General features: G+C 37.6%; 458 protein-coding genes, 4 tRNA genes, 2 other RNA genes, 7 pseudogenes, 2 riboswitches and 1 other annotated feature (1 of these 474 running past the window's edge). Of the genes and pseudogenes, 349 read left to right on the forward strand and 122 right to left on the reverse strand.

Going from position 1 to position 461,373, the window contains the following annotated elements:
• The coding region (locus CD001_RS12720) for an IS1182 family transposase (RefSeq protein WP_096190599.1) at positions 1-1,526 on the reverse strand (1,526 nt) is incomplete at its 3' end.
• Between the two features lie 298 nt (positions 1,527-1,824).
• Here CD001_RS12720 and CD001_RS12725 point away from each other — a divergent pair.
• The 5 genes from CD001_RS12725 (at position 1,825) to CD001_RS12745 (ending at position 6,729) form a co-directional block, all read left to right on the forward strand.
• Entirely contained in the window at positions 1,825-2,685 is an 861-nt protein-coding gene (locus tag CD001_RS12725; protein ID WP_096188072.1) for a DMT family transporter, read from the forward strand.
• Positions 2,686-2,746: 61 nt separating this feature from the next.
• Complete coding sequence (locus tag CD001_RS12730; RefSeq protein WP_096188073.1) at positions 2,747-3,007, forward strand: class I SAM-dependent methyltransferase; 261 nt, start codon at positions 2,747-2,749, stop codon at positions 3,005-3,007.
• Positions 3,008-3,020: 13 nt separating this feature from the next.
• On the forward strand, positions 3,021-3,524 hold the full coding sequence (locus CD001_RS26020; RefSeq protein WP_142303587.1) for a class I SAM-dependent methyltransferase: 504 nt from the start codon (positions 3,021-3,023) through the stop codon (positions 3,522-3,524).
• A gap of 224 nt (positions 3,525-3,748) precedes the next feature.
• The gene (locus CD001_RS12740; RefSeq protein ID WP_096188075.1) at positions 3,749-4,645 is read left to right on the forward strand and encodes a manganese catalase family protein; all 897 of its coding nucleotides are present in this window, start codon (positions 3,749-3,751) and stop codon (positions 4,643-4,645) included.
• Positions 4,646-4,887: 242 nt separating this feature from the next.
• The gene (locus CD001_RS12745; protein WP_179298730.1) at positions 4,888-6,729 is read left to right on the forward strand and encodes a PAS domain S-box protein; all 1,842 of its coding nucleotides are present in this window, start codon (positions 4,888-4,890) and stop codon (positions 6,727-6,729) included.
• A 304-nt stretch (positions 6,730-7,033) separates the two neighbouring features.
• On the opposite strand, the gene CD001_RS12750 is transcribed toward CD001_RS12745, so the two are convergent.
• The 3 genes from CD001_RS12750 to CD001_RS12760 all read right to left on the reverse strand — a co-directional run bounded on the left by CD001_RS12750 (position 7,034) and on the right by CD001_RS12760 (position 9,146).
• Positions 7,034-7,918: a helix-turn-helix domain-containing protein gene (locus CD001_RS12750; RefSeq protein WP_096188077.1), complete on the reverse strand. Its 885-nt coding sequence runs from the start codon at positions 7,916-7,918 to the stop codon at positions 7,034-7,036.
• 263 nt (positions 7,919-8,181) lie between these two features.
• The gene (locus CD001_RS12755) at positions 8,182-8,427 is read right to left on the reverse strand and encodes a hypothetical protein (protein WP_096188078.1); all 246 of its coding nucleotides are present in this window, start codon (positions 8,425-8,427) and stop codon (positions 8,182-8,184) included.
• A 335-nt stretch (positions 8,428-8,762) separates the two neighbouring features.
• Positions 8,763-9,146 (reverse strand): response regulator, encoded by a 384-nt coding sequence (locus tag CD001_RS12760; protein ID WP_179298731.1) that lies wholly within the window; start codon positions 9,144-9,146, stop codon positions 8,763-8,765.
• Positions 9,147-9,747: 601 nt separating this feature from the next.
• Between CD001_RS12760 and CD001_RS12765 the strand changes: the two genes are divergently transcribed.
• The 9 genes and pseudogenes from CD001_RS12765 (at position 9,748) to CD001_RS12805 (ending at position 18,938) form a co-directional block, all read left to right on the forward strand.
• Positions 9,748-10,854 carry a BMP family lipoprotein gene (locus tag CD001_RS12765; protein WP_096188080.1) on the forward strand — a complete coding sequence of 369 codons (1,107 nt, stop codon included), beginning with the start codon at positions 9,748-9,750 and terminating at the stop codon, positions 10,852-10,854.
• Between the two features lie 86 nt (positions 10,855-10,940).
• Positions 10,941-12,467: an ABC transporter ATP-binding protein gene (locus CD001_RS12770; RefSeq protein WP_096188081.1), complete on the forward strand. Its 1,527-nt coding sequence runs from the start codon at positions 10,941-10,943 to the stop codon at positions 12,465-12,467.
• Positions 12,464-13,531: an ABC transporter permease gene (locus CD001_RS12775; RefSeq protein ID WP_096188082.1), complete on the forward strand. Its 1,068-nt coding sequence runs from the start codon at positions 12,464-12,466 to the stop codon at positions 13,529-13,531. The genes CD001_RS12770 and CD001_RS12775 overlap by 4 nt, the downstream gene beginning before the upstream one ends.
• On the forward strand, positions 13,532-14,494 hold the full coding sequence (locus tag CD001_RS12780) for an ABC transporter permease (protein WP_096188083.1): 963 nt from the start codon (positions 13,532-13,534) through the stop codon (positions 14,492-14,494).
• 750 nt (positions 14,495-15,244) lie between these two features.
• A complete protein-coding gene (gene ltrA / locus CD001_RS12785; RefSeq protein WP_096186455.1) occupies positions 15,245-16,516 on the forward strand; it encodes a group II intron reverse transcriptase/maturase in 1,272 nt (423 codons plus the stop codon).
• A 241-nt stretch (positions 16,517-16,757) separates the two neighbouring features.
• Positions 16,758-17,453, forward strand: coding sequence for a DUF2225 domain-containing protein (locus CD001_RS12790; RefSeq protein WP_179298732.1), 696 nt, complete (start codon positions 16,758-16,760; stop codon positions 17,451-17,453).
• 91 nt (positions 17,454-17,544) lie between these two features.
• Entirely contained in the window at positions 17,545-18,009 is a 465-nt protein-coding gene (locus CD001_RS12795; RefSeq protein ID WP_096188085.1) for a chemotaxis protein CheX, read from the forward strand.
• 208 nt (positions 18,010-18,217) lie between these two features.
• Positions 18,218-18,423, forward strand: a pseudogene (locus CD001_RS27330) (tyrosine-type recombinase/integrase); the annotation flags it as partial.
• An 80-nt stretch (positions 18,424-18,503) separates the two neighbouring features.
• A complete protein-coding gene (locus CD001_RS12805) occupies positions 18,504-18,938 on the forward strand; it encodes an SRPBCC family protein (protein WP_096188086.1) in 435 nt (144 codons plus the stop codon).
• 200 nt (positions 18,939-19,138) lie between these two features.
• On the opposite strand, the pseudogene CD001_RS12810 reads toward CD001_RS12805, so the two are convergent.
• Positions 19,139-19,612, reverse strand: a pseudogene (locus CD001_RS12810) (Tn3 family transposase); the annotation flags it as partial.
• A gap of 25 nt (positions 19,613-19,637) precedes the next feature.
• Entirely contained in the window at positions 19,638-19,769 is a 132-nt protein-coding gene (locus CD001_RS26915; protein ID WP_257009805.1) for a hypothetical protein, read from the reverse strand.
• 439 nt (positions 19,770-20,208) lie between these two features.
• On the opposite strand from CD001_RS26915, the gene CD001_RS12815 reads away from it, so the two are divergent.
• The 9 genes from CD001_RS12815 (at position 20,209) to glpK (CD001_RS12855) (ending at position 30,624) form a co-directional block, all read left to right on the forward strand.
• Entirely contained in the window at positions 20,209-21,744 is a 1,536-nt protein-coding gene (locus CD001_RS12815; protein ID WP_096188087.1) for a GNAT family N-acetyltransferase, read from the forward strand.
• Positions 21,745-21,957: 213 nt separating this feature from the next.
• Entirely contained in the window at positions 21,958-22,902 is a 945-nt protein-coding gene (locus CD001_RS12820) for a carbohydrate ABC transporter permease (RefSeq protein WP_096188088.1), read from the forward strand.
• Positions 22,899-23,708 (forward strand): carbohydrate ABC transporter permease, encoded by an 810-nt coding sequence (locus CD001_RS12825; RefSeq protein WP_096188089.1) that lies wholly within the window; start codon positions 22,899-22,901, stop codon positions 23,706-23,708. The genes CD001_RS12820 and CD001_RS12825 overlap by 4 nt, the downstream gene beginning before the upstream one ends.
• Positions 23,709-23,728: 20 nt before the next feature.
• Positions 23,729-25,081 carry an ABC transporter substrate-binding protein gene (locus CD001_RS12830; RefSeq protein ID WP_096188090.1) on the forward strand — a complete coding sequence of 451 codons (1,353 nt, stop codon included), beginning with the start codon at positions 23,729-23,731 and terminating at the stop codon, positions 25,079-25,081.
• A 218-nt stretch (positions 25,082-25,299) separates the two neighbouring features.
• Positions 25,300-26,802: a glycerol kinase GlpK gene (gene glpK / locus CD001_RS12835; protein ID WP_096188091.1), complete on the forward strand. Its 1,503-nt coding sequence runs from the start codon at positions 25,300-25,302 to the stop codon at positions 26,800-26,802.
• 251 nt (positions 26,803-27,053) lie between these two features.
• Positions 27,054-27,260 carry an aspartyl-phosphate phosphatase Spo0E family protein gene (locus CD001_RS12840; protein ID WP_179298733.1) on the forward strand — a complete coding sequence of 69 codons (207 nt, stop codon included), beginning with the start codon at positions 27,054-27,056 and terminating at the stop codon, positions 27,258-27,260.
• 268 nt (positions 27,261-27,528) lie between these two features.
• A complete protein-coding gene (locus CD001_RS12845; protein WP_407081143.1) occupies positions 27,529-28,071 on the forward strand; it encodes a glycerol-3-phosphate responsive antiterminator in 543 nt (180 codons plus the stop codon).
• 210 nt (positions 28,072-28,281) lie between these two features.
• The gene (locus CD001_RS12850) at positions 28,282-29,118 is read left to right on the forward strand and encodes an MIP/aquaporin family protein (RefSeq protein ID WP_096188094.1); all 837 of its coding nucleotides are present in this window, start codon (positions 28,282-28,284) and stop codon (positions 29,116-29,118) included.
• A gap of 12 nt (positions 29,119-29,130) precedes the next feature.
• Complete coding sequence (glpK, locus tag CD001_RS12855; protein WP_096188095.1) at positions 29,131-30,624, forward strand: glycerol kinase GlpK; 1,494 nt, start codon at positions 29,131-29,133, stop codon at positions 30,622-30,624.
• Positions 30,625-31,016: 392 nt separating this feature from the next.
• On the opposite strand, the gene CD001_RS12860 is transcribed toward glpK (CD001_RS12855), so the two are convergent.
• The 5 genes from CD001_RS12860 to CD001_RS12880 form a co-directional block, all read right to left on the reverse strand.
• Positions 31,017-31,934, reverse strand: coding sequence for a DMT family transporter (locus CD001_RS12860; protein WP_257009983.1), 918 nt, complete (start codon positions 31,932-31,934; stop codon positions 31,017-31,019).
• Between the two features lie 108 nt (positions 31,935-32,042).
• Complete coding sequence (locus tag CD001_RS12865) at positions 32,043-32,747, reverse strand: P-II family nitrogen regulator (protein WP_096188097.1); 705 nt, start codon at positions 32,745-32,747, stop codon at positions 32,043-32,045.
• Positions 32,737-33,474 (reverse strand): DUF1538 domain-containing protein, encoded by a 738-nt coding sequence (locus CD001_RS12870; protein WP_096188098.1) that lies wholly within the window; start codon positions 33,472-33,474, stop codon positions 32,737-32,739. Before CD001_RS12870 ends, CD001_RS12865 begins: the two co-directional genes overlap by 11 nt.
• Positions 33,471-34,163, reverse strand: a complete 693-nt coding sequence (locus CD001_RS12875; protein ID WP_096188099.1) for a DUF1538 domain-containing protein — start codon at positions 34,161-34,163, stop codon at positions 33,471-33,473. The genes CD001_RS12870 and CD001_RS12875 overlap by 4 nt, the downstream gene beginning before the upstream one ends.
• A 446-nt stretch (positions 34,164-34,609) precedes the next feature.
• Complete coding sequence (locus tag CD001_RS12880; protein ID WP_096188100.1) at positions 34,610-36,154, reverse strand: peptide chain release factor 3; 1,545 nt, start codon at positions 36,152-36,154, stop codon at positions 34,610-34,612.
• Positions 36,155-36,392: 238 nt separating this feature from the next.
• On the opposite strand from CD001_RS12880, the gene CD001_RS12885 reads away from it, so the two are divergent.
• From CD001_RS12885 to CD001_RS12900, 4 genes are all read left to right on the forward strand, one after another.
• A complete protein-coding gene (locus tag CD001_RS12885) occupies positions 36,393-36,656 on the forward strand; it encodes a hypothetical protein (RefSeq protein WP_096188101.1) in 264 nt (87 codons plus the stop codon).
• Between the two features lie 79 nt (positions 36,657-36,735).
• Positions 36,736-36,846, forward strand: coding sequence for a YjcZ family sporulation protein (locus CD001_RS12890; RefSeq protein ID WP_142303588.1), 111 nt, complete (start codon positions 36,736-36,738; stop codon positions 36,844-36,846).
• A 199-nt stretch (positions 36,847-37,045) separates the two neighbouring features.
• The gene (locus CD001_RS12895; protein WP_096188103.1) at positions 37,046-38,470 is read left to right on the forward strand and encodes a SpoVR family protein; all 1,425 of its coding nucleotides are present in this window, start codon (positions 37,046-37,048) and stop codon (positions 38,468-38,470) included.
• Between the two features lie 269 nt (positions 38,471-38,739).
• Entirely contained in the window at positions 38,740-39,114 is a 375-nt protein-coding gene (locus tag CD001_RS12900) for a VOC family protein (protein ID WP_096188104.1), read from the forward strand.
• A gap of 278 nt (positions 39,115-39,392) precedes the next feature.
• Here CD001_RS12900 and CD001_RS27335 read toward each other — a convergent pair.
• Positions 39,393-39,539 (reverse strand): annotated as a pseudogene (locus CD001_RS27335) (IS1380 family transposase); the annotation flags it as partial.
• Between the two features lie 15 nt (positions 39,540-39,554).
• Positions 39,555-39,806 (reverse strand): hypothetical protein, encoded by a 252-nt coding sequence (locus tag CD001_RS12910; RefSeq protein WP_096188105.1) that lies wholly within the window; start codon positions 39,804-39,806, stop codon positions 39,555-39,557.
• 431 nt (positions 39,807-40,237) lie between these two features.
• On the opposite strand from CD001_RS12910, the gene CD001_RS12915 reads away from it, so the two are divergent.
• Positions 40,238-41,107: a VOC family protein gene (locus CD001_RS12915; protein ID WP_096188106.1), complete on the forward strand. Its 870-nt coding sequence runs from the start codon at positions 40,238-40,240 to the stop codon at positions 41,105-41,107.
• A 116-nt stretch (positions 41,108-41,223) separates the two neighbouring features.
• The gene (locus CD001_RS12920) at positions 41,224-41,886 is read left to right on the forward strand and encodes a potassium channel family protein (protein WP_096188107.1); all 663 of its coding nucleotides are present in this window, start codon (positions 41,224-41,226) and stop codon (positions 41,884-41,886) included.
• Positions 41,887-42,285: 399 nt separating this feature from the next.
• On the opposite strand, the gene CD001_RS12925 is transcribed toward CD001_RS12920, so the two are convergent.
• Entirely contained in the window at positions 42,286-43,137 is an 852-nt protein-coding gene (locus CD001_RS12925; RefSeq protein ID WP_096188108.1) for a manganese catalase family protein, read from the reverse strand.
• A 407-nt stretch (positions 43,138-43,544) separates the two neighbouring features.
• On the opposite strand from CD001_RS12925, the gene CD001_RS12930 reads away from it, so the two are divergent.
• The 4 genes from CD001_RS12930 (at position 43,545) to CD001_RS12945 (ending at position 47,959) form a co-directional block, all read left to right on the forward strand.
• On the forward strand, positions 43,545-44,225 hold the full coding sequence (locus CD001_RS12930; RefSeq protein ID WP_096188109.1) for a VOC family protein: 681 nt from the start codon (positions 43,545-43,547) through the stop codon (positions 44,223-44,225).
• Positions 44,222-45,058: an arylamine N-acetyltransferase gene (locus CD001_RS12935; protein WP_096188110.1), complete on the forward strand. Its 837-nt coding sequence runs from the start codon at positions 44,222-44,224 to the stop codon at positions 45,056-45,058. The genes CD001_RS12930 and CD001_RS12935 overlap by 4 nt, the downstream gene beginning before the upstream one ends.
• A 187-nt stretch (positions 45,059-45,245) precedes the next feature.
• A complete protein-coding gene (locus CD001_RS12940) occupies positions 45,246-46,172 on the forward strand; it encodes a manganese-dependent inorganic pyrophosphatase (protein WP_096188111.1) in 927 nt (308 codons plus the stop codon).
• Between the two features lie 710 nt (positions 46,173-46,882).
• Positions 46,883-47,959 carry a M42 family metallopeptidase gene (locus tag CD001_RS12945; protein ID WP_179298734.1) on the forward strand — a complete coding sequence of 359 codons (1,077 nt, stop codon included), beginning with the start codon at positions 46,883-46,885 and terminating at the stop codon, positions 47,957-47,959.
• A gap of 45 nt (positions 47,960-48,004) precedes the next feature.
• Here CD001_RS12945 and pgeF read toward each other — a convergent pair whose 3' ends face one another.
• Positions 48,005-48,832, reverse strand: coding sequence for a peptidoglycan editing factor PgeF (pgeF, locus tag CD001_RS12950; RefSeq protein WP_096188113.1), 828 nt, complete (start codon positions 48,830-48,832; stop codon positions 48,005-48,007).
• 307 nt (positions 48,833-49,139) lie between these two features.
• Positions 49,140-49,295 (reverse strand): DUF1540 domain-containing protein, encoded by a 156-nt coding sequence (locus tag CD001_RS12955; RefSeq protein WP_096188114.1) that lies wholly within the window; start codon positions 49,293-49,295, stop codon positions 49,140-49,142.
• Positions 49,296-49,606: 311 nt separating this feature from the next.
• On the opposite strand from CD001_RS12955, the gene CD001_RS12960 reads away from it, so the two are divergent.
• The 4 genes from CD001_RS12960 (at position 49,607) to CD001_RS12975 (ending at position 54,001) form a co-directional block, all read left to right on the forward strand.
• On the forward strand, positions 49,607-50,722 hold the full coding sequence (locus CD001_RS12960; RefSeq protein WP_096188115.1) for an extracellular solute-binding protein: 1,116 nt from the start codon (positions 49,607-49,609) through the stop codon (positions 50,720-50,722).
• Positions 50,723-50,750: 28 nt separating this feature from the next.
• Positions 50,751-52,436: an ABC transporter permease gene (locus CD001_RS12965; RefSeq protein ID WP_096188116.1), complete on the forward strand. Its 1,686-nt coding sequence runs from the start codon at positions 50,751-50,753 to the stop codon at positions 52,434-52,436.
• A 257-nt stretch (positions 52,437-52,693) separates the two neighbouring features.
• Positions 52,694-53,344 (forward strand): glycoside hydrolase domain-containing protein, encoded by a 651-nt coding sequence (locus tag CD001_RS12970; protein ID WP_096188117.1) that lies wholly within the window; start codon positions 52,694-52,696, stop codon positions 53,342-53,344.
• A gap of 294 nt (positions 53,345-53,638) precedes the next feature.
• Complete coding sequence (locus CD001_RS12975) at positions 53,639-54,001, forward strand: pepsin/retropepsin-like aspartic protease family protein (RefSeq protein ID WP_096188118.1); 363 nt, start codon at positions 53,639-53,641, stop codon at positions 53,999-54,001.
• Positions 54,002-54,107: 106 nt separating this feature from the next.
• Here the strand turns inward: CD001_RS12975 and CD001_RS12980 are convergent, their stop codons facing one another.
• Positions 54,108-54,305 (reverse strand): hypothetical protein, encoded by a 198-nt coding sequence (locus CD001_RS12980; protein ID WP_096188119.1) that lies wholly within the window; start codon positions 54,303-54,305, stop codon positions 54,108-54,110.
• A gap of 190 nt (positions 54,306-54,495) precedes the next feature.
• Between CD001_RS12980 and CD001_RS12985 the strand changes: the two genes are divergently transcribed.
• Together CD001_RS12985 and CD001_RS12990 are read left to right on the forward strand one after the other, a co-directional pair.
• Positions 54,496-55,164: an HAD family hydrolase gene (locus CD001_RS12985; RefSeq protein WP_096188120.1), complete on the forward strand. Its 669-nt coding sequence runs from the start codon at positions 54,496-54,498 to the stop codon at positions 55,162-55,164.
• 368 nt (positions 55,165-55,532) lie between these two features.
• Positions 55,533-55,832: a hypothetical protein gene (locus tag CD001_RS12990; RefSeq protein ID WP_096188121.1), complete on the forward strand. Its 300-nt coding sequence runs from the start codon at positions 55,533-55,535 to the stop codon at positions 55,830-55,832.
• A gap of 85 nt (positions 55,833-55,917) precedes the next feature.
• Here CD001_RS12990 and CD001_RS12995 read toward each other — a convergent pair whose 3' ends face one another.
• The 4 genes from CD001_RS12995 to opp1C are packed head-to-tail and all read right to left on the reverse strand — an operon-like array spanning position 55,918 to position 59,806.
• On the reverse strand, positions 55,918-56,931 hold the full coding sequence (locus tag CD001_RS12995; RefSeq protein WP_096188122.1) for an ABC transporter ATP-binding protein: 1,014 nt from the start codon (positions 56,929-56,931) through the stop codon (positions 55,918-55,920).
• The gene (locus CD001_RS13000; RefSeq protein WP_096188123.1) at positions 56,897-57,934 is read right to left on the reverse strand and encodes an ABC transporter ATP-binding protein; all 1,038 of its coding nucleotides are present in this window, start codon (positions 57,932-57,934) and stop codon (positions 56,897-56,899) included. Before CD001_RS13000 ends, CD001_RS12995 begins: the two co-directional genes overlap by 35 nt.
• Positions 57,935-57,970: 36 nt before the next feature.
• The gene (nikB, locus tag CD001_RS13005) at positions 57,971-58,894 is read right to left on the reverse strand and encodes a nickel ABC transporter permease (RefSeq protein WP_096188124.1); all 924 of its coding nucleotides are present in this window, start codon (positions 58,892-58,894) and stop codon (positions 57,971-57,973) included.
• A 15-nt stretch (positions 58,895-58,909) separates the two neighbouring features.
• The gene (gene opp1C, locus CD001_RS13010; RefSeq protein WP_096188125.1) at positions 58,910-59,806 is read right to left on the reverse strand and encodes a nickel/cobalt ABC transporter permease; all 897 of its coding nucleotides are present in this window, start codon (positions 59,804-59,806) and stop codon (positions 58,910-58,912) included.
• Between the two features lie 433 nt (positions 59,807-60,239).
• Here opp1C and CD001_RS13015 point away from each other — a divergent pair, with 433 nt between their 5' ends.
• A complete protein-coding gene (locus tag CD001_RS13015) occupies positions 60,240-61,871 on the forward strand; it encodes a glutathione ABC transporter substrate-binding protein (RefSeq protein WP_096188126.1) in 1,632 nt (543 codons plus the stop codon).
• Between the two features lie 137 nt (positions 61,872-62,008).
• Here CD001_RS13015 and CD001_RS13020 read toward each other — a convergent pair whose 3' ends face one another.
• On the reverse strand, positions 62,009-63,700 hold the full coding sequence (locus CD001_RS13020) for a M3 family oligoendopeptidase (protein ID WP_096188127.1): 1,692 nt from the start codon (positions 63,698-63,700) through the stop codon (positions 62,009-62,011).
• Positions 63,701-63,905: 205 nt separating this feature from the next.
• Here CD001_RS13020 and panE point away from each other — a divergent pair, with 205 nt between their 5' ends.
• Positions 63,906-64,838 (forward strand): 2-dehydropantoate 2-reductase, encoded by a 933-nt coding sequence (panE, locus tag CD001_RS13025; RefSeq protein WP_096188128.1) that lies wholly within the window; start codon positions 63,906-63,908, stop codon positions 64,836-64,838.
• 137 nt (positions 64,839-64,975) lie between these two features.
• Here panE and CD001_RS13030 read toward each other — a convergent pair whose 3' ends face one another.
• Complete coding sequence (locus CD001_RS13030) at positions 64,976-65,941, reverse strand: peptidoglycan-binding protein (protein WP_096188129.1); 966 nt, start codon at positions 65,939-65,941, stop codon at positions 64,976-64,978.
• A 667-nt stretch (positions 65,942-66,608) separates the two neighbouring features.
• On the opposite strand from CD001_RS13030, the gene map reads away from it, so the two are divergent.
• The 6 genes from map (at position 66,609) to ltrA (CD001_RS13065) (ending at position 72,779) form a co-directional block, all read left to right on the forward strand.
• Positions 66,609-67,367, forward strand: a complete 759-nt coding sequence (gene map, locus CD001_RS13035; RefSeq protein WP_096188130.1) for a type I methionyl aminopeptidase — start codon at positions 66,609-66,611, stop codon at positions 67,365-67,367.
• A 135-nt stretch (positions 67,368-67,502) separates the two neighbouring features.
• Positions 67,503-68,225 carry a YetF domain-containing protein gene (locus CD001_RS13040; RefSeq protein ID WP_096188131.1) on the forward strand — a complete coding sequence of 241 codons (723 nt, stop codon included), beginning with the start codon at positions 67,503-67,505 and terminating at the stop codon, positions 68,223-68,225.
• An 88-nt stretch (positions 68,226-68,313) separates the two neighbouring features.
• Positions 68,314-68,805: a hypothetical protein gene (locus CD001_RS26435; RefSeq protein WP_257009806.1), complete on the forward strand. Its 492-nt coding sequence runs from the start codon at positions 68,314-68,316 to the stop codon at positions 68,803-68,805.
• A 195-nt stretch (positions 68,806-69,000) separates the two neighbouring features.
• Positions 69,001-69,876 (forward strand): STAS domain-containing protein, encoded by an 876-nt coding sequence (locus CD001_RS13055; RefSeq protein WP_096188134.1) that lies wholly within the window; start codon positions 69,001-69,003, stop codon positions 69,874-69,876.
• Between the two features lie 225 nt (positions 69,877-70,101).
• Positions 70,102-70,752 (forward strand): CAP domain-containing protein, encoded by a 651-nt coding sequence (locus tag CD001_RS13060; protein WP_096188135.1) that lies wholly within the window; start codon positions 70,102-70,104, stop codon positions 70,750-70,752.
• Positions 70,753-71,507: 755 nt separating this feature from the next.
• The gene (ltrA, locus tag CD001_RS13065) at positions 71,508-72,779 is read left to right on the forward strand and encodes a group II intron reverse transcriptase/maturase (protein WP_096186455.1); all 1,272 of its coding nucleotides are present in this window, start codon (positions 71,508-71,510) and stop codon (positions 72,777-72,779) included.
• Between the two features lie 724 nt (positions 72,780-73,503).
• On the opposite strand, the gene CD001_RS13070 is transcribed toward ltrA (CD001_RS13065), so the two are convergent.
• Entirely contained in the window at positions 73,504-74,343 is an 840-nt protein-coding gene (locus CD001_RS13070; RefSeq protein WP_096188136.1) for a TerC family protein, read from the reverse strand.
• A gap of 166 nt (positions 74,344-74,509) precedes the next feature.
• Between CD001_RS13070 and CD001_RS13075 the strand changes: the two genes are divergently transcribed.
• The 14 genes from CD001_RS13075 (at position 74,510) to CD001_RS13145 (ending at position 85,895) form a co-directional block, all read left to right on the forward strand.
• Positions 74,510-74,962 carry a GNAT family N-acetyltransferase gene (locus CD001_RS13075; protein ID WP_096188137.1) on the forward strand — a complete coding sequence of 151 codons (453 nt, stop codon included), beginning with the start codon at positions 74,510-74,512 and terminating at the stop codon, positions 74,960-74,962.
• Positions 74,963-75,015: 53 nt separating this feature from the next.
• Positions 75,016-75,876 carry a GNAT family N-acetyltransferase gene (locus CD001_RS13080; protein ID WP_096188138.1) on the forward strand — a complete coding sequence of 287 codons (861 nt, stop codon included), beginning with the start codon at positions 75,016-75,018 and terminating at the stop codon, positions 75,874-75,876.
• 22 nt (positions 75,877-75,898) lie between these two features.
• Positions 75,899-76,510, forward strand: a complete 612-nt coding sequence (locus CD001_RS13085) for a histidine phosphatase family protein (RefSeq protein WP_096188139.1) — start codon at positions 75,899-75,901, stop codon at positions 76,508-76,510.
• 195 nt (positions 76,511-76,705) lie between these two features.
• Positions 76,706-77,170 (forward strand): NUDIX domain-containing protein, encoded by a 465-nt coding sequence (locus CD001_RS13090; protein WP_096188140.1) that lies wholly within the window; start codon positions 76,706-76,708, stop codon positions 77,168-77,170.
• Entirely contained in the window at positions 77,170-77,853 is a 684-nt protein-coding gene (locus CD001_RS13095; protein WP_096188141.1) for an alpha/beta family hydrolase, read from the forward strand. The genes CD001_RS13090 and CD001_RS13095 overlap by 1 nt, the downstream gene beginning before the upstream one ends.
• Positions 77,854-77,870: 17 nt before the next feature.
• A complete protein-coding gene (locus tag CD001_RS13100; RefSeq protein WP_179298735.1) occupies positions 77,871-78,998 on the forward strand; it encodes a GNAT family N-acetyltransferase in 1,128 nt (375 codons plus the stop codon).
• Between the two features lie 184 nt (positions 78,999-79,182).
• Positions 79,183-79,890: an ABC transporter ATP-binding protein gene (locus CD001_RS13105; protein WP_096188143.1), complete on the forward strand. Its 708-nt coding sequence runs from the start codon at positions 79,183-79,185 to the stop codon at positions 79,888-79,890.
• A gap of 2 nt (positions 79,891-79,892) precedes the next feature.
• Positions 79,893-81,155, forward strand: coding sequence for an ABC transporter permease (locus CD001_RS13110; RefSeq protein ID WP_096188144.1), 1,263 nt, complete (start codon positions 79,893-79,895; stop codon positions 81,153-81,155).
• A gap of 12 nt (positions 81,156-81,167) precedes the next feature.
• Positions 81,168-81,590: a metallothiol transferase FosB gene (fosB, locus tag CD001_RS13115; protein ID WP_096188145.1), complete on the forward strand. Its 423-nt coding sequence runs from the start codon at positions 81,168-81,170 to the stop codon at positions 81,588-81,590.
• 27 nt (positions 81,591-81,617) lie between these two features.
• Positions 81,618-82,355, forward strand: coding sequence for a 3'-5' exonuclease family protein (locus CD001_RS13120; protein ID WP_096188146.1), 738 nt, complete (start codon positions 81,618-81,620; stop codon positions 82,353-82,355).
• A 148-nt stretch (positions 82,356-82,503) separates the two neighbouring features.
• Complete coding sequence (locus tag CD001_RS13125) at positions 82,504-82,890, forward strand: MerR family transcriptional regulator (protein WP_096188147.1); 387 nt, start codon at positions 82,504-82,506, stop codon at positions 82,888-82,890.
• On the forward strand, positions 82,887-84,554 hold the full coding sequence (locus tag CD001_RS13130) for an acyl-CoA dehydrogenase family protein (RefSeq protein WP_096188148.1): 1,668 nt from the start codon (positions 82,887-82,889) through the stop codon (positions 84,552-84,554). Before CD001_RS13125 ends, CD001_RS13130 begins: the two co-directional genes overlap by 4 nt.
• 135 nt (positions 84,555-84,689) lie before the next feature.
• Entirely contained in the window at positions 84,690-84,872 is a 183-nt protein-coding gene (locus CD001_RS13135; RefSeq protein WP_096188149.1) for a hypothetical protein, read from the forward strand.
• Between the two features lie 480 nt (positions 84,873-85,352).
• Entirely contained in the window at positions 85,353-85,895 is a 543-nt protein-coding gene (locus tag CD001_RS13145; RefSeq protein WP_096188151.1) for a GNAT family N-acetyltransferase, read from the forward strand.
• A 96-nt stretch (positions 85,896-85,991) separates the two neighbouring features.
• On the opposite strand, the gene CD001_RS13150 is transcribed toward CD001_RS13145, so the two are convergent.
• The 3 genes from CD001_RS13150 to CD001_RS13160 all read right to left on the reverse strand — a co-directional run bounded on the left by CD001_RS13150 (position 85,992) and on the right by CD001_RS13160 (position 88,392).
• Positions 85,992-86,243: a transcriptional regulator SplA domain-containing protein gene (locus CD001_RS13150; RefSeq protein ID WP_096188152.1), complete on the reverse strand. Its 252-nt coding sequence runs from the start codon at positions 86,241-86,243 to the stop codon at positions 85,992-85,994.
• Between the two features lie 133 nt (positions 86,244-86,376).
• On the reverse strand, positions 86,377-86,727 hold the full coding sequence (locus CD001_RS13155; protein WP_096188153.1) for a phasin family protein: 351 nt from the start codon (positions 86,725-86,727) through the stop codon (positions 86,377-86,379).
• A 12-nt stretch (positions 86,728-86,739) separates the two neighbouring features.
• Positions 86,740-88,392: an ABC1 kinase family protein gene (locus CD001_RS13160; protein ID WP_096188154.1), complete on the reverse strand. Its 1,653-nt coding sequence runs from the start codon at positions 88,390-88,392 to the stop codon at positions 86,740-86,742.
• Positions 88,393-88,594: 202 nt separating this feature from the next.
• On the opposite strand from CD001_RS13160, the gene CD001_RS13165 reads away from it, so the two are divergent.
• Both CD001_RS13165 and CD001_RS13170 read left to right on the forward strand, forming a co-directional pair.
• On the forward strand, positions 88,595-89,692 hold the full coding sequence (locus CD001_RS13165; RefSeq protein WP_096188155.1) for a carbohydrate kinase: 1,098 nt from the start codon (positions 88,595-88,597) through the stop codon (positions 89,690-89,692).
• Between the two features lie 19 nt (positions 89,693-89,711).
• A complete protein-coding gene (locus tag CD001_RS13170) occupies positions 89,712-90,638 on the forward strand; it encodes a pseudouridine-5'-phosphate glycosidase (protein ID WP_096188156.1) in 927 nt (308 codons plus the stop codon).
• Between the two features lie 77 nt (positions 90,639-90,715).
• Here the strand turns inward: CD001_RS13170 and treP are convergent, their stop codons facing one another.
• The 8 genes from treP to CD001_RS13210 all read right to left on the reverse strand — a co-directional run bounded on the left by treP (position 90,716) and on the right by CD001_RS13210 (position 98,291).
• On the reverse strand, positions 90,716-92,131 hold the full coding sequence (gene treP, locus CD001_RS13175; RefSeq protein ID WP_096188157.1) for a PTS system trehalose-specific EIIBC component: 1,416 nt from the start codon (positions 92,129-92,131) through the stop codon (positions 90,716-90,718).
• A 469-nt stretch (positions 92,132-92,600) separates the two neighbouring features.
• A complete protein-coding gene (locus CD001_RS13180; RefSeq protein ID WP_096188158.1) occupies positions 92,601-93,587 on the reverse strand; it encodes an ABC transporter permease in 987 nt (328 codons plus the stop codon).
• A 26-nt stretch (positions 93,588-93,613) separates the two neighbouring features.
• The gene (locus tag CD001_RS13185; protein ID WP_179298737.1) at positions 93,614-94,633 is read right to left on the reverse strand and encodes an ABC transporter permease subunit; all 1,020 of its coding nucleotides are present in this window, start codon (positions 94,631-94,633) and stop codon (positions 93,614-93,616) included.
• Positions 94,623-95,498, reverse strand: coding sequence for an ABC transporter ATP-binding protein (locus CD001_RS13190; protein WP_096188160.1), 876 nt, complete (start codon positions 95,496-95,498; stop codon positions 94,623-94,625). The genes CD001_RS13185 and CD001_RS13190 overlap by 11 nt, the downstream gene beginning before the upstream one ends.
• A complete protein-coding gene (locus tag CD001_RS13195) occupies positions 95,488-95,883 on the reverse strand; it encodes a GntR family transcriptional regulator (RefSeq protein ID WP_096188161.1) in 396 nt (131 codons plus the stop codon). The genes CD001_RS13190 and CD001_RS13195 overlap by 11 nt, the downstream gene beginning before the upstream one ends.
• Before the next feature lie 128 nt (positions 95,884-96,011).
• Entirely contained in the window at positions 96,012-96,758 is a 747-nt protein-coding gene (locus CD001_RS13200) for an ATP-binding cassette domain-containing protein (RefSeq protein WP_096188162.1), read from the reverse strand.
• A complete protein-coding gene (locus CD001_RS13205; protein ID WP_096188163.1) occupies positions 96,755-97,453 on the reverse strand; it encodes an ABC transporter permease in 699 nt (232 codons plus the stop codon). Before CD001_RS13205 ends, CD001_RS13200 begins: the two co-directional genes overlap by 4 nt.
• A gap of 4 nt (positions 97,454-97,457) precedes the next feature.
• On the reverse strand, positions 97,458-98,291 hold the full coding sequence (locus tag CD001_RS13210; RefSeq protein WP_096188164.1) for a substrate-binding domain-containing protein: 834 nt from the start codon (positions 98,289-98,291) through the stop codon (positions 97,458-97,460).
• Between the two features lie 179 nt (positions 98,292-98,470).
• On the opposite strand from CD001_RS13210, the gene CD001_RS13215 reads away from it, so the two are divergent.
• From CD001_RS13215 to CD001_RS13250, 8 genes are all read left to right on the forward strand, one after another.
• Complete coding sequence (locus CD001_RS13215; RefSeq protein WP_257009807.1) at positions 98,471-99,364, forward strand: NAD-dependent epimerase/dehydratase family protein; 894 nt, start codon at positions 98,471-98,473, stop codon at positions 99,362-99,364.
• Positions 99,365-99,834: 470 nt separating this feature from the next.
• Positions 99,835-100,464 (forward strand): TetR/AcrR family transcriptional regulator, encoded by a 630-nt coding sequence (locus CD001_RS13220; RefSeq protein ID WP_096188166.1) that lies wholly within the window; start codon positions 99,835-99,837, stop codon positions 100,462-100,464.
• Positions 100,451-101,317: an ABC transporter ATP-binding protein gene (locus CD001_RS13225; protein ID WP_096188167.1), complete on the forward strand. Its 867-nt coding sequence runs from the start codon at positions 100,451-100,453 to the stop codon at positions 101,315-101,317. The genes CD001_RS13220 and CD001_RS13225 overlap by 14 nt, the downstream gene beginning before the upstream one ends.
• On the forward strand, positions 101,307-102,026 hold the full coding sequence (locus CD001_RS13230) for a fluoroquinolone export ABC transporter permease subunit (protein ID WP_096188168.1): 720 nt from the start codon (positions 101,307-101,309) through the stop codon (positions 102,024-102,026). The genes CD001_RS13225 and CD001_RS13230 overlap by 11 nt, the downstream gene beginning before the upstream one ends.
• The gene (locus tag CD001_RS13235) at positions 102,023-102,769 is read left to right on the forward strand and encodes a hypothetical protein (protein ID WP_096188169.1); all 747 of its coding nucleotides are present in this window, start codon (positions 102,023-102,025) and stop codon (positions 102,767-102,769) included. The genes CD001_RS13230 and CD001_RS13235 overlap by 4 nt, the downstream gene beginning before the upstream one ends.
• A 113-nt stretch (positions 102,770-102,882) precedes the next feature.
• The gene (locus CD001_RS13240; protein WP_096188170.1) at positions 102,883-103,383 is read left to right on the forward strand and encodes a GNAT family N-acetyltransferase; all 501 of its coding nucleotides are present in this window, start codon (positions 102,883-102,885) and stop codon (positions 103,381-103,383) included.
• Positions 103,384-103,592: 209 nt separating this feature from the next.
• Complete coding sequence (locus tag CD001_RS13245) at positions 103,593-104,753, forward strand: chromate transporter (RefSeq protein ID WP_096190600.1); 1,161 nt, start codon at positions 103,593-103,595, stop codon at positions 104,751-104,753.
• A 428-nt stretch (positions 104,754-105,181) separates the two neighbouring features.
• On the forward strand, positions 105,182-106,021 hold the full coding sequence (locus tag CD001_RS13250; RefSeq protein WP_096188171.1) for a transposase: 840 nt from the start codon (positions 105,182-105,184) through the stop codon (positions 106,019-106,021).
• A 135-nt stretch (positions 106,022-106,156) separates the two neighbouring features.
• Here the strand turns inward: CD001_RS13250 and CD001_RS13255 are convergent, their stop codons facing one another.
• Together CD001_RS13255 and CD001_RS13260 are read right to left on the reverse strand one after the other, a co-directional pair.
• Positions 106,157-107,044, reverse strand: a complete 888-nt coding sequence (locus CD001_RS13255; protein ID WP_096188172.1) for a hypothetical protein — start codon at positions 107,042-107,044, stop codon at positions 106,157-106,159.
• The gene (locus CD001_RS13260) at positions 107,025-107,588 is read right to left on the reverse strand and encodes an RNA polymerase sigma factor (RefSeq protein ID WP_257009808.1); all 564 of its coding nucleotides are present in this window, start codon (positions 107,586-107,588) and stop codon (positions 107,025-107,027) included. The genes CD001_RS13255 and CD001_RS13260 overlap by 20 nt, the downstream gene beginning before the upstream one ends.
• A gap of 701 nt (positions 107,589-108,289) precedes the next feature.
• Between CD001_RS13260 and CD001_RS13265 the strand changes: the two genes are divergently transcribed.
• The 5 genes from CD001_RS13265 (at position 108,290) to CD001_RS13285 (ending at position 114,060) form a co-directional block, all read left to right on the forward strand.
• On the forward strand, positions 108,290-108,472 hold the full coding sequence (locus CD001_RS13265; protein ID WP_096188173.1) for a hypothetical protein: 183 nt from the start codon (positions 108,290-108,292) through the stop codon (positions 108,470-108,472).
• Positions 108,473-108,664: 192 nt separating this feature from the next.
• Positions 108,665-110,425 (forward strand): ABC transporter ATP-binding protein, encoded by a 1,761-nt coding sequence (locus CD001_RS13270; RefSeq protein WP_096188174.1) that lies wholly within the window; start codon positions 108,665-108,667, stop codon positions 110,423-110,425.
• Entirely contained in the window at positions 110,422-112,437 is a 2,016-nt protein-coding gene (locus CD001_RS13275; protein ID WP_096188175.1) for an ABC transporter ATP-binding protein, read from the forward strand. The genes CD001_RS13270 and CD001_RS13275 overlap by 4 nt, the downstream gene beginning before the upstream one ends.
• Before the next feature lie 288 nt (positions 112,438-112,725).
• Positions 112,726-113,214: a GNAT family N-acetyltransferase gene (locus CD001_RS13280; protein WP_096188176.1), complete on the forward strand. Its 489-nt coding sequence runs from the start codon at positions 112,726-112,728 to the stop codon at positions 113,212-113,214.
• Positions 113,215-113,331: 117 nt separating this feature from the next.
• Complete coding sequence (locus CD001_RS13285; protein ID WP_096188177.1) at positions 113,332-114,060, forward strand: urease accessory protein UreH domain-containing protein; 729 nt, start codon at positions 113,332-113,334, stop codon at positions 114,058-114,060.
• A gap of 550 nt (positions 114,061-114,610) precedes the next feature.
• Here CD001_RS13285 and CD001_RS13290 read toward each other — a convergent pair.
• Together CD001_RS13290 and CD001_RS13295 are read right to left on the reverse strand one after the other, a co-directional pair.
• On the reverse strand, positions 114,611-115,162 hold the full coding sequence (locus CD001_RS13290; protein ID WP_096188178.1) for a transcription repressor NadR: 552 nt from the start codon (positions 115,160-115,162) through the stop codon (positions 114,611-114,613).
• A complete protein-coding gene (locus CD001_RS13295; RefSeq protein ID WP_096188179.1) occupies positions 115,152-116,300 on the reverse strand; it encodes an IscS subfamily cysteine desulfurase in 1,149 nt (382 codons plus the stop codon). Before CD001_RS13295 ends, CD001_RS13290 begins: the two co-directional genes overlap by 11 nt.
• Before the next feature lie 87 nt (positions 116,301-116,387).
• Here CD001_RS13295 and nadB point away from each other — a divergent pair, with 87 nt between their 5' ends.
• From nadB to CD001_RS13360, 13 genes are all read left to right on the forward strand, one after another.
• Positions 116,388-117,983: an L-aspartate oxidase gene (nadB, locus tag CD001_RS13300; protein ID WP_096188180.1), complete on the forward strand. Its 1,596-nt coding sequence runs from the start codon at positions 116,388-116,390 to the stop codon at positions 117,981-117,983.
• Positions 117,961-118,800, forward strand: coding sequence for a carboxylating nicotinate-nucleotide diphosphorylase (nadC, locus tag CD001_RS13305; protein WP_096190602.1), 840 nt, complete (start codon positions 117,961-117,963; stop codon positions 118,798-118,800). The genes nadB and nadC overlap by 23 nt, the downstream gene beginning before the upstream one ends.
• 2 nt (positions 118,801-118,802) lie before the next feature.
• Positions 118,803-119,906, forward strand: coding sequence for a quinolinate synthase NadA (nadA, locus tag CD001_RS13310; protein WP_096188181.1), 1,104 nt, complete (start codon positions 118,803-118,805; stop codon positions 119,904-119,906).
• 287 nt (positions 119,907-120,193) lie between these two features.
• A complete protein-coding gene (locus CD001_RS13315) occupies positions 120,194-121,342 on the forward strand; it encodes an acyl-CoA dehydrogenase (protein WP_096188182.1) in 1,149 nt (382 codons plus the stop codon).
• An 11-nt stretch (positions 121,343-121,353) separates the two neighbouring features.
• Entirely contained in the window at positions 121,354-122,703 is a 1,350-nt protein-coding gene (locus CD001_RS13320) for an acetyl-CoA carboxylase biotin carboxylase subunit (protein ID WP_096188183.1), read from the forward strand.
• 26 nt (positions 122,704-122,729) lie between these two features.
• Positions 122,730-122,948 carry an acetyl-CoA carboxylase biotin carboxyl carrier protein subunit gene (locus CD001_RS13325; RefSeq protein ID WP_096188184.1) on the forward strand — a complete coding sequence of 73 codons (219 nt, stop codon included), beginning with the start codon at positions 122,730-122,732 and terminating at the stop codon, positions 122,946-122,948.
• A gap of 12 nt (positions 122,949-122,960) precedes the next feature.
• Positions 122,961-123,854, forward strand: a complete 894-nt coding sequence (locus CD001_RS13330; RefSeq protein WP_096188185.1) for a hydroxymethylglutaryl-CoA lyase — start codon at positions 122,961-122,963, stop codon at positions 123,852-123,854.
• A 52-nt stretch (positions 123,855-123,906) separates the two neighbouring features.
• Positions 123,907-124,683, forward strand: coding sequence for an enoyl-CoA hydratase (locus tag CD001_RS13335; protein ID WP_096188186.1), 777 nt, complete (start codon positions 123,907-123,909; stop codon positions 124,681-124,683).
• Between the two features lie 20 nt (positions 124,684-124,703).
• Positions 124,704-126,233 carry an acyl-CoA carboxylase subunit beta gene (locus CD001_RS13340; RefSeq protein ID WP_096190603.1) on the forward strand — a complete coding sequence of 510 codons (1,530 nt, stop codon included), beginning with the start codon at positions 124,704-124,706 and terminating at the stop codon, positions 126,231-126,233.
• A 97-nt stretch (positions 126,234-126,330) separates the two neighbouring features.
• Positions 126,331-127,023 carry a CoA transferase subunit A gene (locus CD001_RS13345; RefSeq protein WP_096188187.1) on the forward strand — a complete coding sequence of 231 codons (693 nt, stop codon included), beginning with the start codon at positions 126,331-126,333 and terminating at the stop codon, positions 127,021-127,023.
• Positions 127,024-127,040: 17 nt separating this feature from the next.
• Complete coding sequence (locus tag CD001_RS13350; RefSeq protein WP_096188188.1) at positions 127,041-127,697, forward strand: CoA transferase subunit B; 657 nt, start codon at positions 127,041-127,043, stop codon at positions 127,695-127,697.
• Positions 127,698-128,162: 465 nt separating this feature from the next.
• On the forward strand, positions 128,163-128,363 hold the full coding sequence (locus tag CD001_RS13355) for an alpha/beta-type small acid-soluble spore protein (protein ID WP_096188189.1): 201 nt from the start codon (positions 128,163-128,165) through the stop codon (positions 128,361-128,363).
• 450 nt (positions 128,364-128,813) lie between these two features.
• The gene (locus tag CD001_RS13360) at positions 128,814-129,101 is read left to right on the forward strand and encodes a hypothetical protein (protein ID WP_096188190.1); all 288 of its coding nucleotides are present in this window, start codon (positions 128,814-128,816) and stop codon (positions 129,099-129,101) included.
• A gap of 88 nt (positions 129,102-129,189) precedes the next feature.
• Here the strand turns inward: CD001_RS13360 and CD001_RS13365 are convergent, their stop codons facing one another.
• The 9 genes from CD001_RS13365 to CD001_RS13405 all read right to left on the reverse strand — a co-directional run bounded on the left by CD001_RS13365 (position 129,190) and on the right by CD001_RS13405 (position 137,374).
• Positions 129,190-130,281, reverse strand: a complete 1,092-nt coding sequence (locus tag CD001_RS13365; protein WP_096188191.1) for an ABC transporter ATP-binding protein — start codon at positions 130,279-130,281, stop codon at positions 129,190-129,192.
• Positions 130,282-130,437: 156 nt separating this feature from the next.
• Complete coding sequence (locus CD001_RS13370; protein WP_096188192.1) at positions 130,438-130,620, reverse strand: hypothetical protein; 183 nt, start codon at positions 130,618-130,620, stop codon at positions 130,438-130,440.
• 76 nt (positions 130,621-130,696) lie between these two features.
• The gene (locus CD001_RS13375) at positions 130,697-131,611 is read right to left on the reverse strand and encodes a PucR family transcriptional regulator (RefSeq protein ID WP_096188193.1); all 915 of its coding nucleotides are present in this window, start codon (positions 131,609-131,611) and stop codon (positions 130,697-130,699) included.
• 191 nt (positions 131,612-131,802) lie between these two features.
• A complete protein-coding gene (locus CD001_RS13380) occupies positions 131,803-131,997 on the reverse strand; it encodes a hypothetical protein (RefSeq protein ID WP_096188194.1) in 195 nt (64 codons plus the stop codon).
• Between the two features lie 106 nt (positions 131,998-132,103).
• On the reverse strand, positions 132,104-132,322 hold the full coding sequence (locus CD001_RS13385; protein WP_096188195.1) for a DUF5342 family protein: 219 nt from the start codon (positions 132,320-132,322) through the stop codon (positions 132,104-132,106).
• A gap of 89 nt (positions 132,323-132,411) precedes the next feature.
• Positions 132,412-133,428: a YheC/YheD family endospore coat-associated protein gene (locus CD001_RS13390; protein ID WP_179298738.1), complete on the reverse strand. Its 1,017-nt coding sequence runs from the start codon at positions 133,426-133,428 to the stop codon at positions 132,412-132,414.
• Positions 133,429-133,507: 79 nt separating this feature from the next.
• On the reverse strand, positions 133,508-134,911 hold the full coding sequence (locus tag CD001_RS13395; RefSeq protein WP_096188197.1) for a YheC/YheD family endospore coat-associated protein: 1,404 nt from the start codon (positions 134,909-134,911) through the stop codon (positions 133,508-133,510).
• A 34-nt stretch (positions 134,912-134,945) separates the two neighbouring features.
• Positions 134,946-135,986 carry a YheC/YheD family endospore coat-associated protein gene (locus CD001_RS13400; protein WP_179298739.1) on the reverse strand — a complete coding sequence of 347 codons (1,041 nt, stop codon included), beginning with the start codon at positions 135,984-135,986 and terminating at the stop codon, positions 134,946-134,948.
• Between the two features lie 20 nt (positions 135,987-136,006).
• Positions 136,007-137,374, reverse strand: coding sequence for a YheC/YheD family endospore coat-associated protein (locus CD001_RS13405; RefSeq protein ID WP_096188199.1), 1,368 nt, complete (start codon positions 137,372-137,374; stop codon positions 136,007-136,009).
• A 157-nt stretch (positions 137,375-137,531) separates the two neighbouring features.
• Between CD001_RS13405 and CD001_RS13410 the strand changes: the two genes are divergently transcribed.
• From CD001_RS13410 to CD001_RS13425, 4 genes are all read left to right on the forward strand, one after another.
• On the forward strand, positions 137,532-138,674 hold the full coding sequence (locus CD001_RS13410; RefSeq protein WP_179298740.1) for a DUF445 family protein: 1,143 nt from the start codon (positions 137,532-137,534) through the stop codon (positions 138,672-138,674).
• 126 nt (positions 138,675-138,800) lie between these two features.
• Positions 138,801-139,160, forward strand: a complete 360-nt coding sequence (locus tag CD001_RS13415) for a YlbF family regulator (RefSeq protein WP_096188201.1) — start codon at positions 138,801-138,803, stop codon at positions 139,158-139,160.
• 199 nt (positions 139,161-139,359) lie between these two features.
• Positions 139,360-140,211 carry a Cof-type HAD-IIB family hydrolase gene (locus CD001_RS13420; protein ID WP_096188202.1) on the forward strand — a complete coding sequence of 284 codons (852 nt, stop codon included), beginning with the start codon at positions 139,360-139,362 and terminating at the stop codon, positions 140,209-140,211.
• 165 nt (positions 140,212-140,376) lie between these two features.
• Positions 140,377-140,808 carry a PaaI family thioesterase gene (locus tag CD001_RS13425; protein WP_096188203.1) on the forward strand — a complete coding sequence of 144 codons (432 nt, stop codon included), beginning with the start codon at positions 140,377-140,379 and terminating at the stop codon, positions 140,806-140,808.
• 21 nt (positions 140,809-140,829) lie between these two features.
• Here the strand turns inward: CD001_RS13425 and CD001_RS13430 are convergent, their stop codons facing one another.
• The gene (locus tag CD001_RS13430) at positions 140,830-141,015 is read right to left on the reverse strand and encodes a YhzD family protein (protein ID WP_096188204.1); all 186 of its coding nucleotides are present in this window, start codon (positions 141,013-141,015) and stop codon (positions 140,830-140,832) included.
• 187 nt (positions 141,016-141,202) lie between these two features.
• Between CD001_RS13430 and CD001_RS13435 the strand changes: the two genes are divergently transcribed.
• The 7 genes from CD001_RS13435 (at position 141,203) to yhaM (ending at position 149,879) form a co-directional block, all read left to right on the forward strand.
• Positions 141,203-141,544 carry a hypothetical protein gene (locus tag CD001_RS13435; protein WP_179298741.1) on the forward strand — a complete coding sequence of 114 codons (342 nt, stop codon included), beginning with the start codon at positions 141,203-141,205 and terminating at the stop codon, positions 141,542-141,544.
• A 211-nt stretch (positions 141,545-141,755) separates the two neighbouring features.
• Entirely contained in the window at positions 141,756-142,988 is a 1,233-nt protein-coding gene (locus CD001_RS13440; RefSeq protein WP_096188206.1) for a metallophosphoesterase family protein, read from the forward strand.
• Positions 142,982-145,966: an ATP-binding protein gene (locus tag CD001_RS13445; protein WP_096188207.1), complete on the forward strand. Its 2,985-nt coding sequence runs from the start codon at positions 142,982-142,984 to the stop codon at positions 145,964-145,966. The genes CD001_RS13440 and CD001_RS13445 overlap by 7 nt, the downstream gene beginning before the upstream one ends.
• 87 nt (positions 145,967-146,053) lie before the next feature.
• Positions 146,054-146,635 (forward strand): GbsR/MarR family transcriptional regulator, encoded by a 582-nt coding sequence (locus CD001_RS13450; protein ID WP_096188208.1) that lies wholly within the window; start codon positions 146,054-146,056, stop codon positions 146,633-146,635.
• Positions 146,636-146,821: 186 nt separating this feature from the next.
• The gene (locus CD001_RS13455) at positions 146,822-147,493 is read left to right on the forward strand and encodes a response regulator transcription factor (RefSeq protein WP_096188209.1); all 672 of its coding nucleotides are present in this window, start codon (positions 146,822-146,824) and stop codon (positions 147,491-147,493) included.
• Positions 147,490-148,896: a sensor histidine kinase gene (locus CD001_RS13460; RefSeq protein ID WP_096188210.1), complete on the forward strand. Its 1,407-nt coding sequence runs from the start codon at positions 147,490-147,492 to the stop codon at positions 148,894-148,896. Before CD001_RS13455 ends, CD001_RS13460 begins: the two co-directional genes overlap by 4 nt.
• 23 nt (positions 148,897-148,919) lie before the next feature.
• Positions 148,920-149,879, forward strand: coding sequence for a 3'-5' exoribonuclease YhaM (gene yhaM / locus CD001_RS13465; protein WP_096188211.1), 960 nt, complete (start codon positions 148,920-148,922; stop codon positions 149,877-149,879).
• A 103-nt stretch (positions 149,880-149,982) separates the two neighbouring features.
• Here yhaM and CD001_RS13470 read toward each other — a convergent pair whose 3' ends face one another.
• Positions 149,983-150,306, reverse strand: coding sequence for a hypothetical protein (locus CD001_RS13470; RefSeq protein ID WP_096188212.1), 324 nt, complete (start codon positions 150,304-150,306; stop codon positions 149,983-149,985).
• 156 nt (positions 150,307-150,462) lie between these two features.
• On the opposite strand from CD001_RS13470, the gene CD001_RS13475 reads away from it, so the two are divergent.
• Positions 150,463-150,741 (forward strand): sporulation YhaL family protein, encoded by a 279-nt coding sequence (locus tag CD001_RS13475; RefSeq protein WP_096188213.1) that lies wholly within the window; start codon positions 150,463-150,465, stop codon positions 150,739-150,741.
• A 71-nt stretch (positions 150,742-150,812) separates the two neighbouring features.
• On the opposite strand, the gene CD001_RS13480 is transcribed toward CD001_RS13475, so the two are convergent.
• Complete coding sequence (locus CD001_RS13480) at positions 150,813-150,908, reverse strand: YjcZ family sporulation protein (protein ID WP_096188214.1); 96 nt, start codon at positions 150,906-150,908, stop codon at positions 150,813-150,815.
• A gap of 361 nt (positions 150,909-151,269) precedes the next feature.
• Positions 151,270-152,184, reverse strand: coding sequence for a peptidylprolyl isomerase (locus tag CD001_RS13485; protein WP_096188215.1), 915 nt, complete (start codon positions 152,182-152,184; stop codon positions 151,270-151,272).
• Positions 152,185-152,422: 238 nt separating this feature from the next.
• Here CD001_RS13485 and CD001_RS13490 point away from each other — a divergent pair, with 238 nt between their 5' ends.
• Positions 152,423-152,509 (forward strand): YjcZ family sporulation protein, encoded by an 87-nt coding sequence (locus CD001_RS13490; RefSeq protein ID WP_096188216.1) that lies wholly within the window; start codon positions 152,423-152,425, stop codon positions 152,507-152,509.
• 38 nt (positions 152,510-152,547) lie between these two features.
• Positions 152,548-152,634: a YjcZ family sporulation protein gene (locus tag CD001_RS13495; RefSeq protein WP_096188217.1), complete on the forward strand. Its 87-nt coding sequence runs from the start codon at positions 152,548-152,550 to the stop codon at positions 152,632-152,634.
• A gap of 69 nt (positions 152,635-152,703) precedes the next feature.
• Here CD001_RS13495 and CD001_RS13500 read toward each other — a convergent pair whose 3' ends face one another.
• Entirely contained in the window at positions 152,704-152,883 is a 180-nt protein-coding gene (locus CD001_RS13500; RefSeq protein ID WP_096188218.1) for a hypothetical protein, read from the reverse strand.
• 117 nt (positions 152,884-153,000) lie between these two features.
• Between CD001_RS13500 and CD001_RS13505 the strand changes: the two genes are divergently transcribed.
• The gene (locus tag CD001_RS13505; RefSeq protein ID WP_096188219.1) at positions 153,001-153,582 is read left to right on the forward strand and encodes a YpmS family protein; all 582 of its coding nucleotides are present in this window, start codon (positions 153,001-153,003) and stop codon (positions 153,580-153,582) included.
• Positions 153,583-153,753: 171 nt separating this feature from the next.
• On the opposite strand, the gene CD001_RS13510 is transcribed toward CD001_RS13505, so the two are convergent.
• The 4 genes from CD001_RS13510 to CD001_RS13525 form a co-directional block, all read right to left on the reverse strand.
• Positions 153,754-154,293 carry a DUF3267 domain-containing protein gene (locus CD001_RS13510; RefSeq protein ID WP_096188220.1) on the reverse strand — a complete coding sequence of 180 codons (540 nt, stop codon included), beginning with the start codon at positions 154,291-154,293 and terminating at the stop codon, positions 153,754-153,756.
• A 293-nt stretch (positions 154,294-154,586) separates the two neighbouring features.
• Entirely contained in the window at positions 154,587-155,174 is a 588-nt protein-coding gene (locus tag CD001_RS13515) for an HTH-type transcriptional regulator Hpr (protein ID WP_096188221.1), read from the reverse strand.
• Positions 155,175-155,700: 526 nt separating this feature from the next.
• Entirely contained in the window at positions 155,701-156,783 is a 1,083-nt protein-coding gene (gene serC, locus CD001_RS13520; protein WP_096188222.1) for a 3-phosphoserine/phosphohydroxythreonine transaminase, read from the reverse strand.
• 347 nt (positions 156,784-157,130) lie between these two features.
• The gene (locus CD001_RS13525) at positions 157,131-157,568 is read right to left on the reverse strand and encodes an HIT family protein (RefSeq protein WP_096188223.1); all 438 of its coding nucleotides are present in this window, start codon (positions 157,566-157,568) and stop codon (positions 157,131-157,133) included.
• A gap of 114 nt (positions 157,569-157,682) precedes the next feature.
• Between CD001_RS13525 and CD001_RS13530 the strand changes: the two genes are divergently transcribed.
• The 4 genes from CD001_RS13530 to CD001_RS13545 all read left to right on the forward strand — a co-directional run bounded on the left by CD001_RS13530 (position 157,683) and on the right by CD001_RS13545 (position 161,643).
• Complete coding sequence (locus CD001_RS13530) at positions 157,683-158,837, forward strand: MFS transporter (protein ID WP_179298742.1); 1,155 nt, start codon at positions 157,683-157,685, stop codon at positions 158,835-158,837.
• An 82-nt stretch (positions 158,838-158,919) separates the two neighbouring features.
• Positions 158,920-159,666 (forward strand): ABC transporter ATP-binding protein, encoded by a 747-nt coding sequence (locus CD001_RS13535; RefSeq protein ID WP_096188225.1) that lies wholly within the window; start codon positions 158,920-158,922, stop codon positions 159,664-159,666.
• Entirely contained in the window at positions 159,659-160,876 is a 1,218-nt protein-coding gene (locus CD001_RS13540; RefSeq protein ID WP_179298743.1) for an ABC transporter permease, read from the forward strand. Before CD001_RS13535 ends, CD001_RS13540 begins: the two co-directional genes overlap by 8 nt.
• A 20-nt stretch (positions 160,877-160,896) precedes the next feature.
• Complete coding sequence (locus tag CD001_RS13545) at positions 160,897-161,643, forward strand: EcsC family protein (RefSeq protein ID WP_096188227.1); 747 nt, start codon at positions 160,897-160,899, stop codon at positions 161,641-161,643.
• Between the two features lie 128 nt (positions 161,644-161,771).
• Here CD001_RS13545 and CD001_RS13550 read toward each other — a convergent pair whose 3' ends face one another.
• Together CD001_RS13550 and CD001_RS13560 are read right to left on the reverse strand one after the other, a co-directional pair.
• Positions 161,772-162,992 (reverse strand): amidohydrolase, encoded by a 1,221-nt coding sequence (locus CD001_RS13550; RefSeq protein ID WP_096188228.1) that lies wholly within the window; start codon positions 162,990-162,992, stop codon positions 161,772-161,774.
• Between the two features lie 346 nt (positions 162,993-163,338).
• On the reverse strand, positions 163,339-164,085 hold the full coding sequence (locus CD001_RS13560; RefSeq protein ID WP_096188230.1) for a cytochrome c biogenesis CcdA family protein: 747 nt from the start codon (positions 164,083-164,085) through the stop codon (positions 163,339-163,341).
• 260 nt (positions 164,086-164,345) lie between these two features.
• On the opposite strand from CD001_RS13560, the gene CD001_RS13565 reads away from it, so the two are divergent.
• From CD001_RS13565 to hemY, 4 genes are all read left to right on the forward strand, one after another.
• A complete protein-coding gene (locus CD001_RS13565; protein ID WP_096188231.1) occupies positions 164,346-166,514 on the forward strand; it encodes a transglycosylase domain-containing protein in 2,169 nt (722 codons plus the stop codon).
• A 474-nt stretch (positions 166,515-166,988) separates the two neighbouring features.
• Positions 166,989-168,041, forward strand: a complete 1,053-nt coding sequence (gene hemE / locus CD001_RS13570; protein WP_096188232.1) for a uroporphyrinogen decarboxylase — start codon at positions 166,989-166,991, stop codon at positions 168,039-168,041.
• 15 nt (positions 168,042-168,056) lie between these two features.
• Positions 168,057-169,001, forward strand: a complete 945-nt coding sequence (gene hemH / locus CD001_RS13575) for a ferrochelatase (RefSeq protein ID WP_096188233.1) — start codon at positions 168,057-168,059, stop codon at positions 168,999-169,001.
• Positions 168,994-170,409, forward strand: coding sequence for a protoporphyrinogen oxidase (gene hemY, locus CD001_RS13580; RefSeq protein WP_096188234.1), 1,416 nt, complete (start codon positions 168,994-168,996; stop codon positions 170,407-170,409). The genes hemH and hemY overlap by 8 nt, the downstream gene beginning before the upstream one ends.
• 469 nt (positions 170,410-170,878) lie before the next feature.
• On the opposite strand, the gene CD001_RS13585 is transcribed toward hemY, so the two are convergent.
• Complete coding sequence (locus CD001_RS13585; protein ID WP_257009809.1) at positions 170,879-171,838, reverse strand: agmatinase family protein; 960 nt, start codon at positions 171,836-171,838, stop codon at positions 170,879-170,881.
• A gap of 383 nt (positions 171,839-172,221) precedes the next feature.
• Here CD001_RS13585 and CD001_RS13590 point away from each other — a divergent pair, with 383 nt between their 5' ends.
• From CD001_RS13590 to yajC, 15 genes are all read left to right on the forward strand, one after another.
• The gene (locus CD001_RS13590; RefSeq protein ID WP_179298745.1) at positions 172,222-173,349 is read left to right on the forward strand and encodes an ATP-binding protein; all 1,128 of its coding nucleotides are present in this window, start codon (positions 172,222-172,224) and stop codon (positions 173,347-173,349) included.
• Between the two features lie 91 nt (positions 173,350-173,440).
• Positions 173,441-173,974 (forward strand): Spo0B C-terminal domain-containing protein, encoded by a 534-nt coding sequence (locus CD001_RS13595; protein ID WP_096188236.1) that lies wholly within the window; start codon positions 173,441-173,443, stop codon positions 173,972-173,974.
• Between the two features lie 33 nt (positions 173,975-174,007).
• Complete coding sequence (gene obgE / locus CD001_RS13600; RefSeq protein WP_096188237.1) at positions 174,008-175,291, forward strand: GTPase ObgE; 1,284 nt, start codon at positions 174,008-174,010, stop codon at positions 175,289-175,291.
• 428 nt (positions 175,292-175,719) lie between these two features.
• A complete protein-coding gene (locus CD001_RS13605) occupies positions 175,720-176,169 on the forward strand; it encodes an ACT domain-containing protein (protein ID WP_096188238.1) in 450 nt (149 codons plus the stop codon).
• 61 nt (positions 176,170-176,230) lie between these two features.
• Positions 176,231-177,112 (forward strand): prephenate dehydratase, encoded by an 882-nt coding sequence (gene pheA, locus CD001_RS13610; RefSeq protein ID WP_096188239.1) that lies wholly within the window; start codon positions 176,231-176,233, stop codon positions 177,110-177,112.
• Positions 177,113-177,697: 585 nt separating this feature from the next.
• Positions 177,698-178,756 carry a SafA/ExsA family spore coat assembly protein gene (gene safA, locus CD001_RS26695; RefSeq protein ID WP_218839252.1) on the forward strand — a complete coding sequence of 353 codons (1,059 nt, stop codon included), beginning with the start codon at positions 177,698-177,700 and terminating at the stop codon, positions 178,754-178,756.
• A gap of 352 nt (positions 178,757-179,108) precedes the next feature.
• Entirely contained in the window at positions 179,109-180,092 is a 984-nt protein-coding gene (locus CD001_RS13625) for a YhcN/YlaJ family sporulation lipoprotein (RefSeq protein WP_096188240.1), read from the forward strand.
• A gap of 276 nt (positions 180,093-180,368) precedes the next feature.
• Positions 180,369-181,088 carry a YebC/PmpR family DNA-binding transcriptional regulator gene (locus CD001_RS13630; RefSeq protein WP_096188241.1) on the forward strand — a complete coding sequence of 240 codons (720 nt, stop codon included), beginning with the start codon at positions 180,369-180,371 and terminating at the stop codon, positions 181,086-181,088.
• 98 nt (positions 181,089-181,186) lie between these two features.
• Positions 181,187-181,714, forward strand: coding sequence for an intercompartmental signaling factor BofC (locus tag CD001_RS13635; RefSeq protein WP_257009810.1), 528 nt, complete (start codon positions 181,187-181,189; stop codon positions 181,712-181,714).
• Positions 181,715-181,959: 245 nt separating this feature from the next.
• Positions 181,960-182,568 carry a Holliday junction branch migration protein RuvA gene (gene ruvA / locus CD001_RS13640; protein WP_096188242.1) on the forward strand — a complete coding sequence of 203 codons (609 nt, stop codon included), beginning with the start codon at positions 181,960-181,962 and terminating at the stop codon, positions 182,566-182,568.
• A 29-nt stretch (positions 182,569-182,597) separates the two neighbouring features.
• A complete protein-coding gene (ruvB, locus tag CD001_RS13645) occupies positions 182,598-183,596 on the forward strand; it encodes a Holliday junction branch migration DNA helicase RuvB (RefSeq protein ID WP_096188243.1) in 999 nt (332 codons plus the stop codon).
• Positions 183,596-183,814, forward strand: coding sequence for a DUF2905 domain-containing protein (locus CD001_RS13650; RefSeq protein WP_096190607.1), 219 nt, complete (start codon positions 183,596-183,598; stop codon positions 183,812-183,814). The genes ruvB and CD001_RS13650 overlap by 1 nt, the downstream gene beginning before the upstream one ends.
• 40 nt (positions 183,815-183,854) lie before the next feature.
• Positions 183,855-184,883: a tRNA preQ1(34) S-adenosylmethionine ribosyltransferase-isomerase QueA gene (gene queA, locus CD001_RS13655; protein WP_096188244.1), complete on the forward strand. Its 1,029-nt coding sequence runs from the start codon at positions 183,855-183,857 to the stop codon at positions 184,881-184,883.
• A 72-nt stretch (positions 184,884-184,955) separates the two neighbouring features.
• Positions 184,956-186,095, forward strand: coding sequence for a tRNA guanosine(34) transglycosylase Tgt (gene tgt / locus CD001_RS13660; RefSeq protein ID WP_096188245.1), 1,140 nt, complete (start codon positions 184,956-184,958; stop codon positions 186,093-186,095).
• Positions 186,096-186,260: 165 nt separating this feature from the next.
• Positions 186,261-186,527: a preprotein translocase subunit YajC gene (gene yajC / locus CD001_RS13665; protein ID WP_096188246.1), complete on the forward strand. Its 267-nt coding sequence runs from the start codon at positions 186,261-186,263 to the stop codon at positions 186,525-186,527.
• A 157-nt stretch (positions 186,528-186,684) separates the two neighbouring features.
• On the opposite strand, the gene CD001_RS13670 is transcribed toward yajC, so the two are convergent.
• Entirely contained in the window at positions 186,685-187,074 is a 390-nt protein-coding gene (locus CD001_RS13670) for a TIGR04086 family membrane protein (RefSeq protein WP_096188247.1), read from the reverse strand.
• 165 nt (positions 187,075-187,239) lie between these two features.
• Here CD001_RS13670 and CD001_RS13675 point away from each other — a divergent pair, with 165 nt between their 5' ends.
• Together CD001_RS13675 and CD001_RS13680 are read left to right on the forward strand one after the other, a co-directional pair.
• On the forward strand, positions 187,240-188,529 hold the full coding sequence (locus CD001_RS13675; RefSeq protein WP_096188248.1) for an ArsB/NhaD family transporter: 1,290 nt from the start codon (positions 187,240-187,242) through the stop codon (positions 188,527-188,529).
• 260 nt (positions 188,530-188,789) lie between these two features.
• Entirely contained in the window at positions 188,790-189,449 is a 660-nt protein-coding gene (locus tag CD001_RS13680; RefSeq protein ID WP_096188249.1) for a DUF421 domain-containing protein, read from the forward strand.
• 80 nt (positions 189,450-189,529) lie between these two features.
• Here CD001_RS13680 and spoVB read toward each other — a convergent pair whose 3' ends face one another.
• On the reverse strand, positions 189,530-191,083 hold the full coding sequence (spoVB, locus tag CD001_RS13685) for a stage V sporulation protein B (protein ID WP_096188250.1): 1,554 nt from the start codon (positions 191,081-191,083) through the stop codon (positions 189,530-189,532).
• A 142-nt stretch (positions 191,084-191,225) separates the two neighbouring features.
• Here spoVB and CD001_RS13690 point away from each other — a divergent pair, with 142 nt between their 5' ends.
• The 15 genes and pseudogenes from CD001_RS13690 to CD001_RS13750 form a co-directional block, all read left to right on the forward strand.
• Positions 191,226-192,032 (forward strand): DUF368 domain-containing protein, encoded by an 807-nt coding sequence (locus tag CD001_RS13690; RefSeq protein WP_096188251.1) that lies wholly within the window; start codon positions 191,226-191,228, stop codon positions 192,030-192,032.
• A 14-nt stretch (positions 192,033-192,046) separates the two neighbouring features.
• Positions 192,047-192,367, forward strand: a complete 321-nt coding sequence (locus CD001_RS13695; protein WP_096188252.1) for a post-transcriptional regulator — start codon at positions 192,047-192,049, stop codon at positions 192,365-192,367.
• A gap of 139 nt (positions 192,368-192,506) precedes the next feature.
• Positions 192,507-193,826 carry a protein translocase subunit SecD gene (gene secD, locus CD001_RS26920; protein WP_257009811.1) on the forward strand — a complete coding sequence of 440 codons (1,320 nt, stop codon included), beginning with the start codon at positions 192,507-192,509 and terminating at the stop codon, positions 193,824-193,826.
• Positions 193,816-194,742, forward strand: a complete 927-nt coding sequence (gene secF / locus CD001_RS26925; RefSeq protein ID WP_257009812.1) for a protein translocase subunit SecF — start codon at positions 193,816-193,818, stop codon at positions 194,740-194,742. The genes secD and secF overlap by 11 nt, the downstream gene beginning before the upstream one ends.
• Before the next feature lie 314 nt (positions 194,743-195,056).
• Positions 195,057-195,977, forward strand: a complete 921-nt coding sequence (locus tag CD001_RS13705) for a cation diffusion facilitator family transporter (protein ID WP_096188253.1) — start codon at positions 195,057-195,059, stop codon at positions 195,975-195,977.
• Entirely contained in the window at positions 195,974-196,303 is a 330-nt protein-coding gene (locus CD001_RS13710; RefSeq protein WP_096188254.1) for a LapA family protein, read from the forward strand. The genes CD001_RS13705 and CD001_RS13710 overlap by 4 nt, the downstream gene beginning before the upstream one ends.
• 67 nt (positions 196,304-196,370) lie before the next feature.
• A complete protein-coding gene (gene recJ, locus CD001_RS13715; RefSeq protein ID WP_096188255.1) occupies positions 196,371-198,719 on the forward strand; it encodes a single-stranded-DNA-specific exonuclease RecJ in 2,349 nt (782 codons plus the stop codon).
• Positions 198,720-198,826: 107 nt separating this feature from the next.
• Positions 198,827-199,339, forward strand: coding sequence for an adenine phosphoribosyltransferase (locus CD001_RS13720; RefSeq protein WP_096190608.1), 513 nt, complete (start codon positions 198,827-198,829; stop codon positions 199,337-199,339).
• Between the two features lie 412 nt (positions 199,340-199,751).
• Positions 199,752-201,932: a RelA/SpoT family protein gene (locus CD001_RS13725; RefSeq protein ID WP_096188256.1), complete on the forward strand. Its 2,181-nt coding sequence runs from the start codon at positions 199,752-199,754 to the stop codon at positions 201,930-201,932.
• A 15-nt stretch (positions 201,933-201,947) separates the two neighbouring features.
• The gene (gene dtd / locus CD001_RS13730) at positions 201,948-202,388 is read left to right on the forward strand and encodes a D-aminoacyl-tRNA deacylase (RefSeq protein WP_096188257.1); all 441 of its coding nucleotides are present in this window, start codon (positions 201,948-201,950) and stop codon (positions 202,386-202,388) included.
• Between the two features lie 136 nt (positions 202,389-202,524).
• The gene (locus tag CD001_RS26440) at positions 202,525-202,701 is read left to right on the forward strand and encodes a hypothetical protein (RefSeq protein ID WP_179298746.1); all 177 of its coding nucleotides are present in this window, start codon (positions 202,525-202,527) and stop codon (positions 202,699-202,701) included.
• 70 nt (positions 202,702-202,771) lie between these two features.
• Positions 202,772-203,010: a binding site (T-box leader), on the forward strand.
• A gap of 112 nt (positions 203,011-203,122) precedes the next feature.
• Positions 203,123-204,406: a histidine--tRNA ligase gene (gene hisS, locus CD001_RS13735; protein WP_096188258.1), complete on the forward strand. Its 1,284-nt coding sequence runs from the start codon at positions 203,123-203,125 to the stop codon at positions 204,404-204,406.
• 3 nt (positions 204,407-204,409) lie between these two features.
• On the forward strand, positions 204,410-206,191 hold the full coding sequence (gene aspS / locus CD001_RS13740; protein ID WP_096188259.1) for an aspartate--tRNA ligase: 1,782 nt from the start codon (positions 204,410-204,412) through the stop codon (positions 206,189-206,191).
• A 378-nt stretch (positions 206,192-206,569) separates the two neighbouring features.
• A non-coding RNA gene (gene ssrS / locus CD001_RS13745) (6S RNA) lies at positions 206,570-206,758 on the forward strand.
• A gap of 1,233 nt (positions 206,759-207,991) precedes the next feature.
• Positions 207,992-208,849: pseudogene (locus CD001_RS13750) on the forward strand (transposase); the annotation flags it as partial.
• 148 nt (positions 208,850-208,997) lie between these two features.
• Here CD001_RS13750 and CD001_RS13755 read toward each other — a convergent pair.
• Together CD001_RS13755 and CD001_RS13760 are read right to left on the reverse strand one after the other, a co-directional pair.
• Positions 208,998-209,660 carry an RsfA family transcriptional regulator gene (locus CD001_RS13755; RefSeq protein WP_096188260.1) on the reverse strand — a complete coding sequence of 221 codons (663 nt, stop codon included), beginning with the start codon at positions 209,658-209,660 and terminating at the stop codon, positions 208,998-209,000.
• A 197-nt stretch (positions 209,661-209,857) separates the two neighbouring features.
• Positions 209,858-211,189, reverse strand: coding sequence for an AAA family ATPase (locus CD001_RS13760; protein ID WP_096188261.1), 1,332 nt, complete (start codon positions 211,187-211,189; stop codon positions 209,858-209,860).
• 278 nt (positions 211,190-211,467) lie between these two features.
• Between CD001_RS13760 and CD001_RS13765 the strand changes: the two genes are divergently transcribed.
• The 22 genes from CD001_RS13765 to CD001_RS13870 all read left to right on the forward strand — a co-directional run bounded on the left by CD001_RS13765 (position 211,468) and on the right by CD001_RS13870 (position 233,290).
• Complete coding sequence (locus tag CD001_RS13765) at positions 211,468-212,121, forward strand: YczE/YyaS/YitT family protein (protein WP_096188262.1); 654 nt, start codon at positions 211,468-211,470, stop codon at positions 212,119-212,121.
• Positions 212,105-212,524 (forward strand): cysteine metabolism transcriptional regulator CymR, encoded by a 420-nt coding sequence (gene cymR / locus CD001_RS13770; RefSeq protein ID WP_096188263.1) that lies wholly within the window; start codon positions 212,105-212,107, stop codon positions 212,522-212,524. The genes CD001_RS13765 and cymR overlap by 17 nt, the downstream gene beginning before the upstream one ends.
• Before the next feature lie 501 nt (positions 212,525-213,025).
• Positions 213,026-214,165, forward strand: coding sequence for a cysteine desulfurase family protein (locus CD001_RS13775; RefSeq protein ID WP_096188264.1), 1,140 nt, complete (start codon positions 213,026-213,028; stop codon positions 214,163-214,165).
• A gap of 36 nt (positions 214,166-214,201) precedes the next feature.
• Positions 214,202-215,299 carry a tRNA 2-thiouridine(34) synthase MnmA gene (gene mnmA / locus CD001_RS13780; protein ID WP_096190609.1) on the forward strand — a complete coding sequence of 366 codons (1,098 nt, stop codon included), beginning with the start codon at positions 214,202-214,204 and terminating at the stop codon, positions 215,297-215,299.
• A 265-nt stretch (positions 215,300-215,564) separates the two neighbouring features.
• A complete protein-coding gene (locus tag CD001_RS13785; protein ID WP_096188265.1) occupies positions 215,565-216,233 on the forward strand; it encodes a tetratricopeptide repeat protein in 669 nt (222 codons plus the stop codon).
• 14 nt (positions 216,234-216,247) lie between these two features.
• On the forward strand, positions 216,248-218,557 hold the full coding sequence (gene recD2 / locus CD001_RS13790) for an SF1B family DNA helicase RecD2 (protein WP_096190610.1): 2,310 nt from the start codon (positions 216,248-216,250) through the stop codon (positions 218,555-218,557).
• A gap of 25 nt (positions 218,558-218,582) precedes the next feature.
• Complete coding sequence (locus CD001_RS13795) at positions 218,583-219,056, forward strand: PRC-barrel domain-containing protein (protein ID WP_096188266.1); 474 nt, start codon at positions 218,583-218,585, stop codon at positions 219,054-219,056.
• Positions 219,057-219,075: 19 nt separating this feature from the next.
• Positions 219,076-219,264 (forward strand): hypothetical protein, encoded by a 189-nt coding sequence (locus CD001_RS13800; RefSeq protein ID WP_096188267.1) that lies wholly within the window; start codon positions 219,076-219,078, stop codon positions 219,262-219,264.
• Between the two features lie 21 nt (positions 219,265-219,285).
• Positions 219,286-219,477, forward strand: coding sequence for a hypothetical protein (locus CD001_RS13805; RefSeq protein WP_096188268.1), 192 nt, complete (start codon positions 219,286-219,288; stop codon positions 219,475-219,477).
• Positions 219,478-219,603: 126 nt separating this feature from the next.
• Positions 219,604-220,680 (forward strand): AI-2E family transporter, encoded by a 1,077-nt coding sequence (locus tag CD001_RS13810; RefSeq protein WP_096188269.1) that lies wholly within the window; start codon positions 219,604-219,606, stop codon positions 220,678-220,680.
• A 338-nt stretch (positions 220,681-221,018) separates the two neighbouring features.
• Complete coding sequence (gene alaS / locus CD001_RS13815; RefSeq protein WP_096188270.1) at positions 221,019-223,655, forward strand: alanine--tRNA ligase; 2,637 nt, start codon at positions 221,019-221,021, stop codon at positions 223,653-223,655.
• 132 nt (positions 223,656-223,787) lie between these two features.
• Positions 223,788-224,054, forward strand: a complete 267-nt coding sequence (locus tag CD001_RS13820) for an IreB family regulatory phosphoprotein (protein ID WP_096188271.1) — start codon at positions 223,788-223,790, stop codon at positions 224,052-224,054.
• A 2-nt stretch (positions 224,055-224,056) separates the two neighbouring features.
• Positions 224,057-224,470 carry a Holliday junction resolvase RuvX gene (gene ruvX / locus CD001_RS13825; RefSeq protein ID WP_096188272.1) on the forward strand — a complete coding sequence of 138 codons (414 nt, stop codon included), beginning with the start codon at positions 224,057-224,059 and terminating at the stop codon, positions 224,468-224,470.
• A 21-nt stretch (positions 224,471-224,491) separates the two neighbouring features.
• Positions 224,492-224,794 (forward strand): DUF1292 domain-containing protein, encoded by a 303-nt coding sequence (locus CD001_RS13830; protein WP_096188273.1) that lies wholly within the window; start codon positions 224,492-224,494, stop codon positions 224,792-224,794.
• Between the two features lie 273 nt (positions 224,795-225,067).
• Positions 225,068-226,207 carry an endolytic transglycosylase MltG gene (mltG, locus tag CD001_RS13835; RefSeq protein ID WP_257009815.1) on the forward strand — a complete coding sequence of 380 codons (1,140 nt, stop codon included), beginning with the start codon at positions 225,068-225,070 and terminating at the stop codon, positions 226,205-226,207.
• Between the two features lie 158 nt (positions 226,208-226,365).
• Positions 226,366-227,046: an O-methyltransferase gene (locus tag CD001_RS13840; protein WP_096188275.1), complete on the forward strand. Its 681-nt coding sequence runs from the start codon at positions 226,366-226,368 to the stop codon at positions 227,044-227,046.
• On the forward strand, positions 227,043-227,972 hold the full coding sequence (locus CD001_RS13845; RefSeq protein ID WP_096188276.1) for a peptidase U32 family protein: 930 nt from the start codon (positions 227,043-227,045) through the stop codon (positions 227,970-227,972). Before CD001_RS13840 ends, CD001_RS13845 begins: the two co-directional genes overlap by 4 nt.
• A gap of 12 nt (positions 227,973-227,984) precedes the next feature.
• The gene (locus CD001_RS13850) at positions 227,985-229,262 is read left to right on the forward strand and encodes a peptidase U32 family protein (RefSeq protein WP_096188277.1); all 1,278 of its coding nucleotides are present in this window, start codon (positions 227,985-227,987) and stop codon (positions 229,260-229,262) included.
• Complete coding sequence (gene udk / locus CD001_RS13855; RefSeq protein WP_096188278.1) at positions 229,262-229,897, forward strand: uridine kinase; 636 nt, start codon at positions 229,262-229,264, stop codon at positions 229,895-229,897. The genes CD001_RS13850 and udk overlap by 1 nt, the downstream gene beginning before the upstream one ends.
• A 456-nt stretch (positions 229,898-230,353) precedes the next feature.
• Positions 230,354-230,824, forward strand: coding sequence for a transcription elongation factor GreA (gene greA, locus CD001_RS13860; RefSeq protein ID WP_096188279.1), 471 nt, complete (start codon positions 230,354-230,356; stop codon positions 230,822-230,824).
• A 401-nt stretch (positions 230,825-231,225) separates the two neighbouring features.
• On the forward strand, positions 231,226-231,918 hold the full coding sequence (locus CD001_RS13865) for a YrrS family protein (protein ID WP_096188280.1): 693 nt from the start codon (positions 231,226-231,228) through the stop codon (positions 231,916-231,918).
• Between the two features lie 406 nt (positions 231,919-232,324).
• Complete coding sequence (locus CD001_RS13870) at positions 232,325-233,290, forward strand: nucleoside hydrolase (RefSeq protein WP_179298747.1); 966 nt, start codon at positions 232,325-232,327, stop codon at positions 233,288-233,290.
• Here CD001_RS13870 and CD001_RS13875 read toward each other — a convergent pair.
• Positions 233,283-233,489: a DUF2536 family protein gene (locus CD001_RS13875; protein ID WP_096188282.1), complete on the reverse strand. Its 207-nt coding sequence runs from the start codon at positions 233,487-233,489 to the stop codon at positions 233,283-233,285. The two genes, CD001_RS13870 and CD001_RS13875, sit on opposite strands and share 8 nt — an antisense overlap.
• 981 nt (positions 233,490-234,470) lie before the next feature.
• On the opposite strand from CD001_RS13875, the gene mtnN reads away from it, so the two are divergent.
• The 3 genes from mtnN to CD001_RS13890 all read left to right on the forward strand — a co-directional run bounded on the left by mtnN (position 234,471) and on the right by CD001_RS13890 (position 237,243).
• Positions 234,471-235,172: a 5'-methylthioadenosine/S-adenosylhomocysteine nucleosidase gene (gene mtnN / locus CD001_RS13880; RefSeq protein ID WP_096188283.1), complete on the forward strand. Its 702-nt coding sequence runs from the start codon at positions 234,471-234,473 to the stop codon at positions 235,170-235,172.
• 149 nt (positions 235,173-235,321) lie between these two features.
• Positions 235,322-235,564, forward strand: a complete 243-nt coding sequence (locus CD001_RS13885) for a YrhC family protein (RefSeq protein WP_096188284.1) — start codon at positions 235,322-235,324, stop codon at positions 235,562-235,564.
• Between the two features lie 191 nt (positions 235,565-235,755).
• Positions 235,756-237,243, forward strand: coding sequence for an MDR family MFS transporter (locus tag CD001_RS13890; protein ID WP_096188285.1), 1,488 nt, complete (start codon positions 235,756-235,758; stop codon positions 237,241-237,243).
• Here CD001_RS13890 and CD001_RS13895 read toward each other — a convergent pair.
• Entirely contained in the window at positions 237,236-237,862 is a 627-nt protein-coding gene (locus CD001_RS13895) for an NUDIX hydrolase (RefSeq protein ID WP_257009816.1), read from the reverse strand. The two genes, CD001_RS13890 and CD001_RS13895, sit on opposite strands and share 8 nt — an antisense overlap.
• 204 nt (positions 237,863-238,066) lie before the next feature.
• On the opposite strand from CD001_RS13895, the gene CD001_RS13900 reads away from it, so the two are divergent.
• A complete protein-coding gene (locus tag CD001_RS13900; RefSeq protein WP_096188286.1) occupies positions 238,067-238,309 on the forward strand; it encodes an HPr family phosphocarrier protein in 243 nt (80 codons plus the stop codon).
• A gap of 61 nt (positions 238,310-238,370) precedes the next feature.
• Here the strand turns inward: CD001_RS13900 and CD001_RS13905 are convergent, their stop codons facing one another.
• Complete coding sequence (locus CD001_RS13905) at positions 238,371-240,371, reverse strand: S9 family peptidase (protein ID WP_096188287.1); 2,001 nt, start codon at positions 240,369-240,371, stop codon at positions 238,371-238,373.
• A 257-nt stretch (positions 240,372-240,628) separates the two neighbouring features.
• On the opposite strand from CD001_RS13905, the gene CD001_RS13910 reads away from it, so the two are divergent.
• The 7 genes from CD001_RS13910 (at position 240,629) to CD001_RS27455 (ending at position 248,178) form a co-directional block, all read left to right on the forward strand.
• On the forward strand, positions 240,629-241,636 hold the full coding sequence (locus tag CD001_RS13910; protein ID WP_096188288.1) for a LacI family DNA-binding transcriptional regulator: 1,008 nt from the start codon (positions 240,629-240,631) through the stop codon (positions 241,634-241,636).
• Positions 241,637-241,823: 187 nt separating this feature from the next.
• The gene (locus tag CD001_RS13915) at positions 241,824-243,032 is read left to right on the forward strand and encodes an ABC transporter substrate-binding protein (protein ID WP_096188289.1); all 1,209 of its coding nucleotides are present in this window, start codon (positions 241,824-241,826) and stop codon (positions 243,030-243,032) included.
• Positions 243,033-243,118: 86 nt separating this feature from the next.
• Complete coding sequence (locus tag CD001_RS13920; protein WP_096188290.1) at positions 243,119-243,982, forward strand: carbohydrate ABC transporter permease; 864 nt, start codon at positions 243,119-243,121, stop codon at positions 243,980-243,982.
• 2 nt (positions 243,983-243,984) lie between these two features.
• On the forward strand, positions 243,985-244,803 hold the full coding sequence (locus CD001_RS13925) for a carbohydrate ABC transporter permease (RefSeq protein ID WP_096190612.1): 819 nt from the start codon (positions 243,985-243,987) through the stop codon (positions 244,801-244,803).
• A 102-nt stretch (positions 244,804-244,905) separates the two neighbouring features.
• Positions 244,906-246,588, forward strand: a complete 1,683-nt coding sequence (locus CD001_RS13930) for a glycoside hydrolase family 13 protein (RefSeq protein ID WP_096188291.1) — start codon at positions 244,906-244,908, stop codon at positions 246,586-246,588.
• Between the two features lie 276 nt (positions 246,589-246,864).
• Entirely contained in the window at positions 246,865-247,809 is a 945-nt protein-coding gene (locus CD001_RS13935; RefSeq protein WP_096188292.1) for a metal ABC transporter substrate-binding protein, read from the forward strand.
• An 87-nt stretch (positions 247,810-247,896) separates the two neighbouring features.
• Positions 247,897-248,178, forward strand: a complete 282-nt coding sequence (locus CD001_RS27455; RefSeq protein ID WP_455423360.1) for a HesB-like (seleno)protein — start codon at positions 247,897-247,899, stop codon at positions 248,176-248,178.
• 185 nt (positions 248,179-248,363) lie between these two features.
• Here CD001_RS27455 and CD001_RS26450 read toward each other — a convergent pair whose 3' ends face one another.
• The 4 genes from CD001_RS26450 to CD001_RS13950 all read right to left on the reverse strand — a co-directional run bounded on the left by CD001_RS26450 (position 248,364) and on the right by CD001_RS13950 (position 251,378).
• Positions 248,364-248,537, reverse strand: coding sequence for a hypothetical protein (locus CD001_RS26450; RefSeq protein ID WP_179298749.1), 174 nt, complete (start codon positions 248,535-248,537; stop codon positions 248,364-248,366).
• A gap of 160 nt (positions 248,538-248,697) precedes the next feature.
• Positions 248,698-249,159, reverse strand: a complete 462-nt coding sequence (locus tag CD001_RS13940; RefSeq protein WP_096188293.1) for a hypothetical protein — start codon at positions 249,157-249,159, stop codon at positions 248,698-248,700.
• Positions 249,160-249,337: 178 nt separating this feature from the next.
• A complete protein-coding gene (locus CD001_RS13945) occupies positions 249,338-249,520 on the reverse strand; it encodes a hypothetical protein (protein ID WP_096188294.1) in 183 nt (60 codons plus the stop codon).
• Positions 249,521-250,316: 796 nt separating this feature from the next.
• Positions 250,317-251,378 carry an AbrB family transcriptional regulator gene (locus CD001_RS13950; protein ID WP_096188295.1) on the reverse strand — a complete coding sequence of 354 codons (1,062 nt, stop codon included), beginning with the start codon at positions 251,376-251,378 and terminating at the stop codon, positions 250,317-250,319.
• Between the two features lie 396 nt (positions 251,379-251,774).
• On the opposite strand from CD001_RS13950, the gene rlmN reads away from it, so the two are divergent.
• A complete protein-coding gene (gene rlmN, locus CD001_RS13955; RefSeq protein WP_096188296.1) occupies positions 251,775-252,863 on the forward strand; it encodes a 23S rRNA (adenine(2503)-C(2))-methyltransferase RlmN in 1,089 nt (362 codons plus the stop codon).
• Between the two features lie 352 nt (positions 252,864-253,215).
• Here rlmN and CD001_RS13960 read toward each other — a convergent pair whose 3' ends face one another.
• From CD001_RS13960 to CD001_RS13970, 3 genes are read right to left on the reverse strand one after another with little or no spacing between them, the layout of a single operon-like run.
• Entirely contained in the window at positions 253,216-254,808 is a 1,593-nt protein-coding gene (locus tag CD001_RS13960; protein ID WP_096188297.1) for an alkaline phosphatase family protein, read from the reverse strand.
• 49 nt (positions 254,809-254,857) lie between these two features.
• Positions 254,858-255,382 carry a DUF3189 family protein gene (locus CD001_RS13965; RefSeq protein WP_096188298.1) on the reverse strand — a complete coding sequence of 175 codons (525 nt, stop codon included), beginning with the start codon at positions 255,380-255,382 and terminating at the stop codon, positions 254,858-254,860.
• A 36-nt stretch (positions 255,383-255,418) separates the two neighbouring features.
• Entirely contained in the window at positions 255,419-255,901 is a 483-nt protein-coding gene (locus tag CD001_RS13970; RefSeq protein ID WP_096188299.1) for a YqeG family HAD IIIA-type phosphatase, read from the reverse strand.
• A 239-nt stretch (positions 255,902-256,140) separates the two neighbouring features.
• On the opposite strand from CD001_RS13970, the gene sigK reads away from it, so the two are divergent.
• A complete protein-coding gene (sigK, locus tag CD001_RS13975; protein ID WP_096188300.1) occupies positions 256,141-256,866 on the forward strand; it encodes an RNA polymerase sporulation sigma factor SigK in 726 nt (241 codons plus the stop codon).
• A 138-nt stretch (positions 256,867-257,004) separates the two neighbouring features.
• Positions 257,005-257,964 (forward strand): calcium/sodium antiporter, encoded by a 960-nt coding sequence (locus CD001_RS13980; protein WP_096188301.1) that lies wholly within the window; start codon positions 257,005-257,007, stop codon positions 257,962-257,964.
• A gap of 21 nt (positions 257,965-257,985) precedes the next feature.
• Here CD001_RS13980 and CD001_RS13985 read toward each other — a convergent pair whose 3' ends face one another.
• The 3 genes from CD001_RS13985 to CD001_RS13995 are packed head-to-tail and all read right to left on the reverse strand — an operon-like array spanning position 257,986 to position 261,727.
• Positions 257,986-259,098, reverse strand: a complete 1,113-nt coding sequence (locus CD001_RS13985; protein ID WP_096188302.1) for a Ger(x)C family spore germination protein — start codon at positions 259,096-259,098, stop codon at positions 257,986-257,988.
• Positions 259,095-260,207 carry a GerAB/ArcD/ProY family transporter gene (locus CD001_RS13990; RefSeq protein ID WP_096188303.1) on the reverse strand — a complete coding sequence of 371 codons (1,113 nt, stop codon included), beginning with the start codon at positions 260,205-260,207 and terminating at the stop codon, positions 259,095-259,097. Before CD001_RS13990 ends, CD001_RS13985 begins: the two co-directional genes overlap by 4 nt.
• 32 nt (positions 260,208-260,239) lie before the next feature.
• Positions 260,240-261,727 (reverse strand): spore germination protein, encoded by a 1,488-nt coding sequence (locus CD001_RS13995; protein WP_096188304.1) that lies wholly within the window; start codon positions 261,725-261,727, stop codon positions 260,240-260,242.
• Between the two features lie 161 nt (positions 261,728-261,888).
• Between CD001_RS13995 and CD001_RS14000 the strand changes: the two genes are divergently transcribed.
• Positions 261,889-262,875 (forward strand): lipoate--protein ligase, encoded by a 987-nt coding sequence (locus CD001_RS14000; RefSeq protein ID WP_096188305.1) that lies wholly within the window; start codon positions 261,889-261,891, stop codon positions 262,873-262,875.
• Between the two features lie 72 nt (positions 262,876-262,947).
• Here the strand turns inward: CD001_RS14000 and deoD are convergent, their stop codons facing one another.
• Positions 262,948-263,664: a purine-nucleoside phosphorylase gene (gene deoD / locus CD001_RS14005; protein WP_096188306.1), complete on the reverse strand. Its 717-nt coding sequence runs from the start codon at positions 263,662-263,664 to the stop codon at positions 262,948-262,950.
• A 595-nt stretch (positions 263,665-264,259) separates the two neighbouring features.
• Here deoD and CD001_RS14010 point away from each other — a divergent pair.
• From CD001_RS14010 to tnpA, 5 genes and pseudogenes are all read left to right on the forward strand, one after another.
• Positions 264,260-265,333 (forward strand): HD-GYP domain-containing protein, encoded by a 1,074-nt coding sequence (locus tag CD001_RS14010; protein ID WP_179298750.1) that lies wholly within the window; start codon positions 264,260-264,262, stop codon positions 265,331-265,333.
• A 179-nt stretch (positions 265,334-265,512) separates the two neighbouring features.
• Positions 265,513-265,664 (forward strand): annotated as a pseudogene (locus CD001_RS14015) (transposase); the annotation flags it as partial.
• 14 nt (positions 265,665-265,678) lie between these two features.
• Positions 265,679-265,870, forward strand: a complete 192-nt coding sequence (locus CD001_RS14020) for a hypothetical protein (protein WP_096188308.1) — start codon at positions 265,679-265,681, stop codon at positions 265,868-265,870.
• Between the two features lie 56 nt (positions 265,871-265,926).
• Positions 265,927-266,814 (forward strand): GNAT family N-acetyltransferase, encoded by an 888-nt coding sequence (locus CD001_RS14025; protein WP_096188309.1) that lies wholly within the window; start codon positions 265,927-265,929, stop codon positions 266,812-266,814.
• 300 nt (positions 266,815-267,114) lie between these two features.
• Positions 267,115-267,422 (forward strand): annotated as a pseudogene (tnpA, locus tag CD001_RS14030) (IS200/IS605 family transposase); the annotation flags it as partial.
• A gap of 110 nt (positions 267,423-267,532) precedes the next feature.
• On the opposite strand, the gene CD001_RS14035 reads toward tnpA, so the two are convergent.
• From CD001_RS14035 to pssA, 4 genes are all read right to left on the reverse strand, one after another.
• Positions 267,533-267,982: a TlpA family protein disulfide reductase gene (locus CD001_RS14035; protein ID WP_096188310.1), complete on the reverse strand. Its 450-nt coding sequence runs from the start codon at positions 267,980-267,982 to the stop codon at positions 267,533-267,535.
• Between the two features lie 90 nt (positions 267,983-268,072).
• A complete protein-coding gene (locus CD001_RS14040; RefSeq protein ID WP_096188311.1) occupies positions 268,073-268,618 on the reverse strand; it encodes a peroxiredoxin in 546 nt (181 codons plus the stop codon).
• Positions 268,619-268,819: 201 nt separating this feature from the next.
• A complete protein-coding gene (locus tag CD001_RS14045; RefSeq protein WP_096188312.1) occupies positions 268,820-271,069 on the reverse strand; it encodes a CBS domain-containing protein in 2,250 nt (749 codons plus the stop codon).
• Positions 271,070-271,372: 303 nt separating this feature from the next.
• Positions 271,373-271,915, reverse strand: a complete 543-nt coding sequence (gene pssA / locus CD001_RS14050) for a CDP-diacylglycerol--serine O-phosphatidyltransferase (RefSeq protein ID WP_096188313.1) — start codon at positions 271,913-271,915, stop codon at positions 271,373-271,375.
• A gap of 171 nt (positions 271,916-272,086) precedes the next feature.
• On the opposite strand from pssA, the gene CD001_RS14055 reads away from it, so the two are divergent.
• Positions 272,087-272,881, forward strand: a complete 795-nt coding sequence (locus CD001_RS14055; protein WP_096188314.1) for a phosphatidylserine decarboxylase — start codon at positions 272,087-272,089, stop codon at positions 272,879-272,881.
• Between the two features lie 340 nt (positions 272,882-273,221).
• On the opposite strand, the gene CD001_RS14060 is transcribed toward CD001_RS14055, so the two are convergent.
• The 8 genes from CD001_RS14060 to CD001_RS14095 all read right to left on the reverse strand — a co-directional run bounded on the left by CD001_RS14060 (position 273,222) and on the right by CD001_RS14095 (position 279,806).
• Complete coding sequence (locus CD001_RS14060; protein WP_179298751.1) at positions 273,222-273,671, reverse strand: SRPBCC family protein; 450 nt, start codon at positions 273,669-273,671, stop codon at positions 273,222-273,224.
• 359 nt (positions 273,672-274,030) lie between these two features.
• Positions 274,031-274,393, reverse strand: coding sequence for a monovalent cation/H(+) antiporter subunit G (mnhG, locus tag CD001_RS14065; protein WP_096188316.1), 363 nt, complete (start codon positions 274,391-274,393; stop codon positions 274,031-274,033).
• The gene (locus tag CD001_RS14070; RefSeq protein WP_096188317.1) at positions 274,374-274,655 is read right to left on the reverse strand and encodes a Na(+)/H(+) antiporter subunit F1; all 282 of its coding nucleotides are present in this window, start codon (positions 274,653-274,655) and stop codon (positions 274,374-274,376) included. The genes mnhG and CD001_RS14070 overlap by 20 nt, the downstream gene beginning before the upstream one ends.
• A complete protein-coding gene (locus CD001_RS14075) occupies positions 274,655-275,131 on the reverse strand; it encodes a Na+/H+ antiporter subunit E (RefSeq protein ID WP_096188318.1) in 477 nt (158 codons plus the stop codon). The genes CD001_RS14070 and CD001_RS14075 overlap by 1 nt, the downstream gene beginning before the upstream one ends.
• Positions 275,132-275,136: 5 nt before the next feature.
• Positions 275,137-276,621, reverse strand: a complete 1,485-nt coding sequence (locus CD001_RS14080) for a Na+/H+ antiporter subunit D (RefSeq protein ID WP_096188319.1) — start codon at positions 276,619-276,621, stop codon at positions 275,137-275,139.
• Entirely contained in the window at positions 276,614-276,952 is a 339-nt protein-coding gene (locus CD001_RS14085; protein WP_096188320.1) for a Na(+)/H(+) antiporter subunit C, read from the reverse strand. The genes CD001_RS14080 and CD001_RS14085 overlap by 8 nt, the downstream gene beginning before the upstream one ends.
• Positions 276,952-277,377 carry a Na(+)/H(+) antiporter subunit B gene (locus CD001_RS14090; RefSeq protein WP_096188321.1) on the reverse strand — a complete coding sequence of 142 codons (426 nt, stop codon included), beginning with the start codon at positions 277,375-277,377 and terminating at the stop codon, positions 276,952-276,954. The genes CD001_RS14085 and CD001_RS14090 overlap by 1 nt, the downstream gene beginning before the upstream one ends.
• On the reverse strand, positions 277,374-279,806 hold the full coding sequence (locus CD001_RS14095; protein ID WP_407081106.1) for a Na+/H+ antiporter subunit A: 2,433 nt from the start codon (positions 279,804-279,806) through the stop codon (positions 277,374-277,376). The genes CD001_RS14090 and CD001_RS14095 overlap by 4 nt, the downstream gene beginning before the upstream one ends.
• Before the next feature lie 426 nt (positions 279,807-280,232).
• On the opposite strand from CD001_RS14095, the gene CD001_RS14100 reads away from it, so the two are divergent.
• Positions 280,233-280,439 carry a hypothetical protein gene (locus tag CD001_RS14100; RefSeq protein WP_142303592.1) on the forward strand — a complete coding sequence of 69 codons (207 nt, stop codon included), beginning with the start codon at positions 280,233-280,235 and terminating at the stop codon, positions 280,437-280,439.
• 19 nt (positions 280,440-280,458) lie between these two features.
• Here the strand turns inward: CD001_RS14100 and CD001_RS14105 are convergent, their stop codons facing one another.
• Positions 280,459-280,602, reverse strand: coding sequence for a sporulation histidine kinase inhibitor Sda (locus tag CD001_RS14105; RefSeq protein WP_096190614.1), 144 nt, complete (start codon positions 280,600-280,602; stop codon positions 280,459-280,461).
• A 932-nt stretch (positions 280,603-281,534) separates the two neighbouring features.
• Here CD001_RS14105 and CD001_RS14110 point away from each other — a divergent pair.
• From CD001_RS14110 to CD001_RS14145, 8 genes are read left to right on the forward strand one after another with little or no spacing between them, the layout of a single operon-like run.
• Complete coding sequence (locus CD001_RS14110) at positions 281,535-282,065, forward strand: YqeG family HAD IIIA-type phosphatase (RefSeq protein ID WP_096188323.1); 531 nt, start codon at positions 281,535-281,537, stop codon at positions 282,063-282,065.
• Positions 282,038-283,156, forward strand: a complete 1,119-nt coding sequence (yqeH, locus tag CD001_RS14115) for a ribosome biogenesis GTPase YqeH (protein WP_096188324.1) — start codon at positions 282,038-282,040, stop codon at positions 283,154-283,156. The genes CD001_RS14110 and yqeH overlap by 28 nt, the downstream gene beginning before the upstream one ends.
• A gap of 43 nt (positions 283,157-283,199) precedes the next feature.
• Positions 283,200-284,039, forward strand: a complete 840-nt coding sequence (gene aroE, locus CD001_RS14120; RefSeq protein ID WP_096188325.1) for a shikimate dehydrogenase — start codon at positions 283,200-283,202, stop codon at positions 284,037-284,039.
• Between the two features lie 3 nt (positions 284,040-284,042).
• Positions 284,043-284,336 carry a ribosome assembly RNA-binding protein YhbY gene (yhbY, locus tag CD001_RS14125; protein WP_096188326.1) on the forward strand — a complete coding sequence of 98 codons (294 nt, stop codon included), beginning with the start codon at positions 284,043-284,045 and terminating at the stop codon, positions 284,334-284,336.
• Between the two features lie 12 nt (positions 284,337-284,348).
• Positions 284,349-284,924, forward strand: a complete 576-nt coding sequence (locus CD001_RS14130) for a nicotinate-nucleotide adenylyltransferase (RefSeq protein ID WP_096188327.1) — start codon at positions 284,349-284,351, stop codon at positions 284,922-284,924.
• Positions 284,917-285,495, forward strand: a complete 579-nt coding sequence (gene yqeK, locus CD001_RS14135; RefSeq protein WP_096188328.1) for a bis(5'-nucleosyl)-tetraphosphatase (symmetrical) YqeK — start codon at positions 284,917-284,919, stop codon at positions 285,493-285,495. Before CD001_RS14130 ends, yqeK begins: the two co-directional genes overlap by 8 nt.
• A 7-nt stretch (positions 285,496-285,502) precedes the next feature.
• Positions 285,503-285,859, forward strand: coding sequence for a ribosome silencing factor (gene rsfS / locus CD001_RS14140; protein ID WP_096188329.1), 357 nt, complete (start codon positions 285,503-285,505; stop codon positions 285,857-285,859).
• 31 nt (positions 285,860-285,890) lie between these two features.
• Positions 285,891-286,622, forward strand: coding sequence for a class I SAM-dependent DNA methyltransferase (locus tag CD001_RS14145; RefSeq protein ID WP_096188330.1), 732 nt, complete (start codon positions 285,891-285,893; stop codon positions 286,620-286,622).
• A gap of 57 nt (positions 286,623-286,679) precedes the next feature.
• On the opposite strand, the gene comER is transcribed toward CD001_RS14145, so the two are convergent.
• The gene (gene comER, locus CD001_RS14150) at positions 286,680-287,510 is read right to left on the reverse strand and encodes a late competence protein ComER (protein WP_257009817.1); all 831 of its coding nucleotides are present in this window, start codon (positions 287,508-287,510) and stop codon (positions 286,680-286,682) included.
• A gap of 92 nt (positions 287,511-287,602) precedes the next feature.
• Here comER and CD001_RS14155 point away from each other — a divergent pair, with 92 nt between their 5' ends.
• The 3 genes from CD001_RS14155 to CD001_RS14165 all read left to right on the forward strand — a co-directional run bounded on the left by CD001_RS14155 (position 287,603) and on the right by CD001_RS14165 (position 291,350).
• Positions 287,603-288,214, forward strand: a complete 612-nt coding sequence (locus tag CD001_RS14155; RefSeq protein WP_257009818.1) for a helix-hairpin-helix domain-containing protein — start codon at positions 287,603-287,605, stop codon at positions 288,212-288,214.
• Between the two features lie 95 nt (positions 288,215-288,309).
• Positions 288,310-288,876 (forward strand): ComE operon protein 2, encoded by a 567-nt coding sequence (locus CD001_RS14160; protein ID WP_096188331.1) that lies wholly within the window; start codon positions 288,310-288,312, stop codon positions 288,874-288,876.
• Positions 288,877-289,046: 170 nt separating this feature from the next.
• On the forward strand, positions 289,047-291,350 hold the full coding sequence (locus tag CD001_RS14165; protein WP_096188332.1) for a DNA internalization-related competence protein ComEC/Rec2: 2,304 nt from the start codon (positions 289,047-289,049) through the stop codon (positions 291,348-291,350).
• Between the two features lie 56 nt (positions 291,351-291,406).
• Here the strand turns inward: CD001_RS14165 and CD001_RS14170 are convergent, their stop codons facing one another.
• Positions 291,407-291,547 (reverse strand): YqzM family protein, encoded by a 141-nt coding sequence (locus CD001_RS14170; protein ID WP_096188333.1) that lies wholly within the window; start codon positions 291,545-291,547, stop codon positions 291,407-291,409.
• Positions 291,548-292,015: 468 nt separating this feature from the next.
• On the opposite strand from CD001_RS14170, the gene holA reads away from it, so the two are divergent.
• Positions 292,016-293,038, forward strand: a complete 1,023-nt coding sequence (gene holA / locus CD001_RS14175) for a DNA polymerase III subunit delta (protein WP_096188334.1) — start codon at positions 292,016-292,018, stop codon at positions 293,036-293,038.
• A 144-nt stretch (positions 293,039-293,182) separates the two neighbouring features.
• Here holA and rpsT read toward each other — a convergent pair whose 3' ends face one another.
• On the reverse strand, positions 293,183-293,449 hold the full coding sequence (gene rpsT / locus CD001_RS14180) for a 30S ribosomal protein S20 (RefSeq protein WP_096188335.1): 267 nt from the start codon (positions 293,447-293,449) through the stop codon (positions 293,183-293,185).
• 241 nt (positions 293,450-293,690) lie between these two features.
• Here rpsT and gpr point away from each other — a divergent pair, with 241 nt between their 5' ends.
• The 13 genes from gpr (at position 293,691) to deoC (ending at position 309,282) form a co-directional block, all read left to right on the forward strand.
• The gene (gene gpr / locus CD001_RS14185) at positions 293,691-294,875 is read left to right on the forward strand and encodes a GPR endopeptidase (protein ID WP_096188336.1); all 1,185 of its coding nucleotides are present in this window, start codon (positions 293,691-293,693) and stop codon (positions 294,873-294,875) included.
• Between the two features lie 60 nt (positions 294,876-294,935).
• Positions 294,936-296,102, forward strand: a complete 1,167-nt coding sequence (locus tag CD001_RS14190; RefSeq protein ID WP_096188337.1) for a stage II sporulation protein P — start codon at positions 294,936-294,938, stop codon at positions 296,100-296,102.
• 21 nt (positions 296,103-296,123) lie between these two features.
• Positions 296,124-296,543, forward strand: a complete 420-nt coding sequence (locus CD001_RS14195; protein WP_096188338.1) for a hypothetical protein — start codon at positions 296,124-296,126, stop codon at positions 296,541-296,543.
• A 188-nt stretch (positions 296,544-296,731) separates the two neighbouring features.
• A complete protein-coding gene (lepA, locus tag CD001_RS14200) occupies positions 296,732-298,558 on the forward strand; it encodes a translation elongation factor 4 (RefSeq protein ID WP_096188339.1) in 1,827 nt (608 codons plus the stop codon).
• 216 nt (positions 298,559-298,774) lie between these two features.
• Complete coding sequence (gene hemW / locus CD001_RS14205; protein ID WP_096188340.1) at positions 298,775-299,923, forward strand: radical SAM family heme chaperone HemW; 1,149 nt, start codon at positions 298,775-298,777, stop codon at positions 299,921-299,923.
• A 182-nt stretch (positions 299,924-300,105) separates the two neighbouring features.
• Complete coding sequence (gene hrcA / locus CD001_RS14210) at positions 300,106-301,137, forward strand: heat-inducible transcriptional repressor HrcA (protein ID WP_096188341.1); 1,032 nt, start codon at positions 300,106-300,108, stop codon at positions 301,135-301,137.
• A gap of 165 nt (positions 301,138-301,302) precedes the next feature.
• On the forward strand, positions 301,303-301,896 hold the full coding sequence (grpE, locus tag CD001_RS14215) for a nucleotide exchange factor GrpE (protein ID WP_096188342.1): 594 nt from the start codon (positions 301,303-301,305) through the stop codon (positions 301,894-301,896).
• Between the two features lie 36 nt (positions 301,897-301,932).
• Positions 301,933-303,780 carry a molecular chaperone DnaK gene (gene dnaK / locus CD001_RS14220; RefSeq protein WP_096188343.1) on the forward strand — a complete coding sequence of 616 codons (1,848 nt, stop codon included), beginning with the start codon at positions 301,933-301,935 and terminating at the stop codon, positions 303,778-303,780.
• A 275-nt stretch (positions 303,781-304,055) separates the two neighbouring features.
• On the forward strand, positions 304,056-305,177 hold the full coding sequence (dnaJ, locus tag CD001_RS14225; RefSeq protein WP_096188344.1) for a molecular chaperone DnaJ: 1,122 nt from the start codon (positions 304,056-304,058) through the stop codon (positions 305,175-305,177).
• A 27-nt stretch (positions 305,178-305,204) separates the two neighbouring features.
• Positions 305,205-306,146 carry a 50S ribosomal protein L11 methyltransferase gene (gene prmA / locus CD001_RS14230; protein ID WP_096188345.1) on the forward strand — a complete coding sequence of 314 codons (942 nt, stop codon included), beginning with the start codon at positions 305,205-305,207 and terminating at the stop codon, positions 306,144-306,146.
• Between the two features lie 11 nt (positions 306,147-306,157).
• Positions 306,158-306,907 (forward strand): 16S rRNA (uracil(1498)-N(3))-methyltransferase, encoded by a 750-nt coding sequence (locus CD001_RS14235; RefSeq protein ID WP_096188346.1) that lies wholly within the window; start codon positions 306,158-306,160, stop codon positions 306,905-306,907.
• Positions 306,908-306,912: 5 nt separating this feature from the next.
• The gene (gene mtaB / locus CD001_RS14240) at positions 306,913-308,256 is read left to right on the forward strand and encodes a tRNA (N(6)-L-threonylcarbamoyladenosine(37)-C(2))-methylthiotransferase MtaB (protein ID WP_096188347.1); all 1,344 of its coding nucleotides are present in this window, start codon (positions 306,913-306,915) and stop codon (positions 308,254-308,256) included.
• A gap of 354 nt (positions 308,257-308,610) precedes the next feature.
• Entirely contained in the window at positions 308,611-309,282 is a 672-nt protein-coding gene (gene deoC, locus CD001_RS14245) for a deoxyribose-phosphate aldolase (RefSeq protein ID WP_096188348.1), read from the forward strand.
• A 125-nt stretch (positions 309,283-309,407) separates the two neighbouring features.
• Here the strand turns inward: deoC and CD001_RS14250 are convergent, their stop codons facing one another.
• Positions 309,408-310,343, reverse strand: a complete 936-nt coding sequence (locus CD001_RS14250) for a Na/Pi symporter (RefSeq protein ID WP_096188349.1) — start codon at positions 310,341-310,343, stop codon at positions 309,408-309,410.
• Positions 310,344-310,528: 185 nt separating this feature from the next.
• On the opposite strand from CD001_RS14250, the gene rpsU reads away from it, so the two are divergent.
• The 27 genes from rpsU to CD001_RS14385 all read left to right on the forward strand — a co-directional run bounded on the left by rpsU (position 310,529) and on the right by CD001_RS14385 (position 336,628).
• The gene (rpsU, locus tag CD001_RS14255) at positions 310,529-310,702 is read left to right on the forward strand and encodes a 30S ribosomal protein S21 (protein ID WP_013488195.1); all 174 of its coding nucleotides are present in this window, start codon (positions 310,529-310,531) and stop codon (positions 310,700-310,702) included.
• A gap of 17 nt (positions 310,703-310,719) precedes the next feature.
• Positions 310,720-311,163, forward strand: coding sequence for a GatB/YqeY domain-containing protein (locus CD001_RS14260; RefSeq protein WP_096188350.1), 444 nt, complete (start codon positions 310,720-310,722; stop codon positions 311,161-311,163).
• A gap of 196 nt (positions 311,164-311,359) precedes the next feature.
• Positions 311,360-312,709: an NfeD family protein gene (locus CD001_RS14265; protein WP_096188351.1), complete on the forward strand. Its 1,350-nt coding sequence runs from the start codon at positions 311,360-311,362 to the stop codon at positions 312,707-312,709.
• Between the two features lie 22 nt (positions 312,710-312,731).
• Positions 312,732-313,736 carry a flotillin-like protein FloA gene (gene floA, locus CD001_RS14270; protein ID WP_096188352.1) on the forward strand — a complete coding sequence of 335 codons (1,005 nt, stop codon included), beginning with the start codon at positions 312,732-312,734 and terminating at the stop codon, positions 313,734-313,736.
• Positions 313,737-313,788: 52 nt separating this feature from the next.
• Entirely contained in the window at positions 313,789-314,325 is a 537-nt protein-coding gene (locus tag CD001_RS14275) for a hypothetical protein (RefSeq protein ID WP_096188353.1), read from the forward strand.
• A 281-nt stretch (positions 314,326-314,606) separates the two neighbouring features.
• A complete protein-coding gene (yqfC, locus tag CD001_RS14280) occupies positions 314,607-314,894 on the forward strand; it encodes a sporulation protein YqfC (protein WP_096188354.1) in 288 nt (95 codons plus the stop codon).
• A gap of 15 nt (positions 314,895-314,909) precedes the next feature.
• Positions 314,910-316,097: a sporulation protein YqfD gene (yqfD, locus tag CD001_RS14285; RefSeq protein WP_096188355.1), complete on the forward strand. Its 1,188-nt coding sequence runs from the start codon at positions 314,910-314,912 to the stop codon at positions 316,095-316,097.
• A 5-nt stretch (positions 316,098-316,102) separates the two neighbouring features.
• Entirely contained in the window at positions 316,103-317,065 is a 963-nt protein-coding gene (locus CD001_RS14290; protein ID WP_096188356.1) for a PhoH family protein, read from the forward strand.
• 56 nt (positions 317,066-317,121) lie between these two features.
• On the forward strand, positions 317,122-319,413 hold the full coding sequence (locus CD001_RS14295) for an HD family phosphohydrolase (RefSeq protein WP_096188357.1): 2,292 nt from the start codon (positions 317,122-317,124) through the stop codon (positions 319,411-319,413).
• Entirely contained in the window at positions 319,403-319,867 is a 465-nt protein-coding gene (gene ybeY, locus CD001_RS14300) for an rRNA maturation RNase YbeY (RefSeq protein ID WP_096188358.1), read from the forward strand. Before CD001_RS14295 ends, ybeY begins: the two co-directional genes overlap by 11 nt.
• Positions 319,851-320,240: a diacylglycerol kinase family protein gene (locus CD001_RS14305; RefSeq protein ID WP_096188359.1), complete on the forward strand. Its 390-nt coding sequence runs from the start codon at positions 319,851-319,853 to the stop codon at positions 320,238-320,240. Before ybeY ends, CD001_RS14305 begins: the two co-directional genes overlap by 17 nt.
• Positions 320,241-320,267: 27 nt before the next feature.
• Positions 320,268-320,666, forward strand: coding sequence for a cytidine deaminase (locus tag CD001_RS14310; RefSeq protein WP_096188360.1), 399 nt, complete (start codon positions 320,268-320,270; stop codon positions 320,664-320,666).
• A 7-nt stretch (positions 320,667-320,673) separates the two neighbouring features.
• Positions 320,674-321,570 (forward strand): GTPase Era, encoded by an 897-nt coding sequence (era, locus tag CD001_RS14315; protein WP_096188361.1) that lies wholly within the window; start codon positions 320,674-320,676, stop codon positions 321,568-321,570.
• A gap of 709 nt (positions 321,571-322,279) precedes the next feature.
• On the forward strand, positions 322,280-322,426 hold the full coding sequence (locus CD001_RS14320; protein WP_096188362.1) for a YqzL family protein: 147 nt from the start codon (positions 322,280-322,282) through the stop codon (positions 322,424-322,426).
• 33 nt (positions 322,427-322,459) lie between these two features.
• Positions 322,460-323,215 carry a DNA repair protein RecO gene (gene recO / locus CD001_RS14325; protein WP_096188363.1) on the forward strand — a complete coding sequence of 252 codons (756 nt, stop codon included), beginning with the start codon at positions 322,460-322,462 and terminating at the stop codon, positions 323,213-323,215.
• A gap of 511 nt (positions 323,216-323,726) precedes the next feature.
• A complete protein-coding gene (gene glyQ, locus CD001_RS14330) occupies positions 323,727-324,617 on the forward strand; it encodes a glycine--tRNA ligase subunit alpha (protein ID WP_096188364.1) in 891 nt (296 codons plus the stop codon).
• Positions 324,610-326,700, forward strand: a complete 2,091-nt coding sequence (gene glyS, locus CD001_RS14335; RefSeq protein WP_096188365.1) for a glycine--tRNA ligase subunit beta — start codon at positions 324,610-324,612, stop codon at positions 326,698-326,700. Before glyQ ends, glyS begins: the two co-directional genes overlap by 8 nt.
• 117 nt (positions 326,701-326,817) lie before the next feature.
• Positions 326,818-327,465 carry a helix-turn-helix transcriptional regulator gene (locus CD001_RS14340; RefSeq protein WP_096188366.1) on the forward strand — a complete coding sequence of 216 codons (648 nt, stop codon included), beginning with the start codon at positions 326,818-326,820 and terminating at the stop codon, positions 327,463-327,465.
• A gap of 34 nt (positions 327,466-327,499) precedes the next feature.
• Complete coding sequence (locus tag CD001_RS14345) at positions 327,500-328,330, forward strand: pyruvate, water dikinase regulatory protein (RefSeq protein ID WP_096188367.1); 831 nt, start codon at positions 327,500-327,502, stop codon at positions 328,328-328,330.
• Positions 328,331-328,747: 417 nt separating this feature from the next.
• A complete protein-coding gene (locus CD001_RS14350; RefSeq protein ID WP_257009819.1) occupies positions 328,748-329,218 on the forward strand; it encodes a YaiI/YqxD family protein in 471 nt (156 codons plus the stop codon).
• A 63-nt stretch (positions 329,219-329,281) separates the two neighbouring features.
• The gene (gene dnaG / locus CD001_RS14355; protein WP_096188368.1) at positions 329,282-331,105 is read left to right on the forward strand and encodes a DNA primase; all 1,824 of its coding nucleotides are present in this window, start codon (positions 329,282-329,284) and stop codon (positions 331,103-331,105) included.
• Between the two features lie 32 nt (positions 331,106-331,137).
• A complete protein-coding gene (gene rpoD, locus CD001_RS14360) occupies positions 331,138-332,253 on the forward strand; it encodes an RNA polymerase sigma factor RpoD (protein WP_096188369.1) in 1,116 nt (371 codons plus the stop codon).
• A 410-nt stretch (positions 332,254-332,663) separates the two neighbouring features.
• On the forward strand, positions 332,664-333,215 hold the full coding sequence (locus CD001_RS14365; protein WP_096188370.1) for a hypothetical protein: 552 nt from the start codon (positions 332,664-332,666) through the stop codon (positions 333,213-333,215).
• A gap of 73 nt (positions 333,216-333,288) precedes the next feature.
• Positions 333,289-334,017 carry a glycerophosphodiester phosphodiesterase gene (locus tag CD001_RS14370; protein ID WP_096188371.1) on the forward strand — a complete coding sequence of 243 codons (729 nt, stop codon included), beginning with the start codon at positions 333,289-333,291 and terminating at the stop codon, positions 334,015-334,017.
• Between the two features lie 232 nt (positions 334,018-334,249).
• Positions 334,250-334,612, forward strand: coding sequence for a c-type cytochrome (locus tag CD001_RS14375; RefSeq protein ID WP_096188372.1), 363 nt, complete (start codon positions 334,250-334,252; stop codon positions 334,610-334,612).
• Positions 334,613-334,802: 190 nt separating this feature from the next.
• Positions 334,803-335,513 (forward strand): tRNA (adenine(22)-N(1))-methyltransferase, encoded by a 711-nt coding sequence (locus tag CD001_RS14380; protein WP_096188373.1) that lies wholly within the window; start codon positions 334,803-334,805, stop codon positions 335,511-335,513.
• The gene (locus CD001_RS14385; RefSeq protein WP_096188374.1) at positions 335,510-336,628 is read left to right on the forward strand and encodes a Nif3-like dinuclear metal center hexameric protein; all 1,119 of its coding nucleotides are present in this window, start codon (positions 335,510-335,512) and stop codon (positions 336,626-336,628) included. Before CD001_RS14380 ends, CD001_RS14385 begins: the two co-directional genes overlap by 4 nt.
• Before the next feature lie 174 nt (positions 336,629-336,802).
• Here CD001_RS14385 and CD001_RS14390 read toward each other — a convergent pair whose 3' ends face one another.
• The 3 genes from CD001_RS14390 to vrrA form a co-directional block, all read right to left on the reverse strand.
• Positions 336,803-337,756: a 4-hydroxy-3-methylbut-2-enyl diphosphate reductase gene (locus CD001_RS14390; protein WP_096188375.1), complete on the reverse strand. Its 954-nt coding sequence runs from the start codon at positions 337,754-337,756 to the stop codon at positions 336,803-336,805.
• A gap of 207 nt (positions 337,757-337,963) precedes the next feature.
• Positions 337,964-338,458 (reverse strand): CarD family transcriptional regulator, encoded by a 495-nt coding sequence (locus CD001_RS14395; protein WP_096188376.1) that lies wholly within the window; start codon positions 338,456-338,458, stop codon positions 337,964-337,966.
• A 129-nt stretch (positions 338,459-338,587) separates the two neighbouring features.
• Positions 338,588-339,277, reverse strand: coding sequence for a VrrA/YqfQ family protein (gene vrrA / locus CD001_RS14400; protein WP_179298752.1), 690 nt, complete (start codon positions 339,275-339,277; stop codon positions 338,588-338,590).
• A 262-nt stretch (positions 339,278-339,539) separates the two neighbouring features.
• Here vrrA and CD001_RS14405 point away from each other — a divergent pair, with 262 nt between their 5' ends.
• On the forward strand, positions 339,540-340,823 hold the full coding sequence (locus CD001_RS14405) for a DEAD/DEAH box helicase (RefSeq protein ID WP_096188378.1): 1,284 nt from the start codon (positions 339,540-339,542) through the stop codon (positions 340,821-340,823).
• Positions 340,824-340,868: 45 nt separating this feature from the next.
• Positions 340,869-341,768, forward strand: a complete 900-nt coding sequence (locus tag CD001_RS14410) for a deoxyribonuclease IV (protein WP_096188379.1) — start codon at positions 340,869-340,871, stop codon at positions 341,766-341,768.
• Between the two features lie 462 nt (positions 341,769-342,230).
• On the opposite strand, the gene CD001_RS14415 is transcribed toward CD001_RS14410, so the two are convergent.
• The gene (locus CD001_RS14415) at positions 342,231-342,503 is read right to left on the reverse strand and encodes a DUF2624 family protein (RefSeq protein WP_096188380.1); all 273 of its coding nucleotides are present in this window, start codon (positions 342,501-342,503) and stop codon (positions 342,231-342,233) included.
• A gap of 312 nt (positions 342,504-342,815) precedes the next feature.
• Here CD001_RS14415 and CD001_RS14420 point away from each other — a divergent pair, with 312 nt between their 5' ends.
• The 3 genes from CD001_RS14420 to CD001_RS14430 all read left to right on the forward strand — a co-directional run bounded on the left by CD001_RS14420 (position 342,816) and on the right by CD001_RS14430 (position 345,474).
• Positions 342,816-343,568 (forward strand): metal ABC transporter ATP-binding protein, encoded by a 753-nt coding sequence (locus CD001_RS14420; protein ID WP_096190618.1) that lies wholly within the window; start codon positions 342,816-342,818, stop codon positions 343,566-343,568.
• A gap of 32 nt (positions 343,569-343,600) precedes the next feature.
• Positions 343,601-344,431 (forward strand): metal ABC transporter permease, encoded by an 831-nt coding sequence (locus CD001_RS14425; RefSeq protein WP_407081144.1) that lies wholly within the window; start codon positions 343,601-343,603, stop codon positions 344,429-344,431.
• Between the two features lie 326 nt (positions 344,432-344,757).
• A complete protein-coding gene (locus CD001_RS14430; RefSeq protein ID WP_096188381.1) occupies positions 344,758-345,474 on the forward strand; it encodes a lytic transglycosylase domain-containing protein in 717 nt (238 codons plus the stop codon).
• Between the two features lie 56 nt (positions 345,475-345,530).
• Here CD001_RS14430 and CD001_RS14435 read toward each other — a convergent pair whose 3' ends face one another.
• Together CD001_RS14435 and CD001_RS14440 are read right to left on the reverse strand one after the other, a co-directional pair.
• Positions 345,531-347,633, reverse strand: coding sequence for an RNA degradosome polyphosphate kinase (locus CD001_RS14435; RefSeq protein ID WP_096188382.1), 2,103 nt, complete (start codon positions 347,631-347,633; stop codon positions 345,531-345,533).
• Between the two features lie 60 nt (positions 347,634-347,693).
• Positions 347,694-349,229, reverse strand: a complete 1,536-nt coding sequence (locus CD001_RS14440; protein WP_096188383.1) for a Ppx/GppA phosphatase family protein — start codon at positions 349,227-349,229, stop codon at positions 347,694-347,696.
• A gap of 177 nt (positions 349,230-349,406) precedes the next feature.
• Here CD001_RS14440 and CD001_RS14445 point away from each other — a divergent pair, with 177 nt between their 5' ends.
• The 5 genes from CD001_RS14445 (at position 349,407) to CD001_RS14465 (ending at position 352,844) form a co-directional block, all read left to right on the forward strand.
• On the forward strand, positions 349,407-350,201 hold the full coding sequence (locus tag CD001_RS14445) for a metal ABC transporter ATP-binding protein (protein ID WP_096188384.1): 795 nt from the start codon (positions 349,407-349,409) through the stop codon (positions 350,199-350,201).
• A complete protein-coding gene (locus CD001_RS14450) occupies positions 350,198-351,034 on the forward strand; it encodes a metal ABC transporter permease (RefSeq protein WP_096188385.1) in 837 nt (278 codons plus the stop codon). Before CD001_RS14445 ends, CD001_RS14450 begins: the two co-directional genes overlap by 4 nt.
• A 13-nt stretch (positions 351,035-351,047) precedes the next feature.
• On the forward strand, positions 351,048-351,899 hold the full coding sequence (locus CD001_RS14455; RefSeq protein WP_096188386.1) for a metal ABC transporter permease: 852 nt from the start codon (positions 351,048-351,050) through the stop codon (positions 351,897-351,899).
• A gap of 21 nt (positions 351,900-351,920) precedes the next feature.
• The gene (locus CD001_RS14460; protein ID WP_096188387.1) at positions 351,921-352,355 is read left to right on the forward strand and encodes a Fur family transcriptional regulator; all 435 of its coding nucleotides are present in this window, start codon (positions 351,921-351,923) and stop codon (positions 352,353-352,355) included.
• Positions 352,356-352,577: 222 nt separating this feature from the next.
• Positions 352,578-352,844: a holin gene (locus CD001_RS14465; protein ID WP_096188388.1), complete on the forward strand. Its 267-nt coding sequence runs from the start codon at positions 352,578-352,580 to the stop codon at positions 352,842-352,844.
• Positions 352,845-352,940: 96 nt separating this feature from the next.
• On the opposite strand, the gene CD001_RS14470 is transcribed toward CD001_RS14465, so the two are convergent.
• Complete coding sequence (locus tag CD001_RS14470) at positions 352,941-353,504, reverse strand: hypothetical protein (protein ID WP_096188389.1); 564 nt, start codon at positions 353,502-353,504, stop codon at positions 352,941-352,943.
• Between the two features lie 97 nt (positions 353,505-353,601).
• Here CD001_RS14470 and CD001_RS14475 point away from each other — a divergent pair, with 97 nt between their 5' ends.
• Positions 353,602-354,030 carry a DUF4190 domain-containing protein gene (locus tag CD001_RS14475; RefSeq protein WP_179298753.1) on the forward strand — a complete coding sequence of 143 codons (429 nt, stop codon included), beginning with the start codon at positions 353,602-353,604 and terminating at the stop codon, positions 354,028-354,030.
• Positions 354,031-354,203: 173 nt separating this feature from the next.
• On the opposite strand, the gene ispG is transcribed toward CD001_RS14475, so the two are convergent.
• On the reverse strand, positions 354,204-355,316 hold the full coding sequence (gene ispG / locus CD001_RS14480) for a flavodoxin-dependent (E)-4-hydroxy-3-methylbut-2-enyl-diphosphate synthase (protein WP_096188390.1): 1,113 nt from the start codon (positions 355,314-355,316) through the stop codon (positions 354,204-354,206).
• A gap of 108 nt (positions 355,317-355,424) precedes the next feature.
• The gene (locus CD001_RS14485; protein ID WP_096188391.1) at positions 355,425-355,811 is read right to left on the reverse strand and encodes a hypothetical protein; all 387 of its coding nucleotides are present in this window, start codon (positions 355,809-355,811) and stop codon (positions 355,425-355,427) included.
• Between the two features lie 213 nt (positions 355,812-356,024).
• Between CD001_RS14485 and CD001_RS14490 the strand changes: the two genes are divergently transcribed.
• From CD001_RS14490 to sinI, 5 genes are all read left to right on the forward strand, one after another.
• Complete coding sequence (locus tag CD001_RS14490; RefSeq protein ID WP_096188392.1) at positions 356,025-357,239, forward strand: MFS transporter; 1,215 nt, start codon at positions 356,025-356,027, stop codon at positions 357,237-357,239.
• 199 nt (positions 357,240-357,438) lie between these two features.
• Positions 357,439-358,383: a DUF1002 domain-containing protein gene (locus CD001_RS14495; protein ID WP_096188393.1), complete on the forward strand. Its 945-nt coding sequence runs from the start codon at positions 357,439-357,441 to the stop codon at positions 358,381-358,383.
• A gap of 177 nt (positions 358,384-358,560) precedes the next feature.
• A complete protein-coding gene (locus CD001_RS14500; protein ID WP_096188394.1) occupies positions 358,561-359,187 on the forward strand; it encodes an NfeD family protein in 627 nt (208 codons plus the stop codon).
• 394 nt (positions 359,188-359,581) lie between these two features.
• Positions 359,582-359,687, forward strand: a riboswitch (cyclic di-GMP riboswitch).
• 36 nt (positions 359,688-359,723) lie between these two features.
• The gene (locus CD001_RS14505; protein WP_142303593.1) at positions 359,724-359,855 is read left to right on the forward strand and encodes an anti-repressor SinI family protein; all 132 of its coding nucleotides are present in this window, start codon (positions 359,724-359,726) and stop codon (positions 359,853-359,855) included.
• A 259-nt stretch (positions 359,856-360,114) separates the two neighbouring features.
• Positions 360,115-360,237: a DNA-binding anti-repressor SinI gene (gene sinI, locus CD001_RS14515; protein WP_096188397.1), complete on the forward strand. Its 123-nt coding sequence runs from the start codon at positions 360,115-360,117 to the stop codon at positions 360,235-360,237.
• Positions 360,238-360,261: 24 nt separating this feature from the next.
• On the opposite strand, the gene CD001_RS14520 is transcribed toward sinI, so the two are convergent.
• A complete protein-coding gene (locus CD001_RS14520; RefSeq protein WP_096186249.1) occupies positions 360,262-361,917 on the reverse strand; it encodes an IS1182 family transposase in 1,656 nt (551 codons plus the stop codon).
• A 235-nt stretch (positions 361,918-362,152) separates the two neighbouring features.
• Positions 362,153-362,395, reverse strand: a complete 243-nt coding sequence (locus tag CD001_RS14525) for a helix-turn-helix domain-containing protein (RefSeq protein WP_096188398.1) — start codon at positions 362,393-362,395, stop codon at positions 362,153-362,155.
• A gap of 360 nt (positions 362,396-362,755) precedes the next feature.
• Between CD001_RS14525 and CD001_RS14530 the strand changes: the two genes are divergently transcribed.
• From CD001_RS14530 to CD001_RS14550, 5 genes are all read left to right on the forward strand, one after another.
• Positions 362,756-363,457: a TasA family protein gene (locus CD001_RS14530; protein WP_096188399.1), complete on the forward strand. Its 702-nt coding sequence runs from the start codon at positions 362,756-362,758 to the stop codon at positions 363,455-363,457.
• 139 nt (positions 363,458-363,596) lie between these two features.
• Complete coding sequence (gene tapA / locus CD001_RS14535) at positions 363,597-364,442, forward strand: amyloid fiber anchoring/assembly protein TapA (protein ID WP_096188400.1); 846 nt, start codon at positions 363,597-363,599, stop codon at positions 364,440-364,442.
• Positions 364,443-364,444: 2 nt separating this feature from the next.
• Complete coding sequence (gene sipW, locus CD001_RS14540; protein ID WP_096188401.1) at positions 364,445-365,041, forward strand: signal peptidase I SipW; 597 nt, start codon at positions 364,445-364,447, stop codon at positions 365,039-365,041.
• Positions 365,042-365,081: 40 nt separating this feature from the next.
• On the forward strand, positions 365,082-365,741 hold the full coding sequence (locus CD001_RS14545; RefSeq protein WP_179298754.1) for a TasA family protein: 660 nt from the start codon (positions 365,082-365,084) through the stop codon (positions 365,739-365,741).
• Positions 365,738-366,361 (forward strand): class D sortase, encoded by a 624-nt coding sequence (locus tag CD001_RS14550; RefSeq protein ID WP_096188403.1) that lies wholly within the window; start codon positions 365,738-365,740, stop codon positions 366,359-366,361. The genes CD001_RS14545 and CD001_RS14550 overlap by 4 nt, the downstream gene beginning before the upstream one ends.
• 40 nt (positions 366,362-366,401) lie before the next feature.
• Here CD001_RS14550 and CD001_RS14555 read toward each other — a convergent pair whose 3' ends face one another.
• Both CD001_RS14555 and CD001_RS14560 read right to left on the reverse strand, forming a co-directional pair.
• Positions 366,402-366,740 (reverse strand): helix-turn-helix domain-containing protein, encoded by a 339-nt coding sequence (locus tag CD001_RS14555; RefSeq protein ID WP_096188404.1) that lies wholly within the window; start codon positions 366,738-366,740, stop codon positions 366,402-366,404.
• A 327-nt stretch (positions 366,741-367,067) separates the two neighbouring features.
• A complete protein-coding gene (locus CD001_RS14560) occupies positions 367,068-367,865 on the reverse strand; it encodes a DUF1189 domain-containing protein (RefSeq protein WP_096188405.1) in 798 nt (265 codons plus the stop codon).
• 317 nt (positions 367,866-368,182) lie between these two features.
• Here CD001_RS14560 and CD001_RS14565 point away from each other — a divergent pair, with 317 nt between their 5' ends.
• The 9 genes from CD001_RS14565 to CD001_RS14605 all read left to right on the forward strand — a co-directional run bounded on the left by CD001_RS14565 (position 368,183) and on the right by CD001_RS14605 (position 376,508).
• On the forward strand, positions 368,183-369,820 hold the full coding sequence (locus CD001_RS14565; protein ID WP_096188406.1) for a Na/Pi cotransporter family protein: 1,638 nt from the start codon (positions 368,183-368,185) through the stop codon (positions 369,818-369,820).
• A 160-nt stretch (positions 369,821-369,980) separates the two neighbouring features.
• Positions 369,981-370,057: transfer RNA gene (locus CD001_RS14570), tRNA-Met, on the forward strand.
• Between the two features lie 663 nt (positions 370,058-370,720).
• Positions 370,721-370,797: transfer RNA gene (locus tag CD001_RS14575), tRNA-Ile, on the forward strand.
• A 31-nt stretch (positions 370,798-370,828) separates the two neighbouring features.
• A tRNA-Ser gene (locus CD001_RS14580) sits at positions 370,829-370,921 on the forward strand.
• A gap of 88 nt (positions 370,922-371,009) precedes the next feature.
• Positions 371,010-371,339 carry an iron-sulfur cluster biosynthesis family protein gene (locus CD001_RS14585; protein WP_096188407.1) on the forward strand — a complete coding sequence of 110 codons (330 nt, stop codon included), beginning with the start codon at positions 371,010-371,012 and terminating at the stop codon, positions 371,337-371,339.
• A 209-nt stretch (positions 371,340-371,548) separates the two neighbouring features.
• Entirely contained in the window at positions 371,549-372,157 is a 609-nt protein-coding gene (locus CD001_RS14590) for a superoxide dismutase (RefSeq protein WP_096188408.1), read from the forward strand.
• A gap of 516 nt (positions 372,158-372,673) precedes the next feature.
• Entirely contained in the window at positions 372,674-373,930 is a 1,257-nt protein-coding gene (locus CD001_RS14595; protein WP_096188409.1) for an MFS transporter, read from the forward strand.
• A 143-nt stretch (positions 373,931-374,073) separates the two neighbouring features.
• A non-coding RNA gene (ssrS, locus tag CD001_RS14600) (6S RNA) lies at positions 374,074-374,259 on the forward strand.
• Between the two features lie 188 nt (positions 374,260-374,447).
• Positions 374,448-376,508, forward strand: coding sequence for a peptidoglycan D,D-transpeptidase FtsI family protein (locus tag CD001_RS14605; protein ID WP_096188410.1), 2,061 nt, complete (start codon positions 374,448-374,450; stop codon positions 376,506-376,508).
• 762 nt (positions 376,509-377,270) lie between these two features.
• Here CD001_RS14605 and CD001_RS14615 read toward each other — a convergent pair.
• Positions 377,271-377,801, reverse strand: a complete 531-nt coding sequence (locus CD001_RS14615) for a hypothetical protein (RefSeq protein ID WP_096188412.1) — start codon at positions 377,799-377,801, stop codon at positions 377,271-377,273.
• A 16-nt stretch (positions 377,802-377,817) separates the two neighbouring features.
• Positions 377,818-378,168, reverse strand: a complete 351-nt coding sequence (locus CD001_RS14620) for a type II secretion system protein (RefSeq protein WP_096188413.1) — start codon at positions 378,166-378,168, stop codon at positions 377,818-377,820.
• A 362-nt stretch (positions 378,169-378,530) separates the two neighbouring features.
• Between CD001_RS14620 and CD001_RS14625 the strand changes: the two genes are divergently transcribed.
• The 9 genes from CD001_RS14625 to CD001_RS14660 all read left to right on the forward strand — a co-directional run bounded on the left by CD001_RS14625 (position 378,531) and on the right by CD001_RS14660 (position 385,758).
• Positions 378,531-379,124 (forward strand): hypothetical protein, encoded by a 594-nt coding sequence (locus CD001_RS14625; protein WP_096188414.1) that lies wholly within the window; start codon positions 378,531-378,533, stop codon positions 379,122-379,124.
• A 99-nt stretch (positions 379,125-379,223) separates the two neighbouring features.
• On the forward strand, positions 379,224-379,373 hold the full coding sequence (rpmG, locus tag CD001_RS14630; RefSeq protein WP_093047744.1) for a 50S ribosomal protein L33: 150 nt from the start codon (positions 379,224-379,226) through the stop codon (positions 379,371-379,373).
• Positions 379,374-379,555: 182 nt separating this feature from the next.
• The gene (locus tag CD001_RS14635) at positions 379,556-380,122 is read left to right on the forward strand and encodes a 5-formyltetrahydrofolate cyclo-ligase (protein ID WP_096188415.1); all 567 of its coding nucleotides are present in this window, start codon (positions 379,556-379,558) and stop codon (positions 380,120-380,122) included.
• Entirely contained in the window at positions 380,110-380,904 is a 795-nt protein-coding gene (locus CD001_RS14640) for a DUF92 domain-containing protein (RefSeq protein WP_096188416.1), read from the forward strand. Before CD001_RS14635 ends, CD001_RS14640 begins: the two co-directional genes overlap by 13 nt.
• A gap of 16 nt (positions 380,905-380,920) precedes the next feature.
• On the forward strand, positions 380,921-381,940 hold the full coding sequence (locus CD001_RS14645) for a ThiF family adenylyltransferase (RefSeq protein WP_257009820.1): 1,020 nt from the start codon (positions 380,921-380,923) through the stop codon (positions 381,938-381,940).
• 109 nt (positions 381,941-382,049) lie between these two features.
• Entirely contained in the window at positions 382,050-383,006 is a 957-nt protein-coding gene (locus CD001_RS14650; RefSeq protein ID WP_096188417.1) for an L-lactate dehydrogenase, read from the forward strand.
• Positions 383,007-383,078: 72 nt separating this feature from the next.
• A complete protein-coding gene (locus tag CD001_RS26455) occupies positions 383,079-383,255 on the forward strand; it encodes a hypothetical protein (RefSeq protein WP_179298755.1) in 177 nt (58 codons plus the stop codon).
• 178 nt (positions 383,256-383,433) lie between these two features.
• Positions 383,434-384,162 carry an HAD family hydrolase gene (locus CD001_RS14655; protein WP_179298756.1) on the forward strand — a complete coding sequence of 243 codons (729 nt, stop codon included), beginning with the start codon at positions 383,434-383,436 and terminating at the stop codon, positions 384,160-384,162.
• A gap of 18 nt (positions 384,163-384,180) precedes the next feature.
• Entirely contained in the window at positions 384,181-385,758 is a 1,578-nt protein-coding gene (locus tag CD001_RS14660) for a rhomboid family intramembrane serine protease (protein WP_096188419.1), read from the forward strand.
• 39 nt (positions 385,759-385,797) lie between these two features.
• Here CD001_RS14660 and CD001_RS14665 read toward each other — a convergent pair whose 3' ends face one another.
• Positions 385,798-386,697, reverse strand: coding sequence for a hypothetical protein (locus CD001_RS14665; RefSeq protein WP_096188420.1), 900 nt, complete (start codon positions 386,695-386,697; stop codon positions 385,798-385,800).
• Positions 386,698-386,839: 142 nt separating this feature from the next.
• Here CD001_RS14665 and CD001_RS14670 point away from each other — a divergent pair, with 142 nt between their 5' ends.
• Complete coding sequence (locus CD001_RS14670; protein ID WP_096188421.1) at positions 386,840-388,300, forward strand: spore germination protein; 1,461 nt, start codon at positions 386,840-386,842, stop codon at positions 388,298-388,300.
• Positions 388,301-388,366: 66 nt separating this feature from the next.
• On the opposite strand, the gene CD001_RS14675 is transcribed toward CD001_RS14670, so the two are convergent.
• Positions 388,367-388,759, reverse strand: a complete 393-nt coding sequence (locus CD001_RS14675) for a YueI family protein (RefSeq protein WP_096188422.1) — start codon at positions 388,757-388,759, stop codon at positions 388,367-388,369.
• A gap of 288 nt (positions 388,760-389,047) precedes the next feature.
• Here CD001_RS14675 and CD001_RS14680 point away from each other — a divergent pair, with 288 nt between their 5' ends.
• From CD001_RS14680 to CD001_RS14715, 8 genes are all read left to right on the forward strand, one after another.
• Positions 389,048-389,566 carry a hypothetical protein gene (locus CD001_RS14680; protein ID WP_096188423.1) on the forward strand — a complete coding sequence of 173 codons (519 nt, stop codon included), beginning with the start codon at positions 389,048-389,050 and terminating at the stop codon, positions 389,564-389,566.
• Positions 389,567-389,613: 47 nt separating this feature from the next.
• Positions 389,614-389,805: a YqgQ family protein gene (locus CD001_RS14685; protein ID WP_096188424.1), complete on the forward strand. Its 192-nt coding sequence runs from the start codon at positions 389,614-389,616 to the stop codon at positions 389,803-389,805.
• 87 nt (positions 389,806-389,892) lie between these two features.
• Positions 389,893-390,855: an ROK family glucokinase gene (locus tag CD001_RS14690; RefSeq protein ID WP_096188425.1), complete on the forward strand. Its 963-nt coding sequence runs from the start codon at positions 389,893-389,895 to the stop codon at positions 390,853-390,855.
• Positions 390,856-391,220: 365 nt separating this feature from the next.
• Positions 391,221-392,345 (forward strand): YqgU-like beta propeller domain-containing protein, encoded by a 1,125-nt coding sequence (locus CD001_RS14695; RefSeq protein WP_096188426.1) that lies wholly within the window; start codon positions 391,221-391,223, stop codon positions 392,343-392,345.
• Positions 392,346-392,561: 216 nt separating this feature from the next.
• Entirely contained in the window at positions 392,562-393,266 is a 705-nt protein-coding gene (locus CD001_RS14700; protein ID WP_096188427.1) for an ABC transporter ATP-binding protein, read from the forward strand.
• A gap of 7 nt (positions 393,267-393,273) precedes the next feature.
• Entirely contained in the window at positions 393,274-394,044 is a 771-nt protein-coding gene (locus CD001_RS14705) for an ABC transporter permease (protein ID WP_096188428.1), read from the forward strand.
• Positions 394,045-394,113: 69 nt separating this feature from the next.
• Complete coding sequence (locus CD001_RS14710) at positions 394,114-394,701, forward strand: hypothetical protein (protein ID WP_096188429.1); 588 nt, start codon at positions 394,114-394,116, stop codon at positions 394,699-394,701.
• Between the two features lie 20 nt (positions 394,702-394,721).
• Positions 394,722-395,777 (forward strand): MTH1187 family thiamine-binding protein, encoded by a 1,056-nt coding sequence (locus CD001_RS14715; protein ID WP_096188430.1) that lies wholly within the window; start codon positions 394,722-394,724, stop codon positions 395,775-395,777.
• Between the two features lie 78 nt (positions 395,778-395,855).
• Here the strand turns inward: CD001_RS14715 and CD001_RS14720 are convergent, their stop codons facing one another.
• On the reverse strand, positions 395,856-396,041 hold the full coding sequence (locus tag CD001_RS14720; RefSeq protein WP_096188431.1) for a DUF2759 domain-containing protein: 186 nt from the start codon (positions 396,039-396,041) through the stop codon (positions 395,856-395,858).
• A 335-nt stretch (positions 396,042-396,376) separates the two neighbouring features.
• Between CD001_RS14720 and CD001_RS14725 the strand changes: the two genes are divergently transcribed.
• Together CD001_RS14725 and CD001_RS14730 are read left to right on the forward strand one after the other, a co-directional pair.
• On the forward strand, positions 396,377-397,021 hold the full coding sequence (locus tag CD001_RS14725) for an MBL fold metallo-hydrolase (protein WP_306454073.1): 645 nt from the start codon (positions 396,377-396,379) through the stop codon (positions 397,019-397,021).
• 189 nt (positions 397,022-397,210) lie between these two features.
• The gene (locus CD001_RS14730) at positions 397,211-398,353 is read left to right on the forward strand and encodes a class I SAM-dependent methyltransferase (RefSeq protein ID WP_096188432.1); all 1,143 of its coding nucleotides are present in this window, start codon (positions 397,211-397,213) and stop codon (positions 398,351-398,353) included.
• A gap of 149 nt (positions 398,354-398,502) precedes the next feature.
• On the opposite strand, the gene CD001_RS14735 is transcribed toward CD001_RS14730, so the two are convergent.
• Positions 398,503-398,748 (reverse strand): DUF2626 domain-containing protein, encoded by a 246-nt coding sequence (locus CD001_RS14735; protein WP_096188433.1) that lies wholly within the window; start codon positions 398,746-398,748, stop codon positions 398,503-398,505.
• A gap of 109 nt (positions 398,749-398,857) precedes the next feature.
• Positions 398,858-399,568 (reverse strand): helix-turn-helix transcriptional regulator, encoded by a 711-nt coding sequence (locus CD001_RS14740; RefSeq protein WP_096188434.1) that lies wholly within the window; start codon positions 399,566-399,568, stop codon positions 398,858-398,860.
• 827 nt (positions 399,569-400,395) lie between these two features.
• On the opposite strand from CD001_RS14740, the gene CD001_RS14745 reads away from it, so the two are divergent.
• The gene (locus tag CD001_RS14745) at positions 400,396-400,839 is read left to right on the forward strand and encodes a YtxH domain-containing protein (RefSeq protein WP_096188435.1); all 444 of its coding nucleotides are present in this window, start codon (positions 400,396-400,398) and stop codon (positions 400,837-400,839) included.
• A 170-nt stretch (positions 400,840-401,009) separates the two neighbouring features.
• On the opposite strand, the gene CD001_RS14750 is transcribed toward CD001_RS14745, so the two are convergent.
• A tRNA-Gln gene (locus tag CD001_RS14750) sits at positions 401,010-401,084 on the reverse strand.
• Positions 401,085-401,219: 135 nt separating this feature from the next.
• Between CD001_RS14750 and comGA the strand changes: the two genes are divergently transcribed.
• From comGA to CD001_RS14800, 11 genes and pseudogenes are all read left to right on the forward strand, one after another.
• Positions 401,220-402,284, forward strand: a complete 1,065-nt coding sequence (gene comGA / locus CD001_RS14755) for a competence type IV pilus ATPase ComGA (RefSeq protein WP_096188436.1) — start codon at positions 401,220-401,222, stop codon at positions 402,282-402,284.
• Positions 402,281-403,303 (forward strand): competence type IV pilus assembly protein ComGB, encoded by a 1,023-nt coding sequence (gene comGB / locus CD001_RS14760; protein ID WP_096188437.1) that lies wholly within the window; start codon positions 402,281-402,283, stop codon positions 403,301-403,303. The genes comGA and comGB overlap by 4 nt, the downstream gene beginning before the upstream one ends.
• Before the next feature lie 23 nt (positions 403,304-403,326).
• On the forward strand, positions 403,327-403,695 hold the full coding sequence (gene comGC, locus CD001_RS14765; protein WP_257009821.1) for a competence type IV pilus major pilin ComGC: 369 nt from the start codon (positions 403,327-403,329) through the stop codon (positions 403,693-403,695).
• A 15-nt stretch (positions 403,696-403,710) separates the two neighbouring features.
• The gene (comGD, locus tag CD001_RS14770; RefSeq protein ID WP_257009985.1) at positions 403,711-404,154 is read left to right on the forward strand and encodes a competence type IV pilus minor pilin ComGD; all 444 of its coding nucleotides are present in this window, start codon (positions 403,711-403,713) and stop codon (positions 404,152-404,154) included.
• Positions 404,141-404,464, forward strand: a complete 324-nt coding sequence (locus CD001_RS14775) for a type II secretion system protein (protein ID WP_179298758.1) — start codon at positions 404,141-404,143, stop codon at positions 404,462-404,464. The genes comGD and CD001_RS14775 overlap by 14 nt, the downstream gene beginning before the upstream one ends.
• On the forward strand, positions 404,457-404,942 hold the full coding sequence (gene comGF, locus CD001_RS14780; RefSeq protein ID WP_179298759.1) for a competence type IV pilus minor pilin ComGF: 486 nt from the start codon (positions 404,457-404,459) through the stop codon (positions 404,940-404,942). The genes CD001_RS14775 and comGF overlap by 8 nt, the downstream gene beginning before the upstream one ends.
• Positions 404,929-405,315 carry a competence type IV pilus minor pilin ComGG gene (comGG, locus tag CD001_RS14785; protein ID WP_179298760.1) on the forward strand — a complete coding sequence of 129 codons (387 nt, stop codon included), beginning with the start codon at positions 404,929-404,931 and terminating at the stop codon, positions 405,313-405,315. The genes comGF and comGG overlap by 14 nt, the downstream gene beginning before the upstream one ends.
• A complete protein-coding gene (locus tag CD001_RS14790; RefSeq protein ID WP_096188442.1) occupies positions 405,312-405,833 on the forward strand; it encodes a shikimate kinase in 522 nt (173 codons plus the stop codon). Before comGG ends, CD001_RS14790 begins: the two co-directional genes overlap by 4 nt.
• A 42-nt stretch (positions 405,834-405,875) precedes the next feature.
• Complete coding sequence (locus CD001_RS14795; protein WP_096188443.1) at positions 405,876-406,067, forward strand: YqzE family protein; 192 nt, start codon at positions 405,876-405,878, stop codon at positions 406,065-406,067.
• Between the two features lie 279 nt (positions 406,068-406,346).
• A complete protein-coding gene (locus CD001_RS26460; RefSeq protein ID WP_179298761.1) occupies positions 406,347-406,514 on the forward strand; it encodes a hypothetical protein in 168 nt (55 codons plus the stop codon).
• A 12-nt stretch (positions 406,515-406,526) separates the two neighbouring features.
• Positions 406,527-407,195 (forward strand): annotated as a pseudogene (locus CD001_RS14800) (transposase); the annotation flags it as partial.
• 47 nt (positions 407,196-407,242) lie between these two features.
• Here the strand turns inward: CD001_RS14800 and CD001_RS14805 are convergent.
• Entirely contained in the window at positions 407,243-408,037 is a 795-nt protein-coding gene (locus CD001_RS14805) for a YqhG family protein (RefSeq protein WP_096188445.1), read from the reverse strand.
• Between the two features lie 2 nt (positions 408,038-408,039).
• Entirely contained in the window at positions 408,040-409,689 is a 1,650-nt protein-coding gene (locus CD001_RS14810; RefSeq protein WP_096188446.1) for a DEAD/DEAH box helicase, read from the reverse strand.
• A 213-nt stretch (positions 409,690-409,902) separates the two neighbouring features.
• Positions 409,903-409,998, forward strand: a riboswitch (glycine riboswitch).
• A 369-nt stretch (positions 409,999-410,367) separates the two neighbouring features.
• On the opposite strand from CD001_RS14810, the gene gcvT reads away from it, so the two are divergent.
• Genes gcvT through gcvPB form a run of 3 tightly spaced genes read left to right on the forward strand, consistent with a single transcriptional unit; the run spans position 410,368 to position 414,286 of the window.
• Positions 410,368-411,462 (forward strand): glycine cleavage system aminomethyltransferase GcvT, encoded by a 1,095-nt coding sequence (gcvT, locus tag CD001_RS14815; protein ID WP_096188447.1) that lies wholly within the window; start codon positions 410,368-410,370, stop codon positions 411,460-411,462.
• Positions 411,463-411,482: 20 nt separating this feature from the next.
• On the forward strand, positions 411,483-412,826 hold the full coding sequence (gene gcvPA, locus CD001_RS14820) for an aminomethyl-transferring glycine dehydrogenase subunit GcvPA (protein WP_096188448.1): 1,344 nt from the start codon (positions 411,483-411,485) through the stop codon (positions 412,824-412,826).
• Positions 412,823-414,286: an aminomethyl-transferring glycine dehydrogenase subunit GcvPB gene (gcvPB, locus tag CD001_RS14825; RefSeq protein WP_096188449.1), complete on the forward strand. Its 1,464-nt coding sequence runs from the start codon at positions 412,823-412,825 to the stop codon at positions 414,284-414,286. Before gcvPA ends, gcvPB begins: the two co-directional genes overlap by 4 nt.
• 318 nt (positions 414,287-414,604) lie before the next feature.
• Here gcvPB and CD001_RS14830 read toward each other — a convergent pair whose 3' ends face one another.
• On the reverse strand, positions 414,605-414,976 hold the full coding sequence (locus CD001_RS14830; protein ID WP_096188450.1) for a rhodanese-like domain-containing protein: 372 nt from the start codon (positions 414,974-414,976) through the stop codon (positions 414,605-414,607).
• 189 nt (positions 414,977-415,165) lie between these two features.
• Between CD001_RS14830 and CD001_RS14835 the strand changes: the two genes are divergently transcribed.
• The 5 genes from CD001_RS14835 to CD001_RS14855 all read left to right on the forward strand — a co-directional run bounded on the left by CD001_RS14835 (position 415,166) and on the right by CD001_RS14855 (position 421,189).
• The gene (locus CD001_RS14835) at positions 415,166-415,996 is read left to right on the forward strand and encodes a lipoate--protein ligase family protein (protein WP_096188451.1); all 831 of its coding nucleotides are present in this window, start codon (positions 415,166-415,168) and stop codon (positions 415,994-415,996) included.
• Positions 415,997-416,527: 531 nt separating this feature from the next.
• Entirely contained in the window at positions 416,528-419,089 is a 2,562-nt protein-coding gene (locus CD001_RS14840; RefSeq protein WP_096190623.1) for a vitamin B12-dependent ribonucleotide reductase, read from the forward strand.
• Between the two features lie 115 nt (positions 419,090-419,204).
• Positions 419,205-419,561 (forward strand): hypothetical protein, encoded by a 357-nt coding sequence (locus CD001_RS14845; protein WP_096188452.1) that lies wholly within the window; start codon positions 419,205-419,207, stop codon positions 419,559-419,561.
• Between the two features lie 218 nt (positions 419,562-419,779).
• Positions 419,780-420,214, forward strand: coding sequence for a transcriptional regulator MntR (gene mntR, locus CD001_RS14850; RefSeq protein WP_096188453.1), 435 nt, complete (start codon positions 419,780-419,782; stop codon positions 420,212-420,214).
• Positions 420,215-420,298: 84 nt separating this feature from the next.
• Positions 420,299-421,189: a patatin-like phospholipase family protein gene (locus tag CD001_RS14855; protein WP_096188454.1), complete on the forward strand. Its 891-nt coding sequence runs from the start codon at positions 420,299-420,301 to the stop codon at positions 421,187-421,189.
• 47 nt (positions 421,190-421,236) lie between these two features.
• Here the strand turns inward: CD001_RS14855 and CD001_RS14860 are convergent, their stop codons facing one another.
• Together CD001_RS14860 and CD001_RS14865 are read right to left on the reverse strand one after the other, a co-directional pair.
• Positions 421,237-422,043, reverse strand: coding sequence for a hypothetical protein (locus CD001_RS14860; RefSeq protein ID WP_096188455.1), 807 nt, complete (start codon positions 422,041-422,043; stop codon positions 421,237-421,239).
• Between the two features lie 73 nt (positions 422,044-422,116).
• Positions 422,117-422,500, reverse strand: coding sequence for an SA1362 family protein (locus CD001_RS14865; protein WP_096188456.1), 384 nt, complete (start codon positions 422,498-422,500; stop codon positions 422,117-422,119).
• Between the two features lie 455 nt (positions 422,501-422,955).
• On the opposite strand from CD001_RS14865, the gene CD001_RS14870 reads away from it, so the two are divergent.
• From CD001_RS14870 to CD001_RS15040, 36 genes are all read left to right on the forward strand, one after another.
• The gene (locus tag CD001_RS14870) at positions 422,956-423,468 is read left to right on the forward strand and encodes a YqhR family membrane protein (RefSeq protein WP_407081107.1); all 513 of its coding nucleotides are present in this window, start codon (positions 422,956-422,958) and stop codon (positions 423,466-423,468) included.
• A 246-nt stretch (positions 423,469-423,714) separates the two neighbouring features.
• The gene (gene aroQ, locus CD001_RS14875; protein ID WP_096188458.1) at positions 423,715-424,158 is read left to right on the forward strand and encodes a type II 3-dehydroquinate dehydratase; all 444 of its coding nucleotides are present in this window, start codon (positions 423,715-423,717) and stop codon (positions 424,156-424,158) included.
• Complete coding sequence (locus tag CD001_RS14880) at positions 424,145-425,212, forward strand: M24 family metallopeptidase (RefSeq protein ID WP_096188459.1); 1,068 nt, start codon at positions 424,145-424,147, stop codon at positions 425,210-425,212. Before aroQ ends, CD001_RS14880 begins: the two co-directional genes overlap by 14 nt.
• Before the next feature lie 86 nt (positions 425,213-425,298).
• On the forward strand, positions 425,299-425,856 hold the full coding sequence (gene efp / locus CD001_RS14885) for an elongation factor P (RefSeq protein WP_096188460.1): 558 nt from the start codon (positions 425,299-425,301) through the stop codon (positions 425,854-425,856).
• 657 nt (positions 425,857-426,513) lie between these two features.
• Entirely contained in the window at positions 426,514-427,443 is a 930-nt protein-coding gene (spoIIIAA, locus tag CD001_RS14890) for a stage III sporulation protein AA (RefSeq protein ID WP_096188461.1), read from the forward strand.
• Entirely contained in the window at positions 427,440-427,952 is a 513-nt protein-coding gene (spoIIIAB, locus tag CD001_RS14895; protein ID WP_096188462.1) for a stage III sporulation protein SpoIIIAB, read from the forward strand. Before spoIIIAA ends, spoIIIAB begins: the two co-directional genes overlap by 4 nt.
• Before the next feature lie 21 nt (positions 427,953-427,973).
• A complete protein-coding gene (spoIIIAC, locus tag CD001_RS14900) occupies positions 427,974-428,180 on the forward strand; it encodes a stage III sporulation protein AC (protein ID WP_096190624.1) in 207 nt (68 codons plus the stop codon).
• A gap of 9 nt (positions 428,181-428,189) precedes the next feature.
• Positions 428,190-428,585 (forward strand): stage III sporulation protein AD, encoded by a 396-nt coding sequence (gene spoIIIAD, locus CD001_RS14905; RefSeq protein ID WP_096188463.1) that lies wholly within the window; start codon positions 428,190-428,192, stop codon positions 428,583-428,585.
• A gap of 13 nt (positions 428,586-428,598) precedes the next feature.
• Positions 428,599-429,780: a stage III sporulation protein AE gene (gene spoIIIAE / locus CD001_RS14910; RefSeq protein ID WP_096188464.1), complete on the forward strand. Its 1,182-nt coding sequence runs from the start codon at positions 428,599-428,601 to the stop codon at positions 429,778-429,780.
• A 23-nt stretch (positions 429,781-429,803) separates the two neighbouring features.
• The gene (gene spoIIIAF, locus CD001_RS14915) at positions 429,804-430,442 is read left to right on the forward strand and encodes a stage III sporulation protein AF (protein WP_096188465.1); all 639 of its coding nucleotides are present in this window, start codon (positions 429,804-429,806) and stop codon (positions 430,440-430,442) included.
• A gap of 1 nt (position 430,443) precedes the next feature.
• Positions 430,444-431,112: a stage III sporulation protein AG gene (gene spoIIIAG, locus CD001_RS14920; protein ID WP_096188466.1), complete on the forward strand. Its 669-nt coding sequence runs from the start codon at positions 430,444-430,446 to the stop codon at positions 431,110-431,112.
• Positions 431,113-431,754, forward strand: coding sequence for a SpoIIIAH-like family protein (locus tag CD001_RS14925; RefSeq protein WP_096188467.1), 642 nt, complete (start codon positions 431,113-431,115; stop codon positions 431,752-431,754).
• Between the two features lie 369 nt (positions 431,755-432,123).
• Positions 432,124-432,477 carry a hypothetical protein gene (locus tag CD001_RS14930; RefSeq protein WP_096188468.1) on the forward strand — a complete coding sequence of 118 codons (354 nt, stop codon included), beginning with the start codon at positions 432,124-432,126 and terminating at the stop codon, positions 432,475-432,477.
• A gap of 249 nt (positions 432,478-432,726) precedes the next feature.
• Positions 432,727-432,864, forward strand: a complete 138-nt coding sequence (locus CD001_RS26700; RefSeq protein WP_218839253.1) for a hypothetical protein — start codon at positions 432,727-432,729, stop codon at positions 432,862-432,864.
• Between the two features lie 435 nt (positions 432,865-433,299).
• Positions 433,300-433,830, forward strand: coding sequence for an acetyl-CoA carboxylase biotin carboxyl carrier protein (gene accB, locus CD001_RS14935; protein ID WP_096188469.1), 531 nt, complete (start codon positions 433,300-433,302; stop codon positions 433,828-433,830).
• An 11-nt stretch (positions 433,831-433,841) separates the two neighbouring features.
• The gene (gene accC / locus CD001_RS14940) at positions 433,842-435,203 is read left to right on the forward strand and encodes an acetyl-CoA carboxylase biotin carboxylase subunit (protein ID WP_096188470.1); all 1,362 of its coding nucleotides are present in this window, start codon (positions 433,842-433,844) and stop codon (positions 435,201-435,203) included.
• Between the two features lie 21 nt (positions 435,204-435,224).
• Positions 435,225-435,641 carry an Asp23/Gls24 family envelope stress response protein gene (locus CD001_RS14945; RefSeq protein ID WP_096188471.1) on the forward strand — a complete coding sequence of 139 codons (417 nt, stop codon included), beginning with the start codon at positions 435,225-435,227 and terminating at the stop codon, positions 435,639-435,641.
• Between the two features lie 298 nt (positions 435,642-435,939).
• The gene (nusB, locus tag CD001_RS14950; RefSeq protein WP_096188472.1) at positions 435,940-436,338 is read left to right on the forward strand and encodes a transcription antitermination factor NusB; all 399 of its coding nucleotides are present in this window, start codon (positions 435,940-435,942) and stop codon (positions 436,336-436,338) included.
• Between the two features lie 143 nt (positions 436,339-436,481).
• Positions 436,482-437,333 (forward strand): bifunctional methylenetetrahydrofolate dehydrogenase/methenyltetrahydrofolate cyclohydrolase FolD, encoded by an 852-nt coding sequence (gene folD, locus CD001_RS14955; protein WP_096188473.1) that lies wholly within the window; start codon positions 436,482-436,484, stop codon positions 437,331-437,333.
• Between the two features lie 11 nt (positions 437,334-437,344).
• The gene (gene xseA, locus CD001_RS14960; RefSeq protein ID WP_096188474.1) at positions 437,345-438,724 is read left to right on the forward strand and encodes an exodeoxyribonuclease VII large subunit; all 1,380 of its coding nucleotides are present in this window, start codon (positions 437,345-437,347) and stop codon (positions 438,722-438,724) included.
• Complete coding sequence (locus CD001_RS14965; RefSeq protein WP_096188475.1) at positions 438,714-438,965, forward strand: exodeoxyribonuclease VII small subunit; 252 nt, start codon at positions 438,714-438,716, stop codon at positions 438,963-438,965. Before xseA ends, CD001_RS14965 begins: the two co-directional genes overlap by 11 nt.
• On the forward strand, positions 438,962-439,849 hold the full coding sequence (locus CD001_RS14970; protein ID WP_257009822.1) for a polyprenyl synthetase family protein: 888 nt from the start codon (positions 438,962-438,964) through the stop codon (positions 439,847-439,849). The genes CD001_RS14965 and CD001_RS14970 overlap by 4 nt, the downstream gene beginning before the upstream one ends.
• A gap of 736 nt (positions 439,850-440,585) precedes the next feature.
• On the forward strand, positions 440,586-441,200 hold the full coding sequence (locus CD001_RS14975) for a CNNM metal transporter family protein (protein ID WP_096188476.1): 615 nt from the start codon (positions 440,586-440,588) through the stop codon (positions 441,198-441,200).
• 9 nt (positions 441,201-441,209) lie between these two features.
• A complete protein-coding gene (dxs, locus tag CD001_RS14980; protein ID WP_096188477.1) occupies positions 441,210-443,099 on the forward strand; it encodes a 1-deoxy-D-xylulose-5-phosphate synthase in 1,890 nt (629 codons plus the stop codon).
• 3 nt (positions 443,100-443,102) lie between these two features.
• Positions 443,103-443,912, forward strand: coding sequence for a TlyA family RNA methyltransferase (locus tag CD001_RS14985; protein WP_096188478.1), 810 nt, complete (start codon positions 443,103-443,105; stop codon positions 443,910-443,912).
• A gap of 199 nt (positions 443,913-444,111) precedes the next feature.
• Positions 444,112-444,561 carry a transcriptional regulator AhrC/ArgR gene (gene ahrC, locus CD001_RS14990; RefSeq protein WP_096188479.1) on the forward strand — a complete coding sequence of 150 codons (450 nt, stop codon included), beginning with the start codon at positions 444,112-444,114 and terminating at the stop codon, positions 444,559-444,561.
• 120 nt (positions 444,562-444,681) lie between these two features.
• Positions 444,682-446,412: a DNA repair protein RecN gene (gene recN, locus CD001_RS14995; protein ID WP_096188480.1), complete on the forward strand. Its 1,731-nt coding sequence runs from the start codon at positions 444,682-444,684 to the stop codon at positions 446,410-446,412.
• Between the two features lie 120 nt (positions 446,413-446,532).
• Entirely contained in the window at positions 446,533-447,819 is a 1,287-nt protein-coding gene (gene spoIVB, locus CD001_RS15000; RefSeq protein WP_407081108.1) for a SpoIVB peptidase, read from the forward strand.
• Between the two features lie 86 nt (positions 447,820-447,905).
• Positions 447,906-448,250, forward strand: a complete 345-nt coding sequence (locus tag CD001_RS15005) for a catalase-related domain-containing protein (RefSeq protein ID WP_096188482.1) — start codon at positions 447,906-447,908, stop codon at positions 448,248-448,250.
• A gap of 381 nt (positions 448,251-448,631) precedes the next feature.
• A complete protein-coding gene (gene spo0A / locus CD001_RS15010; protein ID WP_407081145.1) occupies positions 448,632-449,366 on the forward strand; it encodes a sporulation transcription factor Spo0A in 735 nt (244 codons plus the stop codon).
• 435 nt (positions 449,367-449,801) lie between these two features.
• Positions 449,802-451,034 (forward strand): DUF3137 domain-containing protein, encoded by a 1,233-nt coding sequence (locus tag CD001_RS15015; protein ID WP_096188483.1) that lies wholly within the window; start codon positions 449,802-449,804, stop codon positions 451,032-451,034.
• 26 nt (positions 451,035-451,060) lie between these two features.
• Complete coding sequence (locus CD001_RS15020; RefSeq protein WP_179298764.1) at positions 451,061-451,618, forward strand: LemA family protein; 558 nt, start codon at positions 451,061-451,063, stop codon at positions 451,616-451,618.
• Positions 451,619-452,237: 619 nt separating this feature from the next.
• Positions 452,238-453,497: a group II intron reverse transcriptase/maturase gene (ltrA, locus tag CD001_RS15025; protein ID WP_096186737.1), complete on the forward strand. Its 1,260-nt coding sequence runs from the start codon at positions 452,238-452,240 to the stop codon at positions 453,495-453,497.
• A gap of 878 nt (positions 453,498-454,375) precedes the next feature.
• Positions 454,376-455,440 (forward strand): putative cytokinetic ring protein SteA, encoded by a 1,065-nt coding sequence (gene steA / locus CD001_RS15030; protein WP_179298765.1) that lies wholly within the window; start codon positions 454,376-454,378, stop codon positions 455,438-455,440.
• Positions 455,430-456,089: a glycosyltransferase family 2 protein gene (locus tag CD001_RS15035; RefSeq protein WP_179298766.1), complete on the forward strand. Its 660-nt coding sequence runs from the start codon at positions 455,430-455,432 to the stop codon at positions 456,087-456,089. Before steA ends, CD001_RS15035 begins: the two co-directional genes overlap by 11 nt.
• Positions 456,074-456,871: a hypothetical protein gene (locus CD001_RS15040; protein ID WP_096188487.1), complete on the forward strand. Its 798-nt coding sequence runs from the start codon at positions 456,074-456,076 to the stop codon at positions 456,869-456,871. Before CD001_RS15035 ends, CD001_RS15040 begins: the two co-directional genes overlap by 16 nt.
• Before the next feature lie 29 nt (positions 456,872-456,900).
• Here the strand turns inward: CD001_RS15040 and CD001_RS15045 are convergent, their stop codons facing one another.
• Positions 456,901-457,140, reverse strand: coding sequence for a DUF2627 domain-containing protein (locus CD001_RS15045; RefSeq protein WP_407081109.1), 240 nt, complete (start codon positions 457,138-457,140; stop codon positions 456,901-456,903).
• A 205-nt stretch (positions 457,141-457,345) separates the two neighbouring features.
• Here CD001_RS15045 and CD001_RS15050 point away from each other — a divergent pair, with 205 nt between their 5' ends.
• The 3 genes from CD001_RS15050 to bcd all read left to right on the forward strand — a co-directional run.
• Positions 457,346-459,403 carry a sigma-54 interaction domain-containing protein gene (locus CD001_RS15050; protein ID WP_096188488.1) on the forward strand — a complete coding sequence of 686 codons (2,058 nt, stop codon included), beginning with the start codon at positions 457,346-457,348 and terminating at the stop codon, positions 459,401-459,403.
• A 171-nt stretch (positions 459,404-459,574) separates the two neighbouring features.
• A complete protein-coding gene (locus tag CD001_RS15055; protein WP_096188489.1) occupies positions 459,575-460,486 on the forward strand; it encodes a bifunctional enoyl-CoA hydratase/phosphate acetyltransferase in 912 nt (303 codons plus the stop codon).
• A 36-nt stretch (positions 460,487-460,522) separates the two neighbouring features.
• On the forward strand, positions 460,523-461,373 hold the 5' portion of the coding sequence (gene bcd, locus CD001_RS15060) for a branched-chain amino acid dehydrogenase (RefSeq protein WP_096188490.1). 250 nt of this gene lie beyond the right edge of the window; only the first 851 of its 1,101 coding nucleotides appear in the window; its start codon is at positions 460,523-460,525; the stop codon falls past the right edge of the window.

The raw sequence follows: 461,373 nt of genomic DNA on the forward strand, positions 1-461,373 counted from the left end.
GCAAATCCTATTTCGTTTTTAACCTGTTCTTTGCCCCTCACCGACATTCGGGTGAAATGCAAATTAGCCTTCAGAAATCCGAAGACAGGCTCTACATCAATCTTACGCTTTCCGTAGATTTCGCCTGTTTCCGCTTCCGAAAGCACTTCCCGAGTAAAGGCTTTTTGGCTCTCCCACTTTTCATTGTAATGAACCTTCCGATTATTTCCCTCTTTAGCTTTCGTACATTGGGGACGTAGGGGACATTCAAAACAATCTTCACATTCATAAACCTTAAACGTTCGCTCAAATCCTGCTTTATCTGTCCTTTTCGACCAATACTTAAAGTTCAATTTCTTATCATTCGGGCACGTAAAAGTGTCACTCTCTTGGTCAAAGTACCAGTTGGCTACGTTAAAAGCATTGTTTTTGTATGCTTTTTTCTTTTCTTTACGGTACATCCCATAGGTGATTAGGGGCGTCCGCTGGCGAATGTTTAAAACGTCATCGTAATTCTGTTCGCTTCCATATCCGGCATCGGCCACTATGTAAGAGGGCAACGAGAAGAACCATTTCTCAATTTTATTAAGAAAAGCAATAAACGTCAGCGTATCAGTAGGATTTGGAAAGATGTCATAAGCAAGCGTGTACTGTCCTTCAGTAGCAATTTGCAGATTATACCCTGCTTTCAGTTGACCATTTTTCATATAGTCATCTTTCATCCGCATAAACGTGGCATCATGATCTGTCTTCGAATAACTGTTTCGCTCTCCCAGGATCGCAAGGTCCTGCTTGTACTTTTGTTTACGTATAACAAAATCCTTAAATTGCTTGCGATACTGTTTTGGTGCTTTTCGTTCTGCTCGAAGCTGTTTGCGCTCCTTCGTGTCTTCCGCTTCTTCAATTCGTTTATCATAATCTTTAACGGTGTCGTCCAGTTTCTGAACGACCTCTTCGAGCTCTTCAGAAGATAATTCCTCAAGATTGTCCCGTTCGATGGCAGGAATGATATCCTGGTTCAGTAGCTCCTCATAAAGTTGATTGGACTTTTCTACTAAGCCGGCGCTGTATCTTTCAACGGATTTTCGCCAGACAAAAGTAAACTTATTTGCATTCTCCTTGACCTTCGTGCCATCAATGAAGATTGCCTCATCGTCAATCAGCTTTTCTTCTACCAGCTGACACCTGAATTGAACGAAGCAATGTCGCAATAATTCCTGAGATTCAGGATGGACCCGAAAGCGATTGATCGTACGGTAACTTGGTTCATACCCCTGAGCCAGCCACATCATGCGAACGCTGTCTTTTAAAAGCCCTTCGATTTTTCTTCCTGAGAAAGTAGATTGTGTGTAAGCGCAAAGGATCAGCTTCATCATCATTCTTGGGTGGTAGGCTGGACAGCCGGTTGAACGCAGGAAGGCACTGAATGCTTCATCAGGTATGGCTTCCACGAGATCGTTGACGGCAAAAGCAACGTCATTTTCCTGAAGTTTATAGGACAGGTCCATCGGCAGAACGACTTGATTCATGTTATAATCTTTAAACATAAGGATACCTCCGATTCTGTTATGTTGTGGTAATTTAACTTTATCAGAAGGTATCCTTTTTGTGTACATATTCGTTGATTGTTCAAAAATCACGAGACGCCTGCGGGAAAAGCAAGAGCTGAAGATCCGCCGGGGCGTTTTACCCCGGCTAGCTGAAGCCTTGCCCGCGGCAAGCGAGTGTACTTTTGAACAATCAACCATAATGCTGCATACAAGAAAAGGCTCTCACCGATGGTGAGGGCCCTTCTATTTAGCTGGGTTTTGTCCCCGACAATTTTAAATTTGGAAGGTGATTTCAATGTTCCGCAAACGTGAGCTTTTATATATTCATTTAGCGGTATTACTCTTCGGTTTCTCAGGTTTATTTGCAGAATGGGTCACTTTATCCGCATTATTGATCGTATTCGGTAGAGTTATATTTGCTTCATTCTTTTTATTAGTCGTATTAGTGACCAAAAATGAGAAGGTATTGTTGCAATCAAAGAGACAGGTTGGTCCATTTCTGTTGCTCGGAGCATTATTAGCTTTGCATTGGTGGAGTTTTTTTCATGCAATTCAGCTCTCCACTGTTGCGGTTGGCTTAATCACATTTGCAACATTTCCAATCTTCGCTAGTTTTCTTGAACCTATCGTATTTAAAGAACCATTTCAGCGGAAAAATATTATTTTTGCTATTTTGACGTTTATAGGTATTTTGATCATCGTTTCTGAGTTTCACATTGGAAGTGACGTGACTTACGGTGCATTGTGGGGGATTGTCTCAGCATGTACGTTTGCGTGTTTATCTATTGCAAATCGTAAATTTGTTGTTAACACGTCGAGTATTCAAATAGGTTTTTATCAAAACCTATTTGCTGCAATTTGTTTGTCACCTCTGTTATTCAATACATCTAACCTAATGAGCATTGAATATGTAGATATCCTCCTACTAATTTTACTCGGAATTGTTTTTACAGGGTGTGCTCACGTTCTCTACATTCAAGGTCTGTCGAAGATCAATGTTCGGACAGCAAGTATTATTGTAACGTTAGAGCCGGTTTACGGAATAGTAGCTGCGATGATGTTTCTTAAGCAATTCCCGGTTTTACGCGAATGGATAGGCATTACTTTGATCATTGCAGTCGTCATGTATGTTTCATGGAAAAAAGGGATGTCGTAAAAAATAAAGTTCGTAGTTGATGACTTTATATAGTGAAGATGAATAGAGAGGGTGGAATATTATGAAGAATGATCATTTATATAAGCAAACAGCAAAACTATATGACCTTGATCCTCGGGCAATCGTACAAGATGATCTCATATATTACGAAAAGATGGCTGAAAATTATCCAGGGGATATATTAGAACTCGCTTGTGGAACGGGAAGAGTGCTCCTACATTTAGCAAAGAATGGCTATAAAATTACCGGACTTGACATGTCAAAAGAAATGCTCGACATTTTAAAAGAAAAACTAATGAAACAAAAAAGACACTGTACGTGAAAAAGTCGATATTTTGAATAAGTCTATGACTGACTTTTCTTTAAAAGACTCTTACTCGTTAATCTTAATTCCTTTTAGGTCCTTTCAATTATTAGAACACCATCATGACAGGTTGAGGTGTCTTCAATCTGTTTATCGCGCTCTTGATCCAAACGGGCGTTTTATCCTTCACCTTTTCCGACCAAAAGGGACGCTGGATGAAACATGGGTGTATCCAGAAAGGGTCCAGTGGGATGTAATAGACGTTGACACAGGGGCTCGTGTCGTCAAAACTGACCGCGGAGTATCTATTGATACGGAAAAACAGAAGTTAACTGCTGAACAAAATTATAAAATAACAGAAAAGGATGGTACATACACCGAGATAGCTCAACAGCTTTCATTATCCTATTTTTATGAAGTGCAGATAAAAAAATTGTTATTATCAGTAGGGTTTACTATCGAGGAGATTAGAAATGGCTTTAATATGGAAGAACCTTATAAAGGGAATGAAATGGTAATCGCATGTCGTAAATAGAAAAAGTGTTACATAGGAATCATTCTTTTATGGCATATTTAGTAGAATCCCGATGTAAAAATAGTTAGGATAAGTAGTCGATAAAACCGTTAATTTCCCGGGGAATCGTATTATATGAAAAAAAAGTTTTAAGACAATCTACTCCACTCATAGTCATAATACGGAATGGCATGTTTCGCCTATGTGCTTAAGTATGATCACTTTCTGAGACGGAGGGGAGTTTATTGTTTAAAAGAATTGATCGGCTGCTCATTGACTTACCGAAACCGAAAGAACCGGATGCGAACGGGGCTGCTGCAGTTCAAGAGCTTCTAGGCGGGAAATATGGTGAAATGTCCACCTTAAACAACTACTTATTTCAGTCTTTTAACTTTAGAAATAAGAAAAAATTTAAACCTTTTTATGATCTTGTAGCCAGTATTACAGCTGAAGAATTTGGACATGTAGAATTAGTGTCGAATACGATCAATTTAATGATTGAAGGAACGACATTCCCTGGGGACCCTAATATTACGCCAATGCAAAATGCGAAGGATAAACGTAACAGTCAGCACTTTATTGCAACCGCACAAACAGCACTGCCTGCTGACTCTATGGGAAGACCTTGGAATGGAGATTACGTATTTAACAGTGGAAACCTCGTTTTAGATTTACTTCATAATTTCTTTCTTGAATGCGGGGCGCGGACCCATAAAATGCGGGTGTACGAAATGACGGATAATCCCGTAGCAAGAGAAATGATCGGCTATCTGTTAGTAAGAGGCGGTGTTCATGTTAATGCATACGGTAAAGCGTTAGAAATCATTACTGGAGCGAACATAACAAAGATGCTGCCAATTCCTGATCTTGATAATAAGAAGTTTGAAACAGCAAGAAAGTATGAAGCAGAAGGAATTCATAGAAAGTTATATACTTGGAGCGAAACAGATTATCAAGATATTTCGAAAATATGGAAAGGAGAACATCCTGAAGATGGAGGTCCGCTGGAAGTTATAAAAGGAACTCCACAAGGTTCTCCGGTTCCAGATTTAGAAGAAATCCCTGAGGAATTTGCTCCAGGTATCTCGCATGAAGATTTTCAAGAAATAGCTAAACGATTACAACGAATGGCAGGTATGTAGGCTGGTTCAATATATTATCGATTAGTAGAATAGAAAATCCACCGACTATTTTCCTGCACATCCATATAAAGTTCGACTAAAAACGACATCGCTATATGCAAATGGCGGTGTTTTTTCTCGTTTTTAAGAGAAAACGATCGATAAACATTGGCGAAAATTTTTAAAATATTTAGAAAAACGAATTTATATTTGGTAGAATAGATATAGGTTGGTGACAGATGGAAAAAATGAGGTGTATATTAGTGATAAATGATACACAAACAGATTGGCACAATGAAGTAACTTCATTCGTTGGTGATGATCCCGAAAATAAAGAGTTTGCTAAAAATCTTTATTTAATGATGAATCATTTATCAGATGGAGTCATGTCATTAGGAACTGATTGGGAAATCACTTATATGAATGACAAGGCTGCTAAAATACTGTCAAAAGACAAAGAGTCGCTCATTGGTAAATGTATTTGGGACGAGTTCCCAGAGACGGTCAGAACAGAGTTTTATGATGAATATCATCGTGCAAGAATGAACAATGTCACAGTAGAATTTGAAGGATATTATCCGCCACACGAAGCTTGGTACACTGTGAGAGCGATTCCGACAAAAGAAGGTATAACGACATTTTTCCGTGATATTACCCAACAGCATAATGCGATTAAAGTTGTTGAGCAAAGTTATAGAAGTCTGTTTGAAGGGCACTCAGAAGCAGTTTGTTCCTTGGATTTAGACGGGCGCTTTCTGTCTGTAAATCGAGCATTTGTTACTCTATTCGGTTTTGACGAGAAGTTATTATTAGGATCTAAATTTAAGGAATTTCTACCAAAGGAAAAGCGAGAACTCGCTGAAAAAGTTTTCGATTTAGCAAGACGGGGAAAGCCGAATGCACAGGAGTTTCATATGACAAAGCATTTCGGAAAACCTCTTACCGTATTAGTGAGCGCCATTCCTATTATTGTCGACTCACAAATAATCGGTACATATGGGATTATTAAAGATATCACGAAAGAGCGCCTTAATTTAGATGAAGTACACCGTTTATATCATATGAATCAACTAATTATGGAATCTGTTGAGGATGGTATTCTCGGATTAGATCACCAGTTAAATGTCATTATGTGGAACGAAGCGGCAGAGAAAATTACCGGCTACAAAAAAGAAGAACTAACTGAAGATACTTTATATGAAATATTAAATACCGTTTCATTAATTGATAAAAATCAATTGAAGCTAGGGCATGAAAATGATTCCTGTATTACGAAGGATACGGTTGTCAGAAAATCAGGGGTGACATTTTTTAAAAAGGATGGGACTCCATACTTGGCAGAGTATACGATGACTCCAATGATTTCAGATGAAGAAGTTGTCGGGACTGTCTTTACATTTAGAGATATTACCGAAAAGAAAAAATCTGAAGAATTGCTTCATCAGTCTGAAAAGCTGTCTGCTGTAGGTCAATTGGCTGCTGGAATTGCACATGAAATAAGAAACCCATTAACTTCCTTGAAAGGATTTTTGCAATTAATTGAGCTGAATGGCGTTGGAAAAAAAGAATACTTTGATATAATGAAATCTGAGTTCTCACGAATCGAACAAATTTTAAATGAATTACTCATATTATCCAAGCCGCAAACATTAAAAAAAGAACCAACTGTTCTACATGATTTATTGAATCATACGATCGCTTTATTAAATACTCAAGCAATTATAAAAAATATTGAAATTATTTTTCTAAGTCATACAAATACAGCACAAGTTCTGTGTGCTGACCATCAAATAAAGCAAGTATTTGTGAACCTCATTAAAAATGCAATCGAGGCAATGGATCAAAGCGGCTATATCCATGTTACCCTTTCTTCTAACTCTGAAAAGGTCATTGTAACGGTTGAAGATGAAGGTTGTGGGATTCAAGAAGAAAAGCTTGAAAGAATTGGTGAACCATTTTTTACTACAAAAGAAAAAGGCACAGGTCTAGGCTTAATGGTTACATTTCAAATTATTGAAGAGCACGGTGGAGAAATTGAAATTGACAGTAAACTAGGAAAAGGTACAAAATTTACTATCAAACTTCCTTTGTACATATCTAAGTAAGAGCAGCTGACATTCCGCTGCTCTTTTTTCTATTCATTACATTTTTATTATGTCCTTTATTTAGAAGTTTACATAAGTTCTGAATTCGTGATGAATTAATTTATACTTTGTATGAATCCTAAAAATCTTTCGATTTAACTTGGTGGAGCAAATACTCGAATCCGTAACTGGCGAACGCCTTCACTCCAAAGAACAACGGATGTCGTACTTGTGCCTAGAGGTGAAAGCGAGTAGATGGAAGGCATAACGACACCTGTTATCACGGACAGGTAAGTGAAAGTAATAAAGAAGATGAAACATTCTTTTACATGCTCTCACTTTTTAGTTTTTGCAGCTTTGTTTCTGCATATTCTTTATAAAAGTTGTTGTCCATATAATCAAAAATCATGACAGCTGTATGCAGGCAGTTAATCGCCTCTTCTTTAACACCTAAACGACAATGAACTTTTGCAATTTGATAATAAAATTCACCGAGTAAATAAATTGATTTTGTTTCTTTACACAATTGAATTCCTTCCTTGCATTGTTCTAAAGCATCAATAAGACGTTTTTCACTTATAAGGGTTACTGCAGAATTATAAAGAAGCCGCAACAAGGCTCTAGGTGAATTTGTTATTGTAAGCTTTTCATAGCTTATTTTTGCTTTATTGTAGTACGCATGAGCTTTTTCGAAATGATTGTTTTCTCCGTACAGATTTCCAATTGAAATAAGGATCTCAATTTGAGTTTCGCTGTAATGGATTGATGGCTGATGGATCGATAAAGCCTCATATAAAAGTGTTAACGCTGATTGCATGTCATGTTTTACATAGTACATAACTAAACCTTCGTGCCAAAGGATCACTTGCTTATAAAGTGGTTTATTAAACACTGGATTATGTTTTTCGTTTTCAATTACTTGACCGACTTCTTCATATTTTCCTTCTTCAACAAACTTTCTCATTAAATAAACGGTGTTATCAACGTATTGAAGTTTTGAATAATCTTGTTCATTAAAGAAAAAATTCATATCCACACCTAATCGTTGTGCAATAAGGTGTAATGTAGTTGCATGAGGGTCTGTTAGATTATGTTCGATACGGCTTATTTCAGCTTGAGTACAAATTCCATTTGCTAAATCAGTTTGCGAGAGTTTACTCGCAATTCTCAACATTCTTATCACATTACCAATTTGCCACAATTCCCCCATATGTTCAAAGCCTCCTGGTAAGGTTGCTCAAAAAGTTCGGATAATGTCTTTAAAGTAAAGTGAACTCCTGTATCAATTAGATTTAATATAAGACCAATAAAACGATCAATATTAGAGAGTGGGGATACAGTCGCTCGTACCACTTCTTCCTTTTTTGAACATACACTGGTAGTATATAATTTTATACTACCATATAAAAGAGGAAAGAATATTGGTAATTGCTTATATATTGTAAGAATAATTAGAATTTAATCCAATATCAGTCATTTATTATTTATACTGGTTTCATACTCTGGTTCATTTTCGACAGCAGGGTCAGTCTCAGTTTCGTAGTTGTCTGTTCTTTCATGTGCAATGTTTGTTTCAAATGTTTCAGTCAATTGCTGAATCATCATATCGTGTCTTTTCACTTTTTCCTCGTGTCTTTTACTTCCGTAATATAGCGATTTAGTACGGTGCCATTTATACATAAATTTATGCCAGTATAACGAAAGCTTTGTTTTATCCATATACATCGCCTCCAAACCGTTACAAATTACCAATAGTAGTATACGCATTCCACGGATGGATGATGAGAAAACAATGATTTAAACCTGAATCTGTGATGAAATAAATTGTACTTTGTAAGAACCTTAATAATCTTTCGATTTAACATAATTGGATACTTACTTGAATCCGTTACTGGTGAAAGCGAGCAGATGGATGGCATATCAACATCTATTATCACGGATTCAGGTTAAAGAAAGGCTTGTAAATAATGTCAAATAAAGACAAAAAAACTGTCCAATAAATGGACAGTACAAGTTACCGAAAAAAAACATGCTGTTTTCAACAGCCAGAAAACTTAAGATCGGTCTTTTTCATTTAAAATTTTTTTAATTAAATCTCTCATTACTAACTCACTAATAGGTTTTTGAATAAAGGAGTATGCTCCGAGTAACTTAGATTTTTTCAAATGAGCTTGACCGCTCGTTGACGATGCCATGATAACTTTAATTGAAGGGAAATGCTGGTGAATTTCTTTTAATGCTGCGATCCCATCCATTTTAGGCATAATAATATCGAGGAAGACAATATTAGGTGTCTTTTTGTGGCAAACTGTAACAGCTTCTTTTCCGTCAGCTGCTTCAAGAATATGTTGAATACCGATTGTTTTTAACGTTTTAATGATTTGCTTTCTTACTACAGGTGAATCGTCACAAACTAGAACAGTCAGTTCCTCCCCCAACAATATCCGCCCCTTTTTGAACATTCATCAATCTTTTGGATTTTTGCCATCTTTCTTTATCGGAAAAACTATAAATAAAAACGTGTATATGGCACATATAGAATGAAAAGGTTATACTAATAAAGCTTCAAGTTTGACTCTATTAAAATGAATTGTCTATATTCTATCATACATTTTTTATAGATTATATTGTAGAAATAAATGTTATTAGATTTTAATATTTCATTCAAATATTCATGAGTAGGTAGTCGATTGATAGGTATATAGAATGCTAATATAACGACAATGGAAGCGTCAACATGGAGAAATCGTTAAAAAAATTAATTTATTGTCAAAAAACTATTTATTCAATGTAGAAATAATGATATATTAAAATCGATTCGAGAAACGTTTTTAAGAGAAAAGTATGGCATTGTAAGTTGTCAGACATCGTACGTGTCATTCTGTTTTACTTGTAAACGTTTTTAGATGATAATTTGAGTGAATATGTGTCATAATAATGGCAAATGCCATCGTTTCCTGAAAATCGACCAAATTGTACAAAAAATGATATTGAAGGGAACGGACACAAATTTATGATTGATCAAGGGGGATCAGAAGAATGAAGAAACGTTTTATGATGCTAATGTCATCAGTACTAGCTGCAGGTACACTTTTAGTTGCTTGTGGGGAAGGTGAAGATGACGCAGATCAAACTCCGGTAGGTGGAGATGATGATGGTGAAGAAGTAACTGAAGAAGGTGACTTCTCTGCAAAAATGGTAACAGACGTTGGTGGAGTTGATGACCGCTCATTTAACGAATCGGCTTGGGACGGTTTACAAGAGTTTGAAGGCGATTATGATGTTGAAGTTGACTATATCCAGTCAGCAGACGCCTCAGATTATGCACCAAACTTAAATCGTTTAGCTCGTGAAAATACATCGATTTCATTTGCGATTGGCTTTTTAATGGAAGATGATATTCGTTCAGTGGCTCAGCAACATGAAGATTTAAACTTCGCAATTGTTGATACAGTTGTTACGGATGATAATGATGAAACAATTCCTAACATCGCAAACATTACGTTTGCAGAGCATGAAGGCTCATTCTTAGTCGGTGTCGTTGCTGCACTTCAAACTGAAACTGATCATGTTGGTTTCATCGGTGGAGTTGAGAGTCCATTAATCAAGAAATTTGAAAATGGCTTTAAAGCTGGTGTGAAAACTGTAAACCCTGATATTGAAATCAGTGTTCAGTATGCTCAAGACTTTAACGATGCTTCTCGAGGGCAGCAAATTGCTGACACGATGTATGGTAATGGTGCTGACATTATTTATCATGCTGCAGGTGGTACAGGTAATGGTGTCTTCACTGAAGCGATTGACCGTGCACGTGGAGGAGAAAACGTTTGGGTTATTGGTGTAGACCAAGATCAGCATGCTCAAGGTGAATATGATGATGGCAATGTTACGCTTACATCGATGGTTAAGCGTGTAGACCAAGCAGTATATCAAGTTGCAGAACAAACAATGAATGGTGATTACCCTGGTGGAGAAATCATTGAGTTTGGACTTGATGAGGAAGGTGTCGGAATCGCTGAAACAACAGATAACGTGACTGAGGAAAGCTTAGATGCAGTTGAAGATTATAAAGAGCAAATTATGAATGGGGATATCGAAGTACCTCAAACAGATGAGGATTACGAAGACTATCTTGAATCACTATAATTAGTATGTTCTTTTTAATATAAGATATTGACAAAGGCTAGTGCATCACTAGCCTTTGTTAATGATTTTCGTTAGGAGTGTTTACATTGGAATACGTAATCGAGATGAACAATATTAGAAAAGAGTTTCCCGGTATCGTTGCCAATGACAATATCACACTTCAGGTAAAACAAGGTGAAATTCATGCATTGTTAGGTGAAAATGGAGCAGGAAAGTCAACATTAATGAATGTCTTGTTCGGTTTATACCAGCCTGAAAAAGGTGAAATTAAAGTACGTGGTGAGAACGTAGAAATTACTGATCCGAATATTGCGAACAAACTTGGGATCGGCATGGTGCATCAACATTTTATGTTAGTTGATAAGTTTTCCGTCACAGAAAATATTATTTTAGGCAGTGAACCAACTAAAGGTGTGAATATTGATATACGCAAAGCTGAAAAAGAAGTATCAGAAATTTCAGACCGATATGGACTAAGGGTAGACCCAAAGGCTAAGATCGAAGAAATCTCTGTAGGAATGCAGCAGCGTGTTGAAATTTTAAAAACGTTATATCGTGGAGCAGATATTTTAATCTTCGATGAGCCAACAGCAGCGTTGACACCACAAGAAATAAAAGAGTTGATTCAAATAATGAAAAACCTGATTGATGAAGGGAAATCGATTATTTTAATTACTCATAAGCTAAAGGAAATTATGGCAGTTTGTGACAGGTGTACGGTTATCCGTCGTGGGAAAGGGATAGGTACAGTGGATGTTGCAAATATAAATGAAGACAAGCTCGCTTCGATGATGGTTGGGCGTGAAGTAAGTTTTGAAGTAGAAAAAGGAGAAGCAAAGCCAGCTGACACGGTCCTTTCCATTAAAGGTTTGGAAGTTGAAGACTCTCGCGGAGTAACGGTTGTAAATAAATTGAACTTGGAAGCTAGAGCTGGTGAAATTTTAGGTGTTGCGGGTGTAGACGGTAATGGTCAGACAGAATTAATTGAGGCAATAACTGGGCTGAGAAATCCTAAAGGTGGTACGATTTCGATCAGTGGACAAGATATAACTAATTATAAACCAAGAAAAGTAACGGAGTCCGGAGTCGGACATATTCCTCAAGATCGTCATAAGCATGGACTTGTATTAGATTTTACTATTGGGGAAAATATTCTTTTACAAACGTATTACCAAAAGCCATATTCGAATAATTCTGTTTTAAATTATACGAAAATGTACGAGAAAGCGCGATCATTAATTGAAGAATACGATGTACGTACTCCTAACGAAAAAACATTAGCACGTGCCCTTTCCGGCGGGAATCAGCAAAAGGCAATTATAGCTCGTGAAGTTGACCGGTCTCCTAATTTACTAATTGCTGCACAACCAACACGTGGACTAGATGTAGGCGCGATTGAATTTATACATAGTAAGTTAGTCGAAGAACGCGACAAAGGGAGAGCTGTGTTGCTCGTTTCTTTAGAATTAGACGAAGTGTTAAACGTAAGTGACAGAATTGCTGTTATTTACGAGGGGAAAATTGTTGACATTGTAAATGCATCAGAAACAGATGAACGTCAGTTAGGTCTGCTAATGGCTGGTGGTAAAAGGGAAGTTGGTGAGACGTCATGACAGAAAAGCAAACTAAAAATCGGAAGACTTTAATTAATCTGGCTATCCCTTTAATCGCCATTTTATTCGGTTTTTTAGCAGGTGCGATTATTATGTTAATAAGTGGGAATAACCCAATTGCCGGTTATTCGGCACTAATCCAAGGTGTAGTTGGTGATAGCTACTACTTTGGTGAGACATTACAGAGAATGGCACCGTTAATTTTCTCAGGTCTCGCGGTTGCATTTGCATTTAGAACAGGGCTTCTTAACATCGGTGTTGAAGGTCAATTAATTGTAGGATGGCTTGCATCGGTATATGTTGGGATTACTCTTGATGCACCAATGGTTATCCATTTACCGTTAGCGATATTAGCTGGAGCGGTCGCTGGTGGATTATGGGGCTTTGTTCCTGGTATTTTAAAGGCTAGATTCCAAGTGCACGAAGTAATTGTAACGATCATGATGAATTACATCGCCTTGCACATCTGTAATTCAATAATCCGTGGAAATTTACTTGAATCGGGCCAGCGTACGGCTTTTATAAATGACAGTGCTTCTCTTTCATCAGATTTTTTATCTGGATTAACGGCATTTTCAAGATTGCATTGGGGATTTTTCATCGCAGTTGCCGCATGTTTCCTAATGTGGTTCTTATTATGGAAAACGAGAAAAGGATTTGAACTGCGGTCAGTTGGATATAATAAGCATGCTTCTTCCTACGCAGGGATGAACGTGAATTTTAACATTGTTTTATCAATGGTGATTTCAGGGGCTTTTGCTGGTGTCGGTGGAGCAATGGTTGGGCTAGGAACTTATCAATATGCCTATATATTATCTTCATTTACGAATCTAGGATTTGATGGAATAGCGGTTGCGTTATTAGGGGCTAGTACATCGATTGGTATTTTCTTCTCAGCCTTTTTATTTGGTGGACTTAAAGAAGGTGCAAATAATATGCAAGTTGTTGGTGTTGCACCTGAGCTTGTAGAGATCATTATTGCATTAATTATTTTCTTTGTAGCATCAAGCTATTTAATTCGCTGGATTATGAGTCGTCTGCAAAGTAATAAGGAGGGGAAATAAATGGACATATTACAGATTTTATATACCATTGTTCCAGCAGCCTTAATCGCTGCAACACCTCTTCTTTTCACTGCTTTAGGCGGCCTGTTCAGTGAACGTTCCGGGGTCGTGAATATCGGGCTTGAAGGTTTAATGGTAATCGGAGCATTTAGCGGGATATTAGCGACACTAGCATTTGAGTCATTAGGAATGGGTTATGCATCACCATGGTTTGCGTTATTAGTGGCAATGATCGTCGGGGCTCTGTTTTCACTTTTCCATGCTGTTGCCTCGATCACATTAAGAGCAGACCAAATTGTAAGTGGTGTTGCGTTAAACTTCTTGGCTGTAGGTTTGTCTGTTTTTATCGTTCGTGAACTGTTCGAACGAGGTCAGACTGATTATATTAATGCACGTATTTTCCGTGTCAACGTCCCGCTATTAAGTGACATTCCTATTATTGGACCTATGTTTTTCAGCAGAGTATACGTTACGACTTATTTAGCTTTTATTTTAGCAATTGTTGTATGGTACGTCATTTTTAAAACCCCATTTGGTTTGAGACTTCGCTCTGTTGGTGAACATCCGATGGCAGCAGACACGATGGGGATTAAAGTTAATCGCATGCGCTATATTGCTGTCATGTTTAGTGGAGCTTTTGCTGGAATTGGTGGTGCTGTATTTGCGATTACAACAGCAGGTAACTTCGCAGGGAATACGATTGTAGGACAAGGATTTATGGCTCTAGCTGCTTTAATCTTTGGTAAGTGGCATCCATTTGGTGCAATGGGAGCAGCATTATTCTTTGGTTTTGCACAAGCTTTAAGTATATCTGCTCAGCAGATCCCATTTTTAGCAAATGTTCCTCAAGTATATATGTTAATCCTGCCGTATGTGTTAACAATATTAGCTCTTGCTGGTTTCGTTGGAAAAGCGGAGCCGCCAAAAGCACTTGGAAATCCTTACGAAAAGGGAAGTCGTTAATGAACTTCCATATGCCCTCTATAAGTATTACTTGTAGAGGGTTTTTCGCGAGTGGCAGCACATGTGCTAAAGGGTGAAAGTCCCGAATGCATCGACTAGCCGGCAAGCATTAGCTGACAGGTAGTGCGTTGACTGTGAAGTAGCGTGCGGAGGATCTGAAGGCAAACCTCTGAACAGAGCTGATATCCCATGTTGGCACGAGAGTTGGATGACTGTGCAAGACAACAGAAAGTCCGAATAGTTAGAAACTCAAAGTGTTATGAGGGCTGGGTTAGAGGGAAAGTACATGATGTGACCCATTGAGATCTCCCTGCTTCCTAAAGTAGGTACTGATGTCACAAGGCTAAGCCAAGGACACAGGATGAGCTTTAAAGGGAGAAGTCAGAGATCGCCATAGTAGTGAAGAAGCACATGCCAATGACCTACTGGCGACAGTAGCGAGGACAGCACATGAGTGAAACTGTACATAGATACAGTTGCGAACCTATACTCAAAAGGTAGGGATTCGTGCGAAGGGCGTGACCCATAGAAGAACAATGTGAGTAGGCTTACTTATGACTGCGGAAGTAGACAGAAGCTGGACAAGAGCCAAGGGGGCTGATGCCAGGGTGGAACAGAAGGGTACACCGTCTACCGCCAAATGAGATGCACAAGTTATTGCCGTGAGCTATCAACCTTGTAGAATCACATTTATATGGGGAAGCAGAAACAAAGGAAGAAGCGAAAGCAATGGCGTAAGGGGAATAACAGATGAAAAGACGTGTATGGTACAGTTTGTATGACAAAGTGTACAAGAAAGCGAATCTAGTAAGTGCCTTCTATCAAGTGAAGAAGAATAAAGGTGCACCAGGGGTTGATAAGGTAACAATTGAAGGCTATGAAGCAAAGCTGGAGGACAATCTAGAAGTGCTCCAACAGAAGCTAAAAGATAAACAATATCGACCCAAACCTGTTCGACGAAAGATGATCGACAAAGATAATGGCAAGAAACAACGTCCACTAGGGATACCAACGGTGGAAGATCGCATCGTACAAGCTTCTCTTCGAAATGTATTGGAACCGATCTTCGAAGAAGAATTCCTTCCGTGTAGCTATGGTTTTCGGCCCGGAATAAGTGCTCATATGGCTTTAGACAAAGTCACTGAACACTTGAATGCAGGATACCATTATGTCATCGATGCCGACTTACAATCCTACTTTGACACGATCCCACATGATAAACTGGAACATCAAATAAGGAAACGAGTGACAGATGGGTCTATAATCAAACTCATTCACCGTTTTCTCAGAGCAGGTGTCATGGTAGGAGATCGATACGAAGATACCCCTGAGGGAGCTCCGCAGGGTGGCGTGCTAAGTCCATTACTTTCGAACATCTACTTACATCAGCTTGATCAACTGATGACTGAGCGAGGTCACCGAATCGTCCGTTTTGCGGATGATTTTATCATTCTTTGTAAAAGTTCAAAAGGCGCAGAAAGAGTTATGCGAAGTGTCTCAAGATTTCTTGAGGAAGAGCTAAGTCTAACTGTGAATCAAGAAAAGACTAAAGTTGTCAACGCCAACAAAGAGCCATTTACATTCTTAGGCTATGAATTCATCGGAGATATTCGAAGAATAGACCCTAAGAAAGAGGCGACATTCAAGGAACGAGTGAAAGAAATGACTCGTCGAAACCAAACAGTTGATATTCAACTACTTATCCAAGACAAATTAAATCCATACATTCGAGGTTGGGCAAATTATTTTCGTTATGGAAATGTGAAGAACAAATTCAAAGTATGGGATAGCTGGATAAGAAGACGGTTACGAATGGTACAACTAAGAAGCTGGAGACATATAAAGAACCTCCACCGCCTTCTGAGAAGAAAGGGATGGAGGGAAGAAAACCTTAGAGGAATCCGTATGTTTGCTTGGCGAAGTTCCAAAAGTCCAATGGTTCATGCGGCACTAGACAATAAGTTCTTTTCAGAACTTGGACTCGTTAGTTTATCATCTGTTTATGATGAACGTTATCTCTAAAAGGGATATATGGGAAGAGCCACATGCGAAGATCCGCACGTGTGTGCTCTGTGAGAGGCGTGGTCAGTAATGGCGACGCCTACTCGGTTTGATTTTAATAATTATGATAAGGGTTGATCTCCTGTAGAAAATAACTAGGACTTTATGTTTATTTATACTTAAAAACTAAATATTTCTTCTCTTTTTAATTAAGGTCTTTTATACTATTTTTATACTTCGTTAATAAGGTGGAGGGATGAATGTGACTATTGATGTGCCACCTTTGTATGATAAAGAGGTCGCTTGCGACATATGCAACTGCACATTTTTATCTAAAAAAATCCGTTCTCGTTTTATCCGTGTTAAAGAAACATGGAATGATTTCTATTCGGTTTATAAAGATCCGACTTTAAACCCGCTTTTATATGATATTTATGTTTGTCATCAATGCGGCTATGCTTTTTCAGAACATTTTAACAAATTGACAAAAACAGCTCATATTGAGACGTTTAAGAATGAAGTCTCAACAAATTGGACGGAGCAAAACTTTTCTAATGAAAGAACGTACGAACAAGCAGTCCATACTTACAAGCTTGCAATACTAGCAGCGAAGAAAACCGTACAGCCACATATTATTCTTGCAGGACTATGTCTTCGTTTAAGCTGGATATATCGTACTCTAGAAAATCTGACAGAAGAACGTCGGTATATCCAACAAAGCTTGCTTCAATATGAACAGTCATTGATCCATGGTGATTACGTTAATACGAACATGACTGAATTGACGATTACTTACCTTATTGGTGAACTAGCCCGCCAAGCAGACCAGTCGGAAAAAGCGCTTCAATATTTCTCTTCAGTCATTGAACATAAAGATCGAATGAGAGAGCCTAAAATTATAGAAAAGGCACGAGATCAGTGGTATTTAGCACGTGAAAGCAAATCAACGATTAATTAGGTGCTGACAATGCTCACTGTAGGAATTTATCAACAATACATATTGAAAATTTGTAATTTTAGAAATTGAGTTACGATAAGGAGTAAAAACGATGAATGTGAATCATATTAATGCTGTCTGCAGAGCAACTAAATCGATTTTTTCTGATCATTTTAATACTGACATTCAATTGTTAAAACCTAGAGCTGAAAAGGATGTAATTCCTTCGAATGATGTTTCAGTTGTCCTTGGTGTAAATGGTCAGCTGTCAGGACAGATTATTTGCTCCATTACAACAGACACAGCTAAAAATATCGTTGGGATGATGATGGGCGGACTTACGATCGAACATTTAGATGAAATGGGATGGAGTGCAATACAAGAATTTGGGAACTGGGTTGCTGGTTCTGCTGCGACAGAATTGTCGAAAGAAGATTGTATAATTGATGTAACACCACCAGTTGTAAATGATGGTGCTTCGTCATACCGGTCAGCAGATCGTTTCGTAACAGTCCCTTTAGACTCTTCCCTCGGTTTAATTAATGTACATATATCTTTATACGATAAAGCAAGTTAAAGAAACACGATAACATGAGATCGAGATAAAGCAGACTTATTAAAGAAAAAAGATTCCGATTAACATGATTTGATAATCGGAATCTTTTTATTTGATCAAAATCATGTCCATGAAGTTTGTGGACGATGTACTTTCTTGTACTAAAAATCTACTAAGCAATCCGACAGGGGATGTAAAAGTAATAAATTTAAAACTAAATGAGGCTTAAAGAGAAGAAACATCAGTCACTGCCATACTTAATGCTGTAATCAGTTTCTTAGAGTATTTAAATCGTACAGAATTTTTTAAAGCCATAGACGTCTCTAAAGGGGTGAGGGGGAGAAATTTTAAGGGATTTCTTCATCATATAACCAAAGGTAAATCTTATAAAAAAATATCTTAAAGCTTAGAGTCAAATGGAATCGCCTTAATAGCAATATTTAAGAAATCATGCATCTTAAGATATGTTACATTTATTTTGAAGGGATTATAACATGAAAGAGGAGTTGAATCGCATGGCAAGTATTGAGCAATTGCAAAAAATAAACATACCAGCCCATCAGGTATACTTAGCATTAACAACGAAGGAAGGCTTGTCTGAAGTATGGACAAAGGATCTGAAAGTGGAAGCGGTCGTTGGAAAGGTGAATGAGTTTCGCTTTGGTACTAATGATACAGCCAAAATGAAAGTAATTGAACTTGTTCCAGACAAGCGGGTCAGCTGGGAATGCGTGGACGCTGATGCGGATCTGGAATGGATCGGGACTACGATCACATTTGAATTAACTGAATCTAACGGTACTACAAACGTTGATTTTAGCCATGCCCAGTGGAAGGAAATTACGCCTTGTTACAAGTTTTGCAATTACAACTGGGCGATGTTTTTGCTGAGCTTGAAGCAGTACTGTGAGCTTGAGAAAGGCACACCTTATCAAGAAAGAACTCTTTAGAGAAGAAGCGTACTTGAATTTTCGGAAAGAACGAGTATACAGTATCTGTTTAATGATTATTCAACAATCGAGCGCATTTCTAGAATTGCGCTCTTTTCACATCTATAACAACTAGCTATTTTCCTGTCAAGTGATTAGCTGGTTTTTGTTACGAATCAGAAATAATGAAAATTACGAGACTTCCAACTTATAGGTATTCGTTACTCCATATCAAGTTGAAAAGTTCCGTATGGATTGACATGATGATAAAATAGAGGTGTTAACCCCCTAAAATCTTCTGGAGTCATTTTTCTCAACCAATATTGGTTGTTGTCATAAAGCACTTCTTGTACCATTAAGGAATTCATATAGACTAAACAATTTTGCAGCAATTGAAGTGATAAGGCAGACACATCTTAATCTTCTATCGAATTGGAACGAATCTCACTGTTTTTTCCATAGAAAATATAAGTATTCACCGAATTCCATTACTCCACTGTATTTAATCCTTCATGGATCTCCCTACGAACCTCTTCATAGTGTAAATAATCACATAAAAAGATTGTTTTAATCGCTTTTCCTAATTCACATAAAGCCTGATAGGTTGGATGTTTCGAATCCCTTGTAAATCGCTTTAATATAGATTCGGCGGAAGCAGTACGCAAACGTAGAGCAGTTGCAAACTTAATAATTTGAATATCTTGTTTATTGGACGGAAATCTAGCCTCTTGTTAAAAGTACTTTAATAAATCCTAAACGACTTGCCCCTGTTTTATTACCAATCAGTTTTCTTTCAATTGGTAAAATTCCAAAGTGTTCCAGTAGCTCATCTTCCTTCCAATTTCGTTTCATAAATCCTCTTCCCCCCTAATCTAAAGTAAAGACTAATTCGAGTGTAATCTATTGATTAAAGGATGAAAACAATACTTTGCGGTCTAGATGAAGACATGTAGTTAAAGTAAAAGGATTGATTTTATGTTATTTTTACACTTTTCTATTGATAAGATACTTACCCCAATTAGCTAAAGCCTTGCCCGTGGCAAAGAAGACACTACGAATATAAACGACGTGCAGCGCGAGTAGATGTCGCACTTGTGTTCAGGGGTGCAAGCAAGTGTTTTTTAAACAATCCCCTCCACACAATATAGATACCTCCTTTTTTACGAATAGTTAATTCAAGGATCTCATTTATTTATTCATACCTTTGGATTATAATTTGACTGTTGAGTATCATAGCTACAATGAAAGCAATTACTTTAGATCACAAGCATTTTATGAAGAGGGTGGAAAAATGAGTCAGCTTGATATGTCGAGGTATGAAAAAAAGATAATTATTCGCAACATCCGTGAAGATGATATAGATAAGATTATTGCATTAGGGAAAACTTGTTTCCCTAAGATGGACCCTTGGAAGAAGGAACAGTTAAAAAGTCACCTTGATATTTTTCCCGAGGGGCAATTTTGTGTTGAGCTAGAAGGAGAAATAATCGGATCTTGCTCAAGTTTGATCATTAATTTTGATGAATATGATGACCAACATACATGGGATGAGATTACTGATGAAGGTTATATTACAAATCACGATTCAGAGGGCTATAATTTATATGGTATTGAAATAGCTGTCGATCCTGAATATCGAAGAATGAAAGTCGGGAGAAGACTGTACGAAGCCCGGAAAGATTTAGCTAGACAGCTAAATTTAAAAAGTATTATTATTGGCGGGAGAATTCCGAATTATAATAAACATGCTAGCGAGATGACACCAAGACAATACGTTGAAGAAGTGATGAGACATAGTATTTATGACCCCGTTTTAACATTCCAAGTAATGAACGGATTTACACTAAAACGTGTGAATAAAAATTATTTAGATGACGACATGGCTTCGATGAAATATGCGACGTTGATGGAGTGGAATAATGTTGATTATCAGCCAACAACGAAGCGTCAATTTAAGACGTCTTTTCCAGTAAGAATTTGTGCGATTCAATATATGATGAAAAGCATCGATTCGTTTGAAGAATTTGCAAAGCAATGTGAGTATTATGCAGATGTTGGTGCAAGCTACCATTCTGATTTTGTTGTATTCCCGGAAATATTTACGACGCAGCTCCTATCATTTATTGAAGAAAAAAGTCCAAGTAAAGCGATTCGCCGATTAACTGAGTTTACAGAAGATTATATTAGTCTTTTTACTGAACTTGCGATCAAATACAATGTAAACATAATTGGTGGATCTCATTTCGTTGAAGAAGAGGGGAAAATTTTTAATATTGCTTATTTATTCCGACGAGACGGAACGATTGAAAAGCAATACAAACTTCACATCACACCGAACGAGCGTAAGTTTTGGGGGATTCAAGGCGGTGATAAAGTTGAAGTGTTTGACACGGACTGTGGTAAAATTGCGATCCAAATCTGTTACGATATACAGTTCCCAGAATTATCGAGGATTGCGACAGAAAAAGGCGCAAACATTATTTTTGCACCATTTTGTACCGATGAGCGCCAAGGATACTTACGCGTTCGATACTGTGCACAAGCACGCGCAATTGAAAATCAAGTGTATACGATGATTGCAGGAACAGTTGGTAATTTAACTCAAGTAGAAAATATGGATATTCAATATGCACAATCGGGTATTTTTACACCATCAGACTTTGAGTTTCCGCGTGATGGGATAGTTGGCGAGTGTAATCCGAACATTGAAACAGTCGTTGTTGGTGACGTTGACCTTGAAATTCTCCGTCGCATTCGTAAAAATGGCAGTGTTACTCAATGGAAAGACAGGAGAAAAGATTTATTTGAAATTAAATATGATTGTTAAAAAAATTGTAAAGCTGAAGCATAAATCAATAAATTCATAAATATATACAAAATAACTTGAATAGTTAATGAGATTAACGTTAACGAATCACATATAATGGGTTAGAGATGAAGAGAAAACCCCTTTGGACTATATACCTTTATTGCAGAATAGGTATGTGCAAAGGGAGTTTTCTCTTTTTTTACTTATGAGAGTGTAAAGGAGGTTAAAACAATGGCTGAAACTAAATTATCTGGTGATTTGAAAGCGGATACAAGTATTTTGAAACGGAAATCGAGAAAGAGAAAAGAATGGGAGAACCTAGCTGCTGGTTTATTATATTTGTTACCAGCATTGCTTATTGTCAGTGTATTCCTCTTTTACCCTATGATTCGAACACTTTATTATAGTTTTTTTGTTACAAATGCAAGTGGAATGACGTTAACATTTATAGGCTTAGAGAATTATCTTTCCTTATGGGAGTCCACTGCATTTCGAACGAGTATGAAAGCAACATTTCTTTTTGCATTATACACCGTTCCTACGACAATTATCATTTCACTTTTTTTAGCGATTATAGCGAACGAAAAAGTGAAAGGAGTTCCTATTTTTAGAGTCGTCTTTGCTTCTACACTCGGGGTGTCAGTCGCAGCAGGTGCAACAATATGGTTGTTGTTATTTCATCCGAGTCTAGGTGTATTTAACAATATTCTTCATGCAATTGGTCTTAGTGGGGTAGAATGGCTTACTTCCCCAAACGTAGCCTTAATCTCTGTAGCGGTTACGACGATTTGGATGAACATAGGTTTTAATTTCATCGTATTATTAGGCGGTCTTCAAAACATTTCTGGTGAATTATACGAAAGTGCAAAAATTGATGGAGCTGGTTATTGGACTCAGTTGTTTAAAATTACGATTCCGCTATTATCTCCGACATTATTTTTCGTAAGTGTCGTCACGATCATCAATTCTTTTCAAACATTTGGACAAATCGATATTTTGACCGGTGGAGGCCCAGCAAATAGTACGAACTTGATTGTTTATTCAATCTTCCGTGAAGCGTTTTATAATGGGTATTTCGGTTATGCAAGTGCACAAGCGATTGTATTATTTATCTTAGTGCTTATATTTACATTTATTCAATTTAAAGTCGGTGAAAAGAAGGTGCATTATCAATGATGAAAAAAGTGATTGTCTATTCCTTGTTAATTCTCTCGGCATTGGTTATCACTTTTCCTGTCCTTTATGCGATTTCAGCAAGCTTTATGACAACAGCAGAAATTAACAGAGGGGCTATGATTCCTTCAACCTTGTCATTTGACAATTACATTCGTGCATTTAACAGTGTTCCATTATTTCATTTTTTATTAAATAGTTTTATTGTGTCATTTACAGTCATGGTCGGACAATTGTTACTTTGCAGTTTAGCTGCGTTTGCAATTGTATTTATTCCGTTTAAAGGAAGAAACTTTATTTTCTTTTTATTTATTTCAACAATGCTTATACCGTGGGAAGCAACGATTATTCCAAACTATGTCACAGTCATGAACCTTGGATGGGTTAACACGTATCCAGGGTTAACGATCCCATTTTTTGCAATTGCTTTTGGAATCTTTTTATTACGACAGCATTTCTTGACGATTCCTAGAGAGCTTTATGAATCTGCCCAAATCGATGGCTGTACGAGATTCAGATTTTATCGTTCGTTCGTTTTACCTTTATCAAAACCGATGTTAAGTGCATTAGGGATTTACGGTTTTTTAACAACATGGAATATGTATTTGTGGCCATTGTTAGTAACAAATAACAACGATGTCCGAACCGTACAAATTGGACTGAAGATGATGGTTTCAGCCGAAACGGGAACTTCATGGAACGTCGTGATGGCAGGCGTCGTTATGGTTTTATTACCTACTTTGGTCCTTCTAGTACTAGGGTTAAACCAATTAAAGCGTGGTTTAACTGCTGGTGCTGTTAAGGGATAAATGGATAAGGGGGAAGGTAGATGTTAAGAAGGGGCGTTCGTCACAGTCAATTTCTAGTCGTAATGATGACCTTGTTCGTGTTAGCTGCTTGTGGAAGCGGAGAAAGTGAGGTGAATTATACAGAAGATGGAAAAGTCCATGTGAGCTTCTGGCATGCAATGGGCGGTGGACCTGGTGAAGCGATTGAGGAGATGGTTGATGATTTTAATCAATCTCAAGAAGATGTATTCGTCGAACCCGTTTATCAAGGTAGTTATGAGGAGCTGCTCAATCAGCTGCGTGCTGTAGGAGGAACAGCTGAAGCACCATCAATCGTTCAAGTATACGAAGTAGGGACAAAATTCATGAGCGAAAGTGGTTTTATTGAACCAGTACAAACGTTTATTGATGAACACAATGTTGATACTTCAAGTTTTGAGGAAAATATTATGGGTTACTATGAAATTGATGGGCAGTTGTATTCAATGCCTTTTAATACATCAAATGCTATTATGTTCTACAATAAAGATATGTTTGAGGAGGCAGGGCTAGATCCTGAAAGTCCACCACAAACGTTTAACGAAGTAAAAGAAGCAGCAGAACAATTAACGATTACTTCTGGTGGAAATACGGAAGTACATGGTTTCAGCATCTTGATTTATGGCTGGTTTTTTGAACAGCTGCTTGCAAATCAAGGGGCACTTTATTTAAATAATGATAATGGGCGTACTGGAGATGGATCGGAAGCATTAATAAATGATGAACCAGGAGTAAACGTGTTTGAATGGCTGAATGAAATGAATGAAGCTGGCACAATAGGGAATTATGGACGGCAATGGGATGATATCCGTTCCGCTTTTGCAGCTGAGCGTGTTGCGATGTACTTGGATTCAACGGCAGCAACTAGCGGGAATGTCAATTCTGCAGATTTTGAAGTCGGTACGGCTTACTTGCCGGTTCCGGATGGAATGGACCCTCAAGGCGTCATCGTCGGTGGCGGTTCATTATGGATGACGAATAGTGTTCCTGAAGAAGAGCAAAATGCTGCATTTGAATTTATCAAATATACGACGAAGCCTGAAGTTCAAGCGAAGTGGGCAGGAGCAACTGGTTACTTTCCGATCACAACAGAAGCTTATGATGAGGCTGAACTTCAAGAAATATATGAAGAATTCCCTCAATTTTTAACGAGTATAGAACAACTTCAAAACACGAGTTTGACACCAGCGACACAAGGGGCATTAATGGGGGTATTTCCTGAAGCTCGAAACATTGTAGAAAATGCCATTGAATCCCTTTATCAAGGAGGCGATCCACAACAATTATTAGATCAGGCTACCGAAGAAATAGAAAATGCAATTGAACAATATAATCGCATGCAAGGAGAAGAATAGAAAAAAATGAAGAGCTAGATTCACATAATAAGAAGTACCAGGTGCCTCCCATACATTGATGAAAAAGCACCAGTTATTTATTGTCGATGGCGGAGGTACCTAGTACTTATGAGTCAGCCTTTCGGGAGTCTGTCTATTGCAACTAGAAAGTTGTTCGTTTACGTGATGCGCATTATTGTCTTAAAATAGGTGTAGGCAGGGAAGGAGGAAGAAAAAGCATGAATGAAAAGAAGTATATTTTAGCTTTAGACCAAGGAACGACGAGTTCTCGAGCAATACTATTTAATCATGATGGGGAAATTATCGACATTGCACAAAAGGAATTTACCCAGATCTTCCCTAAACCTGGTTGGGTAGAGCATAATGCGAATGAAATTTGGTCTTCCATCTTAGCGGTCCTGGCAGAGGTTTTAAACAAAGCAGAGGTAAAGGCGAGTGAAGTTGCAGCGATCGGAATAACAAATCAGCGAGAAACGGCAGTTGTTTGGGATAAAGAGACTGGAAACCCTGTTTATCATGCAATCGTCTGGCAGTCTCGACAAACGGATGAGATTTGTGAAGATTTAAAAAGTAAAGGGTATAATAATACATTCCGTGAAAAAACCGGTTTATTAATTGATGCCTATTTTTCAGGAACAAAAGTAAAATGGATCCTCGATGAAGTGGATGGAGCTCGAGAAAAAGCTAAACAAGGAAAACTGTTATTTGGCACAATTGATACGTGGTTAATATGGAAGCTGACTGGAGGCAGTACACACGTAACTGATTATACAAATGCTTCACGGACATTAATGTACAATATTCACGAATTAAAATGGGATGAGGAACTATTGCAAATTCTTACGATCCCCGAGTCAATGCTACCTGAGGTTAAGTCATCATCAGAAATATATGGGAATACGATTGATTATCATTTTTTTGGTGAGGAAGTACCGATTGCAGGTGTAGCAGGAGATCAGCAAGCAGCATTATTTGGCCAGGCATGCTTTGAAAAAGGTACTGCCAAAAACACATATGGTACAGGCTGTTTTATGCTCATGAATACAGGTGAAGTCGCGGTAAAATCAGAGCATGGACTTTTGACGACGATAGCATGGGGAATAGACGGTAAAGTGGAATATGCTTTAGAGGGAAGTATATTTGTAGCAGGTTCTGCCATTCAATGGTTAAGGGATGGCTTACGTTTAATAAATTCAGCTTCTGAAACGGAAGATTATGCGAATCGAGTTGCTTCTACAGAAGGAGTCTATGTCGTTCCGGCATTTGTTGGATTAGGTACACCTTATTGGGATAGTGACGTTCGAGGCGCAGTTTTCGGTCTTACGCGCGGTACTGAAAAGGAACATTTTATTCGGGCTACATTAGAATCTCTTGCATACCAAACGAAAGATGTTGTTCATGCGATGGAAGCAGACTCAGACATAGAATTAAAGAGGCTTCGAGTAGACGGAGGGGCAGTTGCGAATCATTTTTTAATGCAGTTTCAAAGTGATATGTTAGGAGTGCAAGTGGAACGTCCTGTTATACAAGAAACGACAGCACTGGGAGCAGCATATTTAGCTGGTCTTGCAGTTGGATTTTGGAAAAACAAAGAAAAAATTGCAATGCAATGGAAGGTTGACCGTATATTTAATCCGGAAATTCTTGCTGAGAAAAGGGATGAACTTTATAAAGGCTGGAAAATGGCCATTGACGCTACTGCAAAGTTTAAAAAGGTGTGAATGGTGAATAAACAAAGACAATGCAAATACGATAAACATATAGGGAAGTAAATATTTTTTTGTGAAGCGTGTAATCGTACATGCTTTTCTTTTGTTTTTCACAAAATAATAAAATAAAATGGGTGATTAACTAGGTATATCAAAAAAAGTTTTGAGGAAATCCATGCAAAACTATTGATTTTTGTCATATTTTACATATAATAGTAATAGACTTTCATTCAGATTTAACTAGGAAGAAACGAGTGAGACTAATGGGGATCCATGCAATATTGAAAAAACAAATGGAAACGAAAAGGTCAATGATGATTGAAGCTGCTAAGAGGAAAGGTTTTACTTCTGATGAAACGGTACAATATAGTCAGGAGCTAGATCAGTTAATGAATCTGTACCGCCGTCTAACGGAGAAAAGAAGTCAACCTCAAACATACCAAAACGAATTAATTAGTTATATGAATTAAAGATGAACGAAACAAGCCGTCTCTAACTATCGCATTTGGCGATGGTTATATGAGACGGCTTTTCTAATCCAGTTTATAGACAACTGTATAACGTCAGCATTGCGTCATTAAGCACGAAAGCATAACGCTCTTAGGAAAGCATCATTCGCATACTGAAGCCGTCTTTGAGGTATGTTAATTGGGTATTTAATGGTTGATATGACTTGTTCGGGAACGCGTTTAATTGATATATTAATTACTATGTGTATAAAAACATTGAAAGGGAATGATAAATATTTTTAATTCCACAGTTCTTCCTGCGATTCGTGACTTAAGAGATTTAGAAAAAGTAGTTAAAACCGATTATGAATATATTGTCCTACTGAATACACATATTGGTCAGTTAAAATCCGTTGTGAAAATGCTGCATGATCATAAAAAGAAAGTTTTACTTCATGCTGATTTAGTACAAGGCTTAAAAAATGACGAATATGCTGCTCAATTTTTGTGTAGGACAATACATCCAGCAGGCTTGATTTCTACAAGGAAAAACGTGTTATTAACAGCTAAGAAGGCTAATTTAATCACGATACAACGGTTGTTTCTATTAGATTCAATCGCATTGGAATCCAGCTATAATATGATTGAGACAATTAAACCGAACTGTATTGAAGTTTTGCCAGGGATTATCCCACATATTATTTCAGAAATTAATGAAAAGGCTAACATTCCAATTATTGCTGGAGGGTTAATTCGGACCCAAGAGGAAGTTCAAGCAGCTGTAAAAGCTGGAGCATCTGCGATTACAACTTCAAACCGAATACTTTGGTAAAGAAGTTATTTTTCATAGTCACCAAGATTTAAAATAAATTAATACATGTTGACAGCGTTTTCAATTTGTGTTTGAATTTACTTAAGTTCATATTATTATTTTTCTATGGAGAGTATGGAGACCAATGGAATCTAACCTAGTCTATAAGTCTAGGTGAAATTCTGTTGGTCTTTTTTTTTCAACATTATATTTATGAGGGGGAAGCGGGAAATGTCACCATTTTTAGGAGAGTTAATTGGTACGATGTTGCTTATTATTTTTGGTGCTGGTGTTGTAGCTGGAGTTGCATTAAAAGACTCAAAAGCGGAGAAAGGAGGCTGGATTGTCGTTACCTTTGCATGGGGACTCGGCGTTGCCATGGCTGTTTATGCTGTTGGAGAAATAAGCGGAGCACATATAAACCCTGCAGTTACAATTGGGATGGCTTTAGTAGGTGAACATGCATGGAGTGAAGTACCGAGTTACATAATTGCCCAAATACTTGGTGCAATTATTGGGGCAACTCTTGTTTGGTTTCATTATTATGCACACTTTAATAGGACAAATGACAAAGGGGCAAAGCTTGGTGTCTTTGCGACTGACCCTGCTATTAAACACACACCGTCTAACTTTTTTAGTGAAGCACTAGGGACTTTTGTATTAGTATTAGGCTTGCTAGCGATTGGAGCGAATGAGTTTACTCAAGGTTTAAACCCGTTAATTGTCGGATTACTAATTGTAGTCATTGGTTTATCACTCGGTGGTACGACAGGTTATGCGATAAACCCTGCTCGAGATTTAGGACCAAGAATTGCCCATGCATTATTACCGATTAAAGGGAAGGGATCATCCAATTGGTCATATTCTTGGATCCCAATTGCTGGTCCGATTATTGGAGGAGGCTTAGGTGCTCTTTTTTATGCAGCGGCATTTGAAGGGATCCTTTATCAATCACTTTGGTTTTTCTTAGCTGCATTTTTTATTGTTTTATTTATTTCGCGTTATATGGATAAACAGGATGTTGAAGTGCCACGTAGCGGCGTGACTCAAAATACAAAACAAGCATAGGAGGAGAAAAGGATGAAAAAATACATTTTATCACTAGACCAAGGGACGACAAGTTCAAGAGCGATACTATTTAATCATGATGGAGAAATTGTCGATGTTGCTCAGAAGGAAATTACACAACATTTTCCTGAGCCTGGATGGGTTGAGCATAACCCAAATGAGATTTGGTCATCTATTTTGGCGGTTATTGCAGAGGTGCTAAACAAAGCAGAAGTAAATGCAAACGAAATAGCTTCAATAGGAATTACAAACCAGCGTGAAACAACGGTCGTTTGGGATCAAGAATCTGGGAAACCAGTATATAACGCAATTGTTTGGCAGTCTAGACAAACAGACTCTATATGTGAGGAACTTCGTAACAATGGATTAAATGACATATTCCGTAATAAAACAGGATTACTGATCGACCCCTATTTTTCAGGTACGAAAGTAAAATGGATTTTAGACAAAGTAGAAGGAGCAAGAGAGAAAGCTGAATCTGGGAAACTTCTATTTGGTACGATCGATACTTGGTTAATTTGGAAATTGTCAGGCGGTAAAGTACATGTCACAGATTATACAAATGCTTCCCGTACGCTAATGTTTAATATTTACGATTTAACATGGGATGATGAATTGTTAGAGATATTAACTGTTCCAAAGGAAATGCTTCCGGAAGTACGTCCCTCTTCAGAGGTTTACAGTACAACAATCGATTATCACTTTTTTGGGGAAGAAGTCCCGATCGCTGGTGCTGCTGGAGACCAACAGGCAGCTTTGTTCGGTCAGGCATGTTATGAGAAAGGAATGGCTAAAAATACGTACGGTACTGGCTGCTTTATGCTTATGAATACAGGGGAAGATGCAGTCAAATCTGAGCATGGTTTATTAACGACTATCGCTTGGGGAATAGATGGAAAGATTGAATATGCTCTTGAGGGAAGTATCTTTATTGCAGGTTCCGCGATTCAATGGCTAAGAGACGGTTTACGTTTAATTAAAACAGCATCAGAAACAGAAAAGTATGCCGATAGCATTTCTTCAACAGAGGGAGTATACGTCGTTCCTGCTTTTGTTGGACTCGGTACCCCGTATTGGGATAGTGATGTCCGCGGTGCTGTATTTGGGTTAACAAGAGGAACACAAAAGGAACATTTTGTTCGAGCAACACTTGAATCTCTTGCTTATCAAACGAAAGATGTCGTTCAAGCGATGGAAGCTGATTCAAAGATTAAGTTAAAAAAGCTTCGTGTAGATGGGGGAGCGGTTGCTAATAATTTCTTAATGAAGTTTCAAAGTGATTTACTTAATGTTTCAGTTGAGCGTCCAGTTATACAGGAAACGACAGCACTTGGTGCAGCCTACCTATCTGGGCTTGCTGTAGGTTTTTGGGAAGATAAAAGTGTCATTGCTCAACAGTGGAAGATTGACAATACATTTACACCGAGCATGGAAGATAGTGAGCGGAAGGAGCTTTATAAAGGTTGGCAGACGGCAATAAAAGCAGCGTCAACATTTAAGAGATAATTTAAAGGACAAAATATTTTATTGATTACTCGTTAGTCTATCTTTGGATTGTAGGAAAGACTACAACGCTTTATATAAAAAGGATCTGTCATTTTGTAAAAGTTGTTGCAGTCTTTCTTAAAAGATAAGAATTTATAAAATTTCAATCTCTCGATTGTTGTCTAGACTTCAGGCACGAGCGTTAACTACACGAGTAGGCTACGAGTTGTCTCGACGGATCTAGCTTCAAAGTGATACTAGAAGAGGAAGAGACAGCAGTTTTCGGCTCGAGGTCGCTTCGCCCCGCCATTTGAAGTCTAAGTTCGGACTTCTTTATGTCGGGACTCCAGCGCTTTTCGCCGATAGACGGGCGCCTTGCGCTTTTCTTATACTATCTATCACTTCTTTTTATTTTATTTCGCTTTGCTTAACACATGTGCTCCTTTACGAACCGATTTAGGCACTCTCGTAGATAAATAGACGCCAACAAGAACGATCATTCCTCCGAAAAGCTGGTGCTGCGTAAATGATTCATTTAAAAATAAGATCGATAAGATGGTTGTGAACACAGGTACTAAATTAAAAAAGATAGATGCTTTCGCAGGGCCAACTTCACGGACACCGCGGTACCAAGCGAGTAAAGCTAAAGCGGACGGGAAGATTCCAATATAAATAATACCTACGATTACTTGCCAGCTTCTGAGGTTAGGAAAACCAACGGTGAACCATTCAATGATGGAGATCGGCAACAAAATGATACAGCCAATAATCATTGTCATCACAAGGCCAGCTATAATAGGAAACTTGTGACTGTGCTGCTTTATAATAATTGAATAAATCGCCCAGAAGATGATTCCAACCAACATGATTATGTCACCAATATTAAAAGATAACGACAACAAAGTCTCCAAAGAGCCTCTTGTTATAATCCACAGAATGCCACCAAAAGAAAGAACAATGCCAAAAGATTGCCCTTTTGTTAATGTTTCCTTTAATAATATAAACCCTAAAATCGCAGCGACAGCAGGCGTTAACGCATCAACGATTGCTGCATTTATCGAGCTCGTATAATTAACGGACAAATAAAGACATCCGTTAAAGAGGACGATACCTGTAATTGAGAGTCCGATAAGTGGTTTCCACTCTTTCTTCCATAATGGGTGGTTTAAAACGATTGTTTTATAGCAAAATGGAAGTAAAAATAACGTTGCAGATATAAAGCGGAATAAAGCTAATGTAAAAGGCGGAACCGTTCCTTCAAGTGCTTTACCTACGATAAAATTTCCTGAAAAAAATAATATTGCCGCTGTGATAATGAGGTATGGATGCATTTTCAACCTATCACCTCCAACGTAGTTGAGTATAACATGCAGAGAGTATATCTCAAGAAAAAATAGCGAAGAGTTTAATTCCCCGCTATTGAGTATCGGTCACATTTACTATTTTGTATCTTCATTCATTAGGTGGTGAATGCCAACGGTTTGTTCAACGGGTAGGACAAAAGCGATACCTCTACCTGGTTCATTTATATTAACATGTTCTTCAAGTGCTTCGAGAACATTATTTGTTAATGATTTTTTTATTAATGTTAAAACAATATCCTTCTCAGGTTCAATGTGTATAGAAAGAAGCTTTGCTTTTTCATGTATTCCACTACCGCGACCGTTTATAACTGTACCACCTTCAGATCCTCCTTTTTTGGATGCATTGATTACTTTTCCAGCGTCACCTTTATTGACAATTGTAATAATTAGGTCAAACCCACGATGTTTAAGGTCATCTGTCACCATATGTAAATCCTCCTTTGAGTCTTCCTCTTGCTTTCTGTGGGCAATTCCAAATGTTCTTTTAACATCTATAATAAATCCAATACCTTTCCCCGGCCGATTTAGTTCTGCTGCATCAATTACACGATCTAAAGTATCAGGTAATAGATCTTGATGAACGAGGTTTATAATTAATTCCTTTTCATAGATTGCATCTATGCCAAATATTTTTTCTCTTTCATGAATACCAATTCCTGACCCGATCATAATTGTGCCGCCACTAACACCGGCATTTTTTGCGGCCTTCATCACTTTTTTTGCTTTTCCCTTTTTTACGATCGTAACTAACAACTTTTGCTCTAATCGTTTAGGAATCATTTTCTACCCGCTCCTTATATGTGAATATTATTCCTAAAATTAGTACTGATAAAATGGGAGTAAGGGCAACGAGTGCAATCATTCCAAACCCATCCATTAAAGGATCACGACCTTCGATTACGGAGGCTAAACCTACAGCAATAGCCATAATAAAAGTGACAGTCATTGGCCCTGTAGCTACACCGCCTGCATCAAAGGCAATAGAGATAAATCTATCTTTTGAAATAAATAACAGAATAATTGCAATGGCATAGCCAGGTATAATAAAATACCATAATGGAATCCCTACTAATATTCTAATCATTGATAAAGAAATTGATACAGCTACACCAATAGACAACGTAATTAACATTACAGTACTAGAAATTGAACCAGCCGTTACCTTTTCAACTTCATGATTTAATATCCTTACTGCTGGTTCAGCAAATGTAGCCACAAATCCGAAGAGGAATCCTAGGAGAGGCAATAGTATAATTGTATTTTCCCTTTCTCCAAGAAGATTTCCAATTTCAGTTCCAGCCGGATAGAACCCAACTTCAACACCTTGTAAAAAAAGTGCGAGTCCAGCAAAAGTAAAAAGTAAACCAATTATGATATTTTTTATTTTTTCCTTGTTTAATTTAAGGAAGAAAAACTGAAAAATAACGAAAAAGATAAGTAAAGGAAGAATAGCCATTGTAACTTCTAGGAGAACATGATCAAAACCGTGAAATAGCTCCATAATCACCCGTAAATCACCCCTAGTATCATGACCGATAAAATTGGACCGATTGAAGCGAGTGCTACAAGTCCAAACCCATCATTTGTAGATGACTTTCCTCTTAAGACGGATGAAACACCTACCCCTAGTGCAAGGATAAAAGGAACAGTCATAGGTCCAGTTGTTACCCCACCAGCGTCAAAGGATATCGGAATGAAATTACTTGGAGTAAAAAGAGCAAGTATAAAAACGAATCCGTATCCAATACAAAGTATATACTTTAATGGTATACCTAACAATGTTCTTGCCATTGCCATAGCAACAAATATACCTACCCCTAGAGCAACAGCATAAACGAGGATAGTATTTGAGATTTCACCGCTAGACACTTCATCGACTTGAAAGGCAAGAACTCGAACATCCGGCTCAGCCAGAGTGACTACGACACCTAAAATAAAACCGACTCCAATAATGAGCAATGGCTTTTTAGTTTTTGGTAAAGTTGAGCCAATCAATTCACCAATTGGTAGTAATCCTATATGTACTCCAACTAAAAAAAGAAACAACCCTAAACCAACCATGATGACTCCAGCTAAAAATTGAATGAATGTATCAGTGGGCATACCAATAATTGTAAATTGTAATATGATAATAACCACTGACATTGGAAGAATGGCAAACGTAACTTCTTTTAATTGCTCTAATATATTTTTCATTTTCTGCACCCCTCTCAACAAAATTAGAATCATTCTTTACCCGTGAGACTTTTACATTAAACGTTTGCCTTTACAATTATTTTATCAAAAAATGGTAAGACAAGTTACAATAAACGTTTTTTAAGGTATAATAATAAAAAAGGAAAGCGGTGATAGATTGGCCATCTTCTACCTTTGTAAACAATGTAATGGCGTTGGGAAGGTTGACAGGAAGATTTGGTTTGTGACGATGAAGGTGTCGTGCCGCTTTTGTGAAGGAACCGGAAAAAAGAAATATAAAAAGGATCGAATTGGTTAGCTTACTCCTGCGTTGATGAACAGCAGGGGCTTTTTATTCTTTATTTTAGGCACTTAAATTTCGGAAAACAGAAATTGTAGGTGAAAAAACGACCTTTATGATGGAGGTCGTTTTTCAGAGTCTATTGGTCTGTAAAGGTAATTCAACGTTATTCTAACAGGTCCCATCCCGTGGATAATTCAATGTCTGGATTGCGGTCTTGGAACATACGAAGAGCAAAATCATTTTCAAATAAAAGGACGGATCTTCCGTGTTGATCTTTGACGAGCATTTTTCGACTATCGGTCATTTTATCTGTAACGTCGCCTTTCGTCACCCAGCGAGCTAACTCATGTGTCATATGTTGAAATTCAATGTCAGAGTTATATTCGTTTTTCATACGGTATTCAAATACTTGAAATTGAAGCTCTCCAACGGCACCGATAATATAATCCTCAAAATAAGGCGTTTTATACAACTGAATTGTACCTTCTTGAACGAGCTGAGACATCCCTTTATGAAATTGTTTATGCTTTAATGCATTTTTTGCAGTAACTTTAGCAAATTTTTCAGGAGGGAACTGAGGCATTTCTTCATAAACAATTCGTTCATTACCAGTCACTAATGTATCACCGACTTCAAAGTTGCCTGAATCGTATATACCGATAATATCACCTGGCATTGCTGTATCAACAGTTTCACGATCTGAGGCGAAAAATGAGTGTGATTGGCTCAGCTTCATCTTTTTGCCAGTTCGAGAAAGGGTGATTTCCATCCCTCTTTCAAATTTTCCAGAACATACTCGTAAAAATGCAATCCGGTCACGGTGATTCGGATTCATATTTGCTTGGATTTTAAAGATGAATCCGGTAAATGTATGACTTTCCGGATCGATATATTCACCAGATGCCTTACGCGGCTTAGGCTCTGCTGCTAGCTTAACAAATTGATCTAAAAACGATTGGACACCGAAGCTTGAAAGTGCACTCCCAAAAAAGACAGGGGTTAATGTACCATTTTGGACTTTATCCATTGTAAATTCATTCCCAGCTTCTTCAAGAAGCATAATATCTTCTTCTAGTTTTTCTTTTTCATAGCTTTCCAATACTTGTTGTTCATTGTATGGAACAATCTCACGTTCATGAGAATCATTGTATATTTCAATCTTTTCATCTGGAATACTGTATATCCCTTTTAACGTTTTCCCCATACCGATCGGCCAATTCATCGGGTACGTTTCCATTTCAAGAACGTCTTCGATTTCAGAAAGAAGGTCAAGTGGTTCTTTCCCTTCACGGTCTAGCTTATTAATAAAGGTCAAAATAGGAATTCCGCGCATACGACAAACTTTAAAGAGCTTTAACGTTTGAGCTTCAATCCCTTTTGTACTGTCGATAACCATTACAGCCGTATCCACTGCTGTGAGTGTCCGGTATGTGTCCTCACTAAAGTCTTGGTGACCAGGGGTATCTAATATATTAATTTGAACATCATCATAAATAAGCTGCATAACACTAGAAGTAACCGAGATTCCACGTTGCTTCTCTATTTCCATCCAGTCAGATGTCGCAAATTTTCCTGATTTTTTCCCTTTAACAGTTCCCGCACTCCGAATTCCGCCTCCTAGCAGTAACAGCTTTTCAGTTAATGTTGTTTTTCCGGCGTCAGGGTGGGAGATAATTGCAAACGTACGTCTTGGCGTTTCATTAGACATGTGCATAATCCTTTCTATTCAAGTTCATGGCTCCAATATTCAATTATAAACAAAATGAGTGCAATAATCACTGGAAAATAAAAATTTCCTTTTTGTAGGACTAAATTTCATAAATCGAGGTTTGTGGAATAAGGATTCTTTCGGAAAATAACGTTAAATATATTCGTGTTCCTTTTAAATTAAATGTATAGAGGGTATAAATACAAGAAACGTTATAAGTTTATTAGGAGTGATCATATTGTTTTCATCAAGTCGGTCATGGTATCTACTTGTAACATCGATTTTCTTAGTCGTATCAATCGTTACCGCATATTCAGTCATGACAAATGAAGATCGAAATTGGAGCTTCCCTACTCATGTTTTTGTAATTGGTTTATTTTTTTCTGTTGGAGCTTTTTTCGTTTGGAGAAAAGGGAAAGAAAGTTATCCATATGCGTACTTATTATTGTTATGTGCGATGTATGCCTTTGTGCTCGTGTTGTTTACAATGATTCGTATGTGAATTTAAGGCATTAGCCCACTCATTATTAGGGCATTTGCATATGATGAAAATGACCAAATGGAAAAGGGGGCTGACATACATGTCTCATAAAGCAGATCCTTGTCCGACTCCAGAATATGGAGACTCTTTCGTATTAATCTTAGTGCTCTTCATCTTGCTAGTCATTATTGGAGCAGCGTACTTGTACTAAAATTAGAAGCAGCCTGTATCATTAGGCTGCTTTTAATATTGGTTAACTTCGTGTAAGAAAGAGGACGCTCACCTTACAATAGACACTAATCCAATGAAATGAATTATAGAGGGAGAAGGAGAAATAATGATTTCTGTTTTCATCAATTTTTAATTCTATTCATACAATGATGTAACACAATGATAGAGGGGGTGAACCGATGGAGAAGGAGGACCAACAAGTCATTAAGGCGATCGATGAAATTACTGAAATTGCAGAAGGATTTGGGCTTGATTTTTATCCGATGCGCTATGAAATCTGCCCAGCTGATATCATTTATACGTTTGGTGCTTATGGGATGCCAACAAGATTCTCACATTGGAGTTTTGGGAAACAATTTCATAAAATGAAATTACAATATGACTTAGGCTTAAGTAAAATTTATGAGCTTGTCATAAATTCAAATCCTTGCTATGCATTTTTACTTGATACGAATTCTTTAATTCAAAACAAACTAATTATTGCCCACGTCTTGGCACATTGTGACTTCTTCAAAAACAATGTCCGTTTCTCAAATACGAGGCGAGACATGGTCGAGAGTATGACAGCAACTGCAGAAAGAATCGCACATTATGAACTGATTCATGGAAAAGAAGATGTAGAAAGATTTTTAGATGCTGTCTTAGCTGTTCAAGAACATATTGACCCTAGCCTTGTCAGACCTAAGCTAAGCTGGACGAAAGAAGATGTTTATTTTGATGAAGAAGAAGATCAAAAAGCAAATGCTGATTATGATGATTTGTGGTCACTTGATGATTCTGAAAACAAAGAGAAAAAAATGAAGCTGACGAAAAAGAAAAAGAAACTTCCACCGCAGCCGGAAAAAGACTTGCTATTGTTTATAGAAGAATATAGTCGAGAACTTGAAGACTGGCAGAGAGACATTCTAACAATGATGAGAGAAGAGATGCTTTATTTTTGGCCGCAGCTTGAAACGAAAATAATGAATGAAGGCTGGGCATCCTTTTGGCACCAACGGATTATTCGGGAAATGGATTTAACAACAGATGAATCTGTAGAGTTTGCAAAGTTAAATGCAGGCGTGATTCAGCCGTCAACAACGCAAATAAACCCATATTATTTAGGACTTAAAGTTTTTGAAGATATTGAAGAACGGTATAATAACCCGACTGACGAAATGAAAGAGAAGCAAGGAGTGAAACCTAATAGCGGTAGGGAAAAGATATTTGAAGTGCGTGAAATTGAATCTGATATATCGTTTATTCGTAACTACTTAACAAAAGATCTCGTTCTGAGAGAGGATATGTATTTATTTCAGAAAAAAGGCAGAGATTACAAAATTGTTGATAAAGAATGGGAACACGTAAGAGATCAGCTTATTAGCAGTCGTGTCAATGGAGGTTTTCCATATATCGTTGTAAAAGATGGAGATCATTTAAAAAATGGAGAGTTGTATTTGTCTCATGAATATGAGGATATCGAGCTTGATACACAGTATTTAGAGAAAACATTGCCTTATATTTATCAACTATGGGGACGCCCAGTGCATTTGGAAACCGTGCTCGCAGACCGGAAAATCGTTTTTACGTATGATGGCAGAAAGATTCATAAACGGTATGTATAATTTCGATAAACAAGTGTCTCAAAAGCCGTAAACGAGAAAAGCGAGCTGGAATTTTACTAAACATTTCCTAGCTCGTTTTTTCTATGCGATTTATATATCATTATGTGCTCGAAAGAGTTTTTCCCTGCATCGCTTTTATTACTGGAGCGATGTATAAGTTTATCGAATTGAAAATGATAATTTAAATGTTATTTTATTAATGTTAAATCTTTCATATGATCATAATAGAACGAAACTATTTTTTCATAATGTTTGAAGGAGGAAAAACGATGTCTTTTTTATTTAAGGGAATCGATCATGTCCTATTAGCTGCTCCCCGGGGCTCAGAAGCTGCAGCGAAGAAATTTTATTCAGAAGTGTTAGGTTTTACTGAAATAGAAAAACCTGATGTTTTAAAGAAAAAGGGAGGAGTTTGGTTTCAATTTAGCCATTATCAAGTACATATAGGGATTGAAGAGCCATTTACTTCCGCGAAGAAAGCCCACCCTGCTTTTGAAGTTGAAAATATTGAAGCGTTAAAGGATCACTTAAGTCAGCATAAGGTCGTATATGACGTAGATGAAAATTTGCCCGGCGCAAAGAGGATATATATTCATGATCCGTTCGGGAATAGAATTGAAATACTGGAATGGCAAAATCATTAATCTGAGATAAAATGGCAAATTAAAATTGACCTGAATCCGTGATAATCGTGTTGATATGCCATCCATCTACTCGCTTTCCGCGGGCGAACCGCGAGCCTCCTCAAAATCCACTTCGTTTCGTTCTGCGGGGTCTCGCCAGGCTCGCTTTTCCCGCAGGAGTCTCGTAGATTCCTGTCATATCAACGGTACTCTTATGTATTACTGTTTTTAAGTTTACTAAATAAACCTCACAAAAAAATGCTTTTTGTTAGCAGCAAAAATGGTATCATCACAAAAAGTTACGTTGAAAAAGCTGAATATATTCGCTTAAATGTTAGAAACCACGGACTATGATTACCAAATTTCAAATAGAGCCTGCGAGCGTGTGATACCATCTTCGATGCTAGAGTTATTAAATTATGGATCACAGTTTTCACTCGTCGTCGGAACACTTTTTATACCTAATGCACGATAGAAGAAGGGATCTTTTCGGAATGGTTCAATATGGTCAAAACCTTCTCACTCTGAGATAGAATCCAGATATAAGATGTGATGACATCACCATTTCTAATGGCTGGAGCAGATTTCATCTCAGGAACATTTAAGCTGGTTAAACGAGTGGAGAGTTCCGTTTTTGATAAAAGTAAACCAATTAGACCTAATCCAGAATGAGTGGATAAAGTTTCATCAGAAGCTTCTAAAATAAATTTCACCGTAACACCTTCCTGGTGTATAAGAATTTGAACAAAACAGTTCCTATTCTTATTAAAACAAGGTTTGAAGTAGAATCTTCTGTTCACTCGAAGAAGTGAATGGTGGCGACTCCAGCGGGAATAGCGCGAGCTGAAGACCCCGCAGACGCTGGTCTTTGCGTTGAGGAGGCTGAGGCCGTGCCCGCGGAAAGCGTCCGCCAGTAACGGATTCGAATAATAATCCAATATAGTTAAATTGAAAGATTTTTAGGATTCATACAAAGTGTAAATTATTTCATCACGGATTCAGGACTGAAAAATGATTTAAAAGAGGCATTGTGTTTACAGTGTCTTTTTCTAATTGGTAAAAGTAAGTGTTTTTAAATGATATTCCTATCGTATTTATATTAAAATGTGTATATGCACTTTAGTCAAAGAAGGGGGGATATGCTATGACTTTTCAAATACACGAAGACACGCAGTTAGGAGAAGTGAAACTTAAGGTTAGCAATATAGAAAAATCGAGTCAATTTTATAAAGAAATAATTGGATTTAGGATTTTAGAAAAAAAGCGAGATTCTGTGACATTGACAGCAGATGGAAACAAATCGTTGCTTGTATTGAAAGAAGTACCAAATGCAGTTGTGCTGCCACCTAGGTCAGCAACTGGACTTTATCATTTTGCGATTCTTTTACCAGAGCGAAAGGATCTCGGAAATGTATATGAACATCTATTGCAACATAACATTCGGTTAGGTTCGTCAGACCATTATGTAAGTGAAGCGATTTATTTATCGGACCCAGACGGTAATGGGATTGAATTGTATCATGACCGGCCGCGCGATCATTGGTTGAAAGATGAGCATGGGAATTACATTATGACTGTGGATCCGTTAAATGAAAACAGTTTACTCGAGGCAGGGGGCGGAGAGCAATGGGAAAGGTTGCCTGAAAATACGAAGATTGGACATATTCACCTCCATGTTAATGATTTACATCAGTCTCGCAAGTTTTATAAAGATGTGCTTGGCTTTGATACAACAGTAGAAAATGATAAACGAATGGGGATGCTTTTTCACGGAGCTGGAGGTTATCACCATCACATCGGATTAAATATTTGGGCTGGAGCGGATGCACCAAACCCACCTGAACGTGCTGTAGGCATTGCTCGTTATACAATTGTTCTTCCAAACGAAGATGCATTTGAGAACGTGCGTAAAAACATTAATACGTATCATTATCAGTACGAAATACAAGAAAGGTCTCTGTTCATAACAGATCCAGCACAAGTGAACATACAATTAACTGTAAAAGAAAAATAACTTCGAAACCTGATAAATATAATGAATGAAAAATTGACAGGCTTATTTGATAAATATAAAACAAGTAATAGTAGAAATTGCTGTGATACTCCCGCGGAAAGGAAAAGTGACGAACTATGGCAAAAGGAAAGCAATTTGTTGTAATTGGGTTAGGTAGATTTGGAGGTAGTGTATGCAGAGAACTGATCGGTCAAGGGAATGAAGTCCTTGTAATTGATTCAGATGAAGATAAAGTAAATGAATTTGCCAATATTGCGACGCATGCAGTTGTTGCAAATTCAACAGATGAAGCAACGCTGCGTTCATTGGGGATTAGAAACTTTGACTACGTCGTTGTCGCGATCGGGGACAATATTCAAGCAAGTATTTTAACGACCTTGCTATTAAAAGAAGCAGGCATTGAAAATGTATGGGTAAAAGCAAAAAACGATTATCATCATAAAGTGTTAGAGAAGATAGGTGCAGATCAGATCGTTCATCCAGAGAATGATATGGGGCGAAGAGTAGCCCAGCAAATGGCGGATGAAAAGGTCATTGATTTTATTGAACTTTCGGATGAGTACAGTATTGTAGAACTAATTGCTTCGGCAAAGCTTGAAGGCAATACGTTAATAGATTTAGATATTCGAGCAAAGTATGGAATAACGATTTTAGCGATCAAAAAAGGAACTGATATTAATATCTCCCCAGAACCTGATTATGCTATTCAAAAAGGTGATCTTCTTATCGTTATTGGGCATAATAAAGATATTAAAAGATTTGAAGATTTGGCGATCTAATCATGAAATTGAGAATGTGCACGTTTTATTCAGTCTATCGTTTCTTTGTTTTGTTACCGGCATAGCAGTTTGGGTACCAAATCTAGTCTTTCAGCACCCTACTATGCTTATTTTTTAACGTTCATTATACAACCAATTGGAATTTTATGTGGTTATTTAGCTGGAATCTGTTTTGGAGTTATAACGAATAACATAATGACGTTTAGTTACTTTATCTCTATGTTTCTTGGGCATGTTATAGCAGCTTTATTCAGTTTATAACCGTTAAAGAAGAAAAAAAGGAGGTGTCTCAAAAGTATTGAGGACACCACTTTTTCATTTTATAATCTTATAGAATCGAAATCGCTATCGCAGGACGTTTTTAACCAGGGCACAAGTGCTCTTTTTGTTAACTGTTTATTAACCTTTATCTGGCTCAAGATGTTCATCACGTATAAATGGTAAGGTATCGTGAATGTAAGGCGGAGCAGGGTGTAATCTCGGTGCCGGTCCAAAGGCAGGTGCTGGTGATACATATTGAAAATGACTTAAAGAGTCCATACTTGGACCACTCGCCCATCTACCTCGACTGCTTTCTTCCCCTTCAGATAAATTATAAAATTGATAAGCGACTTCTTGTTTTTCCAGTTCTCTAGGGAAAGTACTCGGTACTACGATGTTTTCCTGTGCCTCAATTTCAGCTATCGCAGCTTTCCACATGTTTTGATGCATCGTATCTCGAGCAATTAAGAAAGAAAGCATATCTTTTACAGCCGGGTCGTTTGTCGATTCATATAGTCTGACCGCTTGTAATCGCCCTTGTGACTCCGCGTTTAAATTCGCCCTGAAATCAGCTAATAAATTACCGCTCGCGATAATATAATCAGCAGTCCAGCGGTTTCCGACACTATCAGCTGGCATCGCACCTAAACCTGAAACGATTGCGTGCTGTGGATTCATTCCACCTAATACAGCACCGATAACTGGGTTTTGTGCAGCCGTCTCTTGATCACCTACAGGTGCTTTATCAAGCAGCCGCGCGATCATCGTTGCAAGCATTTCAACATGGGCTAGCTCCTCTGTTCCTACATCCATTAATAGATCTCTATATTTTGCGTCAGCTCGACTGTTCCACCCTTGAAATAAATATTGTAGGGCTACTGATATTTCCCCAAACTGTCCTCCTAGCACTTCTTGTAGCTGCTTCGCGAATAGTGCATCTGGTCGACTTGGCCGTGCTTCATATTGCAACTCTTTAATATGGAAAAACATTTTGATCCCTCCTAAATCACTCTATATGTAATCTATTCTGTAATTGGATTGTCCTAGAACATGTATAGAATGTAATTGGATATTGTTTACAGTTCGTTAAGCTCAATCGTATAAGAGGTTCATCTTATTCAAATTCCTTGGAGGCGAATGGTTGCTTGATTGTACGACTTTTGTTGTAGAAAAGTTACAGTCATAGAAGGATTCCTTTTTATCTTTTTATTAGTATGATTTGTGTAACGACCGACCGGAGTTACCACATGAGAGAGGACGTGTGGTCATACAAAGATCAACGTTTTCCTCTGTGAAACGAGTGATCCATAAAAAGCGTTGTGAGTTCCAAGTTTCTCAAGTTATAAAACATGAAGCAATGATCCTTGATTGAGAATCTATAATAAGGAGGAACAGTTATGCTTATTAAAGAAGTGAAAATATATAGCAACGACATGAACAAGATGAAGCATTTTTATCATCACACACTCGGATTTTCGATAATTGGTGAAAATGAAACGAGTATTGTGTTTCAGGTTGGAGACAGTAGATTAAGGATTGAAGCCAATCGATTTCATACATCACCAGTCTATCATTTTGCTTTTAATATATTTGCCAATCATTTTCAAGAAGCAAAAGCATGGGCAAAGCAAAGAGTGAAGTTAAATGTAGAGGAGGGGCAAGACGAAGTGTATTTTGAGAATTCAGATGCACACTCGTTTTATTTTTACGACCCTTCTGGAAATGTGGTTGAATTTATATCCCGCCATTCCTTGTCTGAAAAAAGTGATGAGCGTTTTTCTGTAAGGAAGATAATGAACATTAGTGAGATTAGTCTAACGACAAAGAATGTTCTTCATGTTGGAAAAAGCTTGATTGATGCTGGGATTGATGTAAGAGATGCTCCTGTTAAAGCAGGACAACTTAATTTTCTCGGTGAATCTGGTTCTTATATTCTATTAGGTCCTGAAAAAAGACGCTGGTACTTTTCAATTATAGAGGCAGAGGTTCATCCTTTGACAATTACGATTGATCCGAATATTCATATTCATGTTGATACTTCAGGAACAGTTCAAGTGGGAAAGGGAGAGAAGATATGAAGATAAAGTCAAAATGGGCAGAAGAATATGTAAAACAATTACAATTGACAGTTGAAAAGCCAACTTATTCTTATTTAGTAAGGCTGTGTCATGCACATTTAAATACATTCCCTTTTGAGAATATAAGTAAGTTGATTTTATATCGTGATATGAAGTCCCTTCCATCCAAGGAGAAATTTATTGAGAATTATAAAGATTATCATTTCGGGGGAACGTGTTATACGCTTAATGCTAACTTTATGGAATTATTAAAAGAACTAGGTTTTGATTGTTATCATGTCATGCTTGGTGAAGTTCATATAGGCATTATTGTCGTTTTTGATGGTGAGAAGTACTATGTTGATTGTGGGTCAGCTGCACCGGTTTTTACACCGATTCGTATTGCGGAAGAGAGAGAGAATTATGTGAAGTTCGCTGAAGATGAAGTCTATATTTTACCTGTTAATAAAAATGCGGATCATTATAAATACGTCCGGTACTACGAAGGGATTAAACGGGGGAATGTATGGGAGTTCCGTGCAGATGTTGAATACAAGTTCGAGGATTTTTCCGAGGTAATCGAGAAATCTATGGAACCAGGTTCAACATTTATGTCGATATTAAGGTGTCAATTATGGCAACTGAATAAAAAACGGAGTGTTTCTTTAATCAATAATCAATTTGAAATCAGGTATGACGATGGACAGACTGAAAAAGTAACTTTAAAGACGGTTAGTGAAATTGAAGGTGTATTATCTGAAGAATTCCAGTTAGGAAAATTACCAGTTCGAAAAGCGATAAACGTGCTACAAAATTTGCAAATTGATATATTTCACAAAAAGCAAGCCAATTAAAAGTTAACTCACAATGTCTGATACCCAAAAATTCCCATGTGCCTGGCACATGGGAATTTTTGGGATGTTTATGAAGGCAGGTGCCGTGGTAGTTGCTGTTCTTTACAGAAAAAATACTTGTTTTTCTATTCTTTCCTATTGTATTTTTATATCTGAAGTGGTAGAAATGATTTTGAGGAGTGATACAATGTCAAAAGTACTAATATTTGGACACAAAAATCCTGATACGGATACGATTTGTTCAGCAATTGCATACGCACATTTAAAAGAACAGCTAGGTATGGACTGTGAACCAGTCAGGCTAGGAGAAATCAATGGAGAAACAGAATTTGCTTTAAAGCACTTTAATGTGGAAAGTCCACGCTTTATTGAAAAGGCAGTGAACGACACGAATGAAGTCATTTTAGTTGACCATAATGAATTTCAACAAAGTGTCGATGATATTAATGATGTTCGTATTCTGGAGGTCATTGATCATCATAAAGTATCAAACTTTGAAACGAGCGACCCTCTTTACTTCCGAGCTGAACCAGTCGGGTGTACTGCAACGATTCTTTATAAATTATATAGAGAAAACGACGTAGAGATTCCTAATAATATAGCAGGATTAATGCTCTCAGCGATCATTTCAGATTCATTATTGTTTAAATCACCAACTTGTACAGAAGAAGACATAAATGTCGCTCATAAATTAGCTGACATCGCAGGTGTTAATGCGAATGAATATGGATTAGATATGTTAAAAGCTGGTGCTGATTTAAGTGATAAAACGGTTGAACAATTAATTTCATTAGATGCGAAAGAATTTCAAATGGGTGACAAAAAAGTAGAAGTGGCTCAAGTAAATACGGTGGATCCTAAAGAAGTTTTTGCAGCAAAGGAAGAAATAACGAAAGCGATTGAAAAAACAATCAATGAGAAAAATTTAGACTTATTCCTGTTCCTTGTCACTGATATTTTAGAAAATGATTCCCATGCTTTAGCAATAGGTGAACGTAGTTTAGCAGTCGAGAATGCGTTCCAAGTAACATTACAAGATCAGACTGCAATTCTAAAAGGAGTCGTTTCACGAAAAAAACAAGTTGTACCTCAACTAACATCAGCAATGAAATAAGTAGAAGCTGGGACAAACCCCCAGTAAATAAAAAATGGCTCTCACACGGTGATAGTCATTTTTTATTTACTGAGAATAATAATTGAGGTTGATTGTGCAAAAAAACACTCGCTTGCACTCCAGAGCACAAGTGCGACATCTACTCGTGCTACACTTCGTTTTCATTGTAGTGTCTTCTTTGTCCGTGGCCAAGCTTCAGATAATCGATGAAAAACACCCCGATGGATCTTCATCTTTTGATTTCCTGCTTCTCTCTCTTCTAGTATTGCTCTATAGCTGTCTGAGTCAACCTGTCAAAACGCCACGTCCTATGTGGCATGTCCGGCATTAGGACGTCCTGTCGTCCGTCGGAGCAACTCGCAAGATCAGATCTTCTGCTAAATCCCCCGCGTCCTGAGGGAACACCGAAGTCACCACATCCGTGTGGAGCTCGTGATGAAAATGCTAGTCGCATTAGTCACCTGATTTTTTGACAATCAACAAGGTTTCTAAATTATACATAATAAGGGTACTTTCTGATCAGGTTAAAGTAACCACACTAAAACAGAATCGGGGACATCCTTATGTTTAGAGATAATAACATGAATCAAATTATTTTGCCGAATTACTTATGGCGGTAAACTTAAGGAAGTACACCGCTCATAAAATTACATGCATGAACTTCTCCTATATTTGCTCATACTAAGGAAAAATGTGTAGGAGTGACATGGATGGATCAAAAGAAAATTGAATTAATGAAAGAATTAACAGACGTTGAAGGTGTACCAGGATTTGAGGATCGAATATATAACGTCATGAAAACACGAATCTCTTCCTTTTCTGAAAAAATTGAAACAGATAATTTAGGAAGTCTTGTCGGGAAAGTAGGGAATGGCCAAAAAAAAGTATTACTTGCAGGACACTTAGATGAAGTAGGATTTATTATTAGTCATATTACGAAAGACGGTTTCCTTAAATTTAGAGCATTAGGTGGCTGGTGGGGGCATGTCATGCTTTCTCAGCGTGTGAAAGTGCTAACGAAAAAAGGCGATTTGACTGGAGTCATTGGGTCTAAAGCTCCTCATGTACTAAAGCCGGAAGAACGAAAAAAAGTCTTAGAAATCGATAAAATGTTCATTGATATCGGAGCGGGAAATCGTGAAGAAGCTGAATCTTTCGGTGTACAAGTCGGTGACCCCGTTGCAGCAGTTTGTCCATTTGAAGTGCTTCCAAATGAAAAAATTTTATTAGCGAGAAATTGGGATAATAGAGCAGGCTGTTATGTTGCATTAAGAGTCATGGAAGAATTAAAAGGGAAGTCTCTTCCGAACACATTGTATTCTGGTGCAACCGTTCAAGAAGAGGTTGGCTTGCGTGGAGCGGAAACGTTAGCTCATACGATTAATCCAGACATAGCTTTTGCAACCGATGTAGGGGTTGCGACAGATACTCCAGGTATGGGTGGAGAAGAAGGGAAGCTGTCTTTAGGGGATGGACCGATTTTAGGTTTTCTAGATCGTTCAATGGTGCCGCATAGAAAGCTGCGTGATTTTGTGGTCGAAACAGCAAAAGCGAAGAATATTCCTTATCAATTAGAATTAATGTCAGGTGGGGCAACAGACGGGGGTAAATTTCATTTAGCCCATCAAGGTGTACCGACTATGGTCATCAGTGTTCCTTCTCGTTATATCCATAGCCATGTATCACTCGTCCATTTTGATGATTTAGAAAATGCAGTCAAGCTGTTAGTTCATGTCATTTCATCGTTAGATACCTCTACGGTTGATCATATTAAAGGATTAAGTTGAAAATAAAAAGATTTTCCTTGAAGCGAAAACACTTCAAGGAAAGTCTTACTGTTCCTTTAAGCCAATAAAGCTAAGCATTCGACCGGTTTTTCCTTTGTCTCTGCGGTGTGAAAAAAATAACGTGTCCTCGCAGCTCGTGCAATATGATGATACTTCAATATTTTCAGCAGGAATACCAGCTTTGATTAATAGCGCTCTATTTAATTTTTTTAAATCGAGTGCATATTGTCCTTCACTGATCTGTTCATATGGAACATTTTGTTCTGTTTGTAATGCTTCATTTACAAAACCTATGACGTAATCATCGACTACATAGCAGCAAGCTCCAATTGAAGGACCGATAGCTGTGATAATGTTGTCCGAGTCAACTCCCTCGTGTTCTTTCCACGTCCGGATCATTTCTCCTGCAATGTCTTTTACGCTCCCCTTCCAACCAGCATGTGCCACTCCGATGATTTTCTCGACTGGTTCGATGAAATAGATTGGTACGCAATCTGCGAAGCATAAGGTGAGTAAAACATTTTTCTCACGAGTATAAAGTCCGTCTGTTGCCGGCAAGGCTTCATCATAATTGAAAACACCTTTTCCAGTATCATCGATAGATACTTTTGCAATATGGTTGTCATGGGTTTGATCTGCACATGTCCAACGAGCTGTAGAAAAGCCTAGTTGATCTGCAAGTAATTCACGATTTTTAACAACGGATGATTGATCGTCATTCACGTGGAGACCTAAGTTAAAGGAAGTAAAGGGAGCATTACTAAAACCGCCTTGTTTCGTTGTGAAGCCAGCAATGACTTCATTATTGAGTGATGTCCATTTATTCATGAAAAGTGCATGTTTATGTTTTTCAGAAAAGGGTTCAGTAGTCATGTTACTCTCTCCATTCTTTCTTTGGATTGAATTCTATTCATATTTTATCATATTTGAAAACTTACAATCGTCACTTATAGTCACATGTAAGTTTAAAAAATTATTTTTCTATAGCTCTCTATTTATCATAATTACAACAAGTTAAAGTTGTGAATTTATCTTGGGTATGGAAAGTCATTGTCGGAAGGGGTAACCAGTATTTATACATGCAAGATGATTTGAATGCTCTGTTTAAAAATAGATCAGGTCTTTTCTAATCAAAAAAAGCCGTCCCTGAAAAGTAGGCTTGGACGACTTTGAAGCGACGTTACATTTTCGGATCAAATGTTTTACAGTCGGTTTCTTCTTGTTTTTTTGCTTTTTCACCAGTGTGACTAATAACATAAATACGATCAGCATCACATTTATTTCCATTAGCCCAAAACTTACAGTTTTTCACTTCACATAAAACATCTACAGCCATACATTCACCCCCTTATATAAAAAGGATGAGCAACCGGGAATATTTTATTCTTTATTCGAATAGTTCCAGTAATTATACATTCTGGTTTTATTTAATTGCTATTTTTATTATAGAATGTAGTATTCGCGCGATTTCGAGGAATTATAACTAATAACGACTCGTCACGACATCGGAAATATTATTTTATGAAAGTTTTTAAAAATCTTATTGACAATGATTCTCATTGAAACTATACTTGTAATTGTCAATGAGGTGATAATCATTCTCAATTGAAGCGTTTTAATTTTACATAATTGAGTGGGGGGAAAATGATGAAAAAATCATTAAAGTTTGGATTGTTTGCAATTATTTCTTTGTTATTATTAGTGGCTGCTGGATGCGGAGACAATGATGATTCTGCAGCAGATCAAGATGATTCAGTTGATGATGAGGAAGATCAAAGTGAAGAAGTAGTAGAACATGATGGACAACTTGTAGTATACTCAGCACGTAACGAAAATTTTGTTGAACCACTATTAGATAAATTTGAACAAGAAACAGGTATTGAAGTTGTAGCTCTTCACGGAGCAGAGCCTTTACAAATTCAAGAAGAAGCAGGAAACGTTCAAGCTGATATTTACATTTCTAATGACTTAGGTGCATTAGGTTATCTTCATGGAGAAGGATTACTGGAAGGATCTAATCCAGATGGAATTGATACGATTCCAGAGGACTTCCGTGCGGATGACAACGCATACTTTGCGATTTCTGCTCGTTCACGAGGGTTTATTTACAATAAAGAGATGATTACAGAAGAAGAAATGCCAAAAAGTATTGAAGATTTATTCGATGCTAAATGGGCTGATGTCGAAAATGGTTACGCGATTACACGTGGTGGTAATGGAGGTATGCTAGGAAATGTTTCTGCACTTCGATATGAGTGGGGAGACGAAAAAACGGCTGACTGGATTGCTTCAATTAGAGAAAATGCAGCAGGTATTTTTGAAGGACACGGTGATATTCGACGAGCAGTCGGTGCAGGAGAGCATGCTTTCGGGCTCGTAAATAACTATTATTTTCATCAGCAATTATTAGAAAATGACAATAATGTTGGCTTTATTTACCTTGATCAAGGTGAAGATGAAATGGGCGTAATTGCAAACGCAGCTGGTGTCGGTCTTGTAGCAAACGGACCGAACTCAGAAAATGCTCAAACGTTTCTAGAATGGGTTTTATTACCTGAAAACCAAGTTGAGTTTGTTGGAGAATCTTTAGAGCTTTTAATTAATTCGGAATATGGTGCTGAATACCCGCCAGAAGTGGAGCCGCATATTGTTGAATTTGCAGATTTAAACGTTCAAGATATGCCAATTAAAGAACTTGGAAATTATTTTGAAGGTACGAGAGAATTGATTGAATCGTCTGGATTAGATCTTGACTTAAGATAAATATAGCAGTGTTTCAGGAGAGGGCATAATGACGAACGAGAAAAACAATAAATCTCAATTAAATAATAAGCATGATGCCGAGGTTGGGGAGAAAAGCTCCCCAACCATTCTCCATTTCTTTAGAAGAAAATGGTTTAATATATGGAGGGGAAATCCTCCAGGGCTCATCTTATTGCTTTGTGGTGTGATGGTTGCACTCATTATGTCTGTGCCAATCATATATGTCGCATGGCGGTCGATGTTTGCAGGAACAGACAGATGGATGCGCCTTCTGGACGATAGAATCCCTGAGTTGCTATGGAATACACTTTCTTTAACAGCAGCGGTAACAGGATGCGCGATCATTATTGGTGTCTCTCTCGCTTGGATTGTTGTTCGGACTGATATTCCAGGGCGAAAATGGTGGCAATGGCTGCTCGCTTTGCCGCTTGTCATTCCTCCATATGTCGGAGCGATGACATATATTATTGTATTCGGTCCAAGTGGCTGGGCGCGTGACGTATGGCGAGAAATACCTTGGCTAGTAAGATTAATTGGAGATTACCCGATCAATATTTACTCTTTTTGGGGTGTTTTCTTCGTTTTAACAATGTTTACATACCCGTATGTATTCTTAATCGCTAGTGCGTCACTAAGAAAAATGAATCGAAATTACGAAGAAGTTGCACGTTCACAAGGCTTGAGCACATCACAAGTTTTTTGGAAGGTGAACTTGCCATTCTTGAGACCTGCTATTGGAGCGGGAGCGATTTTGATTTCTTTGTATGTTTTGTCTGACTTTGGAGCGATCGCGATGCTCCGTTATGTAACTTTTACAGCAGCAATTTATTATCAAAGAGCAGGTTTTGATACAGCTGCAGCTTCAGTATTAAGTTTAGTATTAATTGGCTTGACAGTTATTATTCTATGGATCGAGTCACGGACAAGGAAGAAAAATAAATACTACCAAACGTCAAATACGTTTAAAGAACCTGATATTCTTCCACTAGGCAGGTGGAAAGCATTAACGGTCGTATATGTGATAATTGTGTTCAGTCTGTCTGTGTTACTTCCAATTATCGTATTAATCTATTGGTCTATTATTGGGATTGGTATGGGAGCTTTAGATGAACGTTTTTTCGGATTTGCATGGAATAGTTTACAGGTGTCAGGTTTTGCTGCACTATTATGTATGGCATTAGCATTACCAATTATTTATCTTAAATCTAGGTACCCGTCAGTAATATCGAGTACGATTGATAAGTTAAGTTATGCTGGTTATGCTCTTCCTGGTGTTATTGTTGCACTTGGGATGGTGTTTATTTTTAATAATCACATTCCAGCGCTGTATAACACGTTCTATATGATTGCGATTGCTTTTGTCGTTCGATTCTTACCACAAGCAATGCAATCAGGTGAAGCATCGCTTAGTCTTGTTTCGCCAAGAATTGATGAGGCTGCCAGAAGCTTAGGATACCCTCCTTGGAAGGTAATGATTAAAGTCATTATACCGACGATTTTACCAGGCGTACTTGCTGGAGGTGCTCTTGTCTTCGTTAGTTCCATTAAGGAGCTTCCAGCGACGTTAATGTTACGCCCCCCAGGGTTTGATACGCTAGCTGTAAGAATTTACTTTGAAGCGTCTGAGTCACTTTATCATTTAGCTGCACCATCAGCTTTAATAGTTATTATCGTTTCATGTATACCACTCCGTTATTTATTAAAAAAATATTGAAGAAACATGTTCCATAACGTATCGCTCACAACAATCGATTATTTATGGAAGCTTCCGTTACATGATTAGGTTGATTGATAAGTGCCATCCACTTGTTAATCAACCCTTTTTAATTCTTTCAACACAAAATTGTCAGGGACCAGGTCTGTGACAATTTTGTGAACTAGAAGGATGTGCGTTATACATTGGATAACGGCTAGGGAGGTGCACATAGGCAAGCTGATATGCATATAGTTAGCGATTAGGAGGGGTGTGCAATGCCTAATATTATATGGGGAGTAGACTCTGCTGCAGCTGTAGACGAATCGTTGTATGATTGTGTAGTGGAAAGCTTTGGTTTCCCTGATTTTTGGGGGAGGTATTTAAATACAATCCCTGATATCAGTGAAGGGTTGACGGTTGAAGAGATTCGTTTTATAAATGATAACGGTATAAGAGTGATGCCAATTTATAATAATTTCCAAGAGTCTGTTGGGTATCGGGAAGGAACTGTTGCGGCAAGAAATGCGATTTTTAATGCAAGAAGGTTAGGGATTAGCCCTGGAGTATTCATCTTTGCGAATATCGAGCATTTTTTTGCTGTTGATGCAGACTGGATAATTGGGTGGGCAGATACCTTTTTGAATAGTGATTACCGCCCTGGGTACTATCACGACCCAATTGAAGGGGAGTTTCAGGCTGCTTATTGTGAGGCAGTTGAAAGAAGTGAAAATGTTAGGGTTCAGTCTGTATTATGGAGTGCAGAACCTGAACCTGGAGTGACTCCAAAGGATGAACATCCTCCCTTTAACCCAGCATTACCAGAATGTGAAGCAAACGTGTGGGCTTGGCAATATGGACGGGATGCAGCTGAATGTCCGATCGATACAGTATTAATTGAGCAAAGGCTTTATACAGAATTACATTAAATTGTCGGGGGTAATACCCCCGGCAATTTTGTGAAAAGTGGAAAGTGAAAATGTTATACTGATTATGCAGTATGATGAAGGAAAAATGAATGAGTTTGAGTAGTGTTGATAATAAGAGGAGTAGGACATCTAGCTGTTCACCGTTACTTACTTAATGATCATAATATTGGACAGGTAAATACATTGTCTTGCACTACGTGTGATGCTTTTTTGATAAAATAATTGTAAGGACACAAAAATAATGACTGTGATTATTTTGAAGCAAGCAAACGTATAAATACAGGGGTGATTGAAATGAAGAACTTAGTTGAAGAAGATGGCGTGTTCGTCACAGAAATGATGATTGTCAATGATAAGAGTGAAGTCGTTTTATCACATGTTTTAGTCGATACTAGCTCAAAGCATACCGTCATCTCCTCTGAATCGGCGATCAAAGCAGGATTAATTTTAGATCATGAACAAGAAGGTAAAAGTGAGAATAAAGAAGCGGGATTTATTAAGCTTGGTAATATAACGATTCATGACTTTCAAATTAAAGTGAAGGATGCAGATCAGTTGAATGGCTATGATGGTGTTTTAGGGGTTGACTTTTTAAAAAAGGTTGGAGCAGTCATTAATCTCGGAAGCTTGACGATCTATAAAGCAAACGTAAAATAATTTGGTTGAAACATCAATAGTAGAGCCACCTGTGTGAATCAAAGTGCTAATGAAATAGTAAAAAAAGAGCGAAGTCCGAATATACTTCGCTCTTAATCGTCGTTCGTCAATTGTTGTTTTTTCTACTTTCTTCAAACGGTTCGTACGCATTTGCTTCTAATTCCTTTTGCTTTTCCAGTGCTTTTTTTTCAGCTTTTTTCAGCTTTCTAACTGTGAAATATGTAGCAAGAAATACGACAATTAACACGATATATGCATAGGCAAAATTTGTTTCAGAAGGATCTGGCATTGTAAAGAAGTCCATCTAAGACCACTACCTTTCAAATACATAAAGACATTCATACGTATTATAACAATGAACCGAAAAAATTACTAATGGTAGTGTTTGAATGCCGATCTTTTTTAAAAGGACATTCTTAGTTTCTATGTCGATAATCGTTTTAGTAAGTGAATCAATGAGTATGTTACACTGAACAAAAAAGGAGAACTGTAAGATGATTAAAGCAGTTATTTTTGATTGTGACGGACTTATAGTAGATACTGAAACACCTTGGTACAAAGCATTTAAAGCCATTTATCAAGATTACGAGATTGATTTACCGCTTGAATTATATGCTCAATGTATTGGTAATACAACACAAGAGGAGTTTGATCCTCACATATATTTAGAAGCGCAATCACGTATGAAAATTGACAAAGGGGAAATGGAAAATAGAGCGAAACAATTACATTCAGAAATGATGACGGACGAAAAACTTCGTCCCGGTGTTAAGAACTATTTACAGGCAGCAAAGAATGCTGGTTTAAAAATTGGTCTTGCTTCAAGTTCTGACCGGGACTGGATCGATTATTATTTAAAAAAGTATAATCTTGTATCATTTTTTGACACGATACAAACAGGGGATACGGTTGAAGTTGTCAAGCCTCACCCTGAATTGTACGAAAATGCCATTAAAGCGTTAGACGTGGAACCTCATGAAGCAGTTGCATTTGAAGACTCCGTAAATGGACTTGTTGCAGCAAAAAGTGCAGGACTTAAATGCGTCATTGTACCGAACGAAGCCACTTCTGTATTAACCTTTGATAATTATGATTTGCGACTTTCTTCAATGGAAGAAAAGAATTTTGAAGGTGTGATGAAAACAATACTAGCAGCACGTTAATTGATGGCAATTCTTTACTGTCTTCTATAAATGTATTTAATTCGTTTCTGTCACTATTGAAACCTTTTACGGTTAAATACGTAACATAATTAAAATGTTTGATAAAGGGATGACAGTAATGGAAGAAAAAAAGTAAAGAAAGAGAGATCTTCTCCTTATCACACATTTGATATGATTCTTGAAGCACTAACATATTTGCCTCAAATATTGTCACGGGTGATGAAAGATTTTCTCTTTAATTTGAGTATTGCTTATGTCATGGGATAATGCCCAATAAAAAGCGAAGAATACATGTATACATAAATAAAGTGAGCATAATGACATGATATATCTTCATGTACGAACATGCGTGCAATTGGAGGGGTTATATGGATTGGATTGCCTCCCAGCCTTATGTGAAGGTCGTAAGGGAGATACAAGGCCTTGAACAAGTAAATATAGAAGAGAAGCGAACAATTTATTTATATGAAGATCGCATTGTAACGGGGTATCGCGAGTTTCCTTTCCATACTGTTTTTGATATGTCATTCAGGCACATAGCAGGAGATGACAGTATCTTTTACTTGCATACGAGCCGTGGTGTTTTTTCGTATACAATAAAGTCAGATCCAACTGATTTTATTAATCATTTTAAACAATTAGAAAAAAAGAAAAGGGATGAATTATAACGCATAAATGATTAGAAAACCAATGTGAGGAGCATTGGTTTTTTCATGAAAAAAACCTGAGAAGGATTTCTTCTCAGGTATAACATTAATAGTTAGGCTTCATTTCTCCAGATTCGATTTCCTCGATATAGTGACACGCTGCTTGATGATCAGGAACCATACCGGATTCAGTGGTGCGAAGCTCAGGAACTTCTTTCGCACATAAGTCCGTTGCAAAGGGACAGCGCGTATGAAAACGGCACCCTGCTGGAGGGTTAATTGGTGATGGAATATCACCTTGTAAAATAATTTGTTCCCTTTGTTCTTTCGGGTTTGGAACTGGGATTGCTGATAATAACGTTTTCGTATAAGGGTGCTTCGGATTATCAAATAAAGACTTTTTATCTGCAATTTCCACGATTTTACCTAAATACATAACGATAACTCGGTCAGAAATGTGTCTGACAACACCTAAGTCGTGAGAGATGAACAAATATGTTAAGTTCAATTCACGTTGTAATTTTTTTAATAAATTCAACACTTGTGCTTGAATGGATACGTCTAAAGCAGATACAGATTCGTCACATATAATAAGCTTAGGATCGACCGAAAGCGCTCGTGCAATGCCGATTCGCTGTCGCTGACCTCCACTAAATTCATGCGGGAAACGGTCAAGCTTATCAGGACCTAATCCAACAGTTTCAAGTAATTCAATCATTCGGTCATATCGCTTTTCTTTAGGAAGAACATTTTGAATTGCCATCGCTTCATTTAAGATTTGTCTTACTGTTTGACGAGGGTTAATCGATGCGTATGGATCCTGGAAAATAATTTGCAAATCTTTACGCATTTTTCTCATCTCACGACGGCTAATGCCTAGAAGGTCTTTCCCATCAAATGAAATCTCGCCGGATGTAGGCTCATCAAGGCGAAGGATAGCACGTCCCGTCGTTGACTTCCCACAACCAGATTCCCCTACGATACTTAACGTTTCACCAGCTTTAATACTAAAGCTAATATCATCAACAGCTTTTACGTCATTAATTTTTCGTCCGAATATTCCCCCTTTAATAGGGAAGTATTGTTTAAGATTCTTTACTTGTAAAAGATCCGTAGTCATCTTTCACACTCACCTCCTGACCATCCCACTTGTCTGAATAAATCCAGCAGCGGACTTGGGCTTCATTATTTAACTCTTTTAAACTAGGAAGCTCATTCGTACATAGCTCTGTTGCAAAAGGACACCGTGGTGCAAAACGACAGCCTTCTGGCATATTCTCTGGTGTTGGAACCATTCCTTTAATAATATTTAATTCGTCTTGATCGATATCATGACGTGGTAATGATTCAAGTAATCCAACCGTATATGGGTGTTGTGGTGATGCAAACAACGATTCAACATCCGCATACTCGACAATTTTACCGGCATACATAACAGCAACATAGTCACACGTTTCAGCGACAACACCTAAATCGTGGGTAATGAGAATTTGCGACATGCCTAATTCGTTTTGAAGCTTATTAATTAGTCGTAATATTTGAGCTTGTATCGTCACGTCTAAAGCTGTTGTCGGTTCATCAGAAATGAGTAATTGCGGATTGCAGGCTAACGCAATCGCAATCATTACTCGTTGTCTCATACCACCAGATAATTCATGGGGGTATTGTTTTAAACGAGCTTTCGGAGATGGGATTCCAACGAGCTCAAGCATACTTAATGCTTTTTTCAAAGCTTCTTTTTTAGAAAGCTTTTCATGAATCATATACGACTCAGCGATTTGATCCCCAACTGTAAATACAGGGTTTAAAGAAGTCATCGGTTCTTGGAAAATCATAGATATTTGGTTGCCACGAATACTTCGCATTTCCGCTTCCGTTTTATCTAAAAGATTCTCATCATTAAATAAAATTTCCCCTCCTTTGATCTTACCCGGATCTTGGATAAGTCGCATAATGGACAGGGAGGTAATACTTTTACCTGAACCTGATTCTCCAACAATTCCGAGTGTTTTTCCGCTTGGAACAGAGAAGGAAACGCCGTCTACAGCTTTAACTTCGCCTTTATCTGTAAAAAACGATGTTTGTAAATTTTTCACATCAATAATTGATTTTGTAGGTTCCATGATCTTAATCCCACCTTTCAATACAAAGGATAACTATTAATCTAGTTCAATACGTTTATTTAAGAATCGGTATGAAATATCAACAATTAAGTTAACGAGAACAAAAAGTAAAGCAAGAATTAACACAGTTCCTTGTACGATCGGGAAGTCACGGGCAGCGATTGCCTCGACAACGAAGCGCCCCATTCCATTAATTGCAAAAACAGCTTCGGTTAAGACGGCTCCTCCGAGTAACGTCCCAAATTGAAGGCCGACAACGGTCACGACTGGAATTAATGCATTACGCAAGGCGTGTTTGTAAATAATATAACGTTCTTTAACCCCTTTTGCACGTGCTGTGCGAATATAATCTTGGCTGATCACTTCGAGCATTGAAGATCGGGTCATTCGTGCAATAATCGCAGCCCCTGCTGTTCCGAGAGTAATGACCGGTAAAACGATTTGACTTGGTGAGCCCCAGCCAGAAACAGGGAACCAGCCAAGCGGATCTAAGGCGAAATATTGAATTAACATGAGTCCGAGCCAAAAGTTCGGCATGGATAGACCGAATAAAGCGACGATCATAATTGCAACATCCGTAAATGTATGACGCTTTGTCGCAGAAATAATTCCCGCAATTAACCCTAGGAAAATACTTAAAATCGTACTATAAAAAGCCAATTCGATGGTCACCCAGAAACGTGAACCGATCTCAGAAGTAACTGGCCTTCCACTTCGAATTGAGTTTCCTAAATCACCTTGTACAACACCACTAATGAAACTACCGTATTGAACCGGTAACGGGTCATTTAAACCTAACCTGTCTCGTAATTGTTCCACTTGTTCTTCACGTGCACTTTCCCCAGCTATAATTTGAGCAGGATCCCCTGGTATGAGGTGCATCATTAAAAATACTAGAATGGTAACACCAATAATGACAGGGATCGTTTGGATCAGTCTTCTAATAATATATACGAACAATGTTTCTCACCTCTCTTAAGCTTTCATTTTTGGATCTAACGCATCTCGTAAGCCATCACCGAATAGATTAAATGAAAGAACGACAATGACGATGGCAAGTCCTGGGAATAACGCAATGTGAGGGCTATCCCACATATAGTTGCGCCCGGCACTTAACATTGCTCCCCACTCTGGTGTCGGCGGCTGTGCCCCTAAACCTAGAAAGGATAAACCAGCAGCTGTTAATATTGCTGTAGCCATACGGATCGTTGCTTGGACGATGATTGGTGACATAATATTCGGTAAAATATGTCTGAAAATAATTCTGGCATCAGATGCGCCTAACGCTTTGACGGCATCGACGTATTCGAGTTTCTTGACTGCTAGAGTAGAACCCCGAACAATCCTTGCAAACATTGGAACTGAGAATATTCCGACGGCGATGATTACATTGTTTAAGCTTGCACCTAAAATACTTACAATTGCTAATGCAAGTAAAATACCAGGGAATGCAAGAAGTACATCAATAAATCTCATTAATACTGCGTCTATTTTTTTGCCGTAATAACCTGAAATGAGACCGATCACAACCCCGATAACGAGACCGATAATAACTGAACTAAAACCAATGTAAAGCGTTAAAGACATTCCGTGGATAATTCTTGTAAAAATATCTCGTCCTAGGTTATCTGTACCAAACCAATACTCTGCTGATGGACCATGAAGCTTGTCGCTCACATTCGTTACGTATGGGTCATGAGGTGTCAGGTACGGTCCGACAATGGAAACAATGATAAAGAAGAGAATGAGAAATCCTCCAACCATTGCTGCTTTGTTTGCCCTCAACTTCTTAAAAACAGTTTTTAAGTTTTCGAGATGAGGAGAAGGCGGCTTAATGTCATTTTTTGCCTCATTAATAGTTGTTTCTGCCATATTTAATCCTCGCTTTCTTTGTCATATTTCATTCACAAATGATTTGGTCGAAAAAAGGGAATTTACACATTATGAATAATGTTCAGACATTTTTGAGTATTTAAAGTAGAGTAAAGCCACTGATCGACCGAGAAAAATATTTATGTTTACAAGCTAGAATTATATCATGTATATCCTATTTTACAAGGAAATTTATGAAATGGAAATTATTTTAAGATAATTTCGTATTTTGTGATAAAAATATAAAGGAAGCGCTTACATAAATTCCCTTATTAGAAAATTCATTCATATTATCAGCTCGAAAATCTATTATAATTACTTTCAATTTTCGGAAATTTAATTTTTACAATTATTTTAATGTTGTTTTTTTTCGAGACTTATTGTAGTTTAATTAGTGTGAACTTTTTTTAAATACAAATAAGGGGGAAAATGTATGTTTAAAAGTAAAAGCTTAAAAGCTGTTGCTTTATCAACGGTTATGGCTTTAACGATTGCCGGCTGTGCTAGTGAACCGGACGACGGTGCATCAGATACAGATGCAGACCAAGATACTCCGGATACTGGTGAAGCAGATGGCGACACGGAGCTCGTTGAAGGAAATGATTTAATTATTGGTACATCTGCAGATATCGTTGGGATGGACCCTCACGGTACAAACGATGTTCCTTCGAGTAACGTGCAAACGAATATTTTCGAAACGCTTCTAAAGCATGACGAGGATATGGAGTTACAACCAGGGCTAGCAGTAGAATGGGAAGCAGTCGAAGATAATATTTGGGAATTTGAATTACGCGAAGGTGTTACGTTCCATGACGGTTCTGAATTTAATGCAGAAGTTGTAAAAGCGAACATTGAGCGTATTCTAGATCCAGATGTTGCTTCACAACGTGCATTCTTATTTGAAAGTGTTGAAGAGGTTGAAGTAGTAGACGATTACACAGTTCGTTTTATTACTGAATACCCATTTGCTCCACTACCGTCTCATTTAGCACACAGCGGTGGTGGTATGATTAGTCTTGAAGCAATTGAAGCTGATTACGAAGCGATGGAAGATGGCGAACAGCCAGGTCACTATATCGGTGAAAACCCAATTGGAACAGGTATTTTTGAATTTGATAGCTGGACTACTGGTGATGAAGTCGTGTTAGTTAAGAATGAAGATTACTGGGGTGACGCAGCAAAGGTTGACTCTGTCACATTTAGAGTTATTGGTGAAGACTTGACACGTGTTGGAGAATTAGAAACTGGCGGAGCACATATTATTTATCCAGTTAGTCCAAGTGATAAAGCACGTGTAGATGGACACGAAGCTGCGAGTGTTTATGAACAGGAAAGTTTAAGCCTTGCATATATTGGATTTAATATGCAAGAAGAACCATTTGATGATCCAAAAGTACGTCAAGCAGTCTCAATGGCAATTAACAAAGATGAAATCATTGAAGGTGTAATGGACGGTACTGCAACACCGGCGGTAGGCCCTATCGGTGAACAAGTATTTGGATTTAGTGATCAAGTTGATGCACTTCCATATGATCCTGAACGTGCACAAGAACTACTCGCTGAAGCAGGGTACGAAGATGGTTTCTCTACAACAATTTGGACAAATGAAAGTCGTGAGCGTGAGGACATTGCTGAGCTTTTACAAGCACAACTTGCTCCAATTGGTATTGACGTTGAAATTGAAGTCCTTGAGTGGGGGACTTACCTAGACAGCACAGCTGAAGGTGAACATGATATGTTTATTCTCGGTTGGGTTACTGTAACAGGAGATGCTGACTACGGCATGCATGCATTGTTCCATTCTGATAACTTTGGTGCTCCTGGTAACCGTACATTTATGGACAATGAAGAATTAGATGAACTTCTTGATGAAGCTCGCCGTGAATCTGATGAAGATATTCGAGCGGATCTATATGAGCAAGCAATGGAAATTCTCGTAGAAGAAGCACCAATGTTATATCTTTATCACAACACTTATTTAGTAGGTTTACGTGATGAAGTTCAAGGCTTCTGGAAGCATCCAAATGGTTTATACCAATTACAAGATGTAACAATTGAACAATAAGAACGAAAATGAGAGGCTGGGACAAAACCCAGTTAATAAGAAATGGCACTCACCGTCGGTGAGTGCCATTTCTCCTTTTTCAGGTATTTATTTTATATTGGGGTTATTAATATACGGTAGTGTAATGATTAGAAAAGTTAGTTCAGCACAGCTAATTTTTTCTCGATAAATTCCATGAGCTCTTTAATCATTTTCTCAGAAAAATCAAATTGAATTCCAGCAGCTTCATAAACTTCAGATAATGACTTTGAACTGCCTAGTGAGAGTGCCTTTTTATAGTTTTTCAATGCTTGAGTTGGATTGTCACAATACTGTTTGTACATTTGGACAGCACCGAGCTGTGCAATGACATAATCAATATAATAGAATGGGACTTCAAATATGTGAAGAACTTTGTGCCATTGGTGCTTCAGCCATTCTTCATGACCAGACCAATCGACGACATTGGAATCGATTGACTTAGTCAGTTCATAAAATTTCTCGTTTCTTTCTTCAGCTGTATGATCAGGGTTTTCATATAACCAATGTTGAAACTGATCGATAATGACACCGTGCGGCAGAAAGTCGATAATCCCTTCTAATTGATCTTTTTTCGCTCGTATCAAGTCAGCTTCATTTTCATAAAATCGATCCCATTGATCCATAGTCATCAATTCCATTGACATGCTAGCAAGTTCTGCAGATTCCATAGGAGTATCTCGATACAAACTTAAAGGCAGTGTCGTTTTCAAGTCATTATGAATACAATGTCCCATTTCGTGAAGCAATGTAATCATATCATCATGACTGTTTGCTGCATTCATAAAAATAAAAGATAGCTTAGACACTGGGAGGGAATCGCAAAAGCCTCCTGGTGATTTCCCTTTGCGGCTGTCTAAATCAAGCATCCTGCGCTCATCCATCGTACGAATTAACTCTGCAAAACGAGGGTCGAGGTTCTCGAAAATCGCTGCTGATTTTTCAACTAGCTCGCTCGTATGACTAAACGGTTTGAGAGGCTTTTGTCCAAGTGGTACTGCTCTTACGTCCCAAGGGCGGTACACATCGACACCAATTTCTTTTTGACGTTGACGTTGCTGCTTCTCTTTCAAAGGTTTCACATGTTTTCGGATCGCATCAGCTAAATTTTTACAATCATCAGGAGTGTAGTCAAAACGCTCATACTTTTTAAACATGTAATCTCGATAATTGGCAAGGCCAGCATTTTTTGCTTTCTTTTCTCGAAGTTCAATCAGTTCAGTCATAATATGTTGGAGTTCATCTTTTTTTGTTAAAAAAGCTTTTGCAATTTTTTCAACTGCTGCTTTTCTTACTTCACGATTCGAATCTTCTAGATATTCTTGGAGTTGGCTAATCGTTTTTTCCTCGCCATTCCAATCAACAGTCAGACCACCGGTATGTTCAAAATAATTGGTAGATAAGCGATCCTCTTCTATTTCTAATTCTACATTTTCTTCACGAAAAAGCTCCTTTGAGTTTTGTTTGCTTCTAATAAATTGATCATAATATGATTGATCAAGGTGATCTTTCGCTGGTGAAGAAAGGAACTTATCATCTAATAAAGCATCAAAGCGCTTTACGATAGGTAAAATATACTTTTGATCATACTCGAAGGCTTTTTTCGCTTCTTCAGAATCACTCTGACATTGAAAGTCGATATAATGTCCAGATAGACCTTCTGAAATTTCGTCAGATATGAGAGACTCTTCTTTTAACCACGCAGTTAATTCTTCTACTGTTTCTACTGGCATGGCTAATAATTCTTCGTACTTTTTTTCTATTTCTTGTGGTTGTTGAAAATTAAATTTTTCAACGTAGAATTTTGTCATTTTATTGACCCCTCGTTTCTATATGTGAAGCAAACTCTATTACTTTTAATTCGTTGTTTATCGTAAAAATCCTTTTAAAAATTTTAGGTTGTTTTATAAAGCCAAATTTTCACTCTCCGGGTCTAAATTATTTCATAGACAGAGGAAAATGAACCATCAATAACGAATTTTTTAAAGGAGCAAAATTCGAGAGGGGAATGTAAGGATGAGAATTCTCGTAGTAGGTGCAGGAGCAGTAGGAGGATATTTTGGCGGGCGCCTGATTGAAAAAGGCGAAGATGTAACTTTTTTAGTTAGAGAGAAAAAACAATTACAATTAAAGGAAAAAGGGTTAGTTATACATAGTGTGAAGGGTGATTTTCACTGTAGACCAAAAACGATTGTTGCAACAGATAACCCAACACCTTTTGACGTTGTTCTCATTAGTACGAAGGCTTATCAGCTAAAGGAAGCTCTCGCAGCAGTTGAACCGTTTGTTTCTGATTATACGGTCATTATTCCTTTGCTAAACGGTGTTGAGCATATGGAAGAGATGAGGGCATATTTTTCACCAGATCAAATCTTTGGTGGGTTATGTTTTATTGAGTCAACCTTAAATGAATCGGGTGAAATTGTACAAACGAGTCAGGTTGACGATCTTGTTTATGGAGAGTGGAACGGTGAAAAAACCGAAAGAGCGAGACAGATTGAAGACGTTTTTTCAGGGACGAAGTCAACATTTACATTAAGCGAAAACATTCAGCAAGATATGTGGCATAAGTATTTATTTATTACAACACTGTCAGGGATTACGTCTTTAATGAGAGCACCTATTGGTCCTATTCGAGATACGTTCGAAGGACGAACGTACATTCAGCAACTTTTCGAAGAAATAAGGTTAGCGATGAATGCTCATGGTGCACCGATTGCGGATGGTATTGTTGAAAAGCAAATGGAAATAATAAATAAGCAAGGTCCAGCGATGAAGTCGTCTATGCTGCGTGACATTGAAAAAGGTTCTTTTGTTGAAGCAGATCATTTACAAGGATACTTATTATTAATGGCAGAACGATACGGAATCGAAACACCGCTGTTAAGGTTGATTTATCAACATTTAAAGGTTTACGAAAAGCATCTTGAGGTGGTTGGGAAAAGTTAGATTCATACTGTACTCAACGTTGCTATCTGTGTTAATTGGGCAAATAATAGAATGAAATATCAAGATAAAAGACGAATTATAAGAAAAAGGTTTGCTCTAAAAAATTAGAGACAAACCTTTTTGCGTTTACTGTTATTCTATGGAGTTTCAATCACTCTTACTGTTACATTTTGACGACCGAAGTCATTTGCTTCATCTTTTGTTGCCATGTGAAGGTCAATTCGATTTCCTTGAATCGCTCCACCTGTGTCGCCAGCGATTGCACGGCCATAACCTTCAACTTCAACGACTGACCCTAATGGAATGACATCCGGATCTACTGCAACAACTTTTTTGTCAGGTTGATTTCGCAAGTCAATTCCAGTTGCTGTAATTCCAGAACAACCATCACAGTAAGCAGTGTAAGCTGTTGCTTCCATATTTATAACAGCTTCGGAGCTATCACTGTCAGAAGTATTATTGGAGCTATTGCTTGATGACTCACTATCACTTGAGCTTTCCGTTTCATTTTCATTTGATGATTGAGATTGTCCAGTTTCTTCAGATGACTCTTTGATTTCAGGGTTGTATCGGCTCGTTAATCCGTATAGTGCGCCGAATGTTTCCGGTCCAGCGACACCATCTTTATCTTCAATATCTTCATCTTGATGGAATTTGTTTAATGCTTCTTCTGTAAATGGACCGAATTCACCATCAATATTGAATTCATAATACCCTAATTCAGCTAAATCTTCTTGAAGCATTTCGACTAAAATCCCTTCATCTCCTTTTTCAAGTTCGACGAGGGCAGCGAGCGTTTGTACACCTGCAAGACCATCTACTAGTAAGTCGTATTTCTCTTGGAATTCACGAACAGCATCTTTTGTCGCTTCGTCGAATTCGTCTGATATTTCTTCGGCATCCATATCTAAGAAGTCTTTATCTTCTAATAGCTCTTTTAATTCGATAATGTGCTCGTGAGTTTTCCCTTTATATAGGAGTTTCTCACCAAGCTCCTTATCGTCTGATGCACTAGCTTGTCCAGATGTGAAAAGGAATGCTCCTAATGCAACAGCTGAAATTCCTAGTATTTTCATAGATTGCAATGTTGCTTTTGGTTTCATTAAAAAAACCTCCTTATGTGCTTTGCTTTTAGTGCAACGACCACATCGTACCAAGCACGAAATAGGAGTTCAACCAAAATTCTATGTTTTAATCGATTTGAAAACGGAATGTTACGATTTGAAATCGTTTTGTCATGAAAGCCATGTGTTCGAAATGGAAAAGGATCTAGTTTCTGGTAAAAATAGAGGATTATTCATATTGATTCATTTCTTCGTTACATTCAGCAGTTTATTCATGTATAGTTATCATATGGGATATGAAATGATTGTTCGGGAGAGGCTTAAGATAATATGATTATAAATAAAACCTATAAAGCAATTTTAAGCATTCTATGTTTTGGATTAATCTTAGTTGGTCCTGTAATGAGAATCATAGATGAGGCGGCTATTTATTACTATATGATAAGCATAATCGGAATTATTAGCCTATTTATCATTGAACGGAAGAGTAAGAAAAGATAACTTCCAGATATTGAGGTTGTTTCTTAAATAACTGCAAAAAAGTTGTTTTTCCATTATAAGGTCGTGTAGTATTATTTCAAGCTACAGTATGGCCTTTTATTGTTATGTAAATGAGTCCCATTTACCGGGACTTTTTCTCATGTGCGTATGTTTATATTTTGAATAGAATATAGTGGTTATATTTTTTAGGAAGGGAGCTTTTCGAGTGATTCAACGTAAATCTCAGCGTGAAATTGAATTAATGCACGAAGCAGGAAAATTAGTGGCAAAAATCCATAAGGAAATAGCGAAGTTCATTAAACCGGGTATATCTACACTTGAAATTGATGAATTTGCGGAAGATTTTATGAAGGAAAATGGTGCAATTCCAGCACAAAAAGGGTATCAAGGATATAAATTTGCAACATGTGCCTCGATCAATGATGAGATTTGTCATGGATTTCCACGTAAAGATAAATTAAAAGATGGCGATGTTGTAAAAATTGATTTTGTTGTTGATTTAAATGGTGCTTTAGCTGACTCGGCTTGGACACATCCGGTGGGCAAAGTATCTGATGAGGCCCAACAGTTAATGAAGGTGACAAAAGAGTCGCTCTATAAAGGAATCGAAGCTGCACAAGCAGGTAATCGAGTTGGAGATATTGGTGCTGCAATAGAGCAGTATGTTGAAAAATACGGTTATGGGATTGTACGAGATTTTACAGGTCATGGAATTGGTCCGAAGATTCATGAAGAACCGAATATCCCTCATTTTGGGAGACCGAATAGCGGTCAACGATTAAAAGAAGGTTTAGTTATTACAATTGAACCGATGATTAACACAGGTATTTGGCCTTCACAAATGGATGATAATGGATGGACAGCAAGAACGGTCGATGGAAGCTTATCTTGTCAGTATGAACATACTGTTGCGATTACGAAAGATGGACCGCTCATTCTTACAGAACAAGATGATATAAATTAAATAACCTTTTTATAAGTGCCTGGCTTGTTCCATCTTGTGTGGATCAGTCAGGCTTTTGTTATAACTTAGGTGGTTTTGTATGTTTTCAATATTTTGGAAAACACTAATTGTACCTTTTAAAATATGGGTGATTAAATGGATTCCGAATTGTTGCAAGTACTTATAAGAGCAATTACTGCCTATTTAATACTGCTTTTTGTCAATACAATGCTAGGGAAGCAAACTTTGTCACAAATGTCGAATCATGATTTTATTACAGCTGTTATGATGGGGGCTATTAGTGCGAATTTAGCTTTTGATACAGAAATAAATTATATATATACGCTAACAGCATTATTAGTTGTAGGTATGATTGGGTATTTGACTGCAACTCTTTCATTAAGGATACGAAATATAAGGAAATGGGTCTCAGGGTCTCCAACTGTGTTTGTAGAAGGTGGGAAGATACTAGAAGAAAATATGAGAAAACAAAAATATAATATGGATTCATTTAATCAAGCTTTGCGTGAGAAAAGTATCTTTGACATTGAACAAGTTGATTATGCTGTTTTAGAACCTGATGGACATTTATCTGTATTAGTTAAGGAACATTTACTACCTGTTACGAAAGGAGACTTATTTGGCAAAAGTAGTGAAAAGAATCGGTTTCCCGTTGAGTTAATTATTGATGGGGAAGTTATTGAGAATAACCTTAAAGAAAATAAATTAACGGAAGAATGGCTATTAAAACAAATACACGATCATAACCTATCAAGAAGTGAAGTGTTTTATGCTGTATTAGGTACGAAAGGCCAGTTATATATTGATGTGAAAAATGACCATATTATATCTCCAGTAGACAAAGAAGGTAATGAATAATTCGCTGATAGGAATCTAGGAGTAGGCAAGCACCTTGTATTTATCTATGCATAACGTATATGGAGACGTTTTGAAAGGAGAGTGCTCCGTGAATAATCAAAGACAAATGCCTCGGCTCCTAAACTTTTTATTTCCGCAATCTCAATCACAACAACAACCAGGAGGTGGGTTTTTAGGAGGTTTGTTTGGGCAGGGACAAGGCGGATTTCCAGGAGGTCAACAGCCACCAGGTCCACCGCCGGGATTCCATGGTGGACAACAGCCCCCTGGACCACCACCTGGTTTTCCTGGTGCTGGACCAGGAGGCCCGTCTGGACCTCCCCCAGGACCTCCGCCTAGTTCACCGCCACCAGAACAACAAATAGGAGGCGTAGGCGTATTAGCAGTAGACCCTGGTGCTTTACACGGCTGTTTATACAGATACACGTTTGTTCGTTTAGAAAGTGGCAGGAGGTTCTGGTTTTGGCCAATATTCATTGGAAGAACGTCTGTCGCAGGGTATAGGTGGCGCCCAAGACGACGAGAGTGGGTATATTCCGGATTTGATACTAGACAGATCTCATCTTTTTCATGCCGTTAAACGGGGAATCAAAATAAACAAGAATACTACTAATTGAATACCAAAAAACCCCAGGTGCCTGGCACCTGGGGTTTTTGGGGTTGAGTTTTCGTTCCTATCTTTTATGAATTGAGTTAAAAATCATGGTTTAATAATTGATTGAATGTGGTAAAAGAATGTGTGGCATTTATATATTTTGAAGTTAGGGGGAGAGCAATGGCGACAGAAAGTCAGCTTGCTAAAGTCGGACAAGCACTAATAAATGAATCGGATAGGTTATCCAAAGTCATTGAAGAGTACCATAATGATCAGAACCACTATGAATACACTGATACTGGTTTAACAGAAAATGAGAAGCTTCAATATCGTGTTGAATTACTTCAATTATACGGTCATGCACTTATTCAAAATAGTATTGATAAACAGTTAGATAAAGTATACCAGTGGGGTAAAAAATTTGGAGAGCGTTCAGTAAATTCAGGGGTTTCTGTAGATGCAGCGATGCTTACATTGCCTTATTATCGAAGGGTTATCTATGAATTTATTAAAGAAGAGTTTAACACAGATGAATTTATTTTTGAGGATTATTTCCTAATCTCTGACCTTATAAACCCATTATTGGATCAAGTGGTTTATGCATTTACTCAAGCTTATGCCGAATACAATGATAATACATTTAAAAAAGCACAAGATGAATTACTAGAATTATCTGTTCCAATCGTTCCTTTAACTAAGACAGTTGCAATATTACCACTAGTTGGAACGATCGATACGTACCGTTCAAAAGAATTATTAGAGAAATCATTATCAAAAGGCACAGAATTAGGATTATCATATTTAATTGTTGATTTATCAGGAGTTCATATCATTGATACTGCTGTTGCTCACAACATATTTCAACTTCACGATGCATTAAAGGTAGTTGGCATAACAGCGATAATTTCAGGTTTACGTCCAGAGTTAGCGCAGACGATCGTTAATTTAGGAATATCTTTCAATAATATGAAGGTTGCGCGTAACCTTGAACAAGCTTTAATGATGACAGGGTTAAGTATAGCTACTGAGCAAGAAATATATAAAATAAATGAATAAACCGAATGAAAGGCTGTATGGTAGAAGATATTCCCTTTTCTATCATACAGCCTTTCATATGGAATTCCCTTCCATGTGCCAGGCACCTGAAGTCGGTCTTATGGTCGTTATTTATGGAATTTTGTGGGAATGGTAGATTATCGATAATTTTGGTAATGTTTTCCCCACTGTTTTGTTTTCATAGTTTCTATGACATAATGTGTGGCATGGAGGTGTTTTACAAACATGAAGAAAAAACTACTTTATTCATTGATGGCCATAGCTGTCGCATTTCCACTTGTAACACAAGGAGCACTGGCACAGTCTACACATACAGTACAAAGTGGAGACACGATGTGGCAAATTTCACAGCAGTATGATGTTGACTTTTCAAGTTTGCTTGAAGCAAACACGGATGTAACGAATCCAAATGTGATTTACGTTGGACAGCAATTAGTCATTCCTTCTGCAAGTAACGGACAAGGTTCAAGTGATGTTGCTGAGTCCAATATCTCACAATTTGAGCAAGAAGTGATTGAATTAACGAATGAACAACGTTCGCAAAGAGGTCTTGCACCATTAGAAATTGATGAAGATACATCTGGTGTCGCACGCACAAAATCAGCTGATATGCGTGACCAAGGGTATTTCTCACACAACAGTCCAACTTACGGAAGTCCATTTGATATGTTAAGCCATTATGGTGTTTCTTATCGTGGAGCTGGTGAAAACATTGCTGCTGGTCAGCAAACACCTGAACAAGTTGTTAACTCTTGGATGAATTCAGATGGTCACCGTGCTAACATTTTAAACGAGAACTTTACCCATATCGGAGTAGGGCACGTTGAAGGTGGAAGTTACGGCCATTACTGGACACAACTATTTATTACAAAATAAAAATATAGTGATTTTATGAAACTAGTTCTCTATGAGAGAGCTAGTTTCTTTCGCGAGTGGCAGCACATGTGCTAAAGGGTGAAAGTCCCGAATGCATCGACTAGCCGGCAAGCATTAGCTGACAGGTAGTGCGTTGACTGTGAAGTAGCGTGCGGAGGATCTGAAGGCAAACCTCTGAACAGAGCTGATATCCCATGTTGGCACGAGAGTTGGATGACTGTGCAAGACAACAGAAAGTCCGAATAGTTAGAAACTCAAAGTGTTATGAGGGCTGGGTTAGAGGGAAAGTACATGATGTGACCCATTGAGATCTCCCTGCTTCCTAAAGTAGGTACTGATGTCACAAGGCTAAGCCAAGGACACAGGATGAGCTTTAAAGGGAGAAGTCAGAGATCGCCATAGTAGTGAAGAAGCACATGCCAATGACCTACTGGCGACAGTAGCGAGGACAGCACATGAGTGAAACTGTACATAGATACAGTTGCGAACCTATACTCAAAAGGTAGGGATTCGTGCGAAGGGCGTGACCCATAGAAGAACAATGTGAGTAGGCTTACTTATGACTGCGGAAGTAGACAGAAGCTGGACAAGAGCCAAGGGGGCTGATGCCAGGGTGGAACAGAAGGGTACACCGTCTACCGCCAAATGAGATGCACAAGTTATTGCCGTGAGCTATCAACCTTGTAGAATCACATTTATATGGGGAAGCAGAAACAAAGGAAAAAACGAAAGCAATGGCGTAAGGGGAATAACAGATGAAAAGACGTGTATGGTACAGTTTGTATGACAAAGTGTACAAGAAAGCGAATCTAGTAAGTGCCTTCTATCAAGTGAAGAAGAATAAAGGTGCACCAGGGGTTGATAAGGTAACAATTGAAGGCTATGAAGCAAAGCTGGAGGACAATCTAGAAGTGCTCCAACAGAAGCTAAAAGATAAACAATATCGACCCAAACCTGTTCGACGAAAGATGATCGACAAAGATAATGGCAAGAAACAACGTCCACTAGGGATACCAACGGTGGAAGATCGCATCGTACAAGCTTCTCTTCGAAATGTATTGGAACCGATCTTCGAAGAAGAATTCCTTCCGTGTAGCTATGGTTTTCGGCCCGGAATAAGTGCTCATATGGCTTTAGACAAAGTCACTGAACACTTGAATGCAGGATACCATTATGTCATCGATGCCGACTTACAATCCTACTTTGACACGATCCCACATGATAAACTGGAACATCAAATAAGGAAACGAGTGACAGATGGGTCTATAATCAAACTCATTCACCGTTTTCTCAGAGCAGGTGTCATGGTAGGAGATCGATACGAAGATACCCCTGAGGGAGCTCCGCAGGGTGGCGTGCTAAGTCCATTACTTTCGAACATCTACTTACATCAGCTTGATCAACTGATGACTGAGCGAGGTCACCGAATCGTCCGTTTTGCGGATGATTTTATCATTCTTTGTAAAAGTTCAAAAGGCGCAGAAAGAGTTATGCGAAGTGTCTCAAGATTTCTTGAGGAAGAGCTAAGTCTAACTGTGAATCAAGAAAAGACTAAAGTTGTCAACGCCAACAAAGAGCCATTTACATTCTTAGGCTATGAATTCATCGGAGATATTCGAAGAATAGACCCTAAGAAAGAGGCGACATTCAAGGAACGAGTGAAAGAAATGACTCGTCGAAACCAAACAGTTGATATTCAACTACTTATCCAAGACAAATTAAATCCATACATTCGAGGTTGGGCAAATTATTTTCGTTATGGAAATGTGAAGAACAAATTCAAAGTATGGGATAGCTGGATAAGAAGACGGTTACGAATGGTACAACTAAGAAGCTGGAGACATATAAAGAACCTCCACCGCCTTCTGAGAAGAAAGGGATGGAGGGAAGAAAACCTTAGAGGAATCCGTATGTTTGCTTGGCGAAGTTCCAAAAGTCCAATGGTTCATGCGGCACTAGACAATAAGTTCTTTTCAGAACTTGGACTCGTTAGTTTATCATCTGTTTATGATGAACGTTATCTCTAAAAGGGATATATGGGAAGAGCCACATGCGAAGATCCGCACGTGTGTGCTCTGTGAGAGGCGTGGTCAGTAATGGCGACGCCTACTCGGTTTTGAAATGATCAGTAACTTTATGATTTTTATAAAGCTCTCAATTGTTGTTAGCATCAACACGCCCTTTTGTACGAAGCCACTGAAAAAGTAATGATAACCTTTCCAAAATCCCTATGCTTTCACCCTAAGGCACAAATGCGACATCTACTCATGCTACACTTCGTTTGCATTTGTAGTGTCTTCTTTGCCGCAGGTAATACTTCAGCTTCATCATGCACTTGTCTCTTCCTTTGCGAGGATTGCTCTGTAGTCGCCTGCACAAACTAGCTAAAACGCCACGTCCTGTGGCATGTCTGGCATTAGGATGTCCTGTCTGTCGAAGCAACTTGCTAGAGTAGAACTTCGACTAAAACCCCCGCGTCCTGCGGGAACACCTAAGTCATATCCTTGTGGAAGCTTGTGAAGAAAATTTTAGCTGCTAGAGTCTACAGGTTTTTGACGGATATACTATCATAAAGATTTTTTCATCAGTTTCTTTCTCACGGGACTGTTTTTTCCTCTATTAACATCACAGATGAATGAACGATTTCATCAATCTAATTGATGAAGGCAGGCAACCGCTGTTCCCCTGTATATAGAAGAAAAAATAGGATGACTATCGTAAAGACTATGAATACTCATACGATAGCTTTCCCTATGTATTTTGAGGGTCGAAATGATCTTCAAGAATGTCGTCTTCATTTTCCAAAGATCGGTCTGTATCTTCGTTCTCAGGATTTAATGGTTTCCCTTTTGATAAAAACCAACCTAGAATTGCAATAGCAACAAGAACACTCCAGAAAGTCCATTTCCACAAGGTCGACTCCGGAAATGTGTGTGGAAGAACACCAACATCTGGATGGGATAACGTGTAAACAATTAATTTAATCCCAACCCATCCTACAATGAAAAAAGCAGCGGTTTCCAGTCCTGGTTTTCTATGAAGTAAACGTACGAAATAAGTAGCTGCAAATCGCATTATGACAACACCAATTAATCCTCCGATGAGCACGACTAGAAATTGACCACCATCTAAATCACCAATTGAAAAGAATCCTGTTGGTGTTAACGTTAAAGCAAGCGCAATAGCTGCCAAAATTGAATCGACCGCAAAGGCAATATCAGCCACCTCAACTTTCAACACAGTCATCCAAAAGCCTGATTTTGAAACTTCATTTACTGATTTGATGCGTTTCTTCTCTTTTTTTAATACGTGCTTTTTTAATAGATGATTGGCTGAGATAAATAAAAGGTATAATGCCCCGATCGCTTGTATTTGCCAAACGTTTACAAGAAAAGAGATTAAGAAAAGTGACCCGAACCGGAAAAGAAATGCACCAGCTAGTCCATAAAATAGCGCTCGTTTTCGCTGCTTTTCTGGTAAATGTTTCACCATAATCGCTAAAACGAGAGCATTGTCGGCTGCTAACACGCCTTCTAATGCAATCAATACGAGTAGAACCCAACTATATTCTAATAAAAGTGCCCCATCCATCAAATGACTCCTCCTTCATTTTTACTTTGTCCAAAAAATAAAGTTTAACTAGAGAAATTTAGACGTGAACGCTCATGATATGCCATGTATAATAGAATTATCGGAATAAATGAAATTTTCAGGGGAGATATCCCATAAGAACATATGAGTAAAGGGGTGGGGTAGCGTGTTTGAATGGAAGTGGATGTCTAATGAAGAAGCTTTGTCCATCGTCGAATGGAAGTATGAAGGTAATGATGCATATTACAACATTAGTGATGACGATGAACGTTTAGATGAATTTTTAAACCCATTCAATTGGAATCATTATGTCGTCATTTACGAAAGTGGGGAATTAATTGCTTATTGTACGTATTCCCCCCAAAATGATGTTGTTGAGATGAGCCTCGTTCTCAGACCTGACTTAATTGGCCAAGGAAGAGGAGAACCTTTGATGTCATACGTGATGAACCTTGCAAAAGAGAGGTATGAACCTAGAAAATTTATTTTTCATATTCCGCAATATAATAAACGTGCGTTAAGAGCAACTGAAAAGTTAGGCTATAAACGTACGATAACTTCAATTGTTCAAAAAAATAATAGTCAAGTTCCGTTAGTTCAAATGGAGTATGACCTATAGAGTTGCGTTTGAAGGATTAAAAATAATGAGCATGAACATGGGGGGAGAGTAGAGTGGAAATAAAAAAGGATCCATCACCTTCAAAAGTGTTACAACAAGTGGAAGCATGTTTATTAAAAAAAGAAGCAGAAAATAATTTACCACTTGGTCTTCTTAACAGGCTAACGAAAGATGAAAAGAGCAAAGTGAGATATGCTGAAGGAATGGAACCCTTTGCTGCTTATGGTAAAAATGAAGATGGGTCTACTGGTGTCGTTATGGTACAAACTCCACCGTATAATCTAATCATTTGCGGAGAGGAACGGCACGCAGAAAAAGCAGCTAATTGGCTTTTTAACGAAAAGAAAAAGATTCCTGGAGTTGTTGGCTGTAAGCCGATGGTTGATCATTTTGCAAAAGCATGGAAAGAGCTGACTGGCTGTCAACTCCAAACCTTTATGAGACAAAAAATTTATCGTTTAGATGAAGTAAAAGATGTAAATCGAAAAAATGGCCGGTTATGTTATGCGACAGAAGATGATATTGCTCTTGCCGCTTACTGGGCGGAAAAGTTTCATAGCGAAGCGCTAGAACCGATCGATAAAAAAACAGCAATGGACTTTGTGGAATCGAGAATCAAACAAAATCAAATTTTTTTCTGGCGAACAGAGCAAGGAACCCCGGTATCAATGGCTGCAAGGTCTAGAGAATCGAAACATGGTGTTGTCATTAATTTAGTGTATACGCCAAATGAATATAAAAAACAAGGATATGCAACAACTTGTGTTGCAGCATTGAGTGAGTGGCTTCTGCAAGAGGGATATAAATTTTGCAGTTTATATACGGATCTCGATAATCCGACATCAAATAATATATATATGAAGATCGGTTATGAACCTATAGCTGATTCAATTGAGTACAGGTTCAAAGAATAACAGATGACGTAGGAGTTTATAAATGCTGACAATTTATTTTACGAGACACGGTGAAACGGAATGGAACAAAGTTGGAAAAATGCAAGGGTGGGGGGACTCTCCGCTAACAAAGGAAGGTGAACGAGCGGCATATCAATTAAATGAACGATTAAAGGATACGCAGTTCGATAACGTATATACGAGTCCTAGCGGCAGAACGTTGCAAACGGCAAAGATCATCACAGGGTCTCATCATTCGTTCATTAAAGATGACCGGTTAAAAGAAATTAATCTAGGAACATGGGAAGGGAAAACGAAAGACGAAGTGATCCAGATGTATTCGGAACAATATGTTGAATCGTTTTGGAAACAGCCTCATCTATATGAGCAAGAAAAAGGCGAATCTTTCTTTGACGTTGAAAAACGAGTAAATGAATTTCTAACTGAGTTAAAACGATCGCATCATTCTGGAAATGTCCTTCTTGTCACACATACGGTTATTGTAAAAATGATTTTAAAGTATTTTCATGAAAGAAGTATGGTCGATCTTTGGACGGAGCCATATACACATCCGACTTGTTTAAATCAAGCCATTATTTATGAAGATGGTTCGAAAGAAGTTTTATTAGAAGGATGCTTAGCACACATGTCTTAATCAGACTTGAGTAATCGAGGATTTCTCGGACACGATTATGTAGATTTATCCTATTTTTATTAATAGAACATGATAAAAATAACGTTTTGATGGAAATAACACATCTCATGTCTGTTAAGAAGCAGAGCTTGTGGAAACCGAGCTTTCCTTGAAAAAGACAATGTGTTCAGCGAGGTTTCTGTGATAGGAGGTATTATGATAGGAATTCGTAATTCAGCAAAAGCAATCATCATTAACGATGGATGTGTTCTACTTACAAAAAACATTGATGATGAAGGGGCATTTTATTTGCTGCCAGGAGGCGGGCAAAACAAATATGAAACGTTACAAGTAGCCTTAAAACGAGAATGTATGGAGGAGACGGGATATGAAATTAATGTCGGACCATTGATCAGTGTTCGTGAATATATCGGGAAACATCATGAACATGTCGCACATGATAAAGAGGTTCATCAAGTTGAGCTCATGTTTCTTTGTGAGACAATAGGTCATCCAGTCGTGAAAAATGGGACAAATCCAGATGAAGGCCAAGTTTCTGTGCAATGGGTGCCGCTATCAGAATTGAACTCTTATCGTTTGTATCCGTCACAAATAAAACGGTATTTAGCTAGTCATACACAATTGGAACATATTCCATCCTATTTCGGAGATGTAAATTAATGATTGGTTACAGAAATCAAAAAATAAATTATCAGCATCTAAAAAATAATTCGAACACATTGTTTGTGTTTCTCCCTGGTGTAGGTTACAAAAATGATTACCCACTCATGTATTATATTGCAAAATATGCTCAGGCACAGTCATATGATATGTTACGTGTGGATTACAACTACAAAGAGAATGGATTTTTAAATGAAACTAGTGAAGTTCAGAATGAATGGATATGTGAAGATATGTCAGCAATTATTCATTACTTATCATCGTACGAATATAATCGAGCTGTTTGGGTGGCGAAATCACTTGGTACATTACTACTTGCTTTAAGTAAAGATTTTTTACAAAACGATTTGGCGATAAAGCACCAATCTTTTTTATGGTTAACACCACTTTTCTCAGAAGTGGAAGTGACGAATGCGATGTCATCGTTACAATTTCCTTCTTTATATGTTATCGGTACAGAAGATCCCTATTATAGTCAAGATGTCATTGAGCAATTGTTGAGTTTACATCACCTTAATGGAGTTGTCATTGATCATGCAGATCATTCATTAGAAGATTCTTCTCCAGTTAATTCTATTCAGAACTTACAGAAAGTTCTAAAAGAAACAGTCGATTTCTTAGATAAAGATGTAAAAGGGGGTCATGCTGTAAGCAGATCTCTTTTTTATAAAGCAATTTTATAGAGGTAAGGATGAGACAAATGACGCGTACATGTTATTTATTTGGTGCAAACCCTTCTTTAGAAGGTCCATCAAAGGAATTTGCAGAAAAAGCAGGTGGAAGAAATGCACACATTGCTTTACTTATTTTACGGAGGCCAGACTGGGAACAATATATGCCAATGTATACAGATCCCTGGAAGGAAGCTGGTGTTACGAACATTTCTGTCATTATGCCGCGTGAGGATGGGAAGTTAGGCGTTGATGAATCGCTGAAAGTTCTTCATGATGCTACGGGTATTTTTATTGGCGGCGGTGACACAGAGAAATATTATTCCTACTATTGTGATAGGCAAGTAAGAAACGCGATAAAAGAAAAATATGTGAAAGGAATACCAGTAGCAGGTTGTTCAGCGGGAGCGTTATTACTTCCGAATACATGTATTCTATCTCCAAATGATACTGCAACCGGAGAACGTAAAATATTAGAAGGGATCGGTTTATTAGAGGATATAGGTATTAGTGTTCATTTCACAGAATGGAATGATCGAAAGAATATCGAAGTTTCAATGAAAGAAGCGGGTCTTACGAAAGGTTATGGGATTGATGAACAAGCATGTATACGTTTCGATAATGAAAGGTATGTAAAAAGCTTCGGTGAATCTGTCCACCTTATTCAAATGGGAAGAAAGAAAATAGATCTTACTTTTAAAGAAGTCATAAATGAAGAAGAAAAAGCAACAATTTGTGAACGAATACTTCATCAATTACCTGAATGGTTCGGTATTGAAGAGGCGCTCAATAATTATATTTTAGAAGTAAAACATAGACGAATGATCGTTGTCTTTCATTGGGAGGAACCTGTCGGATTTTTAACGATTCAAGAGGAAACGAAGACAACGAATGAAATTCATCTCATTGCTGTCCACCCTGATTATCATAATCAAGGAATTGGCAAAATGCTCGTTGCCGAAATGGAGTACCTTTCCATAATAGAAGGAAAAAGTTTTCTCGCTGTAAAAACGTTGAGTGAAAAACATCCCGACCCACATTACAAAAATACGAGACTCTTTTATGAAACGGTTGGCTTTGTTGGAGTGCAGCAGTTGACGGAACTTTGGGGACCTGAAAATCCTTGTCTTGTCATGATTAAAAACATTACATCATGATCGGATGAGTTGGATTAAACGTATGAAAAGAAGTGAGAAAGCTCTTTGTTAGCACTTTTGTTAAATCAAGAGTGCTCTTCTTTATATGTATTATATTACTATTCAGCTATTTCTATCGAATTGAAACATTTTCCAGTTAAAAACGTAACTAAATTGTTCCCTATTAAACATAGAGGTGATGTATATGAATCATGTATTAGAAGTAGCAATTGATCGTGCAGGTTATCCGGGAGATAAAGGAGTAATCCAGCAAATTCATTTTTCAATTAAAGAAGGTGAGCTTGTAGGTTTAATTGGGGCCAATGGTTCAGGAAAAAGTACGACTATAAAAGCAATTCTAGATATGTTAGTCGATCTAGAAGGTCAAATTATCTTCAACAAAGATGACAGACGATATGCATATATACCAGAACAACCTTCTTTTTATGAAGAACTAACGTTATGGGAACATATAGAGTTTGCAGCAAGTGTATGTGAACTAGAGGAAGGGATATGGGAGCAACGGGCTGAAAAATTGTTAAAGGATTTTCGTATGAACGAAGTTATCCATCATATGCCGATGAGCTTTTCAAAAGGCATGCAGCAAAAACTAATGATTATTCTTGCGTTTTTAACACGGCCGTCTTTATATATAGTAGATGAGCCATTTGTAGGGCTCGACCCGAAAGCAACGAGACAATTTATTTCTACATTAGAAGCAGAGAAACAACGTGGTGCAGGAGTGTTAATGAGCACACACGTATTAGATACTGCCGAAAGAATTTGTGACAAGCTGCTACTTATAGAAAAAGGCAGAGTGATCGCATCAGGTACACTAGATGAGATAAGAGAAAAAGCAAATTTAGCAGGTGGCACACTTGTAGACTGTTTTGACCATTTAGTGGAGTGGTAAAGATGAAAGTCAATAACCAAATTGAATATAAAATATTACAAAAACGTGTCAGAGATCATTTAACCTCTTTATCGACCTTTTATAAAAGGTCGATTGATTGGATTGTTTGGATTTATCTTATCTTACCTGTAAGTGTGATTTCTATCTATTATTATATTCAGTGGTGGACAGATCCGGAGCTATTAAACATGCAAGGGGTTCACATCCTCTTATTTGGCATCTTATTTTTTGTCATGCTTTTCGGAAACATTCGATTTTTTATAGAAAGAGCTGATCAATTATTTTTTCGACAATTTGAAACAAGTTTTCAGCGGTTAAAGTTTTTCGGCCTCATATACTCTATTGTTATTCAAGGATTGTTACTTGCTCTGATCTTTATGATTTTTGCTCCGGTTATACTCGTTCAAATGAAGATGTCCCTAGCTTTGTTTGTATGGCTGTATTTGTTCATTTGGATTGGCAGTGTTATGTACCCAGCTGGCAAGCAGTTGATACAATATCATTTTGCAGGGTGGAGGCTTCACCTATTTGTTAGTATATTAAATGTATGCAGTCTGATCGTGTACAGTGTGCTATTATATGTACATACTACGTTGGAAGATGTCATTTTACTCATTCTAACGTTTATCTTATTTTTAATTCTTGCTGTACTATTAGTCTTTCCGTACGTCAATAAACGAGGGACGTTTCAAGAGGATTTAGCGAAGGAAATGATGCTAAAGTATCGTTTTACATCACTTGCGTTACAAAGTGCAGGATTAATCGGTGCACCGCAATTCCAACGATTAAAACCTCTTAAAGGCAATAAACGCCCATGGTTCTTCCGACATTCGGGTACAATATTTACGAAGCGAACACCCGAAAATGCACTGACTGAATTGTATATCAAGTATTTAATTAGGGATAAGAATAAATGGATATTGATGGTGCAAATGATGAATGCGTTTATTTTTGCGATTATTATCGTCCCAGCTCCTTTAAAATGGGTGATGTGGGGTGTAGCATTATTCCTGTTTCCACATTTAAACTATTCATTTCTCGCAAGCTTTGAGAAACGGACATTTATAAAGACGTTTGATTGGTCACAAGAGAAAATGCTTCTTTATTCAGTGAGATGTGTATGGGTAACAAATTTGCCATTTATGTTTTTAATAGGTGCGGTTGCTGGTGGGCTGCTGTTTTCTGACGTCTGGTGGATGTTTTTCGGTGGTGGAATGATGACAGTAGCGATCAGTTATGTGATACAACCATTTTTTAGAACGTAAGGAGAGATATTAATGGAACTACAAGGAATTAATCATCTTACTTATTCAGTATCTAATTTGGAGCAATCGATTACATTTTATGAACAGGTGCTGGGTGCAAAGAAATTGATGACGGGAAAACGAACCGCTTATTTTGATTTGTGTGGACATTGGCTTGCATTAAATGTACAACAAGATATTCGTCGTGAAGAAATTCTCGAGTCTTATACGCACATTGCTTTTACTGTGAAGGAAGAAGAGTTTCAACAGTGGTACGACCATTTGAAAAAACATGACGTTCACATATTAGAAGGGAGAGAACGCGCAAGGGAAGAGGGGGAATCGATCTATTTCCTTGATCCGGATGGACATAAATTTGAATTCCATACAGGATCATTAAAAGATCGGTTAACATTTTATGAAACAAACCGGTCAGATTTCACGTTCTATGAATAAAGAAGATTCATAGAAAGGTGGAGAAAGATGAGAGGGATTGTCATTGAGATTGACTGGCTTAATCTGAACAAGGGGCAGACGTCATTTTATGAAATGACAGAAATCGCTGTCAAGCAAATAGAAGTTGTTGACGGCCTTCTGATCGATGGAGGGACGTTTCACTCGTTTATTCGGCCTGTTTTTAGTCATTGGAAGAAGAAAAAGGCGATCGATCCTCATTTTTCTGAGTGGTGGCTAGCACCGACATTTCCTCACGTCATGAAACGTTTTGAAAACTGGCTAGGTAGTATTGGGAAAGTTCCTTGGATTTTTCCTGCTAATGAGGCTATTGAAGTTTGGGTAGAGAATGCAAAACGCCATGACTATATGATGAAGTGGCCTGCACAATGTATGACGATTAACAATGAATCTCACGCTCGCATTGTTCGAAATCGAACAAAGAAGCAGATTATTGCTCGATTAGACAAGCGTATAAAGGGGCTAAAAGATCATCTTTTATCGGACAAGTATGAAATAAAACAATTTCATTTAGAGCACACGATTCAAAGGAAAAGAGATCCATTAATTGTGAAAGTTTTGCACTTAATTGAAACGAATGATGTTACATTAGCGAACATTTCTGAGTGGGGAGAAATATCTGAACTTGAATTGAACATGCTGCTTAGTGGAAAAGAAGATATCAATTCTTTTCAAAAAGAAAAGCTGGAGCAAGCATTAACGTTGTGGGAGTCTATTGGGGAGTTTGAAAAGAAGTGGCTTCAATAAATAGTGAAAATAGCATGACCTTCTTGACATTAACGTTAACGTTAATGTTATTTTTATTTTATACGATCAGTGATTATAAAACTAGTGTAATGAAAAGCTATGTTTTCATTAGCTCGAATTTTCTGGAGAAATAGGACGGAGTGACATCATGAAATCAATTACAGAAGTGGCTAACGAATACAATGTAAGTACGAGAACGTTACGTTATTATGAAGAACTCGGGATTTTAAATCCAATACGTGGGAAACAGAGAGAACGACTTTTTCAAAAGAAAGACATTACGAGACTTAACCTCATTTTGCGAGGAAAAAAGTTTGGTTTTACTTTAGAAGAAATTAAAGAAATGATTACGTTGTTCGATGAAGACCGCTCAGGTGTGAGGCAGCTAGAAACGACGATCGCATATGGAAGGGAGAAAGTTAAAGAAGTGGAGCAGCGGATCGAGGAATTTCAACAGTTAAAGGAAGATATGGAGACTTATTTAGATCAGTTTGAACAACAATTAATTTTACTAAAAAGGGGAGTGGAAAAGTGAATTTTTATGAATCTGATCATCAGCTGAAGCGGGTCTTGAAAAGTAAACTAGACGAAGAGTTTTTTAATTGGGCTGATAAAGAACTTGTAGAGTTTGGGCATGAATGTGCGACGACAATTGATGAGAGGGCTATGCATACAGACCGGGAAGGACAGCCAAGGTTAATCAAATATGACAAATACGGTGATGATCAATCTTACGTATGGCTGAATGAAGGTTACAGGAAAACGAGGGATTATGCGTATGAAAATGGGGTAGTAGGCTATATTCATAAAGAAATTCCACAGTTAGGTCGAAAAGGAAATTATCTTTATTCTTTCGCTCAGGGGTACTTATTATCACAGTCTGAACCTGGGTTTTATTGCCCGGTTACGTTATCAATGGCGACTGCTTACTTATTAGATACTTATGCAGACGACAGATTGAAGGAGAAGTATTTACCGCACGTCCTTTCAACAGGAGAGGTAGAGTTATATGAGGGGGCAACGTTTCTTACAGAGCGTCAAGGCGGTTCAGACGTAGGAGCTAATGAAACGAAAGCGATCTTTAAAGGTGGAACGTACAAACTTTATGGTGAAAAATATTTCGCAAGTAATGCTGGTGCCTGCGGAGTAGCAACGGTTTTAGCAAGAACTGAAGAAGCACCTGAAGGAACGAAAGGGTTATCGTTGTTTCTCGTGCCATGGAAAAAGGAAGATGGTTCTTTAAATGGATTATCTCTGCGAAGACTTAAGGATAAGCTGGGGGTAAGAGCTGTTCCGTCGGCCGAAGTAATGTTTGATGGTGCTGAGGCGTACTTAATTGGTGAAAAAGAGCAGGGCTTTTATTATATGATGGAAGCCTTGAACTTATCGCGTATATGTAACGCCGTCGCATCTGTCGGGATTATGAGACGAGCTTATAATGAATCATGGCAGTATGTACACAAAAGAGATGCTTTTGGGAAAAAGCTTATTGACTATCCGATGATTCAAGATACACTCGTTAAAATGTTAGTGAAGCAAGAGGTTGAAACGAATAGTGTATTTGAGTTAGGGCATTTATTTGATAAGTGGGCTAAAGGTTTATCGTCAAATCTTGATGAAGGATTGCTTCGACTTCATATCGCATTATTAAAAGCTGAAACTGCTGAAAAAGCGATTCACTTTTCTCAAGAAGCGATTGAAATACATGGTGGGAATGGGTATATTGAAGATTTTGTTACGCCTAGACTTTTGAGAGATGCGCAAGTCTTAACGGTTTGGGAAGGGACCGCCAATATATTAGGGCTTGAAGTAATGAGGCTTTTTAACAAATACAATATCGATGAAGTCTTTGTGAATGATCTTATATACAAGTTAAATCAAATTTCTGAGGAAGCTTCAGAGGAAAAGAAAGAATTATTTGATATTATAGGTATACTTGAAAAAGAGTTGAGAACATTCAAATCACTAAATTCGCCGACACAAACAAGAGCAGTGAAACAGTTAGCTAAAAAAATGGTATGCTGTATGGAAGCCGTTGCAGCACTTCAGCAGTTTTCAGAAACGAAAAGTCCAAGAGAGAAAGCTATATTTCGCGTTTATATGCAAAGTGAATTGATCCCTCTGTTCCATTTACGTTCAACCGGTTGGACACTTGAAGAAGGTCAAATCATTTTAGGTAAATCTTTTGCACAATTATAATCACGAAAAATGAATAATAGAATATATAATACTTGGGTTGATAAATAACTCAAGTATTTTTTTGTCCAAAGTAATCATATATACAAGTAACATCAAAATTTTGTAAAGAGTTGAAGTTGGGAGAGGGCGAGGAACGTGAAACATGTGATTGTAGGATCATTTATTATCGTCGTTGTTGTCATGCTTTCTGTAGGGTTTTACTTAGTACCTATTGAAGAGGCAGAGACGTTAGAGGTAACACAAAATGAAGCGGATTATGATATAGGCAAGACGAGTAAAGAGGAAACTCATACTTATGATCGTTCATCGATAGCTTAAATAGTCAAAAATGAATCAGCCAAGTTGCGGCTGTTTTCTTTTTTAAAAAGAAAGTATAAAATTTTAATTTCTCGACTGCTGTCTAGACTTCAGGCACGAGCGTTTCCTACACGAGCTTCCACACGGATGTGGTGACTTCGGTGTTCCCGCAGGACGCGGGGATTTTAGCCGAAGGTCTTATCTTGCGAGTTGTCTCGACGGACAGGACGTCCTAATGCCGGGCATGCCACAGGACGTCCTAATGCCGGGCATGCCACAGGACGTGGAGTATTGCCCGGTTGACGGATCGAGCTTCAAAGTGATACTAGAAGAGGAAGAGGCATCACTTTTCGCCGATAGGCGGGCACCTTACGCTTTTCTTAGTTCTTCTTCTTTTCGGTCAAAAGCAAATCATTAAAATAATAACTCTTGTTTTTTTTAGATCATATAGTAATATGTTAAAATATACAAAATTTTCATTCAGAAAGAAGTGATGCACTTATGTTTTTTCATACGATTAATGAAGAGTTAAAATTAGAAATACTACAAGAAAAACATGCAGAGGAGTTATTCCAGTTAACAGATTCATCGCGTGAATATTTAGGGGAATGGCTGCCTTGGGTTGCTTTTACAACAACTCCGGAAGATACGAAAAGCTTTATTCGCACAACGTTAAAAAGTTTTGGTGAACAAAAAAGTTTAGCATGTGCGATCATTTATAAAGGGGAAGTTTCTGGGATTGTATCATACCACACGATCGATCGCATGAATGAAAAAACGAGTATTGGCTATTGGTTAGGTGAAAAGTTCCAAGGGAAAGGCATTATGACGAAAGCTGTAGAAGTACTCGTTCGGTATGCATTTGAGGAATTGCAATTAAATCGTGTTGAAATTAATGCAGGACTGGAAAATAAAAAAAGCCAAGAGGTCGCAAGAAGGTTAAATTTTAGAGAAGAAGGCATATTAAAGCAAGCCGAAAAAATAGGAGAACGCTTTATCGATCATGTTGCTTTTGCGCTTGTTAAAGAGGATTGGACCTCCTAGTAAAGGTGTATCACTAACTTCACAGTGCCAGGCACCTGGAAATGATATTCCAAGTGTCTGGCGTTTTATGTGATCCTCATTTTTATTGATACTGCTTTAATATAATGTTTCGTCTTCACTTAGGTCAAAGTATTGCCGATACATGTCTTCTGCTTCCTGATAGCTTGGAAACATTGCATATTCATCTGTTAAAGAATAATGCTCTTCAAATAAAAATAAAGATAACTCCCCATCACGTTCTGGATGACTAACAATTGATGCCTCTTGAATTTGAGCAGCCGTTTGTGAATATGGGTTTTGGAAAATAACATAAACGGTGTCACCGTTATTCAGTTCTTGAATATCCATCGCTCTTTCCTCCTAACTCAGTCAGCTTTCTGTAGTAATGTTTCGTTGTGTAAGCAAGTTTATACTGGTTCAACAGATGGATATTAATTGAAAAAGAGCTCCGCAAAATGCGGAGCGTAAAGTAAATAGAAAGTTATAAATCATTTTTGTTGTTCTTATTTTCATCCAGATGCTCTGAGTGTTGTACAACCTGTTTAAACTGCTCTTCTAATTTATTGACTCTTTCTAGCAATTTCAAATAGTCTTCTTTCGTAACGAACCCATAATCATCTAACATCGAGCGAACTCGTTCTTTTGAACGACGACTCAATTGTTCCTCTGTTTCTTCTCCTTTTTTAACTAAGGAATCATACAATTCGTCAGCTTCTTGAGGGGTAACGCGGCCTTTCGTAACGAGTTCTTGTAAATATTTCTCTACTTTTTCTTTACTTGTAACAGCGGCACCTAACCCTAACAAAAACCCTTTCTTTAATAAGTCGTTCATATTTATTCCTCCTTAAAAAGGTACGTCTTTTCGCCGGTATTTATTTACCCAGCGTTTATGTTTATATGACATTGTTAACGCGGTGGTGAATGAAGTGAGGGCAATCATTCCTGAAATGAGCATTAATAGCTTATTTAATAAGATCAATGAAATAAAAAAGAACGTAAGTGCAAGAAAGAACATCATATAGAACATCTTTATTGTGATGAGCGACCGTTGATGATCGAAACGTTGCCACTCACGGCGTTCCTCGAACCTTCGTTGTTGTTTTGGAGCTTCCAACCACTGATTGACGTTTCGTGGAACAGATAATAAAGGCTTTATACTATCTTTTAAAACTTGAATTTCGATGTTGTCTTCATGTTCTTCTGTCTTTTCTAACCAACTTTTGACGACAGGTTTACTTAATTCAATAAAATCAATGTTCGGATCAATAATCGTTAAGACACCAAGGCCAATGGAAGCAGCTCTACCTAAAAAAGCGAACTCAGCAGGCAATTGAATAGGCTGCTCTTGAACAAGCTCTTTTAAATCCGAAAAAATTCGTTCAACAAGCTGCTGATCAAGTTTTTCGACCCCATCTTGTAAATATGCTTCAGCTGAATATTTGATCACATTTTGCAATTTATGTTTATCAGCATGAGGTAGTAAAAACCTGAGTTTCTCTAGCTGTTTAACAACTAATTGATAATCTTCGAGGACAAATCCTTGGATCATTTTTCTTAACTTCGTACTATCTTCACGGTTTAATTCACCAACCATGCCAAAATCGATCGCGATTAATGTTCCATCCTCCGTTACTAACAAGTTTCCAGGGTGAGGATCAGCATGATACTTCCCGTGTTCAAGCAATTGGTCAACAAAAAAATGAAAAACACGATTTGCAAGCTCGGAACGGTCAATCTGATTTTTTCTTAGAAAGGAAATGTTCGTCACTTTTTCGGCGTCAATCCATTCCATGACGAGTACTCGTTTCGTAGAATACTCTTCATAAAACTGAGGGATGTAAAACTTTTCTCTATCATGAAAACGATTTTGGAAATATTGGCCATTTTTCAGTTCTTTATAATAGTTTAGTTCATTTCCGATCGTCGTAACCATCTCTTTATATAATGCCCTCGTATCTGCTTGTTTTCCGAAAGAAGTAAATTTTCGCGTGATCCATAAGACGATACGTAACGCCTTAAAATCTGTATGGATAATGTTATCAATTTGGTGACGCTGTATTTTGATAGCGACCTCCTGCCCATTGTGAAGCGTGCCTTTGTATACTTCCCCAATCGAAGCAGAAGCTATTGGCTTGTCACCTATATCATGTAAATAATCTTCGAGGTCTCGCCCCCATTCCCTCTTCAATATTTCTTTTGATATTTCTGGAGAGACGGGAGGAACTTGGTCAATTAAATCAGCTAGCTCACTTAAAAATGCTTCAGGTAATAGATCCGCACGTGTACTCAAAAATTGACCAACTTTTATCATTAATCCTTCTAGGAGGATGGCTTTTTCACGGTACTCAGCAGCTTGTTTTCTTAGAAGGTGTTCCCACCGCTTATAGGTAGCTGCATCCCAATGATTGTTCCGTTTATTAAAAATGTAAAGTTGGAAAATAAATTTTATAAACATATGAACAATAACAGTAATGCGATAAAAGGAATAGTTTTTCAAACAACCACCTCCGATACTGATGGATTTACAATATTATACGAAGTGACAGCCAACTTTCATTACCTATTCCCGAATCTTTCAAAATTTATGTTAGTAATTTAATGAATAGGACAAACATTTGACTAAAGGACAAACATTTGTTTATAATAGAATGAAGGTAAAACGGTTTGTTTTTCAAACAAATTAAAAGGAGACGATTCACTTGAATGAAAAAGAAAAGCAAATCATTGATTTAATAAAGGAAAATCCTTATATTACACAACAGGATATTGCCGAACAATTATCTTTATCCAGATCTGGTGTGGCTGGGTATATATCATCTTTAACGAAAAACGGATACATCGTCGGCAGAGCTTATGTTTTAAAGGAAGAACGCAAATTATTATGTATAGGTGGTGCGAACCTTGATCGAAAAGCTACTGCAAAGACGTCACTAAAACTAAACGATTCAAATCCAGTACATGTTCGTGATTCTTTAGGTGGAGTTGCAAGAAATATCGCTGAAAATTTGGCACGGCTTGAACTGCCAGTCTCGTTATTAACGGTAGTAGGAAATGACACAGAAGGAGAAAAGGTCGTAAAGGAATCAGGGAGAAGGGTTGACCTGACTCCGACAGTTCGCTTACCTGGTCAAAGGACGGGAACTTATACAGCTGTTTTAGACAATTGTGGGGAAATGTTAGTCGCATTAGCTGATATGGACATATATGATCAAATTGAGGAACTACATTTAAAAGAGAAGTTAGCGCAAATACGTTCGGCTGACTTCATCGTGATGGATTTAAATTTCCCGAAACACATCACTTCTTTCATTTTTAAAGAGTGTAAAAAGCACGCCATTCCTTTAGGGATCGTTCCCGTTTCTGCGAATAAAATCGATCGTATGCCTGACCATGTACATGGGTTATCATACTTTGTCTGTAATGAAGTTGAGATCATCGATTACGTCAAACGAGTGACGAATAAACAAACCCTATCCGTTCAAGAAGCGATGGAGATTGCAGTAAATGAATGTGGAATTAAGCATGTAATCGTCACAAATGGAGCAGACGATGTTAAGTATCAAATGTTTAATGGTGAGTCCGGCACAGCAACCCCTTATAAAGCAAATGTTAAGGATGTAACAGGAGCTGGAGATGCTTTTTCGGCAGGATTGTTTTACGGATTATTTCAAGAGAAAGTCATAAATGAAGCGTTACAGTTTGGTTTAGCAGCAGCGAAAATGACGTTAGAAACGGACAGTACTGTGAATGAACAGTTAACAGCAAAGAGTTTAGTAAATACATTTCAACAGAGTTGATTATAGGAGGATGTTAGTAATGTCATTAAAGGAATATTTAAGCTTTTCAGATGAAGTATTGGAAGCAAAGAAAACAGGAGCGCCAATTGTTGCGTTAGAATCAACGATCATTTCGCACGGAATGCCTTATCCGCAAAATGTCGAAACAGCAAAACGTGTTGAACAAATTATTCGTGAACAAGGTGCAGTCCCAGCAACAATGGCAATAATTGACGGGAAAATCAAAGTAGGGATCAGTAACCAGGAGCTCGAATATTTAGCGAAGGAGAAAAATGTCGTCAAAGTAAGCAGACGTGACTTACCAGCCGTTTTATCGAAATGCAAAACAGGGGCAACGACAGTCGCTGCAACAATGATTTGTGCAGAGTTAGCAGGCATTGAAGTGTTTGTAACTGGCGGTATTGGCGGAGTACACCGCGGGGCAGAATCGACGATGGATATTTCGGCGGATCTTCAAGAACTGGCGAAAACAAATGTTGCGGTTGTATGCGCTGGTGCGAAATCTATCTTAGATATAGGGTTAACATTAGAGTATTTAGAAACGTATGGAGTTCCGGTCATTGGATATGAAACCGAAGAGTTTCCAGCATTTTATTCCAGAAAGAGCGGTTTTCAAGTTGATGTGAAAACGAGTTCTCCAAATGAAACGGCAGAAGTGTTAAAGACGAAATGGGATTTAGGTCTTCGTGGTGGTGCTGTAGTAGGTAACCCTGTTCCTGAATCAGCAGAGCTTCCTGCAGAACTAATTAGCAGCATGATCGAAAACGCACTTAAGGAAGCAGAAGAACAAGGGATATCCGGTAAAGATACAACTCCTTTTTTATTAGCTCGTTTGAAAGATATGAGTGAAGGTAAAACGTTAACGACGAATATTGCTCTAGTCGAACATAACGCTTATGTTGGCGGGCAAATTGCCGTTTCATTAAATAACTTAAGAAAAAAATAGACTTATACCTATATCCAGTTTGATATTAAAAAGAGGGGTCACCAAAAGCTAGGCTTATGGGACACCCTCTTTTTTTCTTATTCAGGTTTTGCAACGAACTTTCCGTATAAGAAAGTAAGAATGAACGGAACAGCAATGGAAATGACCATCCCAATAATAAATGGCACCCAGCTGGCTGGAATAATCGATAAGAATGCTGGTAGACCGCCAACCCCAATCGAAGTCGCCAACACAGAATTAATGGCAATAAACATACCAGCAACTGACGCCCCGATAATCGCACAAATGAACGGGAAGCGATAGCGGATGTTGACCCCGAACATCGCAGGTTCTGTTACACCTAAGTAAGCAGAAACAGATGAAGTAAAAGATAATCCTTTTAAATTTTCATTACGAGTAATGAACATCATCGCTAAAGCCGCAGAACCTTGAGCGATATTTGATAAAGCTAAAATCGGCCATAAGAATGTTCCATTTCCACTACCAGTCAGTTGTAAATCAACTGCTAAAAATGCGTGGTGCATACCTGTTACAACAAGTGGTGCATACAATGCTCCATAGACTAATCCGCCAATTGCTGGGATAACGTCGAATAACCAAATAAAGAAGCTCGTAATACCATTACCCAATGCAAACGTAATCGGACCAATGATAATAAATGTTAAAAATCCAGTTACTAACAAGGCAACAGGAGCGACGACTAACAACTGAATACTATCTGGAACCCGTTTTCTTAATGATAGTTCGATTTTTGCTAATAAGTAGGATGCAAATAATACTGGAAGAACTTGACCTTGGTAGCCAATCGCTTCAACTTCTAGGCCAAATAGATTCCAGATTGGCACAGTTCCCTCAGCTTGTGCGTCACCGTAAGTCCATGCGTTTAATAAGTCAGGGTGGACGAGAATTAACCCGAGTACGACCCCGAGCAGTTCACTGCCGCCGAATCGCTTTACTGCGGACCAGCCAATTAGTGCTGGAAGAAATGTGAACGCAGCACTTGCGATTATGTTAATCATTTCAGCAATGTCAGCCCATTGCGGATACATTTCAATGAGAGAAAGCTCACTGTCAAAAATACCTTCATTCGTTAAAATGTTGTTAATCCCGAGTAATAAACCAGCGGTTACGATTGCAGGTAAAATCGGAATGAAAATATCTGCTAGCGTTTTTACAGCACGCTGGAGAGGGTTCATTTTCTCAGAACCTGCATCTTTTACATCTTGTTTTGAAGCTTCGCCAATGGCTGTCATTGCGATCATTTCGCGGTAGACTTGGTCAACCGTTCCTTGTCCGATAATGACTTGAAACTGTCCATTCGTTGAAAATGACCCTTTTACAATATCTATTGCCTCAAGTTTTTCTGTATCTACCTTCGATTCGTCATTTAGTACTAAACGAAGGCGAGTAACACAATGTGTTGCTTTGTCGATGTTTTCTTCACCGCCGAGTGCTTCAAGTATGTCTTTTACTTGACTTTCATACTTCGCCATCATAAACCCTCCTATTAAATTACGATCTAACCTTCATATGAATCGATGAGTTCCAATTATTAAGGGATGTTCAAAAACCCAAGGAAAAATAGCTTTCGTTTCTCTGCGTTGACTCGTTTCTCCGTTACTCACGTATGAACATCATACGCTACGCTACTCAAAACTTCGTCGCCTTGATCTACTCGCCTCTTTTTGTCCTCCTTTTAAACACACACTTTTAGAAAAACGCTTACAGAATAATGGTAAATACTAAACAATGCCCAATTTAATGAATATGAAAACAGTCATCTCGCTAGTTAAATCGCTTTCAACAATATTTTTGTATATACAACTTAATAAGACACAAACATATTGTAATTTGTATATACAAGTTTTGCAACCGTTTTACGTCAACTTTTTCTTTTACTAATTTTCCCTTGTCGAAGAAAAAAACACATGCGTCTATTAAAGAGCATGTGTAAAGACCGAGTTATTTATTTTTTACTGTAAGGTTCATTTTTAATAATTTCTTTGCTAGCGTATATGAAAAGAATGCAAAGAGGAGAAAACCTCCCCAATAAGCAGTAATTTGAATCGCATGTGCGTTCCAAGGGGCAATAGATGAAATAAGAATTCCTCCGAACATTGAAAAACAAATCGTCATTCCAATTAAAAATATCGGGTGCAGCTTTTTAAAGAGTAAAAACTCTCCATTATGTTCAATTTTATTTCGTTTGTATAACAATGCCCCAAATATTGTAAAGAGGCCAATTCCAATGATCGGAATGATCATGTCATACCCGGGAAGCATGTGAGAAAACGTATAAAAGTATAATGTTAAGTGTAAAACCCATTCAGAAGGATTTAGGACCATACGAAAGTGCAGGTCGACAGCTGCAAAAATTAACAAATAAAATCCGTAAGGGAACCCGGCAAAAATAAAGGTTAAAACAATTTGAGAGATCATTTCTCCTGTGAATGATCCGATAAATAAAGAAAAGCTAAAAAATAGAACAAATGATAAATAAGGTCCTATAAATAGTTCTGTAAATGTCGCATGTTCTAACATAAAGCTAAACTCAGACTGATTGATCATCATGTATGCGACGAAAAAGTTGATGAAGTGTAAAATGGTTAAGAGTCCGACCCCGTAAAGCCATTTAGAAAAAAATAACTCATTGCGAGAAAAAGGCAGTGAAAATGTAAAATCATTTCTTCTCGTATTTCTTTCTGCTCCGATAAGTAAGCTTGCGAAGAGAACGATGACGATCAGAATGACAAAATTCATGATACCAATGGAAAAGATTTCAATGAGATAAAACTGATCCTCTACTAAAGACCTTGACGTCCCGGTGCGCCAATTTTCAATGGATACGAAGGTTTGAAAGGGTAAATGGATCACGAATAGGACAAATATGACCGCTGCAATAAACTTTGTCTGTTTTAAGTTTTGAAACCATAATGCACGATGAAGCAACGTAAAAGCCCCCCTTTCAAAAATGATTATTTGTTTTTGACCATTAGATTCATTTTTAACAGCCTTTTTGATATCAAATAAGCAAAAAACATAAAAATGAAAAAGCCGATCCAGTAGCTGACAACTCTTAACGTCTCTGCATGCCAAGGAACTAGCGAAGAGATGATGATTCCTCCGAGCAGGGAGAAGCAGATCGTCATTCCAACTAGGAATACTGGGTGAAGCCTTTTGAATATAAGAAACTCCCCGTTATGTTCGACACGATTTCTCTCATATAATAGCACTCCGAAAATGATTGATATTGCAATGCCTATAAGGATGTACATCATTAATTGTATGTCATTGCTTTCTGGAGACGTGAAAAGAGTAAAATAAGAAAAAGCCGTTAAATATTCAAAGATATCAGGTACGTTCATGTAAGTGTTGAAATTGATCGATATTAACTGGAGAAGCAACCCCCAAAAAGCGATTGGAAAAATAGCAAAAATAAAGGTTAAAGCGACTTGCGAAAACATTTCACCAGCGATCGTCCCGATGAACATAGCAAATGTAAAGATGAGTAGCATTGCTAAGAGAGGACCGAAAAAGATTTCAATAAGTGTAACTTGATCTAATGCGTAGCCAAATTCTGACTGGCGGATGATCGCATAAGCAATCCAAAAATTTATTGTATGAAAAAGAGTAATAAACAAAGCCCCATATATGGTTTTAGCTAAAAATAAGTCTCTTCTTTTAAATGGGAGAGAGAACGTAAAGTCGTGACGGCGAGAATTTCTTTCAATGCCTATAAGTAATCCAGCGAGAAAAATGACGGCAAATGAAAGTAAAAAAGTCATTAAGCCAGACGAGAATACATTATAAAGTTCAAATGGAAGAATTTCGAAGCCGACATCACTGAATTGTTCGGCATGATCTTTTTGTTCATTCCAAAATTCGATCCTTGTGAAAGCTTGGAAAGGGAGCTTTATAATATAGAGTGCGAGAATGATGAATATAATCAGCTTTGTTTGCTTGTAGTTTTGATACCATAATGCTCTATGAAACAACGTCATCGCCTCCAAGCTTTGCGATAAAAATATCTTCTAATGACATAGGAAGTTCTTCAAATAAAAGTGGCTTATGCTTCTCTATGAGGTTGCTTGCAGTTTCGTCATTGTGGTCAAAGATAATTGTGTACACGCGACCTGTTTGATTAATTACTTTAACAGCTTTCTCGACTTCAACAGGAATATAGTCTTTAAAAACGACTTGTGCCTTTTTATACATTGACTTCATCGTATCAAGTTCATATTGTGAATCGACTTTACCGTCTTTGATCATAATAATTTCGTTTGCCATAAATTCTAATTCGTCAAGACGGTGTGAAGAAATAATGACAGCGATGTCTTGATTAGCGACTTCCTCAACTAATATTTTCAAAATACGTTTTTTGACGATGACATCGAGACCATCTGTGGGCTCATCGAGTAAAATATATTCCGCTCTCGTAGAGAAGGCAACAACTAACGAAAAGAGTGCTTTCATCCCTTTCGAATAATTACCGATCTTTTTAGCAACTGGAAGGGAGAAGCGATCCATCAATTCATGAAAGTAGTCCTCATCAAATTTTGGATAAATATTTTTATATAATGTAAGCATTTCTTTCGTACTGTAATTTTTCAATGCTTCTGATGAGTCAGGGACGAAAATGATATTTTCTTTAAGGCGGGGGTTTGAAAAAATACTTTCATTATGAACGAGAACGTCTCCTTTCGTAGGATCCAATATACCGACCATCGTTCGGAGCAAAGTCGTTTTACCAGCACCATTTCGCCCGACAATGCCGACAATACTTCCCGTTTTGATTTCAAAATCTATATCTGTTAAGATTTCGCTTTGATGAATACGTTTTGAAATATGGCTAACTTTCATTTTGTGTTCCTCCAATCTCCTCATAAACTTCATCTAACCATGTTTTTACTTCTTCTTTCGTAATTCCTGCATAATGACTGTCGATAATGACTTGTTTTAAAGATTGTTTCAAATTCTCCACCAGCCTTGGATCGAATGTTTGCGTAATTTCTTCAGAAATAAATGTGCCCCTGCCTCGAATTGTCACGATGACACCTTGTCTTTCTAGCTCCTGATAAGCTTTACTCACCGTGTTTGGATTAATAACAATTTGTGAAGACAGCTCTCTAACAGATGGTAGCTTTTCATTAGGCTGTAGTATTCCTTTCGCACACATTTCTTTTACTTGATGAATGATTTGTTCATAAAGTGGCACATTTTTCTTCGGATCAATGTTAAAATACATCGCTTCACCACCTTTTTTGTTGACGGTATCATTTCTGTTTGGTGTGTATTATATTGTGTAGTACACATGGAGTATAGACTTTTTAAAAACGAGAGTCAAGAAAACATCCTTTTCATCTTTCAAGGATGTTATTGTTGGATGAAGGATTTAATATGGTTCCAAGGTGTTAAAAATTTTGCTAACTTTATAGAAGGGGAAGTGAGGACACTTTTCGTTTCTCCCTGATCTTTTACCATGCCATCTTCGACGTAAATAAGCTTGTTCGTTAAGATTTCGATATCAATAAAATCATGGGAGATTAATATAACAGTCGTCTCTGTTTCAGATATCACCTTTTTCAGTTCATAAATTAAAGACATTTTCGTTTGAAAATCTAATGCAGAAAAAGGCTCGTCTAAAAATAACACGCTAGGCTGTAAGACGAATGCTCTCGCTAAGTTCATTCTTTGTGCCTCCCCACCAGATAATGTATGGGCATCTTCATTAGCTAGATGAGCGATTTCAAAGTGATGCAGCCATTTCATTACTTTCTCATGTCGAAGCTGCTTTGGAACGTGATGAATTGAAAGACCGATTTCAACATTTTTATATACTGACCCTTGAAAACGAGTGGAGTGTTGAAACACACAAGCCCATTGTCTTCGGACTGAACGAGGCGGGGTGGCAGAAAGGATCTCCCCATCAAATGTAATTAAACCATCATCTGGGGGGTCAATTAATGCACACGCCTTTAATAACGTAGATTTTCCTGCGCCGTTTGGTCCGATGATCCCTAAAATATCTCCTTTCTGCAAGGCAAGGTGCTGTAGTGAGACGACTGTTTTCAAACTGCGCTTACAAACGATATTTTCATATGTAAGGATAGTGGGTGTCATGTCACCATTCTCCTTTGCTGGATTTGTAAAAGAATAAAAGTAATCATAATAGCTAATGCCATTAAAATAAATGACAATGCCATTGCAATATGGAAATTTCCTCTCGACACTTCCATCACCATGGAAGTCGTTAATATCCTCGTTTCTCCTCGTAGATTGCCTCCTACCATCATAGCTGCACCAACTTCAGCAAGAACTCGTCCTAATCCTGCCATAATTGCCGCCATAATCCCAAAACGGGCCTCTTTCGTATAAATAATCAAGCTCTGTATTTTTGTTGGTGCTAATGATTTAATTTGAAAAATAAGTGTTTTGTCAATTTTATTAAAGGCAGAATACGTTAAGGAAATAATAATCGGTAAAGACACAAGAACTTGTGCGATCACAATCGCTTGTGTTGTAAACATCCAGCCAAGATGTCCGAGCGGGCCAGACCTCCAAAGAAGCATGGAAACCCAAAGCCCGGCGACGACAGGGGGGAGGCCCATTCCGGCATGGACAAGCAAAACAACAAATTTTTTGAGACGGAAATTGCAAAAGCAAAGGAACATACCAGATGGCACACCGATCACTGTACTAATGAAAGTAGAGATAAAGCATACTTGTATCGTAAGCCAAGTAATGTGAAACACTTCTTGATCAAAGGAAAGGAGCATTTCAACTGCTTTCAAAAATCCGGTCCAAAGAAGCTCCACTAGATCACCTCTCACTTTCCATATAAGGATAAAATAATGGCTCTCCCCACATATCGATACCATATTGTTCGATCAATGTTTTTGTTTTTTCAGAGGTGAAAAACGAGACGAACGCTTCGGCATCTGCTCTGTTAATTTGGCTTGATCGGTCAGGATTTACTTGCATGACATGATAAATGTTTTCTAACTGTTCATCCCCTTCAACAATAATGTCTAGTGAAGGCAAGCTGTCCTTTAAATATAAATAAGTACCTCGATCAGTTAATACATAGCCTTCAAGTTCATTCGCAATTCGTAATGTCTCACTCATCCCTTGGCCAGTTTCTTGATATTGTTGGAAGTCTGGTGTTATTGCTGCTTCTTCCCATAAATCAAGCTCTTTATGATGGGTTCCTGAATCATCACCTCTCGAGAAAAATGAGGCATCTATTTGTCGGATTTCTTCTAATGCGTTAATGATATTATCATTTGTTATGTCGTCAGGATTTTGAATCGGTCCTAACAAGATAAAATCATTGTGCATAACGCGGTGGCGGTTTATGACTATACCAGCTTTCTCAAGTTCTTCTTCGGCTTCTGGAGAGTGAACGAGTAAAACATCTGCTTCGCCTTGTTCACCCATCTTCAACGCTTGTCCAGACCCGACTGAAATCACTTTCACATGAGTACTTGTTTCTTCTGCGAAAGCTGGAATTAATTCATCAAGAAGACCACTATCATATGTACTCGTTGTTGTTGCTAATAGTAGTTCATTTGAATTAGAGTCTGCTTGTGAACTGCACGAAGAGAGTAAGAGCGCAGATAAAAAAGAAAGTAAGAAATGTACGATAATCTTCATCTTATAACCACCTCATAATATAAATTTGCGATCCAGTTTTCAAACTCCTCCAATTTATCGTTTTTATAAAAATATTATCGTTTAGTAACAAGCACCATGCTTATTCGTAACACTCATACTTAAAAGTGTATTAAAATAAAAGGTGAATGTTTAGAATTGTTAGGAAATAAATGGAGGGGATGGTCAATTTGAGGAAAGTTCTCGTATTAGGTGGTACTCGTTTTTTTGGTAAACGACTTGTTCATAAGCTGATCAAAAACGGTGATGACGTGACAATTGCGACAAGAGGGCAGAAAGAGGATGACTTTGGCGATCTTGTTAATCGAATTAAAGTTGATCGCTTTGACCGCGGGTCTATGTTTGAAGCATTTAATGAGCAGACATGGGATGTTATTTACGATCAAATTTGCTTTGCACCCGATGATGCACAAGATGCTTGTGAAGTGTTTAAAGACAAGGTAAAAAAATATGTCCTCACTTCAACATTGTCAGTATATCAGTTTGATGAAAAAGAAAAGAAAGAAGAGAAAGATTATGATCCTTTTCATTATGAAATTCAAATGGGGCGAAGGGAAACGTTTGACTATGGAGAAGGAAAAAGGTTAGCAGAAGCTGTATTTTTTCAAAGAGCACCTTTTCCAGTTGTTGCACCGAGGCCGCCTATCGTTTTTGGAGTTGATGATTATACAGAGCGCCTTCAATATCATATTCGAAAAATATTATCAGGCGAAAATATTGGCTTGAATCATTTAGAAGCGAAAGTATCTTTTGTAGATTCAGAAGATTTAGCACAATTTTTATTTTGGATTGGCTTTGAGGAAGTAAATGGACCGATTAATGCTTCATCTCCAGACCAAATAGCTTTAGAGGAGATGATCCGCTTAATGGAGGAAAAAACGGGGAAAAGAGCATTAATAAAAGCAGTATCCGGTGAGGAAGAGAGTTCGCCAATGAATTTCCCAGTTTCTTATTATCAAGATGTGTCAATGGCAGAAGCAGCTGGTTATCAATTTCGGCCATTGGCTGAATGGTTTGAACCATTGGTTGAACAGTTAACAAAACAAGAACAATAGTATGAAAAGATGATCTCTTGGCAGATTGTCGAATACCCCAATGCTTTTACAGCCTGGGGTTTCTTTACGTTTTTTATCATTAAGTGATCGTGATTCTTTTGAAAAAGTAGAAGGAGATGTCTTAATAGATCAACTTTGAATCCTTCCATTTATATAAGGTGAGGTTGATGAAAAAATTGACGAGACTCCCTGTGGAAAACGATGAGTAAAGATCCCAGTGAGTGATAACTCTAAGTAGCTCAACTGTTCGTCGCAGAAAGCAAGTCTACTTTTAATGTACGGGAGTTAATACAAAAGAAAAAGCAACTAAGACTTTTTCAACAGCAGACCATCTTTTTTACGGCAGGATTAAAGACTTTATAAATTGATACTAAACAGATAAATAGGATTGACAAAAGGTGGTAATTTCATTAATATGAATATATGAACAAAATAATAATTTATTCATATATATTTATGGAGGAGTCATCATGCCTAGAGGGTTTAACGAAGCGGAAAAAGAAAAAATTAAAAATGCTTTAATTGAAAGTGGAGAAGAACTATTTAAAACGTTCGGTATTAAAAAAACGAACATAAAAGATTTAACGGATAAAGCAGGAATTGCTCAAGGATCATTTTATAATTTTTTTCCATCAAAAGAAGTACTGTACTTTGCGATTCTTGAACGTGAAGAAAAACAAATCAAACAGAAAGTTGTCGAGCAATTAAGCACACCTGAAGCAGGTAGTGCTGACTTATTAAAAAACGTTTTGATCCGTTCCTTTCATGCAATTAATGAGTACCCTCTTACGTCACGACTATTTACATCGAACGATTATGACTATATGATTCGAAAATTACCTGATGATGTGATTGAAGAACATGCAAATGAGGATATGTTTGATTTGTCTCCTCTCATAACAGCATGGAAGGAAAAAGGGTATATAAAACAATCATTGAAGGAGGAAGTGATTAGCAGTGCACTAAGAGCATTGTTTTTAATGACTACTCACAAACGTGAAATTGGTGAAGAGGCATTTGATGAAACAGTTGAATTTCTGGCAGAAGCAATCGCAGACCGTGTGTTCAAAAATGGAGGGGAAAACGATGATCAACGTTGAAAATCTTCAGTTTACGTATCCTGGAAACCAAAGTGCTACGATTCAAGATGTTTCGTTTACAGTACAGCAAGGAGAAATATTTGGTTTATTAGGTCCTTCTGGCGCAGGGAAAAGTACACTGCAAAAGATTATTATGGGGGTTTTGAAAAATTATAAAGGAAGTGTACGTGTCAATGAAGTTGAAGTAAAAGGGATTACTTCTCATTTTTACGAGAATTTAGGAGTCGCGTTTGAACATCCGAATTTTTATCAAAAATTCACCGCAGAAGAGAACTTGCAATTTTTTTCTTCTTTTTACGACGGCAAAGAGAAGAATGATCTTAAGCTTCTGATGGAAAGACTAGGATTATCAGATAATTTGAGGACCCGAGTGTCTGATTATTCAAAAGGTATGAAGATGAGACTTAATCTCTGTCGTGCTCTGCTTCATCGCCCACAGTTCATTTTACTTGATGAACCTACATCTGGTTTGGATCCCGTTAATGTAAAAAAGGTTAAGGAATTGATTTTAGAAGAGAAGGAAGCGGGAAAAACAATTTTGTTGAACACGCACAATATGCATATTGCGCAATCATTATGTGACAGGGTCGCGTTTATCGTTGATGGGAAGATCGTATTAATCGATTCCCCTGAAAATTTAATGGATGAACAAGAAGAGAAAAAGGTAGAAGTGATATACCGGGAAGGAGAGGAGAGAAAGAAAAAAACGTTTTTATTAAAAGGATTGAGTAAAAATAAAGAGTTTCAAACATTACTAGATCGAGAGGTTTGTGAGTCGATTCGTACCGATGAAAAAACATTAGAGGATCATTTCATCGAGGTAACGGGGAGGAAGCTTTCCGATGTTACGTAAATTATTATTGCAAGATATTATTTTTCAGTTTCGACATGGTTTTTATTATGCTTATCTATTTATTACTCTTTTATATATAGGGATATTAATCTTTATCCCTGATGGCTACCGCCCTTTTTGGTCTGTGTTCATTATTTTTACTGACCCTGGCACTTTAGGTTTTTTCTTTATCGGTGCGATTGTCATGTTAGAGAGAAACCAGCAATTATTAACGTATATGTTTATCACCCCGGTCACACTTAAAAACTATCTACTCTCAAAAGTCGTTACATTAACGATCATTGCTTGGCTTACGAGCATATTGATCTCACTATTTGCTTTAGGTACATCCGTCTCTTACGGCTTGTTAACGGTAAGTGTCGTTTTATGCAGTTTCTTCTTTACATTTATTGGATTAAGTGTTTCGGTGAATACGTTTTCGATTAATCAATTTTTGTTTAAGGCAGTTTCAGTGATGGCTTTTTTCTATTTACCTGTATTATCTTATTTCGGTTGGGTTTCAACACCTCTTTTAGAAATATTTCCGAGTTTTTCTTCTATTTTTTTAATAGATTTTGCGATTCAATCGCCTAGTCATGGGTGGCATGAAGTGTTTGTACATCTAGGGCTCCTTTTATTATGGACGTTTATCGCTTACTTTTTTACTTACCGCCGTTTTGAAACATATATTTTGGTGAATACGGGTGAGCAAAAGGGGGTCTCAATATGATTTCTGCAAAACTGAAGGTCTTCTTACGTGGAGATGTGAAAAATATCGTAAGAGATCCATTCATGATGTTAGTATTGTTCGTTCCTGTTTTGATGGTCCTTCTTTTACAATTTGGTATACCTGCAATTGATGAACATCTTATGAGTGGGTTTAACTTTCAATTCCAGGATCATGATTCTTTTGTAGTAGCGATCTTTTTATTTATGACACCGATTATGGTCGGAATGGTGACAGGCTTTTTACTGTTAGATGAAAAGGACGACGGGATATTTTCATATATGGATATCACTCCTGTAAGAAAAACTGGATACTTAATTTACCGTATTTCGATTCCAGCTATTCTTGCATGGGGAATCAATATCCTAATCGTCATTTATTTTTTTCCAGAGAATAAGCTGTTATCTTTTCTGCTTCTCATCGCGCTAATCGTCTCTTCAGCAATAGCGCCAATTATGACACTATATTTAGCGGCCTTTGCAAAAAATAAAGTGGAGGGGATGGCTTATTCGAAGGCAGTAAACATCTTTTTGTTAGCCCCAGCAGCAACCTATATTTTTGATCATCCAATTACGATGCTCACTTATGTCGTTCCGATTACTTGGAGTGCTGAAGCGTTATATTTCATTCATTCAAGTGAAAGTTACGGTTATATTCAATCATTACCAATGCTTGTTCTAGGTGGAGCTATCGTACATTTCATCTTTCTGTACGTTCTTTATAAACGCATTGAAAAAATCATCTAAAAAGTTCGGAGACCAGGTCCCCGAACTTTTTGTGATCATTTAAGTTTTGGTATAGATCTTGCATAATTTTCGAATTTTTGTATGATGAAAGAAAATAGAGAGGGAGAGTGCATATGAACATTAGAGTAATTAATGTAGATGATGCTCAACAATTCATTGAGTTGAACAAGCAGCTTGATGAGGAAACGTCGTTTATGCTTTATGAAAGAGGTGAGCGTAAAACGACGGTTGAAAAGCAAGAAAACATGATTAAAAATATTAGAGAATCAAAAGAGAAGGAAATATATGTCGTTGAAAGCGATGATCATCAATTGATTGGATACATCGCTCTTTTTGGAGGTTCTGTCGAGCGGAACAGACACTCGGCATACATCGTAATCGGAATTTTATTATCTCATCAAGGAAAAGGAATAGGAACAAAACTGTTTGACCAAGCACATGAATGGGCAGTAGACAATGGGATTCATCGCCTAGAATTAACAGTAATGAAACATAATGAACATGCGATCAATTTATATATGAAGCAAGGATTTGAAGTGGAAGGAGTCAAGCGTCATTCTTTAAAACTAGATGGAGAATATATTGATGAGTATTATTTGTCCAAACTGTTATAAAAAATGATAACGTTGATTGCATGATAAGAGGATGTTCAAAAAGGATGAGAAAATAGCTTTCGTATTTCTGCGTATTAGATTTATTAAGAGATTGTTAAGTTTTTTTCATTATTAAACAAGAGTAATATCAGGTGTACTATAATAGGGGGAAACAGTTGTTCAGGAGGCATTATACATTGAGTTCTAATGAAAAAAAGCGACCATTTAATATGAAAGTATTATTTGAATTATTTCTTATTTCTACACGGCTAGGGCTTACGTCGTTTGGCGGACCAGTTGCCCATCTTGGATATTTTCATAATGAGTACATACAAAGAAGAAAATGGATGAGCGAAAAAGATTATGCTGATCTTGTAGCACTCTGTCAATTTCTCCCTGGGCCAGCCTCTAGTCAGGTAGGGATCGGCATTGGGATGATGCGGGGAGGTCTCATTGGCGGATTTATCTCATTTTTGGGGTTTACCTTTCCTTCCGTCTTAATTCTTATTTTCTTTGCGATGAGTGTTCAAGCATTTAACCTCGGAGATGCTGGTTTTATTCACGGGTTAAAAATTGTTGCCGTCGTTGTCGTTGCCCATGCAATCTTAGGGATGGGCAAAAAATTAGCTCCAGATAAAGAGCGGGCAACAATTGCGATCGGGTCTCTAGTAGCGATCCTAATGTGGCAAACTGCGTGGGCTCAAGTTTCTGTTATTCTTTTATCCGGGATAATCGGATACTTATTGTATAAAAACCATCAAGAAGAAACAGAGAGCCATTTTTCTTTTCCGATAAATAAAAAAATTGGAGCTGTTAGCTTAACTATATTTTTTGCGCTACTCATTTTCCTTCCGTTTTTAAGAGATGTATTTCCGAACATGTGGGTTTCGATGTTTGATAGCTTCTACCGAGCAGGTTCTCTCGTATTTGGAGGAGGCCATGTCGTACTGCCGATGCTTGAAAGGGAAGTTGTCCCAGCCGGATGGATTAGTGAAGATGCATTTTTAGCTGGTTATGGTGCTGCACAAGCTGTTCCTGGACCATTATTTACTTTTGCTTCTTATTTAGGAGCGGTCATCAGTGGGTGGTCTGGTGCATTAGTAGCGACAGTTGCGATTTTTTTGCCTGCATTTTTACTCATTGTCGGCACACTGCCATTTTGGAATGAGCTTAGGAAAAATAAACATGTTCGAGGAGCATTATACGGGGTCAATGCAGCTGTAGTAGGTATTTTAATAGCAGCATTTTATCATCCTATTTTTACAACTTCGATTTACCAGCCGCTTGATTTTGCCTTTGCTTCCGTGTTGTTTGCGATGTTAGTTTATTGGAAGCTACCTGCTTGGATCATTGTGATCGTTGGAATTGTTGGTGGTTTCCTCCTATTTTAGCAGCAGAAATATAAGAGAACAGTAGAAGAAGCAGCCACGGTTTATCATTGCCTTGGCTGCTTTTTAACCGCTTCCCAAGTGAAGACTTTGAGAAATTCAGCCAGAACAGATAGTTCTTTTACACGATTTACCTCATAAAGTCAACCCTATTTTTTAAAAAGAAAAGTATGATATCTCACGATCTCATCCCTCCCGGCGGACGCTTTCCATGGGGCTTGTCTTCAACTAATTCTGACTCAGCGAAGCATCGTCAGAATGGATTTTCAGACTGCGCTGATCCCATTGGAGTCGCCGCCTTTCGTTCTTCAATCAACCTAGAACATCCATCGTTTCCTATTTAGAAATGATGGTTATTTTTTCATCAGTTTTATCTGATTATTCAGGTAAATATAGTATCATATAGATAAAACGACTCGTGAGGTGATCGTGTGTTACGCCCCATTCGTGCAAAACAAGTTGAACTCGAAATGGTCTCTATCGATCAGTTAGTCCCAGACGACCACTTACTAAGAAAAATTGATGCCACAATTGATTTTTCCTTCATATATGACAAAGTAAAACCTTACTACAGTGAAGATAACGGTCGCCCACCAATTGATCCGGTTATGCTTTTTAAAATGATGTTTATTGGATACCTTTACGGTATCCGATCTGAAAGACAGTTAGAAAAAGAAATTGAGACAAATATTGCTTATCGATGGTTTTTAGGATTAAGTCTAACTGATTCGGTTCCTCACCATTCCACCATAAGCTTCAATCGGCATAAACGGTTTAAAGAAACAGACATTTTTCAAGAGATATTTGATGAGACCGTTCTTCTGGCTATGAAGCATCGTATGGTTGGCGGGAGAGCTTTATTTACTGATTCTACCCACCTTAAAGCCAATGCAAATAAGCGGAAATTCACTAAGAAGACGGTTCAAGTTGAAACACGCGAGTACATAGAAGATCTAAATAAAGCGGTTGAGGAGGATCGAAAAGCACATGGAAAAAAGCCCTTACCGGAAAGAGAAGAGATGGTAAAAGAAAAAGAGATTAAAGTCAGTACGACAGATAAAGAAAGCGGCTATATGTTCAGGGATGGAAAGCCGAAATTCCTCTATAAAAAAAGAAAAGAAACCATTGAGCGAAGCTTCGCGGATGCCAAACAGCTCCACGGGCTTCGCTACTGCCGGTTACGCAGCTTAAAGGGCGCATCAGAACAAGCGTTGATGACAGCGGCAGCACAGAACATAAAAAAGATCGCAAACCACCTCTCAGCGAGCTAAGAGGTGGTTTCGGCCATTCTTCACCGTAGGGTGAGCAAATTCTTCTGACGAAAATAATAAAGAGAAACCCGCACTTCTCAAAAAGTGTGGGTTTCTCGACAATCTGAAAAGTTCGGGGACCAGGTCCCCGAACTTTTATTCAAACATTAGTTCTTCGATGAAGGTGTTGTAAAAAAATGGTAACACACCATCGGCAACTTCTGTCGACATTTGATTTTCAATGATATAAATGTGTTCGTTCTCTTCAAATAACGCATAACTTCTTTGGAATCCATTCCCTACGAATACGCCTTGACGATCTGGCTCTTCCAATTCTGAAGCTCCTTGTGGATGTTGCTCAAAACCTTCTCTTTCATTCCGGTCAATCAACTCGGCTTCCAGATCATCTATCGATTGTCCGTCGTCACGCGTAATAGAAACGTGCGCGATGTCGGGGTTAATCTCTCCAGTCCCGCTGAAATCAGGGTAAAAGGTAACCACTTCCTCGTCACCAGAAGTATCATGGTCTGCAATCATATTTTCCTCGACATAGGTTGAAAATCCGAGACTTGGATGAACATGTAAGGAAAATGTATAATCAGCCGGCATTCCTTCAGGATAAAGAGTTCTTGTTATAACATCCTCACGGTTTCGAATAGCCGGTGATACATCAAGTATATCTTCTTGTGCTTCATCAATACCTGGTTCTTCACTGTCAATATCTTCTTCTATCACTTCAGGATCGTCCGATTCTTCTTCAGTAGGGGCATCTGTCACATCGCCCGTTTGCCCTCCGTTATGCTCTGGCTCTAGTTCCTGTTCCTGACCAATTTCTTCCGTGGAAATCAATGAACCAATTAACACAGCGCCGATTAACAGGGCAGCTATTGTAGCCGCAGTGACAGGCCAATATTGGAATCGTTTTTTCCGTTGTTTTTCTTCTTTAACTGCTTGAAAAATTTGTTTTGATGACGTCACAGAAGGGGTTTGATTATAATTATCTTTTAATTCCTTCATCCCTTTGTCAAAACGCTCTTGACTCATCAAAATGTCCTCCTTTCTCTAGCTGTGAACGGAGACGTTCTTTGCCACGCTTTAACCTTGTTTTTACCGTGGCTTCTCTCATGTTCATAATTTTTGCAATCTCACTAATCGATGCTTCTTGAAAATAAAAAAGTACAATTGGAATTCGATACTTCTCATCCATTATTTGAATCGTTTCATGTAAAATATTTGCGTCCTCAGATAGGTCCATGTTTTCCTCATAAAAAGCTGCGGAAGATGAATATAAGATTGATCTTTCGACTTTTTGCTTTTCGCGTTTATTTTTCCGGAAAAAATCTTTGGCGACATTTAATGTGACGCTGTAAAGCCATGTTGAAAACTTACCACGTGAATATTTATTAAGAAAACGATACACTTTTATAAATACTTCCTGTGTGACATCAGGCAAATCTTCCTCGCGAACCCCAATTTGTCTTGCAAACCTTTCGACGGTTGTATGATAAGCCTCAATGAGGTTATTAAATGCTTCATCATCACCTTGAAGAGCATTCCGGATCCACATTTTTTCACTTGTTTCTGACATGCTTTCCGGCCTCCTTTCACTTATGTAACAGAAGAAAGTATGAAAAGGTTTCAACAAATTCATTCATTTTTTGTGTCGAGATGTTCTATCTACTCCCACAGTTTACATGAAAAAAAGGAGAGATATACTTTTTTTATCGCGAATACATATAATGATAAGGATAATTGGAAAAAATTAAAAAAACTGTTGACTGAAAGTTAGGAAAAGTGCTACGATTTATGTTAGATTTTCCAAAAAAACAAAGGAGGACATGAGCATGATTTTATTCGGCGGTTTAACTAGAAAAAACTTCATAAATGATAAATCATGCTATGGCGAATAATCTCCTTATTTTAAATTTATGAGTGAAGTCGTACGTCATAGGTGATACTTGTGGTGTACGTCTTTTCATTTTTCGATATTATATTGTAATTTCACGCATACAATATTGAATGACTTAAGACACATGGGCACCATGCTCATGTGTTTTTTTATGCTAAGTAAGAAAGTATAAAATTTCAATTTCTCGATTGCTGTCTAGACTAGCAGTTTTCGTCTCGAGGTCGCTTCGCCCCGCCACTTTTCTTCCTGTCGGTAGCCCCAAAGAGCATTTACATCAGGAGCTTCCACATGGATGTGGTGACTTCGGCGTTCCCGCAGGACGCGGGGGTTATAGCCGAAGATCTGATCTAGCGATTTGCCTCGATGGACAGGACGTCCTAATGCCGGGCATGCCACAGGAAGTGGCGTATTGCCCGGTTGACGGATATAACCACAGAGCGATGCTAGAAGAGGAAGAGGCAGCGCTTACTCGTCGCAGGTCAAGAGTGTCGACGATAGGCGGGCGCCTTGCGCTTTTGTTCTTTATTATAAGTTTGTTATCGGCCGATGCCGTTGACATATAGAGGTTGTGTTCAAAGAAGTGCTTCTGCTCGTAGCAGAAAAAAACATTTTTTTTACACGAACTAAATGACTAAATTTTTGGAGGGATTTTGATGACTGTGAGATTGTTTATCCGTAATCGTCGTAAGACAGAGGAAGAAACGACTGGCGGCGGATAGCAGAACGGTAAAATTGAATAAGGAAGTGATGATTGAATGTTTTCTGTATTAGGGAAATTAACTTGGTTTTTTAAAAAACATTGGAAAAGATATACGTTGGCAATAAGCATACTAATCGTTGCCAGTATATTAGAAGTATTACCTCCTAGATTACTAGGGATGGTCATTGACGAAGTTCACCAAGGGCAGTTTACAAAGGAACGGCTCCAGTTTTATATAACTTTACTAGCTGTTCTTATGGTTGTGATTTATTGCTTAAACTATGTTTGGATGCGTCAGTTATTCGGAGGTGCATATATCATCGAACGGACGTTAAGGTCTCGTTATATGAAGCATCTAACAAAGATGACACCTACTTTTTATGAAAAAAATAAAACCGGAGATCTTATGGCTAAAGCAACGAACGATGTGAAAGCTGTATCACTTACGACAGGCTTTGGTGTACTCACACTGATCGACTCAACCGTGTTTCTCTTTATCATTTTGTTTATGATGACGTTTTTAGTGAGCTGGAAACTTACCCTTGCAGCATTTTTACCTTTGCCGATAATGGCCTGGCTCATGAATCGATATGGAAACCTCATTCATAAACGTTTTATGAAGGCGCAGTCCGCATTTGGCGACTTAAATGATCAAGTGCTTGAGTCGATTTCAGGTGTTCGCGTAGTTCGCGCATTCGTGAAAGAAAAAGATGATCAAGCGAGGTTTGAAAAACAGACAAATGACGTGTTGCAAAAGAACATTCAAGTTGCAAAAATTGACGCATTGTTTGAGCCGACGATTAAAATACTCGTCGGATTAAGTTATATGATTGGTCTTGGATATGGCGCACTCCTCGTATTCCGTAATGAACTTACGCTAGGACAACTCGTTTCATTTAATATTTACTTAGGGATGCTCATATGGCCGATGGCCGCATTTGGAGAATTGATGAACATTATGCAGCGTGGTAATGCGTCTTTGGATCGATTAAATACAACATTTGCATATAAACCAGATGTAGAAAATTCTCCGAAAACCACGGAAGTTAATCAACCAAACCAAATATATTTTTCACATTTGAACTTTATGTATCCTTCCGCAGACACGAAAGCATTGAAGGATATTCATATCAATGTTGCAAAAGGTGAAACAGTAGGGGTTGTTGGTAAGACTGGAGCAGGGAAAACGACGTTGTTTAAACAACTATTACGAGAGTATCCGATCGAAAATACAAAATTATTCATGTCTGGTAAACCAATTGAACAAATAGATTTAACACAATTAAAAAGCTGGATAGGTTATGTTCCACAAGATCAATTTTTATTCTCAAAAACGATTCGTGAAAATATCTTATTCGGCCGACCCGATGCAACAGAAAAAGAATTACAAAAAGTGATGAACTTAGCTTCGATTACAGCTGATATCGAAACTTTTTCAAAGGGGATTGAAACACTCGTTGGAGAAAAAGGGGTATCTCTATCAGGCGGTCAGAAGCAACGAATCTCAATTGCACGAGCTTTAATTAAAGATCCGGAAATCTTACTTTTAGACGATGCTTTGTCTGCTGTAGATGCGAAAACAGAAGCAGCGATTGTCTCGAATATTCGGGAAGAACGAGTAGGGAAAACAACCTTTATCGCAGCTCATAGGCTATCTGCTGTTCGTCACGCAGATATGATTATCGTATTAGAAAATGGTGAAATAACAGAACAGGGAACACATGAAGAACTAATGTCTCAGCGAGGTTGGTATGAAGACCAGTACACGAAACAGCAAATGAATGAAGATAAAAACGAGGAGGTGTATGCGGAATGAAAGATGTAGGAAAGAGACTATTTCGTTATGCACTCCATTTTAAAGGGAAGATCATTTTTGCTTTATGTTTGTTAGCAGTTGCTGCAGCTGCAGAACTGACCGGACCTTTCATTGCAAAAACGATGATTGATAATCATATCCTTGGAATTGAGCAGTCATGGATTGAAGCAGATGAAGGTGAAGCGACGTATCAAAATAGAGAATTTATTCGATCAGATCGTTTTGATGGTCAAGTTGACTCTGAAAGAGAGATTCAACTTTTGCAAATCGGATTAACCTACTATTTCATCGAAGAGCCGATCGAATTCGATGGAGAGCGCTCCTTTGAAAACGGAATATTAACGATTCAGCGTGGGGATGATTCTGTTAGTTATGCTGCTGAACCATTGACAAGAGCAGAAGTGTTCGAATTTTTCCGCTCCGAAATTCCTTATTTACTCATTCTAATGGGAGGGTACTTCGTTCTCATCTTGATTGCGGCATTTTTACATTACCATCAAAGTTTTATGTTGCAAACTTCTGCCAATCGAATTATTAAAAAAATGCGTGAAGACGTATTTGCGAAAGTACATGAATTGCCTATCCAATATTTTGACCGGCTGCCAACAGGGAAAATCGTTTCAAGAATTACAAATGATACGGAAGCAATTAGAGAGTTATATGTTCGTGTTTTAGCAACATTTTTTACAAGTATTATATACATTACCGGGATCTTTATAGCTCTTTTTTTACTTGATTCGTCGTTGGCATTCATGACATTAGCGATCATTCCAATCATCATCATCTGGATGATTGTATACCGAAAGTACGCTGGAAAGTACAACCGGATTATCCGTGAGCGTTTAAGTGACATTAATGGGAAAATCAATGAAAGTATCTCTGGTATGCCTGTCATTCAAGCGTTTGGACGTGAAAAAGAGGTAAGAAATGAATTCGAACAAGTGAACAAAGAGCATTTCAATTATAATCGAAAGCTTTTATCGTTAAATGCGATGACATCTTTTAACTTATTAAACTTGTTACGGAATGTAACATTTGTAGGCTTAATTTGGTATTTCGGGGGAGGATCAATAGGAGTTGGTACCGTACTGACTCTCGGTGTGTTATATGCATTTGTCGATTATATTAATCGACTGTTTGAGCCGATTAACGGAATCGTGAACCAGCTTGCTCAATTAGAGGAGTCCCGTATTGCCGGGGAGAGAGTCTTTAAATTAATTGACGAACCTGGAGTTTCGTTAATGGAAGGGCGAGTGCCAAGATTTAAAGGAGATATTGAGTTTGACCATGTATCTTTTGCTTACGAAAATGATGAATACGTATTAAATAACATTACATTCAATGCAGGAAAAGGTGAAACAGTTGCCTTTGTCGGACATACGGGATCTGGAAAAAGCTCGATTATGAACATTCTTTTCCGGTTTTACGACCATCAAAAAGGGAACATTCTTATAGATGGTCAAAATATCCATTCAATGACAAAGCAAGCACTGCGTGAACATATGGCGATCGTATTACAAGATCCTTTTTTGTTCACGGGCACAATTGCTACGAATGTAAGTATGAATGATCCTTCGATTGGGCGAGATGAAATCAATGCTGCACTCGAAAAAGTCGGTGCCGGAGATTTCATTCGTTCTTTACCTAATGGGATTGATGAAGAAGTAAAAGAAAAAGGGAGTACTTTTTCAGCTGGCCAACGACAATTGATCTCGTTTGCACGGGCACTCGTTTTTAATCCGTCTATTCTCATTTTAGACGAAGCAACAGCTAATATTGATACGGAAACAGAAGAAGTGATTCAACAAGCATTGGATGTTGTTAAAGAGGGACGCACATCCTTAGTTATTGCTCATCGTCTCTCAACGATTCGGAACGCAGATCAAATTATCGTGTTAGAAAAAGGTTCGATCGTTGAGCACGGAGACCATGAATCATTGATGGACGAAAAAGGCAGGTATTATCATATGTACCAGCTTCAAGCGGGAGCGAATAATCAATCTGCGAGTTAATGATGATAAACAATCAGCGATGCACCGGTTTTCAACAAGAGAGCCGGTGCGCTTTTAAATGACATTCTTTATAAACCACAGGCTTTGCTTATGAGAAAATAATGTATGTTTATTACTTTTTTATCAGTTGTTTACTGCTTTTTCGTAGGGAAAACCCGTCTTCATATAAGAGGGAGGTCTACCACTATATAACGAAAAAATTGTGTGGTAAAGGCTTGCGATGTCAGCCACGGGGCTCAAATGGATCATCCAATAATCTATTAAGGATATTTGTGGGAAGGATTAGTAATGAATACGATAAAGCTATTACCGAAAAGTGATATATCTCATGCAGTATTAACAGACTTTTTCATTTTTCACTGGGGAAGCACAGAGATGGTTTTATCCAGCGGGGTATATGATTGCAGTCAGTTAGATGGTTTTACAGTCATTAATGACAATCATGAAGTGATCGGTTTAATTACGTATATTATGAGAGAAAATGAGTGTGAAATTATTTCATTAGATAGTGTTGTAGAAAGAAAAGGGATTGGTACGCAGTTATTAAAAACTGTTGAAAAAGAAGCGAAAAAGAACGGGTGCGAGCTCGTAAAGCTCATTACGACGAATGATAATATGGCTGCGCTGAAATTTTATCAAAAACGAGGGTACTGTTTAGCAAAAATATTCAATCATGCCGTTGAGGAAGCGAGGAAGTTAAAGCCAGAGATACCGTTAATTGGGAATGATTGTATTCCAATCAGGGATGAAATTCTTCTAGAAAAAATGTTAACGTAAACGCACATGCAGATCCATGGCCGCTCAAAAAATTGTCAACAAATTCTTCACAATTATAAACGAAAGATTTGATAGAATAAAACTACGAATTTATGATGAAGTTTAGGAGTTACTCAAATGTTTCATTATGTTGAGCAAATTAGTCAATTTTTAAGAGAACCATTCATGAATGCAGCACAAAGTGTTGAAACAATGCCAATTTTATTTGCTTTTTTACTCGGGCTTGTCGGAGCACTGGCACCTTGTCAATTTTCAGGAAATATAAGTGCAATTACATTATATGGGACAAACTCTTTAAACAAAGGAATCTCTTGGTCAGATACGTTCTTTTATGTAATAGGGAAGGTAACAGCTTTTTCCGGTCTTGGATTGATTGTTTTTCTTTTAGGCCAAGAGTTTCAGCAGCAGCTACCATTATTTTTTGAGCCGATGAGAAAAATACTAGGGCCAATTTTAATTATAATTGGTGTGTATATGCTCGGTCTATTTAAAATGCGTTGGACATTAAATTTATGGAATAAGCAAAATAATCGAAAACGAAAAGGGAAATGGGGCGCATTTATGCTCGGTTTTAGTTTTTCGTTAGGCTTTTGTCCGACGATGTTTATTCTGTTTTTTGTTTTGCTAATGCCGATGACGCTAACGACAGCATATGGGGCAGTTCTACCAAGCTTATTTGCGATTGGTACATCGATCCCATTTCTAGCAGTTATCATGATTATTTGGTATTTAGGTTTAAGTGGAAAAGTGATGAAAAAAGGAAGAAAAATAGGTTTAATTGTACAAAGAACGGCAGGAACGATCATGATTATGATCGGAATTTTGGATATCGTAACCTTTTGGTAAAGAGGTAATAATAGGCGGGGACAAAACATTTTTAATAAAGTAAAAAAGATTTCGGTTATCGTGTTTGATAACCGGAATCTCTTTTGTTTACATAACTTTAACCTGATGTTGTTAATTGACAAAATCCACAAGACGCCAGCGCATCACGGGCTTCCACAAGGATGTGGTGACTTAGGCATTCCCGCAGGACGCGGGGGTATTAGCCGGTTGATGTAGACACCTACAGAGCAATACTAGAAGAGAAAGAAGCACTGAAGATCCATCGAGGCGGTTTCTCCCGATTTAAAAAGGGGCGTCCTCAAAATACTTGTGGCATGGACCAAATGAATAAGGTCCCTTAATGGGCTCTGCTAGCTAAGGAAGAAAGTATAAAATTTCAATTTTTCGATTGATGTCTAGCTTCAGCGCCCATCGACTTGAGAAACTTCCCTCACCTCGTCTACGATAAGTCGTGAGCGAAAGACAAGCTTTCGGCACTCCTTTATCTCACTCGGCTCAGTCCAGTTTTCTTCGTCGATAACCAAAGGCGCTTGCGCTTTTCTAATTGACCTTAATTTTTCAACTCTCCTTCTACTAAATAGCCATGCTCTCGTAATGCGTTGATCGCATCATCAATGTCTTGTTCTGTTTTAGCTTCAATCGTATGCAAATGTAGTCCGTTCGTCAATTCAGATAAATAAGAGGCACCAGTCCGCTCGATATTTTGAATAAACTGCTGTACTTCTTTACGATTACGAACCATTATTGAAGCTGTGATGTCACCGTAAATCGGATGTTCAACTTTAACATCCTTGACTAATACCCCTTGGTCAACGAGGAGGTTAAGTTCATCTTCAGTCTGTTCAGGCGTATGGGAACAAACAACGAGTTTTTGAAATGGCATTAACGATTCGTCATTTTCAGATAAAATGTATCCTTGACTCGTTGCCATAATCGGGATGTTTTTAGCTTTCAACAATGAAATATCTTGAACAATGACTTGGCGGCTGACATTTAATTCATCCCCTAGTGCACTCCCTGATTGTGGATAATGGCGTTCCTTCAATAAAGATAATATCCGTTGTCTTCGTTCTTCCCCGAGCCATTTCTTTTTAGTTGACACGCATGATTCCCTCCTTTTCCTTCCAACAGTTTCGAATCAACTTTGCTGCTTTTATCATATCATCTTTTGTCGTATCAATCCCGGGAGAAAGGCGAAAAAAACGTTTCGCTTCCTGAGGCGATTTCTTTAATGCTTGCATCGTTTCAGAGGCGGTTTGTTTACCGGTTTGGCAAGCGCTTCCCGTGGAAATGCAAATGTTATGACGGTCAAGCGTCAGCATGACGTATTGACCTTCTAACCCGTAAATACTCATTCCGATAATGTATGGGCTCGTATGATCTTGATTCCCTTCCACGTGAATGATCCCGCTAATATCAGATAATTCATCAAAAAAAACTCGCTTCAAATCCTCAAGCCTATGATAATTATTAGTCATGTTTTCATTCATATCGAGCGAAGCACTTGTAAAAGCAGCGATGCCTGGTGTATTGAGCGTTCCAGGTCGAAATCCATTTTCATGTGTCGTCAAAGGATTGAGTGGTTTCCAGGAAGCACCGGCACGTAAAAAGACCGCACCAACTCCTTTAGGACCGTATATTTTATGACTTGAGATTGAAATCGCATCAAGGTGGAAGGCTCCAACGTCGATTGGTATTTTTCCAAATGACTGAACACAATCACTATGAAACAAGACGTTTTTCTCACTAAGGAGAGAACCAATTTTTGCAAGCGGTTGTATTGCGCCAATTTCGGAATTGACATGTTGAACGGAGGCGAGAATCGTATCTGGCCTCAGAGCCTGTTCTAATTGTGATATTTGAATAAGTCCGTCTTGATCTACGGGCAAATAAGTTACATCTACACCATTGCACTCTAGTGTTTTAAAAAAAGAATGAACGGATGGATGTTCAACTTTTGTCGTAATCACATGATTTCCTTTATGTGAATTCGCTTCAAAGAGTGCTTGAAGTGTGCGCTGATTCGCTTCCGTTCCTCCGCTAGTAAAGTAAATTTCGTTCGTTTTAGCATGGATGATAGTCGCAATTGATTCTCGGCACGAATGTAAAAGTATCTTTGATTTTTCACCTAGTTCATGGAGACTGCTCGTATTAGCGAAATAATCTTGATTTGCTTTCATATAAGAATTCATGGCGTTTTCTGACATCGGTGTAGTCGCTGCATGATCTAAAAATATCATTTTTTTCCTCCGCTCATAAATGTCTTGTCATTAGTTTAAATTTATGTAAATATAGGTGTCAAGACATATGTAAAGGAAAGATGTAAAATGAGTAAGCAAAGTGTCATAATAGTCGGGGCAGGGATGGCGGCACTTGTAACGGCATCGATCCTTAGTCTAGAAAAGAATGTGAAATTATTCTCAAAAGGTCCGTTAAAAAATGGTGGGAACTCTTGGAGAGCACAAGGTGGTATAGCTGCCGTGATGAACGATTTTGACAGTACGGCAAAGCATTATGAAGACACTCTAGAGGCGGGGGGTTACCACCACAATCATGAAGCGGTAAAGATATTAGTTGAGAAGGGCCCAAAACTGCTGCAAGAATGGATGAAGGATGGCATGCAATTTGATAAAGATGACAATGGTGAATTGTCACTTGGCATGGAAGGTGCACATAAAAACAGACGTATTTTACATGCTGGAGGAGATCGGACAGGAAAATATTGTATGGAATACCTCCATAGAGAACTACCTGGAAATGTAGAAGTGATTCAGGAACAAGCCATCGACTTATTAGTAAAAGAAGGTAAATGTTATGGTGTTATGACAAAAAAACAAAATGGATCCGTCCACTTTTATGAAGCTGAAGCAACTGTTTTAGCGACTGGAGGATGCGGAGGATTATATTCATATACGTCAAATGACCCTTCACTTATCGGTGAAGGATTAACGTTTGCATACCGAGCTGGTGCCAAAATGTCGGATTTAGAGTTTATTCAGTTTCATCCGACAGTGATTCATCATGATGGCAACATATTCGGTCTAGCCTCTGAAGCTCTCCGTGGAGAAGGAGCTGTTCTCATTGATGATGAAGGAAACGAGATCATGCTACATATTGACCTTCGTGGTGATCTTGCTCCGAGAGATATTGTCGCAAGGACTGTTTATAAAAATGAGCAAGCAGGTAAAGGAAATTATTTAGACATCTCATCAGTGAATCATTTTAATGAGCGATTTCCAGGTATTAAAAAAATATGTGAAGAGGCAGGAATAGATTTATCGAAAAAGCGGATTCCAATCACAACCGGTGCTCATTTCCATATGGGAGGAATCGTAACCGATATCCATGGCAGATCATCAGTGGAACATTTATACGCTGTAGGTGAAGTAGCTCATACAGGGGTGCACGGAACGAACAGGCTTGCAAGTAACTCTCTTCTAGAGGCGGTCGTTTTTGGAACGCAAGCTGCAAATGATATTTTAATGAGGAAAAGCAGCTCGGATTCCCGTTTCATGAAAGACTATGTCGATGAGTCAATGAAACTAGGAAAAGAGCCTGATCTGCCAACAAGAACTGAAATAAAAAAGCAAATTTCTCAAGCATTAGGAGTTACCCGTCATGAAGCAGATTTGAGGCAGTTAATCCAGTGGATTGAAACGAAGCAGTTTCATAGCTGGAAAGGCCATTCCAGAATGAACTGGTCTTTAGAAACGATTGAAAGAGCTGCAATGATAACGACCGCATGGCTCATCGCTCGCTCGGCTCTAACACGAGACGAAAGCAGGGGAGCGCATTATCGGACTGACTATCCATCTGTAAACAAAGAATGGAATTATATCCAATTAATACACATAGGAGAAAACTTGCAAAAAGAGAAACTAGAGGAGTTGAATCGATGTGATAAACAAGTGGCTGCTACGTGAACAACTAAAAGAATTCTTTAAAGAAGACATAGGGTTTGGTGACCGGACTTCTCATTGTATTTTTGGGCAAGAAACAGCAGAAGTTCAATATGTAGCAAAAGAAGATGGGTATTTTTGTGGTGAAGATATTTTAAGAGAGGGATATGCCCTCATTAATCAAAATATCAATTGGAGCTTAGAAAAAAAAGATGGAGACCAGTTTGAAGCTGGTGATATGATTGCTACTGTTACAGGTCCTGTCACGGATTTATTATCATCAGAGCGTGTCCTGTTAAACTTGATCCAAAGAATGAGCGGGATTGCAACGATGACAAATAAAGCTGCTCAACGGCTGCAAGGTGTGAAGACAAGCGTTTGTGATACTCGGAAGACGACGCCTGGTTTAAGAATGCTTGAAAAGCATGCAGTAGAGTGTGGCGGGGGAACCAATCACCGGCTACGCCTTGATGATGGCATTTTAATTAAAGATAATCACATTGCTAGCTGCGGTTCAATAACGAAGGCGATCGAAAAAGCACGGAATAGAGCTGGACATATGGTGAAAGTTGAAGTGGAAGTGGAGGATGAGGACAGTGTGAAGGAAGCCGTTCTAGCAGGAGCTGACGTCATTATGTTTGATAATTGTACGCCGGAGCAAGCAAGGCAATGGCAGACATTTGTCCCAGAATCAATAAAAACAGAAGTATCTGGTGGAATTCAGCTCGATCAAATAGAGGACTATGGAAAAAGTGGTGTTGACTTCATTTCATTGGGAGCACTTACCCATTCAGTTAAGGCTGTCGATATAAGTTTAAACATTAGGAGTGAGGAGTTGTGAGCATGAACTTATTCGATCTTCAGGAAAAAACGTTGCCAAACCACTATAAAGAGATGACGAATGATCAATTACGGGAACGTGCTACACAGTTGAAGAAGAAATTAGGAAATGATTTATTTATTCCAGGTCACCATTATCAAAAAGATGAAGTAATCGAATTTGCGGATTCTACTGGTGACTCATTGCAGCTTGCACTAGTATCTGCTAAAAATCAGAAAGCAAAGTATGTGATCTTTTGTGGAGTACATTTTATGGCTGAAACAGCAGATATTTTAACAAATGAACAGCAAACCGTGATCTTGCCAGATATGAGAGCTGGTTGTTCAATGGCTGATATGGCGAATTTACATCAAACAGAAAAAGCGTGGGAAGAATTAACAGCTGTATATGGAAATACAATCGTTCCGATGATGTATGTGAACTCAACCGCTGATATTAAGGCATTTGTCGGTCGCAATGGTGGTGCAACATTAACTTCCTCAAACGCCAAAAGCATGCTGCAATGGGCATTTAAACAAAAAAAGCGTGTACTTTTTTTACCTGACCAGCATCTTGGACGAAATACCGGTTATGATTTAGGAATCCCTTTGCACGAAATGACTGTGTGGGATCCGTTAAAGAACGAAATCATTGCGGATAAAAAAAATACAATTAGCGAGACGAAAATGATTTTATGGCGCGGTCACTGTTCTGTACACGAAAACTTTACGGTTGAGCACATTGAAGAGCTTAGACACCACGAACCTGACCGTAGAATCATCGTTCACCCTGAATGTACGTGGGATGTTGTTCAACAGTCAGATGATTCAGGCTCAACGAAGAAAATTATCGACACGATTGAAAGTGCTCCATCAGGAAGCAAGTGGGCGATCGGTACAGAAATGAATTTAGTGAACAGACTTATAAAAAATAATCCAGATAAAGATATCGTTTCTTTAAATAAGGAAATGTGTCCTTGCTTAACGATGAACCGGATTGATTTACCTCATTTCGTCTGGGCTCTTGACTCGATTGATCAAGGGAACATGATAAATGTCATTAAAGTAGAGCGAGATATTGCTGCAGATGCAAAAAACGCGATCGAACGAATGTTTCAATTTGTATAATTTTATGAATGTGTGAACTGCCACCCTTTCCAATCATACCAAAGGTTTGGAAAGGGTGTTCATCTATTCACATATTTTTTAAAATTACAAATTGATTGTCAATTCAGAAAATGTTTTTTATAATAGACTTAATTATTTGAGAGGATTCTGAACGATTGCTCAGTCAGTTTGAAATCCTCTTTAATTATACAAAAGGGCTCGTGTTAACTTAGGCATTTTCAATCATGAATGTTATCGAGCTATACAAAATAATGAAAGCCTTTACATAAGGCGGAGGAGAGGGGTTCATGGATTTTTCATTAACGAAAGAACAAGTGATGATTCGCGATATGGTTCGAGATTTTGCAGAGAAAGAAGTAAAGCCAATAGCAGAAGAAGTAGACCGTACTGAAAAGTTTCCGATTGAAAATTTTAAGAAAATGGGAGAATTAGGACTCTTAGGAATTCCATTTCCAGAAGAGTACGGCGGGTCTGGTGGAGATACGATTTCTTATATATTAGCTGTGGAAGAAATCGGGAAAGCATGTGGAAGCACTGGGCTGAGCTATGCAGCGGCAGTTTCATTAGGAGCGTCGCCATTGTACTATTTCGGTACCGAACAACAAAAACAAGAACATCTCATTCCATTAGCTAAAGGGGAGAGTTTAGGATCATTTGGACTAACAGAGCCAAATGCTGGCTCTGATGCTGGGGGAACAAGAACGAAAGCAGTACTTGATGGAGATGAGTACGTCATAAATGGAGAAAAGTGTTGGATAACAAATACGAGTTATGCGAGAACAGTCATCGTAACAGCTGTCAACGGTGTCGATGAGCGCGGGAAAAGAAAAATATCTGCTTTTATCGTTCCTACCGATGCAAAAGGTCTAACGATTCGCAGCGAGTATGAAAAGATGGGCGTACGTGGTTCGAATACAACAGAACTCGTTCTTGAAGATGTCCGAGTTCCAAAAGAAAACATTTTAGGGGATCCAGACAAAGGGTTTGGTCAATTTTTATACACACTTGACGGTGGAAGAATTTCAATTGCTTCATTAGCTGTCGGGGTCGGCCAGGCAGCATATGAGGCTGCACTTGAATATAGTAAGGAGCGTAAGCAGTTCGGGAAGCCAATCGGCAGTTTCCAAGCGATACAATTTAAATTAGCTGATATGGCGATGGAACTTGAGCTTGCTAGAAATATGGTTTATAAAGCTGCATGGCTAAAAGATCATGATAAGCCGTTTAAAAAAGAAGCGGCTTACGCAAAACTTTTTGCTTCTGAGGCAGCAATGAGAGCTTGTAATCAAGCGATTCAAATTCATGGAGGATACGGATATATGCGTGAGTACCATGTTGAACGTTATTTACGTGATGCAAAGCTTCTTGAGATCGGTGAAGGAACGTCAGAAATTCAACGAATGGTTATCGCCCGAGAAATAGGGTGTCCAAGATAGGAGGATGCGGAATGTATAACAAAATCTTAATCGCGAATCGTGGAGAAATTGCTGTTCGAATTATTAAAACATGTCAGAAGTTAGGAATAAAAACGGTTGCTGTTTATTCTGAAGCAGATAAAGAGAGTATGCATGTAAAGATGGCAGATGAGGCGTTCCTTTTAGGTCCGCCTCGTGTAAATGAAAGCTATTTAAATATGGATCGTGTACTAGAAGCAGCGAAAACGTATCATGCTGATGCGATCCATCCAGGTTATGGTTTTTTATCAGAGAATACAGAGTTTGCGAAGAAAGCAGCAGAAGAAGGGATTGCCTTTATCGGACCAACATCAGATGTCATTCAAAAAATGGGGAATAAAATCCAAGCAAGAGAAACAATGGTTCAAGCTGGTGTGCCAGTTATTCCGGGAAAAACACTAATTGATACAAATGAAGCAACTGTTCTTAAAGCTGCCAGAGAGATCGGATACCCGGTTATGCTAAAAGCAGCTGCAGGAGGTGGCGGAATTGGCATGCAAAAGGTTGACCACGAGGAAGAGATGATGAAAGTACTTCCATCCGTTATGAAAAAAGCCGAAACATTTTTTGGCTCTGGAGAAGTCTACTTGGAAAAATTCATCGAAAATCCCCGGCATATTGAAGCCCAAATTGCAGGAGATGAGTCAGGAAATGTCGTATGTCTAGGTGAAAGGGATTGTTCGATTCAACGACGTCATCAAAAAATCGTTGAAGAAGCTCCTTCAATATTTTTATCAAAAAAAGGAAGAGAGAAACTTTTTGATGCTGCAGTGAAGGCTGGGAAGTCAATTGGTTATACAAATGTAGGTACAGTTGAGTTTTTAGTAGATGAAGGTGAGAATATTTACTTTTTGGAAATGAACACACGCTTGCAAGTTGAACACCCTGTAACAGAAGAGGTAACTGGACTTGATCTAGTAGAATGGCAAATTCATTTATCAAGAGGCAGTGAAATATCCTCATTACAAGGACGTAAAACTTCATACACACATGCGATTGAAGTAAGAATTTATGCAGAGGATCCAAAAACATTTTTCCCGTCGCCTGGTAAGCTGGTCAAATGGGAGTTTCCTAATATGGATGGGATTCGTTATGATTTTGGAGTCAATGAGGGAATGACTGTATCACCATTTTATGATCCGATGATCGGGAAAGTTATTGCGAGAGCTTCTTCTCGATCTGAGGCGATCGATTTGCTTACGTATTGTCTCGAACGCTCGAATGTAGAAGGGATTAAAACGAATATTCCAATGCTATTGGACACACTTCGCCATTCTATATTTAAAGAAGGTAAGGCAACGACGAATTTTGTGCACGAACATTTTAAATTAACTTCAAAATAAACTGAACAACTTGAGGAGGAACGATCATGTTAGAAATCAAAACGACGATGGCAGGTAATGTTTGGAAAGTACAAGTATCCCCGGGTGAAGAAGTTACGATAGGTCAGGAAGTTGTCATTTTAGAATCTATGAAAATGGAAATTCCGATTACTGCGGAGGTTGAAGGAATTGTCGATGAATTAAGAGTAGAAGAAGGCGGGTTTGTTAACGAAGAAGATGTACTGATGACGTTAAAAGAGAAATAGGGGGATCTTTTTGTGAAGCTGCCGGAAAAAGTACAAATCAAAGAAGTTGGTCCGCGTGATGGTCTGCAAAATGAAAAAGAAAACGTTCCAACAGACGTAAAAATAGCGTGGATTAATCAGCTAAGTGAAACAGGACTTAACTATATTGAGATTTCATCTTTTGTACATCCGAAGTGGATTCCAGTTTTAGCTGATGCAGCAGAAGTTGCTGTACAAATTAAACGAAACCCTAATGTTACGTATGCAGCATTAGTTCCTAATCGAAAAGGACTTGAGCGAGCGCTGGCAGTTGACATCGATGAAGTTTCTGTCTTTATGTCAGCAAGCGAATCACACAATAAGAAAAACATTAATAAATCAATTGATGAAACATTTCCAGTACTTCAAGAAGTTGCGGACGGAGCATTAAAAGGCGGTAAACGGATACGGGGCTATGTCTCGACCGTCTTTGGCTGTCCTTACGACGGACATGTAAATATTGAAGACGTTAAAAAAGTTGTCTACAACTTGTTAGAAATGGGTGTTTACGAAATTTCTCTCGGTGACACAATCGGTATTGCGAATCCGAAACAAATGGATGCTGTTCTAGATGAATTATTGGTCGAGTTCCCAAGAGAGAAATTGGCGTTACATTTACATGATACGCGCGGAATGGCACTTGCTAATACACTTGTCGGAATCGAAAAGGGAATCACAACTTTTGACAGTGCAATTGGTGGTTTAGGAGGGTGTCCTTATGCAAAGGGAGCTACTGGAAATGTTGCGAGTGAAGACTTAGTACATATGCTCCATCAAATGGGGATTGAAACCGACATCGATCTCGATAAATATATTCATGCTGCGACATTTATTGAAAACGCTCTAACTAAACAACTGCCAAGCCATCAGCTTCAAATGATACGGTAAAGGGATCGTATTCCCTTCTATATTAGCTAGGTTCACGAAAGGTTGGTTTTAGATGGAATGGATTGAGGCAAAAGTTGAAGGTCATATCGGGTATATATCGTTAAAAAGAAAAGAAGCGGCAAATGCCCTTTCACAAGCAATGCTTAGAGAGTTTATGACTCAATTAAAAGAATGGTCTTTTAATAAAGAGATCCGAGCAGTCATTATTACAGGAGACGGTGAAAAAGTATTTTGTGCTGGAGCGGATTTACGCGAACGCAAGGAAATGACAGAGAAGGAAGTTCATCAAGCTGTAGCGAGCATTCGTGAGACAGTTAATCTCATTCATGACTTTCCAGTTCCAGTAATTGCTGCAATAAATGGTGCTGCTATCGGTGGCGGATTAGAACTTGCTTTAGCGTGTGATATAAGAATTGCTGCAGTAAATGCAAAAGTCGGCCTCTCTGAAACGACATTAGGCATTATACCGGGAGCAGGAGGTACACAACGTCTCGCTAGAGAAATTGGATTACAACGAGCAAAACAACTTATTTTTACGGGTGATACATTAACGGCTGATCAAGCATATGAATGGGGTCTTCTGCTTAAAGTTGTCCCATTCAATCAGCTGATGCAAGAGGCAACTGAGTTAGCCGGTAAAATTGCCCAAAATGGACCAATCGCAGTGAAGCAAGCAAAGTTTGCAATTAATCACGGGACCGAAGTCGACTTAGTAACTGGGCTTGCAATTGAAAAGAACTCATATGAAGTAGTCATCCCGACAAAGGACCGTTTGGAAGGGCTACAAGCATTTAAAGAGAAAAGGAAACCTCAATATAAAGGGGAGTAATGAGTAGAAAGGGTGACACGATGAGTCAAGAGAACCGTTGGAACAAAATTGTAGAAACAATTGAAAAAGGCGGAGCAGAAAAATATCATGAATCGAATGAAAAAAAAGGAAAAATGTTTGTCCGTAAACGATTATCACTCCTTTTTGATCATGGTGAATGGAAGGAAGACGGTAAGTTTGCTAATTGTCAGGCAGAAGGCCTTCCGGCAGATGGAGTTATTACAGCAATCGGAAAAGTTCAAGGAAAAACAGTTTGCGTGATGGCAAATGATTCGACTGTTAAGGCAGGCTCTTGGGGAGCACGTACGGTGGAAAAAATTATTCGAATTCAAGAGACTGCAGAAAAAATGGAAGTACCTTTGCTCTATTTAGTCGACTCTGCCGGGGCAAGAATTACTGACCAAATTGAAATGTTTCCGGGTAGACGTGGCGCCGGAAGAATTTTTTACAACCAAGTAAAATTGTCAGGAAAGATTCCGCAAATTTGTTTATTATTTGGTCCTTCCGCTGCAGGTGGAGCGTATATTCCTGCTTTTTGCGACGTAGTCATGATGGTAGATGGAAATGCTTCAATGTATTTAGGTTCGCCAAGAATGGCCGAAATGGTTATTGGAGAAAAAGTTTCTTTAGAAGAAATGGGTGGTGCCCGAATGCATTGTTCTGTTTCAGGGTGTGGAGATGTCCTTTGTGAAACAGAAGAGGATGCAATCGAAAAAGCGAAGTCATACTTAAGCTATTTTCCTTCGAATTATTTAACGTTACCTGACGCTGCAGCTCCTGTTGCACCGAAGGAAATGGATAAATCGCTCGAAGAACTCATTCCTGAAAACCAAAATGCCGCTTTTGATATGCACCAATTCATTGACGGTATCGTTGATGAAGGCAGTTTCTTTGAAATGAAGGAGCTTTTTGCCAAGGAACTGATTACCGGATTTGCAAGAATTGATGGCAGAAGTGTTGGAATTATAGCAAATCAGCCAAGACAAAAGGGTGGGGTTCTATTCCATGATTCTGCTGACAAAGCTGCTCGCTTCATTACATTGTGCGATGCTTATCACATTCCATTACTATTTTTAGCAGATGTACCTGGATTTATGATCGGAACAAAGGTGGAACGTGCTGGTATTATTCGCCACGGTGCAAAGATGATTTCAGCAATGTCAGAAGCGACCGTACCCAAAATATCAGTTATCGTTCGCAAAGCATACGGTGCAGGGCTTTATGCGATGTCAGGACCTGCATTTGAGCCGGATTGCTGTATTGCATTGCCTTCAGCTCAAATTGCGGTTATGGGTCCTGAAGCAGCAGTGAATGCCGTATATGCAAATAAAATTCAATCCCTTTCACCAGAAGAGCGCCCAGCATTTATTCAAGAAAAGCGTAAAGAGTATCAAGAAAATATCGATATTTATCGTTTAGCTTCTGAATTAATTATCGATGATATCGTGCCAGCAAATGAATTACGCAATGATTTAGTGAGCCGTTTTGATTTGTATTCTTCTAAGTACCAAGTTTTTACTGACCGAAAGCATTCTGTGTACCCGGTTTAAACAAAACTTTGCATATCGCCCAGTGTTAATGGGAAAGCCTTAGTTGCAGTTATCCGATCATCCATAGGCTTTATTCAAAAAAGAGGAGGGAAGCGAAATGAAAGAGGTTTACACGTCTTTTGAAGAGGCAGTAAAGGACATTCGAGATGGAGCCACTCTTTTAGTTGGCGGATTTGGCCTTTGCGGTATTCCTGAAAACTTAATTAAAGGATTAAGAGAAACAGGTGTAAAAAATTTAACGATTGTTTCAAACAATTGTGGTGTTGATGACTGGGGACTCGGATTGTTACTCGAAAACAAACAGATTGATAAAATTATGGCTTCATACGTTGGAGAAAATAAAGAATTTGAACGACAAGTGTTAGCAGGAGAATTAGAAGTAGAATTAATTCCACAAGGAACATTAGCTGAACGTATTCGTGCAGGTGGTGCAGGGATTCCAGCTTTTTATACCCCTGCAGGAGTCGGAACGAAAATAGCAGATGGAAAAGAAGTGCGTCAGTTTAATGGTAAAGAGTATTTGTTAGAAAAAGCAATTACGGCTGACTTTAGTTTAGTACGTGCGTATAAAGGTGACAAACACGGAAATTTAGTCTATCGTAAAACAGCGCAAAATTTTAACCCAATGATTGCAGCTGCAGGAAATGTAACAATTGCTGAAGTCGAGCACCTTCTTGAACCAGGTGAAATAAATCCAGAACACATTCATACCCCAAGTATTTACGTCAATAAATTGATTGTTGGAGAGCAAGAAAAGAGAATTGAAAGAAAGACGGTTGCAAATACGTAAAAAAGGAGGGGAAATTAATGAGTGTTGATCGAAAATTAATGCGCGAAAAAATAGCAAGAAGAGCTGAAAAAGAAATACATGACGGGGACTATGTAAACTTAGGAATTGGTATGCCGACAATGGTCGCAAACTATATAACGGAAAATAAACAAGTCATTCTTCAATCAGAGAATGGGCTCTTAGGGATTGGGCCATATCCTAAAGAAGAAGAATTGGATGCAGACTTAATTAATGCAGGAAAAGAGACAGTTACAGCGATTGATGGTGCATCTTACTTCAGCAGTGCTGAGTCATTTGCTATGATTCGAGGAGGGCACATTGATGTCGCGATTCTCGGTGCGATGGAAGTAGCAAAAAATGGAGATTTAGCAAACTGGATGATTCCTGGAAAAATGATTAAAGGGATGGGCGGTGCGATGGATCTCGTTCATGGCGCCAAAAAAGTCGTGATTATAATGGAGCATGTAAACAGAAACGGTGAGCCTAAAATTTTGGAAGAATGCTCATTACCTTTAACAGGTAAAGGTGTCGTAGACAGAATTATTACAGACCGTGCTGTCATTGATGTGACAAAAGATGGACTTGTTTTAAAGGAAATACTCGGAGATTACACCTTTGATGATATTCAAACAGCTACTGGAGCTCCATTAAAAAATGAGATAAACGAAACGTGAAAACGAGCGAATTCGCTCGTTTTTTTTCTAGGGTTAAGAAAGTACTCTCGATTGCTGTCTAGTTTCAGCGATGAGCGTTACATCACGAGCTCTAACACGGATATGGTGACTTCGGCGTTCTCGTAGAATGCGGAAGGTTTATCCGAAGAAATGATCTAGCGATTTGCATCGACAGACAGGACGTTCTAATGCCGGGCATGCCACAGGACGTGGCGTATTGCCCGGCTGACGGACATAACCACAGAGCGATGCTAGAAGAGGAAGAGGCAGCGCTTTTCGCCGATAGGCGGGCGCCTTGCGCTTTTCTTAGTGAAAGACTTTAAAAAAACTTGGAGGAGCCATGAAGCTTAATCGACCACTAACTTACGAATCAATTGTAAATACTTTCTAGTGGAATCTTCGTTTTATTTTTACATACCTATCGAAGTTTGAAACAAACTATGTTTACGACAGGAGGTGAGAAACATGGCACAAAACAACAATTCTAATCAATTAGTAGTACCAGGTGTGCAACAAGCTCTTGATCAAATGAAATATGAAATTGCTCAAGAGTTCGGAGTAGAATTAGGCGCTGATGCTACATCTCGCGCGAACGGGTCAGTTGGTGGTGAAATCACTAAGCGTCTTGTTCAAATGGCTGAACAACAATTCAGTGGTCAACAATAATAAAAGTTAATACATGGCTGTAAGGGAATGGACAAGCTCCATTCCCTTTTTATAGGATAGGAAAGTATATAACTTCTTCCTCTCGATAGATGTTGAGCTTAAGCGAAGAGCGCACATCACGAGCTTCCAAACGGATGCGGAACTTCGGAGTTCCCGTAGGTCCGGGCGCTTTAGCTGAAGGTCTGATCTAGCGAGTTGTCTCGACGGACATACTACGAATCCTTACTAGAAGTAAAGCAAGTTTTCGACACTCCTTTATCTCACTCGCTCAGTCCGACGGAAACGGACGTTCTAGTGTCGGGCATGCCACAAGACGTGGCGTTTTGTCCGATCAGTTTTCTTCGTCGATAACCGAGGCACTTGCGCTTTTATTATAATTGATTGGAGGAAGGGGAAGGATATTCATATTCATATTCAAAACATTGCTGTTAAAAAAGATAGGTGAAGAATATGGAGCTTACAATTTGTCCCTTATGTAATGGGTTTGAATCATTACATATAAAGTGTGAAAAATGCAATTCACAATTGCTTGATCAAGGAAGAATGGCTGATTATTACGATGATTATAGTGCATATGAACCCATTAATCTAATCAAGTTGGAAAATGGAATTAGTCATGATTATCGTTTAAATAAATGCGCTCACTTCGTATTCTGTTCTACTTGTCAGCAGGCATCGATTTTACTTGTTTCTGAACTAAAAGAGCCTCCCGACGACCAAAACGAAGGGAGACTCTAATAAAAATCAGGTACCTTAGTTTTTATTAAAGAAAATGTTCAATAAGAGGACAGCTGTAACTTTCGTTATTGAACATTTTCTATGGGGGTTATCGTAAACGCTCTTCAGTTTCCGGATCAAAGAAATGCGCTTTATTCATATCAAATGCAACTTTTAATGTGTCTCCACCGTGTACGTCTGTACGGGAGTCTACACGAGCAATAAAGTCTTGGTCAGCAACTTTAGAGTAAAGGAATGATTCTGCACCCATAAGTTCAGCTACATCAATTTTTGCATCAATTTGTGCACTTTCTGCTGATTCCAAAAATACAGGTTCGTCATGAATATCTTCAGGACGAATGCCTAAAATAATTTCTTTATTATTGAACTTTTCAATTGGCTTCATTTTACCTTCAGGAATTTTAATACTTAAATCTCCGAGTTGGAAATGGCCGTCTTTTAACGTTCCAGTTAAAAAGTTCATTGAAGGGGACCCGATAAATCCACCGACAAATACATTTTCGGGATAGTCATAAATGTCTTTTGGACGCCCAACTTGTTGAATAAGGCCATCTTTCATAACAACAATTCGGGTTGCCATTGTCATCGCTTCTGTTTGGTCGTGAGTAACATAAATCGTAGTTGTTTGTAAACGCTGATGAAGCTTCGTAATTTCAGCACGCATTTGTACACGTAGTTTTGCATCTAAATTTGAAAGAGGTTCATCCATTAAGAATACTTTAGGGTTACGAACGATCGCACGTCCTAATGCAACACGTTGACGCTGACCACCAGACATTGCCTTTGGCTTACGATCAAGCATCTCTGTTAATCCAAGAATTTTTGCTGCATCGCGTACACGTTTATCAATATCGTCCTTTTTAAATTTTCGAAGCTTTAGTCCGAAAGCCATGTTATCATAAACATTCATGTGAGGATAAAGTGCATAATTTTGGAATACCATAGCAATGTCACGATCTTTAGGTGCTACGTCGTTTACGACGTCATCTCCGATAAAAAGTTCACCTTTAGAAATATCTTCAAGTCCGGCAACCATTCGAAGGGTCGTAGATTTACCACAACCAGATGGACCAACAAATACGATAAATTCTTTGTCTTCAATTTCTAAATTAAAATCAGTTACTGCTTGTACATCACCATCATAGATTTTGTAAAGACTTTTAAAAGTAATATCTGCCATATGATTCCCTCCAATGAAACTGTTATTCTGTTAATCTAGTTATAGTTTATCTTGAAAAGGCTTACAAAACTATTGTAAGCGTGCACAAAAAATAATCGGAACATTTGTGCAACATGCAAATAGGTGAGGCAGACTAGTAGTCCTCTCACCTTTCGATTAATTATTCCTGTTGTTAAGCTGATCTTTTAAAGAGTCAATCTTATCTTCCATTCTCGCTAATCTTTTGTTATTTTTTGCACTGTTTACTATAAAGTATATGATCAATCCGATTAACCCAAATATGGTGAATAATGAAATGAGTTGGTATATAGCATCGATATAGCTGAACTCAGAAATCATGACGTACACCTCCGTAAAAAGGATTTAGTAATGATACCCTATTTTAACATAAAATTCCTATTGCATTGAAGTTTATTTAATCTCGTTTCTCGTTTTGTAGCATCGTTAATATAAAATAAACAGCTATGGCATTTGGAAAGTGTTTTATATCGATTGACGTTCTTTCTACAAATTTCTCAACACGATATTGTAAAGAGTTTCGGTGCATAAACATTTTCTTTGCAGCTAAAGATGTATTCATATTACATTCTAAATATGTTTTAATACTTGATAATAAAGAATGATCGTCTTTAACTGGCTCAATAATTTTAAATAAAGATTTTTTCGTTTTATCTGTTAAATCTCCCATGATCATATGAGAGATGACTTCTTGTTCTAAAAATGTTTTCTTTTTAGGAGATGTGTGGTGCGCAATATCAAATGCACTTTTTTCCCATTTGTATCTTGCTTTTACTTCTTTATGATTTGTTACGGGGGAACCTGTGTATAAAAATAGCTGTACGAAGAAGTCTGATGTTATCGTATCGATAATGGATTCTTCAATGTCTTCAGTTTCTTCTGAAAAATCGTCCGATTGCTGAAGCAAAACGCCTTCTAACTTGTTTTTCCACAAAAATATATACGATGAAGAAAAGAGACTGAGCATTGCTTCTTCAAATTCCATAGCGTCACTTAGATCTCCTTTTAATTGAAAGTGGATATATCTAAAAGGATAGGGGAGGTCAATAAGCGACTGCTGATCAACTTGCTTGTCATAAAAAAGGTATGATGAAAGCATTTCATGTAAAGGTGACTGATGATTCATACTCTGATTTTGCGATTTACTAAAGAGAACTTCCAGTATATTGATTTCATCTTCAGAAAGCTTCCTTTTGTCTAATATTAATACTTCCCCATGGTCGTCCTCTAAAGATAGTTTTAATGAAGCTGGAATATGTATTGGTTTTTCTGCAATAGCATGAGCGTAATTTGATTTTAATTTACTTAACACGACAGACCATTCTCCTTCATCCTCGAGGGTTATAATGGTTTTATTATAGTTTAATTAGTATGTGAACGCTAGAAAGAACAAAAGCACCTAAGATACATTTCGGCGCTTTTGTTCTTTATGAGGATGTTCAAAAAGTCAGGGAAAAATCTTCGTTGACTCGTTTCTTTTTGTCCTCCTTTTTGAACACACACTTAATCTTCTTTTTTTCGTTTTTCTTCTGCTAAGTAGGGGGCATCTTCTTTATAAAATTCTTGAGCCGCTTCAATCTGTCTCTTGCCGAAAGTTATGTGATCCTGTCCACCTGCAAGCCCTTCATTCGTCATTCGATCAATGTCCATCATAACTTCATCTCTTCCTTCATGTTTCGAACCTTTATTGTCGGTCATGAAACGATCCCTCCTTTGTGAAGTAGGGTGTTTCACCTTATCAAAAAATATCCGTTATTGACGCTGCTAAATGATCATGCAAATAAGAAGGAGAGGTTGCTTGTTATTAATGGTCTTCATACACATGGTATAGCATTAAATCGTGTACACAGGACTCAACGAATTGTTGATCGTCTTCAGCCATGTCTCCAGGCTGTTTCCAATGAATAGAACCATCTTTGAAATAGTGACCAATAAAACGCTTTTTCTTATAATAAAAAGAAAATTGCCATTCCTGATTAATCATATTATTTTTAATTTCTTTGTATTGAAAATGAGTCAGCATACGTGAGACCACTCCTTTTAACGAACTATCACTGAATATATATACATTTTATCATATAAAGGTGCCTGGCACCTGGATAATAATAGGAATTACATTTTGGCGTTTAGAAGCATTGTTGCTAACGATTGGATCGATTTATTTTGTATTTCGAGTTCATCAAAGATCATTGGTTTACTGTTTACGTCAAATATCCAGGGGTGTTTTTCTTCATCTAACCCGAGATCAAATGAAAATTCTTGAACGTTGTCAAAGTGTTTTTGGAGTGTTTCACCAATCAATTTTCCGAGGTCTTCTACTTCCTCCTCAGTTGGGGTAAAAGGCACCTCTTTAATCGGAAGTAGCTTTCCCCCTTTTGGGACATGTGTTGTTAAACCATTTTCCTTTGCAACACGCGGGGCATATCCAATAAGCTTCCAACGATTGTTTAAATAATGCATTAAAATTCGAAAATCATATTTTAACTTATCGACTTTATTCAAGGAAATGCCTTTTTGTATGATGATTTGCCTTTTTTTTAATAACGGTGTCAGCATATACATTAATTTTTTTTCGGTTAGATGGGGAAATGTTTTTCGTTGTGAGTAAAGTGTATAGTCATCGTTCTTATTGTAAGTGATTTTCCATATCCCGTTTCCTTGTGATCCGTGAACGTCTTTTAAAAAAACGACACGATGTTTTGCAATGAAATGTTTCAAGGCAAGATCATTGGTGTAAGGGACAGTAGTAGGAAAGTAATTTCTTATTTTATTCCTTTTTTGTAATAGCCGGGCAACTTTTTCTTTATGAAAAAAGCTAGCATTAAAATATGGGATGTTTTCTTCTTTTAAAAATTGAAAGTAATCTTGAACCCGTTTGTTATTTTCAAGTTCTCGATACGGGAAGCGATTATATACGACAGAAGGTTTAGGGCATGTTGTTTTGATCCAAGTAGCAGTGGAAGTCTGCCACTTGTAAGCAGCAAGCTCCCTTTGATTAAATGAGAAAGGGAAGACAAATCCCTCACTCTCTTCATTATTCAATTGTGTAATAAGCTTTCTGAAAAATTTCTCATCTCCTATAAAAGGTTTCCCATGTTTTGAGCTAGTTAAAATCACTACATTTTTCACGATAGGCTCCTTTTTCATGAACATTCTTTTGTCGCAAAAAACATTCTCAATCTCATTAAACTTGAGTTCGTTAAATGATTTAGAAGATAGAATGGACGACCGGTGTTTCAGCAAGTATCGATTTTTCGTGAAGATACATGGCATAATCCATAGGTAAACGTCTCGTAAGCTGGTCGTCATAACGTAATTTAGGATGAGAAAAAATCGTTCTCCCTGGTTTAGAGTTAGCCTCAAACATCCAAATTTTCTCATTTCGATCGATGCCGAGGTCAAAGCCTATTTCACCGACATTCCCTTCAATTGCTTCATCAATTAAATGACTTAATAGTAGTGCAGCCTGTTTTAAATCATTTAATAGTTGTTTTTTAAGCTGCAAATCTTCCCATATTTCTGACACTGACTTTACTTGACCACCACTTTTTACGTGAGTCGTAACGCTTCCAGGACCAGCTACTTTCGCTGCAAGTGCGCTTAATTTCCATTGTCCGTTCATATCTTTATTCGTATGAACCCGAAAATCAATCGGTTTATTTTGGAAAGATAGTAGATCAATCCCTTCTTGAACGACAAAATTGTCAAACCCACTAGGAAATTGAACTTTTAAAAGGCGATCTAACGAGCTATACCGTCTTAATCGGTTTCTTTTTTTATCTCTGAACCGGCAATAATAAAAACTTTCCTCAGGTTTATAAATGATTTGTTGTATCCCCATACCTAAGCTGCCATTTTTAGGTTTCATATAAATATGATGACATTCCTTAATAATCGTTCGAACATCTGATTTTTTAGGAAAAGCAAGAGTTCTTGGTAAAAAAGGGACTGCATTCTCGTTAATTGTAAGTTTTTCATGAATATCCCATTTGTCAAAAAACCCAGGGTTAAAAATAGGAATATTGTATTCTGAACGTAAACGTTGAACGACATCACTATATTCGGCTAGTCTTTCTGTTTTTCTATTAGGGAGACGGTCATAGATGACATTAGGGAGAGGAAGTTGAATGGAACTCCATCCTTTATCTGTAAATTGATATCCGCTAATCGTTCCTTCTTCCCATTGAATATGATGAACGCCAAATATGACTGCTAAAGCCCCTGACTTTTGAGCAGCTTGAGCATATTTAGCGAAAAGAAATGACCGTTCTCCAACAGGGCGAAGCTGGCTTCCGGTAAATCCAGCAGTGAATATTCCGATAATCGGTCCGAGATAAACCCTGTCATTTTTGTCATATATCATTGACATAGCAGAACTTGTTTGAGGGATAAGCAAGTTTTGTGCAAGTTGGTGAGAAAGAACAAGCTCATTTCTTTTCACGTCATCACGAAAAAAAATCCGGCTTGGTATTTCTTTAGAACCGAAGACAATATGCTTTGTTCCTCCGTTTCGGATCTGCCACTCTCGACGATATTCACTTGATACAATGAATGATTGATCGTTATTTTTCTTATCTATAGTTAACTTTTCAACTTGGTTGTACTGTGACATAACTTTCACTCCTTTTGGAAATTTAGGGAGAACATCAATTGTTCACATCGTGTTCGATTGCTTTATAAGGCCCTTCACATATAAAGTGCTTTTTATTTTCTTCTGAGAGTTGGAGGATTGTTTTATATCCGGGCTTTGAATTTACCTCTAAAATCCACATTTGCCCATTCTCCTCGATTCCAATATCAATGCCAATTTCAAAAACAGCAGGGTGGTGCTTTTCTATTTGTTTAGGAAGCTCTTCCTTTATCGTCTTAAACATTCGTTTAAACTCACTTTTTTGTGCTTTTGGTATGTGAACGTTTTTTTTCACGTGTCCTCCTGACGTTAAGTTAGAAATGAGTGTCCCTTTTTTTCCGAACCGGTATCCCATTCCGATCATCTTCCAAACATTTGGAGACCTTTTTTGCATGACGACTCGCAAATCAAATGGAACATTATTTTTCGTTAACGGTAAAAATGGCTGGATAAGATAAGGTTCAATGAAATGATTTGTATGAAGCTGTTCGTAAACGTCTTGCAATTGTTCATGAAACATTTGTGAAAATGAGTTATCACCACTTTGTATGAGCGTGCGACCGTCTTCATACGAAATTTTATAAAATCCTTGTCCTCCAGCACCGAAAATCGGCTTTAATGCAATCGAACGATACTTGATTAAAAATGAAAGGAAACTTTCTTTATTTAATATGGCACTAGTTGGAATGTAATGAGCTAACCGTTCGTTTTCTATTAGCCATTGATATACTTTCCATTTATTTGGGAATCCTTCGCCGATAAACTTCGCTCGTTTTTTTAATCGAATAACGATCGTATGGCATTTTTTCTTCAGTTCTTTGTTTGTTGGATAGAAGCATCGGTCGTATATATATGTTGGCAATGAAAAGGTCTTTTTTTCCCACGTTTCAGTTGTTTTATTAAAGTAATAACCATGTACCTCATCCGTTTTTTGATTCCAGCTGAATGGTGTAAATTGATAAACGGTAATGTCGTTTACGGAGCAGATTTTTGCTACTTCATCAATATATTCAGAGCCTTTGTTAAAAGTGTTTTGCAGGATTCCTAATGTCTTCACAATATTATCCTCCATCTAGATTAAGATTGAACAAATCGAGTTAATGATGATGCATAACTTAAAACGTATTTTATAGAAGGCAGCATTTTTGTCTGACTTTGCAAGCTGTCTCCTTTTGATGGTTTTATATTGACTTCTAAAATATATATTCTGCCGTCCTGATCAATCATAAAGTCAAAACCTAATTCTCCGTATTGCCCTATAGTAGCGAGGTCGAATGATTCAGCCGCATGGATTGCAAGCTCGTGTAATAAACGTTCCATTTGATTTGCCCTATTTTCATCAAAGGCATGATTCAGAACGACTCTAGGCTTTACCTGAGTCCCTCCTTGTGAAAGGTTTGTGACGATATTGTTTTCATTTCCAATTCGAGCGACTGCAGAACAACTTCTCCATTCTCCGTAATGATCTTTTATACATAAAACTCTGAAATCAACTGGAGCATTGTGATATAAGATTGTATTAATTCGAGGTTGGGCAATATATTGACGTCTTGAAAATTTATATTTTAAAAATTGATATATTGATTTTCTTTTTTTAAAAGATTTTGTATCACTTTCTTGATGAAGAGGGTATTGAATATAGTAAGAGTCCTTTTCTTTTGCAATGGACATAATACCAATTCCTTCCTTACCCCAGCATGGCTTTAAGTAAAAATGGTCATATTCATCGAATAAGTTGAGAAAGTCTTCCTTCGTCGAAATTTTTATCGTTTTCGGTAAATACGGTGCCAATGTCGGTTCTTCAGAGAGCATCTTGTATGAATCCCATTTATTAATAAAACGGTGATTAAAATAAGGGATGTTATTTTTTTTGAGTATATGAAAGAATTCTTTTCCAGCTGAAGAATTTTCTTGGTCTCGCCTGCCAATTCGGTTATAAACGACATGTGGGAGAGGGAACGAACGATTTTCCCACTTTTCTCCATCATATTGGTAACCGTGAACGATTTCACTTGTTGTACTTTGGAAGGAAAACACAAAAAACGGTAAGTACAATTCTCGTGCTTTAATCGCCATTGATTGAGCATAATTAGTAATTGTACCTAACATCTGTTCACGAGAAGAAAAACCCTCACCGATGACCATCCCTATAGAAGGCCCGAAATGGAACGTTTTCTCTTCTTGATCGTAAAAACATTGAACCCTCTGATTAAGCGGAATATGCAGCTTTTCAGCTATATTTTTTGAGACAAACATTGTTTTATCAAGGATGTTCTCGGATATTTCAATGACACATTCTTCTTTGAAAAAGTGATATTGTATGTGTATTGATTGTTTCTGTTTTACGTTCCATATAGAAGAAATTTTTTGAGGGATCATGATTTTGTTATCTTTTAAAGTGTCTAAAATATCAACATAATGTAATTGAAGCGGATGACTATACATACGAATCCCTCTCGATTCTTTTTCAATATTGGTTTATATACTAACAGGATCGTGCTTAAACGAATTACGAATGAGTGTAAATTAGGTAAGTGCGGATAACCTATTTTATGATATGATCGTCTGAATTGTGCAAATGGCACACGAAAAGGTGGTATCCATGACAATTGAAATCATTTGGTTCTTACTATTAGTCATAATCGGTGCAGTAATTGGTGGCGGAACGAATATATTAGCGATTCGTATGTTGTTCCGCCCTCACTTGCCGTTTTATATAGGACGGTTCCGAGTGCCGTTTACTCCAGGACTAGTTCCGAAAAGGAGACAGGAAATAGCTGAACAGCTTGGAAAAATGGTAGAAGAACATTTAGTGACACCAGAAGGAATTGAAAGTAAACTTTTTGAAGGGTCAATAGCTAAAGAGGCTGAGAAAAAAATGATGGAGGCCATTGATTCGATTACAAATGATGAAAAAACGCTCAATGAGTGGGTCGCAGACCGAGTAGGAGACAGGTGGTCGACAGTAAATGCAACAGAAGCATATGAAACAGCAATAAAAAAGAAAATGATGACGTTTATTAATCATCAAAAGAGTGAAAAACTAAAAGATATAATGCCTGAGGACTGGATAAGAAAAGCGGAAGATCAGCTTCCAAGGATATCTTCTCAAATTCTACTACAAGTTGACCTCTTTTTAAATTCAGATGAAGGTGAAGCAGCACTTGATCATTTAGCCGATAGATTTTTTGAAACGAAGGGCAGTTTCGGTGGAATAATAGGTAAGGTAGCCTCCCGTTTTCAAGCAACGAAACTTCTCTCAAACGAATTAACGAAATTCGTCAGGGATAAACATGCCGAGAGACTGCTTAACGAGCTGTTAAAAAAAGAACTTGAGAAAGTATTAGAATCGCGTTTGGAGGAATTTATAAACGAGAACGGATTAGAAGAAAAAGTTGACGAAGTTGTTTCACTAGTCATTCAACAAACGCCTGTTATAAGTGAATGGGAACGACCGTTAAATCAATGGTCGTATAAATATAGAACCATTCTTTCAGAGACATTTGTTCCAAAATTAATGGAAACGGTGACATACTTAGCAAAAAAATACGTCCGTACAGTGATCACAAAGCTAGGGATAGGAGATATTGTAAGACAGCAAGTAAACAATTTTCCATTATCACGTCTTGAGGAGATGTTGTTAAATGTAGCAAAAAAAGAATTGAAAATGATTGCAGTATTAGGTGCTATCGTGGGCGGTGGAATCGGTGGAATACAGGGTATAATTATTTTCTTTCTATTATGAATCTTATTGATAACGTGAATTCCAATTGTAATCATGTTATAGTCGAGTGGAGAACTGTTCGTGCTTTTTGAATGTACTCATATCGCTTCGATAGTGCGGATAAATACTAAGGAGGAATTTTTCTTTATGGCTAATCCATACGATAAGGCACATGAGTTAGCAAGTGTCTTGAAAGAAAGCGAAGAATTTACAACATTGAGAGACCTTCATAATGAAGTGAATAATGACGAAGTTGCAAAACGTATGTTAGATAACTTCCGAAAAGTTCAAATTGAACTTCAGCAAAAACAAATGCAGGGTGCTCAAATTACAGAAGAAGAAATCCAAGAAGCTCAAAAGCAATTTGAAGTTGTTCAACAACATGAAACGATTTCAAAGCTAATGGAGCAAGAACAGCGTATGAGCCAATTAGTTGGTGAGCTTAACAAAATCGTAACAGAGCCTTTAGAGGAGCTTTACGGTGTAGAAGGTCAAGAGGAACAATAATTGAACAAGCTAAAGAGCAGATTCCATTTTAAATGGTGTCTGTTTTTTTATGCTATAAGCGTGATTAGATTACTAGGCAGGATGGTCTTTTCCAATGACGAAACGTATTGTATATCTTTGATTAAAAGTTCTATTCATTCTAACAAGGACATATATGTATTACCAACGCAACAAGGAATCATGAAGGGGGAAGACAGCTATGGCATACCGCTTATTGGCGTTGGACATCGATGGAACCCTATTGAAATCTAATCATCGACTAGGGAAAGAAACGAAGGATGCAATTGAATTTGTAAAGAGTAAAGGAGTTTACGTTACGTTAGCAACTGGTAGAGCATTTCCTTCTGCAAAAAAAGTAGCAAAAGCATTAAAAATTAGTGAAAATTATTTAATTACCCATGATGGAGCTTTCGTCGCTCAAGATTCTGCTAAGCCAATATTTGAAAGACGTGTAGAATCGAGCACAGTGTACCAAATTGTTGATATTCTTGAGAATTATCATTGTCATATAAGGCTGCTGCATGAGAAATATGCTCTTGGCAACAAAGTGCATCATAAAAACCAATTAATCGCAAAAATGAATGCTGGAATGGGTGACCCTTTATTTTATCCAGTTAATTTTGTTGATTCTCCTAGCCATCATTTAATTGATCAACCGTTGACAGTTCCAAAGGTCAAAGCATTCTTTTGGAATGACATGGAGAAACAAGATGCAATCGAAGAACTTAAGGAAGCTGTGTCAGATATACGCATAACATGTTCTGAAAAAGGGAGTCTTGATATTACGGATGCGACCGTATCAAAAGCAAAAGGTCTTCAAATACTAGGGAAAAAATTGGGGATTCCTTTAAAAGATATGGTGGCTATTGGCTCTTATGATAATGATGAAGAAATGGTTGCACAAGCCGGGCTTGGTGTAGCTATGGGGCAATCTTCTCAGAAACTCAAGTCATTGGCCAATTGGATTACTCGTTCAAATGATCAAAATGGTGTCGGATATATGGTAAAAGAAGTGTTTAGAAAGCAGCTTCGAACAGAGGTATACAAATAATTTATTGAAGTCATAGAAATACGTGACGGGGGTGTCCCATAAGCTGATGCTTGTGAAGGCACCCTCGTCTATTTTTGTACTCGCTAATTATAGAAAGTTTTTTATGATCATACAATTCTCTTAAATTTCAGTTTATAATAGAGTGATATGAAAGGAGGGATTGGCTTGGATGAAAAGTTGTTAAGGGATAGGTTTGAAAAAGCAATGAATGTACATGAAGATGGAACAGGACAACAATTTTTATACTCTTTATTCGATTTTGATATATCATACTTTGAAGAGGAAGAGAAAGTTCGGATACAAGCTCCTGTGAATCCAATCATGTTCAATCCCGTCGGGTTTATTCATGGTGGAATTCTTACATATATAGCTGATACAGCAATGGGACATTTATGCGCTGCATTTGCTGATAACCCTGGGGTATCTCTCGAATTAAAAACACAATTTTTCAGGTCAGCAAATGAAGGGACTCTCATTGCAGAAGCATATTTTTTGAAAAAAGGTAAAAATGTTCAATTTGTTGAGTGTGAATTGTCTGATCACCATAATCGAATGTTAGGAAAAGTAACCGCGACATTTTATTCACTTCAAAAATAAAAAGGGGCAGTCCGCCCCTTTTTATTGATGGAAGTGAACAAGACCTCCTGATGAGCGGACGACACGGCTGGTGCTTTCTAATAGGTTTTCTTCCTTTAATCTGTCAATGCCCCGCTGTTTCGCTTCTTTATCGTCTCCAGCTTCAATCACTTCATTTAATAAATGTGCCCCTGCTTTGTCATATACAGTTAAAAAATACTTTGCCATACACGTTCCCCCTTTTTTATGCTAATTATATTCTAAATTTTCCATCACTTTTTATCAAGATTAGTGATGTTATACAGGATGTTCAAAAAGCTTTTTGTCTTCTTTTTGACCACACACTATTAATTTTCTTTTATCACCATTCGCCTATTAGATGAATAGTATGGGCAGTGGAAGGAGGGGTTCAGTAATGAATCAAAATGATATTCGGAAATTATGTGAAGACCATATGCATCGTTATGTCATGGTAACTACACAAGACAACCAACAGTATGACGGAATTGTAGAAAATGTAGACGATGACAATCTTTATCTTGCGGTCCCGAACACAGATATGGATATGTCAGAACAAATGATGCCACCAGGATATGGTGGTTTTGGATATGGATATGATCCTAGTTTTTCAAGAGGGTTTTATCCATACGGATTTTCTCCATATCCTTATCCGTTTTTCAGACCGAGACGCCGTTTCAGAAGATTTATTTTTCCGTTAGCAGCAATAACTGCCTTATCACTACTCCCGTATTATTAGCTGAAAGAGGCTGGCTCAAAAAAATGTGACTTGAGTCAGCCATTATTTTTGGGGTTAGGTGCGAACGTTCATTCGCTTTTGTGTTATAATTTAAAATAAAAATAGGAGTAATATAAAGGTTTACATATAAATTCAGGCAGTCTTAATTCATTTTCATTGTTGCTGTGTATATATATGAATTGGAAATATCTCGATAAAAGGGAGAGTTGACATGATACGTTTTATACATTGTGCAGATATTCATTTAGGGCGTTCTATACAATTAGAGTCTGGAATGCCTGATGAGATGAAAGAGATCGTTTTAAATGCGACTTACATATCATTTGAAAATATCGTAACGGAAGCAATCAAGCAAAACGTTGATTTTCTTTTAATAAGTGGAGATTTGTATGATCGTGCACACCGTTCTTTAAGAGGGCAATGGTTTGTAAAAAAGCAGACCGAACGATTATATGGAGAGAACATCAACGTATTTATCATACATGGAAATCATGACCCTTTAGTTGATACACATAATCTTATTCACTTGCCAGAAAATGTCCATGTCTTTTCATCAGAAGGCGAAAAAATAAAATACTTGACCTCAACAAACGAAACCGTTTTTATCCATGGTGTTAGTTATCCCGAAAAAGCATACACCGATGATCCACTTCCACGATATGAGAAGGCTAAGGATCTTTCTGGTTACCATATTGGTATGCTGCATGGACAAGAACGAACTCACCAAGAACATGAACCGTATGCACCTTTTGAATTAAAAGGGTTGCTGGCAATGGGTTATCATTATTGGGCATTAGGACACATTCATCAACAAAAGATATTAACGGATCATCCCCCCGTTATTTATCCCGGAAATGTGCAAGGGGCACACCGAAAAGAACGAGGTGAAAAGGGTGCTTATTTAGTAGAGTTAAGAAATAATCAATCTCACGTAAGCTTTTTTCATACAGCCCCAATTATATGGGATGAAGTGGAGGTTTACATTGATCATATTGAAGGCGTAGAGCAGCTTGTCCAGGAAGTATTGCTGAAACTACCACAATCAGCTTCACGCCAAAAGTTTATCATTGAAGTCAATTTTAGAGGTAACGGCATGCTTCATGAGCATTTAAAGAAAGAGGAGAACAGGGAAGAGTTACGATCACTTTTACGTGAAGAAAGTCCAAGCGGCTGTTGGGTACATAGATTAAACATACATACATCACCATTCATTAATCGTCAGCAACTGCTGAATCAAGATCACTTGCTTGGAGACATCGTTCGAGCTGCCGATAATTTGAAGCAAAACGACTGCTTTGATGACGTTCTTGTACAACTGCGTGAAAATCGATTGATGAAAAAGTATATTCGACCTTTTTCAGATGAAGACGAAGATGAAATCATTGATTCAGCAGAAAAAGTGCTGTTGTCCTCATTAATGGAAGAGAGTGGTGAAGGATGGTAATCAAAAAAATACATATATACGGTTTTGGCAAATGGGAAGATCAGACTTGGTCATTGAATGAGAGCGGAATTCACCTTTTTTTAGGTGAAAATGAATCAGGAAAATCAACGATCATGTCTTTTATTGAAGCGATATTGTTTGGTTTTCCGAAAAAGAATGAACGGCAATATGTTCCTGTTACATCACAAGCTTATGGTGGGAAAGTTGTCCTGTCAATAGAAAAGTACGGAAATGTTTCCGTTGAGAGGATTAAAGGGCGAAAAGCTCGTGGAGACGTTACGGTAGTGTTAGACGATGGTCAGCAAACAGGAGAGCAATTTTTAACCGGACTATTAGCTGATATTGATCAACATACTTTTCGTGGAGTATTCCACTTTAATTTAGACGGGTTGGCTGGATTAGAGAAAATGGATCCAGCAGAATTAAACCATTATCTCATTGATACAGGAATGGTAGGTGCGCAAAATCTGTTTCTTTTAGAAAAAAATATTGAGCAAGAGATGTCTAAGTTGTATAAGAAACGAGGCAGAAAAACAGAAATGAATCTCCTTGCTGCAAAAATTGAAGAAATTGAAAACGAAATTATAAAGTGGGAACAAAAAATTGACGAGTACGAGATGATCATAAAAGATCTTGAACAAAAAGAGACCGATCAAAAACAGTTAGAAAATAAATTACATTCATTAAAAGCAGAGCAACGTCGACTTGAAAGGAAGTCAGAATTAGCCCCGTTAGCTGCAAAATGGGAACAGCTTCACCTTCAACTAAATGAAATGGAATCAATCGGCACATTTCCTGAGGAAGGATTAGAGCTTCATAAACGATATACTGAGAAACGTTTGGAAACGCAAAGCAATGAAAAACAAAGTGGAGAGAGATTAAAACAAATAGAAATAGAAATAGAGGAGAAAAAGCTATTTCCATCATTATCAACATTGAAAATAGAGTTCAACCGGTTAAATAAATATCAAGAATTATATGATAAAAGACAGCTAGACCTCGATGAATTAGTCATTGAACGAAAGAGGTTCATTGATGAGATGGAACAGATTGAAAAAGAATGGGGACACGGTTCAGATGAATTTGAACATTTTCGATATGTCCCTGCTGTTTTTCAACAATTTGCTGCTATTCGCGAGGCGTGGCGGACGGTAAACGTTCAAGAAGAGCACCTCCTTCAGCAAAAAGAGGCAATCGAACAACAGCATAGAATAGTTGAACAACATCTAGTGAATGTAAATGAAAGTATGATGGATCGTTCAGAATATGAAGAAATAAAAAATAATCTCAATAGACTGGACAGCAACAAACACCTTCATTTAAAATTGACCTTTCTAAATGACCAAGTGTCCTTTTACGAACAAGAAGATGAGGAGTTAAACAAACAAAGGAAAGCATTATTTCCGATTTTTATCGGAGGGACAAGTTTGTTTCTATTGATTACAGTTTTTCTAAGTTTATTTACAAATCTTCTATACACGAGCATTAGCAGTATTATGACAATCCTCTTTAGCTTAGCAATGATTATTTTCATAAGAAAAATGAACATCAAACAAAAACGGGTAAAGAAAATGATTTCTGACAAAATGGAAGAAAAACGGAATGTGGAGCAAAATTTGAATGAACAAGATCGCGATTTAATCAATAAATGGCAGAAAGTGATACATGAGGAAGAAACGAAGCGTAAGCATTTTGAAAAGTTACAAGAGGATTTCGTTCAAATAAAAGATAATCAATCGATTTGGGAACATTCCTGGGAGGATACACAAACGAAAAAGGAGCAAATTGCAGAAGAACTTAAAAAGTGGTGTGAAGATCTCCATTATCCAGTTGATCAAAGTGTTGAATATTATGAGGGATTTATTGATGCTATAAAACAGTGGAAAGCATTACATGCTAATGTGAAAAGTTTGAACGAAAAAATAAAGCGGTACAATGAAAAACAAAAGGAATTCGAAAGAGATGTAAATAAACTTCTTGAACAAATCGGTGTTCAGAACACTTCTTATGTAAATGAAGCGTTGAAAGTTGTTCATGAATTTATTTTAAGAGAAAGTGAAAAAGAAAAAACGATTGAAAAATTAGAAAGTGAAAAAGCATATCGAAGAGAACGATATGAAAAGAATAAAGCAGAAAGAATACAAATTGAACAATCAATTGATCAACTTTTTAATGATGCAGGTGTTCGCAGCAAGGATGAGTTTCTTGAAAAAGGGCGGTATTTCGAAAAGAAGAAAGAGCGAATAGAAGAAAAAGAGAACATATGGTATCAAATGAAAGCTATTAGTACGGAAAAAGAAAATTTTGAGTACTTATTAGAAACACTTTTAAAAGAAAACATTGATTATGAACATGAAAAAGAATACTTAGAACAAAATATTAATACTGTTGAAAAGAAATTAAATGAAGCAATTGAAGAAAAAATTAAACTGCAGCATGAAAAGAATCTATTAGAACAGGACAAAACATATGAAGAGCAGCTTCAATTATTTTCACAATTAAAAGAAGAACTGCAAGGCTATGCAAAAAAATGGGCGATTTTTGCTGCGAGTCAAATGTTAATTGAGGATGTAAAAAAAACATATGAAGAAAAAAGACAACCTTCTGTCATTAAACTAGCAGAAACATTCTTTCAAAAGATGACTGGTGGAGATTATAAGAGGTTATTTGCGCCACTAGGAAGGGAAAAGTTTATTGTTGAAAGAAAAGATGGTTTGCATTTTGAACCTGCAGACTTAAGTCGCGGAACATGTGAGTTGTTATACTTATCGCTCCGTTTAGCGCTGGCAAGTCATGTTGCTAAAGGGCTAAAACTGCCGTTAATGATGGATGAAACGTTAGTGAATATTGACCGTGCAAGAAGGCGAAAAATCATTTCAGTTTTACAATTGATCAGCAAGGAACGCCAAGTATTATACTTTACCTGTCACGATGATTTCTTGAAAGAATGTGAGGAAAAATGTGTGATTGGTCTGTAATCTTATGAATCATGGCTAGACACTCTTTTATCCAAAACAATCTTTTGGTAAAATCATTGTCATAGAGCTAAGGTGGGGGTTATCTCATTGAGTGAAGACAACAATAACAATCATAGTAATAATCGTGAATGGGAAAAATACGAAGAAACGAAAGATCAATTCATCCAAAGCATTGCAAAAAATATGAGTTTATACGGTATAACGCCATCGATTGGCAGATTATACGGTGCATTATATTTTTCAGAGCGGCCGATGACACTTGATGATATGCGCGAAGCGTTAGGGATGAGTAAAACAAGTATGAGTACAGGCGTTAGATCTTTATTTGATATGAAGATGGTAGAGCCTGTATTTAGAAGAGGGGTCAGAAAAGATTTATATCGAACAGAAGAAGATTGGTATAAGTCATTTACAGCCTTATTCTCTCGTCAATGGCGTAAAGCGACTGAAACGAATATTGAAGAAGCGGATGAAGCGCGTGAAGTAATGGAGCGTGTATTACGTAAGACTGATGATCCGGATTTAAAGGTAAAGATAGAAAATGACTTAGAGCGGTTATCATATGCAAGACAATACTATGTATGGCTATTACAGTTTGTGGATGTCGTTGAAAGTGGTAAAATCTATGAACTCGTTCCAAAAATTGAATTTGAAAAAGATGATGAATAAAAGGCTGACTCGATATCAAGGAATCTGGCTTTAAGCTGTAGAATGCAGGGACATCACACTGTATTCAGCTGAAACTTAGTCAGATTCTTTGGAGTCGGCTGTTTTTATACCACTTTTTAACATAATATTTTTCAATCATATTGTTTTGTATTAAAATATGATCAAACATATAGAGGGTGATAATAGATGGAACCATTTAAAGTGTATTTAGTAGAAGATGAGAAAAATTTGGGTGAAGTTATAAAAGCGTATATGGAAAAAGAAGGCTGGGAAGTGAAACACTTTACAGATGGAAAGGATGCTTCTGAATATATTGATCAATCTCCTCATTTATGGATATTAGACATCATGCTTCCTGGTATGGACGGGTATCAGCTTTTAAAAGCCGTAAAGTCGAATGAGGATACTCCAGTTATTTTTATTTCAGCACGAGACAAAGATTTAGATCGTGTTTTAGGGCTAGAGTTAGGAAGCGATGACTACTTAGCAAAACCATTTTTGCCAGAAGAGTTAGTCATTCGAGCAAAAAAGCTGCTACATCGAATATATCCTGAAGGTGAAGATAAAGCAGAGAAGATTGAACTAAACGGATATACAATTGATACCCATTCTCGTACAGTTCATGACGGAAGCGAGCAGATAGAGTTAACGACAAAAGAAATGGACTTAATTATTTTGCTTACGTCAAATATTGGGAAAGCCTTATCTAGAGAAGAAATTATTGAATATGTGTGGGGAAGTGACTATTTTGGATCGGAGCGGGCTGTTGATGATGTTGTCCGTAGAGTTAGAAAGAAATTACCTCGAATTCATGTCGAAACATTATATGGGTTCGGTTATAGGGTTTTATCTTCATGATTAAACTGAATTTAACGCAACGAATTTGGTTTTCTTTTATTGCGATTATTTTAATGGTCGGTCTGCTCATTGGGATTATTTATCCCATTTCTCTAAAAAGTACGTTAACAGAAGAAACGTACCGTATAATCGAGCAGGAGCAGGCTCGTTTTACTGATCCATTAGGAGAACACTTAGTTCCTCCTAATTCTGAAGTTGACTTTATTGAGCGACGAGATGCTGAAAGGTCAGTTGGGCATATTTTTGTAATGAACCAATATGGAAGGATCGAAGGAGATCCAGTTCCGGATGAGGTTTTAAGAGAGATGGGGGAAAAAGTATACAATCAAGTTTCCCCCCGTGGCCGCTATGAGCTCACGTATAACGAAGCGACTTTATTTTATGTCGTATTTAAAGTATATACAACTGGAGGAGAAGCTTATCATATCTCCTTTATGTGGGATACGTACCGTGATCAAATGGTAAACCGTCTATGGGGACGTCTTTCCTACATTATGGTACTAGCCGGTTTATTAAGCTTAATACCTGCGTTTTGGTTAAAGCATTATTTAAAACAACCATTGACGAGTTTAGGAAATCACTTTGAACAAATATCTCAACGGAACTGGAAAGATCCATTTCATTGGGAAAAAGATAAAGATTTTAAAAAGCTATCTGATCAATTTGAGAAGATGCGTCAAAATTTAATGAAATATGATCGTGCACAGAAAACATTTATCCAGCATGCTTCACATGAATTAAAAACACCTATCATGGTTGTAAAAAGCTATGCACAATCAGTAAAAGATGGTATTTTACCAAAAGATAATATTGAAGAGACGATGGACGTTATTATTGAAGAATCTGATCGTATGGAAAAGCGTGTCAAAGACATGATCTATTACACGAAATTAGATTCTTTAAAAGAAGCACCTATGGATAAAGAGAAGTTTCCATTCGGTTCAATTGCTTACCGGATTGAAGAAAGGTTTCGATTGCAAAGAGAGGATGTAACATTCAACATAAAAGGAGATCACATTGATCTCTTCGGTGATAAAGAACTACTCGGCGTATTACTGGAAAATTTAGTTGAGAATGCTCTTCGTTATGCGATTGATTCGATTGAAATGGAAGCAGAAGAAAATGATGATCATGTGATTATTCATGTTAGAAATAACGGAGAACCAATACCAGAAAAAGAAATCGATCACATCTTTACACCGTTTCGAAAAGGGAATAAAGGCCAATTCGGGTTAGGCTTAGCGATTGTTAAACGGATCAGTGAGATCCATAACGGTTATCCGAAAGTTTCTAACGAAGAGGATGGCGTTTGTTTTTCCATGTACATCCCTAAAAACGAAGAGAAGAAAAAGAGAAAAAAGTTATCTAGAAAAAGTGAAGCAAGTGACAATGGAAGTCATTAATAAAAGGGTGAGGGGGAAAAGGAATGAACAAGGGGATTAACTACCATCAAATTGGTGATCCAGTTGAAAGCTACTTATTAATAAAATCAGCAAAAAAAGGTATAGCAAGTAATGGCAAACCGTTTTTGAGTTTACAAATGTCTGATAAAACAGGAGAAATTGAAGCGAAACTTTGGTCTATATCTCCGGAAGACGAAGCTACTTTTAAAAGCTCTATGGTCGTGCATATCCAAGGTGAAATCCAAGATTTTCGAGGGATGCGCCAGCTGAAAATTAAAGCGATCCGACCGACAACTAATATGGATCAAGTGAAGGCAAGAGATTTCATGCCGTCAGCACCGAGAGATCCTGCAGAAATGATTGAGCAAATTACACAGTATATTTTTGAAATGAAAAATTCGAAAATCCAACGAATAACGAGACATTTATTTAAGAAGCATCAGCAAGCTTTTACCGATTTCCCTGCCGCTACGAAAAATCATCATGAATTTGTATCGGGGTTAGCCTATCATGTTGTGAGTATGCTAGATTTATCAAAAAGCATTGCAACACTTTATCCTTCGTTAGATAAAGATTTACTTTATGCAGGAGTCATTTTACATGATTTAGGGAAAGTAAAGGAACTATCTGGTCCTTTAGATGCGCAATATACGATTGAAGGGAAGCTTCTTGGTCATATTACGATTATGGTTACCGAAGTAGAAGAAGCCGCCAAAGAACTCGAAATATATGGTGAAGAAGTACTTATACTTCAGCATTTAATATTAAGCCACCATGGAAAAGAAGAGTGGGGGAGTCCAAAACGTCCTGTAATTAGAGAAGCAGAAATCCTTCATATGATTGATAATATTGATGCGAAAATGAATATGATGGACAGAGCACTTGAGCGTGTAATGCCTGGAGAATTTAGTGAAAGAATTTTCCCAATGGAGAACCGTTCTTTATATAAGCCATCTTTTCATAACAAGCCAATAGATATTTAAATAAAAACGTTGTTTTAAAGAATGATAACTTTTAAGCAAACCTTCATAAAAAGAGTAGTCTCAAAAATGAATGTCACTTTTGAGACTACTCTTTTTTATATTGTTACCGTTTTTCTGTGACTGACTCATGTAGAAATTCATTAGCATGTATTGTAATGGTTAAAGCTTCATTCATCATATCGTTAAGAACTTCGTTTTCGTATAACTCGTAGCATTCAGATTGTAACCATTCATCCCAATTCATATGAGCACATTGTTGCCAAGCAATTTTCCAATGAGCTAGTAAGAATGTTTCGACTCGGTCATGAATGAGCGGGAAGAAAACTAAAGGCGAAATCGTATATTCTTTTTCAAGTTGTTCCATCGTATGACGAACTAGTTTTTCTTGAAACTGACCGTAAGTTTGTGAAAGCATTTGTCTTTCCATTAAAATCCCTCCATCTTATGGAAACTGTTTCCTCTTACGAATCATCCTATAAAAATAAATACCCGTTTTCAAATAAATTAAAACATTCTATCATATAATTTGTTATCTATCATATGGATGATAGAAAAGAATGAACAGAAATGAGAGGAGATTGCAATGAACCCAGTAAAAATTATTTTTTCCTTGATTGCTGCTATCTTTTTAATTTTCGTTATCCGATTACTCTCTTTAACTTCATTATCCGCAGAGGGCGGTTCTGGATTGCCGTGGTGGATATATGTTGTTTACATAGGAATTCTATTTAGCGGTATTATGTATGTCCATTCTCGTTTAGAAGAAAAAAGAAGAGAAGAAAAAGAGATAGAACTAGAAGGTTCACTATTTTTGGAAGAGTTTCATAGAAGAAGGAAAATGATCAATAATAAAAACGAATAAAAAATATTTTAAATGATATAGGAAAGGACTCTCATAAGCCGTTGCTTAAGAGAGTCCTTCGCTGCACTCACCTAGCAGACGTAAGCAGATCCTACAATGATGAGTAAAATGAATAGTACGACAATTAGAGTGAAGCCGTGATATGGAGCTGGTGCAGATCCTGACATGGCATGTCATCCTTTCTTTATTTTGTATAAGTGTACCCACTCATAAACTATGTACATGACTATATATATGCTACTAGGCAATCATGGATTTCATGAATACGCCTAGTAGCACACTCACACTGTGATAAGACAAATTTAATTGGGAAGCTGGGACATACCTAGCGGAGAATAACTGAAAACGTTCCAATCATCGTTTTTTAGATTTTCTTGTTGATTGTCAAAAATAAGTATCCGTCCGTAAAACGGGCGGTTTTAATTTCGCCCTATAAGGGCACTTTAGTGCAAGCGAGTGTTTTTTTGAAAATTATAAACACCTATTAAATAAGAAATGGCTCTCACCAAAACGGTGAGGGCCACTAATTTATTGAAACAAATGTTCGAACTGGGAGTCGTGAACTTCGATGTCAATGTTATCAAATAATTCTTCTTGTTTTACAGACATCTTGGCAAGTTTTCGATTATTAAGAGCCGTTCTCAAGCTATCGCTAACTTCTTCTAGTTCATCTTCAAATGGATTACGTTCTAATGTTTCAATAATATGATAGCCAAACTGTGATTGTACAGGCTCACTTACTTCTGATACCTCTTGGTTAAAGGCTGTTTCTTCAAATGGAGCGGTCATCGTACCTCTCCGGAAAAATCCAAGCTCACCACCATCTTCACTTGAACCTGGATCGGTTGAATATTCAACGGCCAATTCCTCAAAACTTTCTCCATCTTGGATTCTTTCGTAAAGTTCAATAGCTTCTTCTTCTTCTGTTACAAGAATGTGACGAGCATTAACTTCCTCACCTTTTTCATACTCAGCCTCGATCTCCTCATCAGTGATGTCACCAACATGTCCGATATGATGTTGTAATACGAGGTGTTTTAAAATACGTGCTCTTAGATCTTCTTCATTCATAACACCTTGCTGCTGCATCATTTGAAAAAATTGTTCATCAGATTGAGCACCAACTTCTTCTTTGAGAAGATTTATCTCTTCTTCAATTTCATCTTCATTAATGTTGAGAGATTCTGCTTCACCTTCAACGATTTTTTGTTCAACTAAATCACGAAGAACATATTCACCGTATGTATCTTTTAACGTCTGATAAAATTCTTCTTCAGTAATATCCCCAGAACTAGTAGATACGATTATGTCATCGTTAATCGATTCAGCTTCGTATTCTGGTTCACCGTTCGTATTTTCTGGCGCTTCTCCTGCATCTTCATCAGTACAGGCAGAAATAAATAAAATAAGAATGATGAAGAAGTAAAATAAACTTTTTTTCACGATGTTCACCCCTATATCAAAAATATGTAAGTTAAGTACACTTTACTATAGCATACGATTAGAGGTTTGAAAATTGTTCACTTTCTATTCAAAAGCTTTCTCATCGGGTTTCGTCGTTGATGAAGTATTATTATTAAGAAAAGATCTTAAGATTATTAGAAAAGTCGTGATAAACGTCCAAACAAAATTGGGTTTTTTCAATACAATGTATTGAAAGTTATATAAGGAGGTATGTACCATGTCACATGGATATCACGGTGGTTTTGCGTTATTGGTTGTCTTGTTTATTCTACTCGTTATTATCGGCGCTTCCTGGGCGTATTAGGATGAAGCTCATAAATAGAGACAAAGGAGGTGCGAGTGATGGGGCATGATTACCATTCTGGTTTCGCATTGATTGTGGTGCTGTTTATCCTGCTAGTCATCGTTGGTGCTTCTTGGTTGTATTAAGTTTTAATAGAACAGTACAAAGGTAATAATAAAAACAAGCAGGGTTATTCACCTCTGCTTGTTTTTTCATTAAGTAAAGAAAATCCGGAAGTAAGAAGAAGTTAAGAGGATCGTAATTAATACGTTAATCGTACGAAAGACTTTTGACTGCCTCTCTTCAGGTATTTCCTTTTGTATACATAATGAATTTGTCATAGAATTAATCATAAATAAATACAAGATTGCAAAAAGAAAAAAAGGAATAAGCATCTATTAACCCCCACACCTTAGGTAGACTCATACTTAACTTTATCAAAATATTGATAAAAATCATAGGACTTTTGCAGAAATTCTTAACTGTTATTTGAAAAAAATTGGAGGAATATAATGAATGTACGAAACTGGAATCATTGGAAAATCGCATTTTTTTCATTAATTAGTCTTATTTTTCTCGTCATCACAATTGGTATCATCTGGCTTAATCAAGCATTAAATATTGATGAGTATGAAAGAAGGGATATTCCTTTATCTGAAGATGCTGAAGGATCTGTGTTTCATATTAATACAGAGAAAGAAGATGTGAATTACTGGTTACAGCAACAACTTGAAGAAGAAACGGAAAACGAATTCAATCTATTTCTTGATGATGATGTTTATTTTCAAACGACGATAAACGTTTATAATATGAATATTCCAATTGAAATGGCACTGACCCCAGCTGTTACAGAGGCAGGAAATATAGAACTTGAAGAGCAATATTTTCGTGCAGGAGCTTTAGAACTGCCTTCCGAACATATTTTTAGGATCCTCCAATCAACTGTAGATTTTCCGGAATGGATTGAAGTTCACCCCTCAGAACGAAAGTTATATATCAATGTACGAGATGAAATCAGTGAGAACGTGCAAATAAAGGTTCAAACATTCGATTTGGAGGAGAATAGGATAGAAATTGAAGTTGTTTTGCAATAAAAACAAAGATACCGCGGCTTACGATTTCGAATTCTATTTGATTATGAAAAGGGATGTCCTCAAAATTCTTTTGGCACGAACCAAATGAATAAGGTCCCTTAAGGGTCTCTGGTGGTAAAGTGCCCTTATAGGGCAAAATTAAAACCGCCCGGTTTACGGGCGGGTTTTTATTTAAGTGTTACTTTTAAACAATATGTGGAAGCCATCACGGTGCTCCTCAATAAGTGATGACTTTGGAGCTGCCTTTAATTGCTTAAAGTTCATATAGTCATAGACACACATACCAATATTCAATGCCGAGACCATTGCCATATAATGCAACCATTGTGGAAATATTAATGTCGTCATGACTGCACCAAAGGTGATTACGACCGCAGGTGAACTAATTGATAACAGAACGAGTTGTTTTGGTAATGGGTCTTTTGTTGAGTAATACATATATGGCCACTGATTTGTTCTAACTCCTAAAGTTGCTCTTTTTCCAGTAAGCCAGATTGGCAAACAATGTAGAAATAAATGAGCTGGAAAAACTAAGAAAACGATAAAAAACAGAAAAACTAGCCCATAGTCAACGAGTGGCTGTTGGATATAGAACGTTCTAAATATTAAAAAATAAACAATAAAATAGCTGATCATGACAAGACCAGAAAGGAACCAGAGACGTTCTTTCCCGAAATCATGCTCGATAGAAATTGTTTTCAAACAGTTCATCTGCTTCCACCTCCTTCATCATACACTATAGTAATTTACGATGTTAGGAGGGAGAAATCAAGTCTTTTTTAAAAGATATTTTCCTTGCATTTTTCAAAAGTCTCGTTCTCAGTTTTTGTAAATGTTCATCTTTGACTTTTCCATTAAGAAAAAAGCGATTGTAGAGACAGTGAAGACGGTCATTCCAGATAAAAGTATAAACGAAAAAAACCGGTGATCACCGGTTTTTTTGAAATTGACATTTAATATGATCTATCACTCTATATAGAAATTAAGCATTTGTAATAATCTGATTATGATGATTCCAGTTCGTTTTCCATTTCTTGATTTTTCGGTACTAACCTTCCGTCTTCTTCATCAAAATCAGACTCAAGCTTTGATAAGGATTTTTCAAATATCGTCATGAAATCCGGTCCGTACACATGTTTTAATATACTCATCAGTTCTGAAAATTCCGGGAATTTCCCATACAAATCTTTTATAGGTAAAGACCCGCTATAAATACTGTATGTTGTTGGATTATAAGTCTCTAATGTTTTTAGAAGCAATTCTTCACCTTCGTCAGTTAAATAAACATAAGTATTACGTTTGTCAGTCTGACGTTTTGAAAACGTTAAATAGCCTCGTTCTTCCAGCTTCTTTGAAAAATTAAATGCTGTTGATACGTGCATGACACCGAATTTTGCAATATCCGAAATAGAAGCTCCTTCTAAGTGGTAGGATATCCACAAAATGTGATGCTCATTAATGTTTAAGTCATAAGGCTTAATCCAAGCTTGCCAATCTTTTTCAACAGACTTCCATAATGCCTTGCTAAGCTGTGCAACCTTATGGCTAAACATAATAGATTGCTTCACTGAGTGTGCAGGATGTTGCTCCATACTGTCCCTCCATTCTTATGTACTAGAGGATGTTCAAAAAGTTTCGAACATTTGCAAGACATGACTATTGCTGAGAGTACTTTTTGAACAGACTCTTGTTTTTTTCAAAAAATTCAATATTTTATTAGAAAAATGATATAAACATCATAACATAATGGATAAACAATACTCAATATCGTTTCTGTATTTTCTGAAAATTCATCGAAAAATAATGTAAATAAGCAATTTTCCAATGGAAAAATGTGTTGAATTTATGATATTTTACTTCGGGCGATCTGCTATTTCTGATTGTAATCTTTTCTGTTTTAATTATGTTAATACTATTTATACGTTGAAATATCTTTTTAAACATAGTAATTCATCGATAACGGAAGGCACTTATGCTTTTCATATACTGTCAGAATTTATAAAACCTATGGATGATCATATAACTGAAACTAAGGCTTTCGTCATTTAGACTTGTACTAAACATAATTGTTTTTTGGCAAGCATAAGTCGCTTGCTGAGAACCTCTTTAACGATAAGTTTATAAATACTCTTTTTTGAATGTCTCCATCCAGTCTTTAAGTGCTTCCACGTGAGTCATTGGTACACCATTATAAAGTGAAGCACGGACTCCTCCGACAGATCTGTGACCATTTAATCCAACGAATCCATCAGAGCGAATTTTCTCTAAAAAAAGGTCTTCTAGCGATTGTTCTGCTAAACGGAAGGTGATATTCATGTTTGATCGTGATTGTACACGGGCGTGCCCTTTATAAAAACCTTCACTTTTATCTAGAACATCGTAAAGGAGATTTGCTTTTCGTTTAGCACGACGTTCCATTTCTTTTACTCCACCTTCTTTTTTTATCCATTTCAGCATTAATCCTAGCATGTAAATCGAGTTTGTTGGAGGCGTGTGATACAGTCCGTCTTTTTTTACATGGGTTTCATATGAGAGTATCGCAGGGATGTGTTTATTCGTATGATTCAGAAGCTCATTTTTTAGTATGACAATCGTTACTCCAGCAGGTCCTGCATTTTTTTGAGCGCCAGCATAGACGAAATCAACATCATCCCAAGTAACGGTCCTGCTAAAAATATCACTTGACATATCGACAAACAATGGGACATTACTGAAGCGTGGTAATGATGACCATTGAGTTCCATAAATCGTATTATTCGATGTGACATGCATGTATGAAAGGTCATGGTCAGCAAGTACATCTTGATATTCAGGAATAGACCGATATTCATCTCCTTCAGAAGAGGAATGAACGTGTGCATTTCCGATCTTTTTTGCTTCACTCAATGCTTTTTCAGACCAGGAGCCTGATAATATGTAACTTGATTTTTTCTCCTCTGTTAAGAAATTCATTGGTATCATAGCAAATTGTAAACTTGCCCCGCCTTGCATAAGAAGAATAGAAAAGTCTTTTGGAACATGGAGCAGTTCTCGAATTAATTGAAGCGTCTCGAAATGAATACCTTCGTATTCTTTACTGCGATGACTGAGCTCCATCACTGACATTCCTGATTCGAGATAATTGAACATTTCTTCTTGAGCCTGTTGTAAAACTGAAGCTGGTAAAGCTGCTGGGCCGGGATTGAAATTATAAACCGTCATTGTTTATTCTCCTCTCTCATGAACATCAAATTACAAATCTTTTGACATATCGCTGTAATTAGATTTAATTCGATCTTTTTATTAAAAATCCTTTTAAAAAAACAAGCGATCATCTAAAAAGAGTATCACATCAGCTCTAACCCTTGTGCACGTTTAGGGAAATAGAGTGAAGTACACGAAAGACAATCACTTGTTTTAAAGGGGTGTTCAAAAAGTCTAGGAAAAATAGCTTAGTATCTCTGCCGCCTCACGTATGAATGCCATACGTTCCGTGACTCAAAACTTCGTCCCTTGATCTACTCGCTTATTTTATTCTTCATTTTGAACACACACTTATAAGATTATTTTTAATATGTTTTTACGTTTTCTCGAATTTCTGTTGCCATTTCTTGAAGCTGTCCAGGTTTGTACTGACTACTATGATCGTGCCAAACCGCTCCAAACCCATCTCCTTTACCGTAACGTGGTATGAGGTGGAGGTGATAGTGAAAGACAGATTGCCCAGCTTGTTCACCGTTGTTATTTAAAATATTCATACCGATTGGATCGTACGTTTTTTTTAAGGCGTTTGCTATTTTCGGGACAGCAGCAAACAGAGGCATAGCAGATTCTTCACTTAGTTCATATACATTTTCTTCATGTTTTTTTGGGATGACAAGTGTGTGGCCTTTCGTCACTTGGCTTAAGTCTAAAAAGGCTAATACGTGATCATCTTCATAAACTTTGGAAGATGGGATGTCTCCCGCAATAATTTTGCAAAAAATACAATCAGTTGCTTCTGGCATTATATTCACCTCTAACTTGTTTTTTTACATAGTATCACAACCACTTCCATAATGAAAAAGGCATGTCTATTTTCCGGCTATTCATCATACGAATGGACATGGGAGGTGTCTGGATTGACAGCAGGAAAGCAAAAGCTACTATTATTTGTGATCTTATTTTTAATATTTACGAGTATTCACATGCAGTTTCCAGTTTTTACACCACTTGCAGTCTCTCTCGGTGCTGGAAGCTTTTTAATCGGAGTGATGATTAGTGTGACATCATTTGTTAACTTAAGTGGAAATCTCATTGCTGGGACTTATATTGATAAATATGGTGCAAAAATATTTATTACGATTCCATTACTTCTACTTTCGATATCATTACTCATGCATACATTGATTTCAGAAACGGTCCATTTATTTCTTTTACGTGTATTAAACGGACTTATTCTTGCATTTTTAACACCTGCATGCATGACATTGCTTTCGTCATTTGGGAAAACGAGTCAGGAACAAAGCAAGAATATGGCTTTGAATACATTGATGATTACAGCAGCAATGACAACTGCTCCATTAGCTGGCGGTCTGTTAGGTGAGAAGGTCGGAGCAGACGGAACATATATGTTTATCTCATTAGTCACTTGTTTAGCTTTTTTAATCGGGTACAAATATATTAGCCAACCTGTACTGACTGTAAGAAAATCATCTTCTTCTGAATCCGGACGCATAATAAAGAATTCTTCACTGTTACCAGTGTTTTTGACAGCTTTTGCGGTTATGTTTGCCCAAGGAACATTAATGTACGAACTTCCTTTTTTATCGGTTGAGGCAGGTATATCAAAAGGTGACGTAGGGAAGATGGCAAGTTATATTGGAATTGGCACATTCCTCATTCTGGCTTTCGTATTTTTGCATAAATTTAATACGAAGTTTCGTACATTGCTTGGATTATTAAGTATGTCAGTTTCTTTTGCCTGGATGATGTTTACCGGTCCAGTCGTGTCAGCTGGCAGCTTAGTTTTGTTTGGCATTTCAACAGGCATCTTGTTCCCAGCGATGATGACGCTGCTTATTGAAAATGTTGCTCCGGAAAGCCGTGGGAAAGCTTTTGCGATTCTTTCTGCCGTATTTTCAGTAGGTACGATTTCGTCACCGTTTATTGCAGGTGCTGTAAGATTAAGTATTTCACCTTACTTTGTCGCATGGTTTGTCGTGATGGTCATGGTAACGGTAATCGGCCTCCTGTTTTCTAGTACTTCAAAAAAACACCAATATTTAACTTCTTAACTTTTCATTGGATATAAGATTCGTTATAGTTAAAGGGTGAAGTAAGAAACTATCGTATGTAATAAAGGAGACGAGAGTCGTCATGGACCAACTGCTAACTATTCAATCATTAACAGGCGGGTATCAAAAAAGCAAACCAGTCTTGCATGATGTCACTTTTTCTGTGAAGCCCTATGAAATTGTCGGTTTAATCGGTTTAAATGGTGCAGGTAAAAGTACGACAATTAAGCATATTCTTGGATTAATGGAACCTCATAAAGGAGAGGTTTCTATTCTTGGTAAATCGTTTAATGAAGACAAAGAGAACTACAGGCAACAAATCGCATACATTCCAGAAACTCCTCTCCTTTATGAAGAGATGACGTTGTGGGAACATTTAGAATTAACAGCAATGGCATATGGATTAGATAAACAAACGTTTGAGGAACGGGCAGAAAAACTCTTAAAAGAGTTCCGGATGGGAAAAATGAAAAAGTGGTTCCCTAGTCATTTTTCTAAAGGAATGAGACAAAAAGTTATGATTATGTGCGCTTTCCTTACTAGACCTCCATTATACATAACGGACGAACCATTCGTTGGATTGGACCCAATTGGAATCAAGTCATTTTTGGATCGAATGGTTGAAATGAAAGAGCAAGGTTGCGGTATTTTAATGTCAACACACATTTTAGCGACGGCAGAAAAGTATTGTGATCGGTTCATTGTTCTTCATCAAGGGAAAATGATTTTAAAAGGTACGCTCACACAATTACAAGAACAAGCTCAAATGCCAGGTGCTGACCTTGATGAAATTTATGTTGAAGTGACAAAGGAAGATGAAAATGGTTGACGAAAAAGAACTTTGGATAAAAAGGCGAAGTGAATATTGGACAATGGCCATCAAGTATTTACGCCTAATCGGTAATAGTGGATTCCTTTTCACTTTATATCTCTTATTTATATTTGGAAGCTATTACTACGGTCAATTTTTAGAATGGCTCCCGGAAACGTTTCCTGCTACTCTCTTTTTCACAGTCGTATTCACTCTGATGCTAACGAGAGGAAGAGTTCGTACTTTTGCAAAACAAGGAGACTTGTTTTTCCTTACTCCGTTAGAAGGAAGATTGACTCCTTACTTTCGATCAGCAATTAAATATAGCTGGATGATGGAATCTTTTTGGACAGCCTTGCTATTGTTAACACTTGCTCCTTTATTTTTTGATAGAATCCATCAATCAGGTTCTGTAATATTAATTGTACTTGTTTTGTTATGTGGGATAAAACTTTGGAACTTATTATCTAGTTTTGAAGAGCAGAGGATACAGGATATAAATCAATATCGTTTTCATATGATTATCCGTTTCGGGTTAAATGCAGTAGCAGTCTATGCACTTTTTTCATTACAACCAGTTTGGATCGTGACGATCATCATCATCAGTCTTCTTGTGTTTTATGCTGGATATTTCCATCGTCTTTCACGTACGAACAGTATAAAATGGGATCGGCTCGTAGAGATTGAAAATGCTACAGTCATGACATTTTACCGAATTGCCAATTCATTTACAGACGTGCCTGCACTAAAATCAAAAGTAAGAGCTCGCCCATGGCTCCAATTTATTAATCAATTCATTAAGCATAAAAAAGATCATGTGTATCGGTATATGTTTTTAAAAGCATTTGTTCGAGCAAATGATTACTTTGGAATATATTTAAGATTAACGTTATTAGGCGTATTATTTTTGAGTATCGTTCAATTAGATTGGGGAAGGTGGCTTTTAGCAGCATTATTTCCATATATGACTGCTTTACAGTTAGAGACACTAAAAAACCATTACTCTACACATCAAATGGTAGCGTTATATCCAATCTTATCTTCATCAAAATTTAAAAACCACCAATTTTTAATTCTGTTTTTTGGTGTGTTACAGGCAGTCATATTTAGTATCTCTGTCAGTATCGCTCATACACTGATTGATGGGGGGATAATTCTCCTCATTAGTGTAGCAGTATATTTCTTCCACCTTACAGTTCGTTTAAAAAAAACGTATGAAATGGGATAAAGACAAAAGGGGGCGAGTCTATGTCGTCGTTTGATGAAAGAATTGATCGTGAGCTGGCACGATGGGAACGAAAGGTAGTGAAGCCACAGTCGATCACAGGGAAATTTGCGAAAGGTTGGCAAAATAAAATTAATCAAAAAATTCCTGATAAGGTACATGATACCGTTTCAAGCAGTGTGAAGCAGATGATTCGTGCCACACTTGTAGGGAGTGATTATTTATCTGATCAAGAAACGGTTTTCGATCGATCGCTTGAAGAGCGAGAAGAGCTAATAGATAAAAAAGTAGAAATGTACAAACGTTCTGCGGCGGTTGAAGGAGCAGGAACTGGTGCTGGTGGAATATTTTTAGGTTTAGCAGATTTTCCCTTACTTTTAAGTATAAAAATGAAGTTTCTCTTTGACACTGCAAAAATTTACGGGTTTGATGTGAAAGATTATCGTGAAAGGTTATTTTTATTGTATATTTTCCAGTTAGCTTTCTCAAAGGATAAACAAAAGATAAAAACATTTGAAAAAGTGAAAAATTGGGAACGTGACAAAGAACAATTACCAAGTAGTGTAACGTATATGCAGTCAGTTGATTGGAAAACGTTCCAGCTTGAATACCGTGATTTTATTGATTTGCCGAAAACGTTACAATTGATTCCTGGTTTCGGTGCTATTGTCGGAGCAGTAGCTAATTATCATTATTTAGACGTATTAGCATACTATGCTAAAAACAGCTTTCGTCATCGGTTGTTGAAACAAAACAACATACATGAGTGAATATAAATAAAGATGTCACAAAAGAATTTATGTAAATAAAGAGCTGAGATGTAGTCATATCCCAGCTCTTTTTCTATCAATTTAAAACATATGTTGAAAGACCTCTTAGTTAACCACATATTGATTTGTCATGAAATGTTCTGTTGTTCATTTATCGTGTTGCTATGATTTTTATATTTCGTAAATGCTGATAAAGTTAGTCGACCTAATGCTTTTGCTGCATAGAGCATAGATCTTTCATCGATATCAAAGCGTGGGTGGTGATGCGGATAGGAGTGTGTCCATTCTGGATTTTTTGCGCCAGTAAAGAAAAACGCCCCTTTAACGTGTTGCAAATAATAACTGAAGTCTTCACCACCCATTTGCGGCTTGCTATGCTCAACTTGAAAAATCTCTGGTATTTCGCTTGTAACTTGTTCAACAAACCGCGCTTCCTCTTTATGATTGATGAGAGCGGGGTACCCTTTATAGAAATGGAAGTTAACTTCTGCTCCAAAGCTTACTGCAATACCGTCAATGATTCGGTTCATTTCAGTTTGTACTCGTCTTTGTGTTTCCTCATTAAATGTTCGAACAGTTCCGACAATTTTGGCTGTATCAGCAATAACATTAAATGCGTTAACTGCTTCAAAGGATCCGACACTTACGACGACTGAATCAAGCGGGTCTGTTCTGCGGCTGACAATTTGCTGGAATGCTTGAATAAGTTGTGATCCGAGTAATATTGAATCTTTCGTATCGTGAGGCTGAGCACCGTGGCCTCCTTTTCCTTGAATAAACACTTCAAACCTATCAGCAGCTGCCATTAATGCATGTTCATTATACTGAATTTTGCCAAGTGGCTCTGTCGCCCATAAATGTGTCCCGAAGATTACATCTACTCCGTTTAAACATCCGTCTTCAATCATCGCGATAGCCCCTCCAGGAGCGAGCTCTTCAGCATGTTGATGAATAAATACGACGTTCCCTTCAAGGTCTGCTTGGTGTTCTTTTAAAACTTTCGCTAGGACGAGTAATAAAGCGGTGTGACCGTCGTGGCCGCATGCATGCATAACACCGGGAACAGTTGATTTGTAAGGAACATCTTTTTCATCTTGAATTGGAAGAGCATCAAAATCTGCTCGTAAGGCGACAGTTGGACCTTGTTTTCCACCTTTTAATGTTGCAACAACTCCTCGTCCACCAACATCTTCACGGACATCTAAACCAAGTTTTTTATGGTATTCTCCGATATATTTTGGTGTTTTCACTTCCTTAAATGAAAGCTCAGGGTGCTGGTGTAAGTACCTGCGAATTTGTACCATTTCTTCGTATGATTGAGAAAGTTTTTCTTCTATTTGTTCAATCAATACTCTCATCTCCTCTCATCTATACCTACAATCATTCTACTTAAGACTTTCCACAAAAATGATTCATTTCCTTTTTTTCGACAAAATTATCTGAAAAATGGAGATCTGAGAGATTCTGCATTTTACTCGAATGTCTGGGAGAGGAAAAAAGAAGGTGAAAAACGAATTAGGATTTGCACTTATCGCAGTGAACTTGCGAAAGTACACCTCCCGAAAATCTAATTGTAGCCATAAAAAGAGATTCCGATTAATAAGCACGATAACCGGAATCTTCCTTTACTTTACTGAGACTGTTTTGTTACAGCTTCCCAGAAGGCGTTTTATGATCGTATAATATGAACGGAGTTTATATGTTAAATGGAATATATTGCGCTAAGTAAGCAGCTATTCTTGCGAAAACCCCTGTAAATAACATAATTCCTAAAATAACCATAATTGCGCCACTTACTTTTTGAATGATTGGTAAGTATCGATTTAAGTTTCTGACTTTATCCAGCGACTTTGCATAAATTAAAGACACTAGTAGAAACGGTATACCTAGTCCTAGTGAATAAACGAATAAAAGCAGCATCGCACCATATGCGTTGGCACTTTGCGAAGCAAGCGATAAAATCGAACCTAAAACGAGTCCGATGCACGGCGACCAACCCGCAGCAAAAACGAGACCGAATAATACCGATCTACTAAAGCTCGTCGTTTTAGAAGGGTTCATTAACCTTTTTTCACTAAGTAAAAAGTTCAAATTAAAAATGCCCATCAGCTGAAGACCAAAGAGAACGATGATAATTCCACCTAATTTTTCAAGTAAGTCTCGGTTTTGAAAAAACAAACTTCCAATAAAAGATGATGAGGCCCCTAATATTAGAAAGATGGATGTAAATCCTAATATGAATCCAATACTTCTAGTTAAAATTAACTTTCTATCTGCGCTAATTTGGTTTCCAGAAATATTACTTCCGGTTAATTGGGCTATGTATGCAGGTACTAAAGGGAACACACACGGTGATAAAAAAGAGACGACACCTGCAAATAATGCAATAAATAAAGAGACAAAAGTGAGTTCGTTTATAATGAATACACTTAAAAGAGTCATCGATTATACCTCCAGTTTAAAAAAGGTTGGACATTCTATATTATTCATATAAATCCCTTGCTAGTATATTATAACGAAATCAATTGTACAAAGTAGTCATTTTAATATTCGTCAAATTGTTGTCACATCTATACGTAGGGAATTACATTGAAACATTTAATGTTTTTTTTCGTAAATATTAAGAGAAATAACGTATTATGTTGAAAATATACATCTTTCGTATGATTTGAAGTAAAATAACCTTCTAGGAGGTGAGCGTAGTGACGAAAAAAAGAATCCTATTCAGTTTTTTGTTTCTCATTGCGACGATCGTTTTCGGATTTACTTTTTATTTAGGAATTATCCTTTTTGGTAATTATGCTATTGATGATAAAGATCTAGTCATGAATGCAGCAACGACGATTGAAGATAAGAACGGAGAAGAAATTACGAAGCTTTATGTTGAAAATAGACAGCTTGTTTCTCTTGAAGAAGTTCCTGAGTATGTTATACAAGCGTTTATTTCTGTTGAAGACCATCGGTTTTATGAACACCAAGGTATTGATTTTCGTTCGATTGGACGAGCATTATATCGGGATATTACGACAGGAGGAAAAGTTGAAGGAGGCAGTACAATTACACAGCAGTTAGCGAAAAATGCTTTTTTATCCCATGATAAAACATGGCTTCGTAAAACGAAAGAAGTGCTTATTGCCATTAACCTTGAACGTGAGTATTCTAAAAACGATATTTTAGAACTGTACTTAAATCGTATTTATTTCGGTCATGGTGCTCATGGAATTCAAGCTGCTAGTAAACTTTATTTTGACAAAGATGTCAGCGAACTGACAATCGATGAAGGGGCACTACTTGCGGCGTTGCCGAAAGGTCCGAATTATTATTCACCGATTCAGCATCCTGAAAGAAGTAAAGAACGACGCAATCTCGTATTAAGCTTAATGGAGCAAAGAGGTTATTTATCTGCTGATGCCGCTGTCAGATATCAAGGTAGAACGATCCCTACTGATCCTACGAAAATGACAGCTAATCCTGCCTATCTCTCGTACATGGACCTTGTTTTAGAGGAAGCAGAAAATTACTTTCATTTGTCTCGTGAAGAAGTGTTAAAAGGGGGATACCGAATTGTAGTTGAAATGGACCCTAATTTGCAAGAAGCAGCCTATGATGAGTTCCAGAACAGCAATAACTTTCCCCAGTCTACAGGAAAAAATGAAGTCGAAGGGAGTCTCGTATTCATTGATAACAAGACTGGTGGTATCGTTGCAGCCCAAGGGGGCAGAGAATACATTCGTGAAGGGTTTAATAGAGTGACTGCAAAACGACAACCTGGTTCTGCTATTAAACCAGTCGCTGTTTACGGACCAGCACTTGAATCAGGAGAAGTACATCCTTATTCTTTATTAAAGGATGAACTGTTAGATTATGACGGATATACACCGCGAAATTACAATCATCAATATAGCGGGGAGATAACAATGTATGATGCAGTGAAGCATTCTGCAAATGCACCAGCTGTATGGCTCTTAAATGAATTAGGTTTAGATTTTGCAAGAGAGCATTTAAAGACCCAAAATATTGAGGTCGGTAATGAGGGGCTTGCCATTGCTTTGGGCGGAATGGAAACGGGTGTTTCACCGCTACAATTAGCAGGTGCATTTAGAACGTATGCTAATCATGGTGAGTACAGTGAACCGTATTTTATTCGTGAAATTTATGATCGTAATGGTGAGTTGGTTGGTGAACGTTCGGTTGAAGCGGTAGAAGTTCTTTCACCACAAACCGCTTGGTATATGACAAGGATGCTTGAAGCCGCTATTGAAAGTGGAACAGGAGCTTATGGACATTACGATGGTCCGCTAGCTGGAAAAACAGGTACTTCTTCACATCATCTAGTTGAAGGAGGAGCAAAGGATATTTGGTTTGCTGGCTTTACACCGGACATATCCGGTGCTGTTTGGATGGGCTATGACCGATCAGACGAAGAACATTATTTAACAGTAGGGAGTGAAGTTCCTACAACACTGTTTAAAGATATTTTGGTGAAAGCAAGTACCAACGATCCAAATAGATCTACAGCCTTTGAAAAACCGGTTGGTGTAGAAGACATGCAGGAACCGATTCGCTTTGTAACAATTGATGATCTGTCAGCAAACCTATCAGTAGGCTGGAGAGGAATGAACGTCAACTTAGAATGGTCTGGAAGCGAAGATCAACGCCTACACTACTTTATTTATGAAAAAACAAATAACAGCTACGAAAAGGTAGGAGAAGTAGCGGGAGTGAATGAATATACAGTTCAAGGTGTGAATCTATTCTCAGATAGTATGTATGTCGTAGTTCCGTATAATCCTCAAATTGATCGAGAAGGCGAAGCGTCAAATATAGCTAAAGCTAAATTTCGACTTTTCTCCCAAAGAGATACTTCATAATATATCACTCGAACGAAGTCCCTAAATTGTTAGGGACTTCATTTTAGTTTGTGGGATTATTTTCCATGTGCCAGGCACCATAATCATTTATTTGTGGCGAGTTTGTGACGTAAGATTTATCGATTTTATGACATTTTGTGTAGATTAGTGTACAATCTGTCCTAGCATTAGTATAGTAATAACAGATTAGAATAATTCTAAAGTGAAATTAGTAACAAAATAATATGAGGTGAACTTGTAAGTATAGTGACCATACCTTATTATAATCTTCGTTAAGAAGAATCCTTCATAATTTATAACTTTGAAAGTCGTTTTATTTGGAGATACTGCTATTAATTACATAAAATAAATTGTGTCGTGCCATTTGTTAAAGTCCGTAAATAACGAATTTTACTTTTCATGACATTCGCCGCTCTTTTTAAAACTACTTTCCAAGTATAAATAAAATTGAAACCAGTAAAAAGAGGTGCCTTTATGACACAAACGTTCAATGATCAGTTTTTAAAAGCAGCAAGAAAGGAAAATATCGACCATGTGCCAGTATGGTATATGAGGCAGGCCGGAAGAAGCCAGCCTGAATACAGGGAGTTGAAGAAAAAATACTCACTAGAAGACATTACAAAAATGCCAGAAACGTGTGCATGGGTGACAAAACTGCCAGTAGATCAATATAACAATGATGCGGCAATATTATATAAGGATATTATGACGCCACTACCTGCAATTGGTGTTGACGTGGAAATAAAAAAAGGAATCGGTCCGGTTATTCACAATCCTTATCGAACGCTTTCGGATATCGAAAAACTTGGAACCATTGAACCGGAAAAAGATGTCGACTTCGTTTTAGAAACGATTAAAATTCTTCGTCAGCAATTAACTGTACCGCTTATTAGTTTTAGCGGTGCTCCGTTTACGTTAGCAAGCTATATGATTGAAGGCGGTCCTTCAAAAAATTACAATAAAACGAAAGCGCTCATGTATGGGGACGAAAAAGCGTGGTTCCTATTAATGGACAAATTAGGGGATACCGTAATTTCCTATGCGAAAGCTCAAATACATGCAGGATCCCAAGCAATACAAATTTTTGATTCATGGGTTGGAGCTCTTAGCCAGCAAGACTACGTAAAATATGTAAAGCCAATTATGAATCGTATACTCACAGAGCTAAGAAACGAAGGAGTACCACTCATTATGCACGGAGTTGGAGCTCGTCACTTGACAAAAGACTGGCATGATCTCCCGTTAGATGTAGTCGGGTTAGACTGGCGTTACCCTATACAAGAAGCTAGACAAGATGGAATTACAAAGGCAGTTCAAGGAAATTTAGATCCATGTGTATTAATGGCACCTTGGAATGTTATTGAAGAAAAAGCGAAAGAAATCATTGATCAAGGAATTCAAACTCCAGGATTTATTTTTAACCTCGGGCACGGTGTGTTCCCCGAAATTAGTCCTAATACGTTAAGAAAATTAACTCGTTTTGTTCACGAGTATTCTGCAGAACAATTAGCAAAAATTAATCAGTAAAAGGAATGAGTTCGAATGAAAAAGGACATTGGCTTACTAGTAATGGCATATGGAACACCAAGAAGTTTAGATGAAGTAGAACCTTACTATACACACATACGTCACGGCAGAAAGCCTTCAAAAGAACAATTAGATGATTTAACTGAACGTTATGAAGCGATAGGCGGAATTTCTCCGCTTGCAAAAATTACAGAAGAACAAACGAAGAAACTGGAAGAAGAGCTGAATCGGCGTTATAATGACCGAAATTTCAAGTCTTACCAAGGATTAAAACATATAGATCCATTTATTGAGGATGCTGTTCATCAAATGAAGAAAGATGGAATTGAAGAAGCTGTCAGCATTGTGCTTGCTCCACACTACTCGACATTCAGCGTTAAATCTTATAACGGACGAGCTAAAGAAGAAGCAGAATCGATTGGTGGTCCGTCAATAACAACTGTTGAGAGCTGGTATGACGAGCCAAAATTTATTGAGTACTGGGCAGAGCAAATTCGTCAAACGCGTGAACAAATGACAGAAAATGAACGAGACAACCATGTCGTCATTTTCTCAGCACACAGTTTGCCTGAACGAATCTTGCAAAACGGAGATCCGTACCCTCAACAATTAGAAGAAACAGCGAAATTAATCGCTGAAAAAGCGGATGTAAAAAACTATGAAATTGGTTGGCAAAGTGAAGGGAATACTCCTGACCCTTGGATTGGTCCTGATGTTCAAGATTTAACTCGGGATTTATATGAAAAACATCAATATGAAGCGTTCGTCTATTGTCCTGTTGGATTTGTCGCTGATCATTTAGAGGTTCTTTATGATAATGATTATGAGTGTAAAGTGGTGACAGATGAACTTGGCGTCGTGTATTATCGTCCAGAAATGCCGAATGCTAAAGAGGAATTTATAGATACACTTGCTACAGTTATTGAAAAAACTTTAGGAGATTCAAAGGAAAATGAGTAAACAGCGTATTGCGATTATCGGGGGAGGTATCACTGGGGTAAGTGCCGCTTATTACTTGCAAAAAGAGATACAGCAAAATGGCACCGAAGCAGAACTTACCCTTTATGAGGCAGGAGAAAAGCTAGGTGGTAAAATAGAAACTGATTATACAGATGGATTTGTCATTGAACAAGGTCCGGACTCTGTATTAGCACGAAAGACTAGTGTAATGGAGCTTGCGAAAGAAGTAGGTATGGGCGATGAGGATTTTGTATACAGTAAAACCGGATCATTTATCCTTCATAAAAGTAAACTTTACCCGATGCCTGGCGGGGCAATATTGGGTATACCGACACAATGGGGGCCTTTTTTAAAAACGAAGCTAATCTCTCCTGCGGGAAAATTGAGGGCTGGTGCAGATCTAATTCTTCCTCGTACATCAGATGGAGATGAGGATCAATCGTTAGGTGTTTTTTTCAAAAAAAGATTAGGAAACGAAGTCGTTGAACGACTGATTGAACCATTATTATCGGGAGTTTACGCAGGTGATTTAGATCAACTAAGTTTGCAGGCGACCTTTCCGCAATTTAAACAAGTGGAGAAGAAGCACCGAAGTTTAATTGTCGGGATGAAATCAACAACTGCAAGGGGACAGTCTCAAGGAAAAAGCCAAACACCTAAGCCTAAAGGAATGTTTTTAAACTTTCGTAACGGGCTTCAATCATTCATTGACCAAGTAGAGAGTAAGTTGGATCCTTCTACAATAATAAAAGGCGTAGCGTTACAATCATTACAAAAAGTAAATGGAAAATATGAACTTACTTTTTCTGATGGAACAAAGGATGTTGTCGATCATGTCGTGCTCACAACCCCTCATCATATTACGTATTCGTTTTTGAAGAATTATCAGTTTGCACAATGGCTAAATGAAATCCCTGCAACATCGGTAGCGACTGTAGCAATGGCATTTCCGGAAAAAGCGATTAAGCAAGATATCGATGGTTCAGGCTTCGTCGTTTCAAAAGAGTCGGGCTATTCGATTACTGCCTGTACATGGACACATAAGAAGTGGGAGCATTCTACACCAGATGGGAAAGTTCTCTTAAGGGGCTATGTCGGCAGGGCTGGTGATGAAGATATCGTCTTTAAGTCCGATGAAGAGATCCTTGCTGCTGTTTTGAAAGACTTAAGTCATATTATGGAGCTTGAAGGTGAACCAGATTTTTATAAAATTCGCCGATGGAAGCAAGCAATGCCACAATATATAGTCGGTCATAAGGAAAGACTTCAGAAGTTCAAATCAAGTTTAACAGAAGAGCTTCCAAACGTACATGTTACCGGAGCATCATTCGAAGGGATTGGTGTGCCTGATTGTATAAACCAAGGAAAAAAAGTTGCTGAGAATATTTCCGAAGACTTAAAACGATAAATGTAATCATGTGATGCTAAATAGTATCACATGATTTTTTCAATAAGTAAAAAAGTATAAAATATCAATCTCTCGATTGCTGTCTAGTACCAAAGTTCAGTAACAAAGCTGAAAACAGTAAAAAGATTTAGCATAGATGATAAACAAAAAGGACCGCACGACCGAAATCGTGCGGTTTCCACAGGGAGAGGAAATATGAGAAAGTGGGGGGGTATCGTATATATACCTGCTTGTTTTCGTTTTTAAACATAAAAAACGAAAAAATGTCGTTTTTTTATCGAGACATATTTCAGTACTCCTGCACAGTTTTAGACGAAGGTATGATCTAACGGATTGCCTGGACGGATACACTCCAGAGCAATTCTAATAGCGGAAGGGACATGCGCCATCGGCTCAAGGTTGCTTCGCAGTTACACTCGCTTGTAGCAAGTAATGATTGTCGCTTAATGGTCGCTGCCTTGCACTTTACTTATTTCTGCCTCATTTTACGGTGGTCAATCTCCCCCGCAAGAGCGTAAAGAATAATAAAAGAAGCAAAGTGTGAACTGAAATCATTGTGGTCTTGTTGAGGATATACCTCTACAAAGTCGATACCAACAACCCCGTTACGACAGACTTCATGAACAATTGTTAACAGTTCATGTGACGTTAGTCCGTTGCCGTCAACTGGACCGCCAGGATTATAAGCGTGATCAAGTACATCACTGCAAATGCTCAAATAGACAGCATCTGTTCCTTCTGAAGCAATATTATACGCTTTTTTAGTAAGTTCTCGTAAGTCATTTGATTGACGAATGTCTTCTATAGTCAATGTGGTCGCACCAACTTCTTTGGCAAGCCGACCATTTTCCGGTTTATTTCGAGGACCGTGAATTCCCATGTGAACTAAACTTTCATTTCTCACACCTTCTGTTTCATAAAGTCGGGCGAACGGTGATCCACGGCCATATGGATCATTTACGGAAGTTATATTGTTGTCATAATGGGCATCAAGGTGAATAATGCCAACTTTCTTCCCACTATGGTCAATGTAAGCTTCAATAATTGGAAAGGTAATTCCGTGATCGCCGCCTAAAGCAATATGGAATTTCCCCGTATCCCAAATATCTTTGGAAAAAGAACGAATTCTTTCCTTCGTTGATTCGGGGTCTGCGGGAATGACATCGACATCACCTTTATCACCCAATGTTAAATGTTCAAATACGTCTAAATGGTTAAGTTCTGGTAAATAACCACTGTATCTCTCCGAGCTTATCCGCATGACTTTTGGACCTAACTCACATCCGGTGTAGGCTCCCCATGTAACGGCTCCTTCCCAAGGTACTCCGTACAAAATGACGTCAGAATTCTTAATATCTTCCGGATGGTTGACTAAATTTCTAGCGCTTAAAAAACATGGTGTATTTCCATAGATCATTGAATCTGACACATTTTTTCCTCCTTCTATAAAAAGACAGACATTATGTCATTTCCCTTATTTTATATCTATAAAATGCAAGTTAAACATTTTTGGCAAAATAAATAGAAATTCTTTCATTTAATCGTAATAAATAATTCGAATATCAATGTTTTTTACAAAAAAATGCTCATTGACGTTCACTCATTGGATAAAATCTTTGTCGATTTTATCATTGTTCAACAGTGAACGGTGTCGTAACTTGTACAAATGTGCAAATATATAGACTTTTTTAAGGACATCAGAAGGTAAATGTCGTAAATTAACTTAGCAATCCGAAACGAATATGTCTTATACTTATCTTGGACAATAGGGACAAACAATAAAGTGACAAATAAATGAAGGAGAAAGGTAAAATGATGACAACCGTAAAAAGAGGTTTAGCTGATCAGTTGTTTGAGAATAAAAAGTGGATCATACAAGAAATGATAGATCATTTTCCATTTGAAACTTCTACCACGAAAAATCATACGTCGTCCTTAGTGCTTGAGCTCTCCAGCCTTTTTGATTGTTTTATCATGTCTTTATACGAAAATACTTCTCCAGATCTTGAAGAACACGGAATGTTAGTAGAAAATTACAGGATAAGAGAAGGGATCCATCTAGATCGTTTTCTAGCATACTTTGATGAAGTAAGAACAATCATTGAACGGTGGATCGACAAATTACCGATGACAGATGGTGATCGTGCACACGGAAAGTACAAGCTAAATGAATTTTTTCTACTGTTACAAAAAGCTATTCACTTGTATTCAACGAAACTGAAAGGTGAAGAACTGAAAAAGAAAAATGATGAGCTTGAGAAATTACAGCGGGAACGGTTGAAAACATTGTCAAAGTTGTCGTCTAGTTTTGCCCATGAGATTCGAAATCCATTAACATCAATAAAAGGGTTTATCCAATTGCTGGAAAGCCGTTTTGACAAACCGTCAGATGAAGGAAAGTTTATAAATTATATAAATAAAGAGATTGAAGAGTTGGAAGGACAAGTGAACCAAATTATGCTGCTTTCCAATCATAAAACTCATCAAGATGTCCATATTAAAGAAGTTATGTTAAACAATGTTGTCATTAAAGCTATTCAAGGGTTTCAGCCCTTTTTTAAAGAACATAATATTAAACTTTCTTTAAAATTAACTTCCTTATTTCAAGTGAACGGGATTGAAGATCAATTAAAATTAGCGGTTTATAAATTGTGCCAAAATGCGATTGATGCGTTATTGTTAAAAGAAACGGATCGTCAGCTGCAGGTTTCATTAAGTGAAGAATCTGGATTAGCATCCCTAACATTTACGAATAATGGACCACCGATTCCAAGGCTCATTAAAAACAAAATTTTCGATCCTTTCGTAAGTACAAAAGAGTTAGGAAAAGGAATCGGACTTTCAATAACAAAGCAAGTCATTGAAAAACATGGTGGTCATGTAAAGTTCCATTCAGATAAAGATAGTACAACCTTTAAAATATATTTACCGATATTATAAAATTATATTAATGCTAAAAATAAACGTAATATGGTATGATTAAAGTTATGAAAAAATGGATAGTTTGTATTGAATCCATAGGAGTGTTTTTATGTCAAAAGATATGGATGTCGTAGATATTTTGCGACACTATCGTCATGATTGGCTGAATCAATTACAGCTAATTAAGGGGAACTTAGCTTTAAGAAGGTTAGATAAAGTCGAGAGTATTATTGATGACTTAGTGCAACAATCTAAGAATGAAAGCCAACTAACCAATATGAACATTCCAAATGTAGCTGCCCGTCTTCTGACATGTAATTGGGAAAGCCATCCGTACAATGTCAGCTTTGAAACATTGACTGGGGAGAAAGATTGGTCCATCTTAGATGAAGATTTGCTGCTAATCATAAATCAGTTGTTCAACATTTTCGATGAACAAGTATACCGCGGGGAAGACAATCATCTATTGTTCATTTTTAATGATATAAATGGAAAAATGGTCGAATTAGACTTTCAAGGTGAACTTAGGAAAAATCATCGGTTAAATGATGAATTAACTTGCATTAAGGAGCAAAATGATACGAAGGTGGAAAAAATTGAATGGAACGAGCGGGAATGTTATATCAAAATCTGTTTTGAATAAGTTTCTGTTTAACCGTATTTGAGGTGAAAGATCATGTTTGTGGACAAGGTCCAAGTATTTGTAAAAAGTGGAGACGGCGGAAATGGAATGGTAGCATACCGTCGTGAAAAATATGTTCCAGATGGTGGCCCTGCAGGTGGAGACGGGGGTAAAGGAGCAGACGTTGTTTTTCTTGTTGATGAAGGTTTAAGAACATTAATGGATTTCAGATATCAACGTCATTTTAAGGCAGAACGTGGTGAAAACGGCCGCCCGAAAAATCAGCACGGGAAAAGCCGCGAACCATTAATAGTAAGAGTACCTCCCGGAACAACAGTCATCGATGAGGCTACTGGAAAAATTGTTGCTGATTTAACAGAAGAAGGACAAAAAGCAGTTATTGCTAAGGGTGGTCGTGGAGGCCGTGGAAACAGTCGTTTTGCAACCCCAGCCAACCCAGCCCCTGAGATTGCCGAAAACGGGGAACCAGGTGAAGAGCGAAATGTCATTTTAGAACTGAAAGTTTTAGCTGATGTTGGACTAGTAGGATTTCCGAGTGTCGGAAAGTCAACTTTACTTTCAGTTGTATCTGCTGCAAAACCAAAAATTGCAGATTATCACTTCACAACACTGTCTCCTAATTTAGGAGTTGTTGAAACTGATGACCACCGTAGCTTTGTAATGGCGGACCTTCCAGGGCTGATAGAAGGTGCACACTCTGGCGTCGGTCTAGGTCATCAATTTTTACGTCACATTGAACGAACACGTGTCATCGTCCATATCATAGATATGAGCGGTTTAGAAGGAAGAGATCCTTTTGATGATTACGTTACGATAAATGATGAACTAAAACAATATAATATGCGCTTAACAGAACGGCCACAGATCGTCGTTGCAAATAAAATGGATTTACCTTCTTCAGAGGAGAATTTACAAGTATTCCGTGAGCAAGTCGGAGACGATGTAGAAATTGTTCCAATTTCTGCTGTAACAAAACAAGGTTTAAACGACTTACTTCGTTCAATTGCTGATAAAGTTGAAACAACACCGGAGTTTCCGCTCTATGAAGAAGAACAAATTGAACAACGTGTCGTATATAAATTTGAAAAAAGAGAAAATCCATTCACCATTTCAAGGGAACCAGATGGTACGTTTGTCATTGAAGGTGAAGAAATTGAGCGTATATTTAAAATGACTGATTTTAACAGAGATGATTCAGTCCAGCGTTTTGCACGAAAAATGCGTCATATGGGAATAGACCAAGCTTTACGTGACCGTGGGGCTGAAGATGGCGACACAGTTAGAATTTTGAAGTATGAATTTGAATTTGTTGAATAAGAGCTAAGGGTAGCTGCAATTTAGGCGGCTCCCCTTTTTTATCGCTTAGGAAACTATAGATTAGATCTTGTAGATAAGTTCTCAAAATAGTTGTTACGTCTAGCTCAGCGACGAGCGTTTACATCACGAGCTTCCACACGGATGTGGTGACTTCGGCGTTTCCGCAGGACGCGGGGGTATTAGCCGAAGATCTGATCTTACGAGTTGCCTCGACGGACAGGACGTCCTAATGCCGGGCATGCCACAGTTACGTGGCGTATTGCCCGGTTGACGGATATAATCGCAGAGCGATGCTAGAAGAGGAAGAGGCAGCGCTTTTCTTATCAGCTGTTTTTAAAAATTGCATTTATAATCGGATATATTGTTGTAAATTAACTAAGCAATCTTTTATAATTAGGAAATAGCAGTTTCTGTAGGTGGTGACAATATTGAAAAAACGGACAGATCAATTTTACCTTGTTCGTGAAGATATGCTTTCTGAAGCAATGTTAAAAACGATAAAAGCAAAGATGCTTTTGGAAAATGGGAAGTTTAATAAGATCAATGAGGTAGTTAAAGAAGTTGACTTAAGCCGAAGCGCATTTTATAAATACAAAGACGGAATATTTCCATTTCATACAATGGTAAAAGAAAAAATCATTACGTTAAGTATTCATCTAGAAGACCGTTCAGGAGCACTGTCAAAATTACTTTCTTTAATTGCACAAACAGGGGCAAATGTATTAACGATTAATCAGACGATCCCGCTTCAAGGCCGTGCTACAATTACATTATCCATTGAAACAGCAGCGATGACAGCAGACGTTACGGTGCTGTTAGGTAAAATAGAAGAACTAGATGCAGTAGTAAAAGTAGAACTTATCGGTTCTGGTGCATAAATTAATAAATGTTCTTATTGATATTACGTTTCATTCAACAGGGATAAAAGGAGCGAGAAACATGAATAGTATTGGATATCTTGGACCAAAAGGGTCATTTACTGAGGCAGCTGCAAAAGCATTATTACCAAATCATGAAAGAATTCCATTTCACTCTATTCCAGATAGCATGGATGCTGTGGATGAAGGAGAGATTTCAGCCGCAGTTGTCCCGTTAGAAAACGCCATCGAAGGTTCAGTGAATGTCACACTAGACTATTTAATCCACCATCGTCGTCTTAATATGAGTGCTGAATATACATCACCCATTTCTCAATCTTTAATAATAAATCACTCTAATGACATAATGAAAGAAATTGAATACATTTATTCACATCCTCAAGCTGTAGCACAATGCCATCATTTTATACGAAAAAACTATCCTTATGCTGAAATAAAGTATATGAATTCAACAGCAGCAGCAGCTAAATATGTTAGTGAACATCCAGAGGAATGTGCTGCAGCTATTGCGAATGAGCTTGCAGCGAAGGAATATCGTTTATCAATAGTTAATAGTAAGATAAATGATTACGAAAATAACTCAACACGGTTTATTTTGTTACAGAAAGATGACAATGATCAAAAATTAATTCGTTCTTCAGAGAAGCAAAAGTATAAAACTACACTAATGGTTACATTACCGTCCGATTATTCGGGAGCTCTGCATCAAGTTTTGTCTGCCTTTGCTTGGAGGAAAATAAACTTAAGTAAAATTGAATCACGGCCAATGAAAACGTCATTAGGTGATTATTTTTTTATTATAGATGTTGAAATGGCATTAGACGAAGTTCTGCTCCCTGGTGCGTGTGACGAATTAAAAGCTTTAGGATGCGGGGTAAGTATTTTAGGAAGTTACCCTTGCTATGAGTATATAAACTTACCTATGACAGAGAAAATAAAATAAAATGTGTCATCAAAAAAGCTCTCATATCGTGAGGGCTTTTTATAAAGCCTGAATCCGTGATAATCGTGTTGATATGCCATCCATCTGCTCGCTTTCACCTCTAGGTACAAGTGCGACATCTGTTCATGCATCACTTCTTTTGCATTCACAGTGTCTTCTTTGCCGCGGGCGAACCGCGAGCCTCCTGAAACTCCACTTCGTTTCGTTCTGCGGGGACTCGCCAGGCTCGCTTTTCCCGTAGGAAAGAGGATTGCTTCTTCGAAAATACATCGATTTGTCTCGACGGATATACGACAGAGCCATACTAGTAGAGGAAGAGACAGTCTCGTAGATTCCTGTCATATCAACCAATGTAGCTAAAATTCGGTGCATAATCGTCACACCCTCTATAAGTCCTAATCACTCCTTCTTTCTTAGTATTTAATTTGTTCGTGACATTTTAAAATCGTTTCTTTTTTGTGCTAATGATATGTTTGATTGCATAGGTTGTGTTGAGTAAGATGTTTTTTCATTTAAAGAAAATAAGTGACGATTCGCCCAAGTGTGCATAGAATGTAATGACATTGTATGGGAGGGATCAATAAAGTGAGAATTCATATTGTCCAAAAAGGCGATACACTTTGGAAACTCGCACAAAAGTACGGGGTGAACTTTGAAGAATTAAAAGCTGTTAATAATCAATTAAGTAACCCGGACCTTATTATGCCAGGTATGAAAATTAAAATTCCAACTGGCAGTGTGCAAGCAAAACAAATATCGCCAGCAAAAGAAGTACCTGTTAAAGAGCAGCCGATTGTTAAGGAAGCACCATTGAAACCGACACCGCCACCATCTATTAAAGAGGAGAAAGAGGTTCCGATACCAAAGCCAGTAGCACCACATGTAGTAGAACCTGCACCTCCACCATCGAAGACGTATCAAATGCAAAAAACGAACATGAATTTTAATTTTTACAAAAAAGAGCAGCCGACATATAAAATGCCTGCGCCGCCAAAGATGCCGAAGCCAAAAGAAGTACCGAAAGTAAAAGAAAAGCCAAAGCCTAAAAAACCAGCTCCAGTAAAAGAAAAACCGGTCAAAAAACCGGTAGAAAAGCCGGTAACAAAGCCTGTCAAAAAACCGGTAGAAAAGCCAGTCACAAAGCCAGTCACAAAGCCAGTCACAAAGCCAGTCACAAAGCCTGTAACAAAACCGATGGTTCATCCAATGGCATACGATAGTTATCCGATAACACCAGTAATGCCTGGTTGTATACCATGTCCACCATTATGTGCACAGCCTTTTCATCCTTATGGATATATGCCGATGCATCCTGGAATGATGGGACCATATGGCGGTTATCCAGGTCAAATGGCAATGTATCATCAGCCGATGCATCAAATGGGCCATATGCCTGGAATGCCAGAAGAATACAACCAAGAAATGGGTATGGAGCAATACCCGCATAATGATGAAATGCAAGCTTACGGTGATGTAACTGCCCAACAGTTTCAATCGATGTACGGTAATCAATTCTCAGGAATGGATCCAACTTATCCACCCGAAGCCACTCATGGCATGATGCCACAATATGGTTATGGACCTTATAACCAACAAGAGTATGGCTGGAGAGACGAAGAAGAGGAAGAAGAAAATAATGATTAACTTGAGGTGATCACCTCGGTTTAAAGGATGCGTTTTATCTTAATAAATTGTTATGAAAAGTGCCAGTGACTCCTATTGGCACTTTTTATAATTTCATTTCCAATAAATGAATTGATTAATGTTGGTGTTTTAGGGTTAACTTATAATGTATTGAATAATGTACAAGTAAAATCAGGAAAACATAAACCATTTATAAGTACTTCGTATTAAAGAATGAAGGATAATCAGGGTTACGAAAAATATAATTATAAATTTGTCTTTATACTATTATTTTACATAAAAATTACCTTAAAATGTACAGAATCAAAATGTCCTCACCTAGACAACCTAATTGGTGAAAGGAGGGCATTCAATGAAAAAAATTGCTATTAGCTTGACAGCAGTCACCATGTTATTAACAGGGATTACTGGTTGTGGTGATGTTAATGATAATGCAGCCAACCAACAAGAAGGTTTTACAGTTAACCAAGGTCGTCAAGGCGGGAATTACTATGGAGCCCGAGGAGACGGTACTGGTATGCAAGGTGCATACAATGACATGATGGGTCGTGAAACGGAACGTTATGGTCAACAAGGTTATGCAAGAGGTTGGAACAATCGAAATGGTGCTCATGGAGGACGAATCGGTGCTCAAAACCGCGCACGTGGTAATCGTGCCGGAGCATACGGAACTAGAGCCGGAGCTTATGGTGGATTTGGGCGTGGAATCGTCGGAGATGACCGTGCAGGAATGGTTGATGAGGATGGTATTCTAAATCGACGACCTCGTGCGTATCAAGGTCAACAAACGAGTCGTGACCGTGGAAGAATGGGTGGAAACGCCTTCCGTGGTTCTAACTTCTTAGGAGACCGTGACCGTGGAATTCCACATGAGTTTGGTGAACGAGGCCACCGTGGATTAAACCGTCAAGGACAACATGGTGAACGAAGACACCAAGGTCTTGGCCAACAAGGCCAACAAGGTCGTCAAGGTCCTGTTACAGGCTATTACGATAGCGATGATGGTCGAGCTGCACGCGAGTTGGCAGATCGAATTGAGGACCAAGAAGGTGTTCAAGACTGCCGTGTAATTGTTAATGGTGACGATATTGTCGTCGGTTTAGAAACTGATGGAGACGATGAGCAAGTTTCAGAAGAAATACGCTCAAAGGTATCAAGAGCAGTGGATGACAAAGATGTTCATGTCGTAACAGACCAAGAACATTTAAGAACCATCCGCGGCATGGACGAACAGTTGCGTGCTGGCGAACCGTTTGAAGAAGTTGGTGCTACATTTGATGACATGCTTCAAGATCTTGGTCGAGCGGTTCAACGCCCATTTGAACGCAGCCGTTAATAATTAGATTGGAAAGGCAGGTGAATGAATCACCTGCTTTTCAATTACATTCTTTGTAAACCACAGATTCTGCCTGTGTGAAAGTTGTTCTTTAAAGGTTGTAATCGTACGCTCTCATTTTAAACGTATACACGAATAGATGGAAGGTAATTTGCTCGCTTTCTACAGGTGGATACTTATTTACATAAAAAGCTTTATTTTTCAGGTCATAACATAATTTTCTTACTTCGCTTTTTCTTATATACTAAATGTATCATGTGAAGCGGGGGGATATGTATGGCTGGACATTCGAAATGGAGTAATATTAAACATCGAAAAGGCAGACAGGATGCAAAGAAAGGAAAAATTTTCACAAAAATTTCTAAAGAAATTTTTGCTGCGGTAAGATCAGGTGGGGAAGACCCTGACACGAATACGAGATTACGACTAGCCTTAAATAAAGCAAGGGCAGCAAATGTGCCGAATGATAATATTGAACGAACAATTAAAAAAGCTATAGGAAATCTTGAAGGAATTATGTATGAAGAGATCATTTATGAAGGCTATGCACCGCATGGAGTAGCTGTATATATAGAGGCACTTACAGATAATAAAAATCGAACTGCTGCCGAAATAAGACTTGCCTTTAATAAAAATAATGGCAATCTTGGCGAATCAGGTTGTGTAAACTTTATGTTTGCGAGGAAAGGGATGCTAATCATGGAAATTGACGATTCTATTGATGAGGAATCGACAATGCTTGAAGCGGTTGATGCAGGTGCTGATGATGTCATTGTTTCCGATGGCGCGATCGAAATATACACATCGCCTGAACTATATGAGAAGGTAAAAAAAACGATGGAGCAAGGCGGTCATACGTTTATTTTTGCAGAGGTTGCAATGGTTGCGAACACGAAAACAGATCTTGACGAACAAAAAGCTGAAGAAGTTCTCCAACTGATTGATGCTTTAGAGGACAATGATGACGTACAAAATGTTTATCATAATTTAAAATAAGAATAAAGGATAAAGCTTCCGATGTTTGGAAAACCTATGAATAATTCCTATATATTCTAAAGGAAATAGTTAGGTTTCCTTGCAAGGAGGCTTTTGAATTGATTTTTTCAATGAAAAGAACGCATTTACATTACTTGTTACTAATGTTACTACTGTCTGTACTCGCATTTTATCCAAGTGAAGTAATTGGGCATTCAAATAATGAATCGCATGAGGCAAAAACGGTTGAAGTCATCCTGCAAAGGCATTATTTGGACGGTGAAGTAAGTGAAGAATTGATTGAAGAAACGATCTGGTCAATGGAGGATTTTTGGTCATTTTATGATGATTGGCAGTTAGTTGACCAAAATGAACATCAAGTCATTTTTAAACAAGAATTTAACGACATTTCTCCTTTATTAAAAATGAATGGTTATTTTGGCCTTTCAGAAGAAGGAACATTAAACATATATAATGGCAAACCTGAAGATACTGATGATGTCATCCAATCATTCTTTCAAATTAATACGAGTCGCTTGAAAAGTCATTTGCACGATGATTTAATCAAAGGAATTCCTGTCTCAAGTAAAGATCAATATTTGCAAGTATTAAAGACATATGAAAAATATGCTGCAAGTGACCTATAAAAATTTGATGAACCCGCTTCTACTTACGGTAGGAGAGGGTTCTTTCGTATTCAATTTCTTTTAAAGCAAGGCTTTGCGATGCGCAAATTTGTGAAAATCAACACTACTCCCAAAGTGACTTCTGTTTATCTCGCAAAATCCATTTTCTAAATAATCTCCTCAAATTAATAAAAATGAAGTGACATTATGATAAAATAGAAATGTGTGTTCGTATTTGTATTTTTTGTTGCAGAGGAGAATGAATAGTGATTGAATACTTAACAGGTAAAATAACACATATAGAAACAGATGCCATTGTTGTAGATGTTCAAGGGGTTGGGTATCTTGTTCATTGTGCTAATCCGTTCCGTTTTCAAGAATGGCTTGATGAAAAGATGACAGTATATACATATCAGCATGTTAGAGAAGATGCCTTGCAATTATTCGGTTTTTTAAGTAGAGAAGAAAGGCGTTTATTTGAGAAACTACTTCAAGTTTCAGGAATCGGACCAAAAGGAGCGTTAGCAATTATTGCTTCAGGACAGCCGAAAACGGTCATTCAAGCAATTGAAGAAGAAAATGAACGTTTCCTTGTGAAATTTCCTGGTGTTGGAAAGAAAACTGCACGTCAAATGATTTTAGATTTAAAAGGTAAATTACCGGATGTTATGCCGTCATTATTTGATGATAGTGATGGTGCAGCGATTAAAGTACAGCAACATGACGAAAAACAAGAGTTAACAGAAGCGATCGAAGCATTAAAAGCACTTGGTTATGTTGAACGGGAAATTAATAAAGTATTACCGAACTTAAAAGAAAAAGATTTGACAACCGATGAATATATAAAACTGGCGCTAAAATTGATGCTACAATGATAAAATAGATATTTTTGGAGGAAGATACGATGGAAGAGCGGATAGTAAGCGGAGAAGTGCAAGACCATGAAGATTGGGAAGAACGAAGTCTCCGTCCTCAAACATTGTCTCAATATATAGGTCAACGCTCTGTTAAAGAGAATTTAACAGTGTTCATTGAAGCTGCAAAAATGCGCGAGGAATGCTTAGACCACGTACTGCTATATGGTCCTCCCGGACTCGGTAAAACGACGTTATCAATGATTATTGCAAATGAGATGGGAGTAAACTTACGGACAACATCAGGTCCTGCAATTGAACGACCTGGAGATTTAGCTGCAATTTTAACAGCACTTGAACCGGGTGATGTGTTATTCATCGATGAAATTCACCGTTTAAACCGATCTGTGGAGGAAGTTTTATATCCAGCAATGGAAGATTTTTGTCTTGATATCGTTATTGGCAAAGGACCTTCTGCACGGTCTGTTCGATTAGATCTACCTCCATTCACTTTAGTAGGTGCAACGACAAGAGCAGGTATGCTATCAGCTCCATTACGTGATCGTTTTGGTGTCGTAAGCCGCCTTGAGTATTATGAGCATGATGAATTAACAGAAATCGTGCATCGAACTGGAGATGTCATGGAAATTCGTATTCATCCACAAGCTGGTGAAGAAATTGCAAGGCGTTCTAGAGGAACTCCTAGAATTGCAAACCGCTTACTTAGGAGGGTACGAGATTTTGCTCAAGTACGTGGAAATGGAGAAGTTGATTTACATGTGACGCAAGAAGCTTTAGAATTACTTCAGGTTGACCGTCTAGGATTAGATCATATTGACCATAAACTGTTAATGAGTATTATTGAAAAATTTCGTGGTGGACCTGTAGGTCTTGATACGATTGCTGCAACTGTCGGTGAAGAATCACACACGATAGAAGACGTATATGAGCCATATTTACTGCAAATTGGTTTTTTGCAGCGGACCCCTCGTGGAAGAATGGTAACTCCGAAAGTATATGATCATTTCCAAATGGAGGTGCCTGAATGATGACCCAAATTCCTAAAATGTTAATTACGTTAGGAGTCATTTTGGTTATTGTCGGTTTACTATGGCAAGTAGGAGGAAAGTACTTATCCTTAGGAAAGCTTCCTGGGGATATTTTTGTGAAACGGGGAAACACGACAATTTATTTCCCAATTGTCACTTCGATCGTAATAAGTATTATACTATCAATCATTTTGTATTTTATCGGACGTTTCAGGTAAGGAATGTTGGCAATTGAAGTAAAGGAAGGATAAGCAGACTATGGATGTATCGCAATTTGATTTTCATTTACCCGATGAATTAATCGCACAAACCCCTTTAAAGGATCGTTCATCTTCAAAACTTTTAGTGATGAATAAACGGACAGGTGAACGAGAGCACCGACAGTTTTTTGAGGTTATTGATTACTTGAAAAAAGGAGATACTCTCGTTTTAAATGACACAAAGGTTCTCCCAGCAAGGCTTCTCGGTGTAAAAGAAGAGACTGGGGCGAAAATAGAAACTCTTTTACTCCATGATGAAGGTGATCACGTCTGGGAGACGCTTGTGAAACCAGCAAAGCGGGTAAAAAAAGGGACAGTTGTTCAATTTGGTGACGGCCTATTAACAGCGACATGTGTTGAGGAGCTTCCAGAAGGTAGAAGGAAACTGCAATTTTCGTTTCAAGGAATATTTCATGAAATTTTAGACCAACTTGGGGAAATGCCGTTACCACCATATATTCAAGAACAGCTTAAAGAAAAAGACAGGTATCAGACAGTATATGCCAAACATCGCGGTAGTGCAGCAGCACCGACAGCTGGACTCCATTTCACGAAAGAATTGTTGTCTGAATTAGAGAGTAAAGGGGTTCGTGTAGCTTATTTAACATTGCATGTCGGTCTAGGGACATTTCGTCCTGTTTCAGTAGACGATGTCGAATCGCATGAGATGCATGCTGAATTTTATCAGTTAAGCGAGAAAGCAGCTAAAATGATTAACGAAACAAAAAGCAATGGGGGACGAGTCATTGCAGTAGGAACAACTTCTGCAAGGACATTGGAGACGGTTGCTTCCGAAAATGGAGGTCAACTTGTTCCAAGTTCAGGCTGGACAAATATATTTATTTATCCAGGCTATATGTTTAAAGCCATTGATGGTCTTCTAACAAATTTCCATTTACCAAAATCGACGCTAGTCATGTTAGTTAGTGCTTTTGCTGGACGTGCGCATATTATCGATGCTTATAAAGAGGCTATTATTATGCGTTACCGCTTCTTTAGCTTCGGTGATGCTATGTTATTAATTTAAAACAGATTTCAACTGAGTATATGAATAGAGCTTTTAAAAGAGAAAGTAACAGACAATAAAGGAAGTGTAATGATGACAGCAGTAACATACGAACATATAAAGACGTGTAGACAGTCTGGAGCACGTCTTGGGATTGTTCATACACCTCACGGTTCGTTTGAGACACCAATGTTTATGCCGGTCGGGACGTTAGCAACGGTTAAAACGATGAGTCCTGAAGAGTTAAAGGAGATGGGCGCAAAAATCATATTAAGTAATACGTATCATTTATGGCTTCGTCCAGGGCATGACATTATAAAAGAAGCGGGTGGTCTCCATAAATTTATGAATTGGGATAAACCGATATTGACTGATTCTGGGGGCTTTCAAGTTTTCAGTCTAAGTGATATGCGAAAAATTACTGAAGAAGGCGTTGAATTTAGAAATCATTTAAGTGGCGAAAAAATGTTTTTGAGTCCTGAAAAGGCAATGGAAATACAAAATGCATTAGGACCCGATATTATGATGGCTTTTGATGAATGCCCACCTTATCCAGCTGAATTTGACTATATGAAAGCTTCTGTAGAAAGAACAACTAGATGGGCAGAACGATGCTTGAAAGCACACGAACGACCGAATGAGCAAGGATTATTTGGGATTGTTCAAGGCGGGGAGTATGAGGAATTACGACGCCAAAGTGCAGCTGACCTCGTTTCAATGGATTTTCCAGGATATGCCGTCGGCGGACTGTCAGTTGGGGAACCAAAGGATGTCATGAACGAGGTTCTAGAATTTACTACTCCTTTATTGCCTGATCATAAGCCACGATATTTGATGGGTGTTGGCTCACCAGATGCGTTAATAGATGGTGCGATTCGTGGTATCGATATGTTTGATTGCGTACTGCCGACTAGAATTGCAAGAAATGGAACGCTGATGACGAGTGAAGGGCGTTTAGTCGTACGCAACGCGAAATATGCACGTGATTTCAGGCCACTTGATGAAAATTGCGATTGTCACGTATGTCAAAATTATAGCCGGGCATATATCCGCCATTTAATTAAATGTAGTGAAACGTTCGGGTTTAGGTTAACTTCTTATCATAACTTATACTTTTTACTACAGTTAATGGAGCGGGTTAGGGAAGCAATTCGTGAAGATCGGTTATTAGATTTTAAAGAAGAATTCTTCGAATCTTATGGATTTAATAAGCCTAATGCAAAAAACTTTTAAATATCACCTATTTTCAATACCATATGTGTTGATTTTTCATCGTAATTTTGTCTACAATAGTACGGTAAAGACAACTGTTTAGAGCAGGGTTAATATGATGAATGGGTACTTATGTGATACGATCATTACATAAGAAGGTGTTTGTCACTGAAAGGGGTGAAAGTGATGGAAGGATTAGCTGGTGCTTTAGTACCTCTACTATTAATGTTTGCAATCTTTTATTTCCTTTTGATTCGGCCGCAACAAAAGCGTCAAAAGAAGGTTCAAGAAATGCATTCTGCCCTACAAAAAGGGGACAAGATTATTACAATTGGTGGTCTTCACGGCACGATCGATGCAATTGATGAAAATCGCGTCGTTATTGATGTTGATGGTGGTAACAAATTAACGTTTGACCGTCAAGCAATACGTGAAGTAACAAATCAAGACTAATAAGAAAAACCGATTTCCAGTAGAAGGAAGTCGGTTTTTGTTTGTGGCGTTATCATGTACAGAATACTTCATAAAATTGTGCCGGACTTAGCCCCGCACAATTTTATGAGTTGGTATGGAATCAAAAATAGTTGGTACATATAAAGGTTCATTTTCACTATGCACTTTCGCGATAAGATTGTCCACGAATATTTACACCGAACATTCCGCCTAAGACAGCAGCAATTAAATATCCACTATGCATCATTAGTTGTTGAAGGTCAAAGCCTTGATTGTACCCAAGAAACTGTACAAGGAAAATGACGACAGTATATAATATCGCAGTGACTGCACCAGCTAACCAACCTTTTTCACCTGAGCGCCCTCCGGCGACCAAACCTCCGAAGAACATAGCTAAAAATGAAAAGCCGATTAAAATCCAACCTAAACTACCTTCTTGCAGGCTAGTAAACCGCAGTAGTAATGAAGTGATAAAGCTTACTGTAATGACAAGAACTAATATTGTCAAAATACCATATAACGAACTGCTAAATAAACGGTATTGCATGTAGCACCCCTCCCATTATTCATTTATTTCATACATATGCTTGTCATACTTATTTATACGCTTCAAATTTTATGAATTGAATGTAAAGGCATCGGTCTAAATTCAATCATGTTTATGTACTTGTCCTCATACAATGTATCGAATACATAGGGAGGGGCCAGTGACATGGAATGGATCATCGCACTCATTATATTTTCAATAAGCTATCTATTTATCATTACAGAGAAGATTAACCGTGCTCTTATCGCATGCTTGGGCGGAGTGTTCATGCTCTTTGTCGGAGTGTTAGACTTAAATAACGCTTTTTTAGAACATATTGATTGGCATACGATCGTTTTATTACTATCAATGATGATTTTAGTTTCAATAACGAGTCAAAGTGGATTCTTTGAATATATAGCTGTGTCATTAGCAAAGCTTGTTGAAGGGAAGCCAGTCCCGTTACTTATTGTCATTTCAACATTAACGGCATTTGGGTCAGCCCTTTTAAATAATGTGACGACAGTTTTACTTGTTGTGCCAATTGTAATCACGTTAACGAGGCAATTAAAAATCTCTGCGATTCCATATTTACTTTCAACGATACTGGCATCAAATATTGGAGGAACTGCGACATTAATTGGTGACCCGCCAAACTTAATGATTGGTCAAGCTGTTGAACATTTAACGTTTAATGCTTTTTTAATTCATCTCGGTCCAATTGTGATTGTTATCTATATTGTCATTATGATAGGTGTTTGTATGCTTTATAAAAGACAACTAATCGTTTCCACTGAAGATCGTATACGTTTGATGAATGTGAACCCTAAACAATACATTCAACACCGAACACTGCTGTTTAAATCGGTTTCTGTTCTAGTCATTACAACTGTTGGGTTTATTGCTCAGCCTTTTCTAAATGTAGAGCTGACAAGTGTTGCGATGGCAGGTGCGTTACTGCTTATGCTGTTAACACATGATGAAAAAGAAACGGAAGAAGTATTTCAAGCTGTTGAGTGGGTAACCCTTTTCTTCTTTATCGGACTATTTATGCTTGTTGGAGGTTTAAAGGAAGTTGGAATCATTGATGAAATTGCCAAGTCGATTATTTATTATACAGAAGGTGATGTACCGAAAACGGCAATGTTGATTTTATGGTCATCTGGAATTCTTTCTGGATTTGTTGATAACATTCCATTTGTGGCAGCGATGATACCAGTCATATTGGAATTTCAGGATTATGGAATGACAAATTTAGATCCGCTTTGGTGGGCGTTAGCTTTAGGAGCATGTTTAGGCGGGAATGGAACATTAATTGGAGCAAGCTCAAATGTGATTGTTGCGGGGTTAGCGATGAAAGCAAAACAGCCATTTACGTATATGGACTTTTTAAAAATAGGAGCCCCGACAGCAATTGTTTCTTTTGTTATATCAAGTGTATATCTATATTTTCGCTACCTTATTTTCTTCCCTTAATCGGACATAAAAGATATCTGTAAGTGCACGTGTTCAAAAAGGAGGAAAAAAGAGGAAAGTAGATCAAGGCGACGGAGTAGCGGAATGTATGGTGTTAATACGTGAGTATCAGAGAACGAGTTAACTTAGAGATACGAAAGCTATTGTTTCCCGGACTTTTTAAACCTCTTCTATAAAGAATTTCCAATCCTTCTCTCACATGACTTTATTTTTCGGGGTGAAACTAAAACAAAGACTGTGTGGAGAAAGGACGTTCAACTGTGGAATTTGGAACCATCATTACTAGAACGATTGTCATCTATTTCGTCATTCTTATCGTCTTTCGTATGATGGGAAAAAGAGAAATTGGAGAGCTTTCCATTGTCGATTTCGTCATATCAATCATGATTGCAGAATTGGCCGTTATGACTATTGAAAATACGCACGTTTCAATGGGTAAACAAATTATGCCGATGCTCGTGCTTATGGTTATTCAAATTTCATTAGCTTACATCTCCCTAAAGAGTCAAAAACTCCGTAAAATGATCGATGGAAAGCCTTCTGTTCTAATTAGTAAGGGGAAAATTGATGAAAATGAAATGAAAAAACAGCGTTATAACTTTGATGATCTCATGACTCAGCTCAGACAAAATAATGTGAAATATGTTTCAGAGGTGGAATTTGCGATATTGGAGCCTTCTGGTCAACTTTCAGTAATCAAAAAAGAAGATGAACAAGATGGGTCGAAGAGCCCTCCATTTTTACCATTGCCGTTAATATTGGATGGTGAGGTGCAAGAGGATCATTTAAGTGAGATTGGTAAAACACCACTTTGGTTAAGACAGCAACTAAGGAAGCTAGGTTATAGAGAGATTAAGAAAATTTCTTACTGTTCTTTAAATGGAGATCAACAATTTTTTATTGATCTAAAGGATGAATAAAATATTTTTAAGGTTTAAAGTGCCCGGCTCCTGGAAAATCACTCCAGGTGCCAGGCACTTTTTATATTCTTATATATCTTTTATCGAAGTAGTTTATTCAAAATTGGAATTCGGCTTATCTCTTCTTTTTTTACTAATTTCAGTGATAGTATTAATATCAAATAGACGATACATGCAGCTGAAATATTAATAATGGTACTCATCAACATTGGCAGATCATTAAATATGTTATTGTATGAATAAGTAGCGAACATGCCGGTAATGACCATAGTGATGATCACTTTCACAATTTCACGAATATGAAGTGTAAAGCTAATTGTTTTCACAAGGGTAGCAAAATGCAGTAAAGTAACGAGTAAAAATCCAATGACTACTGCTAACGCTGCTCCCATAATCCCTAACTCCGGGCGAGAGGCTAGTATGAAAATCGCAGCAATTTTTACAAAAGCACCAATAAAACTATTGATCATCGCCGCTCTTGCTAAATTCAATGCTTGTAGTGCAGCTTGAAGTGGTCCTTGGAAATATAAAAATAAACTAAACGGTGCCATAATTTTTAAATAGGTTGCTACAGTAGGTGCATCATAGACGAGTTCCATGATTGGCTCAGCGAATACATATAAAATGATGACAGCCCCGCCCCCTGAAACGAGTGCAAGCCGTAATGCTTGACCTAACCTGTGATGTATGAGCCCGTAATTTTTTTGGTGAGCTGCTTCACTTATAGCAGGAACAAGTGATACTGATAACGAATACGTAACGAAGGTTGGTAGCAATAACATCGGAATTACATAACCAGCTAATTCACCATATTGAGCCGTCGCTACGATCGTAGCAACGCCTGCGATAGCTAAGCTTTGGGCTACGACGATTGGTTCAAAAAAGAAAGATACAGAACCAATTAATTTACTTCCTGTAGTCGGCAGTGCAATCGCCAATAAATCATTGAATGTCTTATTCCCTTCTTTTGCATAAGAGAAAAAGTGGCGTCGTAATTTAAACTTTTTCTTTTGTTTAAACATCGTCACCATAAAAATTAATGAGGCAAGTTCACCTAATACAACAGAAATCATCGCACCTGCAGCGGCAAATTCTATTCCGTACGGAAGAAGAGCTGTCGTAAAAGCAGCTACGAGTGTAATTCTGACCACTTGCTCAATGACTTGGGAATAAGCAGTTGGCTTCATGTTTTGCAAGCCTTGGAAGTACCCTCTTAATACAGAGGATAACGCCACAATTGGTACAATTGGAGAGATCGCTATTAATGGATAAAATGCTCTAGAATCAGTTAAAAGTGTATTTGAGATAAGCGGAGCACCTACAATCATTACGGTTGTAAAGATGATGCTTAATATACCGGTAACTGTTAATGATACGACGAGAATCCGTTTAATCCTTGTCCGATCTTGATCTGCATCAGCTTCAGCTACGAGCTTAGAAATCGCTACTGGTAAGCCGAGCTGAGTAAGTGTTATGATCAGAAGCAATGTAGGTACAGCCATCATATATAGTCCTACACCTTCAGCACCCATAATTCGTGCAACGACAATTTTGTTAACAAATCCTAAAACTCGGGTGATTAATCCTGCTATAATGAGGATGAAAGCTCCTTTAAGAAACGATTGCTTCGTCATGAATGCCCCTACTTTCTTTCAAAAAATCATAGATTTTTTTCTTAAACATGTATATGCTGAATGGGTGGGCAAGCATGACAAGTTTTAAAAGACAAGCTTATTTAATGTTACGAGTACATAGAAGCTAAAGGAGAATGATTCAGTGGAGTGGAGAAACATTTATCGCGGAGCAATGATGGGGATAAGTGAACTCATCCCAGGAGTGAGTAGCGGTACGATTGCAGTCATGTTAGGAATTTATGATCAATTAATTCGGTCAATTAACGGTTTTTTCAGTAAAGATTGGAAACAGCATTTACGGTTTTTAGTTCCTTTAGGGATCGGAATCGTCATTGCGTTTGTATCATTTTTGAAATTAATCAATTGGTTGTTGACTTACCATACTGAACCGACACATTTTTTCTTTATGGGGTTAATCGTAGGGATCTTACCTTTACTTTTCAAGAAGGCGAAAGTTAGACAAACGTTTAAAGCAGGTCATTTTGCAGCGCTCATCGTCGCTCTTCTATTTGTAGCAGGCATGGAGCTGTTCAGGACAGAAGGTACAGCTGACCCGATTACTCAGTTGACACTTTTGTCAGGAGCAGGGTTGTTTTTTTCTGGTTGGTTGGCGAGTATGTCGATGTTGATGCCAGGGATTAGCGGTTCTTTAGTATTATTAATTCTCGGTGTTTATCACACTGCAACCTTTGCTTTAGAATCATTTAATATACCGATTATTATGGCGATTGGATCCGGTGTCATTGTCGGAATTATCGTAAGCAGTAAAGCGATCAAATATATTTTAAGTCGTTTTCCGTATGGGTCTTACGCTGTCATTATCGGATTAGTGATTGGCTCATTAGTACCTGTTTATCCGGGGATAGAATCAATATTTCAGTTAATACCTAGCATTATTACGTTTATCGCAGGGCTATTAACGGCAATCCTGTTAGGAGCAAGAGGTTAAAGGAGGAATTTTTTATGACACATGATTTTTCATCTTGGAAAACAGAATTGGAACCAGTGATAAGAAGTAAAGCAGAGGAATGGCGGTTGTTAGGTTATGAGACGGTTTCGAAAGAAGATGTATGGAAATGTTTTTTAGAGAAGATGAAAAAGAAAGATGTTCCTGGAACAATTCGTCTTTATTGGATTACCGCTGAACTATTTAATTTAAAAGTAAACGATTATATGAATGCTCTAACCGTACAAGCATACAAGGGACCGAATTGGTTTCACGATGAAGAGCCAATTGATTTTAATTTTAAAATCAATGTTGGTGAAGATCGCCAATCTACATAGCGTTGACAGCGTTTTTTTATCGTCGATATAATAAGTGTTATTGTGTATATATAGATATTTTACATAAATGTTGGCAGGTACATTTTTAGGGGACAAATCAGTGTACCGGTAAGGTTCGTTGAAGGAGGATCTATAGATCATGGCAAAGAAAAAAAGAGGGGTCAGAAAAGGGTTAATTGCTACATTTTTTATCATTGTGGCAGCATTAGCCGTACTTATCGCATCGAATGTTATGGATCATGCTGATGAGATTAGTCTAGGGTTAGATTTGCAAGGTGGATTTGAAGTCTTGTATGAAGTTTACCCTGTAGATGAAGGACAAGAAGTGGATCGTGAACTACTTACAGATACGGTATCAGCGTTAAATGCAAGAATAGACGTTCTAGGGGTTTCTGAACCGAATGTGACGATTGAAGGTGACAATCGAATTCGTGTCCAGCTTGCTGGTGTATCTGACCAGCAAACGGCTCGGGAGCTTCTCTCAACAGAAGCTAGACTATCGTTTCGTGATGTTGATGACAAAGAAATGATGGATGGCTCAGACCTTGTTGAAGGTGGGGCTCGTCAGAGTTTTGATCCTGATACAAACCAGCCGATTGTAACGGTTACGGTGAGGGATGCAAACTTATTTGGCGATGTCACCGAAGAGATCCGTGACAGGGGAGTTCCTAATAACTTATTAGCGATCTGGCTGGATTATGAAGAAGGTGACAGCTTTAAAGAAGAAATGGAAAAGGAAGATTCTAAAATCATTTCTGCTCCACAAGTGTCGAGAATATTAAGAACGACAGATATTATGATAGAAGGAAACTTTACGATCGAAGAAGCACAGCATTTAGCTGGAATATTGAATGCAGGTGCACTTCCTGTAGAACTGGAAGAAGTATATTCTGAATCAGTTGGAGCCTCTTTAGGTGAGCGTGCGATGGATCAGGCAATTTTTGCTGGGGGAATTGGAATATTCCTTATTTTTGCCTATATGATCGGTTACTACCGGTTCATGGGACTGATCGCAACCATTACATTAAGTGCCTACATATATATTGTATTAGTTATTTTTAATTGGATGAATGCCGTTTTAACATTACCTGGTATTGCTGCACTCATTCTCGGGGTTGGTATGGCTGTCGATGCGAACATCATTACTTATGAGCGAATTAAAGACGAGCTTCGATCTGGGAAGTCGACAATGAGTGCCTTTAGGGCAGGAGGACGCCGCTCTTTATCAACGATCCTCGATGCAAATATTACGACAATTTTAGCAGCAGCTGTGTTATTCTATTTTGGGACAAGTGCAGTTCAAGGTTTTGCCGTTATGTTAATTGTTAGCATATTGACTAGCTTCCTGACTGCAGTATTTGGTACACGTCTCCTGTTAGGGCTTTGGGTAAACAGCCGAATATTGAACCAAAAGCCTCGCATGTTTGGCGTGAAGGAGAGTGAAATCAGTGAACTTTGATCATGAAACAACAAAAATTGATTTTATTAAACATCGAAAAAAATTCTTTATATTCTCAGGGGTTATGGTCATTCTCGGTGTCCTTCTCCTTTCGACAGTAGGTTTAAACTTAGGAATTGACTTTCGAAGCGGAACGACGATCGACGTTTTGTCTGATGAGGAGTTGACTGAAGAAGCAGTGACAGCTGAATTTGAAACAATCGGTATAATTCCCGATGATGTCATTCTAGCTGGTGCAAATAATGAAATTGGACGTGCCTCATTTATCGGGAATCTAGAACAACAAGAAACGTTGGAAGTTCAAAGTCACTTTGAAGATGTGTATGGCCACACACCAACAGTAAGTACTGTTACACCGATGGTCGGCGAAGAATTAGCCCGTAACGCGATTATTTCTGTATTAATTGCAACTGTAGGAATTATTATTTACGTTACGATCCGTTTTGAACTGCTTTATGGAATTTCTGCGATTGTTGCACTGTTTCATGATGCGTTGTTTATTTTGTTTGTTTTTTCTATTTTACAGTTTGAAGTTAATATCCCGTTTATTGCCGCAGTCTTGACGATTGTTGGTTACTCGATTAATGATACGATTGTTACGTTTGACAGGATTCGGGAAAATATGAAGCTTGAGAAAAAAGTGAAAAAGTTTGATGATTTAGCAAGAGTTGTGAACAAATCATTAGTCCAAACATTAGCGCGTTCGATCAATACGGTCCTTACGGTTGTTTTCGCAGCTGGAGCACTATGGATTTTCGGGGGAGATGCGATCCAAACATTTGCATTTGCCTTAGTTGTTGGGTTAGTAGCTGGAACGTACTCATCACTTTTCTTAGCTTCACAATTATGGCTCGTAATGAAAGCGAAGCAGTTGGAACGTAAAAAGCAACGCCCCGTACAGCAAAGTGAGGCTTAATAGCTAAGAAGTTGGTGCTTTGTCCACCAGCTTCTTTTCCATTTTAACCCAGGTGCCAGACACCTGGGTTAAAATGGAAAATGATTACTAGTGACATCGTCGGTTTGTCATCACTTGAATGTTTTTCATGTTATAGTGAAAGAATAACCGAATAGGTTTATCTTTCCATATACATCCCTTTTCAGATTATAAAAATGAACTCTTTTCGTAGATGAAATAGCTGTTTGGTTATAGTAAGGAAAGGTTTTTAAAAAAAACAACATCATTATTTAATAAAACTTAAAATAAAGATTGTTTTTCGTTGAGGTGGAGTCATGAATACACCAAATCAAGAATTAAGGTATAAAAAAGTACGATTCGGTGCGTGGGTTGGAATTATTGGGAATGTCGTATTAGCAGCAGTTAAAGCGATTGTAGGGTTAATGGCAAATAGTCGGGCACTTGTTGCTGATGCTGTACATTCTGCATCTGATGTAATAGGATCAGTTGCTGTCTTAATCGGAGTGAGAGCTGCAAAACAGCCACCGGATAAAGACCATCCTTACGGTCATGGAAAAGCAGAAACGGTAACCGCAATTATTGTTGCGGTATTGCTTTTTGTAGTTGGACTCGAAATTGCCATTAATGCGGGAAAATCCTTTTTTGAACCAATTGATGTTCCTGGTATGGCGGCAATATATGCAGTAATTTTTTCGATCATTGTTAAGGAACTTATGTTTCGTTATAAGATCCATTTGGGTAAGAAATATAAGAGTGATGCATTAATAACAGACGCATGGCATCATCGTTCTGACGTATTTTCATCACTTTCAGCCTTATTAGGTATCGGTGCATCGATTATCGGAGGTAACATAGGTGTTCCATGGCTTATTTATGCTGATCCATTAGCAGGGTTATTTGTTGCCATCCTTATTATAAAAATGGCTTGGAAGCTTGGAAGTGAAGCCATTCATAATACATTAGATCATGTACTTCATGATGAGGATACGACAGATATGTATGCTGAAGCGTCTACAGTAGAAGGAGTGATGAAAATAGATGAGCTGCTAGCGAGGGAGCATGGACATTACGTAATCGTAGACTTAAAAGTTGCAGTTGATCCAGAAATTACAGTAGAAGAAGGCCATACGATCGGCAAAAGAGTGAAGGAAAGGCTAATGGAAGATGATTATGTACAAGACGTGCGCGTACATATCAACCCATACTCAAACAACGAGGAGAGTGAGTATAAGTGAGAGGCCAATGGGGACTCATAATCGGTATCATAGTCGTATTAATTATTGCGATTTTTTCAGTCATTAATGTAGACCCTGTAGAAGTAAATTATTTGTTTGGTCAAAGTGAGTGGCCGTTAGTCTTAATCATCATTGGTTCAGTATTAATGGGAGGAATCATTGTTGGAAGTGTAGGAATGTACAAAATATATCGTCTGCAGCAAGAAATTAAGAGGTTGAGTTCGAAGCAGGGCGAACGATCTCAAACGACTGTAAAAGAAAAAAACAAAAACAAGAACCGTAACGAAGATAAAGCAAACGATGCAGCACTTAGTAAAAAGAAATAAACATATATCTCCATTGCCACCTTTTCTGACCTTATGTATAATGAGTTGGTCAGGGGTGGTATTTTTTATGCTACAAGCAAACGCACGGTGGAAAATAAATAAACCGGACGAGCAACTTGTGGAACAACTATCATACGAACTTGGTGTTTCAATGATTGCTGCTCGTTTTTTAGTTCAACGAAATTTCAATACAGCTGATAAGGCTAAAGCATTTTTACATATTAATAAACAAGCACTTCATGATCCTTTTACCATGAAGGACATGGCAAAAGGAATTGAACGGACGAAAGCTGCAATTGAGAACAATGAACGAATTCTAATTTTTGGAGATTATGATGCCGATGGGGTAACGAGTACATCACTTATGTACTTAACATTAAAGCAATTAGGTGCTCACGTAGGTTTTTATGTGCCGAATCGATTTACTGAAGGGTACGGGCCGAATGAAAATGCATTCAGGCATGCTTATGATGAAGGTGTATCATTAATTATAACTGTCGATACAGGAATATCTGCGGTGCACGAAGCAGAAGTGGTAAAGGAATTAGGAATCGATCTTATTATTACAGATCACCATGAACCGCCACCACATCTACCAGAGGGTTTTGCGGTCATTAATCCTAAGCGTCCTGACTGCGAATATCCTAATAAAAATTTAGCTGGAGTAGGAGTTGCTTTTAAGTTTGCAGAAGCCTTACTAGGGGAGCTCCCTGAACAATTTCTAGATTTAGTTGCAATCGGGACAGTCGCTGATTTAGTTCCATTAATCGATGAAAACCGCTTTTTTGTAACTGAAGGAGTTCGTCGTTTACAAAGAGAACAACGCCCTGGATTAAAAGCGTTAATGGAGCATTGCGGGATTGAAACAAAAGAAATGAGTGAAGAACAAATTGGATTTATGATTGGGCCAAGGCTGAACGCAGCGGGGCGTCTCGACTCAGCTGATCCTGCCATTCATTTGCTTACTTGTAAAGACCCCTCAGAGGCTGATGAGATCGCCTTAATGATTGATGATTTAAATAAGGAAAGACAAAAGATTGTAAGTGATATGGCTAAAGAAGCTGAGCAGCAAGTCGAGGAAGCTGATATCCCACCAGTTATTATCGTCGGAAAAGAAGGATGGAATGCTGGGGTTATCGGGATTGTTGCAAGCAGACTTGTAGAAAAGTATTACAGACCGACGATCGTTTTAAGTCTCGACTCAGAGAAAGGGATAGCTAAAGGATCAGCACGAAGTATTGAAGGATTTGATATGTTCCAATCATTATCTCAGTGTCGTGAATGGCTACCGCATTTTGGTGGACATCCTATGGCAGCAGGTTTAACGATGAACTTAGACGATATTGATCGTTTACAAGAAAGATTAATTCAGATTTCTCATGAAACGATGAGCGAAGAAGACTGGATACGCTCACTTCATGTAGATTTACCTGTGAATATACACGAAGTAACAATCGATGCTATAGCTGATTTAATGAGCATGGCTCCCTTCGGAGTGGGGAATCCTGCACCTAAGGTTTTATTAGAACGTATTGAAATAGATACGTGCAAAAAAATTGGTGCAAAAAAGGATCATCTAAAAATCAGCTTTAAACAAGAAGATAAATCACTAGACGGTATTGGCTTTAGAATGGGCGATAAACATGAAGCGCTCTCCCAAATCGCAGTTGCTTCTGTTGTCGGACAATTATCGATTAACGAATGGAACGGCCATAGTAAACCGCAAATTATTCTAGAGGATATGAAGGTTGATGAATGGCAGCTTTTTGATTTAAGAGGTGACCACAATCCATTAATTAAGCTAAGTCATTTACCACCTGAAGATGTTACGGTTGTCGTCTTCCAAGAAAAGAGCTTTAATCGATATGACCTGCATGAAGAGTGGGGAATTGTTACACCAAACTCAACATCTATCCTGCAGCAAGAGCCTCGAAAATATGTTGTATTATTAGATTTACCAGAAAGCTCTAGCCAATTAAAACTGGTTCTTCAATCACTACATGAACCTCATCGCCTTTATGTCTGTTTTGATCAGGATGATAGTGAAAGTTCATTTTTTGAAGCAACCCCAACTCGTGAGCAATTTAAATGGATGTACGCCTTTTTGAAAAAAAGAGGAACATTCGATATTAGGAAATACGGATCCGAATTAGCAAGGTATAAAGGTTGGTCTGAAAAATCAATTCAATTTATGTGTAAGGTGTTTTTTGATTTAGAATTTGTTAAAATAGACAATGGACTTATTATCGTTGAAGAATCACCAGAAAAAAAAGATTTAGTAAGTTCACCGACATATAAAAGGCGCATTGAACAGAGTGAGTTAGAAAACGAACTACTTTATTCATCCTATCGTTCGCTGAAACAACAATTAGAAGGGTACATGAATGAAAGAGTGCCTACTCATACTTCATTATAATAGGAACAGTTTACTGAAAGTCTTCTTCGTTCCAAATCGTATATTTCTCTTTAGGAGTATAAGTAAGGTCGATGGTTACGAAGGTAGAATTAGGAGGAAACCAATCAATGGATTTTAAAAAGTATATTACAGTCGTAGAAAATTTTCCTAAAGAAGGAATTCGTTTTAAAGATATTACGACATTGATGGAAGATGGAGAAGCTTATAAAAAAGCAATTGACGAAATGGCCAACTTTGCAAAAGAAAAAGAAATAGATATCGTCGTTGGACCTGAAGCCCGCGGTTTTGTCGTCGGGTGCCCGATTTCTTATGCGTTAAAAGTTGGTTTTGTACCAGTCAGGAAAGCAGGGAAACTTCCTCGTGAAGTAATCGGAGTTGATTATGGCCTTGAGTACGGGAAAGACAGCCTAAACATCCATAAAGATTCGATTAAACAGGGACAGCGTGTTTTAATTACGGATGATTTGTTAGCAACAGGCGGCACAATCGAAGCAACGATTCAAATGGTCGAAAAGCTTGGAGGAATTGTTGCAGGTATCGCCTTTATGATTGAGTTAAGTTATTTAGACGGTCGAGAAAAATTAGAAAATTATGATGTATTTACATTAATGAAATACTAAGACTGAGGCCATTTATGTCCTTATAGTTAAAAACAAAAAGTTGACTGATGCAGCAGAGATACATAATGATATGAACCTCTGGTCATTAAGAGCTTTTATCTATTTCAAAAACAAGGGAGTGGGTCCACTCCCTTGTTTTAAAACATTCATTTTGTAAAAGCAAGAAAATAATAATTATTATCATTTTATCTATGCTTTTTTATAAGAATTTATGTTATGCTTAATGAAAGTCTTTTCTACGGAAGAGGCCCTTTTTTTATCATCGGATTCGACAAAATTCTCATGGTGGTAAAAAATTTGTTTATATTGGATAGCGAAGAGAGTGTTTAAATAAAGGACAGAAATATTTGTTATTTTTCCCGGACTTTTGAACATTCACATAAAAATAATATCTGGATGTTAAGGTGATCTCATGACTAGTGAACAAGTGCTAGAAAAAGCAAGTGAATATCTTCCGGAACAAGAGGTTCAGTTTTTAAAAAAAGCTTATGAACTGGCGGAATATGCCCATCGTGAGCAATTTAGAAAATCAGGAGAACCTTATATTTGGCATCCAGTTCAAGTTGCAGGAATATTAGTTGAACTTGGGATGGATCCAAATACAATCTCTGCTGCATTTCTTCACGATGTGGTTGAAGATACTGACGTGCCTTTAGAGGAAATCGAGGCACAATTCGGTGAAGAAGTAGCCATGCTTGTTGATGGTGTAACGAAGCTCGGTAAAATAAAATATAAATCAAAAGAAGAACAGCAGGCAGAGAATCATCGGAAAATGTTTGTTGCAATGGCTAGAGACATTCGTGTCATCTTAATTAAGCTAGCTGACCGTTTACACAATATGCGTACACTGAAGCATCTCCCACCAGAAAAGCAACGGCGAATTGCAAATGAGACGTTAGAAATATTTGCGCCGTTAGCGCATCGTTTAGGGATCTCTACGATTAAATGGGAGCTTGAAGATACGGCTTTACGCTATTTAAACCCCCAACAATATTATCGAATCGTTAACTTAATGAAGAAAAAACGTGCAGAGCGTGAAGATTATATTGAAGATGTTAAACAGCAAATTCAGGATCGTCTTGAAAAAGTAAATGTCAAAGCTGAAATTAACGGAAGAGCGAAGCATATTTACAGCATTTATCGTAAAATGGCTTTACAAAATAAACAATTTAATGAGATTTATGACCTTCTTGCAGTCCGAATTATCGTGAACAGTATTAAAGATTGTTATGCTGTTTTAGGAATTATTCACACGCATTGGAAGCCAATGCCAGGAAGGTTTAAAGATTATATTGCAATGCCTAAAGCAAATATGTATCAATCGTTGCATACGACAGTCATCGGTCCGAAGGGGGATCCTCTAGAGGTTCAAATTCGTTCTGAAGACATGCATAAAGTTGCTGAATTTGGTGTAGCAGCTCATTGGGCATATAAAGAAGGTAAAACAGTAGAAAATCAAGAATCATTAGAAACGAAGCTGTCTTGGTTTAGAGAGATCATTGAATGGCAAAATGATACGAACGATGCACAAGAGTTTATGGAATCATTAAAGATTGATCTCTTCTCAGATATGGTATTCGTTTTCACTCCTAAAGGCGACGTAATTGAACTTCCGAAAGGATCTGTTCCTCTTGATTTTGCTTTTCGCATTCATACAGAAGTCGGTAATCGCTGTATCGGTGCAAAAGTAAATGGAAAAATGGTTCCTCTCGATCACCAATTAAAAACGGGAGATATTATTGAAGTGTTAACTTCAAAACATTCTTATGGACCAAGTCAAGACTGGCTAAAGGTCACTCAAAGTTCTCATGCAAAAAATAAAATTCGCCAATGGTTTAAAAAAGAGCGACGTGAAGAAAACGTTGAAAAAGGACGCGAATTAATTGAACGGGAGATCGAGAGAAAAGGCTATACAGTAAAAGAAGTTATGATTAATGAAAATATTGAGCGGGTTGCAAATAAGTTTAACTTTTCTGCTGAAGATGATATGTATGCAGCAGTCGGATATGGTGGAATTACAGCCGCTCAAATCGTAACAAGGTTAACGGACAATATTCGGAAAAAAGAAGAAGATGATTTAGAAAACCAAACGATAACAGAAGCTGTCGAAGATCTAAAAAAATATGACACACAAAAGAAAACGAGTACAGGTGTAAGAGTAAAAGGGATTGATAACTTACTAATCCGTTTATCTCGCTGTTGCAACCCAGTTCCTGGCGATGATATTGTCGGATATATTACTAAAGGGCGCGGCGTTTCGATCCATAGAAGTGACTGCCCAAATATTAATACAGATAATGCACAAACGAGGCTTCTTCCAGTTGAGTGGGAAGGAGATCAACAGCATTCGAAGAATTATAATGTAGATATTGAAATCTCAGGCTATGATCGAAGAGGCTTGCTTAATGAAGTTCTTCAAGCTGTTGCAGAAACTAAAACGAATATTAATGCGGTATCAGGTCGTTCAGACAAAAATAAAATGGCAACGATTAATATGACGATTTCGATTCAAAACATCTCACATTTGCAAAAAGTTGTCGAAAGGATTAAACAAATACCTGATATTTATTCTGTACGTAGAATTATGCACTAATGAAAGAGGGGTAACATGCGAGTAGTCGTTCAACGAAGTCATCAAGCAAATGTTAAAGTAGAAAATGAAGTTGTCGGCCAAATTGATCATGGTCTAGTCCTTTTAGTTGGAATGACTCATGAGGATACGGAAGAGGACGTAAAATTTGTCGCTGAAAAAATAACGAACTTACGTATATTTGAAGATGAGAATGATAAGCTCAATTTATCTGTTAAAGATGTAAATGGACAAGTTTTATCAATCTCTCAATTTACTCTGTATGGTGATTGCCGAAAAGGGCGAAGACCGAACTTTATGGCTGCAGCAAAGCCAGATCATGCAAAAGAGCTATATGATCAATTTAACGAAGAATTACGTACATTAGGGATGCACGTTGAGACCGGGATTTTTGGTGAAATGATGGATGTGTCGTTAACAAATAATGGCCCAGTTACGTTGATTGTAGAAAGCAAATAACGAACGATCATTCTGGTGATAAATTGAATCGTTGGATAAATCCATTATTCGCTTGTAAAAAAGTGATCATCTTTCGTATCATTCGCTTTTTTTAAGGTAACACTTAAAAGAAAATCGAAAGGCAGATGATCGACAAATGAGATCTGGAAACCAACAAAATCGTTTTACTTCCGTAAACTCAAAATTGTTAGGTGTGAATTTTCACCGTTTTACAGATATGGAACCAAATACTACAACTGTTGAATTAGCTACAGAATTTGGATTATCAAATCGTGAAGTTAGAACGTTAAAACAGCATCTTGAACGAAACTAAATCTTCATTTGCCGAATTTATAGTTGACAGGATATCAGACAATTCGTATGATAGAATACAATTACGAACATTAAAACCAATGAGGGAGAATAGTAATGGAGCACCCCCATGAGCAGAGAAGAAGTGTCATCGGCTGGAAACACTTCTACATGGACCTTCATGAATGAACACTCCTTAGGTGTTTCTCTGAAAGGACGTCCGTTTTAGTAGGAGAAATCGTAGCTCAGGCGTTAACTGAAGGAAGTGGGAGCATGTAAGTCGTATGCTTCAACAAGGGTGGCACCACGGGAAATAACTCTCGTCCCTGACAATTGTTCAGGAACGGGGGTTTTTTATGTTTTTCTTTAAACAGGCTTAATATAAAAAGAAATGAGTACATATGAATTTTTTTACGAATTGTAGAAATAGAGGAGGAAAAATTATGAATTATCGAATACCGAGAGGGACGCAAGATATTTTACCTGCAGAGTCACAGAAATGGCAGTACATTGAGCAAAAAGCCCATGATCTTTGCAGGCGGTACCATTACAAAGAAATCCGTACACCGATGTTTGAACAAACGGAATTATTTGCCCGCGGTGTTGGTGATACGACCGATATTGTTCAAAAAGAAATGTACACATTTGAAGATCGTGGAGGCCGAAGCTTAACTTTACGTCCAGAAGGAACAGCATCTACCGTGCGTTCTTACGTAGAAAATAAAATGCATGGCATAGCTGATCAACCTGTAAAGCTTTATTATATTGGCCCGATGTTTCGCTATGAGAGACCACAGTCTGGGAGAATGAGGCAGTTTGTCCAATTTGGTGTTGAAGCTATGGGGAGTGATGATCCAGCAATTGACGCTGAAGTTATCGGATTAGCGATGGACTTTTATCGTGAATTAGGGTTAAAAGGGCTAAAACTCATCATTAACAGCTTAGGTGATAAGGAGAGTCGAAACAATCACCGAAATGCACTAATTGACCATTTTAAACCGAGAATTTCCGAATTTTGTTCAGACTGTCAGCAAAGGCTGGAAAAAAATCCGTTACGTATTTTAGATTGCAAAACAGATAGTGACCATGAGTTAATGGAGTCTGCACCATCGATTCTTGATTACTTAAATGAAGAATCAACAAACTATTTCAAAAAAGTACAGCAATTTTTAACGAGTATGGGAATTGATTATGAAGTTGACCCAACGCTCGTTCGGGGGCTTGACTATTATAATAATACTGCTTTTGAAATCATGATAGATGGTGAAGGGTTTGGTGCAATCACAACATTATGTGGTGGCGGAAGATACAATGGTCTCGTTGAAGAGATCGGAGGTCCAACAACGCCTGGAATTGGTTTTGCGTTAAGTCTTGAACGTCTGCTTATGGCTTTAGAAACACAAAATATTTCATTACCAGTTCAAGATCGCATAGATGCCTATTTTATCGCATTAGGAGAAGAACCTAAAAACGCAGCACCGGCATTGATTCATAAACTTCGAGCGAAAGGAATCGTAGTCGATGCAGATTATATGAATAAAAAAATGAAGGCACAATTTAAAGCCGCTGATCGGCTTGGTGCAAAGTATGCGATCATTTTAGGTGAAGATGAATTACAAGAAAATATCGTTCTCATAAAGGATTTAGAGTCTGGAGAACAGCAAAAGGTTGAATTAGACAAAGTATCTCAATGGATTTTACTACAGCTGGAAGTGAAAGGGGAATAAACGGTGACAAAACGTACGCATACATGTGGAGAAGTATTAGAGCATTTAATAGGAGAAAAAGTCCGCCTTCAAGGATGGGTTAAAAAACGTAGAGACTTAGGTCAAGTCATATTTGTAGATTTACGTGACCGTTCAGGTTATGTTCAAATCGTGTTTAATGGTGACCATAATCCTGCTGCACTTGAAGTTGGTGAAAAAGTAAGGGCCGAATATGTAATCGATATTCAAGGCACGGTACTAGCACGAGAAGAAGAAAACATTAATGAAAAGATTCCGACAGGTAGAGTAGAAGTCATGGTAGATGAAGTGAAAATTTTAAACGCATCAAAGGGGCTGCCGTTCGTTGTCGAAGATGATGTTGATATTTCAGAAGATACTCGCTTAAAATATCGCTATTTAGATTTACGTAGGCCGAAAATGCAAGAAACGATGATGCTTCGTCACCGTACAACGAAGATGATCAGAGACTTCCTAGACGAATATCGCTTTATGGAAATAGAAACGCCGATGCTCACGAAAAGCACACCAGAAGGAGCGCGTGACTATCTCGTACCTTCAAGAGTCCATCATGGTGAATTTTATGCTTTACCGCAATCACCTCAATTATTTAAACAATTACTGATGGTTTCTGGATTTGAACGTTATTATCAAGTTGCACGCTGTTTCCGTGATGAAGATTTGCGGGCAGACCGTCAGCCAGAATTTACACAAGTAGATATTGAGGCATCTTTTATGGAGAAAGAAGATCTCCTTGAAATGATGGAAAAGATGATGGTAAAGCTTGTAAAAGAATTAAAAGGATTTGATGTTGAGCGTCCATTTCCTCGCTTGACTTATGAAGAAGCAATGAACCGATTCGGATCAGATAAACCTGACACACGATACGGAATGGAGCTCATCGACGTATCTAAAGCAGTAGAAGATAGTGACTTTAAAGTTTTTGCTAGTACAGTGAAAAATGGTGGTGTCGTTAAAGGCATTTGTGTAAAAGGAGTCGCAGAGAAGTACTCAAGAAAAGACTTAGACAGTCTTGGATCTTTTGTTGAAGTGTACGGAGCAAAAGGTCTTGCTTGGTTAAAAGTAGAGGAAGGTCATTCATTAAAAGGACCGATTGCAAAATTCTTCAATGAAACAGAAGCACAAACGTTATGTGAGGCATTTGAAGCAGAGGCAGGTGATGTCCTGTTCTTTGTAGCTGACAAACTACGTGTCGCTTGGGATGCATTAGGAGCATTGCGAATTAAATTTGCGAAAGAATTAAACTTAGTAGACCATAATGAATTTAACTTTTTATGGGTAACAGAATTCCCGCTGCTTTCCTATGATGAAGATGAAGGGCGATATCATGCAGAACATCATCCGTTTACACGACCTGTTGCTGAAGATGAAGAGCTGCTTACTGAATCCCCGGAAAAAGTTCGTGCAGAAGCTTACGACCTTGTGTTAAATGGATATGAACTTGGTGGTGGCTCACAACGTATTTTTGAACGTGAACTGCAAGAAAAGATGTTTTCTGCACTAGGTTTTAGTAAAGAAGAAGCAAATGAACAATTCGGGTTCTTATTAAATGCTTTTGAGTATGGTACACCACCTCACGGAGGAATTGCTTTAGGCCTTGACCGACTCGTCATGATTCTAGCAGGGCGAACGAATTTGCGTGAAACAATTGCGTTTCCGAAAACAGCTAGTGCGAGTTGTCTCTTAACTGACGCGCCTAGTGGAGTGAGTGAAGCCCAATTACAAGAATTACATTTAGAAATAGCTTCCAAAAAACAAGAAGAATAAAGAAGGTGAGGGTGTCCCAAAAGTATTTTAAGGACACCCTTTTTTCATTTTATAAGGCTCTAAAATATATGTTGGGGTTTTCGAATTAGAAATCGCTATCGCCGGACACCTGCCACTGAGATAACTCACTTTATTTTCAAAGCGATGTTTAAGTTTTTCCTAAATTGGGTATAGAATGCTAACATGATCTTTGTCCGATGAATGTAATGAAATTGTTATAAAAATAGGCATGTTTCATTATTGTAATATTCAGATTAATTATGTATGATGAATGCAATTAAGTTACCTGATTTTCTTTAAACTTTCTGCAACTTTTAAAAAAGGAAATGAGAAATAAACTTTAGGCAATTCGATAAGGGCACATTCCAAAATAAATGTTAAGTCCTGAGGTGTACGTCTCAACTCTACGTTTTGAGCCAACACATCAACATTGGGAGCTTTATGTTTCAGGGGGGAAGGCACGCCTTACCTACATAGGTTAGAGGAAGTCAGAAGCTTTGAACAGAGCACCCACCTGCCATTTGCAGGTTCAAAACTGTGAAGATAAAACGGCACTTTGGGGCTTATAATCAATACATATGGAGAGTGGAAATAAACATATTTTCAAACTCATAGTTTCATAATATCTTTGCACATAAAACCGTAATGAAAAGGAGTTCGTCATTTTCATTACGGTTTTTGTCATTATATTCTTTGTAAACCACAGGCTATGCCTGTGTGAAAATAACCCTTTAAGGGTTGTATTCGTGAGATCTCTTTAAAAGTAACGAATAGTTGGAAGGTATACTGTGCTTCTTCCTCTGCAAGATTAATTGAAGAAGAGAATGCGTCGAAGCAGCTTGACTGCTTTTCCTATCGCCAAGGGACTCGAAATCTTCTCTTGACGGTACTATGACTGCTTTTCCTATCGCCAAGGGACTCGAAATCTTCTCTTGACGGTACTATGACTGCTTTTCCTACCGTCAAGGGACTCGAAATCTTCTCTTGACGGTACTTTTTCTGCTTTTCCTACCGTCAAGGAACTCGGAATCTTCTCTTGACGGTACTATTAGAGAACTCAGCGAAGAGTTGCTCGTTGCTCCTGTGCCACTTTGTTTGCTCGTCGCAGAAAAACAATGCTCCTGCGGTTACTCGTCGCAGAAAAACAATGCTCCTGCGGTTACTCGTCGCAGAAAAACAATGCTCCTGCGCCACTTTGTTTGCTCGTCGCTATACTAGTAGAGGAAGAGACAGTCGCGCAGTACCTTCCACCTTTTGATGTCATTTATTATCTTAAATGATGGATACGAAATGAACATAAATATCTTTGATAACAAAAGCCCATTCCCATTTAAATGAGATAAAAATGAGCTAAAATACAACTTCCCACAACGTTTTTTCTGTTATTAGTATGTCATTTAACTATTATCATGTACTCGAAAGAGCGCTAGGCGGTGACTCAGGCGAGAAAAGCAATCGTCGAAAATCCCCTAGGTGCATACAGTGTGGCACCTAGGAAGCCGCTGCAAAGAAGACACTACAAATGCAAATGAAGTGCAGCACGTGGAGATGTCGCACTTGTGCTTTGGAGAGAAAGCGTCCACTATAGCGATTTCGAATTCTATATGATTATGAAAAGGGATATCCTCGAAAAGCTTTTGACACGGCCCATATTAAATAAGGTCCCTTAAGGGACTCTGGTGGTAAAGTGCCTTTATACGGCGAAAATTTTTTTAAAAGAAAAGTATGATATCTCACGATCTCATCCCTCCCGGCGGACGCTTTCCATGGGGCTTGTCTTCAACTAATTCTGACTCAGCGAAGCATCGTATGGTTGGCGGGAGAGCTTTATTTACTGATTCTCCCCACCTTAAAGCCAATGCAAATAAGCGGAAATTCACTAAGAAGACGGTTCAAGTTGAAAAACGCGAGTACATAGAAGATCTAAATAAAGCGGTTGAGGAGGATCGAAAAGCACATGGAAAAAAGCCCGAAGGGTTCTTTTATTTAGACCATCGGACAACAGACATGAAATTTAATATTATTACTGATGTTCATTTAACACCAGGAAATATCCATGATTCCCTGCCGTATTTAAATCGACTGGACCGTCAGATAAAGACATTTGGTTTCAATGTGGAAGCTGTCGGATTAGACGCGGGCTACTTAACCATTCCCTTATGTAAAGGGTTAGAAGATCGCCATATTATGGGGGTTATCGCACATCGCCGCTTCAAACCTAAAAAGGGGTATTTGCCAAAGTGGAAATTTACCTATAACAAAGAGACGGATACTTATACATGCCCTAATGGTAGCACCTTATCTTACGCTACAACGAACCGCGAAGGCTATCGTCAATACCATTCAAACCCTGCAGAATGTGTAAACTGTCCCCTGCTTAACCAATGTACGAAAGCCAAAAATCATAAAAAAGTTCTCACAAGGCATGTATGGGAAGACAGTAAGGAAAAAGTGAGAGAGCATAGACTTTCCGCAACAGGGAAATTCCTCTATAAAAAAAGAAAAGAAACCATTGAGCGAAGCTTCGCGGATGCCAAACAGCTCCACGGGCTTCGCTACTGCCGGTTACGCAGCTTAAAGGGCGCATCAGAACAAGCGTTGATGACAGCGGCAGCACAGAACATAAAAAAGATCGCAAACCACCTCTCAGCGAGCTAAGAGGTGGTTTCGGCCATTCTTCACCGTAGGGTGAGCAAATTCTTCTGACGAAAATAATAAAGAGAAACCCGCACTTCTCAAAAAGTGTGGGTTTCTCGACAATCTGACCGCCCGTTTTACGGGCGGATACTTATTGGTACATGATGGATTACTTAGCTAGTTTTTCTAAGTTCCCATTTTTATCCATGCGGAAAGCGGGATTTGCGCGTTCTTCCTGATCTTCATCTAGCAAAGCCATTCTCCTTGCTCGGTTCATAATACCAATAATGGACTGATAATCTTCTTCAATTACTTTATGTTCCTGCTCTAATTTTGCAAGTGTTTTTTCAAGTTCATTTACTTTTTGTTGTAATTCATTGTTTTCTAATTTTAATGCTTCATTCTCTTGTACGAGTAATTTATCCTTATGTCCTTGTCCATTTAATGTTTGTAAAAACTCAATAACATTTTGTAAGGTCATCTCGTTATCTACCTTTACATCTTGTGAATATGAGTTCGTTACATTAGGAACGTAAGGATCATAATGTTTTTGTTCTTTTTGGACAGGTGTAAATGTAGCAGGTTTTGCTTCGTTTGCCTGTTGCCGCTTTCGCTCTTTACGATGTTTCTTTGCTAGTTTGATTGCATCATTGTACTTATTTCGAACGACAGCATTCCAACGGAAACCGCACGCGGCTGACGTTCTATTTAATGCATCGCCAACTTCATCAAATGCAGTTAATTGTGTACTTCCTTCGCGGATATGGCGAAGAACTGTCTCAGCTAATAATAGGTCATCTTCTTCAGACCATGCGTCTTGTCTAACTTTCATCTTTTACAGTCCTTTCTTATCGTAGACTTTTAGTGTCATATTTACTACTAAGATGGACATAGATGAAAGATTTTATACTAGAGGAGGACAAAAAATGTTGAAATAAGGACTTCCTCTCCCATCGTCAGCTTACTTTCCGTTACAGATTTTTCGTGCGAGAAATCTCATACAGGGAGAAGCTGTCTCAGGAAAACAAATTATTTACCTCTTTCTTTCCGGTCGGCAAAATAATCTAAGCGCTTTTGAATCGTTTTTTCATAACCATTATTAGATGAATAATAAAACATAGATTGTTTCATATGATCAGGTAAATATTGTTGCGGGACATAATGGTTCTCATAATTGTGAGGGTATTTATAGCCTTCGCCATGACCTAATTTTGATGCTCCTTTGTAGTGAGCATCTCTTAGATGAATTGGAACCTCGCCTGCTTTTTCTTTTTCAACCGCTTTGAGTGCATTGTCAATGCCTGAAATAATGGAATTGCTTTTTGGTGCGGTCGCTAAATAAACAGCTGCTTCAGCAAGTGGTATTCTAGCTTCGGGCATGCCGATAAATTCAACAGCATATGCTGCTGAATGGGCAACAAGTAAAGCATTAGGGTCCGCAAGTCCGATATCTTCAGCAGCATGAACATAGAGCCTCCTTGCTATAAAACGAGGGTCTTCTCCAGCATAAATCATTTTTGCAAGCCAATATAATGTGGCATCAGGATCTGAACCACGGATGCTTTTAATAAAAGCAGAGATGGTGTCGTAATGATTATCACCACTTTTATCATATTGGATCATCCTTTTTTGGATCGAAGCTTCAGCGGTTTCTAAATCAATCTGGATCATTCCATCCTCATTTGGATCTGTCGTTAAAACAGCTAGCTCTAATGCATTTAAAGCCGTCCTTGCATCACCGTTTGCAACATCAACTAAATGGTGGAGCGCTTCATCCTCAATATTGATTTTATACTGGCCGAATCCGCGTTCTTTATCTTTTAATGCTGACTCAATGACCTCTAAAATATCATTATCTGTTAATGATTGAAGTTTGAACAGTCTAGATCTTGAAATTAATGCCGGGTTCACTTCGAACATTGGGTTTTCGGTAGTTGCTCCAATAAGGATGACGGTTCCGTCTTCAACAAAGGGAAGAAGTGCATCTTGCTGTCCTTTATTAAAACGGTGGATCTCATCAATGAATAACACTGTTTTCTCACTATCATATTTTAATCGATTCTTTGCCCGGTCAACGATTTCCCTTACATCTTTTATCCCTGCAATGACTGCATTTAATTGTTCGAAATGAGCAGATGTAGAATTTGCAATGACTTTAGCTAATGTTGTTTTACCTGTGCCAGGCGGTCCATGAAAAATCATTGGTGTTAACCGGTCGGCTTCAATAGCTCTTCTTAATAAAGTACCTTCTCCGATGATCTCTTTCTGGCCAGCAACTTCTGAAATCGTTCGTGGACGCATTCTAGAAGCTAATGGACCTTTTGGCCTTGATGATTCTTGAGTATGGTCGAATAAATCCAACGGCTATTCTCCTTTCCTAGATGAAAAATCCTAGATAATTAATCTTATCTTACAAAAACACGTTTAAACATTGTTCATATAAAGATAGATTTGTTTTCTGGGGCATCATTATGGTCGCTATTTTTCCGCCACTTAGACTTTTTGACTGTATTATACGTCCGTACTTCGTCACTTTACCCTTAAGCACATACGGACGGAATGCCTTTATCTATGCTATAATGAAATGAGTTATGTTACAAGAATCGTTAACTTTATATGAAGAAGAAAGAGGAGAATAAATGGAAAGTTCTAGACATCAAAATCTATGGGGACAACTGTTTCGTTGGTCAATTTATTTTATCGGGTTACTCATTATGAGTCTTGGAATCGCGCTCACAATTCGTGGAGAGTTAGGAAGCGCCCCATGGGATGTGCTTCATATCGGGTTAACGAATAAGCTTGGCTTGACAGTTGGCAGCTGGACGATTATTATGGGTTTTCTTTTGTTAATTCTGTCTACACTGCTAACAAAAGAATGGCCAAAGCTTGGCGCTTATTTAAATATGATTTGTGTTGGTATTTTTGTTGACATCTTTTTATTTTTAATCCAAACACCTGCATCACTTGTTATGCAGCTCACTATGTTAATATGTGGAATTGTGATTATGGGGTTTGGAATCGGCGTGTACATATCTCCCCGATGTGGAGCAGGGCCAAGGGATAGCCTGATGCTTGCAGTATCAAAGCGGACAGGAATGAGTGTAGCGAATGTAAGAATTTCAATGGAATTAATCGTTTTAATCATTGGGTGGTTACTTGGAGGGCCAGTATTTATTGGCACTCTATTATTCAGTTTAACGATAGGTCATATTACAGGGTTTTCTTTAAAACTATGTGAAGGCTGGTATGACCGAAGAATAGAAAGAGGGATGAAAGTTGAAAATATCCACTAAAGGAAGGTACGGACTGACTATCATGATCGCGTTAGCAAAAAAATACGGTGAAGGACCGGTTTCTTTAAAATCAATTGCAAAGGATCATAACTTGTCTGAACATTATTTGGAACAATTAATTGCACCATTAAGAAACGCAATATTAGTAAAAAGTGTACGTGGTGCATACGGAGGGTACATGCTCTCAAAAGCACCAAAAGAAATTACTGCTGGTGATATTATCAGGGTGCTTGAAGGTCCGATAAGTCCAGTTGAAGTAGTAGAGGATGAAGAACCTGCAAAAAGGGACCTTTGGATAAAAATTCGTGATGCAGTAAAAGATGTATTAGATAGTACGACATTAGAAGACTTAGCAAACTATGAAGATAAAGGTGATCAAGAGTATTATATGTTTTATATTTAATATAAAAGTTTTGTGTACGGTAAATGTGTTGGTGTTGAAAAATGGAGAGACTCCTTTTAAAAAACGAGTTATTTGCATCAACAACAATGATACGAAGTAGAGATAATAGTGAAATCATAGTGAGGGGAGATGTTCGTATTACATTTCATCAGCCTCACTTTTCCTGCGTAAAAGTCATCTTTTGATTTGACTCTTTTCGCATAGATTGTTGTTTTATTGGAAATTCGAAGCAGCACCTAGTAATATAAGACACTTCCTGCTGCAAAGAAGACACTACGAATGCAAAAGAAGTGCATAAAGAGTAGATGTCGCAATTGTGCTCTGGAGTGAAAGCGTCTGCCAGTAACGGAATCAAACAATCATATGATCCAAAAGCAACAACCTTTATCAAACTGCCTTTGAATTAAATCTTTAAATCGAGTTTTAAAAGAAAAAGAGTAACAAATCCTAATACAACAATTTGATTACATAATTAGTCAGAGCAAATAGAAGGTGGAGAGTATGGAGAGAATATATTTAGATCACGCTGCGACATCACCGGTGCATCCAGAAGTTGTGAAAGCGATGCTTCCTTATATGGAAGACCTCTTTGGCAACCCTTCAAGCATCCATCATTTCGGGAGGGCAGCCAGAAAAGGCCTTGATGAAGCAAGAGAATTTATTGCAAAAACAATCGGTGCGACATTTGAAGAAATCATTTTTACAAGTGGTGGCACAGAAGCAGATAATTTAGGGACGATCGGATATGCTTTAGCAAATAAGGAAAAAGGAAGCCATCTTATCACGACAAAAATTGAACATCACGGTGTTCTCCATGCATTTGAACACCTCGAGACGTTGGGCTTTGATGTTACGTATTTAAATGTTGACGAAAAAGGAACCATTTCAATGAAGGAACTCGAAAGTAGTCTTCGAGATGATACGATTCTCGTTTCCATTATGTATGGGAATAATGAAGTCGGTACGATTCAGCCTATTCGTGAGATAGGTGAATGCTTGAAGCAACATCAGGCTGTATTTCATACCGATGCAGTACAAGCGTTTGGGTTAACAGACGTGGATGTTGGGCAGCTTGGAGTTGACTTTTTAGCTGTTTCAGGGCATAAAATCAATGGTCCAAAAGGGATTGGGTTTCTTTATGCAAAGAAAGGTCTTCAACTTTCTCCTTTTTTCCACGGCGGAGAACAAGAGCGAAAGAGAAGAGCTGGTACAGAAAATGTCGCTTCAATCGTCGGTTTGAAAAAAGCTGTAGAGTTATCTTATGAACAATTAGCTGAGAAAAATAGAGAGTACGAAAAATATCGAAGCACATTTATTGACGTTTTAAATAAAAACGAGATAAACTTTATCGTTAATGGAGATGAATATCATCGCCTTCCACATATATTAAATGTAAGTTTTCCGGGAATAAGTGTTGAAACAATTTTAATGAACCTTGACTTAGAAGGGGTCGCTTGTTCTAGCGGTTCAGCTTGTACGGCTGGTTCAATTGATCCATCACACGTATTAACAGCAATGTTCGAAGATATAAATAGAAGCCATTCAGCAGTACGGTTCAGTTTTGGCTATGGGTTAACATTAGCGTCTGTTAGAAGAGCGGCGGAAAAAACAGTGAATGTTATTCACCGGCTAACAAGATAAAACAACAAAAGTATGGAGGTGAAAAGTGTGGATACGATGGAACAAAAAGAAAGAAAAGATATTCGTGTTGTCGTAGGTATGTCTGGAGGAGTCGATTCTTCTGTTACTGCCTATCTTCTGAAAGAACAAGGCTATCAAGTCATTGGCATTTTTATGAAAAATTGGGACGATACAGATGATAACGGAATGTGTACTGCTACTGAAGATTACAATGATGTTATACGAGTCTGTAATCAGCTCGATATTCCGTATTATGCTGTTAACTTTGAGAAGGAATATTGGGATAAAGTATTTACGTATTTCTTAGACGAGTATCGGGCTGGACGAACACCAAACCCTGATGTCATGTGTAATAAAGAGATCAAGTTTAAAGCTTTTTTAGATCACGCAATGTCATTAGGTGCTGATTATGTAGCAACAGGTCATTACGCCCGTGTGCGTAGAAGTGATCGAGGAACAGAATTGCTGCGAGGCATTGATGAAAATAAAGATCAAACGTACTTCTTAAATGCATTAAGTGAAAAGCAAATTGAGCGAGTCCTCTTCCCACTAGGGGATATTGATAAGCCGAGAGTAAGAGAAATTGCAAAAGAAGCGAATCTAGCGACGGCAACGAAAAAGGATAGTACAGGCATTTGTTTTATCGGTGAACGTAATTTTAAGGAGTTTCTCAGTCAGTATTTGCCTGCACAGCACGGTGAAATGCAAACGTTAGACGGTGAAGTGAAAGGGACGCATGATGGACTCATGTACTACACTTTAGGACAACGTCAAGGATTAGGTATTGGTGGAGCAGGAGAACCGTGGTTTGTTGTTGGAAAAAACTTGGAGGATAACATTTTATATGTCGGACAAGGTTATCATCACCCAGAGCTTTATTCGAATGGTTTGATTGCGGATCAAATAAATTGGATCAACAAAGAAGTCACATCAAATGGTACTTTTGATTGTACAGCGAAGTTTCGTTACCGTCAAAAAGACAGTGGTGTGAGAGTGACTCAACTTGATGGAAATAAAGTGAAAGTTGAGTTCGCTGAGCCGCAACGGGCTATAACTCCTGGACAAGCTGTTGTATTTTACGATGGAGATGTTTGTCTTGGCGGTGCAACGATTAGTGAAGTAATAAAGGACTGATTGAAATAGATCAGTCCTTTTTCCTCGTCGTATAGGAAACTATGGATTTGATCTTGTGGATAAGTTCTCGAAATAGTTGTTACGTCTATCTCAGCGACGAGCGTTTTACATCACGAATAAGCTTCGAGCTGTCTCGACGGATACGCTACAAAGCTCAGAAGAGGAAGAGACAAGTCGCTTACGCTTTTGTTCTCAAGCTTTATAATAATATTATTTTTTGTTTTAAAAAAGAACGGTAACTAAGGAAAAAGGAGTAGAATTACATATGGACCTTAACGAAAAAGCTGTTAAATTTATGCAAGAAGGAAAAATCGAAGAAGCAGCGAAATTACTTAATGAAGCGATTGAAGAAAATCCAAAAGATGCGATTGCTTATACAAACTTTGGGAATTTACTAGCAGCAGTAAATGAGGAAGAAAGAGCACTTAATTTTTTTAAAAAATCAATAGAGTTAGATGAAACATTAGCTACTGCACATTACGGAAAAGGCAATGTCCTGTTCAACCAAGAAAAGTATGTTGAAGCAATTGATGCGTATCAAGAAGCGTTAGTTAATGGTTTAAAGCAAGGCGATGTTTATTATATGCTCGGAATGAGCTTTTACCATTTAAATGACTTGCCAAGAGCACTTCCGAGTTTACAGCGGGCAACTGAACTGAACGAAGGAGATGTTGATGCTCATTTTCAATACGCGTTAACATTAGCTCAACTAGAACAAGTTGATGAAGCAATGACGGCATTTGACCGTGTCTTGGAAATAGATAGGGAACATGCTGACAGTTATTTTAACCTCGGTGTCGCCTATGCGTACAAAAACGAAGCTGGAAAAGCTTTAAATATGTTTGAAAAGGCATTGGAAATTCAACCGGATCACGCTTTAAGTGCAAATGGGAAAAAACAAATGGAACAGGTATTAAGAAACGAAGATGAATGAAAGTAGGTTTCACAATGAAAGAGACCGCAGATATTAATAAAGACTATATAAAAGGAGAACTTCTCCATCAAATTTATCATAATGAAGATTCTCTATATACCGTAGCAAAGTTGAAAGTAAAGAAGTCTTCTTATGAAAATATCGATACAGAATGTACTGTTGTCGGGATCATGCCGAACTTAGAGAAAGATATTACATATCTTTTTTACGGTTATTTTAAAGATCATCCGCGATTTGGACGGCAATATCAAGTTGAGCAATTCCAAAAAATGCTCCCAGAGACTGAGCAAGGGATTATTATGTATTTGTCAAGTGACCGGTTTCCTGGTGTTGGAAAGAAGTCTGCGAAAAGTATCGTCGACACATTGGGGAAAAATGCGATCTCGGTTATTCTTCAAGATAGAGAAGCATTAAGTAAAGTCGACAATCTAAAACGAGAAAAGGCAGATCAAATTCACCAAACACTTCTTGAAGATCAGGGAATTGAGCAAGTACTTATGAAACTCTATGAATATGGGTTTGGTTTACAGCTTGCGATGAAAGTATTCCAAGCATATAAAATGAACGCACTAAAGATTATTGAATCGAATCCTTATCAAATGATTGAAGACGTTGAAGGAATAGGGTTTGCAAAAGCGGATATGATCGGTAGAAAGCAAGGCTTAACTGGCAATCATCCAGATCGAATACGTGCCGGTATCTTGTTTTTACTATACGAACATTCTTTAAATAATGGTCATGTATTTATAGAGAACGAGAAGATGATAGAAAGTACTAAGGAATTGTTAGAAAAAGAAGCAAGTATGGCGATTTCGCCTCTTGAAATTGCTGAGCAAGTGATTCAATTAGGGGAAGAAAATAAGCTTATCGTAGAAGGCGAAAAAATGTTTATGCCATCACTTTACTATGCTGAGCAAGGGGTCGTAACGAACATTACTAGGCTGTTAACAAAAGAAAAGGAACTTGACGAATTTCCTGAATCTGAATTTTTAAAGGCGTTAGGAAACGTCGAAGAAAAGTTAGGTATATCCTATGCACCTTCACAAAAAACAGCGATTCAAGAAGCGATGAGATCACCTGTCATGATTTTGACGGGGGGACCTGGAACAGGCAAGACGACTGTTATAAAAGGGTTAATAGAAGTATTCGGACAGCTGAAAGGTATGTCTATAAACCCCGATGATTATGATAGAAAAACTCCTTTTCCTGTTTTGATGGCGGCTCCAACAGGAAGAGCTGCTAAAAGAATGACTGAATCAACTGGCCTTCCAGCATCAACGATCCATCGGATGCTTGGTTATAAAGGAAATGACGATGAGTATGAATATGATGAATATGAGCCGTTAGAAGGAAAATTGTTAATTATCGATGAAATGTCGATGGTTGATACGTGGCTGGCAAACCAGCTCTTTAAAGCTGTTCCAAATGACATGCAAGTCATTATGGTAGGAGATGAAGATCAACTCCCATCTGTTGGTCCAGGTCAAGTTTTTACTGATTTTTTAGCATCAAATCAAATTCCTTCGGTGAAGCTGACAGATATTTACCGGCAATCTGAAGGATCAAAAATCATTGAGTTCTCTCATCAAATTAAAGGTGGACAACTGCCTTCTCAAATTGACGGAAAAAGTAAAGACTTACGCTTTTTTCCGTGTGAACAAATGCAAGTGCCTGAGGCTGTTCAGCAAATTTGCAAGGGTGCAATAGCAAAGGGATTTACTGCGAAAGACATACAAGTATTAGCGCCAATGTACAGGGGTGTTGCAGGTGTAGAAAATTTAAATGATATGCTTCAAAAGCTTTTCAATCCGCCATCTGATCAGAAACGAGAAGTTCCTTTTGGAAATGTTGTTTATCGAATCGGTGATGTCGTTTTACAGCTAGTTAACAACCCAGAAGAAAATGTATTTAACGGTGACAGAGGAGAAGTCGTTGCAATATTTACAGAGAAAGAAAATACAGATCATGAACAAAAAATTGTCATCTCCTTTGATGGTATTGAAGTAACGTATACAAAGCCTGATTTATCACAAATTACGCATGCTTATTGCTGTTCGATTCATAAATCTCAAGGAAGTGAGTTTCCGATCGTTATAATGCCTATTGTTAAAGGGTACTACCGAATGCTTCGAAAAAAACTCATTTATACGGGGATCACAAGAGCGAAAGATTTTCTATTGCTATGTGGTGAGTGGTCAGCATTATCAATGGCAGTTCAAAATGACCATGACCTGGAAAGAAATACAACATTAAAAGTAAAATTAAATGAATATGAAATGGAAGAAGAATACCAGCATGAGAGTGAGGGTGTTTCCGAAGACTAAGAATGTTCGAAAGGAGGAGCTTCCTTTGCGAACATCTCAAAAGGTCAAGGGAGCGCCCGTTTTTTTGTCCGATCATGACTATTTTGTCGGAAAAGTTGCTGATCTCGTCTTATCTGAAGATAAATCACGTGTCCAAGGTTATTGGATACGAACACATCACTGGTGGTCAAAAAATCATTTCTTGCCTTTAGAGAGAATCGCATTTGAAAAAGGAAGAGAAATATATTGTAAAAATGGAACTGTTTTATCACCTTTAAGGAAGAAAAAACGGTTCTATGATGGAAGCGATCATTTTTTTGGAAAACCACTGGTGGAACAAGATGGGGCAATGATCGGAATCATTGAAGACGTATATTTCCTTCCAGAAACGGGCATGATTGTAGGGTATGAATTGACCGAAGGGCTTTATACAGATGCGTCTAAAGGAATAAAAGTGATAAAAACATCAACTCCTTTAACACGTATAAATGGAGCCTTTATGGTACGACCGGACTCATGATTGCCAGGAGGTTTCTTCAATGCGATGCCCAAACTGTAAAGGAAAAGATATCGGGAAAATCGGATCAAACCAGTATTATTGTTGGAGTTGCTTTATTGAACTGTCAATTTCAGATGGGCGTTTTTGTTTGCATCAAGTAGAAGCTGATGGGTCATTAAGCTCCCTTGATGACTTATTTGAAGAAGATGAACGTCGAATTGATATGTAATTTTGACAGGTGGTGACAAGAATGAGAGTATTGGCATCCCTTGTCGCATTAAGTGCTGGTGCATATGCATATGCAGCTACAATGGACAAAGGTACGAGAAAAAGATGGAAAAGACGATTGCAGCAAGTCAATTTTGACAGAATTGAGGATATCATCCCAGACAGAAGAACTATGGGACGGATGCGCAAACGTATGATGAATGTAATGCCATAAATTGTGCGGGACCCATGTCCCGCACAATTTTGTGAAAAAAAGTGACTTGGCAATTCGTTACATACAATATGGATAATATTTACAATACACCGAAGCTTGCAGCAGAGAATATTGGAGGGTCATGCATTGGAAAGTATATATTCTAAATGGATCTTTCGTTTAGTGATTCTTCTGTTAATAGGACTTACTATCATCCTTACTTTTTATTTAATATCATTTTTAATGCCTTTGTTAAAACTTATTTTTCGTGTACTCATCCCATTTTTTATAGCAGGATTTATTGCTTATTTGCTTCACCCATTCATTGAAAAGCTTGAGCAAAATAAATTTCCGAGACCTTTCGCTATTCTTATTATTTATGGAATATTTATAGCGGTTTTTTCTTGGGTCATATTAAAGGGAACTCCGTATGTTATGAAAGAGGGACAAGAACTCATTAATCAGCTTCCGGAAATGACGAATACGTATAGTCATTTTATGAATATATTAAATGAACACACTCAAACGCTGCCAGACTCATTCCAAGAGAGAACTGACCAATGGGTTAGGCGTGGAGAAGAAATGATTGCTGAAGGTTTAATGAGTGTAGGTTTATTTTTGAGACAAATATTTGATTGGATTATCCTTCTTATTGTCGTTCCTTTTCTTGTTTTTTATTTACTTAAAGATATGGAACTTGTTCAAAAAGTAGTATGGTATTTAACTCCCGTTCGTTTTCGTCAGGAAGGTCGAAAACTCATAAAAGAAATTGACCATTCACTCGGTAATTATATTAGAGGGCAGTTAATCGTATGTGTTGTCGTAGGAATATTCGCTTATATTGGTTTTACAATTATTGATTTGCCTTACGCCGCATTGCTTGCGGTTTTTATAGGGTTAACAAATATAATTCCGTATTTTGGTCCAATTATTGGAAGTGTGCCAGTGTTAATTATTGCTTTAACAGAATCATTGCAACTAGTTGTGTTAGCACTCATTGTTAACTTTATTGTTCAATTGATTGAGGGAAACTTGTTAGCTCCAGTTATCGTCGGGAAGAGCTTACATATGCATCCAATCTTAATCATATTTGCGTTAATTGCCGGTGGGGAGATGGCAGGTATTATTGGGTTAATTATTTCAGTACCTTTATTAACGATTATCAAGGTCATTTTGCTGCATGTTAGAAGGATCTTTCGAGAAAGAAAAGGACTATATTATTGACAAAGCTCCACGTAATTTCTATAATGCTCTTATATTCATACATAACTTGATGACGGAGACAGATTGTTAAAGACCATCTAATTGGAGCGAGAGCTCTACAGAGAGGAATTTCCTTAGGCTGTGAGAAATTCTAGATGAAGATTAATAATCAGCTACTCCTGAGAGCAGGCAAAACCTGCCGGTACACGACCGTTACTCGTGGTAAAGGTGACAAGACAGAGCTAACTCTGCTTGTAACCAGGGTGGTACCGCGTAAGATAACTTTCGTCCCTGTTTATTTGGGATGAGAGTTTTTTTGTTTTAAAATAAGATTTTCTATAAATAAAGGAGGAAGTACAATGAAAAAGTTAAGCTCTGCTCAAGTAAGACAAATGTTTTTAGATTTTTTCAAAGAAAAAGGTCATGACGTTGAACCGAGTGCATCACTTGTTCCACATGAAGATCCATCACTATTATGGATCAACAGCGGTGTAGCAACATTAAAAAAATATTTTGACGGTCGTGTCATTCCGGAAAACCCACGAATTGTCAATGCACAAAAATCGATCCGGACGAATGACATTGAAAATGTCGGAAAAACAGCAAGGCACCATACGTTTTTTGAAATGCTCGGGAATTTTTCTATCGGAGACTACTTCAAGGAGGAATCGATTCATTGGGCGTGGGAATTCCTTACAAGTGAAAAGTGGATTGGTTTTGATGAAGAAAAGTTGTCTGTAACGGTTTATCCTGATGATGATGAGGCATTTGATATTTGGCATAAAGAGATCGGGTTACCAAAAGAACGAATTATTCGTTTAGAAGAAAACTTTTGGGATATTGGTGAAGGACCGTGTGGACCGAATACAGAAATTTTTTATGATCGGGGTGAGGAATACGGGAATGACCAAAATGACCCCGAGCTGTTTCCGGGAGGGGAGAATGAACGTTATTTAGAAATTTGGAATCTTGTTTTTTCACAATTTAACCATAACGCAGATGGAAGCTATACGCCGCTTCCTAAGAAAAACATTGATACAGGGATGGGTCTTGAAAGAATGGTATCAGTAATCCAAGATGCAAAAACCAACTTTGATACCGATTTATTCATGCCGATTATTTCAGAAACAGAGAGACTGACGAATAAGTCTTATGGGAATTCGTCTGAAACAGATACAGCTTTTAAAGTCATTGGAGACCATATGCGTACAGTTACGTTTGCGGTTTCTGATGGTGCATTACCTTCAAATGAAGGGAGAGGTTATGTATTAAGAAGATTGCTTCGACGTGCTGTCCGTTATGCAAAGATGTTAAATATTGAACGTCCATTCATGTATGAGCTAGTTCCTGTTGTTGGAAAAATCATGAAAGATTTTTATCCAGAGGTTAATGAAAAGGCGGAGTTTATCCAAAAAGTGATAAAAAATGAAGAAGAGCGTTTCCATGAAACTTTAAATGACGGACTAGCCATTTTAAACCGGGTGATTGAAAAAGCAAGAACAGATTCGAGTGAAATCATCACAGGTGTTGACGTCTTCCGTTTATATGATACATACGGCTTCCCAGTTGACCTAACAGAAGAGTATGTACAAGAAGCGGGCTATTCGATTGACCGTGAAGGTTTCGAAAAAGAAATGGAGAAGCAACGTGAACGTGCAAGAGCTGCACGACAAGATTCGGGATCCATGCAAACGCAAGATGAAATTCTTGGAAACATTAAAGATAAAAGTGAATTCGTCGGGTACGATTCTCTTGAAGCGACTTCAACTGTGATTGTAATCATAAAAGATAAAGAACGAGTTGAGTGTGCACAAGAAGGAGATACTGTACAAATGATCGTTGATCGCACCCCATTTTATGCTGAAAGCGGGGGACAAATTGCTGATAAAGGAGTTTTCGAAAATGAACAAATGCTTCTTCACGTAGAAGATGTTCAAAAAGCTCCAAATGGTCAGAATCTTCATACCGTAAAAGTAGTAAAGGGAACACTTACAAACCATTCAGACTTATTTGCTAAAGTACATGTGCGAAGTAGAAAAGGGGTTATTAAGAACCATACAGCAACACACTTACTGCACCAAGCATTAAAAGACGTTTTAGGTGATCATGTAAATCAAGCAGGTTCTCTCGTATCAGAAGAACGACTGCGGTTTGATTTCTCCCATTTTGGACAAATGACTGTCGAAGAAATGGAAGAAATTGAAACGATCGTTAACAATAAAATATGGGCTGGTATTAAAGTAAATACGATGTTTAAAAGCTTACAAGAAGCAAAAGATATGGGAGCGATGGCGTTATTCGGAGAAAAATATGGTGATACAGTGAGAGTTGTCAAAGTCGGTGACTACAGTTTAGAACTGTGTGGAGGCTGTCATGTAAATAATACAGCTGAAATCGGCTTGTTTAAAATCGTTTCTGAAGGCGGGATTGGAGCAGGAGTTCGACGAATTGAAGCAGTAACAGGTAAAAATGCATATGAATTTATGAACAGTCAAGTTGACGTTTTAAAAGAAGCTGCCACTACGTTAAAAACGCATATAACCGACGTTCCATCCCGAATTGAGCAGATACAAAAACAATTAAAAGAAAAAGAACGAGAAAATGAATCGATTTCTGCAAAATTAAGTCAATTGGAAGCAGGAAATATATTAGATGAAGTGGAAGAAGTATCAGGAGTTCGATTATTGGTGAAAAAAGTCAATGTTCCTGATATGAACAGATTAAGGCAAATGGCTGATTCCTTGAAAGGGAAACTAGATTCAGGTATTCTCGTTCTAGCTTCTGTTAACAATGAAAAGGTAAGTATCGTTGCTAGCGTTTCAAAAGACTTAATTGAAAAAGGTCACCATGCAGGCAAAATTGTTAAAGAAGTTGCGAGCCGTTGTGGAGGAGGCGGCGGAGGCCGACCTGATATGGCCCAAGCTGGAGGAAAAAATCCAGAGCAATTAGAAGAGGCGCTAAGTATTGTCTCTGATTTAGTTAAAAGTGATTACTAATTGAAGGGAAATCGTGTACAATATGGACAAGAAGGCGAAATTTGTATGAAAGAAATTCGTTGCTTAGCATAGGTTTTACAAATGATCCGTTATATGTACCATTTCTTTCAAAACTAGAGTGAGGTGTAAGTCATGAGTTCTATGGACAATACTATGAAATTTAACTTTAACGAAGACTCTATGGATGAAGACGTAAAAGAAGTACTCTATACAGTCTATTCGTCATTGGAGGAGAAAGGGTACAATCCGATTAATCAAATCGTTGGTTATTTACTATCGGGAGATCCTGCATATATTCCGCGTCACAACGATGCACGTAATTTAATTCGTAAAATTGAACGGGATGAGATTATCGAAGAGCTAGTGAGGTCCTATCTTTCACAGCAGCAGAAAGGATAAATATGAAAGTTTTAGGGTTAGATGTAGGTACGAAAACAATAGGCGTTGCTGTTAGTGATGCATTAGGCTGGACAGCTCAAGGTGTTGAGACGATAAAGCGAGATCAAGAAGATCCTGAAAAGGATTTCGTTCGTTTAGATGAATTAATTAATGAGTATGATGTAAGTACTATAGTTGTAGGACTGCCTAAAAATATGAATGGTACAATCGGTCCGAGCGGTGAGATGTGTCAGCAATTTGCAGAAGATGTTAAACAGCGTACGAACCTCGATGTGAAAATGTGGGACGAGCGATTGTCAACAGTTGCAGCAGAGAAAATGCTCGTCAGTGCAGATGTAAGCCGGAAGAAAAGGAAAAAAGTTATAGACAAAATGGCTGCAGTGATGATATTGCAAGGCTATTTAGATTCAAATTAATACTTAAAGGAGGCTGACATTATGTCGAAGCCTGAAATTAACCAACCACAAGATGATGACCGTATTGTTATTCCTGATGAAAATGGAGATGAACACTTATTTCAAGTGTTATTCACTTTCGATGTTGATGCAACAGGTCACTCCTATATGGTATTAGCACCAGAAGGGTCAAATGAGTCAGAAGAAGACGAAATTGAAGTTCACGCATTCCGTTATGAAGAACCTGAAGGCGAAGATCTCTCACTTTATCCTATTGAATCTGAAGAAGAATGGGATATGGTTGAAGAACTTCTAAATACGTTTACAGACGATGGAGAAGAATAAAACTAGTTAAACAACATCCACCCCAAAGCGGTTACGCTTTGGGGTTTAAATTATATCCTTTGTAAACCAGATGCTCTGCCTTTGTGAAAAATAACCATGACGTACTCGAAGCGAAGCCAAGTGTTAATCGTACGAACACTTATATGACGAACCTAATCCTAATAAGGTCAGTCGTTTCTGGACGGGATAAAAAATTCATTACACTGTTCGACAATTTCCCATTTTTTTAAACAAATGGTGTATAATAGATTGGGTGAAAGGGGGAACAGCGTTTTGACAGGTAATAAGAACGGGAAAAACAAAGATGCGAATAAAGATAATGAAAAAATAAAACATAAGGAAAAGCTAATAGAAAGGCAAAAAGAAGCTTCTCTTGTAAGGAAAATAGTGATTATATGCTTTTTAGTTATCATTTTAACTGTTGCTGGTGCGACATATGCAACGTATAAATATGTAATGAATGCAATTGGTCCAGTAGATGAAACAGATGAAGAGATGATCACGGTAGAGATACCGATCGGATCAACAAGTACAAGAATAGGATCAATTCTTGAAGAGGAAGGAATCGTCAGCAACGGAACGATGTTTCGCTTTTATGTAAGGTATAAAAATGAAGGACATTTCCAAGCTGGTGAATATGAGCTAGCAAGGTCCATGCATATGGATGAAATTATTGAAACGCTGAAGGAAGGCGTTGTGTACGAAGATTATGCACTTTCCTTTACAATACCTGAGGGCCGTTGGCTAGAAGAAGTGTTCGAACGGATTGCGGATGAGACGAATTTAGAAGAAGAAGACTTAATTGAGCTCGTTCAAGATGAAGAATATATTGACTCTCTCATTGAGCGATATTCAATATTAACAGACGATATTTTAGAAGAAGAAATTCGTTGGCCGCTTGAAGGGTATCTTTTTCCTGCAAGATATGATTTTGTTGATGATGAGGTTACTGCTGAACAAGTAATCGAAGCTATGCTAGATCGCACTGCTGCAGTATTAGAAGTGTATGCTGGAGATACAGGCTATTCATTCCATGAAATTATGACGATTGCATCGATTATTGAAGGGGAAGCAAGAAATGACGAGGAACGAGAAGTAATTTCAGGTGTCGTTCACAACCGATTAAATATTAATATGGCACTGCAAATGGATCCTACGGTTGCATATGCACATGGTGAGCACCTTTCAAGAACATCATACGAAGATTTAGAAATAGAATCACCATATAATACTTATCATGTTTCTGGCTTGCCTGTCGGTCCGATCAACAATCCAGGTGAAGCGTCGATTCGTACGGCTCTGCAGCCAGCAAATCATAATTATTTATACTTTTACCATGCAGAAGATGGTGAAATATATTTATCCGAGTCCTATTCGGAGCATCAGCAAATATTAGAGGAACACCGAGATTAATATATTCGATGAAGAGGGTGCGCTAAAGTTCGCATTCTCTTTCTTTTTATGTTAAAATATATCGGTCAATTAGATGAAAAAGAAAAAAGAGGGGAAGAAAAGCATGGACAATTCTTTCATATTTCCTCTTGAAAAGCAGCCAAGGGGGCGCTTTTTTTATGGTATTGCACGAAGATAATGAAACGTACATACGGTCACTTCTGCAACAAAGAGAAGGACACATTGCAGAGATGGAACATTATGCAAAAGAACATGATGTACCGATTATGGAATCAACAAGTATGTGTATGATGCTGCAACTGTTAGAGGTGCAACACCCGAAAAAAATATTAGAAATTGGTACAGCGATCGGTTATTCAGCAATACGAATGGCTGAGAGATGTCCCGATGCTTTTATTGTAACTCTAGAACGTGATCAAGAACGTGCTGACGTGGCACGGGAGAATATTAAAAAATCTGGTAAAGAGAGTCAAATCTCATTAATTGTCGGTGATGCACTTGAGCAATCTAGCGTTGTTTCAACTTACGAATCGTTTGATGTGATTTTTATTGATGCTGCGAAAGGACAATATGAACGCTTCTTTACACTTTATGAGCCAATGTTAAAAGTGGGCGGACTCATGATTTCGGATAATATTTTATTTAAAGGGATGGTATCAGGAGCGGTACAACCTGAGAAAAAAAGATTCACTCAAATGGTTAACAAATTAAAGAAATTTAACGAACGTTTAATGTCAAATGAACGCTTTTCATCAATGATTTATCCAATTGGTGACGGTGTAATGGTGAATATTAAAAAGCAGAATATTGAAAATGATAAAGGTGGTGAACCTTTGTGAATAAACCAGAATTATTAGTAACACCTACTTGTCTAGAGGATGTTGAACCATTAATAGACGCAGGTGCAACCGCCTTTTTGATCGGCGAAGAAGAGTTTGGCTTACGACTAGCTGGTGAGTTTAAAAAAGAAGATATTGTAAAGGCTGTAAATATTGCACATAAACAAGGAGCTAAAGTTTATGTTGCAATGAATGCTTTGTTTCACAATGATAAACTACAATTACTTCCTGAGTATATTCAATTTTTAAATGAAATTCATGTTGATGCGATCGTATTTGGAGATCCTGCTGTGTTAATGAATGTACGTGAGTATGCTCCGAATATGAAACTTCACTGGAATACAGAAACGACTGCGACAAACTGGTATACCGCAAATTATTGGGGGCGAAAAGGTGCCAAGCGTACCGTACTAGCAAGAGAATTAAACATGGATGCGATTTTAGAGATCAAAGAGGAAGCAAAAGTTGAAATTGAAGTGCAAGTACATGGAATGACATGTATGTTTCAATCAAAGCGGATGTTGCTCGGAAATTATATGGAGTTTCAAGGAAAAGATCTTAAAGTTGAAGGGCACAGTAAAGATCGCAGCTTGTTCCTTCATGATCCTGAACGTGATGCGAAATATCCAATTTGGGAAGATAAAAACGGTACCCATATTATGAGTCCAAAAGATATATGTATTATTGACGAACTTGAGGAAATGATTGATGAAGGAGTCGATTCTTTTAAAATAGATGGTATTTTAAAGGATCGTGAATATTTATTGAAAATTACTTCGTTATACCGCGAAGCGATTGATTTATATATAGAAGATGCAGCAGCTTATAGTGACAAAAAAGATGAATTTGTTGAAGAAGTAAAGGCTATTCAGCCTCCGAACCGAGACATTGATACGGGCTTCTTTTTCAAAGAAACGGTTTATTAAGGAGTGATCATCATGCAGCAAATTGCGAGTAAGAAGGAAGAGGGCAAACGTGTGATCACAAAAAAGCCAGAATTATTAGCACCAGCTGGTAATTTAGAAAAATTAAAGATTGCCGTCCATTATGGAGCAGATGCTGTATTTATAGGTGGACAGGATTTTGGTCTACGATCAAATGCTGATAATTTTACGATAGAAGAGATGGCAGAGGGAGTACAGTTTGCCAATACTTATGATGCGCGTATATATGTGACGACTAATATTTTTGCTCATAATGAAAATATGGATGGACTGGAAGAGTATTTGCAAGAGCTAGAACGCGTCGGAGTCGCAGGTATTATTGTCGCTGACCCTCTAATCATCGAAACGTGTAAGCAAGTGGCACCAAAGCTTGAAGTCCATTTATCTACTCAGCAATCCCTTTCAAACTGGCAAGCGGTTCAGTTTTGGAAAGAGGAAGGGCTAGAACGTGTTGTTCTAGCTCGTGAGGTAGGACTCGAAGAGATGCTCGAAATGAAAAAGAATGTAGATATCGAAATTGAGACATTTATACACGGTGCAATGTGTATTTCATACTCAGGACGTTGTGTATTGAGTAATCATATGACAGCAAGAGATTCAAACCGCGGCGGTTGTTGTCAATCGTGTCGTTGGGATTATTTTTTATTTGCTGAAGAGCAACAAACTAATAACCGTGTTAAAGAAGTGGCACAATTTGAACGTGATGACGCACCATTTGCAATGTCACCAAAAGATTTAAATTTAATTGAATCGATCCCGAAACTTGTAGAAGCAGACATCGACAGTTTGAAAATTGAAGGTAGGATGAAGTCCATTCATTATGTTGCGACAGTTGTTAGTGTCTACCGCAAAGTAATCGATGCTTATTGTGCTGATCCGGATAACTTTAAAGTTGATCCTAAATGGCTCGAAGAATTAGCGAAGTGTGCTAATCGTCCAACAGCACCTGCTTTCTTTGAAAATACTCCGGGTTACAAAGAGCAATTGTTTAAAAATCATCGCCAAAGAACTACTCATGATTTTGCAGCTCTTGTATTAAATTACGATGAAGAAACAAAGATCGTAACACTTCAACAGCGCAATCATTTCCGTCCTGGTGATGAAGTCGAATTTTTCGGTCCGGAAATTGATCATTTCACTCAGAAGGTTGAAAAAATATGGGATGAAAAAGGAAATGAGATCGATGCGGCTCGTCACCCGTTACAAATCGTGAAAATGAAGGTAGACAAGCCTGTATATGCTAATAACATGATGAGAAAGGAAGCATTATAATGGAAAAAAGGCCTGTCATTATTGGAGTAGCAGGTGGCTCTGGATCGGGGAAAACAACTGTTGCAAATGAAATTTATTGTAAGTTTAAAGATCAAGATATTTTAATGATTGAACAAGATGCTTATTATAAAGATCAAACACATTTACCGATGGAAGAGCGCTTAAAAACGAATTATGATCATCCCTTAGCTTTTGATAATGATCTTCTTTTAGAGCATTTAGAAATACTTAGAAACCGGAAACAAATCGAAAAGCCTATATACGATTATCCGAATCACACACGCTCTGTAGAGACGATACGACTACAATCAAGAGATGTGATTATTTTAGAAGGGATCCTTATATTAGAAGATGAGCGACTTCGTGATTTAATGGATATTAAAGTTTTTGTCGATACTGATGCTGACGTACGGATTATTAGACGATTAATGCGGGATATTCGTGAAAGGGGCCGTACGATTGATTCTGTAATCGATCAGTATACGTCAGTTGTTCGTCCGATGCATTTACAATTTATTGAACCGACAAAGCGCTACGCTGATGTGATTATACCTGAGGGTGGTCATAATCATGTTGCGATTGATTTATTAGTGACAAAAGTGAAAACCATTCTTGAAGAAAAAGCGATTTTGTAATAGCATTATAAGAGCGGGAAAATAGCAGGAAGAAACGGTTACAATTTCCATATATAGTATTGGTTCAGCATCACACAGCTTTCGTCACAGCAGGACATCGGGCGTAATAAGAAGGTGCTGACCATTTCTTTATATTCTTTTTTCCTCAAAGTTTTTACTTAATTTTTCGGAATAAGATGTGATATATTGCATCCATTTCTTTTTTTCTATATACTTTGCAGGAAGTATTGAAATGAATTGTATTCATATTTCAAGAAAAGCTTCATATGGTTCATCATACCTGTTTCTTTTTTAGCTGTGTGCTCGAAACGCTTAAAAAAAAGAGATGAAAGCGTTCACCAGATTTCGTTTTATCGTTTCAAACCTATTTTGAAATGAATCAAGTAGTGAAGGGATTCGTATTTAATCATGCGGACCCTATAACAGTATTTATTCGTTTGAAGGAGTGAAGGAAATATGGCAGAAGAAAAACATTATATGACATTAGAAGGTAAAGAAAAATTAGAAAAAGAGCTTGAATACTTAAAAACGGAGCGACGTAAAGAAGTCGTAGAACGAATAAAAGTAGCTCGAGACTTCGGTGATCTTTCAGAGAATTCTGAATATGATTCGGCAAAGGAAGAACAAGCTTTTGTTGAAGGTCGAATTAACCAAATTGAGAAAATGATCCGCAATGCAGAGATTATTGAGGAAGATAGTGATTCTTCGATTGTTTCTTTAGGGAAAACTGTAACATTTAAAGAGTTACCAGACGGTGAAGAAGAAGAATATACAATTGTTGGACGTGCAGAGGCTGATCCGCTCGAAGGGAAGATTTCGAACGATTCTCCAATGGCTCAAAGCTTGATGGGGAAAACGATTGGTGACCGTGTCTCAGTTTCTACTCCGGGAGGAGATATGGAAGTTGAGATTACTGAAATTCAATAAGAATTGAAAATATGATTTTTTAGCCACAGAGACTACCGTGCCTCCGTGGCCTTTTTTTGACCAGATTTTGACAAGTGCCTGGCACATGGATATTATTACCATGTGCCAGGCACCAGGCACTTGTCCTTACTTGTCCTTCGTTGGGATTTTTCTATTGATGTGTTTTACTATTTTGAGGAATCGTTCACTGATTACTTAAACGGTTCTCGAGTGGACCTTGAATGCTATTTAGGCAAGTTGACGATAAAAGATGGTTAACCGTATTTTGCTGAAGGAAATTATTTTACAGCTGCAGAAGTATTAACGGACATATTTGTAGAACAAGTCTCGAAATTTCTCATTGTATGATCTATAATATGATTAAAGAGCGGAGAAGCTTTTTAAAGGAGGCCTTTTCATAGATGACTCAATATGGAGATTATCAACCTCGGCGTTCAGATATGAGAAAGAAACGTCGAATGAATATGATCTTAAATAGTGCGATTGGTCTTGTAGTTGTTGCAATTATATTTTTTGGTGCTTCCCTCATTTTTGGCGGTGATTCTGAACCAGTATCTGTAGACGATACAGATCAGGAAGAGAATGACGAAGAACTCAGTGGTGATCTTGAGGAAAGTGAAGAACAAGCTGATGAAGATGAGATGAACGAAGACAATAATGTTGGAGCTAACCCGGATGGCGATAATGACATTGATTTAGAGAGCGAGTCTGATTCAGATGTAAATGGTACTGAAGAAGAAGCAGATGAAAGCAAAGAAGAAGAGGAAGATGAAAATGAACAAGGGTCACCAGTAGGTGAAGGCGAATGGGAGCCTATTGGAACTGTGCAAGAGGAACCATTTGCTGCAGTGTATGATCGTGATCATATAAACTGGGATGAGATGACTGAAGCATTGCAGTACGCAACAAATCTAGGTGACGATATGACGATTTGGCGTATAAGAAATGGCGGAGATCATCAAAGTGCAATTGGCACTGTCAGTAATTATGAAAACCGTGCAACACCTTATGAAGTACGGTTAGAGTGGGTAACAAATGAAGGGTGGATGCCTGTTTCAGTTGAACAATTGGATCATAATCCATATAGACAATAAACAATTTTGTTCAGAAGGTTAATGGAATTCATACGTCCATTACCCTTTTTTTATACGATAGAATTTATAAAACCTTTGGACAATAGTATAACGTCAATTAAGGCTTTCATAGACTTGCACGAAAGCATAAGAGTTTCTAGGCAAGTACAATACCCTTCCTGAAAACCTCTTTGACGATAAACCAGGCTTTGTGTAGTTTTTCAGTTCAAGTTTAATGAAACAGTAACGAGCACATTACTGTCTACAGAATATCACTACTGCAAAATATTTTGGTCATTTTCATACAAGATATTTGTAATAGGATTCTGTTAATCCTAATTATCCAATGGTTCTCATATGTTTCATAGCATGTGAATAAGATTATACTAATATTTTCCAAAAAACGATGATAGAGGAGGAACATATTTTGAAAAAAATCCTTCTGTTCTGTGATCCAGGTATTGATGATGCTGTAGCTATTATGTATGCACACTTTCATCCTGAAATAGAGATTGTCGGTATTGTTGCGAGTTATGGTAACACGACGAGAGACAATGCAGTTAGAAATACTGTATATTTACTCATGCACCTCGGTATAGATGATGTGCCAGTTTTTTCAGGTGCTGAAACCCCGTTTAGAGGAGAAGAACCGAAAGTTCACGAAGAAATACATGGAGAGTACGGGTTAGGGACAATTAATGTGTCAAAGCATATAAACTTAGAACCGTTCGAAAATTTTTTTGATGTTATTGACCTTATAAAAACAAATATAAATGATTTAACGATTGTTACCACTGGTAGATTAACGTCAATTGCATCGTTATGTATTTTTTATCCAAACTTAATGAAAGAGATGAAGGAAATTATCGTTATGGGTGGGGCGTTTTTTGCACCGGGTAATATAACTCCGATTGCAGAAGCGAATTTTCACGGGGATGCAGTTGCTGCAAATGCAATTATTCAATCACGAGCAAACATAACGCTCATTCCGTTAAATGTAACAAATAGTGTGTTTATTTCTCCACAAATTGTTAATTTGATCTCAGAAGCAACGGGAGATGAGATTTTTAAAGCGATTATTGACTTTTATTATAAATATTATACTGAAGCTGTAGGAGAAGACTTACCAGGAAGTCCTCTCCATGATGTTGTGGCAATCAGTTCTATTGTAAATCCAGATTTGTTTATGTTTCGGAATTATCGTGTTTATGTAGAACATAATCAAGTACTAACCATTGGTGCGACGTTTCCAGATATACGTCCGTTAGCTAATCTTCCTGCAGCACCAAAGCATAAAGTCGCAGTTGGGGTTAATAGTCAGCAGTTTGTAAATGATTTTATATATACATTCACTGGAGATGAACGAATCGTCAGGCAGGCTAAACCTAATTAGATTTAAAGTGAATGACTGCAGAATAAAGCTTCTGCCCACTTTTTGGATCAAAATTGACTTGATGAGAAACGTGATGAACTTCTAACAATATTCCCTTATTGTCTTCAATTTTTTTTGCGATCGATTTTTCGAGCTCGTCTATCGTTTTTGCTTCAAAAAACTCTACCTTGTCTTTTATATGATCAGTATGGATTATCATAGCTGCACCATCCTTTCGTTGTCATTATATTTTTTGTAAACCACAGGCTCTGCCTGTGTGAAAATAAACCTTTAAGGGTTGTATTCGTGAGATTTCTTTAAAAGTAACGAATAGTTGGAAGGTATACTGCTTGCTTTCACCCCAGGGCACAAGTGCGACATCCGCTCTTCGTATTCACGGTGTCTTCTTTGCCACGGACGAACGGTTGAGCTACTTCGACCAAGCTCGAAGGGATCTCAACTCGTCCGTTTTTCCGTAGGAAAGAGCATTGCTTCTTCGAAATACAGCGATTTGTCTCGACGGATAAACGACAGAGCTATACTAGTAGAGAAAGAGACAGTCGCGCAGTACCTTCCACCTTTGGATGACAACTTTATTTGCGTCATGTCATTTATTATCTTAAATGATGGATACGAAATGAACATAAATATCTTTGATAACAAAAGCCCATTCCCATTTAAGTGAGATAAAAATGAGCTGAGAAACAACTTCCCACAACGTTTTTTCTGCTATTAGTATGTCATTTAAATATCATCATGTACTCGAAAGAGCGCTAGGCGGTGACTCAGGCGGGAAAAGCAATCGTCGAAAATCCCCTAGGTGCATACAGTGTGGCACCTAGGAAGTTGAGGGATTGCCCGCTGCAAAGAAGACACTACGAATGCAAACGAAGTGCAGCACGAGTAGATGTCGCACTTGTGCTTTGGAGTGAAAGCGTCCGCCTTATAGCGATTTCGAATTCTATTTGATTATGAAAAGGGATGTCCTCAAAATTCTTTTGGCACGGACCAAATGAATAAGGTCCCTTAAGGGACTCTGGTGGTAAAGTGCCCTTATAGGGCGAAATTATAACCGCCCGTTTTACGGGCGGATACTTATTGTAAACCATAACATCATAATTGAAAAGGTAGCCTTGTTATTTGCTTAACCTTTCGCTATGATAAAGTAGGAATATTTACATAGTAAAGGCAGGTAAGATAAATGCGTATTGGAATTATTGGAGCGATGGAAGAAGAAGTTGAATTATTAAAATCAAAAATGAACGAACCAGAAGAGCAAATCATTGCTGGCTGTGAGTTCTTTTTAGGAAATTTAGAAGGGGTTAATGTCATTCTTTCTAAATCAGGGATTGGCAAAGTAAATGCATCAATTTGTACTACATTGATGAATCAGTTGTTTCAGCCAGATTATATTATTAATACAGGGTCAGCTGGTGGATTCCATCAAAGCTTGAAAGTTGGAGATATTGTTATTTCAACAGAAGTAAGATATAACGATGTTGATGCAACAGTTTTTGGCTATGAATTTGGTCAAGTTCCACGAATGCCTGCATATTATGAGCCAAACGAGATGTTGATGAACGTAGCAGAGAATTGTGCAGAGGAGATTGGAATCCATTCAGTGAAAGGCTTAATCGTATCCGGTGATTCATTTATGAGTGATCATGAGCGAGTAGAGTCTATTCGTCAACAGTTTAATGATCCATATTGTTCTGAAATGGAAGCTGGTGCGATTGCACAAGTATGTTACCAGTTCCAATGTCCGTTCGTTATCATCCGTTCCTTGTCTGACATTGCAGGATCTGATGCAAAAATATCGTATGACCAATTTTTGAAAAAAGCTTCGGTTCACTCTGCAAAAATGGTTCTTCTAATGCTTAAGGAGATGCGTAATAGAGGTTAAGTACAAGAGGACTGGAATGTATAATCACGCTAGTCCTTTCTTCTTTGGAAAATGTGGTAATAATTACATCCTCACCATCTTCATTCACATGTTATACTATTCATAGTTTCGAAGAACAACAACTACTTCAATAAAGGAGTGGGAATAGTATGACTGATAAAAAGGTACAAGATCTTAAATTAAAAGTGACGGATTTTAAACGTTTTGCATATATATTACTAGCTTTAAGCGGATTTATGGCAATAGGAATGATGTTACCAGGGAATACAGCAGTTTCTGGACAAGAAACACTAATGATTGCAATCGTTGCTGGACTCCTAATCGGTGCATTTTTCTTCCATCGATCAGCGATGAATATTCAAAACTATCTAAATAAAGATGAATCATCATAAAACACTTCAAAAGTGAAGTGTACAGGCTGTTGAGACATTCTCAACAGTTTTTTTGTTTTTATTCTTAATAGATGAGTGGGAGGTATGCATTTCTCTCATTCTTTTTCTATTAACCTTATATCTTTATTCATAACGTCAATTCATAAAAAATTGATATAATAGAAATAATTGGACTGTCTGGAGTGAACGAGATGAAGGAAAAAATAACGAAAAGACCTCTCGTTTTAGCTGCAGTTATGTTAGCTATGTTTATGGCTGCAGTTGAAGGAACGATTGTCGCAACGGTAATTCCGAGTATCGTCTCTGATTTAGGAGGTTTTGCCTTATTTAGCTGGGTATTTTCAGCATATTTATTAATGCAAGTTGTGACGATCCCTATTTATGGGAAGTTATCTGATATATTTGGAAGAAAACTTGTGTTTTCAATTGGAATTACGATCTTTCTTTTCGGATCGATCATGTGTGGACTTGCACCTTCCATTGAGTTTTTAATTATAAGCAGGTTTATTCAAGGAGCAGGCGCTGGTGCAGTACAACCTATTGCGACAACGATTGTCGGGGATATTTATACGAAAGTTGAAAGAGGAAAAATCCAAGGATATTTAGCAAGTGTGTGGGGTGTGTCTTCCATTCTTGGACCTGTTCTTGGTGGTGTAATCGTTGAATTTATGCACTGGAAATGGGTGTTTTTCATTAATGTTCCTTTTGGACTCATTGCAATGGCTGGGGTTGTTGTTTACTTACATGAAAACGTCGAAAAGCGTAAACTTCAAATTGACTATGCTGGATCGGGAATATTACTCGTTAGCGTCACTTCTCTAATGGTTATTTTCATTCAAGGAGGTGTTCAATGGGAGTGGAATTCACCGCAAATTTTGACTTTGTTAGGAGTGTTTATCGTCACTTTTGCATTATTTCTATGGCAGGAAAACAGAGCAAAAGATCCGGTTATGTCATTGTCGATATGGAAACACCGACTTATCGTCATAGCAAATGTTGCTTCGTTAACTTTGGGTGCTGTACTCATCGGTGTATCAAGCTTTCTCCCTACATATGTACAAATTGTTCTTGATCAGCCGGCAATTATTGCTGGATTTGCGTTAACGATGATGAGTGTCGGCTGGCCGATCTCTTCAACCCTTGCTGGAAAATGGGTTGTTCAAAAGGGTTCGAGACAAACTGCGATGTTTGGTGGGATCAGTTTGATGATAGGTGCAACGATATTTTTAACATTGCCTACTGTTCAACATCCGATTTGGGCGGGGCTGGGTTCATTTTTTATTGGCGGAGGAATGGGGTTTTCTACTACAACGTTTATTGTCAGCATTCAAAGCAGTGTTTCGTGGAGGATGAGAGGTGTAGCGACAGCATCGAATATGTTTATGCGGTTACTAGGAAGTGCACTTGGTGTAGCATTACTTGGCGGAATATTAAACAGTCGTATGCAACAATATTTAAGGGAAACAGGGGAGGAATTAAATATTGCACCCTCCTTGGATGTCGTAAATATGATGCTCGATTCGGTTGGAAGGGAGCAGTTTAGTAAAACGGAACAGGAATTTATCCAAGAAGGGCTGTCGTTTTCTTTAAATAGTGTATATATTGGTGTGTTTATATTTGCTGTTATTAGTTTCATATTTATTTTTTCATTACCTAAAACAAATAAGGAGCTCAATTAGCTTTTTCAGCAATTTCTATTTCTTCCATCACGTGAGTCAATATCCGGGCAGTTAAGCCCCAGATTGTGTAGCCGTTATATTCGTAAAAGAGTTCTTTTATAACGGCTTGACGCCACTCATAATTCTCACCATTTGGAATAAGGTGAAACGGGAAGTTTTCTTCTGGCTTCACTTCGAGCTTCACATCGTGTATTCTCGGTTTCATTTGTTTAAGTTCCGATAACGGAACGGTAAATACTTCTTTAACTTCGTCTTTATTAATATTTAATTTGGCGTCTTCGTGAATGACACCTATATATGAGTAAAGGATCAAACCAAATGCCGTAATCATATGATCTAGTTCTCCGACTAAGGTGACATCTGTTTCATCTATACCGAGCTCTTCACACAGCTCACGTATGGCAGCATATTCTGTAGATGGGTCAGTGTTATCAACTTTACCTCCTGGAAAACAAACATCACCAGGTTGGGGAACATTGGCAGCTCTAACTTCAAATAATATGTGTGGCTCACCATTTTTATGTATAACAGGTATAAATAGAGCAAATCGCCGAAATTTATCTATATCTAACATTTTTGGTTTTCTCGCTTGAAAATACTTGTTCCAACTATTGTTCAATGTACGTCATCTCCTCATTGGAATTTATTGAAAGAAATATACCGATTCATGATTTCGAAGTAGGGGGCAAGATGTCATTGCTCTTTTCTTATATTTATCATAGCAAAACATAGGTTAAAAGTGGAAATGTGACTGCTTATTATATTTAAATTGTAATTGGTGAAAATGCGACTTATAATAAAAAGAGGAAAGGGAGGGATATTCATGAAATTAATTGTGAAAAAACCAATTTTTGCTGAATCTGCAAGTATGTTTGTGAACACAGCAAGTAACTATTCATCAACGATATTAATTAAGAAGGATCATTGGGTAGTTGATGCAAAAAGTTTACTCGGCGTCCTCGCTTTAGCACTCCAGCCCGGCCAGCAAGTTGAAATCAGCTTTGAAGGTGAAACATCTAAAGAATTTATTAATGAAATTGTTGAATTAGAGCTTTTTGAACGTTAAAAGTGAAATAGAAAAGAAGAAAGCTGTCTACAAATATGCTGCAGACAGCTTTCTTTATCCGTTATTGTTTTAAATATTTTTCAAACCAATTGGTTAACTCTTCTAATCTCGCATAACGCAAGTATGGAGGTCCGCTTCGAGAAAGCTCATGGTTTGCATTCGGGAACCGGACGAATCGTGTTTCTTTCTTTTGATGTTGAAGCGCAATGAACAGCTGCTCTGCTTGTTCAACAGGACAACGGAAATCTTTTTCACCGTGCAAGATTAGTAATGGTGTTTCGATTTGCTTCACGTACTTTAATGGCGAATGCTTCCATAACTTCTCAGGATCTTCTAAAAAAGACGCACCAATTTCCCATTCTGCAAAGAAATAGCCAATATCACTTACACCGTAAAAGCTAATCCAGTTCGATATTGAGCGAAGCGTTGCAGCAGCTTTAAACCTATTCGTATGTGAAACGATCCAGTTTGTCATAAAGCCGCCATAGCTTCCGCCTGTAACTCCAAGTCTGTCTGTATCAATGAAATCATATCGATCTACGGCAGCATCAACGAAGCTCATGAGGTCTTCATAGTCTTTCCCCCCATAATCTCCGCGGCAAGCATTAACATATGATTGCCCGTATCCGTGACTTCCGCGCGGGTTAGAATATAAGACGACATAGCCTTGTGCCGCCAATAGCTGTAGCTCATGAAAAAATGTATTTGCATACATAGCATGTGGACCGCCATGAATTTCTAAAATGGTCGGATATTTTTCACCATCTTTAAAGTTATAAGGTTTAAGTATCCAGCCGTGAACGTCCCATCCATCAGGTGCTTTACACCAAATCTCTTCAGGTTCAGCTATATGAACTTCCTCTAATAATGATTCATTAAATGAAGTAAGCTGGCGAACATGATTAGATTCAAGAGAAAGCACATAAATTTCACCTGGATTTGTCGGTGAACTTACACCTAATACAGCTATATTTTTTTCAACGTTCACATGATAACCGTAAACGTGGTGATGACCTGTGTATCGTTCTTGAATATTTCCTTCAATTGTCACTGAATAAAAGTTGGTTGATCCTTTTGTACTAGCAGTTACATAAATTTCTTTCTCATCCTTAGACCAAATAGGTCCCGGGTTCGGGTGGCCAGAGCGAAGGTCACCGATAGCTGCGTCTGTAATATGGATATCCCAATCTTTTGTAATACACTCTCTCGTATTGTCTGTGAGATGATGGATCCATACTTTGTTTTGTGTCGCCCCGTAAAATTCTTTTTCATGACCGTAATAGGCTATTTTTTCGCCGTTTGGAGAAAAAACACCGAATGTATAAATCCCTTTTCCGTCTGTTAGTCTTTTCGATTCATTCGTTTTAAAGTCATATATATAAATATCTGAGATTAGTTGGTCATCCGCTTCTTTATTAGAAAAATAAGCGATTGATTGGCTATCAGGTGACCAGCTAGAAGGTTCATGGTCAACTTCGTCATCTGTTAAAAATTCGATGGAATCTTCAGAGAGATCATATACCGCGAGCTGTTTTCTTTTCTTATCAAGAAATCCAGCAGCATCCGACTTATATTTTAACCTTTCAACAACAAGGGGGTCCGGTTTATCAGGTTCTTCTTTTTTTTCTTGTTCTTTACGATCCTTTGTCGGTGGATTCCCTTTTTCAAAAGCAGTTGTAAATAACACTTTTTTACTATCAGGAGACCAAAATGGCTGCGATGCTCCGTTTTCAAGCTCTGTAATTTGTTTGGCTTCACCACCTGATAATGATAATAATTGAAGCTGTGGTTTTGCGTTCGGTTTTAATGAAACGAAAATGAGATATTGCCCATCAGGTGAAAATCGTGGTGAAGCAACTTTTCCGTCACCGAATGTCCATTGTGAGGCTTGGCTTGTTTCACCGTTAACATCTTGTACAAATAAATGAGATGTATATTCATCTTTGTCTGAGATAAATTGGCGAACAAAAGCAACTTTAGAACCATCAGGGGACAACTGAGGTTCATTTACTACTTGGAGTGTTTTTAAATCATTAATCGTAAGCGATCGTTTGTTTGTCATATGTACAATTCTCCTTTATATTTAAATGATGGTGAATAAACGGTTTGCTAGTTAAAAGATCATATAAAGGAATGATAGAAATGATATTTAAAAAGCAGGAAACCGATTTATGAAATTAAGTATAGTATAATGAATATTATCAGAACCTTCAATCAATTTCGGTGAAAAACTTCGAAAAACGAAATAAAATTATGATTGAAAACGTTTTCTTATTATGTTAATTTGTAAAAGTAAACGTTTACTCAAGGAGAATTTAAATGAATCATACAATTAAAGATGTTGCGAAAAAAGCGAATGTGTCAATTGCGACTGTGTCTAGAATATTAAATAATAGTCAAGCTGGCTATTCTGCGGCGACAAAAGAACGAGTCATGAACGCAATTCAAGAGCTTGGATACAAACCAAATGGAATCGCTCGTGGCTTAGTCAGTAAAAGGACGAAAACAATCGGAGTATTAATGCCAAATGTCTCTTCAATGTTTTCTTCAAAGTTGATTGATGGGATTGAGGAAGCTGCACATCATGAGCAGTACAGTGTCATCATTTGTAATACAGACCGCAATGGGATCCGTACACTGGATTATTTAAATGTATTAGCAGAAAAAAAGGTAGACGGTTTAATTTTCACAAGTGAGATTCTGACTAGAGAATACTACGAAGCGATCGTAGCCATGAATATACCCTTTGTATTAGTATCTACTCAATCTATGCAATTTCAAGTTCCATATGTGAAAATCGATGATAAACATGCTTCGTATCACGCAGTTTCCTATTTAATTGAAAAAGGACATCAGAAAATTGCATTAATAAGTGGAGATAACAATGATCCGATTGCAGGAAGTCCAAGAGTAGAAGGGTATAAACAGGCTTTATTCGACCATGGGATCAGTTTATATGAGGACCTAATTACATATGGCGACTTTGCTTTTAACTCAGGAAAAGAGTGTATGAAAGAGTTGCTACAAAAGAAAGAAGAATTTACGGCACTTTTTTGTACGAGTGAAGAAATGGCATTAGGGGCGATGTCAATCGCATTTGATCAAAAAATTAAAATACCAGAACAAATATCGATCATTGGCTTTGATAATACGAGACTTGCTGAAATGAGTACACCGTCATTGACAACGGTCGGTCAGCCATTAACTCAAATGGGACATCAGGCTGTAAAAATGATCATTTCAATGATGGAAAATGGTAAAAATGTAGGAAGTCGCATTTTACCACATGAAATTGTGGAAAGAAACTCAGTGAAAGAGTTAAAGTAATTCTTTCACTCCAACTACGTAAACGTTTACTTTATTTATTTATATAATATAGGTCACTATATTATTATATCTTTTATATTTATTTGGTTAAACGTTTACCTCATTATTAAGGTGGTGATAAAGGAAAAAGTATGGGGAAAAGATTCATTTTAATAGTAAAAAATAATCATTGGGGGGATTTTTTATTATGAAAAAATTAGTGACTGGGGTATTTACATTATTCATTGCAGTGAGTTTATTAGCAGGATGCGGCGGTGATGATAATACGATAGAATTTTTCCAAAATAAACCAGAGGCAGTAGAAACATTTGATGCATTAATTGAGAAATTTAATGAGGAGCACCCGGAGATTAACATTGAACAAAATTTTGTACCCGAAGCGGAAACGGTCATAATGTCCAGGTTAACACAAGGTGATATGCCAGATATTATGGGGATTAACGGAAACGCAACTTACGGAGAATTAGCTGAATCTGGCACTCTACATGATTTCTCAGAAGAGCAAATGATAGAGAATGTTCAAAGTGCCTATGTAGATATGTTAAACCAGCTGTCAGGAAAAGATGTTCCGAATGGTATTCCGTATGCAACGAATGCAAATACGGTGCTGTACAACAAAGATATCTTTGCAGAAATCGGGATAGATATTCCGGTAACGTGGGATGAGTTTGTAAGTGTGGTAGAAATGATCGAAACTGAGGGATACACACCTTTTTACCATACGTATGGTGATGCTTGGACCGCAATGGTTGCATTTAATGCGTTAGCGGGAAACTTAGAAGGAGACAAGTTTGCTGAGGAAAGATTAGCAGGAGAGACGACGTTTGAAGAGAGACACCGTGAAGTAGCGGAAAAAATGTTAGAAATTAAAGACATGGCAAATAATGATATTTTCGGTACGAACTATGATCAAGGAAACGCCGCGTTCTCAAATGGCGATTCTGCAATGTATATTCAAGGAAACTGGGCAATCGGTGAAATTACTGAGGCAAATCCAGATATGAACATCGGTGCTTTTGCCTTGCCGGTAACGAATGAGCAAGCTGATAATCGGTTAATTTCAGGAGTAGATACGGTTTTAACAGTCTCAGAAGATACACCTCATAAAGATGATGCACTTCTCTTTATTGAGTTTCTACTAGAGGAAGAAAATGCTCGTTTCTATATAGATGAAGAAAAACAGTTCTCAGCAGTCGAAGGAGTTATTCAGGAGGATGGATCGGTTGTAGATTTGAGTGTTCACTTTGAAGAAGGGACGATTACAAGTTTCCCAGATCACTATTATCCAACTGGCATGCAAATAGAGAATTTGGTTCAAGAGTTTTTAATTGAAGAGGATATTGATGAGTTTTTAAATGTTCTAGATAATGAGTGGGAAAAAGTAACATCAAGATAAATTATAGAGGAGGTGCTTCCTTTAGCGAAAGGAATCGTCCTCCTCTACTGTTACGATGTGCCTTTAGTTTAAAGGAGAGATAGATCATGAAGAAAAAAATCAATCCGTACGTGCTTATGGTTTTACCAGCATTTATTTTATTTTTTGCTTTTCATACGTTTCCAATGCTGCAAGGAATCTTTTATAGTTTTACAAATTGGAGGGGATATGGAAGCTGGGAGTTTGTAGGGTTTAGAAATTATATGAATGTTTTTCAAGACGGCAGGGCATTAAATGCCTATCTTTTTACATTTCAGTTTGCGATCGTCTCCACAGTTTTAGTAAACATCATAAGTTTAATTATTGCATTAGGGCTGAATGCAAAAATTAAATTTATGAAAACATTAAGGGCAGTCTATTTTATGCCTAATATTTTAAGTATTTTAATTGTAGGTTTTATCTTTAATTATATTTTTGCGGTTTTCTTACCTTCCATTGCAGAGGGATTAGGAATAACGGCATTAGCAACAAATATTTTAGGAAATCCTGATCTTGCTTGGGTTGGTATCGTCATTGTTGCAGTATGGCAAGCAGCTGCATTTAATACCATTTTATATTTAGCAGGGTTAGCAACGATTTCTGATGATCTTTATGAAGCATCGAATCTTGATGGAGCGAATAAATGGCAAGAGTTTTGGAAAATTACTTTCCCATTAATTGCTCCCTTCTTTACGATTAACATGGTGTTAGCTATGAAGAACTTTCTGATGGTGTTTGACCATATTATGGCACTTACTGGAGGAGGTCCTGGGCGAGCAACAGAGTCAATCTCGCTGCTAATTTATCGAGGAGGATTTCAAGGAGGAGAATTTGCCTATCAATCTGCAAATGCAGTCATTTATTTTATTGTGATTGTAACGATCTCCATTATACAAATTCGTTATCTTCAGAAACGAGAGGTTGAGATGTAATGATGAGAAAACGCATAAATTGGCCTGTAACCTTTCTTTTGTTATTAGGTTCTATTGTTATATTATTTCCTTTGTACTTAACAGTAGTAAATGCATTCAAGACACCGCAAGAGACAGCAGAATCTATTCTAGCACTGCCTTCACAATTCACCTTAGAAAACTTTATTCGTGCGATTGAAATGACTAATTTTTTTAATGCATTCGGAAACAGCTTCTATATAACGGTATTAACCGTTCTATTTACCGTATTAACAAACTCACTCGTTGCCTATGCGATAGCTAGAAATCTCCATAAAAAATCGTTTAAGATTTTATTCTATTATTTCGTAAGTGCAATGTTTGTACCATTTCCAATTATTATGCTACCGTTAGTGAAGCAAATGAGCACACTAAGTTTAATGAATCCAACCGGGCTTGTCATTCTATATATTGTATATGGATTAGCATTTAATGTCTTCTTATACGTTGGTTACATTAAATCGATACCGAAAGAATTAGAAGAAGCCGCGATTGTCGATGGTTGTACGAGATGGGGTGTGTTTTGGAGAATCATTTTTCCACTGCTCGCTCCAATGAATGCGACAGTCGGTATTTTAACTGCTCTGTGGGCATGGAATGACTTTTTATTACCACTCGTAATATTAAGTGACCGCAGCGACATGACCTTACCGCTCGTACAATTTGTTTTCCAATCCCAGTTCTCAACGAACTATAACTTAGCGTTTGCCTCTTATTTAATGGCCTTATTACCAATGATTATCGTCTATATCCTTGCACAAAAATGGATTATTAGCGGTGTTACTAAAGGAGCAATTAAATAATCTTACTGGAAGATCATGTCTTTAAGCATGTTTTAAGTGATTCAACAATGAAAGTTAACATAACTTTTTTATAAAAATTTAACAACAGGAGTGTATCTGAATATGACAAAGAAATGGTGGAAAGAAAGTGTTGTGTATCAAATTTACCCGAGAAGCTTTAACGACAGTAACGGGGATGGGATCGGTGATTTACAAGGCATTATTGAAAAGCTTGACTACTTAAAAAAGCTCGGGATTGACGTCATTTGGTTATCCCCTGTGTACAAGTCACCGAATGATGATAATGGTTATGATATTAGTGATTATCAAGACATTATGGATGAATTTGGTACGATGAAGGATTGGGAAGAGCTTCTGGAGGAAATGCATAAAAGGGGCATGAAATTAATGATGGATCTTGTCGTTAATCATTCATCGGATGAACATGCTTGGTTTGTAGAGTCAAGAAAATCAAAAGATAATCAGTTTCGGGATTATTATATTTGGAGACCTGGAAAAGAAGATGGATCAGAGCCTAACAATTGGGAATCGGCATTTAGTGGTTCTGCTTGGCAGTATGATGAGCAAACAGGAGAATATTTCTTACACTTGTTTTCAAAAAAGCAACCTGACCTAAATTGGGAAAATCCAACGGTTCGCCAAGAAGTGTATAACATGATGCGTTGGTGGCTCGATAAAGGGATTGACGGATTTCGTATGGATGTCGTGAATTTTATTTCAAAACAGCCAGATTTGCCAGATGCTCCTAATCCTCAAGGGAAAAAATATGTATCAGGAAGCGAGTATTATATGAATGGACCGAGAGTTCATGAGTTTTTACACGAGATGCATGAAAAAGCATTGAAAGATTATGATGTCATGACGGTTGGAGAAATGCCTGGTGTAGGTCCTGAGGAAGCAATTAAATATACGAAGGATGAGCGGGAAGAACTGAATATGGTTTTTCAGTTTGAGCATGTAGATCTCGATTCTGGACCTAACGGAAAATGGGATTTGCAGCCTTTACGTTTAAGTAATTTACGTGACAATTTAGTAAAATGGCAAAAAGCATTAGAAAACGAAGGTTGGAACAGTTTATACATGAACAATCATGATCAGCCAAGAATGGTTTCTCGCTTCGGAAATGATCAAGAGTATCGGGTTGAATCGGCAAAAATGCTTGCAACATTACTTCATATGATGAAAGGAACTCCATACGTATATCAAGGTGAAGAGATTGGAATGACGAATGTCCGCTTTGAGAATATACACGATTATCAAGATATTGAAACGTTAAACATGTACAAAGAAAAACGTGAAGAAGGCATACCTCATGAGCAAATTATGGAAAGTATTTATGTGAAAGGAAGAGACAATGCAAGGACCCCAGTTCAATGGGATGATAGTGCCCATGCTGGATTTACGACAGGTCAGCCTTGGCTGAAAGTAAACCCTAATTATATAGAGATTAATGCAAAAAAGGCATTAGAAGATCCCGGTTCGGTGTTTTACTATTATCAAAAGCTCATTGAGCTACGTCATCGCAATGAAATTGTCGTTTATGGAAGCTTTGATTTGTTTCTTGATGATCATGAAGAAGTATTTGCTTATAAGCGCCAGTTAGATGATGAAACGTTACTCGTTTACTGTAACTTCTATGGAAATAAACCAACAGTGCAACTACCAGAAGAATATGTCGGGAAAAGGAGAAAGCTCTTTATCGGCAATTACGATGTTGAAGACGTTGAAGCCGTTGAATTTACGTTACGACCATATGAAACAAGAGTGTATCATATAAAAGAATAAACAATAAACGCGCGATTAAGTGCCAGGCACCTGGAAACTAATTACCAGGTGCCTGGCACTTGTTTATAATTGTAAGAAATTTTATGAAGAAAACTCTTTACAAGGATAAATATCGTTATGTATAATTCAATTAGTATTTAAAAAGTTTCTCTTATGCAACTTTTATAGCTAGGACAAAAATAGTGTTAGGTGACTAACATATTTTGAAACATGCACAAATTGTAGGGAGAATCAATACATTGCGTAGGTAAAAAAATATGAAGGTGGAGGAGAGCAATGCAATTACAAAAATTAAGGGCAGGTTTTTTATTTTTAATTTGTTCAATAGTTATTATGACAGGTTGTTCGTCAGAAGAAACAGATGCTGACGGAGAAGAGACTAGTAACGACACTGAAAGCGAGGCTGGAGAAGAGTTAAGTATTGTAACGAGCTTTTCTGTTTTAGCTGATATTATTGAAGAAGTTGCTGGTGACCGTGCAACAGTTGATTATATTGTTCCTATCGGTGAGGAACCACATGAATATGAGCCTGTGCCAAGCAATTTTAGTACAGTAAGTGATGCGGATGTTTTTTATGTTAATGGTTTAAGCCTTGAAGAATGGTTAGAAAAAATCGTGTCTAACGTATCTGAAACAGACATTGTTGAATTATCAAATGGAGTAGAGCCTATCAACTTAGTAGGTGAAGATGAGCCAGATCCACATGCGTGGTTGAGTCCTAAAAACACAAAAATGTACGTTGAAAACTTAGTTGAAGACTTAGTTGAGCGAGACCCTGATGGTGAAGAAGTATATCGGGCTGGTGGAGAAGCATATATTGAAGAACTTAATGAACTAGATGCTTGGATTGAGGAAGAAGTAAGCAATATTCCAGAAGAGCACCGTGTTATTATCGTAAGTGAAAATGCATTTAAATATTATGGTGAATCTTACGGTTTTCGTACCGAAGGGATATGGGAAATCAATTCACACGAAGAAGGGACACCACAACAAATTAATCGTATTATCGATATTTTAGAAGACGAAGGCATCCCTTCTGTATTTTTGGAGTCAACCGTTCCACCGAGCTTTATGGAAAATGTGTCAAGTGATGCAGGCGTTCCTATTGCTGGTGAAGTTTATACGGATGCAATTGGCGAAGAAGGGTCTGGTGCAGAGTCTTACATTGAAATGATCCGTCATAATACAAAAACGTTTGTCGATGGATTAAGCTCAAATTAATATGAAGCACAGAAGTTGTCTTCACCTCATAACATTGGTAGGATAGAAAAAGTAAGAATGGAATACGATAATGATTGAGGTGAAACAATGGAAATTACAAGTCATGCAAAAGAATTTATTCAAGAATTAATGACAGAACATGGTGCTAATAATATAAAAGTCTTTTTCTCTGGAATGGGCTGAGGAGGCCCACAATTAGGCTTGGCTCTGGATGAGCCGGCAGAAGATGATATTGTTGAAGACATAAACGGCATCAAAGTCGCTTTTGATAAAATGATTTTTTCACACACTCAAGACCTTACATTAGATGTACGAGAAACACCCGAGGGTAAGGGTTTGATGATGACTGGAAATGAAAGTGACTGCTGATAATTTGAATATGGCTCTTTTTCCAAATCTGGAAGAAGGGCTATTTTATATTTGACAACATTTAAATGCAAAGTAAAGGGTTTGTTTAATTGAGGTAAAAGCGAGTGTCTTAAACGAAGAAAAAAAGAGGAGGTACCAAAAGCATGGCTTTTGGGAAACCCCTCGGTAAAACTCCGCAAAGGCATTTAATCTCTCATTTGGTTAAATGCTTTTTGAACAGGCTCCATCATATTGTTGTTCGTACCACGGTTATTACGTCCTCTCATGATTCCGTAAGCAGCTGCACCGACTCCTAGACCAACTAATGACATCATTAACCCATTCCCATTACGGTTATTATTTCGTCCCATACCAAACATGAAAACATCCCCTTCATCGTTGTGTTTGCATTTAGACGAAACAAAATCTAATTTCGTCACGGAGTAATTGATGAAATAGCAAGATCGCTATCCCAACCATTTATTATTATGGAGTGAATGACATTTAATAATCGAGGTTTTTGTTTCCAAATCGTTGCAGTTATGTTTCATTTGACAACGTTCCGTACGAAATTCCTACAATTTGATCAGTGAAAAGTAATAGGTGCCCTTTTTTTACTGGCTCTTTTGTTAAGTAAGGGTATATGGTCACATCTTTTAAGTGGATCGTACCAGTAAACTGTTTTACGGTTATGTTTTCGTTTCCAGGTATACTCTCCTGATACTGGATCACCTCATCGGCTGCATATTCCAAGTATGAAAAGTTAATTTCATCAAAGTTTTTATCAGTTAAGTTTGTTTCATTAGACTCAAAATGCTTAACGACTTCATCAGAGTTGACAACTTCTCCAAACACTTCGCCGAAATTTGTAAGGAATATTAGCTTTGTATTCATTGGAACATAACGACTATCCTTCAAATTTTCTACATATTCAGAAGTAGCAATTATTTGTGCTTTTTTATAATCCAAAACATCGTATAAAGTATTTGATCTTTTTTTCATACACATTCACCCCTTACTTATAACACATTCAACATTTAGAAAAGAATTCCTACACAAACGAAAAAATACCCTTTCGATCTTGAAAGGGTATTTTGCGTAACTTTGCAACTGTTTTTCACCTCTACAAAAAGTGACGGGGAATTCGTGTCGCTTATGTATAGAGGTCAAAAATCTGACATTAGTTGTTGTCATTATTTTGGTCGTTGTTGCGATTGTTACGATTGTTACGGTTGTTAAAGTCTTGTGCATCGTTTTCACGAGCAAATTCAGTGTTGAAGTTATCATCATTGTTGCGACGGTTGTTATTATTGTTGTTATTATTGTTGTTTCGCTCGTTTCGATTGTTTCGATTATTAGCCATAAGAATCACCTCCCAACAATTAAGATTACCCATTGTTTTATTCATATACATTTTTTAGTGAAAAAAATCATATGAACAGAATAGCGTGGATATTGATTTACTGTTAAGATTGTTTTTAAAAATAAAGGAGCAAAGAAATGAAGAAGTATGATCATCATTTTCATGTGGGAAACTAAATTCATGAATAAAGAAAGGAAAGTATAAAATGAATACTCTCTTTGATAATCCGATCGTTATTTTTATTGTCGTGTTAGCGATACTTGTTGTCATTTTACAAATAATCAAATTTAAACGAGATAAATAAAGATAATAAAAGAGGCTGCTTTTCCTTTTATAATGTTGTGTTGATCGATTGTTCAAAAATACCCTCGCCTGCACTGCAGCGGGCAAGGCTACAACTTATCGGGGAAGATCACCTTGCTATTCCCAGCTGTCCAGCCAAATCATCCCAGAATGATGATGAAGGTTATCCTCTGAGCTTATACATAATCTGTTTTCTCCGGAGGAAAGAGGAGCTTTTAAAAGACAGTGTCCGGATGATGTGGCTAGCTCAAGGTCGTACGATCAATCGTTTACGTGCATACCTAGAGGTCCAGCAATTACTTGTCAGTGTTAGGTTCAATTCCGAAACGATCCAGTTAAAGTAAAAGTGAAGAGCGAATAGGGTTTGCACTGATGGCGGTGAACTTAAGAAAGTACCCGATTACATGATTTGATCATAAAAAAGAATCCGATTATCAGTCACGATAACCGGATTCTTTTTTTTCTTTTGTTCTGTCCCAGCCTCTTTCTTGAATTATGCTGCATGTTGAAGTTCTGTTTTATGAAAGTACCACTTCAAAATAGGCGGGACAAATAAAATAATGACGAACAATCGTGTCAACTGAAGTGCACTTACAATAGCAGGGTCACCTCCGACAATAGAAGCAGTAAGTACCATTTCAATTAATCCTCCAGGTGCAACGCTTAACATTGCTGTAGCAAGGTTTAGTGATGTAAAGTAGGCGAGAATAAAGCCTAATCCAAATGAGAGCAAAATTAACGCAAACGTAATACTAGCATAAATACCACAATATTTCCCACCCAATTTCAACTCTTCAAACGAGATTTTCATCCCAAGACCGACCCCAACCGACACTTGAGCTGCTATTACAAACATAGGTGGAACTGAAGCAAGTTGAGCAGGACTTACATTCATTAATGCAGTAATGATAAGCGGAACGATGACAATGCCAGCTGGAATTTTGTCACGAAGCAATATACCGATCATAACTGGGAAGATAAACCATAGATAACCCCATCCCTCAAAAACAAATGACTGATCCATAAATGAAGCACCTGCTTGTGATCCAATACTAGTAAAGGTGTATACAATGAGTGCAGGAACTGTAAACAATACAGTCAACAGCCTTACTGTTTGAAAGATGACGACGAGGGAAGCTTTTGCATTGAGTGATTCACTGGCAATAACCATTTCCGTTAAGCCGCCAGGAATTGAAGAAAATGTACTTGTTATTTTATCGACATTGATCCATTTTGTAACGAAAATCCCTAAGAGGATACTCGCGAAGATTAATATCATTGTGACAATGAGAAATGGCATAAAATAAGGTCCCATGGTCATAAATGTTTCTTTTGTAAAATATAGCCCAAAGTAGATTCCAAGAACAATTAACCCAGTATTTTTCACTGAATTAGGCCAATATACTTTCCGCTTCGTGAAACTTTGCCACAACATAATAAAAGTGAGGGCTCCTAATACCCAAGGTAATGGAAGATTCAAGACAGAGAATATGTAACCACCAATGAGGCCCAGTGTAAACGATTCGAAAAGATGGAGCAATTTCATGTTTTTCATTGTTGAAGACCCCTTAAATCATTCAATATTAATAAAAATTGTATCACAAATCGTCAAAGAGTGGGGAGATGTCAAATTTTTCATTCAACAGTAAGCCTAGGTGACATGATCCTATGTTGCTCCTATACAGTCCGATCCAATAGCTTGTTGTTCGAAGGCTACATTTTTGTAAGATATCCAATCCACCTTCCATTGTCCGTAATGATCGTATATGACAAATAGAGAGAGGATAAACTATTGAAAAACAGGAAGATCATCACATTTTGCACGCTTCAGGACTTGAATTAATGGGTAATTCTTGAGATAATAACGAACGGTGTACAAAAAGAAGATGATGTAGGGTATCTTTGTATATTCCTATGAATATAAATTAAAGTAGTGAAATGAGTGTTACGAATGAAAAAACCTTCAATTTATGGATTAACGTTTGATCAGTTAACAGACTGGTTTACTGAACGCGGATATAAAGCATTCCGAGCGTCACAAGTTTGGGATTGGTTATATAAAAAACGAGTAAAGAATTTTTCGGAAATGACCAATATTAAAAAAGATACGATTGAATTACTAGAAGAAAACTTTGTCATGCAGACATTGGTCATCCATTCAAAGCAAGTGTCCCAAGATGGAACAATGAAGTTTCTTTTCAAGTTAAGTGATGGCAATCTTATTGAAACAGTTTTAATGAAGTTTGACTATGGTAATTCTGTTTGTGTTACAACTCAAGTTGGCTGTAATATCGGCTGCAGTTTTTGCGCTAGTGGACTTTTAAAAAAAGATCGAGACCTCTCAAGCGGTGAAATTGTCCAGCAAATTATGAATGTACAGCATGCACTAGATGAAGCAGGGGAAGGAGAACGAGTAAGTCATATTGTTGTCATGGGTATTGGTGAACCATTCGACAACTATACAAACTTAATGAACTTCCTCCGTGTCGTAAACAATGACAAAGGTCTTGCGATTGGCGCACGGCATATTACTGTCTCTACAAGCGGTATTGTTGATAAAATTTATAAGTTTGCAGACGAAAAGCTTCAAGTAAACTTAGCTGTATCTCTGCATGCTCCGAATAATGAATTGCGGACAAACATTATGAAAATTAACAAGGCGCTGCCGATCGAAAAGTTAATGGATGCTGTTAATTATTATTTAGAAAAAACAAATCGAAGGATTACATTTGAATATATTTTATTAGATGGAGTAAATGACAGACCTGAAGAAGCATATCAACTAGTTGAGCTCCTTAAAGATAAAAAGCGTCTTACTTACGTGAATTTAATTCCTTATAATCCGGTTGACGAATATATTCAATATAAACAAAGTAAAAAAGGTTCGATTTTAACGTTTTATGATATTTTAATGAAGAATGGTATTCAATGCGGTGTGCGCCATGAACAAGGATCAGATATTGACGCTGCGTGTGGTCAATTACGCAGTAAACAAATGAAAAAAGACAAAGAGAAGGCAAAAGCTAAAGCAAAGGTATAAGTCTTTTCTATAAAAAGAGCGATTCATTCCAACGTAAAACGGATGAATCGCTTTTTTTGAAAGATAAAAATTTATAAAATTTCAAAATCTCTCGATTGTTGTCTAGACTTCAGGCACGAGCGTTTCCTACACGAGTAGGCTACAAGTTGTCTCGAAGGATCTAACTTCAAAGTGATACTAGAAGAGAAAGCAGTTTTCGGCTCGAGATCGTTTCGCCCCGCCATTTGAAGTCTAAGTTCGGACTTCTTTATGTCGGGACTCCAGTGCATTTCGCAGATAGGCGGGCGCCTTGCGCTTTTCTTAGATCTGTTAAGCATTCCTTATTTCGGACATGTTAATTAAAATTTAGGCTTTATTCATTTGTCGATGATAAAAGCTCTAATATATAGTCCTTTAATTCAACAAACCTTAATGAGTCAGGACTTTTTTCTGTTCCTGTAATAATCAACGCTGTTAATAAATCATTTTTGTGTAAACCTCCGTGTTCACCACCGCCTTCGTGAGTTTCAATGCCATCTGCAAGAAAAGAATAGCCTGGTTTCGCAGCTAATATAAGCTTCGTACCATCATGGCTGTTTAACGCTGTACTTATGTGGTGCAAAACGTCTGGATAATCTTCATATGAAAGTTTTTGCTTATCTTCATCAATTTGTAATGAAAGGACTTCGCTGTTTCCTTCAACTGTCCATTGCTGGTGGTATTCGTCTTGCCAATTTCCACCAGATTTAAAACGAAGCATCTTTTCATGGTCTGGGCTCATAACATTAATCCAGTTTTGGTCACACCAAGCAATTAAGTCGATCCGAGAATCGTTTAATGCGCGCTCTGTTATAGCAGGCAATATCCCTTTATCATGAACATCATAGACGTAAGACATTCGCTGATTAACGCCAAAGGCGATTTCTCCATCACTGACAGGATCCCCTAAATCTGCATGGTGGAAAGGAGCTGCCAAATCGTTTAAGTTAATTGCAAGTTCATCCTCATTGTCTAAAAGTTGATCTTGACCATGGTCTCCAAAAATAATAAAGATGTTTTCATCTATTGCTTTCTTCCAACTACCATAACTATTCAAAACATCTTGTAAATACTGATCAGCATCTTTAAGACCTTCAAGATAACTTGGACCATGTTTATGAACTTCTTTATCATTATCAGGGAAAAAGACTAATAAGAAATCCGGCTGTTCTCCGTTTTCAATCATGCTTTGCGTGACTTCCATTGAATAACGGTCTCTTAGTCCGAAGCGGTGAAGGAGACCGTCTGTATATGGATCGCCATTAAGAGAATTAGGACGCGTAAATTGTCCAAAAGTTAACGATTTAGGACCTTTCGTTTCGATCATTCTTGGAAGCTTCGCCATTTTATCTGCAAGTAAAGGCAGCGTTAATTTATGTTGTTCATGTCCCCTGTAAAGTAACATATTTATAGAACCGCTCGTAAACCCTTGATCTTCTAATTGCTCATAAATCGTTGTGACATCTTGATTTAAATGTTCGTTATTTAAGTTGTACATCACATCATAAATTCCTTGAGATAAGCCGTTATCAAGGAGGAATTTTAATGAAGTGCCGTAATTGACGATGCGGTCTTCATCTTTATTAAACCATGACAATCCTGGAATGTGATGTTTATCAGGCATTTCTCCAGTAATTAACGTACTTTCAACTGTAACTGACATACTTGGGAATGGCACGATTAAGTCTTGATAATATTGCCCGCGCTCAATTAAATATTGCAACGCGGGAATATCTCCATTGTTTATGCTTTCATCAAGCGTTGCTCCCATTAATGAATCAATCATGATCATCACGACTTTTTTTTGATCTGTTGGTCGTTGCGATTGATCTTGAACTGTATTTTGTTCATTCTGATTGTAAGATTGACATGAACAAATGAAGAAAAAGAGTATCAAAGTGAGTGATCGTAATAATCGTTTATTCATTCGTTTATCACCTAAGTTTAATGTTTTGCCTATCGTTTTGCTGAAATAATTAACCAAACCATTTATTAACTTCAAGCTCTTTATTATCTAGAACTTTTACACGTTGGTTCGTTGATATTGCAATACGTTTCGTTTTACCAACTAGCTTTTTTGTATTCGGATACGTTTGTTGAGCCCCTCTTATGAGTAACGGGACCCCGATCCAATCAATATGAAGTCTTCTCGAAAAAAGACCGCCAAATGTCATAGCAGGAGGAACAGTTGGGGATGTATTGGACAATATGACTTGGTCATGATTTTCCCCGTGCTTTTCTAAAAGCTCTATGAGGTTTTTAAGAGCTGGAACGAGAGCTTTTGAACTTCCCCTGCCAACTGTATACACAGCATGTCCATTTTCGTCATGCCCATGAAAGTAAATCTTTCCCATATCCTTCGTTTTTAATCTATTGAAAATATCGATAGCTAATATTTCTTCCTTTGTCGGAATTCTGTCAGTCGGTATCGATTGCAAGTGATATGCAGCTGCCAGAACGGAAGAGTGAGTTCCGCCATAACAATTATAAATATATATCATGATGTTCTCCTTTGATGAATTTAATTGAAAAGTAAACTACCAACGTTTTTTTATTAATCCTTCTAACTTTCGTTTAAGAAAGATTTGTAGTGGTTCATGCTCCTTTCCAATCGGCTTCACTAACGCAGTCCGCATATCAAGGCGTTTTCCGCACCAAATATCGGTTAATAGTTGATCCCCTAAAAACAAACTCGTCCTATTATGTGCACCAATCTTTTGCATATGTTGGCGAATGATTGAAGCGGAAGGCTTTTTGCATCTGCCGAAACCTATAATTTGAAAAGGTTCACAAAAGCGATCGACTCTTTCTTGACTGTTATTAGAAACAATGACTAATTGAACATCTGATTGTTTCAACATGAATATCCAGTTTTTTAAATCATCATCTCCTGGTTGATTGTGAATCGCTAACGTACTGTCAAGGTCAGAGAAAATCGTTTTTATTTCATTTTCTATCAGCCATTCCGGCGTCATTTCAGAAAAGTGATGGATTTCATAATCAGGCTTAAAATATTTCATATTAACCACTGCTTTCAATTTTCTATTGCTCAAAAGGTCTCTCATACTTATTTACATAGTATTTGAAAACAGAAATAGAATATGTGAAACATAACGAATCATTTTCAGCGTGGATGTATGATCATGTAATTTTGGTGGTGACTTAGAAAGGGGGATAGATTATCTTTTTTAGACAGACACATACAACCTTCGACGTGCATATAGATGATGTACGATGCCTAAAGGAGGGATGTTTGTGCATGTCTAGTATCCTTGCAGCTATCACAGCATTTGTAAAAGAATTGTTCGTCTTTGTGTCATTCGTTAAAAACAATGCGTTTCCACAGCCGTTAAAAGAAAAAGAAGAACAGGAATACATCAAGAAAATGAAAGAAGGAGATGAAGAAGCAAGAAACCTTCTTATTGAACATAACTTACGGCTCGTTGCACATATCGTTAAAAAATTTGAAAATACTCGTGAAGAAAATGAAGACTTAATCTCGATCGGAACAATCGGCTTAATTAAAGCAATTGAAAGTTATTCACCAGGAAAAGGGACGAAGCTCGCCACATACGCAGCTCGTTGTATCGAAAATGAAATATTGATGCATCTCCGTGCATTAAAAAAAGTGAAAAAGGACGTTTCATTACACGATCCGATTGGGCAAGATAAAGAAGGGAATGAAATCAGCCTTATAGATGTGTTACAGGCGGATACAGAGGACGTAGCTGATTTAATACAACTTAACATGGAGAAAAAACAAGTGTATGAATATATTCATGTGTTAGATGAGCGGGAAAAGGAAGTTATTATCGGGCGCTTTGGACTGGACATGAAAAAGGAAAAGACACAAAGAGAGATTGCGAAGGAACTAGGGATTTCCCGAAGTTATGTATCAAGAATCGAAAAACGAGCTTTAATGAAACTGTTTCATGAGTTTTATCGGCACCAGAGAAACGTATACCAAAATAATCAAGAACTTTAATCATCCAAATGAGACTTTCTTAGTGAAGGTAATTACCACTGAGAAAGTCTTTTTATGTTAGTCAGACGTTTATTATGGATAGGAGATGATATTTTGAGCAACTTAAACAATAACAAATTCTAAAGGCTGGTCATTTATATGATTTATTTCTTACTATTGCTCGGGTTTGTATTATTAATTAGAGGTGCTGATTATTTTGTAGATGGATCAGCAAATATTGCAAAGCTACTTCGGGTACCGCCATTGTTAGTCGGGCTAACGATTGTTGCTTTCGGAACAGGTGCACCAGAGGCGACAGTGAGTATGATCGCAGCATTTGAAGGAAGTGCTGATGTAACGATTGGGAATGTCGTCGGGAGTAATGTAATTAATATTGCTCTCGTTGTCGGTGTTACAGCAGCGATTTTTCCACTAAAAGTCGAAAATGCAACAATAAGAAAGGAGATCCCCTTTGCCTTTGTATCTAGTGTTGCTTTGCTCGTATTAATTAGTGATCAGATTTTGCAATATGCACCTGAAAATATTATAAGCCGAAGTGATGGAATCATCCTTTTATTGTTCTTTTCGATATTTTTATATTATGTGATTGAAGCAGCGAGAAATAGCCGAGATCACATTCCTGAAAACAACAAATCCGAAAATAAGCCGCTTACATGGAAAAGAAATATTTTCTTTACTGTTGCAGGATTAGCAGCAATCATTATCGGAGGATATTTTGTAGTAGAAAGTAGTACAGAAATCGCCTATACGTTTGGGTTGAGTGAAGCTTTAGTAGGTTTAACGATTGTTGCAATCGGTTCCTCGCTACCAGAGCTTGTCATTTCAATCACAGCAGCGATAAAAAAGCAAAGTGAGATTGCTTTAGGCAACATTGTCGGCAGTTCGATCTTTAATATTTTGGTCGTTTTAGGGGCTGCGTCAATGATTACACCGCTTCCTGTTAACCCAAAAATATTTTTAGATGTTATCGTCATGATCATTTTTACAGTTGTGTTATTTATCTTTTCAAGGACAGAGTATACAGTCGGTAAAATTGAAGGTGCCATTTTAACACTTGCCTACATTGTATATTTAATCTTTATTATATATAGGAATTAGCAAAACATAGCTGCTAATCGCTTAATTAATAATCCCGTGTCTAATAATTTCAACATTGATATCCGGCTCAAATGTAATCGTCGGGTACACATCTCGCCACGTTTCTTCATCCCAAACAGAATGGTGAAAAGCAATTAACCGTCTACCTACTCCTAAAGCATCACAATTGATTTCTTGCAGCTTATTTAAAATTCGAACCGATTTCTCCGTTAAATGGTCTGAGAGTATTTCGTTTAATTGAACGATTGTTTCGCGCTCGTGTAATTCATCATGTGGATATTCGATGACCTCGATTTTTAATTCAAGTGTAAGGGGAACGGTGATTTCTTGCGTATGTTCATCCACCTCAATATCAATTTCTCTACTCATTTCTTTCACATGAAAAGAAACAAATTCCTCTATTTTCATTGGTTGATCTGAATGAACTCGTTCAACGAATGGAGCTCTTTCTCCTAGTAAGCCTTTTAAGATTAAGAGCATCGTCGAATCTTCTATATTCAGTGTGTCGACCATTGAATTTTCACTAAATAATGCAAGTCCTTCTAAATAAGGAGCTCCTTGCGTAGCACCAATATAAGGCACAATAATATCTTGTCCAGGGTCAAATAGTGGCGGGCAAATGAGCTGAATGTTTACATACGGAACTAAAGTTTGCTTTTCAGCAGCTTCTAGTAAATCTGCTAAAAATTCGCTCGTTCTCGGTTTATCTTTTAGTCTCATTTTAACAATGTCTGTACCACTTCCTTTAGCAATAGCGATATTTGCTGCTAAAGCCGAACGTGGATCACGATATAAAACATCCAATGCTGGGTATATATCTTCTCTCGCGAATGTTTCTCCTACAACTAATATTCTCAATTTTGATGCATCAATAATTTCAGATGTCTTTTTATCAATCCCGTTTCTCGCATCACGTACCGTTTTTCCTTCAGCAGAGATAATTTGTACTCTCTCCTCTGCATGATACTTTTCAGGAACTGGCGATGATCCTGTTATTAATATACTGCCGTTTTCAAGCAAATCTAAAGATGCTGATTTCAATACGGTAATGTCTCTTAGCGGTCGAGAGTCCCAGCAGCTAGTTAACATAAAGGTAACGAAAAATACAAAAATAAATTGTAAAAGCTTTTTCATGACGCTGTTTCTTTTCCTTTCTGTTTGATCGGTTTGTGTAACAAAAACGATAAAATTAACAATATTGTAGGGATTGCTAAGAAGAAAAGGACACTCCAACGATCAATAAATTCTGAAACAATATCAACACTTAAATCATTGATTGGTCCAAAAAATACGACCACTAAATAGATGAAAATCCCGAGAACAGTGACGATCTTTTCTCGCTTTATACTTGGGAACAGCTGGGATGCGCTAACACTCGCTAAAAATAAATAGGTCATTAATGACGTCGTAACAGATACGATCCACATCGAGACAAACACTAAATCAAGCCTGTCGATAAAGGGGGAAGTAAACGCTTTTAACATGTATAAAACTGGACTTGGTACGAGTTTGATTTCCTCCGGACTAAAAAACATATACGTCGTAATCGCAGTAAATGTATACAATAGCGTTGTAAACCAAATGGAAGCAGAGTACGTTGCATAGATCTGTTTTTTTGTGCCCTTAATATATGGAAAAATAAACAAAATTAATTCGAATCCGAGCATCGCTTGGAGAGCCCCATATGCACCTAATAAAATATTCGTGAAACCTGCTTGTCCAATCGGAAATATATATAAAGGATTACTTGCTGTATAACCACTTAATAGGACTCCGATAATGACGACGATTAACCCGGAGACGAACAGATAAAATCGTGCGATAATGTGTAGTTTTTCACGTGTTAAATAGATGGCAGGAATGATTAATAGTAATAGCATGACCCATTTAGGGGTTTGTGGAAGGAGCCACGTGTCCATTCTTTGATAATATAAAGTTAGGACAAGCGCTGTCACTCCAGCAAAATATAATAAATAGAAAAAGTTCAACATTTGTCCGATGATTGGACCGATTATCGACTGGACAAAAGAAAAAAATGTTTGCTTTTCGAAGCGCACAGCTAAAAAAAATAACAGGGAACTAATTAGGTGTATGGCAACTCCAGAAAGAAGAATAGAAACCCAGCCGTCCCATTGTGATTCCTCATAAACGACAAACGGGAGTGAAAGGACGCCAATCCCGACTTGTGTTTGAATGACAAGGAAAAAAAATTGACTTAATGTGACTTTTGGACTGTTTTCCATTTATGCGCCTCATTTCTTATGATCTTGATTCTTCATTTGACGGACTGTTCTTTATTTTTCGTATGTGGAATGCGAATGATACTTTCCTTCAGGTCTTTTAAACTAAATGGGGCGAACGGATAAAAGTATGGCTGACCTAAACTTGTCAGTTTACATAAATGAATCAAATATAAGCTTAAACAAAAGACTATGCCGACAAATCCTAATAGAGCAGCCATAATCATTATAGGGAACCGTAATAAGCGAACGGCCATCGACATCTCATGAGAAGGAACAACAAATGAAGCAATCGCTGTCAATGCAACAACAATAATCATAATGCTTGAAACGAAACCAGCATTGACGACGGCATCTCCGATGACGAGACCTCCGACAATACCGATCGTTTGACCGATTGGACTAGGCAGTCTGATCCCGGCTTCACGAATAAGTTCGATCGTTAATTCCATGATGAAGGCTTCAATGATTGGCGGATATGGGATCATTTCAATTGAATTTTTTACGACATACGTCATTCCATAAGGGATAATTTCGTAATGGAAGCTGACGATAGCAATATATAAACCTGGAAGTGTGACAGCAACGATAAAACTTAACATTCGGATAAGACGGAAAAAGGTCCCGGTATACCAACGGCTGTTATAATCATCATTCGAATGATAAAACGAAAAGAATGTCATCGGTAAAACAAGGGCCGTTGCATCACCATCGACTAGGACAGCAATTTTACCTTCGAGAATATTTAATGCACAACGGTCTGGACGTTCTGTACTCATATATTGAGGGAACGGTGAATAGATCGAATCCTCTAAATATTCCTCAACGACCCCTGAACTTATTAACTTTTTCGATGAAACTTTTGCTAAACGCCGATGAACTTCCTCAAGTTGGGCGGGGTCACATACTCCATCCATCGAAACGATGGCCACCTTTGTTTTCGCAGCTTGACCTAGTGTCGTATATTGCACTTTAAGCTTCGGATGTGTAATTAATTGACGGATAAGGTGTAAATTAATATGAAGATTCTCAACAAGACCGAAGTGGCCGCCGCGAATAATTTGTTCATTTTCGGGCTGGGTAATATCTCGCTTCACCGTTCTCGATGTTTCAATCGTATAGCAGTACGGAAAGCCATCAATGAGCAATATACAATGCCCTGATAAAACTTCAGTCATAGCATCTGAAAGGTGGGGATGCTTCGTTGCTTCCATATTTTTTAGTAATAAATGTAGGTCATTCATATTTTGAATCTTGATTAGCTTTGCATAAAAGTAGTTTTCGATCTTCTCTTCTTCTGCCATCGTATTTAAGAAATACATATATAAAGTATCACCAGAAGGCAGCTTCAACTGTTTTTCGACGAGATCCTCCGAATGAGAAAGAGTATCTTTTAAATATTTACGATTATCATTCATCACTTGTTCAACAGGATACGTTGAAATCGCAGGTGGTTCAACGATCGGTTGTTGATCGCTATTATTGTTTTTGTTTTTTGAAAACCATCGTTTAATAAAGCTCATATTAGAGAACCCCTATAATTCATTTCACTTAATATTTGAAGGGGATAGCAATATTATTCATTTTATGGAAAAATCATGTAAGTCATTTCAGAACTGTTTTTAGCTTAAGCCTTCGTTATGGTAAACTAATTATTGGAACTAATTGAAGGAGGAATGAACCGATGCGTTTTATTGATAATGAAAACATTACAGACCCGACTGTAAATTTAGCCATTGAGGAATATGCTTTGAAAAATTTAAGCATTGATGATACATACTTGTTATTCTACGTAAATGAGCCTTCCATCATCATCGGGAAAAACCAAAATACGATTGAAGAAATTAATAAACAGTATGTTGATGAAAAAGGAATCCACGTCGTACGTCGCTTATCGGGTGGGGGCGCTGTATATCACGATTTAGGTAATTTAAATTTTAGCTTTATTACGAAGGATGATGGGAACAGTTTTTCAAACTTTCAAAAGTTTACGAAGCCAGTGATCGATGCTTTACAAAAGCTAGGAGTAAATGCGAAGTTAAGCGGTCGGAACGACATTCACGTAGGTGAGAAGAAAATATCAGGAAATGCACAGTATTCAACACGCGGACGTATGTTCAGCCACGGGACATTAATGCTTGATTCCGAAATTGAGCATGTCGTCGATGCGTTAAAAGTGAGAGATGAAAAAATTCGTTCGAAAGGGATCAAATCGATTCGAAGCCGTGTAGCAAATATTGATGAGTTTTTAGAGGACAAGTTGTCGATGGCAGAATTTAAACAATTACTGCTTTCATATATTTTTCATGAACAAGATGTTGAAACGTATAAGCTGACAGACGAGGATTGGAAAGGGATTGCGAATATATCAGAAAAAAGATATAAAAATTGGGATTGGAACTATGGAAAGTCTCCAAAATTTGATTTACAGCGATCAAAGAAATTCGACGCCGGTATCATTGATATCCGTTTAAATGTCAAAAGTGGAAAAATTGTTGAGTGTAAAATTTTCGGCGACTTTTTCGGAGTTGGCGATGTATCGGATGTAGAGGAAGCCTTAACAGGAATTCAATATGAAAAAAACGCGATCCACGAGGCATTAAATGAAATCGATATGACTTACTATTTCGGGCGGATTTCGAAAGAGGGTTTCATTGAGCTGATGTATTAATATAAAAAAAGAGGGTGCTTTTTTGGCGATTGATTAATCGGCTTTAAAGGCACCCTCTTATTATGGAATTGATCATGCTTCGTTGTCAGCAATGGCAGCATTTAATGCGACTTCGACCATCTCATTGAACGTTTCTTGACGTTCTTGTGAGCTCGTTTCTTCACCAGTCAATAAATGGTCACTGACTGTTAATACAGATAAAGCATTTACACCAAAGCGAGCGGCAATCGTGTACAGAGCAGAAGTCTCCATCTCGACAGCTAATACTTGGTGATCTGCTAACATATTCACTGTTTCTTTATCATCATTGTAGAATACGTCGCTCGTGTAAACACTTCCTACGTTGACATTCATTCCATTCGCAACAGCACCATCATATGCTTTTTTGAGTAGGCCAAAGTCTGCAGTAGGAGCAAAGTTAAGTCCGTTAAAATAACGATCGTTTACTCCAGAGTCAGTAGAGGCACTCATAGCTACAATGACATCACGAACTTTTACATCCTTTTGTAAAGCTCCGCACGTACCGACACGAATTAAGTTTTTTACACCGTAGCTGTTAATGAGTTCATGAACATAAATGGAAATGGAAGGAACCCCCATACCAGTTCCTTGTACTGATATACGCTTTCCTTTATATGTTCCTGTAAAACCAAGCATACCGCGAACTTCATTGTAACAAGAGACATCTTCTAAAAAGTTTTCTGCGATATATTTTGCCCGTAACGGATCACCAGGTAATAAGATCGATTCAGCGATTTCTCCTTGTTTTGCACCTATATGTACACTCATTTCATTCATCCTTTCTATTGTAGAAACCATGCTCCAATACAAATTACCATAAACTAAACCGATAACGCAAAGGTTTCTGTAAAATGTTTGCGTCAATTATTAGTGGGCAACTTTTTTAAAAGGTTAGCATGCCTCTTTTTGTTTTGTTGGATCAATTTCGTAAATTGGTATCTCATGCAGCTCCGTTGGACTGCATCTGCTCACTTTCACCTCTAAGCACAAGTGGGACATCCGTTCATACATCATTGCGTTTGCATTCACAGTGTCTTCTTTGCCGCTGACGAACCGTCGAGCCTCCTCAGGAAGAACGCCTTGAGGGGTCTCGTCTGGCCCGCTTTTCCGCAGGGAGTCTCGCTGATTCCATCCAACTGCTCTATCATTTTCTCATACTGTAAAACAAAGCCACATTTATTCTCAACCTCTTAGAAGCGGAAGTCTTAATTGACATAATGCGAACAGCAGTCGGTTTTATAAATACTTACTGTATAAGAAAGTCATAGGACATATTCATATATATGTCTTATAAGTATAAATGTTCAGTCTATTTGCCTTATGTCATGGTAAAATAATACTAATGATGACAGTAGGGAATGTGATGAACATGATATCAACTGTGAAATTAGTCGAAGGTCATACGTTAACCGGGAAAATAGTCGGAGAAGATGTCATTTCCGAGTCTGGCCATTTTCTATTAAGAAAAGGAATGACTCTTACTCAATGGCATATAAAAATATTAAAAAATCATCAAATAAACTATATTAAAGTTGATGATCCAGTTGTCGAACCGCTTAGTGTGCAAATTAAAGAGGTTTTAAAAAGTAAAGAAGATATCTCTAGTTTGTATTATGAAAATGTCATGGAAGTAAAAAAACTTTTTCATGAAGCCATCTCTAGAGAAGTGCCGAATCTACAATCGTTTATGAAACCATTTACACCATTATTAGAGTCGATCGTTCAAGGCAATGAAATCTTTTTGGAGCTGCATCATATAAAAGGACATGATGAATATACGTATCGGCATAGTGTAAACGTAGGCTTGTTATCTGCAACGATCGGCAAAATATTAAAGATGAACAAGCAGGAAACGTTAATGCTTGGACAGATAGGTTTTCTTCATGACATCGGTAAAATGAAGGTATCTCAGCAAATATTAAATAAACAAGCTCCTTTATCAGAGGAAGAATATGAACAAGTGAAAATGCACACGGTTTATGGAAAAGATATTTTAGCTGAAATAGCGCCAGGAAATAAAGCTGTCCAAATTGGTGCTCTTTATCACCATGAAAGGCAAGACGGTTCAGGCTATCCTTACGGATTAAAAGGGGAGGATATCCCGTTTCTAGCGCAAATTATTGCTGTCGCTGATGCTTATGATGCGATTTCTTCTGACAGAGTGTACAGATCAAAGTATTCTCCATTTGAAGCGTTAGATGAGCTGTTAACAGAAGTTTATAAAGGGAAATTGAGCGGGAAGATTGTTTTCCCATTTATTGATCATATTTTACAGGGGTATATCGGAAAAAATGTAGTTTTAAATGACGGAATAAGAGGACAGATTATTCATTTGCATCTTGAAGAGGTTCAACGTCCCTTAGTAAAGGCTGATGGACGGTTTATTGACTTAAGAAAACGAAGAGATTTACAAATTTCAAATGTATTAGTTAAATAGTAAAAAAAGTGTGCGCTTATCATTTGAGCACACTTTTTATTATTATATTCTTTGTAAACCACAGGCTCTGCCTGTGTGAAAATAAACCTTTAAGGGTTGTAATAGGAAAAAATCTCCTCTCGTTTATATAATAGAAGTGGCCGCCAAACCAACTTCATAAAACGAGAGGAGATATGCTCATGTCGAGCGACAATAGTTTATCACATACAAGATGGAATTGTAAGTATCACATTGTTTTCATCCCAAAGTATCGGAGAAAGGTTATATGGAAAGTTAAGGAGATATCGGAGCTATATTAAGAAGATTATGTGATATGAAAGATGTAGATGTGGCTTTAAAATAAAGATGTACCGTTTAAAACAAAGTTTAACCGTTTTTAAAAAAGTTGCACCGTTTTATCCCTTTGGATTTGATGATTCCAAAGGGAATTTTTATGAAAAACAATATTCAGCAATCGAGCCAGATAATGAAATAAAAGAAGTAATCGGGAAGAAATCTTTAGCAGTCATATGTGGTAAATTTAAGACTAAGCCATAGGAAGGATATTAAAAAGATAATTACAAATACCAAGAAGAATCGAGGAGGTTAGATAAATGAGTAAACCTGTAATTCGAACTTATAAAGATTCAAGTGATTTAAAACTTATGCAGAAACTCACACAAGCTATATGGACACTGGAATCTAATTACCATATAGGCGATCTAGCTTGGCAACGCCACCGACACGCTGGACGCGAGGATGATTGGGATACTGCAATTTGGGAAATGGATGGGAAGCCCGTTGCTTGGGGATGGATCCAAAAACCTGGTGAGTTAATATGTCAAGTTGATCCCGATTTTCCTGAGATGGCCAAGGATGTCATTGACTGGTTTGATACAATAACTAAAACCAATGAGCAAAAAGTGACTGTCCTAGAAACGGAGTCGCATCTTATTTCAGCCTTAGAAGATTCTTTATTCAACCCATTAGCAGAAAATCCAGAAGTCCTCACAAAAATTTCATTGGATAGTTGTTCATTCCCTGTTCAATTGCCAGATAAGTTTAAAGGTCGCCATATCAAGGGTTCTGAGGATTTAACAAATCGTGTGGCAGTACATAGGGCTGCATTTCATAAATCCAGAATCACAGAAGAAAGTTACTTGAACGTTATGAATACCTATCCTTATGATTCTTCTCTTGATTGGGTAATAGAATCTCCAAATGGTGAGTTCGTAGCATCTTGTTTAATTTGGTTTGATGAAGTTAACAAGGTGGGGTTACTGGAACCTGTTGGAACCGATCCGAGATTTAGGAGAATGGGGTTAGCCAGTTCAGTCTGTAAGCTTGCTCTCAATACGTTGAGTGATAAGGGGGCAAAAACTGCAATTGTTGTTTGTACTTCCCCGGATACATTTGAACTTTACAAGTATATTGGGTTTGAACAATTTGCTCAAACAAAATCATTTCATCGTCTTAAAAATACAGATAATAATAATAATTGATCTCTAATTAAAAATTGGGGCCTTCTTCTTCTTGAGGAAATCCCCATTTAGTTTAATAAACTTCCTTAGTTCCAGAGCCTATTAACTTGTTTTAATTCTTGTAGAAGGATATTCGGCAATCGGAGCGCGATTGTTGAAGATCGCATTAGAAAGTGATCAATCTTTTTTATAAAAATTGAACAATACTTCACGAAGAAAGAATCCATTTTGATCAATCTTTTTTTCAAAATGGATTCTTCTGTTTATGGTAATACAAGGATTTGTGAGGTATTTTTGATCGAACTTTATTTTAAAGCTACAGTAGAAATTATTGAAGCGCATGCGATGCCAGATCATATTCACATGTTAGTAAAGATATACCTCCTAAAATGTCTGTTTCATATTTCATGGGCTATTTGAAAGGGAAAAGTTCGTTAATGATCCATGATAGGCATGGAAATTTGAAATATAATCATGGAAATCGAACATTTTGGGCGAAGGGATATTATGTAAGCACAGTCGGTTTAAATCAAAAGACAGTTGCAAAATACATCGGAGAGCAGGAAGCTGAAGACCGCTTGCGAGACAACATGAGCAAGCGTGAATATGTAGATCCATTCAAAAAATAATTGTGGAGATAAACTGGCGGTCAATTAAAAAGGCCCCTTAAGGGGCTATGTTGGTAAAGTGCCCTTATAGGGCGAAATTAAAACCGCCCGTTTTACGGGCGGATACTTATTTATTTAGTTTCATTTCCTAAAACTCGGTTCACTCGCTTACGAAGCATTTTCATTCCACCACCGCCAGCTTGGAAATGGCGCAGCTTACCTTCTTTGTCAAAAACGTAATACGCAGGCACGTATTGATTTTCGAATGCATCCGTCAGTTTATGTTCTGAGTCAACAAATGTCGGCTGTGTAATATCATGACCTTGTGCCATTGCTTTAATGACTTCTAAATCTAAATCCTTTTCTGAACGAGGCATGTGTACGGAGATTACGTTTAATTCATCTTCAAATTCATCACGGAACTCGTTAACATCTGGCATCGCTTCTTTACAAAGACCGCAGCTCACAGACCAAAAGTGAATAAGAGTTGGTTTGTCTCCAACAAGCTCGTCTTTTGTTACTTGTCCATTTAACCATTCTGTTGCACCTTCTAATTCAGGCATTTCCTCACGTAGTTTCATGTTTGAATCACTCCTCAAGTTATCATTTCTCTATAAAAGATATTTTATTTATCTGTTAGGGTAGTAGCAATGACGTTTTCATTTTTAAGTTTATAACGTTTCTTGACCTGGCTTCCAATTAGCAGGGCAAAGTCCGCCAGTTTGAAGGGCTTGTAATACACGTAACGTTTCATCAACATCTCGTCCAATATTATTATGGTTGACAACGGAGTACATTAACTCACCATCTGGACTAATGATGAATAATCCACGAAGAGCAATACCTTCATCTTCAACTAGTACTCCGTATTCGCGGGATACTTGGTGGTTTGTATCTGCAGCTAATGGGTAGTTTAAGTCACCTAACCCGCTATCATCTCTGCTCGTATTAATCCATGCTAAATGTGTATGAATGGTATCAGTTGATACACCAATTACTTCTGCATCTAAATCTTCAAATTCATCATAACGGTCACTCATTGATGTGATTTCAGTCGGACAAACAAAAGTGAAGTCCATTGGATAGAAAAATAAAACGGTCCATTTATCATTTTTCATATTTTCTTCTAATGAAACTTTGGCAAATTCTTTGTTTGGCAATACTGCCTCCATTGTAAATCTTGGTGCTTGCTTAGCAACCATGCGTTTTTCTGACATGAAGAATCTCTCCTTGGTTGTAAATTATAATAATTATTATATAGTACTAATTATATTTTAATGGTATTTATGTAAATGTCAAGGTTTGAATGATATTTTTAACATTAGAAAGTCAACAGTATTAATTATAAATCATTTTATTTTGAGTGCAAGAAATATGCATATGTGAAGAGAAGAGCATATAATGATTCTCATTATCAGTTATAAATGGCGATTTTGTTGATAATCGATAACCTTCTTTAATAGATCATTTTTTTTCATAGAAGGGTGATCGATTTGTATACATTCTGCATACATTATAAGCTCATGAAATAAAGGACCCGGTGTAAGTCCATTTTTAATTAAATCATGTCCATTAATAGTTTGGTTTAATGTTTCTCTTCGTATGAGATAATCAACACCAGTATTTATAAATGTTGAAGTAGCATGACGAGAAAGAGAGAGGTAAGCTATCAGCACTTCGACAGGTTCATTTGCAAAATGACGATGCCATTTACTTAATGGCTCACTTCCTGTAAATGATTGAAAAAGATCATCTTGCAGCAATGAATACAGCTTGTGTAATGTTTTGTGCTCTTCCTTTGATTGACAAAACGTTTCAACTTCCTGCAATGCGTTCTTACACAAAGTTGATAGTGAAAAAAACAAGCAGATCCATATTGTCTGTTTTGCTGTCATGTTTTTTACGAATAATGCTTCGTGAATCGCTTTTATTTTTTTTAATCTTTTATAAACATCCTTTGATTCAGCCGTTTCTTTTAATAAATATGGGAGCAAATGAAGTTCTAGGATTCGTTTATAGCTATAAATTAGATCTTCTTCGAAAAATAAGCGGCTCAGTTCATTGGATAAACGTAACTTTGAGACTGAAAGCAGATGATTAGCAGACTCTTTGGCTAAGGAGAACGTCTGTGAATCTAAAGAAAATGATAAGCGGCTTTCAAAGCGAATCGCACGTAAAATTCTCGTAGGATCCTCAACGAAACTAAGGTTATATAATACGGTTAGTTTTTTATGTTTTAAATCTTCACAGCCATTGAAATAATCAATCAATTGGCCAAATGCATCATTGTGGAGACAAATACCTAGTGCGTTAACAGTAAAGTCACGCCTGTATAAATCTTCTTTTATCGTCGCCATTTCTACTTTAGGTAATGCTGCAGGGAACTCATAATACTCGGTACGGGCACTTGTCATATCAATTTTGAAACCGGAAGGGTGGTTCCACGTCGCTGTTCGAAATTCTTCATGTGTACGGATGTCCCCGCCGTAAGACCTTGCTAACCTTTTAGCAAAAGCAATGCCATCTCCTTCTACGACAATGTCGATATCTTCATTTACTCTATTAAGAAGAAGATCTCTGACCATACCACCAATTAAATAAGCATTCATATGTAACGCTGCTGCTTCTTCTCCAATTAATTTAAGTAATTCATTTACAGGAGATTGAAAATGGTGATTCATCTGTTCTTTAAGGTTTAGACGAAATGGAAAAGGGGATGCAATTGAATAAGTGAATTCAATATCATTGCTGCTCCCGTGTAAAGCAGAGTTGACATCGGATCTTGTTATGATACCTACTAGTTCACTATTTTCGATAACTAGTAAACGTCCGGTATTTGCGTGAATCATTTTTTCTCGTATTTGTTCAACAGTTGTGCTTTTCGAAATTGTGATTGGGTTTCGACTCATATACCTTTTAACTGGAGCATGCCCTAATCCAAGATGTACTGCTTTTTCAATATCGATTCGCGAAATTATTCCAATTAACTTCTCATTTTCAACGATTGGAAATTCTGTATGCTCGTATCGGTACAGCATTTTTGATGCAGCTTCGAACGGTGTATCATGTGTAATCACTTTAACAGTATGATTCATTATTTGCGCTGCTGTTAAAGAAGGCACTTGACTGTATTGTTCAACAGTAAATAAATTTGCACCATTTTCTAGTAGAAATTCTGCTGCTTTTTGATCTCGAGACGTTGTTGATGAGGATGTAAATGTCCCAGTGTCTGAGTATATACCTAATGCAAAGACCGTCGCATCATATTGCGTGATCTTAATATTAAGTGTTTGGATTTTTTCAATAAGCAATGTCACAGTTGCTCCGGTTTTTTCAATGATGCCATCATCCATCTTTATATTTTCAGCTGTAAGAGGATGATGGTCGTAAACAATGAAGCTCACCTTATTTTGATCGATATTTGTTAACACTTCAATTTGGTCAAGCATATTCGTGTCGACTAATATGACTTGTGTGATATAGCTTAAATCAATGTCTGCAGCTCGTTTATATGTGTAACCGTTGTTATATTGTGCTAAAAATTGGTCTACGCTAGTACTTAACATTGCAGGTAAAACGAGTTCTGCTTGAGGGTAAAGCTTTTTTGCAGCAATCATTGAGGCTAATCCGTCAAAAGATAAGTTTGTATGTGAAGTAATGATTTGCACGATTGTTCCCCCATTTACGGTCCGACTTCTCTAAAATAAAAAATATTTTATTTATCAGAATGTATAAATTGTCGTCCTCGATGCCCAGACTTGAAGAGATATTGTCCGAGGTTGTCCGCTGGTAACAAAGGCACTTGCCATTTTATATTATGGATTGAATCTGGTATATTCATGATTAACAAACAAAATTAAAGTGCTAGTTCCCACTAAAAATACGATTGAAGCGAATCATAAACTGATCGTATTTTGAATAAAAGGGAGGGAGACTAGCACTTTTGGTATTACCTTTTGTTAAAATGATAATTATACTTTTTTTATTGTAAAATTACTTATCATTAGAATAGATAATGTTAAAATAATAAACATAAAGGTTGGGTCTGGGACCATACCATTGAGTAAATGGCTTATCGTTAACATACAACCTGCTGCTGTTATAGGCAGACCAACAAAATAACCTTCTGATTCAGTTACATTAAAACGAGCTAATCGAATTGCGCCAGTAGCAATGAAAATAATCGTTGCCATTGATCCAGCTACACCAAAATCAATTAAAGTAGATTGGTATAATAGTAAGGCAGGAGCTACACCAAAAGAAATGATGTCACATAATGAGTCCAACTGTTTACCAATGTCTGAAGTGATATTCAGCTTTCTTGCTACTTTACCATCCAATCGATCAAAAATTGCCGCAAAGCAAATAAATGCAACGCTTAATCCGTATTGTCCTTGGAGAACAGCAAGGATGGCAAATCCGCCTAATCCGAGGTTTATAATCGTTAATAAATTCGCTGCTTGACTACGAAATTTCTTAACAGTGTTATCGACGAGGTGCTGAAATAATAACAACAGTCTCACTCCTCTCATGACCTTGAAAAATGTTCCAAGACCTTAATTAAATGTATATTATACCATATATCAATATACCAAACTACTAAAACAACATGTCATTAATAGTGAAAAATAGACGATTTTCGAGTGAATTTGAATTTTCGCTATACATAGAAAGGTAGAATGAGCATGAAACATAAATTATACCGAAGTATGCTTGAATTGACCCATAATCCACTCTATACATTAATATTACGCAAGTTCGTCAAGTCCAATGTTAGTAAACATTTAAATCGGTCATTTTCAAATGTATATGGCTTAAATGTAGATGAAATGGAAAAGGAATTGTCACAATATAGATCAATTCATGACTTATTTATTCGCAAATTAAAATCGGACAGCCGCCCTGTGTCTAACGAAAAAAATAGTATTGTCAGTCCGGTAGATGGAGAACTTTCTGAACTCGGAACAATCAAAGGGGACGCGACATTTACAGTTAAAGGTAAAATCTATGACTTAAAGACGATGTTAGGGTTGCCTAATACAGCTTCTCGTTACATTGGTGGGACGTATATGCTGTTTTATTTAAGTCCTAAAGACTATCATCGGATTCATAGTCCAGTTAGCGCTGTAGTCCAAAAAAGGTATGCTCTTGGAAAATATTCAGAGCCTGTCAATCAGTTAGGATTACTTCTTGGTGATTCCCCATTAGCTAAAAATTACCGTTTTATTACGGAGTTGTCTAGTGACGGCATGAACATGGCTATTGTAAAAGTTGGGGCGTTAAATGTAAATAGTGTTCATCTCTCACATTTAGATCATTACGTTGAAAAAGGAGAAGAAATCGCCTATTTTTCTTTCGGTTCAAGTGTCATTCTTCTGTTTGAAAAAAATTCGATCCACTTAACAGATAAACAAAGAAATCCTAGATCTGTAAAACAGGGTGAGGGAATAGCTTACACTCAATATGAAGGGGAGAGGTGAATGATGAGACTCCTGTGCCTAAGAAATAATATGGCAATGTCTATATTCGTACAGTATGGAGTTTCCTCAAGAGATCAGAAATAAAATGATATGGCATTAAACATACACTAGAGTGTTTTTTCTATGTCGAATGTTATTTGAAGATCATAAATTGATTCTTTAAACATAAGGATACCTCTGATTTTGTTATGGTGTGTAGATACTTAACTTTATCAGGAGGTATCCTTTTTGTGTATAAGAATGTAAACGAAGTGTCGTAAGAGTAATTGTCGCTGAATGTTTCCTAGAGTGAACGCAACCGGCGATAGCGACTTCGAATTATATTAGATTACAAAATGAGTTAAGTTGATTTTTGTTCTAAATGTTCTTTTACTTTTTCTGACGTTTGGATTAATGTCTTTTTCATCATTTTCATAACCATTGGTGTCGCAAATTTAAAATAACCTCTGACTTCCTCTAAATCTGCACTTCCTTTTCGAGTTAGCCGGGTACCGCCTTCTGGCAATGGCTCATATACATTTGTAATGATGTGAGTGAATGGTTTATTCGCAACACACTCTGTTTTACTGTTTTGCTCAAAAGAGACAACATCTGCTTCGGCAACGATTTTTTTTCCGACAATTTTGCTTGTTACTTGCAACGTTGCTCCTTCTTTATAAGTATCCCCACGTATCACTTTTGCTTCGACAACACCAGATTCCCAGCTTGGTCGTTTACTTAAGTCTTCAACATATTGAAAAACTTCATTAACGGGCTTATTAATATCGACTGAATACTCAATTGTTTCCATATCAGTATCCTCCTTCATTTTTCGATTCATTCGTATGATGGAATGGGTTAAATTAGACCACATAATCGAAGTTAGTTAAATCTTAGCTAAAAGGGCAAGCTGGGAAGGAATATAGCTGCTGGCTCAATAGGCTGACACTCTTGCTTCTCTAAATAAAGTGTGCGTCATTGAATTTAGGTAAAAACGGTTACTCATGATGCTAACAAATGAGAGATTGGAAATCTCTCACTATTACAATTGAAGGAGAACCAATCTTTTTTTAATGATGTAAATAGGTCACCTTCAACTAAAGGCTAAGTTCATGTACCTTAACTATATAAAAAGCAACCACCAATTAATATTGGTGATTGCAATTCTTGTTAGTTTGACTGACCTTTTTGTCTCTCAGCTTTTTTCATATCTTCTGCAAGATCATCTTGTATACTATTGTCCCAAAGCTTAACACCGACATTGTACGCAGAACGTGATATCATGAAACCTGCTACTGGAGCTGTTAAAAATACGAATAATATCGCTAACAGTATTTTTCCAGCAAAAAGGTTTTCAATGATCAAAAAGTATAAAAACGTGCCTAGCATAATGCTAATGACACCTAATGTTGCACTTTTAGTCGCTGCGTGAAGCCTTGCATAAACATCAGGGAAACGCAGCAGTCCGATAGAGCCTAATATACTTAACAATCCACCAAGGATGATGAAGATACTAATCACGATCTCGATCAAGGACTACACCTCCCTCAATAAACTTCGCAAGCGCAACTGAACCGATGAAGGCTAATATTGCAAGGACAAGAATGACTTCTGCATAAGCAATCGTTTCTTGAAGGATCATTAAGACACCGATAAATCCGATTAAATTAATTCCAACCGTATCAAGTGCAACGATGCGGTCAGACATTGTCGGTCCTTTAATGACCCGGATGAAACAAACAAATATGGAGATGGACATCAGTATTAAAACAATTTGACAAGCGATAGCTAGCATTAGTGGGTCACCTCCATAATTGCTTTTTCAAATGAATCATGAATTTCTTTTATCGCTTCTTCCTTGTCTGGAACATGTATTGAATGAACATAAATCGTCCGTCCGTCTTCAGAAAAGTACATTGATAATGTTCCAGGTGTTAAAGAAATTAAGTTTGCCAGCAATGTCACTTCCCAGTCAGTTTTGAGCTTTGTTGGGACAGCAATAATACCTGGTTGGATATCAAGCTTTCGACTGAGAACAATTTTAATGACATCAATGTTTGACAAGATTAACTTGTAGAAAAATAGGACGATAAGTTTCACAAGTGCATATACTCGTCGGAAGTAGAAGTCGAATTTCAAAAAACGCCGTAAAAAGAACAGCATCAACAATCCAACGATGTAACCAAGCATAAATTCAACAAATGTGAATTCATTTCGTAACAACATCCATATGAGCGCTATACCGATATTAAGCAGGATTTGAAAAGACATAGAACCTACTCCTTAAGAACAGAATTTATATAGATTTGAGGATCGAGAATTTGTTCTGCAATTTCCTCAGAGAATGTAAAGATCGGCTCAGCTGCAAGTCCCATTACAATGGTTAAAGCAACAAGCGGAACGACTGGCAGCAATAATGGTGCCAATTTTACTTTCTTCGTTTCCTCTTCGTTTAGTGACGGCTTTCCCCAGAAAACGTATATGAAAATTTTCATCATTGAGAAGAGGGTTAATAAACCTACAACTAAACTGATAAAGACGATAAAATAGCGCTCTTGTTCGATACCGGAAAGAATTAAGGCAAACTTACTGAAAAATCCACTGAGCGGAGGAATTCCGGCTAATGAGATCGCTGATATAAAGAACAGCCATCCTAGCGCAGGGTGGGTCTTTAACAGACCGCTCATTTTTTTCAGATCGGTCGTACCGGTTATTTTCTGTGTTGCACCTGCAAATAAGAATAGTGCAGATTTTACAATAATATGGTGAGCGATATAATAAATCGCACCTGCAATAGCAAGAGGAGAATACAGTCCAAGACCCATCACCATGTATCCTACCTGACTAATAATGTGATAAGAGAGGATTCTCTTAAAGTCAAACTGTGAAACAGCTCCGAGTACCCCGAAAAACATCGTTGCACCAGCGAGAGCTAAAATGATGTTATGAGTAAAATCAGGGTTATGCGTAAAGATCAACGTAAATGATCGGATGATCGCATAAATACCTACTTTTGTTAAAAGTCCTCCAAATAAAGCGGCAATTGCAGCCGGCGGTCCGTAATAGGACTTAGGTAGCCAGAAATAAAGCGGAAAGAGGGCACCTTTCATACCGAATACAAGTAAAAACAAGATCGCAATGACATTTAGTACCCCTGTTTGTTCAACTTCAGCAACACGTTCTGCTAAGTGTGCAAAATTTAATGTACCAGTTACAGAATATAAATATGCCACACCAATAACGAAGAACGCCGAGGCGACGATGTTAATGACAACATACTTAAATGATTCGCGAAGCTGATATTTCGTGCCGCCTATTACGATTAGAATATATGAAGCAATTAGCATTACCTCAAAAAATACGAATAAATTAAATAAATCTCCTGTTAAAAACGCACCATTTACTCCAGTGAGAAGAAAGAAATAGAATGGATAAAAGTAGTTCTTCTCACGCTTTTCATGGATCGTTTGAAAGGCGAAGAATAAACAAGCAACACCGACGATACTTGCTAAAATCAACATAAGTCCAGCAAATAGATCACTAACTAAAACGATCCCAAATGGTGCTGGCCAATTTCCTAACTCTAATGTCATGATTCCATCTTGATATGTCAGCATCGTTACATAAGAGGAAGCTGCGAGTATCGCAATGGCTGTAATTGCACTAATGTAACGTTGAATGACAGTGTGGTTCTTAAAAAAGATCAGCACGACACCCATAATAAAGGGTATCAAGATTGGAAGTAATACAATATTATTCATCAGCATTACCCCTTAATTGATCGAGATCATCTGTTTTATGTTCTTTATACGTTCGATAAGCTAAAACTAGTAAGAAAGCTGTAACCCCAAAGCTAATGACAATCGCTGTTAATATGAGTGCTTGTGGGAGCGGATCTTGATAAGAGGCAGCATCCTCACCGAGTAGGGGAGGAGCTCCTTCTTTAAGTCCGGACAGTGTAAGTAATAATAAATGGGCACCATGTGACAAGAGCATGACTCCAAAAACCACACGGAGCAAACTTTTTGTGAGAATTAAATACGTACCAACTGTAGTAAGTATTCCGACAGTGAGAATCATTAATATCTCCATTAAGAATCATCCTCCGCAATGGTTAAGATTATTAGCAGCGCAACGGCTACAACGACTAGATAAATCCCTAAATCAAACGGAAGAGCAGTTGTTAACTCAGTTTCTCCTAAAATAGGGAGATCATAATATTCAAAGTATTGAGTGAGAAATGGATCCCCAAACAATAGACTGTTTAATCCTGTCAAAATAGCTAATAGCAAGCCGATTGCAATAATATGCGCATAGTTGAATGGTAAAACACGTTTGATCGTTTTAATATCAAAACTTACATAAAGAAGAAGTAATGCAGAAGCAGTCATTAACCCTCCGATAAAACCACCGCCAGGATTGTTATGCCCTGCAAAAAAGAGAAAGATGGAAAAGGACAAAATGATAAACGAAACGATTCGTGTAATTGTATGGAGCAGGAGTAAATTTGACTTCATACATCTTCTCCACCTTTCATTTTATGCTTAATTAACGTGACAACTCCAAGTGCTGCAATTGCGAGTACGAGTACTTCAAGCAGTGTATCTAGTCCACGGAAGTCGACGAGTATGACGTTAACCATATTATATCCGCCTGCTAATGGGACTGAGTTTTCAACGAAATAGCTAGAAATTCTGTCAAAACCAAATTCGTGGTTCATCGCATGGGCACTAAATGCTGTCAATGTCACGACAAGTCCAACACCAATCGAAACGATCAAATTAGGTAAACTGAATTTCGCAGTGAACTTTGCTTTTCGTAACTCAGGTAAATGATAAAACGCGAGCAGGAGTAGTACAACTAACACAGTTTCAACTAATAATTGTGTTAATGCTAAGTCCGGTGCTCTAAAGACTACAAATAATAACGCGAGTAAAAACCCAATGACTCCGATCGCAATAATCGCTGTGATTCGGTGCTGTATAAACGGAATACTAATTGTAGCTGCTATGAGTACAAATGTGATGATCCACAAGTATGGTGAAATTTCAGAGACGTTTACAAAATCGAATACAACTGCGTTGTAGCGTATCATCGTCCATCCGAGCATAGCAACTAAGAAGACCATCATAAACACGAAATAATCGCGCAATAGCCCTGTCATTTGCAAGTTTGTCACACGTTGTGAGCCAGTAACCAAGCCATCGAGTCCTCGGTCGTACACAGCATTTAACGGATCCCGCTCTTTTAAGAAAAACTTAGCTTCTTGCCAGCGTTTTAAGTTTAAAAATACGAGCATCCCAAACAAAATTACCCCAGCAGTCATAAATAGTTCAGTATTTAATCCGTGCCAATGATAAATGTTTACATAAAAACGCTCTCCTTCTTCAAGGACGTTCGGTAAGATCGACTGCATTGTCGGTTCAATAATTGTGTATGCAAGCAAATTCGGGAATAAACCGAAAATAACGACTAATGAAGCGAGTATAATAGGTGAAATTAACATACCCATCGGTGCTTCATGAGCTTTCTTTTCGAGTTTTTCAGGCTTGTATGTTCCTGTAAATGTTCTAAAGAACATAATCATACAGTACACAAACGTAAATACACTTGCTACCCAAGCAATGACAGGGAGCAGGTACCAGAACGTTTGCACATTAAAAATATCCAATGTTGTTGCATTAACGACTCCAGTAAAGAACATTTCCTTACTTAAGAAACCGTTAAACGGTGGAAGTCCGGCCATTGACGCGACACCGATTAAGGATATTGTAAACGTAATCGGCATAATCGTCATTAATCCACCTAAACGACGAATATCCCTAGTCCCTGTTTCGTGATCGACAATCCCTACGACCATAAACAAACTACCTTTGAATGTAGCATGGTTAATTAAATGGAACACAGCGGCTAAAATAGCTGTTGTATAGAGCATTTCTACTTCAGCATAATCGTAATGAACCGCCGCTGAACCGATTCCTAGTAAGGACATGATTAAGCCTAGCTGACTGATCGTTGAAAAAGCGAGAATCGCTTTTAAATCGGTTTGACGTACAGCAGATATGGAACCCCATATTAATGTCATTAAACCGAATCCTGTTAAAAGCCAGAACCATTCAGGTGCCCCAGCGAAAACTGGCGTTAAACGGGCAGCTAGATAAATGCCGGCCTTTACCATCGTCGCCGAGTGTAAATAAGCACTAACTGGTGTTGGAGCTTCCATTGCATCTGGTAACCAGATGTGGAATGGGAACTGTGCTGATTTTGTAAAAGCACCAAGCAAAATTAATAGCATTGCTGGTATAAACAATGGACTTTGCGCAATGATATCTGCTTGATCAATGATTGCTCTTATGCTGAATGTTTGATCTGCCATCACATAAAGCAAAGAGAAACCAGCTAACATAGCGAAACCGCCAGTAACGGTTATCAACATCGACTTTTGAGCTCCGTAACGAGATTTTTCTTTATGGAACCAATAAGCGATAAGTAGTGAAGATGCTAAGCTTGTTAATTCCCAAAAGACATAAATCACAATGAGATTATCTGATAAGACAACACCAAGCATGGCACCCATAAACATAAGTAAGTACACGTAAAAGTTGTTTAAAGGTTCGTCTTTCTTATTTGCTATGTAATAAATTGAATATAGAACGACTAGTGTTCCAATCCCGGTAATTAACAATGCAAATAAGAGACTCAATCCATCTAAATAAATTGTAAAATTAATTCCTAATGATGGCACCCATGGAACTGTTAATTCTAATGTTTCCATCGAACCTCCGACGGGGAGGAATTGTAGTAAATAGATAAACAATAGTAGTGGAAGCACTAGAACAAACCATCCAGTGTGTATATGACGAAACCATTTATAAAAGAATGGTACGAAAATCGCCATAATGAATGGTGCTAGAACTAAAATGTGAAGCGTATGAAACTCTGACAAGTGATTGACCTCCTTTTTAAAATTGTCATGAAAAAACACCACTTTTGGATTTATTTTTCGTTTCCCGTTTAAACGCAAGTAAAATTATAATATAAAACAATTCTCGTTGCATCCTTTGCTACCTATCGTTCTCCCGTTTTAAAAAAATTATTAAATATGTAGAAACTGTGCAAAAACGCAAAAAAATTTTTTTGAAAAGAGAAGAATTGATCGGAGAAAGTGAGGGAAGGTACCTATGTAAATACCTAAATTATGGAAACAGAAGCATTCGATTTTTCGCTTAGTTGGATAAATATGTAATAAAAGTGAACCACTTTAAGATTGACGGTTATATGGAGAGAGGTGTTATTGAAAGCGTCTTTGGTAAAAACAGAGAGTATAAAAAGTAGAAAACCGTATCATCCTTATAAAAAAGAGGTGATACGGTTGAAAAAACGTGTGTATGTTTATTCTGCTTGTGTTTTTATCGGTCTAGTAGCTGTAGCAACACCTTTTCATATACAGTCTACAAATCAAATGATAGAAAGACAATACAACGATGATGGGATTCGCGGCTTCATCTATGATGGTGAACACTTGGAAGATATCAAGTTCCAACCGCGAGAATACATTCAAATTGATCGGGAACGGTAATGGATGTTTCGGTAATTGTTCATTGAAGGATGTGCGAATGCTTGTCCTTCATTGAGCGCCTTTCTAATTCTTGCTGAATTAATGATAAAAAATCGTCTGATAGATTTAATTCTCTTGCTTTTTCGTATGTCTCTATTAACAGGTCATCAGATAATTGTCTCATTCCGTTAGGCCGCCTCATGGCAGCTTCACCTCCCTGTTTCAAAAATCTTTATGTTCAATGCCATTGAGTTCTGAAGTTACGGACAACAATATGATACTTGATTTGAGATTTTTCGACGTAAAGTGATATCTCATTCACTTTTGGAAAGTATTTTTAAAAACATTTTAAAATACATCATTATTTGTAAATTCTTTGCAATTTTCATATTGAAATATGAGCTTGGTTTCTTATCTGTGAGTTGATGTTACCATGTATTGTAAGGCTTCTCAAATACATTCTTATCCACACTCGAAAGTGGATAAGTTGTGGATTGTTTGTTTATAACGGGATGTATGTGTTATTTAATAAGTGTTGAAAATGTGTATAGTTTTATCCACAGACCTCATTCGATGTATGAAAATGTCGAAAAATTTTTATCATAATACTTGATAAAACGTGATAATTAGATGTTTTTTGCCACCAGAGTACGAAATTATGGCTATATTTTAAGATACTGAAAGAATACAAACATTTTTTATATTATAAAAAAAGTTCGTATAGCTTTAACTAAGACTTTTGCTATTAATATTTACACGAAGCATAAGAGTTTCTTGGTAAGCACATTTCGCTTTTTGAGAACTCTTTTTACGACAAAGAAAGAGAAGTATCCTTATACATCATGTTCAGTCATGTAATGTGAATACGAATGTTAAATAGAAATATTTCCAAGACTCATAAGAGTTTCTCCAAATTTGTTCATTCTTAAACAAAATTTTCATTAAAACGTTTGAACGGGATAGAAAATAAAGTTATGATATACATTGATGTCATCACATTTCTAGACTTTAGTGGGTATCAGTTAGGTTATTGTATAAAAGGCTGTGAGGGATCAGAATTTTTAACCTCAGAGTTTTTTCTATCGGCCGGATACAAGGTGAATTGGGGGAGACCATATGTTAAAACGCTTTATTCCTGATCAGTACGTTCAATCTATTTATGAAATATCGATAAGTGAATTAAAAGAAAAAGGGGTAAAAGGTATTATTACAGACCTTGACAATACACTCGTTGAATGGGACAGACCGAATGCTACCGAACAATTAATTGAGTGGTTTGAGCAAGTAAGAAAAGAAGGTTTGGAAATCGTTATTGTATCAAACAATAACGAGAAGCGAGTGAAACACTTTTCAGAACCCCATAAGCTGACATTTATACATAGTGCAAAAAAACCGATGTCAAAGGCGTTTAACACCGCTTGTAAGCTTTTGGATTTAAAAAGGGAAGAAACGGTTGTTATCGGAGACCAGCTGCTTACAGATATTCTTGGCGGTAACAGAGGTGGGTTTCATACAATTCTTGTCGTTCCAGTAGCGCAAACCGATGGTTTCTTTACAAAAATCAATCGTAGGTTAGAGAGAATTGTGTTTCATCAGATGAAGAAAAAGGGGTTGATCGAATGGGAAACGAAAAAGAAAAACAACTAATTTGCTCTGGTTGCGGCGTTTCTATTCAAACAGAAAATAAAAATGGAATAGGGTTCACCCCTAAATCGGCGTTGGAGCGAGAGGTTGTCATTTGCCAACGCTGTTTTCGTTTAAAGCATTATAATGAAGTACAAGATGTCCCGTTAACGGACGATGATTTCTTGAAGTTATTGAATCAGCTAAGTCATAAAAATGCTCTTATTGTGAAAGTAGTCGATATTTTTGATTTCGACGGGAGTTGGCTCCCAGGATTGCATCGGTTTGTAGGGAAGAACCCAGTGTTGCTCGTAGGAAATAAAGTCGATTTACTTCCTAAGTCTGTCAAAAGACCGAAAGTAATCCAATGGATGAAATGGGCGGCAAAAGAATATGGTTTAAAACCTGCCGATGTACATTTAATGAGTGCTGAAACAGGCGAAGGGGTCATAGAGACTGCTAACTTAATTGAGGGACTTCGTCAAGATCGAGATGTTTATATTGTCGGTTGTACGAATGTAGGAAAATCAACGTTTATTAATCGGTTGCTAAAAGAGTTTGGAGCAGATGAGGAATTAATGATTACGACGTCAAATATCCCTGGAACGACATTAGATATGATTGATGTCCCTTTAGACGATGGTTCAACATTATTTGATACTCCCGGTATTATTAATCACCATCAAATAGCTCATTTGTTAAATAAAACCGAATTAAAAATAATTACACCTAAAAAAGAAATCAAACCTCGCGTGTTTCAACTTCAGCCTGGGCAAACTTTATATTTTGGCGGACTAGGACGGATCGATTACCTTGAGGGAGAAAACTTGTCCTTTGTTGTATATTTATCAAATGAACTACAAATTCATCGTACAAAATTAGAAAAAGCAGATGAATTGTTAGAAAAACACCAAGGGAAGCTATTATCACCACCGTTGGAAGAAAATTCGAAACTATTTCCTTCCTTTGAAAGAAGAGAATGGAAGTTAGCTGAAGAGAAACAGGACATCGTTTTTTCAGGATTAGGCTGGGTGACTATTCACGGAGCGAATGCACGCATCCGAACACATTCACCTAAAGGGGTTCATGTCAATACGAGAAAGTCCATTTTTTAATGAGGACAGGACGTAAAAATAGTCATAATAAGGGGGAAGCGTCATGAATCAAGTATTAGGTGTCATCGGGTCACCAATCTCACACTCCTTGTCACCTGTTATGCATGAAGCTGCGTATGAGGAGTTGCAGCTTAACTGTTCATATCATGCTTTTCACGTAGAATCAACTCAATTAAAGTCAGCTGTCGAAGGGGTGAGAAGTCTAGGCCTAAAAGGGATCAATGTTACGATTCCACATAAAGTGGATGTCATTCAATATCTTGATCACATTGATCCGTTAGCAGAAGAGATCGGAGCAGTAAACACAATTGTGAACGATCAAGGTGTGCTGAAAGGGTATAACACAGATGGTGATGGATACGTATATGCATTACTGCAACGGATTGGAAAAACACTTCATGATAAACGTATTCTTATCGTTGGAGCAGGCGGGGCAGCGAAAGGAGTCGCGCTTTGCTTATCGAAATATGGAGTGAAAAAGATGACCATTACGAATCGAACTTCATCTAAAGCGGAAGATTTAGCTGTGATATGCTCACGATATAGTGATACAGACTACCTCTCTTTAGAAATGGCTCAAGCAGAACTAGCTGAATTTGATATTATTATTAATACTACTTCTATTGGAATGGCACCAAATTTCGACCAAATGCCGCTTTCATTAGAAAATCTTCGTAAAGGAGCATTTGTTAGTGATCTTATTTACAATCCGTATAAAACAAAGCTCCTGATCGAAGCTGAAAATAAGGGATCTGGTATTATGAATGGAGTCGATATGTTTGTACACCAAGGGGCATTGGCTTTTAAAAAATGGTTTAACAAAGAAGCCCCTGTTCAGATAATGAAAAACAGTGTTATCAAGCACTTAGGAGGATCTATATAAACGATGTTAACGAACAAACAAAAGCGTTTTTTAAGAAGTGAAGCTCACAACATTAAGCCGATTTTTCAAGTTGGAAAAGGTGGGGTCAACGATAACCTTATAAAACAAGTCGATGATGCTTTAGAAGCAAGAGAGTTAATTAAAGTAAGCATCTTACAAAACTGTGATGAAGATAAATATGATGTGGCGAAAGTATTTGAAAAAGGTGCGGAAGCAGCAGTTGTACAAGTAATTGGAAGTACTATTATTTTGTATAAAGAATCAAAAGAACAAAAGAAAATCGACTTACCTAATTAGTGGGGTATTGCTATGAAAAAAGTTGGATTGTTAGGTGGGACATTTGATCCGCCTCATATCGGACATTTACTAATGGCAGAAGAGGCTCGGGTACAACTGAAGCTGGATGAAGTATGGTGGATGCCAAATAAGATTCCTCCTCATAAAAAGAAAGATAGCTCAACAAATGATAAAGAACGAATCACGATGGTTGAATTGATGACGAAGACTAATGATTCTTTTACTGTGTGTGATGTGGAGTTCAAACGTGAAGGACCTTCATATACTGTTGATACAATTGAACATTTAAAGGGTGAATTTCCTAAAAATGAATTTTTCTTTATTATTGGCGGAGACAGTCTTGAAACATTACCAACATGGCATGAAAGTGAACGTCTCCAATCATTAATCCCTTTTGTCGTGATCGAGCGTCCGGGATTTCCAATTCAGAAAAATGATCATCCAGGAAATATTCACTTGCTTGAAGCGCCTGCAATTGATGTTTCCTCAACTTATATTCGAGAAAAGTTTAATACGGATCAGTTCAACCGGTTTTTAATGACGAATGAAGTGTATGAGTTTATAAAGGAGCATAAACTATATGAATGAAGAACAAGCTCTGAAAGAAATAAAAGGTGTTCTAAAGGAAAGGCGCTATGAACATACTCTTCGAGTCGTAGATGAAGCTGAGCGCCTCGCTTTACAATATGGAGCTGACGTATCGAAAGCAAGATTGGCAGCGATATTACATGACTACGCAAAATATCGTTCATCAGATGAGATGAGGGAGACAGTTAGGTCAAATTTGGACGAGTTCCCAGAAAAACTCCTTTATTATGGAAATGAAATATTGCATGCATTTGTCGGGGCTTATTATGTCAGAAAAGAACTGCATGTCACTGATGAACAAATTTTGTCTGCAATCGCCTTTCATACTACTGGTAAAAAAGAGATGGAGTTACTTGAAAAAGTTGTGTTTTTAGCAGATTATATTGAACCAGGAAGAACATTTGCTTCTGTAAATGAAGTGAGGAAAACTGCTGAAAGTGATCTTGATTTGGCATGTTTTTATGCAATAAAAAATACGATTCAATTTTTAGTGGAGAAAAATGTTCTGGTTTATCCTGATACATTTGAAGCGTATAATGATTTTGCAAATAAGATTAGCGGGAGGTCATGACACATTCATGAACACAAATAAAATTTTGGATATAGCCGTGAAAGCGGTGGATGATAAAAAAGCTGAAAATATTATCGCCTTAGATATGAAAGGGATATCTCTTATTGCAGATTATTTTGTTATTTGTCACGGAAATTCAGAAAGCCAAGTTGAAGCAATCGCTAAGGAAGTAATAGACCAAGCTCAAGAAGCGGGAGTAGAGTTAAAACGTCTTGAAGGTTTTGATGAGTCCCGTTGGGTATTAATCGACCTTCATGATGTGATTGTCCATGTTTTTCATAAAGAAGATCGCCAGTACTATAACCTTGAAAAATTATGGGGCGATGCGCGTCATGTAAATATCGATCAATTAGTGAACCCATAACGAAATCATAAAGCAGTTACGAGGAGAAAATATGTCATACGAACAATTTTCATCATTATATGATAATTTAATGGAAGATGCTCCTTACGAACGGTGGGTGAATTATACAGAAAAACACCTGCCTATAGGCTCATCTATTTTAGATGTAGGCTGTGGAACAGGGACCTTTACTAGCATGCTGTATGAAGCTGGTTATCATATGGCTGGAATTGATTTGTCTTCAGATATGCTTGCCATCGCTGAAAGAAAAGCGAGAGATAAAAACCAGCAAATTTTGTTTGCTTGTCAAGATATGAGAGAGATCTCAGGATTTGAAAATCTTGATGGTGTTACGTTGTTCTGTGATGGCTTAAATTACTTAACGACAGCAGCTGATGTCCAGCAAACATTTAAAAGAATTTACAACTCCTTAAAATTCGGAGGTACATTTTTATTCGATGTACATTCTATTTATAAAATAGAAGAAATTTTTTCAAATCACCTATTCGGTGAAAATCGAGAAGATCTCTCATATATGTGGTTTTGCTCTCCTGGGGAAGCTGAATATAGTGTAGAACATACTTTGACTTTTTTTGTGAAAGGTGATAATGGAGCTTACACTCGTTTTGATGAGGAGCATAAGCAACGAACATTTCCGATAAACATGTATGTAAGTTGGCTGGAACAATCTGGTTTTTCATCAATAGAAATTACTGGTGAGTTTGGTACAACTGATGTCCGAGACGAGGACGACAGAATTTTTTTTAAAGCAATCAAAAAATAAGCAGGGAAAAGGAAATTTATGTCGAATAAATTAAATTATGAAAAGAAGAGAGCTGTGTTAGTCGCTCTCTTCTAATTGTTCTTTAATGATTTTTCTGTCCTCTGAAAATTTTTCGTGTGTGCGTTGGAAAACGTAATTAAATTGTTTTCCTACCTCTTTCTCTAACACTTTTAACCCTTCGCCCGTCACTCCGCCAGGTACTGTGACTCTTTCTCTTAATGTAGGCAAAGTAAAATGGTTTTGCCGTAACAGTTCACCATACCCAATTAACATAGATTCTACGATATTTGTTGCCTGTTCGTTCGTAATTTCCGTTTCTTCGGTTGCACCCTGTATCATTCTTTCTAAAAGATAACTTAAAAACGCTGGCCCACAGCTTCCGAGGTCAGAGGCGACTCTCGTAATACTGTCATTAATAATTTGTGGGCGTGAAATCATCCGGAAAAAGTCCATAAACTGCTGCTGTTCTTCTTTTTCGATTTGTTGTCCAAAAGTAACGAGTGATGGACCTTCTAGTGCTCTATTAACAATACTCGGGATAAATCTTACGACCCCACCTTCTACAACACACTCTAATTCTTCTACTAATAAAGGGCTCGTTATTGAAATAATTGTGTGATCTCCGGTTAAATCTCCTTTTACATTGCGCAGGAGCGGGATCATTTGATGTGGTTTGACACATAAAAAAATCCACTCACACTGTTGAATGACTTGTTCGGGTTTGCTTACAACTTTCATGCCTTTATAAGAACGAGCCAGGTGCAAAGCCTTCTCCATCGTCCTATTTGTTATTGTAACGTCAGTTGGGGTGAGTGCACGGGCTTCAATGAATGACTCGATTAAAATACTTCCCATGCTTCCAGTGCCGATGAAGCCTACTCTCTTCAACTGTACCCCTCCTTTTCCATACGTTCTTTCCTAAACATTGTATGTACGACTAAATTTATTATGATTTTTATTAGAAAAAAGAGGTGATTTGTTTGAATGTTCCAAAGGTTGACCGAAAATGGTACCCGTTTATAGCCGGGGGAATCATTGTGTGCGGACTGTGTATGTCATTTTTATTGTTTCATGAAAGTGATACTGAAATGAGTAAAGCAGATGACTGGCTTTTATTGAATGAAGAAGTACAATCAGGTGAACTTGAAGAAGATATTCTTGACGAGACGATTATTGTTGATGTAAAAGGAGAGGTGAATGTACCAGGGGTTTATAAAGTGAGTACGGGTGATCGTGTTCACGATGTTCTCCAGTTAGCTGGAGGATTTACTGAATCAGCGAATGAAAGTGTCATAAATTTAGCGGAAAAATGCTACGATGAGATGGTTATTTATGTACCTTCTGTTGAAGAAGAATTTAATAACACCGAGCATTTTTTATCTGCTAACACAAATGATTCTCGCGTTAAAGTGAATGTGGCTGAGGCAGCTGAATTGACGACACTACCAGGAATAGGACCTGCTAAAGCGGATGCAATTATTTCGTATCGAGAAGAAAATGGTCCTTTTCAATCTGTTGAAGATCTAGTTAATGTGCCTGGAATTGGTGAAAAAACAGTTGAGCAGCTGAAAGATTCAGTTTCTACAAATTAGAGGTGCTTGTGTAAAAATGTTTTGCTCATAAGTGAAACTAATATTAAAATGATGTTTATGATTGTTTATATAAAGATAGAGGAGATGGAATAAAAATGGAGCGTATTTCATGGCATCAATATTTTATGGCACAAAGTCATTTACTCGCATTAAGAAGTACTTGTACTCGTTTAATGGTTGGAGCAACAATTGTTAGAGATAAGCGGATTATTGCAGGTGGATATAATGGCTCCATTTCAGGCGGGAAACATTGTATAGAGGATGGGTGCTACGTTATTGAAAATCATTGTGTTCGAACGATACACGCTGAAATAAACGCGATCCTACAATGTGCGAAATTCGGTGTTCCAACAGAAGGATCAGAAATTTATGTTACCCATTTCCCGTGTTTAAATTGTTGTAAATCAATTATTCAAGCGGGAATTAAAAAAGTGTACTATGCTCAAGATTATAAAAATCACGAATATGCAATTGAGTTATTTGAAGCTGCGGACGTTGTAGTTGAACAAGTAGAGCTAGAAGAAATGGTTCTTGATCTACATAGTGAGGAAAAACTAACGTTTACAGCTGATTTATTAAATCGATTGGAAAACCTCGGATTACCCTCGACAGAGCTTGAATCGCTGAAAGAAAAGGCGAATAAACTTTATACATCAAGCTGATATTTGTATTTCTTCAGAAAACATGACTTGTTTTCTCATTAAATCAGTTACATCATCCTTTTCATTGAGCAGTTGAAGGTACGTGCTGTTCTCGTATTCGTACATATATACTGCTCAATGACTGTCATTACAAAAAGAACTTTTAATAACATAAGATGTGAGGTGGTCGATTGATCTCACGATTATATATTTATGCATTTGTTGCGATTGGAAGCCTTTTAGCTGCCTTTGATGGGATCAATTTTTGGGCTGGGATATTCTTTCTCTTCGGAATTTTACCTATCGTACAGATGCGCAAAAAAGTATTCCTCATTCAATTACTTCTTATTACCCTCTGCATTTTTATCTTTTACACATATGGTCTGCGAACCGAAAATAAAAATGTATCTCAACTCTCAGGTGAAGAAACGATATTAAATGGACAGATTTTAACTGAGCCAGCATATTCAAACACGAATCAAGTGAACGTTCAAATGCAGTTAATGAATGGTGAACGTGTGCAAATAGTTGGTGAAGATGTGCTCGAAGCTGTTTTTCCTAGTGATCATTGTATTTTAACAGGTGAACTGAATAGACCGAGAGAGCCTACAAATGAGTTCGAATTTAATTATCGTCATTTTTTATTAAAACAGAGAATTCATTGGATTTTTCATGTTAGTAGTGATGGTGATTCCGTTTGCGAGCGAAATACAAGGAAAGTTAGCATAGAACAGTTACTGCAAGTAAGAAGGAATAGTTTGGACGATATGAGCGAGAAATATGCCGGCGAAGCAACAGGGATAATCGCAGCCCTCGTTTTTGGGGATCGTTCATTCTTGTCGGATGAACGTCTTGAAAGTTATCAAAAACTTGGAATCATACATTTATTAGCAGTTTCAGGGCTGCATGTCGGGTTAGTAACATTTGCTATTTTCCAACTGTTAATAAGAGTTGGTATTACTCGAGATTCGGCGAGCGTCATGTTATGTTTATTTCTCCCTTTTTATATCATTCTTGCAGGTGGAGCTCCTTCAGTCGTGAGAGCATCACTTATGTGTATTTTCGTCTTACTATCATCGATATTAAAATGGAAATTTAAAGCATTAGACAGTATTTCAGCCGTATGTATCTTACTACTTCTTTATGATCCATATTATATTTATCAGCTAGGGTTTCAGTTATCGTTTTTGACGAGCTTTGCTCTTATAGTGTCTAATCGGTTTTTTAGGGAATACACTGGTTGGCAGCTAATGTTGCGTGTGACGATTGTTGCTCAGTTAATCTCGATTCCGATCATCTTATTTCATTTTTATGAAGTATCATTATGGACATTACCAATGAATTTATTATTCATTCCTTTTATCTCGATGTGGATTTTGCCGCTTTCCTTCTTGTTTGTCCTCTCTTTACCGTTATTCAATCCATTAGCTTCATTCTTTTATTCACTCATATCATTAAGTTTAACGGTGATGCATGAAATTGTTGATTTTGTTGTCAGTTTGAATGGATCTATTCTCGTATTCGGTAAACCGTCGAATGTGATTATTATTTTCATGTATGCAGTAATCGTATTGTTGTTTATTCAATTAGAGTCGGGAAGAAAACGACATTTGACATTAAGCTTACTTGCATTCGTTTTTGTTTTCGCTGTGCAGCAATTTTCCCCATATTTTCAAAAGGAAGCTGTCATTACATTTCTTGATGTCGGTCAAGGAGACAGCATTGTCATCGAATTGCCAAAGCGAAGAGGTGTTTACTTAATTGACACTGGAGGAGTTGTTTCATGGGGAGAGTCGAGAAGTGCCTCGAGCGGCCCTGGCAGTAGAATTGTTGAGCCGTTTTTAAAGGGGAAAGGGATCGATAAAATTAACAAATTGATCATTACACACGGACATACGGATCATATGGGGGAATTTTGTTATTTAGTTGATCGGTTTCGTGTTGATGAAGTTTTATATCCAAAATCAAGTACTCTTCCGCCAAATGCTGTCGCTCAACTAATTTGTGCTCAGGAAAAGGAAATTCCTCTTCACTGGACGGAAGAAGGTGATCGCTGGGAACAAGCTGATTCTTTTTTCTATGTGTTACACCCGACCGGAACAGAAATTGACGAAAATGAGCGTTCAATTGTACTCTTTGCCAGTATAAATGAAGGAACATTTCTTTTTACAGGGGATTTAGAAGAAAAAGGGGAAAGACGAATTGTAAATACATATTCACCAATGCAAATTGATGTTTTAAAAGTCGGACATCATGGAAGTAATACATCAACGATAGAGCCGTTTTTACAACATGTCTCACCGAAGGCGGGAGTCATACCTGTAGGAAGAAATAGTATTTACGGTCATCCTCATTCAGATGTGGTACAACGTCTGTATGAGCATGAAGTAGAAGTATTTAGAACAGATGTAAACGGTGCGGTTGAAGTGGTTATGTTAAATGGTGATATTGAAATAAAACCGTTTATTAAACATAAAAAAGAAACTGTCCAATAAGTGCAGGGCACGTCATTTTGGCCAGTTTCTTAATTAGTTGTTATATGTAGAAGTATTTAGCCTCCGAACGCAAGATCAATGACTTGAGCAATAATGAAGATTGTAGCAAAAAAGCCAAACACAACGACAAATCCTACTGCACTGTCAATAAAGTCGTTACGCTTCGTTTGTACTTCTTTTTCAAATTCGTTGTTCATATCGATCCCTCCTGTTTACTCATATAGTATAAAAGAAATGAAATAAAAAATCCACTAAAAATCAGGTAATCTTACCTTTTTATTACTACAGCTTTCCTACCGTATTTTCCATAATATTTGTTAAGAGTTGTCACCTATATAACATGCAGGCATAGGATAACATAACAATACAACTTGAAAATTGATTATCGCTGCAAACATGATCCTAGGTACTTGTTCGCAGCGTTTATCATAAATGGGAGTGGGCCATTTACGGTACCACTCCCTTTTTATGTCTTGATTAGACAATGGTATCCACAATAGCGTGCTTACGAACGATCAATGACTATGATAAAATGACGATAAGAAATGAAACGTTTTTTTATATTATTAGAATGTAAATAACCTATCAATAATCGTATAACGTCAACTTAGGCATTAGCATATAGACTTTTCAGGTTACCAAGTTTTGTTTAGGAGTGAGTTTTTTTGTCATACATAGATGTAATTTCTAAAATCAAAAAAGGGAATTTATCCCCTGTATACTTATTATATGGTACAGAGTCATTTTTAATCGAAGACACCGTTCACAGAATTATTGAAGCTGGGATTACAGAAGAAGAAAGAGAATTTAATTTATCGAAATTTGAAATGACTGAACATCCGGTTGAAATTGCGGTAGAAGAGGCATACACGTTCCCGTTTATGGGGGGGCGCAGAATTGTCATCATAAAAGAGGCTTATTTTTTAACAAACACAAAAGTGCAAACAAAAGTTGATCATAACTTAAAAAAATTAGAGGAGTATCTCGAAAACCCAGCTCCTGAAACGATTGTGATCATACATGCACCGTATGAGAAAGTGGATGACCGTAAAAAGATTTGTAAAATGTTAAAGAAAAAAGCTGAGGTGTTAGATGGCAGTCCATTAGATGAAAAATTACTATATCAATGGGTGGACGAGAAAGCAGCTGAACAAGGTGTTAGCATTGAAAAAGTAGCAACAGAGCAGCTGCTTGCACTAACGAGTGCTGAATTAATGTTGATGTCAACTGAGCTGAGGAAGCTGGCTATTTATGTAGGTGAAAACGAAACAATAACAAAAGATATCGTTGATGAGCTTGTTGCAAGGTCGTTGGAGCAAAATATTTTTGCGTTAGTAGACGGAGTTGTAAAAAAGAAAGTTGATGTTTCGTGGAAGATCTTCCAAGATCTTTTGAAACAAAAAGAAGACCCTTTAAAAATTGTTGCTTTAATGGTTAGACAGTTCCGGATTTTATATCAAGTGAAGCAATTATCGCAACAAGGTTATTCACAAAAACAAATGGCTTCACAACTAAAACTTCATCCATATGTAGTGAAATTAGCCGCTCAACAAACAAATCATTTTAAGGATGAAGAGTTACTTTCGCTACTCGATCAATTAGCAAATATAGATTACGAAATTAAAACCGGGCAAATAGATAAAACGTTAGCTGTAGAATTATTTTTATCGAAAAGAAGTGCAAGTTAACCATGTCCGCCAAGAAAAGGTATCGGATCAACCGAACCTTTTCTTTTTTTACATGGAAATATTGATAAAGCCCATTTTATTTCCAGGTGCCTGGCACCAAATTAAAAAGACATTCACGGGTGAATGTCTTTTCGTCGGTCTCGATTATGCAGTAACTTCGTTAAGAGTTACTTGCAAACGAGATTTTTGACGGTTAGCTGCGTTTTTATGGATGATTCCTTTGTTAGCTGCTTTATCGATTTTTTTGGTTGCAAGCAAGAATGCTTGTTTTGCACCATCAACATCTTTTTGCTCAGCTTTCGTATTGAACGTTTTGATTGCTGTACGAAGGTCAGATTTAAATGCAGCGTTTTGAGCGCGTCGTTTTTCGCTAGTGTTCACACGTTTGATAGCAGATTTAATGTTTGCCATCTGTTTCACCTCCTTGATGCAACCGTAATGCATATGTGTAATAACGTTTCATTATCCGTGCAACACTAAGGATTGTACCAAAATGATTTTTAAATTGCAATAGAATATTGTTAAACGTGTCAAGTTTTTCTGCTTTATACATGTATCATGGAAAATGATAAATACTAGAAAGAGCTTTTCAAAAAGGATCTAGCTTAGCTGCCTGTTACATCACGATTATTCCAAACAAGGAGTGTTGAACTTGAAAGAAGAATTAGATTTAAGTCAGTATCAAATTCGTACAGATTTAGCAGTTGAAGCACATGAAATGCTTGTAGAAGAACAAGAGCAAAAAGACAAATCCGATCAGGAGAAGCAGGAACAACCTCGTCAACAACAAGAAGCAGAACCAAAAGAACAAGCACAGCCAAAAAAAGGAACAATTGATGGGGTTATCGTAAAGGAAAGAGAAGAGGATAGTGTATTAATTACTCATGTTGACATTTCTGAAGAAGGTTCAAAGCAAATAGGGAAAAAGCCTGGAAAGTATTTAACATTGCAAGTGCAAGGAATTCGACAAAAAGATACGGAACTTCAAGATAAAGTAATGGAACTATTTGCGAATGAATTTCATTCATTTTTACGTGAAATTGGTGTCAATGAAGATGATAGCTGCCTAGTCGTAGGATTAGGAAATTGGAATGTTACACCTGATGCGCTCGGACCTCTCGTCGTAGAAAACCTTCTCGTTACGAGTCACTTATTTGAATTACAACCAGAACGAGTTGAGGATGGTTTTCGACCAGTGTCAGCACTTAAGCCTGGTGTTATGGGTGTTACAGGAATTGAAACGAGTGATATCATTTTAGGTGTTGTTGAAAAAGTGAATCCAGATTTTATCATTGCGATTGATGCTTTAGCTTCACGGTCGATTGAAAGAGTAAATTCAACGATCCAAATATCAGATACAGGTATCCACCCTGGTTCAGGTGTTGGAAATAAGCGTAAAGAATTATCAAAAGATGTACTAGGAATACCAGTCGTTGCCGTCGGTGTACCGACAGTCGTTGATGCAGTATCGATTACGAGTGATACGATAGACTTTGTATTAAAACATTTAGGAAGGGAAACGAGAGAAAAAGACGAGCCGAAAAGGTCGCTAGCTCCAGCTGGAATGACATTTGGAGAAAAAAGAAAGCTGACAGAAGAAGATATGCCTGGGGAACAAGAACGACAACAATATTTAGGAATTATCGGTGGTTTGGATGATCAGGAAAAAAGGAAGCTGATCCAAGAAGTATTAGCCCCTTTAGGTCATAATTTAATGGTGACACCGAAGGAGGTCGATGACTTCATTGAAGATATGGCGAATGTTATCGCTCAAGGGTTAAATTCTTCATTGCATGGAGACGTTGACCAAGGAAACGTAGGGTCTTATACAAAATAACTAGTCTATTTCATTCTTTCGTGCATATATTTTTTATGTAAGACGAGAGAGGTGAAGGAGATGGCGAGAAGACCCGGCTACAAAGGCGGAAAATATGTAGGTGCAAAAAGGACAAGCTTCCTGAGAGGGATTTTATCAACGGTAATCGGTGTCTTTTTTATTTACATTTTCACAGCCGTTTTATCTACTTTCGGACCTGGGGCAAGCTTGTCCTTTGCTTCTATAAATGATGCGAGCAGGCACGTATCGGAAGAAATATTCATTTACATGATGGGAATGGAAAACCGATATTTTACGCAGTCATTACCAGATGACCACTCGCCGCCTTCCGTGTCTTCAACACTTTTTGAATTAACAACAAGTATTAATCCTGAAGACCCAAGAAGCTTACTCGGAAAAGAATTACCAGGTTTTGCTTTATTTGATGGCCACATTTTAGTCGGCACGGGTGAAGAAGACTACACAACGATGCCGATCGAATCTGCACCACCGATGGAAGTATTGATGGCGGAAAGGGAAGCATCGACTGAGAGGTTAGAAGAGATCGAGCAGATGAGAGAAGAGATAGCGAGTGAGCCATCTGAACAATTAATTGAAAATGCTGTTCACATAGTTCACAGCCATAACCGTGAGTCTTATTTACCTGAACTTAAAGATACCGACGTACCTTTTCATGATTCGGTCAACATAACATTAGTGGGCGAGCGCCTCGGTTTTGAGCTTGAAAAAAGAGGAATAGGGTCAGTTGTTGATACGAGTGATATCAATTCGAAACTTGTAGAACGAGGCTGGCAATATAACCGCTCTTACGATATGTCCAGGGAAGTCATTGAACAAGACATCGAAACCCATGGAGAATTTGACTTTTATTTTGATCTTCATCGAGATTCTCAAGGAAAAGATGTCACAACTGTTGAAATTAATGGGGAAGAGTACGCGCGGATACTGTTTGTGATTGGAAAAAATAACCCAAATTACGAAGAGAATTTAAAAGTAGCGGAGGATTTATATCATCGGATAAAGGAAGATTACCCTGGTTTGATCAGAGATGTGTATAGTCCGCCGATTACTGGTGGAAGAAACGGTATATACAATCAAGACCTTGATTCGAATTCCATTCTCATTGAATTTGGTGGAGTCGATAATTCGTTAGAGGACGTTTACCGTACGGTAGAAGTTTTTGCTGATGTATTTAGCGACTACTATTTTGAAAATGAACAACAATAGATTGTGGAGGGGGAGTAGATTATGGTTGAACTATTTACTCGAGGTGTCATGATAGGAACGTTACTAATGCTTGGATTTATTTTAGGAATTTTGTATACAAACCATATTAATGATGAATCGTCCTCCCTCTTCACTTTTAATGAGAAAAATGAAATTGAACCCGTCCAGGATGATGAGCCTACGATTTATGACGGCTTAAAGAAAGATCCAGCGCAAGATTTGAAAATCGAAATGGAAGATGACGATCAACTTGTCATATATGATGATGATGTACGAAATGTCAGTGAAAATTCAAATGTAAGACAAGATTTATCAAGTGAAAGCGGGTTTGGGGTTCAACCGGAAGAGCTAAACAATAAAAGTTTCATTTCTGAAATGGGGAGTCGCACAGCTAATTTTGTTGAAGGCATTTTTCGGGGAATATTCTCTTTCATCGGATAAATTCAGGATCAACCAAAAATATCCATGTGCCAGGCACATGGATATTTTTGGTTGATGGATAAGGTGTAGCATTTCGCATTCGTTTTGCTTCGTTTTAATTTTTGGAAGAAACGTTTGCCGAGTGATGTACATTGTTGATATAATGTTTCTTAGTGTATTTCTCGGAATTATTGTAGGAGTGATAATAAATGAAGCCTGAAGAACTGTTAAAAAGACGAGAAAAAATTCGTAATTTCTCAATCATTGCTCATATAGATCATGGAAAATCTACATTAGCAGATCGAATATTAGAAAGTACAAGTGCGCTAACACAACGAGAAATGAAAGATCAAATGTTAGACGCAATGGACTTAGAGCGTGAGCGTGGTATTACAATCAAACTAAATGCTGTACAACTTAAATATACATCTAAAGATGGTGACGATTATATTTTCCATCTTATTGACACACCAGGACATGTAGATTTTACATACGAAGTGTCCCGAAGTTTAGCTGCTTGTGAAGGAGCGCTATTAATCGTTGATGCTGCACAAGGGATTGAAGCACAGACGTTAGCGAATGTTTACTTAGCATTAGATAATGACCTTGAAATCCTCCCGGTTATTAATAAAATTGACCTTCCAAGTGCTGAACCAGAGAGGGTGAGACAGGAAGTTGAGGAGGTCATTGGTTTGCCTGGTGAAGATTGCATTCTTGCTTCTGCAAAAAGCGGGATAGGAATTGATGAAATATTAGAAGCAATTGTTCATGGTGTCCCAGCACCCTCAGGAGATCCGGAAGCTCCACTTAAAGCGATGATATTTGATTCCTTATATGACCCATATCGTGGAGTTATCGTATATATGCGAGTTGTAGAAGGGACAGTAAAACCTGGTGACAAAGTGCGGATGATGGCTACTGGGAAAGAGTTTGAAGTCCAGGAGCTAGGGGTATTCACGCCAAAGCCTGATAGTCGTGATGAATTGACAGTTGGCGACGTTGGTTTTATGATCGCTTCAATTAAAAATGTAGGTGACACTCAAGTCGGTGATACCGTTACAAGTGCAAGTAACCCGGCTGCTGAACCATTACCAGGTTATCGAAAATTAAATCCAATGGTATTTTGCGGTTTATACCCTGTAGATACGAATGATTATAACGATTTACGTGATGCATTAGAAAAATTAGAGCTAAACGATGCTTCATTACAATTTGAACCAGAGACTTCTCAAGCGTTAGGCTTTGGTTTCCGTTGTGGGTTTTTAGGTTTATTGCATATGGAAATTATCCAAGAACGCATCGAAAGAGAATTTAACATACAGTTAATTACGACAGCACCAAGTGTTATTTACGATGTTCATTTAACTGATAGTGAAGTATTGAAAGTAGATAACCCAGCAAACATGCCTGATCCACAAACGATTGATCATGTCGAAGAGCCGTATGTAAAAGCACAAGTGATGGTACCAAATGATTTTGTTGGAGCTGTTATGGAGCTTTGTCAGAAAAAACGCGGTGACTATGTTGATATGCAATATGTCGATGAAAATCGGGTAACGATTACGTACAATATTCCGTTAGCTGAAATTGTGTTTGACTTTTTCGATACGTTAAAATCTAATACGAAAGGGTATGCATCTTTTGACTATGAGATGATCGGTTATAAAACGAGCAACCTTGTGAAAATGGATATTCTGCTTAATGGTGAAAAAATTGATGCATTATCTGTTATTGTCCATAGAGAGAGTGCTTATCAGCGTGGAAAGGCGATCGTTGAAAAACTAAAAGAACTGATCCCGCGTCAGCAGTTTGAAATTCCTGTACAGGCAAGTATTGGACAAAAGATTATCGCTCGCTCAACAATTAAAGCGATGCGCAAAAATGTATTAGCTAAATGTTACGGAGGAGACGTCTCTCGTAAACGTAAACTTCTTGAAAAGCAAAAAGAAGGTAAAAAGCGAATGAAGAGTGTAGGTAATGTGGAAGTTCCGCAGGAAGCGTTTATGTCTGTGTTAAGTATGGATGAAGACAAATAAGTAGACAGAAAAAAGAGGCTGACTCAACAGCATCGTGCCAAGTACTTCCAATACAAGACAGGTGAAGTGACTGAATCTTGTATACGGGGGAAAGTGAGGCACTTATGAGTCAGTCTTTTTACTTACGGTGTTTTTAATGCAGATACGTATGATTTGAGAAAATCGTATAATACGAGAATATATGACAATTATTAAGGAAGGACAGGGGGTGTGAAAGTGCCAAAAACTTTGTATGTGCATGTTCCCTTTTGTGAACAAATTTGTCACTACTGTGACTTTAATAAATTCTTTTTGAAAAATCAGCCAATTGACGAGTATCTCGTTCATTGTAAATCAGAAATGAAATGGACAGTAGAAAAATTTCCTCCAGAGGAAAAGATTTATTCAGTTTATGTAGGTGGTGGAACGCCAACTGCATTAAGTACAAACCAACTTGAAAAATTACTTACAGATATAAAAACTTATTTTCCGATCGCTGATTCTTGTGAATGGACGGTAGAGGTTAATCCAGGAAGTGCGAGTCGAGAGAAACTACTGATGATGAGAAATACAGGTGTCAACCGGTTAAGTCTCGGGGTACAAACGTTTGACAAACAATTATTAAATACAATTGGCCGTGATCATAAGCCGGAAGACATCCCTGAAACGATTCAACTTTGCAGAGAAACTGGGTTTGACAATATAAGCATTGATTTAATGTTTGGTCTACCGGGCCAGTCGATAGAGCAGTTTGAGCATTCAATTCAACAGTTAATAAATTTATCTGTTGAACATGTCAGTGCCTATTCTTTAAAAATCGAACAGAAAACCGTTTTTTATCAAATGTGGCAAAGAGGGAAACTGCGACTGCCTGGGGAAGATACGGAAGCGGATATGTATTTGCTATTAAGAGAAAAGCTGAATCATGCTGGATTCGATCAATATGAAATTAGCAACTTTGCGAAACGGAATAGGCAAAGTAAACATAACTTAACTTATTGGAAGAATGAAGAGTACTATGGAATCGGGGCAGGTGCTCATAGTTATGTTGGTGGGGTCAGGCGGATAAATCATGGGCCGCTTCCGAAATATATGAAAAGTGTTGCACACTATGAACTACCATATCGTGATGAACATCAGGTTACAGCAACTGAAAAAATGGAAGAGGAAATGTTTATGGGGCTTCGAAAACTTTCTGGAGTAAATATGGAACTTTTTAATCGTAAATACGGTATGAATATAGAAGGTATATTTGGTGATGTGATTGAGGGATTGAAACAAGCTGAGCTTATTAAAGAAACAAATGGCTTCATCCATTTAACGGAAAACGGATTACTTTTAGGAAATGAAGTGTTTGAAAAGTTTTTGCTCGTCGATGAAGCATAATTTCAAAAATTGAAGGTCCGGTACGAAGTGTACATCTTTCCCTATTCTCTACAAAGTATTTATAGGAATAAAAAATGAAAAATTCCATAGAGCGATAACGTTGACAAGTGGAATCCATATTTGGTAACTTATATTATAGATTTAGCACTCAACAACAGAGAGTGCTAACAGGAGGGGTGCACATGTTGACAGAGCGTCAGTTACTCATCTTGAATGCGATCATTGATGACTATATTACGAATGCTGAACCTGTTGGCTCACGAAGCGTATCAAAACGCGAGGATATTAACTATAGTCCTGCTACAATACGTAATGAAATGTCTGATCTTGAAGAGCTAGGATTTTTAGAAAAGCCGCATAGTTCTGCTGGACGCATTCCTTCACAAAAAGGTTACAGATATTATGTGGATCATTTATTGTCACCGAAAAAACTATCTAAAAAAGAAATCGTTAATATTCAATCTGCTTTTAAAGAACAGTACAATGAGCTCGAAGAAATGATACGTGAATCAGCCAAAATTGTTTCGAGCTTAACAAGCTACACATCGATCGTATTAGGACCTGAAGTGTTTGAATCAACCCTTCAAAGAATTCAAATCGTTCCGATAGGAGCTGACACAGCAGTTGCTATTATTGTGACAGACACTGGACATGTTGAAAATCAAACCGTCTCTTTACCTATTGACTTAGATGTGACCGAACTAGAAAAGGTCGTAAACATACTAAATGAAAAGTTAAGAGGGACGCCAATTATCCACTTACGCCAAAAACTTACGAGTGAAGTGCGCAATGTTTTACAACAATATATTCATCAATTTGATGAGATGATGTCAATGCTAAATGAAACATTTGCATCGCATCAAAATGAAAAAGTTTTTTATGGAGGAAAGACCAATATATTAACTCAGCCTGAATTTCATGATGTTGACCGGGTTAGAAGGTTATTTAACCTTTTTGAAGAGGATGCATTGATCTCAAAATTATTTAGAACCGAAGAGCAAGGAATTACAATTAAAATTGGTGAAGAAAATAGATTTGAACCATTTGATCAATGTACAATTATAACCGCTTCATACTCGATTGACGGTAATCATATGGGCACTGTAGGTATATTAGGTCCTACTCGTATGGAATACCCGAGAGTTGTTTCGATCCTTGACTATATCTCAAAAGATCTGTCAAAACTCTTATCATCGAGGTATTACAAAGGTTAAGATAATGGAGTTGAAATTCAGTCTCTTTCACTTTAATGATTCTTCTTGTTCGCATACGCAGTATTATGCTGAGCAAACTTTTTACTTCGTATTGGACACCTATCATTAAGTGAAAGAGCTTTTCCTTGAACACTTATACTTATTTATTCTATTGAGGAGGTGAAAATGGTGGAAAAGAACGACAACCAAGTGCATGAAGAAACGATTGAAGCTGATGATCAAGAACAGACTGAAAGTGAAGAAGTTGAACAGGAGTTCATTGATGAACGCGTTGAAGCTGATTCTCATCACGAGTCAGAAGAGGGTTCAAGCAATGAAGTTGCTGAAATAGAGCAAAAGCTCCAAGAAACATCTAATCGTTTATTAAGAGTTCAAGCTGATTATGATAACTTCCGCCGCCGGACAAAACAGGAGAAGGAGTCGGAAGCGAAATATAGATCTCAACGTCTTGCTGAAGAGCTTTTACCTGCAGTTGATAACTTTGAAAGAGGCTTATCTATTCATCCAGAAAATGAGGAAACGAAATCACTCCTTCAAGGTATGGAGATGGTTTATCGTCAATTGAAAGAAGCACTTGAAAAAGAGGGCGTAATGCCTATCAAGACAGTTGGAGAACCTTTTGACCCTCAGCTGCATCAAGCTGTTATGCAAGTAGAGTCTGATGAATATGACTCAAATATCGTTGTAGAAGAATTGCAAAAAGGCTACATGCTTAAAGATCGAGTTATTCGACCAGCTATGGTTAAAGTAAATGCTTAAAACAGTTACATATGATAAGAATAGGAGGAAAAGAACATGAGTAAAGTAATCGGAATTGACTTAGGTACGACAAACTCTTGCGTTGCTGTCATGGAAGGTGGCGAAGCAACTGTTATAACGAATGCTGAAGGTGCACGCACGACACCATCTGTTGTCTCTTTTAAAGACGGTGAACGTCAAGTTGGGGAAGTTGCTAAACGTCAAATGATTACAAACCCAAATACGATTACATCTATTAAACGCCATATGGGTACTGATTATAAAGTTGAAGCAGAAGGTAAGGAATATACACCGCAAGAAATTTCTGCAATCATTCTTCAAAAACTAAAAGAAGATGCAGAAGCATACTTAGGAGAAAAAGTAGCAAAGGCTGTCATTACAGTTCCTGCTTACTTTAACGACTCTCAGCGCCAAGCGACAAAGGATGCTGGTAAAATTGCTGGTTTAGAAGTGGAGCGTATCGTAAACGAACCTACTGCAGCTGCACTTGCATACGGTCTTGAAAAAGAAGAAGACCAAACGATTTTAGTATATGACCTTGGGGGCGGTACATTCGACGTATCGATTCTTGAGTTAGGGGATGGCTTTTTCGAAGTACGAGCAACCTCAGGGGATAACAAATTAGGTGGAGATGACTTCGACCAAGTTATCATCGATCATTTAGTTGACGAATTTAAAAAAGAAAACGGCATTGACCTATCACAAGATAAGATGGCGCTTCAACGTTTAAAAGATGCTGCTGAGAAAGCGAAAAAAGACCTTTCTGGTGTATCACAAACACAAATTTCATTACCATTTATTACAGCAGATCAGTCTGGACCAAAACATTTAGAACTAAACTTATCAAGAGCTAAATTTGATGAGCTTTCTTCAAATCTTGTTGAGCGTACGATGGGACCTACTCGCCAAGCGTTAAAAGACGCTGATCTTTCTGCAAGTGACATCGACAAAGTTGTATTAGTTGGAGGATCTACTCGTATACCAGCTGTACAAAATGCAATTAAACAACTGACTGGTCAAGATCCACATAAGGGGGTTAACCCTGATGAAGTAGTTGCACTCGGTGCAGCAGTTCAAGCTGGTGTTTTAACTGGAGATGTAAAAGATGTTGTTTTACTAGACGTAACACCTTTATCTTTAGGGATTGAAACAATGGGTGGAGTGTCAACAAAGCTTATTGAACGTAATACTACAATTCCAACGAGCAAGTCTCAAATTTTCTCAACTGCAGCCGACAATCAGCCATCCGTTGATATCCACGTTCTTCAAGGAGAGCGTGAAATGGCAGCAGATAATAAAACTTTAGGTCGTTTCCAATTGACAGACATTCCACCAGCACCTCGTGGTGTTCCACAAATTGAAGTGACATTTGATATCGATGCAAACGGGATTGTGAATGTACGTGCGAAGGATCTAGGTACGAACAAAGAGCAATCGATTACGATTACTTCTTCTTCCGGTTTATCTGAAGAAGAGATCGAACAAATGGTTAAAGATGCAGAAGAAAATGCAGAAGCAGATAAACAGCGCCGTGAAGAAATTGACCTACGCAATGAAGCAGATCAGTTAGTATTTACGACAGAAAAAACGCTAACAGATCTTGGTGACAATGTGGATGCTGCAGATAAAGAAAAAGCAGAAGCAGCAAAAGAAAAAGTGAAAACTGCTTTAGAAGGCGATAACACTGACGAAATTCGTACTGCTAAAGACGAATTACAAGAAGTTGTTCAGCAGCTTTCTACAAAGCTTTACGAGCAAGCAGCCCAGCAAGCTCAAGCACAACAGGAAGCACAAGGTGAAGGTGCTCAACAACAAGCGGATGCAAATGATGATGTTGTCGATGCTGAATATGAGGAAGTAAACGAAGACGAAAAGAAACAGTAATATGTGCGTTCATAAAAGGTCACTTTCATAAATAATCGACCTGATTGAACAACCGGATATTCGGAAGTGGAAAAGTCAAAGTCAGGTTCCCCTTGGCTTTGACTTTTTCCGCTTTCATAACTCGATCTTCAAAGATGTGCAATGAAATACGTCATGATAAATGAAATTACATGATTGAAGAATGATTACTTATCTAAATGAATATAAGAAAACTTGTCAGTTTTGCAGACGAATGATAAGATATTCGTTATGGATTAGAGTCGGGAGTGGATACGATGAGCAAAAGAGATTTTTATGACGTCCTTGGAGTAGAAAAAGGGGCGCCAGAAGCGGAGATTAAGAAAGCCTATCGTAAGCTTGCCCGAAAATATCATCCGGACGTCAATAAAGAACCGGATGCGGAGCAAAAGTTTAAAGAAGTAAAGGAAGCTTACGATACTTTAAGTGATTCACAAAAAAGAGCCCACTATGATCAGTTTGGACATACTGATCCGAACCAAGGATTTGGTGGTGGCGGCGCTGGAGACTTTGGCGGCTTTGGCGATATCTTTGATATGTTCTTTGGCGGTGGTGGAAGAAGGGATCCAAATGCACCACGTCAAGGTGCGGATATGCAGTACACGATGACACTAGAATTCAAGGAAGCAGTTTTTGGTAAAGAAACAGACATTGAAATTCCACGTGAAGAAGAGTGTGAAACGTGCCACGGATCTGGCGCAAAACCTGGAACACAACCAGAGACTTGCCGTCAATGTGGTGGTTCTGGACAGCTAAATGTTGAACAAAATACACCTTTTGGCCGTGTTGTCAATCGGAGAGTCTGTCATCATTGTGATGGAACCGGACAGACTGTCAAGCATAAATGTCGTACGTGCGGCGGACAAGGAAATGTGAAAAGACGTAAAAAGATTCATATAAAAATTCCTGCTGGTGTAGATACCGGACAGCAAATTCGCGTTGCTGGTCAAGGAGAGCCGGGAGTGAATGGAGGACCATCAGGAGACTTATACGTTGTATTTAATGTGAAACCGCATGAGTTCTTTAAACGAGATGGAGATGATCTCCATTGTGAAATGCCGCTTACGTTTACTCAAGCTGCATTAGGGGATGAAATAGAGGTACCTACATTAAAAGGAAAAGTGAAATTAAAGATACCAGCAGGGACTCAAACGGGTACACATTTCCGGCTTAGAGGAAAAGGTGTACCAAATGTAAGAGGAATGGGCCAAGGTGACCAGCATATTAAAGTACGTGTCATTACTCCGAAAAATATATCTGAGCGCCAAAAAGAACTATTCCGGGAATTAGCAGAGATAAGTGGTAATGAGGCACCTGATGAACAAAGTGAAAATTTCTTTGCAAAAGTAAAACGAGCATTTAAGAATTTTGGGGAATAAGTATTGATAAATGAGGGAGTTGGTTACGTGAAGTGGTCTGAAATTTGTATTCACACATCGCAAGAAGCTGTAGAGCCTGTATCAAATATTTTACATGAGGCAGGTGCAAGTGGAGTAGTGATTGAAGATCCTCAGGACCTCTATAAAGCTTGGGATACGACTTTAGGTGAAGTATATGAATTATCACCAGATGATTACCCTGAGGAAGGTGTCATCGTAAAAGCGTATTTACCGGTAAACAGTTTTTTAGGTGAAACAGTGGATGAGATTAAAGAGGCCATTAACCAGCTCCTCGTTTATAATATTGATATTGGGCATAATAAAGTAACATTAAGTGAAGTGAATGAAGAAGAATGGGCAACAGCTTGGAAGAAATATTATAAACCAGTGAAAATATCAGACCGGATAACGATTACACCGACGTGGGAAGAGTATGAAAGAGTACATGAAGATGAATTAATCATAGAACTCGATCCAGGTATGGCATTTGGAACTGGGACTCATCCGACAACAGTTCTGTCTATACAAGCTCTTGAACGTCATTTGCGAGAAGGTGAAACAGTCGTTGATGTTGGTACTGGATCAGGTGTTCTCAGTATTGCAGCAGCAAAGCTAGGGGCATCTGAAGTATTTGCACTTGATTTAGATGAAGTAGCTGTGAAAGCGGCAAAGTTAAATATTAAGTTGAACAAAAGTCAGGATATCATCAAAGTAGAACAAAACAATTTACTTGATGGAATTCACGAACAACCTGACCTTATCATTGCCAACATTTTGGCAGAGGTCATCGTAAGAATGACTGATGATGCATTTACGTCATTAAAACCAGGGGGAAAACTGATTACTTCCGGCATCATTCAAGGAAAAAGAGCAGATGTTAAAGAGGCAATTATGAACAGTGGCTTTGAAATAACGGAAATAGTAGAAATGGAAGACTGGTTAGCGATGGTCGCACAAAAACCAGAGTAGGTGGAAGACAGATGCAACGGTATTTTTTGGACACATCACATTTTAAGGCTGATTATGTTATGATTACCGGGGAAGAACAAAAACACATTCGACGTGTCATGCGCATGGACATAGGTGACACGATTGTTTGCTGTGCAATCGATCGGTGCTACACATGTAAATTAAGTGAGTTTGCTGATAACCACATAAAAGCACAAATTATCTCGGAAGAACATGTGGATAAAGAACTACCAGTAAAAGTGACAATTGCTCATGGGCTGCCTAAAGGTGATAAACTAGAACTAGTCTTTCAAAAAGGGACCGAGCTCGGAGCATATGAATTTATCCCGTTTGAAGCAGAACGTTCGATTGTGAAATGGGACGAGAAAAAAGCACACAAAAAAATGGAGCGGTGGAATAAAATTTTGAAAGAAGCAGCTGAACAATCTCACCGCCAGCGAGTGCCTAAAGTGTTACAGGTACAGAAATTTTCATGTCTTGTCTCAATGTTTAAAGAATATACACATGTTTTAGTTGCTTACGAAGAAGCAGCTAAAAGCGATGAGAAAAGTCGTTTATCCGAAGTGTTAGAACAAATGAAGTCTGGGGACAAACTATTGCTTATTGTCGGTCCGGAAGGCGGTTTTTCTGATCGTGAAGTCATTGAAATGAAAGAGTTTGGTGCATTAACATGTGGGTTTGGGCCGCGAATCCTACGTTCTGAAACTGCACCGCTTTACGGTTTAGCGGCAATCTCATATCATTTTGAATTGTTGGGGTGAATAAAATGCCAACGGTTGCTTTCCATACATTAGGTTGTAAAGTTAATCATTACGAAACAGAAGCGATTTGGCAGCTGTTTCAGCAAGCAGGCTATGAAAAAACAGAATATGATCAAACATCAGACGTTTATGTGATTAACACTTGTACCGTAACAAATACAGGTGATAAAAAAAGTCGTCAAGTGATTCGACGAGCGATACGTAAAAATCCTGAAGCTGTCGTCTGTGTCACGGGGTGTTATGCACAAACGTCACCAGCAGAAATCATGGCGATTCCAGGTGTCGACATCGTCGTAGGTACACAAGACCGTCATAAACTAATCGAATATATTGGTCAGTTTAGAAAAGATCGTGAACCAATTAATGGTGTCGGCAACATTATGAAGGCTCGTGTCTATGAAGAACTCGATGTTCCTTCTTTTACAGACCGCACTAGAGCCTCATTAAAAATACAAGAAGGCTGTAATAACTTTTGTACATTTTGTATTATTCCTTGGGCACGTGGCCTCATGCGTTCTCGTAAGCCAGAGGATGTTATTGCACAAGCGAAGCAGCTCGTGATGGCTGGGTATAAGGAGATAGTGTTAACGGGTATTCATACAGGTGGATACGGTGAAGATATGAAGGATTATAGTTTAGCGAAACTTCTTCTCGATTTAGAGGAAGTCGAAGGGCTAAAGCGTATCCGAATATCCTCTATTGAAGCAAGCCAAATTACGGATGAAGTGATTGACGTAATCGATCGTTCAAATAAAGTCGTTCGCCATTTACATGTACCGCTGCAATCAGGTTCAAATAGTGTTCTAAAGCGGATGCGTCGTAAGTATACGATGGAATTCTTTTATGAACGAATCCTTAAATTAAAAAAAGCTCTTCCGGGCTTAGCGATTACTTCCGATGTGATTGTCGGATTTCCTGGGGAGACGGATGAAGAATTCCAAGAGACATTTGATTTTATTCGAAAAGTACATTTTTCTGAACTCCACGTATTTCCATATTCTAAACGTACAGGTACTCCTGCTGCTCGTATGGACGATCAAGTGGAAGATGATGTGAAAAATGAACGTGTCCATCGTTTGATTGAATTATCAAATCAATTAGCGAAAGAGTATGCTTCACAATTTGAGGGGGAAGTACTCGAAGTTATACCTGAAGAGAAGGATAAAGAAAATCCTGACAGCGGATACTATATCGGTTATACAGATAATTACTTGAAAGTAAAAGTTCCTGTCGATGAGAGCATGGTGGGGGAAATTGTAAAAGTAAAAATAGATCAAGCGGGTTATCCGTATAATATAGGCAGTTTCGTCCGTGTCCTTTCCGAACAAAAGCAAGTTGTTAATGGATAATGAAGTACAATCTTTCCTAGTTCACAAAAGTGTCGGGCACGATAGCGATAAACTATTTGATGATAAAATGTATAAGGAAGAATCCGATTATCGTAATATATAATCGGGTTCTTTTTTAATGATCAAAATTATGGTGATGAGGGCATCACTCGATTGTACTAAGTTTTTTCCCAACCTTTTGCGCAATTTCACATTTATAACTCTGATCTTTTATTTTTTTATCCTTAAATGAAACGGATTACAAGTTTTTTTATACTTTAGGCACAATAGTTTATAAAGGTGCTATTCACACGTGATAAAAAATGTTATTCTATGTTGTGGTACGTACATCTACATATAAGGAGGGTCATATAAATGAGTAAAGAATTAGCGAAATTTATTGATCATACGCTTTTAAAACCAGATACGACTGAAGAACAAATCGTTACCCTTGCAAATGAAGCAAAAGAATACAAATTTGCATCTGTCTGTGTAAACCCTACTTGGATAAAGACATCTTACCAAATTTTAAAAGATACAGACGTGAAAGTTTGTACCGTTATTGGTTTCCCATTAGGGTCATCAACACCTGAGGTAAAGGCATATGAAACAAAAGATGCTATTGAAAAAGGTGCAACTGAAGTTGATATGGTAATTAATGTAGGGGCATTAAAATCAGGTGATTACGAGCTCGTTCTTCGCGATATTAAAGCAGTTGTAGATGCTGCAAAAGGAAAAGCGTTGACAAAAGTAATTATTGAAACATCCTTACTTACTGAGGAAGAAAAAGTGAAGGCATGTGAACTTTCTGTTGAAGCAGGAGCTGACTTTGTTAAGACATCTACTGGATTTTCCGGAGGCGGTGCAACTATTGAGGACATAGCACTTATGAGAAAAACAGTAGGTCCTGACATCGGAGTAAAAGCTTCTGGCGGTGTCAGAGATCGTCAATCTTCATTAGCGATGATTGAAGCAGGTGCAACGAGAATTGGAGCCAGTGCTGGTATCGCGATTGTGAAAGGTGAAGAAGGAACTTCTGATTATTAACATAAAGAGAGAGGCTTGTCATCGGACGAGCCTCTTTTATATGATAACGATATTAGCAAACATCGTATTTAAATGATTATGGTGCAAATCTGCTTAGTGTGAAGAGGAAAACAATGCATGGATAATTAACGTTTTTCTTTAAAGCGGTGTATCCACAAAATAAATTTCGTGAATTGATTTATAAATGGTAAAACAATGACTGAACAAAAGGCATTATAAATCAGTGTCGCATGAGCAAGCTGCTGAGCAGGTGAAGATGTGGTTAGTTCAATGAAATTTGAGAAAACTTGAATCAGTGGAAAGAAAATAAGTAACCCGAAAATATTTAACCAAATATGAGCATAAGCTGTCAGTTTTGACTCTTTACTTCCACCAAGGCTTGCAAGCCATGCTGTCAAACATGTCCCAACGTTTGCACCTAGCATAATTGCTATGCCTGCAGGTAATGAAAATAAATTTTCATTCATAAAAGACATGGCAATAGCTGTTACCGCAGAGCTTGACTGAATTATACCACTTAATATCATTCCGACTGAAACAGCGAGTACTTCATGTTCATTTGTCGACAAGATCCAATCGTAAACGGTTGATAATGATGATAATGGATACGCCAATGTTTCAAAACCATGCATCGCGACGAGGATACTGCCAAAACCAAAACTAAAACAGCCAAATGAAAACATAAAAGGGTGGCGGGTCATTAACAATGGAACACCTATTAATAAGGCGGGTGCTATAATCCAAGAAAGGTCAATTGCAAGTACTTCTAATGTAACGACCGTTCCAATATTAGCGCCTAATATGATTCCAATTGAATGTTTGAATGATAAGTATCCTGTTGCAACGAGCCCTACAGTCATAATCATTACGGCAGAACTACTTTGAAGAAGTGCTGTAATGACAACTCCTACAATAAAACTTTTAAATGGGTGGTCTACAGCTTTATAAAGAAACTTTTTCATTCTTTTCCCTTGTATATGAAAAAGGCCTTGTTTCATCACCGTCATTCCGAATAGAAATAGTGCAATATAAATAGCGAACATTGAAAAGATTTGATTCATTCTTTTCCCCCTCCTCTGAACATGTGTATGGAAAAAGGTGGACAAGAATGACAAGTTAAATGTAACAAAGCAATACTTGCTCTTTTAAACTTGTAAGTTGACCAATACATACATTTTCATATATAATCAATAAAGACATGCAATTTTGTATGTTTTGATTGGTTGTTCGGAGGGAGGGATATAGAATGGCAGAAACACGTGTACGTAAAAATGAATCTATCGATGCTGCTCTTCGTCGCTTCAAGAGAACGATGTCTAAGGAAGGTACGTTGGCAGAAGTTCGTAAGCGAAAGCATTATGAAAAACCAAGTATTAAGCGTAAGAAAAAGTCCGAAGCGGCTCGTAAACGTAAGTTCTAAGGAGAGGGTGTAGATCCTTGAATCTTCTTGATCGTCTTAATCAAGATATGAAAGTAGCGATGAAGAATAAAGAGAAGCAACGTCTATCAGTGATTCGTTCAGTGAAATCCTCTATTCAAAACGAAGCGATAAAGCTTGGTAGAGAAGTGACTGAGGATGAAGCGTTAACTGTTCTTAATCGTGAAATGAAACAAAGAAAAGATTCCCTCCATGAATTTGAACAAGCTAATCGGATTGACTTAGTTGAAAAAACAAACTCAGAAATCAATATATTGGAAGAATACTTACCATCACAGTTATCAGATGACGAGCTCGAACTCATTGTTCAAGAAACAATTGAAGAGGTCGGAGCGAATTCTAAAGCTGATATGGGGAAAGTGATGGGGGCCATCATGCCAAAGGTAAAAGGAAGAACAGATGGCAATAAAGTAAATCAACTAGTCCAAAAATCGTTATCATAAACAAAAAATGATGCGTATAGACGCCTTGTGTTCGTAAGCACAGGGCGTTTTTATATTTTTAGTAAAAATGAGCCATCTTAATATCATAATCTGTCTATTTTTTATATAATTTAAGACGTAGGGGTGAAACCTTTAGCCTTTTACTCCGTATATATTAATAAGATTTTTACATAAAAGAAAGGAGGATTAGCACCTTATGAAAAAGTTACGTATGATGACCTTCATTTCTATGATCATGTTTGCCTTTCTACTTACTTTCGTTCCGTCCCATACAGAAGGTGATAGTGATGGAGAGCTGGTTTATTATATCCCAGTCGAACAGGCAGTTGAAAGAGGGCTTTTATCTTTTCTTAATAGATCGATTACTGCAGCAGAAGAAGAAGGGGCAGATCATATTGTATTTGAAATAAATACACCAGGTGGATTAGTGGATGCTGCAAATGAAATCGCTTCATTAATTCAAAATACAAATACTCAAACGACTGCATTTGTAGTAAAAGAAGCGATGTCAGCTGGAGCTTATATTTCATTAAATGCAAATAATATTGTCATGTCACCAGGTTCAGAAATGGGTGCTGCGCAAGTCATTGAAGGTGGCTCTGGAACTGCGGCGGATGATAAAGCACATTCCGCTTGGCTGGCAGCGATGAAAAATGCAGCAGAATTAAATGACCGTGATCCACAGTATGCTTTAGCTATGGCGGATCCTACTATTGATTTACCTGAATACAGAGCAGGTGAAGGGCAACTATTAACGTTGACTGCTAGTGAAGCATATGAAGTCGGATATGCAGAGGCAATCGCTCGAGATCGTCAAGAGTTGTTACAATATTTAGGACTTGAGAATGCAGAAGAAAGAGTGGCAGAGGTTAGTTTTGCTGAACAGATTGCACGATTTGTTACGCACCCAATCGTCATTCCGATCTTATTATCTATCGGAAGTATGGGATTAGTCCTTGAATTATATTCACCAGGTTTTGGAATCCCAGGAATCATGGGAGCTTCAGCGTTATTTTTATATTTCTTTGGTCATATGGTTGCAGGATTTGCCGGATGGGAAACATTTATTCTGTTCGCAGTAGGGGCTATATTATTGATTGTTGAAATATTTGTACCCGGTTTCGGTATCTTCGGTATTATCGGAATCGGGGCAATCATCGGGAGCATGGTTTTAGCTTCCTATTCGACAATGAATATTTTACTATCTATTTTAATTGCCGCTGTTTTAACGATTATCGTTTCGGTACTTTTCTTTAAGTATGTTGGTTACCGAGGTCCATTAAAAAGAGTGGTTTTAAATGATGCAACAAAAAATGAAGAAGGATATGTATCCAATGAAACTCGTACTGAATTTGTCGGTAAAATTGGAGAGGTTATCACAACCCTTCGTCCATCAGGAACAGCATTAATCGAAGATGAACGACTTGACGTTGTTTCTGAAGGAGGATATATTGAACAAGGAAGGAAAGTGAAGGTAATCTCTACAGCAGGTTCTCGAATCGTTGTTCGAGAAGTGAGTGGAGATACCGAAAACAAAGAAAAATGAATGATTAAAAGGAGGAAGTATTATGCCAGCAGAAATTGGCCTAATTATTACGTTAGGACTTATTATCGTAGCATTAGCAGTATTATTCACTTTTGTTCCAGTAGCACTATGGATTTCAGCATGGGCAGCTGGAGTAAGAGTTGGGATCTTCCAATTAGTAGGAATGAGACTTCGTCGAGTTATCCCTCACCGGGTAGTAAATCCGTTAATTAAAGCGGTTAAAGCCGGTCTTGACATTAGTACGAATAAATTAGAGGGTCACTACTTAGCAGGTGGTAACGTTGACCGCGTTGTAAATGCGTTAATTGCAGCACAACGTGCAAACATCGATTTAAGCTTTGAGCGCTGTGCAGCAATTGATCTTGCTGGACGTGATGTATTAGAAGCTGTTCAAATGAGTGTAAACCCGAAAGTAATTGAAACACCATTCATTGCCGGTGTTGCAATGGACGGAATTGAAGTAAAAGCGAAGGCACGTATTACAGTTCGTGCAAACATTGATCGATTAGTCGGGGGTGCAGGTGAAGATACTGTCATCGCTCGTGTAGGTGAGGGGATTGTATCAACAATCGGTTCTGCAGAGAACCATAAAGAAGTATTAGAAAACCCTGACATGATCTCTCAAACAGTTTTGAAAAAAGGATTGGACTCTGGTACAGCATTTGAAATTTTATCGATCGATATTGCAGATATTGATATCGGTAAAAACATCGGTGCAGGGCTACAAACTGATCAAGCAGAAGCAGACAAAGTGATTGCGCAAGCAAAAGCTGAAGAACGTCGTGCGATGGCCGTAGCAAAAGAACAAGAAATGAGTGCGCGAGTAGAAGAAATGCGTGCAAAAGTTGTTGAAGCTGAGGCAGAAGTACCACTAGCGATGTCTGAAGCATTACGCTCTGGAAATATGGGAGTCATGGACTACATGAACTTAAAAAACGTCATGGCTGATACAGATATGCGTGAATCGATTGGAAAAGCAACTGATGATGATACTGACAATAATGAGGGCGGACGCAAAAAATATTAAGAAAAGAAACGTTTGAATTCTTTTCTGACCTCGAGGAAGGAGTCAGTAGCAAATGCAAGGATTATTAGAAAATCCACTTATTCTTTTCTTTATCATTGCAGCAATATTGAGCTTCTTTCAAGGGTTAGGTGGCAACAAAAAGCAGGAGAATAAACGACCTAACCGCCCTCAAAACCGTCCAGCAGAAACTGGACAGTCACATAGGGAGGAAGAAGTTGACTGGCGTGAAATCTTCAAACAGGAGACACAAACTGTTGAAGAAAGACGCGAAACTACTCGTCAGCCGTCAGCAGAAAATAGCAGTCCCCTTTCAAGGGATGGAGAAAAAGAATTAAATAAAACAAACGAAGAGCTGTTAGAGCGATATGAAAATCTAAAGAAACGGAAACAAGAAGCAAAAAGAAATGCATCTAAAATTGAAAACTCTCCAATACAAAACTCGGACTTGACGAAAAATCGTAAATCCAAAGTGGAACTTGATTTCTCTAGTATTTCGAGAGATGAAGCTGTTAAAGGGATCATTTGGTCTGAAATCTTAGGCAAACCACGATCGCGTAAACCGAGAGAAACGTTTTCATATCGCAAATAGTTACTTCTTAAAAGCCTTCACACATGTTGTGTGAAGGCTTTTTTGACGTTAATCTGAGCTTGTTACAGAAATTGTACCTCATACATCCAAAGACGTGTCATTTAACACCACTCTCTTAAATTCTACATACTGCTGAACAATTACTACCTTCGTGCTTAACAGTAAGTTCCTGCACTAACACATCCATTTACAGAGATATTGTTATTCACCTCTCATTTGTACGATTTGTTGTGATAGGACTGTGAGATTTTACATACATATGAGTTGAAGGGGGGTTCGTCATGAAAAAGTTTCAGAGAGTGATCAGACAATGGATGACGAAGAATATGGATCTTCCTGCGGATGTCATGATGGATTTACCTAGGGTGACCATGATTGGTCACTTTCATATTTATATTGAAAATCACCGTGGACTTATTCGATTTACAAACGACGAATTACGATTGAGGTTAACCGAAGGAGAGCTACTCATTAAAGGAAAATCATTCGTAATAAAAAATATTTTACCTGAAGAAATCCTTTTAGAAGGCGTCGTTGATGATGTCAAATTTATTCACAACAATTCATAAAGAAGGTGAGATAAAATGAAAAATAACTGGGTACATAAAGTAACTGGAAGTGTAAGAGTGAAAATTAGAGGACCTTATCCAGAACTATTTATAAACCGCTGTATTTATGAAAATATCCGTGTGTGGGACATCCAATATCCGGGTAGTGATGTCCTTGTTTGTACGATCTTTTTGGACGAGGTGCCCAAACTTCGAAAGCTTGCCAGACGATCAAACTGTAAGATCTCGTTTTTGGAACGGAAAGGCCTGCCGTTCATATATAAAAAATTAAAGAGGCGGAGCGGATTAATGATAGGTGCCCTGCTTTTTTTCATCTTACTATTATCATTGTCAAATATGGTGTGGAACATTGAAATTGATGGTGCTTCGCCCGAAGTTGAACATGAATTAAGGCAGGCTGTGACTGATTTAGGGGTTAGAAAAGGAGCATTTCAGTTTCGCTTACCGAAGCCTGAAGAGATACAGTCATTTGTAACAGATGAAATTAGTAGCGCAACTTGGATTGGGGTAACGGTAAAAGGAACGACCTATCATTTTCAAGTAGTAGAAAAGGAAATAGCTGAAAAGGAACCAGCCGAAGCACCAGGGCACCTTGTAGCGAATAGAAAAGCTGTCATAAAAGACATATTTATCGAAGATGGTCGGCCGGTTATCGAGCCGAATCAAGTCGTTGAAAAAGGGGACTTGCTCGTTTCAGGGCTCATTGGCAAAGAAGGGGCAGAGCAGAGAGTCTCAGCAAAAGGTGAAGTGTTTGGTGAATTTTGGTATAAAACGACAGTTGAATTACCTGTTGAAAAAGAATTGGATGTAGCAACTGGTGAGAGACATAAAACGCACGAGTTGCATTTAGGGTCTTTCTCATTCCCGTTTTGGGGTTGGACCCCTCCAGAATACGAACAAACGAAAATAGAAGAACATAAAACGAATTGGAGTATTTTTGGCTATACTATTCCTATTCATTATGGAAGTAAAGAATATTTCGAGACGGAAAGGGCTGTCATTGCTCCGTCTAAAAAAGAGCTAATATCATTGGCAGTTGAAAAAGGAGCAGAAAAATTATTACAAAGTTTTACTGAAAAAGCTGAAATAAAAGGCGAAAAAGTTTTGCACCATAGGGTTGAGGGTGGTAAAGTTATAGTAACTATTCACTATCGGATAGTAGATCAAATTGCGGAAAAACAACCGATAATTCAAGGAGACTGAGAAGATTGACAGAAAAACGGCAAACGATTCAGTTAGGTGTACAAAATGCGAATGAAGTACAAGCTTTATTCGGACCTAATGACAGACATTTAAAAAGACTAGAAGAAGCTTTAAATACAACGATTTTAACACGAGGAGAAGAGGTTATGGTAACTGGTTCTCCCGAGGATATACAAAAGATAGAAGATGTCTTACAAGTGCTCATTCAGTTAATTCGTAAAGGCATCAATATTCAAGAAAGAGACGTCGTTTATGCTGCACAACTAGCGAATCGAGGCATGTTAGATGAAATTTTTGATCTTTACGAAGAAAAAGTAACAACAACTGCAAAAGGAAAGCCAATTTTAGCAAAAACCCTCGGTCAAAGGCATTACTTATCAGCGTTGAAAAAAAATGATATCGTTTTTGGTATCGGTCCTGCTGGTACAGGGAAAACGTACTTGGCCGTCGTAATGGCAGTCCATGCATTAAAAGAAGGTCAAGTAAAACGCATTGTCTTAACGAGGCCAGCTGTCGAAGCTGGAGAAAGTCTTGGTTTTTTACCAGGGGATTTAAAAGAAAAAGTAGATCCTTATTTAAGACCACTTTACGATGCTTTGCATGATGTTTTAGGTGTTGAGCAGACAACTCGTTTAATGGAGCGGGGGACAATCGAAATCGCACCCCTTGCTTACATGAGAGGGCGTACTTTAGACGATTCCTACGTCATATTAGATGAAGCACAAAATACGACTTCAGAACAGATCAAAATGTTTTTAACGAGGTTAGGTTTCGGATCAAACATGGTTGTTACCGGAGATTTAACACAAGTCGATTTACCAAAAGGAAAAATATCAGGATTAAAGGTTGCTATTGACATATTAAAACACGTTGAAGGACTTTCGTTCATTTATTTGGAATCTGCAGATGTCGTGAGGCATACACTCGTTCAACGAATTATAGATGCATATGAAAAAGATCATGAATAACCTCTTTTGTTAGACAAGATAGGGTTCTGATATGTGTTGCGAGGTGGGGAATCATTATGGGGAAGCGTTCTTCTATTGAACATCAAAAATGGTGGCAAAAGCTAAAAAATCACCGTTATATTCGTATTTTTCTATTTATCATATTAGGCTTAGTTACTTATGCCTTAATGTTTTCTAATGTTATTCCTGACACACTCGAAGTAGAAATGGGTGGGGTTGCAGACCAGGATATCCGTTCTCCTCTTACGATTGAGAATAAGCAAGAAACAGAACGATTAAGGCAAGACGCGTATGACTCTGTCGAACCTGTCTATTCTTCTAATCCTAGGTATGCCCAAAATCAAATTGAACGTATAAATGAAATCTTCACGACTGTAAAGCATGTTCAAACAGAAGCGAAAGAGCGTGAAGAAGAAATTGAAGAAATAGAAGAAGAAGCAGAGTATGCAGATGAAGAGCAAGCTGATGACATTCTTGAAGATATCCCTGAAGAAATCACCTTAGATGATCAGCTGGAGAAGGTTCGGCAAATTATTACTGAGCAAACGAGTGAAGATTTGAGTGAGGATACGTTAGTAACATTATTAGAATCAACAGAAGATGAGCTTGAAATTGCTCAAGAAACGACGACTAATGCTATTCATGATGTCATGAGTGATGATATACATATCGATGAAGTAGAGGAAGCAAAAAATAGTGCAGAAAGAAAAGTATTGATTCCTACTGTAGATCCAAAGCTGTATCGGTCAATGATTGAGTTAGCACGATTTGGAATTACTGCAAACTACTTATTAGACGAAGAAGCAACTGAAGATGCAAGGCAAGATGCTGTTGATGAAATAGAGCCTGTTTTAATACGGGAAGGCCAGTTGCTCGTTGAAGAAGGCCAAGTGATCACTTCTGAAATTTATAACCAGCTTGCACTGGTCGGATTGCTGGAAGATCATACGATTGTCTATCCATTTGTCGGATTAGCATTCATCGTCATACTGTTAATCTCTATGTTAGCTTACTACTTAGGTGACGCAAAAACGACTTTACAAACGAACAATACACATTTATTGATGTATGTACTTATTTATTCTGCGACACTCGTTTTGTTAAAAATTGTTAGTTTCACGCACATCATTGAGATTGAAGGGATGACATACGTCGTTCCGGTGGCGATGGGAACGATGTTAATTACAACATTGCTCCACTCACGAGTGGCACTTTTTACGAGTATGGTTTTTGCCATTGTTTCGAGTGTGATGTTCAATGGGCAGTCAGCTGGTATAATTGACTATTCTCATGGAATTTATGTATTCTTTAGTTCTGTAGCGGGTGTCTTTTTCTTAAGTAAGTCTCATCGTGTTATGAGAATATTACAATCAGGATTATTTGTCGGTTTAATTAATGTATTAGTCATCGTGTCATTAATTATGCTAAAAAATGGACAATATAACTTAATAGACGTCGGTTTCCACGTCGGGTTTGGAATGGTATCAGGTTTTGTTGCAGCTGTTTTAACACTTGGGCTTCTCCCATTTTTTGAGGCTGGGTTTGGCGTTTTATCAACGACGAAATTAATTGAGTTATCGAGTCCAAACCATCCATTACTTAGAAAAATATTGCTTGAAGCGCCAGGGACGTATCACCATAGTGTGATTGTCGCTAATTTGGCAGAAGGGGCATGCGAATCTGTTGGGGCAAATGGCTTATTAGCAAGAGTAGGGGCTTATTATCATGATCTCGGTAAGACGAGACGTCCTCATTTCTTTATAGAAAATCAAATGAAAATGGATAATCCTCATGATAAAATATCGCCTCAGCTTAGCAAGACGATCATTATTGCTCATCCATATGATGGGGCAGACATGTTAAAAGAATATAAGATGCCTAAAGAAATTATCGGTATTGCTGAACAACACCACGGTACAACATTACTTAAATATTTTTACCATAAAGCTTCTCAAGAGTCAGAACAGCCAATTCATGAAGAGGAGTTCAGATATCCGGGGCCGAAAGCACAAACGAAAGAAGCAGCGATCGTCGGAATCGCAGACTGTGTTGAAGCAGCCGTTCGTTCGATGAACAAACCGACTCCAGAGAAAATTGATAATCTTGTAAGGAAAATTATTACAGACCGTTTAGAGGATGGACAGTTTGACGAATGTGATTTAACGTTAAAACAATTGAATACTGTAGCTACATCTATTTGTGAAACGTTACAAGGGACGTTCCACTCACGCATTGAATATCCAGATGACGATGTGAAAAAAGAGAAAAAAGAAAAAGTGAAAGAGAAAAAAGAAAAAGTGAAAGAGAAAAAAGAAGTGAAAGAAGAAGGTGATAAGCATGACAACTAGACACGTTGAATTAGCGGATGAAACGGAACAGCTAGATAACAATATGCTTACCGTTGTAAAAGAAGTCATACTCACTGCAATGGAGGAAGAAGAAGTGAGTGATCATGCAGAAGTGTCACTCACTTTTGTAGATGATAAAACGATACACGATTTAAATAAGAATTACCGCAATAAGGATAAGCCGACAGATGTGTTGTCTTTTGCGCTAAATGAAGGTGAAGAGGATATAGTAGGTGAAGGAATGCCTGATTTACTCGGAGATATTATTATATCGGTTCCACGAGCTGAGCAGCAGGCTGAAGAATATGGACATTCAATAAAACGGGAACTTTGCTTCCTTTCGGTTCACGGCTTTTTACATTTAATTGGCTATGATCATGAAACTGAAGACCAAGAAAAAGCCATGAATGAAAGACAAGAAATGATCTTGCAAAAACATGGGCTTAAAAAATAAGCGACCGTTTATTTCGTGGAGCCGTTTAAAAAGAAGTTTTGTCTATGCTTCAATGGGAATTGTGCACACATGGAAATCCGAGCAAAATTTTCGGATACATACGATTTTAGCTATCGTTATTTTTATTGCAGCACAGCTGCTAAATATTCCACTCTTTGAACAGACAGTGCTTGTGATCGTTATTGGCGGTGTTTTAGCGTTGGAGCTCCTTAATACGGCAATTGAACACATTGTAGATTTTTTAGTCCAATCGTATGATAAACGGGCGAAAATTATTAAAGATGCTGCTGCTGGAGCTGTTTTCATCTTTTCAGTCACAGCTGTAATTGTTGGGGCAATTATATTTATACCGAGAATTATAGCGTTATTTTAATCAGAACATTTTAAGAAGGTGAATCGAATGGAAGAAAAGACATTAATTACAGAAGCAATGAAAGCACGAGAAAGAGCATATGTACCATATTCAAAGTTTCCCGTCGGTGCAGCGTTACTATCAAGTGATGGAACTGTCTATCATGGTTGTAACATCGAAAATGCAGCTTACAGTATGTGTAACTGTGCAGAGAGAACAGCGATTTTTAAAGCCGTTTCTGAAGGCGTGATGAACTTTAAGGCGATTGCCGTTGTTGCAGATACGGACGGGCCAGTTTCTCCGTGTGGTGCATGCAGACAAGTGATGTCAGAGTTGTTGCCGCGAGATGCAAAAGTGATTTTATCAAATTTAAATGGTGACGTATCAGAATGGACAGTTGAGGAAATACTGCCTGGTGCATTTTCTCCAAAGGATTTAGAAAGGTGATGGCTTCATGAAGAAATCAGGTTTTGTTGCACTGATTGGCAGACCTAACGTCGGAAAATCAACATTATTGAATCAAGTATTAGGGCAAAAAATTGCGATTATGAGTGATAAACCGCAAACGACGAGAAATCGAATTCAAGGAGTATACACAGAAGAACGAGGTCAAGTAGTCTTCATTGATACTCCAGGTATACATAAACCGAAGCATAAATTGGGCGACTTTATGACGAAAGTAGCTCAAACGACATTAAGGGAAGTAGATGCTGTGCTCTTTTTAATTGACGCAAAAGAAGGACGTGGCCGCGGTGACAATTTTATTATGGAGAAACTAAAAAATGTCGATACTCCTATTTTCTTAATCATTAATAAAATAGATGAAGTACATCCTGATGAATTGTTACCGATTATTGAAGAGTACCGTAATGAATTTCATTTTACAGAGGTTATTCCAATCTCTGCATTGCAAGGAAATAATGTTAACACATTAATTGATCAAGTGTTCAGTTACTTAGAGGAAGGACCGCAATACTACCCAGAAGATCAAGTGACTGATCATCCTGAGCGGTTTTTGATGGCAGAGATGATCAGGGAAAAGGTGCTACACTTAACACATGAAGAAATTCCTCACTCGATTGCTGTAGACATTGAACAAATTAAACGACGTGGAGACCGCGATAAAGTGTATGTTGGGGCTGTCATTGTTGTTGAACGCAGTTCACAAAAAGGAATCATCATTGGGAAACAAGGAAAAATGCTTAAGGAGATTGGGCAGCGAGCAAGAGAAGACATTGAGGCTGTACTAGGTTCAAAAGTGTTTTTAGAACTTTGGGTTCGTGTTGAAAAAGATTGGCGAAACAAAGCGAAATATTTAAATGAATTTGGCTATCGAGACGAAGAATATTGATAAATAGAAAGGCTATCCTTTAGTGGCTAATGTAAGCCAAAGGAAGTCTTTTTATTTAGTAAATTTCGATCTCTCGATTGCTGTCTAGACTAGCAGGCACGAGCGTTTCCTATACGAGCTTCCACACGGATGTGGTGACTTCGGTGTTCCCGCAGGACGCGGGGGTTTTAGCCGAAGATCTGATCTTACGAGTTGTCTCGACGGACAGGACGTCCTAATGCCGGGCATGCCACAGGACGCGGCGTATTGCCCGGTTGACGGATCTAGCCTCAAAGTGATACTGGAAGTGGAAGAGACAGTAGTTTTCGGCTCGAGGTCGCTTCGCCCCGCCACTTGAAGTCTAAGTTCGAACTTCTTCCTGTCGGGACTCAAGCACTTGGTCCTGCGGTTACTCGTCGCAGGTCAAGAGTGTCGCCGATAGGCGGGCACCTTTCGCTTTTCTTATAAATCTTGTTTTTTTGTAAAAAAAAGACTATGATGTCTTCAACGATAGTTATATCGAGCTGTTTTAACGATCAAATATCGAGGGTACACACCAAAAAGATCTAGTTTAGTGTGGAAAAGGCGGTGCTTTACACCGAAACCTATAGGCAACTTCCACTTTACTAATAAATTGTCAATAATTCCATAACATGAAACAGGTGAACGAGGTTAAAGCTATTTTTATAACAAGAGGATATTACTTGATGCTGAAAGGTGGAATTTTCTAATGAAAGAGATACCTTGGAAAGTTTTCTCTGTAACAGGCAACATTGACTCATATTTGCTGTTTAAAGAACTTGAACGTCAAGGTAACCCCGATGATGATGAAACCACAGAGTTAGTTTTGGAAGAAACAGATCCTCCGACGCATTAAGCCTCGTTTACTGCCTGAATGGTGGTGATCATAATGCTTCATAAAGTAGAAGGAATTATAATTAGAACAAATGATTACGGAGAAACAAATAAAATCATAACGGTTTTAACTAGGGAAAATGGTAAAGTAGCACTGATGGCGCGTGGAGCAAAACGGCCGAAAAGCCGTTTCGCTTCGAGCGCTCAATTGTTTATGTATGGAATGTTTATCTATCAAAGATCAAGCGGAATAGGTACGTTAAACCAAGCGGATATTATTGACTCCTTTAAAGAAGTTCGTAAAGATTTAAAACTTACTTCTCACGCTGCTTATATCGTTGAGATGGTTGATCGATTGACAGAAGATCACAAGCGAGACCCGTATTTATTTGAACTTGTTTATCAATTGCACGTTTATTTAAATGAAGGTGTAGATCCAGATATACTAACGAGAATTTTTGAAACGAAAATGCTTGATGTTGCGGGTGTAAGACCTAATTTTAGCTATTGTGTTTTATGTGGTCAAACTGATGATGCATTCGTTTTCTCGATACGTCAAGGGGGAATCCTCTGCAATCGCTGCAAACATGAAGATGCATACCACATGAAAGTCAACCAAGCTGTTATTAAGCTTCTTCGTCTATTTCAACAATTTGATTTAAAGCGATTAGGAAATATTTCTGTTAAAAAAGAAACGAAAGCACAATTAAAAGAGGTTCTTCAAATGTATTTTGATGAATACGTCGGCATTAGGTTAAAATCAAAACGTTTTTTAGATCAAATTGATTCAATGTTTGAAGAAGGAAGTTGACACATACACAGTTTTTGAGTAAGATTTGATTTAAACAAAATACTCGGTTGCAAAGAAAGAAAGTAGTACTTAGTCTCTCTGTATAATGAAGTAATACTTCAGCAGCGAACCTAGGATGGTGGAAGCTAGGGATACAGAAACTGAGGAAGGCGTTCTCGAGCGATTTGATGAAAGTGGCTTTACGAATAAAGTAAAGCAATTAGGGTGGAACCGCGGGTAAACTCTCGTCCCTATGTCGATGATAGACATAGAGACGGGAGTTTTCTTATTTAAGGAGATTAGAAAGTGTGAAATTTCAATCTCTCGTTTGCTGTTTATACCCCATGCGGCTTACGCTTTTCTTAAAAGATAAGAATTTATAAAATATCAATCTCTCGATTAATGTCTAGACTTCAGGCGCCATCGGCTCGAGGTCGCTTCGCCCCGCCACTTGAAGTCTAAGTTCGGACTTCTTCCTGTCGGGACTCCAGCGCTTTTCTTAATTGCCGAGTAAAAATTTGGAGGGAAATGTATGAATGTACAAGAGATGATCTTAACATTACAGAATTTTTGGTCTAAACAAAACTGTATGATTTTACAAGCATATGATGTAGAAAAAGGTGCAGGGACGATGAATCCGATGACATTTCTAAAAAGCATCGGTCCTGAACCTTGGAACGTTGCTTATGTTGAACCATCAAGAAGACCTGCCGATGGTAGATATGGGGAAAATCCAAACCGTCTTTATCAGCACCATCAGTTTCAAGTCGTCATGAAACCTTCGCCTAGTAACATACAAGAACTTTATTTAGAAAGTTTACGCGAATTAGGAATTAATCCTGAGGAACATGATATCCGATTTGTTGAAGATAATTGGGAAGCACCTACTCTAGCTGCTTGGGGATTAGGATGGGAAGTTTGGCTTGACGGTATGGAAATTACTCAATTTACATATTTCCAGCAAGTCGGAGGTCTGGATGCTAGCCCTGTCTCCGTTGAGATTACGTATGGAATCGAGCGCCTTGCTTCTTACATCCAAGACAAAGAAAGTGTCTATGAATTAGAGTGGGTCAAAGGATTTAGTTATGGAGACGTATTTTTACAAAATGAATTCGAGCAATCCAAATATTCATTTGAAACAGCAGATAGTACAATGTTGTTTAACCTCTTTTCTACTTATGAACAGGAAGCAAGTCGAGCCTTAAATGAAAATTTGGTCATCCCAGCATATGATTACGTTTTAAAATGCTCACACACATTTAATTTGTTAGATGCTCAAGGAGCAATTTCGGTTACAGAACGGACCGGATATATTGGACGAGTCAGAAACCTTGCGAGAAAATGCGCAAAGCAATATTACGAAGTACGAGAAAATCTAGGATTTCCATTGTTGAAAGAGAAGGAGGAAACGTCCGATGAGTAAACGTTCATTTTTATTTGAAATTGGTTTAGAGGAAATGCCTGCACGTTTTGTCAATGATGCAGCCAATCAACTAAAGGCGAAAGTTGTCGACTGGTTAAAAGAAAATCGTTTATCTTATCATGATATACACACATACTCTACTCCTCGCCGATTAGCTGTTTTAGTAGCTGAATTACATGAAAAACAAGGTGATATAGAAGAGGAAGCGAAAGGGCCATCTAAGAAAATTGCTCAAGATGAAAATGGAGAATGGACGAAAGCAGCACAAGGCTTTGCGAGAGGTCAAGGAGTTGCAGTAGAAGATATTTACTTTAAAGAAATTAAAGGCGAAGAATATGTTTTTGTGAAAAAATTTATTGCCGGAAAAAAGACTTCAGAGTTACTGCCAGTGATGAAAGATGTCATGTTAAGTCTTTCATTTCCTAAAAATATGCGCTGGGGTGCAAACTCACTTCGATATGTAAGGCCGATAAAGTGGATAACAGCTCTTTACGGTGAAGAAGTAATTCCATTCGAAGTATCAGGTATAAATACGTCAAATAAATCGTATGGTCACCGTTTTTTAGGTGAGGAAACGACGATACCAAAGGCAGATGAATACGTTCATGCTTTGTTATCACAACACGTAATCACAGATGCTGCTGAAAGGAAATCTGCGATCCGTAAACAAATTGAGCTCATAGGGGAAACTGAAGGCTGGAATATTATCATCGATGAAGATTTACTTGATGAAGTGACGAACCTTGTAGAATATCCTACAGCATTATATGGCGAATTTGATGACCGTTTTTTAAACGTTCCTGAAGATGTACTCGTGACTTCAATGAAAGAACACCAAAGATATTTTCCAGTAAAAGACGCCGAAGGAACATTACTTCCGTATTTTGTTGCAGTAAGGAATGGTGATCATCGTCATCTCGAAAATGTCCAAAAGGGAAATGAGAAAGTATTGCGTGCAAGACTTGCAGATGCGGAGTTTTTCTATCAAGAAGATTTAAAACATTCTCTTGAAGAGCGATTAAAGCGATTAGAATCGATTGTTTATCACGAAGAACTTGGTTCAATGGGAGATAAAGTCCGCAGAATTAAGGAATTATCAGCAATAATTGCTAAGACAATTCATCTAGATCATGAACGAACCAGTCAAGTTGAGCGAGTAGCTGAGTTGTGTAAAGCAGATTTAGTTACACACATGGTTGGTGAGTTTCCAGAACTTGAAGGTCGTATGGGTGAAGAGTATGCGTTAAAATTTGGTGAGAAGCCGGAAGTAGCGAAAGGGATCTATGAACATTATTTGCCAAAGCAAGCTTCTGATTTACCTCCTTCAACACAATTAGGAGCGATTGTAAGTATTGCTGATAAAGTAGATACGATTGTAACGAGCTTTGGAATTGGCATGGTACCGTCAGGCTCACAAGACCCACATGGCCTGCGCCGTCAAACGGCTGGAGTGATTCAAGTCTATCTTTCACAAAAGTGGGACTTTAACTTAATCGATCTATTTGAAGGTGCTATTCAAATAGCTGAAACGAGAGGGCTGCTTAAACGCGATCAATTCAGTGTAAAAGAGGATTTAATTGATTTTCTGAAGCTCCGATTGAAAAACCTTCTTCAAGATCAAGGAGTACGTTATGACGTCGTTGACGCTGTTTTAAAAACAGACCTCGGTCATATTCAAACGTTAGTTAAAAAGGCGCACTTTTTAATGAGTCAGCTTGATAAGCAGGAGTTTAAAAAACTTGTTGAAGCATTCAGCCGTGTAACGAATATTTCAAAGAAAAGTACAGAAGGGTCTGCAGCAGTTCAAGAAGATTTGTTAAAAGAATCAGAAGAGAATTTACTGAAATCGACGAAAGAAGAAATAGAATCAAGTATTTCTCACGATTTGTCAGAAGGGAAAGTTGAAGAAGCTTATGAGCGTTTAAAGGTGTTAGAGCCAGTCATCCATAACTATTTTGATAATATTATGGTTATGACTGACGATGCAGCTATTAAGAAGAATCGTTTGGCACAAATGGTGGAAACAGCACAACTAATAAACTCCTTTGCAGACTTTAATGCGATTGTCTTTCATTCAGAATAATTGGAATGACAGATAGGATTTGACATGATCAGTTATAATATAGAGAGTATAGGTAGTAGACAGATCAAATGGTATTAGTTATATGAAACGATCACATATGCCTGTGTGCAGAGGGCGGTGAGTATAATCGATTTAAATGAACGTCAACAATTGATTCTACAAATTGTTAAAGATAACGGACCGATAACTGGTGAGCAAATTGCTGAAAAGTTATCGTTGACTCGTGCGACATTGCGTCCGGATTTAGCCATATTAACAATGGCAGGTTTCTTAGATGCTCGTCCTAGAGTCGGCTATTTTTATACTGGGAAAACGGGCTCCCAGCTATTAGGTGAGAAAATTAAAAAGATGACAGTAAAGAAATACCAGTCAATTCCTGTCGTAGTGAATGAATCTGCGTCAGTATATGATGCGATTTGTACGATGTTTTTAGAAGATGTAGGCACTTTATTTGTCGTTAACGGTAAAGGTATTCTTGTGGGCATTTTATCTAGAAAGGATTTATTAAGAGCGAGCATGGGAAAGCAAGATTTAGAATCCGTTCCTATAAGTATTATTATGACGAGAATGCCGAATATCACGACTTGTAAGCCTGAAGATCTTTTAATTGATGTTGCAAATCAGTTAATTGATAAACAAATTGATGGATTGCCTGTTGTACGGGATGTTGATGTAGACGGTTCAATGAAACAAGAGGTCATTGGGCGGATAACGAAAACGAACATCACGAAGGCATTTGTCAGTTTTGCAAATGACGATATTTAATAAATATCACAGTGAGGGGAGACATGAAAGGAGGATGAAGACAGAAGTGGAGAAAAATCCAATTGTTTATGTCTTGTCTGATTCTGTTGGTGAAACAGCTGAACTTGTTGTGAAAGCTGCAGCGAGTCAATTTAATGGTTCAAATATTGAGGTTAGGCGTATTCCTTACGTGGAAGACTTGTCTACGGTTGATGAGGTCATCTCCCAGGCAAAAGAAACGGAGGGAACAATTGCTTTTACACTCGTTATCGAGGAAGTGAAAAGTTATTTAATAAAGGAAGCGAACAAACATGGAATATCGTATCACGATATTCTTTCACCAATGGTTAATCTATTTCAAAATCAATTAAATAAACCTCCTCGTAATGAAGCAGGTTTAATGCATACATTAGATGAGGATTATTTCAGGAAAGTTGAAGCGATTGAATTTGCAGTTAAATATGATGATGGAAGAGATCCAAGGGGAGTCTTGCGCGCAGACGTCGTGCTTGTTGGCGTTTCAAGAACCTCAAAAACGCCGCTTTCTCAATATTTGGCACATAAGCGTTTAAAGGTGGCAAATGTCCCACTCGTTCCTGAGGTTGAACCGCCGGAGGAATTATTTGAAATTCCGCCTGAGAAAATAATTGGCTTACAAATTAGTGCCGAAAAGCTTAATACGATAAGAGCAGAGCGACTAAAAGCTCTTGGTTTAAAAGAAGAAGCGAGTTATGCGACATTTGACAGAATTGCAGAAGAATTGGACTATTCAAAGACCATTATGGATCGGATTGGCTGCCAAGTGATTGATGTTTCAAATAAAGCTGTAGAAGAAACGGCAAATATTATTTTCCAAATGATTCAACTGAATCGTAAACATGAATAAAAAATGAATGGACTGGATCATTGTATGATTCGGTCCTTTCCAATGTGTTGCAAATTTTTAATGCAAATGTATAGCGCAAATGAAAAGGATGCTATATAATGAAAAATTGTGATTTCATTTTTTATTTTTAACATTCATGAATAATGATATTGGTGTATATGATGTATAGGATGTGTCATTACGTGTGTACGAGCTTACTGTAAACTGATTTTTGAATAAATGTTATAAAAATATGAAGAACATGATTTTTAAGAAAAAATTCGTTGGTTTTTTCATTTTTTTAGAATATAAGAAAAAAAGATCAAATAAATTGTAAATGTCAAGACTTTTTATTATTTTTTTGGTAAAGATAGTAAATGGGATGCAGATTAAATCTAGATAAGAAGAAGGAATCCTGTAAGGAATGTAGAATAAGAAATGATGAGAGAAAAGAAGAAGCAGATTTTTGTCGACGGAGATGCATGCCCTGTTCTGGATGAAGTCATTCATATTGCAAAGGACTACTCTGTAGAAGTTACTATCGTTTCGTCGTATGCCCACTTCCGCACCAATTCTTACCCAGATTTTGTCACATTTATTTTTGTGGATCAAGAACGGGAAGAAGCAGATTTGAAAATTATGAATCTGATTGGAAAAGAAGATGTTGCAATTACCGAGGATTTAGGGCTTGCAAGTCTTTTATTAGGAAAAGGGGTAACAACTTTATCCCCTAGGGGAAAAACGTTTACTTTATCTAATATTGAATATTTGCTTCACTTTCGACATGAAGCAGCAAAACGGAGGCGAGCGGGGTTACGTACAAAAGGACCTAAAAAGCTTACAAGCGACGATAAAGTAATGTTTAAAAAAGAATTAGAAAAAATCTTGTCAAAAAAGAAGGATTTTTGATGGAGAGGGCGAAATTATATTACGCCATTTCTTTCAAGTTACGAAAGAAGGCGGGTGAATGTAGTGAGTCCACGTATTTCGGAAGAAAAAATAGAAGAAATTAGAAAATCCGTAGACATTGTGGACATGATTAGTGAATATGTTCAATTGAAAAAGCAAGGAAGAAACTTTATTGGTCTTTGTCCGTTTCACGGAGAGAAAACCCCATCATTTTCAGTATCACCAGATAAACAATTGTATCATTGTTTTGGCTGCGGAGCTGGAGGGAATGTTTTCTCATTCTTAATGGAATTGGATGGATTATCCTTTATTGAATCGGTCGAAAAGGTAGCAGTTCGAACGAATATTGAATTACCGGATATAGGATCAAGCAATGAAGGAACACAGCGACAAGACGAAGACCGGAAGCATTGGTATAAAGGTCACGAATTGGCAGCAAAGCTTTTTCATCATATTTTAAGTACGACAGATGAAGGAAGAGAGGCGAGAGAATATCTTCGTAAGCGCGGGTTCACGAAGGAAGTGATCGACCAGTTTCAAATTGGATATGCGCCAAACTCTTGGGATTTTCTTACTTCATTTCTGGAGAAGAGACAATTGCCAATGAGCGAGATGGCTAAGTGCGGCTTATTAGCAGTTAGAGAATTTGACAATAAGCCTTTTGACCGGTTTCGTGATCGTATTATGTTTCCGATTTGGAATAAACAAGGGAACATTATTGCATTCGGTGGAAGGGTTTTGAATGAAGGGAATCCGAAATATTTAAACAGCCCAGAGTCTGACGTGTTTAATAAAAGTCAAACTTTATATTCGTTTCATATTGCCCGTCCCTCCATGAGGAAGAAAAACGAAGCAGTGTTATTTGAAGGGTATGCCGATGTTACGTCAGCATGGAGAGCGGGTATAGATAACGCAGTTGCGACGTTAGGAACTGCTTTAACTGAAGGACAAGGAAAAATGCTCAGGCGAAATGTTGATAAAGTCATTATTTGTTATGATTCTGATGATGCAGGTCAACAAGCAGCTTATAAAAATGCTCAAATACTGGAAGACTTAGGCTTATATGTGAGAGTTGCCTTACTACCAGACGGAAATGATCCTGATGACTATATACGCGATCATGGTCCCGAACGGTTTGTCCATAACATTATCGGTCAAAGTTTAACCTTTATGGGGTTTAAGTTTCGATTTTATCGTAGAGGTAAAAACTTAAATGACGAAGGGGACAGAATGGAATATATCCAACAAACTTTGACAGAAATCAGCAAACTGCAACGTGCAGTGGAGAGAGATCACTATTTAAGGCAGTTGGCAGATGAATTTTCGTTGTCACTTGAAGCTTTAAAGCAAGAGCAAACTCAAATATTTAAAGCGAGAAAGAAAAAAGAAAACCGTCATAATAATGGGACTTTTGAATCCCGACCACAAGTTCAAAAAAAATTATTATCTGCACATGAAAATGCAGAAAGGATATTGTTAGCTTATATGCTGCAAAAACGGGATATAGCTGATCAAGTACAAGAAAAGATTGGCGGTACCTTTAACATAGATGAACATCAAGCAATTGCTGCTCATTTGTACAGCTTTTACGCAGAAGGTCATGAAGCTAATTCTTCACTATTTATCGAGCGGCTTGAGGACAAAAGGTTAAAACATTTAGCTACAGAGCTTGCGATGAAGACATTAAATGCAGATATGTCTGAGCAAGAGTTGAATGATTATATAACACAAATCGAGAATTATCCGAAAAAACAACAAATTAAGCAACTAAAAGTTGAACAAAAAAAAGCAGAAGAACTAGAACAATTCCAAGAAGCAGCAATGCTCGCAATGGAAATTATGAAAATCGAGCAAGAGCTAAAGAACAGTATAAGAAACAATCAATGAATTTGTCGTGAATTATAGGAAGGAGGGATCGCATGGCTGAGAAACCAATTCGTCCGATGGCGGAAGGGGATTTAACCATCGATCAAGTAAAAGAGCAATTAGTAGAGCTTGGGAAAAAACGGGGTGTATTAAATTACGCAGAAATAACTGAGCGCTTAGGAGTTTTCGATCAAGACTCTGATCAAATGGATGAGTTTTTCGAATATCTTGGTGAGCAAGGTGTTGAAATATTAAACGATAATGAATCTGTTCCAAGTCTGCAGCAAGTAGAGAAAGAAGAGGAATTTGACTTAAATGATTTAAGTGTTCCACCAGGAATAAAGATAAATGATCCCGTGCGTATGTACTTAAAGGAAATTGGCCGCGTTCCTTTATTATCTGCGCAAGAAGAAATTGAACTAGCCAAAAAAATTGAAGACGGTGACGAAGAAGCAAAGCGCCGTCTAGCTGAAGCAAACTTACGGCTTGTTGTAAGTATTGCAAAACGTTATGTTGGTCGCGGAATGCTCTTTTTGGACCTTATTCAAGAAGGAAATATGGGTTTAATAAAAGCTGTAGAGAAGTTCGATTATAATAAAGGGTATAAATTTAGTACGTATGCAACTTGGTGGATTCGTCAAGCCATTACACGGGCAATTGCTGACCAGGCTAGAACGATTCGTATTCCGGTTCATATGGTAGAAACAATTAATAAACTAATTCGTGTACAGCGTCAGCTACTACAAGATTTAGGGCGTGAACCAACACCTGAAGAAGTCTCAAAAGAGATGGACTTAACTCCAGATAAAGTTCGTGAAATCTTGAAGATTGCTCAAGAACCAGTTTCATTAGAAACTCCAATTGGTGAAGAAGATGACTCCCACCTAGGCGACTTCATTGAAGATCAGGAAGCATTAGCACCATCTGATGCAGCTGCATACGAGCTGCTAAAGGAACAGCTTGAAGACGTATTAGATACGTTGACAGATCGTGAAGAGAATGTTTTGCGTTTACGCTTCGGTTTAGATGACGGAAGAACGAGAACCCTTGAAGAAGTAGGGAAAGTATTCGGTGTAACAAGGGAACGAATTCGTCAAATAGAAGCGAAAGCGCTGCGCAAGCTTCGTCATCCGAGCAGAAGTAAGCGATTAAAAGATTTCTTAGAATAGATCGTTTAGCCTGGCATTTTGTCAGGCTTTTCCTTTTTTTAAAGGATAAGGAAGTATAAAATTTCAATCTCTCGATTGCTGTCCAGACTAGCTGGCACGAGCGTTTCCTACACGAGCTCCACACGGATGTGGTGACTTCGGCGTTCCCGAAGGACGCGGGGGTTTTAGCCGAAGATCTTATCTTACGAGTTGTCTCGACGGATTGGATGTCCTAATGCCGGGCATGCCACAGGACGTGGCGTATTGCCCAGTTGACGGATCTAGAGCTTCAAAGTGATACTAGAAGAGGAAGAGACAGCCATTTTCGGCTCGAGGTCGCTTCGCCCCGCCATTTGAAGTCTAAATTCGGACTAAACTTTCTCGATAACGAAACGATATATATGATAAGGTCTAAAAAATTAGGTGATCAGATGGATGAACGAAAAAAAATGATCGTAAATGAAATAAAATATTGGCGTGAAAATAACTTGTTACCGGACACTTATTGTGATTTTTTACTTCAGTTATATACTGAAGGGCATGAAGGTGTCCAAGATACGAAAGAAAAGAAAAGAGCTACATTCCTTATTATTGACTACCTTCGTCCGTTAACATATTCACTATTTATGTTAGTGATGATAGCGCTAACATTTCTTGTCATTTATTTTACTCAGTTTTCAAACACATTGCAAATCGTCGTATTAAGTTTTGTATTTGTTATTGCATTTGTTGGATCTATCTATTTCCATTGGAAAGACATGCTTATTGTCCATGTTTATGTTATTTCAGCAACTTTCTTGTCTTTTATTTTATTATTACAAATTGTTCAATTGGTTGCTCCTGAGCAGCCATTATTTCTTGGATTCACGATCGCTGCTTTATGCAGCATTTGGGTTTATTGCGGATGGCGTTGGAAGTACCAGTATTTATACATTGCTGGTGGAACTGGCATTTTGTTATTCTTTAGTTTCTTGCTTTTATAAAATAAACCGTGCTTATCCGTTCAAAGAAAATGAGGGTATAGAGAAAAGAAGATTTAATGTAAGAGGTGTATTTATGGATATAATTGCTCATCGCGGTAATAAACGCTACACACCCGAGAACACGTTTTCTGCATTTTATTCTGCTGCTACGTATCCAATAGACGGAATCGAATTTGATATTCAGTGGACTCAAGACAACGTGCCTGTTGTCATACATGATGAAAAAATTGATCGAACGACAAATGGAAGTGGTTTTGTTCGCTCGTTTACATATTCAGAACTTAAACAATTTGATGCTGGAAGCTGGTTCGACGAAAAGTATAGAGGTGAGGAGGTCCCATTATTTGAAGATGTGTTGGAATGGTCGACAAATCACAATTTAACCCTTCACGTTGAAATAAAACATCAAAAAAATGGGTATGATGGATTATTAGAACCTTTCGTTCAAATTATTAAAAGGAATCAAATGGAAAATCGTATTGTCGTTTCGTCCTTTGATCATTCGGTTATAAAAAAAGTAAAAGAAAAAATTCCGGAAATAAATACAGCATTTTTAACAAAATTTCCTCTGTTACGTGCAGCTAAATATGCAAACAAAGTATCGGCAGATGCGATTCATATTCGCCATACGTATCAAAATGCCCGTTTCTATAAAAAATGGGCTGAAAACGAATTACCTGTGAGAGCCTATAACGTACACAAATTGAAAGATGCGATGAAATGTCATCGTCTGAAAGTGGAAGGAATCATTACGAATGATCCGAAACTGATGTCTGAAGTTTTGCGAAGCAACTATTCTTAAAGGGCTGAATCGGTCACCACTCCTAAATAACTAATTACATTGAAAAGTATAAATTAAAAGAGGAATAAATATAAAATATGAACATCTCGTGACGCTATCATGAATATCGTGCATTTATACTTTTCTATTGACGAAATTTGCAGTACAATATAGTATAGCTTTGCTTGAATCATTCGTTATCCAAGCAAGAAGTCATATAATGAATATACATTGTTGAAGGAGGTACATAATCATGAAAGGGAAACCCCTTTACCCATTCGCTTTAACAGCTGTATTAGGTATTGGTTTAATTATCGTATTATCATTTATTGGGATTAACCAAGATGATATGGCAGGAGAAGATGGAGGAAATGGAGAAGAACAGCAAGAATTTGATGATCCAATTGAATTAGGCGAACACGTTTATCAAGGTCAGTGTGCATCATGTCACGGTGGAGACCTTGAAGGCGGTGCAGGTCCTGGGTTACTAAGTGGACTATCTGAAGACGATATCCTTCAAGCGATTGAAGAAGGTCCTGGAACAATGCCAGAAAATTTAGTCAGCGGTGAAGAAGCAGATGCAGTGGCTGAATTCATTATGGCTGAAGCAGAATAATTCGATCGTTTCAATAAAGTGAAGTTGTTTGTATTGAATGACTGAACCTTCATGACCCATGAACTTGAAACAACGAAGAGAGAAGAGAAGGATACGTAATCCTTCTTTTTTCTATATCCTTAAACATGTCCATAACTTTGTTATAACATCCAAAATATACATATTGATATGTGAAGAAATGGTGAAGAAGATGAATGAATATAAATTGTCACAGCGTTTACAAAAAGTAGCATCATTCATACCAAAGGGAGCCACTGTCGCCGACATTGGATCAGATCATGCCTACTTGCCTGTTTATCTGTTCAAAAAGAATATTGCAAATTATGCAGTAGCAGGGGAAGTAAACGAAGGACCGTACTTATCTGCACAAAAGCAAGTTCGAATGAATCAACTTGAAGATAAAATAAATGTGAAGTTAGGAGATGGCTTATCAGTATTACAAGATGAAGTGGTTGACACGATCGTGATCGCTGGTATGGGAGGGCCTTTAATAAGTACGATTCTTGATGATGGAATCGAGTTTTTAACAAACGTTAAACGATTAATTTTGCAGCCGAATATTGCAGCTGATCATATTCGTCAATGGTTACTTCAGCATGATTGGTCTTTAATTGATGAAACGCTTTTAGAAGAAGACGGTCACATTTATGAGATTCTTGTTGCAGAGCGTGGTAATCCAAAAGCTGCTTACTCGGCAGAAATAGAAAAAGAAGTGTGGCTTGGACCGTTTTTATTACGAAACAAAACTAACATTTTTGAACAAAAGTGGTTGAGAGAATTAGAGCAATTAGAAACGATCAATCGTCAACTTCAATCAGCTACGAATGAAACGGAAAAAACACGTAAGAAAAAAGAAGAAGTCGTAAAAAAAATCGAATGGCTTAAGGAGGAGTTACGATGAAAGTAGCAAATGGGCAAACAATCATTCAGGCTTTTGAATCATTTTCTCCAAAATCTTTTGCGGTCGAAGGAGATAAAATAGGCTTACAAGTAGGAACCCTTAATAAACCAGTTAAAAAAATCATGATTGCTCTAGATGTCATTGAACCTGTTGTAGATGAAGCCATTGAAGAAGGAATTGACTTAATTATTGCCCATCATCCAATTATTTTTAAACCGATTAAGGCATTAAGAACAGATCAAGTATACGGTCAAACGATTGAGAAACTAATAAAGCATGACATTGCTGTATATGTTGCTCATACAAATTTAGATGTTGCTCCTGGTGGGGTAAATGATATGATGGCTGATGCTCTTGGTCTAACCGATACAGACGTACTTGTAAATACGACTGAAGATAAATTAAAAAAAGTCGCAGTTTTCGTTCCAAAAGAACAAGCTGATGATGTTCGTGAAGCACTAGGTCAGGCAGGAGCAGGGCATATCGGTAATTATTCTCACTGTTCGTTTAATTCTGAAGGCACTGGGGCATTTAAACCTGGTGATGGTACAGATCCTTTTATTGGTGAGCAAGGGAAAATGGAATTTGTCAATGAGGTGAAAATTGAATCCGTGTACCATGCTTCCATTGAAAAACAAGTACTTCGTGCGATGGTAAATGCACATCCATATGAAGAAGTAGCTTATGACGTTTATGAAATGGCTTCACCAGGACAACAATATGGTTTAGGCAGAATTGGGCACTTAAAAGAAAAAATGTTGTTAACAGACTTTGCAAATCATGTAAAAAAAGCCTTTGATGTAAAAGGAGTTCGAGTCGTTGGCGATTTAAACAAACAAGTTGAAAAAGTAGCTGTACTTGGTGGTGATGGGAATAAATATGTATCTGCTGCACAATTTAAAGGAGCAGATGTCTATGTAACCGGGGATTTATATTACCATGTTGCCCATGATGCCATGCTCGAAGGTTTAGCAATGATAGACCCAGGGCATAATGTCGAGAAAATTATGAAAGATGGAGTGAAGCAATACGTCCAACGCTTTGTAGAGGAGAAAGGGTACGACACGGAAGTGATCGCATCCAGTATTCATACGGATCCGTTTCAGTTTATGTAAACCTTAAACAAAAATAGATTGGATTAATCCCCGGTATAAAGATTGGTCTTCCCTTTTTAAGGTCCTCTTTCAGGGGCAGGATTTTGATTATAAAAAAGAATCCGATTATCGTGAGTTGATAATCGGATTCTTTATTTGCTTTATGAGACTGTTTTGTCCCGGCCTCTCACATGTTTATGAAGTTTGCTTTTTCTTTTTTACTTTCGGTAATATTTTCGTCAGCTTAACAGTACTCGTTGTATCCCATGTATGTGGGTCCTCTTCATCAAATTGCTCAATAAACTTAATGACCTCTTTTGTAATTGGTGTAGGAGTACTTGCTCCAGATGTTACCGCTACTTTACTTATTCCTTTTAACCATTCAACATTAAGTTCATTAACATTTCCAATACGGTGCGCTGGTGTGCCTGCAATCTCTTTAGAGACTTGGGCAAGCCTGTTTGAATTATTACTTTTCGGATCTCCTACGACAATTAACAAGTCAGCTTTACCCGCTTGTTCCGCAACAGCTTCCTGACGGACTTGAGTCGCCATACAAATTTCATTGTGGACTTCAGCATGAGGGTATTTTTTCATAGCTGCATTCATAATATGTGAAACATCCCACTGACTCATCGTCGTTTGATTCGTAATCGTAATTTTGTCAGCATCAATTGTTAAATTTTCTACATCTTCTACTGATTCGACTAGATTTACTATGTCAGGTGCGACACCTAAGGCACCTTCAGGCTCAGGGTGACCCTTTTTGCCAATATAAATAATGTGAGCACCTTCTTTTTTCTTTTCACGGATTAAATCATGCGTTCTCGTTACATCCGGGCAAGTTGCATCGACAGTTGTTAAACCTTTGTCTTTTGCCATTTTGCGAACTTCAGGTGATACACCGTGAGCGGTAAAAATGACCGTTCCTTTATCAACCTTTTTTAATATTTCTAGTCGGTTTGGACCATCTAATGTAATAATTCCATCCTCGTTAAATGCGTCTGTAACGTGCTTGTTATGAACGATCATTCCTAAAATATAGATCGGTCTTGGCAAGTCTAAATTTTCAGCGGCTTGACGTGCTAACACCATCGCATCGACAACTCCATAACAATAGCCGCGTGGTGATATTTTGATGACTTCCATACGGAATCCTCCTCTATGTTAAAAAAAGAATGTTAATTACGATCTAATTAAAGAAAGTATTGTTATTACCTCGTATCATTATAAAGGGAAATTGGGTCTGTTGACAAACGTTTGTGTAACATAATAAAAGCCTTCCGGAAATGGAAGACTTTTATGAATATATTGATACGATGAAACATTTCTACAATTTAAAGCACACAAATATTATTAAGCACCTTCTTGACAGTTCATTTGAATGAATTCATAGGCTTCTTCCTCGCTCATATCTTTGACAATCATGAGCTCGCTCGCAATAAACTGTTTAGCTCTGTCTAAGTTTTTGCGATCCTCCATATGTAATCCATTCGTTCGTTCGCCTTCTTTGGAAGTTAAATTTGCAATGACCATCGCTGCATCTAAAATACAACCGGACTTCAATAACGTTTCATTTTCTTTGGAATAAGGTCTGGCTACTTCATTCTTCGGAGTTGTTTTCGTCGGTTTTAAAGCAGTGACAACCTCATCTATTTGTGATGGCTGAATAACTTTTCTTAAACCTGAAGAAGTAACTCGATTCTCAGGCAGCATGAGTGTGACATGATTAAGAGGAAAGTAAACAACATAATAATTGAGCTTTTCTCCTAGAATATCTTTTTCTTCAATGTCTTTTATCGTACCAGCACCATGGAATGGGTACACGACGTAATCACCGACTGTAAACATAGGCATTCCTCCAATAATGTATTAACCTTATTGTAACATAAATAAATTTAAATTTAAAATTTTACTATGGATAGCTTGAATAGTCAATAAAAAAAACGAATAAAGGTCAGTTTAATTAAGAGAACTGACCTAAATGTAAAGTTTTGGAGATGGATACTGATTTTTTGACTTCGTTGCATTTGAGGAAATGCCTTTTTTACTGCTGCTTTGGATTTTAGAGCTATTTGATGAATGCTTTCTCTTATTTTGATTTTGTTTCGTTTTTGATGTTCCAGTTCTTTTTTTATTTGGCTTTTTGTCAATTTTCTTTTTGGATTTGCTCTGTTTTTTTGATTCATCTCCAACTTCTACCTTTTCTCCATCTCCTTCACTGTCATCGTCAGTAGATTCTTCGCCATTGTTCTCTTCATCCTCTTCGTCGTCACTAGAGGATTGCAATAAAGCTAGCAATTGTGGCAAAGACTTTACAAGAGGTCCATATTGCTGCACCATTGGTCCAACAGTTTGCACGACTTGAATAGCTTTTTGTGCATTTTGAACGAGACCGAGAATGTTCGTGAGTCCTCCACCAGAGCTAGCTGCAGAGCCGACAGCTGAGTTCATCATCTGTCCTGCACCTGCTTGAGCACCACCGCCAAATAATCTTGAAAGCAGACCACCGGCACCGGGGTTACTTGCAGCTTGGGTTGCTTGTTGAGGCATTGGTCCCCCAAAGAGAGAACGTTGAAACATTTGTCCTTGAGGTTGCGTAAAACCTGATTGAGCAAAGCCACCAAACGGATTTGGGTTACTCGGGGGGAGAGGGCGTGGTCCAAACATACTGACCATCCTTTCGAATACAATATCTTCTCTTCATACTGTATTCGTGTGTAGGTAAAATGTTTGGGCGAATAGGAAAAAAGCCTAGCCCTCATCAAAACGAAGTTATACGAGAAGCAATGAACACAGTTTAAGATTTATTAAGTTTTGTCGAGAAAAGTGGAAACAAGGCTTTCGTTCGTGATAAAATATGTAATTAGCATGAAAAGTTATAAAATAAAATAATTCGAATGAATGAATGGATATGAAAGTAGGAAAAAGAATGCCACATAATTTTGAACGGTTTCAGTTAGCTCCATTTTTAATTGAAGCATTGAAACATCAAAACATCTCTTTACCAACCGAAATTCAAGAACGTTTAATCCCTGCGATCAAAAAAGGAATGGATGTCATTGGACAATCACAAACTGGTACAGGGAAGACGTTAGCTTTTTTACTGCCGATTGTAGATTTAATTGAAGCAGACAAAAAGGAAACGCAAACGGTCATTACTGCTCCAACGAGGGAACTAGCAAATCAATTGATAGATGAGTTGAAAAAGCTGACAAAGTTTCATGATAAAGAAATTAAATCGCAATTAATCGTTGGTGGAACCGATCGGCTTCGGATGATTGATAAGTTAAAGCAGCGGCCACATATTGTAGTAGGGACCCCTGGAAGAATTGCAGATATGATTCAAAAACAGGCTCTTAACGTCCATCACGTTCGCACGTTTGTTGTCGATGAAGCTGACCAGATGCTTGATATGGGATTTCTTGAAGATGTTGATCGAGTTGCAGCGCAAATGGGAGAAAATCTGCAAATGCTCGTATTTTCTGCAACAATACCTGAGAAGCTTCAGCCTTTTTTGAAAAAATACTTAACAAATCCACGTCATGTTCATGTAGAGCCGAAAGAGACATCACCAAAAAAGATCGAACATTGGCTTGTACCTGACAGAGACAGAGACCGGAAAGATATTTTAATAAATATCGTTAAACGTTTGAATCCTTTTTTAGCTGTTATTTTCACAAATACGAAAGAGGCAGCTGATGAGGTATACGAAGCTTTAGTTGGAGAAGGATTGAATGTTGACCGTCTACATGGTGGAATTAGCCCTCGCGACCGCAAGAAGGTGATGAAACGATTGCAAGATGCAGACGTACAATTTTTAGTCGCATCTGATTTAGTCGCACGAGGGATTGATGTAAAAGGAATTAGTCATATAGTTAATTTTGAAATCCCAAAAGAACTTGAATATTATGTCCATCGTGTTGGACGTACAGCTCGTGCTGGTTGGGACGGTATTGCTTTAACACTCATAGGAAGAAATGATGAAGCAGCGATTAGTAAATTAGAAAAACAAGGAATCACCTTTAAATATAAAGAGTTGAAAAAAGGAGAATGGGTTGATTTAGAGAAACGAAAGCGACCAGTTTCTAAAGGGCAGCAGCAAGTTGGACAAAGTCAAGGCAAAGCTTTACCTAAACCTAAAAAAGTCAAACCAGGCTATAAGAAAAAAGCGCGCTACCAGCAGGAACAGAGGGAACGCCCCAACAGAAATTAGGAAGAAGAAAAAAATAATACATGATAAAAAGGAGAAGGTGAGAGGATGTTATTAGGTTCACACGTATCAATGAGTGGGAAAAAAATGCTTTTAGGTGCAGGAGAGGAAGCGGCGTCATATGGAGCGACTACGTTTATGATTTATACTGGGGCTCCTCAAAATACCCGTCGCAAGCCTATTGAAGAACTAAATATTGAAGCGGGAAAAGTGTTTATGGATGAAAATGGCTTATCCAACATTATTGTTCATGCTCCGTACATTATTAATATCGGAAACACACAAAAGCCCGAAACTTTTGAGTTAGGCGTGAATTTCTTGAAAAGCGAAGTTGATCGTACGGAAGCATTAGGTGCGAAACAAATCGTACTTCATCCAGGTGCACATGTTGGAGCGGGTGCAGATGAGGGGATCAAAAAGATTATTGAAGGCTTAAATGAAGTTATTGACCCAAATCAAGATGTCCAAATTGCACTTGAAACGATGGCGGGGAAAGGTTCTGAATGTGGACGGTCATTTGATGAATTAGCTAAAATTATCGACGGTGTTACTCATAATGAAAAACTATCGGTTTGCTTCGATACATGTCACGTTCATGATGCAGGGTACGATATCATTCATGACCTTGACGGTGTTTTGAAACAATTCGATGACATTGTTGGATTAGACAGGTTGAAAGTGTTACACATCAATGATAGTAAAAATGAATGTGGTGCTCGTAAAGACCGTCATGAAAATATCGGATTTGGTCATATTGGTTTTGATGCATTAGAGAGAGTCCTATATCATGAAGCATTTGATCAAACACCGAAGATTTTAGAAACACCGTATGTTGGTACAGACAAGAAAAATAAAAAGGCACCGTATAAATTAGAAATTGAAATGATCCGTAATCGTAAATTTAATGAGTCATTAAAGGATCTTCTGACAGAAGAAACGACAGTATAATTAGAGGAAAGCAAGCGAACCCGCATTTTGCAGGTTTGCTTTTTTCTTATTATGCGTGTTTAAAAAGGAGGACAAAAAGAGTCATGAGCGTCACATCACAAGCTTCCACACGGAAATTGTGACTTCGGCGTACACGCAAGAAGCGGGGGTTCCGAAGATCAAATCTCATGATTTGTCTTGACGGGAAGGATGTCCTAATGCGGGACATGCCACTGGAAGTGGCGTTTTGTCCAGATGACGGATACACGACAAAGTTTAGCTTGTAGTTGAAGAGACAGATTTTTTTCAAATGCGACGTAGTTTTGAGTCGCGGAGCGTATGGTGGTTAATACGCGAGCAAAAGGAATGCTCCCTAGAATCAGCCTCTTATGCAGGAAAAGTGTTTTTCTTTTCCAAGGAACGGAGAAACGAGTTAACGTAGAGATACGAAAATTATTTTTCCAGGACTTTTTGAACACCCTCTTATATTTTATAATCCAAGTATTGTTCATAAGGCTTTAATAAAGTACGTACTTTTTTGTACAAAGATGGATCAAGCGACTTTAATTCTTGATTCACTTGTTTTACGAGTGACTCGTTACCGATATCAAACGGCTTTTTATGAAGGATAGTTAAAATTTGCTTTGCTTGTTTTACAGTCAAATTTAGATTGTAATCTTTACTTAAACGAATTAATTCTTTCGGTGTTAAGGATTGAATTCTTTGATTAACCATTTGTCTAATGATTGGATTCATGATGATTGTTCCTCCCTGCAAATGTTAAAACTCTCTAAAACTCTCTTATAAAGGATATGGCTTTCATTGCGATAATGTGATTGCGGTCGACTATATAAACGAATTAAATATAATGATTGAAAAAAAAATGTATTCGTTTTATAATGGACCTAAGAAAAGTTTCTCTAGTGCAACTTTTTAAAATTTGTACAACATTTTCGATTCAAGTCACAATGGTTGGATTGACGACATATATTATCGGTAAAATAATTGGGTATTTGCTGATGATGTGGATAAAGGAAGGCAAGAGAATGGGGGAATGTCATAATGAGTATGGAAGATACAATTAATGTAAAAAATTTATCCGTACATTATCAAGGTAACCTTGCATTAAAAAATGTTAGTTTCTCTGTAAATAAAGGGAATATTATTGGCGTTATCGGTCCTAACGGTGCGGGCAAGTCGACATTAATGAAGGCGATGCTCGGTCTAGAAAAAAGTAAAGGAGAAGTAAGCTTTTTCGGACACCATATTAATCAGTTGAGAAAATCGCTCGCCTATGTGCCTCAGCGAAATACAATTGATTGGGATTTTCCTGTACGTGTAGAAGATGTCGTATTAATGGGACGATATATGCACGTACCATTGTTGAAAAAGATTAGACGTCATGACCGTCAGTTAGCTCAAGAAGCATTACTGAAAGTAGGAATGGAAGAATATTCGACAAGACAAATTGGTGAATTATCCGGAGGTCAGCAACAGCGTGTTTTTATCGCCCGTGCGTTAGCTCAAGATGCTGATTTGTTTTTTTTAGATGAACCGTTTGTAGGAATCGATGTGAAATCAGAAGAAATTATCGTTGACTTGCTTCATGAATTGAGTCTAAAAGGAAAAACAATCTTTGTCATTCATCATGATTTAAGTAAAGTTGAAAAGTATTTCCATGAATTGATTTTATTGAATCAAGAATTAATTGGATTCGGAGCAGTGGATGACGTTTACCGACCAGATTATTTAAAGAAGGCATATCAAGGTAATGCAGCGGTAATGAATGATGGAAAAGAGATGGTGGTGATTACACCTTGATTGATCAAATTTCATTATTTATCGATCAGCTAATGAAATATTCGTATTTACAAAACGCTATGATAGCTGCAATTTTTGTAGGAATCATCTGTGGTGTAATCGGTTGTTACATTATATTACGCGGTATGGCACTAATGGGGGATGCGATCTCTCATGCTGTTTTACCTGGTGTCGTTATTGCCTATATGCTTGGTGCAAGTTTTTTCATCGGGGCAGTTATTACTGGGGTTTTAACTGCACTTGCTATCGGTTATATTTCACAGAATAGCCGAATTAAAGAAGATTCGGCTATCGGGATTATGTTTACAGCCATGTTTGCTCTCGGTGTAGTCATGATTACAGCACTCCAAGGAACGAGTGTTGACCTTTGGCATATTTTATTTGGTAATGTTTTAGCTGTTTCTAGAACAGAATTATGGATAACGATGGGAATAGGAATTTTTGTTATTGGATCGATACTTATATTTTATCGGCCGTTGCTTCTGAGTACATTTGATGAAACGATGGCCAAGGCAAGTGGTCTTCCAGTGAAATTTATTCATTACATGCTAATGCTGCTCTTATCATTAGTAACCGTTGCATCACTACAAACAGTAGGAATTATCCTTGTCGTTGCGATGCTTATAACTCCTGGAGCTACAGCCTATTTATTAACTGAACGTTTTTCCGTCATGCTTATTTTGTCCGCTCTGTTTGGAGTGATTTCGGCTGTTTGCGGTTTATTTTTCTCAGTGATTTACGATGTTTCTTCCGGAGCTTCGATCGTATTAGTAGCGTCTGTACTGTTTTTATTAGCATTTTTCTTTGCACCGAAACAAGGTTTGATTCCAAGGATGTTGAGAACACCGGCGAGTCAATCATAAAAAAGAATTATCGAAGGTTATTGTGTAAAATCACGATGACCTTTTTTTGTTGTAAAATAATCAGTGAAATTTAAAGGTGACAAGAAGGTAGAAGGGGATAATTGGGTTTTGATACATAAAACGGAAGGTATTTTGCAGGAAATGAAAGAATAAGCGAGAAGGAAGGAGTTGTAACAAGGAAACTAATCGTATTTTCATTACATGTATGTTTTTTGTCGACTTTACAGGTAACGGTGTCCACAATAAAGGTTGATCTATAGTTGAAAATCAGATATCATACACAATTGTACACTTAGAGTGTACTGTTTATATAGGAGGGACAAATAATGAAACGAATACAAGTAGTGACAATCATTTTGCTTGTCATGTTGGCTGGAACAGTCGCATTTACAGGCACAGGATATATGAAAGTGAAAGAAGAAATGAAAGTGATGGAAGAGGAAAAACAGGCAGAGCTAGAAGAACAGCGAATGAAAGCTGAGGTTCGTCAAATGGAAAATGAGATTGATCATATTCCTGATGAGTACGAAGTTTCTGGATACGATGCTTGGATAAATGCAAATGACATTGCTGAATATTTATATGAAGATAGTGATGGGAACTTTAATGAAAATTGGGGAACGTTTTTAGCATTGGAAGCCGAGAGAAAGGACATTGATCCTCTGCTAGTGTATGAACTTTTAAAAGTAGAAACCGGAGGAACATTTGACCCTGAGACAGTTGGGCCAGAGACACGTTATGGTCATGCATATGGTTTAGGTCAATTTATGAAAAATACAGGACCTTGGATTGCTGATATGGCTGATCTTCCATATGAAGACGAACGACTTTTCGATCCATATTATTCGATCCAGCTTACCATCACTTACCTTGATTTCTTGCATGAAGAGTACGGAGACTGGGACCATGCATTAACTGCTTATCATAGAGGAATGTATGGACTAGAAGCATATATTGAAGAAAACGGTCACGCCGAAAGTTGGTATGCCGTTGAAATTCAAGAAAATGCCGAGAAAAGTGATTTTGTAGCAGTTAATAAATAAAATTGTATGAATTTGGAAAGTGCCAGGCACCTGGGTATTTCTGGCACTTTCTTATGTTAGTTGTCTTCAAAATATGTTGCGGCTTTTTCATAAAAGATTACCTGACTTCTGATAGGAGGTTCATTTTCCTGTCTTTTTACATATTCGTAGTTGCCGCTGTTCAATTGATATCTCGCTTTCACATTATCTTTCAACATTGTATCGAGTATTTCTTTTATTCTTTTTTTTATTCGATCTGAGAGGATTGGAAACAAGATTTCTATTCGTCTTTCCATGTTGCGTGTCATCCAATCTGCGGATGATAGGTAGGTTGCTTCTTTGCCGTTTTGATAAAAGTAGTAAATGCGGCTATGCTCCAAAAATCGATCAATGATACTTCTTACCGTTATATTATCACTGACATTTGGTATTCCAGGACGTAAACAGCAAATTCCTCTAACGATGAGGTCAATTTTAACTCCAGCACAGCTAGCCTCATACAACTTCATAATAATTGGCTTATCTGTTAATGAGTTCATTTTTGCAATAATACGTCCATTTCCATTTTCACGGTGGCAGTCAATTTCTCGAGCGATTAATTTAAGAAACGTTTCTCTAATTTCAAATGGTGCCGTCGATAACGTATTCCACTTCGGTTTTTTACAATATCCACTTAAATGATTGAAAAAATTGGAGGCATCTATACCTATTTGTGGATCGGCAGTAAGCAGTGCCATATCTGTATAAAGCTTTGCAGTAGTATCATTATAATTTCCTGTACTTAAATGAACAAACCGTTGGATTGCCTCTTCGTTTTGTTTAACAATGAGTGTAATTTTACTATGAGTTTTTAAACCGGTAATTCCGTATATGACATGGATACCGGCTTTTTCTAGTTTTTTTGCCCATTGAATGTTCTTTTCTTCGTCAAAACGGGCTTTTAATTCAACGAGGACGGTTACTTGCTTCCCTCTGTCAGCAGCATTCTCTAATGCTTGAATAATAGGAGAATCACCACTAACTCGATAAAGGGTTTGTTTGATAGCCAATACATTTGGGTCAATAGCTGATTGTGCGATAAGATCAATAATTGGTTGGAATGATTCGTATGGATGATGTAAAAAAATATCTTTATTCAAAATGGCCTCAAAAAGATTCTCTTCCTCATCATCCAAATCTGCAACAGGTTGTGGAATAAAGGTTTCGTTTACGAGATGTTCGTATTCAGGTGCAATTTCGTCATAAAAAGAGAAGAAAAAAGATAAATCGAGCGGACTAGAAACTTCATAAATGTGATCTTGTTCAAGCTCAAGTACGCTCTTTAAGAAGGAAAGAACATTATCATCCATCTTATCTTTTTGCATTTCTAATCGTACTGCTGCACCCCATTTTCGTTTCTTAAGCTCTTTTTCGATTTCACGTAACAAGTCGCTTGCACCTTCTTCATGAATCGTCAAGTCGGCATTTCTCGTAATTCGAAAAGGTGAAGTAGAAAGGACGTAGTATCCGTGAAATAATCGATTCATAAAATGACTGATAACATCTTCTAATAACACGTAATGTTTTTCACTTTGTACTGAAGGTAGTAAGATCGTTCTTTTTAAAACTGCAGGGACTTGTACGATAGCAAGCTTCCTTTTTTCTTCTCCTGTTGAAGATGTTAGTACTACTGCAATATTCAAGCTTTTATTCATCAGCATAGGAAAAGGCCGATAGGCATCGATTGCCATTGGTGTTAGGACAGGTGAGATATAATGTTCAAAACGATTTTCAATAAAGTCGTATTGGTCGTCATTTAGATCATTTACCGATAAAAATCGAACCCCTTCTTTCTTTAAGGACGGAGAAATGTCATTAATAAATAATTCATCTTGAAGTTGAATGAGCTGGTGATTTAACTGGCTGATTTCACTTAACTGCTGTCTCGGAGTTAAGGCTGCCTTATTTTCAGGTTTATTAAATCCAGCTTTTACTTGATCTTTTAACCCGGCAACGCGGACCATATAAAATTCATCTAAATTAGAGCTGAATATAGCGATAAATTTTAAGCGTTCAAAAAGAGGGTTTGTCTGATCTATCGCTTCTTCTAGAACTCGTTTATTAAATAACAACCAGCTTAACTCTCGATTGTTAAAGTGTGCTGGTTTATTTAAGTGACTATATTGGTGAATATTTTTCACAGTATAAACCTCCTAATTTTTATAATAGAGGCTGTTTAATAAAATGGTCTCATTTTAAGGTTATTTCACCTTCGAAAATTGTATCTCTATTTCTTTACTAAGTGCTTTTTCAAGATGCTTTTTATATTTTCTTGCATAATATTTTTCAAAATATGCATCCTTGTCATAAAAAATTTGTATCGTTAACTTATTTAAAGAGTCCTCAGACAGTTCTATACTTTTTACGATGTTCCGTTTTGAAACATCTAATCCATAACATAATTTAATAATGGCTCCGAACAATTCAAAACTTTTCAGTTCTTCCGCTGTCACCCAACGGCTAAACGGTTCAGCAAATTTTTTTAACAGCGAGCGGGATTTAAAAGAAGAAATGAAAGCAACAGCAAGCCGTTCATCGTGACTAAGCCCGTCAATGGACTGATTCGTTATTAAATAAAAGGTATGTTGACTTTTCGATTCAGGGTGTATAGATGCACCGATATAAAAGACTTTAGCTGCCCATTGGATTATTTTCAATTCGTCTTTTGTAATGGAAACTATATTTAGTGATTGAAGCTGCTTTATTAAAAAAGTAGCTAATATTGCAATTCTTTTATGGAACTGTAAATCTAAGTTATACATGTGGCTTAATTGATATACGCTTTCTTCAGTCGTATTTGGAAAGTGGGTAATACCGATTTGTTTTAAAACTATTTCATAAAAGAGTCCGTCACGAAGCCCTTTGTTACTAATGATGAACTGGTTTCCTCCTGTATGGTCAATTAATTTTTCAATGGCAGTAATAGCAGGTATGATAATATCAGCACGGTCTTTAGATAGCCCTTCTACTTGTTGGCGTTGCTTGAGTGTCAAATTCCTCAGTTTTTCGTTAATTAAAGTGACGTCTTTATCGGCCATTTCATATTGATGAAGACCTGAAAGTGGGTAATTGACAATTTGCTGATGAATGTTAGCTAAATTTCTTGCTGTTCCTCCAATTCCAATGATAGGGTGCGTTTTACACTTTAACCAAGGTAACGTATTAAAAGCTTGAATTAAGTAATTTTCTAGCTTCTTTAATTCTCCTTCAGTCGGATCACCATTTTGTATAAATGCTTCTTTTAATGTAAGTGCTCCAAATGGAAAGCTGTGTGAGGCGATTAGTGTTCTTTCTTCAAATAAAGTTACTTCCGTACTGCCGCCGCCAATATCAATTGATATTCCGTCTATAATATTCGTCGAATTCGTAATAGCTAAATAACCGTAATAGGCTTCTTTATAATCTGAGAGTACTTCTATGTGAAAGTAACCTTGATTTTTAATTGCAGATATAATCTCACTCTGGTTTTTCGCATTACGTATTGCTGCAGTAGCAACGCCTTTTATCACATCCAATTGGTAATTAAAGGTAATCATTTGGAAACGAGCAAGAGTTTCAAGAATAATATCGATACCATCTAATGTCATATTTCCTTCATTATTAATATATGTACTTAATCTGGCGACAATCTTTAAGTTTTGGATTTCTTTAAAACACCCGTTCTCATCAACAGAATAGATTACAAAACGTACTGAATTTGATCCCATATCGATAATGCCAATTTGCTGTTTCCTCATAAATGCCTCCATTAACTTTGTCTAGTGTTGCCTTTATTATATAAGGTTGGGCTTCTGAGTACGATTCATACGCAATTCCATTTTGTTTACAAAGTGAAGACTCTCATGTATACTACGATGAGGAATAAATCGGAATGATTCTTAATAAATAATGTAGATAGTTAAGTGGGGGTAACAATGAGTAAGAACAAGAGTCCATGGGCTGTGGAAATAGAACAAGTGACATTTTCTTATGGAAAAGAAAATGTGTTAGAAAATATCCAGCTCCGTATTCCCCAAGGTTCATTTTTAGGACTTGTAGGGCCAAATGGTTCTGGAAAATCAACCTTAATTAAATGTATTCTCGGACTATTAAAACCGACTAAAGGAAATATCAAACTATATGGACAGCCAATCGAGAAGTTTCATGATTGGAGTCATATTGGATTTGTCTCTCAAAAGGCAAATAGTTTTAATAGTGGTTTTCCGGCGACGGTGTTTGAAGTTGTCTCAATGGGGCTATACGGAAAAGTCGGCTTGCTTCGCTTTTTAACTAAAAAACATAAAGAAAAAGTAAAAGAAGCGATCGACCATGTTGGGATGGAAAAATATATGTATACGAATATTGGTCAATTATCTGGAGGGCAGCAACAGCGAGTATTTATTGCTCGTGCACTCGTAAGTGATCCAAAACTGCTGATCTTAGATGAGCCTACGGTTGGTGTAGATGCAAAATCAGTCCAAAACTTTTACAATATGGTGCAAAAATTAAATGTGGAGCAAGGTATTACTTTAATTTTTGTCACGCATGATATCGGTGCTATGACAGAATATATTACTGATGTTGCTTGTTTAAATAAATATTTACATTTTCATGGTGACAAACATGAATTTGAGTCGCAACAAGAAGAGATGATGTCATCTTTATACGGCCATGATGTCCAATTACTCACTCATAATCATGACCACGATCATGGGGGCGGACATTCATGATTTCTGTATTTTTTCAATATGATTTTTTACGATATTCCTTGTATACAGGATTAATGATCGGATTTTTAGCACCATTTTTAGGTGTATTTTTAGCCGTAAGAAGAATGGCGATGATTGCGGATGCATTATCACATATTACATTATCAGGGATTGCGTTTAGTTTATTACTCGGAAGACATTATCCAGCTTTTACAGGGTTGAATCCGTTATATATGGGCATGACTTTTTCAGTCTTTGGGTCTGTCATGATAGAAAAACTAAGGAATACGTACAGTTATTATAAGGAACTAGCGATTCCGATCATACTTTCAGCTGGCATCGGTGTCGGAGTCGTATTTATTTCATTAGCAGACGGTTTTAATACAGACTTGTTTGCTTATTTATTTGGAAGTGTTGTCGCGATTCGTCAATCCGATTTTCGGATGATTTCCATTATTACTGTTTTAGTCGTCTTACTCATTATTTTGTTTTACAAAGAATGGTTTTTCCTTAGTTTTGATGAAGACCAGGCAGTTATTGCAGGTATTCCAAAAAAAATATTACACTTTATCTTTATCATTATGGTCGGTTTAACAATTGCTGCTTCTATGCGCATCGTTGGCATTTTACTCGTGTCTTCGTTAATGACTCTTCCTGTTGCAGCTGCTATGCGGTGGGCAAATGGATTTAAACAAATGTTTATTTATGCTGTCATCTTTGGGGAAATTTCAGTCGTTGTCGGCCTCGTTACAGCGTTCCATTTAGATGTTGTCCCTGGTGGAATGATTGTGATGGTTAATGTAGCGATATTATTATTATCAATTTTGCTCACACGAAAACGAGCATCATCATAAAAGGTGAGTGGACATGGACATATTACAACAATTGACATTTTTAGAACGTGGTATAATTGCCGGGGTTATAATCGGTTTTATTTGTCCGCTTTTAGGAGCTTTTCTTCTCGTTAGAAGAATTACCGTCATATCAGAAGCTTTATCACACATTACGCTTACAGGAATTGCTGCAGGGATCTTTTTAAGCCAGGCAGTAGTCTGGTTAGGCTTTATTAATCCGCTTTATACCGGACTTGTTTTTTCATTACTTGGATCGTTGCTCGTTGAAAAGCTCCGTCAAATATATAAACATTTTCAGGAACTTGCAATTCCGATCATTCTCTCCGCAGGAATTGGTGCGGGGGCGATTTTAATTAGTATTTCTCAAACCAATTATGTTGAGTGGTATAACTACTTATTTGGCAGTATCGTGACCGTTACTTTATCGGATTTATATTTTATTTTCGGGACTGGTATCGTTGCCATCATTATACTAGGTGGCTTTTATAAAGAGTTGATTTCGATATCGTTCGATCAAGAATTTGCTAAAACATCTGGTATATCTGTTCGAAAACTTAATTTTTTCTTCGCATTGTTAATCGCTATTGTCATTTCAATGTCTATGAAAGTTGTCGGTATTTTATTAGTTGGTGCCATGGTTACTTTACCTGTTGCTGCTAGTATTCAATTAGCAAAAAGCTTTCGTCAAGTCGTAATTCTCGGTATAATATTTGGAGAAGCAGCGATGATCGGCGGGATCGTGATGTCTTATTATTTTGATATTGCTACAGGTGGTATGATTGTCGTAACAGGAGTTGTACTATTGTTAGCTGCCGTTTTGTTGAAAAAGATGTTACGTTTTGTCCAAACGTCGAGAACAGCGTAAATGCAGAGGAGGACTTTGGTAATGAACATGGAAGAAGCTATGAATCGATTAAAAGATAAAGGATATAAGCATACCGATAAACGTGAAGATATGCTTCAATTATTTTCTGATGAAAAAAGATATTTGGCAGCGAAAGATGTGCTCGATCACCTGCAATCAAAATATGGTGGATTAAGCTTTGACACAATCTACCGGAACCTTTCCTTATTTACCGATTTAGGCATTTTAGAAGCGACGGAACTAGAAGGAGAAAAGAAGTTTCGTTTTTCGTGTTCGACGGACCACCATCATCACCATTTAATATGTCTCGACTGTGGGAAAACAAAACATATTCATGATTGCCCAATGGACTCCTTTCCAATAGGAGAGGAAGGCTTTAAAATAGTTGGCCATAAATTTGAAGTCTATGGATATTGCGAAGATTGCGGTAGTAGAACGTCCGAAGAAGTCAATTAATCATATCTGTTCTTCTATAAAAATATACTAAATTAGCCATGACATTCGTTATGGCTTTTTTTAAGTAAGTAAGAAAGTATAACATTTCAATCTCTCGATTGCTGTCTAGACTTTCGGCACGAGGTCACTTCGCCGATAGGCGGGCGCCTTGCGCTTTTCTTGTTAAAATTTGCTATAATAATAAAATACACGGTGGTCTGTGAAAAAGGGGAGGCTAAAATGATGGAATCAGTTTTGATGTTCGCAACTGTTCTTTCTCCGGTTGTCGCAGGGGTAGTCGAGTTAATTAAAAGGACTGTCACAATTAGGAAAAACCTCATTCCATTATTATCTTTTGGAGTCGGTTTACTGATCGGTGTCATTTCATATCCATTCACAGATTTTGAACTCATTATGAGACTGTGGTCAGGCGGAATAAGTGGACTTGCAGCTGTTGGTTTATTTGAAATCCAAAAGTGCTCCATAAGAGAAATCGAAAAAAGGAAATAGAACAATAATATAATCATCAAAAAAAAACAAAAACAAAAAACAACGTATCAACCATAAAATTCCAGGTGCCTGGCACCTGGAATTTTATGGTTGGTATTACAGTAATTCTTTTACGACTTTTTTCGCTGTATTCCAATCACTCACTCGGTGGACAAATTTATGGACTGGTTCTTGATTATATGGGGTATCCATTAATATAACTGGAATTCCACATGCTTCAGCAATACTGCATGCATTATCATGTTTATCTTCGAAGAAAATATGAACGCCGTGTTTTTTTACTGCAGAAATTTTATCATGTGTTCCAATTAGTTCAATATGATCATATGGTAATTCATATTGTATAAACCAATTTCTCGTTAGTTCATGAAAGTCTGACGGACGGGCACTAATGTAGTAAAGGTCATGTTCGTTCTTCCATTCTGATAAAACGGGATGAACCCCAACAGCCAATTCAGCTCGTTTATAAATATTTGATTCATGTATTTTCATCCATTTGTCAAACTCTTCTTTTGATATACCAAGTGCTGAGGACAACTCATACTCAGTTATATCATCAATCGTTAAATTTTTTTTGAAATGTTCATTTAAATAAGGAATGAAAGTTGAAGGGGCTGTAACGGTACCGTCAATGTCAATACCAAATCTTTTTTTATTCATCATATCACCACTTTACACTTGAAATCATTGTCATCCATAAACACTCATTCATTGTAACATACTAAGTCTACACGTGATGGCAAAGGAGTGGAATGAAATGGCCCAACAAGATGAGAATCACCCACGAGATTTTCACGTTGTTAAAAGTGAAGAAAATAATAACAATCATGTTGACCCAGAAAAGCGAGAAAATAATGATTTCCATGAAGAAACAGCAGCAGAATATGCACCGAACCCTGGGCTAGCAGGAGGAAGGCAGCAAACTGAAGTGACATCAGATCGGGCAAGAGAACTTGAAGAGACAGATACCGAAGATGAAGCGGTTGCTGGTAAAGGTATTGGTACACTTGCTTTAGCTTTGTCGATTGTTTCATTATTCTTCTTGCCGATCATTATGGCTGCGGCTGGATTAGTTTTAGGATTTGTTTCTGTAAATCGAAATGCTAAAGGGTTAGGTTATACAGCGGTTGCTATTAGTGCATTTTCGATTATTATGAGTGTCTTTTTCGCCCCGTTTGTATCATAAATAAGCCATACGTGTTGTTTTATCCAATATAGAACAAAAGACTGGTCGCACTTGACCAGTCTTTTGTTTAGCTCATAAAAGTATGAGCAATCAAGGGAGTTCCAGTAAAAAAGAGGATGAAGCTAAGAAAAGACTTCCGCCATTTAATCATGACGAAAGCCTTCGTTAACAAATTATGATTCTATACGTTCTTTTTCAAGGCGCTGCTTTTCTTCATGTTCAGCAGCCAATTTATCGATTTCCTTTTTCAACTCTTCAACCATTGTTTCTTCAGGAACTTTTCGAATCGTCTTCCCTTTACGGAAAAGGAGGCCTTCTCCGCGAGCACCGGCAATCCCGATGTCTGCTTCTTTTGCTTCACCTGGTCCATTAACAGCACATCCTAAAACAGAAACTTTAATTGGTGCGTTAATTTTTTGGATATATTCATCGACCTCGTTTGCGATACTGATTAAATCAATCTCGATTCGCCCGCAAGTAGGACAAGAAATCAATGTTGCTGCATTTGCTGCAAGGCCAAATGATTTCAACAATTCTTTGGCGACTTTAACTTCTTCTACAGGATCGGCACTTAGTGAAATACGGACAGTGCTTCCTATTCCTTTATGAAGCAAAATCCCTAATCCTGCTGAACTTTTCACAGTACCTGAGAAGAGGGTGCCTGATTCAGTAATCCCTAAATGTAATGGGTAATTAAAGGTTTGGGATGCTTTTTCGTATGCTTCGACAGCTAAGTTCACATCGGATGCTTTCATGGACACGATAATATCGTGAAAGTCTAAGTCTTCAAGTATTTTGATATGATGTAATGCACTTTCGACCATGCCATCTGCTGTTGGATATCCATATTTTTCAAGAATTCTCTTTTCAAGTGAGCCAGCATTAACCCCAATACGGATTGGAATGCCTTTTTCTTTTGCAGCATTTACGACGGCTTCAACTTTTTCCCGACGCCCAATATTTCCTGGGTTAATTCGAATCTTGTCAGCGCCGCCTTCGATTGCTTTTAGAGCAAGTCTATAATCAAAATGAATATCGACAACGAGAGGGATATTAATTTGTTTTTTTATCTCAGCAATTGCTTCGGCATCTTTCATCTCCGGGCATGCTACTCGAACGACTTGGCAGCCAGCTTCCTCTAGTCGGTTAATTTCTGCCACGGTTGCTTCGACGTCATGGGTTTTTGTCATCGTCATACTTTGAATAATTACTTCATCAGTCCCGCCAATCGTTAAATGTCCAACTTTGACAGGTCGTGTATCTCTACGATGAATGATCTCAGTCATTCTTAAATCGCCCCTTTAGCTTAGTAAAAATAAATATATTCTTGATTTTGACGTAATTGTCAAGTTCACTTTTACCATTGTATCAACGGGGCGTCAATGTGGCAAGAACTATGAGTGATCTTCATTATTGGAAGATTTATATATTGGAAAACGATAAGCCTCACCAACAATTATTTGATGAGCTCCTACTTCTGGATTTAACGCTTCAAAATCATTGACGACTTGCTCTGCCTGAACAGTTAATGGAACTTGTTCATGATCATGCAGAGCTTGTACAATTCCATAAACTGTGTGACCGGGCTCGACGATAATTTCTTCATATGACAATGCAGGATCTCCGTCAGCCTGCACATCAAGTGAATCTGTTTCGGTTACTTCAAGATCAGATTCGGGGGTTATATCGGACGATTGTTCGGGTATTGACCCGATATTTAGATCATAATAAGCACTAGCAATAAAAATAATAATTATAGCAAGGACTAAAATAGGTCTCATTTGTATTTCTCCTTTTACATATGTTTTCTTATTAAAAAGCATATGCTCGTCCAATTAAAATAGAACAAATTTTTCAAAAGGATTTTTAAAATTTTATGGTGATTGTGTCACGTCAACTAAAGGTAACTCTAAATCATAAAATGATTAGGCATACAAAATTCGCTGCTGATAATCACTTTAACGATTAGCCAAGTATTGAATAGAGGTGAAACCATGACCGTAAAAGAACGTATGATTATGATAGCACTCGGTTCACTACCATTTATTATGGTCGTAGGTAACTCGATGTTTATTCCAATACTACCGAATATTGAAAATGCATTACTGCTGGATCCAACACAAACAGGCTGGATGTTGACTGCATTTGCCGTTCCAGCTGCTGTGACGATTCCATTAATCGGCTTTTTGTCAGACCGTTACGGAAGGAAAAAATTAATCATCATATCTCTTTCAGTCATTTGTGTCGGCAGTGTTATATCTGTCATTGCAGCAGTCATACCACCAAATGTATTTTCCTATACTTTCATGTTAGTGGGACGAGCCATCCAAGGATTTGGAGCGGGAGGAACATCACCTCTTGCACTCACTGTTATCGGTGATGTTTTTTCAGGAAGAAAAAGAAGTACCGCGTTAGGAGCAATGGAAGTTTCTAATGGGATTGGAAAAATGTTTAGTCCATTTTTAGGAATCATTGCAGTGATGATGTTTTGGTATAGTGCTTTTATTTTTTATTTTATTATGGCCTTTACTGCTTTAATTATCATTCTATTTTTTATTAAAATTGAAGAGGAGCGTACTTTTACTACATTCAAAGCATACAGGCAAACCATTAAGGCGGCGATGAAACGAAGCTATCATTGGCTTATCCCTTTATTTCTAACAGGAGGAGTCGTTTTATTTATATTGTTTGGACTGCTTTTTTATTTGTCATATGAAGCAGAAAGAATATATGGGATTGTTGGTTGGTCAAAAGGGGTTCTCTTTTTTATTCCTCTTGGATTTTTAACAGCAGCCTCGTATGTTTCAGGACGGTTCATTGGCGGGAATGATACTCATATGAAAAAAATATTATATACTGCGTTTGTACTTTTGTTTTTAAGTTCGATCGGAGGTATGGTTGAACATAACTTCATCGCTCTTGTTCTCATCATGTCTGGATTTTCTGTAGGCACTGGATTATTACTTCCCGCATGTAACCTTTTGGTCACAGCTAGCGTCTCAAAAGAAGAGCGAGGGATGGTGGTAGCTCTTTATAGCATGGTCCGCTTTCTAGGCGTAGCGTTAGGTCCATTAGTTTACAGCTACTGGATGATGTATGAATGGGATATGTTTTTGAAATCAACATTAGTCCTATTAAGTATGTCAGCAGCGTTATATGGAGGGTGGTTAATAAACGAAAAAAAAGAGCTTTATCACGAATTGAACTGAGTAAATAGACCTTTCGTCCCTTTCTTTTTTATTGAAAATAGTGTTTTCTACTTATTAAGGGAGGGACAATCATATACATTAACACATAAGGACTTTAGAAACGAATGATTGAGCTACTGGTGAAAAAAGAGATCTTCTAGGAAACGGTAACCATCACTCTTAGAGAAAGAGGAAGCTCGAACTGAAAGGGGAATTCATTATGCGTCAACATATATGGAAAATAGCTGTTTCAACGTTTGCAATATGGTTTTTATTTGTGTCTGTTTCGTTTGCAGATGCAATTCCAGGGGATGTCATCGTCACATTAGGTGAAGATTTAGCTGAAGATGACAAACAAGCATTGTTAGATGAGATGGGGGTAAATCCTGATGAAGTCCAAGTTGTTTATGTTACGAATGAAGAGGAGCATGAATACCTAGGTGATTATATTCCTGCTAGTCAAATTGGCAGCAATGCGATTTCTTCTTCAAGAATAACAATTACTGACAATGATGAAGGAATTATGGTGGAAACGAACAATATTACGAGAATTAGTGAAGGAATGTATGCGAATGCGCTTGTGACAGCTGGGGTGAAAGATGCAGAAGTATACGTTACGGCTCCATTTAATGTATCTGGAACAGGTGCATTGACTGGACTTATTAAAGCATATGAATTGTCTTCAGATGAAGCGATACCTGAAGACCAAAAACAAATTGCGAATGAAGAATTAGTAAAAACTGCAGAGCTTGGTGATGAACATGGAGTAGAGCAAGCGACCGAGTTAATGGCACGTATTAAAGAAGAAATTGCAAATCAAGATATTGAAACAGAAGAGGATTTGCGTGATCTAATCCAAAGACTTGCCAATGAACTAGGAATGTCATTGACAGAAGAAGAGTTAAATGGTTTAGTTTCTTTGTTTGACCGTATGAGAAATATGAATATTAATTGGGATCAAGTTCGAAATCAATTAGGGAATATACGTGAAAATGTTAGTGATTTCATAAGCAGTGAAGAAGGTCAAGGGTTTATTCAGGCGGTCGTAGACTTTTTCAGCGCTATAATTGATGCAATTAGAGGCTGGTTATCTTCATCGATTATTCATATGCCGAACTATGCATCGATAAATAATCTTCCAGCAAAAACTGAACAGCATGAGTAATCGTTATGTTACAGGCGGCCGGAACTCGTGGCCGCTTTTCCTATTGAGTTTGAAATTGTGAAAATTTCATGAATTGTTTTTGAAACTTTTTTTCATAATCGAACGTAGATGTACATAAAGGAAAAGATTGATACAATATAATGAAAGCATAGATTGATTTAGACGGGGGGAATTATGATGGAAATGTTAGATAACGCCACCTTTGGCTTCTTCGTCGTTTTTATAGCAACGTTATTTATTTTTGGAGAGCTGATGGTCAGGGCAAAAGGTTTATTCGGAATTTTAGGTGTCGTCATTATGGCGTTGTATTTTTCACATCATCTCACAGCGACAGCAAGCTTATGGATCGTTGTTTTATATTTAGTCGGACTTATGCTGATTATCTTTGATGGAAAAGTAACTGGTGACGGTTCAATTGCAGTCGTAGGGATACTATTAATGATATTAGGACTTGCAATACCTTCACCTGGGATTATATACGGTATACTAGTTGCAATGGCTTTGATCCTTGCAGTACCAACATCGTACTTGTTTACGAAAGTATTTCCATCGAGAGATATGTGGTCAAAACTAACCTTTAAAGATAAACTTTCGAGTGAACATGGCTACAATTCAATGAATGAGTCATATAAAGAGCTAGTTGGTAAGTCCGGAGTAACGAAAACACCGTTTCGACCTACTGGTACTGTGGAAATTGAGGGAACGCTTTATAGTGCAACAACAGACAATCAATGGGTTGAATCAGAACAAAAGGTAAAAGTAATTTCTGCTGATGGAACAAGGATTGTCGTTGTACCTGAATAAACATAATCGATGAATGAGGGTGTCTCAAAAGTTTTAATTTTGAAGACACCCTCTCTTTTAATAGAATTCAAAATCTGTAAAACCGGGCGCTCGCTTTTCTCAATTCTACTGTACATACTCCGGTTGTAATCATCATTAGTAAGTTCATAATGGTTAAATGGAGGTAAAATAATCCGATTTGTCGGAACGTGTAACTGTATTTTTTAAAAATTCACTTTATTGAATGGTAAAGAACTTTTTCTAATCGTTATTATAATAGGCTTCTGACAAGGTAAACTGCAGTAGATAGTCATAAAGACTTATTTTGTTTTTGGTGACAAGTTTCCACACAAACCGTTCCAGTCTCATGATTATAATGAAGATAACTTAAAAGATATGAACTGGACACCCTCCTTCTAGCCAAGGGCAAACCTACTGAAAAGTAGCGGCGCAAAACTACGGGTCTACGGGTAAGGTACATAAAGCTATTGAAAGCTGCCTAAGATCGCCGGGTTACCTAGCAGGTAAGGATGATTGAGAGGGGGATCAAGGGCAGGATGGAAAACTATAATAGGACCGACTTTGACAAAGAATGGGAAAAATTATTAATCGAGGCGCGGGAAATAGGGATAACTCCAGAAGATGTTCGGGAGTTTTTAAAAAAGAATAGAGCGGTAACAGCTGTTTAATTAGTTTTTACCACCTTTAACATTGAGTGAAGGGTGGTTATTTTTATTTTTTGTTAGAAATTTCAAAAAAAGGTTGTAATTATTCGAATCTCCTACTAATATATAAGTATAAATGTTCGTTATAAAGAATATATGTAGTTTTTTAGTCGAAATAACGAATTTATTTTTGTGAACTATTACTAGCATTTATGTATGACTTCCTTCGATGAAGAATCTTTATCTTTAAATCACTATAAGCCTTAATAAGGAGTGCGTGTTTATGAAAGCAAGTGAAGTGTTATTGTCAGAGGAAGAGTGGGTAGAGTTAATAATAGAAGCTAAAAAGATAGGATTAAGTCCGAAAACGGTCCGTGAATTTTTAGAAGAAAAAAAAGAAAAGTAAATGAGGCTGGGACAAAACTAGTTTCTACGAATAAAAAAAGGTTCGGATGATCATTTTTTGATCATCCGAATCTTTTTTCTGTGAATGGTAAGGTGTCCTACCGGACACCTTCTGGGGTTTTGAGGTGTATTTTCTTAGGTTCACAGCCATGAATGCAAACCCTAACTCATTTTTCACCTTGTCAGTTCCTCTCACTGACATTCGAGAGAAACGCAAATTCGCCTTCAGAAAACCGAATACAGGTTCAACGTCAATTTTTCTTTGACCATAAAGTTCACCTGTTTTCGTTTCCGAAAGCTGTTCTCTTATATAAGCTTTTTGTTCTTCCCATGTCGGATTAAAGTAGATTCTTCGGTTGCGTCCACTTTGTCTCTTATTGCACTCAGCCCGTAACGGACAGGAAGAACAGTCCTCACACTCATAGACTTTAACGGTTCTCGTAAACCCATATCGATCTTTTTTCTGCGATGTATATAGAAAGGAGACTTGTTGTCCGTTGGGACAAGTGAAAGCATCTTTTTCTTCGTCATAAGCCCAGTTGGCCGAATTGGAAGGGTCCTTTTGATATTTCTTGGTCTTTTCTTTACGATACGTGTTGAAAGTAATCAGAGCTTCCCGTTCACGATTTTCATGCACATCTTGATAATTTTGTTCACTGCCATACCCTGCATCCGCTACAATATATCGAGGTAATTCAAAAAAATCGTTCTCTATACGGTCTAAGAAAGGAATCAATGTTCTAACGTCCGTTGGATTCGGAAAAACATCATAAGCAAGAGCGTACTGGTTTTCGGTCGCAAGTTGAACGTTATACCCTGCCTTTAATTGACCATTTCTCATGTGATCGTCTTTCATACGCATGAATGTCGCATCATGATCCGTTTTGGAGTAACTATTGCGTTCACCAAATATCTCCATATCGGTTTGATATTTTTGTTTTCGTTGAAGAAAATCCTTGAACTGTTTCTGATACTCTTTAGGCTTTTTTCGATCGGAACGGAGCTGTTTCCGTACCGCTGTATCATCGCTCGATTCAATCTTTTGATTGAAATCCTCAATGTGGTCATCCAGCTTATTCACCACGGATTGAAGTTCTTCTGTCGAAAGTTCGTCTGAACTTTCCCGTTCCATCGCAGGGATGACCTCTTGTTCCAACAGCTCTTCATACATCGTATTTGATTTCTCAATTAAATTCTGACTGTGTCGTTCGGTCGATTTACGCCAGACAAACGTGTACTTGTTGGCGTTTGCTTCGATCTTTGTACCATCTATGAAAACCGCTTCTTGATCAATGACCTTCTCTTCGACTAGCTGACTGCGGAATTGTACGAAGCATTCACGGAGAAGGTCTTGTACATGGAGGTTCACTCGGAACCGGTTAATGGTGCGATAACTTGGTTCGTAGCCTTGTGCTAGCCACATCATGCGCACACTGTCCTGCACTAGGGCTTCGATTTTTCTTCCAGAAAATACGGATTGGGTGTAAGCGCATAAGATAACTTTCATCATCATTTTAGGATGATAAGAAGGGGTACCCGTTTCGCGAAGAAACGGCTCGAATGCTTCCTCTGGAATACCTTCGATCATCTCATGGATCGTAAACGCAATATCATCTTTATGTAATTTTCTTTCCATATCTAAAGGCAAAATCACTTGATTCATGTTATACTGTTTAAACAAAAGGATCCCTCCCATGGTTTTTGGTGGTACTTTAATCATAGCAGAGGGAGTCCTTTTTTTCTGCTTTAATAATGAAAAAAACGTAAAAAATGGTCATCTCTAACACCCGGTTAGAAATGACCATTTTTATTTACCATTTACTGGTTTTGTCCCAGCCTCATTCCTTTATGCTGGTTTTGTTTATATAAGTATAAGCTGTCCTATCTGTAAATGTCGATTGATGTAAAAATATAGGTTACTGAGATAACTTTTTATGTCTTTCTTCATAATCTTCGAAAAAGTAATCATAAGAATTTAAGATGGATAGTGGTAAATCTAAAGTAGAAAATATTTTTTTAACAATGATAATTGAAGGGTTTTTCTTTAACCCCCTTTCAATATAGCTTAAATATGACTTTGAAACCCCAGTCATTCTTGACAATTCAGATAATGATAAGCCCCGTTCTTTCCGCTTATGTTTAATCATATCTCCAATCATTCATTCGCCTCCTTTCAATGTTATGAGTATTTTCCTAAATTCACAGTTGAGTTCATTATATCGCACAGAATAAAAATTAAAAAAATTGAAAAAGAGAGAAAATAAGAGTAAATGCGATATAAAGAACGATATATGTGCGATATTAAGAACGAATCGCTTATTTTGACGTTTTTCAAAATGGGATTAAGGTACTATACTATGATTTGAGTTCGATATAACGAATTTACTAGTGGGAACGTAAAGTGGTTCTTTCATTCTAAATAGGATCATCATGAAAAGGGTCTTGATGCTGATATCTTTGCGCCAGCAAAGGTTCACATAAAATTACATACCCGATTTGGGTGAAAAGGAGGAATTATTTTGAGTATTAAAAAGAAGTTGAGTATGGGAGCGATGACGGCGGCATTAGGTCTTGCGTTAATTGGTGGAGGAACATTTGCTTATTTTAGTGACACTGCAGTGCAATCGAACACTTTTGCATCTGGAACAATTGATTTAGATGTAGATCCAGAAATCCAAGTTCCAATGGAGAACTTAAAGCCTGGTGATTGGATGCCTAGGTCGTTCGAGCTTCAAAATAACGGGTCATTAGATATTGCATATGTAGATCTTTCTACTGAGTATCACGTAACAAGAGATGGCGAGTCTGTGAGTTCTGATTTAGCTGATGAATATGGGGAGGCACTTATGGTTCAATTCCTTAAGAATACAACGGGTGATGAACCATACGAAATTTTGTTTGAGGTGTCTTTGAAGGATTTAAGAGATTTAACACCTGAAGATTTAGCTACAAAGGTGAACATAGAGGAAATCATGACTGAAGAAGGGTATGAATATTGGGAATGGATCATTTGGCCGATATTTGGTAAATGGGTCACTGTAGATCCTGTATTTGAAGATGTAGCAGAAGAAGTAACTGGTATCGCAGCAGGTGACACAGCAGACTTTGAAGTACAATTTGCGTTTAAAGATACTGGTGAAGATCAAAACCATCTTCAAAACTTAGATCTTGAACTTACTTGGACATTTGAAGGATTCCAAGGTGAAGGTCAAGAGAAATAAATTTATAAAGGAAAGGTGAGGATTTCTCACCTTTCTCCATATTTATTTTTTATCATAAATCTATAATAGTCATTTGTATATTTATGATAGAAAATAATCGAATTCATAAATGAATGATACATAAGAGGAGGAATGCAAGGTGAGAAGTACACGTTCTGCCATGTACCGTAAGAAATATAGAAAGTTAGTTATTTTTGCACAAATATTAGCAATTTGGTATGCCACGGTCGTGTCAGCATCTTTACTAACATCTGAAACGGTCGCTTATTTCAGCAGTCACTCTCAAACGAATGGAATCATCTCATCTGCAGAATATTGGTGGGATAAAAGTGAACTACAATTTACTGGGAAAAAGACTCAAAATGTAAAAGCGTGTGCTCCAGAAGAAATTAGTGTTGAAATTAAAAACATCGGGTTAGATATGGCTAATATAACTGAGTTTGAAGTTTATTATGTTGAAAGTGGGAATCCTGAAAATCCCCATGGTGAAAAAGTCGGTGATGGTGTAATTGAAGCTTTATCACAAAATGAAGCGGTCCATATAACGTTCATGGCTGAAGAAGGTGGCTTCTACACGTTTAAGGCATTTCAGCGTCCCGGTTTTAATGATGACTATGATGAAAGACAGGAAATATGGAGTGAAATGGTTCATCTTAATTGTAATGCTGCGAAAGAAGAAATTGAAGTACAAGAAGAGAACCAAGTTATTAATAAAAATCAGAATGAAAGCGATGAAGTAGATGGAGAAGAAAATAAAAGTAATGAAAATAAAGAGCAAATAGAATCCGAGGATTCGTCAGACAGTAAAAAGAAAGAAGAAAAGGATGTAGAAGAAAACAAAGATAAAGGAAAGGAAATAGAAAGTGAGTTAGAAGATAAAGACGTTAAGAAACATAATGATGAACAAAAAAATAAGAAGGAAACTGAAATTGACATAAAAGGGAATAAAACTGAAACAGATGAAAATCCACGGGAGGATGACTAATTATGAAGCTAAAAACTGTAAAAAAGTGGGTGAGTGCTCTAGTAAGCTTTACATTATTTACATCACTCATCTTGATGGCTTTTGTCGTTATTTCAACGAAGGCATCCGGTGGAGAACCTGAATTATTTGGATATCAACTTAAAACTGTATTATCAGGATCTATGGAGCCAGAGTTTAAAACAGGGTCGATTATCGCTGTAAAACCTGATGGTGATATGACAAGGTTTACTGAAGGGGACATTATTACATTCATGGAAAATGAGGAGAGACTAGTTACCCATAGAGTCATAGACGTTGTATATAGCGGAGACAACGTGATGTATGAAACGAAAGGCGACAGCAACAATGCTCCTGACAGCAGTTTAGTTTTATCAGAAAATGTCGTGGCTGAATATACAGGATTTACAATTCCGTATATTGGTTATATGGCAAGTTTTGCCCAGTCAAAAGAAGGAGGAGCATTAATGCTCATTGTACCAGGAATAATATTATTGATTTATGCAGGCTTTACAATTTGGCAAGGTCTTTCTCAAATGGAAAAAGAGAACCAGTCAACTAATAATAGTGCCAATATCGAAGAGGTAAAAGAGTCTGTTTAAGTTTGCAACAGTTAATGCCGTAATGAAAGAAGGTGATGTTATGCAAGGAAAGTATAAAGTGATCTTTCAACTAACAACAATTATTATCATATTTTTGTTCATATACTCGAGCATGCACTATCATAATAAGGTGTTTGCTGATACAAACTCCATTTCTATTAGTACGTCTCCTGAGAGCGTACTATTCGATGTCGCAAACCTTAAGCCTGGTGATACGATTACACGAACATTGACTGTGAAAAACAACGGTAATATGGAATATTATTATCATTCAAAAGTAAATCAAACTGGAGGATCGGATAAATTATTTAGGCAGTTTGAATTATCGGTTTTCGACTCTGATGGGATTCTTTTTGAAGGCAATCTTGCACAATTTGGTGGATTCGAACCACGCTATCTAGATATTGGAGACGAAGATGAAATTACGTTTGTAGCTGAGTTTCCTTGGGAATCTGGAAATGAGTTTCAAGGGTTGAAAACAGAGTTTGAAATCGTGCTATGGGCTGATGCTGAATCGGTTCAACCTACTGATCCAAGCGCAGATGAAACAGAATCATCAATAATTGGTGGCAGTTTACCTCAAACAGGTGATCAAATACCATTGTTATATTATCTTATTGGATTAGTACTATTAATAGCAGGATATTTGATGCTTAAGTCGTCGAAACGGTTTGTAAATATGGGAGGAGAGAGGTATTGAAACGGTTACTAGCAACTATGTTAATGGTTGTAGGTACAGCTGTGATCCTCTTTCCGTATTTTCAAGGTCAATATTACGCATCTAATGAGCAAAGCTTAATTAATGAGTTTAGAGAGCTAGATACTATTTTTGAAGATCAAGAAGTGGATACCGAAGAGAGGAGTCTTGTTCTTGAGAGTGCGATGGGGGGTGTAATCGGGACAGCAGATTCGCCTACTAAGATAGAGAATGTCGTCGGTTTGCTTCATATTGAAAAGATTGAGTTAACTTTGCCATTACTCGAAGGTGCGTCTGAAACTAATTTAAAGGTCGGTGCAGGGGTATTAACAAGTACTTCACCTTTTGGCGAGGAAGGCGGGAACACAGGTATTGCTGCACACCGCAGTCATACGTACGGGAGGCAGTTTAACCGTCTCGATGAAATTGAGGAAGGAGATCTCGTCGTAGTTGAGACACGTACAGGAGAGTATCAATTTGAAGTGTTTCAAACTTCTGTTGTGGCTCCAGAAGATGTATCAGTATTACAACCGATCGATCATTATTCAGTCGTTACATTAATTACATGTACACCGGTTATTGATCCGACCCATCGATTAATCGTTCATGCAAAGAAAGGTTAGAATAATAGAAACAGAAAGGCCTCCATAACTCAGAGGCCTATTACTTTTGCTTCATCTTCCATTTGTTGAATTCGAGAAACTCTCTAAACTCTTCTTTAGATACTCCGGAGTCCATTGCTTCCTTTACAAGCTTTTCCCATTCATTATCTAAATGATTTTGAGAAGGCGAATGAGTTTCTGCAACGTGATCTTTTAATAAATGATCAATCGTAATATTTAATTCTGCAGCTACTTTCTCTAAAAATTGCACAGATGGATTTTTTTGAATATTACGCTCTAATGCACTTAAATATGATTTAGCTACCCCCGCTCGTTCAGCTAGTTCAGTTAATGTTAATCCTGCATCTTTACGGTATTTTTTTACATGTTCTCCAATCATAAGCGAAAACCCCTTTTGAGTTCATATACAAGTCCTGTTATATTCTGAATCTTCTTCCTATTTATATCATTCGTTCTTGATACGTTTTTATTGAGGGATTATGTGTGACATCTTATTAGACTTTTTATTTGGTTACACATTATATAGTTACACATACTATAGGACTTCTTGAATATTCGATTATATCAATAATATAGCACATTTTCTATCTGTTTACCTCGTTTTATAAGTAATTTTCGAATTATTTAAACGATCGTCCTGATTACAGAAAATCAGTATCTTTATAAAGAACGAGCAGGCTACAATTTCTGTAACCTGCTCCAAATTTTAATCATTTATTGTCGGTGGATTTACGCCTGTGTTTTGTTTTGGCTGAGGAATTTCACGAAGTACGAAATACATCATGACAATGGCAATAACCCAATAAACCGTAAATGAGAACGGAATAAAGATACCAAGACCTTCTAGAAGAGCAAATAAGATAGTAGGCATTGTAACCGCGTATGCTGATAAAATCCAACAATGCCGGTATCTTAGCTGTGATGCTGTATTACGTTTCATAAACAGTGAAATAAGTGAAAGGGTAAAGATTCCGATAAACTTCATTGCAGTTGTAAAGATATACATAATAACGACAATTAAACCAATAATGATAGGTAGAATGCCGCCGAGACTGTCAGCAAAATCCATTGCTTGATCTTTAGATACATTTAATCCGAGTTGCTGATAGTTAAAGGTTTCGACGACACCGTTCGTAACGAACAGCGCTTCACGTTCTAGCATTGCAAATGCATCACCGTGTTCAGCGACATCGGATTCAGTATATTCTCCAGTAGGGTCAAAAATGATCACACCGTCTGTCTCTTCGATAATGAGTGGATCGTTTACTTCAGATTCGAGAGTACCATTTTGAATAGAGAAATCGGGTATAGTTTCATCTAAATGACTTTCTACATGATTGAACATCGTATTGATCCCGCTACCTAAATAGTAGGCGGCAGGGATACTTGTAATGAACATTAAGAAAAATACATAAAGAATCGTTTTTCCGATTTTTTGAAAACGAAATTTAGCGATCGTTTCTGGTGAATATAAACTTTTTACAAATTGCTGAAAAATATTCATCCTTGCACTCCTTTTTAATTACAGTGTTTCACCTTGAATAGGTATTCAATTTCACATAGGTAATTAGATGCTGTTTTTAATTGAAAAAAGACGTATCGTTGAATACCGAATGGGTCTGTTTTTAATATAAACTATTTTTGGGGATATCGAAAGAAAAGTTGCTTGATAAGCATTGGATTTTTTGTCGAAAGAGTGTAGGATTATGAATGGCAAATATAAAACTTAATAAAATCTTTACAATTGATTAACAAACAGTTAACAAACGACGCGTAATATGAACGACGTGACGAAAGGCGTCGAGTATAGGTACTAAGGGGATGAGCTGGTTGGAATTAGAATTAAGAGATCTTTTATTTATGTTTTTCGGAGGACTTGCAATCTTTCTATTCGGAATCAAATTTATGGGAGATGGCTTACAAAAAGTTGCGGGAGACAGACTGAGAGATATTTTAGATAAATTCACGAGTAATCCGATTATGGGTGTCATTGCAGGGATTATCGTAACAGTACTTTTACAAACGAGTACCGGGACAACTGTACTTGCAATCGGTCTTGTAAATGCTGGATTTATGACGCTAAGACAGTCTATTGGAGTCATTATGGGGGCCAATATCGGTACGACGGTTACAGCTTTTATTATCGGTCTGAAAATTTCTGACTATGCTTTACCGATTATTGCAATCGGGACATTCTTAATATTTTTCATAAAAAATAAAAAAGCGAACAATATTGGACAAGTCTTTTTTGGGTTCGGTGCATTATTTTACGGCTTAAGCTTAATGGGAGATGGATTAAAGCCGTTACGTGAGCTAGAGGCATTTGCTGAATTAACGGTTAGTATGAGTCAAAATCCGCTGTTGGGTGTATTGATCGGTACGATCTTCACTGTCAGTGTTCAAAGTTCTTCAGCAGCAATTGGTCTGCTTCAGCAGCTTTTTGCACAAGGAGCATTGGAGTTAGACGCAGCTCTTCCGGTATTGTTTGGTGACAATATTGGGACAACGATCACAGCTGTTTTAGCTGCATTAGGAGCATCAATTGCGGCAAAACGAGCAGCACTAACACACGTTATTTTTAATGTCGTCGGTACAGTCATTGTTTTACTCGTTATTTATCCATACATCCATTTTATTTCGTTTTTACAAGAAAAATGGGAATTAAACCCTGAAATGACTATTGCTGTTGCACATGGTATCTTTAACTTCTCGAACGTACTAATACAGCTTCCATTTGTCGCTGTATTAGCTTGGATTGTAACAAAGATTATTCCAGGAAAAGAAACGGTAATCGAATACAAAGCACAGCATTTAGATCCAACATTAATTACTCAATCATCGTCAATTGCCTTAGGGCAGGCGAAGAAAGAAACTTTACGAATGGCTGAATTATCTGAACAAGGGTTAAAAGAAGCTTCCCAATTCGTAAAATCGAAGCAAAAGCGTCATGCAGAACTGACGTATCAATTTGAAGATGCCATTAATAATCTTGATCGGAAAATTACCGATTACTTAGTGAAAATCTCTGCAAACTCACTATCTGCGCAAGATTCTGCGCAACACTCTATGCTAATGGATACAGTTCGTGATATTGAGCGTGTCGGAGACCATATGGAAAACCTTATTGAACTTGCTGAATATCAAGTGACGAATAAAGTGAAAATGTCTCAGCTTGCAATGGAAGATTTAAATGAAATGTTTGAGTTAACGATTGAAACGTTACACAAAGCAGTGAAGGCACTTGAGGATGACGATATAGTCGCTGCTAGGTCTGTCGTATTGAAAGAGGAACAAATTGATAAAATGGAGCGTCAGCTACGAAAAAAACATATTATTCGTTTAAATGAAGGAAGCTGTGACGGTTCTGCAGGAATTGTATTTGTGGACATGATCAGTAATTTAGAACGTATCGGCGATCATGCAGTAAACATTGCAGAGGCTGTCATTGGAGAAGAATAAAGAATATTTTTGGGTTGGACCTGCAGTGGTTCAACCCCAATATTTCCCTTAAAAAAACTATCTTGGAAAAATAAATTAAAAAATTTGCATAAAGTTGTTGACTTTAATTTAATGGACGTGCTAATATATTCATTGTCTCAAACGAAAAAAATGAGCTGATGGCGGTGTAGCTCAGCTGGCTAGAGCGTACGGTTCATACCCGTGAGGTCGGGGGTTCGATCCCCTCCGCCGCTACCATGATAGATTTTAGATGACCGTTAGTTCGATTGGTCAGAGCAACGAGGAAAGCTTCGCTGAAAGGCTACGAGTTGTCTCGACGGATCATACTTCGAAGCAAAGCTAGAAGAGGAAGAGACAGACAAGTCGTTCAACATAAATAGGCCAGACATCATTAAGATTAATATCCTTATTAAGGACCCTTAGCTCAGTTGGTCAGAGCAACGAGGAAAGCTTCGCTGAAAGGCTACGAGTTGTCTCGACGGATCATACTTCGAAGCAAAGCTAGAAGAGGAAGAGACAGACAAGTCGTTCAACATAAATAGGCCAGACATCATTAAGGTTAATATCCTTATTAAGGACCCTTAGCTCAGTTGGTCAGAGCAACGAGGAAAGCTTCGCTGAAAGGCTACGAGTTGTCTCGACGGATCATACTTCGAAGCAAAGCTAGAAGAGGAAGAGACAGAAAAGTCGTTCAACATAAATAGGCCAGACATCATTAAGGTTAATATCCTTATTAAGGACCCTTAGCTCAGTTGGTCAGAGCAACGAGGAAAGCTTCGCTGAAAGGCTACGAGTTGTCTCGACGGATCATACTTCGAAGCAAAGCTAGAAGAGGAAGAGACAGACAAGTCGTTCAACATAAAATAGGCCAGACATCATTAAGATTAATATCCTTATTAAGGACCCTTAGCTCAGTTGGTCAGAGCAGACGGCTCATAACCGTCCGGTCGTAGGTTCGAGTCCTACAGGGTCCACCATATTATTTACCTACATAGTATCATTTTTTACGGAGGAGTACCCAAGTCCGGCTGAAGGGATCGGTCTTGAAAACCGACAGGGGCTTCACGGCCCGCGGGGGTTCGAATCCCTCCTCCTCCGCCATACATAATTATTCAACTCACTGTAATGTTAAACAGTGAGTTTTTATTCATTTTAAACAGGTTAATCATAAATTGAGGTGACAGTGAAGATGAATGTACAAATCACGTCTAAAGCGATAGCAGAATTAAGAAAAAGAAGTACTGACCTTACTTCGAATGTTTTATTAATAAAATATGATACTGACGGATGTGGTTGTGTGGTCAGTGGTGTTAGTAAACTGCTTGAAATAGAAAATAGCGGAGCGTATGAAAGTGTTCCGTGTGAGCCTAATACGGTCCGCGTTGCGATTGAAGGGCAATATAAATGGGCATATGATAAACAAATAATGATTGATTATTCCGACACAGCAAAAATGTTCCAGTTGAAAAGTCCAAATCAAATGTTAAATCCGCGAATGACGTTCCTTCCTCTTACATAATTATTTGACAATCAGGTAAACTAAGATACCTTTTACAAATAATTAATATTGCAAAGCTTTTTTGTTTGAATCATGAGTCTATTTCTGATAATGTAAAAATGAAAGAGGAATCCTTTTCATCCTGGAAAGGACGTGCCTCTGTGGGATGATGTTGGATTTTATTTCCAATTATTTATCAACCTACATAATATATTAAGGAGGAGATATGAATGGCATTTACACTTCCAGAACTACCATACTCACATGACGCATTAACACCACACATTGATGAAGAAACGATGAAGATTCACCATGGGAAGCACCACAATACTTATGTTACTAAGTTAAATGATGCTTTAGAAGGACACAGTGATCTTCAAGGAAAGAGTCTTGAAGACTTAATCTCTAATCTTGATGCACTTCCGGAAAGTATCCGTGGAGCCGTTCGAAATAATGGAGGTGGGCACTATAACCACACGTTATTCTGGCAAATCATGTCTCCAAATGGCGGCGGTGCACCAACAGGTGAACTAGCAGATGCTATTAATGAGGCTTTTGGAAGCTTCGACAAGTTTAAAGAAGAATTCAAAAATGCTGCACTTACTCGTTTTGGATCAGGCTGGGCTTGGCTAGTTGTAAACAACGGTAAAGTTGAAGTAACAAGCACACCTAACCAAGACACTCCAGTAATGGAAGGACAAACGCCAATTCTAGGAGTAGACGTTTGGGAGCATGCATACTATCTTAAGTACCAAAATAAACGTCCTGACTATGTTGATGCGTTCTTTAACGTCGTTAACTGGGATGAAGTTGCAAAGCGATATGCTGAAGCAAAATAAGTATACTGAAAAGACCTGGCTGCCTCGAGGCAGTTAGGTCTTTTTTAAAAGGTTAAGAAAGTATAAAATTTCAATCTCTCGATTGTTGTCTAGCTTCAGCCAAGAGCGTTACATCACGCAATATTTCGAGTTGTCTCGACGGACAGGACGTCCTAATGCAGCGCATGCCACAGGACGTGGCGTATTGCCCGGTTGACGGATACACTCCAGAGCAATTCTAGTAGAGGAAGAGACAAAGACAAGCTTTTGACACTCCTTTATCTCACTCGGCTCAGTCCGACGAGCATGGACGTTCTAGTATCGGACATGCCACAGGACGTGTCGTTTTGTCCGACCAGTTTTCTTCGTCGATAACCGAAGCCACTTGCTCTTTTTTTAAAAGTTTTACAATTACTAGCTTACATTTATACATAAAAAAGATTAAAATAATATCTTTTTTTGTTGCTTGATGTTTTCGCATATCATCTTATTGTGGTGGCACAATAATGTGTGTGATGTTAAAAGGAGCGTCGGCACATGAAAAAGGTATTAAAAGCGTTTATTGGAGATATAGAAGTAAATAAAGATTTAAAGTTCCTTTTGTTCATTGGCGGTTTGTATGCGTTAAGCATTGCATTATCAAATACGTTTGTAAACGTTTATTTATGGAAACAGTCTGGTGAATTTATGGATCTTGCGATTTATAATTTATCCGTTGTCATTTTACAGCCTCTGACGTTTATTTTAGCCGGTAGATGGGCGAAAAAGATTGATCGAGTAGTGGTCCTGCGTTTAGGGGTTATTTTTTTATCAATTTTTTATTTTACCGTCTTATTTTTAGGAGAAAATGCTGGCCAATATTTAATTCTGCTTGGAGCTTTACTCGGAGTCGGTTATGGATTTTATTGGTTATCATTTAATATCCTGACCTTTGAAATTACCGAGCCTGAGACGAGAGATTTTTTTAATGGATTTTTAGGGATATTAACCTCATTTGCAGGGATGATCGGACCGATTTTTGCAGGCTTCTTAATTACCCATATGGAGAAATTGATTGGTTATCGTGTTATTTTTGCGATTTCACTAGCTTTATTTGTCGCAGCAGTCATCCTTAGTTTTTTCTTGAAACGTAGATCGGCAAAAGGTCAATTCCACTTAATAGATATTGTGAAAATCCGTAAAGAGTACGAAGCATGGGCAAGAATTTTACATGCTCACTTTTTTCAAGGTCTGCGTGAAGGAAGTTTTGTTTTTGTGATTGTCGTATGGGTGTATGTTTCTACAGGAAGTGAACTCGCTTTAGGTACATATGGGTTAATTGCTTCGGCTGTATCATTTATTTGTTATTACTTAGTTGGTCGTTTTATTAAACCTCATTATCGTAAAAAAGCAATCTTAGTTGGTGGAGTTATATTATATTTGGCGATCTTCCTCATTGTTTTTGAATTGAGCTTTGCAAGGTTGATTGCTTATGGGGTAACGATATCACTTGCTTATCCGCTTTTATTAGTTCCGTATGTATCATTGACATATGATGTGATCGGCAGCGGCTGGAAGGCAGCAGAAATGCGAGTAGAATATATCGTGGTACGTGAATTGTTTATTAATGCAGGAAGGATTATATCTATTTTAACTTTAATGTTGTTCATTATTTTGTTCCAGGAAGATAAAGGAATACCCTATGCATTGATGCTGTTAGGAATCGGTCATATGGTCATCTACTGGTGTATTAGAAAAATTAATCTTCCTGAGACTGGTGAAAAGGAAACGTATAGTGTTTTAAAGAAACATTAGAAACAGGAAATAGTATCTATACAAAGGATCAATTATATTGTGAAAAAGATGGTAAAATTCCTTCTTTTCTCCTGCTTTTTCAGGCTGTTCTTATATTGATAAAATAAGTGGATATGATATAATAATAACAAATCAATCTCAATCGTTGCCTGCGGTGTTGGTGAACTTCGAGTATTAATTCGAACCGAACACCAATTCACATTGGGAGCTTAACATTAAAGTTTGGACAACATGCCTCTATGAGGAAGTTGGATATTCTTTTGCAAGCACCCACCTGCCATCGTGCGGGTTCGTGAAATCTGGAAGATAACCGCACATGCGGGCACATTTTTTAGACACCTGCATAAAAGGTGTCTATTCTTGTATGGTCTATTTCCAGAAAAAATGTTTGTTTAAGAATAATTGCACATATGATGGATAAATTGCACTTTGACTATAGAAAAATACGTTAAAATATTTCATAATAGATAAGGATAGAAAGTTGTACGGAAAGGATACATAGAAAGGAATAAATTCAATGACAGAGAAGAAACAAAAGAGAACGCACTTGCCTGTTCGGTTAAATATCATATTTTTCCTCGTTTTCCTCTTGTTCTCCGCACTTATTCTCCGGTTAGGGGTTGTGCAAATTGTACAAGGAGAAGAATATCAAGAACAATTAGAAAGAACAGTTAATATTAGTGTTCCTGTAGAAGCACCACGGGGGCTCATGTATGACCGTTATGGAAATATCGTAGTTGATAATGAATTGATGTTTACTGTGACATACACGAACAGCAATACTCCCCCCGATGAAATGTTGGAAACAGCGATTAAATTAAATGAATACATTACACAAGAGCCGCGAAATATTTATAAACGAGAACTTCAAGACTTTTGGGTATTGTTAAATAGTGAAAGCGAAGAAGAAGGGGAGCTAAGTAAATTTGACGAACTTTTAACGTTAGAAGAGGCAGAGGAACTAGAAATATCAAATGATGAAATTTATAATGAGCGATTAAACCGTATTCCTGAAGAAGAGCTAGAGAACCTGGAAAATTCTCAAGAACATATGGAGGTATTCGGGATATGGCGTGAGTTTAATGCTGGATATAATAATTTGCCACATAAAGTGAAGCGTGGTATTTCATACGACGAAGCAGCAACAATTATGGAAAATCTTGAAGAACTTCCGGGTGTTGATATTATTCGAGATTCCGAGCGCCACTATGTATTTGATGATACGTTAAAAGGTGTACTCGGACAGGTCGGGTCAATTCAGAGAGATGACCTCGATTATTATCTCTCACAAGGGTATTCTCGTAATGAAGAAGTAGGGCGAACATACCTTGAAGCCCAATACGAGTCCGTATTACGTGGAGAAAATGGAAGTCTTGATAATTTTCTTGATCGCAGCGGGAATTTCTTAAGAAATCCAGAAGAACGTCTAGGAAGCAGAGGCAATGATCTCGTTTTATCTTTTGACATGGAATTACAGCAAAAAGTCGAAGAAATACTTGAAAAAGAAGTGGATGAAGCAAGTTCCCAATTTATAGGTGAGAAAGATGCTTACGTTGTAATGATGGATCCGAACACAGGTGAAATCTTATCAATGGCTGGCTACAACAGTGATATCGCTACGTTTACACAAGCATTTGAAATGGGGTCGACGATAAAAGGAGCAACCGTTCTTGCTGGTTATGAAACAGGAGCAATGCCTGTCGGCTCGAGAATTCTAGACAGACCGATTGAAATACCGCAAACACCAACACTTAGGTCACATCGTCCGTTAGGATATATTAATGATTTACAAGCGTTAGAACGGTCATCGAACATTTATATGGCATACGTTGCGATGAATTTAATGAATTATACACCTGGCGTCAGCGGAACGAATTGGAGCAATGTTCAGTCAACGTATGACTTACTTCGTTATTATTACAGCCAATTTGGTTTAGGTGTCAATACAGGAATTGATTTGCCAAATGAGTTTTCTGGTATTAACGGAGGGTATGGAAACCCTGGTAACTTGTTATATTTAACGTTTGGCCAATATGACACTTATACACCGCTTCAACTAGCACAGTATGTTTCAACGATCGCGAACGGAGGCTACCGAATTGCTCCAAGAGTCGTAAGTGAAATTAGAGAACCTGGAGCATCTAGAGGAGAGTTAGGCCCTATTGCACAGCAGCTTGAACCGAAAGTGCTAAATCGCATCGATATGGAAGATTCGTATATTGATCGAGTACGAGAAGGGTTTCGACTTGTTATGCACGGATCAAATGGTACAGCTGCATCTGCTTTTCGTGATGCTGATTACGTTGCCGGAGGAAAAACGGGGACAGCACAGGTATTAGTTGACGGTGAAAGTGCAAACAATCAAGCACTCGTTGGCTGGGCACCATTCGACGACCCGGAAGTAGCCTTTACGGTAATGGCTCCAGGAATGGATATAACGACAGAAACGAGGTTAGCAAACACAATCGGTAGAGACATTTTAGATGCTTATTTTGAATTAAAGGAAAAACGTAATGGACCTGCTCTTCCTGATGATAACATCGATTATGAAGACGAAAATATCAACATGGACGAATAGAGTGATTAACGAACAAAGAAGCACTTACTGTAACGGTGAAGTGCTTCTTTTGATGTATTGAGCAGAAACTATCACAATACTATATACCTATAATTTTTTTTCGTTTCATATAAATAGGACTTTCGATCAATAAAGGCGGTGGGGTATAACTAGCCAATAATAACTGAAAAATGGTCCCAATCATTGGTTTTAGATTTTCTTGTTGATTGCCAAAAAACACGAGACGCCAGCAAATAGCATTTTCATCACGTGCTTCCACAAGGTTCCTGCAGGATGCGGAGGGTTTTGTCTAGCGTGCGAATGTCATCCTCGTTCGATTCCTCCACAAGGTTCCTGCAGGATGCGGAGGGTTTTAGCCTAAGATCTGATTTAGTGAGTTGCTTCGACGGACAGGACGTGGCATTTTGGCCGGTTGACGCAACTACAGAGCAATACTAGAAGAGAAAGAAGCAGGAAAAGCAAGAGATGAAGATCCATCGGGCCGATATTACCCTGATTAGCTGAATCCTTGCCCGCGGCAAAGAAGACACTACGAATGCAAACGAAGTGCAGCACGAGTAGATGTCGCACTTGTACTCTGGAGTGAAAGCGTGCGCCTATAGCGATTTCGAATTCTATGATTATGAAAAGGGATGTCCTCAAAATACTTTTGGCACAGACTATATTAATATGGTTCATAAGGAACTCTGGTGTAAAGTGCCCTTATAAGGGGAAATTAAAACCGCCCGTTTTACGGGCGGATAGTTACTATTATTCAATTCATTATTGCGAAGTAATTGCTTCAACCATCTCTTCAATCGACATATCGCTGGAAACACGAGTTTCTCCTAACTGGATCTGCATTTCTACACCCATGTCAGAAACCGCTGTTTCAAAATCGCGTGCGTTATCGATAATATTTAATCTTTCTAATTGACTGCCGATATCTCCAGAAGTCATCCCTTGTTGGACTGTTATAATCGTTTGATAAATGATATCCCCTTCATTTGATTCATCTGACGACTCTTCGTTTTCTTCTTGCTCATTATCTGATTCGTCACGATCATCTTGTGTTTCTACTAACTCGTCATTTTCTACTCTTAATGAAGACAGTTCATCTGTCATGTCGTTATATTCATCGTCAGCTAAAATAACGTATGATTCTTCTAAAATTGCCATTGCTTCTTCTTCTGATATTGCACGAGCTTGTTCTTCTGTATTTTGGGGACTACTAAGGTAATATGTAGCGGAAAATGCACTAGTCGCTAAAAAGATACCAGCAGCAATACCTCGAAGCTTTTGGTTACTTGCCATTTATTGTTCCTCCTCATTACGAAACATTCGCTAGTATTTCTTCGATTTCTTGTTCACTTTTGTCTGTAAAACTTGCAATTTCCTGTACTGAATAACCTTCTTCATACATGCTTAACACATCGTCACGTGTCAACGGCTTATTATTTAGTTTACTTTCTGTTTCGTCGCTTGAAGGAGAGGTAGAAGGAATCATATATTCTTCTTCCAGTACTTCGACTTTTTTCTTTACTTGATAAAGCTCTTGCATGAATTGAATAGAGAAGTTTTCAAGTTGTTTCTCCATTTCTTTTGCTGGGTCTTTTCGAAAGAATGATAAGACAAACAACAAAATTGCGGTTACAAATAAAATAATAATTAGTGTTTCCATTATGTTTTTCCCTCCAACAATCTTTTAACATAAACCTATCATATAAAAAACTCGGCCGTTAGTGAATACCTTCTTTTTTGGTAATTCGACAATATCTAAAATATACTAAAATCATTGTCAGCATAAGCTATGAAAGTCCTGGGTATTTTGTAGAATCTTGTTCGATATCTTTTTGTGAAATCGGAAAATAGATTTTTTTATCATTGATTAACTTGTCATGGCAGCACTGTGACAATTAATGACAAAAATACCTTCTTGTTGAAGACGCTCATCATAGGTAAGATTAATTTATATCGAAAATGTAATTGGTTGAAAAGTAAATAGATTCGGTTGAATATAAAAAAGCGAGAGGAGAGGATAGCGTGAGTGTAATTCAATCAGCATCAATTAATATATTAAAAGAGATCGTATTAAAAGTAAATGACACATGGATGGAGAAAATATACCCTAATCAATTCGATCATTATTACGAAGCAAAATCTGAGTTAATTGAATGGAAATATATTAAATTAGTTCAATCAGCCCATGGGAAAAAATTGAACAAGCTGTTTATTAGAAGCCTCACTGATCAGCCTATGATCATATCAATATTAGCTCATTGCCATGTACGTTCGGATGGGGTAAAGCCGCTCGTCTATTTTTCACCGACAAAAGAAGCGATTATTATGTATGATGGTGAAAAGTATCATTTATACGGCGGCGCATCCATCGAAGGGAAGGCGAATAAGTTCCATACTGAGTCAGTAAATTTAGAGGTTTGGAACGATCAATCTCCGATCAGGTTTCAACCATTAAAAAATGAAAGTGACGGTTGGGCAATGGAGTATCGATTAAACATTCAACCTAAAGGAATCACATACGTATATGATTGGGAGTTGTCAAATCAGGAGATCTGTGAAATTGAAAAACTGCATAATCATTATGAAAAGGTGTTGGCAGTGAAAAAAGTACATTAACACGCTGAAGAGTCGGAATATTCTTTCTCTTGAATATCTGTTCATGTTCTGCTATTATTTTAAAGGTATGAGTAAGATATGATGTTTGGAGGGATAACAATGCGTGTACAAGTTACTTTAGCATGTACTGAAACAGGCGATCGCAACTATATTACGACTAAAAATAAACGTACGAACCCAGACCGTATGGAGCTTAAAAAATATAGCCCACGTTTAGGTCGTCACACATTACACCGCGAAACGAAGTAAGCAGAGGAAATTTCCTTCTGCTTATTTTTTTTCCTTTCTTTTATCATTTCCGATGAACCAATACGAAAAAATGGACGTATTATTCTTCAAAATAAGGTAACACGTACAGAGCTATTAGCTTTCATAACAATGAAACTATGATAAACTACAAGTAAAAATGAGATCAAAAAGGATGGATTTTCATGAATAAATTACAATTAAGACAAAGGATGAAGGCATCTTTTCATCAATTATCTGAACGTGAAAGACATACAAAGACAAAAAAAATCCACGAGCAATTATATCAGTGGTCTGGCTGGCATCAAGCGGATGTCATTGGAACGACAATTTCTGTTGGAAGTGAAGTAAATACATATACATTGATTGAAAAATGCTGGCAAGAGCGAAAAAGGGTTGTCGTTCCTAAGTGCGAACCTAACAGTAAACAATTACACTTTTATCATTTAACATCTTTTAGCCAACTAGAAGACTCATTTTATGGATTAAAAGAACCGAATCCGGATAAATGCGAACGTATTGAGCCCGCAAATATTCAGTTACTCATCGTTCCCGGGTTAGTATTTGATAAATCCGGGTATCGAATAGGCTATGGAGGTGGTTATTATGACCGTTTTCTAGCTCGAAATCATTTAGAGACGTGTGCACTATGCTATGAATTCCAAATGGTTCATGAAGTTCCTCATGAAGATCATGACATTCCAGTAAGAACGATCATAACGGAGTCAGATTTGATCTCATGTACACAATGATCATCTTGTTCATTAGTGTTTGCCTGTTAGCTTTAGGAGCTTATTACAAACAATCCCTCACGAAAAGTGGTATGTATGCAGCCATTGTGGTAGGTTGTGTAATTAGTTTCAGTCTATCATTTTTTGGTTTAATTGTTTTAGGGGCATTTTTTATTTCGTCATCTCTCATAGGAAAGGTTGTACAGGGGAGTGGAGACACGTTTGAATTGAAAGGTGAAAAACGTGATGCTGCACAAGTACTTGCTAATGGCGGCTGGGCTGCAGTATGTGCATTGTTATATGGATTAACAGATGCAGCAGGCTGGCTATTCGCTTTTGTTGCAACAATATCAGCCGCTAATAGTGATACTTGGGCGTCTGTAGCAGGCAGGTTGAGCCGGTCAAAACCAAGACATTTTCTAACCTTTGATCGATTAGAGCACGGACAGTCTGGCGGTATGACGATCATTGGGACGGTCGGAGCTATGCTAGGTGCTATATTTATTAGTATCATTGCCTGGTCTTTTAATCTCCTCTTTCTTACCTTTGAAATTACCGTCTATTTTGTAGTGTTTACTTCATTGGTTGGCTTTGTAGCTCAATATATTGATACGATCATTGGCGGAACGTTCCAAGTATTGTATCGTTGCTCTGTATGTGGAAATGTAACGGAAAAAGGAGTACATTGCTATCATCCTTCAGTAAAAATTAGAGGAATTCATTTTTTTACGAATGATGTAACGAATCACGTGTGTACTGCTTCAGCTGTCTTGTTTTCTTGGCTGTATATTTCATTCATATAAATAGGAGGGAAAGCTATTGAGTCAAGATTGGTCCCGATATTCAAGACAAATGTTATTTCAACCAGTAGGTGAAAAAGGGCAGGAAATGTTAAGTCGTGCGAAAGTATTGATCGTTGGAATGGGAGCGCTCGGAACCGTTATCGCGAACCATTTTGTCAGAGCAGGTGTCGGACATGTCGTGTTTTGTGATCGTGATTATGTGGAAAAAAGTAATTTGCAGCGTCAACTGCTTTTTAATGAAGAAGATGCTGATCAATTATTGCCAAAAGCGGTAGCGGCAGAACGAGCATTAAAGAAATTGAATACTTCGATTAAAATTGAAGGGCATGTGACAGACATTCATGCTCATAACATTGAATCATTTATGAATGACGTGAACTTAATTATGGATGGGACAGATAATTTCCGTACTCGGTATTTATTAAATGATGTTGCCTATAAATTTGGTGTCCCATTTATTTACGGAGGGGCTGTGAGTTCACGAGGAATGAATGCCGTTTTTATTCCTGGCGAGACCCCGTGTTTACGCTGTATGTTTCCGACCTATGATGGAGCGGGTCAAACGTGTGATACGGTTGGCGTGTTATCACCTGTTGTTGATATCGTTGCCAGTATTCAAGCGATAGAAGGGTTAAAATTATTAACTGCCAACAAACATGCTTTACGTAGTAATTTGGTGACATTTGACATATGGGAGAATGATTCATTCGAAATGAAACTGAAGGAAGTCCATGAACATTGCCCGACCTGTCAGCTGAAGCAATATCCTACTTTAACTGAAGCTGATAGTGATCACATCACTACGCTGTGTGGGAGGGAGACGATACAATTTTTAACGAATAAAGGTCTTAATTTATCTGTTTGGAACGAACGGTTACGAGCTGTAGCTGAAGTGAAAGAAACACCATTTTTGTTACGAGCACATTTACAAGAAGGTGAAACACTTATCCTGTTTCCGGATGGGCGTGTCCTTATCCAAGGAACCGAAGAAATAGCAAGGGCTAAATCGTTATTTTCTAAATACATAGGAATGTAGCCGAATAAATTGTCAAAATTGCCATTTCATCTACCGAAACATAGTTGTGTGTTGTGAAAAAGTGTACAATCTAATTGTAGTGAAATGATGAAGGAAGGTGAATGTGCTTATGGGATACGAAAATAAAACAACTCGTGTCGTTGTGATTGGGACAGGTTATGTCGGGTCAAGCTATTCCTTTTCATTGATGAATCAGCCCATCGCGGATGAATTGGTCTTAATTGATATGGATAAAGAGAAAGCAGAAGGAGATGCAATGGATTTGAATCACGGTTTGCCGTTCGGGTCTCCTATGAAAATATGGGCTGGTGATTATTCTGATTGTGAGAAAGCTGATGTCGTCGTCATAACCGCGGGGGCGAATCAAAAACAAGGTGAAACGAGACTAGATTTAATTGAGAAAAACGTAAATATTTTTAAAGGTATCGTTTGTTCTGTTATGCAATCACGATTTAATGGGATTTTTATTGTTGCCACAAATCCTGTTGATATATTGTCGTATGCGACTTGGCAGTTTAGTGGTCTTCCAATGGAGCGTGTCATTGGTTCAGGAACGATATTAGATACAGCGCGCTTTAGGTTTTTGCTAAGTCAGTACTTTAATATTGATGTAAGAAATATTCATGGCTACATTATTGGAGAACACGGTGACACGGAGTTACCAGTTTGGAGTCAGACACGAATCGGAGTCGAATCTATTGAGCGTTACATGAAAAATCATAAACGTGATGCAGCGAAAGAAGAGTTAGATCATATTTTTGCAAATGTTCGTGATGCCGCCTATCACATTATCGAACGCAAAGGTGCTACACACTATGCGATTGCAATGGGACTTGTACGATTGACAAAAGCGATTCTAAGAAATGAAAACTCGATTTTAACCGTTTCGACAATGTTAAGAGGTGAATATGGGTTAGAAGATGTATACATTGGGGTACCAGCGGTTGTCAATCAAAAAGGGATAGAACGGATTATTGAAATTGAGTTGAATGAAAAAGAACAGCAGCAGCTTACTCATTCAGCAGGTGTATTGAAAGAAGCAATGACTCCTGTCTTTAAGCACTAGATGGTAAACAATGGTCAGCGAATAAAAAAAAGCCTCCTTTGACAACCTAAGTTTAAAGGAGGCGAATTCAACATGCAACGTTGGGTTGGGTTTCTATTCGTGGTTGTTGCGTTTTTCGCAGTAAATCGCTATAAGTACACGCTGTTAAACCTTTTTTTGTCCAGAAAATGGATACGACGATTATCGATTGCATTTGTGATGCGAATACCAGGAGTTCGCGAACGTATGATGTACCAGATGATCAGATAAAAGAACTAATGTATAAAGGGTATACGTTTTTTACGCCTTGATTCCTTAGGAACAGAGGATGAAAAACACTCCTTTTGTACATTAGTTTTTTCATTATTATCTAATTAAATAAAAAGGGAGATAATTCTTCGAAATATCGAATAATCGTTGATATAATATGGTGGAGAGGTGAATATTTGTGAAATGGGAAGGGATTTGTTTTGATTTAGATAATACATTATTTAGTCATGAAAAAGCATTTAAACATGCAATAAAAGCATCTTTTGAACATTATTTATCAAATGTTGTTAAAATGAAGGAAGATCCTATTTCGTTTAACGATTTTTTTAATGTTTTTAAATCGAACAGTGATCGATATTGGAGTATGTATGAAAGTAAAGAGCTTACCGGGAGAGATTATCGAAGATTACGGTTTATGAAAACGATGGAAGCATTCAAATTGCCATCCAGTCATGAGCATGCGGATTTGTTTCACGAATATTATTACAACATCGTCGATGATTTCAGTGAACCTTATCCAGGAATGGAACAATTGTTATCATTTTTAAAAAATAGAAATATCCAATTAGGGATTATCACGAATGGGATGGTAGACACACAATACGGAAAAGTGAAAAAAATAGGTGCAGGTAAATGGATACCGGAAAACAACATCATTGTATCTGAAGAAGTAGGAGTTGTGAAACCTTCAACAGAGATTTTTCGTATTGCAGAAAAAAGGATGAAACTAAGACCAGATCAGCTGTTATTTATCGGCGACTCTTGGAAACACGATGTTGAAGGAGCTAAACAAGCTGGCTGGGAAGCTATCTTTTTGAATTCGAGAAATGAAGAAAGAAATTCTGCAGTAGAACCATTTATCGAATGTCAATCTTTAATAGATGTATACAACGAACTATTAGTTTAAAGGGTCGGGGGTTAACGAATGAATAGACTGACATTATCCCTGAGGTTTTGGGAAATTGTTTATCACCTTGTCGTAAAAGAAAAGATGAGAGTTATACATATAAGTGAACATTCTAATGAGGTTTGGATTGAGGATGATCGTAAGGAGCCTTACCAAATCATTCGATTAGCTCAAAAAGATCTTGATTGGAGTAACCAGTTAAAAGCAGATGTGAAAAAGACTCACGAGCGTGCAAGGCAAGTACGAAAACAGCTTGGATTACGGCAAGCGAATGTCGTAAATGTGATCATTTCACCTTATCCTCCAGTAGATGACTATTCCCAAACAGTAGATCAACCGCTGCCGTTTTCAGCTGGGGGGAAACAGCAGCAACGAACGATTCTTGTCACATTGGATGCCCTCACAAATACTTTTTTTCCCTTAGCGACAGAATGGAAGCTCCATGCTATGCCGACTTTTATTGAGCCAGAGAGTGTCGAAGAGGAAGAGTCGATGCTTAGGTCTTTACGTTATGCTGTTCAACAATCATCAGAAAAAAGGCATGAAGATGAACGTAAGCTTTTCTTTTATGGTAAACCTGTTTTTACTTATATCATGATAAGCTGTATATTGGTGATGTATGCAGTCGTTGAACATTTCGGATCATCGACAAATCCGCAATCATTAATTACTTTTGGAGCAAAATTCAATCCGCTCATTTTAGAAGGTGAATGGTGGCGGTTTTTCTCTGCGATGTTTTTACACATTGGAATACTGCATTTATTTATGAACTCATTAGCACTATTTTATTTAGGAGGAGCCGTTGAACGTATTTTTGGAACGACAAGGTTCATTCTCATTTATTTTCTTGCTGGATTATCAGGATCTGTTGCAAGTTTTGCTTTCAATGAAAATGTCTCAGCAGGTGCAAGTGGGGCAATTTTTGGTTGTTTCGGAGCGTTACTGTACTTTGGGTTTCGCTATCGCCGATTGTTTTTTAGAACGATGGGAATGAATGTCATTGTTATTTTAGTGATTAATTTAGCATTCGGGTTTATGGTACCGATGGTCGACAACGGGGCACATATTGGTGGATTAGTCGGTGGATTTGTCGCTTCTGCCATTGTTGGGCTGCCGAAGCATAAAAATCAGTTGAAACAGCTCCTAGCATTCTTTGGAGGAATCGCTGCACTGACCGCCCTATTATATTATGCTTATGATCAAGAAGAAACTGGTGATTCATATGCTGTCTATTACCAAATAGGTATTGAGCATATGAGAAGTGATCAGTTTGAAGAGGCACGCCCGTATTTCGAACGTGTCGTCCACTCAGAGTCGGTTCGTGACGAAGAGCTGTTAGCTCAAAGTTATTTTCAGCTCGGTTCAATCGAAATCACTGTAGAAAATTATGGTGAAGCTGAGAGCTATTTAGAGAATACGGTTGAGTTGTCACCTGAATTTTTCGAAGGTCAATATAACCTTGCTGTCGTTTATTATTATCAAGGCAAGTATGAACGTGCATACGAGCAGCTGCAAGTGGCAAAAGAATTAAATCCTGACCATGAGCAAGCGATTGAACTTGAAGAAGAGCTAAGTCGTCATATTGAAGCGTCTTAGCTCTTTTTTCTGCAAATTTGTTTATACAAACTGAAAATCTTAGTTCCCTTCTTCGTCTGGAATTAACTGCAATAATTGCTGACCTGATTTATCGCTCGTTTCATATAACACCATTAAATGGGTACGATCATAACTCAAAAAAATAAACGGCATCGTATTTCCGATTGGATCATACGTTTCTTCGGTAAACGTATTTGTACCTAATAAATAATATCTGTACAATCCTTCCCAAAGACGACCAATAACCGCATTCGTTTCTTCTTGTGTAAATGATGGGAGAGGAGATTCCTGAAACTGGACAATATCGATTAATGGAAAAATATAATAAGAATCATGATTAATATTAAATTCTTCAATTAATCCATCAATTGTATAAGTTAATTGCTGATCAATGATTGAATCTAACAGTTCTTGTCCTCTCTTTTCATTCGCAGTTTCGGGTATTTTAAAGTCCATTAACGGTGAAAGCGGTGTGTCAATGACATATAATAAATCATTACTCATCGCTTGTTTACTTTTAATCACGTCATCTGGGTAATGCACCTCTGCATAATGAAATGTAATAGCTTCATATTTTCCGCTGTCTTCACCATGGATCGTTATATTATTTTTCATTTTCTTCGTTTTTTCTTCCCATTCATTTTGAGTATTTACTAATACTCCATTTTCAAAAATAAATCCGATGTCTTGTCGTAAGTATGCCTTTTCATTTGTAGATGATTGAGTTTTCCAATTTAAGTAATATTCATTCTCATCCTTTGTATCAACTAAATTTACAGAAGTTAATGCATCAGTAAATTGAATTTGATCATCTTCTGGAAAATAAATAAACGCCTCACGCATCGGGTTTTTCGAGAAGTGAGGATATAATGCGATTATTATTGCAGCAATAAAGGCGCTTAAAATAAGGATGATCGTCCGTTTCTTCGTTTTTGACATTGGTCTACTCCTCTCACAAGCAAAGCATGTCTACTAGTTTATATGTGAGATGAATTCCTCCTATTCCAAAAAATTTAACAGCGATTGTATGCTGAATGGATTCTTAACCATTGACAAACAATGATAAAGAGGGGGACTAAACATGTCGGACGTAATACAAAGACCAGCTTCAACAGACTTAAAAACGAATGTTACTTATTTAAAAGATCAATTAGGTGTTGATAAGAGTTTTGATTTGGTTCATCTCGATTTATCTTTTGATGGAATTGAAATGGCGATCTTTACAGTTGATGGGTTTGCTAAAGATGAAGCCATTACACAAATTCAAAGAGAATTGAATCATATAAACATTCAAGGTGAAAATATTGATATCGTTGAAAACTTAACGAAGTCACGAATACCATACATTGAATTAGAAACAGAAATAGATTTAGAAGAAGTAGTTATTCAAGTGTTATCAGGTCCAGCAGCTTTAGTTATAGAAGGATATAATAGAATCATTATTATCGATACCCGAGAGTATCCTGTACGTGGACCTGAAGAGCCTGATACAGAACAAGTTATCCGCGGTTCAAAAGATGGTTTTGTTGAAACGCTTGTATTCAATGCAGGGTTAATCCGGAGACGAGTAAGAGATCGTACGTTACGAAATGAATATATAAGAGTAGGGAGAAGATCGCATACAGATTTATGTTTAACTTATGTTGAAGATATAGCCGATGCTGAACTTGTACAATATGTGAAGCAAGCGCTTAAACAAATTGATACTGATGGATTACCGATGGGAGATAAAACGATAGAAGAATATATTTTCGGCCAACATAAAAATCCATATCCACTCGTACGATACACGGAAAGACCTGATGTTGCATCTTCTCATTTGTTTGAAGGTCACGTGTTAGTGATGGTAGATGGTTCTCCAAGTGTAATCATTACGCCTACAACGTTTTGGCATCATTTACAACATGCAGAAGAGTACAGACAAAAGCCTATTGTAGGCAGTGCATTACGTTTTGTTCGTTTTGCTGCCATTTGGATGTCTGTTTTTTTACTTCCACTATGGTATTTATTTGCTGAAAATCCTGAGTTACTTCCTAATCATTTGGCATATATCGGTCCTAACGATATTGGTCAAGTCCCATTATTTGCTCAATTTGTGTTAGCTGAAATGGGGATTGAAATGTTAAGGATGGCAGCTATTCATACACCTTCAGCACTTGCGACTGCACTAGGGCTTGTTGCTGCGATTTTAATAGGAGAAGTTGCGATAGAAGTAGGGTTGTTCTCACATGAAGTCGTGTTATATTTAGCGATTGTAGCTATAGGGTCGTTTGCAACACCTAGTTATGAAATGAGTTTAGCAAATCGGATTGTTCGGATGACTCTATTATTAATCGTTGCCATTTTTCACGTACCAGGATATATGATCGGTTCGTTATTGTTAGTCATGTTATTAGTTTCAATGAAGGCTTACGATACTCCTTATTTTTGGCCATTTATTCCGTTTAATGGTCGCAGTTTTCGTGATGTTATCTTTCGGGCACCAATGCCATTAAAAAATCGCCGCCCACGTGCAATCCACCCGGCTGATCCGGATCGCTAAATGGAACAGGCAGTAACAAATCAAAAAAAGAGGATTCACGAAGGTTACGTGGATCCTCTTATCATTTTAGTCATGATTATAATCAAATGCATCATCTTTTATAAAAATGTCCTCTTGATTTTCCAAAGCATGTGAGGAGGCTAATACGATGCCAATCGGACTGTCATGCCCGTCACTAACGACAGTAAATGGTACAGAATGTTTATTTGCAGCTTGGACATAGTTTGAATAGGAAGGATAATTTAATGAACCATTAATATATAAATGAATATTATTTTTCGTTCGTAACAACCGCTCCACTTCATCATACATCCCTTTTTGACGAACTTGTGTATTCGTAAGGGCTAAATAAACCCTTTCGGCAATTGTGCTTAAAAATAGCTTTCGTTCTTCAGGTCTAATCTCGGGTGAACCGTATATTCCCTTTTGAAGGACTTCTTCAAGTTTATCTTGTGACATTTTGCTCCCTCTTCTCATCTGTTATTATTTTTAAAAAAAAATATAAGAAAGTATAAAATTTCAATTTCTCGACTGCTGTCTAGACTAGCAGGCACGAGCTTCGCCGATAACCAAAGGAGCTTGCGCTTTTCTTGGGATATCATGAAAGTTGTCATGTTCTTGTTCCAACTGGACCGTTAGTAACGGGAATCTTTATATAGTATATCAATTGAAAACCTTTACGAGCAAAAGAAATTCTTGTCCTTTTTTCTATATCTCCTTCATAGATTAGAAGCAGGAGGGATAAACATGGGCGGTTTTTTCTTTATGCTATTTATTATTGGTTTAACAGGCATAGCACTCGGTTCTTTAGCATCGGTTAAGGTTTGGTATCCTCTTCCCATATTTTTGTTTATAATCGCTGGCGTTTGTTTTGGATCATTTTGGTTTGGGGTGTTAATTGGAGCAGCATTTTTTAGCTGGCTGCCGATATTTTTAACGAAAATATTGTTGTTTTTCTTATCTTTACTGTTAGTTATTTTCTTTTTTAAACAGTTCCATCCTTCGTACGGATATTTTCCGATGAAAGGTTTTATTCATTGGGTATTACTTTCTGTTTTCTTTTTTATACTAGGGATCGAATTTGCAGCTATTGGTCTATCAGCATGGCTTCTTCTTTTTTTCTTCCCATTCTTTTTATTCGCAATCGTCATTGGATTATGGATAATTTATAAATTAAAGATTTTGTTTAAGTTTTCGTCTGTCGTGATTTATTTTCCGTTATTGATATTTGTTTTTTTAGGGGTTTTTAAATTATTATTAATATAAGTTTACACCGAAACACCAATAACATAGAAAAGTTAAAGGAGACATCAATGACATTTTTTGAAGTTCAGCAGTTACTAAAGAAATTTGGGACGATTATTTATACGGGCGATCGTTCTGGAGATTTGCTGTTAATGGAGGATGAATTAAAAGATTTATATGAACATCGAATGATTGATGATGAAGAATATAAAAAAGCTAGACTCGCCATTATGAAGGAAACGAGAGCCACTAAACAATAATATTTTATTGAAATAGCGATGTTGAATTGCGATGAACATGGTACAATATGAAAGTAGAGAAAGATTGATGTTAAAAGGATGATACATATGAATAAGAAATTCTATGTGGGGGTTGATGTAGGTGGAACAACTATAAAAACCGCCTTCATTGACGAAAGAGGAGAAATTCATTATAAATGGGAAATTCCTACAGACCGCACTGGTAAAGGAAAAAACATTGTTAAGCAAATTTCCGCATCAATAAATGAAAAAAGTAACGAGCAAGAAATAGCCGATCAGTTAATAGCGATCGGTGTTGGCGCACCGGGTTTTATTGATGTGGTAAACGGAAAAATAATTGAAGCTGTAAATATCGGGTGGAAAGACTACCCTTTAAAACAGGCTCTTGAAGATGCGGCACAGCTTCCCGTGTTTGTTGATAATGATGCCAACTTAGCAGCTGGTGGAGAAATGTGGAAAGGTGCTGGTGAAGGAGCAGAAAATCTCCTTGCCGTAACACTCGGTACTGGCGTAGGTGGCGGTGTTATTGCAGGAGGGGAAATTATCCATGGTGAAAGTGGAATGGCTGGGGAAATTGGTCATATTAGTTCTGTAACAGTTGGTGGTGCCCCATGTAACTGTGGAAAAACAGGCTGTCTTGAAACAGTCGCTTCAGCAACTGGAATTACTCGATTAGGGTTAGAAGCATTGCAAGCAAATCCGTCCGGAAGGTTACAAGAAGTGTTTGAAGAGACAGGGACGTTAACTGCGAAGGATATTTTTGATGCTGCAAAAAGTCATGATAAACTGGCTGAACAAGTTGTAAATACATCAATGAGCTATTTAGGTTTTACATTAGCTAATTTAGCAAATGCGTTAAATCCTAAAACGATCGTGATCGGTGGCGGTGTATCGAAGGCAGGGAGCTTTCTCATTGAACAGCTAGAAACTGAGTTTAAAAAATACGCGATCCCGAAGATTGGACAAGATACGATTATTCGGATTGCGACATTAGGCAATGATGCAGGCGTAATTGGAGCTGCTTGGTTAGCAAAGGAAAATACACCTTAATCAATAAATAGTTCGATCGTGATCGTGTACATGGACAATAAATGACGACAGTAAGATAAGACCAACGTTTTCTTCTTAACTCGAAGGGAACTTGGTTTTTCTATTAAATAGAAAAAACTTGTGTTTTGTTTTGTATGAGAGTTTGATTAACAAGCGGTAGATTGCACGGTAGGCATGCGCCTTGCGTTTTTCTTATTATCAGAATTGATAATCGTATAGCTGCAACTAAGGCTTTCACGAAAGCATAAGAGTTTCTAGGCAAGCACAATTAGCTTGCTGAGAACCATTTTAACGACAAGCCAAGTTTTGTTTATCAAACGATTGTTAAAGTGAAACTGCAAAGTCTTATTAAGGGTGAGGAATGATTGAAATACATTTTTATTTTATTACTTGTGGTGTTCTTCATAACTGGGTGTAATCAGCCAGAGCTTACAGCTTCTGATTATTCTAGTAATACGAAGCAAATAAGTTTATCTGAAAAACCGTCGGCGGAGTTAGCTTTTTCGATCCATCCAATTCAAGTGAATGAATATAATTTTCTTGAAGTGAGTGGATGGTATGATGAAGAGCATCTCCTATATTTATCTGACGAAAGTGGAGTTTCTAAAATATATAAACATCATATTTATAGTGGAAGCAGTGAATTGTTTTATGAGTATGAAGATCCTATTGCCAAAATTGAAGCTAGTAAAGATCAAGAGTTTTTTGCTATTCATACTGTACCAATTACAAACAGTTCAGACTTGCAATTTGTTGACCGAGAAGGGAATCTTGTGTATGCATGGGAGAATACAGGGATTTCTTTTGATGTATACTGGAATCCATATTCAGAAGATACGGTTATTATCGGAGAGATGGATGAAGACTTTCATTCTTCTTTACACGTTGTTAACTTACGAGATGGATCACTACATACAGATACTGATGCCCCATACTATGTGCAATGGTTAAATGAAGAAGAGTTGAGTTATTTAGCATGGGAAGACCATACTGTTGGTTTTGAAGCACCCATTAAACAATGGGTACTCCATGGAGATAATGATGATAACCCGGTCGTGCAAAGAAATGTTATTACGTATTTCAGTTTATATGATCATAAGTACGTAACGGTTAAAATGGATGAAGATAATCCTCATTCTTCCATTTATCAAGTTTATGAATACGACAATCAAAAGCCACTTTTTTCTTGGGATGTCGATACGTTAATGACTTACTCAAGTGAATGGTGGATTCCTTATTTCACTTACTCAGAAGACTATTTTTATTATTTTCATCCGAAAGAGCATGGCGATGTTTATGAATATAATGAAGGATTTGATTTACATGCCATCCAATTAAACGATGGTAAACAAGAAACGATTATGGATAATGTTAAAAACCAAGAACCAATGGTCGTCTCACCAGATGGATTTTGGCTGCTTAAGGGACAGCAGCTAGAAAAAGTTATTTCTACTAGATCTGGGAAGGAATGGGATTTACTAATATTTTAATAAACGGACATGAGATATAACAACTATTAATGAAAAGTATCAATATTTTCATTAGTGTTGAATAGGTTGGGGTTGTCCTCAAAAGGGACAGCCTCTTTTTTCTTCGTACAAGCGCAACGAGTAATGTTGTACTTTTTGCTCAAAGATCCAATGCGGGGTATACTAGCTATGAGCGGGATAGGCTATTTCTGACTATATGTTTTGTAGGTGAGCGAGATGAATCATCAAAATGCCATCATTGACGTGAATAATGTGTCATCTGAACGAGTGAAAGGTGTAAACTTCACGTTAATGGAAGGAGACATCATTACACTTATAGGTCCCTCAGGAGCAGGGAAAAGCAGTTTACTTATGCTGTTAAATCGATTAGTTGACCCACTTGAAGGGGAGATTTTTTCTGAAGGGAAAAACATAAATGGTTATTCGATTCCAGAACTTCGTAAAAAAATCGGGATGGTATTTCAATCGTCCTCTCTTTTTGAAGGAACAGTAGAAGATAACCTTAAATATGGCCCAAAATTGTTTGATGAATGGGAGGATAGTCGCGGAAAAGAATTGTTAGAGATTGTTGAACTTCCAGAACATTTTTTAACAAAGCCAGTTGATGAACTCTCTGGAGGAGAAAAACAGCGAGTTGCATTTGCTAGAACACTTGCGAATAAACCAGATGTATTATTGTTAGACGAAGTAACAAGTGCATTAGATTTAAAAACAGTCGAAGTTATAGAAGAATTTTTATTAAAAATTGTACCAAAAAAAGTCAAAGCGATCCTCATGGTCACTCATGATATTAATCAAGCAAAACGATTAGGAAACAGAACGTTTTACATGAATGAAGGAATGATCGTTGAACAAGGTGATACGAGTAAATTATTCGATCAACCAAAAAGTGAAGATTTACAGTCGTTTTTAAAGAGGTGATGAACTGTTGGCACCTGAAATTTCAAATATGTCGATGTTTTTGTTAATTTTCTTTATCTTAATCCCAGTTTCATTATCATATTTGTACGCATTAGGGTTGAGTGGTTCGATTATGTGGTCATCGTTTCGCGGAGTCGTTCAACTGTTTATCATTGGGTATGTTCTTACATATTTATTTTCTTTACCGCCGCTAATAGGGATATCCTTCATGCTTACCGTGATGATTATAGTAGCTACTTTTCATGCTAGTAAAAAAGGAACAGGTGTTCCTTTTGTTAAGCTTGTCATTTTTCTCGTTATTTTAAGTGTTGAGCTTCTCGTTTTGGCGATGTGGATCGGGTTTGATATGATTAATTTTCAGCCAGATCAAGTTATTCCGATGAGCGGGATGGTCATTGGAAACAGTATGGTCGCAATCGGCTTAGCATTGGAGAGAATGAAAAGCGAATTTAAGGAAGGAAAAGGGAGAATTGTTGCAGCTTTAGCTTTAGGTGCCGAACCAAAACAAGCTTCTAAAATACTCGTTCGAAAAATTGTAAAAGCAGCGATGATTCCTAATGTAGATGGACTTAAAACGATTGGACTTGTGCAATTACCAGGTATGATGACTGGTCTTATTTTAGGGGGAGTAGCTCCTATTGAAGCGATTCGCTACCAAATAGTTATTTCATTAAGTATATTTGCGTCCGTATCGTTAAGTGCCATGTTTGTTACGCTTATTTTTTATCGTTTTTTCTTTAATGATAAGATGCAGCTTGTCGGTGTAAAAGATGAATAATCATGTTTTATCTTTAGTCAAAAATTTGTTACACCTCAGCTTGACTTGAACATAAAGGAGATTGATCAAATGAAAGGGAATGCTATTGTCATCATCATTCCAACTATCGTGATGATAGGGTTATTTATATTTGGTTATTTTATTATTCAGCAAACAGAAACCGTCTCAAATCATGATTTAGACGAGAATATTCAAATTGATATGACAGCAGTTGCAAATGAGAACGAAATAGAAGCTGATTTAAATTGGAGGTGGAACGACCTTCCGAGTGACGGGTTAAAAGGCGAAGGAATTATTGAGCTTGCAGTAGTTGACGAGCAATTGGAACCAATTGATACTTCCTGGGAGCAGGCAGAGCTTCAATTGTTACAAGGAAGTGAAGTGATAGATGAAGAAACGAATTTTGTACATACAGAACACGGAATAGCCTTTATTTTTACGAATGAAAGGATAGATCAGGAAATGTACGGTCCTCAAGGTCAAGTTCGGGCACTTTTTGACAGCTCGAATGAAATGGATCAATTAGAAGTTCGCTATTACCATCATTGGGGTGACGAACCGTTTAAGCTTGAAGAAAATGATGATGTTTCAGCCAAAATCGAAGAGGAGCAGTCTCCGGATGTATGGACGATAAGGCGTTCGGTTCATATTGAGTAAAAGCAAGGGGGGGGGATGGCTTGGTCAAAGGATTATCGTTTCAAAAAGGGATTTTGTTTATTGGAAAAAAGTATGTATCGTGTACTTATGAAGAAAATGGGCTATTAAAATCTTGGTTAAAACCGCTAAGCTTGTCTACATATCTTTTAATTGGGAAACTTGTTTTCTTCTCAATGCCGTTATGGTATTACATATTTTGTTCTATTTGGATCATTGCAATTGTTTTCCATGAATTCGGCTTGGCAGGGGCAGTCGGTCTTCCCCATTTTACGATTATTTATTTTTTCTTCGGCACACATTTTTGGTTTCCGAATGAGCTAAAGAAATACCATGGTGCTGAACATAAAGTTTTCAGTTATAGAGGGATCATTTCGACTAGAAATAAACAAGAAATTAAAGAAGCAAAGATCACAAATAGATTTTGTTCAACGAATAGTGTGCTATTATTTTTCTTACTAGTACCGATGATCACAGCCGTAATCATCGGTTTCCAAAGGATAAATTTCGTAGTAGCACTTGAGTATGCAACATATATATCTGTTCTACTTTGGCCGTTAGCAACTTATTGGTTAAATCGAATGAAATTGACGAATGTAAAAAAAGTACTTTTATCAATGTCTTATTGGCTTCAAAAGCATATAACAACAACAGATCCTGAAGACAAGCATATTCGAACAGCCATTCGATCATATCGCAGACTAGCGTTAAAAGAATTTTCTTATAGAGTGAGACATAGAAAGGAGGAGCGGAAAATGGCTATTGCAGATATTACAGTCATTCCTTTAGGGGCAAATACAACGAGTGTTTCTCCAGTTGTTGCTGAAATCCATCGCTTACTAAAAGAAACGGATAAAAATATTTATGTACAATTAACTCCTATGAGCACGTTAATCGAAGGTGACATTGAAGACTTGTTACATATGGTGAGGGAGATCCATGAAGTACCATTTAAATTAGGTTATAAAAGGGTAGCTACAAATATCCGGATAGATGATAGAAGGGATAAGCCATCCTCAATGAAAGGGAAAGTAGAAGCAGTAAACCAACAGATTGAATTAGCGAAGAAAAATGAATAATAAATAAAGAAGCAACGAAAAAAAGAGGGGTCACCAGAAGCACTTGGGACACCCTCTTTTTTAAATGTTTGATTGGTATTAGGCTACTGTACCGCCACCGCCAGTGAAAATGATTGAATATAGTGTCATGACTGCAAACCATCCGAAAACTGCAACCGTTACTGCAGCAAAACCAACAGCAAAGAAATTTTTACGTTTTAGCTCTTTAACTAATCCAATCGCAGAAAGAATGGCAATTAGAAGAGTAATAATTCCTAATTCCATTTTGTCAACCTCCTTCGACTATGTAGTACTTTTCATGATTGCCCAAATCGTTATGTATGAATTTGACTACATGTTTGAACATTCATGTAATAGTTAGGTCATTTCTGTAAAGCTCACACTTAGTATATCAATAAAATACATTTTATATTTTACTTCTTTTTCTTTTGTTTGTCGAGGGAAACTAATGATAAATGATATGAATTTGAATGGTAAAATCCAATGATTATACACAATCAAGCTGAATGCAATGTTCAGCGACGAAAAATGTTCACATTTATTTCACACTTTGTTTTTTCGCTGTTGGTCGTAGTAAAATAAAAGAAAGGAGGAGATAAATGATGGAATGGAAACAGATTCCTTTAGGTCCATTACAGACGAATAGTTATGTGATTTATAACGAACAAAAGAACGCATTAATCGTAGATCCAGGTGGTGATGGCAAGTCATTTGTTGAATGGTTGAAAAATGAAGAGCTTAAGCCTCAAGCAATTATGTTAACTCATGCCCATTTTGATCATATTGGCGGCGTTGAGGATGTTAGAGAAGCATATAAAATCCCAGTGTTTTTACATAAAAATGAGGAAGAATGGCTAACAGATCCTCAATTAAATGGATCTGGATTATTTCCTGGTATTGAACCAATCAGAGCAGCTAAAGCTGATCAAATCATTGCAAAGGAAGGCCCTTTTGAAATCGGTGACTTTCATTGCCAAGTTTACGAGACACCTGGTCATTCTCCAGGGAGTATTTCTTTTTATTTTCCAGAACAAGCTGTTATATTCTCTGGAGATGTTCTTTTTAGAGGAGGCGTAGGCCGCACAGATTTACCAGGTGGAGATGAAGGGACATTAATGGATACGATTCATCATAAAATGTTATCACTTCCTGATGATACGTCAGTCGCGAATGGTCATGGGCCTGTGACGACAATCGGTGCAGAAAAAGAGACGAATCCATTTATTAACGGCTTTGGTTGGTAGTGAAAAAATTAAATAAAAAAATGACCTCCTATTGCAAAATAGAAGGTCGTTTGGGGAGTTAATCAAGTATCAATGAACTTTGAGGGGGGAGGGGGAACTCCCGAGATCATTGTTTTACTGACATTTTCATTATAATTCGACATAAACACTATGTCAACAGTGTTAAATCAATTTCAGGGAGAGTGAAATATGGAGAAGTTTGTCGGAAAACTTCGTGAAAAAGCAGATTGTCCTTGGAGTTATGCAACTTTTATGAATTGTGCATTATATGATGAAGATATAGGTTATTACATGAGTAATGAAGATAAACTAGGAAAGCAAGGGGATTTTTATACGAGTAATCATGTACATCCTGTTTTTGGGGAAACGTTCGGACGATTTTTCGCAGATATCTTTCATAAAGAAGCGATTTTACCAATGGTCATTGAATGGGGGGCTGGGGATGGGCGCTTTGCGTTTAGCATCCTTCGTTACTTTTACGAATATGAGCCATTCATTTATGATCAAATGAACTATATTATTATTGAAGCAAGTTCTTTTCATCGAAGTATATTAGAGGAAAAGTTAAAAGATTACACGAGTAAAGTCCATTTATTTGAAAGTTTCGAGGACGTTAAAAGGGAATTTCCAAATGGAGAAGGAATTTTGTTTTCAAATGAGTTCATTGATGCTTTTCCTATTCACGTCGTCCAAAAAAAAGATGGAACTCTTTTTGAGTGTATGGTTCAGAATAATGATAATGGAAGTCTAGAAGAAATAGCTGTTAAATGCAGCAATGTCTCCCTTGATGAGTGGCTTAGTCATTATGGACCAACAGACTTACCTGACGGGCACCGGATCGAAATTTGTTTGAATATGAAAAGGTGGTTAATCGATATAAGTAGATGGATTCGTAAAGGGGCACTCATCACTGTCGATTATGGATATACGAATGAAGAATGGACTGAGCCTGAACACCGTGAAGGCTCATTAAGAGGTTACTATCACCACGAGATGGTGGCTGACCCACTAAAACATATTGGAAAGATGGATCTCACCTTTCATGTTCAATGGGATGCTTTTAATATGATTGCAGAAGAGCTTGGCTGGCTTAAACTGTATCATGATACTCAAGATCGATTTTTAAAGCATGCAGGTATATTTCGATTTCTCTCTCATAATACCAGCATGAACCTCACCCCATTTTCGGAAGATTATAAACGTAACCGAGCGATTCAGTCGTTTGTTCATCCTGGGGGAATTAGCTCATCATTCCAAGTGAACATTCAGACAAAACAATTACATCAAACAAAGCAGTATCTTCTGTTTACGGAAGATCCTTATAAAATATAATATTGCGCAAATGCCTTTGCTTCGACAATAATGTTAGATCGAGGCGAGTGGACAAGTGTTGCCAACGTTTTAATCGTAATATATATTATTAATAAAAAACGAATAATAAAAAAGAGCGCTAGTTATAACTAAGCGCTCTTTTTATGCTTCTAGTGGCCACCGATTTCCGGAACCATAATGAATGTCGAATAGTATGTAAATCCGACGAAGAACAAAGTTAAATATGCGGCGAAAATGTAAATATATGTTCGTTCAGACAGTTTTAAATAGCTAAGAGCAATAAAAGCTCCCGTTTGTCCAAAGAACAAGATCGCCATTTCATGCATGTCTCCAACCATAAATAAAACAGCCATCATTCCAGTCCAGAAGCCTAGTACACGGAACATGCGATCCACGACGCTTCCCTCCTTTTATGTACCTACACATAAAAATGATCATGTGCGAAAACAGTTCACTTTATTATAAAACGAATAAAGTCCTTTGTAAATATAATCGAGAATAAACTCACGCTTTTGGTAAGAGAACTGTTTTGTATGTGCACGTAAAATCATCTATGTGTAGTAAATTTGATTGTTGTTTAAGTGTAACATCCCCAAAAAAATACTTAAACATTCCATGAATTTGTGCATAATGCATTTTGCAAATCGCATGATTTGTTTTAGCGATTTCTTTAAATGTACAGTTATAAATACGAAATACAACTTCATTTTTTTCCTTATCATAGTTGATTTCCGGATTTAAACCTTGGTTTAACGTGATTCTCTCAATTAAATGAATCTTTTCTTGAGCAGTGAGGTTATGAATGTTTTGTTCGAGAGAACGAACAAAATCTTCTGTCAACATATAACCAAATTTCTCTCCAGTTTTAATAAGAACTTGTTCACCTTCTTTACCGAGAGAAGCTAAAGATTGAATCGCGATTTCAGATAAGAGCTTATAATCTCGATAGGGAAACTGCAGACTGACAACTTCATCTGATAACTGATAATACCGACTCGGGCGACCGCCATTTCCGGTTTTCTTCGTAACAGAAAATAGCAGCTTAACATCTTCCAGCTTTGTTAAATGGAGCCTTGCTACGTTTGGATGAATGTTAAACACGTCTGCAATTTCCTGAACAGTTACCTCTCTGTGCTGTTTCGTTACGTATTGATAGATGGAAAATCGCGTCGGGTCTGATAATACACCTGTAATCTTTAATGTCTGCTGTTCCATGAACGGCTCACTCCTAAGGGGTATGTACTGTCTCCATTATATTACAGTATTCAAACGTTTAGTTTGTATTTTAAAAAGATTTCACAAGATGTTCACATACATTTTTCTCATAAAGGTAAGAAACATATAATTTAACTTCTTGATCGTTGTCTAGCTCCAATGAGCGTTTTCACTACGATAGGTATCATTTTTGCCTGCTTGACGGATACACTTCAGAGTTATTTTCGAATAGGCTGTGAAAGGCACCATCTGTACGAGGTCGCTTCACCCCGTCACTTGAAGTCTAAGTTCGGACTTCTTTATGTCGGTAGCCCCAAAGAGCATTTACATCACGAGCTTCCACACGGATGTGGTGACTTCGGCGTCCCCGCAGGACGCGGGGGGGGGGGAGCCGAAGGTCTGATCTAGCGATTTGCCTCGACGGACAGGACGTCCTAATGCAGGGCATGCCTCAGGACGTGGCGTATTTCCCGGTTGACAGAGCGATGCTAGAAGAGGAAGAGGCAGCGCTTTTCTTATTAGGCTCTTTTCCATAGATTATTGTTTTATTGATAATTCGAACAAGTGAAAGCGTCCGCCTATAGCGATTTCGAATTTATGAAAAGGTATATTCTCGAAAAACTAATGACACGGACCAATTTAAATAAGGTCCCTTAAGGGACTCGTGGTAAAGCGCCCTTATTGGGCGAATTTAAAAACGCCGGTTTTATGGGCGGATAGTTATTAAAAGAAATGTTTAATAAAAAATAAAAGGAGGAAAAGAGATACTAATATGGAACTATGTCTAATATGGAACTATGTATAGAAAATTGTAGGAGGGATGTCAAATGAGTAAAATGGATACGAAAGACTTTGTCATTGGTGCGATTGTTGGGGGGATCGTTGGAGCATCAACAGCGATGCTGATGGCACCAAAGTCAGGCAAAGAATTGCGATCAGACATTAATGAAAAAGCTTCCACTGCAAAGGACAAAACCGTTGAAATAACGAACGTAGCAAAAGAAAAAGGGACCGAATATTCTCAGCTTGTAAAGGAAAAGTCTGACGAGTGGTCAAAGGTGGCTAAAGATCAATGGGACCGTTTTACAGATAAAAGCCAAGGTGTGGCACAGAAGGCTTCAGATATGGGAGATAACTTAGCTCAAGACGTTAAAGACGTGATCGATACAGAAAAGCAAGAAGGGAAAAAACTTGCTAAACAAGTCGTTCAAGAAATTGAAGAAACGCGGGAACGATTAAAGGACGATGTTGAGGAGCTTAAAAGTAAATAACCTCATAACAAAAAGGACAACCAATAATGGCTGTCCTTTTTAGCTTGATTCGACAGAAGTTGATTGGACTTGGAATATGACTCGAATAGTCGTCCACTTGTCCAGTCCTGTTTTGAACACGATACATCATTATATATCGTCACATACAGCAGAATACAATATCATTTAAATGGCTGGGATGGCAGGATTTGAACCTGCGCGTCACGAAGTCAAAGTCCGTTGCCTTACCACTTGGCTACATCCCATTGGCTAACTATCCTTTAAGGTGTCTCGAAAAGAAAAAAATATACGATATTCTTGAAAAAAAAAGAAGGATTTTTGAAGGTTATGTCGAAAGTATTTGTTGCAGTAAAATAAATTATAAAGCAGGTGATATATGAATGCAGATTGAGCAAATGGCAAAAGAAATGATGTCGTCAGCAGTTTCTTTTCAAGCTTCTGATATTCATCTCGTTCCTCTAGAAAAAATAGCGATTACCCGTTACCGAATTGACGGAAGTTTAATGGACATTCAACGAATTCCTATCCCCATTGCTGTAAAAATCATCAGTCATCTTAAATTTATATCTGGTATGGATGTTGGTGAACGAAGAAGAGCACAAAATCGATCAATGGAAGTTTCGCTTCAAGGAAAAAAATACTCAGCGAGATTGTCTACATTTCCATCATCATTTCATGAAACCCTCGTGATCCGATTATTCCCTCAAGATGCGACAAAAAACTTACAGCAGTTATCTATTTTCCCTAAACAAGCACAACAATTAATGAAAATATTAGAAGAACCAAGCGGTTTATTACTTATTTGCGGTCCTACTGGTTCTGGGAAAACGACAACACTTTATTCATTGCTTCATATGAGTGTTGAGAACATGAATCGGAACATCATAACGTTAGAAGACCCTGTAGAACAACGGCATGAAAAATTGCTTCAAATGGAAATTAATGAACGTGCAGGTATAACGTATGCTCACGGTTTAAAAAGTTTATTAAGACACGATCCAGATGTCATTATGATTGGTGAAATACGTGATAAAGAAACAGCAAAAATGGCTGTAAGAGCTGCTTTGACTGGTCACTTTGTACTTTCTACATTACATAGTGACAATCCATTTAATGCATTAAAAAGAATGTTTGAGTTAGGTGTTTCCAGATTGGACTTAATCGACACGTTAAAAGGAATATCTTCCCAACGATTAGTAGACTTGGCATGTCCTTTCTGTGATAAGCACTGTTATCCGCTCTGCCGTAAACATCGTAAAAAAAGAAGAGGGGCTGTATTTGAACAGTTATTTCATTCTGAATTAATTCATGCAATACAATCTTATCCACATTTTCAATCCCCTGCTCCTACTCACTCTGTTCGTCAAGTAATTTCCAAAGGCATAGCTCTCGGTTTTATAGATGAAAATGAATATGTACGCCTTGGCAAAGGTGGTTATCAATGAGGAAGGTTTTTCGTAACGATTCCGAAAGAAGTATATGGCTCCAGGACCTCGTTTCTCTATTAGAGGAAGGTTTCAGTTTAAGTGAGTCTTTATCGTTAATGAAAGAGCTGCATACTTACAAAAAAGCAAAATTCTGCGCTGACTTGTATAAAGGGTTAATAGAAGGAAGCGAATTATCCACACAGTTAAAATCAGGTGGATTTACGAATGAAATTGTTAGCTATTTATATTTTTCCGAAAAGTACGGAAACTTGATAGAGGGCTTATCCAATGTAAAGGAAATTCTTAGAAAAAGGAATGAAACAGTAAGGAAAACAGCTAAAATGATCAGTTACCCAGTTTTTTTAAGCTTCATTATTATCATCATGGCTATTGTGATGGCAGAAGGAGTTTTTCCTCATTTTGAACAGTATTTTACGACGATCGACCATCAGTTACCATACTTAACGAAGCTTGTAATCGCTTTGCTTTCTGCATTTAATCCTATGACAATCGCCTTGACCATAATTGGCTTGTTATTAACTGTGTTATTGCTTAAACGGAAACCTTATCATGACAGACTGTACTTTGTTTTGAAAATTCCATTTCTCCGAACGTTTATACGTTCGCTTGTCACTTATTATGTTGCAGCACAGCTAGCGCCAATGCTAAAGCATGGACTTTCTTTACAGAGATCTTTACAAATAATGAGTGAAGAATCGTCTAATCTTTTTTTTCAAAGGGAGGCGACATCTATATCGTATTATCTCCTTGAAGGAGAAACGTTGTCAGAAGTATTGAGAAGCCGAGGTTATTACGAACCGCATTTCGCTTCGATCGTTGCTCTTGGTGAAAGGAAAGGAAGATTGGGACAAGAATTAGAGCGTTACTCTAGCTACTTATTCCAAAATTTATATGAAGATATTCAGCGTAAAGTTGCGATTGCACAACCAATGATCCTTAGTGCGGTAGGATTAATTATTTTAATCATTTTTTTATCAATGATGCTGCCAATATTTCATATGATTGATGCAATGTAAATGACAAAAAAGGAGTTACTGAAATGAATAAATCGATAATGAAATACGCTAAGAGAATGACTTTATTACCTCGTGTACTGATAAATAAGTCAATGAATCAACGTGGCTTTACACTCATTGAAATGATAATTGTTCTGCTTATTATTTCTATTTTACTTTTAATAATCGTCCCAAATATGACAAGAAACCAGAGTGTCGCAAATGACATGGGATGCGAAGCAACAATTGAATTACTACAAACTCAAGTTGCCGTATATCAACTTGAACACCAGCATCAGTTGCCTAGTTCAATTGACGACTTAGCAGAGTATGTGTCTCGTTCAGATATGACGTGTCCAGACGGGAAAGAATTGACCATTGATGAAGACGGCACGATTACTTTAGTACAGTAATTGAATATCTAGATGATGGTTAAATATTTGAACTCAAAAGGATACTCTATGTTCGAAATGCTCCTTGTCCTCTTGATCCTCTCCGTCCTCGCTAGCTTAATTATTCCGAACTTAATGAGTGTCAATCAATCACTTGAAGCTAATCATTTTTTTAAGCAACTTGAGACAGATTTGTATGAAGCACAAATGAGAGCGATGACAAATGGTTACCCGATTAGAGTTATTTTTTCTCAATCAAATAAGCAGTACACAGTACGAAGAGGTGTTGTCACAATTAAGGTAAGAAAAATACCAGATAATATGAATGTGAGAGGTGGCACACTTCGCTTAGATGATGTCCAGTATCGAACAGATGGTACATTGTCACGAACTGGGACGATTCATTTTACTCATCGTGATGATACGTATGAACTTCGGTTCCATTTTATTAGGGGGAGGTTTACGATTGCGAAACGATAATGCATTTACTTTAATAGAAGTGGTGGTTGGCTTATTTATCATTAGTATCGTTATTTCTGTAACCTTCCCATTCATTACTTTCATACAAAATGAACGGATTTCCATTAAGCAAGAAAGAATCGCAGAAGCTATTTTAGATGAGGTGTATTATGAAACGGTTGTAAATAGACAGGTGGATACCGAACAAGTCATCCGTGTAAATCATTTTGCTTATTACCTTACTTTTCATAATGAAAATGAACCACTCTCCATCTGTCTACAATGGGAAGGGAGGAATAACCGTCCATACGAACGATGTTTATATGTATAAACAAAGAAGTGAAAATGGTATGACCTTATTAGAAACGATCGTGATGTTTGCACTATTTCTTACCATTATCTCTTTACTGCCAAATATGTTTTATTTTTTTATAGTTGCAGATGAGCGAAAAATAAAGGAGGAAGAGTTTCAATTGTTTGTCCTTCAGCTTCAATCAGAATTTCGTCGAAGCGAACAATATCATGTTAATGATTCACAAACTATGCTGTACCTCTATCGTTCAAGAGAAGGGTCGGATGTTGATCTTATTGAATATGAAAAGTATGCTCATATCGTCAGGAGAAGAGTCAATGGATCAGGACATGAATTATTTCTCAATCAAGTTCATGACTTTTATGTTGAAGAATCTGAAATTGGAATATTGATTAAAGTTGAAAGCTTAAATGGTATAAAGTATGAAGCTTATTTAACTCATCCCAAAACATTACTTAATGCCAAAAACAGGAGTAACCTTAATGAAGGAGAATGAAAAAGGATTTGTTCTTTTTTTATCGCTTTTATTAATGTTCTTACTAACAGGAACATTGCTTCACCTTTTAACGATATACGAGAATGAAAAATCATTTATATATCTTGAAAAAGAGAGAAATACAGTGGATAATTTATTGTTAACAACAACTATTCACATTACTGAACTGATGAACGAAGAGAATAAGGAACATTTCGTATCTGGTGAAATGCTTTACGATGGAGGAGTTGTGACATACACACTCTTACCTGAAGATACTCTATATTTTATTTCTCTGGAAGCTCAGACTCACAATGGCACGACGAGAGTGGTCGATATTTCTTACGATTATGAACATAATGAAATCTTAGATTGGAGAGAACGTCCGAGATGACTGACAAGGAAAAAAACATTTATCTTATCGGCTTTATGGGGGTTGGGAAAACGACAATTGGTAAGCAGCTCGCCGAAAAGTTAAATAAAATATTTATTGACTTAGATGAGTATATTGAATCGAAAGAACAACGTTCGATAAAAGAAATATTCAGTAATAATGGCGAAGTTTTCTTTCGACAGCTTGAATCAGATGGTTTACAGAAGTTAAAAAATGAATCAGCTATTATCGCTACCGGTGGAGGGATTGTTGAAAACGAACAGAATGTGAATGTCATGAAACAAACTGGGGTTGTCATTTTTCTAAATGCACCATTTCATGTACTTTTGGATCGAATTAAGCATGACCAATCACGCCCACTTACGAAGGGTGGTGAAAATGGACTGTATAAGAGATATTATGATAGGCTTCCGCATTATCATTTAGCTCATGTTCATTTTGATACAAGTGAACAGACACCTGATCAAGTATGTCATCAGATTATTCATCACCTAATGTATAGAGAAGCAGAGAAGTGAACAAACTAGGGGTGAATAGGGAAGAAGTGAGTGTGATGTTAAATGAAAACGAATGATTATGTGAAGTTTATGACACAACAATTTGTAACGTATGTTGACCAGCCAAAAGAAGAAAGAATCGCTAGGAAACAGCAAAAGAAAGAAATGAAATTGCCAAAGTCATACAAATGGTTTGGGTTAGTTCCATTTTCCCTTTCATTAACAGCTAAAAAGCTAAAGAAATATAAAAAATAATATTTAAGGAGAGGCTGTCCCAAAGTGAGATATGCTCCCTTTTAACATTTATTTTAATTTACTTGCTCGAATCGCTTATGGCGGACGCTTTCCACGGGTAACGCTTCAGCCTCCTCAAGCTCGTACCTCTCTTTGCGGGGTCTTCAGACTGTTGCTTTCCCGCAGGAGTCGCCGCACAACTCTCTTCGAGCTTTTTTAACTAAATTGAAAAATAAAAAAATCGCTCCACTTGGTATAATTAAAGTACCACCAATAACCAACCAAAGGAGCGATTTTCTTATGAAACATGATCATATTTCCTTTATTGATTATAACATGGACCAATTATACTTACCAATGGATCATGAATATAAAATCCCACAAAATCATATCTGCCGTATCGTTAATGACGCCATTGAACAACTAGACCCTGCTCTTTTGTATAAAGTTTATGAAGGAGGAGGCTGACCTCCTTATCATCCCAAATTAATGCTTAACGTTATTATCTATGCGTATACTCAAAAAATATATTCATCCCGACAAATCGCAAAACAACTAAAGGAAAACAGTTATTTCATGTGGCTGGCTCGTCATCAAAAGCCAGACTTCCGCACCATTAATCGATTTCGTTCTGAGCGTATGAAGGAAGTCATTTATGAAACATTTTTCTCTATCGTTGATCTCCATCGGGATCACGGTTTTGTTAAATTAGAGGACTACTTCTTAGATGGCACCAAGGTTGAAGCTAATGCAAATAAATACACATTTGTTTGGAATAAATGGAAGAAATGGGAGAAATCAACTGAACGTTATGAAAAGTTACTTGATGAGAAATACATAGGTATCATGAATGAGATTGAACAGGTGACGAAAGAGGACGAAGCGAGTGAAAAAGAACAAGACCCTGAAGAGAAATTGAACGAGCGACCAGTGACTTCAAAACAGATCAAGAAGTCCGTTGAACAACTCGAAGAAAGACTTGAGAAAGAACCTGAAAACCGCAAGATTAAAAAAGCAAAGTACACCTTAGAAAAAGACCCCAACAGACCTAAAAATCATAGAATAGGAAGGCCGTTGGGGCTTTTTAAGTTTACAAAAATACTCTTTTGGAGAAAGAAAAGAGGACGACATTCAGATCATTATACTTAATCAGTGCTCTTTTGAGACAGCCTCTTCTTTCATTTATACTTGAAATTTCAAGAAAATGGGTGGTTGGCGAAATAAAATAATCCACCATTGATCGTTTGGATGGTGATCCTTGGTTCGTATTGTAACTTTAATGCTTCTTTTTCCATCTCATATGTTGGCGGTTTCCCATCGTAATCTTTATAAAACTTCTCAAGCAATATTTCATCTGCTCTCCATCGCTTCGAAGCTTCGACTGCCCAAGTATAATCTTCATTATTAACACTGTTCATAATTTGTTTTTTTATTCTTTCTACACCAGACAAAGGTTTTATAATAGGATGAATCGTATAGCAATAATTTGGGATCGCTTCTTGGAAATGTTTGTTTTCTACATAGGAGTGGAAATGGGTAATCATTTCTCCTGTTAATAAATTTAAGCCTATTGAATGTAACTTCTCCTTAGTTCGGTCACATTGATATGACACAACTGTATTCATGACGAGCCATGGCTTTAATCCTACTGAAGGCTTGCTTACATTTACCGATTCATACAGTAAGACATGACTTCCTTGGTCAATAGCTGTTTCAAAAATTTGATGCAGCCTTGGTGATCCGAAATGGACGGATTCTCCTTTTAAATCATCAGGTGCTGAGTTTTGGTCTGTAATTAGTGTCAGCTTCATTGGATTTGGGATTCCACCCATTTTCTCTAAGTAATGCCAATAAAATGGTCGATTCATTAGTGCTTTATCCATATCAACCGAAAGTTGAACATGTAAATGACTTGAAGATTCTTCAATAACAGGGCTGTCATTTTCTTCGAAGAACTGTTTTACATAGGAATGAATTTGTTTAGAATCCATAATTATGAACCTCCTGATTCAGCTGTAATAATCGAGGTGAGATTATCCATTTTGATTCTCATCTCACCTTGTGTTTCCGATTGGAGCAAAATATTTTTTACGTGATCCTCAATCGGCTCGTCCGAAAACTTTTCGAGTATTTCATCGAGTTTTCCAATGATCCCTTCAAATAAACCAATTTTTTTATAAAGCAACTGTAATATATGGTCTTCTACAGTGTTTTTTATAGCAAAATTATAAATTTTTACATCACTTTCCTGCCCTAAACGGTGGATACGGCCAATACGCTGTTCGATTCTCATCGGATTCCACGGTAAATCATAATTAATCATATGATGGCAAAATTGAAGGTTGATCCCTTCACCACCTGCTTCAGTTGCAATCAATACTTGTGCATGGTCACGGAAAAGCTGTTTCATCCAATCCTTTTTACTGCGTTTAAATCCACCGCGAAACGGTACTGCTTTTATTCCATGCTGCCCGAGAAACCATTGCAAATATAACTGAGTTGCCCGGTATTCTGTGAAAATAATGACTTTGTCATTCCATTCTTGAATGAGTGACAAAGCTTTTTCTGCTTTTGAATTCACTTGGATTTCATTAATTAGGTTGTGTAACCGCTCAATCTCAGCTTTGACATTCGAATTACCGCCGTATTGTTCTAAAAGACCGTTAAGGGTCATATAAACAGCTTCTCTGCTTGAACACGCTTCACGCTGTAAAGTAAGTGTTGTAAAGCCAAGTCCTAAAAGTGACTCATCATTTTTCCATCGGAGTTTCCATTCACTAATTGCGTCATACAATGCACGCTCTTGCTCAGAAAAATCTATTTGGACTGTTTGCACTTGTCGCTTTGGCCAAGGCATATCTGAGTCAGAGCGGCGGTTTCTTATCATAACTTTTTGTATTAATTGATTTAACTCTTCTTGATTTTCTCCATCCTGGTATAGCTTCGTAAATGAATCTTCATCACCAAGGTGACCTGGCTTTAATATAGAAATCAAGTGAAAGACTTCGCTTAAGCGATTTTGAATCGGAGTGGCGGTGAGTAACAAGCAAAATTTCTTTTTTAATTCTCTTACAAACTGATAGTTTTTCGTTTCTTTATTTTTTAATTTATGTGCCTCGTCAATAATGAGAAAATCAAAATCAATTTCCTTTAATACGGAAGCATGTGGTTCTCTTTTCGCTGTATCAAGAGAAGTGACCATCACATCAACATGTTCCCATGCTGGTTTTTTTCGCTGTTCGATTGCTGGAATATTAAATTTTTCATTCAGCTCCCGACACCATTGAGTGACAAGTGAAGCAGGAGCTAAAATTAATACTTTTTTAGCAAGACGTCTAATCATATATTCTTTTAATATTAAGCCTGCTTCTATTGTTTTTCCTAACCCGACTTCATCAGCTAAGATTGCTTTACCATTCATTTCTTCTATTACGCGTTGAGCTGTTTCATATTGATGGGGGAAAATCGTTAAATTTGGCAGATGTTTTGGTGCTATCAAGCCTTGAAAGTCATCTATCATCTGATGTTTTCTAGCATTATAAGCCATCACGTATTTAGACCAGCTACTAAAGTCGGAGTGGTTATCTAAACAGTCTTTAAATGAATTAACCCAATCTTCGTTAAACTCGATCATTGGTTTCATAGAAATCTCTCCTAAAAATTAATGTTTACAACGTCTGTATTTTTTAAAAAGAAAAAGCGTAATCTTCGTAAAAAAAGAAAAGTTCTATATTGCTTTGAAAAATAAAATAATGGTACGATGTATGTGACCGTATTTGTAACTGAATCTTATTATGAACGAATTTACGCAAAATCATGAATGATTCGTAGAAAGATCTAAACTACATATTTGCGAATGAGAGCAAGGGGAGAGAGCGGGATTAATTATACTGCCGCCGAAGGAGCAAACGGTTTACGTGAATCTCTCAGGCAAAATGACTCTTGCTTGACGCAACTCTGGAAAGAGCTCGTTATAAGAGACACCCAAGGGGCAACCTTTTGAAAGAAAGGCAAACTCTCAGGTAATAAAGACAGAGACATGTTGGTTTTTTCGGCATGTCTCTGTCTTTTTCTATGGAATCAGTGAAAAGGAATGTTTCAAAAAGTTCATAGGATGTTTGGATATGTTACTTACTCTTAATATAATGAGTGAAAACGGTTACAATGATGTGTTAGAAAAGGTTAGCAGTTAAAGGGAAGGTAACATTGATTATATAGATGTTATAGCGATCAAGAGCGGCGAAGATGTTATTTGTTAATGATGTTCTTGTCTTTACAAAACCTTTTTATGGACACATAACATTACTTGGAGGTGGGAAGATTGTCAACGCAAAAGACACCATTGTATGAAATTTATAAGGAGTACCACGGCAAGACAATTGATTTTGGAGGATGGGAGCTTCCAGTCCAGTTTTCTGGGATAAAAAGTGAACACGAAGCTGTTAGAACGAAAGCAGGATTGTTCGATGTTTCCCATATGGGAGAAATCGAAGTAAAAGGAAGAGGTGCTTTACCTTACCTTCAAAAAATGATGACAAATGACGTTTCGAAAGTCAAAGATCATGCTTGCCAATATACCGCAATGTGTTATGAAGATGGCGGAACAGTGGACGACCTTGTTCTTTATAAGCGCTCTGATGATGACTTTTTACTCGTAGTTAATGCTTCCAACATTGAAAAAGATTATGAATGGTTAAAAAAACACCAATCAGAAGATGTAGAAATCATAAATGTTTCAAGCGATTACGCCCAATTAGCCATTCAAGGTCCTAAAGCGGAAGAAATTACACAGAAACTCACGAAGCAAGACCTGTCAGAAATTACTTTTTTTAAGTTTCGAGAAGGTATTCAGTTAGCTGAAAAGGACGTATTGATCTCTCGTACCGGGTATACAGGAGAAGATGGTTTTGAAATATACTGCAAACCCGAAGATGCAGCAGATCTATGGAAAGCACTTTTAGAAGCGGGGCAAGAAGAAGGAATTGAACCGTGCGGATTAGGTGCAAGAGATACACTTCGGTTTGAAGCAAGGCTTGCTTTGTACGGTCAAGAGCTTACAAAAGATATTACACCTATTGAAGCTGGGATCGGTTTTGCTGTTAAGCCAGATAAAGAAGCTGACTTTTTTGGGAAACGTGTTTTAAAAGAACAAAAAGAAAATGGCCCTAAACGAAAGCTAGTCGGTCTTGAAATGATTGATAAAGGAATTCCGAGAACGGATTATGAAGTTTATAAAAATAATGAAAAAATCGGATTTGTAACAACGGGTACACAATCGCCAACGTTAAAGAAAAATGTCGGGCTTGCAATCATTGATGCTCAATATAAGGCACTCGATACAGAGGTTGAAGTACAAGTACGCAAACGACGCTTAAAGGCGAAAGTCGTTGCAACACCATTCTATAAACGGTCTTAATTTGAGAGGAGATGAAGACAGTGAAATTCAGATATTTACCGATGACCGAAAACGATCAAAAAGAAATGCTTGATACGATCGGAATTAATAGTATCGAAGAGTTATTTTCTGATATCCCGAAAGCTACACGTTATAAAGAGAACTTAAAAATAGAAGAAGCATTAGAAGAACCTAAACTTGTTAAAGAAATGTCCCGTCTTGCTAATAAAAATAAAAACATTAAAGATTATACTTCTTTTCTAGGAGCAGGTGTTTACGAACACTATATCCCTTCTGTTGTCAATCATATGCTTCTTCGTTCTGAATTTTATACGGCATATACACCTTATCAGCCAGAAATCTCTCAAGGTGAACTTCAAGCTATTTTTGAATTCCAATCAATGATTTGCGAGCTGACAGGTATGGAAATTGCAAATTCATCTATGTATGACGGTCCTACAGCCTTAGCAGAAGCAGCAATGATGAGTGCCGGTCATACGCGTAAAAAAACGATTCTCGTGTCAAAAACTGTACATCCGGAAGCACGTGAAGTATTAAAATCAAACGCAGACGGTCAGAACTTAACAGTGATCGAAATTAATGATAAAGATGGCGTCACAGATATTGATGATTTAAAGGCACAATATCATGATGATGTTGCAAGTGTCATTGTTCAATATCCGAACTTTTTTGGGAATATCGAAGATTTAAAAGCAATAGAAGAAGTTGCTCACCAGGGGAAGGGACTATTTATCGTGTCATCAAATCCACTTAGTCTCGGTGTATTACAACCCCCCGGCAGCTTTGGAGCAGATGTTGTCATCGGTGATGCGCAACCATTTGGAATTCCAACACAGTTAGGCGGTCCGCATTGTGGTTATTTCGCAGTCACAAAGAAATTGATGAGAAAAGTTCCAGGACGTCTTGTGGGTCAAACGACTGATGATAAAGGAATGCGAGGATTTGTACTAACACTACAAGCACGTGAGCAGCACATTCGTAGAGACAAAGCAACGAGTAATATTTGTTCAAATCAAGCATTAAATGCACTTGGTGCTGCCATAACCATGAGCGCAATTGGAAAAAAAGGTGTACAGAATATGGCAGCTCAAAATTTGCAGAAAGCACACTATGCGAAAGAACAATTGAAAAAACACGGTGTTGAAATCGTTTATGATAAGCCGTTTTTCAATGAATTCGTTGTAAAGCTGCCAAAGTCAATCAAAGAAGTAAATAAAAAATTGGTCAATCACCATATACTTGGAGGATACGATCTGTCTAGAGCGTATGAAAATAAAGAAAATATGATGTTGGTTGCAGTGACTGAACTGCGTACGAAAGATGAGATTGAGCACTTTGCTTCAGTATTGGGGGGAGTAGAATGAGTCAGAAAGATCAAGCATTAATATTTGAACTTAGTAAAGAAGGGCGTGTAGGGCATAGCCTGCCAGAGCTAGATATTCCTGAAACAAATATAAACGATTTACTGCCTTCTGAATATCAACGTGAGGAAGCACCTGAGCTTCCGGAAGTTTCTGAGCTGCAAATTGTTCGACATTATACAGCATTATCTCGACGTAATCACGGAGTCGATTCAGGGTTTTATCCGCTAGGCTCTTGTACAATGAAATATAATCCAAAAATTAATGAAGACATTGCTCGTCTGCCCGGATTTGCTCATATACACCCTTATCAAGATGAGGAAACGATTCAAGGAGCCCTTGAATTAATGTATAAGCTTCAAGGATCATTAGAAGAAATTACTGGGATGGATCAAGTCACATTACAGCCTGCAGCAGGTGCACATGGTGAGTGGACGGGATTAATGCTAATCCGTGCTTTTCACGAGGCAAATGGAGATATGCAACGTACAAAAGTAATTGTTCCAGATTCAGCTCACGGAACAAACCCGGCATCAGCAACAGTAGCAGGGTTTGAAGCTGTAACGGTAAGATCGAATGAAAATGGAATTGTCGACCTCGACCATTTGAAGGAAGTAGTTGGTGATGACACAGCAGCTCTTATGTTAACAAACCCTAATACATTAGGATTATTTGAGGAAGAAATTCTTGAAATGGCAAAGGTTGTCCATGATGCAGGTGGAAAGCTTTACTACGATGGAGCAAATTCAAATGCGATTTTAGGTATTTCCCGGCCAGGAGATATGGGCTTTGACGTCGTACACCTTAACCTTCATAAAACATTTACGACACCACATGGTGGTGGAGGTCCAGGATCTGGCCCGGTTGGAGTAAAAAGCGATCTCGTGCCATATTTACCTAAACCTTTAGTCGTGAAAGAAGGGGAGTCATACAGCTTTGATTATGATATTCCGCAGTCTATCGGACGTGTGAAGCCATACTATGGCAACTTCGGTATTAATGTTAGAGCTTATACGTACATTCGTACAATGGGACCTGAAGGTTTACGCAAAGTATCGGAATATGCTGTATTAAATGCCAATTATATGTTACGAAGATTAGAACCATATTTCGACACGCCTTATACGCAGCATTGTAAGCATGAATTCGTCTTGTCTGGTAAGCGTCAAAAGAAGCTTGGAGTCAGGACGCTTGATATTGCAAAACGTTTACTAGACTTCGGTTATCATCCACCAACCATCTACTTCCCTCTAAATGTAGAGGAGTGTTTAATGATCGAGCCTACAGAAACAGAGTCGAAAGAAACTCTAGACGAATTTTGTGATGCGATGATTCAAATTGCAAAAGAAGCGGAAGAGAATCCAGAGATTGTTCAAGAGGCTCCTCATCATACGGTCATCGGGCGTCTAGATGAAACGACAGCTGCGAGAAAACCGATTTTGCGTTATATGAAAGAAAATTAACTCATAAACGAGTAAAATAGAGTGGAGGCTGGGACAAAACCTAGTTAAATAAGAGTGGCCCTCACGTCGTTGAGAGCCATTTCTTATTTATCAGGTATTTATTTTATATTGGGGTTGATTGTTCAAAAAACACTCACTTGTGTTTTGGAGTGAAAGAGTCCGCCTTATAGGATTTCGATGATTATGAAAAGGGATGTCCTCAAAATTCTTTTGGCACGGACCAAATGAATAAGGTCCCTTAGGTGACTCTGGTGGTAAAGTGCCCTTATAGGGCGAAATTAAAACCGCCCGTTTTACGGGCGGATACTTATTTATCGTTTATTTTTTTACTTTTCCAGTCCATTTACGGAAGCCGCCTTTAAGCATGTTGAGATCTTCAACCTCCCGTTTTTTACGAAGTATTTTAGCAGCTTGCGTACAGCGGGTGCCATTTTGACAATAAAGGTATACTGGCTGATCTTGACGAATCTCAGTCATTCGATGTCTTAATTGAGACAACGGAATATTTCTAGCTCCGAGAATATAACCTGTTTTAAACTCTCTTTCCTCACGAACATCAATTAGCTGAGCTTTCCGGTAATTCTTTTTAAACTCTTCTTGATCCAGCTGTGTTAAAAATTTCGGTTTCCTCAGCCGCAGGACGATAAAAATAATAAGTATGACGGTTATACCAATTAATACCCAGTTCATGATGTGGGTCCACTCCTTTTTCTATCTAATCAATAAGTCCATTATAAATGATAAACGTAAAAAGATGAACGTGCAACGTTCTAACAAAAAAATTTCCACATAAACCGTTTTTCTTTTCATCTTATCGACTTTTTTTGTATGATAAATAAGGAATGAAATTAGATTTGAATTGGAATAGAGGGATAGTTCATGGAAACTTGGTACTATTTAGATTCTGGTAATCGAAGCCCTGGTTATAATATGGCATTAGATGAAAAGCTTATGAATTGGCACCGTAGAGGTGAAATACCTCCTGTTGTCCGGTTTTACGGTTGGGATCCCCCTACATTATCAGTCGGTTATTTTCAGAAAGTAGAAAAAGAAATTAACTTAGAGGCTGTTCAAAATCACGGTCTAGGCTTTGTCAGACGGCCAACAGGTGGTAGAGGTGTATTGCATGACGATGAGTTAACGTATAGTGTCATCGTTTCTGAAAGTCATCCGAAGATGCCAGAATCTGTTACTGAAGCTTATCGTGTTATATCAGAAGGACTGTTGGAAGGTTTTCGTGAACTTGGTCTTCACACGGAGTTTTCGATACCTAGAACGAGTGAAGAGAAGGAACGCCTGAAAAATCCTCGTTCTGCTGTTTGTTTTGATGCACCTTCGTGGTATGAATTAGTAGTGGAAGGAAGAAAAGTTGCAGGTAGTGCACAAACTCGCCAGAATGGAGTTATTCTTCAGCACGGGTCGATTATTTTATCTTTAGATGAAGATAAATTGTTTGACGTGTTTAAATATCCGAGCGAACGTGTTCGTCAAAGAATGCAAAAAGCGTTTAAAAACAAAGCCGTTCCTATTAATGCAATAGCTGAACGAGAAGTCACGATTTCAGAAGCAAAAAAAGCCTTTTACGAAGGTTTTAAAAAAGGTCTGCATCTCAATTTAGAACCTTTCGAATTAACTGAAACGCAACAGAGAGAAGTTGAAGAATTAGTGAACCGCAAATATGGGACAGATGCATGGAATTATAAAGCATAAAGTGGTGACGAACAGCATGTCTAAAGGGGCATGTTGTTTTTAATATAGGAGAATGTATTGTCGCCGATATGCTGGTGCCCTTGCGCTTTTCATATTCGTCTATTTTTGATATTCTATTAATCTGTTGTTTATATAAACTGCATAGCAATAAGAGAATATATGTCGAAACTTCTTTATGGTCGTCAAACCTTAATATAGTAGCATTTCGCGTTTGTTTATATATGCAAATGACAAAAATCGTGAATATCAATTATTAGCATGATGAAGAATGTCATTTCCTCTTTCTTTTTCACTTTTACATACTTTTATGAAGTTGACATATTTATATTTATTTGTTCACTAATCAATATATAGTACTATTTAACATTCATGGAACACTATATATTGATAATTGTAATTGAACTGTGATATAGTGAGTGAAGAAATAAAGTCATTGGCCAAGCTTGCCAATGACTTAAAGAAATAAATCTATCACATATATTGACTGCAAAAACTATTAATATAAAGGAGAGAAAGCCTGTGACAACGTTTATGTCTACGAAGACAATTAACGTCGAGGAACTGAATCGTGATATTGACCAGTTTCCACAAGTGTTTCCGGTCACTCCAGAAATGAGTATGACTAGAAGCGGAGTATCACGTCTGGTGATGCTTGATCGTTACACCTTTAAGGACACGGAGAAGAAAACTTTAAAAGCCGGAGACTTTGTTGTCTTAACTGTGAAGGAAGACCCTAAATTTCCAGCACGAGGGTATGGAATTGTCCATACTTTAGATTGGAATAAAAAAATAGCTGACATTGCTGTTGACGAAGAGTTTACCGGTATTTTAGAAGATGAAAAGGAAAAAGAAACAGGTATTGTTACGCGTTCACTTGATACGATTGATAAACCGTTAGAGATTTACTATGAGCAAATCGCGAAAAGGAATGCCCGCGGTCTTGCAGAAGTAGAGACGGATCCAAAAAAGAGAGAAGAGTCATTTGAAAAGTTTTATCATGAGCTCGTTCATATGAATTTCGTTCCGGCTGGAAGAGTTCTTTATGGTGCAGGAGCAGAAACGGATGTTACGTACTTTAACTGTTATGTGATGCCGTACATAGCAGATTCACGTGAAGGGATTTCAGAACACCGAAAGCAAGTCATGGAGATTATGAGTCGCGGCGGTGGTGTAGGAACGAATGGATCGACATTAAGACCTCGCAATACATTAGCACGTGGAGTTAATGGTAAATCGTCAGGGTCCGTTTCATGGCTCGATGACATTGCGAAACTTACTCACTTAGTTGAGCAAGGTGGAAGTAGAAGAGGTGCCCAAATGATCATGTTGGCGGATTGGCATCCTGATATTTTAGAATTTATTATTTCTAAAATGCAGAATCCGAGAATTTTACGTTACTTGCTTGAGAACGTAAACGATGATCATATTCAACGTCTCATTAAAGATAAATTAAAGTTCACACCATTATCTGAATTAGAAGAAGCAATGTATCAAGGGATTGTGAATTATAAAGGGATTGAAGGTCAAGGTGGATTCGACCCGAAAGTAATTGCTGAAGCGGAAGAAAAATTAAGAACAGGTGGGACATATTCTGTAAATAACTCGGAATTTCTTACTGGTGCAAACATTTCAGTTTGTATTACGAAAGAATTTATGGAAGCTGTTGAGAAAGATGAAGATTATCAGCTACGCTTTCCGGATGTTGAAAATTATACAAAAGAAGAAATGGAAGCATATAACCGTGAGTGGCATAATTATGGAGATGTCCGTGAATGGGAAGAACTCGGTTTTGGAATCCGTACTTATCGAAACATAAAAGCGAAAGAATTATGGAATTTGATCAATATTTGTGCAACATATTCAGCAGAACCAGGAATATTCTTTATTGATAATGCAAATGAAAAAACAAACGCAAGTGCCTATGGACAAAAGGTTGTTGCAACTAATCCATGTGGTGAACAACCCCTTGCACCATATTCAGTCTGCAACTTAGCGGCTGTAAACCTTGCTGAAATGGCAGATAAAGAGAAAAAAGAAGTTGATTTTGCTAAGCTGGAACAAACAGTTGCTACTGGCGTAAGAATGCAAGACAACGTAATTGATGCGACACCATATTTTTTAGATGAAAATACAAAGCAAGCTAAAGGAGAACGCCGTGTCGGGTTAGGTGTGATGGGCTTGCATGATTTACTTATTTATACAGAAACTGTATATGGTTCAGAAGAAGGAAATAACCTCGTTGATAAAATCTTTGAAACCATTGCTACAACAGCTTATAGGACAAGTATTGATATCGCAAAGGAAAAAGGAAGTTTTCCTTATTTAGTAGGCGGTAATGAAGCTGAAACGAAGCATTTGCGTGATAAGTTTATTAACACAGGTTATATGAAACAGATGCCAGAAGATATTCGTAATGGAATTAAAGAATTTGGTATTCGAAATTCGCATTTATTAACAGTCGCACCAACTGGAAGTACGGGAACGATGGTCGGTGTTTCAACAGGTTTGGAGCCATATTTCTCATTTTCATACTTCCGTAGCGGTCGTTTAGGAAAATTTATCGAAGTAAAAGCAGAAATTTTACAAGAATATTTAGACCGTCATCCTGAAGCTGATGCGAATGAGTTACCAGAATGGTTCGTTTCGAGTATGGAGCTATCCCCTGAAGCCCATGCTGATGTCCAATGTGTCATTCAACGCTGGGTAGATAGCTCATTAAGTAAGACAGTAAATGCTCCACGCGGGTATACTGTTGATCAAGTGAAAAAAGTTTATGAGCGTCTTTATAATGGCGGGGCAAAAGGCGGAACTGTATACGTTGACGGAAGCCGTGATTCACAAGTTCTTACATTGAAAGCAGAAGAAAATGACGTATATGCAGTTGATTTAACAGGTACTTCAGAAGACGATACGAAGAAAGAGCAAAAGCCGGTTGTATTAGTGGATACAATATCTGATGTCCGAAGTACATCTGTGACTTATGGAAGTGAAGTAGGGGATACGTGCCCAGTCTGTCGTCAAGGAACAGTTGAGGATATTGGCGGATGTAATACATGTACGAATTGTAATGCTCAGTTAAAGTGTGGATTATAACGAGAAATAAGAAGAGCGAGCGGTGTTACACACTGCTTGCTTTTTTTATCAATAAAAACGCATAAATCACAGAAAGAAATAAAAAACTAATAAAAAAATGGAAGGGAGTAAAGTTATGCTCATAGACCAAGACGGTTTGTTACTTGCGTATCTCATTAGTCTATCTGTTATCATCTTTGGTTCCATATTCATCGGACAACGAATGGCGAAAAAAGGCGGTGCTCAACGTTCAGTCACGAAAATGATAGCTGGCTATTTAATTTTAACAATTGGGGTACTAACTGCTTTTTTCTTTGCAGCGTATCCTGTAACATATGATAACTATTTAGCGGTTTGGTCAATGGTAGGGAGTATAGCTGTATTATTTGGATTAGGCTTTCTTATTTATTTCATGCAAAATCCTGACAAAAATCTCGTTAAAGCAGTCATTCAAAAGAAACATTCAAATAACGAAAATAACCGCCAGCATTGATGCAATATCTAAAAAGCAAAATAATAGTGGAGGAAACTGATATGAGGGTTCCGTAACGGGACCCTTTCCTTTTTCTTTTATTCGATATCAAAGTGCGCGGTAGTTTCTTAAAGGATTTTATAGTATAATTTTTAAATAAGCTCGTACATACCTATTAAAAAAGAAAACGTACATAGCAAAAAAGATCTTTACTAGTGTGGAAGTTTGGAGGAGACAACATGCCAACACCGAGCATGGAAGATTACTTAGAAAGAATTTACTTATTAATTGAAGATAAAGGGTACGCAAGAGTTTCAGATATAGCTGAAGCTTTAGAAGTGCATCCCTCCTCAGTTACAAAAATGGTTCAAAAATTAGATAAAAAAGAGTATCTTGTTTACGAAAAATACCGTGGACTTATTTTAACATCAAAAGGAAAAAAAGTAGGTAAACGGCTTGTATACAGACATGAACTATTGGAAGAATTTATGAATATTATTGGTGTTGATAAAGAGAATATTTATGATGACGTAGAGGGAATTGAGCATCATTTAAGTTGGGATGCGATTGATCGTATCGGTGATCTTGTTCAATATTTTGATGAGAAGCCTGCAAGAGTAAATGAATTACGAGACGTTCAAAAGAAAAATGATGAATTAGACAGCGAGTCTTAACCAATACAGGTTAAGACCGTTTTTAATATATACTCATTTTTTTCCACGACTCTTATTAAACTATATAGAGGAGGGATGGAGCCCATGAAGGTAGATGGTGTGTTTGCTGGAGGCGGCATTAAAGCACTTGCTTTCGTTGGAGCTTTAGAAGTAATGAATGAGGAAAACATACAGTTTGAACGACTTGCAGGTACGAGTGCTGGAGCAATGACCGCTGCTTTAGTTAAAGCAGGATACAACAGTAAAGAAATTGCATCACTTTTTGATGATATGAAGTTTCAGCAATTGTTAGATCCAAGAATAGGTACGACGGTTTTTCCGTTTATAAGGTGGTTAAGGTTATATCGCAGAATGGGTCTTTATAAAGGTGATGTTTTTGAATCTTGGTTAAAGGGGTTATTAAAGTCGAAAGGGGTATCCTCATTTGCTGATTTACCAGAAGGGTCGTTGAAAATGGTTGCAGCTGATATTACGAATGGTCGAATTTTAGTATTACCGGATGATCTGAAAAAATATGGCATTATTCCCCATTCGTTTTCGGTAGCCAGGGCAATACGAATGAGTTGCAGTTTACCATTCTTTTTTGAACCAGCAACAATTACTGACAGTAATGGCAATAAATCGCTCATTGTCGATGGTGGCGTACTTAGTAATTTTCCAATATGGATCTTTCAAAAAAGAGGGCAAAAAAATTTGAGGCGTCCGGTCATCGGCTTTCGTTTAACACCCTCGCTTGATTCTATTCCCCCGCGAAATGTTACAAATGCATTAACGATGCTTCACTCAATGTTTGATACGATGCGTAATGCACATGACCAACGCTATATATCAAAAGACCATGCAAAAAATATTGTTTTTATTCCAGTCGAAAATGTGACAGCAACACAATTTTCATTAAATGAAGAAGAAAAACAATCATTGATTCAATTAGGAAAATCAAAAACAAAGGCATTTTTAAAATCCTGGTCTTATTAAACGAAAAAAGAAAAAGTATATGAAAAATAGTTTATAAAAAAGCCAGTCTAAGAGAAGACTCGGCTTTTTCCTTTTCTTCCGTACAGCTTTAACATAATGAGTAACCCAGGGACCAAGAGTGTGATCCAGAGACCGACAACAATACCTTTTGTTAACTCCGGGAACGGCAACAAAGGAAAAACAAGCTGGTCAATTCCATAAAAGATAACAAGGCCACCAATACCGATCAAAAGTCCTACAAGCCTTTTAGCAACGTGGTTATTCTCATTGTTTAATCTCACTTTAAATATTTCTAGAGTAACACCGATCCCGCTTCCTAATAGGATGCCTGGATATAATAAATAGTCCATACGAGGATAAATAATGGCTGCTAAAAATAACGGAAGTATCATCGAAAAGGCAAACAAATACGGTTCAGGCATACTCCCAATCCAATCAAGTGTCCGGTAAAATGTGTAAATAATAAACCCACCGATAAAAATGCCTCCAATAATTGAAAAAACAGCGACTTCTGTCATTAGAAGCAAAAACAAACTAAAACTAAGAGGGAGTCCTATTGTTAAAACTAATTGTGAACGATTTTTGGCTAAAGGCATGAAAAATGCAAAGAATGTCATCGTGGCTTGTACACTAATAACCGTTAATGGGATGTGTTCTTCATTTGTGTATAAGTAAGGGAAATAAAGTGTAATAATGTGGGCGATGACAATTGAAAATAACGTTAAATATAACAGTTGAAAACCGACTCGCTTACTTACGTTCCAATAAACGTAACTAAGTATAATTAAAAATATAAACATGAGAACATCAACAGGTATAAACGTATAAAATTCCTTATCTTCTATAAACTCCATTTTATATCCCCCTTTTTTTATGTCATCAAATGTTCGGTATCAAGGAATTTGTTTAAAGAAAAAAACCAAGCATTTAAAATAAAGCTCGGTTCTTTTTCTTATTCTTTTTCCCTTCAATGACCGTTAATTTAACATCTGATTGACGTTTGACAAGAGGTCTGGAATTTCGTTTTTTCTTTTCTTTTTTCTTTTTTGGGAATGGAACCGGTGATGAGTGTTTAGAATGTGATGTCTTTTGAGTGTACCTACCTTTTTGTTGAGTGTAAGGTGTTTGATTCCTCATCATTCTTGGCATGATAAACGTTTTAAAAAGAAAGAACAGGACAGCAGCAAAACCGATCATCATTAAAATTCTCATAATAAACGCTACTGGTTCAGTAAATATAAGATATCCAAGACCGAGCACAGCTAAAATGATTACAGTTAGTACAACCGGGTGATATGAATAACGAAACATTTTCTCACACCTCCTACATAATGATGACACTATGTTACATTATTTATGTTACAGCTTGATGTTGATTACTTAATGATAAAAGGTAGCCAACAACTCTGATAATAATATATAGTAGTTGCTTTTAAATGATTGACTTAAAAACTATTTTGACACCGTTTGAGTACTAATATGACGACAACTGCTGAATATAACATTTACCGTAGAGCTTGACCATCGATCATAGAAATTTTCATGATAACATTCATTATCGTATAATCCTCTTCATTCTTCTATACATTATAATTCTATTCTACATTAAATGTTCTATTCCCTCCATACTAGTCCAAAGTTAATATTACTATTCCCTTAATTAGCGAAAACTACACATGAATTGCAAGACATTGTTCGTTGTTATTCATTATTCTTCATAAAAAGATGCAAGTATTTTTTAAAATAGGACATGCTAAATTGTTGAGGTGAGGTTTTTGAAAAAAACAGAACAAGAACAGCAAAAAAATGAATTAACTATATCATTTCATGCTACTGTTGCATTAATAGGTCTATTTGGAGGCTTTATCTGGAGTGTGATCGGATATATATCGTTTTACTTGAATTTTACTCGAGTCGGCCCGGCACTAGCTTTAATGCCGTGGGCATTAGGAGATTGGAAAAATGGCTGGTTAGGACAATTAATTGGTATTGTATTTATTTCATTACTGTCAATTGCGGTAGCATTTCTTTACCGAATGATCTTTGCAAAAGTAAATCATTGGTGGCCTGGCGTTGTGTTTGGTTTTGTATTATGGGCAGTGGTGTTTGGAGTTTTACAACCGATTTTTCCAGGTTTGAAGCCACTTCCGAGCTTGGATTTGAATACGATTATTACGAATATATGTTTATATGTTGTCTATGGTTTATTTATCGGCTACTCCATTTCCTATGAATATCATGAACGGACTGTTCACGAGGGTGAATCTATTCAAAGCTAAATGACTGTGTTAGAATGTTCCTTGGAACATTCTCTTTTTGTTTACATCATCAAGGTAATAAAAGTTAGTTTAGCTTAAAAGTGAAATCAAAGAGAGAAGCGGTAAGATCATAACTTAAAATCATCCTATTTATTCACCGCAAGATGTTTTCATAGGAGTTGTCTTACATTCAAAATCAAAAGCAGGACTAGTCGGGCTTATAGCTGATTCTTGTAAATCCTTTTTTCATGTGAGGAGAGTGGTGGAATGGATTTGTTAGTATTAAATGGTCCAAACATGAACCGGCTCGGTAAAAGAGAGCCATCCGTTTATGGCCAAAAAAACCTTCAGGACTTAATAAAAGAAAATGAGGAGTATGGTTTATCTCATCAAGTCAGAATTTTTCATAAACAATCGAATTGGGAAGGACAACTCATTGATTGGATCCATGAAGGAGCAGACAGCTATAATGGGCTGATCATTAACCCTGGAGCATTCACGCACTACAGTTATGCTATACGTGACGCGATTGCTGGTGTAGACATTCCTGTCATCGAAGTTCACATTTCAAATGTGCATAGTCGAGAATCTTTTAGAAAAGAATCGGTTATAGCTCCAGTGTGTGTTGGACAAATAAGTGGTTTTGGGTTAGATGGTTATAAAATGGCCATCGATTACTTTATAAGGAGGAGAGACAATGAATCGACTTGAAAAATTAAGAGAAAAATTTTCTAGTAACAAAATTGATGGAATTCTTATTACAAGTAGTTATAACCGCAGATATATGACTGGCTTCACTGGTACAGCAGGGGTTGCGTTAATCTCAGAAACAGGTGCAAAGTTTATTACAGACTTCCGGTATATTGAACAAGCTCAGTCTCAAACGAATGGCTATGACATTGTCCAGCATACTGGAGCGATTCATGAGGAAATAGCGAAACAAGTGAAGGATCTAGGCATTGGAAGGCTTGGCTTTGAGAAGGATCACGTTACTTACAGCACGTTCGATACATATAAAGATTCGATTGAAGCAGAACTTGTCCCAGTAGGCGGTATGATTGAAGATATGCGACTCATCAAAGATGAAAGTGAATTGCGAGTCATTAAAGAGGCTGTCAAAATAGCAGACACTACATTTGAACATATTACAAATTATATTCGTGCGGGAATTAAAGAAATTGATGTGTCCAATGAATTAGAATTTTTTATGAGGAAGCAAGGTGCTGTTTCATCTTCATTTGATATTATTGTAGCCTCAGGTTACCGTTCGGCATTACCACATGGCGTAGCTAGTAACAAAGTAATCGAAAAAGGTGAACTAGTTACACTAGACTTCGGAGCATATTATAATGGATACTGTTCTGATATTACCCGAACGGTTGCTGTCGGTGAACCTGATGCAAAGTTAAAGGACATATATGATACAGTACTTCAAGCACAATTAAGAGGTGTAGATGGAATCAAACCTGAAATGACTGGGAAAGAGGCAGATGCATTAACACGTGATTATATTACGGAAAAAGGGTATGGAGAATACTTTGGCCATTCAACTGGTCACGGTATGGGGCTTGAAGTTCACGAAGGGCCAGGATTATCTGTTAAATCTGACAAAATTCTTAAGCCTGGTATGGTTGTTACCGTTGAACCGGGAATTTATGTAGCTGGTACGGGCGGAACTCGTATAGAAGATGATATTGTCATTACGGAAGAAGGTAATGAAATTTTATCTTCTTCTACGAAAGAGCTATTAATATTGGGCGAATAGTATTATGATTTATTTGAGAGCATTAACAGTAATCGTATTCGTAATGGTTTCGTTAAAGTTCTCACATTCATTTAGGAGGAAAGAGAATGATTTCAGTAAACGAATTAAAAACAGGATTAACAATTGAAGTTGACAATGATATTTGGCAAGTGCTTGAATTTCAGCACGTCAAGCCAGGAAAGGGAGCTGCCTTTGTTCGAACAAAACTTCGCGGACTTAGAAATGGCAGTATTCAAGAAAAGACGTTCCGTGCCGGAGAAAAAGTAGGAAAAGCGCACTTAGATAACAGAAAAATGTCTTATTTATACTCTAGCGGTGATACGCATACTTTCATGGACAACGAAACTTTTGAACAGCTTGAATTGCCTTCAAGTCAAATCCAAGACCAGTTAAATTATTTAAAAGAAAATATGGAAGTATCCATTTTAATTTATCAAGGAGAAACTCTCGGTGTCGAAGTGCCGAATTCTGTGGAGCTTACAGTAACTGAGACTGAGCCTGGTATAAAAGGTGATACTGCATCTGGTGGTACAAAACCTGCAACATTAGAAACGGGATTAACTGTCCAAGTGCCGTTTTTTGTTAATGAAGGAGATGTGCTGGTAATAGATACGAGAAACGGAGCATACGTTTCTAGAGCATAATACATAAAAGAGGCTATCCCTTTGGACGGCCTCTTTTTTAACATTAATTTTATTTAATTGCTCAAATCGCTTATGGCAGACGCTTTCCGCAGGCTCGGCCTCAACATCCCAAAACTCATTCCATTTGTTTTGGGTGATTTTCGGCTCGTGCTATTTTTGCAGGGAGTCGCCGCACAACTCTCTACAAAAAAGTGAAAAAGACTACAACAAACCAGTCACAGGATAGGGGAAAAACGTTGAGGTTTTAATTTCAAAATATCCTTTTGGAAGGAAGAAGACGCCGTCATTCAGAAGATCACCTAATCAGTGACCTTTTGAGATAGATTCTTTAAAACATAAAAAACCCGATTATCTAATCATGGTAATCGGGTTCATTTTATGATTAACGAGAATCCGTGAAGAAATAAGTCATTTCTGACTCATTGCGAAAGACTTTGCAAGCGAGACATTTTGCACAATCAATCCCCACTAATCATTTCCTTTTAAATTGAATTGGCTTTCACTAAACGGTGAGGGCTACTTTTATTTAACTAAGTTTTGTCTCAAATAATTTTCTTTGAAAATCTTACGTCAACCTTCCTGATGAGTCATAAATAGGACACGCTCTCATATATTTTTCAGTAGACAGTCATTTGATAAGAAAGAGGAGGAGAACGAATGAAAGAAATCATTAACGTTCTTCCAGAAGTTATAAGGAAATTAATCATTCAACAACCTGCTTCTCTTATGAAAGAAGTCGAGGAAATAAGGCTTCGTGTTCAACGACCAGTTGAAATAAGAACAGGCAAAACGTCTTTCGTGTTACCAGAGAAGACGACCCCTTATATTTTTACAGAAGATGATGCTAAGTTAATGCTTGGATTATTAAGTCAGCATTCTGTATATCGGCTCGAAGAAGAGCTAAAAAAGGGATATATAACGATCGCTGGAGGACATCGTGTTGGCCTTGCAGGCAGGGTTGTTATTGAGAAGGGTGGAGTGAAAGGGATTCGCGACATAAGTTCTTTTAACATCAGAATAGCAAGAGAGAAGAAAGGGGTATCTGATCCCTATATAGATCGGCTTCTCTTTAGGAAAAGCTGGTGCCATACGTTAATTATCGGTCCACCTAAAACAGGAAAAACGACGCTTTTACGTGACTTAGCTAGGAATATAAGTTTAGGGATTCACCGAAAGAATGTTCCACCGATGAATGTTGGAATCATTGATGAACGTTCAGAGATTGCCGGGTGTGTAAAAGGCGTACCTCAACACGAGTTTGGTACGAAAATCGATGTTTTAGACAGTTGTCCTAAAGCAGAAGGTCTCATGATGATGATTCGTTCGATGGGTCCAGAAGTATTAGTCGTGGATGAAGTAGGGAGAAAAGAGGATGGAGAAGCCATTTTAGAAGCAGTACATGCTGGAGTATCTGTCATCGCAACAGTCCACGGAAAAAACTTGGAGGACGTAAAGCATCGTCCGACGATCTCTCATTTATTGAATGAGCGAGTATTTGAACGAATCGTTGAAATAAATCCATTAACGAAAAAAGGGACCGTTCATTTTCTAGATAAAAGAAGAATGCAAGGCGTGATTCAGAGATGAAAATGATTGGGGCATTCATCATTATATTAGCTAGCACAATGCTAGGCTGGGAATTTGCAAGAAGGTTTACTCGGAGAAAACTTCAAATACGTAAACTTCGATTAGCTTTTGAATCACTTGAAGGTGAAATGGTCTTTTCAATGGCGCCACTATCTTCAGCTTGTGAAAAAGTCGCTTTGCAATCAACAGCTCCGATAAATGAACTGTTTCATCAAGTATCAGAAAAATTGATGATAGATGAAAGCTCGGCTCCAGAAATATGGGCAGAGTGCTTAAAAAACTGGAAGAAGAAAACAGACTTAGACAGTGCAGAGATAAACATTTTAGAACAGTTTGGTCAAACAATAGGTCAACAAGACATCGAAAATCAACGAAATCAAATTAGACTTGCCATTACTTATTTTGAACAAGAAGAGAAACATGCACAAGAGTCTGAAAAGAAATATGAATCTATGTACCGGAGTTTAGGGTTTCTTGGAGGGGTTCTCATCGTCATCATCATGATGTAAATGGGCAAAGGAGGAACAACATTGAATTATGATATAAGTTTAATATTTCAAATTGCGGGTGTTGGAATTGTCGTTGCAATGATTCATACAGTGTTGAAACAGATGGGAAAAGAAGAAATAGCAAATTGGGTAACATTAATTGCCTTTGTTGTCGTTTTATACATGGTTGCATCAGTCGTTGATGATTTATTTACGAAGATAAGAAGTGTATTCCTTTTCCAAAGCTGATAGGGGGTGATGGTCATTGAAATCATCCAAATCGTCGGCTTAGGGATGATCGCAACGTTTTTAGCACTCGTCGTGAAAGAGCATAAACCGATTTTCGCCTTTTTATTAACAGTATTTGTCGGTGTCATCATCTTTTTATTTTTAATCGATAAAATTGCACTCATTATTAACATGTTAGAAGAATTAGCGAATAATGCCAATATAAACCTCATGTATGTACAAACGATCTTGAAGATTATCGGAATCGCATATATTGCAGAATTCGGAGCACAAATCGCAAAAGATGCTGGGCAAGGTGCAATGGCTTCGAAGATTGAATTAGCAGGTAAAGTATTGATCATGGTAATGGCTATCCCAATTATTTCAGTTATCATCGAAACGATCATTGGATTAATTCCAAACTAATGGAGGGAGAAGGATGAAAAAGTTCATGTTTATTCTTGTCATTATGTTTTTAACGACCCTTCTCCCTCAATCTGTAATAGCTGAAGAACCTGTTACAGACAATGAGCAAGATGAAATGATGGAGTTACAGTTGGACAAGTTAGAGATTGATGAAATCGGTGAATTTTGGAATGATGTGATTCACGAATATGAAGGTTTTTTACCAGAGAGTCAAAGAGGAAATTTTATGGACTTTATTAAAGGAGACAAGCAGTTCTCACCTACAGCCTGGTTCCAAGGCTTACTTCGTTTTCTATTTCATGAAATTTTTGCAAACGGAAAACTCCTTGGCACATTAATCTTACTAGCTGTTTTCAGTATGATTTTAGCTCAGCTTCAACAAGCGTTTGAAAAACATTCTATTAGTAAAGTCGCTTATGCAATTACATTTATGGTTCTGCTTATCATCGCATTGAACAGTTTTCATTTAGCAATGGAGTTTACCCAAAACACGATAAAAGTAATGAGTAGTTTTATGGTGGCTATGGTCCCTCTCATTCTCGTTTTAATGGCTTCTGTTGGTAGTGTGACATCCGTAGCTTTATTTCACCCGATGGTCATGTTTCTCGTACACACAAGCGGACTTTTTATTCAATTTTTTGTATTACCGATGTTGTTTTTATCGACTTTGCTATACATCGTCAGCACAATGACAGAGCATTACAAAGTAACGAAACTAGCTCAATTTTTAAGGAATATAGCAGTCGGTGGTCTAGGAATCTTTTTAACTGTTTTCCTCGGTGTTTTATCAGTACAAGGAGCAACAGCAGCAGTAGCAGATGGAATTGCTGTTAAAACAGCCAAGTTTGTTACAGGGAACTTTGTTCCTGTCGTTGGAAGGATGTTTACCGATGCTGCAGATACAGTAATGGGTGCATCTGTGTTGTTAAAAAATACAGTAGGTGTTGCAGGACTCGCAGTGCTGCTACTCATTTGTGCGTTCCCAGCCTTAAAAGTGCTCTCATTAGCGATTATTTATACTTTTACAGCAGCTGTATTACAACCATTAGGCGGGGGACCAATTATTCAATGTTTATCAATTATCGGCAAGCAAATGCTCTTTATCTTTGCTGCCTTAGCAGCCGTCTCTCTTATGTTCTTTCTATCAATTACGATTATGATCATATCTGGCAATCTTTCTTTAATGATGCGATAACTTTACAAGAAAGGAGATAAGCCATGAGTGTTGTTACAGCATGGGTAACGAACATCATCATACTCATTTTATTTGCAACGATATTAGAGCTATTGCTGCCGAATTCAAAAATGCAGCGCTATGTCAAGTTAGTTGTCGGACTCATGCTTCTCATGGTTATGCTGCAACCAATTCTTTCAATTTTTCAAACAGACCCTGAAGAATGGTTGTCAGAAATGGCGGAATGGGGGACAGTCGACGAAGAAAACCAAATGAATGAAATCGAATCAAAGAAAAATGAAATAGAAATGGTACAAGATGCATATATTTCTGAACAAGCGGCTGTCCAATTAAAAAGACAAGTTGAAAGCAAGTTAATTGAACAATTTGAGGTGGTGCCAGTAGAAGTGGCGATGACACTTGAAACATCAAATACAGATGAAATTTTAGAAGAATACCCAGATGTACATGTCCTTCTTCAAAGAGTTGAAGAGGTACAGGAAGACGAGGAAATATCGGTCGTTACAATCGACCCTGTTGTCATCGATCAAGATGATGAAGAATTGGAAACAACAGACCATCCTCAAAATGATTTAGATGATGCGATCACCTCATTTCTCTCAAGTGAATGGAGTATTCCAGTAGAGAAAATACATGTTCAATGGAAAGGGGGGGAGGAATAGCATGGAAAAACAATCGAAGAATGACACATGGTTTACATCTTTTTCATTGAAAAAAAGTTCAAAAAAATTAAACGTGAAATATTTAGGGATTTTGCTGACAATCGGTGTTTTCTTTATGGTCGTTGGTATCATGATGCAAGATGATAATGATGGAACGGTTAGCCCAGTTATGCAAGAAGAAGGTGATGAAGTTGAACCTGGTGATAATACACCAGCATCAGTTTTTAATAAATCTGATGATCGTCCTGATTCAGCTATGTCCGAATACGAGGATTTTTATGAAAGTCAGCTTGAGCAAGCGTTAGAACAAGTGGTTGGTATAAGTGATGTATCCGTTTTTGTGAACTTAGAAGAATCAGAGAAAACGGTTTATCAAACAAATAAGAGTACAAAAGAACAGATAACGGAAGAAACAGATCGTGAAGGAGGGTCGAGAAACGTAGAGGATCGTACGAATGATGAGGAAGTAGTCATTATTCGAAATGGTGATAAGGAAGAACCGCTCGTAGAAAGAATTGAAAAACCGTCCATTAGAGGAGTGTTAGTTGTAGCGAAAGGTGTTGAAAACATACAAGTGAAAACGTGGGTCATTGAAGCAGTTAGTCGAGCACTTGATGTTCCTTCTCACCGTGTATCTGTATTACCGAAGAACTCAAAGGGGGAATCATAAATGGTATTAAAACGACAAACGGTATGGTTATTAACGATGTTAAGCTTAATTATTGTTCTTTCAGTTTACTACATTTCAATGGATCGTTTCCAAGGTCAACATGCGCTGGATGATGAAGATGAAACGACTGGTGAGGAACATGATGAGGTTAGTGAAAGCGATTTAGACTTGGACTGGATCGAAGATGAAGATGTGACGTTTATCGAATTAGAAGATGTGGATGATGTTCTTGGCCAACATTCACTATACTCGAACTCTAATGCAGAAGAAATGTTTGATATGTACCGCCTGCAACGTCAAGATGCTCGGGCGCGTATGAATGAGGAGTATTTAAATGTTTTCGACTCCGAGGAGGCATCTGCTGAAGTTCAAGTCCAAGCATTAGAACAATATGAAAGTCTTCAGTCTTTACAGCAGCAAGAAGAGCGTCTAGAAACGATGATTCGTGCAAAAGGATATGAGGATGCTCTCGTTATTACCGATGATAACCAAGTGAAAATTTATGTGAAGGCGGATGAGCTCACGAAAGAAGACGTTGTTGAAATTAACATGCTAGCATACGAGGAGTTAGGAGATAAAAATATCCGCGTTGGCTTCCAGCCAGATGATGGAAAAGAAGATCCTACTGAAGGTGAGGGATAAGAGGCTGGAACAAAACAGTCTCAATAAAATGTAAAAAGATTCCGGTTATCATGATTGATAATCGGAATCTTTTTTGATGTTTCTGCTTTCGGAGGAAATTCCCGAATATATGCTTTTGGGTTCTAAAACAACTGACGTACGGTAGCTTGATTCATAACCTTGAGCTAGCCACAGGATACGGACACTGTTTAATAACTGGGTTTTGCCATATCTTAACGATGGAAATGGTAGTACTGAAATAAATTTAATGACAAAAAACATGATTTTGTCTGATGATGGTGGTATAATACCGAGATGGAACAGAAACCCTTAACTTTATATAGTAATAGTGTTAAGGTCTGGATAGATAATGAAAGGGAGAGATGGTCCATGGAATGGTCTGACTTAACAGAAGGAGCGAAAGCAGTCCTTGAACAAACACGAAACATTAAAAATGACAAGATCCAAATTGTAGAATTTGAAGTCGGTTTTATTCAAAACGATGAAGTGGCAGAAGGAGAGCCGATCTCTATTCAAGAAGAAGATTATCAAAGTTTAAAGTCATTTACTCAAGAAAATGAGTATGGTGACAAGTATCATATGGCTCGTAACAAAAATATCGTGAAGATCATCTTATTAGAAAAAGGGAAAATACCTGAAAACTTATCTGAAATTCCGGTTTTTCGTGAATACAAAAATGACCGCCAAGAAAAAAATGAATATGCAGATGTAGATGAAAATTAAACTTAAAAGCTTTCTCTGTAACAAACGGAGGAAGCTTTTCTTAATTAAGAAAAATTATATAAATGTATTTGTTACTTTTTCCTGAATCCGTGCTGAAATAAATTATTCTTACTATAAATTCTAAAAATCTTACGATTTAACTTGGTAAAGTAAATCCCCGAAGCTGTTACTTGCGGACGCTTTCCATGGGCAACGCTTCAGTATAAGAATTATTATTTCGTTCAAATTTTTATTCACCAACTAGGTGTTATGATGAAATTTATTTTAGAAGACTCAGATGAAACGCTATCTACTCATTCAGGATTAGGTTTGATGGGTGTGCTTTTGTCCAAAGGCTTATTTGGTGTATTTAAAAGTAAGTCATTTTTGAAAAAACAGCTTGTATGACAGAAATCTACGAGACTCCTGCGGGAACAGCGAGCCAGGCAAGACCCGCAGAAGCAAAGCGACGAGGAGGCTTGCGGTTCGCCCGTGGAAAGCGAGTGATGCATGGAATACAAGCCCACTGTCACGGATTCAGGCTTTTATCAAAGTGCGTGGCGGAAAGGGTTTATCATGTTTATTTTGTATGAAGGTTGTTGAAAATGGTTATAAATGTACAACAATTTTGAATGTTATTTAAAAAGGCTGCGATATCATAAGTTTCGAATAAAGGAAAATTCTAAGTAAAAAAAGGTTTTCATTTTCAATGTTTTGAGGTAGCATATTTTTTAGGACTTGCTCATAAGACAAACTGAAAATTGCAGCATTCATTAGAAAATGATATTTTTGTTATAAAATAATGCATGTAAGCGTTTTAAATTGTAAATAGGAGTGATTGACATGTTGAAAATTCAGGAAATTCGTGAACTAATTAAGCTTATTGATCAATCTTCAATTAATGAATTCAAGTTTGAACAAAGCGGGTCCAAAGTAACGCTTAGAAAAGAAATAAAAGGTAACGTTACACAGCAAGGCCAAAAGACTACTGCAATTAATGAGGAACCGCAATTTGTTACAACCGTAACATCTCCTGTACAAGAGCAAGTTCAAGCGACAACTCAGCCAAAGAACGAAGTGAGCGAACAGCCAGTAAAAGAAAAAACGGAAGAAACGGTTTCTGACCGTTCAGGGTTACATACAATTACTTCACCGATGGTAGGTACATTTTATGCTGCGCCTTCACCTGATGCTGATCCATATGTACAAACAGGAGACAAAGTAAAGTCAAATTCTGTCGTTTGTATCGTAGAAGCAATGAAACTGATGAATGAAATTGAAGCAGAAGTAAACGGTGAAATCGTAGAAGTATTAGTAGAAAATGGACAACTTGTAGAATATGGTCAAGAAATGTTCTTGGTTAAGCCGGAATAGGGGATGGTCGAATGATCAGAAAAGTACTAGTAGCCAATCGAGGAGAAATTGCTGTTCGAGTTATAAGAGCATGTAAAGAACTAGGGATTGAAACGGTTGCGGTCTTTTCAACTGCTGATAGTGATGCCCTTCATGTGAGGCTTGCTGATGAAGCATATTGTATAGGCCCTACCTCATCGACAGACAGTTACCTCAACTTTACAAATATTATGAGTGTAGCTACATTAACAGAAGTTGATGCGATACACCCAGGTTATGGATTCTTGTCTGAAAATGCAGACTTCGCAGAAATTTGTGCTGCATGTAAAATTACATTTATCGGACCGTCACCTGAAGCAATCAGCCAAATGGGGACAAAAGATGTTGCGAGAACAACCATGAAAAATGCCGGAGTTCCAACTGTTCCAGGTTCAGATGGAATCATTGAAAACATCGATGAAGGATTGCGTGTTGCGGATGGAATTGGATACCCGGTTATTATAAAAGCAACTGCTGGCGGTGGCGGTAAAGGGATTAGAGTTGCACGAGATGAAGAGGAACTGAAAAAAGGAATTTCAGTTACTCAGACTGAAGCAAAAGCTAACTTCGGTAATCCAGGCGTTTATCTTGAGAAATACATTGAAGATTTTCGCCACGTTGAAATCCAAGTTATGGCTGATACTTATGGAAATGTCATACACCTCGGAGAACGGGATTGTACAATACAACGTAGACTTCAGAAGTTAGTTGAAGAGACTCCTTCACCAGCTATCGATGAAACAATGAGAAAAGAGATGGGCGAAGCGGCTGTAAAAGCTGCACAAGCCGTTAATTATGTAGGTGCAGGGACGATCGAATTTATTTATGATCATCGAGAGAAGCAATTTTACTTTATGGAAATGAATACACGTATTCAAGTAGAGCATCCAGTGACAGAAATGGTTACAGGTATTGACTTAATAAAGGAACAGATTTTAGTTGCGTCAGGAGAAAAGCTTTCTTATACTCAAGAGGAAGTCACTTTTAACGGATGGGCAATTGAGTGTCGAATTAATGCTGAAAATCCTGATAAGAACTTTATGCCATCTCCAGGACGAATTAATATGTATTTACCGCCCGGAGGTCTAGGAGTTAGAATTGATAGTGCTGCTTTCCCTGGCTATATGATCCCTCCATATTATGACTCTATGATTGCAAAAGTCATAAGTTATGGAGAAACGAGAGAAGAAGCTATTTCACGAATGAAGCGAGCACTTGGGGAATTTGTCATTGAAGGAATAGATACAACGATTCCATTCCACATACGATTATTTAATCATGAAGTCTTTGTTGGTGGTGACTTTAATACGAAATTTTTGGAACAATACTCTTTAAATCCAGAGGGAGAAGAGTAAAATTCTGAAAGGTGGAGGAATATGGATAATCATTTAATTCACATGTCTGAAGACAAAGATGAACTAGGGAAAGTTGAAATATCTCCTGAAGTCATTGAGGTCATTACAGGCTTAGCTGCTTCAGAAGTTGAAGGGGTTGCAACGATGAGAGGCAACTTTGCTGCAGGTGTTGCCGAACGGCTTGGCAGAAAAAACAATCATGGAAAAGGTGTAAAAGTTGACCTGCAAGATGATGGAATAGCTGTTGAAATTTATGTTGTTACGAATTACGGTGTTTCTATTCCTGAAGTGTGTAAAAAAATTCAAGAAAACATTTATCAAACGATAAAAAACATGACTGCTATTCAATTAACAGCTGTTAATGTCCATGTAGTCGGTATTCAGTTAGAGTCAAAAGCAGATCCTGAAACGAATACAAAAAAAGAGCATGGAGCATAAGCTTTACTCTTTAAGACCTGACTCAATCAAGCAGAGTTTTTATACTTGATCACTTGAGTCAGGTCTTTTCTGTCGATTGTTTAAATTTGATGATGAAATTATTTGTTTTTGTCTAGGGACAAACTGTATTCAACGATTAACTTATGCTATGATCATGAGTGGATAATAATTATTGATTAAAGATTTTTAGGTACGTTCATAAAGGGCTATCGTAAGTATCAGCGAATTGATCGTCAAAATACGATGTTTTAAAGTTGTTAAGTCTTTTTGAACAGCATGATAAAGGAGATATAAACTAATGAATCGAAGAGTTGCAAGAATTAAAGCCGTTCAATCTTTATATCAAGTTGAAATGACTTCTGTTGATCCAAATGAAGCTATTCAATCGGTATTAGAAGAGGGGGAAGAAGCTTCATCATTTTTGTTCGACCTTGTTTCTGGAACGATTAAACATCAACGTGAAATTGATATGTTGTTAGATGAAGCATTAGAAAACTGGTCACTTAACCGGATCGCACGCGTAGATCGGGCGATTATGAGGCTTGCAGTGTTTGAAATGAAGTGGATAGAAGATATTCCGCAAAATGTCAGTATAAATGAGGCAATCGATTTAGCGAAAGGGTTTAGCGGTGATGAAGAACCAGGCCGTTTTGTAAATGGAGTTTTATCAAAAGTTGAGAAATCGTTACAGCAATAATTGAGAGGTTAAAGTGAAGCATTTCATACGTTTCTTTTACGTGTGAAGCTCGTCGATCACATTTTTCACGAACATATAGGTTTTATCAAAGAGGTATCACTTATTGTCCATACAACTTTCATGATCATTAAGGGGGAGATGAAATGTCAGCAATTATTATTTCAGGAAAAGAATTAGCAAGAACGAAAAGAGAAGGAATGAAACAAGAGGTTGAAGGGTTGACAAAAGAAGGGATTAAGCCGGGATTAGCAGTTATATTAATCGGTGAGGACCCAGCTTCTCAATCATATGTACGCTCAAAACAAAAGTCATGTAATGAAATCGGGATTCATTCTGAATTGTTTGAACTTCCATCGAGCACTTCTCAAGAAGAGTTGTTAACTCGAATTCAAGATTTAAATGAAGCTGACCATATTCATGGAATCCTCGTACAATTGCCTTTACCTGAACATATATCCGAAGATGCTGTCATTGAGGCAATAGATCCATCGAAGGATGTTGATGGTTTCCATCCGATTAATATCGGTAAAATGATGATAGGTCAAGAATCATTCCTTCCTTGTACACCTTTTGGAATTGTAGAAATGATCAAGTCAAAAGAAATAGAAATTACCGGTAAACATGTTGTCGTTGTTGGCAGAAGCAATATTGTTGGCAAGCCTGTTGGTCATTTATTATTAAATGAAAATGCTACTGTTACATACTGCCATTCTCGTACGAAGAATATGAAGGAGATGACTCGTTCTGCGGATATTCTTATCGTTGCTGTTGGTAAAGCCCACTTTTTAGATGCAGATGCGATTAAAGAAGGGGCAGTTGTGATAGATGTTGGTGTAAACCGAAATAGTGAAGGTAAACTAGTTGGAGATGTTGTATTTGATCGTGCGAGAGAAGTTGCTTCATACATTACACCTGTACCAGGCGGGGTTGGACCGATGACGATTACGATGCTTTTACATAATACGATTGAATCTGCTAAGCGATCAATAAAATAAGGGGCTATTCCATGAATCAAGAAATATTATCTGTCAGTGAATTAACAAGGTTTATAAAACGTTTAATTGATGGAGAACCTCATTTACAAAATATTTGGATTCGGGCAGAAATCTCTAATTTTAAAAGACATAGCAGAGGTCATATGTATTTCACTTTAAAAGATGACCAATCACGGATCAATTCAGTCATGTTCGCAGGAAACAATCGTTTTTTAAAGTTTTCTCCTGAGAATGGAATGAGTGTTTTAGTAAGAGGGGACATTTCTGTTTATGAACCTCATGGTCAATACCAGTTTTACGTGAAAGAAATGCAGCCTGATGGAATTGGCAATTTATATTTAGCCTACGAAGAATTAAAAAAGAAACTTGAGCTTGCAGGTTATTTTTCACCAAAGCGAAAGAAACCAATCCCAAATATTCCTGAATCTATCGCAGTGATCACATCACCTACTGGAGCGGCAGTCAAAGATATTATGACAACATTAAATAGACGTTATCCGCATGTGAATATTACGCTACTCCCAGTTCTCGTCCAAGGACCTGGAGCCGCACCGTCGGTGGCAAGAGCAATACAGCAAGCAAATGAAGCGAAAATGTTTGATGTATTAATTGTTGGTAGGGGTGGAGGTTCATTAGAAGAATTATGGGCTTTTAATGAACAGATTGTGGCTGACGCCATTTATCATTCAACGATACCAGTGATTTCGGCAGTAGGGCATGAGACAGACATTACGATTAGTGACTTTGTTGCAGATTTGCGTGCTCCAACACCGACTGCCGCAGCAGAGTTAGCTGTACCAGACATGATGGAATTAAGGGCTTCTGTAGCTAATAAACAAGATAGGCTAATGCGTGCGATCAATACGAACATATCGTCTAAAAAAGAGAGACTCGCTTATTTATCGAAATCATATGCATTTCGATATCCTAAACAGCTTATCGAGCAAAAAGAGCAAGATTTGGACCGACATGTAGAAATGTTGCGAAAAGAAACGTTAAGAATCATTGACAATCGTAAAAGTAATCTCACTCAGCATTCTGCTAGACTTAAGCGTAGCCATCCACTTCGTTTGCTTCATGATGCGAAGTTGAGGCAAAATCAATTAACGAGTGAACTTAAGAAGAGGATGGAACAAATTGTGAATGACAAGCGATCTTCTTTTTCATTACAAGTTTCGAAATTACAAGTGTTAAGTCCCTTAAGAGTAATGGAGCGAGGATATAGTCTTGCATACAAAGACGATGATAAGTTAATTAAAAGTATTCATGATACATCTACTTATGATCACATAAGTATTCAATTGCAAGATGGTCTATTAGATTGTCAAGTTAACGGAAAGCAGGAAAAAGAATTATCAAAAGTTAGCTGGGGTGAACAGGATGAACGATGAAGTGAAAGAGCATGAACAATTAACATTTGAAGAAGCAATGGATAAGCTTGAATCTGTAGTTGGGAAACTTGAAGAAGGAGATGTTCCGCTCGAAGAAGCAATTTCAATGTTTCAAGAAGGAATGGAACTATCAAAATATTGCCATGACCGATTACAATCTGTTGAAAAACAAATGACAAAAGTTTTAAATGAAGACGGAGAAGTTTCTACTTTGGATGTAGATGAGGAGAAGTCAGAGTGATACACCGCGAACTAGATCATTTTATGAAAATTGAGAAACAGAATATCGAACGAAAGCTGCCTGAATATATTGAACGATTGTATGCGCCTATGAAGCTCAAAGAGTCTATGAAGTACTCACTTGAAGCAGGTGGAAAACGTGTAAGACCAATTCTGCTATTAGCAACATTAAAAGGGTTTGGGAAACCGTTGGAACAAGGGTATGATGTAGCGTGTGCGTTAGAAATGATCCATACGTATTCGTTAATTCATGACGATCTTCCTTCTATGGATGATGACGATTTAAGACGAGGGAAGCCAACGAATCATATCGTTTATGGAGAAGCGTTGGCAACTCTTGCAGGTGATGCGTTACTAACAGAAAGTTTTCACATTATCTCTTCCTCAAATATCTTATCGGCTGAAACGAAGCTTAATATTATTAAAAGAGTGTCAAGCGCTGTCGGTCCAGAAGGGATGGTTGGCGGTCAAGTAGAAGATATGGAGGCAGAAGATCAAGAGTTAATCGTAGAACAATTACAAAATATTCATCATAGGAAAACTGGAGATTTATTAAAAGTTGCAGTAGAAGCAGGAGCAATGATTGCAGGGGCTAAAGAAGGAGAAATAGCCTTGCTTAAGAAGTATGCTCAGCACGTAGGTCTAGCTTTTCAAATTAAAGATGATATTTTAGATGTTGAAGGTGATGAATCTGAAATCGGAAAGCCGATCGGCAGTGATGAAGAAAACGGTAAAAATACGTATCCTAAACTGTTAGGGTTAGAAAATGCAAAGAGAAAGCTAGATTATCACTTAGATGAAGCAAAAAGCTGCTTATATAAGACGACCATGAATCATACATTATTAGAAGAGATAGCAGATTACATTGGTTCAAGAGTTCAGTAATCGAATCATAATAGAAAGCATTACCAGCGATAGTAAAATGTAGTTGTATATACATTGGTTGTTAGTTGTCCTGCGATATTCTATCATGTTATAATATAGTTACCGAGTGGTGCAGTATTCTAGTCGGTTCTCCATTTTCGAAAGCGGGCCTAAAAATCCGCTAAAGGGCACATCGATGAAGTTCCTAGTTTTGGCTTGAGGCGCCCAGCCTTGGGTCCTAATTGGGAGTAAAGGCTGTAGGGCGATCCACAATGGCATGTGGGCGATGACCCTGCAGCCGCGGAGGCCTTTCGTTGTGGCAACCGTGCCCGCGGATTGCTATAATGCAAGGTATGAACCTGCTATGCAAGTATGGGAACTTGTGAGCAGCGTAGCCTGCCTTGAGTGGGGGAGAGGGGATTATGAATGACTAGGTTGTATAACGAACGGTCTTATTCATATGAAATCAACCCTGCAAAAGAGGATAGAAAATGGCTAAGGAACTGTTGAGGAAAACTCCTAGACTGTTTCACTCTGGACATTTAAAGGGGATTATAGTACGTTCTAAGTGGTAATCCAGTCTGACGTATGGTGACAACGTCAAGGTAGGCTTAAAAGGAAACTGCCATAGCGGCGACGCTGCGGTGCCTGCTTGGGAAAACCTACTGGACCTAAGGCGTAGTTTTTACTCTTTAAATGACCACTCGGATACATAACGATGGCAATGAAATGATTTGAAGAGGATCGATGTTAATAAATGAAAGAATCTGTTAGAAAATCACTACATTGGAGCTGGATGATAGCCGTTATCACCTTGGTGTTAGCGGCTGTTTTTGCGATTGTATCAACATCTATTTTAAGCGGTGTATCTTGGGGAATTGGAATGGTTATCGTCCTTTCTATTGTATTATTAGGTGTGTTTTTTGATACAATTGGAGTAGCTGCAACTGCAGCGAGTGAGCGACCATTTCACGCGATGGCTGCTGAAAAGCTGCTTGGAGCAAGACAAGCAGTTCAGATTACACGGAACGCCGATAAGTTTGCGAACTTTTGTAATGATGTAATAGGTGATATAGCAGGTGTAATTAGTGGGACAGCCTCTGCGTATGTTGTGTTAAGATTCTCATTGCAATTAGGATATGAAGAAGGGACTACTGTACAGTTTCTCATTTCTGTTCTTTTTACAGCTATCGTTGCAGCGTTAACAGTAGGCGGTAAATCTGTCGGAAAAACATTAGCCATTCAATACTCAACTGAAATCATATATCAGGTGGGTAGATTATTTTACTTTTTAGAGGTAAAATTGAGGATAACCATCTTCAATGGTAGAAAACGTAAGAAAAATAGTAATAAGAAAAATATAAGAAAGTGAGGGTTTTTCTTGGATTTGTCTAGCATTAAAGACCCAGAATTTTTAAAGAAATGCAGCAAAACCGAATTGGAAGACCTTGCTCAGGACATCCGTGATTTTTTAATTGAAAAATTATCTGTCACTGGTGGTCATCTTGGGCCCAACTTAGGTGTTGTAGAGCTTACATTAGTATTACATCAATTATTTGACAGCCCGAAAGATAAATTTATTTGGGATGTTGGTCATCAAGCATATGTCCATAAAATATTGACAGGCAGAGCTGATCAATTTGATCAGCTTAGACAATATCAAGGGTTATGTGGATTCCCTAAACGTTCTGAAAGCAAGCATGATGTTTGGGAAACGGGTCACAGTTCTACATCATTATCTGCTGCGATGGGAATGGCAGTAGCGAGAGATATAAAAGGGACCGATGAGAATATCGTTCCAATTATAGGTGATGGTGCTTTAACCGGAGGTATGGCGTTGGAAGCGCTTAACCATATCGGCCATGAGCAAAAAGATTTAATTGTGATCTTAAATGACAATGAAATGTCCATTGCACCAAATGTTGGTGCACTGCATAACATTCTCGGTAGAATGAGAACTGCAGGGAAATATCGGAAAGCAAAAGAAGAATTAGAAATGTTGATTAAGCGAATTCCTGCTTTTGGAGGAAGGTTAGCTGCAACGGCAGAACGAGTAAAAGACAGCTTAAAATATTTGCTCGTATCTGGGATGTTTTTCGAGGAATTAGGTTTTACTTACTTAGGTCCAGTAGATGGACATGATTACGATGACTTGATTTCTAATATTAATTATGCAAAGAAAACGGGAGGACCTGTCCTCGTACATGTTATTACGAAAAAAGGGAAAGGTTATGCTCCAGCAGAAAATGACGCAAAAGGAACGTGGCACGGCTTAGGACCATATAAAATTGAGTCAGGTGAAGTGGTTAAAAAGCCTGGCCCTCCAAGTTATAGCGGAGTATTTGCTGACTCACTTAAGAAAATTGCCCGCCAAGATGAACGTGTTGTCGCGTTAACAGCGGCTATGCCAGGTGGCACAAAGCTAGATGTATTTGAGAAGGAATTTCCTGATCGAATGTTCGATGTAGGTATAGCTGAACAGCATGCAACGACGATGGCAGGAGGGTTAGCAACGCAAGGAATGAAGCCTGTTTTTGCCGTTTATTCAACGTTTTTACAACGAGGATATGACCAATTGGTGCATGATGTATGCCGGCAAAATTTAAATGTGTTCTTTGCGATTGACCGTGCAGGCTTAGTCGGAGCTGATGGAGAGACTCACCAAGGTGTTTTTGACATATCTTACTTAAGGCATTTACCTAATATGAAAATTTTAATGCCGAAAGATGAAAATGAACTTCAACATTTAGTCTATACAGCTATTTGTCATGACGATGGACCAATTGCCGTGCGATACCCTAGAGGTAACGGATTTGGCATAAAAATGGATGAAAGTTTAAAACAATTACCGATTGGTAAGTGGGAAGTATTAAAAGAAGGAAACGATTTATCAATTTTAGCATTTGGAACGATGCTTCCCGTGGCATTGGATGCTGCTGAAATTCTTGAATCAGAAGGAATTCACGTTGAAATCGTAAATGCAAGGTCAATTAAACCACTTGATGAAGAGATGTTAAATGAGTATGCGATGCAAGGGCGTCCCATTTTAACCATTGAGGAAGGAGCAGTTCTCGGTGGATTCGGAAGCTCAGTACTCGAACACTTTCATGCAAACCATCACCATAATATGGTCGTTGAATGCATGGGAATTCCTGATCGCTATATTGAGCATGGAAGTGTGCCTCAGCTACTAGAAGAGGTAGGGTTAACACCACAATCTGTTGCTGAACGCGTTTCACAAATTCTTCCGAGAAAAAGGAAACGAGCTTAACGAATGGAAAAAAAAGAACGAATAGATATTCTATTAGTTGAAAAAGGTTTAATTGAAACGCGAGAAAAAGCAAAGCGTACCATTATGGCTGGGTTAGTATTTGTTAATGGGGAACGCATTGATAAGCCGGGCACAAAAGTGAAATGTGACAGTCAAGTAGAATTAAAGGGCCAGTCAATTCCATATGTGAGCCGTGGAGGCTTAAAATTGGAAAAGGCAATCGAGGTTTTTCAATTAAACTTAAATCATGCTGTAGTTCTTGATATCGGTGCATCGACTGGGGGATTTACGGATTGTGCATTACAAAACGGAGCTAAACTCGTTTATGCGTTAGATGTAGGCTACAATCAGTTAGCATGGAAGTTGAGGCAAGACGAACGAGTCATTGTAATGGAACGCACGAATTTCCGCTATGTGACTGAAGACGATTTTCCACATGGAATACCTGACTTTGCAACGATCGATGTTTCGTTTATATCATTGAAGTTAATTCTTCCTGTTTTAAAATCTTTATTAAAAAAAGGTGGACAAGTTTCTGCATTAGTAAAGCCACAATTTGAGGCAGGGAGAGAAGAGGTTGGGAAGAAAGGGATCATTCGTGATAAAAAAGTGCATATTCGTGTACTAGAAGAAATCATTCAGTTTGCAAATGAAGTTGGTTTTAACATTGAAGGAGCTACTTCTTCTCCAATAAAAGGAGGAGAAGGGAACATTGAATTTTTGTTACATCTATCTAACCCTGAAATCGTTGAAAATGAATGGAATATAAATGTTGCACAGGTCGTCCAGGAAGCACATCAAAAAAGTCAATAGATAAAAGGGGGAGCGTTGAAGCTTTCCCTTTTTCTTGTTGTTGTACTGATTTTTCCAATGGGAATTTTGAGTATATAAATCAATCACTTTTTATGCAAAAAAAGTATATTTATTGTATAAATATAAAAAATCATTTAATATGATAATACAGTAACTTAAAGTATTTTTGGAATATCCTGTTATTATTGGAGGAAATAGAATGAACAAAGGTCAACGACATATTAAAATTAGAGAAATTATTTCAAACCAGGAAGTTGAAACACAAGATGAATTAGTCGATCAGTTGAGGGCAGACGGGTTTAATGTTACTCAAGCAACAGTTAGCAGAGACATTAAAGAGTTACACTTAGTAAAAGTGCCTATGATGGACGGTCGTTATAAGTATAGTTTACCTGCTGATCAGCGATTCAATCCATTGCAAAAATTAAAGCGCTCTTTAATGGACAGCTTTGTTTCTATTGACCAAACAAGTAATATGATTGTCATGAAAACGCTTCCAGGTAATGCCAATGCAGTTGGTGCTCTTATTGATAATTTAGACTGGCATGAAGTGATGGGAACCATTTGCGGTGACGACACATTATTGATTATTTGCAGAGCAGAGGCAGATACCGAACGAATTAGTGAACGTTTTTTAGAGATGCTCTAAAAGATTTTGTAATGTTACGATAGAGTAAAGGTGTTTGTTATGATATTCATGTGCACAAAAATGCTCCTAATTCGTTTTAAGGAGTCTTATATTAATGCTTTTGAAAAGGATGTGTAGCCAGTGTTAATGGAGCTCTCAATCCGAAATTTTGCAATAATTGATACGATGACAATATCTTTTGATGAAGGTTTAACCGTTTTAACTGGTGAAACAGGAGCGGGGAAGTCGATTATTATAGACGCAATTGGATTATTAATTGGCGGCAGAGGCTCAGTTGAATTTGTACGTCATGGGAGTAAACGAGCAGAAATCGAAGGACTTTTTTCACTAGATGAAGAACATGAAGTTTATCGACTATTCCAGGACTTAGGAATAGATATCGAGGAAGACCAAACGGTTTTATTAAAAAGAGAAATCACGAAACAAGGAAAAAGTGTTTGTCGCATCAACGGTAAATTAGTAACATTAGCCGTTTTGCGGCAAATCGGACAAATGATTGTCGATATTCATGGTCAACATGAACATCAGCAATTATTACAGACGGATAAACAACTTACTTTATTAGACCGGTTTGCTGAGGATCGAATTAAAAAACAAAAACAAGAATATACAGATTTATTTAAGTCTTTTATTAAAAAAAGGAAAAGTTTGCAGCAACTTTCCGAAAGCGAACAAGAAGTAGCTCAACGTTTAGATTTAATTAAATATCAATATGAAGAAATTAAAAATGCAAATTTACAGCCAAAAGAAGACGAAGTGTTAAATGAAGAGAAAGTTCGTTTAGCAAATAGTGAGGAATTATTTAAGAACGCACATGGTGCCTATGAATCCTTATATGGAGATAATAAAGGTTTAGAATGGATAATGGCCGCGATGAATCAAATCGATGAAGCTTCAGAAATGGACGATCGGTTACATAAAGTGAGAGAAACAATAACAAATTGTTACTACTTATTAGAAGAAGCTACATTTTCGATAAGAGATTATTATGAGAGCATCGAATTTGATCCTGATCGTTTAAATGAAATTGAACTAAGGTTAAATGAATTAAGTCAGCTTAAACGAAAGTATGGAGATACAGTAAATGATGTACTCGAATATGCCTCGAAAATTGAAGAAGAGGTGGACACACTCACTAATCGTGATGAAAGGTTACAGCAATGGGAAGAAGAGCTTGTGGGCTTAGCAAAAGACCTTTTAGTTGAAGGCAAATATTTAACAGAGATTCGAAAAACAGAAGCTCAAAGACTTGAAGAACAAATTCAAATAGAGCTATTTGACTTATACATGAAAAATACAACGTTTAACGTTCATTTTCACGAAAAGCAATTTACAATCGATGATTTACTGTCCTTGAAAAAACCATTACCAATTACGAAACACGGAGTGGACGACATATCTTTTATGGTTGCGACGAATAAAGGAGAACCTTTAAAACCGCTGGCAAAAGTTGCATCAGGCGGAGAAATTTCAAGGATGATTTTAGCTTTAAAAAAAATCCTTGCTACACATGAAGGTGTAACGTCATTAATTTTTGATGAAGTGGATACTGGTGTAAGTGGAAGAGTAGCACAAGCTATAGCAGAAAAAATACATCATATATCCACAGGGTCTCAAGTCCTTTGTATTACACACCTTCCTCAAGTAGCAGCTATGGCTGACACGCACTTATTCATTTCAAAAGGTGAAGAAGGAGATCGGGTTACAACTTCAGTAAAACCATTAGATGAAAATGATCAAATTGAAGAGCTGAGCCGAATGATTTCCGGAGTTGAAATAACTGAGTTAACGAAGGAGCATGCCAAAGAATTAATCATTCAGGCAAAGCAAATTAAACGAGAGCATGATTGAAGTATGTAAAGCTAACCATTTTAGGTTAGCTTTTTTATTTAGAAACGGTTATAAATGTCGCGAGTCAAGGCAAAATTAGTAGTACAGCCATGGTGGAGGTGTAGGTTAGGAGCGAGGAGAGTGAAAAGGTTGAAAAATGCAAAGGTCCGTAAATTTATAGGTGCAATTCTCCTTGTACTATTGTTCTCCGCTGCGTTTTATCCTCCCATTCAACAGTACGTATCAATTCCGGACGAAATGGTGTTTTTTGAAGGGCAAACTTATGAACTTCAAACAACCATGCCAGTGCTTTCACACGATGAAAGTGCTGTAACATTAAATGAAGCTGGTGGAATGAAAGAAATTAAAGGTATTAATCCTAAAGAAAGTTCATTGCAATTTGGAGTTGGACGAGTACCTTTAAAATCAATGGATGTCACGGTCATCCCGAAGCTTAAAGTGATACCTGGTGGCCAATCAATTGGTGTAAGAGTGCAAACTGATGGCGTACTCGTCGTTGGACATCATCTTATTGATACGAATGATGGAAATGTTTCACCAGGTGAAGATGCCGGGATTCATATAGGTGATATTATTACGAAAATGGACGGCGTTAATATTGAAGAAATGAGTGATATTAATGAAGTAGTCCAGAATGCTGGAAACACGGATAAGCCAATAAAAATTGAATTAAAACGAAATGGTGAAACGTTAACGAAGGATCTTATCCCAGTAAAAGGGAAAGGTGATGAATCGTTTCGCTTAGGGTTATATATTCGTGATTCTGCAGCTGGTGTAGGTACATTGACATTCCATGAACCTGAATCTAAAAAATATGGAGCATTAGGTCATGTTATTTCAGATATGGATACACGTCAGCCTATTGAAGTCCATGAAGGAGAAATCGTCAGCTCAAAAGTGACGTCAATTGAGAAAGGGCTGACAGGTGAACCTGGAGAGAAACTCGCTCGATTTGCAAATGACCGCAAAGTATTAGGGAATATTCAAAAAAACAGTCCTTTCGGTATTTTTGGTGAATTAACAGAAGACGTATCAAATGGTCAAGTTAATGAACCGATGGAAATTGGCTTATCACACCAGGTAGAAGAAGGTCCAGCAGAAATTTTTACTGTTGTGAATGGAGATGAAGTAAAGCGATTTGATATTGAAATCGTCAGCAGTACAGAGCAAAAATATCCAGCTACAAAAGGTATGGTCATCAAAGTGACTGACCCTGATTTGTTAGATGCTACAGGAGGAATCGTTCAAGGGATGAGCGGGAGCCCGATTATCCAAAACAACCGTATTATAGGAGCTGTAACTCATGTTTTCGTGAATGATCCCACGAGTGGATACGGCTGCCACATCGAATGGATGCTTCAAGAAGCAGGAGTCGATATATATGGTGAAAGTGCGAAGGCGAGCTAACTACTCAGTCTTCGCTTTCTTTTTTATGTTACTAAAAGAATATTGCGACCTTTTCAGGACAAACTTACAACTAATATGTTGGAAAGGTGGTATTAAATAAAAATCCAGAAAATTATTATGCTGAAGTTGAACAAGGAAATTTAAAAAGAGAAAAAATTCCTAAAGAAAATAACTTTGGTCAAGCAGGGGAAACATATCGAAGGTTTACTAATTGGGAAAAGGACGAATTAGTTTCTAACTTAGGAGTCGCATTAGTTTCATGCAGAAAAGAAATCCAAGATAAAATGATAAGTATGTTAACTGAATGCGATGAAGAGTACGGGCTGAGAGTAGCTGATAAAATTCAAGAAGCAAGTGATCAAGAAGGGACAAAAATGGATCAAGCTGTTGAACCAGCTGAAGAACAAGGTCATATTTCAGATCCGTATTAAAATACCTCATTTGATGTATGATTTTAAGTGAGGCACCTGTATGTGGTGCCTTTTTGCTTTAATCTTAGACTCCATTTCACCAATAGAAAAATTCACCTTTAACAATCGTTTAGGGCTGTGATAAAATGAATGACAAGATAAAGATTTTTCGACAAACTTATTTTTATATATGTTGTATGAAATCGAATGTAGTCGAAAAACAGAGCATTAGTGAATAAACGAAAGAAAACTAAAGTTTTTTAAGAAAAAATAAAAAAATAAAAAGGAATACTATTCTCATTGTCGAATACAGTGTTGACCGAATCTAAAATAGTAATTGGGGAGGAACAAAAGTTGGAAAAAGTTAATGTTTGTGTAGCTGATGATAATCGTGAATTAGTTATGTTATTAGAGGATTATATTAATTCGCAAGATGACATGGAGGTAATTGGAAAAGCTTATAATGGACAGGAGTGTCTTGAATTAGTTGATGAAAAACAGCCAGATGTTTTAATTCTGGATATTATTATGCCTCACTTAGATGGGTTAGCTGTACTAGAAAAGTTAAATTCCCGTCAAATGTCAAAACGTCCAAATATAATTATGTTAACTGCATTTGGACAGGAAGATGTGACGAAGAAAGCAGTAGAACTAGGTGCATCATATTACGTTCTAAAGCCATTTGATATGGATACTTTAATGAACAAAGTAAGAGATGTAAGTGGTAATGGAACTCCATATATTAAGTCTACGACGACTACTGCACCGAAGGAAAATAAACCGATGAATTTAGATGCAAGCATTACAAGCATTATTCATGAAATCGGTGTTCCGGCACATATTAAAGGATATATGTATTTACGTGAAGCCATTACGATGGTTTACAATGATATTGAATTGTTAGGTTCAATTACGAAAGTATTATATCCAGATATAGCTAAGAAATACAATACAACTGCGAGTCGTGTAGAACGTGCGATTCGTCATGCCATCGAAGTAGCTTGGAGCCGTGGAAATATCGAATCGATTTCGAAAATGTTTGGATACACAGTCAGTGTGTCGAAAGCAAAGCCGACAAACAGTGAATTTATTGCAATGGTTGCCGATAAATTAAGGATTGAACATAAAGTTAGCTAATCAGCATTTAAAGCATTGATACAATTGAATATTTTGGAAATATCTAGTTGTTTTTATCTAGTTATGGCAAATAACAAACTTCTTTTAAATCCTCATAATAACCGTTGGGTTACAAAAAGACACTATTTTTTACTGGTCTGTATAAGACAGTAAAAGGTGGTGTCTTTTTATTTTGAAGTCTTTGATAAAAACGGACATCTACGGAATGGAAAACGACTCAACAAGATGAATATTAACTTTACAAGCTTTTACAGGGAGGTAGTTACTTCGACTCATGAAAATTCAGGGTAAATTAGTAACGAATAATCGGATTTTGTGGGTATATATTCATGTATAGGAAAAAAACGGATGATAACAATGCACCTTTATCGTATAATTAATTGAGTATAGCTTTTAGCTTTTCGAATCATATTTTTAGATGGCGAGGTGAAGAGGATGAGTAAGATCGTTAAAGGTGTCGGGGTTACGAAAGCCGTTAGACATAGGGGAAGCGAAGAGAAATCTGATAACTCTAAGGAAATTAGAAAAGATGAAGTATATGGACTTCAACAGTTTGCTAAATCTAGGGGAGAGTATGATGAATTTTACGATGCAAAATTAGGTGCAAAAGTAGAACAGATTGAAATGAATCGCCAAAAGGCAATGGGGGAATTAAAGAAAAAAGCAATTCCTGCCGGTATTGGTGTCGTCATAGCACTCATGATTCATTTTCTAATTCCTAGTATTGGTACTTATGTTTGGATGGCAGTAGGTGCATACATAGCATATTTAGGTTACACGTATTACAACAACCAGAAAGAAATTGGCTGGGATGTTAAGGATATGATTGTGACAGATTTAGTTGAATTTATGAATCCTAATTTTACGTATGAAAAAAATAAATACGTATCTAAATCTCAATTTAACTATGCAAATGTATTTAAACAAAATCCTGATAGGTATTCGGGTGAAGATTTAATAAAAGGGTATTTAGAGGATGAGGAAGAAGGAGTAAAAACACAACTGTCCTTTTCTGAAGCTACTGCAGAAAAGCGTATAAAATATAAAGATAAAAATGGAAGAGTAAAGTATCGATATGAGACGATCTTTAAAGGACTGTTTTTTAAAGTAGATTTTAATAAAGATACTGAAGGTGTCACGATTGTCGTGCCGAAGCAAAAAAGAAGCATTGGTACAAAGGTTGAAACGTTGATCGGAAAGCATAAAAATAAGCAAAAATTAGAAGATATTGAATTAGAGAATGTTGAATTCATGGAAAAGTTTACAGTAAGAAGTACAGATGGTATATCTTCTAGATATATTTTAACACCAGCTTTCATGAATCGATTGTTAGAATTCTCTGATGGTAAACCAAGAGAAAAACATGCTGATGAAGTTGATGGACCGATAGATGTGCATTCCATGAGTAAGAAAGATGCGATGAAGCAAGCGTGGAAGCAAGGCAGTGCATTAGCGAAAGAAAGCCAAGAATCGGGATATAAACCATATTTTTCATTCAGAGATGGAACGATGTATTTTATGTTGGCTACGGGAAGAAAGCATTTTGATTTTAATTTAATGCAAAAGTTAGATAGAGAAGTAATATATGATTACTTCCGGGATATTAATCGCGCATTAGAGTTAGTAGATGAGTTGAACTTGAACCTTAGAATTTGGTCAAAAAATTAATATAAACAAGAAAGAGAGGAATGAAATTGGGTATTATTATAACTTTTATCGCTTTAGGAATCGTTGTATTATTTGTCATTACAAGCTATAACGGTGTCAAAAAGAAAGGTGTAAGTGTTGATACAGCTTATCGGGATTTGGATGCAGTTTTAGAACAACGCTGGGATCAAATTCAAAACTTAATTAGTGCAGTGAAAAATGAAGTAAAGGCTGAGACTGAGCATGTAGAAAAAGTGGTTGCTATGCGAGCAGGGGTCGAAAATGCAAAAACACCGAATGAAAAAATTGAAGCAAATCAAAAGTTAGAATCTGCAATTAGCGGATTTAGATTACAGGTTGAGAATTATCCTGATACAAACTTTAATGAAGGCTTCAGACATTTACAAAAAAACATTAGTCATCTCGAAGAAACCCTTCAAGCAGCAAGACGTAACTATAATTCGCATGTAAAAGTGTTTAATCAATACATTGCTGTATTTCCAAGAAACATGATAGCAAGTATGTTTAACTTTGAAGCTAGAACGTTCTTTGAAGCTACCGAACATAAACGTGAAGCACCAAGTGTAGATAAAATGTTCGGTTAAATAGCAAAGCTGGGACAAAACCTAGCTATAATAAGTGGCCCTCACTATAGGTGAGAGCCATTTTTTTAGTGCGCCCAGCATGGGTGTAATCTATAGGGTGAAAGTCCCGAACCACGAAGGCAGAAGTAGTGGTTAGCCAAACGCAAGGGTGTCCATGGTGACGTGGAATCTGAAGGAAGCGAGCGGCAGACCTCCGGTCTGAGGAACACGAACTTCATATGAGGCTAGGTATCACTGGATGAGTTTGCTAAACAAAACAAAGTCCGTTCTGCCGAAGGTGGTACAGAGTAAATGAAGCAGATAGGTGGAGGGAAAGATTGCACTCTTACCTGGGGAGGCCTGGCTGTAACGCCAAGCTCACTTGGTAACCTATTTAGTGATAAATAGCTGAACAGTCAGGAGTCAGCAGAGGCCATAGTACTTTGAATGATCTAGAGATTTAAGGGAAGGGCCGAATCATTTAAGAAGAATTAGCGCTTGGCGTACGTATTACTCAATGAAGCAGAAACATATAATCCTTCCTAATGGAGGACGTGGTGAATCCCACAGGGGACATAAGAAGGGCTGAGAGTAATACCACACAAGAAGATGATCTAATTCACGTAGGAGATTGATAAGAATGTTGGAACGAGTTCTATCACGGCAAAATTTAAATCGCGCACTCGAAAGAGTGGAGCGTAATAAAGGAAGTCACGGTGTAGATGGGATGAACGTACAAAACCTACGACCTTATCTTCATGAACACTGGGCATCCCTGCGAGCTCAGCTCGAAAGTGGTACCTATCAACCTCAACCTGTTCGCCGAGTCGAAATCCCGAAACCGAGCGGAGGTAAGAGGAAATTAGGAATCCCGACTGTGATAGACCGTTTCATACAACAGGCTATTGCACAAACACTGAGTGAGGTTTATGACCCAACATTCTCCACCAAAAGTTTTGGGTTCCGACCAGACAAACGTGCTCACGACGCTGTTCGACAAGCTAGGGGGTATATTAAAGAGGGTTGTCGCTGGGTCGTGGACATTGACCTAGAGAAATTCTTCGATAAGGTAAACCATGATAGATTAATGAGAACAATAAGTTATCGAGTGGATGACCCCATACTACTTAGGTTGATACGTAGGTATCTTCAATCTGGTGTGATGGAGAAAGGCCTTGTCAGTCCTAATACTGAAGGGACTCCGCAAGGAGGACCGCTTAGTCCCCTCCTGTCTAACATTGTTCTAGACGAACTTGACAAGGAACTGGAGGAAAGAGGTCTTGCCTTCGTACGCTATGCCGACGATTGTAATATCTACGTCCGCTCTAGAAGAGCAGGTGAACGGATAATGGAAAGTATTACAACGTTTATTGAGAAGAAACTCAAACTGAAGGTGAACAAAGAGAAGAGTGCAGTAGACCGACCATGGAGAAGAACATTCCTAGGCTTCACTTTCACCAACAACATTAAACAACCGAAAATTAGAGTATCCAAGCAAAGTATTCAACGTTTTAAACTGAGAATACGAAAACTCACCTCGAGGAAATGGTCAATTTCTATGGGGGATAGGATAGAGAAAATCAACCGCTATCTGATCGGTTGGATGGGCTATTATCAACTAGCCGAAACTACCTCAGTCTTTAAAAGGATTGATGGTTGGCTTCGAAGAAGGTTGAGGATGATTCGATGGAAAGAGTGGAAGAAGATTAAAACGAAACAAAAGAATCTTAGGAAGCAAGGAATCAATGAACAACAGGCATGGGAGTGGGCTAATTCTAGACTAGGATACTGGCGTATAGCTAAAAGTCCTATATTAGATAGAGCCCTTGATAACCGATATTGGAATAATCAAGGGCTTAAAAGTCTACTTTTGAGATATCAATCGTTACGTTGGACTTAAATGAAACCGCCGTGTACCGAACGGTACGCACGGTGGTGTGAGAGGTCGGGGGTTAGTCACCCCCTCCTACTCGATTATTCTTTGTAAACCACAGGCTCTGCCTGTGTGAAATAAACCTTTAAGGGTTGTATTCGTGAGGATCTCTTTAAAAGTAATGAATAGTTGGAAGGTATACTGTGCTTCTTCCCCTGCAAGATGAATCGAAGAAGAGAATGCGTCGAAACAGCTTGACTGCTTTTCCTACCGCCAAGCTGCACAACTTCTCCTCTTGACGGTACTATGACTGCTTTTCCTGCCGCCAAGGATCACGAAATCTTCTCTTGGCGGTACTATTAGAGAACTCAGCGAAGAGGCGCTCGTTGCTCCTGCGGTTACTCGTCGCAGACTAGTGCTTCTTCCTCTGAAAGATTAATCGAAGAAGAGAATGCGTCGAAGCAGCTCGTAGAGAATTCAGCGAAGAAACGCTCGTTGCTCCTGCGGTTACTCATCGCAGACTAGTGCTTCTTCCTCTGAAAGATTAATCGAAGAAGAGAATGCGTCGAAGCAGCTCGTAGAGAATTCAGCGAAGAAACGCTCGTTGCTCCTGCGGTTACTCGTCGCAGAAAAACAGTGCTCCTGCGGTTACTCGTCGCAAAAGCATTTGCTTGCTTTCACCCTAGGGCACAAGTGCGACATCCGCTCTTACTTCATTTTGTTCGTATTCACGGTGTCTTCTTTGCCACGGACCAAATGAATAACGTCCCTTAAGGGACTCTGTGGTAAAGCGTCCCAATGGATATAATTGATTTATAAATTTGATTCGCGTAATAAAATATACTTATGTTCTTCAACTATATTGCTCATAATAACGTTAAGGTCATAAATAGAGGTGCATGTCATTGTTTGAACCACCAATAGTCGGAAAGGCGTTTAGAGGCAATATTACCAAGAAGCTTTTATTATCAGTTCCTTCTAGATCGATTATTATCATTAATCATGAAGATATTGATACGGTTTCAGCTGAAGAAATGATTCGTCATAATATTAAAGCGGTAATAAATTTAAAACATTCAATATCAGGTAAAGTACCGAATTCTGGAGTTTCATTATTAATACGAAACCGTATTCCAGTTTTTGATTTATTTCTTTCAAAACATACATTTCTACCACAAAGTATGGATGTACGTATTACTGGAGATCGTCTATATGAAGTGAACCATGATCAATTAACGTTTATTGGCCGTTTGCAAAAATATACGAAAGAACAATGTGATGAAAAAGAGCGTGAAGGAAAGAGGAAATTCCCAGTCTTATTCCAGCAGTTTGTAGAAAATAGTCTATTGTATATGTCGAAGGAATTAACGTTATTTCTTGAAGAGGTTGAAAAACTTCCATGCATTTTAAGTATGAAGGCACAACCTGTATGGATAGTCGCTAGAGGGGCTAATTTCTTTGATGAAATAACATATTTAAAGCAATATATGAAGCATGCGGGTACGATCATAGCTGTAGATGGAGCAGCTAATACACTTTATAAACATGAGTTAATGCCAGATTATATTATTGGTGATATGGATTCTATCTCAACAGATATTCAAACGTATTCAAGTGTATTTATTGCCCATTCCTACATGAACGGTTATTCACCTGGAGAAGAAAGATTGAAGCAGTTAGATATTAAACCTTTAACAGTATCGTTCCCCGGATTAAGTGAAGATTTAGCGATTATGTTAGCTTACGTTTCAGGAGCATCACAAATCATAACAGTCGGTTGTCGAACGTCAGTAAAGGAGCTAATAGAAAAAGGACGTAAAGGTATGGCTTCTACACTGTTAACTAGAATGTATGCGGGAGATATTATTCACGAGTGGAAATGTGGCTCCGGAATTTTATCGATGGAACGTTACTCCAAACTTGCACATATTAGTTTACATGAAAATGAGGCGAACATTGATGAAAGCTGATATCGTCATCCCTGTTTATAATGAAGGAGACCGGATTGAAGACACATTAATGTCATTAAAAGGAAAGCCTTGGATAAATCAAATGATTGTAGTAGACGATGGAAGTACAGATCAGACTTACAAACTGTCTGAATGCTATGCAGATATATTAATTAAACATACTGAAAATAAGGGGAAAGATAAGGCTGTTAAAACTGGATTACATTATGTAAATGAAGATTATGTGCTGTTGTTAGATGGCGATCTCGGTACATCTATTGCTGAAGCCGAAAAATTACTCACTCCTTTAATGGAGGAGAAAGTCGATATGACCATTGCAACATTTCCAAGACCTATTCGTGGCGGTTGTGGGTTTGTGAAAAAAAGAGCACGCCATTATGTTTATAAAAAAACAGGTGTCGATATGACATCTCCTCTTTCTGGCCAACGGGGGATCAGAAGCGAATGGATACAATCGATCCTTCAAATGCCTTCTGTCGGTTTCGGGTTAGAAATGTCATTAAATCTCACGTTTTTAAAAAAAGGCGCAATCATTAAAGAAATTGAAACAAATATGTCTCATAGAGAGCATGGTAAAACCGTTTATGGATTTTATCACCGCTTTAAGCAGCTTATCGAAATGGAGAAATCAATATGGCAGCTTGGATAACATGGATTACCGTCATACCTGTATTATTTTGGTTAATGCAAATCGTTTTTAAACGGTTGCAGCTATACACAAAAAACTACAAAGGGTACGATGTTCCTTACAGTGCAGGCACAGTATTTATGTCGATCATCTTTATCGATTACTCATTTCTCCATACTACAGTAACTACAGTTACAGTATTTGTTTACTTACTTAGTTTATGGGTGCTAGGTTTAATCGATGATCGATTTGGTTCAGCATATCCAAAAGGGATTAAAGGGCATTTTTCTTATGCAATTAAACGAAAAATTTATACGACTGGTTTTTTGAAAGCGGTAGGAACGGTAGTTGTGACTACATTCATTTTATTTTTTTCCTATCAAGGTGAAAACCTCATCTTATTCCCGTTCCATTTCCTCCTCTTAATATTAACCCCGCATGTCATGAACTTAATGGATACAAAACCATTACGAGTTTGTAAATTATTATCACTTATATTATTACTACTCACTCCGGTTTTACTTGCAAACAACCAGCTATTAGTTACATTAATATGGATTATTCTATGCTGGTTTATCTTTGAGGGCAAACTGACATCGATGCTCGGTGATAATGGCTCGATGCTAATTGGAGGATGGGCGGCGATTATGGTAATAAACCATACTTCGATATTAGTAGAGTTTATTTTTATGACATTTTGTATATCACTAACTTTATTTGCTGAGAGAAGTTCTATACAAGAGTGGATTTCTAAAACGCCAGTTTTAAATGAGTTTGACCGATGGGGTAGGATAAATGAATAAGGCTGAAAAGCGTATTTTCAGCCTTTCTCTTATTTTTTAAAGCGTGGTGCAACTTTATTATTCTTTCTATCCCGGTGAAGAATAAAACCTCCGATAAACCAAAGACCGATAATGAATGCAATAATTCCAGCAAAAAATTGTAACCATAACCATTCATAAGGCCAAATCAATTGCTGAAATAAAGTGTCTCTCATTAATTTTATCCCGTAACCTGCCAGGAAAATAGGAACTAATAAAATACATAAAGCTAAAAAACGTTGAATCGTCATAACTCGTTATCCTTTCTAACTTCCAAGTTAAATCATCTTCTATTATTTTATCTGAATAATGGTTTGTCAGCAAATATTACTTAAATCCTTTCATAATCCAAAAAAATGTGTATAGTAAAAGATGGTGGGTATGAAAAAATTTGCAGAGTATTGAGAAGTGTTGTGTTTAAAAGATAGCTCACAATTAATGTGAGGAGGTTTAGGAATGAAAAAGTTATTACTCATTGGTGCTGGAGAAGGTGGTTCAGCATTATTAGATGTTTTAATAGAAACAGAACAAATCTATGTTACTGGGGTTGTTGATAAAGATAATCACGCAAAAGGGATTAAGAAAGCTGAAAATAAAAAAATACCCGTTTATTCTGATTGGCTGACTGCATTGAATGACCTTAAGCCCATAGATGTCATTGTTGAAGTAACTGGTAATAAATCGTTATATGAAGAGTTAAGAAGAAAAGTAGAAGGTCAGCCGATAACGGTTATTCCAAGCTCTGTAGCTTCGATGATGTTTTATTTAATAGAAGAAAAAGAACATTTGATTGATGAAATGACTCGTCATAACACCAAATTGAATATGATTTTGAATTCTACACACGATGGTATGATTGCAATTGATAAAGACCGAAAGATAACATTGATTAATAAACGAGCAGAAGAAATGACCGATTTACAAAAGGAAAATGTGATCGGGAAGCCGATTGAAGAAGTTATGCCAACGAGTAAGCTGCCGCGTGTTTTGAATACAGGAAAGACTGAAACAAATAGAAAGCAAGCTATTGGTAAGGACCGAACGATCATTACAACAAGAGTTCCAATGTTTAAAGGAAAAGAACTAATTGGAGCATTAGGAGTATTTCGAGATATAACTGAGATTGTGAATATGGCTGAGGAAGTAACGAATTTAAAAAGTATTCAAACGATGTTAGAGGCCATTATTCATTCTTCGGACGATGCCATTTCCGTAGTAGATGAAGAAGGAAAGGGACTCCTCATTAATCCGGCTTATACGAGGCTTACTGGTTTAACAAACGATCAAGTTATAGGTAAACCAGCTACTGCAGATATATCTGAAGGAGAAAGTGTCCACCTCCAAGTTTTAAAATCAGGCAAGCCTGTACGCGGTGTAAAAATGAAAGTAGGTCCTCACCGAAAGGATGTTATTGTAAATGTTGCGCCGGTCATTGTCGACAAGGAGTTAAAAGGAAGTGTCGGTGTTATCCATGACATGTCTGAAATTGAAGCGTTGACAACAGAATTAGAACGGGCAAAACAAATCATTCGTACATTAGAGGCGAAATATAGTTTTGACGATATTATTGGTACCTCTGAAGAAATGAGGGTCGCAATTGAGCAGGCCAAAATGGCTGCAGTAACTCCCGCTACAATCTTATTGCGAGGAGAATCAGGTACAGGGAAAGAGTTATTTGCTCATGCGATTCATAATGCTAGTACGCGTAAATTCAATAAATTTATACGTGTAAATTGTGCCGCTCTTTCGGAGACACTGTTAGAAAGTGAATTGTTTGGTTATGAAGAAGGTGCGTTTTCCGGTGCAAAACGTGGAGGGAAAAAAGGCTTGTTTGAAGAGGCAAATGGCGGGAGTATTTTTTTAGATGAAATTGGTGAAATTTCCAGTCAAACACAGGCAAAACTGTTAAGGGTTCTTCAAGAAAAAGAAATTATGCGTGTTGGCGGAACGAAAGCAATATCGATTGATGTCCGCGTAATTGCTGCAACAAATGTAGATATGGAAAGTAAAATTGAGTCACGTGAGTTTCGAAGCGATTTATATTATAGGCTCAATCGAATGCCAATCTATATCCCTCCTTTACGAAGTCGCAAGGAAGATTTACATAGTTTGTGTATGCATTTATTAACTAAATTAAACCAAGACTATGGACGTAACGTTGAAAAAGTGACAAATGAAGCATTGGATACATTAAAGGATTATGATTGGCCAGGGAATGTAAGGGAGCTTGAAAATATATTAGGTAGAGCGATTATTCATATGCATTACGCAGATAAAGCAATCGATAAATCACATTTTCCAGATTTTCCAATAAAGGAAAGTTACTATGAGAAGCCTGATAGAGCCATTACTGTAGAAGGAAAATCTTTGCAAGAACAAATGAATGAACAAGAAAGAAAAATTATACAGCAATATTTGGACCATTACCGTGGAAATAAAACGAAGACTGCTAAACAGTTAGGTTTATCAATTCGAAATTTATATTATAAACTTGAGAAGCATGATATGTTATAAAGGGCATGAAAAATGTTGCATGAAATATATTGCACACTATGCAAAAAAATGCAGGTATTAAATTAAAAAGAAATGCTGTTTGAAAGCGTTTTCGGTTCCTTCGGAAATTGGCATGATTATTGCATGATTATAGTAGTGGAGTGAAATACATCAAGAAAGGTGGGATACACCATGACGTTACAAGAATTGTTAGCTGCTGTAAGTAATGCAAAAGAGAAGCAAACGATTGCAGTGGCACATGCTACAGATACATCGGTTTTTCAAGCTGCTAAAAAAGCAATGGATGATCAAATTGCATCATTTATATTTGTTGGCCCAATCAACGGAATGAAAAAGGCAATGGAAAATGTTTTTGATGAGCACGATCAGGATCATTTTGAGCTCCAAGATGCCGCAAATGATAAAGAAGCAGCAGCAAAAGCTGTACAATTAGTTCGAGAAGGACGAGCAAATGCTTTAATGAAAGGTATGGTTGGTACATCTACTCTTCTTAAAGCAGTGCTTCATAAAGAGAACGGGCTTAGAAGTGGTAAGATTTTGTCACACGTAGCCGGTTTTGCACTGCCTACTCGAGATAAATTGCTTTTTTTAGCAGATGCAGCGATGAATATTCATCCAACATTGCAAGAAAAGCACCAAATTATCGAAAACACTGTTCAGGCAGCGATTAAAATCGGTGTGGAACATCCGAAAGTCGCCGCTATCGCAGCAGTAGAAAATGTAAATCCAGCAATGGAAGCGACGATGGATGCAGCTGCATTAACGCAAATGAATCGCAGAGGCCAAATAAAAAATTGTGTCATTGATGGCCCGTTAGCATTTGATATCGCCGTTTCAGAGCAAGCAGCTAAACAAAAGAAAATTGATTCCGAAGTGGCGGGGAAAGCTGACATTCTAATCGTTCCAACGATTGAAGTCGGAAACGCACTTTATAAGTCATTCACTATATTTGGGCAAGCAGAAGTTGGCGGGATGATTGTAGGAGCAAAAGCACCGATCATCTTAACCTCAAGAGCGGATTCAGTTGAAAGCAAATTATTATCAATGGCAATGGCTGTAAGTACATCAGCTAATCATAAATAAAATATTTTCCACTGGAAAATGAGGAGGAATGTTGAAATGGAATTATTTAAGTACATGGAAACGTATGATTATGAGCAAGTTGTAGTTTGTCAAGATAAGGAATCGGGACTGAAGGCTATTATTGCTATTCATGATACAACTCTAGGTCCTGCACTCGGCGGAACAAGAATGTGGACTTACGAGTCAGAAGAAGCTGCTTTTGAAGATGCACTTCGTCTTGCTAAAGGAATGACATATAAAAACGCTGCTGCTGGATTAAACCTTGGCGGTGGTAAAACAGTTATTATTGGTGACCCTCGTAAAGATAAAAATGAAGCAATGTTCCGTGCATTTGGGCGATTTATTCAAGGGTTGAATGGAAGGTACATTACTGCAGAAGATGTAGGAACGACTGTGGATGATATGGACCTTGTCTATTCAGAAACTGATTATGTAACCGGAATTTCCCCTGCATTCGGTTCATCTGGTAATCCATCACCTGTCACAGCATATGGTGTGTATGTTGGGATGAAAGCTGCAGCTAAAGAAGCATTTGGTACCGATTCATTAGAAGGAAAGAAAGTTGCTGTTCAAGGGGTAGGGAATGTTTCTTATAACTTATGTCGTCATTTACATGAAGAAGGTGCCTCGTTAATCGTAACTGACATTAATAAAGGTGCAGTGAACAAAGCGGTTGAAGACTTTGGTGCAGAAGCGGTTGACATTGATGATATTTATAGTGTTGATTGCGACATCTATTCTCCTTGCGCACTTGGAGCAACGATTAATGATGAAACGATTCCGCAATTAAAAGCGAAAGTGATCGCTGGAGCTGCGAATAACCAGCTAAAAGAAACGAAGCATGGTGATATTATACAAGAAAAAGGGATCGTCTATGCACCTGACTA

Origin of the sequence: Evansella halocellulosilytica (assembly GCF_002335745.1) — a bacterium.
Taxonomy (GTDB): Bacteria; Bacillota; Bacilli; order Bacillales; family Salisediminibacteriaceae; genus Bacillus_CA; species Bacillus_CA halocellulosilytica.

Excerpts from the sequence above, each read along its gene's own strand:
- CD001_RS12725 (WP_096188072.1), top strand. The coding sequence starts at position 1,825 with ATGTTCCGCAAACGTGAGCTTTTATATATTCATTTAGCGGTATTACTC.
- CD001_RS12730 (WP_096188073.1), top strand. The coding sequence starts at position 2,747 with ATGAAGAATGATCATTTATATAAGCAAACAGCAAAACTATATGACCTT.
- CD001_RS12750 (WP_096188077.1), bottom strand. The coding sequence starts at position 7,918 with ATGGGGGAATTGTGGCAAATTGGTAATGTGATAAGAATGTTGAGAATT.
- CD001_RS12755 (WP_096188078.1), bottom strand. The coding sequence starts at position 8,427 with ATGGATAAAACAAAGCTTTCGTTATACTGGCATAAATTTATGTATAAA.
- CD001_RS12765 (WP_096188080.1), top strand. The coding sequence starts at position 9,748 with ATGAAGAAACGTTTTATGATGCTAATGTCATCAGTACTAGCTGCAGGT.
- CD001_RS12775 (WP_096188082.1), top strand. The coding sequence starts at position 12,464 with ATGACAGAAAAGCAAACTAAAAATCGGAAGACTTTAATTAATCTGGCT.
- CD001_RS12780 (WP_096188083.1), top strand. The coding sequence starts at position 13,532 with ATGGACATATTACAGATTTTATATACCATTGTTCCAGCAGCCTTAATC.
- ltrA (WP_096186455.1), top strand. The coding sequence starts at position 15,245 with ATGAAAAGACGTGTATGGTACAGTTTGTATGACAAAGTGTACAAGAAA.
- CD001_RS12795 (WP_096188085.1), top strand. The coding sequence starts at position 17,545 with ATGAATGTGAATCATATTAATGCTGTCTGCAGAGCAACTAAATCGATT.
- CD001_RS12805 (WP_096188086.1), top strand. The coding sequence starts at position 18,504 with ATGGCAAGTATTGAGCAATTGCAAAAAATAAACATACCAGCCCATCAG.
- CD001_RS26915 (WP_257009805.1), bottom strand. The coding sequence starts at position 19,769 with ATGAAACGAAATTGGAAGGAAGATGAGCTACTGGAACACTTTGGAATT.
- CD001_RS12815 (WP_096188087.1), top strand. The coding sequence starts at position 20,209 with ATGAGTCAGCTTGATATGTCGAGGTATGAAAAAAAGATAATTATTCGC.
- CD001_RS12820 (WP_096188088.1), top strand. The coding sequence starts at position 21,958 with ATGGCTGAAACTAAATTATCTGGTGATTTGAAAGCGGATACAAGTATT.
- CD001_RS12825 (WP_096188089.1), top strand. The coding sequence starts at position 22,899 with ATGATGAAAAAAGTGATTGTCTATTCCTTGTTAATTCTCTCGGCATTG.
- CD001_RS12830 (WP_096188090.1), top strand. The coding sequence starts at position 23,729 with ATGTTAAGAAGGGGCGTTCGTCACAGTCAATTTCTAGTCGTAATGATG.
- glpK (WP_096188091.1), top strand. The coding sequence starts at position 25,300 with ATGAATGAAAAGAAGTATATTTTAGCTTTAGACCAAGGAACGACGAGT.
- CD001_RS12840 (WP_179298733.1), top strand. The coding sequence starts at position 27,054 with ATGGGGATCCATGCAATATTGAAAAAACAAATGGAAACGAAAAGGTCA.
- CD001_RS12850 (WP_096188094.1), top strand. The coding sequence starts at position 28,282 with ATGTCACCATTTTTAGGAGAGTTAATTGGTACGATGTTGCTTATTATT.
- glpK (WP_096188095.1), top strand. The coding sequence starts at position 29,131 with ATGAAAAAATACATTTTATCACTAGACCAAGGGACGACAAGTTCAAGA.
- CD001_RS12860 (WP_257009983.1), bottom strand. The coding sequence starts at position 31,934 with ATGCATCCATACCTCATTATCACAGCGGCAATATTATTTTTTTCAGGA.
- CD001_RS12865 (WP_096188097.1), bottom strand. The coding sequence starts at position 32,747 with ATGATTCCTAAACGATTAGAGCAAAAGTTGTTAGTTACGATCGTAAAA.
- CD001_RS12875 (WP_096188099.1), bottom strand. The coding sequence starts at position 34,163 with ATGAAAAATATATTAGAGCAATTAAAAGAAGTTACGTTTGCCATTCTT.
- CD001_RS12880 (WP_096188100.1), bottom strand. The coding sequence starts at position 36,154 with ATGTCTAATGAAACGCCAAGACGTACGTTTGCAATTATCTCCCACCCT.
- CD001_RS12890 (WP_142303588.1), top strand. The coding sequence starts at position 36,736 with ATGTCTCATAAAGCAGATCCTTGTCCGACTCCAGAATATGGAGACTCT.
- CD001_RS12895 (WP_096188103.1), top strand. The coding sequence starts at position 37,046 with ATGGAGAAGGAGGACCAACAAGTCATTAAGGCGATCGATGAAATTACT.
- CD001_RS12900 (WP_096188104.1), top strand. The coding sequence starts at position 38,740 with ATGTCTTTTTTATTTAAGGGAATCGATCATGTCCTATTAGCTGCTCCC.
- CD001_RS12915 (WP_096188106.1), top strand. The coding sequence starts at position 40,238 with ATGACTTTTCAAATACACGAAGACACGCAGTTAGGAGAAGTGAAACTT.
- CD001_RS12920 (WP_096188107.1), top strand. The coding sequence starts at position 41,224 with ATGGCAAAAGGAAAGCAATTTGTTGTAATTGGGTTAGGTAGATTTGGA.
- CD001_RS12925 (WP_096188108.1), bottom strand. The coding sequence starts at position 43,137 with ATGTTTTTCCATATTAAAGAGTTGCAATATGAAGCACGGCCAAGTCGA.
- CD001_RS12930 (WP_096188109.1), top strand. The coding sequence starts at position 43,545 with ATGCTTATTAAAGAAGTGAAAATATATAGCAACGACATGAACAAGATG.
- CD001_RS12935 (WP_096188110.1), top strand. The coding sequence starts at position 44,222 with ATGAAGATAAAGTCAAAATGGGCAGAAGAATATGTAAAACAATTACAA.
- CD001_RS12940 (WP_096188111.1), top strand. The coding sequence starts at position 45,246 with ATGTCAAAAGTACTAATATTTGGACACAAAAATCCTGATACGGATACG.
- CD001_RS12945 (WP_179298734.1), top strand. The coding sequence starts at position 46,883 with ATGGATCAAAAGAAAATTGAATTAATGAAAGAATTAACAGACGTTGAA.
- pgeF (WP_096188113.1), bottom strand. The coding sequence starts at position 48,832 with ATGACTACTGAACCCTTTTCTGAAAAACATAAACATGCACTTTTCATG.
- CD001_RS12955 (WP_096188114.1), bottom strand. The coding sequence starts at position 49,295 with ATGGCTGTAGATGTTTTATGTGAAGTGAAAAACTGTAAGTTTTGGGCT.
- CD001_RS12960 (WP_096188115.1), top strand. The coding sequence starts at position 49,607 with ATGAAAAAATCATTAAAGTTTGGATTGTTTGCAATTATTTCTTTGTTA.
- CD001_RS12965 (WP_096188116.1), top strand. The coding sequence starts at position 50,751 with ATGACGAACGAGAAAAACAATAAATCTCAATTAAATAATAAGCATGAT.
- CD001_RS12970 (WP_096188117.1), top strand. The coding sequence starts at position 52,694 with ATGCCTAATATTATATGGGGAGTAGACTCTGCTGCAGCTGTAGACGAA.
- CD001_RS12975 (WP_096188118.1), top strand. The coding sequence starts at position 53,639 with ATGAAGAACTTAGTTGAAGAAGATGGCGTGTTCGTCACAGAAATGATG.
- CD001_RS12980 (WP_096188119.1), bottom strand. The coding sequence starts at position 54,305 with ATGGACTTCTTTACAATGCCAGATCCTTCTGAAACAAATTTTGCCTAT.
- CD001_RS12985 (WP_096188120.1), top strand. The coding sequence starts at position 54,496 with ATGATTAAAGCAGTTATTTTTGATTGTGACGGACTTATAGTAGATACT.
- CD001_RS12990 (WP_096188121.1), top strand. The coding sequence starts at position 55,533 with ATGGATTGGATTGCCTCCCAGCCTTATGTGAAGGTCGTAAGGGAGATA.
- CD001_RS12995 (WP_096188122.1), bottom strand. The coding sequence starts at position 56,931 with ATGACTACGGATCTTTTACAAGTAAAGAATCTTAAACAATACTTCCCT.
- CD001_RS13000 (WP_096188123.1), bottom strand. The coding sequence starts at position 57,934 with ATGGAACCTACAAAATCAATTATTGATGTGAAAAATTTACAAACATCG.
- opp1C (WP_096188125.1), bottom strand. The coding sequence starts at position 59,806 with ATGGCAGAAACAACTATTAATGAGGCAAAAAATGACATTAAGCCGCCT.
- CD001_RS13015 (WP_096188126.1), top strand. The coding sequence starts at position 60,240 with ATGTTTAAAAGTAAAAGCTTAAAAGCTGTTGCTTTATCAACGGTTATG.
- CD001_RS13020 (WP_096188127.1), bottom strand. The coding sequence starts at position 63,700 with ATGACAAAATTCTACGTTGAAAAATTTAATTTTCAACAACCACAAGAA.
- panE (WP_096188128.1), top strand. The coding sequence starts at position 63,906 with ATGAGAATTCTCGTAGTAGGTGCAGGAGCAGTAGGAGGATATTTTGGC.
- CD001_RS13030 (WP_096188129.1), bottom strand. The coding sequence starts at position 65,941 with ATGAAACCAAAAGCAACATTGCAATCTATGAAAATACTAGGAATTTCA.
- CD001_RS13040 (WP_096188131.1), top strand. The coding sequence starts at position 67,503 with ATGGATTCCGAATTGTTGCAAGTACTTATAAGAGCAATTACTGCCTAT.
- CD001_RS13055 (WP_096188134.1), top strand. The coding sequence starts at position 69,001 with ATGGCGACAGAAAGTCAGCTTGCTAAAGTCGGACAAGCACTAATAAAT.
- CD001_RS13060 (WP_096188135.1), top strand. The coding sequence starts at position 70,102 with ATGAAGAAAAAACTACTTTATTCATTGATGGCCATAGCTGTCGCATTT.
- ltrA (WP_096186455.1), top strand. The coding sequence starts at position 71,508 with ATGAAAAGACGTGTATGGTACAGTTTGTATGACAAAGTGTACAAGAAA.
- CD001_RS13070 (WP_096188136.1), bottom strand. The coding sequence starts at position 74,343 with ATGGATGGGGCACTTTTATTAGAATATAGTTGGGTTCTACTCGTATTG.
- CD001_RS13085 (WP_096188139.1), top strand. The coding sequence starts at position 75,899 with ATGCTGACAATTTATTTTACGAGACACGGTGAAACGGAATGGAACAAA.
- CD001_RS13090 (WP_096188140.1), top strand. The coding sequence starts at position 76,706 with ATGATAGGAATTCGTAATTCAGCAAAAGCAATCATCATTAACGATGGA.
- CD001_RS13095 (WP_096188141.1), top strand. The coding sequence starts at position 77,170 with ATGATTGGTTACAGAAATCAAAAAATAAATTATCAGCATCTAAAAAAT.
- CD001_RS13100 (WP_179298735.1), top strand. The coding sequence starts at position 77,871 with ATGACGCGTACATGTTATTTATTTGGTGCAAACCCTTCTTTAGAAGGT.
- CD001_RS13105 (WP_096188143.1), top strand. The coding sequence starts at position 79,183 with ATGAATCATGTATTAGAAGTAGCAATTGATCGTGCAGGTTATCCGGGA.
- CD001_RS13110 (WP_096188144.1), top strand. The coding sequence starts at position 79,893 with ATGAAAGTCAATAACCAAATTGAATATAAAATATTACAAAAACGTGTC.
- fosB (WP_096188145.1), top strand. The coding sequence starts at position 81,168 with ATGGAACTACAAGGAATTAATCATCTTACTTATTCAGTATCTAATTTG.
- CD001_RS13120 (WP_096188146.1), top strand. The coding sequence starts at position 81,618 with ATGAGAGGGATTGTCATTGAGATTGACTGGCTTAATCTGAACAAGGGG.
- CD001_RS13125 (WP_096188147.1), top strand. The coding sequence starts at position 82,504 with ATGAAATCAATTACAGAAGTGGCTAACGAATACAATGTAAGTACGAGA.
- CD001_RS13145 (WP_096188151.1), top strand. The coding sequence starts at position 85,353 with ATGTTTTTTCATACGATTAATGAAGAGTTAAAATTAGAAATACTACAA.
- CD001_RS13150 (WP_096188152.1), bottom strand. The coding sequence starts at position 86,243 with ATGGATATTCAAGAACTGAATAACGGTGACACCGTTTATGTTATTTTC.
- CD001_RS13155 (WP_096188153.1), bottom strand. The coding sequence starts at position 86,727 with ATGAACGACTTATTAAAGAAAGGGTTTTTGTTAGGGTTAGGTGCCGCT.
- CD001_RS13170 (WP_096188156.1), top strand. The coding sequence starts at position 89,712 with ATGTCATTAAAGGAATATTTAAGCTTTTCAGATGAAGTATTGGAAGCA.
- treP (WP_096188157.1), bottom strand. The coding sequence starts at position 92,131 with ATGGCGAAGTATGAAAGTCAAGTAAAAGACATACTTGAAGCACTCGGC.
- CD001_RS13190 (WP_096188160.1), bottom strand. The coding sequence starts at position 95,498 with ATGAAAGTTAGCCATATTTCAAAACGTATTCATCAAAGCGAAATCTTA.
- CD001_RS13195 (WP_096188161.1), bottom strand. The coding sequence starts at position 95,883 with ATGTATTTTAACATTGATCCGAAGAAAAATGTGCCACTTTATGAACAA.
- CD001_RS13200 (WP_096188162.1), bottom strand. The coding sequence starts at position 96,758 with ATGACACCCACTATCCTTACATATGAAAATATCGTTTGTAAGCGCAGT.
- CD001_RS13210 (WP_096188164.1), bottom strand. The coding sequence starts at position 98,291 with ATGAAGATTATCGTACATTTCTTACTTTCTTTTTTATCTGCGCTCTTA.
- CD001_RS13215 (WP_257009807.1), top strand. The coding sequence starts at position 98,471 with ATGGTCAATTTGAGGAAAGTTCTCGTATTAGGTGGTACTCGTTTTTTT.
- CD001_RS13220 (WP_096188166.1), top strand. The coding sequence starts at position 99,835 with ATGCCTAGAGGGTTTAACGAAGCGGAAAAAGAAAAAATTAAAAATGCT.
- CD001_RS13225 (WP_096188167.1), top strand. The coding sequence starts at position 100,451 with ATGATCAACGTTGAAAATCTTCAGTTTACGTATCCTGGAAACCAAAGT.
- CD001_RS13230 (WP_096188168.1), top strand. The coding sequence starts at position 101,307 with ATGTTACGTAAATTATTATTGCAAGATATTATTTTTCAGTTTCGACAT.
- CD001_RS13235 (WP_096188169.1), top strand. The coding sequence starts at position 102,023 with ATGATTTCTGCAAAACTGAAGGTCTTCTTACGTGGAGATGTGAAAAAT.
- CD001_RS13240 (WP_096188170.1), top strand. The coding sequence starts at position 102,883 with ATGAACATTAGAGTAATTAATGTAGATGATGCTCAACAATTCATTGAG.
- CD001_RS13245 (WP_096190600.1), top strand. The coding sequence starts at position 103,593 with ATGAAAGTATTATTTGAATTATTTCTTATTTCTACACGGCTAGGGCTT.
- CD001_RS13255 (WP_096188172.1), bottom strand. The coding sequence starts at position 107,044 with ATGAGTCAAGAGCGTTTTGACAAAGGGATGAAGGAATTAAAAGATAAT.
- CD001_RS13260 (WP_257009808.1), bottom strand. The coding sequence starts at position 107,588 with ATGTCAGAAACAAGTGAAAAAATGTGGATCCGGAATGCTCTTCAAGGT.
- CD001_RS13265 (WP_096188173.1), top strand. The coding sequence starts at position 108,290 with ATGCCGGGCATGCCACAGGAAGTGGCGTATTGCCCGGTTGACGGATAT.
- CD001_RS13270 (WP_096188174.1), top strand. The coding sequence starts at position 108,665 with ATGTTTTCTGTATTAGGGAAATTAACTTGGTTTTTTAAAAAACATTGG.
- CD001_RS13275 (WP_096188175.1), top strand. The coding sequence starts at position 110,422 with ATGAAAGATGTAGGAAAGAGACTATTTCGTTATGCACTCCATTTTAAA.
- CD001_RS13280 (WP_096188176.1), top strand. The coding sequence starts at position 112,726 with ATGAATACGATAAAGCTATTACCGAAAAGTGATATATCTCATGCAGTA.
- CD001_RS13285 (WP_096188177.1), top strand. The coding sequence starts at position 113,332 with ATGTTTCATTATGTTGAGCAAATTAGTCAATTTTTAAGAGAACCATTC.
- CD001_RS13295 (WP_096188179.1), bottom strand. The coding sequence starts at position 116,300 with ATGATATTTTTAGATCATGCAGCGACTACACCGATGTCAGAAAACGCC.
- nadB (WP_096188180.1), top strand. The coding sequence starts at position 116,388 with ATGAGTAAGCAAAGTGTCATAATAGTCGGGGCAGGGATGGCGGCACTT.
- nadA (WP_096188181.1), top strand. The coding sequence starts at position 118,803 with ATGAACTTATTCGATCTTCAGGAAAAAACGTTGCCAAACCACTATAAA.
- CD001_RS13315 (WP_096188182.1), top strand. The coding sequence starts at position 120,194 with ATGGATTTTTCATTAACGAAAGAACAAGTGATGATTCGCGATATGGTT.
- CD001_RS13320 (WP_096188183.1), top strand. The coding sequence starts at position 121,354 with ATGTATAACAAAATCTTAATCGCGAATCGTGGAGAAATTGCTGTTCGA.
- CD001_RS13325 (WP_096188184.1), top strand. The coding sequence starts at position 122,730 with ATGTTAGAAATCAAAACGACGATGGCAGGTAATGTTTGGAAAGTACAA.
- CD001_RS13335 (WP_096188186.1), top strand. The coding sequence starts at position 123,907 with ATGGAATGGATTGAGGCAAAAGTTGAAGGTCATATCGGGTATATATCG.
- CD001_RS13340 (WP_096190603.1), top strand. The coding sequence starts at position 124,704 with ATGAGTCAAGAGAACCGTTGGAACAAAATTGTAGAAACAATTGAAAAA.
- CD001_RS13345 (WP_096188187.1), top strand. The coding sequence starts at position 126,331 with ATGAAAGAGGTTTACACGTCTTTTGAAGAGGCAGTAAAGGACATTCGA.
- CD001_RS13350 (WP_096188188.1), top strand. The coding sequence starts at position 127,041 with ATGAGTGTTGATCGAAAATTAATGCGCGAAAAAATAGCAAGAAGAGCT.
- CD001_RS13355 (WP_096188189.1), top strand. The coding sequence starts at position 128,163 with ATGGCACAAAACAACAATTCTAATCAATTAGTAGTACCAGGTGTGCAA.
- CD001_RS13360 (WP_096188190.1), top strand. The coding sequence starts at position 128,814 with ATGGAGCTTACAATTTGTCCCTTATGTAATGGGTTTGAATCATTACAT.
- CD001_RS13365 (WP_096188191.1), bottom strand. The coding sequence starts at position 130,281 with ATGGCAGATATTACTTTTAAAAGTCTTTACAAAATCTATGATGGTGAT.
- CD001_RS13370 (WP_096188192.1), bottom strand. The coding sequence starts at position 130,620 with ATGATTTCTGAGTTCAGCTATATCGATGCTATATACCAACTCATTTCA.
- CD001_RS13380 (WP_096188194.1), bottom strand. The coding sequence starts at position 131,997 with ATGACCGACAATAAAGGTTCGAAACATGAAGGAAGAGATGAAGTTATG.
- CD001_RS13385 (WP_096188195.1), bottom strand. The coding sequence starts at position 132,322 with ATGCTGACTCATTTTCAATACAAAGAAATTAAAAATAATATGATTAAT.
- CD001_RS13395 (WP_096188197.1), bottom strand. The coding sequence starts at position 134,911 with ATGTCACAGTACAACCAAGTTGAAAAGTTAACTATAGATAAGAAAAAT.
- CD001_RS13405 (WP_096188199.1), bottom strand. The coding sequence starts at position 137,374 with ATGTATAGTCATCCGCTTCAATTACATTATGTTGATATTTTAGACACT.
- CD001_RS13410 (WP_179298740.1), top strand. The coding sequence starts at position 137,532 with ATGACAATTGAAATCATTTGGTTCTTACTATTAGTCATAATCGGTGCA.
- CD001_RS13415 (WP_096188201.1), top strand. The coding sequence starts at position 138,801 with ATGGCTAATCCATACGATAAGGCACATGAGTTAGCAAGTGTCTTGAAA.
- CD001_RS13420 (WP_096188202.1), top strand. The coding sequence starts at position 139,360 with ATGGCATACCGCTTATTGGCGTTGGACATCGATGGAACCCTATTGAAA.
- CD001_RS13430 (WP_096188204.1), bottom strand. The coding sequence starts at position 141,015 with ATGGCAAAGTATTTTTTAACTGTATATGACAAAGCAGGGGCACATTTA.
- CD001_RS13435 (WP_179298741.1), top strand. The coding sequence starts at position 141,203 with ATGAATCAAAATGATATTCGGAAATTATGTGAAGACCATATGCATCGT.
- CD001_RS13440 (WP_096188206.1), top strand. The coding sequence starts at position 141,756 with ATGATACGTTTTATACATTGTGCAGATATTCATTTAGGGCGTTCTATA.
- CD001_RS13445 (WP_096188207.1), top strand. The coding sequence starts at position 142,982 with ATGGTAATCAAAAAAATACATATATACGGTTTTGGCAAATGGGAAGAT.
- CD001_RS13455 (WP_096188209.1), top strand. The coding sequence starts at position 146,822 with ATGGAACCATTTAAAGTGTATTTAGTAGAAGATGAGAAAAATTTGGGT.
- CD001_RS13460 (WP_096188210.1), top strand. The coding sequence starts at position 147,490 with ATGATTAAACTGAATTTAACGCAACGAATTTGGTTTTCTTTTATTGCG.
- yhaM (WP_096188211.1), top strand. The coding sequence starts at position 148,920 with ATGAACAAGGGGATTAACTACCATCAAATTGGTGATCCAGTTGAAAGC.
- CD001_RS13470 (WP_096188212.1), bottom strand. The coding sequence starts at position 150,306 with ATGGAAAGACAAATGCTTTCACAAACTTACGGTCAGTTTCAAGAAAAA.
- CD001_RS13475 (WP_096188213.1), top strand. The coding sequence starts at position 150,463 with ATGAACCCAGTAAAAATTATTTTTTCCTTGATTGCTGCTATCTTTTTA.
- CD001_RS13480 (WP_096188214.1), bottom strand. The coding sequence starts at position 150,908 with ATGTCAGGATCTGCACCAGCTCCATATCACGGCTTCACTCTAATTGTC.
- CD001_RS13490 (WP_096188216.1), top strand. The coding sequence starts at position 152,423 with ATGTCACATGGATATCACGGTGGTTTTGCGTTATTGGTTGTCTTGTTT.
- CD001_RS13495 (WP_096188217.1), top strand. The coding sequence starts at position 152,548 with ATGGGGCATGATTACCATTCTGGTTTCGCATTGATTGTGGTGCTGTTT.
- CD001_RS13500 (WP_096188218.1), bottom strand. The coding sequence starts at position 152,883 with ATGCTTATTCCTTTTTTTCTTTTTGCAATCTTGTATTTATTTATGATT.
- CD001_RS13505 (WP_096188219.1), top strand. The coding sequence starts at position 153,001 with ATGAATGTACGAAACTGGAATCATTGGAAAATCGCATTTTTTTCATTA.
- CD001_RS13510 (WP_096188220.1), bottom strand. The coding sequence starts at position 154,293 with ATGAACTGTTTGAAAACAATTTCTATCGAGCATGATTTCGGGAAAGAA.
- CD001_RS13515 (WP_096188221.1), bottom strand. The coding sequence starts at position 155,174 with ATGGAGCAACATCCTGCACACTCAGTGAAGCAATCTATTATGTTTAGC.
- serC (WP_096188222.1), bottom strand. The coding sequence starts at position 156,783 with ATGACGGTTTATAATTTCAATCCCGGCCCAGCAGCTTTACCAGCTTCA.
- CD001_RS13525 (WP_096188223.1), bottom strand. The coding sequence starts at position 157,568 with ATGCCAGAAGCAACTGATTGTATTTTTTGCAAAATTATTGCGGGAGAC.
- CD001_RS13535 (WP_096188225.1), top strand. The coding sequence starts at position 158,920 with ATGGACCAACTGCTAACTATTCAATCATTAACAGGCGGGTATCAAAAA.
- CD001_RS13540 (WP_179298743.1), top strand. The coding sequence starts at position 159,659 with ATGGTTGACGAAAAAGAACTTTGGATAAAAAGGCGAAGTGAATATTGG.
- CD001_RS13545 (WP_096188227.1), top strand. The coding sequence starts at position 160,897 with ATGTCGTCGTTTGATGAAAGAATTGATCGTGAGCTGGCACGATGGGAA.
- CD001_RS13560 (WP_096188230.1), bottom strand. The coding sequence starts at position 164,085 with ATGACTCTTTTAAGTGTATTCATTATAAACGAACTCACTTTTGTCTCT.
- hemE (WP_096188232.1), top strand. The coding sequence starts at position 166,989 with ATGACACAAACGTTCAATGATCAGTTTTTAAAAGCAGCAAGAAAGGAA.
- hemH (WP_096188233.1), top strand. The coding sequence starts at position 168,057 with ATGAAAAAGGACATTGGCTTACTAGTAATGGCATATGGAACACCAAGA.
- hemY (WP_096188234.1), top strand. The coding sequence starts at position 168,994 with ATGAGTAAACAGCGTATTGCGATTATCGGGGGAGGTATCACTGGGGTA.
- CD001_RS13590 (WP_179298745.1), top strand. The coding sequence starts at position 172,222 with ATGATGACAACCGTAAAAAGAGGTTTAGCTGATCAGTTGTTTGAGAAT.
- CD001_RS13595 (WP_096188236.1), top strand. The coding sequence starts at position 173,441 with ATGTCAAAAGATATGGATGTCGTAGATATTTTGCGACACTATCGTCAT.
- obgE (WP_096188237.1), top strand. The coding sequence starts at position 174,008 with ATGTTTGTGGACAAGGTCCAAGTATTTGTAAAAAGTGGAGACGGCGGA.
- pheA (WP_096188239.1), top strand. The coding sequence starts at position 176,231 with ATGAATAGTATTGGATATCTTGGACCAAAAGGGTCATTTACTGAGGCA.
- CD001_RS13625 (WP_096188240.1), top strand. The coding sequence starts at position 179,109 with ATGAAAAAAATTGCTATTAGCTTGACAGCAGTCACCATGTTATTAACA.
- CD001_RS13630 (WP_096188241.1), top strand. The coding sequence starts at position 180,369 with ATGGCTGGACATTCGAAATGGAGTAATATTAAACATCGAAAAGGCAGA.
- ruvB (WP_096188243.1), top strand. The coding sequence starts at position 182,598 with ATGGAAGAGCGGATAGTAAGCGGAGAAGTGCAAGACCATGAAGATTGG.
- CD001_RS13650 (WP_096190607.1), top strand. The coding sequence starts at position 183,596 with ATGACCCAAATTCCTAAAATGTTAATTACGTTAGGAGTCATTTTGGTT.
- queA (WP_096188244.1), top strand. The coding sequence starts at position 183,855 with ATGGATGTATCGCAATTTGATTTTCATTTACCCGATGAATTAATCGCA.
- tgt (WP_096188245.1), top strand. The coding sequence starts at position 184,956 with ATGACAGCAGTAACATACGAACATATAAAGACGTGTAGACAGTCTGGA.
- yajC (WP_096188246.1), top strand. The coding sequence starts at position 186,261 with ATGGAAGGATTAGCTGGTGCTTTAGTACCTCTACTATTAATGTTTGCA.
- CD001_RS13670 (WP_096188247.1), bottom strand. The coding sequence starts at position 187,074 with ATGCAATACCGTTTATTTAGCAGTTCGTTATATGGTATTTTGACAATA.
- CD001_RS13675 (WP_096188248.1), top strand. The coding sequence starts at position 187,240 with ATGGAATGGATCATCGCACTCATTATATTTTCAATAAGCTATCTATTT.
- spoVB (WP_096188250.1), bottom strand. The coding sequence starts at position 191,083 with ATGACGAAGCAATCGTTTCTTAAAGGAGCTTTCATCCTCATTATAGCA.
- CD001_RS13695 (WP_096188252.1), top strand. The coding sequence starts at position 192,047 with ATGACACATGATTTTTCATCTTGGAAAACAGAATTGGAACCAGTGATA.
- secD (WP_257009811.1), top strand. The coding sequence starts at position 192,507 with ATGGCAAAGAAAAAAAGAGGGGTCAGAAAAGGGTTAATTGCTACATTT.
- CD001_RS13705 (WP_096188253.1), top strand. The coding sequence starts at position 195,057 with ATGAATACACCAAATCAAGAATTAAGGTATAAAAAAGTACGATTCGGT.
- recJ (WP_096188255.1), top strand. The coding sequence starts at position 196,371 with ATGCTACAAGCAAACGCACGGTGGAAAATAAATAAACCGGACGAGCAA.
- CD001_RS13720 (WP_096190608.1), top strand. The coding sequence starts at position 198,827 with ATGGATTTTAAAAAGTATATTACAGTCGTAGAAAATTTTCCTAAAGAA.
- CD001_RS13725 (WP_096188256.1), top strand. The coding sequence starts at position 199,752 with ATGACTAGTGAACAAGTGCTAGAAAAAGCAAGTGAATATCTTCCGGAA.
- dtd (WP_096188257.1), top strand. The coding sequence starts at position 201,948 with ATGCGAGTAGTCGTTCAACGAAGTCATCAAGCAAATGTTAAAGTAGAA.
- CD001_RS26440 (WP_179298746.1), top strand. The coding sequence starts at position 202,525 with ATGAGATCTGGAAACCAACAAAATCGTTTTACTTCCGTAAACTCAAAA.
- hisS (WP_096188258.1), top strand. The coding sequence starts at position 203,123 with ATGAATTATCGAATACCGAGAGGGACGCAAGATATTTTACCTGCAGAG.
- CD001_RS13755 (WP_096188260.1), bottom strand. The coding sequence starts at position 209,660 with ATGAAAGTTAGACAAGACGCATGGTCTGAAGAAGATGACCTATTATTA.
- CD001_RS13765 (WP_096188262.1), top strand. The coding sequence starts at position 211,468 with ATGGAAAGTTCTAGACATCAAAATCTATGGGGACAACTGTTTCGTTGG.
- CD001_RS13775 (WP_096188264.1), top strand. The coding sequence starts at position 213,026 with ATGGAGAGAATATATTTAGATCACGCTGCGACATCACCGGTGCATCCA.
- mnmA (WP_096190609.1), top strand. The coding sequence starts at position 214,202 with ATGGAACAAAAAGAAAGAAAAGATATTCGTGTTGTCGTAGGTATGTCT.
- CD001_RS13785 (WP_096188265.1), top strand. The coding sequence starts at position 215,565 with ATGGACCTTAACGAAAAAGCTGTTAAATTTATGCAAGAAGGAAAAATC.
- recD2 (WP_096190610.1), top strand. The coding sequence starts at position 216,248 with ATGAAAGAGACCGCAGATATTAATAAAGACTATATAAAAGGAGAACTT.
- CD001_RS13800 (WP_096188267.1), top strand. The coding sequence starts at position 219,076 with ATGCGATGCCCAAACTGTAAAGGAAAAGATATCGGGAAAATCGGATCA.
- CD001_RS13805 (WP_096188268.1), top strand. The coding sequence starts at position 219,286 with ATGAGAGTATTGGCATCCCTTGTCGCATTAAGTGCTGGTGCATATGCA.
- alaS (WP_096188270.1), top strand. The coding sequence starts at position 221,019 with ATGAAAAAGTTAAGCTCTGCTCAAGTAAGACAAATGTTTTTAGATTTT.
- CD001_RS13820 (WP_096188271.1), top strand. The coding sequence starts at position 223,788 with ATGAGTTCTATGGACAATACTATGAAATTTAACTTTAACGAAGACTCT.
- ruvX (WP_096188272.1), top strand. The coding sequence starts at position 224,057 with ATGAAAGTTTTAGGGTTAGATGTAGGTACGAAAACAATAGGCGTTGCT.
- CD001_RS13830 (WP_096188273.1), top strand. The coding sequence starts at position 224,492 with ATGTCGAAGCCTGAAATTAACCAACCACAAGATGATGACCGTATTGTT.
- CD001_RS13840 (WP_096188275.1), top strand. The coding sequence starts at position 226,366 with ATGGTATTGCACGAAGATAATGAAACGTACATACGGTCACTTCTGCAA.
- CD001_RS13850 (WP_096188277.1), top strand. The coding sequence starts at position 227,985 with ATGCAGCAAATTGCGAGTAAGAAGGAAGAGGGCAAACGTGTGATCACA.
- udk (WP_096188278.1), top strand. The coding sequence starts at position 229,262 with ATGGAAAAAAGGCCTGTCATTATTGGAGTAGCAGGTGGCTCTGGATCG.
- greA (WP_096188279.1), top strand. The coding sequence starts at position 230,354 with ATGGCAGAAGAAAAACATTATATGACATTAGAAGGTAAAGAAAAATTA.
- CD001_RS13865 (WP_096188280.1), top strand. The coding sequence starts at position 231,226 with ATGACTCAATATGGAGATTATCAACCTCGGCGTTCAGATATGAGAAAG.
- CD001_RS13875 (WP_096188282.1), bottom strand. The coding sequence starts at position 233,489 with ATGATAATCCATACTGATCATATAAAAGACAAGGTAGAGTTTTTTGAA.
- mtnN (WP_096188283.1), top strand. The coding sequence starts at position 234,471 with ATGCGTATTGGAATTATTGGAGCGATGGAAGAAGAAGTTGAATTATTA.
- CD001_RS13885 (WP_096188284.1), top strand. The coding sequence starts at position 235,322 with ATGACTGATAAAAAGGTACAAGATCTTAAATTAAAAGTGACGGATTTT.
- CD001_RS13890 (WP_096188285.1), top strand. The coding sequence starts at position 235,756 with ATGAAGGAAAAAATAACGAAAAGACCTCTCGTTTTAGCTGCAGTTATG.
- CD001_RS13900 (WP_096188286.1), top strand. The coding sequence starts at position 238,067 with ATGAAATTAATTGTGAAAAAACCAATTTTTGCTGAATCTGCAAGTATG.
- CD001_RS13905 (WP_096188287.1), bottom strand. The coding sequence starts at position 240,371 with ATGACAAACAAACGATCGCTTACGATTAATGATTTAAAAACACTCCAA.
- CD001_RS13910 (WP_096188288.1), top strand. The coding sequence starts at position 240,629 with ATGAATCATACAATTAAAGATGTTGCGAAAAAAGCGAATGTGTCAATT.
- CD001_RS13915 (WP_096188289.1), top strand. The coding sequence starts at position 241,824 with ATGAAAAAATTAGTGACTGGGGTATTTACATTATTCATTGCAGTGAGT.
- CD001_RS13920 (WP_096188290.1), top strand. The coding sequence starts at position 243,119 with ATGAAGAAAAAAATCAATCCGTACGTGCTTATGGTTTTACCAGCATTT.
- CD001_RS13925 (WP_096190612.1), top strand. The coding sequence starts at position 243,985 with ATGAGAAAACGCATAAATTGGCCTGTAACCTTTCTTTTGTTATTAGGT.
- CD001_RS13930 (WP_096188291.1), top strand. The coding sequence starts at position 244,906 with ATGACAAAGAAATGGTGGAAAGAAAGTGTTGTGTATCAAATTTACCCG.
- CD001_RS13935 (WP_096188292.1), top strand. The coding sequence starts at position 246,865 with ATGCAATTACAAAAATTAAGGGCAGGTTTTTTATTTTTAATTTGTTCA.
- CD001_RS26450 (WP_179298749.1), bottom strand. The coding sequence starts at position 248,537 with ATGTTTGGTATGGGACGAAATAATAACCGTAATGGGAATGGGTTAATG.
- CD001_RS13940 (WP_096188293.1), bottom strand. The coding sequence starts at position 249,159 with ATGAAAAAAAGATCAAATACTTTATACGATGTTTTGGATTATAAAAAA.
- CD001_RS13945 (WP_096188294.1), bottom strand. The coding sequence starts at position 249,520 with ATGGCTAATAATCGAAACAATCGAAACGAGCGAAACAACAATAATAAC.
- CD001_RS13950 (WP_096188295.1), bottom strand. The coding sequence starts at position 251,378 with ATGAAAAACATGAAATTGCTCCATCTTTTCGAATCGTTTACACTGGGC.
- rlmN (WP_096188296.1), top strand. The coding sequence starts at position 251,775 with ATGAAAAAACCTTCAATTTATGGATTAACGTTTGATCAGTTAACAGAC.
- CD001_RS13960 (WP_096188297.1), bottom strand. The coding sequence starts at position 254,808 with ATGAATAAACGATTATTACGATCACTCACTTTGATACTCTTTTTCTTC.
- CD001_RS13965 (WP_096188298.1), bottom strand. The coding sequence starts at position 255,382 with ATGATATATATTTATAATTGTTATGGCGGAACTCACTCTTCCGTTCTG.
- CD001_RS13970 (WP_096188299.1), bottom strand. The coding sequence starts at position 255,901 with ATGAAATATTTTAAGCCTGATTATGAAATCCATCACTTTTCTGAAATG.
- sigK (WP_096188300.1), top strand. The coding sequence starts at position 256,141 with ATGTCTAGTATCCTTGCAGCTATCACAGCATTTGTAAAAGAATTGTTC.
- CD001_RS13980 (WP_096188301.1), top strand. The coding sequence starts at position 257,005 with ATGATTTATTTCTTACTATTGCTCGGGTTTGTATTATTAATTAGAGGT.
- CD001_RS13985 (WP_096188302.1), bottom strand. The coding sequence starts at position 259,098 with ATGAAAAAGCTTTTACAATTTATTTTTGTATTTTTCGTTACCTTTATG.
- CD001_RS13990 (WP_096188303.1), bottom strand. The coding sequence starts at position 260,207 with ATGGAAAACAGTCCAAAAGTCACATTAAGTCAATTTTTTTTCCTTGTC.
- CD001_RS13995 (WP_096188304.1), bottom strand. The coding sequence starts at position 261,727 with ATGAGCTTTATTAAACGATGGTTTTCAAAAAACAAAAACAATAATAGC.
- CD001_RS14000 (WP_096188305.1), top strand. The coding sequence starts at position 261,889 with ATGCGTTTTATTGATAATGAAAACATTACAGACCCGACTGTAAATTTA.
- deoD (WP_096188306.1), bottom strand. The coding sequence starts at position 263,664 with ATGAGTGTACATATAGGTGCAAAACAAGGAGAAATCGCTGAATCGATC.
- CD001_RS14010 (WP_179298750.1), top strand. The coding sequence starts at position 264,260 with ATGAACATGATATCAACTGTGAAATTAGTCGAAGGTCATACGTTAACC.
- CD001_RS14020 (WP_096188308.1), top strand. The coding sequence starts at position 265,679 with ATGTACCGTTTAAAACAAAGTTTAACCGTTTTTAAAAAAGTTGCACCG.
- CD001_RS14025 (WP_096188309.1), top strand. The coding sequence starts at position 265,927 with ATGAGTAAACCTGTAATTCGAACTTATAAAGATTCAAGTGATTTAAAA.
- CD001_RS14035 (WP_096188310.1), bottom strand. The coding sequence starts at position 267,982 with ATGAAACTACGTGAGGAAATGCCTGAATTAGAAGGTGCAACAGAATGG.
- CD001_RS14040 (WP_096188311.1), bottom strand. The coding sequence starts at position 268,618 with ATGTCAGAAAAACGCATGGTTGCTAAGCAAGCACCAAGATTTACAATG.
- CD001_RS14055 (WP_096188314.1), top strand. The coding sequence starts at position 272,087 with ATGAAACATAAATTATACCGAAGTATGCTTGAATTGACCCATAATCCA.
- CD001_RS14060 (WP_179298751.1), bottom strand. The coding sequence starts at position 273,671 with ATGGAAACAATTGAGTATTCAGTCGATATTAATAAGCCCGTTAATGAA.
- CD001_RS14070 (WP_096188317.1), bottom strand. The coding sequence starts at position 274,655 with ATGCTAGCTATCGCTTGTCAAATTGTTTTAATACTGATGTCCATCTCC.
- CD001_RS14075 (WP_096188318.1), bottom strand. The coding sequence starts at position 275,131 with ATGTCTTTTCAAATCCTGCTTAATATCGGTATAGCGCTCATATGGATG.
- CD001_RS14080 (WP_096188319.1), bottom strand. The coding sequence starts at position 276,621 with ATGAATAATATTGTATTACTTCCAATCTTGATACCCTTTATTATGGGT.
- CD001_RS14085 (WP_096188320.1), bottom strand. The coding sequence starts at position 276,952 with ATGGAGATATTAATGATTCTCACTGTCGGAATACTTACTACAGTTGGT.
- CD001_RS14090 (WP_096188321.1), bottom strand. The coding sequence starts at position 277,377 with ATGAAGTCAAATTTACTCCTGCTCCATACAATTACACGAATCGTTTCG.
- CD001_RS14105 (WP_096190614.1), bottom strand. The coding sequence starts at position 280,602 with ATGAGACAATTATCTGATGACCTGTTAATAGAGACATACGAAAAAGCA.
- CD001_RS14110 (WP_096188323.1), top strand. The coding sequence starts at position 281,535 with ATGTTAAAACGCTTTATTCCTGATCAGTACGTTCAATCTATTTATGAA.
- yqeH (WP_096188324.1), top strand. The coding sequence starts at position 282,038 with ATGGGAAACGAAAAAGAAAAACAACTAATTTGCTCTGGTTGCGGCGTT.
- aroE (WP_096188325.1), top strand. The coding sequence starts at position 283,200 with ATGAATCAAGTATTAGGTGTCATCGGGTCACCAATCTCACACTCCTTG.
- yhbY (WP_096188326.1), top strand. The coding sequence starts at position 284,043 with ATGTTAACGAACAAACAAAAGCGTTTTTTAAGAAGTGAAGCTCACAAC.
- CD001_RS14130 (WP_096188327.1), top strand. The coding sequence starts at position 284,349 with ATGAAAAAAGTTGGATTGTTAGGTGGGACATTTGATCCGCCTCATATC.
- yqeK (WP_096188328.1), top strand. The coding sequence starts at position 284,917 with ATGAATGAAGAACAAGCTCTGAAAGAAATAAAAGGTGTTCTAAAGGAA.
- rsfS (WP_096188329.1), top strand. The coding sequence starts at position 285,503 with ATGAACACAAATAAAATTTTGGATATAGCCGTGAAAGCGGTGGATGAT.
- CD001_RS14145 (WP_096188330.1), top strand. The coding sequence starts at position 285,891 with ATGTCATACGAACAATTTTCATCATTATATGATAATTTAATGGAAGAT.
- CD001_RS14160 (WP_096188331.1), top strand. The coding sequence starts at position 288,310 with ATGGAGCGTATTTCATGGCATCAATATTTTATGGCACAAAGTCATTTA.
- CD001_RS14170 (WP_096188333.1), bottom strand. The coding sequence starts at position 291,547 with ATGAACAACGAATTTGAAAAAGAAGTACAAACGAAGCGTAACGACTTT.
- rpsT (WP_096188335.1), bottom strand. The coding sequence starts at position 293,449 with ATGGCAAACATTAAATCTGCTATCAAACGTGTGAACACTAGCGAAAAA.
- CD001_RS14190 (WP_096188337.1), top strand. The coding sequence starts at position 294,936 with ATGGCGAGAAGACCCGGCTACAAAGGCGGAAAATATGTAGGTGCAAAA.
- CD001_RS14195 (WP_096188338.1), top strand. The coding sequence starts at position 296,124 with ATGGTTGAACTATTTACTCGAGGTGTCATGATAGGAACGTTACTAATG.
- lepA (WP_096188339.1), top strand. The coding sequence starts at position 296,732 with ATGAAGCCTGAAGAACTGTTAAAAAGACGAGAAAAAATTCGTAATTTC.
- hrcA (WP_096188341.1), top strand. The coding sequence starts at position 300,106 with ATGTTGACAGAGCGTCAGTTACTCATCTTGAATGCGATCATTGATGAC.
- grpE (WP_096188342.1), top strand. The coding sequence starts at position 301,303 with ATGGTGGAAAAGAACGACAACCAAGTGCATGAAGAAACGATTGAAGCT.
- dnaK (WP_096188343.1), top strand. The coding sequence starts at position 301,933 with ATGAGTAAAGTAATCGGAATTGACTTAGGTACGACAAACTCTTGCGTT.
- dnaJ (WP_096188344.1), top strand. The coding sequence starts at position 304,056 with ATGAGCAAAAGAGATTTTTATGACGTCCTTGGAGTAGAAAAAGGGGCG.
- CD001_RS14235 (WP_096188346.1), top strand. The coding sequence starts at position 306,158 with ATGCAACGGTATTTTTTGGACACATCACATTTTAAGGCTGATTATGTT.
- mtaB (WP_096188347.1), top strand. The coding sequence starts at position 306,913 with ATGCCAACGGTTGCTTTCCATACATTAGGTTGTAAAGTTAATCATTAC.
- deoC (WP_096188348.1), top strand. The coding sequence starts at position 308,611 with ATGAGTAAAGAATTAGCGAAATTTATTGATCATACGCTTTTAAAACCA.
- CD001_RS14250 (WP_096188349.1), bottom strand. The coding sequence starts at position 310,343 with ATGAATCAAATCTTTTCAATGTTCGCTATTTATATTGCACTATTTCTA.
- rpsU (WP_013488195.1), top strand. The coding sequence starts at position 310,529 with ATGGCAGAAACACGTGTACGTAAAAATGAATCTATCGATGCTGCTCTT.
- CD001_RS14265 (WP_096188351.1), top strand. The coding sequence starts at position 311,360 with ATGAAAAAGTTACGTATGATGACCTTCATTTCTATGATCATGTTTGCC.
- floA (WP_096188352.1), top strand. The coding sequence starts at position 312,732 with ATGCCAGCAGAAATTGGCCTAATTATTACGTTAGGACTTATTATCGTA.
- CD001_RS14275 (WP_096188353.1), top strand. The coding sequence starts at position 313,789 with ATGCAAGGATTATTAGAAAATCCACTTATTCTTTTCTTTATCATTGCA.
- yqfC (WP_096188354.1), top strand. The coding sequence starts at position 314,607 with ATGAAAAAGTTTCAGAGAGTGATCAGACAATGGATGACGAAGAATATG.
- yqfD (WP_096188355.1), top strand. The coding sequence starts at position 314,910 with ATGAAAAATAACTGGGTACATAAAGTAACTGGAAGTGTAAGAGTGAAA.
- CD001_RS14295 (WP_096188357.1), top strand. The coding sequence starts at position 317,122 with ATGGGGAAGCGTTCTTCTATTGAACATCAAAAATGGTGGCAAAAGCTA.
- ybeY (WP_096188358.1), top strand. The coding sequence starts at position 319,403 with ATGACAACTAGACACGTTGAATTAGCGGATGAAACGGAACAGCTAGAT.
- CD001_RS14305 (WP_096188359.1), top strand. The coding sequence starts at position 319,851 with ATGGGCTTAAAAAATAAGCGACCGTTTATTTCGTGGAGCCGTTTAAAA.
- CD001_RS14310 (WP_096188360.1), top strand. The coding sequence starts at position 320,268 with ATGGAAGAAAAGACATTAATTACAGAAGCAATGAAAGCACGAGAAAGA.
- era (WP_096188361.1), top strand. The coding sequence starts at position 320,674 with ATGAAGAAATCAGGTTTTGTTGCACTGATTGGCAGACCTAACGTCGGA.
- CD001_RS14320 (WP_096188362.1), top strand. The coding sequence starts at position 322,280 with ATGAAAGAGATACCTTGGAAAGTTTTCTCTGTAACAGGCAACATTGAC.
- recO (WP_096188363.1), top strand. The coding sequence starts at position 322,460 with ATGCTTCATAAAGTAGAAGGAATTATAATTAGAACAAATGATTACGGA.
- glyQ (WP_096188364.1), top strand. The coding sequence starts at position 323,727 with ATGAATGTACAAGAGATGATCTTAACATTACAGAATTTTTGGTCTAAA.
- glyS (WP_096188365.1), top strand. The coding sequence starts at position 324,610 with ATGAGTAAACGTTCATTTTTATTTGAAATTGGTTTAGAGGAAATGCCT.
- CD001_RS14345 (WP_096188367.1), top strand. The coding sequence starts at position 327,500 with ATGAAGACAGAAGTGGAGAAAAATCCAATTGTTTATGTCTTGTCTGAT.
- CD001_RS14350 (WP_257009819.1), top strand. The coding sequence starts at position 328,748 with ATGATGAGAGAAAAGAAGAAGCAGATTTTTGTCGACGGAGATGCATGC.
- rpoD (WP_096188369.1), top strand. The coding sequence starts at position 331,138 with ATGGCTGAGAAACCAATTCGTCCGATGGCGGAAGGGGATTTAACCATC.
- CD001_RS14365 (WP_096188370.1), top strand. The coding sequence starts at position 332,664 with ATGGATGAACGAAAAAAAATGATCGTAAATGAAATAAAATATTGGCGT.
- CD001_RS14370 (WP_096188371.1), top strand. The coding sequence starts at position 333,289 with ATGGATATAATTGCTCATCGCGGTAATAAACGCTACACACCCGAGAAC.
- CD001_RS14375 (WP_096188372.1), top strand. The coding sequence starts at position 334,250 with ATGAAAGGGAAACCCCTTTACCCATTCGCTTTAACAGCTGTATTAGGT.
- CD001_RS14380 (WP_096188373.1), top strand. The coding sequence starts at position 334,803 with ATGAATGAATATAAATTGTCACAGCGTTTACAAAAAGTAGCATCATTC.
- CD001_RS14385 (WP_096188374.1), top strand. The coding sequence starts at position 335,510 with ATGAAAGTAGCAAATGGGCAAACAATCATTCAGGCTTTTGAATCATTT.
- CD001_RS14390 (WP_096188375.1), bottom strand. The coding sequence starts at position 337,756 with ATGGAAGTCATCAAAATATCACCACGCGGCTATTGTTATGGAGTTGTC.
- CD001_RS14395 (WP_096188376.1), bottom strand. The coding sequence starts at position 338,458 with ATGTTTACAGTCGGTGATTACGTCGTGTACCCATTCCATGGTGCTGGT.
- vrrA (WP_179298752.1), bottom strand. The coding sequence starts at position 339,277 with ATGTTTGGACCACGCCCTCTCCCCCCGAGTAACCCAAATCCGTTTGGT.
- CD001_RS14405 (WP_096188378.1), top strand. The coding sequence starts at position 339,540 with ATGCCACATAATTTTGAACGGTTTCAGTTAGCTCCATTTTTAATTGAA.
- CD001_RS14410 (WP_096188379.1), top strand. The coding sequence starts at position 340,869 with ATGTTATTAGGTTCACACGTATCAATGAGTGGGAAAAAAATGCTTTTA.
- CD001_RS14415 (WP_096188380.1), bottom strand. The coding sequence starts at position 342,503 with ATGAATCCAATCATTAGACAAATGGTTAATCAAAGAATTCAATCCTTA.
- CD001_RS14420 (WP_096190618.1), top strand. The coding sequence starts at position 342,816 with ATGGAAGATACAATTAATGTAAAAAATTTATCCGTACATTATCAAGGT.
- CD001_RS14425 (WP_407081144.1), top strand. The coding sequence starts at position 343,601 with ATGAAATATTCGTATTTACAAAACGCTATGATAGCTGCAATTTTTGTA.
- CD001_RS14430 (WP_096188381.1), top strand. The coding sequence starts at position 344,758 with ATGAAACGAATACAAGTAGTGACAATCATTTTGCTTGTCATGTTGGCT.
- CD001_RS14440 (WP_096188383.1), bottom strand. The coding sequence starts at position 349,229 with ATGAGGAAACAGCAAATTGGCATTATCGATATGGGATCAAATTCAGTA.
- CD001_RS14445 (WP_096188384.1), top strand. The coding sequence starts at position 349,407 with ATGAGTAAGAACAAGAGTCCATGGGCTGTGGAAATAGAACAAGTGACA.
- CD001_RS14450 (WP_096188385.1), top strand. The coding sequence starts at position 350,198 with ATGATTTCTGTATTTTTTCAATATGATTTTTTACGATATTCCTTGTAT.
- CD001_RS14455 (WP_096188386.1), top strand. The coding sequence starts at position 351,048 with ATGGACATATTACAACAATTGACATTTTTAGAACGTGGTATAATTGCC.
- CD001_RS14460 (WP_096188387.1), top strand. The coding sequence starts at position 351,921 with ATGAACATGGAAGAAGCTATGAATCGATTAAAAGATAAAGGATATAAG.
- CD001_RS14465 (WP_096188388.1), top strand. The coding sequence starts at position 352,578 with ATGGAATCAGTTTTGATGTTCGCAACTGTTCTTTCTCCGGTTGTCGCA.
- CD001_RS14470 (WP_096188389.1), bottom strand. The coding sequence starts at position 353,504 with ATGAATAAAAAAAGATTTGGTATTGACATTGACGGTACCGTTACAGCC.
- CD001_RS14475 (WP_179298753.1), top strand. The coding sequence starts at position 353,602 with ATGGCCCAACAAGATGAGAATCACCCACGAGATTTTCACGTTGTTAAA.
- ispG (WP_096188390.1), bottom strand. The coding sequence starts at position 355,316 with ATGACTGAGATCATTCATCGTAGAGATACACGACCTGTCAAAGTTGGA.
- CD001_RS14485 (WP_096188391.1), bottom strand. The coding sequence starts at position 355,811 with ATGAGACCTATTTTAGTCCTTGCTATAATTATTATTTTTATTGCTAGT.
- CD001_RS14490 (WP_096188392.1), top strand. The coding sequence starts at position 356,025 with ATGACCGTAAAAGAACGTATGATTATGATAGCACTCGGTTCACTACCA.
- CD001_RS14495 (WP_096188393.1), top strand. The coding sequence starts at position 357,439 with ATGCGTCAACATATATGGAAAATAGCTGTTTCAACGTTTGCAATATGG.
- CD001_RS14500 (WP_096188394.1), top strand. The coding sequence starts at position 358,561 with ATGGAAATGTTAGATAACGCCACCTTTGGCTTCTTCGTCGTTTTTATA.
- CD001_RS14505 (WP_142303593.1), top strand. The coding sequence starts at position 359,724 with ATGGAAAACTATAATAGGACCGACTTTGACAAAGAATGGGAAAAATTA.
- sinI (WP_096188397.1), top strand. The coding sequence starts at position 360,115 with ATGAAAGCAAGTGAAGTGTTATTGTCAGAGGAAGAGTGGGTAGAGTTA.
- CD001_RS14525 (WP_096188398.1), bottom strand. The coding sequence starts at position 362,395 with ATGATTGGAGATATGATTAAACATAAGCGGAAAGAACGGGGCTTATCA.
- sipW (WP_096188401.1), top strand. The coding sequence starts at position 364,445 with ATGAAGCTAAAAACTGTAAAAAAGTGGGTGAGTGCTCTAGTAAGCTTT.
- CD001_RS14545 (WP_179298754.1), top strand. The coding sequence starts at position 365,082 with ATGCAAGGAAAGTATAAAGTGATCTTTCAACTAACAACAATTATTATC.
- CD001_RS14555 (WP_096188404.1), bottom strand. The coding sequence starts at position 366,740 with ATGATTGGAGAACATGTAAAAAAATACCGTAAAGATGCAGGATTAACA.
- CD001_RS14560 (WP_096188405.1), bottom strand. The coding sequence starts at position 367,865 with ATGAATATTTTTCAGCAATTTGTAAAAAGTTTATATTCACCAGAAACG.
- CD001_RS14565 (WP_096188406.1), top strand. The coding sequence starts at position 368,183 with ATGAGCTGGTTGGAATTAGAATTAAGAGATCTTTTATTTATGTTTTTC.
- CD001_RS14585 (WP_096188407.1), top strand. The coding sequence starts at position 371,010 with ATGAATGTACAAATCACGTCTAAAGCGATAGCAGAATTAAGAAAAAGA.
- CD001_RS14590 (WP_096188408.1), top strand. The coding sequence starts at position 371,549 with ATGGCATTTACACTTCCAGAACTACCATACTCACATGACGCATTAACA.
- CD001_RS14595 (WP_096188409.1), top strand. The coding sequence starts at position 372,674 with ATGAAAAAGGTATTAAAAGCGTTTATTGGAGATATAGAAGTAAATAAA.
- CD001_RS14605 (WP_096188410.1), top strand. The coding sequence starts at position 374,448 with ATGACAGAGAAGAAACAAAAGAGAACGCACTTGCCTGTTCGGTTAAAT.
- CD001_RS14615 (WP_096188412.1), bottom strand. The coding sequence starts at position 377,801 with ATGGCAAGTAACCAAAAGCTTCGAGGTATTGCTGCTGGTATCTTTTTA.
- CD001_RS14620 (WP_096188413.1), bottom strand. The coding sequence starts at position 378,168 with ATGGAAACACTAATTATTATTTTATTTGTAACCGCAATTTTGTTGTTT.
- rpmG (WP_093047744.1), top strand. The coding sequence starts at position 379,224 with ATGCGTGTACAAGTTACTTTAGCATGTACTGAAACAGGCGATCGCAAC.
- CD001_RS14635 (WP_096188415.1), top strand. The coding sequence starts at position 379,556 with ATGAATAAATTACAATTAAGACAAAGGATGAAGGCATCTTTTCATCAA.
- CD001_RS14640 (WP_096188416.1), top strand. The coding sequence starts at position 380,110 with ATGTACACAATGATCATCTTGTTCATTAGTGTTTGCCTGTTAGCTTTA.
- CD001_RS14650 (WP_096188417.1), top strand. The coding sequence starts at position 382,050 with ATGGGATACGAAAATAAAACAACTCGTGTCGTTGTGATTGGGACAGGT.
- CD001_RS26455 (WP_179298755.1), top strand. The coding sequence starts at position 383,079 with ATGCAACGTTGGGTTGGGTTTCTATTCGTGGTTGTTGCGTTTTTCGCA.
- CD001_RS14660 (WP_096188419.1), top strand. The coding sequence starts at position 384,181 with ATGAATAGACTGACATTATCCCTGAGGTTTTGGGAAATTGTTTATCAC.
- CD001_RS14665 (WP_096188420.1), bottom strand. The coding sequence starts at position 386,697 with ATGTCAAAAACGAAGAAACGGACGATCATCCTTATTTTAAGCGCCTTT.
- CD001_RS14670 (WP_096188421.1), top strand. The coding sequence starts at position 386,840 with ATGTCGGACGTAATACAAAGACCAGCTTCAACAGACTTAAAAACGAAT.
- CD001_RS14675 (WP_096188422.1), bottom strand. The coding sequence starts at position 388,759 with ATGTCACAAGATAAACTTGAAGAAGTCCTTCAAAAGGGAATATACGGT.
- CD001_RS14680 (WP_096188423.1), top strand. The coding sequence starts at position 389,048 with ATGGGCGGTTTTTTCTTTATGCTATTTATTATTGGTTTAACAGGCATA.
- CD001_RS14685 (WP_096188424.1), top strand. The coding sequence starts at position 389,614 with ATGACATTTTTTGAAGTTCAGCAGTTACTAAAGAAATTTGGGACGATT.
- CD001_RS14690 (WP_096188425.1), top strand. The coding sequence starts at position 389,893 with ATGAATAAGAAATTCTATGTGGGGGTTGATGTAGGTGGAACAACTATA.
- CD001_RS14700 (WP_096188427.1), top strand. The coding sequence starts at position 392,562 with ATGAATCATCAAAATGCCATCATTGACGTGAATAATGTGTCATCTGAA.
- CD001_RS14710 (WP_096188429.1), top strand. The coding sequence starts at position 394,114 with ATGAAAGGGAATGCTATTGTCATCATCATTCCAACTATCGTGATGATA.
- CD001_RS14720 (WP_096188431.1), bottom strand. The coding sequence starts at position 396,041 with ATGGAATTAGGAATTATTACTCTTCTAATTGCCATTCTTTCTGCGATT.
- CD001_RS14725 (WP_306454073.1), top strand. The coding sequence starts at position 396,377 with ATGATGGAATGGAAACAGATTCCTTTAGGTCCATTACAGACGAATAGT.
- CD001_RS14730 (WP_096188432.1), top strand. The coding sequence starts at position 397,211 with ATGGAGAAGTTTGTCGGAAAACTTCGTGAAAAAGCAGATTGTCCTTGG.
- CD001_RS14740 (WP_096188434.1), bottom strand. The coding sequence starts at position 399,568 with ATGGAACAGCAGACATTAAAGATTACAGGTGTATTATCAGACCCGACG.
- CD001_RS14745 (WP_096188435.1), top strand. The coding sequence starts at position 400,396 with ATGAGTAAAATGGATACGAAAGACTTTGTCATTGGTGCGATTGTTGGG.
- comGA (WP_096188436.1), top strand. The coding sequence starts at position 401,220 with ATGCAGATTGAGCAAATGGCAAAAGAAATGATGTCGTCAGCAGTTTCT.
- comGB (WP_096188437.1), top strand. The coding sequence starts at position 402,281 with ATGAGGAAGGTTTTTCGTAACGATTCCGAAAGAAGTATATGGCTCCAG.
- comGC (WP_257009821.1), top strand. The coding sequence starts at position 403,327 with ATGAATAAATCGATAATGAAATACGCTAAGAGAATGACTTTATTACCT.
- comGD (WP_257009985.1), top strand. The coding sequence starts at position 403,711 with ATGGTTAAATATTTGAACTCAAAAGGATACTCTATGTTCGAAATGCTC.
- comGF (WP_179298759.1), top strand. The coding sequence starts at position 404,457 with ATGTATAAACAAAGAAGTGAAAATGGTATGACCTTATTAGAAACGATC.
- comGG (WP_179298760.1), top strand. The coding sequence starts at position 404,929 with ATGAAGGAGAATGAAAAAGGATTTGTTCTTTTTTTATCGCTTTTATTA.
- CD001_RS14790 (WP_096188442.1), top strand. The coding sequence starts at position 405,312 with ATGACTGACAAGGAAAAAAACATTTATCTTATCGGCTTTATGGGGGTT.
- CD001_RS14795 (WP_096188443.1), top strand. The coding sequence starts at position 405,876 with ATGAAAACGAATGATTATGTGAAGTTTATGACACAACAATTTGTAACG.
- CD001_RS26460 (WP_179298761.1), top strand. The coding sequence starts at position 406,347 with ATGAAACATGATCATATTTCCTTTATTGATTATAACATGGACCAATTA.
- CD001_RS14805 (WP_096188445.1), bottom strand. The coding sequence starts at position 408,037 with ATGGATTCTAAACAAATTCATTCCTATGTAAAACAGTTCTTCGAAGAA.
- CD001_RS14810 (WP_096188446.1), bottom strand. The coding sequence starts at position 409,689 with ATGAAACCAATGATCGAGTTTAACGAAGATTGGGTTAATTCATTTAAA.
- gcvPB (WP_096188449.1), top strand. The coding sequence starts at position 412,823 with ATGAGTCAGAAAGATCAAGCATTAATATTTGAACTTAGTAAAGAAGGG.
- CD001_RS14830 (WP_096188450.1), bottom strand. The coding sequence starts at position 414,976 with ATGAACTGGGTATTAATTGGTATAACCGTCATACTTATTATTTTTATC.
- CD001_RS14835 (WP_096188451.1), top strand. The coding sequence starts at position 415,166 with ATGGAAACTTGGTACTATTTAGATTCTGGTAATCGAAGCCCTGGTTAT.
- CD001_RS14840 (WP_096190623.1), top strand. The coding sequence starts at position 416,528 with ATGTCTACGAAGACAATTAACGTCGAGGAACTGAATCGTGATATTGAC.
- CD001_RS14845 (WP_096188452.1), top strand. The coding sequence starts at position 419,205 with ATGCTCATAGACCAAGACGGTTTGTTACTTGCGTATCTCATTAGTCTA.
- mntR (WP_096188453.1), top strand. The coding sequence starts at position 419,780 with ATGCCAACACCGAGCATGGAAGATTACTTAGAAAGAATTTACTTATTA.
- CD001_RS14855 (WP_096188454.1), top strand. The coding sequence starts at position 420,299 with ATGAAGGTAGATGGTGTGTTTGCTGGAGGCGGCATTAAAGCACTTGCT.
- CD001_RS14860 (WP_096188455.1), bottom strand. The coding sequence starts at position 422,043 with ATGGAGTTTATAGAAGATAAGGAATTTTATACGTTTATACCTGTTGAT.
- CD001_RS14865 (WP_096188456.1), bottom strand. The coding sequence starts at position 422,500 with ATGTTTCGTTATTCATATCACCCGGTTGTACTAACTGTAATCATTTTA.
- aroQ (WP_096188458.1), top strand. The coding sequence starts at position 423,715 with ATGGATTTGTTAGTATTAAATGGTCCAAACATGAACCGGCTCGGTAAA.
- CD001_RS14880 (WP_096188459.1), top strand. The coding sequence starts at position 424,145 with ATGAATCGACTTGAAAAATTAAGAGAAAAATTTTCTAGTAACAAAATT.
- efp (WP_096188460.1), top strand. The coding sequence starts at position 425,299 with ATGATTTCAGTAAACGAATTAAAAACAGGATTAACAATTGAAGTTGAC.
- spoIIIAA (WP_096188461.1), top strand. The coding sequence starts at position 426,514 with ATGAAAGAAATCATTAACGTTCTTCCAGAAGTTATAAGGAAATTAATC.
- spoIIIAB (WP_096188462.1), top strand. The coding sequence starts at position 427,440 with ATGAAAATGATTGGGGCATTCATCATTATATTAGCTAGCACAATGCTA.
- spoIIIAD (WP_096188463.1), top strand. The coding sequence starts at position 428,190 with ATGGTCATTGAAATCATCCAAATCGTCGGCTTAGGGATGATCGCAACG.
- spoIIIAE (WP_096188464.1), top strand. The coding sequence starts at position 428,599 with ATGAAAAAGTTCATGTTTATTCTTGTCATTATGTTTTTAACGACCCTT.
- spoIIIAF (WP_096188465.1), top strand. The coding sequence starts at position 429,804 with ATGAGTGTTGTTACAGCATGGGTAACGAACATCATCATACTCATTTTA.
- spoIIIAG (WP_096188466.1), top strand. The coding sequence starts at position 430,444 with ATGGAAAAACAATCGAAGAATGACACATGGTTTACATCTTTTTCATTG.
- CD001_RS14925 (WP_096188467.1), top strand. The coding sequence starts at position 431,113 with ATGGTATTAAAACGACAAACGGTATGGTTATTAACGATGTTAAGCTTA.
- CD001_RS14930 (WP_096188468.1), top strand. The coding sequence starts at position 432,124 with ATGGAATGGTCTGACTTAACAGAAGGAGCGAAAGCAGTCCTTGAACAA.
- CD001_RS26700 (WP_218839253.1), top strand. The coding sequence starts at position 432,727 with ATGATGAAATTTATTTTAGAAGACTCAGATGAAACGCTATCTACTCAT.
- accB (WP_096188469.1), top strand. The coding sequence starts at position 433,300 with ATGTTGAAAATTCAGGAAATTCGTGAACTAATTAAGCTTATTGATCAA.
- accC (WP_096188470.1), top strand. The coding sequence starts at position 433,842 with ATGATCAGAAAAGTACTAGTAGCCAATCGAGGAGAAATTGCTGTTCGA.
- CD001_RS14945 (WP_096188471.1), top strand. The coding sequence starts at position 435,225 with ATGGATAATCATTTAATTCACATGTCTGAAGACAAAGATGAACTAGGG.
- nusB (WP_096188472.1), top strand. The coding sequence starts at position 435,940 with ATGAATCGAAGAGTTGCAAGAATTAAAGCCGTTCAATCTTTATATCAA.
- folD (WP_096188473.1), top strand. The coding sequence starts at position 436,482 with ATGTCAGCAATTATTATTTCAGGAAAAGAATTAGCAAGAACGAAAAGA.
- xseA (WP_096188474.1), top strand. The coding sequence starts at position 437,345 with ATGAATCAAGAAATATTATCTGTCAGTGAATTAACAAGGTTTATAAAA.
- CD001_RS14965 (WP_096188475.1), top strand. The coding sequence starts at position 438,714 with ATGAACGATGAAGTGAAAGAGCATGAACAATTAACATTTGAAGAAGCA.
- CD001_RS14975 (WP_096188476.1), top strand. The coding sequence starts at position 440,586 with ATGAAAGAATCTGTTAGAAAATCACTACATTGGAGCTGGATGATAGCC.
- CD001_RS14985 (WP_096188478.1), top strand. The coding sequence starts at position 443,103 with ATGGAAAAAAAAGAACGAATAGATATTCTATTAGTTGAAAAAGGTTTA.
- ahrC (WP_096188479.1), top strand. The coding sequence starts at position 444,112 with ATGAACAAAGGTCAACGACATATTAAAATTAGAGAAATTATTTCAAAC.
- spo0A (WP_407081145.1), top strand. The coding sequence starts at position 448,632 with ATGTTATTAGAGGATTATATTAATTCGCAAGATGACATGGAGGTAATT.
- CD001_RS15015 (WP_096188483.1), top strand. The coding sequence starts at position 449,802 with ATGAGTAAGATCGTTAAAGGTGTCGGGGTTACGAAAGCCGTTAGACAT.
- ltrA (WP_096186737.1), top strand. The coding sequence starts at position 452,238 with ATGTTGGAACGAGTTCTATCACGGCAAAATTTAAATCGCGCACTCGAA.
- CD001_RS15035 (WP_179298766.1), top strand. The coding sequence starts at position 455,430 with ATGAAAGCTGATATCGTCATCCCTGTTTATAATGAAGGAGACCGGATT.
- CD001_RS15040 (WP_096188487.1), top strand. The coding sequence starts at position 456,074 with ATGGCAGCTTGGATAACATGGATTACCGTCATACCTGTATTATTTTGG.
- CD001_RS15045 (WP_407081109.1), bottom strand. The coding sequence starts at position 457,140 with ATGACGATTCAACGTTTTTTAGCTTTATGTATTTTATTAGTTCCTATT.
- CD001_RS15050 (WP_096188488.1), top strand. The coding sequence starts at position 457,346 with ATGAAAAAGTTATTACTCATTGGTGCTGGAGAAGGTGGTTCAGCATTA.
- CD001_RS15055 (WP_096188489.1), top strand. The coding sequence starts at position 459,575 with ATGACGTTACAAGAATTGTTAGCTGCTGTAAGTAATGCAAAAGAGAAG.